This is a genomic window from Geminicoccus roseus DSM 18922 (assembly GCF_000427665.1).
Classification (GTDB): Bacteria; Pseudomonadota; Alphaproteobacteria; order Geminicoccales; family Geminicoccaceae; genus Geminicoccus; species Geminicoccus roseus.
Genome location: NZ_KE386572.1, coordinates 1574196 through 2032778 on the forward strand (window position 1 = coordinate 1574196; position 458583 = coordinate 2032778).

A 458583-nucleotide genomic window follows, 5' to 3' on the forward strand; every position below is an offset into this window, starting at 1 on the left:
CGCCGGCTTGAGCACGGCGTGTTCACCAGCACGCAGGAGTTGGAGGAGGCCATCCGAGCCTACATCGCTGCCAACAACGCCGATCCCAAACCATTCGTCTGGACCAAGAGCGCGGATACCATTCTCGCCAGCATCGCTCGCTTCTGCCAACGGACCTCTAACTCACACCACTAGGCCAGGACCGGGCAAAGGAGTCGTAACGAACGCCGTTGGCTGCGCAGGCACCGGCCGGTCCAGCGGCCTTGGCCGCCGCGACCAAGGTGCGGTGGTCCACAGGGTCCACAGGTCGTCAGGCCGGATCAGGCGAGCCCGACGCAGGCCGGGAACAGGCGAATAGCCGCAAGATACGCCGTCGGCTCGGCAGGCACCGGCCGGTCCGGCGGCCTTGGCCGCCGCGACCAAGGTGCGGTGGTCCACAGGTCGTCAGGCTGGATCAGGCGAGCCCGACCCAGGCCGGGAACAGGCGAATAGCCGCAAGATACGCCGTCGGCTCGGCAGGCACCGGCCGATCAGGCGGCCTTGGCCGCCGCGGTCAGGGCACGTTGGCGCAAAGGCGTCAGGTCGGACCAGTCGACCCCGGCCCAGGCCAGGGCCGGGTCGCGCAGCACCGCCAGGAATGCCTGGTGCTCGGCATGGTCGGGCGCCGCGATCAGGTGTTCGCGGAACGCCTGCGGGGTGAACGTTCCCCAGTTGCGGATCATGTGGAAATGGATGCCGTCGGCGCCGAGCGCGCGGGCCAGGTCGGCGGCCGCCGGCATTTCCCGGTAGTTCCGCGCCTGGACCACGAAGTCCAGCCGCCAGTCCTTCACCCCGCCCCGCCGCTTCAGGACCGCCATGAAGTCCAGGTTCTCGCGCAGCCGCTGCCAGTCGCCATGCTTGCGGATCACCGCATAGGTATCCGCCTCGGCCGCGTCGATCGATACCCACAAGGCCTCGACCCGCCCCTCCAGGTCCAGCTCCTGCCAGGCCCGCTCGTCGCACAGCAGGCCGTTGGTCTGCAGCTGCAGGCGCAGCCGCGGGTAGCGCGCCCGGTCCAGCCGCTTCAGGAGCCGGCGGAAATGTGCGCTGGCGAACGGATCGCCCGACCCGGTCGCCTTGACCAGCTTCGCGTCCTCCAGCAGCGGCAGCACCACCCGGTCGGCCACCGCGTCCAGCCGCTCGCGCTCCTCCTGGTCGGCCACGATCCGCTCCCGCCGGCAGGACGGGCAGGCCAGGTTGCAGGACCGGTCGTAGTTCAGGAGCACCCGCCTGGGGCCCGCCGCGACCTCGGTCCGCTCGTCCCGGATGATCCCGGCCAGCTCCGGGTCGGTAACCTCCTCGCGCCGGGGCAGCTTTTCGGCAGCGATGTGCGGGCAGTGCAGCCGCGAGCACCAGGTGAAGCTGCCGTCCAGCACCGAGCGGCGGATCGCCCTGGCCGCCTCCGAATTCCAGAACGCCGCCCCCTCGGCCCCGTCCGCCCTGCCGATCGGCACCGCCAGCCAGGACGGGCAGCAGGCATGGCCGCTCAGGTCCGGCCGCAGCTCCAGCTCGCGCCAGGGCTTGGCGCAGAACCGCCCGCGCGGATCAACCGGCCCCGGCCCCTCGCCGGCGGCTTCCCGCGCCTTCAGATAGACATCCTGCGCGGCCAGGTCGCGCTGCTCGCGCGCCAGCGCCGCCAGACCGTGCCGCATCGCCAGCTTGGCATCTCCCGCCGCCAGGGCGCGCCGCGCCAGGATCACCAGCAGCACCCGCGGCAGCGGCCTGCCCGGCACCGGATCCGCCGCCAGCCGCTCCAGCTCGGCCCATTCCGCCGGCCCGATCTCCAGCGCCAGCTCGTCCTCGACCGCGGCGACCTGCGCCTGCGGATCGGGAGGCAGCACGCCGCCGCCCGCCGGGGCCACGAACATCGCCTGGTCGATCGCGACGGTGCGCTTGCGCAGGCGGATCAGGAGGTCGCTCAGTTCCATGGGCTCCATCATGGCACGCGGCCGGTCCGCGCGGGAGGGGCCAGGCCGCCGCGACGGCCGGCCAACAGGCCGACGGGCCGCCCGCCCGATCCCGCCGCCCGCCCGATCCTTCGCCCCGGCTGGCCGGCCGGCCCAGCCTCGGGCGCGCCCGGCCCAAGGATCTGGCAGGACCGCCTGTCCGGCATCAGCCGCACCAGGCCAGCCCATGCTGCGCGTCCGCCGCCACCAGACCGGTTCCGGCTGCCGCCTGCCGGTCGGCACGGTCCGCTGTACAGCCGGTTTCCGCCTCGCCCGGGCCGGCGCACTGGGTGATCGAATCGATGGCCACGGCCGGCATCGGCTGGCCCAGCAGGAAGCCCTGCACCTCGTCGCAGCCGATCCCGCGCAGCAGGTCGAGCTGGTAGCGGTCCTCCACCCCCTCGGCGGTGGTCGCCATCCCCAGGCCCTGGCCCAGGGTGACCACCGCCCGCACGATCGCCAGCGCATCGGCGGACACCCCCAGCCGCGCCACGAACGAGCGGTCGATCTTGATGCGGTCGAACGGCAGGTTCTGCAGGCCGGCCAGCGAGCTGTAGCCGGTGCCGAAATCGTCCATCGCCAGCCGGACCCCCAGCTTCTTCAGCGCGGCGAGGGTGGTTTTGACCATGGCCAGGTCGTTGACCAGCAGGCTCTCGGTGACCTCCAGCTCCAGCCGGTCGGGCGCCACGCCGGAGCGGGTCAGCGCCCGCTCGACCGCCTCGACCAGATGGGGGCTGCGGAACTGGGCCGGCGACAGGTTGACCGCCAGCCCCAGGTCCGGCCAGCGCGCCACCTGGGCGCAGGCCTGCTCCAGGATCCATTCGCCCATCGGCACGATGATCCCGGTCTGCTCGGCCAGGTCGATGAAGTCGCCGGGCATGACCAGCCCGCGCTGCGGGTGGTGCCAGCGCAGCAGCGCCTCCACACCCACCAGCGCCTCGCCATCGGTGCGGTATTTCGGCTGGAAGTACAATTCGAACTCACCGGCCGCCAGGGCGCGGCGGAGATCCTGCTCGATCCCGTGGCGCCGCTGCAGCTCGACGTTCATCTCCGGCGCATAGAAGCGGTAGGCGCCGCGCCCCTCGTTCTTGGCGCGGTAGAGGGCCAGGTCGGCGCAGCGCATGGCATGCTCGGCGTTCTGGGCGTCGAGGGGCACGAACGCTACGCCCATGCTGGCGCCGACATGGGCGGTATGGCCTTCCAGGTCGAAGGGCACCGCCACCGCCGCCAGCACCCGCCGGCAGAATGCCTCGGCCTCGGCCAGGCCGCCGCAGTCCGGCAGCACGAACGCGAACTCGTCGCCGCCCAGCCGCGCCATGGTGTCGGCCTCGCGCATGATCTGGCGCAGCCGGCCGGTCACCTCGCGCAGCAGCGCGTCCCCGGCGGGATGGCCCAGCGTGTCGTTGACGTCCTTGAACCGGTCCAGGTCGAGATAGACCGTCGCGCTGGCGCGGCCGTCGCGCCTGGCCAGCGCCACCGCCTCCTCCAGCCGCTCGGTGAACCGGAGCCGGTTGGGCAGCCCGGTCAGCGGGTCGTGGAGCGACAGGAACTCGATCCGTGCGGCGGCCTCGACCTCCTGGGTGATGTCCGAGCCGGTGCCGCGATAGCCCAGGAACTCGCCCGTCGCACCGAACACCGGCTTGCCGCTCACCTTGAGGTGCCGGATGCGGCCGTCCGCCTCGTGCATGCGGTAGGAGAACTCCCGGAACGGCAGGCGCGCCGCGAGATCGGCCAGATGCCGGCGCCACTTGTCCGGATCGTCGTAGGGCTTGCCCAGCTCGGCCCGGGTTTTGCCCAGCATGCTCTCCGGGGCCTGGCTGCCGACATGGGCGATCCGCTTGGAGACATAGTTGAAGCGCAGCTGCGCATCGGTCTCCCAGAACCAGTCGGAAGCCACCTCGGCCAGGTCGCGGAACCGCTCCTCGCTGGCGGCCATCGCCCGGGTCGCCCGGCGCAGCGAGCGGCCGACCAGGGCCGCCAGCACCAGGAAGCCGCCGCCCAGGCCGAGCAGGGCCGGCATGGCGGTCCGAAGCAGCGCGCTGCCCGGGTGATCGGGCTGCCAGGCGAGATGGCCGAGCGTGGTGCCGTCGGCGGCGACCAGCGGCAGGGACACGTCGCTCCCCGAGCCGGTCTCCCGCTGGAAGCGGAGGTCGTGGAGCAGGTAGTTGCCGGCGATGGTCCGCACCGCCGCGTCGTCGACCAGGTCGACGAAGATCAGCACCGGCGCTGCGTCGAACGGCGTGCCGGTCTCCTCGGTCCACACCACCGCCGCCGCCGCCAGGGCCGGCCGGCCGGCGACCTCGACCAGGCCGGTCGCCGCCTGCGGCGCCTCTCCGGCCCGCGCCCGCTCGATCAGTCCCTGCAGGCCGTGCTGCAGCACGGCGAACGCGTCGAGCGCGCCAAGCGCGCCATGATCCAGCGTGTAGGTCGTCTGCCCGGCGGCATCGACCACGAACGCATACTCGTAGCCCAGGCTGTCCTGGATGCCCGGCCCGATATTGCCGGCGTCGAAGGCCCAGTCCAGGTCCACCACCGGATGCAGCCGCTGATGGGCCTCGGTCCAGATGGAATAGTCCAGCAGCACCCGGCCGAGCTGCTCCTGGCGGACGCGCAGCGCGGTCTCGCCCAGCTTCGCCGAGGCGGCGGCCGCGGCATCGTCCTGCTCGACCGTGCCGATCGCGATGATCGCGCCGAGTGCCACCGCCGCCAGGGCGGCCAGCAGGCCGAAGCCGGCCAGGACCCGCAGGCCGAGCGCGCCGGAGGAGTGGCCGGCCCAGGCGGAGGTACCGGGGACGCGGTCGGTCCATGACTTGGCGATCGTCATCACGGGTGTGGTCCGGGCTGCGGGCTTGGATCCCCCTTGTAGCGCAGCCGGATGAGTCAATCGTTAACGCCACCCGATCGATTTCCAGCGGGCCAGGCCGGCCAGCCAGGGGTTCAACAGCCCCCTTACCTCCGATTTTTGTTTCTGCCATAGACGCTGGACGCACCCGGCAGGGGGCCCATTAATAATACTAGTGCAGGCCCGGACAATGGTCCGGCCGCCGGATCAGGGAGAACCGAGGTGAGACGACGTGGCATCGTCGCGCTTTGCGCGGCCGCTCTGATGCTGACGGTCGGCGCCGGCATGGCGTCGGCCCAGGAAAAGAAGACCCTGGCGCTGATCACCAACGCCGCCGCCGACTTCTGGACCATCGCCCGGCGCGGCACCGAGAAGGCCCAGGAGGAGCTGCCGGACTACCAAGTCGAGTTCTACGTGGTCGCCGAATCGACCGCCGCCGAGCAGCGCCGGATCCTGGACGACCTGCTGACCAAGGGGGTGGCCGGCGTCTCGATCAGCTCGATCGACCCCGCCAACTCCACCGAGATCCTGAACAAGGTCGCCGACCAGGCGGTGCTGTTCACCACCGACAGCGACGCGCCGGAATCCGAGCGGCTCGCCTATATCGGCACCGACAACGAGCAGGCCGGCGAAGAGGCGGGCGAGCTGATCAAGAAGGCGCTTCCCGACGGCGGCCAGATCATGATGTTCGTCGGGACCATGGGGGCGGCCAACGCCCAGGAGCGCGTCCAGGGCATCAGGAACGTGCTGGACGGCTCCAACATCGAGATCATCGACATCCGCACCGACGAGGTCGACTTCGCCCGCGCCAAGCGCAACGTCGAGGACACCCTCACCCGGTATCCGGACGTCGACGGCCTGGTCGGGCTCTATTCCTACAACACCCCGCAGATTGTGGAAGCGGTCCGCGCCGCGGGCAAGACCGGCCAGGTCAAGGTCATCGGCTTCGACGAGGACCCGCTCACCCTGCGCGGCATCGCCGACGGCATCGTCGAGGCGACCGTGGTCCAGCAGCCCTACGAGTTCGGCTACCAGTCGATCAAGGGCCTGGCCAGGGTCATCGAGGGCGACCGGTCCTGGATCCCCGAGGACGGCCTGGTGATCGTGCCGACCAAGGTCATCGACAGCTCCAACGTCGAGCAGTTCCAGGCCGAGATGCGCGAACTCGTCGCCCAGTGACTTCCGGACGGGGGAGCGCCGCCTCCCCCGCCGGCCCCACGCGCCTTCCCGCCATGACCCCAGCCTCGATCGGACCGGCGATGTCCAAGCCCTTCCTGCAACTCCTGGACATCACCAAGACCTATCCGGGGGTCACCGCGCTTTCCAACGTCAGCCTGTCGGTGGCGCCCGGCGAGGTGGTCGGGCTGATCGGCGAGAACGGCGCCGGCAAGTCGACGCTGATGAAGATCCTGGGCGGCGTGGTCAGCCCCAGCCGCGGCCGGATCATGGTCGACGGCACCGAGCATGCCGCGCTCACCGTCAACGAATCGCTGAACGCCGGGATCGCCTTCGTCCACCAGGAACTCAACCTGTTCGAGAACCTGGACGTCGCCGCCAACATCTTCATCGGGCGCGAGCCCCTGTCCGGCGGCTTTCTGAAGCTGGTCGACAAGGACGAGACCCGCCGGCGGGTGGCGCCGCTGCTGGAGCGGCTGGACGTCGATTTCGCGCCGGATACCCCGGTGGCCGAGCTGTCGATTGCCGAGCGGCAGATGGTCGAGATCGCCAAGGCGCTCTCGCTCAACGCCCGGCTGATCATCATGGACGAGCCGACCTCCAGCCTGACCCTGTCGGAAACCGAGCGCCTGCTCTCGGTGATCGCCGAGCTCAAGGCCCAGGGCGTGGCGATCATCTATATCAGCCACCGGCTGAACGAGGTGAAGACCTGCGCCGACCGGGTGGTCTGCCTGCGCGACGGCCACCTGGTGGGCGAGCTGCCGGTGGACGAGATCGACCATCCGACCATGATCCGGCTGATGATCGGCCGCGACCTGAAGTCGGTCTATATCCCGCCGAAGAACGAGCCGGCCGAGGGTGGCCTGGTCCTGGACCGGATCCGCACCAGCGCCTTTCCCGACCATGCCACCTCGTTCACCCTGCGCCGCGGCGAGATCCTGGGCCTGGCGGGCCTGATCGGCTCCGGCCGCACCTCGCTCGCCCGCACCATCTTCGGCGTCGACCAGCCGGTCGGCGGCAGCATGACCCTGGACGGCCAGCCCCTGGTGGTGGCGAGCCCGCAGGACGCGATCGCCCGCGGCATCTACCTGGCGCCGGAGGACCGCAAGCGCTCCGGCCTGATCCTGGAATTCCCGATCCGCGAGAACATCTCGCTGGCCGACCTTTGGACCTACGCCCCGTCCTGGCTGGTCCGCCGCGGCCAGGAAAAGGAGATGGCCGACCAGCAGCGGGTCCGCCTCGGCATCAAGACGCCCTCGGTGGAGACCCCGGCCTTGTCGCTGTCCGGCGGCAACCAGCAGAAGGTGGTGCTCGCCAAGTGGCTGTCGATGCGGCCGCAGGTGATCATCTTCGACGAGCCGACCCGCGGCATCGACGTCGGCGCCAAGGCCGAGATCTACCAGCTGATGCGCGAGCTCGCCGAATCCGGCGTGGCGATCCTGATGATCTCCTCGGACATGGAGGAGGTGATCGGCGTGAGCGACCAGGTCGCCGTCATGCACGAGGGCGAGATCGCCGGCTTTCTCGGCCGCGACCAGCTTTCCGAACACGCTGTCCTAGAACTCGCCGTCGGCCATCGCCAGGCCGCCTGACCAGGAATCGACGATGCATAAGAAAGATCTGGGCCTCCTCGCCCTGGTCCTCGTGATCGGCGCCATCACCACGGCGCTGAACCCGGTGTTCCTTTCCCCGGTCAACCTGGTCAACATGGCCAACCTGATCGGCCTGTTCGGGATCTTCTCGATCGGCCAGGGCCTGGTCATCATCACCGGGGGCATCGAGCTCTCGGTGGGCTCGATGTTCGCCCTGATCGGGGTGATCTTCGTCGACCTGCTGGTCAATTACGAGCTGCCCTGGCCGATCGTGATCGTGGTCGCGGTGGGGCTCGGCCTGATCTTCGGCGCGGTGCACGCCTTCCTGGTCACCCGGCTGAACCTGCAGCCCTTCGTGGTCACCCTGTGCGGCCTGCTGATCTACCGGGGCATCGCGCGCTGGTACATGGCGGACGCCACCATCGGCTTCGGCTACGGCGACTTCGACACCCTGTTCTGGCTGGCGTCCGGCCGCTCGTTCGGCATCCCGCACACCTTCATCGCCTTCGTGATCGTGGCGATCGTGATGTACGTGGTGCTGCACAAGTCGGTCTATGGCCGCCACCTCCTGGCCGCCGGCAAGAACGAGGAAGCCGCCCGCTTCTCCGGCATCAACACCCGCATGGTGATCGCCAGCGCCTACATGATCAACGGCACGCTGGCCGGCCTGAGCGCCTTGTTCCTGGCCTTCTACACCAGCTCGGTCTCGCCCTCGGCGCACGGCACCTTCTACGAGCTGTACGCCATCGCCGCCGCGGTGCTGGGCGGCTGCTCGCTCCGGGGCGGCGAGGGCTCGATCATCGGCATCGTGCTGGGCACCATCCTTTTGCAGATCCTGCAGAACCTGGTGAACCTGCTGGGCATCCCGACCTCCCTGAACTTCGCGGTGATGGGGGCGGTGATCCTGGCGGGCGTGCTGGCCGACCAGGCGCTGACCCGCCGCCGGGCGATCAAGGTGGCGGAGCAGCAGCGGGCGAAAGTTGCCGCTGCCGCCTGAGGTCCCGGCGGGAAACCGCCGGCTTCCTCCGCGCCTGCCCAGACGCCCCATCGGCCATCGCGGCACTTGAGAGGACTTGAGCGGTTATCCCCGCTCCTGAACCGACATCCCCCAAAGGTGCAGCCATGGCCGATCCGGCGAGCTTCAGCGACCAGGCCCTCTCCGTCTTCGCCTTCGCCGTCTACCACCAGCTGGAAAGCGGCGAGCCGGTCTCGGCCGTGGCCAGGCGCGACCAGGCCGGCCACCAGGCCAGCCAGGAAGGCGTGGCCGAGCTGCAGGAGCGCGGCATGGCGACCGTCGAGGGCGATCGCATCCTGTTCACGCAAGCCGGCCAGGAGGTCGTCCAGCGCCTGGCCCAGGCCCTGCGCGCCGCCGCCTGACCGCCCGGCCAGTTCTTCAGGGACAGCCGGGCTCCCCCGCCCGCTGCCCCCACTGGGCGGTACTGCCCGCAAAGCGCAGGAACGCCAGGCTCAGCGCCTCCAGCCGCACCGGATCGCCGGCCAGCCGCTCCACCGCCAGCCAGCGCTGCCAGTCCGGCAGGATGCTCCACTTGGGCGCGCCTACCTGCGCCCAGGGCAGGCGGTAGTGCAGGGCGGGCCTGGGACCGATCTTCTCGAACGGCAGCCGCGCGCGCACCCGCGCCTTGTCCAGGTGCAGCAGCACCGGCAGGAGGTCCAGCGCCCGGTCCCGGGTCGGGTTGGCCTTCAGATAGTCGTCGGCGAACCCCGCCAGGTCCGGCCGGTAGTCGGGCGCCAGCACCCGGCGCACATAGCCTGCCGGATACTCCGCCGGCAGCAGCAGCCCCCGCCGCCAGCGCGCCGCCCGGAACGTTTCCCGCCGCAGCCACGGCTCCAGCAGCAGGAAAGCCCGCAGGTAGCCCAGCAGCGTGTCCACCTCCAGCGACGGCGGGTCGACGTTGAAATGCAGCCCGAGCGAGCCCAACCAGCTCGTCCCCCGCCCGCGCGCGCCTGCCGCCCGCAGCACCGCCACCGCCTGGTCGACCAGGCCCAGCCGCTCCGGCGGCAGCGGCGCCACCACCAGTTCCCGCGGCACCACCCGGCTCAGCGCCACCCCCAGCCACGCCGCGCTCCGCCGTCCCAGATGCACCGGCAACGACCGCCCATGCTTGCCGGGGTGCACGTAGCGGGTGTCCAGCTCCACGGTAAGATTGCCCAGGCTTGTGCCGCGGACCGCAAAGCTCTGCGGATCCTCCTCCACCACCGCCCCGCCGAGCGCACGGCAAAGCGCCTCTGCTGACGTACTCACGCCCACGCCCATGAACTCGATCTCGACACCGACTTGCCGGACCTGCCCGGCGTTGGCGGACCATGTCCGGGGCGGCTCGAACCGGTGGCCGGAGGGCTGGCGAGGGGATTCGGCGTCGTTCATGCAATCTATATGGGCAGCCTCGGCCGGCCGGCCATCGACGGCCCCGTCTCCTCCGCGGCACACGGGACCTCCGGCGGACACGTTGTGGTGATGGGCATGGTGACCCTGGCGGGGGAGCCAGCCGAGCAGGGGCTGCAGCTCGAGATCAGGCCCGACCGGTGCAGCCGGCGCCTTGTCGGATCTCGCCGCCTGCTTTCCGGAAACGCACCCTGAACTGGCCTGCCGAAGGATTGGTCATTCATCCGGTAATGCTGCGACAATGCTCCGGCAGCCTGCACGGAACCTTGGCGCAGATGGAGCGTCATCCAGGACCAGGCGCACCTGCAAAAGCAGGAGGGAGGCATCCATGTCGCGCGCGAAGCCGGAAGTGGATCGACGGGAAGCGTTGAGGCTCGCCATGGCGGGGCTCGGAGGCCTGGCGGCGGGAGTGCTGCCGGGGCTGGAAGCACAGGCCGCGATCACCGACCCGATCCCGGCGCGCGTCCAGAAGAGCAGCCTGCCGGCGCTGGAACTGGTCGACTTCAGCGCCCCGCCGCGCACCAGCGACAAGCGCCCCTTCGCGCTCTTGAACTTCCTCTACCATGCCGGAGACGGGACCAGGCGGCTGTTCGCCAACGACAGCCGCGGCAAGATCTGGCTGATCGACCGGAGCAGCGGCGCGGCACGGCTGTTCCTCGACCTGCGCCGGCTGCGGGGCAGCGCCTTCCTCTTCACCAGCAACCAGATGGGGCTGCGCAGCTTCGCCTTCCACCCGGACTTCGCCCGCGCCGGGCGGCCAGGCTACCGGAAGTTCTACACGATCAGCACGGAGACCGTCGCAAGCCGTCCCAGCGGCGTCCGCCTGTTCTCCGGGCCGTTCACGCCGCTGTTCCACGACGTGCTGGCGGAATGGAAGGTCTATGCCACCGACCGCTCGCGGGTCGATCCAGGCTACCGCCGCGAGATCCTGCGCATCGCCCAGAACAAGACGGACCACAACACCGACCAGATCATGTTCGACCCGAACGCCGTGCCGGGTACCAGCCAGTACGGCAAGTTGTTCATCGGCATCGGCGACGGCGGCAACAATCCCCAGTTCACCGATCCCCACTACCAGGCCCAGAACCGGGGGCGGGCGCTGGGCAAGGTCTTCTGCATCGACCCGCTCCGGCAGCCCGACGGCCGGGCGTACCGCGTGCCCGCCGACAACCCGTTCGTGGGCAAGAGCGGCTACCTTCCGGAGATCTGGGCGCTCGGGCTGCGCCATCCGCAGAACCTGAGCTTCGACCCGGGCGGCGCCGGCCGGTTGATCCTCACCGATATCGGCCAGGCGCATATCGAGGAGGTCAATCTCGGCATCAAGGGCGCCAACTATGGCTGGCCCCTGCGCGAGGGCACCTTCGACACCGACCGGCGGGACCCGACGCGCCTCTACCCGCTGCCGCGCGACGATGCGGGCAAGGGCTTCACCTATCCCGTCGCCCAGTACGATCACGACGAGGGGCGCGCCATCGCCGGCGGCTTCGTTTATCGCGGCCGCACCGTCCCGGCCCTGGCGGGCCAGTACCTGTTCGGCGACATCGTGAACGGCCGGGTTTTCCACGTCCCGGTCAGCGAGCTCCGCCCCGGCCGCCAGGCCACCATCCGCGAACTCTCCTTCAAGCAGGGCGGCAAGGCCGTCACGCTCAGGAGCCTGGTAAATGGCGTGAACGGCCGGGTCGACCTGCGCTTCGGCCAGGACGAGGATGGCGAGATCTATATCCTCACCAAGCAGGACGGCCGGATCCGCAAGCTGAGATGAAGGCTGGTCCGTCCCTGGAGCGGCCGCCGCGACAGGGTCAGCGTACCCGCGGCGCCACCCGCCTCAGTACACCCTCAACCACGCCGCCCCAGATGCACTGGCAAGGACCGCCCATGCTTGCGGGGGTGCACGTAGCGGGTGTCCAGCTACACTTTGAAATTGCTAAGGCGGGTGCTGCGGAGAAGGATCCTGCGTGGATCTTCTTTCACCATAGTCTTTGCTAAAATTACTGGTGCAACATCCGCGTTGATTTGCTAGTCACGGCACTTACGAACTCATTCGTCACATCGGTTCAACAAATTTTTAGTACTATAAAAAATGAATCATCGTTTCTTAGATTTTCCTAGGTATTTGAAGAAAAAGCTGAACTATCGATCGTAGTGGTTATATATGCATTATTATACTATGCTAATGTATTTTTACGTCAAATGATTTCTGTCTATACAAGTATCAAATCACCTATTCTGTGTATTGTATTGTGCACAATCAATAAAATATCGAAAGAAAAAAGAAGTGCATCTTCCTTTAAAAAAAGTTTTTAATCGTACGTTAGAATCATATTGTTAAATAGAAGCACGTTTTCTGGGTATTTTACATAAGAAGAGATCACTTTATTTGTACTGTATGCAACAATTCTATTAGAGAATATGCGATTGGAAAAATCCACTTATGCCGGATATGGCTGAGTCAGGATGGAATGATAAGAGGTGGAATTATGGTCATGATCTGATTATTCTGCAGCAGCTCATCCGTCGCTCATCCGTCGTTGGAGATGTTCATTGTACATTCTAACTGAAAAAGTGTTTATTGCTTGGGGGCAAAATATTGATTTAGCGTTAAAGTTGTCTGATTATTTGACAAAATTGAAAATTGACAATACAATTGGTGGCTATGCGGATGTCCGTGAGGAAGCGGATGATCACATCGGTAATCGAGTCATCAATCAAATGCGAAGATGTTCACGAGCAATAATTTTAGCTCAAGGAAAAAGAGGGCCGGATGGATCGATTACTTTTAGACCAAACCTTATGTTTGAATGGGGTTACCTACTAGCTCGGTTGCCCAAAGGTTCTATAATGATTGCTCTTATAGAGACACCTCGTGAAGCAGTAGCAAGTGACCTTCAAGGAATTTTTAGCCAGCTAGTTCCTAAGGAGCTCACAACTGTTCCTAAGAGAGCTCGCTGGATTGCTGATCGTTACTGCGAGGCTCGTCTACCAGATCGATTTCAACCATTTGACACGATCTACAGCTGGTCAAAGGTAAAGACTTTTTTGACAACCAGCTGACTTCTGAGTCGGCTCCGAATCCTCTATTATTTAAGGACTATTTGATATCTTCTTTTATATCGGCGGTATATTGTGATGAAATCAAGTTCATAGAGAAAATTATTGCAAAAGTCTCTGATATTGCAGAGAATGCTAAATCTCAGCATTTGATATTAGCCTCTGGTGTGCTTGAGTACACCAAATATACCAGCTCAACTAGCAAATATACAAAGAGCAAATTTAACGAGTTGAAGAGGCCTTTTTCGAATTGTTGCAACAGTAAGCATCCTTATGTTAGGGCTATAGCTCGCCATTACGTGGGAAGATGTTTAGTAAAGGAGGCTTATTTGCAACAAGACGAAAAAGTGCGCGTGAAGTTTTTAGAGTTTGCTTTAGGTCACTTTAAGATGGCGGAGAATGAATTCGAACTGTGTGAGATTGATGAGTCTTCTAAAATGATGTGGCTGGCATTTCTTCAAAGACATCTTGCGCGAACCTATCACGGTCTAAAGAATACAGACTTGGCCCTGGAGTACGCAGAAAAAGCATTGCGTAATCGGGAGGACTTAGTAGTAAGACTCCAAAATAGCTATGATAATGCAGCATTTGATGCGTTTGAAGCCGAGTATTACTTGTCCGTCATTGACTACGTTCTTATATCAAAGGATAGAACTTTTGCTCCATATGAAGAAATGCAAGGAATCCTACAAGGGCCTCAAGTAAAAACTAGTAAATGGTGGGCAAAAGTAGCAAGAGATTATAGGCTCACTGAAAATTCATTATCAGCTGATTGATAGCCAATTTGTTGTTTGATTATACGAATATATGGTGAGAGCAGTGCTCAATCGATGCAACTTATCGCTGGATAATCTTATGTTGACCGTTGGTCCTGTTCCATCGAAATAATTAACATATCTCCGTCAAGTCGAAGTATTCATTCCCCTCCATCACCTTGCCATTTGCGACCCAGGCAAGACACTGCGCCCTCGGCGCTGGCTTCCCGTCCATCCGCGGTGCGCCCGGTGAAGGTGCAGCGCGCCGCCAGCCACTCGCTCTGCTCCAAATGATGGTGCACTACCAGCCGGGTCTCCGCGAACAGGTGGCAGACCTGCTGGTGGAACGCCTGGTAGGCCTCGGGCCTGGCCAGCGGCTACGGGCTTGAGGCCATCCATGCGGATGTCGGACGCGCTCGGCCCGTGGATTGCTGTGGAGTTGCGCCCGGTCCATGCCCGCCGCGCCCGGCTCTTCGATCGGCACCGCACCGCGCCGCCTCGGCCCGCATCATCGCACTCCGTCATCAAGATGACCCCGGCCCCCTTTACACCTTGCCAATGCCCGCCCGGCATGCGCGTATGGACATCCTCGATCTGTTCAATCTTACTGGAACAAGACCACGTCTTGAGTAAGGTAGATAAAATGCAAATATTCGATCGATCTTCAAATGTTCTGTGTAAAGCAATTCCAATCGCGGTGCTTGGCGCGAGCCTGGGCGCTTCTCCAGCCGTGCTGGCCGACGAGGCGGAAGCCAGAAACCTGCTCAAGAACATGTCCGACTACATGGCCGAGCAGAAGATCTTCTCGTTCGACTATGATGCGAGCCTGGAAGTCGTCACCGACGACCACCAGAAGCTCATGCTGGCGAGCAGCGGGACGCTGAAACTCAGCCGGCCCGACAAGATCCGCCTGACGCGAACCGGCGGGTTCGCCAATGTCGAGATGGTGTTCGACGGCCAGACCATGACGCTGCTCGGCAAGGACGCCAACATCTACGCCCAGGCCGAGATGCCCGGCACCCTGGACCACGCGGTCGAGACGCTGCGGGTGGAGTACCACAAGCCGGTTCCCGGCGCCGACCTGCTCGCGGCGAACGTCTATGACGTGCTGATGGAGGGCGTGATCGACGTCAAGGACCTCGGCAGCGGCGTGATCGGGGGGATCGAGTGCGACCACCTGGCCTTCCGCACCGAGGAACTGGACTGGCAGATCTGGATCGCGCAGGGCGACCAGCCCCATCCGTGCCGCTACGTCATCACCAGCAAGAACGTCGACCAGGCTCCCCAGTACAGCGTGCAGATCCACGACTGGCAGACCGGCGACCAGGTGGCGGCGGATTTCGCCTTCGAGAACAGCACCGGCGCCAAGAAGATCGACCTGGAGGATCTGGGCGGCTCCGATGAACTGCCTGAGCACCTGGCCCCGGGAGACGCCCAGTGAACCTGTGGAGAAGCGTGAAGATCGCCATGATCGCCCTGGCGATCGGTTTGGTCGGGCCGGAAGCGATCACCTGGCTCACCGCCCCCGGCCCCCACGCCCTGGTCCAGACGGCCGAGGCGAGGGTCGGGCGACCGCTCACCCCCGTCAGCGTGGCAGGCGTGGCCAGGCGCTCGGTGCGGCGCTGCGCGGTCGGGGTGTATCGCTGCTAACAAAGCCGCGTGCGGCAGGGACAGGCCGGCCCGGGCCCATGGTCCGGGCGGGCCGGTCCGCCAGCGTCCGACTGCCTCAGCCGTTGCCCCCGACACCCTGCCCGTTCATGCAGCACTCCAGCGTATCCGCCGGCAGCTGCCCCAGCTGCGTGAACATCCCGATCAGGTCGAAGTAATTATACCCTTCCAGTACCTTGCCGTCCGCGATCCGGGCGAACACCGCCCCCTCGGCGCTGGCTTCCCGCCCGTCCGCGGTGCGCCCGACAAAGGTGCAGCGCGCCGCCAGCCACTCGCCCTGCTCCAGGTGGTTGTGCACCACCAGCCGGGTCTCAACGAACAGGTGGCAGACCTGCTGGTGGAACGCCTGGTAGGCGTCGGGACCCACCAGCGGCTGGGGGCCCAGGCCATGCATGCGGATGTCGGACGCGCTCAGCTCGTGGATCGCGATGGGGTCGCGCTCGGCCCATACCCGCCGCGCCCAGGTCTCCAGGGTGGACAACATGCCGTACCTCCTTGGGCCCGCGGCCAGCCCGGCCTGCGGACCGGGACAGCATAATCCAGAAACGTCGAGCCGGTGAGTCCGTCCGCGTCCACCGCTGCCCGGCAGCGGCCCAGGAGTTCCGGAAAACCCGAGCCTGACGGGTGCGCGGACTTGGTGTAGATTGCCGCCCGATAGCCCGGGAACCCCGATAGCCCGGGAACAAGGGAGGCTCCGATGGCGGTGACCACGGGCATGGTCGGCCAGGGGTTCTACAACCGGAACTCGGCCCCGCAGCATGCCGCGATCCGGCACGTGCTGCCCTGGCTGGAGCAGGCGCTGCAGGACCTGCCCCTGGGCGACGGGCCGGTAGCGGCGACGCTGGCCGATTTCGGCTGCTCGGAGGGGGCCAACTCGATCGCGGTGATGCGGCAGCTCCTGCCGGTCCTGCGCCAGCGCACCGACCGGCCGCTCGCCACCGTGCACAGCGACCTGCCGACCAACGATTTCGGCGAACTGTTCCGGGCGCTGCGCGGCGAGAACGGCCCGGTGCTGGGCGAGGATGTCTATTCCTGTGCGGTGGGCGGCTCGATGTACGACCGGCTCCTGCCGCCCGGCAGCCTCGGCCTCGCCACCACCTTCAACGCCATCGGCTATTTCGGCCGCCGCCCGCTGGAGCGGCTGGAAGACTATATCGTGCCGAACGGCCCGATGCCCGGGCGCACGGCCGCCAAGGTCACGCCGGCCGAGCATGCCGCCTGCGCCGGCCAGGCCGCCGCCGACCTGGAAGCCTACCTTCTCCGCCGCGCCGTCGAGCTGGTGCCGGGCGGGCTGGCGCTGGTCCAGGTGTTCGGGGTGGGGCCGATGGGGCGGACCTGCGACGGGATCTACGACGCCCTGGACGACAGCCTGCGCGAGCTGGTCGCCGCCGGGCGGATCGACCGGGACAACTATGCCCGCTTCTACCAGCCGGTCTATTTCCGCGACCTGGACGAGCTCACCGCGCCGGTGGCCGGGCCAAACGCCCCGCTGGCCCACCTGTTCGCCCTGGAGCGGGCCGAATGCTACGAGGTCCCGGTGCCGTTCGTGGAAGCCTGGCGGGCCGGCGGCGACACCGCCGGCTATGCGGCGGCCTGCACCGCCTTCTTCCGCGCCTTCACCGAGCCGGTGCTGCGCCTGGCCTTCGCCGCCGACCCCGACCCGGACGGGCTGGTCCAGGCGGCGTTCGCCGGGGCCGAGCGGCTGATCGCGGCCAAGCCCGAGACCTATCTGTTCCGCTATGTCAGCGTCGCCGCCCTGCTGCGCCGAAGGGGCGCGCGCCTGGACGACTGAGCCCTTTATCAGAACTCGAGCTTCGCGCCGACGCTCCACCCGGTGATCCCGTCGCCCACCAGCGCGGAGGCGCGCAGGCTGATCCCGTCGATGCCGTCCACCATCTGGTCGTCGACGATCTCGATGCCGCCGCCGAACTCGAAGAAATAGTCGAAGCCCAGCGAATCCGAGGCATTGCCCGGAAAGCTGGAATTCGCGACAAATCCGATCCAGCGCAGGTCGCGCCCGAACACCTGCCCGGGCAGCGGCCCGTTCAGTTCGCCCAGGGCGGTGAACACGCCGAACGTGCTGCTCGTCTTCAGCACGTCGTCGCTGGCCGCGAAGGTCTCGGCGAACAGCTGGTTGTAGCGCAGGTTGCCGGCAAAATGGACCCCGCCGCCGATCTCCCGCCGGTAGTTGGCTTGCAGCGCCGCCCCCGCCAGCGCCACGTTGCCGTGCAGGTTGAACAGGAAACCCTCGGTGGTCTCCTCCAGCAAGGCTGCGCCCGGTCCGGACATCTGGCTGTCCTGGCCGATATAGGAATAGCCGATCAGCCCGATCGGGCGGAGCGTGGCATGCGCCCCCAAGGGGAAGCTCACCCCGAGCCCCGCCACCGCCGAGACCGCGTCCAGGTCGCTGTCGACATCGGCCTCCAGCGGCGTGCCAAGCAGGAAGTCGTCGATCCCGTCATCGGCGTGCAGGTAGCCCAGGGTCAGCTCGGCATAGAGCGTCCGGCCGGCGGGAAGCAGGTCGGGAAAGTCGTGGCGGAGCGGCAGCACGAACTTGGTGACCTGCGTGTCCCGCCCGCCCTCCAGGCCGGCGTCGATCGTGAAGTTGGCGGCGCTCACGCCCGGCAGGGCCGCGAACCCGGTCAGCCCCTGGACCAGATCGCCGACATGCGCGTCGGCCACCGACTGCCGCAGGAAGCGGCGCAACTCGTCCACCGACTGCGCCGAGGCCGGCGACGCCGCGAGGGCCGCCAGCAGCACCAACAGGACGATCCGCACCCGGCTTCCCCTGAAGACAACCGGCGCAAAGGGTGCAGGCCCCGGCAGATCGGATCAAGCCGAAGCTGGCCATCCATGTTCATAGGATCAAAGGCCTAAAACTGCTACCGTGGACGTCACCCCGCCATCAGGCAAAGCGGCACCTGCACCACACCGCCCACGCCACGGATCTCGCCCATGCCGTTTCTTACCAAACGAACCCGAGGATCGCCCGGCGCCGCTCCGCAATCCTGCCCAACGATCTGCCATCTCCCCGGATTTGCACGAACGAACCCGAGCCATGTTTCCACCAAACGGACCCGAGCCCTCAGCCGCGCAGCCTCGAACCCACACATTTGCACAAACGAACCCGAGCCTGCGCTTTTCGCTGAACGAACCCGACCCTTCTTCCCGTCCAGCTCCAATGCCCAGGCCCGGCGGCCTGTCGCAGCGGCGCCGGCACCCGGCTTTTTGCACGAACGAACCCGAGCTTTGTTGCCGGAACATGAATTGCACGAACGAACCCGAGCCCGAGAACGATGTTGAAGAACAACATCTTCACAGCGAAAAACTTCCCCAGTCATCTACCCAGGGGTGGAACCTTGTGTCGCAGCGGCCGGTTGCTCCCGGCAGAGGCCGACCGGTCTCGCATCCAGGCAACAGGGAGGAACCTGAATGGCAATCGAGACCGGCCCCCGCGGCGAACGGATCAGGGCGATGGGACGCGAGGTCCTCACCACCCCGGTCAGCCGCGTCTCCTGGGGCGCGATCTTCGCCGGCGCAGTCTGTGCGCTGGCCCTGCAGGCCATGTTCACCCTGCTCACGCTCGGGCTGGGCCTGAGCCTGGTCGATGACGGCGATCCGTCCGGGGCCGGCTGGGGCAGCGGCCTGTTCTTCGCGCTCACCCTGATCATCAGCCTGTTCGCCGGCGGCTGGATCGCCGGGCGGCTGTCCGGCGTGCCGCGGATGCCCTCCGCCCTCCTGCATGGTGTAGTGGTGTGGGCGCTGGTGACGCTCGGTGCGGCCTGGCTCAGCGTGTCCACGACCGGTGCCGTGCTCAGCGGCGCCACCCGGGCGGTCTCCGCCGCCGGCAGCGCCGCCGGCACGGTGGTGGGCAGCACCGCGCAGGGCATCGGCGGCGCCGTCTCGGCGGTGGCGCCGGAGCTGGAGGATCTCCAGGCCAGGGACCTGCGGTCGATGGTGCCGGATGCGGTCGAGCAGGACGTCCGCCAGCTCGTGGGTGACCAGGACCTCACGCCGCAGCAGATCACCCAGGAAGTGCGCTCGATCACCAACGAGGTGATCGACGACGGCGAGCTGCGCTCGGCGCGGCGGATCATCGTCAATGCCGGTCGGCGCATGCTGCGCAACCCCGCCCAGGCCGACGAGATCTTCCAGCAGACGGTGGACCGGCTGACCCAGGAGGGCGGTCCGCTCGGCGAGCAGCAGTTCGACGAGCTGCAGGGCCAGCTCCAGCAGCGCTACGGCATCTCCGAGGAACGCTCCACCGAGGTCGTCCAGCGCTGGCGGGAAGAGTTCGTCCAGGCCCGTGACGCCGCGGTCGAGACCTATCGCGAGACCTACAACACGGTTGCCCAGGAGCTGACCGACGCCGCCGACGCCGCCACCGAGGCAGCGCAGCAGGCGGCCAGCGCCACCGCCACCGCCGCCTGGTGGTCCGCCTTCGGCGTGTTCCTGGCCCTGCTGGCCGCGGCGGCCGGCGCCGCCATGGGCCGCCCGGACCGGGAGACCACCGAGCGGATGGCCTGAGGCCGCCTCCCCTCAAGGCACCCACAAGGAAAGGGCCGTGCGCAAGCACGGCCCTTTCTTTTGCGGGAAAGCTGGGGAAAGCCGGCGTCAGCTGAAGCCGGTCACCACGTGCGGCACGTAGGGCGCCTCCAGCGCCGCCACCTCCTCGGCGTTCAGGCGCAGTTCCAGCGCCCGGGCCGCGTCGTCCAGATGGTGCGGCTTGGTGGCGCCCACGATCGGGGTGGTCATCGGCTTCTGCAGGACCCAGGCCAACGCCACCTGGGCGCGCGGCACCCCGCGCTTCTCGGCGATCGCCCCCACCGCCTCCACCACCTTGCGGTCGGCCTCCTCGGTGTTGGCGTAGAGCGTGCGGCCGAACTCGTCGGTCTCCACCCGCTTGGTCGTCTCGCCCCAGGGACGGGTCAGCCGGCCGCGCGCCAGCGGGCTCCACGGCATCAGCCCGATCCCTTCCGCGTGGCAGAGCGGCAGCATCTCGCGCTCCTCCTCGCGGTAGAGCAGGTTGAGATAGTTCTGCATGGTGACGAACCGGGTCCAGCCATGCTTCTCGGCGGTGTGCAGCATGGTGGCGAACTGCCAGGCATACATGGAGGACGCGCCGATATAGCGGGCCTTGCCGGCCTTCACCACGTCGTGCAGCGCCTCCAGCGTCTCCTCGATCGGGGTGTGCTTGTCGAAGCGGTGGATCTGGTAGAGGTCGACATGGTCGGTGCCCAGCCGCTTCAGGCTCTTGTCGATCTCCGCCATGATCGCCTTGCGCGACAGGCCGGCGCCGTTCGGCCCGGGATGCATCCGGTTGAACACCTTCGTCGCCAGCACGATCTCGTCGCGCCTGGCGAAGTCCTTGAGCGCCCGGCCGACGATCTCCTCGCTGGATCCGTCCGAATAGACATTGGCGGTGTCGAAGAAGTTGATGCCGAGGTCGAGGGCCTTCTTGATGAACGGCCGGCTCTCGTCCTCGGCCATCGACCAGGCATGGGTGCCCTTGGCCGGATCGCCGTAGCTCATGCAGCCCAGGCACAGGCGCGAGACGTCCAGGCCGGTGCGGCCGAGCTTCACGTATTGCATCGATCCTCAGTCCTTCATGAAGGCCGCGAACGCGCCCTTGTAGTCCTTGTGCCAGCGGGACAGCGCCGGCCGCTTCTCGATCAGGTCGCCCATGGCCCAGCGCATCCGCTTCTGGTCGGTCGCCCAGTCCGTCTCGTAGTCCTGGCAGAACAGGTAGAACTCGCCCTGGCCCATGCCGTCGACCAGCACGTCAACCACCTGCTCAGGCGTCCAGGCGCCGTCCGGCTTGGGCGTGTCCGGCGTGCGGTCGGGCCGGGTCATCCCGGTGAAAGTGAAGCCGGGGATCAGCAGATGCGCGGTGATCCGCTCGCCCGCCGCCCCGCGCAGCTCGTGGGCCAGCTGCTCGGTCAGCACCTTCACCGCGGCCTTGGAGACGTTGTAGGCGGCGTTGCCCGGCGGCGTGGTGATGCCCTGCTTGGAGCCGGTCACCACGACGGCGCCGGGCTGGCCGCCGGCCACCATGTCCGGCACGAAGGTCTGCAGCCCGTTGATCACCCCGAACAGGTTGACCCCCAGGAGCCGCTCCCACTGCGCCCGGTCCTGCCAGGTAGAGGCCGGCTTGCCGGTGGCGGCGTTGTTCATCAGCAGCGCCACCTGCCCGAACCGCTCCCTCACCGCCGCCTTCAGCCGCTCCACGTCCTCGATCCGCGCCACGTCGGTCCGCACCGCCAGCACGTCGGTCTCGCCGTGCCTAGCCAGCGCCACCACCTCGCGCCGCGCCGATTCCAGCAGGGCAGCGTCCTGGTCGGCCATCGCGACCTTCATGCCGAGCCGGGCGAACCGTTCCGCCGCCGCACGGCCGATGCCGTTGCCGGCGCCGGTGACCACCGCGACCTTGCCGGCCCCGAGCGCTGGATGGTTCATGTCGTTTCCTCCTCCGGCGCCGGCCAGTGCCGGGCAGCGCCGTCCGCCATAGCCCGATCGCCCGGCCATGGACAACCGCCAGCGGCTGAGCCGGGTTGCACCCGGCTCAGCCGGCCGGCAGCCAGATCTCCAGCGTGCCCGGCTGGGGCCGCGGCTCGAAATGGGTGAAATCGCTGGCGCCGCGCCGGGCAAGGCCGCTCATCCCCGGCAGCGCGCGGCTGCTCAGCTCCACCAGCGTCTGCGCCTCGCCCTGATTGCCGGCGAAGAAGTAGCGCACGCTCGGCTCGTCGATCGCGAACGGCACCTCGCGTACATCGGCGACGGTGAAGCCCTGCTGGCGCAGCAGCCGCGCCAGCCGCTCCGCCTCGTCCACGGCCTGGCCGCCGATCGCGCTGTAGTGGATGAACACCCGCGTGGGCCCGGGCAGCGGCCTCGGGCCGGCTGCGGGCGCCGGCGGCTCGGCCGGGCGGGCCAGGGCCGGCGGTGGCGCCGGCTGCGTGCGCAGGACCTGGGGCAGCCTGGTGAGTTCCGGCGGAGCGGGCGCCCGCAGCGGCTCGATCGCACGCGGCTGCGGCGGAACCGGCGGCGGCGCCGGCGGAGGCGGTGGCGCGGCCAGGGATGGCACCACCAGGGGCGGCGGCGGCAGCGGGTCCGCGTCGGCGACCGCGTCCAGCTTCGGGAGATCGTCCACCCATGCCGAAGGCGGCTCGGCCGGCGGCGCCTGCGGGAGCACAGGCTCGTCCCAGGAAGGCGCGGGCGCGGGCACAGGCGCAGGCCTGGGCGTCGCCATCCGCAGGTAGGGCTCGGTGCCGAGCCAGGCGGTCGCGACGATCAGCGCGATGCCCAGCGCCAGGCCTGCAAAGACGGTGAGCCAGACCCAGCGCTTGGGGACCACCAGCCGCCGCCGGGGCGGCGCATCGTCGTCCTCGTCGTCCTCCCGCTGGACCCTGCCGCTTGCCGCGCGGGCGGGCCCGGGCGCCGGCCCGGCAAGCGGCTTGCGCATCACCGGGATCACCCCGGCTGCTCCTTCCGGGCCGATCAGGGCCCGGGCCTCGCGGCGCGCCTCGCCGAAGATCCAGTCGTCGCTGCTCTCGCGGGCGGGATCGTAGCTGGGCTGATTGCGCGCGATCGCCAGCAGGACCGGGCGGCGCAGCCGGGCAGCCAGGGCCTCGTTGTCCAGCCAGTGCGCGAGCATCTCCTCGATCTTGCCGCCGTAGCGGTCGTCGAGCTCGGTGTAACTCGCCGGGATCGACTCGCGGTCGGTCGCATACCCTGCGGTCTGCATGCTGGTTCCTTCTGCTCCCGCGCCTCATACCAGTTGCGGAGCCGACTCGCCCCCCATCATATCACCTGGGTCCTGGTTCTCGTATGCGCCAGCCGTGCATCCGGATGCACGGCTGGCGCCGGGCATCAGCCCGCCAGGATGTCGCCCCGGGCAATGATGAAGGCGGCGGCCCCCTCGATGTCGGCGGCGATCGCCGCCCGGGCCGCCTCGCCGTCGCCACGGCGGATCGCCTCCAGCGCCTCGCCATGGCGGCGATAGGCCCCGCCGGCCGCCAGCCGGCCCGGATCGTCCCGGGTTTCCAGGTTGATGATCGGCCCGACCCGCAGCCAGAGCTGTTCCACGATCTCTACCAGCATCGGCATGGCGGAAGCACGATAGACCGCGAAGTGGAAGTTCATGTTCAGCTGGACCGCCCGGGCCAGATCCGGCCGCGCGGCTACACTCTCCTCGCGGAAGCCCGCCTCGCACACCGCGATGGCCTCGAGCTCGCCCGGCGAGCGGGCATGGGCCGCGCGGGCCGCGGCGAACCCCTCGATCTCGATCCGGATCTCGGTGATCTGGCGGAACTGGGCCACGGTGGTCAGCGGCACCCGGATCGCCCGACTGGGTGTCACCTCCAGGGCGTGGTCCGCCACCAGACGGCTCACCGCGCCGCGCACCGGCATGATCGAGACGCCGAGCGCGTCGGCGACCGAGCGAAGCGACAGCCGTTCTCCCGGCTTGAGCTGGCCGGACATCAGCAGTTCGCGCAGCCGCCGGTAGGCCCGGTCGCCGAGCGTGTCCCGGTCGACGGGCTGGATGGAGTGCATGACCGGCAGGCTCGCCACGTCGAAATCGCCCCGTGAACAGATCACCGGGGTGGACTACCGACACGAGGAAGGGGAGGCCTGCAAGGCCGAAGAAGCACGCCTGTGCCGCTTCCGCTCATGGACAAGCCGGATCGGCTGGGCTACCCGACCGTGATCACGGATCACGAAAAGCCGTGGATCAGGGTAGGTGATGCCGAAGATGTGGAATATCGTCGTCATGGATGCGCCGGGGCGCCCCGGCTCCGCTCCGGCCGCAACGAAGCGGCCGGCGGCGTCGCGACCCGCAGCCACCCGCCTGATCGTCCACGTGCAGCGCCACCCGTCCGCGGCAGGAGCCTGAACCATGGCAGCATCCCAGAAGGTCATCATCACCTGCGCGGTCACGGGGGCGATCCATACCCCGTCCATGTCGCCGCACCTGCCGGTCACCCCGGAGGAGATCGCGGATGCCGCGATCGGCGCCGCCGAGGCGGGTGCTGCGATCATCCACCTGCACGCCCGCGACCCCGAGACCGGGATGCCGGTGCAGACCCCGGAATCGTTCGGCCGCTTCCTGCCGGTGATCAAGCAGCGCTCGGACTGCGTGGTGAACCTCACCACCGGCGGCGGCATCGGCATGACCGTGGAGGAGCGCGCCCGCCCGACCGCGGTGTTCAAGCCGGAAGTCGCCTCGCTCAACATGGGCTCGATGAACTTCGCCACCTTCCCGATGCTGCAGCGCTTCAAGGAGTTCAAGCACGACTGGGAAAAGCCCTACATCGAGAAAACCAAGGACAACATCTTCAAGAACAGCTTCGCGGACATCGAGTACATCCTGAAGCTGTGCGCGGGCAACGACACCCGCTTCGAGTTCGAGTGCTACGACACCGCCCATCTCTATAATCTCGCCTACTTCCTGGAGCAGGGGCTGGTGAAGCCGCCTCTGTTCGTGCAGACCGTGTTCGGCATCCTGGGCGGGATCGGGACGCATCCCGAGGACGTGGCGCACATGAAGCGCACCGCCGACCGGCTGTTTGGTGACCAGTATCGCTGGTCGGTGCTGGGTGCCGGGCGTCACCAGATGCGGATCGCCGCCCAGGCGGCGTCGATGGGCGGCAACGTCCGGGTGGGCCTGGAGGACAGTCTGTGGGACGGGCCGGGCAAGCTGGCCGAGAGCAACGCCGCGCAGGTGCGACGCGCGCGCCAGATCCTCGAGGGATTGGGCATGCAGATCGCCACGCCGGCGGAAGCCCGCGAGATCCTGTCGCTGAAAGGCGGCGACCGGGTCGAGTTCTGAGCAAGAGGCGACGAGCTCCGGAAACAGGAGCCGCAACATGATCAGGGAGAAGGCAATGATCCACAAGATCACCAGGCGCAGCCTGGTCAAGGGTGGCACGATGCTGGCCGGTGCCGCGGCCGGCCTCGGCACCATCTACGGGCCATGGAAGCACAACCGCGCCTATGCCCAGGAAGGCAAGCCGATCAAGATCGGCCTGACCTGCGACGCCAGCGGCATGTATGGCGCGTCCGGCCGCTCCGAGCTGCGCGGCATCACCATGTGCATCGACGAGTTCAACGCCAATGGCGGCGTGCTCGGCCGCAAGATCGAGTGGATCACCGCCGACACCGAGACCAATCCCGCCACCGCCAGCCGGGTCGCCGAGCGCTTCATCAACCGCGAGGACTGCTCGATCCTGATCGGCGCCATCCATTCCGGCGTGGCCAACGCGATCACCCAGGTGGCCGAGAAGTACGGCACCATCTACCTGAACACCAACTCGTCCTCGCCCACCGAATCCGGCGAGAACTGCTCGCGAATCAAGTTCGTCTGGGACGGCAACGGCACCAACTTCACCATGTCGTCGGTGACGGCGGCGGTGGAGCGGGTCGGCAAGAAGTGGCTCCTGCTCACCAACGACTATGTCTGGGGGCATGAGACCTCGGATGCGACCCGCAAGCTGGTCGAGGCCGCCGGCGGCGAGATCATCGACGAGCTGCTGGTGCCGCAGAACACCCGCGACTTCACCTCCTACCTGCTCAAGATCCAGCAGCTCCAGCCGGAGGTGGTGGCGCCCGCGGTGGGCGGCGACGACGGCAAGATCCTGCGCGCGCAGGTGGCGGAGCTCGGCCTCGACCAGCAGGCAGCCTGGGTGCAGAGCCAGCAGGACTGGCCGGACGTCTGGGCGGCGCCGGAGAGCATCGTCGGCATTTTCGGCACCAACTGGTACCACAAGCTCAAGCTGCCGGGCGTCGACGACTTCGTGAAGCGCTGGCAGGCCCGCGCCGACGAGGGTGCGATCCCGGTGCCGGGCAACGTCGCCTATTGCGGCTACATGGGCATGCGGGAAACGCTGCGCGCAATCGAGCGGGCGGGCACCACCAACAACATCGCGATCATCAAGGAGCTGGAGCAGCTCAAGATTCCGGCGGTCGACCGGATGCAGGACTACGACGCCTGGATGAATCCGGACACCCATCACCTGCAGCAGACCATCTACCTGGCCCGCCGCAACCCGAACCCGGTGGACGACACCGACCTCTACGAGATCATCAGCGCGTCCAAGCCCGAGAACGTGATCGACCCGCAGGAGGGCCAGATGTGCAAGCTCGCCCCCTACGACCAGTTCCCGACCGTCGACGGCTGAGCAGACCGAGTGGTGAGGCCCCACGATAAGCAGGGCAGATGTTCACGCTGATACCCTTCCTGATCAACGGGCTGACCCTCGGGCTCCTGTTCGCGCTGATCGCCCTCGGCTTCATGCTGATCGTCGGCGTGATGGAGCAGATCAACCTGGCCCACGGCTCCCTGTTCGCCCTGGGCGCCTACGTGGCCTATGCCATGCTCGGCCCACCTCTCCCGTTCACGGGAGAGGTGGGTGCCTGGTGGGCGGCGCTGCCGCTCTGGCTGCGCTATGCCGTGGCCCTCATCATCGCCCCATGCATCGTCGGGCTGCTCGGCATCCTGATCGAGCAGGGGATGCGCCGGACCTACGGCAAGGATCCCCTGTTCGGCCTGCTGCTCACCTTTGGCGCCGCCCTGGTGATCGAAGACCTGATCCGGTCGATCTGGGGAACGCGCGACTATATCCTGCCGACCCCGGACGCGATCTCCGGCGGCTTCATCGCGCTGAACCTGATCTGGTCATCCTACCGCTTCTTCGCGGCGGCGGCCGCCGCGGTCTTCATCCTGCTGACCTGGCTCCTGATCGAGCGCACCCGCTTTGGCGCCGTCATCAAGGCCGGCGCGCACGACAGCGAGATGGTCCGGGCCTTGGGCTACGACCTCGCCAAGCTGCGCATCGCGGTGTTCGCGATCGGCACCATGCTGGCGGCTGCCGCCGGGATGATCATGGCGCCGATCTGGGGCATCCGCCCGCACATGGGGGTCGACGCGGTGATCCCGGCCTTCCTGATCATCGTGCTGGGCGGCGTCGGCTCGTTCTGGGGTGCGGTGATCGCCGGCCTGCTGGTCGGCATGGTGATCGGTCTCACCGCCGCCTACGCCTCGGAATGGTCACTTTTATCCATGTATATCCTGCTGATCGTGGTCGTGACCTTCCGGTCCCGCGGGCTGTTCGGCAAGAAGAGCATCCTGGAGGCCTGATTCCGATGCAGACTCCCGCCAATGCCGGACGCCTGATCACCCCCGCCATGGTCGGCGTGGGCCTCTTGCTGGTCACCGTGCCGTTCTGGATCACCTCGGCCGGGCTCTACCAGTATATCGGTGTGGAGATCCTGATCTGGGCGATCTACGCACTGGGCTTCAACCTCCTGCTGGGCACGGCCGGCCTGCCTTCCTTCGGCCACGGCGCCTTTTTCGGCATCGGCGCCTACGCCTTCGGGCTCACCCAGTTCCACGTGGCGGCGAACCTGTGGGTCTGCCTGCTGGGCGGCATCCTGGCGGCCAGCCTCGCCGGGGCGCTGGTGGCGGCGTTCGTGGCGCGCCGGCGCGGGATCTACTTTGCCTTTCTGACCATCGCGTTCGGCCAGGTGTTCTGGTTCATCGCCATGAAGGCGCGCGACCTGACCGGCGGCGAGGACGGCCTGCTGCCGATCGCACGGCTGCCGGTCGATCTGGGCTTCGTGTCCTTCGACCTTTCCGACAACGTGGCGCTCTACTTCTTCGTGCTGGTGCTGTTCCTGCTGACGGTGGTGGCGCTGTGGCGCCTGACCTATTCGCCGTTCGGCCGCATCCTTTCCGCCATCCGTCAGAGCGAACTGCGTGCCGCCCATCTCGGCTACCGGGTGGTGCTCTTCAAGATGCTGGCCTTCATTGTCTCGGCCGCCTTCGCCGGCCTTGCCGGCAGCCTGTTCGCCATGGCCCAGGGCGGCGCTTTCCCTGAGGTCATGGCGCTGCATTATTCCGGCTACATCGTGATGATGGTGCTGGTGGGCGGCGGGCTGGTCAGCTTCTGGGGGCCGGTGGTCGGCGTGGTCGTGTTCCTCCTGGCCCGCGACCTGCTGGGCGCCGTCACCCTGACCTGGATGCTCTGGTTCGGCCTCCTGTTCGTGGCGGTGATCCTGTTCAGGCCCGAGGGCATCGCCGGCGTCTTCCAGGACCTGCGTCGCCGTCTCACCCGCCGCGCCACGCCGCAGCCGGCCGTGCGGAGCACGCCATGACGGCGCTCGAGGCCCGCGCCGTCCATGTGCGCTTTGGCGACCGGGTCGTGCTGGAGGAGATGAACTTCACCGTGGCAGAGGGCGAGCTGCACGGCATCATGGGGCCGAACGGTGCCGGCAAGACCACCTTCTTCAACGTGCTGACCGGCAGGGTGCGGCCCAGCCGCGGCCAGGTCCTGGTCGGCGGCGAGGACGTCACCGGGCAGCCGCCGCACGCGATCGCCGCCCGTGGCGTCGCCCGGTCGTTCCAGATCATGACCCTGTTCGATGAATTCACCGCGCGCGAGAACGTGGCGATCGCCCGCCCGGAGTTCCGCGCGCTTGCCCTGCATGGCCACCGGGCCGCAATCGGCGATCCCGAATCCGATGCCGCCGCGCAGGCGGTGCTCGACGAGGTCGGCCTGGGACAGAAGGCGGACGTGATCGCCAAGGACCTCTCCTATGGCGAGCGGCGCGCCCTGGAGATCGCGGTGGCGCTGGCTCAGAAGCCCCGGGTCCTGTGCCTGGACGAACCGACCTCTGGCCTGGGTTCCGACGGCATCGCCAGGATCGCCGACCTGGTGCGCCGCCTGAAGGGCCGCTTGGCCATCGTCGCTATCGAGCACGACATGGAGTTCCTGTTCGGCCTGGCCGACCGGATCTCGGTGGTGCACTGGGGGCAGGTGATTGCCCATGGTCGGCCGGACGAACTGAAGAGCAATCCGTGGGTGCGTCGCTCCAACCTGGGACGTTTCGGATGATCCTGGACGTCGACGGCATTCATACCTTCTACGGCGAAACGCAGGTCCTGTTCGGCGTGTCGTTCGACGTGCGTCCGGGCGAGGTCGTGGCCCTTTTGGGCCCGAACGGTGCTGGCAAGACCACGACGCTGCGCTCGATCCTGGCCCTCACCCCGCCAGTCCAGGGCCGGATCGCGTTTGATGGCAGCGACGTGACCAGGCAGCCGACCCACCGGATCGCCCGCGCCGGGATCGGCTGGGTCCCGGACGACCGCCGGCTCTGCCCGACGCTGAGCGTCGCCAAGAACCTGCAGATCGCCGGCAAGCGCACCCGCTTCCGGTCCTGGAGCGTCAAGGACTGCTGCGGGATCTTCTCCGCGCTGGAGCACCTGATGCACCGCGATGCCGAGAACCTGTCCGGCGGCGAGATGCAGATGGTCGCGATTTCCCGAGCGCTGCTGGGATCGCCGGGTCTCGTCCTGTTCGACGAGCCGAGCCAGGGGCTGGCGCCCAAGATCGTCGAGGACGTGCTCGCCACCATCCGCCATCTCCGCGACGAGGGGGTCGCCTCGGTGGTGGTCGAACAGAACGCCGAGCTGGCGCTCTCGGTGGCCGACCGGGCGCTGGTCCTCGATCGCGGCCGGGTAGCCTGGAAGGGCGACGCCGAGGAACTGAAGCATGATCGGGCGCTGCGCCAGCGCCTGTTGGGAGCCTGAGCCTTGGCCGAGCCGATCCTGCGCCTGGACCAGGTGCGCAAGGTGTACCGCAAGGGCATGTTCGACCGCACCCCGACCTTCCAGCTCCAGGCCGACCTCGTGTTCGAGAACAGCGGCATCATCGGCGTGGTTGGTCCGAACGGCGCCGGCAAGACCACCCTGTTCGAGATGATCACCGGCTCGAACACGCCCAGTTCCGGCAAGGTGATGGTCGCCGGCGCCGACATCCACCGGGTCCGCTACGGCGAGCGCGACCGACTGGCGATCCACTACCACCAGTCCTACCAGGTCCGCTCGTTCCGCCGGGTCCTGCCGTCCTTCATGCTCGACCGCTCGCCGACGACGCATCCCATCCTCCACCTGTTCGACGAGCCGCAGTTCAACACCCAGGACGGCTATATCGGCTTCATGCTGGACTTCTTCCGCAAGCTCCGGGCGGACGGCAAGCTGGTATTCGTCTGCCTGCACCCCACGGCGCGCTATCATCTCGAGATCCTGAAGGAGATCGGCGAGAGCTTCCTGCTGGTCCATGGCGGCACGGCCGAACGCAAGGACAGCTTTGCCGGCCTCATCGATGACCAGCGGGTCCAGGCCTATCTGGGCCAGGAAATGGCGGGAGCCGCCCGGACCCTCTGAGCCAGGCCGGCAAGGCCTGGGGCGGCGGACGGCTCCGGTACGGCCGCACTTGTCCAGCCTCCTCCCGATCCCGGCACAGCAATACATCCTGAAGCCATACTCACGGACATCCGTCCGGGAGCGATTCTGCTTGGATAATCTCCTCCATGAGGGAAGAACATTTCCGGGCAACTCGAACTTGTGAAGAAGTCGATACTCCGAGATCCTCTGAACCCCAGATTTATTTAACAGACTGTCCAGGACAACCATACGATGAAAGAAGCGTTGCAGGTCCATCGACGTCGGCTTGCCGAGAACGGGATGCGCAGGGTTGAGGTCTGTGTGCGGGAGGCGGATGCGGAACTGATCCGCCGAATCGCCCGCTCGCTCGCGGCCGGCGACCGCTCCGCCCATCGACTGAGGGAGACGATCCAGTCGTCGGTGCCGCAGAAGACGAAGCTGACCTTCAAGGAGTGGCTCGCCACCCCTTCCGGGCCCGAGGAAAGCTGACCGGCCCGCAACCGCTCACTCGCTGAGGCTGTCGTCGCTCCGGATCTCCGTCCCGCCACGCCTTCACGCCCGCATCTTGAGATCTTCCTGCCGCCAGGACTGGTAGGATGGCGGCCGGCGGCCGAAGATGGCGATCTCGGACAACACGACTCGGGAGGGAGGCGGTCATGGAACTGGTGCGGGCAGGTACGCAGGAAAGCATGCCGGGGCGCAGCGAATACTTCACCGGCACGGTCTGGCTGGACCGGATCATCCAGGCGCCGGCGCCCGCCCGGGTGCGTGCCTTGCGGGTGAGCTTCATGCCGGGCGCCCGCACCGCATGGCACACCCACCCGCTGGGCCAGACCCTGCATGTCCTGACCGGGACCGGCCTCTTCCAGACCGAAGGTCAGCCGGGCGTGGTGATCCGGCCCGGCGACACGGTGTGGATCCCGCCCGGCGAGAAGCACTGGCACGGAGCCGGGCCGGCCACGACCGTGGTGCACCTGGCCATCCAGGAAGGCGGCGACGCCGGCGAGACCAACTGGATGGAGAAGGTCACCGACGAGGACTATGCCGCGGTGAGCGCGATCGCCTGACGCAGGGCCTCCAGCAGGCTCCGCTCGTCGGCAATGCCCTTGCCGGCCACGTCGAAGGCGGTTCCGTGGTCGACGGAGGTACGGATCACCGGCAGGCCGACCGTGATGTTCACGCCGGACTCGATGCCCATGACCTTGATCGGCGCGTGGCCCTGGTCGTGGTACATCGCGACGACCATGTCGAAATCCCCCCGCCCGGTCCGGAAGAACAGCGTGTCGGCCGGCAGCGGGCCCTCCACGTCCCAGCCCTTGGCCCGGCAGGCCGCGACGGCCGGAGCGATCTTGGTCTCCTCCTCGCCACGGCCGAACAGGCCGTTCTCGCCGGCATGGGGGTTGATGCCGCACACGCCGATCTTCTTGCGCGGGATGCCGGCCTTTTCCAGCACGGTATGGCCTCGGGCGATGGTCCGCTCCACCAGGCCGGGCTCGATCCGCTCGATCGCGTCGATCAGGCCGACATGGACGGTGACATGGATGACGCGCAGGCCGGGTGCCGTCAGCATCATCGACACCTCCTCGGTCCCGGTCAGGGCGGCGAGGAGTTCGGTATGGCCCGGATAGCGGTGCCCGCCGGCATGCAGCGCCTCCTTGTTGATGGGCGCCGTGCAGATGGCATCCACTGCACCTTCGACCGCCAGGCGGGTAGCGGTCTCAATGAAGCGGAACGAGCCTTCGCCCGCGATCGCCGAGACCTTGCCGAACGGCAGGTCGGCCGGGATGAGCTGCAGGTCGACGCAGTCGACGGTGCCATGGGCATAGGTGCCCTCGGCGACCTGGTCGGCCGTCAGGGCCCGGACCGACAGATCGCTGCCGACGATCCTGCCGGCGGTGCGCAGGCGGCCGGCATCGCCGATCACCACCGGCCGGCAGCGCTCGTAGACATCGGCATGGCCGAGGCTCTTCATGATGACTTCGGCGCCGATGCCGGCGGCATCGCCCATCGTGATTGCGATCACCGGACGGTTCATGAGCGTCATTCCATGTCGGAGGAGGAGGAAGGAAGCGGGAACGAGCCGGCCAGGTCCCGCAGCGCCTGGCGGCAGTTCAACAGGGTCCGCTCGTCGCCGAAGGCCCCTGCCTTGGTGACGACGCCGAACCGGTGAGGGGCAGGAGCAATACATAGGGGCACGCCCGGCTCCAGTTCGCGCTGGAGATGCAGGCCAGCGACGCCCATGGCGTTCAGCACGGCGCGCCCCGTCTCTCCGCCGGTGACCAGCAGGCCGCCAATCTGGGCGGCGACCGGTTCGGCCAGGGCGGCGAGCCCCAGACGCAGCGGGAGCGCGTGCGCTGGGTCGTCAGGAATATCGGCCGTCAGCGTGATCACCACGTCGCTGCCCCCCAGGAGCATGCGCTCCAGTTGGGCGGTACGTTCCATCACCGGACGCCCATCGGCTGAAGCCACCACTTCCGAGACAGCCAGGTCCAGCCGCATCATTCCCGGAGCCTGCGCCAGGACATCCGCCTGCCTTCGGGACACCGACGACATGCTGCCCACGACGAACAGAAGCGGCCCTGGCCGGACCGGCGGCCGGGGCATGGTGGCGTTGATCGGGCTGCGCGTCCCGGCCACATGGCTCACCAGCCCCGCCGATCCGGCCCAGATCGTCTCGCCGGCCATGGACGTCGCCGCAGCCGTGATCGCGGCCAGGTCCGCATCGGTCTCGGCATCGAAGACCAGGACGTCGACCGTGCCGCACAGTCGCGCCATCCGGTCCGGGAGGGTTGGTCCGCGGACCTGGGCGAGGTCGATCAGGGCTGCGGTCAGACCCGCGGCAGCCATCAGGTCGGGCAGGAAGACGCCGGCACCCCGGCGCTCGTGCCGCCAAACCTCCGTCTGCTCCAGCGGGATGCCGTGCAGGTAGGGGCGCCCCTCGACAATCGTCCGGCCGGTCGCGGGAAAAGCGGAGGCGAACACGGCGGTGACGGGTTGGCCGGTGGCGTCGCGCCGGCCGGCCAGCGCGGCAGCCAGTTCGCTACCGACATGCCCACGCAGGGTCGAATCGACCTTCTTGAAGAGCAGCGGGCTGGCAGCGAAGCGGTCGACCAGCTGCCTGATCCTGGCCCCAGCGGCCGTGGCGTCAAGGGACCGGGTGTCTGCGTCCACGGCGACGACATCGGCGTCGTCGGGCGGGGCCGACCCATCCATGACGACGAACACCGAGCGTCCCTGCCGGGCGCAGGCCGCCCCGCAGTCGGCGGCACCGGTGAGGTCGTCGGCAATGATCAGCATGGGCGCACTCACTTCGAGCTTCCTGCTGGGACAAGCGTCACCTGCACTCCCTGCCGCTCCAGGCCGGACCGGTCCTCCAGGGACAGGCCGTCGTCGCAGACGATCTCGTGGACCCAGCCGATCGGGCAGATCTCGCAGAAGGCGGAAATCGTGAACTTGCTGGAGTCCGCCAGGAGGACGACCCGCGAGGCTGCGGCGGCAAATCCTCGCTTGATGCTGGCGATGTCGAGCGACGTCTCGCTCAGCCGCAGTCCTGCCAGCCCGTGCGCGCCGAGCATCGCCACGTCGACCCGCAGGCCGTGGACAAGGTCCTGCGCCGCCGCGCCCATCAGCGTGTAGGAGCCCGCGCGGATCTGTCCGCCCGGCATCAGGAGCTGCACATCCGGCCTGGCATGCAGGGCCATGGCGATGCGCAGGTCGTTGGTGACCACCGTGAGCGGGAGATCGCGCTTTGCCAGGGCAAGGGCGGCTTCCAGCACGGTGGAACTGGAATCCAGGATCACGCTCTGGCCGTCCTCGATCAGGCTGGCGGCATGGCGGCCGATCGCGATCTTGGCGGCGCGGGCAGTCCCGTGGGTGACCGAAGCCGCAGGCTCGAAGGCGGTGCGTGACCCGGTGCGGAGCGAGGCGCCGCCATGGGAGCGTTCCAGCTGCCCCGCACGGGTCAGATAGTCGAGATCGCGTCTGGCGGTCGAAACCGAAATGCCGATCTCGTCGGCGACCTGCTGGATCGAAGCGGCACCGTCACGCTGAAGGATCTCCAGGACGCGGGCGCGCCGGGCTGCCGGTATCATCGGTGGTGAAGGCAGGCCGGAGCCTGATCTGGCAGCGCGCAAGTTGAACGTTCCTGACGCGTCCTGGAAGTTTCTGACGCGCGCCCGTTGTGGGCGTCATTGGCCGCACAGACAAGGGCCATCCCGTCAGTGGCTTTTGCTCGTTCCGGCGCGACCTCGGCCCGGACATGAACCGAGGCGACCAGATCGAGTCCGGCCGCATCGGTCAGGATATTCCCCGATCAGGTAGTACCGGCACAACCGCCCGGCATCGCCGACCAGACCGTCCGGATGGGGTGCCGACAGCCAGGGAAAGGGCAGGGCATGGCGGTCCCAGGGATGGTGGTGCGCGCCGACGATACGCAGGCGGCGCGACTCACCCGGTGAATACCTGCTCCGCCACCTTGTGCTCGGCGATGAAGTCCCAGTCGTAGCTGACGCCGAGGCCCGGACCGTCCGGCACGGGCACGCCGCCCTGCGCCGGCAGGTCGTCCTCGTCGTCCGAATAGCCGCAGGTATAGACCGGCGGCACCGCGTTCTTCATGCCCGGCCCCACCAGCGCCATCTCGTAGAAATGGGTGTTGCGCGTCGCCGCGATCACTGCGCGGTGCGCCGGCCCACAGGCATGAAACTGCAGGTCGAGGCCGAGGGCCTCGCTGACATGGACGAGCCGGATCGCGCCGGTGATGCCCAGATCGTACTCCGGATCGGCATGGATCATGTCGCCGCCGCCGGCCAGGATGAAGGCGGTCTTCAACTCGATGCCGCGCACATGCTCGCAGGTCAGGAGGGGGGTCTTGATCTTCTCGCGCAGGCGCTTGTGTCCCTCGGGGGAAATCCCCGAATCGCGATAGGGGTCCTCGAACCAGAAGAAGTCCGCCTCGTCACAGGCCCGGCCGACCTTCAGCGCGTCCATCCAGGTCCGCAGCTGGCAGGCCGGATCGAGCATCAGCGGGAAGCCGTCGCCGACCGCGGCCCGCACCGCATGGACAGTGCGGATCTCACGGGCGACATCGCCATTGTGCCAGCCATGGATCTTGAAGCCGGCAAAGCCCTTGGCCTTGCAGGCGGCGGCGTACTCGGCGAAGGCCTCCGGCGTGTCGAGGCCGCCCGGCTCCTCCTGGCCATGATAGGTGCTGGCATAGGTCGGCAGGTGGGTGCGCCACCCGCCCAGGAGGCGCGCGACCGAGAGGTTGCTGCGCTTGCCGGCCAGGTCCCAGAGCGCGATGTCGAGCGGGCCATGGCCCATATGGTCATAGGCGCGGACCTCGCGCTTCATGTCGTCCCAGATCTGCTCGCGCGTGTCCGGGTCGCGGCCGATCAGGTGCGGGGCCAGCATCGTGGCCTGGGCGAAGGAGGACGCGGTGCCGACCCAGTGGGTGACGTAGGCGCCTTCCGAACCATCGTCGCAGAACAGGCGTACCGCCCAGCGGATGGCCGGCATCTTGCCGCCCTTCAACGCAATCAGGTTGCCGACGCCGGCGGCGCCGTGCCGGGGCAGGCTCAGGCCGTCCACCTCGAAGCGAAAGGAGGTGAGTTCGACCCGGTTGATCTTCGCCATCTTGATTCCTCAGGCTGCCGGGACCGGCGCGTCGGCCCGGATCAGCTTCTCCTGTTTCAGTTCCGCCCACAGATCGGCCGGGATCGGACGGCGCATGTGCTCCATGTTCTGGGCGACATGTTCTGGTCTGAAGCCTCCCGGAATGACCGACGTCACGCACGGATGGCCCAGTGGAAACTGCAGCGCCACCGCTGGCAAGGGGACACCATGCCGTTCGCACACGTTCTGGATGCGGCGGACCTTGTCCATCACCTCCGGGGTCGCGTCGGCATAGTTGTACTTCGCTCCGGGTACCGGGCCGGTGGCGGTGATGCCGGACGAGAAGGCGCCGCCGACCACGATGCCGACCTCGCGGCGCTGGCAGTACGGGAATTCATGATCGAGGACGTCGTGCTCCATCAGGGAGTAGCGGAGCGCGCACAGGAAGAAGTCCATGTCGAACAGGTCCAGGAAGCGCGGCATGAACCCGAGCTCGTTGATGCCTGCCCCGATCGCCCTGATGATGCCGGCGCTGCGCAGTTCCTCCAGCGCCCGGAAACCGCCGGTCGAGAGCTGGGCCAGGAAGGCCGCGACCTTGGGTTCGGTGGCGTGGTGCCCGTAGTCCAGGTCATGGATGAGCAGGAGGTCGATGCGGTTCATGCCGAGGCGCTGCAGGCTGTCCTCGAAGGCGCGCATCACGCCATCATAGGAATAGTCGAACACGTGGTCGAAATGCAGGCCACCGCTCCAGAAGCCTGTGTCGAAGTTTTCCGGCCGGCGGGGCGCCTTGAGGATGCGGCCGATCTTGGTGGAGAGGATGAACTTGTCGCGCGGCTGCCGGTAGAGGAACCGGCCGAAACGATGCTCGGACTGGCCGCGCCCATACCAGGGGGCCGTGTCGAAATAGCGGATGCCCTGATCCCAGGCCGACTGCAGGGTGGCCTCGGCGTCGGCGTCGGTGACCTTGTTGAACAGGTCGCCCAGCCCGGCGCCGCCGAAGCCCATCTGGTTGAGCCGCACCCCCGACCTGCCCAGGGTTCGTGTCGCCAGCGGATCCATGTCTCCTCCCCTCGGCCGTCCGGTCCTTTGCCGTGCAGCCCCGATTCTGTTTTGTCCTGCCCCAGCCACCCGTGATGCCCAGCGAGGGGCGCGGTGCCGAAGAGTGTATGCACGAGATCGCTCCGGCCTCCATAGGGGCTGGTATCGCCGGCCGCCACCGCTGCGACCCTCGTTGGATGGTGGCCGCTTTCCTTGCGCGAGGTTCCGTCCGACCAGGGGGAACGGCGGCGTCCGCCTGCTGTTGGAAAGCTCGGTGCAACCGACAGGGAAGGCCCCGATCCATGGCCCAGGAAGATCACATCCGTGACGAGATCCGCAAGCAGTTGGAGCAGCATTTGGGGGATCAGGCGCCGCAGGTGCAGGTCGACGTGGTCGGCGACCAGGTGACGCTGGCCGGGACCGTCGTCAGCGCAAAGCTGCGCGCGCAGGCCGAGGCAGTCGCCATCGGCACCGAGGGCGTCGAATTCGTGGCGAACAATCTGCGGGTGGCCCAGGAGGGAACCACCGGCGCCACCGGCTGATCGCCCGCCGGCAGCTCTTTCCAGCCCACCATCCTGGCCGAAAGGCCTCGCACCTGGAAGACGATCGTGTCATCCCGGCCGCATGGCCTTTAAGCGTGCGGCGGGAGACGATCCAGGTATGTGGGCGAACGTTCGATCGCGGTGGAGACGATCGCGGCGAGTCCTGTTCTCTGCGCCGAAATGGCGGCAGCATTCGGTTTTCTGGGGCGGCGGCGCGATCATCGGGATCGTCGCGGTGGCCTTCGCCTATCTGGCCGATCTCGCCCTGGACATGCTCAAGGTCGTGACCGGCTGGTCGCCGTACGCGATGCTGCTGATCTCCCCGGCCGGATTTGTTCTGCTCGTCTATCTCACCGAACGCTTCTTCCAGGGCTCCCAGGGCAGCGGCATCCCACAGACGATCGCCGCCCGGCAGATCGTGGCTCCGGCCGGCAGGCGGGCGCTCCTTTCCCTGCGCCTGGCGGTGGGCAAGGTCGGCCTGACGGTTCTGGGGATCCTCGCCGGCGCCTCGGTCGGCCGGGAGGGTCCCACCGTTCAGGTCGGTGCGGCGATCATGCACGAGATGGGCCGCCTGGGCGGCCGTCGCTACGAAGGGCTGTTGCTGGCAGGCGGCGCAGCGGCGATCGCCGCGGCCTTCAATACGCCGGTCGCAGGGATCGTGTTCGCGATCGAGGAACTCAGCCGCTCGTTCGAGCAGCGCAACAGCTGGCTGGTCTTTTCCAGCGTGATCGTCGCGGGCTTGGTCTCGCTGGCGCTGGTCGGCAATTACACCTATTTCGGCCACTCCGATGCCGTACTGGCCGGCTGGGAGATGTGGGCAGTCGTGCCGATCTGCGGCCTGGCCGGTGGCCTGCTGGGTGGCATGTTCAGCCGGCTGGTGATCATGTTCGCGTTCGGAGATCGCCGACCGTTCCTGCGCGGCCTCCTGCGCCACAAGCTGGCGTTCGCCGCCATCTGCGGCCTGCTGGTGGCGGTGGTCGGGGTGCTCACCGGGGGCGCCACCTACGGGACCGGCTACGAGCAGGCGCGATCCCTGCTGGAAGGAGGGCAGTCTCCTGACCAGTGGTTTGGCATCGCCAAGCTCGCCACCACCCTGCTCTCGACCATCAGCGGCATTCCCGGCGGCATCTTCTCGCCGTCCCTGGCGGTGGGCGCCGGGCTTGGCCATCATGTCAGCTGGCTGTTTCCGGAAGTGCCGATGGGAGCGGTCATCCTTCTTGGGATGGCCGGCTACTTCACCGGCGTGGTGCAGGCCCCGATCACCGCGGTGGTGATCATCCTGGAAATGACCGCCAGCAACACCATGACCCTTCCGCTGATGGTCACCGTGCTGATCGCGCTTGCCGCCTCGAAACTGGTCTGCCCGCAGCCGATCTATCATGCGCTCGCCGGCCGCTATCTGAAGAACGTCGGCGAGGTACGGGAGCGCTGAAATCAAGTTTTCCGTCGCCAGCGGAAGTCGAGGCGACGGATGTCGTTCGATTCTCTTGCTGCGTGTACACGCCCGCTGCCGCAGTGACGCATGCTGATGGATTCTGATCTGTTCTTGCGTCATACTTCATAGGGTGACCTCTGGCCGATCCACTGGCGGAAAGTCGATCACCAGGCGTCCCAGGCCTTCAAGCGATCCTCGGTCTGATCTCGGCGTGCCTGCTTCCTGCGCCCTCCGACGCACGCGTCCTGGGCGAGTATGTTCCTTCCGCGCATGATCCGGCTGGGGATTGGGATGGGAGAGGCATCGCCTGACATCGGACCGGATGAGGTGGCCGTCCTCGCCAGGTTCGGCGTGCGCTTCGACCAGCGCGATGATTGTTTCGATCGCGCGACTCGCCTTCTGGCCTCGGCGCTGGATGTGCCCCATGCCGGGATCGGGATCCAGGGAACGGTCCATACCTGGACATTGTCGACTCATGGCCGGGAAGTGATGCTGCCCATCGAGCGCGGCCTCTCCTTCTGTTCCCGCGTCGTCGAGGCCGGAAAGCTGCTGATCATCGCCGATGCGCGCCAGGATCCCAGGCATGTGCGGCATCCTATCGTCACGCAGCCCGATTCCATGTTCTTCTATGCGGGCGTGCCGCTGGTCATGCCCGATGGCGAGATTGTCGGCGCGCTGGGCGTGCACGACCGGCGCAGGCGCCGCCTTTCCCTAAGACAGCGGGACATTCTGACCGACTGCGCGGCCTTCGTCGCCAGCGAGCTGCGGCTGCGCCAGGCGGTGCAGGAGCACGCCCGGGCCGAAGCGGCGGTCAAGGCCGAGCGCAGCCGGCTGTCCCGGGTTCTCGACAGCCTGCCCTTCGACTTCTGGCTGTGCGATGCACAGGGTCGCTACATCCTGCAGAACGCGTTCGGCCGGGCGATCTGGGGGGTGAACCTCGGGTCCACGCCGACGGAAACAGGAACAAGCCCGGAGATCACCGCGATCTGGGCCGAGACCAACCGGCGGGCCCTCGCCGGGGAGATGATGCGCGGCGAGTTCGCCTACCAGCTGGGAGATCGTCTCCTTCAGGTCGAAGAGATCCTGGCGCCGGTCCGGGATGAGCACGGCAATATCGACGGCCTGGTGGGCGTCAGCATCGACAACAGCGAACGCAAGGCAGCAGAGAAGGCCCGCCGGGAAAGCGAGGCGCGGCTGACCGCCGCCATCGAAAGCCTGCCCTTCGACTTCTGGATCAGCGACGCAGCCGGCGACTACGTCATGATCAACGCGACCACCCGGGCCCGCTGGGGCGATCTGGAAGGAACCAACGTCGCCACGGCCGATCTTCCCCCGGAGACCCGGGCGCGCTGGATCGACAACACCAGGCGGGTTCTTGGCGGAGAGCACCTTCGCCAGGAAGAGAGCTTCGGCACGGGCGACGAGGCACGGCATGTGGTCGCGATCATGGCTCCGGTCCAGGTCGAGGATCAGGTCATCGGGCTGGTCGGCGTCAACGTGGACATTACCGAGCGCAAGCTCGCCGAGCAGCGGCTGCACCACCTGGCGCACCACGACACCCTCACCGGCCTGCCCAACCGGCGTGCGCTGCAGGAGCGGCTGGCCCAGGCGGTCGAGCATGGGACGCGCCACGGCCAGGTGATGGCCCTCCTGCTCATGGACCTGGACGCCTTCAAGGACGTCAACGACACCCTGGGCCATGACGCCGGCGATGCGCTGCTGGTGGAAGTGGCGCGTCGCCTGCAGGTCGGCCGGCGCCGGTCGGACACGGTGGCGCGGCTGGGAGGCGACGAGTTCGCGCTGATCCTCGACACGGTGCGGCGACCCACCGATGCCGCCATCATCGCCTCCAGGATCCTGTCCGACCTCGCGGAGCCCTTCCACTTCGAAGGCCACGAGATCCAGCCTCGCGCCAGCATCGGCATCACCGTGTTTCCCGCCGACGCCGCCTCGGCCGGCAACCTCCTCAAGCATGCGGACATCGCGCTCTACCGGGCCAAGGAAGCTGGCCGGGGCCGCTGGCGGTTCTTCGACGACGAGATGCGGGTGCAGGTCGAGGCCAGGCGCAACCTGGAGCGGGAGCTCCGATTGGCCGTCGATCGCTCGGAACTGGCCTTGTTCTACCAGCCCATCGTCCGGCCCGGCGGCCGGACGTCCGTTTCGTTCGATTCGGTCGTCCGGTGGAAGCACCCCAGCCGCGGCCTGGTCGAACCCGACCTGTTCCTGCCGGTCGCGGAAGACATCGGCCTGATGAGCACCATCCGCTCCCGGAGCCTGAGCACCGTCCTGTACGACGCGCAGCGCTGGCTGGCTGCGGGCGTGGCGCTCGACCGGATCGCGGTGAGCTTCACCTCCGTCCCTGTTCATGGCGGAGAACTCTATCGCCTGGTCGACCGCGCCCTCACCGAAACTGGCGTTGCCCCATGTCACCTGGAGATCGGCATCGCCGAGCCGGTGCTGCGCGGCCGTCATGGCGCTACGGTTCTGGAATCCCTGCATGCCCTGCATGCCCGCGGGATCAGCCTGACGCTGGAGGATTTCGGCGCCGGCCACGCCTCGTTCCTGCACCTCAAGCGGCTGCCGATCGACCGGATCAAGATCGGGCGGACCCTGATCCAGACTGTTCTGAACGACCCGTGCGACGCCGCGATCGTTTGTGCCATCATCGATCTGGCTCATCGTCTGGGGGTGGAGACGGTGGCCGATGGGGTGGAACTGCCGGAGCAGGTGGCCTTCCTGATGCGGCACGGCTGCGATCATGTGCAGGGGCCCCTGCTGGGAGCGCCCATGCCGGCTGACGCCGCCATGATGCAGGCAGGCAGGCGGCCCTGGCTGCAGAAGCTGTGGCCGCTTGATGCGGCGCATTCCAGCTGAGACCAGGCGGCGCCGGCGGTCGTTCACCGAACTTTAACCATGTTGGATGCAGGATCGGTCGCGAAGGAGGCCCATCGCGACATGCTGATCCAGCCATTCCCTTTGTTCGCAGCCGGTCGGAGCCCGGAACCAGGCCGGGCTGCCGGGGGGGCTTTCCGGTTGCCCGATCATGGGGCACCGCTTCGGACGAGCCTGGCTTCCACCGCGGCCCTGGCGTCGCTGCCGACCCTGCTGGCGGTCCAGGAGATGCCGGTCGGGGCCGGCGATCCGCGTCGCCGGGCGATCCGGCGCGGCGAGGAGCTGCTGGAGGGGCTGGGCCGCCTGCAAGGCGCGACACTGTCGGGAGAGGACGATGCGCATTGCCTGGCAGAGCTGCGCGTCCTGATGGACGAGCAGGTGGAGCGGCCGGAGAATGTCGATCTGGCCGACATCCTGGCGGAGATCGAGGTTCGCGTGGCTGTGGAGATCGCCAAGCGCGAGGCGCCTGGATGAGGCCCGTCCGCTGAAGATCAGCCCGCTTCGGCATCCGGTCCGGCCGTCCCAGGAGGAGCAACCGGAATGACGTCGACCTCGACCTCGACGAGATGGGCACCCCCGCCGAAGATGATGCCGTTGATCGGGCTGACGTCGCCGAAGTCGCGGCCGAACGCCAAGGTGACATGTTCCACGTCGGGGATCAGGTCGTTGGTCGGGTCGAGATCGACCCAGCCATAGGGCGGCGCCCAGACCTGCACCCAGGCATGCGACGCGTCCGAGCCTACCAGCCGCTCCTTGCCTGGCGGCGCGTAGGTGCGCAGGTAGCCGCTGACATAGCGGGCGGGGATCCGGTGGCTGCGCAGGGCCGCCAGCATCAGGTGGGCGAAGTCCTGGCAGACTCCGCGGCGCAGCGCGAAACATTCCTCGACCGACGTCCCGACCGAGGTCGCCGACGGATCATAGGCGAATTGGGCATGAATCCGGTGGTTCAGGTCCAGGGCCGCCGCCAGGACCGGGCGATCGGGATCCAGCACCTCGCCAGCCCAGACATGCAGTTCGTCCGGACAGCGTATCGACGGTGAATCAAACAGGAACTGCCGTATGTCGAGGAGGTCGGCGGCTTCCGGCTGGCCCGAGGTGCTGCCGAGCCGGCCGATCCGCACGCTGCGCTCCGGGACGATCTTGCCGCGCGAGCGAAGCTCCACCCGGCTGTGCGCGGTGACCACGAAGGCGGCATGCTCCCGCTCCAGGGTCACGATGCTGGTCGTATTGCCGAAGAAATCCACGGCATCGCGGACCAGGGTCGGGACCGGGTCGATGGTCAGCCGGAACTGGTGAACCTCCTGCCGCTCGGTCACGCGCGGCGCGAGGTGAAGCAGGTGGTGCGCGATCGAGACCGGCTGCCCGTAGGCATAGCTGGTCCGATGGACGACCTCGAGGATCACGACACTTGGTTCCGGCTGCGGGCCGTCAGGGTCAGCACGTGCTCCGTATGGGCAAAATAGGTCCGGCCGATCAGGTCGGAGAGGTCCGGCAGGCTGTGCTCCAGGCTCTCCAGCAGGAGATCGAGCGCCGGCAGAGGCTCGTCGCCGGTGGCGAGCAGGGCGATCTCCGCGATCCGCACGTCGGTGGCCATCTTCAGCGCCAGCCTGCGGTCGGGACCCCGGTGCGCCGTCTCGTCGGCCTTGGGCAACCGCTCGACATGGGCGGCGACCCGTTCGAGCTGCCAGGCAATCGAGCGGGGATTGGTCTCGTCCAGGAGCAGCAGGTCCAGGACCGGCAGGAGGAGCGGCCGGGTCAAATAGCGCGACCGGTAGGTCATCGAGCTGTCGCCCAGCTCCAGGAGGAGTGGCAGGACGCCGGTGGTGCCGATGTCGTGGTTGCCCACCACCAGCCCGCGCAGGAGGTCCACCAGGTTGATGGCCCGCTCGATCCGCCGGCCCATCTCGATGAACCGCCAGGCATAGTTGCGCGTCATGTTCTCCGCTTCGGTACCCGCGAAGGCGGTGAGCTGGCGCAGCCCGACATCGAGCAGTTCGGTGGTCTGCCACTCGATCACCCGGCCGGGGCGGGTCCGCCAGGCCCGGTCCTGGTGCAGGGCCGACAGGAGCCGCCAGGCGTCATGGCTGATCTGGTCGCGCACCAGGGTCGCGGTGCGGTGCACTTCGGCCAGGGTCTCGCGCAGCCCGTGGCGGTGCCCGGGATCGAAGATCGAGGCCGCAAGCCCCGCATCCACCTGATCCTCGTCCATGACCGGCGAGGGGTGGAAGCGCGCGACGGCGCCGCGGTTCTCCAGGACCTTGAGGAGCCGGCCCAGGACCGCGGGGTCGCTGCCCGGCCGGGTGTCGTCGATCCGGCGCACCAGCACGGCGCGCAGGGACCGGATCAGGGATTCGGAGCGCTCCGCGTAGCGGCCGAGCCAGAACAGGTTGTCGGCGGTCCGGCTGAGCAGGTCGCGGCCGGTGCGGCGCAGATGGGTCGCGTTCAGGCTGGGCTGCAGGATGCTGCCCTGGGCCACGTCCGCCTTGTCGGTGAGCACCCAGAGATCGCCCGCGCCGAACCCGTTGGGGAGCCCCACCGTCTCGGAGCCGCCGGCAAAGCGCAGCAGCGCGCCCGGCAGCACCCGCCAGGTCCCGTCCGCGCCCAGGCTCGCATACACCCGCATCGCAAAATGGCGGGGCTGCAGGCGGGGCTGGCCCGGGTCGTCGCCGGCCAGCGCTTCGGCGAAGGCGGGAATGGTGGCGAGCGGGACCGGCGCCAGGGCCATGTAGCGGTGGCCATGCCGCTCCAGGCGCGTGCGCAGCTCGTCGAGCTGCCGGTCGCTGAGCTTGGCGGGATCGATGCTCGCCGCCGCATCGCCCGGGTCGTTGCGCGCAGTGGCGACCTCGACCCGCCACCGATCCGGCTCGGCGAACAGCCGGTCGCGCGCCGCCGGATCGCCCAGCCACATCGCCGGGGCGTCCTGGATCAGCAGGTCGGCCCCGGTCAGCCGGCGGGTCAGCTCGTTCATGAACGGCGCCAGGACCCTGTTCTGGACCAGCCCGCTGCCCAGCCGGTTGACGACCTGCACCCCGCCGCTGCGCACCGCCCGGACCAGGCCGGCGATGCCCAGGCCATGGGAGCCCGGCACTTCGAGCGGGTCGCAGGCGAAGCCGTCGATCTGGCGCAGGAGCAGGTCGACCCGCTGCAGCCCGTCCAGCGTCTTCAGGAACAGGCGCTCGTCGCGCACCGTCAGGTCCGCCGTCTGGGCCAGGGTGTAGCCGAGATAGCGAGCAAGATAGGCGTGGCCGAAATAGGCGGGATGATCCGGCTCGTGGGCGAGCATGACGATCCGGCCGTCCTCCTTGCCGGTCGCGGCCACCAGGTCGTCGCGCAGGTGCTGGAAGTATCCCACCAGGCGCTGGGTCTCGCAGCGTCTGAACAGGTCGGCGAAGCCGTGCGTCATGGCCACGCGGTTGGCCAACGCATAGCCCAGGCCCGATGGAGCCTCGGCCTGGTCGGCCAGGACGACCCAGCGCCCCGTCGCGTCGCGGGCGAGGTCCACCGCATAGCTGCTCAGGGGCGGCCCCGGCAGCTCCGGCCCTCCGGCCATGGCGTGGACGAAGCGCCCGCCGCCCAGGATCAGGTCGGGCGGAACATGGCCTTGCCGGATCAGGCCGCGTTCACCGTAGAGATCAGCCAGCACCTGCGACATCACCCCGGCGCGCTGGCAGACCGCCGCCTCGATGAAGCGCCACTCGCTCTCGGCCAGCAGCATCGGCAGGGTGTGCAGACGCCAGGCGAAGGCCCGGTCGTCGGGATCGGCATAGACGTTGAAGGCGGCGCCTTCGTCGCGGACCAGCTGGACGGCGCTCGCCCTGGAAGCCTCCCGTTCCTCGCTGTCCATCCCACCCATAATCCCGGCGAAGCGCTGCCAGGCGGGACGGACCTTCCCCTGCGGGTCCATGAACTCGTCGAACACGCCGGGCTTGGGCAGGTAGCACGCGAACAGGTCGTCGTGGCCCGAGGCCATGGCCGGCGGGGCCAGCCTGCCGGCGATCATCGGGCGGTCCCGCTGTTCTTCTGCCTGCACGGCGAAACCACCATTCCTTGCTTCGATCTGCGCCGGGCGCCGCCCGATCGGGGGGCAGCTGCCCGCTTCGTCATGAAGGATCGCGATCTGCACCCGGCCCGAGTGCCTTCTGCATGATCACCACGTCAAGCCAGCGATCGAACTTCCACCCCGACGCCTTCAGCACGCCGGCATGCTCGAAGCCTAAGGACGCATGAACCCCGATCGACCCGGCATTGGCCGAATCTCCGATCAGCGCCAGGGCCTGGCGGATTCCGGCCGCCTCGCAGCGGGTCAGCAGCTCCTGGAGCAGCGCACGGCCGAGGCCACGTCCATGCTGGTCCGGCGCCACATAGATCGAGGTTTCCGCCGCAAACCGGTAGGCCAGGCGCGGCCGGAACCAGTTGGCGTAGGCATAGCCCAGGATCCGGCCCTGCGCATCGACCGCGACCAGCCAGGGGAGCCCCCGGCCTACCACCTCGGCATGCCGACGGACGATCTCCGCCAGGTCCGGCGCGTCCAGCTCGAAGCTGCCGGTACCGGTGGCCACCCAATGGGCATAGATCGCCTGGCAGGCATCCAGGTCGGCGGAGGTGGCGTCGCTGATCGTGTACATCGTCGGTCTCAGAGGCGGCGCAGGTCGAGGGTCAGCGGGAACTCCGGATGGGGGCCCGGGACCTGCGGGGTGAAGCTGCCCTGGCTGTGACCGATCCGCTCGAACCGGGCAAGCCGGCGGGCCTCCGCTTCATAGGAATTGACCGGGAACGTCTCATAGTTGCGCCCGGCCGGGTGGGCGACGTGATAGGTGCAGCCGCCGAGCGAGCGGCCGGTCCACTGGTCGAACAGATCGAAGGTGAGGGGCGCGTGCACCCCGATCGTCGGATGCAGGCAGGCCGCCGGCTGCCATGCCCTGAAGCGCACGCCGGCCACCAGCTCCCCATGGGTGCCGGTGAAGGTCATGGGCAGGGCCATGCGATTGCAGGTCACCAGGTGCCGGCCAGGCGTCGCCCCCTGGATCATGACCTGCAGGCGTTCCAGCGAGCTGTCGACATAGCGCACCGTCCCGCCGATCGCCCCTTCCTCGCCCATGACGTGCCAGGGCTCCAGGGCCTGGCGCAGCTCGAACCGGACATCCTCGAACTGGGCGTCGCCGCAGGTCGGGAAGCGGAACTCCAGGTGGGGGGCGAACCACTCGTCCTTCAGGTCGAAGCCATGGGCGCGCAGATCGGCCAGGACGTGGGCGAAGTCCTTCTGCAGGAAAGCCGGCAGCATGAAGCGGTCATGCAGCGAGGTGCCCCAGCGCACCAGGCTGCCCTGCCAGGGCGTCTCCCAGAAGCGACAGATCAGGGCGCGCAGCAGGAGCTGCTGGGCAAGGCTCATGCGCGGATGGGGCGGCATCTCGAAGGCGCGGAACTCGACCAGGCCCAGCCGCCCGGTCGGCCCGTCCGGCGAGTAGAGCTTGTCGATGCAGATCTCGGCGCGGTGGGTGTTGCCGGAGACGTCGATCAGGAGGTTGCGGAAGATCCGGTCCACCAGCCAGGGCGGGATCTCGCCATGGCCCGGGCGCGGCACCTGGGCCAGCGCGATCTCCATCTCGTAGAGGCTGTCGTTGCGGGCCTCGTCGATCCGGGGCGCCTGGCTGGTCGGCCCGATGAACAGGCCGCTGAACAGGAACGACAGCGACGGGTGGTTCTGCCAGCAGCCGATCAGGCTGGCCAGCAGGTCCGGGCGGCGTAGGAACGGGCTGTCGGCCGGGGCAGCCCCGCCGACCACGATGTGGTTGCCGCCGCCGGTTCCGGTGTGGCGGCCGTCGATCATGAACTTGTCGGTGCCGAGCCGGCTCTGGCGCGCGTCCTCGTAGACACCCTCGGTGATCGCGACCGCTTCCTGCCAGGACGAGGCCGGATGGACGTTCACCTCGATCACGCCGGGGTCGGGCGTGACCTTGATCACGCCGATCCGCGGGTCATAGGCGGGCGTGTAGCCCTCCATGACGATCGGCTGGCCGAGTTCCTGCGCGGTGTGCTCCAGGGCAGCGACCAGCTCGACATACTCCACCGCCGAGGGGGTCGGCGGCATGAACACGTGCAGGGCGCCGTCGCGTGGCTCGATCGCGAGGGCGGTGCGGACCGGATGGCCGGGTGAAGGCCGTTCCTTCCGCTCCGGGGTCGGACGCCGCTGCAGGCGTTCTTGCATCCGTGCGTCGACGCTGGGCAAGGCGGCGTGGGCGGCGAACGGATCGGCCGGGATGTAGTAGGGGTAGTCGACGGCGGGGATCCAGGGCAGCGCCTGGAGCGGCAGGCGCAGGCCCAGCGGCGAATCGCCGGGGATCAGGAACATCTTGTCCCGCCGCAACGACCAGCGCTCGCTCTCCCAGCGCCCGAAATTGCGGCTGTTCCAGGGCTGCAGCGGCAGGACATAGCCGACCGGCGTGTTCAGGCCGCGATCGAACACCCGGGCGACCCTGGCCCGTTCCTCCGGATCAGCCAGCCGGTTGTTCTCGACTGAGACATTCTCCGGAAGCGACGCCTCCTTGAGAAGGTAGACGGCCGGATCCTCGTAGGCGGGAAGGACATAGTCGCTCTCCAGGCCCAGATGGTCGCACAGGCGGTGGATGAAGCGCTCCGCATCCTTTGCCCCGGCGGAACCACGGGTGCCGGCATCGGCGATCAGGTCTGGGTCGTGCCAGAGTTCCTCGCCGTCCTTGCGCCAGTAGAGGCCCAGGGCCCAGCGGGGCAGTTGCTCGCCGGGATACCACTTGCCCTGGCCGAAATGGAGCAGCCCGCCGGGGGCGAACCGGTCGCGCAGGCGGCGGATCAGGTTCTCCGCCAGGACCCGCTTGGTCGGGCCCACCGCGGCCGTGTTCCATTCCGCCGCCTCCATGTCGTCGATCGACACGAAGGTCGGCTCGCCGCCGGTGGTCAGGCGCACGTCGCCCGCGACGAGCCGGTCGTCGACCCGGCGGCCCTCGTCCAGGATCGCCTGCCACTGCTCGTCGCTGTAGGGCTTGGTGACGCGCGGCGTTTCGCGGATCCGGGTCACCTTCATCTCGAAGCCGAAATCGACCTCGGCCGGTTCCACCCCGCCGCTGATGGGCGCCGCGCTCTGCGGCTCGGCGGTGGCGGCCAGCGGGATGTGGCCCTCGCCCGTCAGCAGGCCCGAGGTCGGGTCGAGCCCGATCCAGCCTGCTCCCGGCACGAACACCTCGCACCAGGCATGCAGGTCGGTGAAGTCCACCTCCGTGCCGGAAGGGCCGTCGAGCGCCTTCACGTCGGGGGCAAGCTGGATCAGGTAGCCGGAGACGAACCGGGCGGCCAGGCCCAGATGGCGCATGATCTGGACCAGCAGCCAGGAGCTGTCGCGGCACGACCCGGTGCGGCGTTCGAGGGATTCCTCCGGGGTCTGGATGCCCGGCTCCAGGCGGATCACATAGCCGATCGCCTGCTGGAGGCGCCGGTTCAGGTCGACGATGAAGTTGATGGTGTTGGTCGTGTCCCGGGAAATGTCCGCCAGGAAGGCGGCGAGCAGCGGACCGGGCTGCTCGACCTCCAGATAGGGCAGAAGCTCCTTCTTCAGCTCCGGGACATAGGCAAAGGGCCAGTCCTGGGCACCGTCCTCGACGAAGAACTCGAACGGATTGAACACCGCCATTTCGGCGACGAGGTCGACCTCGACGATGAAATGATCGGTCTTGCGCGGGAATACGAACCGGGCCTGCCAGTTGCCGAACGGGTCCTGCTGCCAGTTGATGAAATGTTCCTTGGGCTGGACCTTCAGCGAGTAGCCCAGGATCCGCCCTCGGGTGTGAGGCGCCGGCCGGAGCCGGACGAGCTGCGGGCCGAGCTCGACCAGGCGGTCGTACCGATAGCTGGTGCGGTGGTGCAGGGCGACATGGATCGCCATGGCAGTGCCTCTTCCCAAGAACCCGAACTGCATCGGCAGCAAGCCGCGTGCCGCCCTAGCATGTCGATGACCGGGTAGCGCGGGAAGAGCAGGCTTGCGCAGAAGGCAGGCAGTTTGGGGCGGTTTTGCCGTGAAGATGCGCAGGCCGCGCCCTGAGGGTCATGTGCCGGTCTGTCATCATCGCCGGGTAAAGAGGCTCCACCTGGAACGATGCGAAGCGTTGAGGATTGAAGAACCAGTACGAGCGGCGCTTCCGCGAGGTCGGGGCCCCGGACCAAAAAGCGAGGCAGGCAGAGGCGGGACCGCGGTTTCCACCTGGCGTGTCCGTATTTTCCGGTGACCTGGGCGATCGTGGGGGAGTGACGTCGGCGGCTTCTTGCGAACAAGATCACGAACCACGCAGCACGTCGGGATAGAATCCGCCATGAGCATCATCTGGACCATCATCATCGGCTTCCTCGCGGGCGTCGTCGCCAAGTTCATCATGCCGGGGGACAACGAGCCGAGCGGCTTTATCCTCACCACCATCCTTGGCATCGTCGGCGCCTTCGTGGCGACCTTTCTCGGCCAGGCGATCGGCTGGTATAACGCCGGCGAGGGCGCCGGCTTCATCGGCGCCGTGGTCGGCGCGATCATCGTGCTGTTCGTCTACGGCATGATCGCCCGCAAGCGCGCCTGATGCCGGCACCGGGTGGTGGCCTCCCGGCTGCCACCCGGCGCGGCGCCCTGCTTGTTACACGACCATCTTCCCGCTCACGGCCCGGGGCTGCTGATCAGGCGAGGGTGGCGATTTCGGCGCTCACCAGGCTGGGCAAAGCTCGGCCGGAACCGTCTCTTCCGGGCCGGGCGGATGCTGAGGAGCTGGTTTCTTTTCTCACCGCAGGCGGTGGATGTCGTCCCCCTTGATCATCGCCTTGATCGGGCAGGATCCCTCGGCGCCGCGCCAGGCGAGGTAGGCTCCGGCGCCCAAGGCGATCAGGTTCAGGAGCGGGTTGGGGCGCGGCTTGGCCCCGGCGGCGGCCATGACCAGCCCGCCCAGGACATACATGCCCCTCTCGCTTGTGGACAGGTGACCGGCCGAGCCGGAGGAAAGCGACGTCGTGCTGTCGCGGCTGTAGCTGGGCGTGAACGTCATGGAGGCCTCCTTGGGCTGCTTCGGGAGCAACCGCAGATCGAAGCATGCGGTTCCTCGCTACCCTAATCCGGCCGCAACCGATCCGGCAGGCGCTTGAGCGGAAAGGCTGGCCCCGCGGTGGTTCTGTTTCTAGGGTCCCGGCGCAGTCAGGACGAAAGGCGACAGGTGATGATGCGGGCAGTGGTGTGCGAGACGCCGGGGGTGCTGCGGCTCGTGGAGAAGCCGGTGCCGACACCCGGCGAGGGCGAGGTTCTGGTACGGATCCGGCGCATGGGCGTATGCGGGACCGACCTGCACATCTTCGGCGGCAAGCATCCCTTCCTGGAATATCCCAGGATCATGGGCCACGAGCTGTCGGGTGAAATCGCGGCTGTCGGCGGCGGCACCTCGATCGCCGTGGGCACGCCTGTCTACATCATGCCCTACCTGACCTGCGGGACCTGCGTCGCCTGCCGCAAGGACAAGAGCAACTGCTGCACCTCGATGCAGGTCCTGGGCGTCCACTGCGATGGCGGGATGACCGACTACATCGTGCTGCCGGAGCGGGTGGTCTTTGCGGCCGACGGGATCCCGCTGGACCAGGCAGCACTGATCGAGTTCCTGGCGATCGGCGCGCATGCGGCTCGGCGCAGCGAGTTCTCCGGTGGTGAGCGTACCCTGGTGGTGGGGGCGGGGCCGATCGGCCTGGGCTGCGCGATCTTTGCCCGGGCGCGGGGCGCGGAGGTGACGCTGGTGGACGGGTGGGAGGACCGGCTTGCCTTCGCCGCCGATCAGCTCGGCTTCAGGGAAGCGGAGCGTGCGGGGCCGGACCTGGTCGAGCGGGCGCGCCGGCGGACCGACGGCGACCTGTACGACCGGGTGATCGACGCCACCGGCAATCCCAAGGCAATGGAGGGAAGCTTCGGCCTGGTGGCTCATGGCGGCTCTTTGATCTTTGCCGGAGTGGTGCGCACCGATCTGACCTTCTCCGACCCCGAGTTCCACAAGCGCGAGCTGACCCTCCATGCCAGCCGCAACGCGACCGGAACGGACTTTGCCGAAGTGCTAACCGCGATCCGCTCCGGAGCGGTGCAGGTCGAGAAGCTGATCACCCACCGGGCCCCGCTGGAGGAAGCGGTGGCACGGTTTGCAGAATGGACCACGCCCGAGGCGGGCGTAGTCAAGGCGATGATCGAGTTCGCGTGAGGGCGTGATGCATCCTGCTATCCTGCAGTTCGGCACCGGGCGGCTGCTCCAGGCCCATGTCGACCTGATGCTCGACGAGGCGCTGGCCGCCGGCAATGCCGCCGGGCCGGCGGTCGCGGTCACCACCAGTGGCACGCCCGAAGCGGCCAAGCGCGCCAAGGCCCTGGCCTATGGCGCGGGCTTCCCCGTCCATATCCGCGGCCTCGTCGACGGCGAGCCGGTCGACCGGCAGGTGCAGGTGACCAGCATCACCGAGGCGCTCGATGCGGTGACCCATTGGGAGGATGTCCGCGCCCGGGCGGTCGATCCGCACATCCGGGCCTGGATCAGCAACACGGCCGACCGCGGCTACGAGCTGCATCCGGAGGACGACGGGTCGACCCCGGTGCCGCGCTCGTTCCCGGGCAAGCTCGTGAAGCTCCTGCAGGCCCGCTTCGAGGAGGGCGGCCATCCCTTGTCGGTGTTCCCGCTCGAGCTGATCACCGACAACGGCAAGGTGCTGCGCAAGATCGTCACCGACCTGGCGACCGCCTGGGGCGCGTCGGGCGACTTCCTGGCCTGGCTGGAGCGGGACGTGATGTTCGCCGACAGTCTGGTCGACCGGATCGTCAGCGAGCCGATCGAGCCGGTCGGTGCGGTGGCGGAGCCCTATGCGCTCTGGGCCATCCGCGCGATGCCCGGCCTGTTCGTGCCGCTCGAGCACCCGGACGTGGTGGTGACCGACGACCTGGAGCGCTATGCGCGCCTGAAGCTGTTCATCCTGAACCTCGGCCACACCTGGCTCGCGGAGCGTTGGCTGAACGAGAAGCGCCCGTCGGAGGAGATCGTCCTGGAGGCGCTGCAGGACGTCGACATGGTCGCCAGCCTGGACCGGCTTTATGACGAGGAGGTCCTGCCGGTGTTCGTCGCCATGGGACTGGGACCGCAGGCGGAGGAGTATCGCCGGACGACCATGGGGCGGTTCGCCAATCCGTTCCTGCGCCACCGGCTGGCGGACATCGCCTCCAACCATGCCGCCAAGAAGGAACGCCGGTTCGGCGGACTGGTCGCCTTGTCCCGCGAATATCTGCCGGACCATCCGACCCCATTACTGGACGCTGCCATCGCAGCCGGCTGAGCCATCAGTCCCGTGGGCGGCATTCGGTGAGCACCCGGCCGAGCTCGACGAAGTCGCGCTTGCGCGGGGAGCTCCGCCGCCAGGCCAGGCCGACCGCCCGCGAGGGCTCGGGATCGGTGAAGCGGAGCAGCTCGATCCGGCCATCGGTCACCTCCGCCTTGGCCGCGATCTCCGGCAGGATGGTGATGCCGTAGCCATTGGCGACCATCTGGATGATGGTCGCCAGGCTCGAGGCGCCAAATCCCGCCAGGGGTCCCATGCGCATCGAGTTGCCGCAATAGGCCAGAGCCTGATCGCGCAGGCAGTGGCCTTCCTCCAGGAGCAGGAGCTTCTCGTCGGCCAGGGCGTTCGGATCTACCCGCCCGGTGGGGCTGTGGCCGGCGGTACCGCGGGCGATCAGGAACCGGTCGTCGAACAGCCGGATTGATTCCAGCTCGCGATCGGCAACCGGCAGCGCCAGGAGCAGCACGTCGAGGGTGCCGCGCTTCAGCTCGGTCAGGAGGATCTGGGTCTGCGTCTCCCGCAGCTGCAGCTCCAGCTCGGGATAGGATGCCTGGATGGCCGGCAGGGCCAGCGGCAGGAGGTAGGGCGCGATTGACGGGATCACGCCCAGGCGCAAGGCGCCGCTCAGCAGCTTGCGGCGGTGGCGGGCAAAGTCCTCCAGGTCGCGGACCTCGGCCAGGATGCGCCGGGCCCGCCGCACCACATCACGCCCAGTCTCGGTAAGCTCGACCCCGCCGCGCCGCCGCTCGACCAGCTGGGTGCCGAGCGCTGCTTCCATTTCCTGGATCTGCATCGACAAGGCAGGCTGGGTGACGTGGCAGGCGGCGGCCGCTTGGCCGTAGTGACGTGCCTCGGCAAGGGCGACGAGGTAGCGGAGCTGGCGAAGCGTGATCATCGGCGATCAGTTTATCTGATCGCGCGTCTAAGACAATACGATTGGAACTTATCGAAACAACAGGGGCAGAGTGGGCATCCAAGTTTCGTGCAGCAATGAGCGGGCGATGAGCGAGCCAACCACCCTAACCACCACGGCCGGCACCCCGGTGCCGGACAACCAGAATTCCCTCTCCGCCGGGCCGCGCGGGCCGCTGCTCCTCCAGGACTACCAGCTGATCGAAAAGCTGGCGCATCAGAACCGGGAGCGGATTCCCGAGCGGGTGGTGCATGCCAAGGGCAGCGCCGCCTACGGCACGCTGACGGTCACCCAGGACATCAGTCGCTACACCAAGGCGAAGTTCCTGAGCGAGATCGGCAAGGTGACCGAGGTCTTCCTGCGCTTTTCGACGGTGGCCGGCGAGCGCGGTGCTGCGGATGCCGAGCGGGACGTGCGAGGCTTCTCGCTCAAGGCCTATACCGAGGAGGGCAACTGGGACCTGGTGGGCAACAACACCCCGGTGTTCTTCGTGCGCGACCCGGTCAAGTTCCCCGATTTCATCCGTACCCAGAAGCGCCATCCCACCACCAATCTGCGCTCGACCACCGCGATGTGGGACTTCTGGTCGCTCTCCCCGGAGAGCCTGCATCAGGTGACCATCCTGTTCAGCGACCGGGGGCTGCCGCAGAACTACCGGCAGATGCACGGCTACGGCTCGCACACCTATGCCTTCATCAATGACGCCGGCGAGCGGCACTGGGTGAAGTTCCACTTCAAGTCGCTGCAGGGGGTTCATACCTGGACCAACCGCGAGGCCGAGCAGGTCGTCGCCAGGGATCGGGAGAGCGCCCAGCGCGACCTGTTCAACGCCATCGAGCGCGGCGACTTCCCCCGCTGGCGGTTCTGCGTGCAGATCATGTCGGAGGCCGAGGCCGAGCAAACGTCCTTCAACCCGTTCGACCTGACCAAGGTGTGGCCGCACGGCGAGTTCCCGCTGATCGAGGTCGGCATCCTCGAACTGAACCGGAACCCCCGGCACTACTTCGCGGAAGTCGAGCAATCCTCCTTCTCGCCGTCCAACATCGTTCCGGGCATCGGCTTCTCGCCGGACAGGATGCTGCAGGGTCGGATCTTCGCCTATGCGGACGCACATCGCTACCGGGTGGGCACCCATTACGAGTCCCTGCCGGTCAACCAGCCCCGCTGCCCCGTCCGCCACTACCATGCCGACGGACAGATGCTCTCCAGCATCCCCGAGCGGGGCGACGCCTATTACGAGCCCAACTCGTTTGGGGGCGCTAAAGAAGACGACCGATTCGGGGAACCCGCCCTGCCATTGGCCGGTTCGGCAGCCAGGTACGATCATCGGGTTGGCAACGACGACTTCTCGCAGCCCGGTACCTTGTTCCGGCTGATGTCCGACGAGCAGCGCGAGCGTCTCATGGACAACATCGCCGAAGCAATGGATGGCGTTCCGACGTCGATCGTGCGTCGGCAGGTGGCCCATTTCTACGCGGCCGATCCGGACTACGGGATCGGTGTCGCGACCCGGATGGGCCTTTCGGCGACGGATCTGCCCCTGGCATCCGCTGCCGAATAACCAGCTGGTCGTAGGTGGCATGTCCGCCTGCTTGGATGCCGCAAGCACGCCGGGCAAGTGGACAGGCCGCAGTTTTCCCTCCCTGATCGAACTGACGACGGGTCGCCCTCCACCCCCTCTTTGGCGACCCGTTTTTTTTCAGCAGCCGATGGATGGGAGGACTTTCAGCCGGGGCGGCCGGTCGCCGCGGCTTGGCCGATCGATCCCGCGGGTGGCGGCCCGAGCCGGTTGGCTTCAGCCTCGTCCGGCAGGCAGGCCCAGATCAGCAGGATGACCTGTCCCAGCAGCGACATCAGGCTCAACAGCAGCCACCAGCCCGTACGGCCGGTTGATCTTCCCGGAACCTGCTGCGCAGCGACGCCTTTCTTCCCTGAGCAGCCCGTGCCTCACCTGCCCGGAAAGGACCCGGTCCATGGACCTGATCCGAGGCTATCTCGTCGTTCTCCTTCTTCTCTTCCCCTCTTTCGCAGCCGGAGCCGCCGCGATGGATCCGATGGACTCCTATCAGTGGAAGAACCGTGTGCTGCTGATGTTCGCGTCGCCTGACGACCCGGAACTCACGAACCAGAGGGACACACTTTCGCGCCATGAGGCCGAACTGGCCGATCGTGACATGGTGGTGTTCGCGGTGGTGGGCGACGACCAGATCGTTCCGCTGTACGGCGATGCGCCGCCGGCAGCGCAGGCGGCAAGGCTCCGGGAACAGTTCGAGGTTTCTTCCGGGGATGGCTTCACCGCCCTCCTGGTGGGCAAGGACGGCGGCGTCAAATGGCGGAAGAACCGCCCGGCCATCCCCCAGGAGCTGTTCGGCCTGATCGACGCGATGCCAATGCGGCGCAACGAGCGCTGAAATCCGCTCAGGCGAGAGGACGGATGGCCAGCACCTCCAGCTCCTCGTCGCGGAACCGCGCGGTCTCGCCCTCGGCAAGGCCGATCAGGGCGCTGGCGAGCGGCGCTGTCCAGGCGATCCGGCCCTGCTCCGGGGCGCTCTCGTCCTCTCCCACCAGGCTCAAAGTCTGAAGACGGCCATCCGGCCAGCGCAACTCGACCTCGGTCCCGAACACGACCTGCTCCGGGCGGGCCAGCGGCTCGACGCGTTCCGCGCTGGCGAGGCGAGCCTTCCAGTAGCGCAGCTCGCGGGCGATCCGGGCGTGGGCGCTGCGGTCGTCAGACGGCGTTCCGGCCTCCTCGGCACGCCAGTGGGCCAGGGCAGCCTCGATCTGGCGATAGCCCTCCGGCGTGACCAGGTTACGGTTCGGGCTGATCGTCCGATCCGGCAGATCGTCGATCGCCGCGTCGCCGTCCGGCTCCTTCACGAACGCCCGGCTCATTTCTTGCGTGCTCCCTGCCCGTTGTCTCGAACGATCAAGGCTAGCGCGCCGGCCACCCCGCCGACAATCCGGCCGGTGACGCAGCTATGTTGCAGGAGGCACATTTCATGTTGTATTCACCACTGATCGTCTGAGGGGTCGATGTACGACGCAGCATTTCTCGATCGGCTGGAAGCTGGCCTGCGCGGTGCACTCCCGGCTTGGGGGATGGAGGCCGGTGTCTCGCTCCGCCTGCTCACGATCTCGGAGAATGCCACCTTCCTGGTCGAGGATCCGGTGCGCGGCCACCCGGTGATCTTCCGGGTGCATCGCCCGGCCTATCACGAGAAGGAAGAGATCATCTCGGAGCTGGCCTGGATCAGCGCCCTGATCGCCGACGGCACGGTGGCAACACCCCGGCCTCTCGCGACGGTCGGCGGCGATCTGCTCGGCTCCTTCGAGGATGGCGGCGACCTTCGCCATGTGGCGGCGTTCGAGTTTATGAGCGGAGCTGAGCCGGAGGCATCGAGTAGCTCGGTGCCCTGGTTCCACACCCTGGGAGCAGTCAGCGCGCAACTGCACGCCCATACCCGCGCCTGGGCCCGGCCCGGCACCTTTCGGCGCAAAACATGGGATTTCGACGCCATGCTGGGCCATCGCCCGCTATGGGGCGACTGGCGCGCAGGCCTGGGTCTGGACGGGCCGGGGCGACAGGTCCTGGAGCGGACCTCGGTCGAGCTCGAGCGTCGCCTGCGCGCCTACGGTCAGGCTCCAGACCGGTTCGGCCTGATCCATGCCGACCTGCGCCTTGCCAACCTGCTGGTCGACGGTGACCGGCTGGGGATCATCGACTTTGATGACTGCGGCTTCTCCTGGTTCATGTACGACTTTGCCGCCGCGGTCAGCTTCTTCGAGGATGACCCGGTCGTGCCGGACCTGCAGGAAGCCTGGCTTGAAGGCTATCGGAGCCAGGGCCAGGTCACCGCCGACGACCTGGCGATGATGCCGGTCTTCCTGATGCTGCGCCGGATGCTGCTCACGGCCTGGATCGCCTCCCACGCCGAGACCCCGACCGCCCAGGAGATGGGCGTTCCCTATACCGCCGGCACCGTCGTGCTGGCCGAGCGCTTCCTGGCCGAACAGGCCTGACCCGCATATCTGGGAGACATCTTGTGCCGGACGACCGCGCGATGCCGCAAAGCCAGCAGATCCTGGCGCTCAATGCCTTCGACGCCAGCCGTGCCGGCAGGTTGGACGACGCGACTGCGCGACTGGTGGAACGCCGACAGAAGACGTTCGGGCCGACCTCGGTGCTGTTCTACGAGGAGCCGATGCATGTCGTGTCAGCGAACGGCGTGTGGATGAACACGGCCGACGGGCAGCGCTACCTGGATGTCTACAACAACGTGCCCTCGGTCGGGCACTGCCATCCTCGCGTGGTCGAGGCGATCGCCAGGCAGGCCGGCCAGCTGAACACCCATACCCGCTATCTCTACGACATCATCCACACCTATGCCGAGCGGCTCCTGGAGACGTTCCCGGACGGGCTGGACAAGGTGACCTTCACCTGTACCGGCACGGAGAGCAACGACCTGGCGCTCCGGATCGCCACCGCGGCCACCGGCAGGCGCGGCTTCGTCGTCACCGACAATGCCTATCACGGCAACAGCTGGGCGGTGACCGATGTCTCGCCTTCCTCGATGCCGGGCAAGGCGCCGCCTCCGCATGTCCGGGTGATCCGGGCGCCGGATGTCTATCGCGCGCCCTCCGACGACCTGCCCGGCCGCTTCGCTGCGGACCTGCAGGAGGCGATCGACAGCCTGGAGGCGGACGGGATCGGCTTTGCCGCCTTCCTCGCCGACACGATCTTCTCCAGCGACGGGATCTATGCCGATCCCGCTCCCTTCCTGGGCCCGGCGGTTGCTGCCGCTCATGCCGCAGGCGGCCTGTTCATCGCCGACGAGGTCCAGCCAGGCTTTGGCCGGACCGGCGACGCCATGTGGGGCTTCATGCGCCATGGCGTGACGCCGGACATCGTCACCATGGGCAAGCCCATGGGCAACGGCTTCCCCATGGGCGGGGTGGTGTCGCGGGCGGATCTCCTGGAGGCGTTCACCAAGAGCGTCGGCTATTTCAACACGTTCGGCGGCAACCCCGTGGCCGCGGCCGCAGGCCTGGCGGTGCTGGACGTCATCGCCGACGAGGGATTGGTTGCGAATGCGGCCGAGGTCGGCACCCACCTGCGCGACCGGCTGCGCCACCTAGCCGGCAACGGCCACCCGGAGATCGGCGACGTGCGCGGGGCCGGGCTTTATGTGGGGGTCGACTTCGTGCGCGATCCGCTGACCAGGGAGCCGGCGCCGGAACTAGCGACGCGGGTGATCAATGGGTTGCACCGCAAGAACATCCTGATCGGCGCCGCGGGGCGGCACGGCAATGTGCTCAAGATCCGGCCACCCCTGGTCTTTTCCCGGCAGAACGCCGACCAGCTCGTCGACTGCCTGGGCGAGGTGCTGGAGGAGGGCTGACCCTCCTCCGCTTCAGCCCATCGCTTCGAGGGCGCCCAGCGATTCCGGCAGGACCTGGCCGCCATCCACCACGATGCTCTGGCCGGTGATGTAGGCTGCCTCCTCCGAGGCGAAGAACAGGGCGGCGTTGGCGATGTCGGCGACGCTGCCCAGCCGCTTCATCGGCACCGAGGCGGCCATGGTGGCCAGGTAGTCGTCGCCCAGCCCGTCCAGGCCTTCGGTCATGATGTTGCCCGGCATCACCGCATTCACCGTGATGTTCCACGGCGCCAGCTCGATCGCGGCCGTGCGCATGAAGCCGAGCTGGCCGGCCTTGCTGGCGCCGTAATGGGTCCAGCCCGGATAGCCGGTGATCGGCCCGGTGATCGACGAGGTCAGCACGATCCGTCCCTGGTTCTGGCGCTTCATCTGCGCGAGGCAGGCGCTGACCGACAGGAAGGTCCCCTTCAGGTTGACCCCGATCACCTCGTCGAAGTCGGCAGGGGTCATCTCGTCGAGCTTGGCTGCGGGAAAGATGCCGGCATTGGCGCACAGCACGTCGATGCTGCCATACCGGCCGACCGCCTCGGCGGCCATCGCCTCGCAACCGGCAGGGTCGGTCACGTCGGCTGCGAAGGCGGAGGCGTGCGGCCCAATCTCGCCGGCCACCTTCTCCGCGTCGCCCAGGTGCCGGGCGACCACCAGGACGTTCAGGCCTGCCTCGCCAAAGCGCAGGCAGAGCCCGCGGCCGATCCCCTTGCTGCCGCCCGTCACGATGGCGGTGCGCCCTGCCAATGATTTCAGCATCCCATCTTCCCCTTATGCCATGACATCGATCAGAGCGGCGATCCGATGCGGAGGGAAGAGGCTGAAGGTTTCCTCCCGTACCGCTCAGGTCTTCACCCAGGCCGCGTGCACGTTGCCGGTGGCCTTCAATTCCTGTGCCAGCCAGGGCAGCCCCACCTCGACGGCTGGGGGCAGGCTTTCCGGCGGGTTGATCACCAGGAGGCCGGACCCGGTCATGCCGCGACGCGCCTCGTCCGGCTCGACGCAGAACTCGATCCGGTACTGCCGGCCGATCTCGCTTTCCGCGAGCCCGCCCAGCATCCGGTCGGTGAACCGCCGGTCGATCACCGGGTACCAGAGCAGGTAGGTGCCGGTGCCCAGGCGCCGATAGGCCTTGATCAGGGTGTCCTGGACCTGGCCGTAGTCGGTCTTGATCTCATAGGAGGGATCGATCAGCACCAAAGCGTGCTTTTCCGGAGGCGGGAAGATCGCCGGCAGGCTGGCCAGCCCGTCCGCCTTGACCACCGCCACCCGCGGGTCGGTGCACAGGAGCGAGGAAAGGGCGGCGAAGTCGGTCGTGTGCAGCTCGAAGCAGACCATGCGGTCGCGGGCGCGCAGGAGCCGGTGCGAGATCTCCGGTGAGCCGGCATAGGCACGCGGCCCGTCGACATGGACCATCTCCAGCCAGTCGCGCAGAAGCGGCGGCGCCACGTCGATCCGCTGCAGGAGGGGCAGGATCCCGCTTCGCCACTCCGCCACCTTCTCCCCCATGTCGCTCTTCAGGTCGTAGAGGCCGGCGCCGGCATGGGTGTCGACCACCAGCAGCGGCCGCTCGTCGGCGGCGACGATCGCCTTGTGGATGAACTGCAGGGTGGCGTGCTTGAGGACGTCGGCGTGGTTGCCGGCGTGGAAGCCGTGGCGATAGCTGAGCATGACGAGTCACTGGATCCGATGGAAACGGGCTGGCCGGAAACCGCGAGCGGCGCCGATGCCGGACGGCGGGCTGCAGGGCATGGGCCGGCAGACCTGCTTGATAGCTCATTCGGCCAACCGGGTCAGTCCCTGCCAGTCTCGACCGGCATGAAGGACGTGAACTGGAACTGTCGGCCCTCCGCTTGTAGCCTCCACCGGGCAAAACAATGAACCAGCTCGCTCCGGAAGCTCATGGCCGACGACATCGACAATCTGGCGCGCCTGCGCACCGAGATCGACCGCATCGACGACACGGTGATCGACCTGCTCGTCGAGCGCATGGGCTATGTAGGGGCGATCGCGGCCGCCAAGGGGGTCGGCGATGGCCGGCTGGCGATCCGTCCCTCCCGCGAGGCGGCGATCCTGCGCCGCCTGGACGGCCGCGCCGACGGCAAGCTGCCGACCGATTCGGTGGTGCGGATCTGGCGCGAGATCATCAGCGCCGCGACCTCGAAGCAGACCCCTTACGCCGTGGCGGTCCAGGCACCGGAGGCCGAGCCGATCGCCATGGAACGGGCGCGCAGCCATTTCGGGATGACCACGCCCCTTGTCCGCACGGAGACCAGCGACCAGGCGCTCCAGCTGCTGCTCGCCGGCGAGGTCGCGGTGGCGGCGCTGGGGCTGTTCGATCCGGAGGACCGATGGTGGGCGAGGCTGCAGCCTGCGGAGCTGGAGGGACGCCAGGTGTTCGGCCGCGTGCCGTTCGTGGCCAAAGAGGGCATGGGCGAGGCTTGGCTGCTCGGCCCGGTGGCCCCGGAGCCGAGCGGCCAGGATCTCAGCCTGGTCCGGATCGGGACCGGGCCGGATTTCGCACCGGCGCGGCTGGTGGAGCAGCTGGCCAAGGCTGGCCTGCCGGTGCGGCATCTGGCGGTCGGCCCGGAAGGCGAGGGGGACGGCGTGGTCCATCTGGTCGAGGCGGACGGCTTTTTCGTGGCCAACGAGGACGAACTCGCCGAAGCCACCATCGTGCTTCGACACGAGCTGTTGCACTGCACGGTCCTGGGTGCCTATCCACAAGGCCTCGCCGCAGGAGCGGCCGGCTGACGCCGTTCGACGTTCGATCCGAAAGATGAGACGATCCATGATCCAGGGGCCGCGCCCACGGCCGGGCATTCTCGAGATCAAGCCCTATGTCGGCGGCAAGGCCGAGGTCGCCGGCGCCGCCAAGGCCGCCAAGCTCTCCGCCAACGAATCGCCGCTGGGCGCCAGCCCCCGGGCGAGCGCCGCCTATCGGCAGGTGGCCGACGAGCTGCATCGCTATCCGGAGGGCGGCTCCACCGAGCTGCGCCGGGCGATCGGGCGACGGATGAACGTCGACCCTGACCGGATCGTGGTCGGCGCCGGCTCGGACGAGCTGATCGCCCTGTTGATCCGGGCCTATGCCGGGCCGGGCGAGGAGGTCCTCTACAGCCGGCACGGCTTCCTGATGTACAAGCTCTCGGCGCTGTCCGCGGGCGCCGTCCCGGTCGAGGCCCCGGAGACGCAGCTGCGGGCCGACGTCGACCAGATCCTGGCCAAGGTCACCAGCCGCACCCGGATGGTGTTCCTGGCCAACCCCAACAACCCGACCGGCAGCTACCTGCCGGCCGAGGAGATCCTGCGCCTGCATCGCGGCCTGCCCCACGACGTCGTGCTCGTGATCGATTCCGCCTATGCCGAGTATGTGGGGGAGCCGGACTACGACAGCGGCCTCGCTCTGTCCTTGAGCGCCCCCAACGTCGTGATGACCCGTACGTTCAGCAAGATCCACGGCCTCGCGGCGCTGCGGGTCGGCTGGATGACCGCCTCGGCCGGGATCGTCGACGTGATCAACCGCATCCGAGGGCCGTTCAATGTCGGGGTTCCGGGCCAGGCCGCGGCGGTCGCCGCGATCGAGGACGTCGACCATCAGGCCGCCGCCAAGGCGCACAACGATCGCTGGCTGGGCTGGCTGGCGAAGGAACTCACCGGGATCGGCATCCAGGTCCATCCGAGCGTCGGCAACTTCCTGCTGATCGAGTTCCCCGACGTGCCCGGCCATGATGCCGCCGCCGCGGGCGAGTTCCTGGAGAAGAACGGCATCATTCCACGGGCGATGGCCTCCTACCAGCTGCCGCTCTGCCTGAGGGTCACGGTGGGCACCGAGGCGGAGAACCGCCGGATGGTCGAACTCCTGCAGGAGTTCATGGCCGGACAGCCCAAGCCATGAGCGGGGCGCGCTTCGAGCGGGTCGCGATGATCGGCATCGGCCTGATCAATGGCTCCCTGGCGCTGGCCATGCGCCAGGCGGGATTGGCCAGCGAGATCGTCGCCTGCGCCCGACGGCCGGAAACCCGGGCGCGCGCCCTGGAACTCGGCCTGTGCGATCGTGCGGTGGCCGATCCGGCCGAGGCGGTGGTCGGTGCCGACCTGGTGGTGCTGGGCACGCCGCCCGCAGCGCTGGGCGACGTCGCCCGGGCGATGGCGCCTGGGCTCGAGCCTGCCGCGATCGTCACCGATGTCGGCTCGATCAAGACCATGGTGGTGCGCGAGGTCACTGCCCATCTGCCCAACCCCGGCCGGTTCGTGGGCGGTCATCCGGTGGCCGGCACGGAGCATTCCGGACCCGACGCGGCGTTCGCCACCCTTTTCCAGAACCGCCGCTGCATCCTGACCCCGGTTGAGGACACTGATCCGGACGCGGTGGCGCGGCTCGTGGCGCTCTGGGAGGCGGTCGGCGCCACGGTCGACACGATGTCGCCGGATCATCACGACCGGGTCCTGGCGATCACCTCGCACCTGCCGCATCTGTGCGCCTACACGATCGTGGGCACCGTCGCGGACCTGGAGGAGCATCTGAAGTCGGAGGTGTTCAAATATGCCGCCGGCGGCTTCACCGACTTCACCCGGATCGCGGCCTCCGACCCGACCATGTGGCGCGATGTCTTCCTGAACAACAAGGAGGCCGTGCTGGAGATGATCGGCCGGTTCATGGAGGACCTGGTGGCGCTGCAGCGGGCGATCCGCTGGGAGCAGGGCGACATCCTGTTCGACCTGTTCAGCCGTACCCGGGAGATCCGGCGCAGCGTGATCCAGGCGGGCCAGGCCTACGAGCGTAAGCCGCAGCTTAAGGACGACTGAAGTTTCCCCAGATGGCGGACCCCGCGGCCGCTCGCTATATGGGGATGGTCGCGGATGAGGCTTTGCCCCTCCTCCTCCCCCCCCTGGACCCTCGGTGTACTGCCTGAAATGACTGACCCGGATCTCGTCTGGACCTTCGGCTACGGCTCGCTGATGTGGCGGCCGGGATTCGAGCCGGATGCCTTCGAGACGGCGAAGCTGACCGGTTTCCAGCGCCGCCTGTGCATCCGCTCCGAGCACTACCGCGGCACCGCGGAGCAGCCGGGCGTGGTCATGGGCTTGACCGAGGGCGGCGTCTGCATCGGGCGCGCGATCGGCTTCCGGGCCGAGCGTGCGCCGGAGATCATGGAGTATCTGGACGCCCGCGAGCTGCTCACCAACGTCTACGAGCGGCGCCTGGTACCCCTGGAACTGCTGGAGTCCCAGATCACCGTGCAGGCCTGGGCCTATGTCGCGCGACCGGACCACGAGCAGTATTGCGGCAGCGCCGACGAGGCGATGATCCTGGAAATGGTCCGGCATGGCTGCGGCAGCTCGGGGACCTGCCGGGAATACCTGGTGAACACGCTGGACCATCTGGTCGAGATGGGGATCGACGAGCCTCATCTGCGCGCGCTGGCAAGCCGCCTGGTGGCCGCGCAGGATGAGGTCAGCCAGGGCTGATCGGGATCTCGATCAGGTTGGGCAGGCCGGAGGCGATGCCGGCCCGGATCGCCTGGGCGATGTCCGCCGCCTTCTCCACCCGCCGTGCCGCCACCCCCATCGACGCCGCCAGCGCCAGGTAGTCGATCGCCGGGTTCTCGATCTCCATGGCGATGAATCGGTTGCGGCGCGCCGACAGATAGCCGGACTGCGACTTCATGAAGTTCTTCAGGACGTTGTACTCCCGGTTGTTCATCACGACGAACGTCACCGGCAGCTTCTCGTAGGCGGCGGTCCAGAGGGCCTGGGGGGAGTAGAGCGCTGCCCCGTCGCCGACCAGGGACACGACCGGCTCGCGGCCAAGGCCCAGGGAGAAGCCGACCGCGGCGGGCATGCCCCAGCCCAGGCAGCCGCCGCGCATGAACGAGTACTGCCGATAGGACGGGCTGTTCAGGAACTGGCGGAGATGGGTGGAGGTCGCGATCGCCTCGTCCACGATGGCGGTCTCGGGCCCGACGCCGCGGGCCACCTCGCGCGCCGCGACCATCGGGGTGATGCGCGGCTGGCCCCATTGCGCATCCGCGGCGGCCTCCAGGCGGCCACGCCGCTCGGTCATCGCCCGGGTCGCCTGCTCCAGCTGGGCGGCATAGGCGGGGGCCTTGGAACGCGCGGCCTCCCGCAGCAGCGGAAAGAGGGCCCGCAGCGACGACTTGATGTCGCCCACCACCGACAAGGGCGTGACATAGGTGCGGCCGAGGTCACGGACGTCGGCGGACATCTGGTAGACGCGGCAGGACGCGGGAACCGCCGGGCCTTCCGTGTAGAGGATGGTGATCAGCGACTTGCCGCCAAGCGCGAAGATGGCGTCGTAGCCGGCGAGCCTTGCCGCGATCTCGGTGGCCTTGGTGGGCATGTTGCCCGACCAGAGCGGATGGCTGGTCGGAAAGGGGATGTGCGACGGCCAGGAGGCGCCATAGACCGGCGCGCCCAGCATTTCCGCGAGTTCGACCAGTTCGGGCGCGGCATCGCTCGGATAGACTTCGTCGCCGGCGATGATCGCCAGCCGGCCGGGCGGGATCGCGGCCAGCTCCGCGGCCAGCCGGTCCAGGGATCCCGCGACGGCGCACCGGTCGATGGTCGAGGGCTCGGCGATGCCGACCGTGCTCATCTCCTCCATCACGTCCATGGGCAGGGACAGGAAGACGGGACCCATCGGCGCCGCGCTGGCATCGTGGAAGGCACGCCGCACCAGGACCGGCAGCTGGTCCGGATGGGTCACCTCCTGGGCCCACTTCACCGCAGGCGTGGCGATCCGCACCAGGTCGCCGAACAGGAGGGGATCGGTGAGGACATGGCGGGAATCCTGCTGGCCCGCCGTCACCACCAGCGGCGTCTGCATGACGCTGGAATTGAGAATGTTGCCCATGCCGTGGCCAAGGCCGCCGGCGGTATGCAGGTTGATGAAGCCCGGCCGGCGCGCCGCCTGGGCGTAGCCGTCGCCCATCGCGACCACGCTGGCCTCCTGCAGCCCCCAGATATAGCTGATGTCCGGCGTGTCGTTCAGCGCGTCCATCAGCGGCAGTTCGGTCGTGCCGGGGTTGCCGAAGATGTACTCGACGCCCTCGCTGCGCAGGACCTCCAGGAGGATCGCTGCTCCCCGCCTGGGTTTCGCCTGCTCGACCGAGGTGACCGGGGAGATCGGCATGGACAGGCTCCGTGGCGGGATGGCTCTTCGCACCGGTAGCAAGCCCTGCGCCCGGATCAAGCCGCCATGGGAAGTGCCACCGTCGCAGCCAAGCGCACGGTCAGCCGGCGCACGCAGGGATGCCGCGCCAGCCGCGCCTCCAGGGTGCCGAGGTCGGCGCCGGAAGCGGCTCCCAGCATCAGCCGCACCGAGCTCCCCTCGCCCTGCTCCTCGACCGTCATCCCCACGATGGCGAGCCCGAAGCGCTGCGCGTCGTTGAGCAGGCGGATCAGGCCGTCATACGGATCGGTGATCAGCGCCGATACCTCGACCTGGGTGCGGCTTGCCTGGGCGCTGTGCATGGGAACTCCCTTCTACCCGCCGGATCGCGATGCTTGGCCGGTGAAGGATGAATAGGCGCATCACAGCAGTGATGTTTCCCGAACTTCGGGCTATTTCTGCCTCCAGGCAGCATGAGATTCAGGACAATGAGCAGATCGCAGAAAAACAATCTGTCTGTTGGCAGTCTGCCGGTCCGCGGCGGCGCTGAACTCGATCTGATCGACCGGCGCATTCTGTCGGCGTTGCGCTCCGACGGGAGGCTGACGATGGCCGAACTGGGGGAGAAGGTGGGGCTGTCCGCATCGCCCTGCTGGACGCGGGTGAAGCGGCTGGAGGCAAGCGGGTTGATCAGCGGCTACGTGGCGCTGCTCGATCACGGAGCGCTCGGGCTGCCTGATACCGTGTTCGTGGAGATCACCTTGAACCGGCATGACGACTCGGCCCTGGAGACGTTCGGCGAGCATCTGGCGCGCATTCCCGAGGTCATCGAGGCGCATCTGGTAACCGGCGAATATGACTATCTGGTGAAGGTCGCGGTGGCGGGAACGCAGGATTACGAGCGGTTTCTGCGCGACCGGCTCTACCGGATCGAGGGCATCCGCCACACGCGGTCCACCTTCGCGCTGCGGGCGATGAAACGGTCGGTCTGCGTCGACCCGATGCAGATCGTCTGAATCGCGTCTTCGACACCCCAAACGGCGGAAGCGAACTCATGCGCTTCCGCCGGTCTTCGGTATTTCGGGCATCGGCGACGCCCGGGATTGCTGGTTCCAGTTGTCCAGATTGGATCGCTTTTACAGCCGATCCTCTAGTACGGCTGCGAAACAGCCGTTCAGTAGTTGACCTGCAATGTAGAAGTATTGGTCGATGAAGGGCGCCTCATCATCGACCTAGGAGCGACATTGACGCCATACGGCAGTGGTGGTCGCTCAATGATAACCCGGTGGAGTGATGTTATCCATGACCCCTCTTTTCCGGCCTCACCAGACGCGGTTGTTCGACACTTTCGATCAACTTGCTTTACGCATGGAGGGTGAAGCAAGTGGCCGGACAACTCTCGCGTGCTACTGATATTGAGATGGTGCCCTGGTCCGGTCAAGGCCTTGCCAAGTCTTTTTTCAGTGCGGCGTCCGCGACCGATTCGCCCTGCGCTTCCGTCACCAGTCGGGCGGTTGCGGCCTCGATCCGTTCCTCGAGAACGCGCATGAACTCAGCACGCGGCAGGCCCGTCGGAATCGGCTCCAGGAACTCAAGCACAATGGTGCCGGAATGCTTGGCAAAGGAGCGGCGTCCCCAGAACACACCGGAGTTCAGCGCCACCGGCACGCAGGGCCGATTGAGCTTCCGGTAGAGGGCCGCCACGCCCGGCTTGTAGTCTGGTGGCGCCCCCGGCGAGCGCCGGGTGCCTTCGGGGAAGATCATGACGTGCAGGCCGTCGGCCATGGCCCGCTCGGCGCCCTCTACCAGGGATTTGAGCGCCCTGGCGGCCGCCCCCCGGTCGATCCGGATGCAGCCGGACTTCATCAGGTAGCGGCCGAAGATCGGGATCCTGGTCAGCTCGTACTTCAGCCCGACCGAAAGGTCGTGGACAAAGGTGTGGAAGGTCAGGGTCTCCCACGCCGACTGGTGTTTCGCCGCAATGATGACGGGCTCGGCAGGTAGATGATGCCGGCCGCGGATCTCGTGGCGGATGCCGACGACCCAGCGGAGCAGGAACAGGATGCCGCGTTCCCAGCCCCGTGCGTAGGCGCGGGTGCCGGCTGAATCCAGGAACGGGCCCACCGGCAGGATCACCAGCAGGGCCAGGAGCGTCCAGGTCCAGATCAGGACGTTGAAGACGGCGGATCGGATCAGGGTCATGCGGACGGCAATGTGCGGGTGAACAACTGGCCAAGTTCCGGCTGTGGATCGTCGATGCCGGCCAGGCGCAGGGCATGCCAGGCCATGGCATGGTTGGATGAGGTGACGGGCTTGCCCAGCCTGCGCTCGATGTTGGCAGCGGCAGCCACCAGCCGGATTGAGGTGCAGGATACGAACACGGCGTCAACGTCGGCCTGGCTCCCGAGCTCCAGCACGGCCCGCTCGATCGAGGCTGGGGACATCCGGCCGACCTTGCCGTCGTCCTCCTCGTTGAACGAGCCGAACACAGGTACTTCCAGCCCCCGTTCCTCCAGGTAGCGGATGATTCCCAGGTTGACGTCCTCGCGGTAGGGCGTGAGCAGCGCGATCCGGCGGGCGTCCAGCGCCTGCAGGGCAATGCGGACCGCGGTGATGGGCGTGGTGGCGCGCGCCTCGGGCTTTTGCCGGTTCATCAGCGCCATCACGTGTTCCTCGCCCAGCACCATGGAGGCGGAGGTGCAGCCGAATGCCACCACGTCGAACCGGTGGCCCGGCAGGAGCAGGTCGGTGGTGGGGCCGATCAGGGGCTCCATGGCCCGCAGGCTTGCCGGCGTGATCTGGGGATCGACCGGGATCCTGGCATGGTAGAGGCCGACGCCGGCCAGGTCGCGGAAGATGCCGCGCCACTCGTACTCGATGGTCTGGTCGCAGCCCAGCACCACCAGGCCCAGCCGCGCGCGCGGCGCGATGCCGTCGTCGAGCGCGAACGGCAGATGGTTCAGGACGATCCGTTCGGCGCCTGGCGGCATGGGTGATCCTTACCCCACATAGAGCATGGTCGAAACGTCGTGCTCCGGCTTGCGGCCGGCGATCAGGTCGGCCGCGATCCGGCCGGACCCGCAGGCCCATGTCCAGCCCATGTGGCCGTGGCCCGCATTGACCCAGAGATTGTCGAACTTCGCCTTGCCGAAGATCGGCAGGGCCGAAGGTGTCATCGGGCGAAGCCCCGCCCAGTATTCCGGCTCCGCGTAGTCGCCGGCGTCCGGAAACAGCTCCTGGGCCGCCTTCAGCAGGCCGGTGAAGTCCGACGGCTTGTGCGACCAGTCGTAGCCGGCGAATTCCGCGATCGCGGTGAGGCGGACATGCTCGCCATAGTTGGCGAACGCGAACAGGTTGTGCTCGTCGACTCCGGAGAGGCGGGGCGGGTTGTTGCGGCCGGCGACCGGAATGGTGACCGAATAGCCCTTCACCGGGTAGATCGGCAGGTTGAGGCCGATCGTGCGGCCCATGGTGGCGGCATAGCATCCGAGCGCCAGCACATAGGCGTCGGCCTTCACCTCGCCCTGATCGGTGACGACCCTGGCGATCCGGCCGCCATCGGCCTCGATCCGGTCGATGGTCTCGTTCAGGCGGAACGCGACGCCGCGCTCGATCAGCCAGGTCGCGATGCTGCGGGTGAACATCCGGGCATCGCCGGACTCGTCGCCGGGCACGTAGAGCGCGCCGGCGAAGCGATCCTGGACCGGCAGGTAGACCTGGTCGATCTGCGCTGCCTGCAGGGGATCGAGCTTGCGGACCTCCACGCCCAGGCGCCGCATGATCTGGGCGTTCTGGTCGGCCTTCTCCAGCGCCGCCTCGGTGCGGTGCAGGTACATGGCGCCGCCGCTGGCCGCGCCATAGGCGACCCCGGTTTCCTCCACCACGCGGTGGAGCTGCTTCTGGCTGTAGAGGCAGAGCCCGACCTTGCGCGCAGTGTTGTAGTTGGCCCGCGCGGTCGTGCAGTTGCGCACGAAGCGCAGCGCCCACTTCCAGAAGTGCGGGTCCTTCTGCAGCTTGAAGCGCAGGGCGGTATCGTTGCGGCCGATCGAGCGGATCAGCGTTTTCAAGGCTGCCGGCGACGCCCAGGAAAAGGCGTGGCCGGGGGCGATCATGCCCGCGTTGCCGTACGAGGTTTCCGAGGCCGGCTGGCTGCGCCGGTCGATCACGATCGGCTCGTGACCATCCCGGAACAGTTCGTAGGCCGTCATCGTGCCGGCGAGCCCGGCACCGAGAACCGCGACGCGCATGATCGCCCCTTTCGGTGGCCTGACCTCAGTCGAGGGCGGCGGTGACCATGATCTCGACGGTGTAGTCCGGGGTCGCGAGCTTGCTCTCGACCGTGGCGCGCGCCGGCGCGCAGTCCGGGGCGACCCAGGCATCCCAGGCCGCGTTCATCTCGGCGAAGGTCGAGATGTCGGACAGCCAGATGTTGGTGGTGATCAGCTTGGTCTTGTCGGTGCCGGCCTCGGCGAGCAGGGCATCGATGCGGGACAGGATGTCCTTGGTCTGATCGGCGACCGGCTTGCCAGGAGCGCCGGCGGCGACCTGTCCGGCTAAGTAGACGACGTTGCCGTGGATGACGGCCTGGCTCATGCGCGGGCCGGGCTGGATGCGGCGGATCGTCATGCGATGTCTCCTGCTGACGTTGGCTTGTCGCGGCATACATGAGCAAGCGTGGGCAAGGAAGCTTCGCCCGCTCTGATGGAGAGCGCAGGATGCACCCGGAACGCTGGGTCCAGGTCCGGCCGGAAGGCCTTTATGTCGTGCCCGGGGACTTCTACGTCGACCCGGTCCGGCCGGTGCCGCGTGCGGTCGTCACCCACGGCCACAGCGACCATTGCCGTCCCGGCCACCAGGCGATGCTGGCGACCGAGCAGACCCTGACCATCGCCCGGGCCCGGCTGGGAGAGGGAGCGGCGCGGACCCAGCAGGCAGCCGCCTATGGCGAGACCATCCGGATCGGCGAGGTCGACCTTACCCTGCTGCCGGCCGGGCACGTGCTGGGCAGTGCCCAGGTGCTGATGGAGCACCAGGGCGGCCGGATCGTGGTATCCGGAGACTACAAGCGGCGCGGCGATCCAACCTGCCCGGACTTCGAGCCGGTCGTCTGCGACGTGTTCGTGACTGAGGCGACCTTCGCCCTGCCCGTGTTCCGTCACCCGCCGGTCGAGGGCGAGATCGCCCGGCTGCTGCACTCGGTCGAGCTTTTTCCCGATCGCTGCCACGTGGTCGGCGCCTATTCCCTGGGCAAGGCGCAGCGGCTGATCGCGGAGATCCGGAAGGGCGGCTGGGACCGCCCGGTCTATGTCCATGGCGCCCTTGCCGCCATGAACGAGGTCTATCGGGCCTATGGTGTCGACCTGGGCGACCTCCGCCCGGCCACCGCCGGCGTGAAGGGCGAGCCCCGCCGGGAACTGGAGGGAGCGATCGTGATCGCGCCCCCCTCGGCGATCGCCGACCGCTGGGCCCGCCGGCTGCCTGAGCCGGTGATCTGCCAGGCATCGGGATGGATGCGGGTCAAGCAGCGCGCCAAGCAGGGGGGCATCGAGCTTCCGCTGGTGATCTCCGACCACGCGGACTGGGACGAACTGTTGCAGACGCTGGACGATGTCGGCGCCCCGACCGTGTGGATCACCCACGGCCGCGAGGAGGCGCTGCAATACGCGGCGAAGCTGAAGGGCCATGAGGCGAAGGCGCTGCGGCTGGTCGGCTACGACGACGAGAATGCCTGACCGCCTACGCCATTCGTCCGGATCCCGCCGGATGCAGCCGGCCAAGGCTCGACCGGACCGGGTCGGCCATGGCAGGTTCCGCCCGCCATCGAAGGAGATGACATGCTCTCTTACGTCAATCTCGGCACCCACGACCTGGAGCGGGCCGGAAAATTCTATGACGCGGCCCTGGCTCCGCTTGGCTATGTCCGGCTGGCGACCGTGCCGCGCGAGATCGGCTACGGGCCCAAGGGGGGCCAGGCCCGGCTGTGGGTGCTGCTGCCGTTTGACGACCGTCCCGCCAGCTGGGGCAACGGCACGATGATCGGGCTGGTGGCCAAAGACGAGCAGAGCGTGCAAGCGGCCCACGCCGCCGCGCTGGCGAATGGAGGCCACGACGAAGGCGCTCCGGGCCCGCGGCCGCAATATGGCGCCGACTTCTACGGTGCGTACGTCCGTGATCCAGACGGAAACAAGCTAGCATTTGTCGTCAGAGATGAGGTGACACCTACACAGCTTTGATGCTTAATGCCGATCGATATGCGGATTGCATGCCCAGGCTTGTCACATCTTGGGCCGGACCGGGCATGGGAGACCAACCATGAACCAGCTGACGAGGGCAGTACGCTACGTCGCAGTCGGCAGCCTGCTCCTTCCTGGACTGGGCATGCTGTTCCTCTTGGCGCGCGCTGTCGCAGATCAGCTCGGCACCTTGCTCGGGATTCCCGCGGCGGCAGCGATCCTCATGCTGGCGCTGCTCTGCGCCGTGCTGGGGCTGACCAATGGCTGGATGTCCAGCCCGTCCCGCGATCAGGAGATCTGAACCCGCTCACGCTGGTCGGGGGCACGCCTCAGCCCTAGTTGTTCGTGGCCGGCACACGGGCTGGCGATGGACGCGTGACGGGTGCCGGCCTTGAAACTGTTCTCGGAACTCCTGGATCGCCTCCTCTACACGCCGGCGCGCCTCACCAAGATCGCGCTGATCGAGGACTATTTCCGGCAGGAGCCGGACCCCGATCGCGGGCTGGGCCTGGCTGCCCTGTCGGGCACGCTCAGCCTGGCCGCGGCCAAGCCGGCCCTGATCCGCAGCCTGATCGCCACCCGCGCCGATCCGGAACTGTTCCGCTGGTCCTATGATTTCGTTGGCGACCTGGCCGAGACGGTGGCGCTCATGTGGCCGGAGCGGCCGACCAACCGCGCCCTGCCATCATTGGCCGAAGTGGTCGCCACGCTCGACGACACGCCCAAGGCCGGCCTGGCGACCGAGGTCGCCGGTTGGCTGGATGCGCTGGACGCCACCGGCCGCTGGGCCCTGCTCAAGCTGATCACCGGCAGCCTGCGGGTCGGCGTGTCCGCCGGGATCACCAAGGCGGCGCTGGCCCGCTATGGCGCCGTCGATCCGGCCGATGTCGAGGAAGCATGGCATGCGACCACCCCCCCTTATGCCGAACTGTTCGCCTGGCTGGACGGCCGCGCCGCGCAGCCGCTGACGGCGGAGGCGCCGGTGTTCCGGCCGCTGATGCTGGCGCATCCGCTGCAGGCCGACGACTTGGCGAAGATCGCGCCCGAGGACTATCTTGCCGAGTGGAAATGGGACGGCATCCGCGTCCAGCTGGTCTCGGTGGGGCCGAACCTGCGCATCTACTCGCGCAGCGGCGACGACATCTCGGCCGCCTTTCCGGACCTGGCGGAACGGGTCGGCTTCCAGGGCGTGGTCGACGGGGAACTGCTGGTTGTTCGTGACGGCGAGGTCGCCCCGTTCAACGACCTGCAGCAGCGGCTGAATCGGAAGGCGGTGACCGCCGCCATGCTGCGCGACTACCCGGCCTTCGTGCGCCTGTACGACCTGCTGTTCGACGGCAGCGAGGATCTGCGCCGGCTTCCGCTCATCGAGCGGCGGGCCCGGCTGGAGGCCTTCGTCGCGCGGGAGCAACCCGCCGGGATGGACGTCTCGCCCCTGGTGCCGACCATGGATCTGGAAGAGCTCGACCGGCTGCGGCTGGCGGCGCGGCAGGGGGGAGCCGTTGAAGGGCTGATGCTCAAGCGCCGGGACAGCCCTTATGTTGCCGGCCGGCCCAAGGGCTTGTGGTGGAAGTGGAAGCGCGATGCCCATCTGGTCGACTGCGTGCTGATGTACGCGCAGCGCGGCCACGGCAAGCGCAGCTCGTTCTATTCCGACTACACGTTCGGAGCCTGGAAGGATGGGCCCGAAGGGGCGGAACTCGTCCCGGTCGGCAAGGCCTATGCGGGCTATACCGACGAGGAGCTGAAGCAGCTCGACAAGTGGATCCGCGACCATACCACCGAGCGGTTCGGCCCGGTGCGGGCGGTGAAGCCGGCCCTGGTGTTCGAGATCGCCTTCGACAGCATCCATCCTTCGACCCGGCACAAGTCCGGCGTGGCGATGCGTTTTCCCCGGATCTCACGGATTCGCTGGGACAAGCCGGCCGCCGAGGCGGACCGGCTGGAGACGTTGATCGCTCTGATGGAGTAATCAGCACTCCCTTCGACCTGAAAGCTTCCAGAAAATTCTTTCTCCGACCTGCATCGGAAATGGTGTGCCCAATGGTACATCTATAAGTGGGCTTGCGCAGGTGCAGCGTTCAGGGAGGAGAAAAAAGTATGATTACTTAGGCTGACCCGGAACAGCAAGACTGCATTCGTCGTCGTGATCTGGCCGGATGTCTTCCAGATGCTTTTGTTGCTCGCCCTCGGCGAAGCCGCGGATGTTGTCGGCCTGTCCAATAATTTTGTCTGGCAGGCCGAATATTAAGAAAACATTTTGTTTCATCACAGAATGATGATAAGAAATTGATTTATCTACCGACGGATGCCGTTTGAGAAACGAGCATGTCGCGTAGGTCGGAATTTGGGACGCCTGCCCTGTTTCCTGTCGTGAGCACAAAAGATCTTCAGACGTGCTTTGGTCTGCTGCTGGAGCATGCGCTGTCAGGCAGAATCCTTTCTAGGGATACATGCAATGACCAGATCTATACAGTCGGGATCGATGGATCGGACTTGGTGGAGTGCCGCCAGGATCGGCATGCTCGCCGCTGCGATGGTTGTCGGTGCCGCCACGTCCAGTGCCGCCACCGAGCTGAAAGGCACCTTCCGCGGCAATGCGTTCGGCACTGAAGCCAATGCCAAGGCCGGCGACGTCGCGGTGTCGCTTGGGCGCTCCGCCTATCTGCCCTGCGGCTGCAAGGGCACCGGCGGCAAGACCGTCACCAACCGGGTCGACAGCGTCCAGGCCCGCGACGTTGCCCGGGCCGACGTGCTGCTGAGCACGCTCCGCACCACCCGGGATGCGGCCAATGCCTTCGTCACCACCAGTTCCACCGTTTCCGGGGTCAATCTGTTCAGCGGCCTGATCACGGCGACAGCGATCAAGGCGGTCGCCAGCACCAGGGCGACCTCGACGTCGATGAGCAGCTCGATCGCCGGCTCGACCTTCACCAACCTGAAGGTCGCCGGCGTCAGCGTCAGCGCCGACGTGGCACCCAACAAGACGCTGGCCCTGCCCGGGATCGGCAAGGTCACCTTCAAGAAGACCGCCACCACCTCGACCTCGACCGTCAACCAGATCACCGTCGACATGCTGGTGATCGACGTCACCATGAACAACAGCTTCAAGCTGGCGATCGGGGCGCAGATCAAGATCGGCCATGCCTTCAGCGGTTACTGGCGGGCTCCTTCCAACGTCGAAGTGGGCGGCCAGGCCTGGGCTACCGAGTCGAACACCAAGGTCGGCAAGGATCTGGTCAACCGGATCGGCCGCGCTGCCTTCGTGAGCTTCAGCTGCGAGGGAACCAGCGGCAAGACGCGCACCAACAACGTGGCTGGCACCTCGATCGGCAAGATCCTGACCTATGGGTCCGGCTACACCACCGGCACCGGCGGCCCGAACGCCAGCGGCGCCACCGCCAAGACCACCGCGACCCTGGAAAGCGTCAAGCTGCTCAACGGCCTGATCACCGCCAGCATCGTCAAGGCGGTGGCCGAGGAAACCATGGTGAACGGCAAGCTGACCCGCTCGACCAAGGGCTCCGGCCTGATCGGCCTGAAGGTGATGGGGCTGAGCATCCCGGCCAACCTGCCGCCCAACACCAGGCTGGCGCTGCCCGGCATCGGCTACGTGATCGTCAACGAGCAGCTGTTCCCCACCGGCTCTCGCAGCCGGACCCAGGTGAACGGGCTGCACGTGGTCATCACCAGCGTCCCGCTCCTGGGAAGCCTCGGCCTGCCGGTCGGCAGCGAGATCATCGTCGCCCATGCGGATGCCTTCGTGCAGAAGTGATCCTCGTCCATCATGGGGCAGACATGGGGGCGGATCCGTCACGCGGGTCCGCCCCGATCATGTCCGGGCCGCGATGGCCGGAAGGTGCTGGGGAAGGGGAAGGGATGCGCGGCGGCTTTGGCGAGGATGATCGGGGGGCGCGGCCGGAGCGGATGGCGCTGGACCCGGAACGGCTGGAGCGCATCCTGGTCGCCGCAGCCGGCGAGGGGCGCTCGGTCACCTACCGGCAGGTGCTCGACATGTTCGGCCACCGGGTCGGCTCCGGCACGGTCGGCCATCTCTGCCGGGTGCTTGGAGTGGTCGACCGCGCCAGGGCAGCGCGCGGCCTGCCGGAACTGGCCTGCCTGGTGGTGCGCTCGACCGACGGCATGCCGGGGGCCGGCTATTTCGCGGCGGAGGATCCTGCGGGGGCCGAGGCCCGGGCGCTGCTGGTGACCCGGCGCCAGCAGGCGGCGTTCGCCTGGGCGGCCGGGCTCAGCCCTTCTTGCGCAGGACGATCACGAACACGTCCTGCTCGCGATCGCTCCGCTCCAGGAGATGGCCGCTGATCTCGACATACTCGTCGAAATCGGCCGGGGCAGCGGGGTCGGTCGCCAGCACGCAGACCGTGGCGCCCGGCTCCATGATCATCAGGGCCTGGCGGGTCTTCACCAGGGGCATCGGGCAGGCGAGGCCGCGGGCATCCACGAGGACGTCGTAGCGTTGTTCCGACAAGGACGAGTTCCTCCGTTGATGTCGGCGCTGGCAGGTAGCCCGGATCGTGCCGGTCCGGAAGCATCCGGGCCGCATCTGGCTGTCACGTATCTGCGTCGGGTTGGTCTTGGATTTTTCGCAAAAGGTTGTTGACGGTTTCACTGGTTGGTCCTAGAACCCGGCTCACGAAGCGCGGCGGGGTGCTGGGCGGCGGGGATGGCCTGCTGCCTGGTGGTTTAGCCGGGTTTTGGTGAAGATTTCGGCCTGGTCTGTTGGGATTGGGTGGCGGCCTGGAAGGGCTGCCCGATGGTCGTCTGGTTGAGGCTGGGCGGTGGTCGGCGGGTTGTTGTTTGACATCGTTGGTTGGTGGAGCGCTTTTTAGAAAAAGCGTTTTGGAGGGATGTGCGGGCGGCGTCCTCTGGTCTGGCTGACTTTGGTTGGCTGGCTGGGTGGGGATGATCGTCTGGTACATCTTGGTGTTCATTGGAAACTTCTTCGGAGGTTCTGATGGGTACCTTGCGTATGCCTAGATGGTCAGCGATCAAGCTGAGAGTTTGATCCTGGCTCAGAACGAACGCTGGCGGCGCGCCTAACACATGCAAGTCGGACGCACTCGCAAGAGTGAGTGGCGGACGGGTGAGTAACACGTGGGAACCTGCCCTGGGGTCTGGGATAGCTGCGGGAAACTGCAGGTAACACCGGATACGCACGGGAGTGGAAAGTTCACGCCCTGGGATGGGCCCGCGTCGGATTAGGTAGTTGGTGGGGTAACGGCCTACCAAGCCTGCGATCCGTAACCGGTCTGAGAGGATGATCGGTCACACTGGGACTGAGACACGGCCCAGACTCCTACGGGAGGCAGCAGTGGGGAATCTTGGACAATGGGGGCAACCCTGATCCAGCGACGCCGCGTGGGTGATGAAGGCCTTCGGGTCGTAAAGCCCTTTTGCCGGGGAAGATGATGACGGTACCCGGAGAAGAAGCACCGGCTAACTCTGTGCCAGCAGCCGCGGTAAGACAGAGGGTGCTAGCGTTGTTCGGAATTACTGGGCGTAAAGGGCGCGTAGGCGGCTCGTTTAGTCGGGTGTGAAATCCCGGGGCTCAACCCCGGAACTGCATTCGATACTGGCGGGCTTGAGACCGAGAGAGGTGGGTGGAATACCCAGTGTAGAGGTGAAATTCGTAGATATTGGGTGGAACACCGGTGGCGAAGGCGGCTCACTGGCTCGGATCTGACGCTGAGGCGCGAAAGCGTGGGGAGCAAACAGGATTAGATACCCTGGTAGTCCACGCCCTAAACGATGTGTGCTAGATGTCGGGGGACTTGTCTCTCGGTGTCGGAGTTAACGTTTTAAGCACACCGCCTGGGGAGTACGGCCGCAAGGTTAAAACTCAAAGGAATTGACGGGGGCCCGCACAAGCGGTGGAGCATGTGGTTTAATTCGACGCAACGCGCAGAACCTTACCAACTCTTGACATGGCCGTTAAAGCTGCTGAGAGGCAGTGTCCCGCAAGGGGGCGGTTACAGGTGCTGCATGGCTGTCGTCAGCTCGTGTCGTGAGATGTTGGGTTAAGTCCCGCAACGAGCGCAACCCTTGTCCGTAGTTGCCATCAGGTTGGGCTGGGCACTCTACGGGGACTGCCGGTGACAAGCCGGAGGAAGGTGGGGATGACGTCAAGTCCTCATGGCCCTTACGAGTTGGGCTACACACGTGCTACAATGGTGGTGACAGAGGGCAGCCAGGTCGCGAGGCCGAGCAAATCCCTAAAAGCCATCTCAGTTCGGATTGCACTCTGCAACTCGAGTGCATGAAGGTGGAATCGCTAGTAATCGCGGATCAGCACGCCGCGGTGAATACGTTCCCGGGCCTTGTACACACCGCCCGTCACACCATGGGAGTTGGTTCGACCTTAAGCCGGTGAGCTAACCTCGCAAGAGGGGGCAGCCGACCACGGTCGGGTCAGCGACTGGGGTGAAGTCGTAACAAGGTAGCCGTAGGGGAACCTGCGGCTGGATCACCTCCTTTCTGGACCCTCGATGTCGGGCATCTCACGGACTGCCCGGGGTCGCTGAGGTCGATACAGCCGGCGCAAGTCGGCAAAGCAAAGTCCCATGCGGAAGTTCGCTTCTGCGGGGCGCCGTCCGCACATCCCTCCAGATGAAGACAATCCTGAGTTCGGGCCCGTAGCTCAGTCGGTTAGAGCGCACCCCTGATAAGGGTGAGGTCGGCCGTTCGAATCGGCCCGGGCCCACCATTCCCCGCCAGGCGACTGGCGGTGGATGGACAGGATGTCTTCATGCGCGACGGATGAAGTGCTCCATGACCGGATCATGGCCCCTTGGGGCCTGGTCCTGATGGTCGTTCCCGGGCGTTGGCCCGGCGGACGTTCTGTTTATCATCGTATGGTGTTGTGTTTGATGACTGTGTGACCGCTCGGACGGTCGGTGCAGGTGGAATAGCCTGTTCCGGTGGTTCGAGTTTGGGACGCACGGGATGCTCAATCAAACTCCCGATCGCAAGCGATCGGGGGGTGTGGAAGAACTTGCCGGTCGTCTCTCACGACCGGTGGGGCTCTGCCGCAGCGAAGGGCACGTGATCTTGTCAGGCTCGAGGATCTGAAGCTGTTGGTTGGATCCGGTGCAAACCGGGCTCAAGCAGGCCGAAGGCCGATAGCCCAGCAAGAAGACAACACGGGTCGGTCGCTGTTGTGGGGTGGAGAAGAGGTAATCAAGGGCATCTGGTGGATGCCTTGGCGTCGAGAGGCGATGAAGGACGTGGCACGCTGCGATAAGTCTGGGGAAGGTGCGAGCAACCGTTGATCCCAGAATCTCCGAATGGGGAAACCCACCGCACGTGTGCGGTATCCGTCACTGAATCCATAGGTGGCGGAAGCGAACCCGGGGAACTGAAACATCTAAGTACCCGGAGGAAAGGACATCAACCGAGACTCCGTTAGTAGTGGCGAGCGAACGCGGATCAGGCCAGTGGCCTGTTGGAACGAACCGGAAGCGCATGGAATGGCGCGCCATAGCGGGTGACAGCCCCGTACGGGTAGAGCTTCCAACAGGTCCTCGAGTAGGGCGGGGCACGTGAAACCCTGTCCGAACATGGGGGGACCACCCTCCAAGCCTAAGTACTCCTCGACGACCGATAGTGAACCAGTACCGTGAGGGAAAGGTGAAAAGCACCCCGACAAGGGGGGTGAAACAGAACCTGAAACCGGATGCCTACAAGCAGTCGGAGCCTGACCATGTTCTTCGGGACATGGGGTGGGTGACGGCGTACCTTTTGTATAATGGGTCAGCGAGTTATCGTCGCCAGCAAGCTTAAGCCGATAGGCGAAGGCGCAGCGAAAGCGAGTCTGAACAGGGCGCTTTAGTTGGCGGCGGTAGACCCGAAACCGGGGTGATCTAGCCATGGGCAGGTTGAAGACAGGGTGACACCTGTTGGAGGACCGAACTCACGTCTGTTGAAAAAGACGGAGATGACCTGTGGTTAGGGGTGAAAGGCCAATCAAACCCGGAGATAGCTGGTTCTCCGCGAAAGCTATTGAGGTAGCGCGTCACGTGATTGCCTTCGGGGGTAGAGCACTGGATGGGCTAGGGGGGAGCAATCCTTACCAAACCTAACCAAACTCCGAATACCGAAGTGTCCAGCGTGGCAGACAGGCGGCGGGTGCTAAGGTCCGTCGCCAAGAGGGAAACAGCCCAGATCGCCGGCTAAGGTCCCCAAGTCGTGGCTAAGTGGAAAAGGATGTGGGAAGGCCACAACAACCAGGAGGTTGGCTTAGAAGCAGCCATCCTTTAAAGAAAGCGTAACAGCTCACTGGTCTAATAGCCGTCCTGCGCCGAAAATGTAACGGGGCTCAAGCCACGCACCGAAGCCGCGGGCTCGTACTTGTACGAGCGGTAGCGGAGCGTTCCCTAGGCCTGTGAAGGTCGATCGTGAGGTCGGCTGGAGGTATGGGAAGTGCGAATGCTGACATGAGTAGCGACAAGGAGTGTGAGAGACACTCCCGCCGAAAGTCCAAGGGTTCCTGCGCAAGGCTAATCCGCGCAGGGTGAGCCGGCCCCTAAGGCGAGGCCGAAAGGCGTAGTCGATGGGAACGGGGTGAACATTCCCCGGCCTGTGGGTAGTGACGGCGGCCGTAAGTTGTACCTCCTTAACGGATTGGAGGTGCCGCGAAGGACGTCCAGGAAACAGCTCCCACGTATAGACCGTACCCGAAACCGACACAGGTGGACTGGTTGAGCATACCGAGGCGTTTGAGAGAACGGTATCGAAGGAACTCGGCAAATTGCCCTCGTAACTTCGGGAGAAGAGGGCCCCGTTGGCAGGCAACTGTTGGCGGGGGGCACAAGCCAGGGGGTGGCGACTGTTTACTAAAAACACAGGGCTCTGCGAACTCGAAAGAGGACGTATAGGGTCTGACGCCTGCCCGGTGCCGGAAGGTTAAGAGGAGGGGTGAGAGCTCCGAATCGAAGCCCCGGTAAACGGCGGCCGTAACTATAACGGTCCTAAGGTAGCGAAATTCCTTGTCGGGTAAGTTCCGACCTGCACGAATGGCGTAACGACTTCCCCACTGTCTCCGATACCGGCTCAGCGAAATTGAATTCCCCGTGAAGATGCGGGGTACCCGCGGTCAGACGGAAAGACCCCGTGCACCTTTACTGCAGCTTTGCGCTGGCATTAGGCGAAACATGTGTAGGATAGGTGGGAGCCTTTGAAGTTCCGGCGCCAGCCGGGATGGAGGCGTCCTTGAAATACCACCCTTGGTTCGCTTGATGTCTAACCCAGGTCCGTGATCCGGATCGGGGACACCGCATGGTGGGCAGTTTGACTGGGGCGGTCGCCTCCCAAAGTGTAACGGAGGCGCGCGAAGGTAGGCTCAGGCTGGTCGGAAACCAGCCGTTGCGTGCAAGGGCACAAGCCTGCTTGACTGCGAGAGCGACGGCTCGAGCAGAGACGAAAGTCGGCCCTAGTGATCCGGTGGTCCCGCGTGGAAGGGCCATCGCTCAACGGATAAAAGGTACGCCGGGGATAACAGGCTAATCACTCCCAAGAGTCCCCATCGACGGAGTGGTTTGGCACCTCGATGTCGGCTCATCACATCCTGGGGCTGAAGCAGGTCCCAAGGGTTCGGCTGTTCGCCGATTAAAGTGGTACGTGAGCTGGGTTTAGAACGTCGTGAGACAGTTCGGTCCCTATCTGCCGTGGGTGTTGGAGACGTGAAAGGATCCGTCCTTAGTACGAGAGGACCGGGATGGACAGACCTCTGGTGGGCCGGTCGTGGCGCCAGCCGCGCAGCCGGGTAGCTAAGTCTGGACGGGATAACCGCTGAAAGCATCTAAGCGGGAAACCCACCTTGAAACAACGTCTCCCTATCAGGGCCGTGGCAGACCACCACGTCGATAGGTCGGAAGTGGAAGTGCAGCAATGCATGCAGCTTACCGATACTAATCGCCCGATCGGCCTCATCTCCCCCCACACCAGCGATCGACCCGTGCAAGACACCGGACGATCCAGCATCCCAAAACGTCCCAATCACACAGTCACCGTACTTGCCGCAAGAAAAGCTTCCCTGGCTCAAGTAGGCCGAACGGCCGATAGACAGGGAAGCCGGCGCGCCAACGGCGCGCCACCAGGCAAGATCGCGACGTCACGCCGACCCGGTGGTCACAGCGAGGGTGCCACACCCGATCCCATCCCGAACTCGGCCGTGAAACCCCTCAGCGCCCATGATACTGTGTCTTAAGGCACGGGAAAGTCGGTCGCCGCCGGGTCAGCGTGACGCCGCCAACAACACAACACCAGCGAGACTTCCCTCGACGCGGGGTGGAGCAGCCCGGTAGCTCGTCAGGCTCATAACCTGAAGGTCAGAGGTTCAAATCCTCTCCCCGCATCCAAATCCACAAACCACATATCACCAGCGCTGACAGATGCCCCCAGCCAGCACAGGCTCCGGGGGCCGCATTGCGTTGCACAGAAACCAACATCACGCTTGGAGCATTCTAGGTCTGCGCGAGTGCATGTTTGGCTGAAGGCTCGGTCGTCTGCGTGGAGGCGGCAGCGATGGCGGCACCTTTATCCCAGGATCTGCGTCGGCGACTGGTGCAGGCGGTGGCAGGTGGCAGTTCGGCTCGCCAGGCGGCGGCCCGCTTCGCGGTGAGCCCAACGGCGGTGCATCGGCTGATGCGGCGGGTGCGGGCGACCGGGAGCACCCAGCCGGCCAGGATCGGCGGCTACCGCAAGCCGTTGCTGGCCGGGCATGAGGACCTGCTGCGGGAACTGGTGGCCGGGCACAAGGGTATCACCCTGGCCCAGATCCAGGCCGAGTTGGTCCGCCGCGGCATCGAGGCGGGCTCCCTGACGACGATCTGGCCGACCCTGCACAGGCTCGGGCTGTGGCACCAAAACCGACGCTGAGGGCAGCGGAGCAGGATCGACCGGACGCGGCCAGGCGCCAGCGACGCTGGCGGATCTGGCAGCGCTATCTCGATCCGGGCACGTTCGTGTTCCTGGACGAGACCAGCGCTGCCACCAACATGGTCAGCCGCTATGGCTGGTGGCCGAAAGGCAGGCGCCTGATCGATGCCGCTCCACACGGTCTTTGGCACGCCACCACCTTCCTCGCCGGGCTGCGCGCCAGCGGCATCGTCCCTCCGCTCGTCCTGGACGGGCCAATGACCGGCAGGGCCTTCCATGCCTATGTCCAGCAGGTCCTGGTGCCAACGCTGTTCCCAGGAGACGGGGTGGTGCCTCCGCGTGCTCCTGCACGCGTCCCTTGCAGGGATCGGATGACGCGCCTGCTGGCGCTTCATGGACAATCTGGCCGCGCACAAGGTGGCAGGCATCCGAGAAGCGGTTGCCGCGGCAGGCGCCAGCCTCTTGCACCTGCCGCCCTACTCTTCCGATCTCAATCCGATCGAGCAGGCCTTCGCCAAGCTCAAGACGCTCCCGCGTCAGGCCGCCGCCCGAAGCCGTGATGCCCTCTGGAGCACCATCGGGCAGCTGCTCGACGCCTTCAGCCCAACCGAATGCGCCAACCACCTCAGGAATGCCGGCTATGCAGGTTACCAAAACTGAAATGCTCTAGCCTGGCGAACGACGCAACGTCTCCGGAAGCCACCCGCATGGCCTTGACCTTGCCATCGTTGGAAGCCCCACATGGTGAGCCGAGCCCATTGGTGAGGTGGACATTCCATGGCCTCAATCGTTGCATCGCCAACCTCAGCCGCCCGATCGGCAGAGACCCCCGCGGCGCCGGAGCATGTCCTGAGCCTCGGCATCGACGGGATGAACTGCGCGTCCTGCGTCGGGCGGGTCGAGAAGGTGCTCCGTGCTGTCCCGGGCGTCGACCGGGTTGCTGTCAATCTCGCTACCGAACGGGCCACGGTCGTCCATCGGGGGGAGGTCGAGCCGGCGGCGCTGGTCCAGGCAATCGATGACGCAGGCTATCGGGTCCGTGAGGCGACTACGGACCTCGTCCTTGAAGGCATGAACTGCGCGTCCTGCGTCGGGCGGGCTGAACGGGCGCTTCGCCGCGTCCCCGGGGTCATCGCCGCCGAGGTGAACCTCGCGACCGATCGTGCCCGGGTCCGCCATCTCGCCGGTGCCGCCGGTCCCGCCGAGCTCGCAGCGGCGGTGGCGGCCGCCGGCTATCGCGGCCGGCCCCTGACCGCAGCCGGTGGCACCGACCAGTCAGCCGAGCGACACGCCAAGGACGAAGAGTCGCTGCAGCGCTCGATGCTGGCAGCGATGCTGCTGACCCTCCCTGTCGTGATCCTGGAGATGGGCGCGCACCTCATCCCCGGCCTGGAGGCCTGGATCGAGCGCAGTCTCGGGCTTTCCACCAGCTGGTACATCCAGTTCGTCCTGACCACCCTGGTCCTGTTCGGGCCCGGCCTGCGCTTCTTCAAGAAAGGCATCCCTGCGCTATGGCGCGGGGCGCCGGACATGAACTCGCTGGTGGCGCTCGGCACCAGTGCCGCCTACGGCTATTCGGTGGTGGCGACCTTCGCGCCGGCCCTGCTGCCATCCGGCACCGGCCATGTCTACTACGAGGCGGCCGCGGTGATCGTGACCCTGATCCTGCTGGGCCGGCTTCTGGAGGCCCGCGCCAAGGGGCGCACCTCGGACGCCATCCGCCGCCTGCTGGGCCTTCAGGCCCGCACCGCCAGGGTCCGCCGGGACGGCGATCTGGTCGAGCTTCCGCTGGAGCAGGTCCGGGTGGACGACATCGTCCTGGTCCGCCCGGGCGAGAAGGTGCCGGTCGACGGCCAGGTGATCGAGGGTTCCTCCTATGTGGACGAATCGATGATCACCGGCGAGCCATTGCCGGTGCCGAAGGCGTCTGGCGCCGACGTGGTCGGCGGCACGATCAACAAGACCGGCAGCTTCTCCTTCCAAGCCACCAAGGTTGGTGCCGACACAGTGCTCGCCCAGATCGTCCGGATGGTCGAGCAGGCCCAGGGAGCCAAGCTCCCGATCCAGTCGCTGGTCGACCGCGTCACCATGTGGTTCGTGCCGGTGGTGATCGCGGCTGCCGCCGTCACCTGCCTGGCCTGGCTGCTGCTCGGTCCCGATCCAGCACTCACCCTGGCCCTGGTCAGCGCGGTCGCCGTGCTGATCATCGCCTGCCCCTGCGCCATGGGCCTGGCGACGCCCACCTCGATCATGGTCGGTACCGGGCGGGCCGCCGAGATTGGCGTCCTGTTCCGCCGGGGCGAGGCGCTGCAGGCGCTGCGGGGCGTCGACGTGGTGGCGCTGGACAAGACCGGCACCCTGACCAAGGGCCGCCCGGAGCTCACCGACCTCGTCACCAGCGACGGCCTGGTCGCCGACCAGGTCCTGGCCCTGGCCGCTTCGGTCGAGAGCCGCTCCGAGCATCCGGTGGCCGAGGCGATCGTGGCGGAGGCCAGGCGGCGCGGGCTGGCGCTGACGGAGCCCGAGGATTTCCAGGCCCTGCCGGGACTGGGCGTTGCCGCGCTGGTGGCGGGCCGGCGGGTCGAGATCGGCGCCGACCGCTACATGAAGAGCCTGGGCCTCGACGTGGCGGCGCTGCTGCCGCAGGCCAAGCGTCTGGCCGAGCTTGGCCGCAGCCCACTTTATGTTGCGATCGACCACCGGCTGGCCGCCGTGCTCGCGGTCGCCGACCCGATCAAGCCCACCACGCCTTCGGCCATCGCTGCCCTGCACCGGATGGGCCTCAAAGTCGCCATGGTCACCGGCGACAACCGGGGCACCGCCGAGGCCGTCGCCCGGCAGCTCGGGATCGACCAGGTGATCGCCGAGGTCCTGCCCGACGGCAAGCTGCGCGCCATCGCGGAACTGCGCCAGGGCGGCCGGACGGTCGCCTTTGTCGGCGACGGCATCAACGATGCCCCGGCCTTGGCAAAGGCCGATGTCGGCCTGGCGATCGGCACCGGCACCGACGTGGCGATCGAGAGCGCCGACGTGGTGCTGATGTCCGGAAACCTGCAGGGGGTGGTGAACGCCATCGCCCTGTCCAAGGCGACGATCCGCAACATCAAGCAGAACCTGTTCTGGGCGTTCGCCTATAACGTCGTGCTGATCCCGGTCGCGGCGGGCGTGCTCTACCCGCTGAACGGGACGCTCCTCTCGCCGGTGCTGGCGGCCGGCGCGATGGCGCTTTCCAGCGTGTTCGTCCTGGGCAACGCCTTGCGCCTGCGACATTTCCAGCCGCCGTCGGCCGCCGCCTGAAGCCAGCGGTCCCGGTGGGATGGGCGGACGGCGCGCGCCATGGAGAACGAGGAGCCAGACGGATGATGAATATCGGGGAAGCGGCCCGGGCGTCGGGCGTGTCCGCCAAGATGATCCGCTACTATGAAAGCACCGGTCTGATCGGAAAGGCGGCGCGTTCGGAAGCCGGCTACCGCCACTACGACGCGCGGGACGTCCACACACTGCGCTTCATTCGCCGCGCCCGAGACCTGGGCTTCACCGTGGAGCAGATCGGCGGGCTGCTGGCGCTCTGGCAGGATCAGGCGCGGGCGAGCGCCGACGTGAAGAAGTTGGCACAGGCCCATATCGCGGAGCTGCAGGCCAAGATCAACGAGTTGCAGGCGATGATGGCCGCACTCGCCACCCTGGCGTCCCAGTGCGACGGTGATGATCGCCCCGACTGTCCGATCCTGCGCGACCTCGCCAGGGAGGAGGCATCGGGCGACCGGCCGGTCCCGGACTTGGCGCAGCCGGCCCGATTCGGCCCGGCCGGTGTCCGAGCCATGCCTCACCGGTGAGCGGCAGCGGCCCAGCCAACCCTGACGGTGTCCCTTCGAGCAGCCAGCCCCCTCTCCAGAACCGGGTCAGCTGTGGCCGACCGGCTCGTCCGCCTCCTGCGCCATCTCCTCGGGGATCGGCTGCCGGGTGAAGCCCTTCATGCCGTGCGCCGTCTCCACCGCATCGCGCCGGAACTCGATCGGGCTCAGGACATAAGCGGTGAGAAGCTCGGCGACCGAGCGGAGCGCATGCATGTGGATGCGCTCGTAGCCATGCGACCCATCGACCCCGAAGGTCACCAGGGCGTTGCGCACGTCGTGGCCGGCAACGATCGCGGAGGCCGCGTCGGAGCGGTAGTAGCGGAACACGTCCTTCTGGTAGCGGATGTCCTCGTCCCGGCACAGGCGCACCAGAGACTGGGTCAGGTGGTAGTCGAACGGGCCGGTCTGGTCGGCCATCGCGATGGTGACGCCGAACTCGGACGAGTTCTGGCCAGGACCGGTCGTGCCATTGTCCACCGCCACGACGGCGGCGACGTCGGCGGTCAACGCGGAGGAGGCGCCCACGCCGACTTCCTCGGCGATGGTGAAGACGAAATGGACATCGACCGGCGGTCGCTGCGGCTGGGCGAGCAGCGCCTTGAGGGCCGCCAGCATCAGGGCCACACCGGCCTTGTCGTCGAGATGGCGGGAGACGATGTAGCCGTTCTTGACGAATTCCGGCTGGGGATCGATCGCGACGATGTCGCCGATTTCGACGCCCAGCTGGACCAGCTCGGTCCGGTTGCGGACCCCGGCGTCCAGGCGCAGTTCCACATGGGACCAGCCGACCGGCAGCGTGTCCACCTCCTCGTTGAAGATGTGGCCGGACGCCTTAAGGGGCAGGATCGTGCCGCGCAGGTAGCCGCCCTCGGTGAATACCGTCACCCGGGCCCCCTCGGCAAAGCGGGCCGACCAGGTGCCGATCGGCACCAGCTCCAGGCGACCGTTTTCCTTCAGCTGCTTCACCTGGGCCCCGAGCGTGTCGAGATGGGAAACGATCGCGCGGGCAGGGCGGCTCTCGCGGCCGTTCAGCACCGCCCGGACCGCCCCGCGGCGGGTCAGGGTCGGGGAGAGGCCGAGGCCCTCGAGCTCCGCGCAAAGCTCGCGCACGATCGTGTCGGTGAAGCCCGTCGGGCTTGGAATGTCGAGGAGCCGGGCCAGCTGCGCTGCCAGATACTCAGTGTCGATCGCCAGTCGCGGCATCTTGGCTCCGGTCAAAGAAAGTCGCCTGCCGGACGGAAGCAGGAACCGAGTTGGGGAAAAGCAGATCGATGAGCCGCTCCGCAGTCGGCTGCGGGTGGTGATTGGCGAGCCCGGGCCGCTCATTGGCTTCGATGAAGACGTAGTCCGGCTCGGTGGGCGAGCGCACCATGAAATCTATCCCGACCACCGGGATGTCGATCGCGCGCGCGGCGCGGATCGCGGCCTCCACCAGGCGCGGATGCACCAGGTCGGTGACGTCGTGGATGGTGCCGCCGGTGTGAAGATTGGCGGTGCGGCGCACCTGGATCTCGGTGCCCTCCGCCGGCACGTCCTCCAGCTGGTAGCCGGCCGCCTTGACGCAGCGCAGCGTCTCCTCGTCGAGCGGGATGGTGGCCTCGCCGCCCGTCGCGGCGGCGCGGCGGCGGCTCTGGGCACGGATGATGTCGCGCAGCGAGCTCCGCCCATCCGCCACCACCCGGGCCGGGCGGCGGACGGCGGCAGCCACCAGCCTGAAGCCGATGATCACCAGGCGGAGATCCTCGCCCTCGGCGCGCCGCTCGATCAGGACCCGGTCGCAGTGCCGGCGCGCCACCTCGATCGCCGCCTCGGTCGCCTCCAGGGTTTCCAGCCCGACCGCGATGCCGCGCCCCTGCTCGCCGCGGGCCGGCTTCACGACGACGCTGCCATGCATCGACAGGAAGTCCGAGATCTTCGCCCGGTCGCCTGCCTCGATCTGCTCGGGCACCGCCACCCCGGCCGCCTCCACGATCCGGCGGGTGACCGCCTTGTCGTCGCAGATGCTGACCGCGACGCCGGTGGTGAGCTCCGTCAGGCTTTCGCGGCAATGGATGGATCGTCCTCCCAGAGACAGCCGGAAGAAGCCGCCCTCCGCATCGGTGACGCTGACGTCGATGCCGCGGCGGCGGGCCTCGTCCACGATGATCCGCGCATAGGGGTTGAGGTCGGCTTCCAGGGAGGGGCCGGTGAACAGCCGCTCGTTGATCGGGTTCTTGCGCTTCATCGTGAAGAACGGGACCCGGACGAAGCCCAGCTTGTCGTAGAGCGCGATCGCCTGGTCGTTGTCGTGCAGGACGGTGAGGTCGGTAAAGGCGGCGCCGCGCTGCGCCAGATGCTCGACCGCGGCTCGAACCAGTCCCTCGCCGATGCCTGGCTGCGTGGCCTGCGGATCCACGGCGAGGCACCAGAACGAGGAGCCGCGCTCCGGATCGCCGAAAGCGGTCGCATGGTCGATCGCCATGACCGTGCCCAGGACCCGGCCGTTGAACTCGTCCTCCGCCACCAGCACGAAGATCCCGTCGGCCTCGTGCGGGCCCTCGAAGAAGTCCGGCCGGATCGGCACCATCTGCCGGGCGCCATAGATCCGGTTGACCTCGTCCACGTCCATCGGCGCCGCCAGCTTGCGGATCCGGAACCCGGCGGTCGGACGAAGGCCCGGCCGGTGGACCGTGAGGTCCAGCCGGTAGGTGTGGGAGGGATCCAGGAACATCTCGTGCGGTGCCAGCGCCAGCACGACATGCGGATCATTGACGTAGATGGCGACGTCGCGGCGCTCTGGCGCCTCCGCCCGCATCACCTCGGCCAGACGCTCGGGATGATCGAAGGTCTGGCCAAACAGCAGGCAGCCCCAGCCGCAATCGATCGACGCTTCCTTGGTCGCCGTGAGGTCGGTGTCCTTCATCGGTCGCTCAGATCCCGTGCTCTTGCAGCCAGAGTTCGAGGAGTCCCACCTGCCAGAGCTCCGAGCCGCGCAGGGGGGTGATCGCGGAACGGGGATCCGCATAGAGGCTGTCCAGATAGTCTTGGCGGAACAGGCCGCGCTCGCGGGCGGCCTGGCTGGACAGCGCATCGCGCACGAAGTCGAGGCGGGAGCCTTCCAGGTATTTCAGGCTCGGCACCGGGAAGTAGCCCTTCTCCCGGTCGATGACCCCATGCGGGATCACCTGGCGCGCCGCCTCCTTGAGCACGCCCTTGCCACCCTGGGCAAGCTTGTGCCGGGAGGGGATCCGCCCGGAAAGCTCCGCCAGGTGGTGGTCGAGGAACGGCACCCGTGCCTCCAGGCCGAACGCCATCGTCATGTTGTCGACCCGCTTGACCGGATCGTCGACCAGCATGACCGAGCTGTCGAGCCGCAGCGCCTTGTCCACCGGGTCGTCGGCTCCGGGCAGCGCGAAATGCGCGGCGACGAAGGCCCGCGCCTCGTCCGCCTCGATCTGCCAGTCCGGCGAGAGGTGGCGGCCCAGCCGGTCATGGTCGCGGTCGAAGAAGCGCTTGGCGTATTCGCCGACCGGGTCGTTGGAGCCGACCAGGGGCGGATACCAGTGGTAGCCGCCGAAGACCTCGTCGGCGCCCTGGCCGGACAGGACCACCTTCACCCGCTTGGAGACCTCGCGGGACAACAGGTAGAAGGCGACGTTGTCGTAGGAGACCATCGGCTCCGACATCGCCCGGATCGCCCCCGGCAGGTTCTCGATCATCTCCCGCTCGGGAATGAAGATCTGGTGGTGATGGGTGCCGTAATGCTGGGCGATCAGGTCGGAATAGCGGAACTCGTCACCCTTCTCGCCATTCGCCGCCTCGAAGCCGATCGAGAAGGTCTCCAGCTCCTTCTTGCCGCCTTCCGCCAGCAGGCCGACGATCAGGCTGGAATCCAGGCCGCCGGAGAGGAGGACGCCCACCGGCACGTCGGCGACCGTGCGGCGCTTCACGGCGCTGCGGAACTCCTCGAGCACCAGATCGCGCCATTCCTCCGCCGAACGGGTCTCGTCCGCCTCGGAGCGGTCGTAGCTCAGGCGCCAGTAGACCTCGTCCTTGCTCCTGCCGTCCGCCTCGATCACCCGCACCGTGGCGGGCGGCAGCTTCCGCACGCCCTTGAGGATCGTGTAGGGCGGCGGGACCACCGCGTGGAACGACATGTAGAACTGCAGGGCGACCCGGTCGATCGAGGTGTCGACCCGGCCGGTCGCCACCAGGGCCGGCAGCGAGGAGGCGAACATCAGCGCGCCGTCGGCCTCCGCCAGGTAGAGCGGCTTGATCCCGAACCGGTCGCGGGCCAGGACGAGCCGCCCGCTTTCCCGCTCCAGGATCGCGAAGGCGAACATGCCGTTGAAGCGTTGGACGCAGTCGGTGCCCCAGGCGTGGTAGGCCTTGAGGATCACCTCGGTGTCGGCGCCAGAGAAGAACTTGTAGCCCAGCCCCTCCAGTTCGCCGCGCAGCTCACGGTAATTGTAGATGCAGCCGTTGAAGGCGATGCTCAGCCCCAGGTCCGGGTCGGTCATCGGCTGCTCGCCGCGCGCCGACAGGTCGATGATGCTGAGCCGGCGATGGCCAAGGGTCACCCGGCCGCGGGCGAGGATTCCGCTGTCGTCCGGTCCGCGCGGGGCCAGCGCGGCCGTCATCGCCTCGGTAGCCGCTGTTCCGGCCGGACGACCATCGAACCGCGCCTCCCCGCAAAAACCGCACATGCTGAATCCTTTCGTTCCACCGTGGAGGATGGTGACTAAAGAGCCGAGACCCGCCTGCGCTCCCGAGCGGCAGCTCATGATCGTCGGGAACCGGCTCTCTCCGGGCCGCTGCCGCCTGCGCCACGACCGCACCCTAGCAGGAAAACGCGGTGGCGCGCGAACCAGGGAGTCGGCGTGGCGCAGCCCTTTGGGGCAGCCTGTCCTGCGGGGCCGGAGCTGGGGCCAGACAGGCTGTTTCCCGCGCAGCCGGGGTGGCGATTGCGCGCCGACCACCGATTTTCTGCCCGCCCGAACGTCTCGCGCCAAGACCTTTCCGCTTTGACCGACCGTCCTTGTCGATGCAACAAAGTCTCGCGTTGGGCGTTCAGCCTGGCAGGGAGGCTCGGGACGGCGTCGATGCGCAGGCCCGGTGGCCGCCCGTCCGGACCATCACCTCGTGAGAGGATGCAAGCTCATGACCCCACTTCGCTCCGCCCTCGCCGGCCTCGCGCTGGCTGCGGCTCTGGCCCTGCCGGGTGCGAAGCCTGCGGGCGCCCAGATACCGAACGAGGTGCTGGTCGTCGGTCAGATCGCCGAGCCGGCCTCGCTGGACCCGGCGGTGAGCACGGCCACCAACGACTTCCGCATCCTGATCAACCTCTACGAGGGGCTGGTCCGCTACAAGCCCGGCACCCTGGAGGTCGAGCCGGCGCTGGCCGAGAGCTGGACGATCTCCGAGGACGGCCTGACCTACGAGTTCAAGCTGCGCCAGGGCGTCACCTTCCACGACGGCACCCCGTTCGACGCCGAGGCGGTGAAGTTCAACTTCGAGCGGATGCTCGACGAGAACCATCCGGCAGCCGATACCGGTCCGTTCCCGCTGTCCTTCTTCTTCTCCGCGATCGACAAGGTCGAGGCGGTCGATCCGCAGACGGTGCGCATCACCCTGACCGAGCCGTTCGCGCCGTTCCTGTCCAACCTGGCCTACCCGACCGGGCTGATGGTCTCGCCTGAGGCGGTGACCGGGCAGGGCAAGGAGTTCGGCCGCAATCCCGTGGGTACCGGGCCGTTCCGCTTCGTGGAATGGCAGGGTAACCGGCAGGTGACGATCGAGCGGAACCCGGACTACTGGGGCGATCCGGCCAAGCTCGAAGCCGTGGTGTTCCGTCCGATCACCGACCCGAACACCCGTGCCGCCGAGATGCTGTCCGGCGGGATCGACGTCATGGTCGAGGTGCCGCCGGATGCGCTGACCCAGTTCCAGGGCGCCGACGAGTTTGAAGTCTACGAGCAGGCCGGCCCGCATCTGTGGTTCCTGATCCTGAACACCAGGGAAGGGCCGCTGGCCGACAAGCGGGTCCGCCAGGCGGTGAACTACGCGATCGACAAGCAGGCGATCGCCAACGACATCCTCCAGGGCACCGCGGAGCCGGCCAAGGGCCCGATCGCCCCGGCCTTCGAGTGGGCCTACGACGCCTCGATCGAGGGCTATCCGCATGATCCGGAGAAGGCCAGGGCGCTCCTGAAGGAAGCCGGCGCGGAAGGTGCTGAGCTCACCTTCTACGTGGCCGAGGGCGGGTCCGGCATGCTCGATCCCGTCGCCATGGGCACCGCCATCCAGGCGGACCTGGCGGAGGTCGGCCTGGAGGCGAAGATCGAGACCTACGAGTGGAACACCTACCTCGCCAACGTGAACCCCGGTCTGGAAGGCAAGGCCGACATGGCCGAGATGGCCTGGATGACCAACGACCCGGACACGCTGCCCTACCTGACCCTGCGCACCAAGGCGCAGCCGGCCAATGGCGGCTTCAACTCCGGCTATTACTCGAACCCGGACCTGGACAAGCTCCTGGAACAGGCGCGGCGCACCAGCGACCAGGCGGAGCGCGCCGACCTCTACAAGCAGGCGCAGCAGATCATCGTCGAGGATGCGCCCTGGGCGTTCGTGGCGCACTGGAAGCAGAACGCGGTCACCACGGCGGCCGTGCAGGGCTTCGAGCTGCAGCCGTCCTTCTTCCTGCTGCTCGACGACGTATCCAAGGAATAGGGCTCCACCGGCATGGGCCGCTATGTCCTCGGCCGGCTCCTGGCGCTGGTGCCGGTGCTGTTCGGGCTGAGCCTGATCGTCTTCCTGATCATGGCGCTGATCCCGGGCGACCCGGCGCTGGCGATCCTGGGATCCTACGCGACCCCGGAGAACGTCGCCCGGATCAACCGTGACCTGGGCCTCGACCGGAGCCTGCCGGTCCAGTACGTCACCTGGCTCGGCAACGTGCTGAGCGGCGACCTCGGCCGCTCCTACAGCCTGAACCGGCCGGTGCTGGACGAGGTGCTGGAGCGCTTCTCGGCGACTTTGATCCTGGCCGGCGCCGCCCTGGTGCTGGCCTCGATCCTGGGCCTGCTGGCTGGCATCGTCTCGGCGGTCCGCCAGTATGGCTGGGCCGACAAGCTGGTGACGCTGGTGGTTCTGATCGGCATCTCGATGCCGTCCTTCTGGCTGGGCCTGCTGCTGATCCTGCTGTTCGCGGTGCGCTGGCGGCTTTTGCCGGTGAGCGGGATGTACGCGATCTATGGCGGCGGCGACCTGCCCGACCTGCTCTGGCACCTGGTCCTGCCGGCGGTGACGCTGGCGATCGTGGCGGCCGGCGTGATCGCCCGCTTGACCCGCTCCGCCATGCTGGAGGTGCTGCGCCAGGACTTCGTGCGCACGGCACGCGCCAAGGGCCTGAGCGAGCGCCGGGTGGTATTCCGCCACGCGCTCAAGGCCGCCATGGTGTCGGTGGTCCCGGTGATCGGCATCCAGGCCGGGTTCGTCCTGGGCGGTGCGGTCTATATCGAGACCGTGTTCCAGTGGCCGGGCATTGGCCGGATGCTGGTCGACGCGATCGGCACCCGCGACGTGCTGCTGGTCCAGGGCGGCGTGCTGGTGGTGGCGGCGAGCTACGTGCTGTTCAACCTCCTGGCCGACGTGCTGCAGCGGCTGCTCGACCCCAGGATCGGCGCATGACCGGCTTCCTGGCCCTCCTCCGCCGCCTGTTCCGCAACCGTCTGGCGGCGGTCGGGGTGGTTCTGCTGGGGCTGATCCTCCTGGTGGTGCTGGCGGCCCCCATCCTGCCATTGGCCGATCCGGACGCGACCGAGCCCGCGCGCCGCCTGCTGCCGCCCTTCAGCGAGGGAGCCTGGCTCGGCACCGACGCGCTCGGCCGCGACATGCTCTCCCGCCTGGTCTGGGGGACCAGGCTCAGCCTCGCCATCGGCGTCTCCGCCTCGATCCTGGCGGCGGTGATCGGCTCCGGGATCGGCCTGGTCGCCGGGTTCCTCGGCGGCCGCGCCGACACCCTGCTCATGCGCGGCATCGACACGCTGATGGCGTTTCCCTACCTGCTCCTGGCGCTGGCCATCGTGGCCGTGCTGGGGCCGGGCCTGCTCAACGCCCTCTATGCCGTGGTGGTGGTCAACATCCCGTTCTTCGCCCGCAACGTGCGCGGCGTCACCGCCGGGCTCCGCCATCGCGAGTTCGTCGACGCGGCGCGCCTGTCCGGGATGGGCGGCACCCGGATCCTGCTGACCGAGGTGCTGCCCAACGTCATGCCGGTGATCGTGATCACCGTCTCGACCACGGTCGGCTGGATGATCCTGGAGACCGCCGGCCTGTCCTTCCTGGGCCTGGGCTCGCAGCCGCCCCAGGCCGACCTCGGCTCGATGCTGGGCGAGGGCCGCAAGGTGCTGATCAACGCGCCGCATGTCGCCGCGGTGCCGGGCCTGGTGGTGTTCCTGATCGTGATGAGCATGAACCTGATCGGCGACGGCCTGCGCGACGCGATCGACCCCCGCCTGAAGTCAGGCGTGCCGGGCCGCCCGAGCGCCGCGACCCGGGTCGAGCGGCCGGCCGCTGCCCCAGCGGCTTCCACCGGCCCCGACGCCGCCCTCGCCGTCACCGGCCTGTGCACCGCGTTCGAGACGCCGGCTGGCCTCGTGGACGCGGTGAAGGATGTCAGCCTCCAGGTGGCGCCCGGCGAATGCCTGGGCATCATCGGCGAATCCGGTTCCGGCAAGTCGGTGACGGCCCTTTCCATCGCCCGCCTGGTGGCCTCGCCGCCAGGCGTAATCCGCGCAGGTGCCATCCGTTTCGGTGGCGACGACCTACTGGCGATGCCGCCGGGCGCGCTGCAGCGGCTGCGGGGCGGCCGGATCGCCTATGTGTTCCAGGACCCGCTGACCACGCTCCATCCCCTGATGCGCATCGGCGACCAGGTCGTCGAGGCGATCCGCGCCCACCAGCCGGCTTCACGCGCCGAGGCCCGTCAGCGGACGCTCGACCTGTTCGCCGCGGTGAAGCTGCCCGATCCGGCCTCGATCGCCAGCGCCTACCCGCACGAGATTTCCGGCGGACAGCGCCAGCGCGTCTCGATCGCGATGGCCCTGGCCAACGACCCGGACCTGATCATCGCCGACGAGCCGACCACGGCCCTGGACGTCACCGTTCAGGCGGAGATCCTCGACCTGCTCGACGAGCTCCGCCGGCGCCGCCGGCTGGCCGTGGTCTTCATCAGCCATGATTTCGGGGTGATCGGCCGGATCTGCGAGCGGGTGGCAGTGATGTACCGGGGCGAGATCGTGGAGGAAGGCAGCGCCCGCGCGGTCCTGGCCGCGCCTGAGCATGCCTACACGAAGCGCCTGATCGCCGCCGTGCCGGTGCTCGGGCGGGCACGCGACATCCTTCATGCCCCGGCAGCGGCGGAGGCGGCGCCATGAGCCAGGATGCGGTGGAGATCCGCGACCTCGTGAAGACCTATGCGGGGCGCTCCTCCTGGTTCGGCCGGTCCCGCTCGGCGGTCCATGCCCTCAAGGGCGTCTCCCTCGGTGTGCCGGCCGGGCAGACGCTGGGCATCGTCGGCGAATCCGGCTGCGGCAAGACCACGCTCGCCCGCTGCCTGGTCGGGCTGGTCCAGCCGACCAGCGGAACGATCCGGATGGAGGGCCGCCCCGTCGCGGAGATCATGGCGGGCGGCCCGCGGGCGCTGGGGAGCACCGTGCAGTATGTCTTCCAGGACCCGATATCGTCCCTGAACCCGCGCAAGACGATCCGGCAGATCCTCTCGGTTCCGCTGCGGTTCCTGGTCGGTCTTGAGGCCCCTGCCCGGGAGCCGCGCCTTGTCGAACTGATGCGATCCGTCGACCTGGACCCGGCCTTCCTCGACCGCTATCCGCACGAGTTCTCCGGCGGCCAGGCGCAGCGGATCGGGATCGCCCGCGCCCTGGCGGCGGGCGCCAGGATCATCGTGCTCGACGAGCCGGTCTCCGCCCTCGACGTGTCGGTCCAGGCCCAGGTCCTGCGCCTCCTGGCCGACCTCAAGGCCCGGCATGGCCTGACCTACGTCTTCATCAGCCACGATCTGGCGGTGGTGGAAGCGATCGCCGACCGGGTCGCCGTCATGGCAGGGGGCGAGGTGGTCGAGGAAGGGGCTCCCGAACGGCTGTTCGCCGACCCGGAGCATCCCTATACCCGGCAACTGGTGGCGTCGGTCCCGACCCTGGCCCGGTGACCGGCGTCCCCTGAACCAGCAGGCGCCGGCTCAGTAGTCGTACTTCCACTGCACGCCGAACCCGGTCTGCGAGTCCTCGGTGACCTCGGTCTGCACCGTCACGTTCGGAACCACCTCCACCTCGACCGTGGCCTTGCCCGAACCCGGCGCCACGCCCCGCTCGACCTGGAGGAACACGTCGTCGGACAGGTACTTGCCGGCCTTGACCGTGGCGTCGTCGGCGCCGTCGCCGCCGAAATCCAGCGTGTCGATGCCGAGATTGCTGCGCACGGTGTCCAGCAGGCTGGCGCCACCGCCGCCGCGCAGTTCGTTCAGGGCCGCCGCGAGCTGCAGGCCCTGCACCGGGGTGATCTGCGAGACATCCCGGCCGAACAGGATCGCCGCCATGATCTCGTCCTGCGGCCGTGCCGGCTCGCTGGTGAGTTCCAGGTTGGGATCGGAGGCGCGGCCGGTGACCTTCATGATGCCGGTAAGTGAATCCGCCTCGAACGACGCCTCCAGGTCGATCTCCGGATCGGGCGGCACCGCGCCGTCCAGGGTCACCTTCCCGGTGGTGATGTCGAAGCGCCGATCCAGGAAGTTCAGGAAGCCGCGCTTCACCTCGATCTGGCCGACCACCACCGGCTTGCTGGCGGTCCCCTCGACCTGGATGCTTCCGCCCCATTCGGAATCCAGGCCGCGGCCGCGCACGAAGACCCGCTCCGGCATGTCGACCACGACGTCCAGGTCGACCTCGTACGGCACCGTCGGCCCGCTCCCGCCATTCGCCGCCGGGTCGCTGCCGTCGTCGACCTCGATGACCGGGATGCTGCCGCCGCCCCCGGAGCCGTTGCCGGCGATCGAGACTTCCGCCCGGTTGACCCGGAAGCGGCCCACCACGTCCGCCGCCCTGTTGTTGCCTCGGACCTCCAGGGTGCCGCCCAGCTCCACGAGCAGGTCGTCGCGGTAGAGCGGGCGGAAGTCCGTCATGGTCAGCGAGGTCTGGAACGGGATGCGCGGGCTGCCCAGGTCGATCTGGCCGGTGCCGTCGACCCGCCCGGAGCCCCCGTCGGTCGCGGTCAGCTGCGTGATCCGGATCCGCTGTCCCTCCGCCTGCAGGGTCAGGTTGAGGTTGCGCACCGACGCGCCGCTCGACGTGTCGGCGAACGCGACGTCGTTCAGCTTCAGGCTGCCGCTGGCCCGGGGCTGGGCGATCGTGCCGGTGAAGCGCAGGTCGCTGGTCAGCCTGCCATCGATCCGCTGCCCGTCCAGGGCGGCAAAGCGTGCCACCCGCGCCAGGTCCAGCGAGCCGTCCAGCCCGCCGTCGATCCGCCCGCTCTCGGGCAGGTCGAAGGCGAACGGCTGCAGCGCCAGCTGCAGCGGCGCGTCCACCGTCAGCCGGAGCGGATCGTCGCCCATGCCGCTGAGATCGAGGGTGCCGCTGACGCGCTCTCCGGTGGTCCTGGCGTTCAGGTCCAGGTCCAGGGGCGCACTGGCGGAGCCGGCGACACCCTGCACGCCCAGCCCGCGTCCGGCGGCGCTCAAGGTGATCTGCGGCGCCTTGGTCGTGCCGGCCAGGTCGATCTCGGCGTTCAGGGTACCCATCAGCTGCGGCGCGCCGAATCGTTCCAGCGAGCCCAGCTGCAGGTCGCTCAGGCGCAGCGACCCTTCGGCGCGGTTGCCCGCCAGGAGCGCGTCACCCGCCAGCCGCGCCTCGTCGTAGCGCAGGTCCAGCCCGGACAGCGCCGTCCTCTGCGGGCCGAGCTCGATCCTGGCGTTCTGCTGGAGCTCGAGGGGCCGGTCGGCCAGGCTGCCATCGAGCCTGGTCAGGTCCACGGTGATCGTCTCGCCGCTCCGGCGGATCGTGGTGGCTGCATCCAGCTGAAGCGGGAAGTACGCGTCGCCGCGGGTGGCAAGGGTGACCTTCAGCGCGTCGAGCGGGCCCTGGGCCTGCACGGTGGTGCGGGGAAGATTCACGTCCTGCCGGATGAGGTCCCGGGCAACCAGCCGGGCATCGATCGTCGGCTGGCCGAGCAGGTCGGAAAGGCTCGCCTGCAGGTCCATGCCGCTAAGCTCGATGATCCCGGGCACGGCGATCGAGCTGCCGTTCACCGTGGCGGTGGCCGACTGCCCGGACGAATCGTCCACCCGCAGGTCCAGCTTCACCTGGCCGCGCAGCGCCTGTCCGGTGAGGGGCTGCAATCCGGCCAGCTCCTGGACCCCGCCTGCCAGCCTGCCCGTCGCCGATGGCTTCGCGGTATCGGCGGTGAGTTCGCCATCCAGGCGCAGCCCGCCCGGCCCACGCAGCTGGATGCCGCTCAAGGCGACCAGGCTGTCTTCCTTGCGAAAGCCGGTTTCCAGGGTGAGCGGGGTCTGGTCGGCCATCACCGCCAGGGCCAGCGTTCCTTCGGGAGACGCGATCAGGTCGCGGGCGTTCACATCGGCGGTGACCCGGCCGAGCGGTCGACCGGCAGCCTCCACGTCCTGGCCGGCCAGGTGCAGCTCAGCGGTAGGCTGCGCCAGGTCACCCCCGATCCTGGCGTCGAGGGCCAGGCTGCCGGCGAGTTCGGTCGCGGCTGCGGCCGATGCCTTGGAAAGGTCGGGGACTTCGAGCCGCAGGTCCGCGCTCAAGGCCTGGTCGTCCAGGCCGAACGTCCCGCTGCCGGTCAGGTCGGCGGCTCCGGCCTGCAGCTTCAGGCTCTCCAGGCGAGCCGTGCGCCCGTCGCCCGTCTCGGCGGGGACCACCGCGGCATTGGTGTCCAGCGTCACCTCGTCGCCCACCAGATCGGCGAACTGGTCCGGAAGGCCGGACAGCCCGCCTGCGCGGAACGACAGGCTCGCCACCGGCTGCTCGATCGTGCCGTCGGCATCGACCTGCAGCCTCGCCTGCCCCTGCGGCTCTCCGCCGATCCAGCGCTGCAGGAACCCCAGGTCCTGGGCGTCGCCCTCAAGCTTGGCCTGGACCGCGCCGGTCTGCGGAATGAAGCTGCCGGCGCCGGTCACCTTCGCCGTGGCGGTCTGCACGAGCAGATCGGTCAGCTGAAGGGTACCGTCCGCCTGCCGGGCCGCCTGGGCCTCGATCGACGGCGCGGATCCGAGCAGCGCCTCCAGGTCCTCCGGCAAGCCGCCCAGATCGGCGACATCCAGCGACAGCGCTCCATTTGGAGCCTCCAGCGTCCCGTCCGCGCGCACCGTCAGGTCCACCCGGCCGGACAAGGGCATGCCGGCAAGCTCGGTCAGCGCGCCGAGATCGGCCATGGCGCCATCGATCTGCAGGCCGAGCGGGCCACCATCGAGATCGATCTCGCCCTGGCCATCCAGGGAAATCGCCCGGGTGCTCGCAGACAGGTTGCTCAAGGTGACGTGGCGGCCCCGCTCGACCACCGCATCAGCCTGGACGCGCACCTGGTCGCCCACCAGCGGTTCGAACTCCGGCGGAATGCCTTCGAGATCGCTCATGGTCAGCGTCAGGCCGCTGGTCGCATCGCCGGCGCCGGCTGCGGTCGACGCCAGCTTCAGGTCGAGGGCGGCCATGCCGCCCAGGCCGCGCCACGGCTCGGGCAGGAACGCCGCGAGCTTGGCCAGGGAGGGGACGTTGCCCTGAAGCGTCGCCTCGCCGGCAAGGCTGGCGGTATCCAGGTCGGCATGGCCGTTCAGGGTAGCGCCCAGGCCGGCGGCGTTGAGCGTCTCGATCAGGACATGGCCGTCCCGGTCGGCGGATCCGCTCGCGGCCAGGGTGATCTCGCTGTCCTCGGGCAGCGGCGCATCGGCCAGGTCCAGGCCGACGGCGCGGACCTCCAGCTGGAAGTCGCCACCTTCCAGCGGCTCGCCCAGGGCCGAATTGGCGGCCAGGTTCAGATCGGTGGTGAGCTCGGCCAGCTGCAGGCGATCCATCCCCAGCCGGTCGCCCTGCAGCTCCAGCTTCACCGCCGGGCGGTCATGCGTGCCGCTCAAGGCGATCGTGGCCTGCAGCGCCCCTTCCAGGGGCGTGGCGGCGAGCGTGGAAAGGGGCTCCAGGTCCGGGATGGCGGCGACGATCGAGCCTTCCAGCGCGCCCTGTTCGGCCGGAATGCGCAAGGAGCCGTCCAGCTTCGCCGCGGCCAGCACCGCTTCCAGGCGCTCCAGCGAGATTGAGCCGTCGGGGCCGATCGAGGCGGCCAGCGCCAGGGTCGGCTGTTTGCCCACCAGCGGCCCCACCCCGTCGGGGAGGACGCTCTCCGCGGGACGGACCCGGGCGTCGATCCCGATCGAGGCCTGCTCGGCAACGCCCAGGTGAAGATCGGCGTCGGCCGCGGCCACGTTGGCCAGGTCCAGCGCCAGCTTGCCCTGCCAGTCGTCGAGCGGCCCCTGGCCATGCAGGTCGAGCTTCAGGTCGCCCGCCTGGGGCAGGCCGGTGAGCTTGGCGATCAGGCCGCCGGTCTCGCTGCCGGAAAGGTCGACGTTCAGGCGCCGCGCCGCCAGGTCCACGACGCTGGCCAGCGTCAGGCTCAGATCGTTCTCGTCGATCCGCTGTAGGTCGAGCCTGGTGTCGAGGGTCGAGCCGTCGTCGGCCGCGGCGAGCGAGCCGTTGAGGGTGAGAACGGCGGCCTCGCCCAGGACCGGTTCGGCAAGCTCGATCCGGTCGACCTGCAGGCGATCGACCGACACGGCCGGGATCGAGTTCGGCAGGCTGGCCGGATCGGGCAGGGAGAATGGCTCGGGCGGCGGCTCAGGCGCGGTCGAGACCGGCGTGCGCAGGACCGCGACCCGGCCGGCGCCGACCTCGTCGACGTGGATGCGGCCGCCGAACAGCTGGGTCCAGGCGATCTGCAGGCGCAGGTCCTCGGCTTCGAGCCAGACGCCCTGCTTGTCCGCGACCGTCAGCTTCTCGATCCGCGGCGAGAACGGCAGCCCGCCGCTGAGCCCGGTGATCCGGACCTCGCTGTCGGTGCCGGCGGTCAGTTCCTGGACCTTGCCGGCCAGCCATGCCTGGACCGGACCGAGCTGCACTGCGCCCCACACGACGGCCAGAAGGACCAGCGGCACCGCCAGAACCACACCGATGATCGTCGCGCCGCGACGCAGCCACTTCAACAGACGCCCTCCTTCGGACAAACATTACCACATGGTAACACATCCTGCGTGTGCTACCAGTTATGGCGCTTTGGCGGGATGTCGAGGCGTTCCCGGAGGACGCCGACCCCAGGTTCTAGAAGGCCTGCCCGATGCTGACATAGATCTGGTAGGCGTCGTCGATGCCGCTGCGCGGATCGACCGGCACCGCGACGTCCAGCCGGACCGGCCCGATCGGCGTGTAGTAGCGGGCGCCAAGGCCGGTGCCGACCCGCAGGTCGCCGCCGGAGAACGGCACCGCGTCCTGGAAGGCCGAGCCCGCATCCACGAAGGCGACCAGGCCGATCGTCTCGGTCATCCGCCAGCGCAACTCGGTGTTGATCTCGACCAGGGAGAGGCCGCCGACCGGGTCATTGTTGGAATCGAGCGGGCTGGCCAGCTGGTAGCCGATGCCGCGCACCGAGCCGCCGCCGCCGGCATAGAAGCGCTCGTCCGGCGGCACGTCGTCCAGGTTGTCGGCGGTGATCGTGCCGACGGAACCGCGCAATGCCAGCACGAAGCTGCGGTCCTCGGTCAGCCGGAAATAGTGGCTGTAGGTGCCGCGCGCCTTTACGTACATGGCGCCGGAGCCAAGCGTATCGAAGTACGGTCCCGCGTTCAGGACCAGCCGGCCGCCGGAGGTCGGATCGAGCAGGTCGTCGGTGGTGTCCCAGTCCAGGCTCGCCGGAAACGACAGCAAACCATAGGTTTCCCGCTCTCCCGCCTGCTCGACATTGGACAGCCGGTAGCTGATGCCGAGGGTGCCGACGAGATTGTCGGCCAGTTGCCGCTCGATCGCGGCCCCGATCTGGAAGGAGTCGCTGGTATAGGCCTCGACGTCCTCGTGCTGCAGGGCCGAATCGATCAGCAGGCTCTGGTTGCGCGCCAGGAAGTCCGGCTTGCGGAACTGGCCGCCCAGCAGGTAGCGGTCGGCCGAGATCAGCCCGTTCACGGCGACGCGCTCGCCTGCGCCGAAGAAGTTGCGGTGCTCCCAGGAGGCAGAGACGCCGGGTCCCTCGTCGGTGCGGTAGCTGGCGCCGGCGGCGATTGACCGCGGCGGCCGCTGGGTGGCCTCGAAGGTCACCGGCAGGCGGCCGGTCGGGTCGAGTTGCTCAGGAGTCCGGATCCGGACAGTCGAGAAGAGCTGGGTGTCGATCAGCGACGTCCGGGATTCGGCCAGCAGCCTTGGATCGAAGCGCTCGCCTTCGTGCACCGCCAGCCGCGCGCGCAGGAAATTCTCGTCGATCCCTTCGATGCCGGTGAGCGTGATCTCGCCGAATTCCGCCAGCGGCCCCGGCTCGATGGACAAGGTAAGGTCGAGCGTCCCGGCCGCGCGGTCGATCTGCGCCTGCCGCTGGCCCGTCTTGGCGAAGGGATGTCCCTGCTCGCGAAGGATCCGGACCAGCCGCTGCTCCACGTCCAGGATCTGCTGGGCGTCGACGGGCTCTCCTTCCTTCAGCCCGAGATCGGCCAGCGAAGGGAGCTTCGTTGCGGCAGCGTCCTCACCGGTAGCATCGAGCCGGATCTGCCCGAGCCGGTAGCGCTGGCCAGGGTCGAGGGTGAAGATCAGAACGCGCGGGTCGGGCTCCTCCTCGGCCGTCTCGGGTCCCTCGCCGGTGGGGCCTGGCTCCGCCACGGGCACTCCGTTGGCGGAGGACGTCTCCGCCTCGGGCTCCGCCTCCTCCATCCGCCACCGGACCGTGCCGTCGTAATAGCCCAGCGACTGCATCGCCCGGGTCAGGTTGTCGACATCCTTCAGGGCCCGCTGGGTCAGGACCAGTTCGTCGGCCGGCGGGTCGTCCTCCCCGCGCTTGGCATCCGAGGCCCGCTCCAGCATCGGCGCCAGTTCGTCGCTGATCGGTCCCTCGAACTCCACCTCGTAGGGGATGCCCGGACCGGTCTCCAGCAGCGGCAGGTCATCCTCGCCCTCCTTGCTGCAGGCCGCGAGCAGGAAGACGACACCGGCCGCGGCCACGCGCGGCCAATGGCCCAGAACCCGAGGCGGCCGGCTCACGCGCTGCCCGCCGCCGCTTGGACCGCTTCGCTCGATGCAGGGGCCGCATTGCCGGAATCGCGGATGACGATCTGGCGGGCGGGGTAGGGGAAGGAAATCCCCAGCTCGGCGAAGCGCAGGCGCAGGCGGCGCTGGTACTCGCGCATGATTTCCCACTGGTCGCCCGGCCTCGTCTTGATCCGGGCCTTGATGATCACCGCACTGTCGGCCAGGCGGTCGACGCCGGCGATCTCCAGGGGCTGCACCATCTTCCGGTACCAGGGCCAAGTGAGGCGCATCGTGTCACCAACCTCCCGCATGATCTCCATCGCCTGGTCGACGTTGGTGTCGTAGTCGATCCCGATCTCGAACACCGCGAAGGAGAAGTCACGGGTGAGGTTAGTGACGACATCGATCGAGCCGTAGGGCACGGTGTGCACATCGCCATTATAACTGCGCAATGTCACCGTACGGATACTCAGGGCCTCCACCACGCCTGCCTTGCCACTCAGGTCGACGACATCCCCGACGCGGATCGTGTCGCCGAGCAGGATGAACGACCCGCCGATCACGTCCTGCACCAGCTTCTGCGAGCCGAAGCCGATCGCCAGGCCGATCACGCCGGCGCCGGCCAGCAGCGGGCCTGCATCCACGCCGATCTCCGATAGGACCAGCATCAGGACGATCAGAACGATGAGGGCCAGCAGAAGGTTCCGCACGATCTGCAGCAGGGTCCGGGTCCGGCCGCTGTAGCGCAGGTTGCCGGCCTCGTCCTTGGCCTCGACCGACCGGGTCAGCGCGGCGGTGATCAGCTTCCAGGCCACGGCCGCGGCGATCGCGATGATCACCAGCTTGGCGGCGGTCCGCAGGAACTCGTTGCCGCCACCGCTCACCAGCCAGGGAAACAGTCCCAGGCCCCAGGCTTCCGCCACCACCAGCAGGGCCACCAGCCGGATGGCCAGCGCCAGCCCGCCCCGGGCGGCCGGCCCGAGCTTCTCGATCCGGCCCGGCTCGCCCTCGGCCTTCTCGGCCTCGTCGACCGGATGGTCCGGCCCCTCCGGCGTCGCGGCGGCGGGTTCCACCTCCACCCGCATCAGGATGAGACGGGCGACGATGAAGGCCACGACCGTGACCAGGGTCCCGCGGGCCAGAAGCTGGAAGCCGCCCGGGATCGCCAGCGCCCACACCAAATAGAGCACCACGATCCAGGCGGTCGCGATGACGTGCCAGCCTGCCGCCAGTCGGCCGGGCGTGAGAAAGCGCACCAAGGTGCCGTTGCCGTTCTGGCCGAGCGCGCTGATCCCCCGGGCGATGGGGACGCGCCATTGCTGCACGGTCACGATCGCGAGCAGGGCGAGGATGGCGTAGACGGTGTGGGTGAGAAAGCTGTGCAGCGTCCAGGGCATCCCCAGGATGCGCGCGGTCTCCAGCAGGACGCCGCCCCAGATCGCCAGGAACGCCAGGATGCGCAGGCGGCGGAAGGCGCGCCAGGCGGTGTGGTCCTCGACCGGGAGCACCCGGAAGTTGGCGGTCCGCGGCGCGAACAGGAAGCGTGCGATCACCAGGACCAGCGCGTAGGCCAGCATCCCGAACGCCACGGTGCGCGCGATCTCCCGCACCACGGGATCGCCGGGGCTGAGGCCCAGGGCCAGCAGGACCATGAGGATGAAGACGAACTGGGGTATCGCTCCCAGGACCACGCGCAGGACGCGGCGGGTGAGGCCGTTGGTGGAGCGGTCGGGAACCCCGGTCAGATAGGTTCCGAAATAGCGGCGCACGGCCAGATGCGTGACCAGCATCGCCAGGAGGCCGGCCAGGAACACCATCCCCAGCCAGAACAGCTCGTCCGTCCAGGAACCCTGCCGCCAGCTCTTGCTGACCTGGATCTGCAGCCATTCCACCAGTGCCGGGACGTTGTCGAGGGAGCCGCCCACGTCCAGGAAGACCTCGCTGACCCGGGCCAGCCGGTCGTCCAGCGCGTCCAATCCCTGTTCGAGCGCGGTATCGGGAGCCGGCGCCTCCTGGCTGCGCTGGGCCACCAGGAGCGTGCGCAGCAGTTCGGTCATCTCCGCCCGCTTCGCCGGATCTTCCAGCACCGCGATCGCGTCCTCGATCGACTGGGCGTCGACCGGCTTGGCCGCATCGGCGGAATCGCCCGAGCCATCCAGCCCGGGCAGGGAAGGCGGTGCCTGAGCCATCGCGGCCGGGATGATGCCGGCCACCAGCAAGAACAAGGAGAGCGCCATCCAGGCGTGGCGCGCGCCCAGACGGTGGAATCGGTGGATCGTCGAGGAGCTCATGCCCCGATTTTGGTGCAGTACGTCGCCCGGGGCAACGCCAGGGCGCTTCCGGTCACGAGCCGCCGTCGGCGCCGGTCTGCAGGTACCAGCGCTGATCCTCCTCCAGGCCGAGCGCGCTGAGCATGCCGGTCCAGCAGGCCCCGGTATCGATGCCGATGCGGTGGCGGCGCTCCGTCGGGCGGTCCTCGACCGTGTGGCCATGCACCACGACCTTCGCCAGCTCGTTGTCGTGGCTGAGGAACGGCTCGCGCACCCAGAGCAGGTCCTCGACGCTCTGCTGGTCGAACGGCTTGCTCGGCATGATCCCGGCGTGGACCATGAAATAGTCGCCGATCGAGAACCCCAGCTCCAGGCCGCTCAGGAAGCGGCGGTGCTCGTGCGGGACGCGGCCGCGCATGGCGAGCTGGGCTTCCTTGAAACGGGCTTCCTCGCTTTTCGACGGGTCCATCCGGACCCCGTAGCTCAAGAGGGTGGCGTCGCCGCCATGCTTGTACCAGCTGGGCCCGTAGGCCGGATCCTCCAGGAACTCGCGCAACCACAGGTCGTGGTTTCCGAGCAGGTGGATCGCCTCGAACCCTTCGGGGGGACCGTCGATCAGATGCTGGATGACCTGCCGGCTCTCAGCGCCGCGGTCGACATAGTCGCCGAGATAGACGATCCAGGGCTGGCAGCTGTCGCCGCGGGCATGGTGGTCGGCGGCGATGATCCCCTCCAGCTTCCGGAGCAGGCCCAGGCGCCCATGGACATCGCCGATGGCGTAGATACGGATGCCGCGGGGCAGGCGCGGCGGCCTCCCGCCGACCGAGGGACCGACCGGCCCGGCTTCCTCGCGTTCACGGCTCTTGCGGAACAGCTTTCCCAGCAACGCCGTCTCACCTTGTAGAATTAATGCCGCGGGTCCGGCGGCAGCTTGTTGCCTGGCCACCACAACCGTCGTCCGGAGCATGCCGGAGCGCCCTGCTCCCGCTATAGACGGGGGTGGTGTCGGTTGTCAGCGCCGTCGTCCGATGTCTAAAGAACGTGCGATCGAGATGCACCGGCGGTTGTTCCCCGGACGCTTACTTCAATGCGCTTCCGGTTGATTCTTGCCGGAAGTGACCAAGGGTAGAGGATGGCCCCGATGCGCTGGACGTTGCTGACCACCACGGCCCTGGGTGCCCTTGTCGTGCTGTCGGGCATGGCGTCGGCCCAGGATACCGGTGCGATCGGGGAGGCCCAGCAGGCGCTGGACAACCGGGCCTACCAGATCGGCGGTCAGGAGGTCGATCCGAACGTGGCGGTGCAGGATCGCCCGCGGCCCGACTATGACCCTCTGGGCATCCGGCGTGGCTCCTTCTACTTCTTCCCGAGCATCGACGCCTCGGTCTCGTATGACAGCAACGTCAACGCGACCCAGAACAACGAGAAGGATGACATCATCTTCGGCCTGACCCCGAGGATCAACATGGTCACCGACTGGTCGCGCCACCGGCTCGAAGCTTCCGCCTATCTGAATGCGGCCAAGTATCTGGAACAGGACGAGAACGACTTCACGGATTACGGTCTGGATCTGGGTGGGCGTTACGACGTTTCCTCGGCCGGCGCGTTCCGCGGCGAGATCTCCTACGACCATCTGCACGAGGGCAAGGACGACAACGACCGGATCACGGTCGGTGAGGGCGACGTGGTCGAGTACGACCTGTACTCGGCGACCGGTGGCTACCAGCACCGCTTCAACCGGATCGCCCTGTCCGGCAACCTGGTCTATCGTCTGTACGACTGGGACTCGTTCAACATCGGCGGCGTGACGATCGACCAGGACTACCGCAACCGCCAGGAATACGGCGGCAACCTGCGCCTGACCTACGCCCTGTCGCCGCGGCTGGGCCTGTTCACCCAGGCCGACTACCTGTTCTACAACTACGACAACCCGAGCCCGGGCGGTAACGAGCAGGATTCCGAGAAGTACGGCCTGCGGGTCGGTACCAGCGTCGACTTCACCTCGATCCTGTTCGGCGAGGCCAGCATCGGCTACGTGAAGCAGGCCTACAAGAACGACGCCTTCGACGACGAGGACGGCGTCTCGGCCGATATCGGGCTGACCTGGAACGTGACAACGCTGTCGACGCTGCAGCTCGTCGGCTCCCGCGACTTCCTGCCTTCCAGCACCGGCGGCTCCTCGCGGCTCTCGACCGACATCGCGCTGATCGCTCACCATGAGTTGCTGCGCAACCTGATCCTGAACGGGACGATCGCCTACGAGAACGAGGACTACAAGCAGTCCCCGCTCGAGAAGGACATCTATCAGATCGGGTTCGGCGCGGATTACCTGATCACCCGCAATTTCGCCGCCGGCGCCGAGTATCTCTACAAGGACCAGGATTCGACCGCCCAGGGCGGCGACTACGACAAGCATGTCGTGATGCTGAGGCTGCGCGCGCAGATGTGACGCTGCCGGTGACGCAGGGATTTCCGAATCCTTGCCTAACCGGCATCTCGACCACAAGATGACCGCTGCCCGGGCCGCGCGCGCAGCCCGGCTGGCTGTCTGACCTCGCCTGAATCTGGGACGATCCGCAATGATGCGCTCGATGACCATGAAGCTGGCTCTGCTGGTTCTCTTGGCTCTCACCTCCATCGGCCTGTCCGCCTGTGCCGGCGGGACGTCGACACCCCCCGACGTGGTGGGTTCGGCTGACGCTCCGGAGGTCCTGCCCACCCAGGAATACCAGCTCGGCAGCGGCGACCGGCTGCGCATCATCGTGTTCCGTCATGAGGACCTGTCCGGCGAGTTCCAGCTCGACGGAACCGGCCGCTTCGCGATGCCCCTGGTCGGCACCATCGACGCCAACGGCCTGACCACCCGGGAGCTCGAGGAAGCGATCCAGAAGGCTTACGAGGACGGCCAGTACCTGATCTCCCCGCAGGTCAGCGTCGCCGTCACCAACTTCCGGCCGTTCTACATCACTGGTGAGGTCAATCGTCCGGGCTCCTACGAATATGTCGACGGCATGACCGTCGATCAGGCGATCTCGCTCGCCGGCGGCTTCGGCTACCGGGCGGCGAAGGACGAGATCATGATCAAGCGGGGCGGCTCCGGCGCCCAGAGCGTGATCGTGGGCGGCAACCAGCGCGTGTCGCCGGGCGATATCATCGAAGTCCCCGAGCGCTTCTTCTGACCAGATCCTGATGCCGGCGGCCCGCACCTCGAGGACGGGCCGTCCCTGGATGGGCCGCCGAATGACGTCGTTCACCACGTCGCTGGCGGCCTACCGGGACCGGCGAATCCTGTTCGTCCTGCTCCTGGGCTTCTCCAGCGGCCTGCCGCTCCTGCTGGTCCTGTCCACGCTCAGCGCCCGGCTGCGTGACGCGGGGGTAAGCACCGCGACGATCGGCCTGTTCGCCTATGTCCTCGCACCCTACACCTTCAAGTTCGCCTGGGCGCCCCTGGCCGACCGGCTGGTCGTGCCGGGCCTCACCCGGCTGCTTGGCCGCCGCCGCTCGTGGCTGCTGGTCACCCAGGCCGGGCTGATCGCGTCGATCGCCCTGCTCGCCCGCACCGATCCCGCCGACGACACGTGGGCTGTGGCGATGGCGGCGCTCGCGGTGGCGTTCTTCTCCGCCAGCCAGGACATCGTGATCGATGCCTGGCGGGTCGAGATCCTGCCCCAGGAGAAGCTGGGCGCCGGAGCGGCCGTGGTGGTGGTGGGCTACCGGCTCGGCATGTTCGCGGCAGGCGCCGGGGCCTTGTTCCTGGCCGACCGGGTCGGCTGGACCGGGGCCTACACCGTCATGGCGGCCCTGGTCATGGTGGGCGTGCTGGCGGCGCTGTTCGCGCCCGAGCCCGAGATCCCGCCGGAACCGGATGGGCCTGCGCACGGCTTCGCCAGCTGGATCGCGCGCGGCGTGGTGGCGCCCTTCCGCGACTTCTTCGTCCGGCGCGGCGTCGCGGTTGCCTGCGTGATCCTGGTGTTCATCTCGCTCTACAAGGCCTCGGACGTCATGCTGACGCTGATGGCCAACCCGTTCTATCTCGATATCGGCTTCACCAAGACCGAGATCGCCGAGGTATCCGGGACGTTCGGCCTGTTCGTCGGCCTGTTCGGCGGCGTGCTGGGCGGGGCGGCCGCCTACCGGCTGGGGCTTTTGCGCGCGCTGCTGGTGACCGGCTTCCTGCAGGGAGCGTCCAACCTCGCCTTCGCCTGGCTGGCGGTGACCGGCCCGGTCAAGTCGGCCTTCTACCTGGCGATCCTGGTCGAGAACCTGACCGGCGGGATGGGGACGGCGGTGTTCGTGGCCTACCTGTCCTCGCTCTGCACCACCCATTTCACCGCAACCCAATACGCGTTGCTGACCTCGTTCATGCAGCTGTTCGCCAAGTTCGTGATGGTGCCGTCCTCGGGCTTCATCGCCGAAGCGCTGGGCTGGCCGGGCTTCTTCGTGCTTTCCGCCCTGTTCGCCCTGCCCGGCCTGTTCCTGATCCTGTGGCTGCGCCGGCGGGTGGGGGTTGCCGACCGGCCGCCACCGGCGGCAGTCAGTTCCGGATGATCACGCGGCAGTCGCCGCCGTCCTGCTTCAGCCCGGCGCACAGTTCCTCCGCCTCGCCCCGCACCAGGAACGGACCGACCAGCAGCCGGTAGAAGCGGCCCTTGCCTTCGATGTCGACATAGGTGGTCGGCAGCCGGTCGACGCCGCCCAGGCGCTCGTGGCGCTGGCGCAGGTCGTTCCAGGCGGCATCCAGGTCGGCCTCGCTGCGCAGGGCCATGAGCTGCACCGCGAAGCTGCGCTCGCCGCCCGTGGCCGAGGGCTCGCCGGTGCGCTGCTGGATCGAGCCGGCGGGCCGCATCACCGGGACCGCTGCCGAGGCCGCCTTGGGCGTCGGTGGCGGCGCCACGGCGGTGGTGGCCGGGGTGTCGTCGGCCGTCGCGGCCGGGGAGGGCTGCGCCGGTGCCGTCCTGACGGCTGCCGGACGCGCCGGCGGCGCTGCGATGGCCGGTGCCGGGTCGGGCATCCCGCGCATCCGGACTTCCAGGTCCCGCATCTGCCGGGTGACCGGGTGGCGGTCGCCCAGCGCGCGCTCGGACACGAAGGCGGCCCGGGCGGCCAGGGCGCGCGCGATGTCCATGTTGCCGGCTGCGGCTTCCGCCAGGGCCAGGTTGTAGGCGGCCCGGGCTGTGTCCGGATGGTCGTTGCCGCGGGTGTTCTCCACCATCGCCAGGGCCTGGCGATGGGCGGACAGGGCGGCCTCCGGATCCCCCTTGGCCGCCAGGACCAGCCCCAGATTGTTCAGGGTCGCGGCAGCGGCCAGCGAATCAGGCTCGTCCTGCCCCTGGTCGATCGCGTAGGCACGTCGCAGCAGCTTCTCGGCTTCATCCAGGTCGCCCCTGCGACGAAGTGCTTCGGCAAGGTTGTTCAGGTCGAGCGCCAGCTCCGGCGACTGGTCGCCAAAGCGCTGCTCGGACAGCTCGGCGGCGCGGCGCAGCTTGGGTATGGCGGCATCCAGATCGCCCTTGCGGTACAGGTCCACGCCCTGCAGATAGGCATCGATCAGCGGATCGTCCGCGCCCCGAACGCTCGTCGACGTTGACAGGAACAGCACTGCCATCGTTACCAGGATCGACGTGGCGCTGGCGCAGGCCCGCCGAATGGTGTGTGCTTGCTGGTAATGCCGCACCAATGGAACCCCGCGCGGAAAACATGTCGACGGACGATCACTTGTGCCCTCAGTCAGCCTAGCCCGGATCGGCCGCGATATCAGCCTCGGTATCGTGACGCTGGTCCTGCTCCTGGCCGGTACGGCCGCAGCGCAGGAGCGATCGATCGAGACCTGCCGCACCGAGACCCGCAATCCCGAGCTCCGGATCGAGGCCTGCACGACCGCCCTGACTGAGCTGAAGCCGGATGCGCGGGCCACGAGGGCGGAGCTGTTGCGCTACCGGGCGCTCGCACGCCGGGCAAGTGGCGCCGTGGACGAGGCGCTGGTCGATCTGGACGAGGCGATCGAGCTGCAGCCGGACCATGCCGGCGGCTGGCTGATCCGGGCGGCGATCCGCCAGGACCTGGGCCGGATCGATGCGGCGCTGGAGGATGTCGAGCAGGCCCAGGCGCTCAGCCCGCGCTCGCCGCAGGTCTGGCGGCGCAAGGGCGTGCTGCTCGACAACAAGGGCGAGTTCGACCAGGCCTATGCGGCGCTGAACCGGGCCCTGGAGCTCGACCCCCGCTATGCCGAGGCGTTTTTCGACCGCGGCGACCTGCTCCGGCGGGAGGGCTATCTGGTCGAGGCCATCGAGGACCTGACCACCGCCGTGGAGCTGCAGCCGGGCATGGCGGCGGCCTGGAACGCCCGTGGCAGCACCTGGGCGACCCTGGACGACGACAAGCGCGCGCTCTCCGACTTCGACCGGGCGATCCAGCTGCGCCCCGAGTTCGCGGCGGCCTATGTCAACCGGGCGTCGATCCGCTGGCGGCTGGCCGATACCGACAACGCCCTGATCGACTACGGGCGGGCCATCGAGCTGGACCCCACCAACGTGGATGCCTGGCTCAACCGCGGCCGCGCCTTCGAGGCGTTGGGGCGGGTCGAGGAGGCCCGCCACGACATGGAGATGGCGACCGCGCTCGGCGCCAGGCGGCGCGCCGCCGAGCAGGACGCGGAGCGGGTCGGCAGCAGCGACGGCGGCCCCGCCCGGGAGGGCGCCTTCTACGTCACCAGCCGCGCGGTCAACTATCGCCTGGGGCCGAGCACCCGCGCCAACCGGCTGGGCAGCCTGGGCCGCGGCGAACGGGTTCAGGTGGTGGGGCAGCGCGAGAGCTGGCTGGAGATCGTCACCCCGGACGGCGGACGGGGCTTCGTCTGGCACGAGTTCCTGGATCTGGACGAGTGAACCGGCCCGTCCTCGATCCGGCGCTGCCGCGCCGGGCCCTGGTCACCGGCGCCGCGCGCCGGCTCGGCCGGGCGATGACGCTGGCCCTGGCCGAGGACGGCTTCGATCTCGCCCTGCACGTCCGCCGGACCGATGCGGACGCCACCCGTCTGGAACAGGAGATCCGGGCCCTGGGCCGTCAGGCGGTGCTTCTCGAGGCCGATCTGGGCAATCCCTCGGCCGCCGGAACGCTGGTCAATCGGGCAAGCGAGCGGCTGGGGCCGCTGGGCGTGCTGGTCAACAACGCGGCGACCTTCCCCGACGACCGCCTCTCGGACCTGCAGGCGGCGCAGGTCGAAGCGGTGCTGCGGGTCGATCTGGTGGCCCCCCTGATCCTGACCCAGGCCTTTGCCCGGCAGATGCCGGAGGATGCGCGGGGCATCGTCGTCAACATGCTCGACCAGCGCGTGCTCCGGCCCACCAGCCGTCGCCTGTCCTATACCCTGGCGAAGTCCGCGCTGTGGACCGCAACGCGGATGCTGGCCAGGGAGCTGGCGCCGCGCATCCGGGTCGCAGGGATCGGCCCCGGCATCGCGATCCGCGACCCCGACATGGACGAGGCCACCTTCGAGCGGCTCTCCGAGCGGGCGCCGCTGGGATGGACCGGGAACGCCGAGGAGATCGTGGCGGCCCTGCGCTACCTGATCGGGGCCGGCTCGGTGACCGGGCAGATGCTCGTGGTCGACGGCGGCATGCACCTGGCCTGAGTCTCGCCCCCGTGCCGGCGGAGAAACTGGGAGATCAGCCCGCCCGGCGGGTCGCCACCTGCAGCCAGGGCAGGCACAGATCGGTGGCCAGCGCGTAGCCCAGCCCGGTCTCGACCGCGGCGACGCCGATCCGGCGGGCCCGCTCCATCCGCTGCGCGTCGTCGGCTCCGGTCGCGACCGTGTGGATCCCCATGCGCCGGGCGAGCCCGGCCACGCCTTGGAACAAGGCAAGCCTCGCATCACCCCCGGCCGGGTCCAGCGCCTCGGCACAGAACCGGACGCTGGCCGGCTGCAGCATCGTGAACAGGCCGACCGCCATGGCGCCCGCGCCGAACTGGTCGGCCGCGATGGGAATGCCGGCCCGGGCAAACGCGGCGGCACCCTGTCCACCGGTGGCGGCGTCCTCGATCAGGACCTGCTCGTCGATCTCGACCTCCATTCGCTCGGGCGGGATCTCCTGCTGCCGAGCATCCCCGGCGATCCGCTCGGCCAGACCTGCCCAGGCCAGGCTGCGGCGTGACAGCATGGGGATCGAGATCCGGACCCGGTCGTAGCCGTGGCGGCGCCACTCGGTGAGCTTGGCCACCGCGCCCGCGAGCAGCCGCTCGGTGAGCTGGTCGACCAGGCCGGCTTCCTCCACCAGCGCGCGCATCGCCAAAAGGTCGAGGGTGCCGTTGCGCGGATGGCGCCAGACCGGACGCAGCCCCACCGTGACGCGGTTCGCGTCCAGGCCGACCTGGGGCCGCAGGACATAGGTGACGGCTCCGCTCGGAAATGCGGCCGCCAGTTCCTCCGCCTCCGGACAGGCCAGCGGCCGGCTCTCGTCGTGCCAGCAGCAGCCGCTGCCCTCGGCGCGCTTGGCGCGGTACATGGCGGCGTCGGCCAGGCGGATCAGCCGCGGCGCGTCCTCGGCATGGTCGGGAAAGATCGCGACGCCGATGCTCGCGGTCACGCGCGCCGGCTGTCCGTCCAGGTCGATCGGCGGCCGGATCGCCTCCAGGATCTTGCGCACCACCACGGCGGCGTCCTCCGGGCGGACGATGTTCGGCAGCAGCACGCCGAACTCGTCGCCGCCCAGCCGGGCGACGGTGTCGCTCTCGCGCACCCGCGAGCGGATCCGCTCGCCGATCCGCCGCAGGAGCTCGTCGCCGCCCGGATGGCCGAACCGGTCGTTGATCGACTTGAAGCCATTCAGGTCGATCTGCAGGAGCGCCAGCTTGCCGCCGCCGCGCCGGGCGAGGGTGAGGGCATGGTCGAGGCGGTCGCGGAACGACACGCGGTTCGCGAGGCCGGTGAGGTCGTCGCGCCGGGCGGCCTGGTGCAGGCGGCGGTCGCGGGCGTCGCGGGTCAGGGCGGTACGGATCGCCCGGTCCAGGGTCTGCGGGTCCAGGTCGGCCGCTTCCAGCACGTCGGCCGCGCCAAAGGCCACAGCCCTTTCTACGGCCTCGTCATCGACGCCATCCGCCGCCAGCAGCACGGGCGACGGGAAGGCGGCGGCGCGCAAAGCGGTGATGCTGGCCAGTCCCCGGCTCAGATCCGGATCGGTCGCGACCACGACCGCGTCGCAGGGCGTGGGATCGGCGCGGAAGTTGAGCGGGATCTCGGGCAGCCATTGCGACGCGTACCGGTTCGGGCCGGCCCGCTCCAGCAGGCTGCGCAGCGCTTCCACCGTGTCCGGATCGTCGCCCAGGAGCAGGATCCGCAGCGCTTCCTGCCGCTCGCTGCCCGGGCTGGCGGTGACCCGGGCCGCCAGGCCCGCCACGTTGGCGGCGCGAGCCGGGATCTTCGGACCGCGCCAAAGGCCCGGAACCTCGAAGAGCCCGGCTGGCGGCTTGTTGCGCGGACCGTTGTCCTGAACCATGCCGCATCCTGACACACGGAGATGGGGTGGGACTTCGGTAATGCAGCCAGGTGCACAGCACAAGTGTAAGTTGATTTAGGTTGTGTCGAAATAAACCTACAGAAGAAATAGTCGCGATCAGCGGATCGCCAGCTGCTCCGGGAAGCTCCGGGGAGCCGGATCGACCACCTGCAGCGTTCCCTGGTTCACTTCCAGCACCGCCAGGCCCCGCTCGCTGCCGCCGTCGGGGAGCAGGCGGAACACGCCTGCCCGGCCGAGGAAGCCCTGCCTCTCCTGGAACTGCTCGGGTCCCAGCGGTCCCAGCCGCGAAAGCCCGGCCACCATCGCGGTGGTGTCGTAGGCCAGCACCGCCAGCGGGCTGGGCGTCCGGCCGAACATGGCCTGGAACCGGCGCGTGAACTCCTCGGTACCTTCCGGCGAGGGGCCGGCGAGCCAGGCTTGCTGGAGCTGCGGGTCGACCATCGCCGCCGGATCATCGGCGAACCGCATCGTGCCCAGATGCTTGATCGCGCGCGGGTCGACGTCCTGGTAGGCCAGCAGCGAGGCGACCGCCCGCAGCCGCGCGCCGCCATCGGCAATCAGGATCGCCGAGGTGGGGGCGGACGGCACCTCGACGCGGGGTTGCTCGCCGGTGACACCCAGGCCCGTGGCGATGCGGCGCACTGCCTCGGTCGGGGTGCTCTCGGTGGGCGGGTAGGTGGCGACATCGACCAGCTGGACATTGCCGGTCGAAGCAACCGCCTGCTGGAAGGCCTGGATCGCCTTGCTGCCATAGGCGTCCGCCGGCGCCAGGGCCGACATCCGGGTGATGCCGTTCTGCGCGGCGAATCGGACCACCCGCTCGATCTGCTCCTCCGGCTCCAGGCCCAGAACCCAGACACCCGGCCGGGCGACGCTCGAATCGTTGGAAAGGGACAGGACGCCCACCCCGGCCTCGGTCGCGAGCGGGGCGATCGCCTCGGTGGAGCGGCCGAACAGCGGACCGATGATCACGTCGGCGCCGCTTGCGATGGCGGCGCGGGCGGCGACGGTGGCGCCCTCGGGCTCGCTGCCGGTATCGAACGGCAGGAGTTCCAGCTGGTTCTGGCCGGCGTCGAACAGCGCCATCTGGGCGGCGTCCATCAGGTCCTGGCCAACGGCCTCCGCCTGGCCGCTCATCGGCAGCAGCAGCGCGGCGGTGGGCGGCCCCACCGGCTCCGGCGGCGGCACCGGAGCCGCCGGAGCCGGTTCGGCAGGCCGCCAGGGAACCTGCCGTTGCGGCGCACAGGCCGCAACGAGCATGATGCCGGCCATCAGGATCGTGGTGGCAAGCGTGGTCGTCTTGGCTGGACGCATCCGACGATAACCTCGAGCACGGAAGGACAGGGCGAACGTGGCGGACGAACCGGAGGACGAGTTCGACGAGGGGGAAGCTAGCGGAAGCAGCGGCAATAGAGAACTCGCGCCCGGCCTCTATGTGGTCGCCACCCCGATCGGCAACCTGGGCGACACCACTGCCCGCGCCCGCGAGGTCCTGGCGGGGGTCGACCGGATCCTGTGCGAGGACGCGCGGGTGTCGCGGCGGCTGCTGGGCCATCTGGGCCTGAACCGGCCGATGCAGCCCTATCACGAGCACAATGCCGAGGCGCTCCGGCCGCGGATCCTGGCCAGGCTCGCCGAGGGCGCGCGGCTGGCGCTGATCTCCGACGCCGGCACGCCCCTGGTGTCCGACCCGGGCTTCAAGCTGGTGGGTGCCGCCATCGCCCAGGGCAGCAACGTCGTGCCCGTGCCGGGTGCCTCGGCGCTGCTGGCGGCCCTGGTGGTGGCGGGCCTGCCAACCGACCGCTTCTTCTTCCAGGGCTTCCTGCCGCCCCGCAGCGCCGCGCGCCGAGCGGTGCTTGCCGAGATCGCGCCGGTGCCGGGCACGCTGGTGATCTACGAGGCGCCGCACCGGGTGGCGGAGACGCTGGAGGATGCGGCCGAGGTGCTGGGCGGGCGCCAGGCCGCGGTTTGTCGCGAGCTGACCAAGCGGTTCGAGGAGACCGTGCGCGGCACGCTTCCGGAGCTCGCGCGCCATTATGCCGAGCAGGGCGCCCCGCGGGGCGAGATCGTGCTGGTGGTGGGGCCGCCGCCCACCGGACCGGTCGCCGTGGACGACGCCACCCTGGCGGCGGCCTTTGCCGAGGCGGCCGCGAGCATGGCGCCGCGCCAGGCCGCCCGTTTCGTGGCCGCCCGCTTCAACCTCGACGCCAACGAGGTCTACCGGCGGGTCGCCCGCCGCGACGGCGCTTGAGCGCCGACCGGACCGGCCGGCGGGCCGAGGCCTGGGCGGCCTGGTGGCTGCGGCTCCAGGGCTGGCGGATCCTGGAGCACCGCTTCCGCTGCCCGGTCGGCGAGATCGACCTGGTGGCGAAGCGGGGCCGGACGGTGGCCTTTGTCGAGGTGAAGGCAAGGCCGAACTCGGCCGCCGGCCTGGAGGCGCTGCAGCCCCGGCAGCAGCGCCGGCTGCGGCGCGCCGCCGAGTTCTGGCTGACCCGCCATCCGGCCGGCCCGGAGCAGACGCTGCGCTTCGACCTGATCGTGGTGCGGCCCTGGCGGCTGCCCCTGCACCTCGTCCATGTCCAGGCGGATCACTGACCGCCCAGCAGGCCCTCCAGCAGCTTGCCGGCATCCTTGGGGATCAGCCCCTCGCCGTCCTTGCCGCCGCCCAGCTTGTTGACCTGGTCGATGACCTTGTTGACGGTTTCCGGATCCTTCGCCAGCTCGCGCAGCGCCGCGTCCACGTCGATGCTGACGTTCGGTGAGGCGAACGGGCCGGAGATCAGCACCGGCACCATCGGCAGGTTGCCGAAGTCGCCGCCCTGCCCCTTGGACGCGGCCGGGATGAGCCGCATGGTCTCGATCCGCTGCTCGCCAAGGTTCAGCCGGCCGCTGCCGGTGACCTGGGCCACCGGCGTCTGCACCGAGATGTCGTCGGTGGTCGCGATGCCGTTGGCGATGTTGAAGCTGGCGCCGGCGCGCCCGATCTGGGTGCTGCCGCCCCGCAGGCCGCCCTGGGCGAGGGCAGCCGCGATCTCGACTGGATTGCCGGAAAGTTTCGACAGGTCGAAGCCCTGCAATGTGCCGTTCAGCAGCTTCACGTCGGCCTTGCCGTCCAGGCCGCCCAGGAGGCTGCCGACGGTGCGGCCGTCGCCGGTGACGTCCAGGTTCAGGGCCACCCGCCCGTCCAGCCGCTCCTCGTCCGCGAGGTCCTTCAGGAGCCGGGCCACCTGCAGCCCCGACCCGGACAGCTTGACCGCGAGCCTGGGCACACCGTCCGCGTCGGCCGCCGTGTTCGCGCGGCCGGTGATCTTGCCGCTGTAGGCCTGCATCTCCTGCAGGTCGAGCAGCACGTGGTTGGCCCCGGAGGTGGCGTGCAGCCGGGTTGGGCCGACCGTCACCTGCGGCGCCTGGATCCCCTTGGCGCTGACCGTCATGTCCAGGTCGACCGGCAGGGAGGTTGGCACGTTCAGGGGCATGTCCATCGGGATCGGCCCCGCCGGGCTGCTCTCCTGCGCCTGCGCCTGCGGCGCCGGGTCGGAGCCCGCCGCCGGCGCATCGGCGGGTGCTGCCGCCGGCTCGGGCGCGCTGTCGCCCGGCATCAGCTTCGCAAGCTCGATCACCCCGGTGGTCAGGGTGCCGCTGAGCTTCGGCCGCTCTCCGCTGCCGTCGAACCGGATATCGCCGCTTGCCTGGAGCAGGTCGCTGCCGATCTCGGCATCGCTGAAGCTGACGGTCTGGCCGTCGACGTCCAGCTTGCCCGACACGACCAGCTGCGTCGGCATGGGCGCCGCTGCCGGGACGTCCACCTCCAGCCAGTTCAGGGCCTTGCCCATGTCGGGCATCTCGACCCGTACCGTCCCCGAGGGGGTCGCGGACAGGATGCCTTCCATGCTGGCATTGATCGGCCCGGTTAGCTTGACGCTGCCGGGGCTGCTCATCTGCGCAATCAGGTCGCCGACCTTCTGCACCAAGAGGTCCAGTTCGACCGTCTCGCCCCGGACATCGGCGCTGCCGGTCAGCGAGCCCGGGCCCTGCAGGTCGTCCGCCTTCAGGTCGAGGTTGATGTTCTCGACCCGCTCGGTCATGCCGGACTGCGCGTTGGCGTAGTCGACCACACCGTCCACGACCCGCACCTCCCCCAGCGCCAGGTCGGGCAGGCCACCGAGGCCGCCGCCGGAGCCGCTCTCCTCCCCTTGGCCGGGCTGCTCCTCCCCCGGGGACATCTGCCAGTTGCCCTCGCCGTTCTCGTTGACCCGCAGGTTGGCCACCGGCGCGTCCACGACGAAGCGCTGCACCTCGATCGTCCCGCTCAGGAGTGGCAGCGCCGCGACCACGGCCTCCAGCCGTTCGACCTGCAGAAGGGGCGTTTCGTCCTCGCCGAACCGGATCCCCTCGGCGACCAGGCGTGGGGTCGGGATCAGCGACAGCGACACATCGCCTTCCACCGCGAACGGGCGGCCGGTCGCGTCGCGGACCACTTCGGAGACCTTCGCCACCAGCCAGTCTCGGGGCACCAGGAACGGCGCCAGGACCACGGCGACCAGCAGGAGCCCCACGACGCCCAGGACGATCAGGAGTATGCGCATCATCGCGATCCCTTGCTGCCGGCACCTGGCCAGACGCGTGCATGGCGGAGGAGCTTGACCGTGAGGGTCGGCAGCGCCAGCTCCCCGAATTCTTCAGGCGCGGCCCAGATACCGCCGGCGCCTGTCCCCCTCAACCTACCACGCAGAAGCCGTATCGACAGGTCCAGATGGGTGAAGAGGTGGCGGACTTCGCCGGGCAGGGCTTCCCAGTGGGCCTCGCCAGACGCCGCCCGGCGTATCTCCGCCTCGTCCGGAGGGGCCGGCTGCCAGGGGGTGGAAGGGATCTCCATCATGCCCGCCAGGATCCCGCTGTCCGGCCTGCGGCGGAACAGGATCGCCCCGTCGGACCGCTCCAGGACAAAGGCGACCGCGAAGCGGACCTCCCGTTCCTTCTTCACCGGCCGTCCCGGATAAAGCTCCGGCTGGCCCGACGCGAAGGCGGCGCAATGCTCCTGCCACGGGCAGAGCAGGCAGGAAGGGGCCCGCGGCGTGCAGACCAGGGCGCCAAGCTCCATTAGGGCCTGGGCCACGTCGTCCGGCCGTGCCGGATCGGCCAGCGTGTCGGCGGCAGCCTGCAGCTGGCGCGCCGCCCCGGCAGGCGGAAGCTCCAGCCCGATCAGGCGGCCCAGCACCCGTGCCACGTTCGCGTCGACCGGCACCACCGGCTGGCCGAATGCAATCGCGGCAACGGCCCGGGCGGTGTAGGGGCCAAGCCCCGGAAGCTGCAGCAGGGTCGTCAGGTCGGGCGGCACCGCGCCGCCATGCTCCGCGGTCAGCGCGTCGGCGCACGCCTTGAGCGCCCGGGCGCGCCGGTAATATCCCAGGCCCTGCCAGGCATGCAGCACCTCGTCCATGGACGCGGCCGCCAATGCCGGGGGAGTAGGGAAGCGGTCCAGGAAGGCGGAGAAGCGGCCCTTCACGGTGGCCACGGTCGTCTGCTGCAGCATGATCTCGCTGACCAGCACCGCCCAGGCATCCATCCGTGCGCCGGGCAGGGCCCGCCAGGGCAGCGTGCGTCGGGCCCGGTCGTACCAGGCCAGCAGGTCCGGCAGGGGTGCTACCGGCACCGATGATGCGTCCATGCGAATTTCGAGACCCAAGCAGCCCAACTCCTGCTTTTTCCTGTCGCATTCGCTGTGGCATGCTCCAACCCGTCGAGCCAGAGCGCTATGATGGCCACGGGGCATGGCGGCCATGCCCGGACCCCCCACCGACGGAGCTGACGTGCGGCTGCGCAAGAGCCATAGCCTGAGCGAGTATGTCGATGCGGTGATCGGGCCGGCAGCCCGCCGGCGCGGCCTGGCGGCGACGACCCTCATCGCGGACTGGCCGCTGGTCGTGGGCGAGCGGCTGGCCACGCGTTGCCAGCCGGTCCGGCTGACCTTTCCGCCCGGCCGGCAGAGCGGCGGCACGCTGGTGCTGCATGCGGCGGCGTCCGCAGCCCTCGACCTGCAGTTTTCCGAGCGGCAGGTAGTCGAGCGGGTGAATGGCCATTACGGCTTCGGCGCCGTGGCCCGCCTGCGGATCGTGCAGGCGCCGCCGATCAAGCCGGTCCAGCGCCGGCGCCAGGCGCCGCGCGCCGCTCCGAACCCCGAGCAACTCGGCCGGATTCAGGAAGGCACCAGGTCGGTCGCCGATCCGCAGCTGGCGGCGGCCCTGGTCCGGCTGGGATGCGCCGTCCTGGCCGAGCAGGGAGGCCGCCGTTGAGATTGTTCGCCCTGCCGCTCCTGCTGGCGGTCCTGGCGCTGTCCGCCTGCGCCGGCAACATCCCGGGCCTGTCCGGGATCACCGCTCCCTCCGTGGCGCCCGCCGACCTGGAGCACGCCCGCAGCCTCGCCGACAGCGGCGACCGCACGGCGGCCCTCGCGGCCTATGCCGAGCTTGCCGAGAGCGGCGACCCGGTGGTGCTCTACGAATATGCCCGCGTCATGGAGGATGGCCCGGACGCTACCCCGACCGACCGGGCGCGCGCCCTGGATCTCTACCGGCAGGCTTCCGAGGACGACCTGATCGACGCGCAGCTGCGGCTGGCCAACCTGCTCTACCTGGGCGAGGGCGGCGTGCCGCGCGACCTGGTGGAAGCCGCGAAATATTACGACCGCGCCCGCACTCTGATCGAGCCGCGCGCCGAGGCAGGCGACGCCCAGGCCCAGGAATGGATGGGCGACCTCTACCGCGAGGGCCGCGGCGTCGGCCAGAACGGCGACTATGCCGTCTACTGGTACACCCAGTCCGCCCAGGCGGGCCGGGTCAGCAGCTACGTGAAGCTCGCCCGGATGTTCGAGCGCGGCGAGGCCGGCGTGGACGTCAATGCCGAGCAGGCCCTGCGCTACTACGAGCTGGCCGGCCAGAACGACGACGCCCAGTCGCTGTTCACCATCGGCAAGCGCTATGCCGACGGCGACGGCGTGACCGTCGACAAGGCCCGGGCGGTGGAACTGTTCGAGCGTGCCGCCGACGCGGGCGACGTGCGCGCCTATGCCAGGCTGGGCGACCTCTATTCCGACACCTCCGCCTGGCCGACCGATCCGGCGCAGGCGGCGGTCTGGTACGAGCGCGCGGCGGGCGTCGGCGACGAGAAGGCGATGTACAAGCTGGCCGACCTCTACGACCGGGGCCGGCTCGGCCCGCGCGACCAGGTCGCCGCCTATCGCTGGTACCTCCTGGCGGCGCGCAACGGCCATCCCCGTGCGCCCGAGCGCCTGGACCGGCTGACCGCCGCCTTGAGCGATTCGCAGCGGGCGGAGGCGCGTGCGGCCGCCGATGCCTGGGCCATGCAGCGGGCGAGCCTCACGCCTGGAACGTGAACCGCTCGTCTTCCGCTCGCCTGCCGATTATGGAATAGACGGAGCGCGCGCAGCGCTTCCTGCCGCTCGATAGCCTGGAGATGTCATGACGGATCGTCGCACGCTGCTGCTCGCCGGTGTCGCCGCCTGCTGCCTGGTCGGCCTGCGTCCCGCCCAGGCGGAAACGGCGCCGGAATTCGTGATCGGCTCGCCGGACGCGCCGGTCACGATGGTCGAGTACGCTTCCCTGACCTGCCCGCACTGCGCGTCCTTCCACAACGAGACGCTGCCGAAGCTGAAAGAGAAGTACATCGACACCGGCAAGGTGAAGCTGATCTACCGCGACTTCCCGCTGGACGAGGCCGCGCTGACGGCTGCCATCCTGGCCCGCTGCGCCGGGCCGGAACGGGGACCGACCTTCCTGTCCGCCTTCTTCCAGAGCCAGGATCGCTGGGCGGTCGCCGAGGATCCCCAGGCGTCGCTGCGCCAGCTCGCCAAGGTCGGCGGGCTGAGCGACGAGCGGATCGATGCCTGCCTCGCCGACAAGGAACTCGGTGATTCGATCCTGCAGATGCGCCTGGACGCCGAGCAGGAACACTCGATCCAGTCCACCCCGAGCTTCCTGATCAACGGCAAGCTCTATGCCGGGAATGCGGGCATCGACGGGTTCACCGAGATCCTCGAGCCGCTGGTGAACTGAGCGGTTTCTCGGCGTTGCAGCTCACCCGGATCGTCATCCACGGTTTCAAGTCGTTCGCCGACAGGGTCGAACTGGCGCTGGAACCGGGGCTGACCGGCATTGTCGGCCCGAACGGGTGCGGCAAGTCGAACATCGTCGACGCGCTTCGCTGGGTGAGCGGCGAGGCCTCGGCGCGCGGCGTGCGCGGCGACGACATGGACGACGTGATCTTCGCCGGGACGGGCAGGCGGCCGGGCCGGGAGCTCGCCGATGTCATGGTGATGATCGAGGGCGATCTCTCCGACTATGCCCGCCACGCCACCGACGGCCGGGCGGAGGTCCGCCGCACCATCACCCGCGGGCATGGATCGACCTTCCGCATTGCCGGCCGCGAAGTGCGCGCCCGCGACGTGCAGCGCCTGTTCCAGGATGCCGGCGCCGGTGCCCGCGGCACGGCCATCGTGGCCCAGGGCCAGGTCCAGGCGGTCACCGAGGCCAAGCCCGAGGACCGCCGCCGCTTTCTGGAGGAGGCCGCCGGCGTCGGCGGCCTGCAGAGCCGCAAGCGCGAGGCCGAGAGCAAGCTCCTGCAGACCGAAGGCAACCTCGCGCGCATCGCCGATCTGATCGGCGCCCTGCAGGCGCGCATGGAGCAGCTGACCCGCCAGGCTGCCCAGGCCGAGCGCTACAAGAAGCTCGCCCATGAGCTGCGCGAGGCCGAGGCTGCCTTGGCCCTGGCCCGCCTCCTGGACGCCCGCTTCCGCCTGGAGCAGGCCGCCGCTGCCGCGCGCGCCGCCGACCAGGAGGCCGAGAAGGCGGAGATCGCCCACCAGTCCGACCTGCGCCGGCTGCAGGCCGCCGAGAACGCCGCGGAAACCGCCCGCGAGCATCTGGCCCGGCTGGTTCCCCGCCATGCCGCCCTGGCCGAGCGGGTAGCGGCAAGGCGGGCCGAGGCCGATCGGGCCCAGGCCGACGCCGCCGACCTCGCCAGCCGGCTCGAAGCCGCTATCCGCGAGCAGGCCGAGGCGGAGCAGCGTCTCGCGACGCTGGCGGCGGAACGCGAGCTGCTGGCGGCGGAAGCGGCCGACGCCCGGCAGGTCCAGGCCGAGCGCTCGGCCGCCCTGCCTGGCCTGGAGGAAGCGGCGCAGGCTGCTTTACACGAACGAACCCGAGCGGAGGCAGCGGCCCTGGCAGCCCGCGAACGCCGCTTCGAGGCCGAGGCGATCCTGGCCCGGGCGCGCGACCGCCATGAGGGTCTGGTGCAGGTCCGTGCCCGCGCCGAGGCTGCCCTGCAGGCGGCCCGGCAGCGTCTCGCTAGCCTCATCCCGCCCGAGCAGGATCCCCAGGCCGACGAGCTCCAGCGCCGGCAGGAGGCCCTGCGGACGGAGCTTGCCGCCGCCGAAGGAGCCCAGCCGGAAACCGCCGACCGCCTTGCCGCCGCAGAGTCGAAGCTCGCCCGGGTGCAGGCCGAGCGCGAGGCGCTGGGCCAGGCGCTGCCGGCCCTGGAGCGGCGCCGGGGCGAACTGCTGGAACAGCGCCAGCGCCTGGAGCGGCGGCTAGCGGCGCTGGCCGACCGGCGGACGGCGCTCGAGCGGCAGCGCCAGGACCATATCCGGGGCAGCCAGGCGATCGGCGACCGGCCGGAGGATGCCGCCGCCCGGGCGGGTGCCGCGCTCCTGCAGGCGCGCCGGCACCTGCAGGACAGCGAGCAGGCCTTGAGCGACGCGCGGACCGGCCTTTCGGAGGCGGAAACCGAGCGCACCGGCAAGCTTGCCGCCGCCTCGGCCGCCGCCAGCGGCCTCGCCCGCCTGGAACAGGAAGCCCGCGAGCTGGCCAAAGTCCTGCCGCCGGTCCGGGCCGACGAGGTGATCGCCGCGATCGCGGTCGCCGAGGACCTGGCCGCAGCGCTCGCGGCGGCCCTGGGCGAGGGGCTGACGGCGTCGCTGGACCCGCTTGCGCCCCGTCACTGGCTGGCCGGCGAAGCCCCGCCAGCGCCGGAAGCCGCGGAGCTGGCCCATCTGCCCAAGCTCGCCGAGCGCGTCCGGGTGCCGCCGGCCCTGGCCCGGGCAATGTCCCTGGTCTGGCTGGCCGAGCCCGCCGAGGCCGCCCGTCTCCAGCGCCACCTGCCCGGCGGCGGTGCCCTGGTCAGCCCCGACGGCGGCTTGTGGCGCTGGGACGGCTATGTCCGGCTGCCAGGCGCGCGGGACGCCGCAGCGCTGCTGCTCGCCCAGCGCGACCGGCTGGAGCGGCTGACGGTCCAGCTGGACGCCGACCGCCCGGCCGTGGCGGCCCTGGACGCCGAACGCCAGGCAGCCGACCAGGCCGTCGCCGCTGCCCGCACGCAGCTGGGCCAGCGCGAGCAGGCCATGCGGCAGGCACGCTCGGCCCTGGAGCAGGCCGAACGGGCCGCCGCCGCGGCACTGGCGGCCGACCAGGCCTGGCAGCGCCGGCGCGTGGAGCTGGACGAGGCTGCCGCCCGGATCGAGGCGCTGGCCGGGACGCTGCGCGACGATCAGGCGGAAGCCGATACAGAGCAGGCCGCGCTGGTCGATCCGGCCGCGACCGAGGCGGAGCTGCGCCAGGCCCGCGCTCGCCAGGCAGAACTCGCCGCCGCCCTCCAGCAGGCCCAGGCGGAGCGCTCAGGCGCACGCCAGGATGGCGAGCGGCTGGCCGCCACAATCGCCCGGCTGCGCAAGGATTTGGCCGGAACCGTGGATGCCGTCCGCGCGGCGGAGGTCGCCTTCCAGGAAGAGCGCACCCGGATCATCGCCGAGCGCGCCACCGTCGAGGCGGCCCAGGCCCGCCATGAGGCCGAGCTGGCGGATGCTCTCGCCGGCCTTGGCCCTTCGGCGGAGGAGTTCCAGGCCGCGACGACCACCCTGGCGGAACTGCGCACAAGCGCCCAGGCGGCCGAGAAGACGCTGAACCTGGCGCGCGAGCAGGCGGACCGGGCCGAGCGGGCCTTGGGTGATGCCGGCACCGAGCTTCGCCTGGTCCAGGAGCGCGCGGTCCATCGCGACGAGCGCCGCCAGCGCCTGGACGCCGAGGCCGAGCAGCTGGGCAGGGCGATCGCCTCCGCGTCCCGTGCAGCCTCCGAACTGGCAGGCCGCGCGGCTTCGGCCGAGGCGGAGGCGCGCCGGCTGGGTGGAGAAGCCGAGGCGCTGGTGGCGGCCCTGGCGGCGGAGGCGCAGGCGGTGGAAGGCGCACGCGCGGCCGCCGATGCAGCCGACTTTACCACCAGGGAGCGGCGCGATGCCCTGACAGCCTCGGAACGCAGTGAGCGCTCGGCTGCTCTGCGCGCTGCAGAGACCCGCACCGCCCGGCAGGCCGCGCATGCCGCCCTGGCCGCGCTCAAGGAGGAGTTGAGCGAGCGGTTCGCCGACCACCCGCTGCCTGAGCCCGATCCGGCCATCGCGACTGCCCCGGTTGCCGAGCTGGAGGAGCGCGCCCGCCGGCTGCGCTCCAGCCGCGACCGGCTGGGCGCCGTCAACCTGCTGGCCGCCGAGGAGGCGGTGGCAGCTCGCGAGGAGTTCGAGCGCCTGACCGGCGAGCGTGCCGAACTGGAGGAAGCCGCGGCCCGGCTGGTCAAGGCGGTGCGCTCCCTGGACGGCGAGGCGCGCCAGCGCCTGCTCGACCAGTTCGCCGTGGTCGAGCGCCATTTCGAGGACCTGTTCACCCGCCTGTTCAACGGTGGCAACGCGCGCCTGCGCCTGACCGACCCAAGCGATCCGCTGAAGGGCGGCCTGGAACTGGAGGCGAGCCCGCCCGGCAAGAAGCTGACCAGCCTGTCGCTGATGTCGGGCGGCGAGAAGGCGCTGACCGCGCTCTGCCTGATCTTCGCCTTCTTCCTGGCCCATCCCTCGCCGCTCTGCGTGCTGGACGAAGTCGATGCGCCGCTGGACGACGCCAATGTCGGTCGCTTGATCGATCTGGTGCAGGAGATCGCGTCGCGCACCGGCACCCGCTTCCTGGTGGTGACCCACCATCCGCTCACCATGGCGCGGATGGACCGGCTTTATGGCGTCACCATGGTCGAGCGCGGCGTCAGCCGGCTGGTCTCGGTGGAACTGGGGCGGGCGATCGAGATGCGGCGCACCGCCTGAATCGCACGCTGCCCGGAAGAATCAGCCGGGCGGCCACCTTGTCGCGATCACGGAAGCTTGACCTGCGTGTCGTCCTGGGTAGGTTGCCGCTCGCCTCGGGTCGGACCGAACGGGCGTTGTCCGTTCGCGTGTGCCCCTGTGGTATGGGATGGATGGCTGACGACGACCACGACCCTGCTTTCGCCGATCTGGAGCAGCGCATCCGCGCGGCAAAGGGTGAGCGTGGAGCTGTGGGCAAGGGCGACGGCGCCGACCAGGACCGTCCGAAGCTGAATTTCGGCACGGGGCTCACCGTCGGGGTCGAGCTCGTCGTCGGGGTCGTGGCAGGGGTGGGGCTCGGTCTGGCGCTGGACAGCTGGCTCGAGACGCGCCCGTTCCTGACCATTCTGTTGTTCTTGCTCGGCACCGCGGCCGGCATGCTCAACGCCTGGCGCCACCTGGTTCGGATCGGCATGGTCGATCCGCACGGCGGCAAAGGGGATGGGCAGGATCGCGGGCCGGACTAAAAACCGGACGAGGGCGATCCCGTGGCCGACCCGCTGCATCAATTTGCCATCACCCCGCTCGTTCCCATCAACGTGGCGGGACTGGACCTGTCGTTCACGCAGTCCTCCCTGTGGATGCTGATCAGCGTTGGCGCCGCCTACGGGCTGGTCATGCTCGGCACCCGCCATGCCGCCCTGATCCCGGGGCGCCTGCAATCGGTGGTCGAGCTCGCCTATGAATTCATCGCCGGGCTGATCAAGGACAATGCCGGTCGCGAGGGCATGCGGTTCTTCCCGGCGATCTTCACGCTCTTCATGTTCATCCTGTTCGGGAACATGCTGGGCCTGATCCCGACCGCCTTCACCTTCACCAGCCACATCATCGTGACCTTCGCCATGGCGATCACGGTGTTCGTGCTGATCACCGCGCTGGGCTTCGTCCTGCACGGCACCCATTTCGTGCACTTCTTCGTGCCGGCCGGGGCGCCCAAGGCAATGATCCCGTTGCTGGTGCCGATCGAGATCATTTCCTACTGCGTTCGCCCGATCAGCTTGTCCGTCCGTCTGTTCGTCAACATGATGGCCGGCCACATGATGCTGAAGGTGTTCGCCGGCTTCGTCACGGCGCTCGGCATCTTCGGGTTCGCGCCCCTGGCCGTGACCGTGGCCCTGGTTGGTTTCGAGGTCGTGGTGGCCTTCCTGCAGGCCTACATCTTCACGGTCCTCACCTGCATCTACCTGCACGACGCGATCCACATGCACTGATTGGGCTGAAGGTTCGCCAGGCCCCCATGTGGACGTGACGTGACGGTGGACAATGGCGCATGTCCGCGCCCTATTCCGGAGTGAACTTCATGGAACTCGACGCAGCAAAGATGATCGGTGCCGGCATCGCGACCTTCGCGCTGTTCGGTGTCGGCCTCGGCATCGGCAACATCTTCTCGACCCTGATCGCCACCGTCGGCCGCAATCCTTCGGTCCAGCAGCGGGTCTTCCCCTACGCGATCATCGGGTTCGCGCTCGTCGAGGCGGTGGCGCTGTTCGCCCTGCTGATCGCGTTCCTGATCCTGTTCACCTGATTTCCGAGAACGGGCGGCCGGGCGCGATCCCGGCCGCCCGATCTTCCTTGGATGTCTTCGGGAGAACGGGGCCGATGCAGCGTCTGTTGCGTACAACCATCATGAGCCTGCCGGCTCTGCTGCTGGCGGCCCCTGTGCTCGCCGCGGTGGAGGCCGTCGAGACGCACGAGAAGGCCGGGCTGCCGCAGCTCGACGCCACGACGTTCCCGGGCCAGATCTTCTGGCTCATCGTCAGCTTCCTGCTGCTGTTCTGGCTGTTCCGGACCAAGGCCCTGCCGCGTGTCGGCGAGGTCCTGGAATCGCGTCAGGACCGGATCGCCGCCGATCTCGACCGCGCCACCAAGCTCCGCGAGGAGGCCGAGGCTGCGCTGGTGCGCTACCAGCAGGTCGTCTCCGAGGCGCAGGGCAAGGCCAGAAGCCAGATCGCCGCGACCCGCGAGCGCCTGGTCGCCGAGAACAGCGCCCGTCAGGCCGAGCTCGACGCGACTCTGGCCAGCAAGGTCGCCGAGGCGGAGAAGCGGATCGAGGCGGCCCGCGAGTCGGCGCTGTCGGAACTGCATTCGGTCGCCGTCGAGGTCGCCCAGGCCGCCACGGCGCGCCTGATCGGCCGCGAGGTTCCGCGCGAGAAGGCGGAAGCCGCCCTTGCGGCGGTGGTGAAGGAGGCCGCGTGATGATCGAATATTTCTGGCTTCTGATCTCGATCATCATCCTGGCGCTGGTTCTCTGGAAGCCGGTCAAGGAGCAGCTCATCGGGGCGCTGGACAAGCGCGCCGACCAGATCCGCAAGGAGCTGGACGAGGCGCAGCGCCTGCGCGAGGAGGCCCAGAGCCTGCTCGCCAAGCACCAGCGCCAGTTGCATGACGGCGAGGGCCTTGCCGCCTCGATCCTGGAGCATGGTGCCGAGGAGAATGCTCGGGTCGAGAAGCAGCTCCGCGCCGACCTGGCCGCCTCCATTGAGCGGCGCACCCGTGCCGCCGAGGAGCGGATCGGCCAGGAGGAGGCCCGGGCGGTCGCCGAGATCCGCGGCAAGGCCGCCGACCTCGCGATCCGCACCACCCGCCGGCTGATCGCCGACCAGCTGGATCCCGCCAAGGAGCAGGATCTGATCGCCTCGGCCATCCAGGACGTGCGCCAGAAGCTGGCCTGAACAGGCCGGGTGTCCGCACCCGGTCCGGCAGCTTTCCTGTTTCGGGGCCCCGGGTCTTTCAAACCCGCGGGCCCCGTTCCATTTGTGATGCTCGACAGTTTCCTTGGGGGCAGGGCGAGCATGAGCGAACGAGGCTGGTATCCGCCGACGGCCGACGACATGGTCCGGCTGGGCCAGGAGATTCTCAGCGATCTGCCCGATCCGTTCCGGGGCCCTTTGAGCGATGTTCCGATCGTGGTGCAGGAACTCGCCGACGACGCCTTGATCCGCGAGATGGGGCTGGAGAACCCCTACGACCTGACCGGCCTCTATGCCGGCGTGCCCCTGGGCCTGCATGAATCGCGGGAGAGCGGAGCGCAGCCCGACATGATCTTCCTGTACCGGCAGGCGATCCTGGCCGAGTGGTGCGAGACCGACGTCGATTTCGCCGATCTGGTCCGCAACGTGCTCATCCACGAGATCGCCCACCATTTCGGCTGGAGCGACGAGGACATCGAGCGGGTCGAGTTCGGCTGATCCCGCCGCCAGGACCTCAGCCGCCGGCCGGGGCGTCCGGCAGGCGGTAGAAGATCTGGTCGCCGATCTGGACAGTGCGCACCAGCCGGTCGGTCCAGCCCGGATGGACCGAGGACAGGTGGAAGCTCACGGCACCGTCCGTCGGGTCCGTGAGCTGCTGGTTGAGCGCCTTGCGCGCGATCTCGGTGGCCTCGGCATACTGGGTCGGCTCCTCGACATCGTCCGGCTTGCCGTCGCACCACCAGGAGAACTGGCAGGCGCCGGTCTCCTGGCCCTGGGTGACGACGCCGCAGACCGTCTTGGGAAACTCCGGCGTGGCCAGCCGGTTCAGCACCACCGCCGCGACCGCCGTCATCTCCTTGCTGCTCTGCCCCTTGGCCTCCCAGTAGATCGTCCGGGCCAGGCAGGTCAGCGGGTCGTCCAGGGCCTTGTCGCCCTCCGGGTCGACCTGCTCCGCCTCGGTGGCGGTGATCCGCTCGGGCCCCGCGGCCGGCTCGGGCTCCGGCCGGTCCGCGATCTTCTCTTCCAGGGTTTCCGCCTTCACTTCCGCGACGGGCGTTTCCTGCGCCTGGGCAGCCGACAACAGAAAGCTGGACGCCAGCACTCCGGTGGTGAACGCGATGACGGTCCGCATTGGCGCGCTGATCCTCTTCTTCATGGGCTCGCATCGTTCAGGCCCACAGAACCGGTCAGGCCTGCTGCCGTTCCGGCTGCCCTCAGGCAGCCGGGGTGAGGATGCCCTGGAACCGGCCCAGGAACTGCTGGAGCCGGGGTGTCTCCGGGTTCTCGAACACCTCGCCGGGCGGCCCGGCCTGGGCCACCAGCCCGCCATCCATGAACACGACATGATCGGCGACCTGGCGTACGAACAGCATCTCGTGGCTGACCACCAGCATGGTCATCCCGCTCTTCGCCAGGTCCTGCATCACCGCCAGCACCTCGGCCACCAGTTCCGGGTCGAGGGCCGAGGTGACCTCGTCGAACAGCAGCAGGCGCGGCTCCATCGCCACCGCCCGGGCGATGGCGACCCGCTGCTGCTGGCCTCCGGAGAGCTGGTAGGGATAGTGCTCGCTGCGCTCGGCCAGCCCGACCCTGGCCAGCCAGTGCCGGGCGATCTCCTGGGCCTCGGCCTTCGGCTTGCCGCGCACCTTGGTCAGGCCCAGCATCACGTTCTGCTCGGCGGTCATGTGCGGGAACAGGTTGTAGCTCTGGAACACCATGCCGATCCGGGCGCGCTGCCCGGAGACCTTCGCCTCGCTCAGCCGCCGCCGCTTGCCGCCCTCGTCCCGGTAGCCGATCTGCTCGCCGTCCAAGAGGATCTCGCCGTGGTCGTACTCCTCCAGGAGGTTGATGCAGCGCAGGAAGGTGGTCTTGCCCGAGCCGGACGCGCCGATCAGCGCCACCACCTGTCCCTGCTGGACCTCCAGATCGATGCCCTTGAGGATCTGCAGGTCGCCGAAGCTCTTCTTCACGCCCGTTGCCCGCAGGAGCGGCGCCGAGTTGGTTGTCGCCATGGTGACCTCAGTAGCGGAGATGGGCGAAGCGGCGCTCGAGCATGGCGCCGAACTGCGAGATCGTGAAATTGATCAGCAGGTAGACCCCCGTGGCGAACAGGTAGAACTGCAGCACCATGTAGTTCCGGGCGATTGCCTGCTGGTTGGAGAGCAGGAACTCGACCACCCCGATGATCGACAAGAGGGTCGTGTTCTTCACGATCTCGGCGCAGGTATTCATCCAGGGCGGCAGCACCCGCCGGGTCGCCAGCGGGATGATCACGTAGGCCAGGGTCTGGTGAAACTGCAGGCCGATCGATTTCGCCGCCTCGGTCTGGCCGTGGGGGAGCGACTGGATGCCGCCGCGGATCGTCTCGGCGATATGCGCGGTGGAGAAGGCCCCAAGCGCGATCACCCCGGCCCAGAAGGGCGGCACGTTGATCTTGAACAGCGACAGCCCGTAATAGGCGAACAGGATCAGCACCAGGACCGGGATGCCGCGCAGCATGTCGACATAGAGCCGGATCAGCCAGCGCAGCGGCCGCCAGCCATAGGTCAGGGCGATCCCGAAGATCATGCCGAGCAGGGAGGCGATGATGATGGTGAGCACCGCCGAGGAGACGGTGATGCCGAAGCCGGAAAGCAGCGACCAGCGCGCCACCCAGACCTCGTAGAGAAAGGTTCCGCGTTCCATGTCCTGCTAACCTTCAGCGGATCGACGCGTAGCGCCGCTCGACGGCGCGCAGGGCCAGGGCGATGGCGTAGCAGGTGACGAGATAGAGGAGGCTGGCGGTCAGCCAGGATTCCATCACCCGGAACGTGTTGGCGTTCACCTGCCGCGCGGTGAAGGTCAGTTCCGGCACCGCGATCGCGGCGGCCAGCGAAGTGTCCTTGAACAGCGAGATCAGGTTGTTGCTGAGTGCCGGCAGGGTGATGCGGAACATCACCGGCAGGACCACCCAGCGCTGCCGCTGCCAGGGGCGCATCCCGATCGACTTGGCCGCCTCGACATACTGCTTGGGGATCGAGGAAAGGCCCGCCCGGAACACCTCCGCCATGTAGGCCCCGGCATAGAGCGACAGGGTCAGGATAAAGGATTCGACCTTGTCCAGGAAGCGGATGCCGAACTCCGGCAGCACGAAGTAGCACATGAAGACCAGCAGCAGCAGCGGCGTGTTGCGGATCACCTCGACATAGGCCCAGGACGACCATTGCAGCCATTTGCTGGTGGAAGTGCGCGCATAGGCCAGCAGGAGGCCGAGCACGCAGCCGATCAGCAGCGACAGGATCGCCATGCCCAGCCCGAGCAGCAGCGCGTTCAGGAAGGCGTCCCAGTTGCGCCAGATGACGGACCAGTTGAAATTGTAATTGATCATCCACAGGTCCCGCAGCCGGCCTGTCCAGGACCGGGCAAGCCCGGTCGGCGCCGGACCCGCCGGCAAGGCCTGCCGGCGGGTCCTTGTCGAGGAGACCCGATCAGGAGAATTCGGTCGGGAAGCCTACCTTGGGGGTTTCCAGGTCGATGCCGAACCACTTCTTGTAGGAAGCGGCGAACAGGTCGAAGTCGACCCCCAGCATCGCCTCGCGATAAACGGTGTTCACCCAGTTCAGCCAGGTCGGATCACCCTGCTTCACTGCGGAGGCATAGGAGTTGGGCATCCAGCCATAACCCGAATCCGCGAACCGACCCGGGTTTTGCGCCATCAGCCAACGTATCGCCGACTGGTCGGCGAGATAGGCGTCCACGCGGCCGGCATTGAGCGCCTGGAGGGTGGCGTCCGGGCTCTCGAACTGGTCGACCTTGGTTTCCGGCAGGGCCTTGTGCGCCCAGTCTTCGATGAAGACGTTCTGCATCGCGCCGACCGTGAGATCGCTGCCGGCTTCCTTGAGCTGGTCGAACGTCTGGTACTTGCCGTCGGCCATCAGCATCAGGCCGACGCCCTCGCGATAGTAGGGGACGGTGAAGGCGCATTGCTGCGCGCGGCCAGGCGTGATCGTCATCCACTGGCAGATCACGTCGACCTTGTCGGTGATCAGGCTCGGGATGCGCGCATCCGACCCCTGCAGGACAAACTCGACCTTTTCCGGATCGTCGAACAGGCCGCGGGCGAGCAGCCGGGCCATGTCGATGTCCATCCCGACCAGCGTGCCGGTCTCATCCTCGAAATGCCAGGGCGGATTGGTGCTGCCAGTGCCAACGATCAGGTAGCCGCGGTCCAGGACCGTCTGGAGGCGGCTGGGGCCCGCCTCCTGGGCAACGGCCTGCCTGGGCGCCAGCAGGCCGAGTCCGGCGCCGGCCACGCCGCCGATCGCGGTCGCCGCGGCCGACAGGCCGAGCACCCCGCGGCGGACCATGCTGCCTTCAATCGTGGGAATATTCTTGTCGGTCATCTGGCTTGCATCCCATCTTTTTTGACCCTGATCACCAAGGTCTATCGATCAGGACATGATGGAGCAAGAAGCGCACCAGATTGATCGAATCATGCTGCAGATGCGAAAGATCCCGGTTTGCCTCCGGCCCGGATCGCCTCGGCCAGCCTTCGTCCGGAGCCCGCCGCCATGGTCCAGCCGGTATGGCCGTGACCGGTATTGAGGTACAGGCCGGGCAGCGCGGTGGCGCCGATCGCCGGTCGGCCGTCGGGCTTGGCCGGCCGCAGGCCGGCCCAGGTGACGGTCCGCGGGCTCTGCGCCACCGCCTGGAAAGCGGGAAAGAGAACGCTGACCTTGTCGACCAGCGCCCGGATCCGGCCCGGATCCGGCGTCACGTCGTAGCCGGTGATCTCGGCGGTTCCGACCGCCCGGATCCGGTCGCCGACCGGCGTCAGCGCGTAGTGGCCGGCATCGTCCAGGATCGCGTTGCGGATCGCGCCCTCCCAGAGGTCGCGCGGCGCGGTCAGCGAGACGCCCTTGATCGGGTAGATCGGCAGCCGGAGCCCGAGGTCGCGCACCAGGAACGGGCTGAACGCGCCCAGCGCCACCACCACCGCGTCCGCCGGGATCCGCCCTTGGGAAGTGACCACGCCGGTCACCTTGCCGCCCGAGACCTCGATCCGCTCGACCGTGCGGCCAAAATGAAGCTGTGCGCCGTGCTCCGCACACCAGGCTGCCAGGCCTTGCGCGAATTTCGGGCAGTCACCGATCTCGTCCTGGGGGAAGTATAGGCCCCCGGCCAGCCTGTCCCGGGCATCGGCCAGGGCCGGCTCGCGCGCGACGCAGGCGGCGACGTCGAGCCGCTCGGTAACGAGGCCGTAGGGTGCCAGCGCCTCATGGGTGGCCGTGGCCGCGGCCAGGGACGCCGGATTGCCGAACGTCTTCATCACGCAGTCGCGGGCATGGTCGTAGCGGATGCCGGTCGCCTCGCGGATCTCCGCCATCGAGCGGGCGCTCAACAGGGCCAGTTCCAGGTTGGCGCGCGCATTGTCCCGGTGTCGGGTCTCGGCGCAGTTGCGCAGGAACTCCAGTCCCCAGCGCCACATCTGCGGCAGGGCGCCCAGGCGCAGCAGGAAGGGCGCATCGTCCTGCCCGATCCAGCGCAGCACCTGCAGCGGCACGCCCGGCGCCGACCATGGCTCCACGGAGCTGACATGGATGACGGCGCCGTTGCCCCAGCTGGTCTCGAGCCCGGCCGCCTCGCGGCGCTCGACCAGTTCGACCTGATGCCCGTCCCGCATCAGCCAGTAGGCCGAGGCGACGCCGACCACGCCACCCCCCAGCACGACGATGCGCATCACGAACTCCCGAGGATGAAGCGGAGATGGGACGGGTGGAAGCTGCCAGCGCTGCCGGTGGGCGGATCAGGGAACCACGACGCCGTCGCCGTCCGTGTCGGCCGCCTCGAAATCCTTGCGGGCGCTGGTCAGGAACTCGTCCAGGGTGATCTGGCCATCGCTGTCCGCGTCGACCTGGGGCGGCAGGGACAGGACCGTCGCCTCCTGCTGGTCGAGGGCGCCGTCGGCATTGTTGTCCGCATGGGCGAACGCGGCCCCCATCGCCACGCCGTGCTCGGCGGCATCGACCTGCCCGTTGCCGTCGATGTCCATCACCGCGAAGGTTTGCGGCGATACCTGCTGCGCGCCGGCCGGCAGCGCCATGACCGTGACCAGGGCGGCGATGGGGATGATCGCGAGGATCCGGTGGTGAAGCATGCTTGAGCCTCTCTGGCGCGCCGGCCGTCCGCCGGCTCGGCGCAGGATGACAGGGCGAAGGAGACGACATTCGCCGGATACATGGCCCGTTCCACGCTAGCCGCCCTGCCAGCACCTGACCAGCAATCGGATGGCCGCCCCGCTCCGAGGTTGCCGTAACAGTGGAGCGTCTTGACCGAGGTTCATCATCTATACGATGTAGCGTATCCAACCCGCCGCGGCGGCCTTGGGGAGATCGTCATGGATTTGTCGCGCAAGTGCTTTGCTGAATTCCTTGGGACGCTCTGGCTGGTTCTTGGAGGATGCGGGAGTGCGGTCCTGGCGGCGACCTATCCGGAACTCGGCATCGAGTTCCTGGGGGTCGCGTTGGCCTTCGGGCTGACCGTGCTGACGATGGCCTATGCCATCGGCCACATCTCCGGCTGTCATCTCAACCCGGCGGTCTCGGTAGGCCTGTGGCTGGGCGGACGCTTCGATGCCAGGGAACTGCTGCCCTACATCCTCGCCCAGGTGCTGGGCGGCCTGCTCGGCGCCCTGCTGATCTATCTGATTGCTTCCGGCAGACCGGATTTCGTCGCCGGCGGCTTTGCTGCCAATGGCTATGGCGAGCACTCGCCCGGCGGCTACTCGCTGTTCGCCTGCTTCATCGCCGAAGTGGTCATGACCTTCATGTTCCTGATCATCATTCTGGGCGGCACGGATCAGCGGGCGCCCAAGGGCTTCGCGCCGCTCGCCATCGGTCTTGGCCTGACCCTGATCCATCTGATCAGCATCCCAGTCACCAATACCTCGGTGAACCCCGCCCGCAGCCTGGCGGTGGTGCCCTTCGCGGAAGGTTGGGCGCTCGGCCAGCTCTGGCTGTTCTGGATTGCGCCGATCCTGGGCGCCGCTTTGGCCGGTCTGACCTACAAGGCCTTGGAGGGCAGCGCCGAGACCATCGGCATTGTCCAGCCGAAAACTTGATCCACAGGGGCGGCGGACAGTCCCGCCGCCCGCCTGCCCGCTTCGTCAGCGCAGGCCGATCCGCCCGATCCCGGGCAGCTTGATGGCCATGTCGAGCGGGTCCAGGCCGACCACCAGCCCCAGCAGGTTGACCTCGACCCCCTCGTCCAGGGCTACGGTCAGCCCGAGCAGGCCGAACAGCGACAGCTGCAGGCCGGTGCGGCTGGTGGCCAGGGCCACCGGGTAGAAGCTCGCCAGCCAGTCCTTGCCGACCGCCTCCGCCGGCATCTCGGTGGCGAGGGCCGGCACCTGGCGGATGATGTAGCTGACGAAGGTGTTGGAATTCGGCCCCGGCCAGATCACGTAGCGCTCGGGGTAGGGATAGCGCGCGATCGCCTGCTCGATCTGCGGAATGGCCTCCTCCGCCGCCTCGCCCGTGAACATCCGGACGATGCTGGGCGGGTTGCCGGCCCAGGGAGCATCGGGCGGCCGCATGTTCTGGCGCACCGCGCGCACGCCGCGCTGCACGCCCCAGCCGACCACCTCGTAGCGCTCGTAGCGCGCGGCCCCCTGCGGCTTCACCACCAGCCAGGTGTGCACGGCGAAGGTGCCCCGCCACCCCCAGGCGCGGGCCGCCAGGATCGCCACCACCGCCTCGTCGTGCGCGGCGGGCGAGGGAAGGATGTCGGTGGGCGCGTAGCTGGCGCTCCGCCAGTCGACGACCACTGGCCGTGCATAGTTCGCGACCAGGAGGGGGCCCACGAACAGCACCAGCACGAGGAACAGGATCTCCACTGCGCGTCGCATGTCTCACACCGGTGCCGGGATGATGAACATGGCGGGAGAGCGTCTGGAAATCCAGCCCGAACTGACGTGCCTGCGACGGACGGACGCCGCTGGTCGCGCGACAGGCGGACCGGTCAGATCATGCCCAGCGCGGCCTTGTAGAGGTCGAGCAACTCGTCCTGTTCCTGCCGGTCGTTCGGCCTCATCTTGCGCAGCGAGATCAGCTTGCGCAGGATTTTCACGTCAAAGCCTTCACCTTTGGCCTCATTGTAGACATCCTTGATCGTCTCCTGGAGTTCCTTTTTCTCTTCTTCCAGGCGTTCGATCTTGTCCACGAACAGGCTCAGCTGTTCAGCGGCGATCCCGGCGACGTCGGGCATCGGCGAGCATTCCTCTCATTGGGATCAGGGCCAGAACCGGCGGGTGCCGACTCACGAAAAAGGGGCCCGCATGGAGCCCCTTTTTCGAGCCTTGCCAGCCCGCGGACTGATTGTCCGTCGTGCGGCACCCCCTACCTACTCGGTCCACAGACCGTGGACGATCCACCAGGTGCAAGGCACTTCGCCGCACGGGTGAACCCCCAGTCTTGCGGTCCCGTGCATAGCGGGACGTCGCCAGGAAATGCAAGGGTCCAATGCGCCACGGGCATGGCCGGGCAGGCCGGTGCCCTTTCGCTCGCGCGTGGGCGGCGACGCCGTTATCCAGGCGAGGCCGTTCCAGGTTGGGAAAGGATGGGGATCGATGTTGAGGGCCGCCGTGATCGGTGCCGGACATTTCGGACGCTGGCATGTCCAGAAATGGGCCTCGATGCCAGGAGCGGAACTGGTGGCGGTGGTGGACCGCAACCCCGCTCATGACCGGGGCGAGGGCAGGTTCATGACCGAATGGCAGCCCTTGCTCGGCAAGATCGGCGCGGTGAGCATCGCCACGCCCACCGAATCTCATGCCGAGATCGCGGCGGCCTTCCTGGAAGCCGGCACCCATGTGTTCGTGGAGAAGCCGATCACCGGCGACGTCGCCTCCGCTGCCGCCCTGGTGGACCATGCCGAGCGGCTGGGCCGCATCCTCCAGGTGGGTCATGTCGAGCGGTTCAACCCGGCCTGGCTGGGTGGCCGGTCCGCGATTCGCACACCCCGTCGGATTTCAATGGTTCGCCAGGCCGCCTTCCAGCCGCGCTCCCTCGACGTGTCGGTGATCCTGGACCTGATGATCCACGACCTCGACCTGCTCCTCGACGTCGTGCGCAGCCCGCTCGACAGCCTGGAGGTGATCGGCCAGCCGGTGCTCTCCACCCGGCTCGACCGGGTCGACGCGCGGCTGCGGTTTGCCTGCGGCACCGTCGCCGATGTCGCCGCCAGCCGGGTGGCCCAGTCGACCGCCCGGCACGCGGTCTTCCTGGAGCCGGACGGCGGCGCGGTGGAGATCGACTTCCAGAACCGATCGGTCACGAAGGTCACCCCGGCGGAGGGGCGGATGGATGCGGCCATCCAGACCTTCGAGCCGGTCGACACGGTCCGGGCCGAGCTCGAGGCGTTCACCGCTGCGATCCGGGGCGAGCGGGATTGCGCGGTGCCAGGCCGCTCGGGCCTCGCCGCCCTGGAGCTCGCGCTCAGGATCGAGGCGGCGGCGCGGCCGCTGTCGGGCTAGCGCCGCAGGGCTGTCCCGGCCGCTCGCCCTCCAGCACGGCCAGCACGTCCTGGAACACGACCTCGCGCTGCAGGTCGCGCAGGAGCAGGTGCCAGCCGGCCGGGTAGCGGATCTCCCGGCAGGTGTCGGCCGGCATGCTCGCCACGAAGGCCTGCTGGATCTGCAGCACGATCACCTGGTCGTTCTCCCCGTTCAGCACGGTGACCGGCAGGCGCAGGCGAGGTCCCAGCCGGGCGGCCTCGTCCATCAGCGCGACGATTCCGGCCAGCGCATCGACCCGGGCGCCCGGCAGGTAGAGCGGGTCCTGCCCGAGCTCGATCAGCATCGGGATGTTGTCGGAAGCCAGGATGTCGAGGTTGCGCCCGGTCACGACCATGTCCGGGGCCACCATGGCGAGCGTCGCCAGGGCCGCCCGGTAGGTCGGGCCCATTGCGTCGCCGCCCCAGACTGCCGGCGCGCTCAGGATCAGGCCGGCCACGTCCAGATTGCCGGCGGCCCGGGCCGCCGCCACGACCGCCACCGCCGCCCCCATGCTCTCGCCCAGGATCCAGACCGGCCGGTCCGGGGCTCCGGCCTTGGCGACCCGCACCCGGTGGACCAGGTCGCGCACCAGCTGCTCGGTGCCCGGCCAATAGCCACGGTCGGTCCGCGCGCCATAACCGGCCTGGTCATAGGCGACCAGCCGGTAGTCCCGCTGGGCCAGCCAGCTCCCCAGGTCGTCGAACGCGGCCTTGCGGTCGTTGAAGCCATGCAGGGCGATCACCGTGCCGCGCGAAGGGCTGGCCGGCTGGTACACGATCTCCGGCAGCGGCCCGGTCACCGGTGCCGGCGGTGGCGCCATGCCGCTGCAGCCCGCCAGGAGCAGGATGCCGACCGCGAGTCCCAGGAGCTTCAGACCACCGGCACTCCCTTGAGCCCCGGGTCGGCATCGGCCGGCGGATCCACCGCCGGGGTCGACACGTGCCGGAACAGTTCGTCGATCCGGTGGCCGGTATCGCGGAAATGGCGCAGGGTCACGGCCCGGTTGCGCTTGCTCATCCGCTGGCCGGCCCGGTCGACGATCAGGTTGTGGTGGTAGTAGCGCGGCGTCTTCAGCCCCAGAACCGCCTGGAGCAGGCGGTGGATATGAGTGGCGTGGAACAGGTCCTCGCCGCGGGTCACCAGGGTGACCCCCTGCAGGGCATCGTCGATCGTCACCGCCAGGTGATAGCTGGTGCGCACGTCCTTGCGCCCGAGCACCACGTCGCCCAGCGACAGGGGATCGGCCTCGATCTCGCCGGCCCGGCAGTCGAACCAGGTGAGCGGCCCGGTTCGCTCCAGGCAGGCGGCGACGTTCAGACGCCAAGCGCAGGGCTCGCCCCGCTGGATCCTTGCGTGGCGCTCGTCGTCGGACAGGTCGCGGCACGTGCCGGGATAGATCGGCTCGCCCGAGGGCCCGTGGGGGGCCCGGCTGGCATCCTCGACCTCCGCCTTGACCTGCTTGCGCGTGCAGAAGCACGGGTAGACCAGCCCCTGCTCCACCAGCCACTCGATCGCCCGCTCGTAGACCGGCAGGTGCTCGGACTGCCGGCGCACCGGCCGCTCGAACTGCAGGCCCAGCCAGTTCAGGTCGTCGAAGATGGCGTCGGTGAATTCCGGGCGGCAGCGCCCGGCGTCGATGTCCTCGATCCGGACCAGGAACCTGCCGCCGCAGAACGCGGCCGCGTCGTGGGCGAACTGGGCGGAATAGGCATGGCCCAGATGGAGATAGCCGGTGGGCGAAGGCGCGAACCGGGTCACGCGGACCGGCTCGTCGTCGAACCGTTCGGGCAGTCTGTCCTGACCTGTGAGCGGCAAACTCCGGTCCCTTCCGTTCACAGCGCGTTGCACGCTGGACCCGCGGCCATCATGGTTGGTGAGAAAGACACGCCGCAAGTGCCGAGGAACATGACCGATCTGCCGAGTCTCATTCATGCACCACTGGCCGGTGGACCGCCCAAACATCTGGTGGTCCTGCTGCACGGCCTGGGCGCGGAAGGCGCCGACCTGATCGACCTGGCGCCCATCCTGGCTCTCTCCCTGCCGGATGCCCTGTTCGTGGCGCCGGACGCGCCGTCGCCCTGCGACATGGCTCCGTTCGGCCGGCAATGGTTCTCGCTGCAGTCGCGCGCGCCGGCGGACATGGCGGCCGCCATCTCGACCGCCGGCCCGGTCCTTCAGGCATTCCTGGCGGGGCTGCTGGAGCGCCACGGCCTGCCCACCAGCGCCATGGCGCTGGTGGGCTTCTCGCAAGGAGCCATGATGGCGCTGCATGCCGGGCTGCGCATGGACCCGCCGCCGGCCGCCCTGGTCGGCTTCTCCGGCAGGTTCGTCGAGGCGGCGGCGCCGGAATCGCCACCGTCCGGCCGGCCGCCGGTCCTGCTGGTCCATGGCGATGTTGACGACGTCGTCCCCTACGCGGAGATGGCCGCCGCCGAAGCGGCGCTTGCCCGGCGCTCGGTGCCGGTGGAATGGATCGCCCGCCCGGGCCTGGGCCACGCGATCGACCCGCCGGGGCTGGCCGCCGCCACGACCTTCCTCGTCCGCCACCTCACCCCCCGATCTCCCTGATCCGGCCGGCATTGGCGAGGATCGCATCGGCCAGGGCGCTGGTCGCGTGGTCCTGGTGGCCGGGGCCGACCACGACGAACTCGATGCGGCCGAGCGTCGGCAGGTGGCGGGATGCCTCGATCGGCGCCAGGCCCGGCGGGATCAGCCGCGCCGAATGAGGAGCCAGGCCCAGCCCGGCCATCGCCGCCGCCCGCAGGCCGCTCAGGCTGCCGCTGGTGCAGGCCACCCGCCATGGCCGGCCGGCCTTCTCCAGGGCCGCGATCGCCAGGGCGCGGGTGATGCTGGGCGGCGGGAACAGGACCAGGGGCAGGGGGGCCTTGGGGTCCGGGCGGATGCCGGGCCGGCCCATCCAGACCACCTCCTCTTCCCATGCCACCCGGCCGCGGACGTCGCCCTGCCGCCGCTTCACGAAGATCAGGTCGAGTTCGCCCGCATCGTATTTCTCGTAGAGCACCCCGCTCAGCCCCACGGTGAGTTCCAGGTCGACCGAGCTGTGCTGCTTGGCGAATTCCGCCAGCACGTCCGGCAGGGTGGACAGAGCGAAATCTTCCGAGGCGCCGAAGCGCAGATGCCCGCGCAGTTCCGAGCCGGCCAGGAACGCCTCGATCCGGGCGTTCGCGCGCAGGGCGTCGCGGGCCAGCGGCATGATGGCGTCGCCATAGGGGGTGAGCGCCACCGCATGGGTGTCGCGGGCGAACAGATGGCGCGCCAGGGCCTTCTCCAGCCGCGCCACGTGCTGGCTGACCGTGGACTGGCCGAGCCCCAGATGCAGCGCCGCCGCGGTGAAGCTCTTGCGCTCCGCCACCGCCACGAAGGTGCGAAGCAGCACCGGATCGAGCAGTTGCATCCACGTCCCTCGCCCCGTGCCCTGCGGCTGGTCATCACGATACTGGAATTCTGTTATCGATTCCATTCCATGTCCGGATGACCGATCCTCGAGCCGCCCCCCGAACGACAGAAAGCCCAGCCTCCGTGTCGATCCGTCCGTTCCTGTCCCGCATGGGGATCGATCCCTACCTGATCGCCCTGATCGCCACCGTGACGCTCGCCTCGCTGCTGCCCGTCCACGGGCTGGGTGCCGAAATCATGGACAAGGTCGTCTATGCGGCGGTGGCGCTCCTGTTCTTCCTCTACGGAGCCAAGCTGTCGCCCAAGGCGGTGGCCGCCGGGCTGCTGCACTGGCGGCTGCAGTCGCTCGTGTTCCTGAGCACCTTCGTCCTGTTCCCCCTGATCGGCATCGGGCTGACCCTCCTGCTGCAGGACGAGCTGCCGCAGGAACTGGTGGTCGGCCTGATGTTCCTGTGCGTGCTGCCCTCCACCGTGCAGTCGTCGATCGCCTTCACCTCGATCGCGCGCGGCAACGTGCCGGCCGCCCTGTGCAGCGCCTCGATCTCCAACCTGGTCGGGATGTTCCTGACCCCGGTGCTGGTCGGCCTGCTCCTGACCACGAGCGAGTTGAGCTTCAGCCTCGATTCGATCTGGAACATCGTGCTGCAGCTGTTCGTGCCGTTCCTGGCCGGGCAGGCGGCGCGCCCGCTGATCGGGCGCTGGCTGGAAAAGCGCAAGCCGGTGGTCTCGCTGGTCGACCGCGGCTCGATCCTGCTGGTGGTCTACGCCGCGTTCAGCGAGGGCATGGTGGCGGGGATCTGGTCGCAGCTCGAATGGGAGGATCTGGCGATCGTCATCGGCCTGGACGTGCTGATCCTGGGACTGGTGCTGGCGCTCACCACTTTCGTGAGCCGCCGCGGGGGCTTCTCCAAGGAGGACGAGATCGCGATCGTGTTCTGCGGATCCAAGAAGAGCCTGGCCGCCGGGATCCCGATGGCCAACATCCTGTTCCCCGCCGGCGTGATCGGCATGGTGGTCCTGCCGCTGATGCTGTTCCACCAGCTCCAGCTGTTCGCCTGCGCGACCCTGGCGCAACGCTACGCCCGGCGGACCGACGATCCCGCGCCGCGGCCGGCCGGCGAGACCAGCGCCGTCCCTTCCGCGCCGTGATCCCGCAGGGCAGCCCCTCGCTCAGACCCGCCTCGCTCAGACCCGGATGATCCCGTTGAGCAGGCGCAGGATCGGGTCGGTCAGCTTGCGGCCGGCATCGGTCACCGCCAGGCAGAAGCAGTCCTCGCCCCGCTCCGCCCAGGGGCGGTGGTCGATCGCGGCATCGGCGATCGCCATGTCGCCGCGCAGGTAGCGCCCGGTATTGTCGCTGTAGGCGCCGCGCACCACCACGGTCAGCTCCAGCCCTTCATGGGTATGCTTGGGCACCGGCCATCCGGCCTTGAGGCGGAAGAACCGCGTGTCGAAGCCGTCCATGTCGGTGAGCAACGGATACTCGCAGAGCGGTCCGCGCCAGGTCCAGGGCATGTCGTCCAGCGGGGCCGGCAGGTGCCGCGCCAGGACCGGCGGGATCCCGGATTCCAGGCCATGCATCGGGGGCGGCGGTGGCGGGGGCTCGTCCAGGCGGGCCAGCATCGCCTCCAGGCTGCCGGGCGCCAGCGGCTCGGGCTTCAGGTCCGCCAGGAACGCACCGCCGATCTCCTCGTAGCCGCGCACAATGCCGCGGGCCCGGGGGTTCAGGGCGGCATGGGTCGCCACCGCGAGCGCCATCGGCGCCGGCAGTTGCCCCGCAGCGTACCCCATCAGCAGTTCCTGGCGGACCTCGTCCATGTCCATAGTGGCTGCTACGATCCTAATCGTTCACGTCGATCATCATCGAGCGCATCTTTCCTAGAGCCAGCCGCAATCGTGACTTCACCGTGCCGAGCGGCAGGGCCATCTCGTCGGCGATCGTGCTGTGTGACTTTTCCTCGAAATAGAACACCTTCAGGAGCGCTGCCTGGTCCGGCGGCAGGGTCTGGACGGCCGCCATGATCTTGTCGCGCATCTCGTTCGCCATCACGACCTCCTCGCCCAGCGGCGCACCATCGGGCTCGCTCTCGATCAGATCGTCGGTCATCGTCTCGGTGCCGCGGTCGCGGCGGAGCGAATCGATCCGCTTGTTGCGGGCGATCGTGTAGATCCAGGTCGCTGGCGAAGCCAGGCGCCGGTCGTACTGCTCGGCGCGCCGCCAGACCGACAGCATCGCCTCCTGGCACAGGTCGTCGGCGGCAGGCTCCGTGGCGCCCAGGCGGCGGAGATAGGCTTTGATCCGGGGCGCGAAATGCTGGAACAGCGCCGCGAACGCCTGACGGTCCTTGCGCACAGCCACCCGCTCGATCAACTCGGCGAAGTCCGTCTCTGGCTGATCGCCCGGAGGCTGTGGCGCGGTTCCCATCCCGGCAATCTGCGTGGCGTCCCGCCTGCATTCAAGATGCTGCCGCCAAGACTGCGACAGCCGTGTGCGGCCGCCCACATCCGGACGGCCCGCAGGCGGTCAGCCGGTCTGGACCGCCTGTTTCCACTGCGCCTGATAGTCCTCGAGCCCGGGGATCCGGGCGGGTGCCACCGGGGTGAGCGCGATCGTCGGGGTCGGCCGCACCAGCCGCCAGTGCAGTTCCGCGGCTCCAAGGGCGGTGCTGTCGGGCTCGGACGAGCAGCTCAAGGGCTGCGGCGCCCGCAGGGCGGCCAGGATCGGCGCGTACTGGCGGTCCTTGGCGAGGCCGCCGGCCAGGATCAGCTGCGACTTGCTCTTGAGCAGGTCGAGAACGACGTCGGTACCGAGCGCCACGTACAGGGAGGCCAGCGCACGGGCCTCGTTGGCGTCGGCGAGCGGGGGACCCACCACCCGGCCCTTGCCGCCGGTGCCCGGGAAGGTGTCGCCGTTCATGTTGAAGGTCGGCAGGGCCATGGTGCCCCGGGCGATCAGCCGCGCGACCGTGGCCTCGTCCGGCTCCGCCCCGCCCGGCCCCATGAGCTGGGAAACCAGGTCGAACTCGCGGCCGGCCATGAACCGCGCGGTGGCGACCGGCTTGCCGGTGAAGTCGGTGTTGCTGACCATGTCGCGCGCCGGGTCGAGCTCGCCCAGCGGCAGGTCGGTGTCGAAGGTGATCAGCCAGGTGCCGGACGAGAGCAGGGTGAAGTGCTCCAGCCCCGCCATCCGGTAGCGGCCGTAGTCGGCGTTGCTGTCATGGATGCCGACCCGGACCGGCGTCCCGGTCGGGACGCCGGTAGCCTCGGCAATCTCCGGGCGGATCCTGCCCAGCACATCGCCGGCGCGCAGCCGCTTGGGAAACAGCCGGTCGAATCCAAACTTGCGGGCGACGCTCGACCACTCGCCGGTGGAGGTGGCGATCAGCTGGGTCTGGGCGCCGAGCGCGCACTGTTCCCAGGCAAGCTCGCCGGTGAGCCGGAACCCCCAGTACTGGCCGAGCGGCACCACCGTGGCGACCTTGGCAAACTGCTCGGGATGTTCCCGCCGGGCCCGCCAGAGCTGGCGCGCCAGCAGCATCCCGTTCGGCGCCACCGAGCAGAAGGTCTCGTTGAACGGCGGCGCCTCCCGGGCGTAGCTCTCGATCACGTCGGCCGAGTGCTCGTCCTCGTAGTCCATGATCGGGAAGGCCAGCTCGCCCTGCGCATCCAGCATCGCGCAGGTCGACCCGTAGGCGGTCGGCACGATCGCCACGACGTTGACCTGCCGGGCCAGGTCGCGAAGCGCCTCCATCAGCCAGGCCTCGGTCGCCTCGACGTCGGGATGCTGCCAGGGCGGTCCCGGCAGCGGCCGGTTCGGGGCGCGGCTCTGCCCCAGGATCGTTCCTTCGGTATCGATCGCGAGGAGCTTCATGTTGGTCTTGCCGACATCGAGCACCAGCACCGCGTCCCGCTGTCCTTCGCTCATCCCGACCTCCCTCGGATCCTGATCTGTTGACAGGTGCCCTGGCCGCAGCCCAGCCTCCGCCTCACTTGGGGGCAGGGGATTGGCAGGAACATGGCGAAGGTCAAGCATCGTAAGCTTCGGCAGGAAATCATCGACGCCTGCCTGCGCATGACCGAACTCGGGATCAACCAGGGCACCGCCGGCAACATCAGCGCCCGCATCGACGAAGGCATCATCATCACCCCGACCGGGATGCCCTACGAGGACCTGAAGCCTTCCGACCTGCCGGTGGTGTTTTGGGACGGCACCTACGAAGGCGAGCGGATGCCGTCCTCGGAGTGGCGCTTCCACTGGGACATCCAGCGCTCGCGCCGCGACATCGACGTGGTGGTGCACAACCATGCGATGCATTGCGTGGCGCTGGCCTGCATGAACGCCGACATCCCACCCTTCCACTACATGGTCACCATCGCCGGCGGCCACGACATCCGCTGCGCGAAATACGCGCGCTACGGCACCCAGGAACTGTCCGACAACGCCATCGAGGCGCTGAAGGACCGCTATGCCTGCCTGCTCGCCAACCACGGCATGATCGCGATCGGCGGGACCGTGAAGAAGACCCTGGGCCTCGCCCACGAGGTGGAGGTCATGGCGGCGCAGTACTGGCGCGTCCTGGCGGCTGGCAAGGCGAAGCTCCTGAACGCCGAGCAGATGGACGACGTGCTGGTCCGCATCCGCAACTACGGCAAGCAGCCCGAAGACATCCTGGACGGCACGCCGCCCGCCATGGAGCCGCCGCCCAGGCGGCGCTGAACCCCTGAAGCTGTTCGCCCGCATCTGCGCGATCTATGGCCGGCCGGGCGTGGCCGGGCACTGCCTGCGCCTGCAGGACGAGCACGGCTTCGACGTGAGCCTGGGCCTGGCGGCGCTGGTGGACGGCCAGGCCGGCCGGGCATGGTCGCCGCCCTTCCTGGCCGAGCTGCGTGCTACCGGATGGGACGAGCGCAGCGCCGTCACCAGCGCCCTGCGCCATGCCCGCCGCCTGGCCAAGCCCCTGGCCTCCGTCGACCCCGCCATGGCCGAGCTGCGCACCGCGATCCTGCGCCAGGAGCTTGAGGCGGAGCGGCTGGCGGTGGCGTGGCTGGAGGAGCGGCTGGGACCGCTGCCGGACCCGGACCGCACCGATCCGGTGACGGCTTCCGCCAACCTGCGGCTGGTGACAGGCCCGAACCCGCCACAACACCTTCTCGATCCGCTGCTCGGGTTCGACGACGGTTGACAGGTGGCTGTCCCTGACCCGATCGAAGAACTGATCGGGTGGCATCGACTGGACCCAGCGGATCGCATGGAACTGTACCTTCCGATCGCCGAGATGTCGGTGGACATGGTCGTCCTGCTGGGCCTGGGAGCCATCGTCGGATTCCTGTCCGGGATGTTCGGGGTGGGCGGCGGCTTCCTGATGACGCCGCTGCTGATCTTCATGGGGATCCCGCCGGCCGTCGCCGTGGGGACCCAGGCCCTGCAGATCCTGGCCTCCTCGTTCAGTTCCGTCCTCAACCACATCCAGCGCGGCTCGGTCGACCTGAAGATGGGCGCGGTGCTGGTGGGCGGGGGCATCCTGGGCTCCAGCCTCGGCATCGTGATCTTCCGGATCGTGCGCGACCTCGGCTATATCGACGTCACCATCGCGTTCTCCTACGTGATCCTGCTGGGCACGGTCGGCGCCACCATGCTCAACGAGAGCCTGCGCACCGTCCTGCAGACGATCCGGCCCCGTGGCTCCAGCCAGCCCAAGCGCAGCCAGCGCCACGGCTTCGCCCATCGCTGGCCGCTGAAGCTGCGCTTCCCCCGTTCGCGCCTCTACATCAGCGCGCTCCTGCCGGCGCTGATCGGGGGCGCGGTCGGCATCCTGACCGCGATCATGGGCGTGGGTGGCGGATTCGTGATGATCCCGGCCATGATCTACCTGATCAAGATGCCGGCATCGATCGTGGTCGGCACCTCCCTGTTCCAGATCACCTTCGTCGCGGCGCTGACCACCTTCCTGCAGGCCACCTTCAACCACACGGTCGACATCGTGCTGGGCCTCCTGCTGATCGTGGGCGGCGTCATCGGCGCCCAGATCGGCACCCGGGTCGCCCTGCAGCTGCGCGGCGAGTACATGCGCCTGGCCCTGGCGCTGCTGATCATCCTGGTCTGCCTGAAGCTGGTCTGGGACCTGATCTCGACCCCGACCTTCCCCTTTGAACTCGTGAACTGACCCAGGATCCGCCCCTTCGGGCACCGGGGCAGCCGGCCCGGGTTGTGCGGGAGGCGGGCGCGCGTGCCCGCCGCAGGGACGAGGTCGTCAGCATGGTCGAACGGCTCGCGGTTGTCTGGGAGAGGCTTCGCACCGATCTCTGGCCGATCCCCCTCGGCATGCTGCTCCTGACGCTCCTGCTCTACCTGGCGACGGCCAGGATCGATGCGATGATCCCCGACGAGGTGGCGCTGCGCCAATGGTGGCTGAACAGCGGCAGCGGCGACGACGCGCGCAACCTGCTCTCGACGCTGGTCACCGCCATCATCACCATGTCGAGCCTGGTCTTTTCGATCACCGTGGTGGCGCTGTCCGTGGCGGCAAGCCAGTTCGGCTCCCGCCTGATCCGCAGCTACATGACTGATCCCTGGACCAAGCTGGCGCTCGGTCTGTTCACCATGACGGTCATGTACTGCGTCCTGGCGTTGCGCGAGGTCGGCGCCGACATGGCGCCCGAGGACGTCCCGCATCTGGTCGTCACGCTGGGGCTAGTCATGGGGCTGGGCTGCGTGCTGGCGCTCCTGTTCTTTCTCCAGACCCTGGCCCGCTCGCTGATGGCCGGCGAGGTGATACGGCGGGTCGCCCGCGAGCTGGAGCAGGGCGTCGGGGAACTGCCGCCGCTGACGGAACCGTCTGCCCGGGTGCCGGCGGCAGGTATGCTGCCCGTGGATTTCGAGGCGCGTGCCGTTTCCCTCACGTCACAGGAACAGGGCTACATCCAGGCCATCCAGCACGAGCGCCTGGTCGATCTCGCGCGGGACCATGGCGTGCTGATCCGGCTGGCCGACCGCGCCGGAACCTTCGTGAGCAAGGGAGAGCGGCTGGCGGACGTTTGTCCGGCCGCGGCGGTGGGCCCGGGCTTCGCCCAGGCGCTTCAGGACGCCATTGTGATCGGCTCCAGGCGGACCGCGAACCAGGATCTGGCCTACTCCATCCGCCATCTGGTCGACATCGCGCTGCGCGCCCTTTCACCGGCCATGAACGATCAGAACACCGCCATCGTGGTGATCGACCACCTGCGCGGGGCCCTGGCCCATCTCCTGGCGCGGCAGCTGCCGTCCGGGCTTCATCGCGACGCGGCGGGCGACGTGCGGGTGGTCGGCCGGCAGGTCAGCCATGGCGAGATCTTCGCCGCGGCGTTCCACCAGATCCGGCACGCGGCGGCCGGCTATCCCGCGGTGATCATCGCGCTGCTGCACGCTCTCGGCCGCCTGGCGGAGCATGTCCGCCTGCCGGAGCAGGGCGAGGCCCTGCTGCACCACGCCCGGCTCGCCGCCGCGGCCGGGCTCCGCGGCCTGGAGGAGCCCAGCGACCGCGCCGACATCGAGGCAGCGTTCGCCGCCGCGGAGCGCCGGCTGCGGGAATGTTCCGCCCATCCGGTGGGGAGGGACCGTCTGGCCGGCTGGAGCGGCAGGCACCTCCAGACATCCGGCTTCGGCCCGGCCGCAACCGCGGCCGGCAGCGCAGATGCCTCTTCTTGAGTGGCCCGGCATTCGCTATGGCCGTTGCCTGCGACCGCAACCAGACGAGAAGCGCCGGTTGGTGCCGAGGGAGGCTGAATGCTCAAGGGAATCGATCCGCTCCTGAACGCGGACCTGCTCTACGCCCTGCGCGCCATGGGCCATGGCGACGACATCGTGATCGCCGATGCGCATTTCCCCTCGGAAACCATGGCGACGCGCCGGCTGATCCGCATGGATGCCGCCAACGGTCCGCGGGTGCTGGAAGCGATCCTCTCGGTGATGCCGCTGGACGACTTCGTCCCGGACCCGGCCCTGCGCATCGAGGTGGTGGGCGACGAGCAGTCGGTGCCGGAGGTGTGCGCCGAATATGCCAGGCAGGTCGACCGAGCGACCGCCGGGGCCGTCCAGCTCGGCCAGATCGAGCGCTTCGCCTTCTACGAGCGGTCGAAGAAGGCCTTTGCCGTGGTCGCGACCGGCGAAACCCGGCTCTATGGCTGCATCCTGCTCAAGAAGGGCGTGATCCGTCCGGACAGCTGAGGAGGAATAGCATGTTCTCGCGATGCCACTGGCTGAACGAGCCTGCCGACTGGCGGGTCGACGGCGACACGCTCCGGGTGGTGACCGGCCCGAAGACCGATTTCTGGCGCGAGACCTATTACGGCTTCACCCGCGACAGCGGCCATTTCTTCGGCGAGCGCGTGGAGGGCGACTTCACCGCGGAGATCCGGGTCCGGGCCCGCTACGAGACCCTGTACGATCAGGCCGGGCTGATGGTGCGGGTCGACGAGGCGAACTGGGTCAAGGCAGGGATCGAGCTGTCGGACGGCCATCCGCTGCTCAGCAGCGTGCTGACCGTCGGTCGGTCGGACTGGGCGACGGGTCGCTTTGCCGGCGATCCCGGCGACTTCCGGCTGCGGGCGACGGTGGAGAAGGGCGTTCTGCGCCTGCAGGTCTCGACCGATGGCCGGACCTGGCCGCTGCTGCGCCTGGCGCCCTTCCCGGTGGCCGGTTCCTGCAGCGTCGGCCCGATGTGCTGCACGCCGGAGCGGGCCGGCCTGGAGGTCGAGTTCTCCGACTTCTCGATCGGTCCCCCGAACGGCAAGGACCTGCACGACCTTTCCTGAAAACGTGTGCCGCCCACACCGATGCATGGCAGCCATCGCTGCTTGCTGCGCTGCGGCATGAGGGTGGAATCTGGACCCGTTTTGGTTTATAGGGCCGGCCACGACTACGCGAGCAACCTGCTCGCGCCCCCCTATCACGGCCGAGCACCAGCTTCATGGATCTGCGTAACATCGCGATCATCGCGCATGTCGACCACGGCAAGACCACGCTTGTCGACAAGCTTCTCCAGCAGTCCGGACTGTTCCGCGATAACCAGCAGGTCCAGGAACGGGCCATGGATTCCAACGACCTGGAGCGCGAGCGCGGGATCACGATCCTGGCCAAGTGCACCTCGGTTGCCTGGAAGGACGTCCGGATCAACATCGTCGACACGCCTGGCCACGCCGATTTCGGCGGCGAGGTCGAGCGCATCCTGGGCATGGTCGACGGCGTGGTCCTCCTGGTCGATGCGTCGGAAGGCCCGATGCCGCAGACCAAGTTCGTGCTGGGCAAGGCGCTGCGCCTCGGCCTGCGCCCGATCGTGGTGATCAACAAGGTCGACAAGCCCGACCAGCGCGCCCACGAGGTGCACGACGAGGTATTCGACCTGTTCGCGGCGCTGGACGCCACCAACGAGCAGCTGGACTTCCCGACCGTGTTCGCCTCGGCCAAGAACGGCTGGGCCGCCAACGACCCGGATGGCCCGCGCGAGAACCTGGCCCCGCTCTACGACCTGATCGTCTCGCATGTCCGCCCGCCGCAGGTGGACCTGGAGGCGCCGTTCTCGATGCTGGCCACCACGCTGGAGGTGAACCCCTATCTGGGCCGCCTGCTCACCGGCCGCATCACGTCCGGCCGCATCAAGCCGAACACCACGATCAAGGCGATGAGCCGCACCGGCGAACTGCTGGAGCAGGCCCGCGTCACCAAGATCCTGGCGTTCCGCGGCCTGGAGCGCACCCCGGTCGAGGAGGCCGAGGCGGGCGACATCATCGCGATCGCCGGCATCCAGAAGGCGACCGTGGCCGACACGCTGTGCGACCTGGCGGTTTCCGAGCCGATCCCGGCCCAGCCGATCGACCCGTCGACCATCGCGATGACCTTCTCGGTCAACGACAGCCCCTATGCCGGCCAGGAAGGCACCAAGGTCACCTCGCGGGTGATCCTGGACCGCCTCCGCCGCGAGGCCGAGGGCAACGTTGCGATCAAGGTCACCGAGAGCGCCGGCAAGGATGCCTACGAGGTGTCGGGCCGGGGCGAGCTGCAGCTGGCCGTGCTGATCGAGCAGATGCGCCGCGAAGGCTACGAGATGTCGATCAGCCGCCCGCGCGTGCTGATGCAGGTCGACGAGGAGACCGGCCAGAAGCTCGAGCCGATCGAAGAGGTCACCATCGACGTCGACGAGGAATATTCCGGCATCGTCGTCGAGAAGCTGACCCAGCGCCGTTCCGAGCTGAAGGACATGCGCCCGGCCGGAGCCGGCAAGCAGCGCATCGTGTTTCACAGCCCATCGCGCGCCCTGATCGGCTATCTCGGCGAGTTCCTGACCGACACCCGGGGCACCGGCGTGCTCAACCGGATCTTCTTCGCCTTCGAGCCCTACAAGGGCACGATTGCGCAGCGCCACACCGGCGTGCTGATCAGCAGCGAGCTGGGCGAGGCGGTCGCCTACGCGCTGAACTACATCTCCGAGCGCGGCCCGCTGTTCGTCAATCCCGGCGAGAAGCTCTATGCCGGGATGATCATCGGCGAGCACACCCGGGAAAACGATCTCGAGGTCAACCCGATCAAGACCAAGAAGCTCACCAACATCCGCGCCGCCGGCAAGGACGACGCGATCAACCTGACGCCGCCGATCCGGATGACCCTGGAAAAGGCGATCGCCTACATCGCCGATGACGAGCTGGTCGAGGTGACGCCCAAGGCGATCCGCCTGCGCAAGCGCTACCTGGACAGCAACGAGCGCAAGCGTATGTCCCGGCAGAGCGAAGCGGCCTGAGCCGTTTCGCGGCTTTAAGACGAGGAAGGCGGGAGCAATGCCGCCTTCCTCGCCCAGGCGATCGGAGCGTCGTTTCCTGCTGATCGCAGAACCCCTCCAGGCAGCGCGTCCACTCCGCTTGGCGGTTAAATCACGCAGCTCGATATCTTTACGCCGTCCGAAGCCCTATATGTCGGGTCACAGCTCGACCTGACAGGCAGCGTCATGGACCGCAAGCTTGCCGCCATCATCGCCGGGGACGTGGTCGGCTACAGCAGGCTGATGGCCGAGGACGAGGCGGCGACCCACAGCGAGGTACGCTCGGCCTTCCGCGAGATCGTCGAGCCGATCGTGGAACGGCACCGCGGCTGGACCTTCAAGCATACCGGCGACGGGTTCCTCACCGTCTTCGCCAGCGTGAATGCCGCGCTGGAGGCGGCGATCGAGATCCAGCAGGGCTTCGCCGCCAGCCGCCTCGACCTGCGCCTCGGCCTCAACCTGGGCGATGTCATCGAGGACGACGGCGACATCTTCGGCGACGGCGTGAACGTGGCGGCCCGGCTCCAGGCCATGGCCGAGCCAGGCAGCATCTATGCGAGCGCCGCCGTGATCCGTAGCGCGGACAAGGAGCATGCCGCGCAGTTCTGCCGGATCGGACACCGCCACGCCAAGAACCTGCCCCAGGCGATCGAGGTGTTCACGCTGCGCCCCGGCGATCCCGCCATGCGCCCGGCCGGCGTGGCGGTTGTCCATGGCGGCCGTCCCTGGCTGCACGCGCGCCCGACCTTGTATGCCAGCCTCTGCGCCGGCCTGGTCCTTACCGGCGTGATGGTCGGCGACAGCCGGCCCGGCCGCATCGCCGCAGGTGACCGGCAGCAGGCATCGTCGGAGCGCCTAGCCGCCGAAACCCGCCCGACCGTCGCGGTGCTGCCCTTCGACAATCTCAGCCCGGACGCCAGCCAGACCTATTTTGCCGACGGCCTGACCGAGGACGTGATCGCCAACCTGGCTCGGAACCGGGAATTGATGGTGATCGCGCGGAACTCGACCTTCGCCCTGGCCGACGAGCCTGCGGACATCCGCGAGGTCGGCGCGCGGCTGGGCGCCGAATACGTGGTGGAAGGCAGCGCCCGCCGTTCCGGCGACCAGCTGCGGGTGGTCGCGCAGCTGATCGATGCGGGGACCGGTATCCATCTCTGGTCCCACAGCTACGACCAGCGGATCGAGGACGTGTTCGCCGTCCAGGCCGACCTCACCGCGCGGATCGTTTCCTCGCTGGTCTCCTACGTCCGGCAGTCGGAAGCGGCGGCTGCGGTCAGCCGGCCTACCGAGAACCTGCGCGCCTATGACCTGGTGCTGCAGGCACGCGGGCGCCACAAGCACGGCCCGGCTGACCGGGCCGCCCTGCTGCAGGCGCGGGCGCTCTACGAGCGGGCCATCGGGCTGGATCCGGGCTATGCGGCCGCCCATGCCTATCTGGGCCTCACCTACATCGCCGAGTCGTTCGGACGTTCTGGCGCCGCCGCGATGGAGGGCCATGAACGAGGGCTGGCCCTGGCCCGGCAGGCGATCCGCCTGGAGCCCGACCTGCCCCTGGCCTACCAGGTCCTGAGCTTCGGCCTGGCCGGCAGCGGCGCCTATGCCGACAGCATGCGCGCGGCGCAGCGTGCGGTGGACCTGAACCCGAGTGATCCCGACAGCCTGATGGCGCTGGCCAAGGCGCAGCTCCGGTTCGGTGCCTATGCCGAAGCAGTCCTCAATGCCGAGCGGGCGCGCCGGCTTCACCCGATGGCGCCGGAATACTACGCTTACATCTATGGCCAGGCGCTCTATGCGGCCGATCGGGCTGGCGAGGCGGACGAGGTGCTGGCGGAGTGCCTGCTGCGTGCGCCGCGTAATGCCGACTGCCTGAAGATCCATGCCGCCGTGCTGGTGCGGATGAACCGCCTGGACGAGGCGCGGGCAGTCATGATGCAGCTGCTGGACAGCGAGCCCGGCTTCTCGCTGGCGGCTGAGGAGGAGGGGCGGCGCTTTGGCGATTCGCCGCTGATGCAGCGCTTCCTGGCCGATCTCGACCAGGCCGAGGCGCCTCCCTCCGCGGCGTGAGCGGCGCTGCTCCGCCCCGCCCTGAAGCGGATCTCCACCCTCCCACCGGAACAGGCAGCGAGGCTGCCCTGGTGCCGACCAGGCTCGACCGGACGAGCGGGCAGGCCTGGCTGATCCCCCAGCATCGGTCGCCGGTTGACACCGATCGCGCCTGCACCCAAAAGTCATCAGACGTCTGATGAGTTGAGGTGCTGAGCTTGCTTGCTGCCGACCTGCCTCCCCCTGCGGCCTCCACGGCGGTCCATCGCGCGCGCCAAGCGGTGGCAGCCTTGATCGGCGAAGGCGGTCTGCGGCCGGGCGGTCGTCTCCCCTCGGAAGCCGAACTCGGTCCCCGGCTCGGCGTCTCGCGGGCGACGCTGCGCGAGGCGATGAAGCTCCTGGAGCAGGACGGCCTGATCCAGACCCGCCACGGCAGCGGCCGCTACGTGACCGCCGCTGCCGCGCTCCGGGTCGAGCGGCCGATCACCACCTATGAAAGCATCAGCCAGATGCTGCGCCGGCAGGGCTGGGAGCCGCGCGTGGACTTGCTGGAGGTCGAGGTCGAGGCAGCCTCGGCGGAGGTCGCCCAGGCCCTGCAGCTTCCCTCCGAAGCCCCGGTCGTCCGGATCGAGCGCCTGTACCGGCACGACGACAAGCCGCTGGTGTTCTGCGTGGATCAGGTGCCGGCCGACCTGCTGCCCGGCCTGCCGGCGCCGGGCGACCTCGCCGCCTCACTCAACGACCTGCTGGAGCGCCATGGCTGCCGACCGCGCATGTCGACCGCGACGGTCTCGGCGACCGTGCTGCCCAAGGCCCTGGCGCAGCGCTACCGGCTGGCCGGGCTCGATCCCTGGCTGCTGGTCACCGAGACCTGCCTGGCCGACGACGGCCGCCCGGTCATGCACGCCCGCGACCATCACCGCGGCGACATCTTCTCCTTCAACTTCTCTCGCCGGTGAACGGCGAGGGCCATTTCTCCCGACGCTAATCGGAGTTCCAGGACGTGGAAGAACTCGCCACCTACGTGGCCAAGGCCAAGCAGTCGCTCTACTTCAGCGGTGCCGTGATCGAGCGCGATCTTAGCGGCTTCCTGAAGGACCATGGTGCCGCTGCGACGGCGATCGGCAAGGACCTCGCCGGCAAGATCGACGGCATCGCCCTGATCGGCAGCGGCGGCTCCTGGGCCACCCTGCAGACCGCGAAATACGCGCTCGACGGCGTCCTGGACATCCCGGTCGAGTGCTATTTCAGCTTCGACCTGCTCTGGCGCCAGCCCCGCCGGATCGGGCCGAACATGCTCTACGTGTTCGCCAGCTATTCCGGCGAGACCGACGACGTCGTCCGGGCGCTGCGCTTCGCCAAGTCCAAGGGTGCCCGCACGCTCGGGATCGTCGGCAAGGCCGGCAGCACGATCGACCGGGAATGCGACTTCTCGATCGTCTACGGCAACGGCGCGATCTTCGAGATCCCGGTGGCCGCCCTGGTCCTCCTGGCCCAGGGCCTGCAGCCCGGCTCGGTCGACGAGCTGGCCGCCGCCCTGCCGGCCGTCCCCACCGCGCTCGGCAAGGTGCTGGCGGGTGCCGACGCGCGCGCCGAGGCCGATGCCCGCCGCTTCCTGTCGGCCACCAGCATGATGGTGATGGGCGCGGGCCCGCACAGCCCGCTCGCCTACAAGGTGGCGCTGACCGTGGTGATGGAGAACATCCGCATCAACGGCACCTATTGCGACGCCGCCGAGTTCCGCCACGGTCCCGCGGAGGCGTTCGAGCGCCTCAAGCCCGACATGATGTTCTTCCTGGGCACCGACCAGTCGCGCGAGACCACCGAGATGGTGCTGGGCTTCTGCGAGAAGCAGGGTGCGCGCACCCTGGTCTACGATGCCCGGGACTATGGCGACGTCCATCCGCTGCTGGCGCCGCTGGTCACCAACAGCCTGACCCAGTACTTCACCGTCTACTCGGCGATCCTGCGCGGCATCACCGACCTCGACCCGCGCGTGTTCATGGGCCACGGCGTGCTCAACGCCGCCGGCGCCTCCTGGCCGTGAGCGGCCTCGCCCCGGGCGACGGCCAGGGCGGTCTGGTCGCCACCCTGGGCGACAACTGCATCGACCGGTTCGAGCCGCCGATGGACCACTCGCTGGTCGGCGGCAATGCGGTCAACGTGGCGGTCCAGCTGGCGAGGCTGGGCCGTCCGGCCGCCTATTTCGGCGCGGTGGGCGACGACGCGGCGGGCCGCCGCACGATCGCGGCTTTGGCAGGCCAAGGCGTGGCCACCGGCCACGTCCAGGTCCTGGACGCGCCCACTGCCTATACCGTCATCGAGGTGGATGCGCAGGGTGAGCGCCGCATCGGCTTCGAGGAGTTCGGCGCCTGTGCCCTCTACCGGCCAGGCGAGGCCGATCTCCTGGCTCTCTCCAAGGTCCGCCATGTCCATGTCGGCTGGCTTCCGGAGGCTAGGCACTGGGGCGAGCGGCTGGCCGCCATGGGCGTTTCGGTGTCGCAGGACCTGGCGGTCAACCGCAGCATCGGCCCGCTCGAGATAGCCTTCGATTCCGCCGGCGAGGACCGGGAGCGCGCCCGGCAACTGCTGGACGAGGCGCTGGCCGCCGGTGCCAGGCTCGCGGTGGTGACCATGGGGGCTATGGGTGCGATCGCCGGTGCCGGTCGCCGGATCTGGGCGGTCGAGGCCAGTCCGATCGACCCCGTCGACACCACCGGTGCGGGGGACAGCTTCATCGCGGGCTTCCTCCATGCGCGTCTTCAGGGCAAACCGGTGGAAGACAGCCTTGCCGCCGGGCGGGACGCAGCGGCCAGAACCTGCCTGCACCCCGGCGGCTTCCCGCAGCCGCTTGAAAGGCTCTGACCGCACCATGTTGATCGGAATCGAGGACGTCCGCGCCGCCGCCGCCACGCTGGACGGCAAGGTTCGCCGCACGCCGATGATGCGTGCCGACCAGTTCCTGAACCCGCCGGCCGATGCGTCGATGTGGCTGAAGCTGGAATGCCTGCAGGCCACCGGCTCCTTCAAGGCGCGCGGCGCCACCAACCGGCTGCTGCGGACCCCGCCCGAGAAGCTGAAGAACGGGATCGTTACCGCGTCCGGGGGCAATCACGGCCTGGCGGTGGCGCGGGCCGGCCATCTGGCGGGCGTGCGCACCACCGTGTTCCTCCCGGAGACCTCCTCCCCGGCCAAGCGCGCCAAGATCGCCGCCTGGGGCGCGGATGCCCGGGTGGTCGGGCCGCAATGGGACCAGTCCAATGTCGCGGCGCTGGCCTTCGCCGAGGAAACCGGCGGCACCTATTTCCATCCGTTCGGCGACAAGGACGTGGTCGCCGGCCAGGGCACCGTCGCCCTGGAGGTGCTGGAGGAGCATCCCGACACCAACGTGTTCCTGATCGCGATTGGCGGCGGCGGCCTGATCGCCGGCATGTCGACCGCGATCCGCGCGCTCAAGCCCGATGCCCGCATCATCGGCATCGAGCCCACCGGCTCGCCGACCCTGCATGCCAGCCTCGCCGCCGGCCATGTCGTGACCCTGCCGGCGGTCACCACCACCATCCCGACCATGGGTTGCGGCCGGACCATCGACCCGATCTACGAGATTGCCGCCCGCAACGTCGACGAGGTCGTCCTGCTGGAGGACGAGCAGATGGCGGAAGCGGCGAGGTGGCTCTGGTTCGAGTTTGGCCTGGCCGCCGATTGCAGCGGTGCCGCCGCCGCCGCGGCCCTGCGCACCGGCAAGGTCCAGGTGGACCGGGGCGACAAGGTCTGTGTCCTGGTCTGTGGCTCCGGCACCGACGGGATCGGCTGAGCCGGCTAGCCGGCGTCGCCCGCGCGGTCCTGCACCTGGAACAGCGGGACCGCGAGGGGAAATCCCTTGAGCTGGCTAGGGCCGAGCTCGATCCAGCCCCCGTGGTTCTGGCAGGCTTGCCGCACCTCGGCGGAGGCGACGATGGCTCCCGCCTCGGCGGCCCCGCAGATCCTGGCCGCCATCTGCACGGTGGTGCCGAACAGGTCGCGGCTGTCCTCGATCGGCTCCCCGGCGTGAAGGCCGATTCGCACCTGGATGGGCTGGGCGCTCGACCGGTTGAACGCGGCGAAGGAGCGCTGGATCTCGCAGGCGCAGGCGATTGCGGCATCGACCTCGAAGAACGAGGCCATGATGCCGTCGCCGGTATGCTTGACCTCGCGGCCCTGGTGGCGGCCGAGTGCCCGGCGCACCAGCGCGTCGTGCGCCCGCACGATCTCCACCGCGAACCGGTCGCCCAGCCGCGCGGTCATCTCGGTGGACCCGACGATGTCGGTGAACATCACCGTCCGGAAGGCCGGTTCCAGGTCGACCGGCTGGTCCGGCGCCGGCGGCGCCGGATCGGCGATCCGGCCGAGGAACGCTTCCACCGCGCTGAGCTCGACCTCGACCAGGACGTTCGGGATCCCGCCATGGGAGTCCTGGTGCACGCGCGTGACCGTTTCCCGGTCCGGGGCGTCGACCAAGCAGAACACCGTCCCCCGCGCCTCATCGAACCAGTAGGTCAGGAACTTGACGCCATAGCGGTCCTGGATCGCAATGTCCTGGCGATGCGCTTCCGCGGCGGCTTCCGCGGTGGTGCCGTTGAAGTCGTGGCGATCCATGAAGATGGGCATCGGCTCCGCCTCCTTCCGGGCCTGGATTCCCCTCCAGTCTAGCAGCATCGGAAGCGATGCGCGCAGATCCCCATCACACCCCGTCAGGAATCCTGGCTCAGCCCCACAGGGCCGGCGTGGCCGCCGCCATCACCCCGGGCTCGACCGCCATGCCAGGATGGCGGTCCTCGCGCAGCAGGAACGGCGCGTCCAGGTCGACCAGCATCGTCCCGGCGACCAGCAGGCTGGCCGGCGCCATCGCCAGCGAGGTGCCGAGCATGCAGCCGACCATCAGCTTCATCCCGCGCCGCTCCGCCTCGGCCCGCAGCGCCAGCGCCTCGGTCAGGCCGCCGGTCTTGTCGAGCTTGATGTTCACGCCGTCATAGAGGCCGGCCAGCCGTTCCACGTCCGCCCGGACATGGCAGGATTCGTCGGCGATCAGCGGCACCGCGCTTCGGAACCCGCGCAGCGCCTCGTCCCCGCCGGCCGGCAGCGGCTGCTCGATCGCGATCACCCCGAGATCGGCCAGCCTGGCGTGCACCTCCCCCAGCAGTTCCACCGGCCAGGCCTCGTTGGCGTCCACGATCATCCGCGCCCCCGGGACTGCGGCCGCGATCGCCGCTACCCGTTCGACCACGAGGTCCTGGTCGAGCTTGATCTTCAGCAAGCGGCCCGGCCCCAGCCGCCGCGCCGCTTGCGCCATCGCATCCGGGGCATCGATGCTCAGGGTGAGCGCGGTCTCGAACCGGTCCGGCACCTGCACCCCCGCCCGCCGGGCCGCCGGCACCCCGGAAAGCTTCGCCTCCAGGTCCCAGAGCGCGCAGTCCAGGGCGTTGCGGGCGGCACCGGGATGGAGCCGGTCCTGCAGCCGCGCCCGCCCGGCCCCGTCGGGCGTGAGCCCCTCCAGTTCCACGGCCGCCAGCTCGGCGGCCACGCTTTCCGGGGTCTCGCCGTAGCGGCTGTTCGGCCCGCACTCGCCGCGGCCGGTCCTTCCCTCGGCCGAGAGCGACGCCACCACCACCGAGGTGGCGGTCCGGCTGCTGCGTGAGATCCGGAACACGCCGGCAAGCTCGTGCCGCTCGATGACGACCTGCAGTTCCATCGCCGCTCAGCCCGGCAGGTTGTCGACGATCGCCGCCGTGCCGTGCACGACCGGATCGACACAAGGGAGCTGGAACTCCTGCTCCAGCTCCCGGCAAAGGCGGTCGGCCTCCGCCCGCGCCATGTGCTGGGTGTTGAGCGCGATGCCGATGAACCTGGCGTCGGGGTTGGTCAGCCGGGCGGCAGCGAGGTTCGCCTCCATGCAGCGGTCCAGCGGTGGGACGGGAAAGTCCGGCATGTGGCGCATGTGCGGCCGGGTCGGCTCGTGGCACATCACCAGCGCGTCCGCCGCCGCCCCGTGCAGGAGGCCCAGCGACACCCCGGCATAGGAGGGATGGAACAGCGAGCCCTGCCCTTCGACCACCCACCAGTGGCCCGGATCGCGGTCCGGGGTCAGCCACTCGACCGAGCCGGAGATGAAGTCCGACACCACCGCGTCGAGCGGCACCCCGCCGCCCGCGATCAGGATGCCGGTCTGCCCGGTGGCCGCGAAGGTCGCGTCGATGCCGCGCCGCTTCATCTCCGCCTCCAGCACCAGCGAGCTGTACATCTTGCCGATCGAGCAGTCGCTGCCGACCGTGAGCAGCCGGCGGCCGGTCCGCCGCTTGCCCTTGCCGATCGGGTAGGGGCCGCCGGCATGGCGCACGTCGTGCAGCGTGCGGCCGAGTTCCTCCGCGCGCCGGCGCACGATGTCGATGTCCGACAGCCGGGCGTGCAGCCCGTTGGCGACGTCCATGCCCAGTTCCAGCGCCTCCAGGATCGCCGGGATCCAGGCCTGGTCGATATAACCGCCATGATTGGCGATCCCGAGCACCAGGGTCTTGGCACCCCGCGCCGCCGCCTCCTTCAGGTCGAGGTCCGGCAGCCCGACCGAGAGCGTGCAGCCCGGCAGCCGGTGCTGGCCGACGCAGAGCTCCGGCCGGAAATAGGCGATCCCGCGCGCGGTCTTGGCGCTGATCGGGTCCTGCACGTCGCCGAGATAAAGGAGATAGGGGCTGGCCAGCATCGTCATGAAAGCAACCACGGGCTGAAGCGAAGGGTCCTGGCCAGGATAGGGCGGCCGGACGCGCGCGTCGCATATCAAGAACGACAAGGCCATGAGCCTGGGTTATGGCTTGGGGGCCACCGATCGAAGTCCGACCCGTTGCGCCTGCGTCACCTCGAGATCTTCAACACCGTCATGCTGACCGGCTCCGCCAGCGGCGCCGCTCGCCTCCTGCACGTCTCCCAGCCGGCCGTCACCAAGATGCTGGCCCAGGCCGAGGATCAGGCCGGCTTCCGCCTGTTCGAGCGCAGCGGCGGCCGGATCCTGCCCACCGCCGAGGCGCAGGCCCTGTTCGCGCTGACCCGCCGGGCGTTCTCGGCCATGGACGATGTCCGCCGGCTTGCCGCCAACCTGCGGGATGGCCAGGCCGGCCGCATCCGGATCGCGACCATCCCCGCCCTCAGCCTGGGGGTGCTGCCGCTGGCGGTGCAGCGCTTCCTGGCGGCCCATCCGGGGGTGGGCTGCGACGTCGCCACCCACCATACCCACGAGATCGTCCAGAACCTGCTGCACCACGAGCTGGATGTCGGTTTCGTGTTCAACGCGCCGCCGCACGAGGCGGTCCGCGCCGAGGCGATCGCCCAGGCCCGCATGGTGGTGGTCGCGCCCGGCGACCGGTCGCAGGACGGGCCCGTGGCGCTGCGGGATCTGGCGGGCGGGAAGTTCATCGGCCTGGACCAGGCCGACCCGCTCGGCGGCCTGCTGCACGGCGCCTGCCAGAAGGCCAGGGTCGAGCTGGACGTGGTGGTGCGGGTGCAGACCTACCATACCGCCCTGCAGATGGCCGGCGCCGGGGTCGGCCTGGCGGTGATCGACCCCTACACGGCGCAGGCCGCGCGCGGCGCCGTCGCCATCCGCGAGTTGGACCCGCCGCTGCCCTTCACCCTGCACGCGCTGACCGCCCGCTCCCGGCAGTCCAGCAACCTGGTCGACCGGTTCGTCGCGCATCTGAAGGCGGCCGAGCGCGAGATCGCGCGCCCCTGGCGCCAGCCCGGCTAGGCCGCCGGCGTCACAGCCAGCGCTTCAGCTTGAACAGGAGCCACGGCACGAAGGCCGAGGCCAGCATCAGCAGGAGCGCATAGGCATAGCCCCAGCGCCAGTGCAACTCCGGCATCAGGTCGAAGTTCATTCCGTAGATGCTGGCGATCACCACCGGCGGGGTCAGCACCATGCTCATGATCGACAGGATGTAGATCACCTTGTTCTGCTGGACGTCGATCAGGCCCACCGTCGCGTTGACCATGAAGTCCATGCTGTTGTTGAGGTCGTGGTCGTAGTCCGCGATCGCGCGCAGGTCGTCCTCGATGAGGTGGAACTGCGTGGTCGGCGGATGGTCCCGGCCATGGCTGCGCCGGAATGCCAGGAGCCGCTCCAGGCTGTGCAGGCACTCGCGCAGGCCGAAGCTGGTCATGTGGTGGATGCCGATCCGCTCTAGCACCTCCTGGAGCACGCGGATGCGCCGGGTGACGTTCGGCCCGCGGTGGCGGTCCGGGCCGCTCGTCCCGCGCCGGAAGATCGCGCGCTCGATCTTCTTCAGGTCGCTGCCGATGAACTCCAGCCGGTCGGCGATCCGGTCGACGATCACCTCCAGGAGGGCCGCCAGGATGCTGTCGGCATCGCTCAGCTTCCACTCCCGGTTGCCGGCGCGCTCGACGAACCGGTCGACCGCGTCCGGCTCGCCGTAGCGGACCGTGATCAGCCATTCACCGGTGCGCACGAAGATCACCGGCAGGGTCCGCAGCGGCTCCATCTCGCGCCCGTAGGCGACGATGGCGCTCATGTAGAGCGTGCCGTTGCGGGCGATCAGCCGGCTGGAGGTCTGGATTTCGCTGGCGTCCTCCCGCGAGGGCACGTTGACGCCGAGGAGGCGCTCAAGCTGCGCTTCCTCGGCCTGGGTCGGATCGATCACGTCGATCCAGGCCACCTCTCCGGGAAAACTCCCTGGCGTTGGGGCCGCCGCCCGGTGCAGGCTTCCGTCCGCGATCTGGAAGTAGCGTAGCACCCTGCACCTGCGCCCTGGCCCGGAGCGAGCCTAGCGCCCGCCGGACCTCCCGGCCACGGCGAACATGAGGCAACGGCTCCGGGCGCCGCCGGGCGTCAGATCGAGCCCGCTTCGACCATGTAGTTGTTGGCTGTGCACATCGCGGCATCGTCGGAGGCCAGGAACAGCACCATCCGCGCCAGGTAGACCGGCTCGATCGGGAAGGGCAGGCACTGCCGCTTCATGGTGTCCTCCAGGGCCTCCGGCGTCACCCACAGCTCCTTCTGCCGCTCGGTCATCACCCAGCCCGGCACCACCGTGTTGACCCGGATCCGGTGCGGGCCCAGGTCGCGGGCGAACGAGCGGGTCATGCCGTGCACCGCCGCCTTGGCAGAGGTGTAGACCGGCATGCCGCCACTCGCCTGCCACCAGGAGTTCGAGCCGAAATTGATGATCGAGCCTTTGTTGGCCTTGATCATGCCGGGCGCCACCGCCTGGATCGCGAACAGCATGTGGCGCAGGTTGGTGGCGATCCGCTCGTCGTAATATTCCGGCGTCACGTCCTGCCAGCCGTGCCGGTCGTCGCGCGCGGCGTTGTTCACCAGCACGGTGGCCGGCCCCAGCGCCGCCTCCAGCGCCGCGAAGGCCCGCTTCAGGTCGGGGATGTCGCGCAGGTCGCAGGCCTCGAAGCGGATGTCGGCGCCCTTGGCGGCCAGCTCGTCGACGACTGCCTGGCCACCCTTGGCGTCGATGTCGACGAAGCCGATCCGGGAGCCCTGCTCCGCGAAGGCCCGGACGATCTCCAGGCCGATGCCCGAGGCACCGCCCGTGATGAAGACGACAGCCTCTTTCAGGCTGGGATAATGGGCAAACGACATGGAAAAGCCTCCTGATCCGATGCGGGGCAACCTCTGACGGCCGGGGTCAGGCCGTCAATGCCGCGCGTGCGGCCTGATGGGCGGCGGGAGAGGGAGGCAATCCGCGCCGTACGGGAGGCGCAAAATCTAATAGAGCATGTTGTGCAACCTCCGCCGCGTCCGTCCGTTGAAGCGGCCGGTGGCGAGGCTCCACCCTTTTGGGGCCGGCGATGCCACGACCGGTGCGGTGAGAAACATTATGAAGCTCTTTGAGTGTCAGCATTGCGGGCAGATGCTCTACTTCGAGAACACGGCCTGCGTCCGCTGCGGGCACCGCCTTGGCTACCTTCCCGACCCCGCCATGCTGTCCGCCCTGGAGCCGGAGGGCGACCACTGGCGTGCGCTGGCGGCACCCGACCGGCCGATGAAGTTCTGCAGCAATGCCGAGCTCGACCTGTGCAACTGGATGCTGCCGGCCGACAGCCCGGACCAGTTCTGCAAGGCCTGTCGTCACAACCGCACCATCCCGGACCTGTCGGAGCCGCGGAACGTCGAACTGTGGCGCAAGATCGAGATCGCCAAGCACCGGCTCTTCTACACGCTGATCGCGCTGAAGCTGCCGCTGGACAACCAGGAGGACGATCCCGAGCACGGGCTGGCGTTCGACTTCCTGTCCGACCAGCCGGCCGGGCCGGCCCAGCCACGTCCGGCCCCGGTGCTGACCGGCCATGACCAGGGCCTGATCACCCTCAACATCGCCGAGGCGGACGACGCTCATCGCGAGCAGACCCGCAAGGAGATGGGCGAGCCCTACCGCACCCTGCTCGGCCATTTCCGCCATGAGGTCGGCCACCACTACTGGGATATCCTGGTGCTGGCGCGGCCCGACGTGCTGGAGAAGTGCCGCGCGATCTTCGGCGACGAGCGCGAGGACTACGGCGAGGCGCTCAAGCGCCACTACGACCACGGCGCGCCCCCCGACTGGCAGGAGAACTATGTCAGCGCCTACGCGACCACCCATCCGTGGGAAGATTTCGCCGAAACCTGGACCCATTACCTGCACATCGTCGACACGCTCGAAACGGCTTCCGCGTTCGGCCTGAAGGTCGATCCCAAGGTCGGCAACGACGACGATGACCTCAGCGCCGACATCGACAACCTGAAGGCGACCCGCGTCCGCCATGTCCAGGAATTGATCGACGCCTGGCTGCCATTGACCTTCGCCGTGAACAGCCTGAACCGGTCGATGGGGCAGCCGGACCTCTACCCGTTCGTGCTGTCGCCGGTGGTGATCGAGAAGCTGGGCTTCATCCACGACCTGGTGCACCGGAAGATCTGAGCGGGCGAGGGCGACCGGGGGTGATTGGCGCTTTCGCCCTTGGGCAGATGCGGTAGTCTGGATCGAGAAGCAGCGGGAGACGAACCGATGTCAGCAAGGGTCTGTCCGAAGGACCGGCGCTCCGTCCTGGGGTTGCTGGCTGCCGCCACCATCGCCCTGGCCAGCCTGCCGGCCCTCGCCCACCATGGCTGGTCCTGGGCCGAGAGCGAGCAGATGACCCTGGAAGGCACCATCCAGTCGATCTCCATGGCGCCGCCGCACCCGGTCCTGCAGGTGATGTCGAGCGACGGCGTCCTCTGGCAGGTCGACCTCGGCAACCCCCGCCAGACCGAGCGCTCCGGCTTCACCGGCGACACCGCCGCACCCGGCGACGCGATCACGGTGCTGGGCAACCGCTCCAGCGATCCGGACGACATGCACATGAAGGCCGTCCGCATCACCATCGACGGCCAGAACTACGACATGTACCCGGAGCGGATCCAGGGCAACTGAACCGGCTTTGTCCGCGACGTTGATCGAGTGGCTGGGTGCCTGGCCTGGAGCCGTGCTCCTCCAGAACTCGGGCACCTTCTATCTGTTCGTCAACGCTGCCCACATCCTCGGGATCGGCCTGATCCTGGGTGCCATCCTGCCGCTCGACCTCCGGCTGCTCGGCCTGTTCCGCTCCGCACCGCTCGCCGTGCTGGGCCCGTTCTTGTCCCGTGCCGCCGCCTTTGGCGTCGTGCTCGCGATCCTGACCGGGCTGTGGCTGTTCTCGGTTCGGCCGGCGCATTACCTGGGCAATGCCGCCTTCCTGTGGAAGCTCGGGCTGCTGGCGCTGGCGCTGGTCAACATCGGCCTCCAGCACGGCAACCGCCACTTCCGGACCGCCGGCACGGCCGGGTCGATCCACCCCAGCGTCCGGGTGCTGGCGTTCCTGTCGATGGCGCTCTGGCTTTCCGCCCTCGTGGCCGGCCGGTGGATCGGCTTCCTCTAGGCTCGCGTGCGCGCGACCGCCTGAAGCTGCGGCGCCTCCGCCCAGGGCGGGCCATCGGCCATGGCCGGTTCACGGCAGGACCGGATCGGGACCCAGGGCGGCGCTCAGCATGTCGATCACGGCGCGCACCGCCGGGGTCATCCCGCGCCTGGAGGCGAACACCAGGTGGCGCAGCCCCTCGCCGGCATGCCAGCCGTGCAGGATGCGGACCAGGCGGCCATCCGACACCGCCGGGGCGGCCACCTGCTCCGGCAGGCAGGCGACGCCCAGGCCCGCGATCGCCGCCTCGACCAGGATCACGAAGTCGGTGGTGGCCAGCCTCGGCTCCTGGACCACCGTGGCGCTGGCGCCATGGCGGTCCTGCAGGTGCCAGCTCGTCGGGCCGGGCTGCTCGGTATGGGCCAGCATCGGCAGGGCTGCCAGGTCCTCGGGCGTCGAGGGAGCGCCGTGGCGCGCGAGCAGGCCCGGGCTCGCGACCAGGATCGTCGCGTTCCGCCCCAGCATCTTCAGGATCAGGGACGCATCGGTATCCAGCCGGGTGCGCACCCGGATGGCGACGTCGACGCGGTCCTCGATCAGGTCGAGCGGCTGGCTGGAGAACAGGAACTGCAGGCGGACCTTGGGGTGGGCGGCCAAAAACGGCGGCACGGCCTCGGCCAGGGCCCGCACGAAGCCGGGCGGGCAGCCGATCCGCACGATCCCCTGGGGCTGCGCCTGGATCCGCGCCGCCGCCTCGTCGGCGGCCTCGGCCTCGGCCACCATCGCCCGGCAGTGCCGGTAGTAATGCTGCCCGGCCTCGGTGACGCTCACCTTGCGGGTCGAGCGCTCCAGAAGGCGCAGCCCCAGCCGCTCCTCCAGCCGCGCCACCCGCCGGCTGAGCTGCGACTTGGGCAGGGCGAGGGCGCGGGCCGCTGGGGAAAAGCCCCCGTGGCGGACCACGGCTGCGAAGCACGCCAGGTCGTTGAGGTCCTGCACCAGTCCCTCCATTGTTCCATCAGTGGAACAGTGTGGTCGACATTGTGGGACTAACCGGACGATCGTTCCACGCTTAACTCCGTAGGCAGACAACACGGCATCCGCCGCGCCCTTCGGAGACACGAAGCCATGAAGCTCCTGCACGTCGATTCCAGCATCCTCGGCGCCGCCTCGGTGAGCCGTACCCTGTCGGTAGGGATCGTCGAGAAGCTGGCCCGCACCATCCCGGGCCTGGAGATCACCTATCGCGATCTCGCCGCTGAGCCGGTGCCGCATCTGTCCGGCGCCTATCTGGCCGCGGGCAGCACGGCGCCCAGCGCGCACGAGCCGGCCCTGCAGCACGACCTTGCACTGAGCGAGGCGGTGCTGGAGGAGTTCCTGGCCGCGGACATCGTGGTCATCGGCGCGCCCATGTACAATTTCACCATCAGCACCCAGCTCAAGGCCTGGATCGACCGCCTGGCCGTCGCGGGGCGCACCTTCCGCTACACCGAGAACGGGCCCGAGGGCCTGGCCGGCGGCAAGCGGATCGTGGTCGCGTCCAGCCGGGGCGGCTTCTATGGCGCCGGCACCGCGCTGGCGGCGATCGACCATCAGGAGCCCTACCTGAAGACCATCTTCGGCTTCTTCGGCATCACCGACATCGAGTATGTCCGCGCTGAGGGCGTGGCCACGGGCGAGGCGCAGCGCACCAAGGCGCTGGACGACGCCCGCGAGGTGATCACCCTGTTGCAGGCGGCCTGACCGGCCCACGCCGGGACGGGTGCCCGCCGTTTTACACGAACGAACCCGAGAGCGGCCGCGAAGGGCATCCTCCCTCGCGGCCGCGCCGTTCAGGGCAGGTCGCCATCGATCCGCTCGCCGGTCGCCGCCAGCCAGCGCCGGCAGAAGACGTGCCATTCGGCTTCCTCCAGGCTGCCGAACACGCGCCCATCCTCGACCTCGACCGGGCCCGAGCGGTCGCCCGGCAGCCGGACGAGCACCCAGCCGCCGGCATCGCCCGACCTCATGACGGTCAGTGGCCGGCCGGCATCGGTGGCACGCAGGCTGTTCAGCACCCGCTGCAGCCCGGGGCTGTGCCGGCCCGTGGGAGCGCGCCGGAACTCCTCCACGAAGTCCCGGTCGCGCTCCGGGTCGATCCGGTAGGCCACCGCCTTCGGCTCAGGCGGCGGGCGCGGTCGCCACCAGCGCCGGGAGTTCGTCCAGGCGCTGGATCAACCGGTCGGCAAGCGCCCGGAACTCGGGCTTGCCGGCGATGTGGGGGTTGGCGGCAAAGCCGATCGTGCGCAGCCCGGCGGCTCTGGCGGCCATCAGCCCGGTGATGCTGTCCTCCACGGCAACGGCCCGTTCCGGCGACACGCCGAGCAGCATGCAGGCCCGCGCATAGGGATCGGGGGCGGGCTTGCCGTTGGCCACGTCGTCCAAAGTCACCGTTGCGGCCAGGTAGGGCAGGATGCCCAGCGTGGCCAGGTTCGCGGCGACCACGGCGGCGCCCGAGTTGGAGGCGCAGGCCTGCCTGATGCCGGCGGCATCCAGGGCCTGCACCACCGCCAGGGCATCCGGCATCGCGGCCAGGCTGCCCTGGTCGGCCAGATACTCGGCATCCAGGTCGGCCAGCCAGGCATCCCGGTCGACATGCGGTGGGAAGCGATGGGCCACCGCCTCCCACACATCATACTGGTGCACGCCGACGAACACGCCGGCGTCCAGGTCCGACAAGTCGACGCCGTGCCGCCGGCAGGTCGCGTAGAAGACCCGCTCGTGGAGCGGCTCGCTGTCGATCAGCGTGCCGTCCACGTCCCACACCACCGCCTCGGCGGCAAAACGCGCGTCTTCCATGATCAGCGCAGCGTGCCGACCTTGTCCATGAACCGGCGTACCCGTTCCTTGTCGACCGGGTTCCAGGTATTGCCGTCGACCTTGAAATGCGTGCCGATGATGCAGCCGTCGGCCAGCTTCATGGTCTGCTCGACATTGTCGATGCGCACGCCGGTATTGGCGAACACCGGCGTGTCCGGCAGCGCCTCGCGGACCTTGCGCAGCTCGGTCTGGTCGGCTTCCTGGCCGGTGATGGCGCCGGACACCAGGATCGCGTCGGCGAGCGAGGAGAACACGGCACTCTTGGCGCGCAGCTCGATCGGGCGCTTGTCGAGCGAATCGGCGAACTCGGCGTTGATGTTGAAGAACAGTTTCAGGTCCGGCCGTCCGAGATTGCGGCGCGCCAGGAAGGCGCTTTTGCAGTCCGGCTCCCAGATGCCCATGTCGGAAGCGTACACGCCGGTGAAGATCTCGCGCACGAAGGCAGCGCCGGTGGCGACCGCGATCTCGACGCTGGCGGTCGGATCCCACAGATAGTTGACCCCGAACGGCACCTTCAGCTCGGGCTTCACCGTCGAGATGATCGAGCTCATGGCCACGGCAGAGGCCAGCGGCGCCTTGAGCGAGTAGGGCCGGTCGTTCTCGTTGCCGAACATCACGGCATCCACGCCGCCTTCCTGCAGCGCGCGGATGTCGGCGAGGACGCCCTCGACCAGCTTGGCCATCCCGCCCTTCTCGTCATAGAGCGAGGTGCCCGGCAGCGCGCCGATATGCACCATGGCGATGACGAGCTTCTTCCGCTCCTGCAACAGATCGAACACGATCGCACAACCTTTCCAATAGCAACGCGCTGGGATGAGCCCTCAGCCGTCGACTTCCTGATCGCCCTCGGCGATGACGATCTTGACCCCGTGGCGCCGCAGCGGCTCCTCGATCTCCGGCGGCGGCATCCGGTCGGTGACCAGGGTGGAGATCGTCTCCAGGCCGGCCACCCGCGCGAAGCTGCGCCGGCCGAACTTGCTGCTGTCGCAGAGCACGATCACTTCCGTGGCCCGGCGGATGTAGCCGAGCGTCACCTGGACCTCTTCCACCGAGTAGTCGAACATGCCCTCGGGCGTGATCCCGGCCACGCCGACGAACGCCTTGTTCAGCCAGTGGTCGGCCAGCTGCCGCTGGGTGATGGCCCCGCACAGCGAGCCTTCCCGCGAGCGGAGATAGCCGCCCACCACATAGACGTCCGACATCACCGGGTGCCGGGTGAGGGCGGCCACTGCCTGCAAACTGTTGGTGACGATGCTGAGCCCGGTGCGCGAGCCGATCTCGGCCGCCAGATAGGCGACGGTCGAGCCGACATCGAGGCCGACCACGTCGCGCTCGCCGATCAGCGCCGCCGCGGCGCGCGCCACGGCCTGCTTGGCCTTGGCACGGACATTGCGGCGGGCGGCGAAGGAGGGCTCTGCCGGCGCCGCGGCCGGCCGGGCCAGGACCGCGCCACCATGGGAGCGCTCGATGGCCCCGCTTTGCTGCAAGGAATCCAGGTCGCGCCGGACGGTCATCTCCGAGATGCCGAACTCCTTGGCGATGTCGGATACCGAGATCTCGCCCCGCTCGGTGATCGCCGCATGCAGCGCGCGCCGACGGGCTGCCGCGATCACCGCGACGCCCCGCCGTCCTTCTCCCTCCGGGGTAAGCGGCGGCATGTTGGTGTTGGTCGAGCGTCCAGCCTCGCCGTCCATCCTGCCGCTCCTAGCTGTTCTGCCCGCCTGCGGGCACATCCTCGAATGATGTGCCGAGGATAGCGGCACGCTGATGCTTCCGCAACCAGACCGAACAGATACGAACATGGAGCGGTGTGAGCTGTGTTAGAAAGTGTTTGACCTGCTGTTTGATCTGAATAGCCTCGTCATCCGGGGGAGGCGCTTCGCGCATCGATCGGCAAGAGAGACGCGCGAAGCGCCAGCATCTCCGGCGAGGCCGGGACGGCATGGCCGGAGCAGGACGAGGAGAACCCGTTGACCGGCATCGGCGCCGACCTGGCAGGCAAGACCGCTCTGGTGACGGGGGGCGCCACCGGCATTGGCCTGGCGATCGCACAAACCCTCGCCAAGCAGGGCGTGCGGGTCGCCGTTGCCGATCTGAACCTCCCGGCCGCACAGGATGCCGTGAAGGCGCTGGGCGCCGGCCACCACGCCCTTGCCATGGATGTCCGCGAGCGCGTCAGCGTCGCCGAGGGCTTCGCAGCGGCGGTCCGCGACCTTGGCGAACTCGACTATCTGGTCGCGAACGCCGGCGTCTCCACGATGAACCGTGCGGTGGACCTCACCGACGACGAGTGGGACTTCAATTTCGACGTGAACGCCCGCGGGGTGTTCCTCACCAACCAGTATGCGGCCCGCTACTTCCTGGAGACCGGGCGCAAGGGGGTGATCTGCAACACCGCCTCCCTGGCGGCCAAGGTCGGGGCGCCCCTGCTCGCGCATTACTCCGCCAGCAAGTTCGCGGTGCTCGGCTGGACCCAGGCCCTGGCGCGCGAGCTGGCGCCGAACGGCATCCGGGTGAACTGCGTCTGCCCGGGCTTCGTGAAGACCGGGATGCAGGAGCGCGAGGTGGTCTGGGAGGCCGAACTGCGCGGCATGACGCCGGAGGCGGTGCTGGCCGAATATGTCGCGCTGACGCCGCTTGGCCGGCTGGAGACGCCCGAGGACGTTGCCGGCGTGGTGGCTTTTCTTTTGTCGGATGCCGCCCGGTTCATGACCGGGCAGGGGATCAACGTCACCGGAGGCGTCTATACGGGCTGAAGGGCCCGGGGGAAATTCGTCGGAGACGAAGTTTTCGTTCGTCAATCCATCCTTGAGGGGCGCACACCAGGCGGTGGTGTTCCGGTCAGGTAAATCGATTGCGAGCCTCAGTCCTGTCGATGAAGCGGAGGATACATGAAACGGCGTGAATTCGGACTGCTGGCGGGTGCCGCCAGCATGGCGTTGCTGAGTGGGACCTCGCGCGGCCTCGCCCAGGACATGGACCTGAAGCCGACCAGCGGCGAGACGGTCTTCATGCGCGGCTGGCAGTTCCGCACCGACGTGGTGCAGTCCAACGTTGAGCGCTACAACCAGGAACTTGGCGGCCACGTCGACTACGCCACAGTGACCGGCGACTATCCGGCGCTGATGGAGCAGAACCTGATGGCGAATGCCGAGCTCGACATGCTCTACGCCAATCCGTCGTCGGCTGCCCGCTACTTCGATGCCGGCTGGATTGTCCCCATGGACGAGCTGCCGAACTACGAGCAGATCAAGGCGGACATGCTGCCCAACCTGCTGGATGCCTGGAGCTACAAGGGCAAGCAACTCGGCCTGTCCTACTTCGCCAGCACCCGCGGCACGATCGTGGTCAACCTGAAGGCCTATGAAGAGGCCGGGATGAGCCCGGCCGACTATCCGAAGAACTGGGACGAGCTGTACGACCAGATCTACGCGCTGCAGGAGAAGGGCGTGGAGCGCCCGTTCCTGCCGCACTGGTTCAACGAGTGGTTCGGCATCTCCTGGGGCTTCGTGCTCGAGGTCATGAACCGTGGCGGCACGATCGCCGACCCGGAGACCCATGAGCCGACCATCACCACCGACGAGGATGGTCCGTATTACAAGACCCTGGCTGCGTGGAAAAAGCTCTGGAACTCCGGCATGGTTCCGGAGGAGGTCTTTACCTACAACGAAGCCGGCTACATCGATGCCTTCGCTTCGGGACGCTACATTTTCAGCCCGCAGCAGATCTACGACATTGCCACCTTCAACAGCCCGGAGCGCTCCCAGGTCGCGGGCCAGACCAGCCTGCTGCCCTTCGCCGGCCAGCCCTGGGGCATCATCGACTCCGGCATCTACTTGATGAGCAACCGCGAGCGCAGCGAGGCGCTCACCGAGGACGTCAAGAAGTTCACCTCCTGGTACGGCTACAAGGATCATACGGGCGACTTCTACGTCGCCAAGCGCTGGATGCAGGAGAACATGCTGTTCTCCGGCTACCGGTCGGTCATGGAATCGCCCGAGACCGAGGAGCGCATCAAAGCCGCGATCGCCCGTCCGGAGGACTACAAGGCCATCCTTGACGTCTACCAGAACACGCCGTTCCCGAAGGGCGTGTGGAGTGTGGTATGGTCTGAAGAGTTCAATCCTTGGCTCAAGGAGAATCTGGCGTCCTTCCTGCTCGACGACGGTGACATCGTCGAGATGCTGGAGGCCATGACGGCCAAGATCGAAGAACTCAACGACAAGTACGGTATCTGAGCCATGATGGCTGCGGGCAGCACTGGACAGCCGGTCGAAGCCGTCGCCGCTCCAAGAAAGATGCGGCGCGAGGTATCGGATACACGCTTCGCTCTCGTGATCGGGCTGCCCGTCTTCATCTTCCTGGTACTGGTGGTGGCGTATCCTCTGGGGTACGCCATCTACATGAGCCTCCACAAGATTGTGTTCTTTGGAGGTTATCGGGCGACCTTTGCCGGGATCGAGAACTTTGAGAAGGTTCTCTACGACAAGGGTTTCTGGAACTCGGCATGGATCACGGTCCGGTTCACGATCGAATCGGTGGTCCTCACCATGATCCTGGGCCTCCTGCTGGCGCTCTTGCTGAATCAGCGTTTCCCTGCAGCAGGCCTGATCCGGACGGTGATCTTCCTGCCGTGGTGCGTCTCGGCCTACGGCGCAGGCCTGATGTTCGCCCAGCTCGTCAAGGGCCAGACCGGCGTCTTCACCTCGCTCTCCTTCGCGCTCGGCTACGATTCGGCGGTGGACTTCATGACCCGGGCGACGGTGATCGAAGTTCTGGCCGTGGCCAACGCCTGGCTGATGGCGCCCCTGGTGGCGTTTTTCATCCTGGCCAACCTGAAGACGATCCCGAAGCGGCTCTACGACTTGGCGGCGATCGACCGGCTGACAAGCTTCGAGACCTTCCGCTACGTCACGCTGCCGCCGCTCCAGTTCAGCCTGTTCGTGTTCGCCTCGATCACGACCGTGCTGTCCATGAAGCTGTTCGACATGATCTTCGTGATGACCGGTGGGGGTCCCGGCACCGCCTCGGCGACGCTCACCTATCAGATCTACAAGCGCAGCTTCAAAGATCTGAACCTGGGCTACGGCGCCGCGATGTCGTTCTTCCTCCTGTTCCTGATCTTGGGCTCGACCTTCCTTCTCTTCCTGGTCTGGGGCCGCAGGGTGTCGCGCCAATGACAAAACGCTCGATCTTCCTGCCGCTGGCGATCCTGGTGGCGATCGTCTGGTCGCTGTTCCCGATCTACTGGTTCTGCCGGATGGCGTTCATGACGCCGGACCAGATCCGGCTGTTCCCGCAGCCGCTGGTGCCGGCCAGCTTCGAGCCGGGCGCCTTCTACAACATCTTTGGCTACGGCTATACCTACGCCGCCGGCTTCGAAACCCTCGCCTCGGGCCAGGCGAACCAGATCATCCGTGGCCTGATCAACAGCCTTTTGGTCAGCGTGATCGTTACCCTCATCACGCTCGTGATCGTGCTGCCGCTGGCTTATGTGTTCGCGCGCCTGGAGTTCCGCCACAAGAACAAGCTCCTGTTCGCGATTCTCCTGGCCGTGGCGCTGCCGCCGGTGTCCACGCTGATCCCGTTCTACGCGATGTATGTCCGGCTCGGCCTGTCCGGGACGCTTACCGGCCTGATCATCGTCACGCTCACGATCACCGTGCCGTTCGTGGCCTGGATGCTGATCGGCTACTTCCGCAACATGCCGCCGATCGAGCGGCTGGCCCGGATCGACGGCTACAGCCGGCTGGCCTGTTTCGTCACGCTGGTGATCCCGCTGGCCAAGAGCGGTGTGGCTGTCGCGGCGGTCATCTCGTTCCTGTTCGCCTGGAACGAGTACACCTATGCGTTGATGCTGGTGAACGGCACCTCCGCCAACACCCTGGCGACAGCGATCTCTGGCTTCCTGTTCCAGTATCCCGAGCCCGGCAACCTCGCGGCCTCGATCATCATCACGATCCTTCCGCCGGCGCTGTTCGCCTACTTCCTGCAGCGGCACGTGACCGAGATGAGCCTGGTCGACCCCGTACGGTGAAATGAAGAGACCCGATGGCCAAGATCGAACTTCAGCAGCTTCGCAAGACCTTCGGTGCCTTTGTCGCCGTCGAGTCGCTGGACCTCCGGATCATTGACGGCGAATTCCTCATCATGCTCGGCCCCTCGGGCTGCGGCAAGACGACCACGCTGAACATGATCGCCGGCCTGGAGAGCGCCTCCTCCGGCCGGATCCTGTTCGACGAGGTGGATGTCACTCCAATCCCGCCGCACGAGCGCAACATCGCCATGGTGTTCCAGTCCTCGCTGCTCTACCCGCACCTGACCGTGCGCAAGAACATCGAGACCAGCCTCCGGCACAGCAAGGTCAGCGACGCCGACCGGAAGCGCCGGATCGCCGAGGCGGCGAGGATGCTGGAGATCGAGCCGTTCATGGACAAGTTGCCCGGGCACCTGTCCGGCGGGCAGCGCCAGCGCGTCGCAACGGCCAAGGCGATCGTGCGCGAACCGTCCGTCTTCCTTCTGGACGAGCCGCTCTCGGCCCTCGATGCCGCCTTGCGGCTGGCGCTGCGTGCGGAACTGGTGAACCTGCAAAAGCGCCTGGGCACCACCACGGTGTTCGTGACCCACGATCAGGTCGAGGCCATGACCATGGGCGATCGGATTGCGGTGATGAACGGCGGCCGCCTGGAGCAGGTCGGCACGCCCGACGAGATCTACAACGCCCCGGCCAGCGTGTTCGTCGCGGGTTTCCTGGGATCGCCGCCGATGAACCTGATCGAGGGCGAGGTCAGCGGCGGGTTCTTCCGCCGGGGCCAGCTGGCGGTGCCAGTGACCGGCGTGTCCGGCAAGGTGACTTTGGGCGTTCGTCCCCAGGACGTCGCGGTCGTGGAACCGGGCACCCCATCCGCCATGCCGGTGACGGTCTACGCCGTCGAGCATCTAGGTCGCGAATCGGTGCTGATCGCCGATGACGAGCAGGGCGCCAAGATCCGCGCGCTGGTGGCACCCGGCTGGACCGCCCGGGTCGGCGAGCGGCTGAGCATCGTGCCGGATCCGGCCAGGTGCCTGCTGTTCGGCGCCGACGGAAAACGGACCCTTGATCCGGTTGCCCGGGCGGCCTGATCTTTCGCACGGATATGCATTCATGAACTACGATGTGATCGTCGTCGGCGCCGGCTCCGCCGGCGCTGTCCTGGCCGCCCGGTTGAGCGAGGACTCCGGCCGCAACGTGCTGCTCCTGGAGGCCGGCCTGGACTATCGCAGCGCCGACGCGCCGCCGGAGATGCAGAGCCCGAACCCGTTCAACCTGCTGCTGCCCGAGCGCTTCCAGAAGCAGTTCATGTACGCCGACCTGAAGTCGCGCCGCACCAAGAGGCAGGACCATCGCATCTACTGGCGCGGCAAGGGCATGGGCGGGTCGTCCAGCGTGAATGGCCAGATCGCCATCCGCGGCGTCCTGCACGCCTTCGACCGCTGGGCCGAAATGGGCTGCGAGGGCTGGTCGGCCGCCGGCGTGCTGCCCTACTTCAACCGCCTGGAGGACGATCCGGTCGCCGCCGAGCACCACGGCAAGGGAGGCCCGATCCCGATCCACCGGGCGCCCGTGGAAAGCTGGGGCAATGTCGACAGGGCACTGCGCGAGGCGGCGATGGCGCTGGGCCATCCCTGGCACGACGATTCCAACGCCCCGGATGCCGACGGCGTGTGCACCTATGCGATCAACAACCGGGGCGGGAAGCGCGTCTCGGTGAACGACGGCTACCTTGAGCCGGCGAGGGGCCGCGCGAACCTGACCATCCTGGGCGACGCCAACGTCGACAAGGTCCTGCTCGACGGCAAGCGGGCCACCGGCGTCAGCGCCATCGTCAGGGGCGAGCGGCAGGACTTCCACGCCCCGCTGGTGATCCTTTCGGCAGGCGCCATCCACTCGCCGCCGATCCTGCAGCGGTCGGGCATCGGCCCGGCCGGGCTCCTGAAGCGGCACGGCATCGACGTCGTGGCCGACCTGCCGGTCGGGCAGGGCTTCTTCGACCATCCCTATTGCCGGTTCGAGCTGAAGCTCAAACAGGAGTTCAAGGCGACCGATCCGGACGAGCGCCACACCAATTGCTGCGTGAAGATGAGCTCAGGGGTGCCCGGCGGGGTGCCGCAGGACATCTTGCTGATCGCGATGAACCATGGCGGCATCGGGGTGGAGAGCGACAGCGCCCAGTTCGGCGAGGCGATGCTCAACCTGATCCTGATGGAGGCCAAGAGCCGCGGCAGCGTCGAGCTGTCCTCCACCGATCCGTTCGCCCAGCCGATCGTCGAGGAGAACATGCTGGACGATCCGACCGATCTGGCCCGGATGCGCCTGGCCTACCGGCGTCTGGGCGAGATCGCGAAGCAGGAGGCGGTCCAGCGGATCAGCGAGAAAATCCTCCTGGCCGATACCGACCTGCCGCTGTCCTGGCTCGATGGCGCCAGCGACGACAAGGTCGATGATTTTCTCCTGGAGCATTCCTCCGACGCCCAGCACGGCACCGGCGGCTGCTGCATGGGGCCGGCCGACTATGACGACCGCAAGAGCGTGATCGACCCGCACTGCCGGGTGCGCGGCTTCACCGGCCTGCGGGTGGTCGATGCCTCGATCATGCCGCTGGACTGCCAGGCCAACACCAATCTCTCCACGATCATGATCGGCGAGAAGATGGCCGACGAACTGCGCCGGGCATGATCACCGACGACGACGTCATCGAGCTGCTTTCCGCCCTGGTCCGGATCCCCTCGGTCAACCCGGCCTTCCGCCAGGCCAACGATCCGGCGGAATGGTTCGGCGAGGCCGAGGTCGGCCACGAGGTCGCCCGGCGCCTGGAAGGCATGGGCCTCGTGCCGGAGCAGGACGAGGTCCTGCCCGGCCGCGCCAACGTGCTGGCGACGCTGAAAGGCAGGAACGCCAACGGCCGCCGGATCGTGTTCGAGTGCCACATGGACACCGTGCAGGTGTCGGGGATGAGCATCGAGCCGTTCACGCCGGTCGTGCGCGACGGCCGCCTCTATGGACGGGGGGCGGTGGACGACAAGGCCTGCATCACCATGATGCTGCTGGCGATGCGCGAGCTGGCGACAAACCCGCCCGAGATCGATGTCGAGTTCGTGGCCGCGGTCGACGAGGAGTTCCAGTTCACCGGGGTCCTCCACCACCTGCACCGCAAGGAAGGCCTGATCGGCGGGATCGCCGGGGAGCCGACCTCCCTGCAGGTCGTGACCGCCTGCAAGGGCTGCGTGCGCTGGACCATCGAGGTGCGCGGCAAGGCGGCGCACACCTCGCAGCCGCAGGAGGGCATCGACGCGATCACCATCGCCACCGACCTGCTGGCCCATCTGCGCCTGACCGTGGATCCGGAACTGCGCCTGCGCTCCCACGATCTGGTCGGCCAGCCGAGCCTGGTATGCACCATGATCGAAGGGGGGCAGGGGCCGAACACCGTGGCGGCCCGCTGCGTCATGACCTTCGACCGCCGCACCCTTCCGGGCGAGACCGGCGAGGATGCCTGGCGCGAGATCGACGCCGCGGTCCGCTCCTTTGCGGAGAACCTGCCGCAGGGTGCCGGGATCACCATGCACCCGCCCTTCATCGATTCCATCTCGATGGAGGTGGCGCCGAACGCCCTGATCGCCGAGGCCGCCCGCGCCGCCTGCCGCGCCCGCGGCCTGCCGGACGACCTCATCGGCGTTCCCTACGGCTCGGACGCCACCAAGCTCACCACGGCCGGTGTGCCCACCATCATCTTCGGCCCGGGCTCGATCGATCAGGCCCATACGGCCGACGAGTTCGTGCCGATCGCCGAGGTCACGACCGCTGCCCGGATGCTGGTCGACATTGCCCGCCACTTTGCCTGAAGTGATCCCATGAGCCTCGTGATCGGCCTCGACATCGGCACCACCTCGACGATCGGCATCCTGGTCGAGTTGCCGGAAACCATCGTGGCGGTGGTGAGCAGGCCCGTCACCTTCTCGGCGCGCCATCCCGGCTGGGCGGAGGAGAACCCGGAGGAATGGTGGGCGAATGCCTGCTCCATCCTGCGCGAGCTTGCCGGCCATGTCGCAGGCCGGGAAGCCGAGCTGAAGGGCATCTGCGTCACCGGCATGCTGCCGGCGGTGATCCTCCTGGACGAGGCCCGCAACGTCCTGCGCCCGGCCATCCAGCAGAGCGACGCACGCTGCAGCGCCGAGGTCGAGGAACTGGCGGCGGAGGTCGACCAGGACTGGTTCCTGAAGACCACCGGCAACGGCGTGAACCAGCAGATCGTCGCCACCAAGCTGCGCTGGATCGAGAAGCACGAGCCCGAAGTCTTCAGGCGCATTGCCACCGTGTTCGGCTCCTACGACTACATCAACTGGCGCCTGACCGGTAAGCGCGTCGCCGAGCACAACTGGGCACTCGAGGCCGGCTTCATCGACCTTGCCACCCATGCCATCGACGACCGGCTGGTGGCGCTGGCCCATGTCCCGCGCGGCGCGATCCCGGCCAAGTCGGTACCGCACGAGGTGCTGGGGACGATCCTGCCGGAGGTCGCGGCGGCGACCGGCCTGCCGCCCGGCCTGCCGGTGATGGGCGGTGCGGCCGACCATATGTGCTCGACCTTGGCGGCGGGCATCATCGCCCGCGGCGATGTCCTCCTGAAGTATGGCGGTTCCGCCGACATCATCATCGCGACCGACCTGCTCGTCCCGGATGCAAGGCTCTATACCGATTACCACCTGATCCCCGGCCTCTACGCGCCGAACGGCTGCATGGCATCGGGTGGATCCGGGTTGAACTGGCTGGCGACGGTGCTGGCCCATGAGCGGCTTGAGGGCGAAAGCGCCCATCAGGCGCTGGACCGGCTGGCGGAGGCGGTGCCGCCCGGCAGCGAGGGGCTGACCTGCCTTCCTTATTACCTGGGAGAGAAGACCCCCATCCACGACCCGCTGGCCCGGGGCACGCTGACCGGGTTGAGCCTGAACCACACGTCCGGCCATATCTGGCGCGCCACGCTGGAAGCCTTCGCCCTGGCGCAGCTCCACCATGTCGAGGTCCTGCGCGAGATCGGCCATGCGCCGCGCCGCTACTTCGCCTCGGACGGCGGCGCCAAGAGCCGGCTGTGGATGCAGATCCAGGCCGACATCCTCCAGGAACCGATCCGCCTGCTCGAGAACCACCACGGCTCCTGCGTCGGGGCAGCCTGGGTGGCCGCGGTCGGCACCGGTTGCGAGGTTGCCTGGGCCGATATCACCCGGCTTTGCCGGCACGGCCGCCTGATCGAGCCGAACCCGGCGCATGCCGACGTCTACCGTCGGGCCTATGCGGATTATCGCGCGCTCTACCCGGCCCTGCAGCCGTTCTTTCACCGGCCGGACGCTGCAGGCCAGGCATAAGCCCGTCGATCTGTCATTCGCGACACGTCAAGGAGCTGCACTTTCCGCATCCCGCCCGACGTCCGGAACCGCGCGCATGCTGGACGGTTTTCCGCACGAACCAATCATGACGATTGACGATTGTTGGAGAGCAAGATGTCGGGCGATGCCATGTCGATCAGTTCCAGGACGAAGTTCACGCGTTTCGCGATGGCGCTGGCTCTCTTGCTGAGCCTGGGCACGCTGTCGGCCTGCAACATGATCGAAGGCGCCGGCGAGGACCTTTCGCAGGGCGGCGACGCGATCGACGACGCAGCGGAGGACGCCCAGGACTGAGCCAGCTTGGCTCGGATCCGACGCTGATCCCCACGAAATGAGGGGCGGCTCCCAGAGAAGGAGCCGCCCCTTTTTCTGTCGAATGTCCACGATGGAACAAAAAGAACGGGCCGCCTGCCTGGGGGGGATGGCGGGCGGCCCGGAACTCGAGGGAGGGTTGAAACGTACCGGCATCACATCCGGTCGCGATCGAAACGTCTATACACCGCATGCGGTTCCCAGGACGAAAGCGAATAGTTGGCGGCAAAGCTGTTGCTCGGAACCCTGTCGCCGCCTCGCCTTTGGTGAAGCACGTGTGGCTCGGGCTTCGTGGAAGCTGTTCGACCAGAGGGCGCTCCGATGCTGTGCTGGACATTGTTGTTCTTCTTCTTTGCCCTGATCGCAGGCATCATCGGGTTCGCTGGTGTGGTTTCTGTGTCCGTGGGCATAGCGAAGATGCTGTTCTTCGTGTTTCTTCTGATGGTGGCAGCGACTTTCTGTGCCTACCTCGTCCGCGACTGACGGTGGCGGACGAGCACTGGCATATCAGTTGTGCGGTGCAGGAGGGGAACCTCCCGGAGCCTCAGCCGTTGAGTTGACGGCCTGTTACGCTTGCGGGCCGTCAGCGAGGGGCCGCCTTGAGTACACGCACCGTTTCCATCAAGATGGACACGCCGCAACCGAAGCGTTGTAGGCGTGAAACCCTCGCTGGTCACAATTCACCTGCGTGGCTGCTTTTTCCTGAGCAACTTGTGTCGAGAAGGGGCTGGGCCTTGTCGAGTTCGTCGAACCAGCGTCGCCCGGCGAGTAGCAAGACCTTCACGCCCCGCGGAGGCAAGCAGCGTTCGGCGACGGAGAGCGATTACGACCGCTGGCTCGATCGCCGGCTCCATCAGCTCTATGATCCGGTCCTGAACGAGAAGATTCCCGACGAGCTCGCCAGTCTCCTGTTGCAGTTCGATGAGAAGCCCCAGGGCGACGACGACCAGAACTGAGCGTGTCGTGGCTTGTCAGATTGCGCCTCGACGCGGCATCGAGGCGGGAGTTGTTCGGGGGAAGTTCAAATGGCGTCCATGGCGGCGGAGATCGCCCAGTCCCTGCCTTACCTGCGTCGGTACGCGCGTGCGATCACCGGCGACCAGCGGCGTGGCGATATTCAGGTCCAACGATGTCTCGAACGGCTGCTGACCGACCGCGGCAACAGTGGTGGGCTCCCCCTGCGCACGCTCCTGTTCCGGACGCTCACGCGGAGCTGGAACGACCAGCCGGAAGCGGAGGCCATGTTCGCGGCGCCGATTGCCAACGACGCCATCCTGGATCACCGGGTGCGTGAGATCGCGCCCGCACGCCGTCAGGCCCTGGTGCTCTCCGTCCTGGAAGGTTTCTCCACCGACGAGATCGGGCTGATCCTGGAAATCTCCCAGGCGGAAGCCGAGCAGCTCCTGGTCCTGGCGAAGAACGATCTGCGCGACCAGCGTCCGACCCGGATCATGATCATCGAGGACGAGCCGATCATCGCGCTCGACCTTGCGGGGATCTGCGAGCGCCACGGCCATCAGGTGGTCGGCTTTGCCGCCACGCGGGCCGAAGCGGTGGCCAAGGCTCGCGAGGAGAGGCCGGGGCTGATCCTGGCCGACATCCAGCTCGCCGACGACAGCTCCGGCATTGACGCAATCACCGACATCCTGGAGCACATGACGGTGCCGGTGATCTTCATCACTGCCTTTCCTCAGCGCCTCCTCACCGGTCAGCGCCCGGAACCGACCTTCCTGATCACCAAGCCATTCGACGCGGATACGCTGGCGGTGTCGATCTCCCAGGCGCTCGCGACCGCTGCGGCGTGACCACCCGGCCTGGTGCGCCATCCTCCCAATTGCTGGCCCGGTGGCTTCCGGCCCGGCTGCGTGGGTTGAAGGGACGGCTGGCCCTGATCGTGGCGCTCGTGCTGCTGGTGCCGACGGCCTTCGCCGTGGCGCAGGCGATGCGGGTGCTCAAGGAGGATGAGCAGCGGCAACGGGCCACGCTGGAGCGCACCCTGGCGCTGATCGGGGGGTACCACGATCAGGTGGCGCTGCAGGCGACCCGCCTCCTCCTCAGTCTCTCGGCGCGACCCGCCATCGTCGGTGCCGATCTGGACGCGTGCAACGAGGCGCTGAAAGTCGAAACCCAGCAGAACGCCTTGTTTCTGACCCTCAACCGTGCCGACCGAGACGGCAACGTGGTCTGCAGTTCCTGGCCGGATGCCCAGGGCATCTCCTACGCCGACCGTCGCTGGTTTCAGGAACTGGCCACGGGGACGGGTCGCATCACGTCCAGCGGCGTCCTGATCGGGCGGCACCCACTCACCGGTCCGACCCTCGTCGTGGGCGCTTCGGTTCTTGGCCCGGACGATCAGTTCCGCGGCACTCTCAGCGCCGGCCTCAGCCTGGAAGCGTTGATCGCCCTGCCGCGCTCGGTCCAGCTTCCCGCCGACGCGGTGGCGGCGGTGGTGGACCGCGACGGCGTGATCGCCACCAGCCGGGGGGATCTCGACCGGGTCGGCCTGGACGAGAAGACGGTCCGCCGGTTGCTGGAGCATCCGATGGTCCCGCAAGTCTGGGCGAGCAAGGCTGGGCGAGCCTGGCAGTTCCTCGCCCGTCCGAGCCACGTTCCCGGCATGCAGACGATGGTGGTCGCAGGCCTGCCGGTCGAACCCTGGGGCTGGCTGGATGCCCGGTTCCAGAGCGGTATCCTCCTGCCGACCTCGATCCTGTTCCTCTCGGTCTTCGTGGTGTGGGTGGCGACCGACATCCTGATCACCCGTCCCCTGCTCAAGCTGGCCAGGGCGGTCCGCCAGTGGCGCCGGGAGGGCGAGATGCCGCCTTTGATGCTGGAAGGTGCGCCCGAGGAACTGGGGGAACTGGCGCAGGCATTCGCCCGGGCCGCCAAGGAGATCCGCGAGCGCGACGAACTCCTGCAGGCCTCCCTCCAGGAGAAGGACCTCCTGCTCCGGGAGATCCACCACCGGGTCAAGAACAACCTGCAGATCGTCACCAGCCTCTTGAACCTGCGTGCCGGGTCCCTGCGCAACACCCAGGCGCAGCGGGCGATGCGCGAAGCGCAGCTCAGCATCAAGGCGCTGGCGCTCGTGCACCGCAAGCTCTACGAGCGGCCGGACCTGAAGCAGGTGTCGCTCGACGAGCTGCTGGAGGAACTCAGCTCGCTGGTCCATGACCTCTCCGCCGACCTGTCGCCCCGGGTGACCCTGACCCTGGCACTCGATCCCGTGGTGGTGGTCAGCGATCAGGCCACGCCGCTGGCCCTGTTCTGCACCGAGCTGCTGACCAACTCCGTCAAGCATGCCTTCCCCCGCGATCGGGAAGGCTGCATCGAGGTGCGGCTGGAGCGGATCGCCGACCACCAGGTCCGCCTCACCATCTCCGACGACGGCATCGGCACCCAGGCCAGCCGTGTCGGCCGCAACTCGGACGTAGCGGGCGGGATGGGGCTGAAGCTCGTGCAGATGTTCGCCCGCCAGATCGGCGGGGAGCTGGTCAGCGAGAGCGACGAGCGGGGAACGCGCACCTCGCTGGTGTTCACCCCCGCTACGGCGTAAGGTGACGCCTTCAACCGAATTCGAAAGTTTTGCGGGAACCGGAGACGTCTCCGGCCGTTGATCGCAGGACAGAGCATCATCCTGGTCGTGCTTCTCCATGGGGGCTGCCGGGGAACGTCGAACGAGGGAGCGAACGACTCATGTCAGTTTTCCGGCAGGATATCGTCGCGCTGTTGCCGCATCTGCGGGCATTCGCACGAAGCTTGACCTCCGGTAATAGTGCTCTCGCCGACGATCTGGTGCAGGATACAATGGTGAATGCGCTTCAGGCGCAGGCGCAGTTTCAGGAAGGCACCAACCTGAAGGCGTGGATGTTCACCATCCTGCGCAACCGCTTCCACAGCGTGATCAGCCGCAAGCACGTCACCTCCGAGGTCGAGCAGGACGAGACCATCGAGAATCACTGGTGGCAGCCCGCCTACCAGGAAAGCTCGATCGAGCTGGACGCCTTCCGCCGCGCCTTCCGCCATCTGAGCCCCACCCATCGTGAGGTGCTGGTGCTGGCGACGGTCCACGAGCTTCCCTACGAGAAGATCGCCGAGATCTGCGGCTGCGAGGTTGGCACCGTGAAGAGCCGTGTCGCCCGTGCCCGCGCCATCCTGAAGAAGATGGTGCTGGAGGGGGAGCTGCCGGTTGATGCCGCCAAGGTGCCGGTCCGGCGTGCGGCGCCGCGGGTGGACACCGAGGTGCCGAACGAGGCCCGCCGCCTGGCAGTCGCCCAGGCTGTCCACGACGACCTCGTCCGCCGCACGGGTCGGTCCTGGAACTGACGCTTCCCGTTTTGCGTGCTGCTTTTTCCAAGAGACGCCTTCGGGCGTCTCTTTGCGTTGGGATGGCCGCCATGGGCTGTGCAGGTGGAACGGTGATCGGTTCTGCAGGTTCTTCGGGCGGACCATTCGGGCTCGGGCTGGCTCGCCCCCGTCCCGCATCCGGCTGTTTCGGGGCTTTTGCGGAAAGCCGGTCCGCGGGCAGTGGCAGAGGGAGCGGGACGCGGATGTCGGCAGTTCGGGCCAGGGCGGCCTTCATGCCAGGAACCATCATCCCGGCCGGTCACGTCGGGCGGCCGACCACAGCCTGCGACGGGCCCGGCTTTTGCCCCGCGGTGGAGACGGTGCTTGCCTGAAGCCACGGTCCTGCTGCTCATCAATCCGAACAGCCGCCGCGGTGCCGCCTTCCGGGAGGAACTGTGCGAGGTGTTCGCCGCCGATGACGTGGCGGTGATCCTTCCCGAAGGGAACGGCAAGTCCGATCCCGCCGACCTGATCCGGGAATATGCCGGGCAGATCGATGCCGTGGTGGTAGGCGGCGGCGACGGATCGGTTCATGCCGCGCTGCCGGGTCTGCTCGACACAGGCCTGCCCCTGCTGGTGATCCCGCTCGGCACCGCCAATGATCTGGCCCGCGCCTTGGACCTGCCCGGCGATCCGCTCGAGGTCGCGGGGCTCGTGCGCACCGGCGCGCGGCGGCGGATTGATCTGGGACGGGCGAATGGCAAGCTGTTCGTCAACGTCGCCAACATGGGGCTGAGCGTCGAGGTGGCACGCTCTCTGAACGGCGATCTCAAGCGCCAGTTCGGCATCCTGGCATACCCGATCGCGGCTTGGCGGGCTCTGTCGCGCCTTCGCCCATTCCGCGCGGAGATCCGGCTCCCCGACGAGGTCCTGCGCGTGCGTTCCGTACAGCTCGCGGTAGGTGCCGGGCGCTTCTACGGTGGCGGCATGGTGATCCACGAGGACGCCCGGATCGACGATGGCCTGCTCTGGCTCTACAGCATCGCACCCCGCTCGCTCTGGCACCTGTTTCTCAACATGTTCGCCTGGCGGGCCGGCCGCCATCGCGCTGCCGAGCGCACCACCACGCGCTCGGCCAGCTGGTTCGAGGTGCATACCTCCCGGTCGCGCACGGTCACGGCCGATGGGGAAATCGTCACGCGCACCCCGGTGCGGTTCGAGGTGCTACCGGGCGCACTGGAGGTCCTTGTTCCTCCTGAAGTGGAACCGTCGCGTATATGAGATGTTAAGGACTGCGACTGGGGTACGTGCAACGGGATGCTGAGACGACCGTGCGTGCGGATTCCAGCACCACCGGTTTGACGCCCGAACGGAAGACGAGGAACGGCCATCATGCACCCCAAGCGTCGTGCCGCTTTAACCCTCATGCTCGCTCGCGATTCGCTGCTGTCCTGCCATCGGCTGGCTCGGCACATCGTGGAAGAGATCGACGGGGTCGGCGCCAAGCAGTGGGGGCAGGCCTATGCGCGGCGGATCGAGCTGTTCGAGAGCCTGATGCGCTGCCTGATCGACTATGGCGTACGTCCCACCGACCTGCAGAACAAGCTGAAGACGGTTCCCACCGAGGAGAAGGTGCCGGTCAATCTCGCTTCCGTGCTGGAAGCCGAGGGCAGGCTCGAGCGCCATCTGGGCTTCTCGCTGCGGGCGGGCATCGAGGATCCGGAACTGGCCCGTCTGCTGGCTCGGGCGTTCGAGGAGGTGCGGCATTTTCGCGCGGCGCTGGAGCTGGAGAGCGTGGCGGCTGCCCCGGCAGGCCGCGACTACGCGCCAGTCTCGGTCGACAAGTGCCCCGAGTTCGCCGGTGCCGTCCTGCACTGAGCAGGCACCTCGGGCCACCGGTCATCGAAGAATGTTGGAGGGGGCAGCCGCGAGGCTCTCCCTTTCTTGTCGTCCGACCTGCTCGTTTCCCGGTTGGCCCGTTCCTGGTGCCCCGACACGGATCCTCCTCTCGCCACGGGCTGCGCGCTTTGGGGCCACTTGTATCCCTGACCACCAGGCCCGTATGGGCCCGCCTCATCTCTCCTCCAGCACCGCTCAACCCGGCCGTCGATGGGTGGTAGCCTTCGGAACGAGCGGCGGATGATGCCTGTCCTAAAAGCCGCCGCTCCCCGGCCAGGACCTTCCTTCTTTGCGTCCGATGCAGCCCCACGCATGATGCGGCGGCCGGTTAGTCCTTGTCCGGTGCCCGTGTGGAAGGTGTGGCTCCCTGGGAACGGGCGGATGGCTTCTGTGTTGATTGGACAAGGCGAGGAGGAGTGGAGAATGTCGGACGATCGGGAAGCACGGATCCGGGAGCGGGCCTACCAGATCTGGATCGATCAGGACCGGCCGGAGGGCCGGGAGCACGAGCATTGGGCCGAGGCCGTCCGTCAGATCGATGCGGAGCAGCAGGCCAGCTACAACATGCTTCAGGTCGACGCGGCAGAGACCATCGGCAAGCCCAGGCAGGGCTCCGTGATCGAGGATCATCGCCCCTTGGAGGAGCCGGCCACCAAGACCGACGAGCTTCCCCCGGTTCATGCCGAGAAGGAGGAGGCCCATTCCGGGTCTGATATCTCCGGGCCGGGCAAGGCGTCGACCGGCGCAACCGGCAAGGCCAAGGCCAAGCCGAAGGCCAAGCGCGCCGATGAGGCGAAGAAGCCAGCGACACCCACCAAGACCGGCACGACCGCAGCACCCAAGGCGCGGAAGTCCAAGATGAAGTCGAGTTCGGTGGATACGCTCTGAGCCGGCAGTCCCTAGGATCGAGAGGAACTTGATGATGAGTGGCCAGGATAAGCGCCAGCCGCTTCCAGACGACAAGCAGGGCAAGGTCGACGAGGCGGATCTGGACGAGGCGCTCGACGAGACCTTTCCGGCCAGCGATCCGCCGTCGGTGACGCACGGGACCACCGGCATCCCGGAATCGGTGCAGAAGGAGCACGAGAAGGAAGAGCAGAAGCGCTGACGGGCGGCTGCTGGGATCGAGAGGATCGTCCTGGCGCGGCTGCCGCTGTCCGCAGCGGAAAAAATCCGGCCCTGGTGCTCCTCGCTCGCACATTCGGCTCCAGCCTGACGCCGCCGATCCTGCAGGATGGCGGCGTCATCGTTCTCTCAGCCCGGCTCAGATCCGGTCGAGCAGCCGGCGGATCCGGTGGAACGCCTCCTCCAGGCGGCTGGTCGACAGGGCGAAGCAGATCCGCAGGTGCTGCTCGTTGCCTTCCCCGAACGTGAAGCCGGGCGCGGTGCCGACCTTCTCCTCGCGCAGCAGCCGCCGGGCGAAGTCCAGGCCGCTGATCGGCAGATTGAGCTTCGGGAACAGGTAGAAGGCGCCCTCCGGGCTCAGAAGGTCGAGCTTGGGGTGGTTCCCCAGGATCTCCATCGCCAGCGCCCGGTTGCGGGCGCAGCGGGCCACGAACTCCTCGGCGAAGGCGTCGCCCTCCTCCAGCGCCGCCAGTCCGCCATACTGGACGAAGGCGGTGGCGCCGGTGTTGTTGACCTCGGAAAGCACGGTGATCGGCACGGCCAGCTGCTTGGGATGCACCATCCAGCCAAGCCGCCAGCCGGTCATCGCCCAGCCCTTCGACCAGCCGTTCAGCACGAACACCGGCTCCTCCGGCTCGGCCAGGGTGACGAAGGACGGGGCCGGGCTTTGGCCGACGAACACGTTGCGGTGGTAGACCTCGTCGGAAATGATCGCCAGGCCCCGCTCGCGGCAGAGCGCCAGCAGCGCCACCTGCTCCTCGCGCGACATCACCCAGCCGGTCGGGTTGGACGGCGTGTTGACGTAGACCGCCTTGGTCCTGGACGTGATGGCGCGCTTGACGTCGTCCAGGTCCAGCCACCAGCGCTCGGGCCCTTCCCGCAGCCGCACGTCGACGGTGCGGCCGCCCAGCACCTCCACCACGGTGCGGATGTTCGGCCAGTAGGGCGAGACCAGGATCACCTCGTCGTCCGGCTCGACCAGGCACTGGCAGGTGATCATCACCGTCAGCATGGTCGAGCCCGGTGCCGACACCCGGTCCGGGTCCAGCTCGATTCCGTACTGCTTCTGGTGATAGCGCAGCAGGCCCTCACGCACCGGCAGATGGCCGCGGGTCCAGTTGTAGAAGGTCTTGCCCTCGTCCAGCGCCCTCTTCGCCGCTTCGTTGACGAAGGGCGGCGAGGTCAGGTCGCTCTCGCCGAACCAGAGCGGAATGACCTCCGGATCGTCCAGGCCTTCATGGGCGATCTGCCCGATGCCGGACGGCTGGAGATCCAGGACGAACTGCCGGATCGGACCCATGCCAGGAATACCTCGATCGAACATTGTGTCGGTACGTTGCTCAGGCGAGCCGGGCTTCCAGCACGCGGCACCAGTGATGGTAGAGCATGAGATGGATCTGCTGGACCAGGGCCGTGTCGGTCGCAGGCACCGCGAACAGGTGGTCGACCCGGCCCTCCAGCGCCTCGCCGGCCTGGCCGGTCAGCGCCACCGTGGCCATGCCGCGCTCCCTCGCCGCCTGGAAGGCCGCCAGCACGTTGGGGGACCGGCCGGAGGTCGTGAAGCCCACCAGGACCCCTCCTTCGGCTCCGTGCGCCTGGACCTGCCGGGCAAAGACATCCTCGAAGCTGGCGTCGTTGCTCCAGGCGGTCAGGAACACCGGGTCCGCCGCCAGCGACATGACCCGGTAGGCCCGCCGGTCGCGCTTGAACCGGCCGACCAGCTCCCCGGAGAAATGCAGGCTGTCGGCGGCCGAGCCGCCATTGCCGCAGATCAGCATCGGCCGGTCGGCGGCAAGCGCCGCCACCATGGCGTCGACAGCCGCCGCCACCTGCTCCTCGCCGATCGCGGCCATCGCGTCCGCCAGGGTCCGCCTGCTCTGCTCGGCCCAGTCCTGCCAACCCATCTCGATCATCTTGCCCGAGGCTTCCTTCGCTGCCGCCATGCCGTGCTATACCGCCGGCCATGGTGAACGCAGAGACCAGGGCCGTCTACGCACGCGCCGTCGTTTCCGCCGCAAGGGCCCGCGATCCGCGCATCGAGGCGGCGTTTGCCGCCGTCCCGAGGGAGCGTTTCCTGGGGCCGCCGCCCTGGAAGATCGTGGGCAGCACGGGTGCCCTGGAGGACTGCGCCGATCCGGCGGCACTCTACCAGGATGTCCTCGTCGCGATCGATCCGGCCCGCGGCATCAACAACGGCGAGCCGCAGCTCTGGGCGTTCGTCTTCGACCGGCTCGAGATCCGCCCTGGGGACCGGGTCCTGCATATCGGGACCGGCACCGGCTACTACACCGCGATCCTCGCCGAACTGGTGGGGCCTACCGGATCGATCATCGGCCTGGAGGCGGAGCCGGACCTGGCGGAGCGTGCCCGGGCTGCCCTGGTTGACCGGCCGCAGGCTCAAGTTTTGGCCGCCGATCGGGTCGACCCGAGCGAACTGCCTTTCGACCGTATCGTGTTCAGCTGTGGCGTCACCCATTTGCCTCCTGCCTGGCTGGATGGCCAGGGGCCGGGGAGCCGGATCGCCGCGCCGTTCACCGGCGCGGACCATGCCGGCGTCTTCCTGCTGCTCGTCCGCGCTCCGGCCTGTTTCGAGGTCACCCCGCTGAGCGGGGTCGCCATCTTCCCGGCCACCGGGTTCCGCGATCCGCGCGAGGAGCGGCTGCTGGACGGGGTGCGCCGGGCCGATCCGGAAGCGCTGTGGAAGATCCGCAGCCTGCGTCCTGCGGCGGAAACCACGCCAGCGGAGCGTCTCTACGGTTTCCAGGGCCATGTCATGAGTGCCAAGTCGTCGGTTCGCTAAGAGATTCTTTACCAAGGCGGGGATAGCGTGCACCCAGAGGTGACCTTCTGCCCGCCACCAGCCGGATCTGCCTGACCCCGATGAGCCGCCCCGATCCTTTCGACCCCCATGACCCTGGCGATGCGCCGATGAGCCCGGACGGGATGGCCGGTGGCCCCGAGGCGCATCCCGCCGATACGCCGCAGACCCGCTCGCCCTCCTTCCGGCTGGCCTATCTCGATCCGGACTTCATGCTGCGCAAGGACCTGCGTCCGCTGCGCTTCCAGCTGGAGCTGCTGAAGCCGGACCTGATCCTGGAAGAGCACGGTATCGACGCCACCGTGGTGGTGTTCGGCAGCGCCCGGGTGCCCAACGAGGATGGCGCCGAGGCGGCGATGAAGGCCGCCGAGGCCGCCCATGCCGGCGACCCGGACAATCTGGAGCTGAAGCGGGCCCTGGCCATCTCCCGGCGTCTGGCCACCCATGCCCGCGGCTACGCGGCCGCCCGGCGGTTCGGCCAGCTCGCCGCGGAGTTCAGCGCCGCCCATCCCGGCCGCGAGCTCACCATCGTCACCGGCGGCGGTCCCGGCATCATGGAGGCCGCCAATCGCGGTGCCTACGAGGCGGGCGCCCAGACCGCCGGCCTCAACATCGTGCTGCCCCACGAGCAGGCGCCGAACCCCTACCTGACACCGGAACTGAGTTTCCAGTTCTACTACTTCGCCCTGCGCAAGATGCATTTCCTGATGCGGGCGCGGGCGCTGGTGGCTTTTCCTGGCGGCTTCGGCACGCTCGACGAATTGTTCGAGACCCTGTGCCTGATTCAGACGGGCAAGAGCCGCCGCATGCCGGTCCTGCTGTTCGACAGCGCGTTCTGGAGCAGGCTGATCAATTTCGAGATGCTGGTCGAGGAAGGGATGATCAGCCCGGAGGACGTGGACCTGTTCCAGTTCGTCGACGATCCCGACCAGGCATTCCAGATCGTCGCCGACTACCACCTGAACAACCCGATGAAGCGGGTTGGCCGCGGCAAGGTCTGAGCGGGCGTTCTTGGAGCAGGGCGGTCAGGAGGATGATCCTCCTGGACGTCCTGCCTGGACCGTCTATCATGACCTCATCGACGGTTCCCCGAAGAGGGGATGCAAGAGGGAACAGGGTGCGTGCCGGCTAGCCGGCATCAGTCCCTGGCTACCCCCGTAACTGTAAGCGGCGAATCGATCTCCACGCATGACCACTGGGCAACCGGGAAGGTCGGGGATCGGTGAGGACCCGCGAGCCAGGAGACCTGCCGTCGATCGTGCAACCACATGCGCCGGGCGGGGTGTCCCGGCGGGAGGTCCGACCGTGATCGACGACTGCGCTCCGGCGCCTGTTTCTCAACTCCGTATCCCGACGATCGTGAGGAAGTTCGGGCCGCCTTGCCGGCCCCGGCACGACTGAGCGTCGCGCCGGCCGCCCTCGGCCCTTCCCGCCATCTTCGCATCCCGATGAACCGCCTGCCGGCTGAAGCGAACGGCGGGTTCGTCGATGCGCGACCTCATCGTCTGGATCCTCTCATGGTGACCACCACAGTTCTCGGCCTGCCGCGAATCGGGCCGAAGCGCGAGCTGAAGTTCGCGCTGGAATCTCACTGGGCCGGCAGGCTCTCGGCCGCGGAACTCCTGGAGGAGGCCGCAGCGGTCCGTGCCGACCTGCGCGGCCGGACTGTCCGGGCCGGCCTCTCCCAGATCCCCGTGGGCGATTTTGCCCTCTACGACCATGTTCTCGACATGGCCCTGGTCCTGGATGCGGTCCCCGACCGCTTCACCGGCCTGCGGGACGATCGCCTGGCCCTGGCCTTCGCCATGGCCCGCGGCCGCCCCGACGGGCAAGGGGTGGCGGCCCTCGAGATGACCAAGTGGTTCGACACGAACTACCATTATCTCGTCCCGGAACTCCAGCCGGCCTCCCGCTTCGCCTATGTCTGGCGGAAGCATGTCGAGCTCTTCCAGGAGGCGATGGCACAGGGACACGACGCCCGGCCGGTGCTGCTCGGACCCTTGAGCTTCCTGGCGCTTTCCAAGCCGACCGATCCGGCCGCCACCACCTCGGCCCTGCTCGATCCGCTGCTGGAAGCCTATGCGGCGCTGCTCGCGGACCTGGCTTCGTCCGGCGTCCGTGAGGTGCAGCTTGACGAGCCGGTCCTGGTCCTGGACGCCGATGAGGGGACCGGTCCGGCCCTGACCCGGGCCTATGGGCGGCTGCGCGCCGCGGCTCCATCCCTGTCGCTCTGGCTGACCCCCTATTTCGGCGAGATTGCGCCCGACCTGCTCGACCGGGTCCTGGACCTGCCGGTCGATGTCCTCCACCTGGACCTGGTCCGGGGGCCCGATCAGCTGGAGCGCGTCCTGGCACGTCTGCCGGCCGATCTCGATCTGTCGCTGGGTCTGGTCGATGGTCGCAATATCTGGATCACCGATCTCGACCGGGCGGTCGCTGCCGCCGAGCGGGCCGCCGGGCAGATCGGCCCGGAGCGCCTGGCGATCGCCACGTCCTGCTCGCTGCTCCACGTGCCCTACGGGCTGGCGACGGAAACCGCACTCGACCCGGATGTGCGCTCGTGGCTGGCGTTCGGCGAGGAGAAGATGGCCGAGGTGGCCCTGATCGGCGCCGCGCTGGAGCAGGGCCAGTCAGCGGTGGCTGCCGAGCTGGCAGCGAACCGGGAAGCCCATCGCGCGCGGCTGGAATCGCCGCGTGTCCACGACCCGGCAATCCGGGCCAGGGCAAGGGCGATTACCCCGGAGATGACCCGGCGGGGCGCGCCCTATCCTGAGCGGCGGGTCCTGCATCAGGCGCGGTTCGACCTGCCGCCGATCCCCACCACCACCATCGGCTCGTTCCCGCAGACAAGGGAGGTCCGCCTGGCCCGGGCGGCGTTCCGCAACCGCACGATGGCGCCGTCGGCCTATCAGCGGTTCCTGCAGGCCGAGACCGAGAAGGCGATCCGCCGCCAGGAGGCGATCGGCCTGGATGTGCTGGTACATGGCGAGTTCGAGCGCAACGACATGGTGGAGTATTTCGGGGAACGCCTGTCAGGCTTCGCCTTCACTGCGGGAGGCTGGGTGCAGAGCTACGGCTCGCGCTGCGTCAAGCCACCGATCATCTATGGCGACGTCGCCCGGCCATCGCCGATGACGGTGGAGGCGGCGGCTTTCGCCCAGTCGCTGACCACGCGGCCGGTCAAGGGCATGCTGACCGGCCCGGTCACCATCCTGCAGTGGTCGTTCGTCCGGGATGACCAGGAGCGGCAGGAGACCTGCCGGCAGATCGCCCTGGCGATCCGGGACGAGGTGGCCGACCTGGAGAAGGCGCTGATCGGCATCATCCAGATCGACGAGCCTGCCCTGCGCGAGGGGCTGCCGCTCACCCGCGCCGCAAGGCCGTCCTATCTCGCCTGGGCGGTGGAGTGCTACCGGCTCGCCGCCTCTGGCGTGCGCGACGACACCCAGATTCACACCCACATGTGCTATGCGGAGTTCGACGACATCATCGATTCAATTGTCGCTCTCGACGCGGATGTGATCTCGATCGAGACCGCGCGCTCTGCGATGAAGCTCCTGGGTTCGTTCGTGGAAACCACCTATCCGAACGAGATCGGGCCAGGCATCTGGGACATTCACAGCCCGCGCGTGCCGGGCATCGCGGAAATGGAAGGCCTGCTTCTGCGTGCTGTCGAGCATATCCCTGCCGACCGTCTTTGGGCTAACCCGGATTGCGGGCTGAAGACGCGTGGCTGGGCGGAGACGGAAGAGTCGCTGGTTCATCTGGTTCAGGCAGCAAGGAACGTGCGGCGCCGGCTGGCGGCATGACGATCTCGCAGCCGGCGGCCTCAGGACGAACGGAACAGGAAGAAGCGATGTCGGAACTCGTTGCAGCGCCCCCGGTGGCGGAGACCTGGCTGACATCGCCTTGCGTCGGCATCTGCCAGATGGACCGCGCGACCGGGTGGTGCGGTGGCTGCGGCCGCAGCGAGAAGGAGCTGGCGGGGTGGCGCGACATGGCGGCCTTCGCCCAGCGCGCCGTCTGGATGGACCTGCCGCGCCGCAAGGCGATCCTGGGGCTGGGTTACCGGCTCCTGCCCTGGACAGGTCCCCTGCTGCTCGACCGGCTGGCGGAATGGTCGGCCGTGCCGGGCGCCGCCTGGCAGATCGGCGTGCAGGGCGCCATGGCCGAGTTCGCCGCCAACGACGACCAGGCGAGCGTCGCCATCCAGGAAGGTGGGCTGGTGCTCGGCACTGCCGGGGGACGCGCCGCGATCCGGCTGGCCACGGGCCTGCGTGCGTTTGAACTGGTTGGGGAGAAGGGCAGGGCGGTGCGCGTCGTGCTCGCCCTGCACCGGGCTCGCTTGCGGACACCCGCAGCGGCCGGCCTGACCTGTCTTGGCCTGGATGCCGAGGCTCTCCTGCCTGCGAACCGCAACAGCGCCCTGTTCGATCTGGGGCTCGACCGGCGTTCCCTGCAATTCTGCCTGCGGACCGACCAGCCGGCCCTGATCGACCTCCTGGATGCCCATCGAGGCGAGGACCCAATGCAGGTCCCGGCCTTGCGCGAGTTGCTGGTCCGGGGCGATGTCGAACGGGTCGCCATCTCGCCGCTCGGCCGGATCGAGGTCGAGGGGCCCGGGTTGCGGAACGCGCCGGGCGGCCCTCAGGCGCACCTGTCGGCCGATCTTCTGCGGACTGGCCGGGACCTGGAGCCCGGGCTGGAGATCCCGCCCGACTATGTCGCCTGCGCCCAGCTCGTGTCCGGGCATACGGAGGCGGAAGGGACTTGCCCCCTGTGAGCAGGTGCGGCTACGACCGGAACCGACAAACGTTATAATATAACAACATCGTGGCGTGTGCGACGAGAGACGAGCCGATGATCGACATCGAGGGGTTGACCTGCCGGGTGAAGGAACGGGCGCTGGTGGCCGATGTCACGCTCGGGGTGCGCGTCGGCGAGGTCGTTGGCCTGCTTGGTGAGAATGGCGCCGGCAAGTCGACCCTCCTCCACTGCATCGGCCGCCTGCGCAAGCCGTCGGAAGGCCAGGTCCGGCTGGACGGGGTCGATGTCTGGAAGCTGCCGGCGCGCACGGTGGCGCGCCGGGTCGCGGTCCTCCTCCAGGACCCCCCGCCCGTGGTGGACATGGCGGTCTCGGAGGTGGTGGCGCTGGGCCGGCTGCCGCATGCTGGCCTGTTCGGCGGGGTGAACGGCAGTGACCGGCTGGTGGTGGAGCGTGCCCTGGCATCGGTCGGAATCGAGGCGCTGGCGGAGGAGCCGATGGACCGCCTGTCCGGCGGCGAGCGGCAGCGGGTCATGCTGGCCCGGGTCCTGGCCCAGGAACCCGACCTCCTGCTTCTGGACGAGCCGACCAACCATCTGGACATCCGCTACCAGCTGGAGCTGCTGAGCCTGGTTCGCGCCCGCGGCTGTGCCGTGGTGGCGGCCCTGCACGACCTGAACCTCGCCTCCGCCTTCTGCGACCGTCTGGTGGTCATGCGGGGAGGGAGGGTGGTGGCCTCCGGGACGCCGGCCGACATTCTCACCCCGGAGCTGATCCGCCGCGCCTTCGAGGTCGCGGTGTCGATCGACCGCCATCCCTTCCACGACCGGCCGCGCGTGTCCTTCGACGCTGCCAGCCCCCTCCCAAGCCTGGATATGTCCGCATGAAGCACATTCTACCGGCAATCCTGGCACTGACGGCGATATCCGCCTCTCCGGCGGCCGCCTCCGGCTTCCCCGTGACGGTGGAAAGCTGCGGCCAGCCGCTGACCTTCGAGGCGGCGCCTCAGCGCGCGGTGGTGCACGACCAGAACATCGCCGAGATCATGTTCGCGCTCGACCTGCAGAAGCACATGGTCGGGCTTACCGGGATCACCGGCTGGTACAAGATGACCCCGGAGTTCAGCCAGGCGATGGGCGACATCCCGGAACTCGCTCCGAAATACCCGACCATGGAGAACCTGCTGGCGGTCGATCCCGACTTCTTCTTCGCCGGCTGGTACTACGGCATGAACCCCGGCGGCGAAGTCACGCCGGACACGCTGGGGGTCCGCGACGTTCCCGTCTACGTGCTGACCGAGAGCTGCATCCACGTGGACAAGGAACAGCCGGCGGCCAGCCTCGCCACGCTCTACACCGACGTGGAGAATATCGGCGCGATCTTCGGCAGGAAAGAAGATGCCGACCGCCTGGTGAAGGGCTGGAAGGAGCGGGTCGGCACGGTGGCCGAAGCCGTGGCCGACGCCCAGCCTGTCGAAGTGTTCCTCTATGATTCCGGCGAGGACAAGCCGTTCACCGCCGGCAGGTATGCCATGCCCACCGCCATCATCCAGGCTGCCGGCGGGCGCAACGTCATGGACGATGTCGAGACGAGTTGGGGCACCGTGTCCTGGGAAGCGGTGATCGAGCGCGATCCGGCCTTCATCGTGCTGGTCGACTATGATGCCGGCGGCTGGGAGAAGAGCTGGGCGTTCCTGGAGAGCCATCCGGCCACGGCCAACCTCACGGCGGTAAAGGAGAAGCGGTACCTTCCGCTGCGCTACGGCGAGATCACGCCCGGCCCCGCCAACATCGAGGCGATCGAGAAGCTGGCCCGGGCGCTCCACCCGGACGCCTTCGCCGAGTGAGGATCCGCCCGGTCCCGCTGGCCCTGCTGCTGGCAGGCGGAATCGTGGTCCTGGCGGTGGCGGGGGTCACGATCGGCTCCGCAAGCATCGACCCGCCTTTGGTCGGCCGGATCCTGCTGCACGCGCTGCTGCCGGAGCGGTTCCCGGCCGACTGGGCGCCGGGGCTGGAGCGGATCGTGGTCGACCTGCGCCTGCCGCGCGTGATGCTGGGCATCCTGACCGGAGCGGGGCTCGCCTGCGTCGGGGTGGTGCTGCAGGCGGTCACCCGCAACCCGCTGGCCGATCCCTATCTGTTCGGCGTCTCGGCCGGGGCGTCGGTGGGAGCGGTGATCGTGATCGTCCATCTGGGCGACCTTGCAGGGATGCTGACCCTGCCGATCGCCGCCTTCCTGGGCGCGATCCTTTCCCTGTTCCTGGTGATCTCGGTGGCGGCCGGCAGCGGCGGCTTTGGTCGGGACCGGCTGGTCCTTTCGGGAGTCGCCGTCTCGTTCGTCCTGATGGCCCTGACCAACTTCCTGATCTTCTCCGGCGACCAGCGCGCCGCCCATTCGGTCGTGTTCTGGACCATGGGCGGGCTCGGGCTGGCGCAGTGGTCGTTGTTGCCGCTGCCGCTGGTCGTGGTCATTCTCGGCCTCTGCATGGCGCAGCTTTCCGCCCGCCGCCTGGATGCGCTCAGCCTGGGCGATCAGGCGGCCGCCAGCCTGGGAATCGATGTCGCCCGGCTGCGGGTCGGGCTGTTCGCCTTGTGCGCGCTGCTGACCGGCACCCTGGTGGCGCTGGTCGGGTCGATCGGCTTTGTCGGCCTGATGATCCCCCACGCGGTCCGCGCGCTGGTCGGCGGCCGCCACGCGGTGGTCCTGCCGCTCGCGGCCCTGATGGGGGCGCTGCTGGTGACCGGGGTCGACATCCTGGCGCGCACGCTCCTGGCCCCGCAGGAACTGCCGATCGGCATCATCACCGGGGCGGTCGGCGGGTTGTTCTTCGTCTGGCTGATGCGGCTGCGCCGGATCTGAGGGCTCAATCGTGGGCGTGGCCGTGCAGCCGCGGCTCGGCGTCGATCGGAATGACCGACAGGTGTCCGCTATGCACGCCGCGCTCGTTCAGCACCGCACTGGCAAAGCCGCGCACGGCCTCGACCGGTCCGCGCAGCACCGCGATCTCCAGGCAGTTCTCGGCATCCAGGTGGATGTGCATCGTCGCCAGGCCCAAATCGTGATGATCATGCGAAGCGGCGGTCAGCCGCTTGGCGAGTTCGCGGGTATGGTGGTCGTAGACATAGCTCAGGGTCGCCACGCACTCGATCGCCGGCTGAGTCTGCAGCTTGGCATGCTCCAGGCCGATCTGGGCCAGGGCGCGCAGGGCCTCGGAGCGGTTATCGTAACCACGCGCCGCCATGAATGCCTGCAGTTCCGCCGCGAACTCGTCGGACATGCTGATGGTCGCGCGCTGCATGATCTCCCCCGCAGGACGTTCCGGACGTCCGGCCTCCCTGGTCGCTGTCGGCGAACCTGAGGCTGGGGCCCCTGGCGGGTCAAGCGCAGGACGCGGCGACCGAGGTTCGTCCCCGTCGGATTTATCCCGCAATGCGACAAAGCATCTGGACGTAGTTCTCGCCAGGGGCTAGATGCCATCTAGCAACCTTTGGTTGATGAGAGGCTTGAGCGATGCTCGTGTCCGTTCCAGCGCAGCCATGCCTGCGATGGACCCGTTTCTCTGTTCCGTTGCTGCTGCTGCTGCTGGCTGCCTGCGGCGGACCGCGGATGAGCCCGCTCGACGCCGATCCCTATGAGGGGGTCGCCGCCGTGTCCGCGACCGGCTCGATGCTGCAACTTCCAGTGGATTCAGCGCCGCTGCGGCTCGCCACCCGTCGGCATGTCGAGCGCGGGACCGTGATCGAGGAGGTGGTGCTCGTGAACGACACGACCATCCCGCGCGAGAACGTGATCGTCACCCGCACGCGCTGGCGCGGAATGGGCGCCTACCTGCCGGCCGAGCTGCCCAACCCGTTCCGGCAGGACATGATCGACCGGTATTTCGAGGAGCAGTTCCCGGGCGCGCCCCGGGATCAGGCCGCCAGGGAGCGCCGCAACGGACGCGGCACCCATCGCTACCTGCTGGCCGACATGGGCGATGCCGGAAGCTGCATCTATGCCTGGCAGTATTTCGATGCGCCGACCGAGACCCGCGGCGAGATTCACCGTTTCGCGGTCGACATGCGCTACTGCGTTCCTGAGAAGGACGCCGATCGCATGCTCGACCTGTTCGACCGGATGGCGATGACAGCGCCGCTCTGACCGCGCGCCACGAACAATCGATTTTCTGGAGGAAGCCCTCGGGTCGCCCGATCGACTGGCGCGCGAGGTGCATGATGGACAATGGCGGAGGGCCGTCGGCCGCTCCCGGCTTCGCGGTGGTCGACCGCCGTGCCGGCAGGGCGCCGCTTGCCTGGTTATGGCTGATGCCGTGGTTCCTGGGGATGGTTGTCCTGCTCTGGCTGGGAGCCCAGGATTACGGCGTGGCGAACCAGTTCGCGCTGGCGCTCGTGGTGCTGGCGGTCCTGGCGGCGCTTCGGATCACCGGGCTGGCGAAGCTGTGCCGGACCTTCTTCATCTTCGCCGCCGCGTTCCTGAGCTGGCGCTACCTGTCCTGGCGGGTGGCCGACACGCTGCCGGATCCCGGCACCCTCGCCTTCATCCCGGGGGTCCTGCTGTTCGCCGCCGAGATCTACGGCATCCTGATGCTGTTCCTGGGCGTGTTCGTGAACATCCGGCCGATCGACCGGGCGACGCCCCCGCTGCCGGCCGATCCGGAGCACCTGCCGCGCGTCGACGTATTCGTGCCCACCTACAACGAGGACGAGGCCCTGCTGGAGACGACGCTGATCGCGGCGTCCAGGATGCGCTATCCCAAGGAGAAGCTGAACGTCTGGCTCCTGGATGACGGCGGCACCGACCAGAAGCAGAACGACCAGGACCCGCGCCGCGCCCAGGCCGCCATCTCGCGCAACCGGTCCCTGCAGATGCTCTGCGCGCGCCTCGGCTGCCACTACCTGACCCGTTCCTTCAACGAGCACGCCAAGGCCGGCAACATCAACGCCGCCCTGGGGCGGACCGATGGCGAGCTGATCCTGATCCTGGACGCCGACCACGTGCCGACCGAGGACCTGCTCGAGCGGACCGTCGGCCATTTCGGCGAGGACCCGAAGCTGTTCATGGTCCAGAGCCCGCATTTCTTCATCAATCCCGACCCGCTCGAGCGCAATCTCGGCACCTTTTCCCGGATGCCCAGCGAGAACGAGATGTTCTACCAGGTCGGGCAGCGCGGCCTCGACAGCTGGAACGCCTCGTTCTTCTGCGGCTCGGCCGCCATCCTGCGCCGCACCCACCTGATCTCGATCGGCGGCATCCAGGGCACCTCGATCACCGAGGATGCCGAGACCGCCCTGGAACTGCACGCGCGCGGCCTGACCAGCCGCTATGTCGCCCGGCCGATGATCGCCGGCCTCTCGCCGGAGACCTTCTCCAGCTTCATCGGCCAGCGCTCGCGCTGGGCCCAGGGCATGATCCAGATCATGCTGCTGAAGAATCCGTTGTGGAAGCGCGGCCTGAGCTTGGCCCAGCGGCTGTCCTACCTGTCCAGCATGGTGTTCTGGCTGTTCCCGATAGCCCGGATGCTCTTCCTGATCACGCCGCTGGCCTACCTGTTCTTCGGCCTGCAGATCTATCGCGCGTCCTACCAGGAATTCGTCGCCTACGGCTTGGCTCATCTGGCCGCCAGCTTGATCCTCACCAACTTCCTGTTCGGCCATGTCCGCTGGCCGTTCATCTCCGAACTCTACGAGATCGCCCAGTCGCCCTTCCTGGTCCGGGCGATCGGCAGCGTGTTCCTGCGGCCCCGGGCGCCCACCTTCAAGGTCACCGCCAAGTCGGAGACGCTGGAGCGCAACTTCGTTTCCGAGCTGGCCCGCCCGCTCCTGCTGCTGCTGGGCCTGCTGTCGCTGGCGGCAATCGCCGGTCTCTGGCGCTGGCACGCCTTTCCGCTGGAGCGCGAGAACATCGCCATCGTGCTGGGCTGGAACCTGTTCAACCTCCTGTTCGTGCTGGGCGCCATCGGCGTCGTGCACGAGCACAAGCAGCGTCGCGGCATGCCGCGCGTGCCGCGCACCCACGAGGCCGAGGCGTCGCTCGGCGGCAACAGCACCCGGGTCCGGATCTCGGACCTCTCCATCGGCGGCGCCCAGCTCACCTTGAACCAGGACGCCGAGATCTATCGCGACCTGGCTCATGGCAATGGTGGCCTCATCGTCGAGCTTGCCGGCGGCACCCGGACGATCCCCTTCGAGATCCGCCATGCGGTGGTCGAGGACGACCTGCTGGTCCTGGGCGTGCGGTTCGACTGCCAGACCGAGGAACAGCGTGCCGATGTCGTGGCCCTGTGCTTCGGCTCCAGCGAGGCCTGGGTGGCCTTCCAGGCCGAGCGGCAGCAGCCGCGGACCGTCCTCGGGGGTTTCGCCCATTTCGCGCGGCTGTGCATCGTCAAGGGCACGCTCGGGATCCTGGCCGGCCTGCACCAGGACCGTCCCGCCCCGTCGCCGGCCGGCCATGCCGGAAGCCAGATCATCCTGCCCCAGGGAGCGCGCTCCGATGCCCCGGCACGCTGAACCGATCCTGTCCGGCCGCCATCGTGCCGCCGCGGCCGTGATGCTGCTCCTGGCCTCAGCTGGACCGGTGGCAGCGCAGGGGCTGGCTCCGGAGCACGTGACCCACATGCCGGTCGCCGCTCCGTCCGGCTCCGTCCTGCCGCTGCTGCCGGACGATCTGGAGCTGGCCGGCGGCGTCGACGAGGTGCTGGTGCCCTTCGACTTGCCTCCGGACCAACCATTCGACCGGGCGACGCTGGATCTTTCCTACAGCAATGCGCTGGCGGTGCTTCCCGACCGCTCCTCGCTCACCCTGTCCCTGAACGGCAGGGCGCTGGGCGACCTGCCGCTGGTGGGGGCGCAGGGCGTGGCCGCGGCGCAGATCGAGTTGCCAGCCGGCGCCTTCACGCCCGGTCGCAACGAGCTTCGCTTCCAGGCCCGCCAGTCCCACCGGCTGGCCTGTTCCCGCGAGCGGTTCGGGGAGCTTTGGACCAGGCTGAAAAGGGATGGGTCGACCCTCACCCTGCAGCGCTCCGCCATGCGCCGGCCGCTGGATCCGGGCCAGGTGCACGGCCTCCTGGCGGCCTCGACCTATGACGGTGAGCCCTTCACCATTGCCACGGGGCCGGACCTGGCCGGACCTCTGGGGGTCGAGCTGGGCAGCCGGGTCGCGCAGGCGGTGGCGCTGGTCCGTGGCGAGCGGCCTCTCCAGGTCGAGGCGATGCCGCTGGCAAAGCTGGACTGGCAGGACCTTGCCGGCCGCAACCTTGCCCTGATCGGCACGGTGGGCGAACTCGCCCATCTGGTAGGGGAGGAGGAGGCGGCGGCCTTGGCCGAGGGGCGGATGCTGGTCCGCCGGCTGCCCGGCGATCCTGATCACGTCGCGCTCCTCTTCGCCGGCGGCGATCCGGCGGCGGTGCGGCGCGCGGTGGAAGGCTTCGTCGCCACCGCCGCCCGCCCGATCGACCCGCCTCCGTTTCCCGAGATCCCGGGGGCTGCCGATCTCGAGCTGGCCGAGCTCGGATTCCGGACCCGGGAAATGCCGATCGGCACGACCCGGCCGGTCCTGATCCGCTTCCGCCTGCCGCCAACCTTCTACGCCTCCGACGGCCAGCACATGGACTTGGTCCTGAACTATGCCTACGCCGCCGGGCTGGCGGCCACCTCCGCCCTGGTGGTCCAGGTCAACGACATTCCCGCCAACATGATCCGGCTCGACCATATGGGCGGGAAGATCGTGGATGGCGCCCGGATCAACCTCAGCCTCGGCATGTTCCACCCCGGCCTCAACACGATCGCGATCCATCCGGTGCTGGACCCGGCCTCGCCGGCGGCCTGCGCCGGGAATGGACCGGCGCTGAGCCTGTTCGACGACAGCCGCGTCGCGATGCCGGCCTATGCCCGGCTGGCGCATGGCGGCCAGCTGCACGACCTGGTCGACGATGCGTTTCCCTACGGCCAGGAAGCCGCCGACGTGATGGTGTCCTCCCGCGATGCCGAGGCCATGGGAGCCGCCTGGACCCTGCTCGGCAAGCTGGCCCAGCGCCGGGGCGAGGTGCTGGACCAGCTCGGCTTCGTCCCGCCCGGCACCGTGTCCGACCGCCACCTGCTCGCGGTGGGGACGGTCGGCGAACTGCCGCCGTCGCTGACGGCGAAGCTGGATCTCGCCTGGACAGAGCCGGGTCCGACGAAGCCGAAGGCGGCACCAGCCCCGGTCGCCTCCGATCCGCGCGACCGGTGGAAGGACCGGGTGGAGGATGAGGGGACGCTGTGGCAGCGCGCTCTGCGGACGATGATCAGCGTCGCAGGTGCCGACCCCGCCGCGACCGTGCCCGAGCGGCCGCCGGTTGAGATGGCGCCTGGATCGGGCGGAACCGCACTGATCGAGATCGCCTCGCCCTGGGCCGCGCAGCGGGTGGCGACGGTGCTGGTCGCCGATCGCGCCGAGCATCTGGCGCCAGGGATTGCCCGCCTGATCGCCGAACCGCTTTGGAGCCGGCTCGGCGGTGATCGGGCGCGCTGGCGGGCAGAGGCCGACGACGTGGTGGGCGAACAGCGCAATCCGCCCTTCGCCCTGGCCAGCCCGGAGGCCGACCCGGACCAGTGGCGGCTGGCCGCGCTCACTTGGCTCGCCCAGAACCGCTGGACCTGGCTCGGCCTGATGCTCGGCACCCTCGTCCTGGCCAGCATGATGACGAGCCTCGCCCTTCGCCTGCGCCGTCACTGAGGGCGTGGCGGTGCCGGAGCGTCGCGCGGTGCTGCTGACGATGTCGGGCTTTCTGCCCGACATCGGGGGAAGGCTGCGCTCGCTTTCCCGCTGGGTGGGCGGAACGGCCAGCCCGCTGCCCGACGAGGAGTGGCGCGCCTGGTGCCGCCGCTTCCTCGATGGGGGCAGGGTGATCGATACCGGCAATGACGGGGTCAGCCACAGCGAGGGACAGGGCTATGGCCTGCTGCTGGCGGTGGCGGCCCAGGATCTGGCCCTGTTCGACGCCATGCTCGCCTGGACGGACGCGCATCTGCCGCTGCGCCCGGACGGGCTCCTCTCCTGGCGCTTTGATCCGGCCGCATCCGGCGATCCCGTGGCCGACCGCAACGCTGCGACCGATGGCGATCTGCTGATCGCCTGGGCGCTCCTGCGCGCTGGCGCCTTGTGGCAGCGGCCGGAACTGGTCGAGCGCGGCCTGGTCGCCGCCCGCTCGGTCCGGACCGCCTGCCTGGCCCGCCATGCCGGCATGCCGGTGATCCTGCCCGGGCCGGAGGGCTTCATCCGGCCGGATGGACCGGTCGTGAACCTGTCCTACTGGGTCTTCCCGGCCCTGCGCGCCCTGGCCGCGGCCGATCCTCATCCGGTCTGGAACGAGCTGGCGGCAAGTGGCCAGCGGCTCCTCGCCAGCCTGCGCTTTGGCGAGCGCCACCTGCCAGCAGACTGGGTGCTGCTCGCCGAGCCGCCCCGCCCGGCGCCCGGCTTCGCGCCGGTGTTCGGCTACAACGCGCTGCGCATCCCGCTCCACGTCGCCTGGAGTGAGGCGGATTCGCTGCAACTGGTGGCCCCGATCCTCTCGCTTTGGCGGCGCGCCGGTTCCACCCCGCCCTCGGCGGTGCCCCTCGACGCGTCGATGCCGCTGGAAGCCGGCAGCGCCACTGCAGGCATCCGCGCGATCATGGCCCTGCTCCGCTACCGCCAGGACGGCACCGCGCCTGCTTTCCCGTCGATCCGCAACGAACCCGACTACTACGCCGCGACCCTGGTGCTGCTGGCACGTCTGGCTTTCGACGAGGTCTCCCGCTCATGAAGTTTCGCACCGCCTCGCTGTTCCTGGCCCTGGCCGGCAGCCTCCCGCCGCTGGCCGTGGTGGCGCAGGAAACTGCCCTGCCGGCCCTGGACGCCACCGATCCCGCCATCACCATCCGCCTGCAGGGCGGCGCGCCGGCCGGCGAGAATGCTGTCGACGAGGCGTTGCTGCGCTACCTCGCCGGCCGCGGCGACCGCGATGCCGTCCAGGCCGAGATCGCCCGGCTCCAGGAGCTCCATCCGGGCTGGCAGGCGCCGACCGACCTGTTCGGCGGGCCTCCTGCGGTCGACGAGGGGCCGCTGTGGCAGCTCTACGAGGCGGGAGACTATGCCCGGGTGCGCGATCGCATCGGCTCGATCCGCCAGGACCGGCCGGACTGGACGCCCCCTGCGAACCTGCTGGAGCTGATCGAGGTCAACGAGGCGCGCAGCGGCAGCGAGGCGGCTGCCGCCAAGGGAGACTGGGCCGCGGTCGTCGCCCTGCTGCAGGACAGGCCCGCGGTCCTGTCCTGCGCCCATATCGACAATCTCTGGCGCCTGACGGAGGCGCAGGCGCGCAGCGGCGACACGGCGGAGGCGATGGCCGGCTATACCCGCATCGTCACGACCTGCCCGGACGGGGACCACCGCTTCGCCACGCTCCAGAAGGCCAAGCTGCTGGTCCCTCCGGCCGATCTGGAGCGGCTGGTGCTCCTGGAGAAGGCGCGGGCAGCAGGGCCGGAGCAGCTGGCGAGGCTGGAAGCGCTGACGACGAGGCCACCTGCCAGCTCGCCCGGCAAGGAAAACCGCTCGCAGGCCGGTACGCCGACCTGCGTGGCCGGCCCCGACATCGCCCGCATCTACCGCCCGGATTCGACCGTCGCCGACGCCCGCGCCGTGGCCGACCAGGTGATCCTGCGGCGGGACGGCGCCGCGGCCCGCAAGATCGGCTGGATCCTCCTGACCGCGGGCGACACCGAGGAGGCGCTGCCCTGGTTCCGGCGCGGGCAGGACTGGGCTCCGGGAGCCGAGTCCGCCAAGGGACTCGCCATGGCGCTGGCAGACCTCGTCCGGACCGAGGAACTCGACATGCTCGCCGCCGCCTATCCCGCGATCGCCGCCGAGGCGCGGAGCGCCGCAATCGCGCGCGCGGTGGAGCAGGGCGACCGGCCGGCCGTCCTGCGCCTCACCGAGCGGAGCAGCGGCCCGGCCGAGCTGCTGATGCGCAGCTGGACGCTCATGCAGATCGAGCGGCCCACCGAGGCGCAGCTCACCTTCACCCAGGTCATGGCCACGACGGACGCCATGCCGCTCCAGCGCGACGAGGCGGTCTACGGCCTGGTGCGCGCCCAGATCGCCCAGCATCTGTTCAAGGATGCCCTTCGCACCATGGAGCGCTATGGCCTGCCGCCGGAGCGGCTGGACGAGGTGCAGGCCGAACTGCTGGGCCAGGAGGCCCAGGTCGCGTTCCGGCAGGAGGACTACCGGCGCACGGTGGCGCTCCTGGAGAAGCGTCGCGACCATGCGCTGCCGGATCGCAACCTGGAGCTCCAGGAGGCCTGGGCGCGCTACCACATGGGCGAGGTCCAGACCGCCCGGAAGATGTTCGTCCGGCTGGATGGGATCGTCAGCACCAAGGAGAGCGAGGCCGGTCTGGACGCGGTCAGCCGCAGGCTCGGCCCGGGAAGCTGAGGTCAGGCCTGGCGCTCGCGCCCCGAGACCAGGAGCAGGCCCAGGATCAGCCCGCCGAACAGGATCGCCCGCCAGCCGGGCGAGGCGTTCACCACCGTGATCAGCGCGGTGATCGTCACCAGCAGGATCGAGCCGGCGATCGTGCCGAGATAGGTGCCGCGTCCGCCCAGGATCGAGGTGCCGCCCAGCACGACCGCCGCGATCGAGCCCAGCAGGTAGGGCTCGCCGATCCCGACATAGCCCTGCCGGTTCATTCCCAGCAGCAGGAGGCCGGCCAGGCCGGCACAGAATCCCGAGGCGGCGTGCACCGTCACCACCGCCGGTCCGGCACCCACCCCGGCCAGGCGCGCCGCCCGGTCGTTGGTGCCGAGCGCGTACAGCCAGGAGCCCAGCACGGTGCCGTGCAGCACCGCCAGGGTCGCGGCGGAGACCGCCAGCCAGGTGACGATGGTCATCGGCACGCCGAACAGGCTGCCGTTGCCGAGGAAGGTGACCGCCGGGTTGACCGTGCTGACGGCGCTGCCGCCGGCCACCAGGATCAGGGCGCCCTGCAGGATGGTGGCGGTCGCCAGCGTCAGGATGAGCGGATGGACGCGCAGGAGCACCACGCCGATCCCGTTCAGCCCGCCGATCGCGGTGGCGATCGCCAGCGTCATGGAGATCGCCAGGAGGCCGGTGGGATCGAAGCCGAAGGTGATCAGCGGCAGGATGATCGCCGAGAAGGTGATGATCGCCGCCACCGACAGGTCGATGCCGCCGCCGATCACGACCAGCGTCTGCCCGGCCGCCACGATCCCGGTGATCGAGGCCAGTTCCAGCAGGTAACGCAGATGGCCGATCCGGGCGAAGCCTGGCTTCAAAAGGCCGGCCGCCACCCACAACGCGACGACCACCAGCCAGCCGAGCGTCACCCGATGGCGGAGAAGGCTGGTCATGCCGCACGCTCCCGCAGCCGCTTGATGCCCATCGCCGCCACGATGATCAGCCCCTGCATCACGTATTGCGCCACCGGCGGCAAGCCTAGGAAGAACATCACGTTGACCAGCACGGCCAGGAGCAGGCTGCCGGCCACCGCGCCGCGAAGCGTGCCCTGGCCGCCCAGGAAGCCGACCCCGCCCAGAACCGCGGCGGTGATCGACTGCAGGGTGAGCGGCGTGCCGATCAGCGGGTCGCCGGCCCCGGTCTGCGCCGCGACATAGACCCCGGCGAATGCGGCGAGGCCGCCGGAGATCGCATAGGCGGCGATCCGCGCCGCCACGATGTTCACGCCGGAGCGGAACGCCCCGGTCGGGTTGTCGCCCGACGCATCGATGGCCAGGCCAAGCGGCGTCGCCCGCAGCACCCGCCAGGCGATCAGCAGGACGATCAGGATCAGGAGGGCGGTCGGGTGGACGCCGACCAGGCCCTCGGACAGCCAGTCCGGCATCGAGCCGCCCGGCCGCGCCATCACGAGCAGGGCGGCGCCGCCGATCAGGAAGGAGGAGGACAGCGTGACGATGATCGCCGGCAGGCCGAACAGCGCCACGATCGTGCCGACCAGCCCGCCGGCCACCACCCCGATCGCCACCGTGGCTGTGATCCCCAGCCCGGCGCCGAGGACGCTCCCGCCCACCAGCGTCGCCGCCAGCACGGTGCCGAGGCTGACCATGGCGCCGACCGCGAGGTCGATGCCGCCCATCAGCATCACCAGGGTCTGGGCGATCGCCACCAGCGCCACCGGGAACCAGTTCTGGGTGAAGCGCGCGATCCCGGCCCAGCTGAGCAGGCCCGGGTAGAGGTAGGCATACAGGGCAAGCAGGGCCAGAAGCAGGGCGAACAACCCCATCTGGCCGCGGTTGCGCCGCCAGATCAGCCGTGCATGCAGGACCGCGCCCGAAGGAACCTTCGTCACGCCGCCACCTGCTCGTCCACGCCTAGGGATGCCGCCACGATCGCCTCCTCGGTCGCCTGCCCGTGCGGCAGGTCGGCAGCGACCCTGCCGTCCCGGAACACCAGGACCCGGTCGCACAGATGCACCAGTTCCAGCGCATCGGAACTGAGCAGGATCACCGCCACCCCGTCCGCCGCCATCGCCTTCAGGCGCAGGTAGATCTCGCGCTTGGTGTCGACGTCGACGCCGCGGGTCGGGTCGTTCAGGAACAGCACGGCCGGCGAGAGCGGCAGCCAGCGGGCCAGGGCGATCTTCTGCTGGTTGCCGCCCGAGAGCAGCTGCACCGCCCGCTCCGGCCCGCCGCCGCGCACCGTCAGGTTCTCCATCAGCTCGCGCGCGATCCTGGCCTCCAGCTCGAACCGCCGCCAGCCGCGCCGGGCGAACCGGCGCAGGCCCGGCAGGGTCAGGTTGAAGCCGATCGAGAGCGGCAGCAGCACCGCCTCGCGCTTGCGGTCGGCCGGGACATAGGCGAGCCCCCGGTCGATGGCGTCCGAGGGGCTGCGGGTCAGCCGGTCGGCGCCGCCTGTCTGGAAGCGGTCGGCCTCGGCATCCAGGGCGCCATAGAGGGCCAGCAGCAGTTCCTCCTGCCCCTGGCCCAGGAGGCCGCCGATCCCCAGCACCTCGCCCTTGCGCACGGTGAGGTCGACGCCGTGCACCGACGGAGCCGACAGCTTCCTCACCTCCAGCGCCGGCTGGCCGGTCGCGGTGGAGGCGAACGGCGGGAACAGGTCGCCCGGCTCCCTGCCTACCATCAGCCGCACCAGGGCCTGCGGCTCCACCCCGGCCAGACTCTGGTCGGCGGTGCGGCTGCCGTCCTTCAGGACGGTCACCCAGTCGCACAGATGCATGACCTCGTTCATGCGGTGCGAGATGTAGACCAGGGCGGTGCCCTCGCGCCTGAGCGAGTCCAGGACCGCGAACAGCGCCCTGACCTCGTGCATGGTGAGCGACGAGGTCGGTTCGTCCAGGATCAGGACGCGCGGCCGGCGGTAGAGCGCCTTGGCGATCTCGACCAGCTGCCGCTTGCCCAGCGGCAGTTCCTCGACCGGCTGGTCCAGCGCCACGTCCAGGCCCAGCCGGTCCAAAACGGCGGCGACCTCCCGGGCCAGCCTGCCATAGTCGATCAGGCCCAGCCGCGTGGTCGGCACCGCCCCCAGCGCCACGTTCTCCACCACGGAGAGATGGGACGCCAGGCTCAGTTCCTGCTGCACCACCGCCACGCCATACTGGCGCGCCTGGGCAGGGGTGAGCCGGGCGTGCTCGCGCCCGTCCACCCGGATCGAGCCGCCGTCCGGCACCAGGACGCCGGAGAGCAGGTTGACCAGCGTGCTCTTGCCGGCACCGTTCTCGCCCAGGAGCGCGTGGACCCGGCCCGGCACGATGTCGATCGAGACATCGTCCAGGACCGGGTTGCCGAAGAAGCGCTTGGTCAGGCCGCGGGCCGCGAGGACCGGGCCGCTCACTGGATCCCGAGCAGCTTGTCGAACATCGCGATGTCGTAGGGGGAGTAGATGTACCCGTCCGCCGGGAAGTCTCCAGCGCGGGCCAGGTACTCGTCGATGTTGCTGTTGTCGATGATCGGCAGCGGCACCTCGACGTAAGCCGGGATGTCCTTGCCGTTCAGCGCCTGGACCGCGGCATAGGCGCCGAGCCCGCCCAGCCAGTTCGGCTGCATGGTCGCCCAGGCGGTCAGGTCCTTTTCCTTCCACAGCTCCAGGAACTGCCGGTAGTTCTCGCCGGTCATCGGCGGCAGCTCGCGGCCCTGGCGGTCCATGGCCAGGATCGCGCCGGCCGACAGCGCCCCGCCCAGCGAGATGATCCCGTCGATCTCGGGATACTGGAACAGCAGGCTGGTCATCGCCTCCTGGGCTGGGGCCGAGTTGTAGGCGGTGTTGGTTTCGGTCAGCACTTCCAGCCCGGGATTGGCCTCCAGCACCGGGTCGACGCCAGCGCGGCGGTCCTCGCTCACCGAGATGCCGGCCGGGCCGTTCATGATGATGACCTTGCCCTCGCCGCCCAGCTGGTCGGCGATGAACTGGGCCGCCTCGGTGCCCCATTTCTGGCTGTCGGTGTTGATCTTCACCGTCAGCTGGTCGGTGTCGACCAGGCTGTCGACGTTGGCGACCGCGATGCCCTTCTCGCAGGCCTGCTCGATCACCCGGTTCAGCGCGGTCGAGGAGCCGGCGATGATCACGATCGCATCGACGTCGGCGTCGATCATCGACTGGATCTGGGTGATCTGGTTGTTGGCGTTGCCCTCGGCGTCGGTGACCACGAGCTTGTCGACCAGCCCCTGCTCCTTGAGCTGGTCCACGATGTCGGTGATCGTCCCCTCGGTCTGCTTCATCCAGGTGGGCACGGAGTAGATGTTCGCCCAGCCGACGGTGAACGGCGCCTGGCGATCGCCCGTGATGCATTTGGCGGCGGCCTCGGCCGTGCCGGGCGCCGCCAGCTGCGTGCCGGCCATCAAGGCCGCGGCCGCCAATCCGAACATGGTTCTACGCATCACCCACTCCCTCCTCGATGAAATCATTGTTCTAGAGGTCGATACGGTAGTCCCTCGCAGCGTTGGCGAAGAACATGGCCCGTCGTTCGTCCTCGTTGAATGCTTCGAAAATCCGGTCGAACGAGCCGAACACCTCGTCCCAGGTCGCATGCAGCGCCGCCACCGGGAAGTCGCTGCCGACCATGCAGCGGTCCGGGCCGAAGGCATCGACGCAGGCCACGGTGACCTCGCGCAGGCTGGCGAGCGTCCAGTCATGGTCGTAGGCGACCAGGTCGGACAGCTTGATGCGCATGTTGGGCTGTTGGGCCAGCAGCCTCAGCCCGTCCCGCCAGCGCGCCATGCTGTCCGCGTCCCGGTCCACCGGGCTGCCGACATGGTTGAGGATGATGGTGGTGCCGGGATGGTCGGCGGCGAGCTTGGCCGCATCCGCCATCTGCGAAGGGAAGATCATCAGGTCGAACGACAGGCCGAACTTGCCGAGCAGCTTGAAGCCCTCGAGCCACTGCCGGTCCTGCATCCAGTCCGGCCGGGCGACGAAACGCTTGTTCGGGTCCTGGTGCCAGGAAAGGATGTAGCGCACGCCCCGCACCCGCGGGAACCGGCACTGCGCCTCCAGCACCGCCTCGACCCGCGGATCCTCCAGGGGGGCTCGCACCACCAGCGCGCTGGGCAGGCCCTCCCGCGCCGCCAGTTCCTCCAGCCAGGAGGTCTCGCCGACCGGGTCGTCCGCCTCCCAGCCGGCCTCGACATGCACCGTGCCGACCAGGTTCCAGTTCTTCGCGTCCGCCCGGATCTCGTCCGGCAGATAGTTGCGGTAGAGCGGCGTCGGGTCCCCGAACACCATCTCCCGGCCTGGCTGGGGGACGATCCAGGGATGCTTGAGCATCGCCACGTCCCAGAAGTGGTGATGGGCGTCGATCAGGGGGCCGGTATAGCTCATGCCGCCAGCCCCAGGTCCTGGGCATAGGCGAACAGGGCAGGGGTGCCGCCGGTATGGACGAACACGATGTCCTGGTCCTTGCCGAAGCGGCCCTTGCGGACATGGTCGACGAGGCCGGCAAACGCCTTGCCGCTGTAGACCGGGTCCAGGATCACCCCTTCGGTGCGCGCCAGCAGCTTGACCGCCTCCCGGCACGCATCGCTCACCACGCCGTAGCGCTCGCCGATGTACTCGTCGTGGCTCTCGAAATCGCCGACCGACAGCCGCGTCTCCATGCCGACGATCGCGGCGGAACGGTTCGCGATCCGCGCGATGTCGGTCGCCCGGTCCTCTTCCCACTTGATCGGCGCGATGTTCACGACCCGGGTGCCCCGGCCCAGCGTCTTGAACACCAGTGCGATCCCGGCCGGCGTCATGTTGGCGCCGGCGATGAACAATGCTGCGGGGTCGATCCCCTGCCGCTCGAACTGCCCGTGCATCTCCAGGCCGGCATCCACATAGCCGACCGCCCCCAGCGCCAGGTTCTCCAGGTCCATCGGCGCCACCAGATAGGGCTTCCTGCCCTGTGCCCGCAGTTCCTCGGCCTTCCGGTCCAGGTAGGGCTGCAGGAGCTCCACGCTCGGCAGGTCGACCACGGTCACCTTGGCGCCCAGCAGCTGGAACAGCAGGAAATTGCCCTGCAGCACCGGCCCCTTCTCGCCGTGCAGGACCACCAGGTGGATGTCCAAGCCCAGCTTGGCCGCCGCGGCGCTCATCTGCCGGCACCAGTTGGACTGGGTGTAGGCGCCGGCCACGATCGTGTCGCAGCCCTTCTTGAGCATGTCGGCCAGGACGTATTCGAGCTGCCGGGTCTTGTTGCCACCGAACGCCAGCCCGGTGGCGTCGTCGCGCTTCAGCCAGATCTTCGGCCCGCCCAGCGCCTCCGACAGGCGCGGGCAGAACTCGAGCGGCGTGGGCAGGTGGGCCAGGGAGAGGCGCGGCAGGGCGTCCAGCTTTGTCCGCAGCGCGTCAGGGGACATCGTCGTCATCAGGCAGCCATCGGGCGGGTGGTCTTGGAAAGCTCGCGGAAATGGTCGCGGATATGCTCGGCAGCACGGATCGCCAGTGCTGTCACGGTCGGCGTCGGGTTGACCACCCCGCCGGTGGTGAACACCGAGCCGTCGATAATGAACAAATTGGGCACGTCCCAGCACTGCTGGTGCTTGTTCACCACCGACATCTCCGGCGAGGTCCCCATCCGCGCCGTGCCCAGGAGGTGCCAGGCGGGGGTACGATAGATGCCGCGCTCGTCCATGTAGTCCTGGAGCTTGTACTCGAACGCTCCGGTGGCCTTGGCGATGTCGACCAGCCGGTCGGACATGAACTTCATCATCTTCATGTCGTTCTCGCCCGGCCGGTAGTGCAGTTCCGCCACCGGCAGGCCGTCCGCGTCACGATGCGTCGCCGACAGGGTCACCCGGTTGTCCGGGTTGGGCAGGTCGTCGCCGATCCCGAAGATCCCGAAGCCGCGCCCGAAATGGCGCTCGAACCACTGGTGGTGGCCCTTGCCCCAGGGCGCCCTGGCCTGGGACATGTGCCCGTTGGCCTGCTCGCCGGCGCCGCCGGTGGTCACGCAGTTGAAGTTGAAGCCGTTGACGAAGCCGCGGCTGGTGTCGGTTTCGGCGAACTCGCGCGAGATCAGCGCCGCGACATAGCCGGTATGGGAGGCCAACGGTTCGTCGACCCACATCTCGCAGCCGACCAGCGTGTGGTGCAGGAGGTTGCGCCCGACCTGGTCGGAGCTGTTCGCCAGGTTGTCGGAGGCCAGCAGCAGGCGCGGCGTGCCGACCCCGTTGGCCGCCAGCACCACCACGTCGGCGGTCACCCGGTGCTGCCGCCCGGTGGTGCGGTCCAGGTAGATCGCGCCCGTGGCGCGGCCGGAACGGTCCTTCTCGATGCGCAGCACCCGCGCATAGGTGCGCAGCTCGGTGCCCGCCTCCAGCGCCTTCGGCCAGACCGACAGCGAGAACTTGCTCATCGAGCCGCGCGGGCAGCCCGTGCAGATCCCGCAGCCGTTGCAGGCCGGCCGGCCATCATAGTCCGAGGAAATCACCCCCGACGGCACCGGCCACCAGTGCCAGCCGAGCTTGTCGAACGCGTCTGCCATCCGCCGCGCCGGGGCGCCCATGGGCAGCGGCCCGGTGGGGTAGTGCGGGTGGGCCGGCATGGCCGGGTCGCCTTCCAATCCGCTCACCCCGATCAGCGCATCGGCCTTTTCGTAATAGGGCGCGACGTCCTCGTAGGTGATCGGCCAGTCCGGCTGCTGGCCATGCTCGACGCCCTTGCGGAAGTCGGAGGGCCGGTAGCGCGGCCAGAGCGCGCCATAGACATTGGTCGAGCCGCCCACGCCGTTCCACATCAGGACCTGGGAGCTGTCGCTCTCCACCGGGAAGTCGTCGGCATTGTTCCGCACGTTGACGTCGGCATTCCACCGGGTCCGCCGCTGCCATTGCCAGTCCGGCTTGGTGTGCGGGTGCTCGCGTGGCTCGACCCAGCCGCCCTGTTCCAGGCAGATCACCTTCAGCCCGGCCTCGGCCAGCACCAGCGAGGCCAGCGAGCCGGTGGCGCCGGAGCCGATGATCAGGACGTCGGCATGATCGTCACGCGCGGCCATGGCGCTCTCCCAGATGATCGAGGCCGGAGATGTCGACCGGTTTCACCTGGTCGGTCGGAATGTAGTGGCCCCGGTTGTGCCTCGGCCGGTCGCGCTCCCGGTCGAACGGCTCCAGCCGGTAGCCTTCCAGGATCGGCACGGGGTCATAGGGCTGCCCCAGCGCCCGGATCTGCGGGATCACCGACGGGCTCTCATAGTAGGCGAGGTAGGTGGCGGTGCGGAGCAGGGTGAACAGCCTGGGCTGCCCGGTTTCCAGCCGCGCCACCACCGTCACCCGGTCGTCCTCGCTCAAGGGACCGAGCGGTCCACCGCAGGAGGCCAGCGCCGCCTCGAGGTCCAGCAGCGCCCGGTCACCCCGTTCCTCCAGCAGGCGCATCCCCAGGATCCCATGGACGCCGGCCAGCGACCCGGATGGCCAGTCGCCTTCGCCTGGGATCAGCACGTCGACCAGATCGCGCAGCATGGTCGAAAGCCGTACCGCCTCGCTCACGCAAGCTTCTCCCTTCACAGGCGTCGCTCCGACGCCGGATCGAACAGGTGGACGCGCGCCGCCTGGGCGCCGAACCGGATCGGCTGGCCCACCCCTGGCGCCTCGTCCGGCTCGCACAGGCCCTTGACCGCCTGGCCCCCGATCTCCACGTCCACGTAGGAGACCGGCCCGATCGGCTCGACCAGGAACACCTCGCCCTCCAGGCTGAGGTCGCGCTCGGCATTGGCCATCAGGTCGGTCGGCCGGATTCCCAGGATCGCGCTGCGCTTCGCGCCGATCCCGGCGAGGCTGGAGGCGTCGACCACGCTGGAGGGCAGGGTCAGCACGATGCCGCCGACCCGGCAGCGGATCGCCCCTTCCTCCAGGCCGATCTCGACCTCGAAGAAGTTCATCGCCGGGCTGCCGATGAAGCTCGCCACGAACAGGTTGGCCGGCTGCCGGTACACCTCCATGGGCGGCCCGATCTGCTGGAGCTTGCCGGCCCGCATCACCGCGATCCGGTCGGAAAGCACCATCGCCTCCTCCTGGTCGTGGGTGACGAACACCGCGGTGGTGCCGAGCTCGCGCTGCAGCCGCTTGATCTCGGTCCGGGTCTGCACCCGCAGGGACGCGTCCAGGTTGGAGAGCGGCTCGTCCATCAGCAGCACGGCGGGGTTGCGCACCACCGCGCGCCCAACCGCGACGCGCTGGCGCTGCCCGCCGGAGAGCTGCACCGGCTTGCGGTCCATGAGCTGGCCCAGGTCCAGCATGTCGGCGGCAGCATCGATCTGCTTGGCGATGGTGGCCTCGTCCAGCTTCTGCTGGCGCAGGCCGAACGCGATGTTGTCGCGCACGCTCATGTGCGGGTAGAGCGCGTAGTCCTGGAACACCATGGCGATGTTGCGCTCGTGCGGCTCGCGCTCGGTGACGTCGGTCCCGTCGAAAAGGATCGAGCCGGCGGTGGGCTTCTCCAGCCCGGCGATGCAGCCGAGCGCCGTGCTCTTGCCGCAGCCCGAGGGTCCCAGCAGCGTCAGGAACTCGCCGTCCGGCAGGGTGATGTCGAGCGCGTCCACCGCCGAAACGGCGCCGAACTGCTTGGTCAGACGGTCGAGGGTGACGCTGGCCACGAGTTTCCCTTCAGTCAGCCTTTGAGCGAGCCGGACAGCATCCCGCTGACCAGCCAGCGCTGGAACAGGAGCGCGATGACCACCGGCGGCAGCACCGCCAGCACCGAGGCCGCGAACATGGGCCCGTAGTCGAAGAAGCGGAGCTGGACCAGGAAGCCGGAGATGATCACCGGGATGGTCTGCGAGTTGGGCGTGCCGGTCAGGATCAGGGCGAAGATGAACTCGTTCCAGCTCACCAGGAAGCAGAAGATCCCGGCCGCCACCAGCCCCGGCAGCGATACCGGCAGCACGATCTTCCAGACCGCCTTCAGCCTGGAGCAGCCGTCCACGAGGGCGGCCTTCTCCAGGTTGGGCGGCAACCCGTCGAAATAGCCCTTCATCATCCAGGTCGAGAGCGGGAGGATCAGCGAGCAGTAGGCGATCACCAGCCCGGTGCGGGTGTCGAGCAGGCCCAGCGTGTTGAACACCAGGAAGAACGGCAGGATCAGGGCAAGCGACGGGGTCATCCGGGTCAGCATCAGCGCCCAGAGCGTGCCGCTCATCACCCGGTCGCGCCCGGACCGGGCATAGGCATAGCCGGCGAGCCCGCCCAGGATCAGGTTGACCACCGTCACCGCGGCCGCGACCACCATGCTGTTGAAGATGCTGTAGGGCACCCGCGACGCCTGAACGCTGGACTGGGCGCCCGCCACCGTCTCCGGGAACAGGACGAACCGGTAGTTCTCGAAGGTGAGGGGGCCCGGGACCACCGTGGGCGGCGTGCGCACCAGGTCGACCGAGGCCTGCAGGCTCATGATCACCAGCCAGCAGAACGGCAGGAACGACCACAGGAAGATCAGCACGACCGCAATCCACAGCCCGATCCTGCCGAGCGCGCGCCGGGTCGCCGGCGAGAGGCTGGACGTCCGCGTGACCGCCGGCAGCCTGGCCAGCCGCGCCCGGCTGCGCCGCATCCCGCCCAGCACGGTCTGGCGCAGGTTGGACGGGTCGACCGGCTCCAGGGCGGTGCCGCCGGCCAGGGCCTTGGCGCCGGCCGCGGCCGGGAAGAACAGCTTGAGGTAGAGCCAGGCCAGCACCAGGCACAGGATGGTCAGGACGTAGAGGATCGCAGCACCCTCGCCCATACGCATGAACTGGAAGGCATAGGCGTAGCCCATCCAGGAGAACACGGTGGTGGCGCTGCCGGGGCCGCCCTTGGTCATGGTCCAGAACAGGTCGAAGGCCATGATCGAGTTGATCGTGGTCAGGATCATGATCAGCAGCAGCATCGGCCGAAGCCATGGCACGGTGATCTTGAAGAACCGGGTGGCTGGTCCCGCCCCGTCGATCCGGGCCGCCCGGTGCAGGTTGTCCGGCATCGACTGAAGCCCGGCCAGGATCAGCAGCGCGGTGAGCGGCGCCTGGTTCCAGACATGGACCAGCGCCACCAGGGCGAAGGCGCGGGTGCCGTCGCCCAGGAACGGGATCGCCTTGTCGATCAGGCCCAGATCGGTGAGCAGCCCGTTGAGCGCCCCATACGAGCCGTCGAAGATCCAGCCCCAGAGCACGCCCACGGTCACCGGCGCCATCGCCCAGGGGATCAGCACGATGGAGCGCATCAGGCCGCGGCCGGGAAAGCGCGCGTTCAGCACCAGCGCCATGCCCATGCCCAGCGCCAGCCCCGCCGCCACCGTGACGGCGGCGAACGCGGCGGTGCGGCCCATGGCGGCGAGGAAATCGGCCTGCGGGATGATCGAGGTGTAGTTGCCCAGACCCACGAAGATCCACTGGCGGGTCAGCATGTTGATGCGGTGCAGGCTGAGCGCCAGCGAGTAGATCAGCGGCAGGCCGATCACCAGGAACACGACGAGCAGCGTCGGAAAGCTCAGGAGGAAGGGCAGCCAGTCCCGGCGGATCACCCGCCGGGGCGCTGGCTCGAGCGAAGAAGCGGCCAGGCCGCCTGCCGTCGTGCTCGCCATGATCCGGTCAGTCCGGATACATCTGCTTCACTTCGACGACCTTGGCCTGGAGCCGGTCGATCAGCTCGTCCATCTCGGTCTGGCCGCGGATATAGTCCTGGACCTCGCCCATCATGTACCAGTCCCATTCCGGGAACCAGGTCGACTTGGCGACGTCGCGGGTGGTGGCGCTCTCCAGCTGCTGGGTCGAGACGTCCAGGTCCTTCCACTTGGAGAAGGATTCGACCACCTCCGGGTCCTCCATGACCTCCTTGTGCGGGGTGCTCAGGCCGAACTCCAGCGCCCAGCGCTTGGCGACGTAGTAGTTGCCGTCCTTGGCCTTGCCGCCGAAGAACTGCATCAGGTCCCAGACCCGCTGCTCGTCGATCGGGTTGGCCGACATCTGGTAGGCGGCGGTCCAGATGAAGGTCGAGCGGGTCTTGCCCGGCATGAGCGCGTTGCGGCAGGCCCCGGCGATCTGCGAGGTCTCCGGCGTGTTGAACACCTTCTGGTCGTATTCGTGCACGACCATGTAGGTATGCGCGCCGGTGGCGAAGTTCGGCACCGATTCGCCCAGATGGGTGAACACGTCCTGCGGGATCATCTGCTCTTCGTAGAGCGTGCGGTGCAGCTGCAGGATGTCCTTGAACGGCTGATCGAACACCGGCTCGAAGTTCTCGTCGAAGACCTTGGCACCCTCCGAGTACCACATCGAGAACAGTTCCCAGGAGATCGACGCCCACTGGCGGCCCCAGGCGGAGATGTACGGGTACTCGGCGATCTTGTCGGTCTTGAGCTTGCGGCACTGGTCGAGGAATTCCTCCCAGCTCGCCGGCGGCTCGATCTTGGCCGCGTCCAGGTGCTTCTCGTTGCACACAAAGCTGTTGAAGCCCGTGTAGTACGGCAGCCCGCCCAGTTCCCCGTTCGGCAGGGACAGGTTGTGGACGTTGATGTCGTACATCTTGCTCTTGATCTCGTCGACCCCGGGCAGGCCGTCGAGCGTGCGGGTCCAGCCGGCCTTGTTCCAGCGCAGCAGCCGGTCCTCTTCGGAATACATCATGTCGATGTGCTGGCCGCCGATCAGCTTGGTCTCGGCGACCGCATGGTATTCGCCCGGGACGAGCTCGTAGTTCACGTTCTCGTCGTAGAGCTTTTTGAAGATCTCGACGTTCTCGGCGACGATCTGCGGATTGTACTGCCAGCCGATGAACTGCAGCGGCTCGGCGGGGGCCGCCTGCGCCCGCCCGATCAGGCCGGGCAGCGCCATGCCGGCCGCCGCGGCCAGGCCGCCTTTCAGGATCGCGCGCCGCCGCGCCAGGAAGGACTGGAGTTCCGAACCACGGAAAAGATCGCTGCCCATCGGGCTCATCCCCCTCGGATGGTGGTTCCCCGGTTCCCCCGGTGCCGGACGGCAAGGTTCCTCGGGCGCAAACGCACAGGTTGCCCGATGGAAGGGCCTTCTCTTGGGCGTTTTCCTGGGCTCTTTCGTATCGTAAACATTCTTGAGTGACTTTGGGAACCGTGAAAATGGACCGTTTCAGGCTGGCTGGAAACGGTTTCATGGCGGAGGTTTGACTTTGCTGGATCTTGTCCTGAAAGGCGGCCGCGTCCTCGACCCGGGCCGCGGCGTCGATCTCTCCGCCGATGTCGGCTTTCGCGACGGCAAGGTGGCGGCCGTGGAGCCGTCGATCCCAAAAGACGCGGCGCGCGAGGTGGTCGACGCCGCCGGCCTGGTCGTGACGCCCGGGCTGATCGACCTGCACACCCATGTCTACTGGGGCGGCACCTCGCTGGGCGTCGACGCCGACGCCATCGCGCTGCGCGGCGGCATCACCACCTTCGTGGATGCCGGCAGTGCGGGGGCCGGCAACTTCCACGGTTTCCGGCGCCACGTCATCGAGCGATCGAACAGCCGGATCCTCTGCTACCTGAACATCTCGTTCGCCGGCATCTACGGCTTCTCGAAGAACGTGATGGTCGGCGAGTGCAGCGACATCCGCCTGTGCGACGCCCGCGAGGCGGTCGCCTGCGGCAAGGAGCATGCCGACCTGATCGTGGGCATGAAGGTGCGGATCGGCCGGCTGGCCGGCGGCACCAGTGGGGTCGCCCCCCTCGACATCGCGCTGGAAGCCGCCGACCGGTTGCAGCTTCCCTGCATGACCCATCTGGACTATCCGCCACCCGGCCGGTTCGAGGTGATCCCGCGCCTGCGCCCGGGGGACGTGCTGACCCATTGCTACAAGCCCTTCCCCAACGACATCCGCCAGGGCGACGGCCATGTCCGCGCCGACATCAAGGCGGCGCGGGCGCGCGGCGTGGTGTTCGACATCGGCCACGGCATGGGCGCGCTCGACTACGAGGTGGCGCGCGCCATGATCGCCGAGGGCTTCCTGCCCGACACGATCTCCTCGGACGTGCACACGCTTTGCGTGGACGGCCCGGCCTTCGACCTCCTGCGCACCCTCTCCAAGTTCCTGTGCCTGGGCATGACCCTGGAGCAGGTGGTGACCGCCGCCACCAGCGCGCCGGCTGCCGCCATCGGCCGGCCGGAACTGGGCTCGCTGGCGGTGGGTGCTATCGGTGACGCGACCGTGCTGCAGGAGCGGGCCGGCAGCTTCGACTATGTCGATTCCCTGGGCCGCACGATGACGGGCGACCGGCGCCTGTTCTGCCGCGGCCTGGTGCGCAGCGGGATCTGGACCGCGAACGAGGAGCAGGATCTTGGTTGAGCTTGGACAGGCCGTGGACACCCCGGCCCTGGTGATCGAGAAGCGCGCCTTCGAGGCGAACCTGCGGACCATGGCGTCCGTGGCCCGGGCGCACGGCATGAAGCTGCGCCCGCACGCCAAGAGCCACAAGTCGGTCACCATCGCCCGGGCGCAGATCGAGGCGGGTGCCATCGGCCAGTGCTGCGCCAAGCTCGGCGAGGTCGAGGTGATGGCCAAGGCCGGCATCCGCGGCCTGCTGCTGACCTCGCCCTTGCGCGGGCCGGAGAAGATCCGCCGCCTGCTCGACGTGCTGGCGATCGCCCCGGACACCATGATCGTGGTCGAGGATGTTCAGGCGGTGGCCGAGCTAGCCGCCGCCGGGGCGACGCTGGATCTGCTGATCGACGTCGACGTCGGCACCCACCGCACCGGCCTGACCTCCCCGGAGGCGGCCCTGGAGGTCGCCCGCGCCATCGCCGCCGCTCCCGGCCTGACCCTCAAGGGCGTCCAGGGCTATGCCGGCCATGTCCAGGCGATCCCCGGCTATGCCGAGCGGCGCGCCCGCTCTCACGAGGCGCTGGCGATCCTGGGCCGGGTGCGCGACGCGCTGGAGGCCGACGGCCATCCCTGCGAGATCGTCACCGGGGCCGGCACCGGCACCCATGACTTCGATCACGAGACCGGCGTGCTCAACGAACTGCAGGTGGGCTCCTACCTGTTCTCCGACGCCATCTACGACAAGGTGGCGATGCCGGACGGCAGCAACCGCTGGCAGAACTCCCTGTTCGTCCTGACCCGGGTGGTCAGCGCTCAGCATCCGGGCGTTGCCACCACCGATGCCGGCATCAAGAGCTTCGCCATGGACGGTCCGGCCCCGGTGATCCGCAAGGGCGCGCCGGAAGGCTCGACCTACGCGATCTTCGGCGACGAGTTCGGCAAGGTGATCCTGCCCGACCCGCAGGGGCGGCTGGAGCCGGGCACGCTGGTCGCCTGCATCGTCCCCCACTGCGATCCGAACGTGAACCTGTTCGACCGCTACCACGTGATGGACAACGGCCGGCTGGTCGACGTCTGGCCGATCGAGGCGCGCGGCAAGGTCGCCTGACAGCAGGGGAGGCCGCGCCATGTCCACCCGCAAGGCCCGCCTCGGCAACGCGCTGCGCGCCATCCGCCGCCGGCTCGACCTGAGCCTGACCGAGGTCGCCGCCCGTACCGGGGTGGCGATCTCGACCCTGTCCAAGGTCGAGAACAACCAGCTCTCGCTCACCTACGACAAGCTCGTCCAGCTGAGCGAGGGGCTGGAGGTGGACATCAGCGTCTTCTTCGAGCCCGAGCCCGCCACCACCGCCGACCGCCTGCAGCCGGCCGTCACCGCGCGCCGCAGCATCACCCGCAAGGCCGACGGCCTCCTGGTGCAGACCCCCAACTACGACTACCGCTATGTCTGCACCGACCTGACCCACAAGGCGATGGTGCCGATCCTGATCACCATCCACGCCCGCTCGCTGGTCGAGTTCCCGCTGCTCAGCCGCCATGCCGGCGAGGAATTCCTCTACGTCCTGCGCGGCCACGTCCTGGTCCACACCGAGTACTACGAGCCGGCCGAGCTGGCCCCGGGCGAATCCATGTACCTGGACAGCACCATGGGCCACGCCTTCCTCTCCGCCCCCGGCCCCAAGGACGCCCAGATCCTGAACGTCTGCCACAGCCCGAATGCGGGGCATTTCCGCAGCCTGCTGGACCTGGCGCGGGCGCAGGAGGCGAGGTCGGGCGAGGATCCCGCTGCCTAGGCGCCGACAAGGCCTGGCGGAGAGTGGAGGGCACGGCTTCTCGCCGGGGTGAAGGCCTGGTCGGATTGATGTTTTTCGCGGCATCCCGCAACCGCCCGGGTCGGTCCGTGTTTCCCTGGCTGCTGCCATGCTGCGGGAAACGTCATGCGCCGCCAGGATGCCGCGATCGCCTGCTCCGTCGCCTCCCGCCTGCATCTGGCGGCATGGGTGCTGTTCGTGCTGGTCTGTTTTGCTCTGGCGCCGTTCTCCCGCGCCTTGGCCGCCGCGACGGACGACGCCCGCCGCCTCCAGTGGGACCTGATCTGGACCGGCCACTACGAGGCGTCCGTGGACGGGGAGGTCGGCCCCGCGACCCGCCGCGCGATCCGGTCCTACCAGCTGGTGAGCGGGATGCTGCCGACGGGCGCGCTGGACGACGCGCAACGCCAGCGGCTCGCCGAGGAAGCCGCCGCGGTCGAGGCGCAACTCGGCTGGACCATCTACCGCAACCCCGCCGCAGGCTATCGGATCGGCTATCCCGCCAACCTGCTGCCGCGCGCCCGGGCCCTCGACGCGACCAGTCAGGAATTCTACCGCGACGACCTTTCCGCCAACCTGATCACCATGGTGACGGGCCCCGACAGCGCAGCATCGTTCCGCGCGTCCTATGCCGAGGTGGCGGACGATCCGAGCCATGTCACCGTCTACCAGCGGTTCGAGCCGAACTGGTTCGTGGTGAGCTTCCTGATCGGGGAGAGCGGCTATTACGTCATGTCGCGGCAGAAGCCTGGCGCCACGGTGAGCTATGTTCTGCGCTGGCCGAAGGCCGAGGACCGGTCGTTCCGACCCGTGGCGACCGCGATCGCCAACTCGTTCACCGTTCCGGAGGACGTGGTCAGGCGCTGAGCCACTTCCTTGTTCAGCCCGGCAGATGCGGGCATTTCCTCAGCTCCGCCCCGTTCTCCTTCGCGAACGCAAGATACTCCTTCCACCAGTCGGCGTTCTTGTCGAACACCGCCCGGCCGTTGGTCTCGCCCAGCGTCCCCCAGATCACCACGCCGTCGGCGCCCAGCTTCTTCAGCGTATCCAGCTGGTAGCGGAAGAAGCCGGGATGCAGGAACGTGCTGGCGTAGTCCGGCACGTTGATCTTGTTGTGGAACTGCATCCAGATGAACGGATAGACCGGCTTGTTCCATTGCTGGGCCACCTTCAGCGACTGCTGGGCCATGCTGGTCCAGCTCTGCACGGTGAGCTGGCGGCGCTGCGCGGCGGTGGTGCCCATGTCGTCGTACCAGAACACGTAATAGGGCGGGAACAGGGCGTCGGAGGCGAGGGCCAGGCGGCTGATCTGCCGGTTCACCGGGGCCGCCAGGCTGGGAGCCTGGATGAACTCGCCGTACATCGGGTCGCCCGGGTTGCCGAAATAGTCGGTCTGGTAGCTGAAGAAGTCCTTGAGCGGCGCCTCGCCATAGACGCCGAACTTCGCCTGGTCGCCCAGCCGGCTCTTCAGGTAGGCGATCAGGTCCAGGTGGCTGTCGATCTTGGCCGCCACGGTGCCCTGCGGGTCGGTCCGCTTGATGGTCCACGGCCCCTCGATGTTGAGGATGCCGATGTCGCCCCCGGCATCGGCCAGCGCCTGTCTGATGATCGGCAGCCGCTGATCGACATAGGCCCGGTCGATCCGGTCCAGCACCTTGCCGCCCTTGAAGAAATAGCCGGGCGTCAGCAGGGGCAGCCGGGTCAGGCCGCAGCGGTCCAGGCCTTCCGGCTGGTTGGCGAAGGTGAAGCTGTAATAGAGCCGGAACGGCTTCTTCGGCGCCTGGCTGGCGAGCGGCGGCGGCACGTTGACCAGGGCGAAGCTGCGCAGCCGGAGCTGGCCCGGCGCGGCCGGGTCGAACACGCCGGGCGCGGTCTCCGGTGCTGCCTGCACCGGCCCGGAGGCGAGCGCCACGGCCAGGCCCGCAGCCAGCACGAGCCATGCGGCGATCCGTTTCAAGCGATGTTCTCCGCAAGGACCTGGGTGGGACCGCGACAGCCATACCGGCATCGACGCCCCGAAGGGAACGGCGGAAGGTCGCAGCCGGCCGGGCGTCCCTCCCTCCTGCCGGCCCACCTTGACCAACCTCCCCCGCATCGTCAGATCACCCTCATGTCTGCCGCCGACACCCTGCCGTCACCGCCCGCTCCGCAGCCGCCTCCCGCCCAGGACGCCGAAGCCGCGCCCCTGAAGGGTGCCGAGCTGATCCGTCACCACGTCGCCCGCCTGCCGAACGGGCCGGGCGTGTACCGGATGCTCGACGAGAAAGGGGCCGCCCTCTACGTCGGCAAGGCCAAGAGCCTGAAGAAGCGGGTGGTCGCCTACACGCGGCCGGAGCAGTGCAGCGCCCGCATCCGCCGGATGATCGTGCTCACCCGGGCGATGGAGTTCGTCACCACCAACACCGAGGTGGAGGCGCTGCTGCTCGAAGCCAACATGATCAAGCAGCTCCGCCCGCACTTCAACATCCTGCTGCGCGACGACAAGTCGTTCCCGTTCATCGCCATCGACGGCCGCCAGGACTTCCCGCAGATCCGCAAGCATCGCGGCGCTCGGGCCAAGGGCGTCGACTATTTCGGGCCGTTCGCTTCCTCGGGCGCGGTGGACCAGACGCTCAAGGCGGTGCGCCGCGCCTTTCCCCTGCGCTCCTGCAAGGACAGCATCTTCGCCAACCGCTCGCGGCCCTGCCTGGAGTACCAGATCAAGCGCTGCAGCGCGCCCTGCGTCGGCCGGATCTCCGGCGAGGAGTACAAGGACCTGGTCTCGGAGGTGAAGCTGTTCCTGGCCGGCCGCTCGCGGGAGGTGCAGGACCGGCTGCAGGCCGAGATGATGAAGGCCGCCGACGAGATGTCGTTCGAGCGCGCCGCCGCGATCCGCGACCGGATCAAGGCCCTGGCGCATGTCACCGCGCACCAGGGCATCAACACCGACGCGGTCGACGATGCCGACGTGGTGGCTCTCTCGGTCGAGGGTGGTGCTGCCTGCGTGCAGGTGTTCTTCTACCGGGGCGGGCGCAACAACGGCAACCGGCCCTACTACCCGGCCCACACCAAGGAGGTCGAGCCGGTCGAGATCCTGGAATCCTTCCTGGCGCAGTTCTACGCCGACCGGGTCGCCCCGCCGCTGGTCCTGCTCTCCGAGGACGTGCCCAGCCGCGATCTCCTGGTCGAGGCGCTGAGCTTCCACGCCAGCCGCAAGGTAGAGATCGCGGTGCCCAAGCGCGGCGACAAGCTGAAGCTGGTCGAGCTGGCGCAGACCAACGCCAAGCAGGCGCTCGCCCGCCGTCTGGCCGAGGAGGGCGCCCAGTCCCGCCTGCTGGAGGCGCTGGGCAACCTGATCGGCACCGACGAGCCGCCCCGCCATGTCGAGATCTACGACAACAGCCACATCCAGGGGACCGACGCGGTGGGCGTGTGCGTGCGCGCCACCGCCCAGGGCTTCGACAAGTCCGGCTACCGCACCTTCACGATCAAGGACCCGCAGACCGGGCCCGGCGACGACTTCGCGATGATGCGGGAAGTGTTCGGCCGCCGCTTCGCCCGGCTGCTCAAGGAGGACCCGGACCGCAGCTCCGGCCTTTGGCCGGACGTGGTGATGATCGACGGCGGCGTCGGCCAGCTGAATGCCGCCCGCGCGATCCTGGACGAGCAGGGCATCGAGGGGCAGTGTCTGGTGGCGGTCTCCAAGGGGCCCGATCGCGACGCCGGGCGGGAGAAGCTCCATCTGGAGGACCGCGACGTCCCGATCGCACTGGAGCAGCGCGACCCCTTGCTCTATTTCATTCAGCGGCTCAGGGATGAGGCCCACCGGTTCGCGATCACCACCCATCGCGGCCGGCGCGGCAAGCGGACCGAGCGGTCGACGCTGGACGCGGTGCCGGGGATCGGCCCGCGCCGCAAGAAGGCGTTGCTGGCCCGGTTCGGGTCGGCGCGCGGCGTAGCGGAGGCGGGCATCGTGGACCTGGAGCGGGTGGACGGTGTCAGCGCCGCGATGGCGCGGACCATCTACGATCACTTCCGCGGCGGCTGAAGGAGCCCGTCCCGTTGCTGATGACCCTCCCCAACATCCTGACCCTGTTCCGGATCGCGCTGATCCCGGTGGTCATGGCGATGTTCTATGTCGAGGGCAATTGGGCGCGCTGGATCGCCTGCTCGATCTTCCTGCTCGCCGCCACCACCGACCTGCTGGACGGCTGGATCGCCCGCAACTGGCGGCTGCAGTCCGCGTTCGGCCGCTGGCTGGACCCGGTCGCCGACAAGCTGCTGGTCGGCGCCACCGTGGTGATGCTGGTGGGCTTCCATCGCGCGCCCCTGATCCCGGCCGTGGTGATCCTGCTGCGCGAGATCGCGGTCTCCGGCCTGCGCGAGTACATGGCGGAAGTGCGGGTCGGCATGCCGGTGACGCCGCTGGCCAAGTGGAAGACCACGGTCCAGATGATCGCGATCGTGTTCCTGATCCTGGGCCCGGCCGGGCCGGCCGTGCTGCCTTCGGAGATGATCGGCTTCTGGGGGCTGTGGCTTGCCGCCGGGCTGACCCTGCTGACCGGCTGGGACTATCTGAACGCCGGCCTGCGCCACATGGCCGCCGACCAGGCCCCGCCGCCGCCCCCGCATTCCTCGACGCCGGTCGGAGCCCGCCAGCCGTGAAGATCCTCTATTTTGCCTGGCTCCGCCAGCGCACCGGCACCTCCACGGAGACGATCGACCTGCCGCCGGGCGTGACCAACGTCACCGAGCTGCTCGCCCATCTGGGGGAGCGCCATCCCTCCTTCGCCGAGGCGATCTCGGCCAGGGGCGTCGTCCGCTGCGCGGTCAACCAGCGCCATGTCGACCGCGACCATCCGGTGACCGCCGCGGACGAGGTCGCCTTCTTCCCGCCGGTGACGGGAGGCTGAGCCCATGGCGGTGCGGGTCCAGGCAGAGCCCTTCGACCTGGGGGCCGAGATCGCGGAGCTCACCCGGGGCCGCACCGAGATCGGCGGGGTAGCCACCTTCACCGGCCTGGTCCGCGAGTTCGCCGGCGGCCGCCGCCTGACCTCCATGACCCTGGAGCATTATCCGGGCATGACCGAGCGCGAGCTGGAGCGGGTCGAGGCGGAAGCCCTGGACCGCTGGCCCCTGGACGCCAGCCTGATCGTGCACCGCTACGGCAAGATGCTGCCGGGCGAGCCGATCGTGCTGGTCGCCACGGCCTCGGCGCACCGCCAGGCGGCCCTGGAATCCTGCGCCTTCCTGATCGACTGGCTGAAGACCCGCGCGACCTTCTGGAAGTTCGAGGAAGGCGAGGACGGCGGCCTCTGGGTCGAGGCCAAGGAAGCCGACGACGAAGCGGCCAGGAAATGGCACCTGGCAACGGGCGGCATCCTGGTCTGAGGAAAGCGCCGGCCTGTCTTCAGCCATCCAGCAGGCGCGTCTCCTGTTCCGGGGCGTCGCCCATGTCCACCGGCTGGAACGCCGTCTGGTCGGGGGCGCCGTCCGCGTGCAGCCAGACCGGCTTCCGGCCCGGATCGGCGGGAACCGCCAGGAGGCTGGACGAGACCGTGCCGTAGCCATCCGGCCGCCGGATGCACAGGCCCTCTGACGGGTCGCGCCCGCTAGGCGCCGGCGTCGCCAGGAGCAGCTGCCAGCCGGACCAGTCGCCCTTGGCAGGATCGGGCAGGTCGGCGGCAAACGGCTGGCTGAAGCGGGCGACCCGGGGCGAGGCGGGATCGTTCAGTTCGCTCGATTCGATCATCGACACCCCTTCCGGGACCGGCAGCACCCGGATCGGCTGGTCGCCGGCATGGCGGATCCAGAAGGCCTCCTTGGTGTCCGCCACGATCATGTTGAACGGCCGGAACGCCTCGCCGTTCAGCGCCGCCAGGGCCTGGGCGCCGCTGCGCGCATCCAGGTGGTTGCACCCGTCCAGCACCAGTTCACCCCGGCTGCGCTTGCCCGGCATCGGCCCGAGCGTGCCCTTGCGGTTCAGGATCGCGGCGACCACCCCGGTATCCGCCATGGACAGCCAGCTTCCGCCGGCCAGCCTGTCCAGCCCGCCCACGATCTCCGGCTGGTCTGGCCAGTGCCGGCCGGGCGGCGCGGACGGACGGCCGCTCATCTCGTCGCGGTTGGCGGCGATCAGCAAAGGCCAGGCATGGCCGGGGCGGCGGCAGATGACGAGGGTACACAAGCGGGGGGAACCTCCACGAATAGTCGCCGGCTCCAGGCGCGGTTCAACTGGCACCAGACCCTGCGACTTCCTATATCTGGTATCGTGGAACGACGAAGCCAGCGGGGCTCCAGATGACGATTTTCGATGATCGGGAACGCAGCGAGGAAGCTCGGTTCCGCCACGACCAGGAGATCTACTTCCGGATCCGCAATCGCCGGAACAAGCTGCTCGGGCTCAAGATCGCCAACGACTATCTGGGGCTGCGCGGTGACGAGGCGATGGCCTATGCCAAGGATGTGGTGATGGTCGATTTCGAGCGGCCGGGCGACGAGGACGTGGCTGCCAAGATCCGGGCGGACGTGAGCGCAGCGGGCAAGTCGATCTCCGACCATCTGATCGAGAAGTTCACCCAGCAATGCGAGGCGGAAGCCCGGACCTCGGTGCAGTCGGAATGACCAGCGCCACGCCCGAGGGGGACCGGCGCCACCCACCGGCCAACGCCCCCATCGGGCGACCTGCCGAGCCGCAGCCCGCAGGGGCGCCCAAGGCGCCGCAGGGCTCGGCGCAGCCGGAAGGCGAGCAGGGCGGCCCGAAGGGGCCGGAGCCGACCCGGTTTGGCGACTGGGAAAAGGCTGGCCGCTGCTTCGATTTCTGAGCGGCGTCGCCTCGTCCAATTTCTTGTGCAGCACGGTTGCGCGCATCAGGTACGATTATCGCGCGCAGCTGTGTTTTCGTGTATCGGCCCGGACACGACGGGCATCGGCAGGTGAGGGACGGCCAGAGACCGATCTCACCGGTTAGGAGTTGCATCCATGGCGGAAGCTTCGGTTCAGCGCCGCGAGGGCGGCGACCGGCAGCGTGCGTTGGACGCGGCGCTCAGCCAGATCGAGCGCGCGTTCGGCAAGGGTTCGGTGATGCGCCTGGGCCAGTCCCAGGCCGGCGCCGACATCGAGACCATTTCCACGGGCTCGCTGGGGCTCGACATCGCGCTCGGCATCGGCGGCCTGCCGCGCGGCCGCGTGATCGAGATCTACGGCCCTGAGGCCTCGGGCAAGACCACCATCTGCCTGCATGTGATCGCCGAGGCGCAGAAGGTCGGCGGCACTTGTGCGTTCGTCGACGCCGAGCACGCGCTCGACCCGAACTACGCCAAGAAGCTCGGCGTCAACATCGACGACCTCCTGATCTCGCAGCCGGACACCGGCGAGCAGGCGCTGGAGATCACCGACACGCTGGTGCGCTCCGGCGCCGTCGACGTGGTGGTGGTCGATTCGGTGGCGGCGCTGGTGCCCAAGGCCGAGCTGGAAGGCGAGATGGGCGACCAGATGCCCGGCCTGCAGGCCCGGCTGATGAGCCAGGCCCTGCGCAAGCTCACCTCCAGCATCAGCCGCTCGCGCTGCATGGTGATGTTCACCAACCAGATCCGCAGCAAGATCGGCGTGATGTTCGGCAGCCCGGAGACCACCAGCGGCGGCAACGCGCTCAAGTTCTACGCCAGCGTGCGCCTGGACGTGCGCCGGATCGGCCAGATCAAGGACAAGGACGAGGTCGTCGGCAACCAGACCCGGGTCAAGGTGGTCAAGAACAAGGTCGCCCCGCCGTTCAAGGTGGTCGAGTTCGACGTCATGTACGGCCAGGGCGTGTCCAAGACCGGCGAACTGATCGACCTCGGCATCCGTGCCGGCGTGGTCGAGAAGTCCGGCTCCTGGTTCTCCTACAAGGACACCCGGATCGGCCAGGGCCGCGAGAACGCCAAGAGCTACATGGCGCAGAACCCCGAGGTTGCGGCGGAACTGGAGGGCATCATCCGCCAGAGCGCCGGCATCGCGGGTGCCGATGCGTTGCTTGACGAAGACCGTACCATCGAGGACTGACCCCAAAAGTCGCCTCTTCGACCTTAAGCTCTTGCCCGGACGACCCATGGCCAGCGTCAACGAGATCCGCACCAAGTTCCTGGACTATTTCGGCAGGCACGATCACCAGATCGTCGCGTCGGGTCCGCTCGTTCCGCACAACGACCCGACCTTGCTGTTCACCAATGCTGGCATGGTGCAGTTCAAGAACCTCTTCACCGGGCTGGAGCAGAGCAGCTACCAGCGTGCGACCACGGCGCAGAAATGTGTCCGTGCGGGCGGGAAGCACAACGACCTGGACAATGTCGGCTATACCGCCCGGCACCACACTTTCTTCGAGATGCTCGGCAATTTCTCCTTCGGCGACTACTTCAAGGAACGTGCCATCGAGCTGGCATGGAACCTGATCACCCGCGAATACGGGCTGCCCAAGGACAAGCTGACCGCCACCGTCTATGCCGAGGACGACGAGGCGTTCGGCCTGTGGAAGAAGATCGCGGGACTTCCGGAGAGCCGGATCATCCGGATCCCGACCTCCGACAATTTCTGGGCGATGGGCGATACCGGCCCGTGCGGCCCCTGCTCGGAGATCTTCTACGACCATGGCGACAAGGTGCCGGGCGGCCCGCCGGGCTCGCCGGACGCCGATGGCGACCGGTTCATCGAGATCTGGAACCTCGTGTTCATGCAGTTCGAGCAGGTCGACAAGGAGACCCGCCTGAACCTGCCCCGGCCCTCGATCGACACCGGCATGGGCCTGGAGCGCCTGGCCGCGGTCCTGCAGGGCAAGCACGACAATTTCGAGATCGACCTGTTCGCCAAGATCATCGCGAAGAGCGAGGAACTGACCGGCACGCCCGCGGAAGGCGCTCATCGCCCCTCGCACAAGGTGATCGCCGACCACCTGCGCGCCTCCGCCTTCCTGATCGCCGACGGCGTGATGCCCTCCAACGAGGGCCGCGGCTACGTGCTGCGCCGGATCATGCGCCGCGGCATGCGCCACGCCCAGCTGCTGGGCGCTCGCGAGCCGCTCCTGTTCCGCATGGTGCCGACCCTGGTCGAGGAGATGGGCAAGGCCTATCCGGAGCTGGTCCGCGCCGAGCCGATGGTCACCGAGGTCCTCAAGCTGGAGGAAAGCAATTTCCGGCGGACCCTGGAGCGCGGCCTGCGCCTGCTCGACGAGGAGGTCATCTCCCTGCCGCAGGGCCAGCCGCTCTCCGGCGAGGTGGCCTTCAAGCTCTATGATACCTACGGCTTCCCGCTCGACCTGACCCAGGACGCCCTGCGCGCCCAGGGGCGCAGCGTCGACCTGCCGGGCTTCGATGCCGCCATGGAGCGCCAGCGCGCCGAGGCCCGCAAGCACTGGAAGGGCTCCGGCTCCTCCGCCGTCTCGCCGGTCTGGTTCGAGCTGCGCGAGAAGACCGGCGCCACCGAGTTCCTGGGCTACGAGACGCCGGTCGCCGAGGGCAAGGTCCTGGGCCTCGTGGTGGGCGACGCCATGGTCGACGAGGCCGGCGCCGGCGCCGAAATCTACCTCGTCGCCAACCAGACCCCGTTCTACGGCGAATCCGGTGGCCAGATCGGCGACACCGGCACGATCACCGCCGGCAGCGCCACGGTCGCGGTCACCGATACCCAGAAATTCCTGGGCGACCTGTTCGTCCATGTAGGCAAGGTCGAGCGCGGCACGATCAGGGTCGGCGACGACGTGAAGCTCCAGATCGACGCGGAGCGCCGGGCCCGGATCCGTCGCGCCCATTCGGCGACCCACCTGATGCACAAGGCGCTGCAGCGCCATCTGGGGCCGCACGTCGCCCAGAAGGGCTCCAAGGTCGAGCCGGACCGGCTGCGCTTCGACTTCAGCCACCCCAAGCCGGTCTCCAAGGAGGAGATCGCCGCCGTCGAGCGCGAGGTGAACCATTACCTGCGCCAGAACGCGCCGACCTCGATCCGCATCATGGCCAAGGACGATGCGATCGAGACCGGGGCGATGGCCCTGTTCGGCGAGAAGTACGGCGACGAGGTCCGGGTCGTCTCGATGGGCACGGCCGAAGACGGCAAGACCTACTCGGTCGAGCTGTGCGGTGGCACCCATGTGGCCCGTACCGGCGACGTCGCCCTGTTCAAGCTGCTCTCCGAAGGGGCGGTCGCGTCCGGCGTGCGCCGGATCGAGGCGGTGACCGGCGAGGCCGCGCTGCGCCATGTCGAGGAAGAGGAAGCCGTCCTGAACCGGGCCGCCGCCACCCTGAAGGTGCCGGCCAGCGAGTTGCCGGCCCGGATCGAGGCGCTGGTCGAGGATCGCCGCAAGCTGGAGCGCGAGCTGGCCGACCTCCGCCGCAAGATGGCGACCGGCGGTACTGCCGCGGAGAGCGCGGTCCGGCAGGTCAACGGCATCTCGTTCGCCGCGCGCGAGCTGGAAGGCGTGCCCGCCAAGGAGCTGCGTGGCACTGCCGACGAGCTGAAGAAGCAGATGGGCACCGGGGTCGTCACCCTGGTCTCGGTCAGCGACGGCAAGGCCTCGGTGGTGGTGAGCGTGACCGAGGACCTCGCCGATCGGCTGGATTCGGTGGCGCTGGTCCGCAAGGCGGTCGAGGCCCTGGGCGGCCAGGGCGGCGGTGGCCGCCGCGACTTCGCGCAGGGCGGCGGTCCGGACGGCTCGCAGGCGGCTGCCGCGATCGCCGCGGTGGAGACCGCCCTGGCCGGCTGACCACAGGGCTCTTGTCACGATCCGCCCATGGAAAGGCGCTAGCTGCCTGGCAGCGCCTTCCTGGAGCCGGATCCCGTGCCCGCCGCCACGCTGTTTCCCGAGATCGAGCCATTCGCCCATGGCCTGCTGGACGTGGGCGGCGGCCATCGCGTGTACTGGGAAGCCTGCGGCAACCCGGAAGGGCGGCCGGCGCTGGTGCTGCATGGGGGCCCCGGCTCCGGCTGCAGCCCAAGCGCCCGGCGCTACTTCGATCCCGCCCGCTACCGGGTGATCCTGCTCGACCAGCGGGGCTGCGGCCGCAGCCTGCCCCATGCCGCGGACCCTGCGACCGATCTTGCCGCCAACACCACCTGGCATCTGGTGGATGACCTCGAGCGCCTGCGCCGGCACCTGGAGATCGGGCGCTGGCTGCTGTTCGGCACCTCCTGGGGCTCGACCCTGGCGCTGGCCTATGCCGAGCGCCACCCAGGCCAGGTCGCAGCGCTGGTGCTGGCCGGCGTCACCACCACCCGGCGCAGCGAGATCGACTGGCTGTACCGTGGGCTCGCCCCGCTCTTCCCCGAGCAATGGGCGCGCTTCCGGGCGGGTGTTCCGGCCCCCGGGCGCGATGGCGATCTGGTGGCGGCCTACTGGCGCCTCCTGCAGGACCCCGATCCTGCGGTCCGCGCCAGGGCCGCCGAGAACTGGCATGCATGGGAGGCCGCGCCCTTGTCGGTCCGTCCGGATGCCCGATACCCGGCGCGCTGGCTGGACCCGGCCTACCGCATGGCGCGCGCCCGCATCATCACCCACTACTTCCATCACGGCGCCTGGTTCGAAGAGGGCGGCCTCCTGCGCGAGGCGCACCGCCTGGCCGGGATCCCGGGCGTGCTGGTGCAGGGGCGCCTCGACCTGGAAGCGCCGCTCACCACTGCCTGGGAGCTGGCCCAGGCCTGGCCGGGCAGCGAACTCGTCGTGGTGCCGGACGCTGGCCATTCCCCCGCCGAGCCCGGCATGGCGGGAGCCATCCTTGCCGCCACCGCCCGTTTCGCCGACCGAGCCTTCTGATCGCGCGATGCGACTTTCCTGAAAGCCGCGGCCATGCGATGCTCGATGGCTTGTGCCTGCCGGGCCCTGCCTTGGGTGCTTTGGCGCAGTCCCCGGGTTCCTTTTTCCCGAACGAACCCGAGAAATGACGAAACGAACCCGAGGAGTGAGCCAAAATCAATGAGTTGGCTTTTTTCGACAGTTCGGATCAGCTGCGGGCGATCGACTCCCTGAGTTCGTCCGCCGTCGCCGGCCGCCGCCCCAGGGCCTGGAACGCCGCTGCGGCCGCCCGGATCTGCGCCGCGTTGTCGGAAGCCGGGCTGCCGTCCGCCGCCAGCCGGTTGTTCTCGAAGCCGATCCGGACATGGCCGCCCAGCAACGCCGCGGTCGCCGCGCAGTCGCGTTCCTGCGCCCCGAACGCGCACATCATCCAGTGCCAGGCCGGATCGCCTGCCTGGAGGAACGGCAGCAGGTCCAGGGGCTCGGAGCGCTGGCCCGGGCTGTAGCGCCCGAGCACGTAGAGCACGGACGGCCGCTCCACCGGCACCACCCCACGCGCCACCAAGTCCCGGAACCGCGCCACGTCGGTGGCGTCGTAGAGGATGTGCTGCAGCCAGATCCCCTCCTGCCGGCACCAGCCATAGAACTCAGCCGCCTGCTTCTCGCTGGCCGCATCCGGGGCCAGCTCGCGCAGCGCCACCGACGCCGCCTCCGGCCGGACCGCCCGGACCAGGGCCATCTGCGCGTCGGGCTGGTAGAGCCCCACCGCCTCGGTCGTCACCTGGATCACGAGGCGCTGCCCGACCGCCGCCCGCACCGCCGCCATGCCTTCCCGGACCAGGTCCGGGTCGAGCGAGTGCCGGTCCTGGGCGTCGCGGGCGTGCAGATGGATCATGCACGCCCCTGCCTCCAGGCAGGCGCTGGCGGTGCTGGCCAGCTCCGCCGGCGTGATCGGTAGGGCCGGATGGTCCGCCTTGGTGAGCCGCGCTCCGTTCGGCGCCACCGCGATCGCCACCGGTGCCCGCATCGTCATCGTTCCGTCCTCCGTCGCGCGTGCAGCAGCGCCACCAGGGTCGCATCCCGCAGCGCTTCCAGTTCCTCGATCGACCGTCCGGCCGCCTCGGCCTCCACCCCGGCGACCAGGTCGGCCTTCAGCTTGTCGGTCAGGGACGGCCGGCCCAGATCCTGCCAGCGCCGCTCCTGGCTCGGGCCCAGATGGTCCAGATAGTGGCGGATCCCGCCCTTGCCGCCGCCTAAGTGGTAGGTGAGGTGGGCGCCCATGGTCGCCCAGCGAAGGCCAGGCCCGTCCCGCAGGGCCGCATCGATCTCCGCGACCGACGCCACCCCCTGCTCCACCAGATGCACCGCCTCCTGGTAGAGGGCCGAGGACAGCCGGTTGGCGATGTGCCCGCGCATCTCCTTTTTCAGCCGCACCGGCCGCATCCCGAGCCCCGCATAGAAGGCTTCGGCCCGGTCCAGCACCGCCGGATCGCTGCCGAACAGCTCGACCAGCGGGACCAGATGCGGCGGATTGAAGGGATGCGCGACGATCACCCGCTCCGGGTCCCTGCATGTCCCGGTCAGCTCGCTCCACAGCAGGGACGAGGTGCTGCTGGCGATGATCGCTCCTGCCGGCGTCGCCTCGTCCAGCCGCCGCAGCAGGTCGGCCTTGAACGCCTGCTTTTCCGGCGCGTTCTCCTGGACGAAGTCGGCACTGGCCACCGCCTTTTCAGGGGAAGCCGCCAGGCAGAGCCGGCCATGTCCTGTCCTGCCGAGTTCCCTCAGGCTGGCAAGGCTGGGCGCGAGCGCCGCTTCCAGTGTCGCGAGATCGTCCACGGCCGGGTCGTGGACGGTCACGTCGCTGCCGTTGGCCAGGAACAGGGCGGTCCAGCCGACGCCGACCGTGCCGAAGCCGATCACCGCCACCTGTCGGATGGAAGACTGCGCCACCTCTGTCTCTCTCCCGGATCTGTCGCCGGGGACAAGTGACCCGCGCTGCCGCCCATGGTCCAGCCCCAAAACGGAAAAGGGGCGGGGTCCGCTTCGCGCGGACACCGCCCCTTCCATCCGAGCGTCGGTGGCTGGAGGACCTACTCCGCCGGCACCTCGGCCGCCGTTACCGGTGGCGCCGCCCGCTTGCGGCTGAAGGTCTTGCGCACCGCCACGAAGAACAGCGGCACGAACAGGATCCCCAGGAAGGTGGCGGCGATCACGCCACCCAGCACGCCGATGCCGATCGCGTTCTGTCCACCGGAGCCCGCCCCGGTCGAGATCGCCAGCGGCGTCACGCCCAGGCCAAACGCCAGCGAGGTCATGATGATCGGCCGCAGCCGCAGCCGCGCCGCCTCCAGGGTCGCCTCCATCAGGCCCTTGCCCGCCTCGTTCAGGTCCTTGGCGAACTCGACGATCAGGATCGCGTTCTTCGCGGCCAGGCCGATCGTGGTGAGCAGGCCCACCTGGAAGAACACGTCGTTGGACAGCCCCGTCGACAACGCCGCCGCCAGGGCGCCGAGCACGCCGAGAGGTACCACCAGCATCACCGAGAACGGGATCGACCAGCTCTCGTAAAGGGCTGCCAGGCACAGGAACACGACCATGATCGAGATGGCGTAGAGCATCGGCGCCTGGGCGCCGGCTGCCCGTTCCTGATCGGAGATGCCGGTCCACTCGTAGCCGAAGCCCGGCGGGAGCTGCGCCATGATCTCCTCGACCGCGTCCATGGCGGCGCCCGAGCTCAGGCCGGGAGCAGGCTGCCCCAGGATCTCCACCGAGGGCAGGCCATTGTAGCGCTCCAGCCTGGGCGAGCCGTAGGTCCACCCTGCCGTGGCGAAGGCCGAGAACGGCACCATCTCGCCCTTGGCGTTGCGGACGTACCACTGGTTCAGGTCCTCAGGGACCATCCGGTAGGGCGCATCCGCCTGGACATAGACCTTCTTGATCCGGCCGCGGTCCAGGAAGTCGTTGACATAGGTCCCGCCCCAGGCGGCCGAGAGCGCGTCGTTCACGTCCTCGATCGACAGGCTGAGCGCGCCCACCTTGTGGTGGTCGATCTCCACCCGGTACTCCGGCTGGTCCTGCATGCCGTTCGGACGCACCCCGACCAGGGCCGGGTTCTGCGCGGCCATGCCCAGGAACTGGTCCCGCGCTGCCATCAGGGCGTCATGACCCAGCCCCGCCCGGTCCTGCAGCTGCACGTCGAAGCCGGTGGCGTTGCCCAGTTCCAGGACGGCCGGCGGCGCGAACGCGAACACCATGGCGTCGCGGATCTGCGAGAACGCGCCCATCGCCCGGCCGGCGATGGCGGCCACGTTCTGCGCCGGGTCCTGGCGCTCGTCCCAGTCCTTCAGCAGCACGAAGCCGATGCCGGCGTTCTGGCCGGAGCCGGCGAAGCTGAAGCCCGCCACGGTGAAGATCGAAGCGACCGAATCGGCCTCGTTCTCGAGGAAGTGGCGCTCGACCGTCTTCAGCACCTCCAGCGTGCGCTCCTGGGTGGCGCCCACCGGAAGCTGAGCCTGGACGAACATGATGCCCTGGTCCTCGTCGGGGAGGAATGCCGTGGGCAGGCGCACGAACATGTAGCCGACGCCGGCGGCCAGGATCAGGTAGACGATCAGGAAGCGTCCCGCCCGCCGCGCCATGTAGCCGACCAGGCCGACATAGCCGTTGGTGGTCTTGCCGAAGCCACGGTTGAACCAGGCGAACGGGCCACGCCTGGGGGGTGCCGAGGGCTTGAGCAGGGTTGCGCACAGGGCCGGTGTGAGGATCAGCGCGGTCAGCACCGAGAGCGCCATCGCCGAGACGATGGTGATCGAGAACTGGCGGTAGATGACGCCGGTCGACCCGCCGAAGAACGCCATCGGGACGAACACCGCCGAGAGCACCAGGCCGATGCCGATCAGGGCGCCGGTGATCTGGTCCATCGACTTGCGGGTCGCTTCCTTGGCCGGAAGCTTCTCGTCGTGCATTACCCGCTCGACGTTCTCCACCACCACAATGGCGTCGTCGACCAGCAGGCCGATCGCCAGCACCATGGCGAACATGGTGAGCACGTTGATCGAGAAGCCCGCGAACTCGAGGATCGCGAAGGTGCCCAGCAGCACCACCGGCACCGCGATCGTGGGGATCAGCGTCGCACGGAAGTTCTGCAGGAACAGGTACATCACGAGGAAGACCAGGACGACCGCCTCGATCAGCGTGTGCACCACGCTCTCGATCGACACCTTCACGAACGGCGTGGTGTCGTAGGGGATGATCACCTCCATCCCCTCCGGGATGAAGGCCTTGAGCGCCTCCATCTCGGCCCGGACCGCTTCGGCGGTGGCCAGCGCGTTGGCGCCAGACGCCAGCTGGATCGCCAGGCCGGTTGACGGACGACCGTTATAGTTGGCCGTGGTGGTGTAGGATTCGGCGCCGATCTCGACGTCCGCGACATCGCCTAGCCGGATCGACGAGCCGTCTTCGGCGGTGCGCAGGAAGATCTGCCGGAACTCCTCGGGCGTCTGCAGCAGGGACTGGGCGGTGATGGTCGCGTTGAGCTGCTGGCCCTCGGTGGCAGGCAGGCCACCCAGCTGGCCAGCGGCGACCTGGGCATTCTGGGCGCGGATCGCCGCGACGACATCCGCCGGGGTCAGGCCGAAATTCACCAGCTCGCGCGGGTCCAGCCAGACGCGCAGCGCATACTGCGCGCCGAACAGCTGCACCTCGCCCACACCTTCCACCCGGGAGATCGGGTCCTGGATGTTGGAGGCCATGTAGTCGGCGAGGTCGGTCTGGTTGAAGCCGGAGCCTTCGGCGGCGACCAGCCCCACCACCATCAGGAAGCTGCTGGAGGCCTTCGCCACCTGGACGCCCTGACGCTGCACCTCCTCCGGCAGGAGCGGGGTTGCCAGCGACAGCTTGTTCTGAACCTGGACCTGCGCGATGTCCGGGTCGGTGCCCGGCTCGAAGGTCAGGGTGATCTCGACCTGGCCGGACGAACTGCTGTTCGCCGACATGTAGCGCAGGCCGTCGATGCCCTTCATGCGCTGTTCGATCACCTGCGTGACCGAGTCCTCGACCACCTTGGCCGAGGCGCCCGGATAGTTCGCGGTGATGGACACCGACGGGGGAGCGATCGTGGGATACTGGGCGACCGGCAGCGTCCAGATGGCGAGCGCGCCCGCCATCATCACCACGATGGCGAGCACCCAGGCGAAGATCGGCCGGTCGATGAAGAAACGGGCCACGCGACTATCTCCGGATCGGCGCGCTGGCGGCCGAGGCGTCCGCCACCGACTTCGGCTCGGCGTCGATCACCTGGACCACGGCGCCGGGCCGCACCTTCTGGACGCCTTCCACGATCACCCGCTCCCCTGCGCGGACGCCGTCGGAGACCAGCCACTGGTCGCCCACGGTGCGGTCGGTGGTCAAGATCCGCTGCTCCACCGTGTTGTCGGGCAGGACCACCAGGGTGGTGGCACGGCCCTTGGGGTCGCGGCTCACCGCGCGCTGGGGAACCAGGATGCCCTGGGGATCCACGCCGGCCTTGATCTCGGCGCGCACGAACATGCCCGGCAGCAGGATGGCATCCGGGTTGGGGAACAGGGCGCGCAGCGTGACCGCCCCGGTGCTCTCGCTCACCTGGACATCGGCGAACTCCAGCTTGCCGGGATGCGCATAGGTGGTGCCATCCTCCAGGGTCAGCTCCACCTCGGCGCTGTCCGGGTCGATCCGCTCGTAGCGGCCATCGGCCACGGCCCGGCGAAGTTCCAGGAGCTCCGCGCTGGACTGGGTCACGTCGACATAGATCGGATCGAGCTGGTGGATGGTGGTGAGCGTCTCCGGCTGGTTCGCGGTGACCAGGGCGCCGGCAGTGAATGCCGAGCTGCCGATGCGGCCGCTGATCGGCGCAGTAACGGTCGTGTAGTCGAGATTGATCTTGGCCGAGGCCAGGGCCGCCTTGCGCGCCTGGATGGCGGCATTCGCCTCGCCGAGCGCCGCCACAGCGTCGTCATAGGAAGCGCGGCTGACGGCGTTGGTCCGCACCAGCTCCTCGTTGCGGTTGGCACGATTGCTCGCGGAGACCTGGGCGGCTTCCGCCTGGGCAAGCTCGGCCTTGGCGGTCTCGTAGGCCGCCTGATAGACGGCGGGATCGATCTGGTAGAGCGGATCACCCTTCTGGACGTCGGCTCCTTCGCGGAACAGCCGCTCCTGGAGGATGCCGTTCACCTGGGGACGCACCTCGGCGATCTGGTAGGGAGAAGCCCGGCCAGGCAGCGTGGTGGCGATCTCGACCGGCTGCGGTTCCAGCGTCACCACGGCGACCTCGGCGGGAGGCGGCGCCTGTTGTGCCTGCCCTCCATCGCTGCCGCTCTCCTCGGCGCATCCAGCTACGAACAGAGCGCCGGCCAGCATGAGGCTGGTCGAAATCCGACCAGAAACGTTTCGCATACGCGCAATCTCCGGGGAAACCGACCTCAGTCGCCGCCCCGAAGCCCTCGCATCGGTCGCCGGCCGGCTTGTCCGTCGCTTGTTTAGAATGAGCGTTCATTCTATGAATGGTGCGAGGCAGCGTCAAGCTGCTGCAACGCGGTACGAGAGGGCCGGTACCGAGGATGAAAGAAGATGGGAATCGCTGAGCGGGCGTGCCTGGAGCAGACGCGGAACGAATCGCGCCGCCAGCAGGTCCTGGCCGGGGCCACCGCATGTTTCTGCCGACACGGCTTTCACAGCGCGAGCATGGCGGAGATCGCCAAGACGGCCGGCATGAGCGTCGGGCACATCTACCATTATTTCGAGAACAAGGAGGCGATCATCGTCGCCATCGTCGAGGGCAACCAGGCGGAGGTGCTCGCGGTGATGGACCGGATCGAGGACAGCCCGGGGCCCTTGGCGCAGGCGCTGGTCGATACGGTGTCCACCGGTGTCGACGACTGCATGAACCTCACGAAGACCGCGCTGATGCTGGAAGTGCTGGCCGAGGCGGCGCGCAATCCGAAGGTCGCGGCGGTTGTCCAGGCATCCGACGCCGTGCTGCGGGCCAGGATGCGCGAGATGCTGTGCAAGGCGGCGGGGCCGGACCAGGATCCGGCCGACCCGCGCCTGGACGAGCGGGTCGAGACCCTGTTCACCCTGTTCCAGGGCATCTCCGTGCGGGCCATCCGCCATTCATCCCTGGATCGGGATCAGACGGTCCGGATGATGCAGGCTGCCATCCGCTGGATCCTGCAGAACTGAGCCCCGTTCAGGAGGCTCCTGTCATGAACCGCCGGAAGATCCGGGCGGGCAGGCCGCCGCCGGTTTCGCCCGGCATCGGGGTATGATCGTCATTGCCGGCCCAGACCGCGGTGATCACCCCGTCGTCGTTGCCCCCCACGAACCAGGCGTCGCGGAACCCTGAGCTGGTGCCGGTCTTGCCGAAGCCGCCCGGAAACAGGGCTGCCTTGCCGGTGCCGTCGCGCATGGCGTCGTTCAGCATGTCTCGCATCGTCCGGGCGGTTTCGACGGACAGGGCGCGCACCGCCGCCGGCCGGCTGGGCTCGCGACGGGTGCCGGTGTCGTCGGCGATCGCCTTGATCCAGACGGGCGTGCGGACCACCCCGTCGCCGGAAAGGGCAGCGTAAGCGGCGGCGAGCTCCTCCATGCGAAGTTCCGCACTGCCGAGCATCAGCGACGGGACTGCCGGCAGGTCGGAGGCGATGCCCAGTCGCCGTCCCGTCCCGATGACGGCCGGCAGGCCGACTTCCAGGCCCAGCCGGACTGCAGCGGTGTTGATCGACAGGGCCAGGGCCTGCCGCAGCGTGACCTCCGCTGCAGGCGGCTCGACGATGTTGCGTGGTCGCCACCCGTCGACGAGCGGCGCCGTGGTGGAGATCGTCTCGTCCGGGCGGTGCCCCCGCTCGATCGCGGCAGCGAACAGGATCGGCTTGAATGCCGAGCCTGGCTGCCGGCGCGCATCGGCGATCCGGTCGAGGCTGCCGAGCGTTCCCGGCACGGAGGCCGCCGCGAGTACCTCCCCGTCCGCGGAGATGGCGAGCAGGGCGGCAGCGGAGGCGCGGCGAGGCTCCTTCGCCAGTTCCTCGGCCAGCACCGCCCGGGCCCGTTGCCCCAGTTCGGCATCCAGCGTGGTCGCCACCGCCAGCGCCGAGCCGGGCACCAGCCGTCGTGATCGTTCCACCAGGGTCCGCAGTGCCGGATCGACATAATAGGCGGCCAGGATGCGGGGCGGCGACGCCAGGGCGGCATCTGCGGTTGGCTGATCGATGCTGCCGGTGGCCACCATCGCCCGCAGCACCACCGCCATCCGCTCCCGCGCCGCATCGGGATGGCGCCCTGGGTCGAGTCGCGAGGGCGCGCGCACCAGCCCGGCCAGCAGGGCCGACTGCGCCACGTCGAGCGAGCGGGCCTCCACCCCGAAATGCTTGCGCGCGGCGGCCCGGACCCCGGTGACGCCGCCACCGAGGTAGACCCGGTCGAGATAGGCCGCCAGGATCTCCTGCTTCTCCAAGGTTGCGTCCAGCCAGAGGGCCAGCGTCGCCTCGCGCAGCTTGCGCACGAAGCTCCGTTCCGGGGTCAGGAACACGAGCTTGGCAAGTTGCTGGGTGATCGTGCTGCCGCCCTCGGCGATGCGGCCGGCGCTGATGTTGCGCACGAACGCCCGGGCGAGCCCGAGCGGATCGATGCCTGCGTGGCTGAAGAAGCGGCGGTCCTCGATCGCCACGATCGCATCGAGCATGTGCGGCGAGACGTCCTGCAGGGCGAGCGGACGAGACCAGCCGTCACCCAGGGTGGTGAGCGCTACGCCGCGGCGGTCAAGCAGCGTGACCGCGGCTGGCCGCTCCGCATGGGTTGCCTCCCGGGCGAGGCGGGCTGCGTCCAGGACCAGGACGAGAACTGTGAGCGCGACCGCCGTCAGAGTGATCCCCACAAAGGAACGCCAGCGAGGCTTCCGGCGTGGCGGCGGGACAGGCGCCGGGGGACGGCGGGTGCGGACTGGTCTGGCCGGAGTCGCTGGCTGGGTCGCTTTCGCCCGGCCACGTGCCGCAGGCGGCCGCACCGGCTCCCGGCGGCTCATCGGTGCGGGGGATCCTGGCGCGCCAGTTTCAAGGTCACGTGACGAAGATCGATCAGCACCTTGCCGCGATGCTCGAAATTCACGGTGGCGCGGTGCCCGATCACGCTCTGGACGACGCCCAGGCCCCAGTCCGGCTCCATGGGATGGCGGACCAGGGCGCCGGGGACGATGGACAGGTCCATGCAGATACTCTTCGAAATCGGCGGTGGAACGCGCGGAGCTTCAGGTTTCGTTAACCGGCGGCCGGCATGATGCGTTTCCAGGCAGAAGACAACCGGTGGATGGAGAGGGTCATGGGATTCCCCAGGGGCCGATGGTGGCGATCATATGAGCAGTTCTGCCCATCTGTCGCGGTTGCGCCGAAGGGAGTCTGGCCGGAGCGGGTGCCACCTGGACAACCGGCAGCCATGCTTGAGCCGTCCGACATCCTCGGCGAGTTCCTGGACGGCTTCGATGCTAGGGTCTTCGTCCTCGACTGCCACCGGCCGAGAGGCAGTGCCAGATTGGTAGGCGCGCCGGCGCCGGCCTAAGCCGGCTGCGGCATCGCAGGGCTTTCACGCTTGGAAGACAGCCGCTCCAGGTACAGCCAGACCACCGGGGTGATGTACAGGGTCACCAGCTGCGAGACCGCCAGGCCGCCGACCACCGCCACGCCCAGCGGCTGGCGCAGTTCGGCACCGGCGCCCAGGCCCAGGGCGATTGGCAGGGCACCGAAGATCGCGGCGAAGGTCGTCATCATGATCGGCCGGAACCGGCGCAGGCAGGCCGTGCGTACCGCCACCTCGGGCAGTGCACCGGCCCGGCGCTCCTCCAGCGCCACGTCCACGATCATGATCGCGTTCTTCTTCACGATGCCGATCAGCATGACGATGCCGATGACCGCGATCACCGAGAGGTCCATGTCCAGCCAGTTGAGCGCCCAGAGCGCCCCGATCCCGGCGGATGGAAGACCGGCCAGGATCGTGATCGGGTGGACGAAGCTCTCATAGAGGATGCCCAGCACGATGTAGATCGTCAGGACGGCAGCCAGCAGCAGGATCGGCTGGTTGGCGAGCCCGTCCTGGAAGGCCTGGGCGGTGCCGGAAAATCCGGCGGAGATCGAACTGGTGGCCCCGCTGGCGGCGGACGCCTCCTCGATCGCCGTGACCGCGTCGCTCAGCGCGAAGCCCGGCGCTAGGTTGAAGGAGATGGTCGCAGCAGGTTGCTGGGACTGTCTATTGACGGTGAGGGGGCCGGCCTCGCGGGTTACCCGGGTCACCGCCGATAGGGGCACGCTGGTGCCGTCGGTCGACTTGACGAAGACCCGGCCCAGGATCGACGGATCGTCCTGCTGCTTGCGTCCCGATTCCAGGATGATCGCGTAGTCGTCGGTGTTGTTGTAGATCGTGCCGATCTGCCGGGTGCCGAACGCGTCGTAGAGGGCGGAGCGGATCTGGTCGGAGCGCACGCCGATCGCCGCGGCGCGATCCTCGTCCACGCGGATCCGCAATTCCGGATTGGTGACCTCCAGGTCGGTCGAGACGTCCTGGATCTGCGGCAGCCCGGACAGGCTGGCGACCAGGGTGGGGACGGCCTCGATAAGCACCGGCAAGGTGGCCGCCTGCAGCGTGTACTGGTACTGGCTGTTGGACCGCCGGCCACCGATGTTGATGTTCTGCACCGGCTGGAAGAACACTTTCATGCCCGGTACCTGGCTGGCTTCACGGCGCAGCCGCGCCACGACCTCGTCGATCGGTTCGTCGCGCCCCTCTGCCTTGCTTTTCAGGGCCACGAACATCCGCCCCGAATTCAGCTGGTCGCCCCCGACCCTGGAGTTGAAGTAGGCGACCGCCGGATCGGCCTGCACGATTGCCGCCACCCTTCTCTGCTGGTCCACCATGGCATCGAACCCGATGTCCGGCCGGGCCTCGGTGGTGACGGAAAGGAAGCCGGTGTCCTCGGTCGGGAAGAAGCCCTTGGGAGCGACGACGTAGAGATGGAGGGCGTAGGCCAGGGTCCCGAACGTCGCCAGAAGGGTGAGGAAGCGGTGGCGCAGCACCACGTCCAGGCTGATCCGGTACAAGGTGGCCATGCCACCCACCAGGAACTCGGCCGCGCGGGCGACGATGTTGGCGCGGCCGGGCGGGACGGCCTGTGGCTTGAGGAAGCGGGAGCACAGCATCGGGATCAGCGTCAGCGACACGAAGCCCGAGATGAGGATGGCCACCGAGATGGTCACCGCGAACTCGCGGAACACCCGGCCGACCACCCCGCCCATGAACAGGACCGGGATGAACACCGCCACCAGCGACAGGGTCATCGAGACGATGGTGAAGCCGATCTCGGCGGATCCCTTGAGTGCCGCCTGAAAGACGCCCATGCCCTCCTCGACATGGCGGACGATGTTCTCCAGCACCACGATCGCGTCGTCGACCACGAAGCCCACGCACAAGGTCAGGGCCAGCAGCGTCATGTTGTTGATCGAGTAGCCCAGGAGCGCCATCACGCCGAACGTGCCGATCACCGAGACGGGGAGGCTCAGCGCCGGGATGATGGTGGCGCGCGGGTCCTTCAGGAACACGAAGATCACCGCGACCACCAGCGCGGCCGCGATTAGCAGGTGGCTGGTGACGTCGCTCACCGCCTCGCGGATCGACACCGAGCGGTCATTGGTGATCTGGATGGAGATCGAGGGCGGGATCTGCGATTCCAGGGCGGGGATCACCTCGCGGATCCGGTCGACCACGGCCACGGTGTTGGCGTCCGGCTGGCGCTGGATCGCCAGGACGATCGAGCGCTCGTCGTTGAACCAGCCTGCGCCCTGCTCGTTCTCCACCCCGTCGCGCAGGGTGGCGATCTGGTCCAGGCGCACCGGCTGGCCGTTGCGCCAGGCGACCACCAGCGGCCGGTACTCGACGGCGTTGGCCGGCGGGTCCTGCGGATCGATGGTGAGGGTGCGGGTCGATCCGGCAAGGGTGCCGACCGGTGTGGTGGAAGCGGCGGATTCAATGGCGCTACGCACATCGCTGGTGGTCAGCCCGCGAGCCGCGGCCTGGACCGGATCGACCTCGACCCGGACCGCGAACTTCTGCCCGCCCCAGATCAGCACCTGGGCGACGCCCTCGACCTGGGAGAGCTGGTTGGCCAGCAGGCTCTCCGCGTAGTCATTGACCTTCGACAGCGGCAGGGTCGACGAGGAGAGTGCCAAAAACAGGATCGGCTGGTCGGCCGGATTGACCTTCCGGAAGGATGGCGGACTGGTCATCTCGTCGGGCAGCCGGCGCTGCGCCGTCGAGAGCGCGGACTGCACGTCCAGAGCTGCGCCGTCGATGTCGCGGTCCAAGGTGAACTGGATCGTGATCGACGTGTTGCCCTGGGTCGACTGCGAGGTCATCGTGTCGATGCCGGCAATCGTCGCGAACTGGCGCTCCAGGGGCGCTGCAACTGAGGATGCCATGGTCTCTGGGCTGGCGCCCGGAAGGCTGGCACTCACCTGGATGGTCGGGAAGTCCACACGCGGCAAAGCGGCCGAAGGCAGAATGCGCCACCCGGCAATGCCCCCCAAGATGATTGCCAGGGTGACCAGGGTCGCCATGACGGGGCGATGAATGCACAGCTCGGCGAGCTTCATCGCCTTGCCTCCAGCCCTTGAGCACTTTCGGCGATGTGGACCAGCGTGCCGTCGACCAGGCGGATCTGGCCTTCGGTGACGACCGTGGTTCCGGCCGGTGGTCCGTCCACCAGCACCGTGACGTCGTCAACGGTCCGGCCGACCTGCACCGGAACGACGCGCGCCTTCTGGTTCTGGTCCACGATGAACAGGAACGAGCCGGTCTGGCTGATCTGGACGGCGTCGCTCGGCACCACCAGCGCTCCTTTCTCCTCCCGCAGGACCAGCCTCGCGTCCAGCACGGTACCCGGCCAGAGACGCTGGTCGTGATTGTCGAGCCGGGCGCGTACCGTCACCAGGCCGGTTCCGCGTTCCACCGCGTTCTCCACCATGACGACTGGTCCTGAACGGGTCTCCGTGCTGCCGGGCAACGGCACCTCGATCTGTGCCGTGCCGGCCTGCAGGGCTTCGGAGAGATCGCCCAGCTGGTTCTGCGGCACTCCCAGAGCCACATAGATGGGATCGACCTGGTTGAGCGTCGCGATGGTGCCGGCCGAATCGGAGCCGCGCACGATGGTGCCCGGGCTGACCTGCACGCGCCCGATCCGGCCGTCGAACGGTGCGCTGATCCGGTGGTAGGACAGTTCGAGCTGCAGGCTGCGCAATTGGGCCTCGCTGGCGGCCACGCCGGCGGTCAGCGCTTCCACCTCGGTCCGAGCATCGTCCAGGGACTGCTTGGCCGTGGCGCCACGCTTGGCGAGATCCGTGGCGCGGTCGAACACGAGGCGGGCGTTGGCAAGCTGCGCCCGATCGCGGCGGATGTTGGCTTCCTGCTGGTCGATCTGGGCCTGGATCGGCTCCTGATCGAGCTCGACCAGCACGTCGCCGGCCTTCACCATCGCCCCGTCATCGACCAGGACCCGCTCGACCACCCCATCCACGCGGGCACGAATCGCCACGGACTCGACGGCCTCGATGGTGCCGACCGAGCGGAATTCGACGGGGACATCCCGGATGGAGACCTGCGCCACCCGAACCGGTACCGCCGCCTTGCGCTCCGAGGAGAGGGGAGCGGAACCCGCACCTGCCTCGCCCCGGATCGTCTCGACAGCCGCCTGTGCCCAGGCCGGTGCCCCATCAAGCCAGGCGGGCCGGTCAGCATAGCGCAGCCAGGCAATCAAGCCGATCACCAGGGCGAGGCACAGCAGGAGCCATCTTGCCCTGCGGTGCGGCCGCACGGGCGGCTCTCCGCCCCCAAGGGAAGCTCCGGCATCCTGGCGGTCGCGCGAGGCTTCAGGCATGGGCTGGGATCATCCGTGGCAGCTCGTCGGCAGGGCTGGGCTTAGCTTGCCTGCTACCAATCTAGGCCGAGCAAGGAGCCGGTACAGTCCGTTTCAGGTAACATATTGTATATCCCTCGATGCGGGACGTGCGGCAACTTTTGCGCGAAACGACGAACGCCGGAGCAGCCTGTCGGCTGCTCCGGCGTTAGCGTCGCGAGCGGACGGTTCGGCTACTTGGCCGGCTGCACCGCCGGTGCCTCGGCCGGCTCGGCCGCGGGGGGCAGGTGCGCTGGCTTCCAGCCGGCCTTCTCCCGCAGATACTGGAAGACGACGTAGAGCATCGGGATCAGGAGGATGCCGATGGTCGATGCCGCCAGCATCCCCCAGAAGACCGGGGCGCCGACGGCAATGCGGCTGGCGGAGCCGGGGCCGGTCGCGGTGACCAGCGGCACGAGGCCCAGGATGAAGGCGAAGCTGGTCATCATGACCGGCCGGAACCGGAGCTTGGCGCCTTCGATGGCGCTTTCTCTCAGGCCCATGCCCTTGCCGCGCATCTCCAGGCTGAACTCGTTGATCAGGATCGCGTTCTTTGCAGCCAGGCCGATCAGCACGACCAGGCCGATCTGGGCATAGACGTCGAACGCCAGCCCCCAGATGTAGAGGCCGAAGATGGCGCCCATGATCCCGACCGACACCGAAAGGAGCACCGGGATCGGGATGTTCCAGCTCTCGTAGAGGGCTACAAGGAACAGGTAGGCGAAGATGATCGCCATCGCGAGCACGATGGTCGTCTTGCCGGCCGCCTCGATTTCCTGAAGGGCGGTGCCGGTCCACTCATATCCATAGCCTTGCGGCAGATCGGCGCCGACTCGCTCCATGGCCGCGATCGCGTCGCCGGAGCTGAAGCCGTCAGCTGGATTGCCATTGAGCGTCACGCTGCGATAGCCGTTGTACCGACTGATCGCCGACGGACCGAGTTCCAGGCGGACCGAGGCAATCGACTGCATCGGCACCATCTCGCCCTGGTCGTTGCGCACGCTGATCCTGAAGATGTCGTCGACCCGGCTGCGATAATCAGCCTCGGCCTGGATCTGGACCTGCCAGGTCCGGCCGAAAACGTTGAAATCGTTGACGTAGTAACCGCCGAGGGTGGCCTGCAACGTGCTGAACACGTCGGAGATCTGCACGCCCAGCGTCTGGGCCTTATCCCTGTCCAGGTCGAGATAGATCTGCGGCGTGTCGGCGTTGAACGAAGTGAATACTCCGGAAAGTTCCGGCTGCTGGTTGGCGGAGACGATCGCGGAACGCACCACCTGGGCCAACTCGGTCATGGATCCGCCCTGGAGGTCCTGAAGCTGGAACTCGAAGCCCCCGGTGGATCCCAGGCCCATGATCGGCGGCACGTTCAGCGGGACGATCTGCGCTTCGGGGATGGCGGCGAGTTCCGGTCGGAGCGCAGCCAATACCGCAAACACGCTCTCGGATTCATCCGTGCGTTCCTCAAACGACTTCATGGTGCCGATCATGAAGGCGTTGTTGGACTTGGCGAGAGCATTGAGAAAGTCGTAGCCCACGATGGACGTGACCGCTTCGACCCCCGGCTTCTCGCGGACAAGGCCCTCGACCTGCTGGACCACCTGGTTCGTGCGCTCTACCGAGGCGCCCTCGGGAAGGGCCAGGAGCACGAAGAAGGCACCCTGGTCCTCCGCCGGCAGGAAGCCCTTCGGGGTAGCACCAAAGCCCCCCCAGATGGCGGCGAAGATGACGCCCAGCCCGACCACGGAGAACGCGGCAAGACGGACCAGGCGGGCCACCACGCTGCCGTAGGCGTCCCGGACCTTGTCGATGCCCTTCTGGCACCAGGCGATCGGCCCCCGCTGCGGTGGACGATGTCCCTGCTTGAGCAGGATGGCGCACAATGCCGGAGAGAGCGTCAGGGCATTCACCGCCGAGATCAGCATCGAGACCGACACTGCGACAGCGAACTGGCGGTACAACTCGCCCACCAGCCCCGGGATGAAGCCGGTGGGAACGAACACCGAGAGCAGCACCAAGGTGATGCCGATCACCGGAGCGGTGATCTCGCCCATCGCCTTGCGCGTGGCGTCCGCCACGCTCAGATGCGGCTCCTCATGCATCACGCGCTCGACGTTCTCCACCACCACGATCGCGTCGTCGACCACGATGCCGATCGCCAGCACGAGCGCCAGGAGCGACACGGTATTGGCCGAGTATCCGATCGCGAGAAGGATCGCGAAGGTGCCGACCAGGGCCACGGGAACCGCGATGATCGGGATCAGCGTGGTGCGCCAGTTGCCCAGGAAGAAGAACACCACGAGCGCCACCAGCACGAACGCCTCCAGGAGCGTCTTCACGACGTCCTCGATGGAAGCCTTCACGAACAGGGTGGTATCGTAGTCGACCGAGTAGGACATCCCCTGCGGGAACCGCACGGAGAGCTGATCCAGCGTTTCCCGGATGGCCTCGCCGGTCGCGACCGCGTTGCCACCGGGGGACTGGTAGACCGCGATCGAGGCGGCGGGCTGGCCCTGGTAGGTCGAGAACCGGTCCGCAGACTTCGCGCCCATCTCGACCCGTGCCACGTCGCTGACCCGGACGATCGAGCCGTCCGGGTTCGTGCGCAGGATCAGGTTCTCGAACTGCTCCACCGTGGTGAGGCGGCCGAGCGTGGTGATGTTGATCTGGAACTGCTGGTCGGCCGCCATGGGCTGGGCGCCGATCCGGCCGACGGCGGCCTGGATGTTCTGGGCCGAGATCGAGTTTGCGACGTCGGTCGGCGTCATGTCGTAATTGGCGAGCCGCTGCGGATCGAGCCAGATCCGCATGGCGTAGTCGAGCGGCCCGAACAGGACGGCGTCGCCCACGCCCTCGACGCGCTTGATCGCGTCCAGGACGTTGATGGTCACGTAATTGGACAGGTACAGCGCGTCGTACTGTCCGTCCGGCGAGGAAAAGTTGACCACCTGCAGGAGGGCCGTCGACTTCTTCTTGATGCTGAGGCCGGTCCGCGTGACCTCCTGGGGGAGTTGCGACGTTGCAAGATTGGCCCGGTTCTGGACGTTGACGGTGTTGATGTCCGGATCAGTACCGAGCGCGAAGGTGACGTTGAGCGTGTAGCTGCCGTCAGCGCCGGAGGTCGACTTCATGTAGAGCATGTTGTCGACACCGGTGACCTGCTGCTCGATGGGCTGGGCAACGGTCTGCTCGACGACATCGGCGGATGCACCTGGATAGGTCGCCGTGACGGAGACCATCGGTGGCACGATGTCGGGGAACTGGGCTCGGGGGATGGCGAAGATCGAGATGGCGCCGGCCAGCGTGATCACGATCGACACGACCAGGGCCAGCCTGGGCCGCGAGATGAAGACGTCCGAGATCATCGTCGGCTGCTCCGGCTCAGGACTTGGCTTGGGCTTGGGTCGAAGCCGGGGTCGGCGTGACCTTCTGGCCTGGCCGGACCTTTTGGAGGCCGTCGACGATCACCCGGTCACCCTCATCCAGGCCGCTGGTGATCGATATCTGCGTGCCGGCCGCCTCGCCCAGGACCACGCGGCGGACCTCCACCGTGTCGTCCTGCTTCAATGCCAGCACGTAAGGGCCCTGCTGATCCACCAGCAAGGCGCTCTGCGACACCACGAGGGCCTCCTTCGGCGTGCCTGATTCGACCGTCACCTTGGCGATCTGGCCGTCCACCAGGAAGTGCTCCGGATTGGGAAACTCCGCCCGAACCGTGACGGTGTCCGTGCCCTGATCGGCGGTCACCCCGACGAAGTCGATCTTGCCCTGGTGTTGATACTTGGTGCCATCGGCAAGCGTGAGGTGGACGATCGCCTTCGAGGCATCGATGTCTTGTTGGGCCATCGCCTTGCGGATCTGCAGGAGCTGGCGCGTGGAGACCGGGAAGGTGGCGTACATGGGGTCGACCGAGACGATGCTGGCGAGAACCCCGCTCTGCGGCGTGATCAGAGCACCCGGATCAACCGCCGAACGGCTGATCCGCCCGGCGATCGGGGCGGTGATCGTCGTATACTGCAGGTTCAGGTTGGCTTGAGCGAGGGCCGCCTGGGCCTGAAGCACCGCACCTTCGGCATCGCCCTTCTTCGCCGTAGCCTCATCCAGACGTGCCTGGGCGGCGGATTGGCTCTTCACCAGGGTCGTCTGGCGGCTCACCTCGATATCGGCCAGCTTTGCTGCAGCCTGCGCACGCTGCAGGCTGCCCTTCGCGGATTCGACCTCGGCTTCGTAAGTGTCCTTCTCGATCTCGAAAAGGACGTCGCCGACCTTGACCTCGCTGCCTTCCTCAAAGGCTCGCTTCTCCAGGTACCCCTCGATCCGCGGGACAATTTCGACGCTGTCGGTCGTCTCGATCCGGCCGGTGAAGCTCTGGCTGCTGGTGATCGGTGCCTTGCTGACTGATGCCACCACCACACCCGGTGGCGGAGCGGGAGTCGACGCGGAACCGGAGGCTTTCTGCTCCTCCTCGCCACATGCGGCAAGAAGAAGGGCTCCGGCCAGAATGGCACCTCGCCAGTGCCGCCGCTGCGCTCGTTGCATGCTTATCCCCAATCACCGCACCGCCAACACGGAGGTAGCATGTGCAATAGAACAGTGTCGACCTGCTGGGATGTGTCGGCAGTACAGCCGTCGCCCGAGCCGCGGGCGCTCAGAACCGGATAATCGGAAGTTCCTAATAGTTTGAGTCACCCCCTCACGACTCCGTCACGGCGCTGTGAAGACGCTTGTCATGTCGTGGCAGCCGGAAGCTTCGTCGAACCCTACAAAAGACAAATTTGCACCTAGAGATCCCGTGGATATAAGACAATCATATGTTCCACTATTCCTTAGAAATCTAAAAATGATTCAAGGCAAGATCCTGCTTTACCGGAAGTAAAAACAAAATATTAAATGATTAATGATAGTTAATGTACTTTCCGTTTTGGTGAATCATCGATCTAGAACAATAATCTATTGCATTCATTGTCCATGAAGATTATATTTGGTGTGTAAGGGCAGTAATACCGAGCAATAATAACAGTTGCTGTCACCCAAAGAGGCAAGTGATCTTATATTTTAGTGTTCCGGGCGGGTGGTTCGCTGTATTGTTGCTTGAAAGAACTTTTTCCATGTATTCTTAATGAATTGCATGGAGTTCAGCTGAAAGAATGTGCCGGCATCACACGATGTCTATACATCAAGATGGTCGCGCGCAGATCGAGTTCGGCTTGGTCGGAACAAAAAGATCCAGACGTCTGCCCAACTCAATTAATCTGTACGTTCAGGGTAACCTGACGCAGATAGGATCAATATGGATCTTTTTGATGGCTGAATGTGGTGCTGGTTGTGATTGCTGGTAATGGAGCTAGGGAGAGAGAGATGTCGGGTAAGCTTTTGCTGGGCTTGGCAGTGTCCGCTGCCATTGGGTTGGGTGTCTCTGCCATGCCCGCTCAGGCGGACAATGGACCCAACTATCATCCGCCAAAGCATTATAAGCCCTATTACAAGGTGACCAAGGGCTGGCTGGACAAGCGGTACTGCCAGGCGGTTGTCGAGAATGCAGTAAAGCAGAAAGTTGTCGGCGCCGCACATCTCAAAGTCATCACCAAAGACTATTATGATAAGCACGACGAATCTGACAAAAATAAATATCACGATTACAAGCATAAATACCCAAAGAAGGAAAAGGTGACGATAATCTGCAGGTTCGCCCCGTATCGTCCGATCCTTGTTGGCTATGTCAAGGATAGCGTGGAATTCCCCTGCTACCAAAAAAACATCGTCAAGGGATATCCTAATTATACTGAAGATAGTTTTGCCGAGATCGATACCAAGAAGGTCAAATACAAGGGTCGGTATTACAACTTCATCAAGAAGGTTCTCCTGAAGTGCACCTTCGAAAAGCCGTACGAGCCGCGGCACAACTACCCGAGGAAGGATAAGGATTGATCCTCCAAACTTAGGTCCTTTGCCGAATTAACCATCATGCCTGCCGTGGCTGGCCGCCGCGGCAGGTATGTTCGTTTGTGGTGGCCGCTTCCAAGATCATAAAGGCTGAGGTGGTGGCCTTGCGGGCCTCGGTCCGAGAGAGGCTGGCGGCTCGAACTCTCCCTCGCTTGCCTTCCATCATTCGCTGCCGCTGGTATCCTCCCGCCTGGCGGGCTACGGTCTCGTTGCAACGGACCGGACCTGAGAGCAATGGAACCAACGATCTTCGGCTATATCCGGCGTCACAGCTGGAAAGAGCAGTTGATCGTCCTCGCCCTGACGCTGGCGTCGTTCCCTTTCCTGTACTGGTCGCTCGATCTTCCTAAAACAATCGTCAATGACGCCTTGGGGCGAGCCGACGAAGCTCATGACTTCTATGGCATTCACCTGGACAAGTTCGATTATCTTTTTGCGCTTTGCGGGCTCTTTCTTGTCCTTGTGCTGATCAACGGCATTTTTAAGTACATTATCAACGTCTATGCTGGCTTGGTTGCAGAGCGGATGCTGCGCCGGCTCCGTTACGACCTTTACTCGCAGATCCTGCGCTTTCCCCTTTCGCATATGAAGCGGGTCAGCACGGGCGAGATCGTGCAGATGATCAATGCCGAGACCGAGGCGCTCGGCGGCTATATCGGCACGGCCCTGCAGATCCCCGCCTACCAGGGCGGGACCCTGCTGGTGATCCTGACCTTCATCTTCATCCAGGATCCGGTGCTGGGCTTGGCAGCCGTCGCGCTCTACCCGATCCAGGCCTATTTCATCCCAAAACTGCAGCGCCGGGTGAATCTGCTCGGCAAGGAGCGGATCCGCCAGGTGCGGCGGCTGGCTGACCGGATCGCGGAGACGGTTGGCGGGGTGCGCGACCTGCGCGCCAATGATGCCACCCAATATGAGCGGGCGCGGATGAGCAAGGAGCTCAGCGTCGTCTACTACATCCGGTATCGGATATATATTCTCAAATTCATGATCAAGTTCATTAACAATTTCTTCGCGCAGATCGCGCCGTTCTTCTTCTTTTCCATAGGCGGCTACCTTGTCTTGACAGGGAACATCTCGCTTGGCGCAATCGTGGCTGTCCTTTCTGCCCATAAAGACCTCTCAAGTCCTTGGCGGGAACTCCTGGATTATTATCAGCTCATGCAGGATGTCCGGATCAAGTATGATCAGGTCGTTTCGCAGTTCCAGCCGCGTGGCCAGATCGACGAGCGCCGGCAACTCGACGAGCCTTCCGGTGACCTGAAGTTCGAGGGCGAGATCGAGGCGCGGGGACTGGTGGTGCGTGACGACGAGGGCGATGCTCTCCTGGACAACATCACCCTCCGGCTTCCGCTCCCTTCGACCGTGGCGGTCCTGGGGCCGGGTGGCGGCGGACGAGAAGAGCTGACCATGACGTTGGCCGGCCTGATCCCGCCCGACAGCGGCCGCGTGACGGTAGGCGGCCAGGATCTGGCGCCGTTGCCGGATTCGGTGATCGGCCGCAGGATCGCGTTCGTCGGCTTCCCACCCTTCATCGGGTCGGACACGATCGAGGACAACCTGCTGATGGGTCTGCGCCATCGGCCGGTCCGCCCGTACCAGCCGCCACCGGAAGAGGAAAAGCGTCACAAGCGCGAGCTGATGGACACCGCGCGTGCCGGCAACAGCCCCTTCGAGTTCCAGGCTGACTGGATCGACTGGGCCGCCGCGGGTGTCACCGAGGAGAAGGAGCAGCTTCCGGCCCTGGTACGCATCCTCAAGGTCGTGCAACTCGACGCCGACGTCTACGGCCTAGGCCTGCGGGGCACGATCCGCCACGATCGCTTCGGCGACCTGCGCGACAAGCTCCTGGACGTCCGCATGGAGATGCGCAAGCGGCTGGAGGGCGACGAGTCGCTGGATCGCCTGGTCGAGCGGTTCGATCCCGACCGCTATAACAGCAACGCGACGCTCGCCGAGAACCTGCTGTTCGGTGCACCGCGCGATGATCAGTTCCAGATCGACCGGCTGGCCGAGCACAGTTATGTCCGCAAGGTCCTCGATCAGGTCGGGATCGCCGAGGAGCTGCGGCGGGTCGGTCTGGCGCTCGCCCGCACCATGGTCGAACTGTTCGCCGACCTGCCGCCGGATCACGAGTTCTATCAGCAGTTCAGTTTCATCCGTGCTGACGACCTGCCGGACTACCAGACTCTGGTCGCCCGGGCGGACCCGAACGAGTTGGACCGGCTGGACGAGTCAGATCGCCAGCGCCTGCTGGCACTGCCATTCAAGCTGATCAACACCCGCCACCGGCTCGGCCTGATCACGAAGGAGCTGGAGGACAAGCTGGTGGAGGCCCGCAAGGTCTTCCGGCAGAACCTCCCCGCTGATCTTGCCGCAAGTGTCGCCTTCTTCGAGCCCGATGCCTACAACGACGCGGCCTCGGTCCAGGACAACGTGCTTTTCGGCAAGATCGCCTACGGCGCAGCCCAGGCACCGGTCCGGATCGCCGCCCTGATCCGCCAGCTGCTCGAGGAAGCCGGTCTGCGCGAGCGGATCATCGAGGTCGGCCTGTCCTTCCCGTGCGGACCTGGTGGGGGGCGCCTGAGCCTGGCGCAGCGCCAGAAGCTGGCGCTTGCCCGGGCGCTCCTGCGTCGCCCCGAGGTGCTGATTCTGCACGAGGCTGCGACCGCGATCGACGCCTCGGAGCAGAACGAGTTCGTCAGGGGCATCCTGGAAGCAATGTCCGGCCGGACCGTGATATGGTCGCTGGCGCGGGCGGATCTCGTCGGCCTGTTCGAGCAGACGATCATGCTGGACAAGGGCAAGGTGATCGACGCCGCCAAGCAGACGCAGGATGCCCAGCCGCAGGAGGCCGAGGCATGAGCATGGTTGCCGGCAAGAGGAGGATGCGTTGAGCCTGCAAGACGACGTGGACGTGCTGCGCGCGATTCCGCTGTTCGGCAAGATCGAGCCGGCAAAGCTCAAGCTCCTGGCCTTCACCAGCGAGCACCTGGAATTCGAGAAGGGCGAGACCCTTTTCAAGCAGGGGGATCCTGGGGACGCCGCGTACATCATCCTGGACGGCACCGCTGACATCCTGGTCGACACGCCGCGTGGGCCGGTCGCGGTGGCCCACCTGGTGCGCAATGACGTGGTCGGCGAGATCGCGATCCTCTGCGATGTGCCACGCACGGCGACCGTCGTCGCCGGCAGCAGGCTGGCCACCCTGCGGGTCGGCAAGGATGCGTTCTTCAACCTGGTCACCCAGTTCCCGCAGGTGGGAGTCGGGATCATGTCGGAACTGGCGCATCGCCTGCACCAGACCACGGTCAACCTGACCGAGGCGTCCACCAAGCTTCGCCAACTCGAACAGGAGGGGGGGCACGCTTGAGCGTTCCTTCCACCATGCTCTGGCCGCTGCGGCGCAGCGCTGCGCTGGACTGGTTCGTCCGCTTCAACCACGAGGAGCCTTTCCTCGACGATCTGTTTGCCCGGCTTTGCGAGAAGCTGGTCGACGATGGCCTGCCGGTGACACGGGCGACGCTGCATGCCCGGGGCCTGCACCCCCAGTTCATCGGAGCGGCGATGATCTGGCGCAATGACAGCCGGCCGGTCCAGATGCGGATGATCACAAGGGCCGACGTCGAGAGCGCCCAGTTCCAGAACAGCCCGATCAAGGCCCTATACGAGGGCGCCGACGGCGTGCGCCAGCGCCTCGACCTGCCGACGACCGGGCCGGAATACGGGATTTATGGGGATCTGCGCGCGGCCGGGTTCACCGACTATGTCGCTCGGCCCTTGGTCGCCAGCGATGCGCGGCGCCATACCGTGACCTTCGCGACCAACCGTGCCGGCGGATTTTCCACCGAGGACCTGTTCACCCTGGACGACCTGCTGCCGTTGCTGTCCATGGCGGCGGAAGCGCGCATCGGCCGGCGGATCACCAAGACCATTCTGGAAACCTATGTGGGCAAGGAGGCCGGGCTGCAGATCCTGGCCGGCAACATCCGCCGTGGCGCGCACGAGGTGATCGATGCCGCCGTCTGGATCGCGGATCTCGCCCATTTTTCCGAACTGGCCGATCATGCACCGAGGGACGAGGTGCTGGGAGTCCTCGACACCTTCTTCGATGCGATGGGCAAGCCGATCCAGAGCCATGGCGGCGAGATCCTGAAATTCATGGGTGACGCGGTGATGTGCGTCTTCCGGCTCGACCGGCCGGAGGCGGGCAAGCGGGCCTTGATGGCAGCCAGAGAGGCTTATCGCGCCATGGAAGCCATCAACCAGGAGCGACGCGCCAACGGCTCGGAACCGCTGGGCTATGGCCTGGGGCTGCATCTGGGCGAGGTCATTTTCGGCAATATCGGCACCGAGAGCCGTCTGGACTTCACCGTGATCGGGCCGGCCGTGAACGAGGCGGCGCGCCTGGAGCGGCTGTCGCGCACGCTCGGCCGCCATGTGGTGATCTCCGATGCGTTCGCCGCCCATGTCGGGCGCCAGGAACTGATCCCGCTCGGTCAGCACCAGCTGCGCGGCCGTGACATACCGATCGAACTTTTCGGGCTGCCCGAGGAAGAAGGGAATCCGTGGTCCTACGTCGTCTGATTCGCGGGCTGGGCTATGACCTGGTCAAGCGTGGCAAGACCCGCGATGTCCACGATCAACTGGTCGGCGCCATGCACATGAACGCGATCGATGCGGTCCTGGACGTGGGCGCCAACGAGGGGCAGTACGGCCGACGCCTGCGCCGGCATGGCTGGTACGGCCCGATCGTCAGCTTCGAGCCCCAGACGGACGTCCATGCCCGATTGATGGAGGTGGCGGGCCGCGACCGGGACTGGATCGTGGCGCCTCCCATGGCGCTGGGTGCCGAGGATGGGGTCGCGGTCCTGGAATGCTCCGCGGAAAGCGACATGAGCTCGCTCCTGCCGCAGAACCCGACGCTGCAGAAGATCTCCCCCAGTTCGGCGGTGACCGCCAGCGTCGAGGTGCCCCTGCACAGGCTGGACGGGCTGCCGCAGCTCTGCAGCGAGCGATTTTCCAGGATGCTGCTCAAGGTCGACGTTCAGGGCAGCGAGATGGATGTCCTGGAAGGTGCCGCCGGAATTCTTGACCGGATCGTCGGGATCCAACTGGAGACTGCGCTCGTACCGCTCTATGTGGGAGAGCAAGGCTTCCGCACCGTCCTGGATCGTCTTGACGATCTGGGCTTTGACTTGCACCTGCTGATCCCGGGCTATTACGAGCGCAAGCTTGGCCGTCAACTTCAGGTCGACGTGGTGGCGTTCCGGGATGGCAGGGCGACCTGATCTCTGGCCAGCAAGATAGGGATCATTTCGCCCCGTTGCAGTAGGATCGGCCACGGGCCCACCAGGCGCAAGCCGACCAACCGGATGAGTAGCATTGTCGACATTCAGCGTTCCGCCGATCCATCCCAAGGGTTGGCCCTTCGTAGCCGGCTTCTTCGTCATTGCGGTGATGCTCGGCTTTGTCTGGGGACCCCTGTTCTGGATCGGCCTGATCCTGACCCTGTGGTGCGCCTATTTCTTCCGTGATCCGGCACGGACGACGCCCGTCGATCCATGGCTGGTTACCAGCCCGGCGGACGGGCTGGTTGTCCAGGTCGGCATGCGCAAGCCGCCGCCGGAACTGGGCGTGGACCTGGAGCCACGCTGCTGCATCGGCATCTTCATGAATGTGTTCGACGTCCATGTGAACCGCACGCCGGTGGCCGGCACGATCACCCGACGTCTCTATCATGCAGGCAAATTCCTCAACGCCAGCCTCGACAAGGCGTCGGACGAGAACGAACGGATGTCCTGGGCGGTGCGTCCGCACGGCTATGCCGAGGAAGTCTTCCTGGTGCAGATCGCCGGGCTGGTGGCGCGGCGCATCGTGCCGTTCGTGGGAGTGGGCTCCAGCGTCGAGGCCGGCGAACGGGTCGGCCTGATCCGATTCGGTAGCCGCTGCGACATCTACCTGCCGCCCGGCCTGATCCCCAGGGTGCTGGTCGGGCAGCGCTGCATCGCCGGTGAGACGGTCCTGGCCGATGGCGCCGCGACGTACCCAGCCCGGAGCGGAAGGGTCAGCTGATGTTCAAGAGTCGCCGGATCCGCCGGGTCCGTAAGCCCCTGGGTGCGCGGCCGTTCTACGTCTTCGTGCCGAACCTGATCACGATCCTGTCCTTGTGCGCGGGTTTCACTGCCATCCGGTACGCGGCCGACCAGCGCTGGGAGTTGGCGGTCACGCTGATCGCGGCGGCGGTGGTGCTGGATGGACTGGACGGCCGCGCCGCACGGATGCTGAACGTGACGTCCAAGCTTGGCGCGGAGCTGGATAGCCTGGCCGACTCGCTGAGCTTCGGCATCGCTCCGGCGATGATCCTCTACTGGTGGTCCCTCCATGCCGTGCAGGGCCTCGGCCTGGCCATCGCGCTGTTGCTGGCGGTGTGCTGCGCATTGCGGCTGGCCCGTTTCAACACCCAGCTCGACGAACCGGAGCGCCCCCGCTGGACGATGTTCTTCTTCCAGGGCATCCCGGCTCCGGGCGGGGCGGTGATCGCGCTGACCCCGATCATGGTGAGCTTCGTGGTGGACAGCACCGTCTTCCGCCACTGGTCGGTGGTGGCCGTGGTTACCGTGTTCACTGCGCTGATGATGGTCAGCCGGGTGCCGACCTTCTCCATCAAGAAGTTCCGGATCGAGCCCGGCTGGCAGTTGCCTGCCCTGGTGGCCGGTGCCTTCGTAGCGGCCCTGTTCTTCGCGATGCCCTGGGCAACGATTGCGGGAGCCTGCGCCATCTATGTGCTCACGATCCCGTTCAGTATCGCCGCCGCGCGCAGGTTCCAGCGGCGTGATGGGCACGCAGTGCCGGCCCCTGAGGCGGCTGCGACCGATCAGGACGGCCAGATCGTGGACATGCCGCGGCGCAACCCGCACCCCTAGGTGTTTTGCGGACGGAGCGTTCGGGGACGCGACGCAGGCTTGCGCGTCGTGTGCTTCATAGTCACCTTCCAGGGCCAAGAGGGCGTATTCCTCAGGCGGGAGAAGGTGTCATGGCGTATCGCACGATCCTGGTCGGTCTGGACGAGTCGGACGGGATGAGCAGCCGTGCTGCCTTCGCATTGGCGCTGGCCGAGCGGCTGGATGCGAAGCTCGTCGGCATCCTGGTCAATCCGGTGCCCTTCCTGCCGACCGCCATGGGCGAGGGCGCTGCCTATGCAGGGCCGGAGATCATGCAGGCCCAGGAGGAGGCCAACGCCGCACGCAGCAAGCGCCTGGAAGCAACGTTCCGGCAGGTGACCGCTTCGGCACAGGTCGACTGCCAGTTCGTGACCGACGAGGGCGCGCCGGGTGAAGTGGTCGCTCGCTATGCGCGGGTCGCCGACCTGACGATCGTCGGCCAGAGCCACGGGCAGGGGCTGGGGGCGATCACCATGGAGCATGCCGAGGAGATCGTGGTCGGCGCCGGCGGGCCGGTCCTGGTGCTGCCCCACGCGCGTCCGGTGAGCCAGGACTTCGGCCGGAACTGGCTGGTCGCCTGGGATGGCGGCAAGGAAGCGGCACGGGCGCTGGCCTTTGCGCTGCCGTTCCTGCGGGCTGCGGAGCGGGTCGTGGTGGTGGCCGCCGGCGAGGAATACCACGCCTCGGCCGAGGCCGCTGTCGCGCGCCTGGCGGCGCATGGGGTGAAGGCCGAGCTGGAAAATCTCAGCGAGCCCGAGGGCTTGATCGGCGAGCTCTTGCTGACGATCGCGAGCACCAAGCAGGCCACCGCCATGGTGATGGGGGCTTACGGGCACTCCCGCTTCCGCGAGCTTGTGATGGGCGGCGCCACCATCACGATCGTCCGGGATGCACCTATCCCGGTTCTGTTCAGCGCCTGAATGCCGGGCCGGTGACGAAGCCAAGGGCGAGCAGGGTCAGCAGGATCGACCAGACAGCGGTAGCTTGAGCCAGCGATATCGCGCCGGGGATCAGCCAAGCCGGTCGGTCGCAGGACGGTCCGGCTGTCTGAAGCATGGCGCGGAGCTGGTCGACGTCGCCGGCAGTGCCCGCGCCGGAGCAGGCCGCCGAAAGCTGGAACCAGCCGAACTCGACCCCGACATGATAAAGGGTCAGCCCCGTCAGCCCCACCAGGATCCCCAGGCAGACGATCAGCCCGATCCGGCCATAGTCGAACAGGAAGCCCGCAAGGCCGCACAGGAACAGGGCCATGAAGGCATAGCGCTCCTGCAGGCACAGCGCACACGGATGCATGCCCAGCCCGAACTGCAGAGCGTAGGCAAATCCCAGACTCCACGCCGCCAGCAGCGCCAGCCATAGGCAGGCAGTGCGGGCGCGGTGCAGGCGCGGCTTGGTGGCGGGGCTGCCCTGACGTTCCATGGTGCCGAACATCCGTCCTTCCAGCAAAATCGAGGCACACATAGGTGGCTGCGCCTGTCGGGACCACCCACGAAGACGTGTACGGGACCAGCAGCGTGCATGGCAGCCTGTGTAGTACCTAGATCCAGCGCAGCGCCAGGAAGCCCAGCACGATCATGGCCGCAAAGGCTGACGTCACGAGCGTCAGCCGGCGCTCGATGAACTCGCGAATGGGCGAGCCGAAGCGGCGCAGCAGCGCCGCCAGCAGGAAGAATCGGGCTCCGCGGGTCACCACAGACGCGGCCAGGAACACGATCAGGGAGAAATGCGCGGCGCCCGACGCGATGGTCACCAGCTTGTAGGGGATAGGGGTCAGGCCCTTGATCAGAATGATCCACAAGCCCCATTCCTGATAGGAGGCCTGGAAGGCCTGGGCCTTGTCCTGCAGCCCGTAGAAGTCGAAGACGAGATTACCCAGGGTCTCGTACAGGAAGTAGCCGATCGCATAGCCGAACAGGCCACCAACTACGCTGGCGATCGTGGCGATCGTAGCGATGCGCCAGGCACGGTCCGGATTCGCCAGGACCATCGGTACGATCATCACATCCGGTGGGATCGGGAAGAACGAACTTTCCGCGAAGCTCACCGCTGCCAGCGCCCGCTCGGCCCCCGGCTTGGTGGCTTCGCGCATCAGTCGATCATACGTCCGCCGCAGCAAGGCGTCCTCCACGCAAGGTCCTGCGGACAGGCTCTACAGGCAAGAAGCGACGCCGGCTATGCGGCCGGCTGATCCGCCGGCAGGTGTGGATCCTTTTGATCGGGTTCGTCCGGGTCGTTGAGTACGAGCACGCGGTGGAACAGCTGCCCGATGAACGCCTCCAGCGTTCCCACCACCGAGTAGAAGCTCGGCACGAACACCAGCGAGAGCAGGGTGGACACGATCAGGCCGCCGATCACGCCGATCGCCATGGGCGCGCGGAACTCGCCGCCGTCGCCGACGCCATAGGCGCTGGGCAGCATGCCGGCGACCATGGCGATCGTGGTCATCACGATCGGCCGGGCGCGCTTTCGGCCAGCCTCGATGATCGCCTGGTTCTTGGGCGTGCCACGCGCCTGCTCCTCGACCGCGAAATCGACCAGCATGATCGCGTTCTTGGTCACGATGCCCATCAGCATCAGGATGCCGATCACCACCGGCATGCTGATCGCATTCCCGGTGACAACGAGGGCAAAGATCACGCCGCCGATTGAGAGCGGCAGCGAGAGCAGGATGGTGATCGGGTGGAAGATGCTGCCGAACAGCAGGATCAGCACGCCCAGCATCATCAGCAGGCCCGCTCCCATTGCCGCAGCGAAGCCGCCGAACACCTCGCCCATGATCTCGGCATCGCCGGTCGCCTGCTGGCGGACGCCCGGCGGCAGGTCCTTGAGGTAGGGCAGGGAGGCGACCAGTTCGGTTGCCTCGCCCAAAGGCATGCCGCGCGCCAGATCGGCCCCGACCACGACCCGCCGCTCCCGGTCGTAGCGGTCGATGGAGGAGGGACCCTGCCCAGGCAGCACGTCGGCCACGGCAAGCAGCGGCACCGGCACGCCGGCGCTGCCGGTGACCGTGGTGATCTGCAGGAGTTCCAGGTCGGTTCGCGCGGCCGTCTCCAGCTGGACGCGGATCGGGACCTGCCGGTCGCCGGCGTCCAGCTTGGCCATGTTCGCCTCGGTGTCACCGATCGTGGCGACGCGGACCGCTTCGGCGATCGCATCGGTGGAGACGCCGAAGCGGGCGGCCTCGTCCAGGCGCGGCACCACCCTGATTTCCGGACGCTCCACGCCGGCATTCGCAGCCACGTTGGTGAAGCCCGGCACCCGGCGCATCGCGGCTTCGAGACCCCCCACGCCCTGGCGCAGGGCCGCCGGGTCGTCGCTCAGCACGCTGATCGACAGCTGCCGGTCGCCGCGCTCGTTGACGTACCAAGCGCGCAAATCCGGCAGGTCGGCCAGACGCCGGCCAATCTCCAGTTCGATGTCTTTCTGGCTGCGCTCGCGCTCCCCCTTCGGGGTCAGCTGCACGAACATTGCTGCCTTGCGGATCTCCAGCGTGCCGGTTGGCGAGGAGCCGCCGATGACCAGGACCTGGCGCACCTCGGGGATCTGCTGGACGGTCTGGACCGCCAAGTCGGTGGCCGCGCGGGTCCGCTCCAGGGTCGAGCCGGGAGGAAGCTCCAGGGCGACCACGGTGCGGCCGCTGTCTTCATCCGGGATGAAGCCGGTCGGAAGGAGGCCGGTGCTCCAGATCGACAAGGCAAACAGGCCGATCCCCGCCAGCATCGTCAGCCAGCGGTGCCGCACGGTTGCGCCGAGCAGGGCGGTGTAGGCACGCATGACCCGCCCGTCCTTCGGCTCGGCATGGCCGTGGCCCTTCATGAAGTAGGCCGCCAGCATCGGCGTGATCAGGCGGGCGACCAGCAGCGAGAACAACACCGCGACGGCGACGGTCAGGCCGAACTGCTTGAAGTACTGCCCGGCAATGCCGCCCATGAAGCTCACCGGCGCAAAGACGGCGACGATGGTAAAGGTGATCGCGATCACCGCCAGGCCGATCTCGTCGGCGGCCTCCATGGCAGCGCGATAGGGCGCCTTGCCCATCTTGATGTGGCGGACGATGTTCTCGATCTCGACGATCGCATCATCGACCAGGATGCCCGTGACCAGGGTGATCGCCAGCAGCGACACCAGGTTGAGCGAGAACCCCATGAGCTCCATGGCGAAGAAGGTCGGGATCACCGACAGCGGCAGGGTGATCGCCGCGATCAAGGTGGCCCGCCAGTCGCGCAGGAACACGAACACCACGATTACAGCCAGGATCGCGCCCTCGATGAGGGTGGACATGGCGCTCTCGTAGTTGCCGATCGTGTAGCGGACCGAATCGTCGATCAGTTCGTAGCTGACCCGCGGATCCTGGGCCTCCAGTTCCACCAGCGCCGCCTGCACCCGGTTGCGCACGTCCAGTTCCGAGGCGCCCTTGGCGCGATACACCGAAAGCGCGACCACCGGCGTGTCCCCGTTGAGCCGGGCGAAGCTGCGGGGTTCCTCATAACTGTCCGTGATGGTGCCGAGTTCGTCGAGACGTGCGGTCCGATCGCCCGGCAGGGCGATGCTGCTGGCGGCGAGTTCGGCAATCGAGCGGGCCTGGGCGAGGGTCCGGATCGACTGCTCCTGTCCCGCCACCTCAGCCCGGCCGCCGCCCATGTCGACCGCAGTAGCCTTCAGCTGCCGGTTCACGTCGGCCGGGGTGATCCCCAGCGCATTCAAGCGGTCCGGGTCCAGCGCCACCACGAACTGCCGCTCGACACCACCCAGCCGCTCGATCTTGCCGACACCGGGCAGGCCCTGGAGCACCTTGCGGGTCGTATCGTCCGCGTACCAGGAAAGCTGCTCCAGCGTCATCGTCGGTGCCGACGCGGCATAGGTCAGGATCGACTGGCCCTCGACGTCGATCCGCTGGGTGATCGGTTCGTCGATGCCACGCGGCAGGTCCTGGCGGATCTTGGCGACGGCGTCCTTGGTGTCGTTCAGTGCCCGGTCGGTGTCGACCTCCAGCCGGAACTCGATCGCCGTGACCGAGCTGCCGTCGGTGATGGTCGAGACGACATGCTTGACCCCGGTCAGATTGGCGACGGCGTCCTCGACGCGCTTGGTGACCTGCGATTCCAGCTCGGATGGAGAGGCACCCGACTGGGTGACGGTCACGGCGATCACCGGCACGTCGATGTTGGGAAAGCGGGTGATCGACAGGTTCTGGAACGTGTAGATGCCCAGCAGGGTCAGGACCGTGAACAGCACCAGGGCCGGCATCGGCTTGCGGATCGACCAGGCGGAGACGTTCAGGCGCATAGGGGAAAGGCTTTCGCTCAGCTCTTGACGCTGACTTCAGTGCCACCGGCCAGCGGCACCGTCGGATCCTCGACTTCGACTGGCCGCACCTTGTCGCCATCGCGCAGGAACGTACCGGAGACCGCCACAATCTTCTCTCCAGCCTCCAGGCCGCTCTCGATCAGGGCTGCCTCGTTGGTGCGCAGTCCCAGCGTGACGATCCGGGTCTCGACCTGACCGTCCTGCACGACCTGCACCTCCTGATGGCGGGGAGCGAACTGAACCGCGCTGATGGGCACCACCACACCCTCTTCACGCGCGATCTCGATGCGGCCTCGGGCAAACGTGCCGAGGGTCAGGCCCTCGGAGCTTTCCAGGCTGATCTTGACCTTGCCGAGCCGGGTCTGGGGGTCGATCTGCGGGGTGATCAGCCGGATCTCGCCCGGGATCGCATGGTCGCGTCCGGTGGGGGTGATGTTGACGGGCTGGCCCGGCTCCAGCGTCGCCAGCATCGTCTCGGCCACCTGGGCCTGCAGTTCGATCTCGTTGTCCTTGATGATCCGGAACAAGGGCTCGCCGTTCATCGCTGCCAGCGCGCCAAGGCGGGCCCGCCGTTCGCTGATGCGTCCGGCCGCCGGCGCCCTGATCTCGGTCATCCCGATCTGGACCATGATCTCGGTGCGCTTGGCCCGCGCCTCCGCCACCTGAGCCTCCGCCAGCCGGACGCTCTGCTGGGCTGTGGCGACCCGTGCCCGCGCCGAGCTTGCTGCGGCCTCGCGTTCATCCAGGATCGCCTCGGAAGTATTGCCCCTCCGGGCGAGCGCCTGAGCCCGCTCGAAATCCGCTTGAGCCTGGGCCGCCGCCGCAGCAGCCTCGTCGACCTGACTCTGCGCCACTGCAACGCTTACCTCGGCACGGGCCAGCATGGCGTCGATGGATGCGAGCTGGGCATCCCAGAGGTCACGCGACAGGCGGACCAGGACCTGGCCCTTCGCCACGCGATCGCCTTCCTCCACGAGGAGTTCGACGATGCGTGAGCCGTCGATCTCCGGGCCTACCAGCACCTCGTCACGTGCGGCCAGAGTCCCAGTCACCACGATCTGCGCCACCAGCTCGCGCTCGGCTGCCGTCACGACCGTCACCGTGGGCGCCACAACCCCAGCTGCAGGCTCGGGCGCTTCCGCGGCGGCGGCGCTGCCCCAGGCAACGAGCACCGCTGTCAGGACAGTTCGAGCGAGAGTGGCTGGTGAGCGTGTCACGCGATCTGCTCCACTTCGGTGATGGTCCTGCCCGGGTTCAGGTGACCGGCCAAGCCGGAAGCGAGGACGCCCAGAAGGCTGGCCATGGCGCGTTCGCAGTCGAAGGTCGGGTCGAGCGCCCGACTCTTGAAGATCCCGTCGCTCATCAGCATCAGGACGTCGACCACCGCATCGATGTCGACGTCGGGGGCGACCCTGCCCTGGTCCCGCAGGGTCTCGCACAGGAACATGAGGTTCTGGCGCACCTCGCGCTCGATGCCGATGCACAGCGCCCGGATTACCGGGTCGCGAGCGCTTTCCGCCCAGATCTGCAGCGTCAGCATCGACTTGGTGCGCGGCTCGTCAACGAAGTAGCGACGGCCCACCGCCGTCATGGCCGTCAGCACGTCGCTCGACCGAGCGGCCATGGAGAACGCCGCGGCGAGCTCGGTCCGGTCCGCCTCGATCATCCCTGCGATCAGGGCTTCCTTGCTGGGAAAGTACAGATAGAGCTTGCCGGGACTCACCCCCGCCTCCTTGCAGATGGCTTGCATGGAGGTGCGGTGGAACCCGTCACGTGTGAAGCAGCGGCAGGCGGCGCTGAGGATATGGGCGCGCCGCTCGCCCTGCTGGTCGTCAGTCAGGCGAGGCATGCGACAGGTTATATCGAACGAACGTTCGTTTTTCAAGCCGTGGCGGGATTGACCAGTCGATCGCTTCCTGCCGGTCCGCCGGCTGCGGCGCGCCCGAGGCGCTGGAAGCTGTGGAAGGAACGGCGGATCAGCACCGGGTCCAGGTCCTGGCCGATGAACACCAGCCGTGTCCCCACCTGCCCGTCCGGCCATGCCGGAAGATGGCTTGGCGGATAGACGACGTGCTGGACGCCCTGAAGGACCACCGGAGAGGGGTGGTCCGTGGTGTGGACGAGGCCTTTCACGCGCAGGATGCGGTCGCCGTGACGATGCAGCAGGAGGCTCAGCCACACGCCGAAGGCAGCCCACTCGATCGGCTCGTCCTGGGCCAGGACAAAGCTGCCGATCTGGCCGTGGCGAGGCCCGGCAGGGACATGGGCAAGCCACCGCCGAACTTCGCGTTCATCGGCCGGCGCGTCCAGGAAGGCTGCGGCATCGGGTAGTTCGCCGGCCACGGCCCGGGCGATCGGAGCCGCAGGATTGATCTCGCGAAGCACGCCCTCAAGCGCTGACAGTTCCGTCGCCTCGGCAAGATCCGCCTTGGTCACGACCAGCCGGTCTGCGATCGCCGCCTGCCGCCGGCTCTCATCGTGGCGCGCCAGGGTCGCCCGTCCGGCGACAGCGTCGACCGTGGCGATCACGCGGCCGATCCGGAAATGCCAGCGCAGCATCGGATCGACCCCCACGATCGCGACGATCGGCGTCGGGTCGGCAAGGCCGGTTGTCTCGATCACCACCCGGCGGAAAGGTGGAACCTGCCCCCGCTCGCGTTTGGCCCAGAGTTCCCGCAGCGCGGTCGCCAAGTCATCCCGGATCGTGCAGCAGATGCAGCCGGATGAGAGCAGCAGCGTGTCCGGATCGACCGCTTCCACCAGAAGGTGATCGAGCCCGACCATGCCGAACTCGTTGATGAGAACGGCGGCGTCGGCAAAGGCCGGGCTGGCCAGCAGGCGTGCGAGCAGGGTGGTCTTGCCGCTGCCGAGAAACCCGGTCAGCAGGTCGACCGGGATCTTGTCGCCCCTGCCGCTCAAGCGATGCCGTCCAGGCGGTCGAGGAAAGCCGGGTCGAGCGGGTCGACCGGCCCCATCACCCGATCGACCCGGTGCCAGAGATCGGCCAGGGTATCGGCAAGCTCGACCCGGCCGGTGGCGGTTGTCAGTTGCATCTTGGCGCCCTGCCAGTCGGCAACCCGTGCGCGCCGGGGCGAAAGGACGGCCGAGGCCAGGGCGGCGCGCCGCTCCCGCGCCTGGCGGAAGGTGGCACCGCCCCCGACCGCCCGGTGATCGCTCCAGTGCTCGACGGCGAGCACCCCGCACAGGCCGCACATGGTTCAGATGCCCGCGGCCGGATCGCCCGCAGGGGTCTCGTGCCGGGGATGGCGGCGGGCGAAATCGTCGGCGATCGTCTCGAACGTCGTCCAGCGCACGCCGGGATGCTTGGAGATGTGCTGGAAGATCCGTTCCAGCATCAGCAGGACCTGCGGCTTGCCGGACACGTCCGGGTGGATGGTGATGGTGAACGCGGCATAGTCCATCTCGCGATAGACCCAGTCGAACTGATCCCGCCAGATCTCTTCGAGATGGCGCGGATTGACGAAGCCGTGGCTGTTCGGAGACGCCTTGATGAACATCATCGGCGGCAGGTCGTCGAGATACCAGGAAGCAGGTATCTCGATCAGGTCGGTGGTCCGCCCGCGCTGGAGCGGCTTCATCCAGGTCTCGGGCTTCTGCGAGTAGTCGATCTTGGTCCAGCTGTCGCCGACCCGGGCATAGTAGGGGGTAAAGTCGTCGTGCATCAGGCTGTGGTCGTACTTGATGCCCTTGCTCAGCAGCAACTCATTCGTCTTCGGCCCGAACTCCCACCACGGCGCCACATAGCCGACCGGCTTTCTCCCTGCGACCTTCTCGATCACTTCGATGCACTTGTCGAAAACCTCCTCTTCCTGGGCGGGTGTCAGGGCGATCGGATTTTCGTGACTGTAGCCATGCATGCCGATCTCGTGGCCGGCGCGGGCTACGGCTTCGATCTGGCTTGGGAAGGTTTCGATGGAATGGCCGGGCACGAACCACGTGGTGTCGATGCCAAAGCGCCTGAACAACTCGAGCAGGCGCGGCACGCCTACCTCGCCGCTGAACATGCCCCGGCTGATGTCGCAGGGGCTGTCCTCGCCGCCATAGGAGCCGAGCCAGCCGGCGACGGCATCCACATCCACGCCGAACGCGCAGAAAATTTCCTTGGCCATGACGGAACTCTCCCTCCACCAGCGCGCCGGACGTGCCTGGGCCGCGCTCACCTGCGGTCAGACTCATGCATCTGGGTCCAGCCCGCCGGAAAAGCGAGCGTCCGCGGGATCTGAACGGGCGACGGAGGCTCAGGCGGGCGATTGCGGGGACGACCTGGCGCGCTCCGACTGCACATGGGCGCGCAGTACCTTCAACATCCGCGTCTGGTAGCCGGGTCCGCCGGACTTGAACCATTCCAGCACATCGACATCGACGCGCAGTGAGATCGCCTGCTTTGGGATCTGTCTTCTTTCAGCTGGGGGCTTCTTCTTGTCCATTTAGGTTACGCCACACGACGATCGCGATATGGTGCTGTACATACAGGGCCTGTGATTCTTGTTTTGAAGTCAAGAACCGAGCGTCTGACAAAGCCAGTCCGAATGCAATATCGCTTTCACATATCCGTAAGCGAGATTTCCGCGCCGGACGCGATCCAATGTGATGGGTGGATGATGGCCGGTCCTGAGGCAGCGCGGGCCGCACCTATGCAATGATCGTGCTGGTGACGCAAAAGGCCGCCCGAGACATGCACGGGCGGCCTCCCTTTCATGACTGCATCAAACCCGGCCGCAGATCAGTTCTGCGCTGCCTCGAAGATGTCGTGGGTCCAGGCGCCGGTCGGCTCCTTGCTGATGACCGGATCTGAGCCGCCGGAGAGCAGCACCTTGACGGTCCGCTCATAGTCCGCCGGATCGAGATAACCGATTCCCTTTTCACCGCCCGAGCCGATCAGCTTGGCAATCTCGCGGACCATCCGCTGCTGGTGCGCCTCGGTCTGCGCGCCGGTGGCATCGTTCTCCAGCACGATCTCGGCCGCCTCGTCCGGGTTCGCCGCAGCATATTCCCAACCCTTGATCGACGCCTTGACGAACCGCGCGAGCTTGTCCGCCATCTCGGGGTCGGCGAGGTTCTCCTCGGTCGTGTACAGCCCGTCCTCAAGGGTCGCGACTCCCTGGTCCTCGTACTTGAAGACCGTCAGGTCCTCCTCCTTGATCCCGGCGTCGAGCACCTGACCGTACTCGTTGTAGGTCATGGTGGAGATGCAGTCGGCCTGTCGCTGCAGGAGCGGATCCACGTTGAAGCCCTGCTTCAGCACGGTGACGCCGTCCGGGCCACCCTCTGTCGGGATGCCGAGCGTGGCCATCCACGAGAGGAAGGGATACTCGTTGCCGTAGAACCAGACGCCCAGCGTCCGGCCGGGAAAGTCCGTCTTCGGGTCGACGATCCCGCTGTCCTTGCGGCAGGTCAGCATCATGCCGGACTTCTCGAACACCTGGGCGATGTTGACGAGCGGTACCCCCTTCTCCCGGGATGCCAGCGCTGCCGGCATCCACTCGACGATCACGTCGGCCCCGCCACCGGCGATGACCTGGGGAGGGGCGATGTCGGGCCCGCCCGGCTTGATCTCCACGTCGAGGTCCACCTCTTCGTAGAAGCCCTTGTCCTTGGCGACGTAGTATCCGGCGAACTGTCCCTGGGTGACCCATTTGAGCTGCAGGGTGAGTTGGTCGGCGGCCTCGGCTGCCGATGCCGCGGTGAGGCCGGTGACGGCCACCAATGCCAGTGCCAGATTCCTCATCAGCAAACCTTTCCCCACCTCGGCCGGTTCATCTGCGCCCGGGCCGTTTGCGCTCAACGCTGGCGACGATAGGAGGGATGCCAGAAGGTGACCATCCGCTCGATGGCTGCCAGCAGAGCATAGCTTAGCGAGCCCGCCAGGGCTGCTACCGCAATGGTTGCCCAGACCAGGTCCAGGTTCATGCGCCCGACTTCCGTGGAAATACGAAAGCCCATCCCGACGATCGGCGTGCCGAAGAACTCCGCGACCAATGCTCCGATCAGCGCCAGGGTCGCGTTGATCTTGAGGCCATTGAAAATGAACGGCATGGCCGCAGGCAGGCGCAGCGCCAGCAGGGTCTGCCAGTAGCTGGCTGCATAGGAATGCATCAGGTCCCGTTCGATGGCGCTGGTCTGGGTCAGGCCGGCGGTGGTGTTCACCAGCATCGGAAAGAAGGTCATGATCACCACGACCGCGGCCTTCGACTGCCAGTCGAACCCGAACCACATCACCATGATGGGGGCCACCCCGATGATCGGCAGTGCCGAGACCAGGTTGCCGATCGGAAGGAGGCCGCGCTGCAGGAACGGCGAACGGTCGATCAGCAGCGCCACAAGGAAGCCGGAGCCGCAGCCCATCACCCAGCCTGGTATGACTGCCCTGACGAAGGTCTGCACGAAGTCCGCGCGCAGCATGTCGAGGGAAGCCACGAACACGCTACCGATCGCCGAGGGCGCCGGGAGGAGCACCCTTGGCACCTGGAAGCCGATGACGGCCACTTCCCACAGGAACAGCAGCCAGGCGCCAAACATGATGGGCACCAGCCTCGACCATCCCGATATCGAGGCCAGTCGGTCCATCGCGAACCACGCGACCACCAGCAGCACGCAGATCACGAGCCAAAACGGCGCCCCGACAGGACCGGTGTGGACCTGGCCCAGCGCCCACCAGCAGCCGGCCAGCAGCAGCGCCGTGAGCAGGAGCCCGATGCCCAGCCGTCCGCTCATGGCTTGGTTCCCATTGCCCGCAGCGTGATCCGCTCCATCCAGGCGATCGCTGCGATCAGCAGGCCCGCCATCACCGAGCCCATGACGAGGGCTGCCCAGATCTGCACGGTCTGGCCATAATAGGAGCCGCTGAGCAGTCGGGCGCCAATGCCCGCCTGGGCTCCGGTCGGCATCTCGCCGACGATGGCGCCGACCAGGCTGATCGCGATCGCCACCTTCAGCGAAGCGAACAGGAAAGGCACGGAGGCTGGCCAGCGCAGCTTCCACAAGACCTGGCTCGGCCGGGCGCTCCAGGTATGCATCAGTTCCAGCGAAAGGACATCCGGGGAGCGCAGGCCCTTCACCATGCCGATCGTAACCGGAAAGAAGCACAGATACATCGAGATCAGCGCCTTGGGCACGAGGCCGGTAAGGCCAATCGAACCCAGCACCACCACGACCATCGGGGCGATTGCCAGGATCGGGATGGTCTGGCTGGCGATCACCCAGGGCATCAGCGAGGTGTCGAGCGTGCGCACGTGAACGATCCCGACCGCCAGGAGGATGCCCAGCAGGGTCCCGAGCACAAAGCCCAGCAGGGTTGCGGAAAGCGTGATCCAGGCATGATAAACCAGGGACCGTTTCGAGGTGGCCGCCGTCTGGAGCACCGTCTTGTTCAGCTCGGCCAGCACCTGGTGCGGGGCCGGCAGGACCGGGCGGTCCATGGCCCAGCTATCTTCGACCAGCTGCGTCCAGGTCCAAGGCTCGTCGCCATAACGGTCGACGACCTGCGGCGCATTGAGCCAGACCGCTCCCGCATACCAGATGGCCAGGATCGCAAGCGTCACCACCAGCACGGGAAGGGTGCGTCCGGTCCGGAGCCAGTTCGCCCCATGGGGGGCGCCAATGGCGGCAGCGGCCATGATATGAAGATCTCCCTCGATACGCAGGCGCAGGCCTTTGGCAGTGCCTGGCGCTTCTTGCGATCCCAAAGGGTAATAAACAGGGACGCCCACTGACAAGGACGCCGCTTCGGCTGCTGGTCGGGCCACCGCGTGACCGTTGATCACGCTTGCGCGCAAGGGCCTGGACGTCCAACAGCGTCCGGGCGATCACAGCGGCGCCATTTCGGAGTTGCCGGTAGGATGGGACGATGGAGCAGGCGGTTCGCCTCGATCAGCTGACACGACATTTCGGCCGCTTCACGGCGGTGGACCGCATCAGTTTCGGCGTCCGGCGCGGCGAAGTGGTCGGGTTCCTTGGGCCGAACGGTGCGGGGAAGTCGACCACGATGCGGATGCTGGCCGGTTTCCTGACGCCGTCCTCCGGCCATGCCTTGATCATGGGAGAGGATGTCGAGGCAAGGCCGATCGAGGCGCGTCGGGCGCTGGGTTATTTGCCGGAGGGTGCCCCACTCTACGGCGACATGACCCCTCTTGCCCTGTTCGAGTTCGTGGCAGCAATGCGCGGCATCACCGGACGCCTGCGCCGCCATGCCATCGCCACGGTCATCGACCGCACCGACCTCTCCGAGGTTGCCTACAAGCCGATCGAGACTCTTTCCAAGGGCTTCAAGCGGCGGGTCGGTCTCGCTGCCGCCATCCTGCACGACCCGCCGGTCCTGATCCTGGACGAGCCGACCGATGGCCTGGATCCCAACCAGAAGCACGAGGTGCGGGGCCTGATCGCCGCCATGGCTCCGGAGAAGGCCATCATCGTCTCCACCCACATCCTGGAGGAGGTGAGTGCCGTCTGCACCCGTGCCATCGTCATCGCCCGCGGCAGGGTCGTGGCGGATGCCACGCCCATGCAGCTCCAGGCCTACTCGGAATGGCACGACGCAGTGGCGCTGCGCCTGCTCCCCGAGCAGGTCGACGCGGCCGTGGCGGCCCTGGACGACCTGCCCGCCATCTACGAGATCCGCCGGATGAACCATGCCGCCGACGGTCACGACCTCCTGGTGGTGCCGGTCCAGGGAGAACGGATCGCTTCGGTGGTCGCCGACCGGCTGGTCGAGGCGGGTATCGAGATCCAGGACTTCCGCATCGAGACCGGACGGCTGGACGACGTGTTCCGCAAGCTCACGACCATGCAGCCCACGCACTGACGGAGCTCTTTCAGCGATGCGCCTACGTCAGACCGCGACCGTGTTCGCTCGCGAACTCGCGAGCTACTTCACGACTCCGGTGGCCTATGTCCTGATCATCATCTTCCTGGCCGCGACCAGCGCCTTCACCTTCTATGTTGGCGGGTTCTTCCAGCGGGGCCAGGCCGACCTCTCGTCCTTCTTCCTGTTCCATCCCTGGCTCTATTTGTTCCTGGTGCCGGCGGTGGCGATGCGGCTCTGGTCGGAGGAGCGTCGCTCAGGGACCATCGAACTGCTCAGCACCCTGCCGGTCGGCAGCTTTCCGCTCGTCCTGGGCAAGTTCCTGGCGGCCTGGGTGTTCTGCGGCATCGCCCTCCTCCTGACCTTCCCGATCTGGATCACCGTCAACTGGCTCGGCGATCCGGACAACGGGGTGATCGTCATGGGCTACCTGGGCAGCTGGCTGGTCGCCGGCTGCTTTCTTTCGCTCGGCTCATGCATGTCGGCGGTGAGCAAGAACCAGGTGGTGGCGTTCGTGCTCGGTGCCGCCTTGTGCTTCCTGTTCCTGATGAGCGGCGTGGAGATGGTGCTGGCGGCATTTCGGGCCTGGGCGCCGGACTTCCTGGTCGACCTGGTCGCGTCCTTCAGCCTGATCACCCACTTCATGGCGCTGAGCAAAGGCTCGCTGCCACTCACCAGCGCCGTGTTCCTGCTCACCCTGATCGGCACCGCGCTGTTCGTGAACAAACTCCTGGTCGATCTCAAGAAGGCGGGCTGACATCATGCATCTCGACCGCCGCACGCTGTCCATCCTGGGCATCCCCCTGGCCCTGATCGCGTTCCTCGCCTTCAACGTGTTCTCCGGCATCGCCTTGCGCGGCCCGAAGCTCGATCTCACCGAGAACCGGCAGTTCACCCTGTCGGACGGCACCCGCGCCATGCTGGAGGAGATCCAGGAGCCGGTGCGCTTGCGCTTCTATGTCTCTTCGCTCCTGCGCGAGACCAACCCGTTCTTGTGGACCTATGCGCAGCAGGCGCGTGACACGCTGCAGTCGTTTGCGGAGGCAGCGGGCGGCAAGATCGAACTCCAGGTCATCGACCCGCAGCCATTCTCCCAGGAGGAGGACCGGGCTGTCGGCTTTGGACTGCAGCCGATCCCGGGCCCGGAGCAGACCACGGCCTTCCTGGGCGTCGCCGGCTCCAACACTACCGACGACACCGACGTCATCGCGATGCTGAGCCCGGACCGGGAGCGGTTCCTCGAGTATGACCTGACCCGGCTGGTCTACAACCTCTCCCGGCCGGACAAGCCGGTGCTCGGCATCATCACCGGTCTGCCGCTGGAAGGCAGCATGCAGAACGGCCAGCTGCCCTGGCAGATCCTCACCCAGCTCCGCCAGTTCTACGACGTGCGGATGCTGACCGGGGAGGAATACGTCATCGACCCGGCGATCCAGGTGCTGATGCTGGTGCAGCCGGACGACCTGCCCGAGCAGAACCTCTACGCCATCGACCAGTTCGTGATGCGCGGCGGCCGGGTCCTGGCCTTTGTCGACCCCTATTCGGAAGCGGCCCAGGCTGCCGTCCAGGTCGCGGGCGATTTTGCCGCCCAGGTCGATGGCCTGCTGGCGGCCTGGGGCGTGGAACTAGTGCCCGACCAGATCGCCGCCGACCCCGATGCGGCCCGGCAGGTCTCGATCCCTCAGGAAGGCGGACGCCAGCAGGTGCTGCCCTATCTGCCCTGGCTGTCGCTCAGCCAGCAGAACGTCACCGGCGACGATCCGGCGGTCGCCAACCTGGACGTCATCAACATGATGACGCCGGGCGTGCTGCGCCCGCTCGACGGTGCGTCCACCAGCTTCGAGCCGCTGGTGCAGACCGGCCCCGAGGCGGGCCTGCTCGAAGCGGGCCCGATCCGCGCCTATCCGGATCCGATCGAGGTGCTGCGCAGTTTCCAGCCGGGCAATGAACCCCTGACTCTCGTGGCTAGGGTGACGGGCCCCACCGAGAGCGCCTACCCGGCGGCACCCGCCAGCGACGATCCGGCGGCGCCCGACCCGGCGGCACATCTGACCGAAACGAAGCAGCCGGTGAACATCGTGCTGGTCGCCGATTCCGATCTCCTGGAGGATCAATCCTGGCTGGCGCAGTCACCGGGCATGGGTCAGGCCGGTCTGACGCCGGTCGCCTCCAATGCCGACCTTGTCCTGAACCTCCTGGACACGCTGGCCGGCTCCGAAGTGCTTCTGTCCTTGCGCGGGCGCGACATCACCCTGCGTCCCTTCACCCGGATCGACGAACTGCAGCGCGATGCCGAGGCGATCTACCGGGTGAAGGAGGACGAGCTGACCGCCAACCTGGAAGAGGTGCAGGCCAAGCTCCAGGATCTTGGCGGTCTGGGGCAGGACCAGGACGGCCTGGTGCTTTCGGAGGCGCAGCGGATCGAGGTGCAGGGCTTCCGGGCACGCATGCTGGAACTGCGCGCTGAACTACGCGCCGTGCAGCTGGCCCTGCGCCAGGAGATCGAGCGCCTGGAGGATCGCCTTACCTTGATCAACATCCTGGCCGTGCCGCTCGCGGTGGCGCTGGTCGCGATCCTGGTGGCGCTGGTCCGGCGCAGCCGGACGCGCAAGCACTTCAGACCGGCCAGCGGCTGAGGAGGCCAGAGCATGCAGCCCCGCAATTTCCTGATGTTGGCCGGCATTGCCGGCGTTTCGGTGATCCTGGCCACGGCGGCCCTGGTGATGCAGGACCGGCCGCTGGTTTCCACCAGCCTGGACCAGCCGCTGGCTCCGACCCTGGCTCCCCGGATCAACGACGTGGTGCGGATTGATGTCAGCGGTCCGGACGGTGCCGCGAGCCTGGAGCGGAAGGAGGATGCAGGGTGGGTCGTGGCGCAGAAGAACGGCTTTGCTGCCGATGAACAGGCGATCGTCGGCCTCCTGCGCAAGCTCGGCACCCTGCGGATCGTCGAGGCGAAGACCGCCTTGCCCGAAAGGCTGCCGAGGCTGGAACTGGGCGATCCGGCCGCTCCCGACAGCCGGTCCCGGCGGATCCTGCTCCAGGACGCGGCGGGCGAGGTCGTTGCCGACCTGGTGGTCGGCAAGCGTGCGTTCGGCGTGTTCGGGCCCGGCCGGACCGGCACCTATGTGCGTCTGGCCGACGACAACCAAGCCTGGCTCACCGATGCCGAGATCACCCTGCCCACCTCGGCGGCGGAATGGATCTCCAGCGAAGTGATCGACATCGCGCCTGAGCGGGTAAAGCTCGTGTCGCTGGAGCCGCAGGACGGGGTGCTGGTCACCACCAGCCGGGCAGGGCCCGAGGCGACCCAGTTCGATCTGGCAGGGGTTCCGGCCAAGGAGGCGGCGGATCAGGCCAAGCTGGAGGAACTTTCGCAGGTCCTCTCACAACTCACCCTTCTCGACGTTCGTCCCGCCCAGGAGGTGGCGTTTCCCGACGTGCCGGAACGGGTGCGGGTGGAAACCTTCGATGGGCTGACGGTGGTGCTGACCTGGATCAGCCTGCCCGATGCGAGCTGGCTGCGGGTCGGATCGGTCACCGCCGACAGCACGGCGTCCGCGGAGGTGAAGGAGGAAGCGGCGCGCCTTGCCGCTCGGACCGATGGCTGGGTGTTCCATGTTGGCGGCTACGTCACCGAGCAGCTTGGCCAGACACTCGACGACCTTCTGGTGAAGCCGGAAGAGAGCTGAGGCGAGATCGGCAGGATCCAGCCCCTGCCGGATCCTGCCGCGGTAGAAACAACCATGCGAGCGCCGCCCATTGCGGCTCGCCCTTGCTCCTGATGCTGGTGGTCAGGCCGCCACCGTGCTGTCCACCTCGGGCGGCAGGTCGTCGTGGAAATGGCGGCCTGCTGTCGTCGCCGCAATCGCGCCCTTGCGGATCACGAAGTCGCCGAAACGCTCGCCATCGCTCCGCTCGGCTGCATAGGCCCGCAGCAGCGGCGAGAGTTCGGCGATGATCCGGTCGTGCTGGACGTCGCGCCGGTAGAGCTTGTTCAGCCGGGTGCCATCGAAGGCGCCGCCCAGGTACAGGTTGTAGGTGCCGGGGCCGCGGCCGACCAGGCCGATCTCGGCAAGGTAGGGGCGCGCGCAGCCGTTCGGGCAGCCGGTCATCCGGATGGTGATCGAATCCTGTTCGAGGCCAGCTTCGCGCACTGTCTCGTCCAGCGCAGTCACCAGGTCCGGCAGGTAGCGCTCCGCCTCGGCCAGCGACAGGCCGCATGTCGGCAGCGCCACGCAGGCCATGGCCGAGCGGCGCAGCGCCGTTTCCTGGCCGACCAGGCCGTACTCGGTCAGCATCTGCTCGATCAGCAGCCGCTTTTCCGGCGCGATCTTGGCGATGACTAGGTTCTGGTTCGCGGTGAGCCGGAACTCGCCGTCATGAACCTTGGCGATTTCGCGCAGCGCGGTGAGCAGCTTCTTCTCGTCGGTGTCCTTGATCCGGCCGTTCTCGACGAACAGGGTGAAGTGCCATGAGCCGGCATGGTCCTGCACCCAGCCATAGCGGTCGCCGTTGTCGTCGAACTTGAACGGCTTGGGGGCGCCCAGCTTGAAGCCGCAGCGCTTCTCGACCTCGGCGCGGAACGTGTCCAGCCCGTGCCGCTCGATCGTGTATTTCAGCCGGGCGTTCTTGCGGTCCGAACGGTTGCCCCAGTCGCGCTGCACCGTCACCACGTGCTCGGCCACGGTCAGTGCCTGCTCGGTGGTGCAGAAGCCCATGACGTCGGCGGTACGCGGGAAGGTGGCGGTCTCGCCGTGGGTCATGCCCATGCCGCCGCCGACCGTGACGTTCCAGCCGGTGATCCTGCCCTTCTTGTCCAGGATGGCGATGAAGCCCAGGTCCTGGGCGAAGATGTCCACGTCGTTGTCCGGCGGGACCGCCACCACCGCCTTGAACTTTCGCGGCAGGTAGGTCTTGCCGTAGATCGGCTCCTCCTCTGCCTCGCCGCCGGCGACCTTCTCGCCGTCCAGCCAGATCTCGTGCCAGGCGCGGGTCCTGGGCAGCAGGTGCTCGCTGATCTGCCGGGCGAGCTCGTAGGCTTCCTCGTGCGTCCTGGAGACATGCGGATTGGAGCTGGCCAGGACGTTGCGATTGACATCCCCGCAGGCCGCGATCGTGTCCACCAGCGCGTTGTTCAGCGCCTGCATGGTGCGCTTGAGGTTGGTCTTGATGACCCCGTGGAACTGGAAGGTCTGCCGTGTGGTCAGCCGCAGCGAGTGGTTGGCGTAGGTAGTCGCGATCTCGTCCATCGCCAGCCACTGTGCCGGCGTGCACACCCCCGCCGGCAGCCGGACGCGGATCATGAAGCTGTAGGCCGGCTCCAGGAACTTCTTGCGCCGCTCCGGGCGCAGGTCGCGGTCGTCCTGCTGGTAGAAGCCGTGGAACTTGGTGAGCTGGGTGTCGTCCTCGGGCAGCTGGCCTGTAATGTTGTCGGTCAGCCCCTCCGCGATCGTCCCGCGCAGGCCCCGGCTCTTTTCCTTGATGGTCTCGTTCTTCGAGAGCGTGCTCATGGATCGGCTTCTTCTAGTAGACGTCGCGCTGGATGCGGCCGGACTTGGTGGCGTCGAGCAGCCAGGCCTTGGCCTTGTCGTCGGACAGGCCGCCTTCCTCGATCGCGATGCGGTTCAGGGTCTGGTCGACGTCCTTCGCCATCTGGTTGGCGTCGCCGCACACGTAGAAATGGGCGCCGTCCTGCAGCCAGGCCCACAGGTCCTTGCGCTGCTGCCACATGCGGTCCTGGACGTAGATCTTCTCCGGCTGGTCGCGCGAGAAGGCCAGGTCGATGCGGTTGAGCACGCCGTCCTCCTTCATGCCCTGCAGCTCGGTCTGGTAGTAGAAGTCGTGGGTGAAGTTGCGTTCGCCGAAGAACAGCCAGTTCTCGCCGGGCGCCCCGGTCTCGGCGCGGTGCTGCAGGAAGGCGCGGAACGGCGCCACCCCGGTGCCGGGGCCGATCATGATCACCCTGGCCGACGGGTCGGCCGGCAGCCGGAAATGCCGGTTGGGCTTCAGGAACACCCCGACCTTCTGGTTTTTGCCGATCCGGTCGGCCAAGAAGGTCGAGGCGACGCCGGCGCGCTGGTAGCCATGGCTCTGCCAGCGGACCACCGACACCAGCAGGTGCGCCGCTTCCGGATGCGCCGACGGGGCGCTGGCGATGGAATAGGAGCGGGCGGGCAAGGGCCGCAGCAGCTTGAGCAGCTCTTCCTTGCCGATGGGGGCGCCAAAGGTCTCGAACAGGTCGATCAGCTGCCGGTCGACCACGAAGCCGCGCCAGCCGTCGCCCTGCAGCATCTCGGCGAGCTGGGCGTGGGGGTGCAGCCGGTTCCAGGCTTCGAGCGTGGTCCTGGACAGCGTGGTCACGTCCTTGCCGCGCACGATTTCGCGCGCCAGCGCCTCGTCGCCACCCAGGCCCAGCCGCTCCAGGATCCGCTCGACCAGGGCAGGGTCGTTCTCCGGCACCACCGCGAGGCTGTCGCCGGGCTCGTAGGTGATCGCCGAGTCGGTCAGGTCCAGCTCGACATGGATTGTCTCGCGCGAGGAGCGCGACGAGGTGATCGTGACCCGCTCGGCGAGCGGGGCGAAGAACGGGTGCCTGGCGCTCCATTCCTGCTCGTCGGAGCGGGCGAAGCGATCCAGATGGATGATCTCGGCGCTCGGCTCGTCGACCTGGGTAGGGGTGAATGTCTTGATCACCTCGGCCGACCAGGAAGCGGCCGGGCCTTCGAAGTCCACGTCGCAGTCCGCCCGGTCCAGCACCCGGACCGCACCCAGCTCGGCCAGCCGCTCGTCCAGCCTGCGCCCGAACGCGCAGAACTCGGTATAGGCGGTGTCGCCCAGGGCCAGCACGGCGAAGCGGGTCTTTTCCAGCCTCGGCGCTCCCTCGGCGAAGAACGCCTCGGCGAACGGCACGGCACGCGCCGGCGGATCGCCCTCGCCCCAGGTCGACGCGATCACGACAAGGTTCTCGACGTCAGCCAGCGCCGCCGGCTCGATCTCGCCCATGTCGAGGATCTTGGGTGCGAAGCCCTGCTTGGCGGACGTCTTCGCGAACTTCTGGGCGAATGCCTCCGTGTTGCCGCCTTCGGTAGCATAGAGGATCGTCAGCGGAACCTTGCGCTTGGTTCCGGCAGCGGGGACCCCCTGTGCTGCAGCGGGTGCAGTGCCGGTCGCCGCGGCATAACCGGCCAGGAAGCCAGCAAGCCAGGTACGCTGTTCCGGGCTGCTCTCGGCAAGTCCGGCGTTAAGCGCCTGGATCGCCGTGTCGGAGAACGGTGCCGTCGAGGGCAGGAGCGGCAGGGCGCGGGACGGGCTGGCCATGGTCCGGATCTCAGTGCGCGGGGTTGGCGAGGAGCGGCGCGGGTTCGCCATGATGGGAATGTTGAGAGCGATCGATGGGCTCGAGCCAGCCCTTGTGGTCGATCACGGCATCGGTGAGCGTGGCCAGTTCCTCCAGGCGGCGGGGCCTTCGGCGCCAGGCGGCCCGCTTGCGCGCGATGGTCTCCAGCCGTGCCGCCCATTCGTCGGTGAGCTGTCGCTCCAGCCAGCTGCGCAGCCGCATCGCCAGGCCGGGGCTCTTGCCACCGGTGGAAATCGCCACCAGCAGATCGCCACGGCGGACCAAAGCAGGGGTGTGAAAGTCGCAGTAGGGCATGTGGTCCTCGATGTTGACCAGCAGGCCGACGGCACGGGCGTCCCGGGCGATCGGCTCGGCAATCGTCGGATCCAGTCCGGTAATCCAGATGATCCGGAACTGCGCTAGTTCCTCCGCCTCCGGCATCCGGGCGATCTGAACAACGCCCTCCAAGCCGGGGTCCTCGGCGAACACGGTGAGATGCGCGGCACCACCCTGGCGCAGCCAGTCGATGCGACGCCGCATGCTTTCACCTGCCCCTATCAAGGCGATCGGGACGAGACGGGGGTCAATGGCGATCGGAATCATGGCGGGGCCTTGGGACGAACGACCGGACCGTGGAATACGGATTCGTCTCCGTAAAATCGAGAATATTATCATTCTACATGGTGTAAGGAATTCTATAATACATAAATTTTGATGTTTATTGCCGTTGTTCCTGCGTGCCGCTATCGTTGGACGGCCAAGCAAGAAGCGTCACCGACGGGAGGCAGGAGACATGGCAGGGGAATTGCTGCTCGCTATCGACCAGGGCACCACCTCGACCCGAGCCATCCTGTTCGACCGCTTTGGCCGGGCTACTGCCAGCGCGCAGCGGGAGCTCACCCAGCACTTCCCGTTCGACGGCCGGGTCGAGCACGACGCCACGGAGATCTGGCAGGACACGCTCGATGTGTGCCGCGAGGTGCTGGCCAAGGCCAACAGCCGACCGATCGTGGCGATCGGCATCACCAACCAACGTGAGACCACCGTACTGTGGGAGCGCGCCACCGGGCGGCCGATCTACCGTGCCATCGTCTGGCAGGACCGCCGGACCGCCCAGATCTGCCGCGAGCTGGAAGCCGAGGGGCTGGGGGAACTCGTCCGCGAGCGCACGGGGCTCGTGATCGACTCCTATTTTTCAGGGACCAAGCTTGCCTGGCTGCTCGAGCATGTACCGGGCGCCAGGGGGATGGCCGAGCGGGGGGAACTCGCCTTCGGGACGGTCGACAGCTGGCTGCTCTGGAACCTGACCGACGGCAGGGTCCATGCCACCGATGCGACCAACGCCGCCCGGACCATGCTGTTCGACATCCGGCACCAGCGATGGGACGATGACCTGCTGCAGCGCCTAGGCATTCCGCGGGCATTGCTGCCGGAGGTGCGGGACAGCGCCGGGGATTTCGGCGAGACGAGCCCCGCCATGTTCGGCCAAGCCATTCCGATCCGCGGCATCGCCGGCGACCAGCATGCCGCCACCTTCGGCCAGGCCTGCTTCGAGCCCGGCATGATGAAGAGCACCTACGGCACCGGCTGCTTCGCCGTGCTCAACACCGGCAAGGAGATGGTGGCCTCGCGCAACCGGATGCTGACCACGCTGTGCTGGCGCCTGAACGGAGAGGTGACCTACGCCTTGGAGGGCGCGATTTTCGTGGCCGGCGCTGCCATCCAATGGGTGCGCGACGGACTGGGCGTCATCAAGAGCGCGGCAGAGACCGATGCCATGGCGCGCTCTCTGGACAATAATGCCGGAGTCTACCTGGTCCCGGCTTTCACCGGCCTTGGCGCTCCCTATTGGGATCCCGACGCCAGGGGCGCCATCTTCGGCCTGACCCGGGACACCAGCCACCGCCACATCGTCCGCGCCAGCCTGGAAGCCGTTGGCTACCAGACCGCCGACCTCCTGGCCGCGATGAAGGATGATGTCGAGGCCAGCGGCGGTGCCGGTCTGCCGGCTTCGGTGCGGGTCGATGGCGGGATGGTCGCCAACGACTGGGTCTGCCAGTGGCTGGCGGACATCTGTGCCATCCCGGTCGAGCGTCCCGAAGTGATCGAGACCACCGCCTTGGGCGCAGCCTATCTGGCTGGCCTGGGCATCGGGCTCTACGGTGACCTGGAGGAAATCGGCCGATCCTGGAGCCGAGAACAACAGTTCTCGCCGTCCATGGCGACGAGCGAAAGAACTAGGCTCGTCGCGGGCTGGAGAGATGCGGTCAGCCGGGTCCGCAGCAACAGGAATTGAAAGCTAAGGGTGAAGGCGTGCCGTGGAGTGCCAACATCCAGCAACTTGGCCTCAGTTTCTCTGCTGGTCCGGCTTCACTTCGTGCACGTGCACGTCGTGGCCGGCATGCTTGGTCAGCAGCGCCACCGCAGCCTGCTCCTTCGCGGCGTCGGGCGTGCGCACCCACAAGAGGACCCGGCCCTTCTGCAACTGTTCGTCCAGATGCTCGGCATAACGGGCATCCATCAGCCCGGCCAGCGTGGTGCTGAGCAGCGTTCCCCCCGCGACGGCACCCACGACCAGCGCGGCTAGGGGCCCCGTGGTCGCCACCACCACGCCGGCGCCCAGAAGGATCGGCATGACCGAGTAGGCATTCACCAAGGTGCGCTCGTGCGCGGCAAGGTCGGAGGCAGGGATCACCTGCTCGCGCGGTGCAGAAGGGTCGTCCTCGGCCTGCTCGACTTCCGCATAGCTGTGCCCAAGCTTCTCCTGGATGGCTTCTTCGCCCGCCAGAATGCTCAGATCCTCTTCCGCGAAGCCGCTTTCCCGCAGTTCGGCGACCGCCGCTTCCAGCGATACCGCGTCGTCGAATACCGCCACTGCCTCGCGCATCGATTCGTGCTCCAACTTGAACCTGCCGGCGCCCTGGGGCGAGCGCCGCTTTCGCGCTCATCTATAGCAGGCCTGGGTCCAGGCTAGTGCCCTTTGATCCTGAACCATCCCGGCCGCACAGGTCCGCCGGATTGACGAGGACCAACAGTCTTCATACTGTCTGATGGCATGACAGGTGCCAGACGGCCATCCCGCCTCGGGGTCGGGCAGCTACAACAGAGCACCGTCCAGAATCAGGGAAGGTCGAACGTCATGAAACTGGCGCGTCGTGAGTTTACCATTGGCAGCCTGCTGGCGGCCGGCACTGCCGGCCTGCCGATCATGGTCAAGGCCCAGGAAGGCAAGACCGTGGCCCTCCTGTTCGACAGCCTGGTCTCTCCCTTCTGGGTGTCTGGCCTGGAGATCATGAAGGAGAAGGGCAAGGCCAACGGATGGGAGCTGCTGGAGAACATCTCGAACTTCGACGACAACAAGCAGTTCGAGCAGGTCAAGGCGATGATCGCCCGTAAGGTGGACGGGATCCTGATCATCCAGACCGACAGCAAGGCGGTGATTCCTGCGATCCGGGCGGCCAACGAAGCCAACATCCCGATGGTCCACTTCAACCGCCCGCCGGCCGAATCCGATGCCTACTCGGTGGCGATCCAGGCCGACAACCGCCAGATCACCCGCGACACCGTGCAGTTCATGGTGGACGAGGCCAAGCGCAAGGGCGGCCAGTACAAGGCCTGCATCCTGATCGGCGATCTTGGCGACGTGAACGCCATCCAGCGTCGCGACGGCTTCTTCGACATCGTCGACCAGCACCAGGACATGATCGAGGTGGTGGCGCGCGTCGCCACCGAATGGAACGCCGACAAGGCCTTCGCCGGGCTGATGAACGCGCTCCAGGCCAACCCGGACATCAACTTCCTGTTCACCTCGTCGGACTTCATGCACCCGCAGATCCAGCAGGTGCTTGAGACCTTCGACATGTGGAAGAAGCGCGACGAGGAAGGCCATGTCATCTTCGGCGGATTCGATGGCGACGACGGGGCCTACCAGCGCATCCTGGACGGTTACCTGGACGCCTGCGGTGTGCAGAACCTGTTCCTGGAGGTCGACATGGCGTTCCAGGCCTTCAAGGACATGTGGGCCGGCCAGAAGCCCGAGAAGCTCCTGCTCGACCCGGGCTTCGTGATCACCCAGGACAACATGGAGCAGGTCCGCGACGAGATGTGGGGCTACATCGTCTGGGAGAAGAACGGCGGCAAGCCCTCTTCCGGCTGACCTTCATCGTCTCCATGGCGGACGGGCGGCGGCTGCCGCTCGTCCTTTGCTTTCCATTTTCTCTGGACCCGTGTGACCCTTCGGAGCCTGCATGACCCCGGCGCAGACGACGACGCTTGACCGCCCAGCACCGGCAGCCGGTTTGCCGCTTTGGCGTCGCTTGCTGCTGTCCGAGTATCTCGTGCTGCTCCTGACGGTCACCTATGTGCTTGGCATGGCCATCGCCGTGCCGGAAATCCTGGCGCCTGAAACCTGGCGCGATGTCCTGGCCGGAATGATCCCGCTCCTGATCGTCGCCGTGGGCCAGATGTTCGTGCTGGTGGTGGCCGGTATCGACTTGTCCGCCACGTCGGTGCTCGCCTTCTCGAGCGTGCTGGGCGCGGCCGTGATCACCATGGATGGCGGGCCGCTGGTCGGTGCACCGGTCTTCGTGGTGGTGACGCTGGGCATTCTCGCGTTCGCCGGGGTGGGCGGTGCGGTCGGCGCCTTCAACGGCCTGTGCACCACCCGTTTCAACATGCCCCCCTTCATCGTGACCCTCACCACGATGATGTTCTTTTCAGGGGCCGCCATCTGGGTGACCACCCTGCTCACCGACGATGGCAGCTCGATCGGCTCCTTGCCGCGCGCCTTCGTGTTCCTGGGACAGGGGCGGCTGTTCGAGTTGCCGTTCTCGCTGCTGATCGCGATCCTCGTCTGCGTCATCGCGCATGTCGCCCTCAGCCACTCCTTGTTCGGGCGCTGGCTGTTCGCGATCGGCATCAACCCGCATGCCGCCCTCGTCTCGGGCGTGCCGGTGCGCAAGGCAATGTTCTGGGCCTACGTGATCTCCGGCGTCTGCGCCGGCCTGGCGGCGGTCGTCTACACCGCGCGATTGGAGACCGGCACGCCGGTGCTGGGCCAGCGCATCCTTCTGGATGTGGTCGGTGCTGCCGTGATCGGCGGCGTTTCCCTGTTCGGCGGCAAGGCAAAGGTTCTTTGGGTGGTGTTCGGCGCTCTGTTCCTGACCACGGTGGACAAGGGCCTGCAGCTCCTGGGCCTGTCGCTGGCCGGCGTGTTCGCGATCAAGGGCGGGGTGATCCTACTCGCCGCCATCGTCGATGCGCAGCGCCAGCGTCTGCGGGGGCGCAGCTGATGTTCCAGAAGCAGGCTGCCGCCCCGGTCCAGGCGGCGCTCCTTTCCATTGATGGCCTGTGCAAGAGCTTCTTTGGCGTTCAGGTCCTGCACGACGTGAGCTTCGAGCTTGGCCGTGGACGCGTGCTCGGCCTGATCGGCGAGAACGGGTCGGGCAAGTCCACCACGATGAACATCCTGGGCGGCATCCATCAGCCGGACCGGGGCAGGATGACCATTGACGGGCAGCCCTATCGCCCCAAGGGCCCACGGGACGCCGAGGCCGCCGGCATCGCGTTCATCCACCAGGAACTGAACCTCTTCAAGAACCTGACGATCGAGGAGAACCTGTTCATCAACGGGTTCCCGAAGCTGATCCCGGGCCTGCCCTTCATCGACCGGCGCAAGATCCGCGCCCGCGCAAGGGAACTGCTGGAGGCGATCGACCTGGACCTGGATCCAGCTCGTCCGGTCAGCCGGCTGTCGCAGGGCGAGCGCCAGCTGGTCGAGATCGCAAAGGCCTTGGGCTCCGACGCCCGGATCGTGATCTTCGACGAACCGACGACCTCGCTCACCGCACGCGAGACCGAGCGGCTGTTCGCGCAGATCCAGCGCCTGAAGGCCAAGGGCATCTCGGTCATCTATATCAGCCACATCCTGTCGGACGTGATGCGGCTGACCGACGACATCGTGGTGCTGCGCGACGGCCAGATGGTCGCCCGCGCCCAGACCCGCCAGATGAGCGTCGACAAGCTGATCACCGCCATGGTCGGCCGCACCATCGACCAGATCTACCCACCGAGGGACACCCGGCCGGAAGAGGGGCAGCCGGTACTGGAAGTGGAGAAACTGACCCAGCCGGGAATGATCAGGGACGTCAGCTTCAAGGTCCGTCGTGGGGAGGTGCTCGGCATCTCCGGCCTGATGGGCTCCGGCCGCTCCGAGATGGCCCGCATCCTGTTCGGCCTGGACCCCTATGCCTCCGGCCGGATCGTCATTGACGGCCAGCCCCTGGAGCGGCCGACTCCGGAAGCGGCCATGGCCCGCGGCATCGCCTTCCTGACCGAGGATCGCCGCGCCGAAGGGCTGATGATGGACGGTGCCATTGCCGACAACATCGCCCTGCCTTCCCTGCCGAACTTCAGCGGCGGCTTCGGGCGTCTCATCCAGCGCACCCGCCTGGGCGATGCCGTGGAGCGGACCGGGCGCGACGTGCAGGTCAACGCCAAGGACTTCGTCCAGACCCTGGTCAAGAACCTGTCGGGGGGCAATCAGCAGAAGGTCGTGATCGGCAAGTGGCTGCTGCGCAGCCCGCGCCTGTTCATCCTGGACGAGCCGACCCGCGGCATCGATGTCGGCGCCAAGTACGAGGTCTACAAGATCATCAACCGGCTCGCGGCGGAGGGGACCGGCGTGCTGGTGATCAGCTCGGAGATCGAGGAACTGATCGGCATGTGCGACCGGATCCTGGTGATGAGCCATGGCGAAATCCGCGGCAGCTTCGAGCGCGCCCAGTTCAACCGCGAAAAGATCATGCGCAGCGCCATGTGGGACGGTCTGAAGAGGAAGGCCAAATGAGCGCCGTCGACAGCCGCCGCCTCCGCCTGCTCCTTCTGCAGAATGCGCCGCTGATCCTGTTCCTGGTGCTGGTGGCGGTGTTCGGCTCGATGTCCGACCGCTTCCTCAGCCCGACCAACTTCATGAACATCGTCACCCAGGCCGCCCATATCGCGATCATCGCGATCGGGATGACCTTCGTGCTGCTCGTGGCGGGCATCGACCTGTCGGTCGGGGCCAACATGTATGCGAGCTGCATCGTGGTGGCCCTCTACATGAAGGGCTGGAACCCGGTCTTCGGCTTCACGGTCGCGGCCGTGCTGGGGCTGGCGTTCGGCGCGGTCAACGCTTTCGTCATCACCCGTTTGCGGGTTCCAGCCTTCATCGCCACCCTGGCGACCTTGTTCGTCGGCCGCGCCATCGGGCTCTATCTGTCCGGCGTGAAGATGATCCCGTTCGGCAAGGAGATCCTGCTGCTCGGCCGCACCACCTGGCTGGGCCTGCCGGTACCGATCTGGATCTTCCTGGTGGTGTTCCTGGTCGCCCTGGTGACGCTGAGACTGACCACGTTCGGGCGGCAGGTCTATGCCGTCGGCGCCGATCCGGAGGCGGCCGGGAAAGCCGGGATCGACGTGCGGAAGATCCTGTTCGCGGTCTACTGCATCGCTGGAGCGTGCGCCGCGATCGGTGGCCTGGTCTCCGCCAGCCAGGTCGCGGCCGCATCATCTACCTTCGGGTTCCAGAAGGAATTCCCCGTCATCGCCGCAGCCGTGCTGGGGGGCACGTCGCTGTTCGGCGGGCGTGGCGGGGTGATCGGGACTGTCTTCGGCGCGATCCTGATCCAGACCGTGGAGAACGGTTTGGTGATGATCAACGCCGATCCCTATGTCTACCCGCTCGTGGTGAGCGCCATCATCTTCCTGGCGGTGCTGGTCGACAGCCTGCGCACGGACATGCTGGAGCGCCTGGAGCGGCGCAAGATCAGGGTCGAGGCAGCCTGAGGGATGCCGCGCCCTGTCGGGGGGCATGGCGCGGCTTATCCACCGGGGCAACTCTACGTCTTATCTGGACGAGCGCGAGGCAGGCTGCTGGGATAGCCGCCTGTCTTGCGAGGCAGTTTGTCCTGGATGGCTTGGAAGTCATTTCCTGTACCGAGCGCGTTGGCTCGCTGGACGATGTAGATTATAGCTTGAATGGCTGCAGCCGTTCCGCTGATCCATCTCCAGATAGCTTTGGTTTGTCGAACTTGCGATGATGGAAGGTGGTGCCATCGCGTCCCGTTGGCGTCTGGCGGTCGCAGCCATATCAGGGAGGAAAACATGCTCAGATCATGGCGGCGGACGCTCACCGTCTGCGCGGCGGCCTGGATGGCGCTTGGGGGTGATCCCGCCCACGCCGACAACCAGACGCCGACCACCTCACCGATCACGGTCGGCAGCAAGGATCTGCCGTTCGACATCGAATTGAAGCGCATCGACACCGATGGAAGGCTGCCCACTCTGCAGGGGTCGTTCGTCGGCACCTATGCCAGCATGTGGGTCCTGATCGGCGGCCGCACGAGTGGCCTGCACGACTTCACCGACGACCCGCTCAAGAACTTCCCGCCCCGCGCGCAGAGCCGGCGGATCTGGGTGGTCGACACCAACACCTGGAAGACCTGGTCGCGCTCGCTTTACAACTCAGGCCTGGGCCTGGACCAGCATGATCATCTGGCATCGTTCGCCGGCCACTCGATCCAGCGCGGGAAGACCCTCTACCTGATCGGCGGCTACGGCTATTCGCGCAAGCGCAAGCAGTTCGAAACCTTCCCGACGATGACCGCGATGGAACTGCCGGCAATCATTCGCTGGGTGCAGTCGCCCTCCACATCGCCGAAGCTGCCGCAACTCCTCCGCCATCTGCAGGACGAGACGCTGCGCGTCACCGGCGGCCAGATGACGTTCCTCCGCAACCGCGCGATCCTGGCGTTCGGCCACGACTTCGCCGGCGGCTATGGCGATCCGAGCGCCGTGCAGACCTATACCGGCCAGGTGCGCAGCTTCGACATTGTGGACGACGGCCGCCGCCTGGCGATCGCCAACGTCACCAAGGTGCCGCAGACGCCCGACTACACCAACTTCCGCCGGCGCGACTATTCGCTCGGGGCGTTCATGGAGGGCGGGCAGGAGAAGGCCGTCGCGTTCGCCGGCGTGTTCACTGAAACCGACGGCGCCTTCACCGTCCCAGTCGAGATCGATGCCAGCGGGGTGCCCTCGCAGGCAGACCCGGCTGCCAAGGATACCTTCAAGCAGGGCATGAACATTTACGACACGGCCCGGCTGGGCATCTACGACACGGCGACCAAGGCGACCCACAACGTGCTCTTCGGCGGGATCTCCTACGAGACCTACGATGAAGCTACGGGCAAGTTCGTGGCTGACACGAACTTCCCGTTCACCAACCAGGTGACCAACGTCGTGCGGGACCGTCACGGCGACTACCGTCAGTATCTGTTGCCGACGACCTTCCCCACCGTCTCGGGGCCTGATGTCGACAGCTATCTGTTCGGTGCCGAGGCGAAGGTCTTCCTGAAGCCGGGGCTGCCGACCAAGGGCAGCGAGCTGGTCGACCTGCAGGCGGTGCGAAAGATGCCGGGAAAGGCGAATGTGGTCGGCTGGATCTATGGCGGGATCGCCGCCACCCAGCCGAACTTCGGGCCAAGCACCGCATCGAACGAATTGTTCGAAATCGTGCTCGAGGAGAAGTAGGAGGGCCGCCGGATCCGGTCCGGTAGGCTCGCCTGCATGTCGCTCCCAGATCAGGGGGGCGGCATGCAGGGGAGGAGGTGTCGCACGTCCCTCTCCATCCTCCGGGAGGATCATTCTCCTGCCGGCAGCCCGTACCAAGAAGGTCAGTCGGGTCTGCAGAGCCTGGAGGCGCTCCCGCCGCGACTGGGATGGCAGCCAGGCTGCCTGCCAATCGAGCCGGAGCAGGAAGCGCAGGCTGGATCGTCTGTCCGCCTCGATCTTTTTGGACCGTAAACGACATCGCGGTCGTGCAGCAATTGCCTCAATTGTTGTTGCCGCGGAAGCTTCCGTTCATATTGTTGCCATTGCCGCTGCTATTGTTGTTGTTGCCATTGCCGCTGCTATTGTTGTTGTTGCCATTGTTGTTGCCAACATTGTTATTGCCGTTGTTGTTTCCTCTGTTGTTATTTCCGTTCATATTGCCTATATTGTTGTTTCCATTGCCGGAGCCGGCGTTCTTGTTGCCATTCCCGAACCCGTTATTGTTTTTTCCGTTGTTGTAGCCGTGGTTGCGCCTGTCATATCGCTGATGCGGCTTGCCGAAGCCATACTTCTCCCGCAGGTCCTTGAGCGTCGGCCGATGGGCCGACAGGTGATCGCGGTAAGGCATATGCTGGCCATAGGAGCGATACGTCTGGACCGTGTCGTGCCGGGAAGACCCGGCTTCCACGACGCTTCCGGCCGTCATCATCGCGCAGGCCGCAGCGGCGACCATCATGATTCTCACGAGCCCGATCCTCCAACAGATCAGAGAGAACGACACTCCCCGCAGCTCGCGCCACGGGGAGTGCCGTCGTCAGCTACTCACGACAAGAGGCTGAAGATCAACGGTTGTCGTTACCGTTGAAGTTGCCGTTGTTGCTGCCGTAGTTGCGGTTGCCGTTGTCGTTGCCGTTGTCGTTGCTACGGCTGTACCACTTGCCGTTTCCGTTGCCGTTCACGTTGCCGTTGCTGTTGCCGTAGTTGTAGTTGCCGTTGCCGCTACCGTTGTAGCTGCCATAGTTGTAGTTGCCGTTCTCGTTGCCGTTATAGCTGCCGTAGTTGTTGTTGCCGTTGTAGTTGCCATTGCCGTTGCCGACATTGCCATTGCCATTGCCGTTGCCATTGCCGCTACCGCCGGCCAGCGCCGTGGCGGACAGCAGACCGAGAACCGCGGCCGAGCACAGAATCGTCTTCACGAGCTTCATAAATAATACTCCCTTATGCCGCCGACGCCGTTGGTCAGTTTAATTCTGGGGCGCCGAAGGTGATACTCGTATAACATGCAAACTTAAGGGGCTTCTACAAATAATTGCATCAGAATGCACTTTTTTTTATTCAAAAAAAAACTATAAGAATATTTATTCTCAGCTACAAAAATAGCTGAGTCATAGAAATATACATCTTGTTCGGATGTTACTACCGCATCATGGCGGCAGGATGTTCCTGTATGGCCCCGAAGCGTATCCCATCGAGTGTCCATATCCTGTTTTGGGAGGACGAAACATCGATGACATGTTCCGATCCCGTGGATGCGTCAGGTGCTGAGAGCTCTGATCACGTTCAACATGATGCTGATCTGTTATCTTTGAATATTCAGAGGTAGCAATCAGTGACAATTATATACATACTCGTAAAATACCAAATTCAAATTGTGTCTATTTGGAAAATAAAAGCAAATCTTTATGAATTAAACTCTAGTGTATTCAGAATAACTGGATTCTTCTGGAAACAAACATTAATAAAAGGACTAGCAATGGAAGCTGTTTTGATTATAGGCAGGATAGTAGTTAATCGCTTCGTGGGCAAGTGTTCATGTCGTGTATTAAGGGGTGCGTGCGGTGCTGCACGATGGCTGGCAGGAGCATGCCTCGGGCAGAACGAAAATCTGTTCGCGCGGCTGCGTCACCCGCCCAGGTTGCATGGAGGGATGGAAGCGAGCGGCTGGCCTTCAACGACCGCCACTTGGATGAACTGCGGGTTCAGGTGGGCGAAGCCCGGCCCTGCGGCGGAGCCCTTGTCTTCAGCCCCTCAGGCGTATGTTCTGTGGATCGAATGGCGCTTCCGCCGTGACGACAGCCGGATGCGCTTCTCCTACGATCTCGACCGACAGTCGGGTCCCCGCCAGGGCATGGCTGTTCTCTACATAGGCCAGCGCGATCGATTGCCGGATGCGATGCCCGTAACCTGCTGAGCCGACCAGGCCCACCGGCCGCTCGCCGTCGAGGACCCGTGCCACCGGGATGGCATCGACCCTGTCCCCATCCAGAAGCAGCGTCACCAGGCTCTGCCCGTACCCAGCCCGCCTGCGCATCAGGAGTCCTTCCCGCCCGATGAAGTCCGGCTTGGAGAGATCGACGAAGCGCTCCAAGCCCGCCTCATACGGGGTGTACTCCGTGACCAGATCGGTTCCCCAGGAGCGATAGGCTTTCTCCAGCCTCATACTCTCCAGCGCATAGATGCCAAAGTGCCGGAGGTCGAGACCGTGCCCCGCCGCGACCAGATGGCCATGGACCTCCCGGACATGCTCCATCGGCACGTGCAACTCGTAACCGAGTTCACCCGCGTAGGAGATACGCATCGCCCAGGCTCTTGCCGAACCGATAGTGACCGGCCGGCAGGCCATCCAGGGGAATGCCGCCTGATCGAGCGGCGCATCCGTCAACGGTGCCAGGATCTCCCGGGCCCGCGGCCCGGTCAGAAGCAGCGTGTCCAGCCGTGCAGTGAGATCCGTGATCGTGACGTCGTGCCCTTCCCGGTGCCAGGCCAGGGTGTCGAAATCGTGGTGCTGCGCCGAGGAGGCCGAGCACAGATAGAAGCGGTCCTCGTCCAGGCAGGCGACCGTGAATTCCGACCGGATACCTCCGGCAGGGGTGAGCGCATAGCCCAGGCTGACCCGCCCAGGCCGCGGCAGCCGAGAGCATAGCACCCGATCCAGCAGGGCAGACGCGCCTGGCCCGCTCACTTCGAACTTGCTGAAGCCCGGCAGGTCGAGCAGGCCTGCCGCCTCATGCACGGCCTGCACTTCGGCGGCCACGAACTCATGCCAGCCTGGCCGGCGGAAGGACGGCCTCTTAGCTTCGGCCGGCCCAAAGAAGGTCGGGCGCTCCCAGCCGCCGCGCACGCCGAACTGGGCTCCTTCGGCCTTGAGCAGGTCGTACAGGGGCGAGGTCTTCATCGGCCGGTGGGCCGGCCATTCCTGCACCGGAAACCCGATCGCGTACTCGTGCTGATAGAGTTCCAGGGCCTTTGCGACGGTATAGGATCTGGTTGCGAACCCGGTGAACCGCCGGGTGTCCAGGTTGAGGACGTCCCAGCCTGGCTCGCCCTGCGTGATCCACTCCGCGAGGATCCGACCTGCCCCACCACCCTGGCAGATGCCGAAGCTGAAGGCCGCGCAGTTCCAGAAGTTGGCCAGCCCGTGCACGGGGCCCAGGAGCGGCAGCCCGTCCGGGGTATAGGGAATCGGGCCGTTCACCACGCGCCGCACACCCACCGACCCCAGGATCGGCACACGCGCGCAAGCCAGCTCGATGTACGGTTCCAGCCTTTCCAGGTCGTCGTTCCAGAGCTGGTTGGCGAAGTCGGCCGGCAGTCCGTCCAGCCACGCCGCCCGGGCGTTCTCCTTCTCATAGGGGCCGAGAAGAAGTCCGTTGCGTTCCTGCCGAAGGTAGTAGCTGTCGTCCGGGTCGCGCAGCAGAGGCAGCAGACCAGATCGGGCCGCAAGCTCCGGGATCTCCTCGGTGACGAGATACTGGTGTTCCAAGGTCACGATCGGCAGATCCAGGCCGACCATGGCTCCGACTTCGCCCGCCCGATACCCGGCGGCATTCACCACATGCTCCGCCAGCACCTCGCCCTGGGGCGTCTCCAGGCGCCACATCCCGCCCGGTGTTCGGCTGATGGCGGTGACGGGGCAGCCGCGCCGGATCTCAGCACCGCCAGCCCGTGCCTCCTTGGCCAGGGCCTGGGTCACCATGGAGGGATCGATGTCGCCGTCCAGCGGATCGAGCAGCGCCCCTTCAAGCCCGTGCAGTTCCAGGAACGGGTGGATCGCTTTGGCTTCCGAAGGGGAAAGGACGCGGAAGTCCAGCCCCTGGGCCCTGGCCATGCCGGCGACATGCCGGAACTCGTCGAGCCTGTCCCTGGACTGCGCCAGCCGGAGAGAGCCGGTTACGTGGTAGGTGACGGCATGTTCGGGGTCGGCTGCAAGGCGGCGATAGAGTTCCAGGCTGTAGGCCTGCATGCGCATCACCGACCAGGATCCGGAGAAGGTCGGCGTGTTGCCGGCGGCATGCCAGGTGGAACCCGAGGTGAGCTCGGCTTTCTCCAACAGGAGAAGATCCTTCCAGCCGGCCTCCACCAGGTGCCAGAGCGTGCTGACTCCAGCAATCCCGCCGCCGATCACCACCACCCTTGCCTGTGTGCGCATGACCCTCTCCCGGCTGCTCCAGGCATCCATGGCGCGATTGGGGCAGCTGGGCCATCCTCGAAACGTCATTTCCTGGCGAACGCAGGGGAGAGGGCTGATGAAGCAATTTGATTGCAGGCCGGTCTTGATGGCGGGGGCCATTTCGGCCCTGCTTGGAGGCTGTGCGCCAGCCTATGTCGATAGCCGGGAAGCGCTGGCTCCGGCAGCGTCGAGTGGATCTGCGCCCCTCGCTGGACCGTCCGAACCGGACGGTGTGATCCCGTCCACCGCCAAGCCGCAGGATGTGGTGACGCCGTCGCCAGTGCCGGACCCGGGAGCAAATCTCGAGCCGGATACCAATCCGCCACTCCCACCACCCACGGAGCGTGTTCCCCCGACACCTCCCCTCTGGCCGTCGCCGCCTCCGAACTACAATGCCCAGCGCCCCGATGCTGCGCCGCTGGGCATCCCCAACCGGCCCCCGGCAAGCTGGCGCTACTGACGTCGTCCTGGGCTGCCCGATCAGTTGGCGAAGGCGGCCACGATCACCGGGACGGTGCCGATCACGGTGACGAATACCAGTAGCCCTCCCACTTCCAGCGCCCGACCAAGAAGGTCGGCGCTCAGGGGAGCCCGGTCCTTCCAGCGTGCGATCCGGTGGAACAGTGGCCGAGCAGGCCAACCTGGAACGGTCGCGATCATCCAAAGTCTCCTGGCTCTTCATGGCTCAGCGCCTGATGTAGGCATGTTCACGTAACGTTCCAGGATCATCAAGCACGAAATGAGAACATCGGCGGATTTTTCGGACGATGTGCCGAAAGCTCCTTCCTGCCTACTTGCCCCCTTCACGCCCTCGTGCGACCGCAGGGTCCTGCGATTTCACATGAACGGCCCGATCCATGCGTGCCCTGCTGGCAGTCATTCTGCTGTTCCTGACCCTGTTCCCGGCGGTTGCCCAGGAGGCGACACCTGCCGCTCCCTCGGCGGGCAAGATCAAGGAACTCTCGGCTCTGCTGGCTGATCCTGGGGTGCAGACCTGGTTGCAGGAATCGGCAGCGGCTGCGGCGACGTCTTCGCAATCTCCAGGACCCGGAAGCGCCGGCGCAGAGTCGGGCGCCCTGTCCGCCGTGTTCCTCGGATTGCAGGCGCATCTGCACGGCTTGGCTGCGGCAATGCCGCATCTGCCGGCCGAGTTCGCCCAGGCACGGCAGCGGCTGATCGTCGACGTGGCTGGAGTAGGGCTGCTTGGCACGCTGCTCTTGATCGCCGGCTTCGTCGCTCTCGGGCTTGGAACAGAATGGATCTTCTGGCGATCGACCAAGGGAGTCCGCCAGAAGATCGCGGCAGCACCGGTCGATTCGGTGGGGAATCGCCTCAAGATCATGGCGTTCCGTTTCCTGTTCGGGCTCTGCTGGATTGCCGCTTTTGCCATAGGGAGCCTTGGCGCGTGCCTGCTGTTCCCCTGGCCGCCCTTCCTGCGCACCTTGCTGCTGGGCGTCCTCACGGTGACGGTGGCGGCCCGTTTTGCCCTCGTGCTCGCCCGCTTCCTGCTATCTCCAGGCAACGAGCGGCTCCGCATCGTCCCGACCACGACCGAGGCGGCCTGGTACTGGACCTATCGCCTGACCGTCTTTGCCGGATACGCCGTGTTCGCGTGGGTCGCGCTCGACCTGATGTCGATGCTCGGTTTCGCTGGCTCCTCCCTCCGCCTCATCGGCTATCCGTTCGGCCTGGTGGCGCTGCTCATCCTGGCGGAGGCGATCTGGAACCAACCCGCAAGGGTTCCTGAGGGGACCCCGCCCTCGGTGGGGCACCGGATCGCCCTCATCGTCTATCTGACGATCGCCTGGCTGGTTGGTCGCGTCCTGGGCCTGCAGCCGATCTACAGCATCATGCTGGTGGCACTGCTCCTCCCGCTTGCGATCCGGATCAGCCACCGGGCCGTCCTGCACCTGCTCCGCCCGCTCGACCAGACGAAGGACAGCGAGTTGCCGGGGGAAGAGGCCGAAGCCGCCCCTCCCGTCGAGCCCTCCGAATTTCCCTCGACTTGGACGGTGGTGGTCGAACGCGGCCTGCGCCTGGTCTTCTTCGCGATCGGCGCGGCGTTCATCATTCAGAGCCTCGGCTTCGACGTGAACATGATGACGGCGAGTGACGACCTGCTGGCGCGTATGCTGCGCAGCATCGTCCGGGCCATCGCAATCCTGCTGGCTGCCGACCTGATCTGGCAGCTCGCCAAGGTCGCGATCGACAGGCAGCTGCGTGAAGCTGCCCGTGAAGGGGAGGCGGATCCGGCGGAGATCATCCGGCGACGTCAGCGGATCCGGACGCTCCTGCCGATCATCCGCAACATCCTGTTCATCGTCCTGGCCACGATGGCAATCCTGATGGCCCTGTCGACGCTGGGCATCGAGGTCGGCCCGCTCATCGCCGGAGCCGGGGTGGTGGGCGTGGCGATCGGTTTTGGCGCGCAGACCCTGGTCAAGGACGTGATCAGCGGGATGTTCTACCTCCTCGACGATGCCTTCCGCATCGGCGAGTACATCGTGAGCGGCAGCTACAAGGGCACGGTCGAGAGCTTCTCGCTGCGCTCGGTCAAGCTGCGCCATCATCGCGGCCCGCTCTACACGGTTCCCTTCGGTGAATTGGGCGCGATCCAGAACATGAGCCGGGACTGGGTGATCGACAAGCTGGCGATCAACGTCACCTACGACACCGATCTCGACAAGGCGAAGAAGATCATCAAGCAGATCGGCAAGGACCTGCTGGCCGATCCGGAACTGGGCCCTGGCTTCATCGAGCCGCTCAAGATGCAGGGCGTCGACAGCTTCGGCGATTTTGCGATGCAGATCCGCCTGAAGATGATGACCTATCCAGGCAAACAGTTCCCGATCCGCCGGCGCGCCTATGCGATGATCCGGCGCGCCTTCGCCGAGAACGGGATCGAGATCGCGGTGCCGACGGTGCGCGTGGCCGGCGGCGAGCAGAACGATGCAAGCGACGTGGTGGCGGCCAAGGCCGCCACCGATGCGCTGGCGGCCAAGGCCGTCAACGCCTGAAGCAGAGCAGGCGGGGCCGGTGGTCCCGCCCGCTTCTCACCATTCGACGTCGAAGCCGCCGCCGTCGTCGACCTGCGGCACCTCTTCCTCGTAGCCGGCATCCTCGTAGCCGCCGGCATCGTCCGCGGCGGGATCCTCGGCGGGCGCCGCCTCGGCGGCGCTCGGCGCGAACATCGACATCATCATGTTGCCGAGCAGCATGCCGCCGGCGACGCCCATGGCGGTCTGCATCGCACCAGCAAGGAACCCGCCGCCTTGGCCGCCCTGGAACATGCCCGGACGATAGCCCGGCGCATGGACTGGCGCCGGCGGCGGCATCACGTTGCGGCCGCCGCCGCCGAACAGATTGCTGAGGAAGCCGCCGCCACCGCCTCCAGCCGCCGCAGGCTGCTGGTTCTGCAGCTTCCACTCCAGCTCGCGGATCTTGTTCTGGCTCTCGGCCTGCGCGTGCTCGAGGAAGAAAGCCATCTGGGTGATGTAGTATTTCGTCTGCGGATCGCGCTGCATCAGCTGATCGATTTGGCGCTCGGCCTCGGGATCACGTGGAGCGTCCAGCTTCTTCATCCGTTCGAAGAAGTCCGCGATTGCCTTTTGGTCTTCGGCTGTCATGTCTGCCTCCTGGTCACCGGGCACGACGAATGGCCGGCAGGTCCGAGGGGACCTCCGGGGACACCAACGTCGCAGCTACGAGAACTCCGGACTTCATCGGCACCAACCCCGACATCGATGCCGGCCGTGGCTGGCCGACAGGGAAATCGGGGGTCCGACATCACGGAGCACGATCTGCGCTCCGCCAGAGGGGCCCGGACCCCGCTCATGCCCTTGAGATGGGCCCGCGAGCACCATGTTCAAGCGGCCGCCAACGCTGCGGGCGCATGATTAGTCCCATGAAGCCGAAGCGGCGTTCTGCAAGGCGATGAGCCGGCTTCGCTTGCCGATGATGGGCTGCTCTAGGGCGGTGGCCGAAATGGTGCCTCACCGGGGAAGACCTCACCATCTTCCATCTCCTGGATGCATCTGCGCCGGATCGAGTCGGATCGGAAGCATGACCCTGATCGCCGAATCGACCTCCGGAGGAATGTGGGTGGGATAGTGCTTGGACAGGATCCGCCGGAGCTTGGTGCCGGCGCGCGCGACGCTGTCGGTCGAGCCCTGCTCTTTCCATTCCTTGGGGGACGTGCGGTCGCTGACCGTTGGGTAAAGATACTCCGTCTGCATCAGGTCCAGGGTCTGCTGGTGGCCGAGATAGTGGCCCGGGCCTTCCAGGCAGACTTCTCGCATGGCCTCCAGGGACAGGGTCGCCTCGGTGATCTCGATGCCCTTGATGGTGCGCAGGATTGATCCCAGCATGTCGTCGTCGATGACGTAGCTCTCGAGACAGGAGCCCAGGAGGGAGGCATGCATCCCGACCGACTCGTAGACCAGGTTGAGGCCTGCCTGCCCGGCCAGAACGTTGGTGTACGCCTTCTCGAAACCTGCCTGCGAATCGGGGATCTTGCTGTCGGTCATGCCGGCGGCGCTGCCTGTAGGCAGATCATAGAACCGCCCCATCTGGGCGCAGGCGGCGGTGAGCAGGGCCTGCTCGCCCGAACCTCCTGACATGGCGCCGGTGCGGAGGTCCGACACGAACGGCCATGGGCCGAACAGCGCCGGCGCACCCGGCTTGAGCGCGTTGACATAGACGAGGCCGGCCAGGCATTCGGCCACCGTCTGGACCAGGGCGCCGGCGAGTGCGGCGGGAGCCGTGGCGCCTGCCTGGCCGGCCGAGAGCAGCAGAACGGGCATGCCGGCATAGACCGCTGTTTCCAGCGCGCTACAGGCATCATCCGCGAACCGCATGGGTGGAACAACGAAGCAGCAGGACAGAGACACGAACGGCTGCGCGCGCCATGCTGCTTCCGAACCGGCGATGGCATGGAACATGGGCAGGGCCGCCTGCAGGTGCTCTCCCTTCACGAACGAGGTGCCGACATGCTTCGCGGTGCCTGCGAGGCAGGCATAGGCGGTGTTGATGTCCATTTCGAACGGATCAGGGATGTCCCGAGGGACCACCGAGCGCTGGTAGAAGTGGACATTGTCCAGCCGGTCCACGAGCCGGGCAATGTCGTAGAGATCGCAGAGAGTCGATTCGCGGTACTCGCCTGTCCTCGCGTCGATCATGTGGACGGCGGCGCCGGCAGTCCCGAAATGAACACGATGTGCCGAAGGATGCAGGTCATGGCGGCGGTCGCGCCCGAACAGGGTGAAGTTCCGCGCGGCGCTGGCAACGGTGTCTTCCACCAGGGCCCTTGGAAAGAAGATCCGTGCGTCACGGTACTCGGCACCGGCCGCAGTCAGGGCCGCGACCGTAGAGGCCGGCGGCTGCCCGAAGCCGATCGTGGCAAGTGCGGTCAGCGCCGCCTCGTGAACACGCAGGACGTCCCGCGGGTCGAGTGGCAGAAAGCGACCGCCCATGATGCCGGGTCGGACAACCCGCGCGTCCTCCGACACTTCCCGCGCCCGCAACTCACGCCTCGCCTCCCGTCCCCCGCGCCGTCTGCCGTCCTGCTCCAAGACCATAGCCATGTGCGCCGCCTCCAGCGGGAGAGCCGGAACGGATCTACCCATGACAAATCTAGAATCGGCCAGATCGTTGGCGCCCGTCTGGATTCGACATGTGACGATGGAAGTCCGTCATCGGAGTGGCCCACCAGGGGTAGCAAAGGGCAGTACCGAACGCGGCAGGCAGAATCTCACCATTCGGAGGGGGGAGTGTGCTTTTCCCGCCGCCATGGTGCGCAGAGGAGGGATTCCCGGGACTACTCGCGCAATGCGGGAGGCAGGGCTATCGGATCCACCTTTCGTTTTGCACTGAGAATTACTGGTAAATAGCTGGAAACGCAGCACCGTCGACAGCCCGCAATCCGCTTGCGGGAGGCTGAACTGCTCAGTATGGATGGCCTTCTCGCGTAGTCAGCGAGGTTCGATTTTGTCCTGCGCGATATCTGAGTGGTCTTCTCACGCATGAGGTGGCTGATTCAGGAGATCATGCAGTTTTGCCGGCCATTCTTGAACAATCGTTCATCCAACAGAGGTGGACACCGGGGGGTGGTAGCCTCAATTGAACGATCTCCGTTGCATCATCACGGACAGCACCACCTCGTCTAAGTAGGTCTGCTGTCCTTCCCGGGGGATCGCTGAAGCAATGGGTCGAAGCAGGATCATCCAGGTGGGGCTGAGCGTGCTCGCCATCCTGGTGCTGGCCTGGTGGATGGACTGGCGCGCTGTTGCGCGCGTGGTCGATCAAGCCTCGCCGGCTTTGATCGTGTTGTGCATCGTCCTGTACGCTGCGCAGCGCTTCCTCATGGCCGGCAAATGGCTTCTCCTGCTGCGCGTCCATGGCGTTCGGATGGGACTGTTGCCGGCGACGTGGCTCTACAGCGCTGCAACGCTGGCGGGATCCTTCCTGCCTTCCACGGTGGGCGGCGACGCGATGCGTGTCGGCTGGCTGTGGCGCAATGGCGTCGACGCCAACGACGCCACTGCTTCGGTGGTCGTCGAGCGGGTCGTCGGTGCGTTCGTCACCATGGCCGCCGCGATGGTCGGCATGTTCTGGCTCGGGCGGTTCGCCAGCTTCTCCGAAGAGATGCACGGCATGATTTTTGTGGCCGCGGCCGTGATGGTGCTGATCGGCGCGGGGCTGGCATGGTCGTGGGCGGGCCCGTCCAGGCTGCGGATCGCGCTCAGCGAGAACCACATGGTCGGCCGTATGGTCGCACGCTTCCGGACCGCCTGGCTCCGGCAGGGGCGGCGCCCGGACGTCGTGGCGGTCTTCGCCGCGCTGACCCTGTTCGAGAGCATCTATTCCCTGTTCATGGGCTGGCTCACCGCGCATGCCCTGGGGATCGACGTCGCATTCGTCGATCTTGCCGCAGCCTATGCGGTGGCGCTGGCGATCACCCGCCTGCCGCTGACGATCGATGGCATCGGCGTCTACGAGGGGATCATGGCTCTCCTGCTTGGCACGGTCGCGGGATTGCCTGCAGCTGAAAGCGTCGCCCTGATCCTGGTCGGCCGCGTGCTGTTCCTGCTGGTTCATGGCGCTGGTGCCCTCATGTTTGCGATCCACGAGGGCCCCCTCGTCTCTCATGTCCCCGCCCGGTCGTCCTCAGTGCAGGCCAACTAAGTCTCCCGGCCACCGGTACGTTCAGGGCATCAGCCTTCTCGTTCCGGCACGCCTTGCCTGGACCAGCGGCAAGCCTATATCGGTCCCATGTACATCCTAGAAACCATGCTGGTCGTCCTGGTCCTCGCCACCGTCGGGGTGCTGCTGCTCGGGCTGGTCAGTTTCTTCAGGGGCGGCGTGTTCAACGCCAAGTACTCCAACATACTGATGCGGTGGCGCGTCGGTCTGCAGTTCGCGGCCCTTGCGGTGCTGGCGATCCTCTTCCTCGCCTACAGCTGAGGCAGAGCCGATGGTGCATCTGACCCGGATCTACACGCGCGGCGGTGACCAGGGACGCACTTCCCTCGGGGACGGATCCCGAGTGGCCAAGCATGCGCTGAGGGTCGAGGCGTATGGCAACGTGGACGAGGTGAACGCCGCGATCGGGATGGCCCGCCTCCATGCGGAAGGAGCGCTCGACGACGCTCTGGCCCGGATCCAGAACGACCTGTTCGACCTCGGAGCGGATTTGTGCCGCCCGGAGGATGGCACCGACAGCCATCTGCGGATCGCAGAGCAGCAGGTCGAGCGGCTGGAGCAGGAGATCGACCGCATCAATGCCGATCTCGAACCGCTATCCTCCTTCGTGCTGCCGGGCGGTACGCCGGCTGCCGCCTGTCTGCATCTGGCCCGGACCATCGCACGACGGGCCGAGCGCAGCCTCGTCCAGTTGAGCGAGCAGGAAGCCGTCAATCCGGCAGCCCTGCGTTACCTCAACCGGCTCTCGGACCACCTCTTCGTTCTGTCGCGTTCAGCCAACGGTGGCGGGACAAAGGACGTGCTTTGGGTGCCGGGGGCCAACCGCTGAACACGTTCGGGCGTGACAACATCAGGCCAGGAGTGGTGTGATCCGCACGAACAGGCAGCGGCAGCCCTGATTGACAGGGTAAGGGGGGCGTCTTATCGCCCTTGTGCGTTGCAATACGAATCGGGTAGCCGACTGCGGGTGCGCTCGTTGAAGCCGCGTCGGACGGAACAGGTGGCGCGATGAAGGTCCTCGTACCCGTCAAGCGGGTGGTCGATTACAACGTCAAGATCAGGGTCAAGGCGGACAAGTCCGGCGTCGACGTTGCCAACGTCAAGATGTCGATGAACCCGTTCGACGAGATCGCGTGCGAGCAGGCGATCCGCCTGAAGGAAGCCGGCGTCGCCACGGAGATCGTGGCGGTATCGGCGGGCGAGCCTAAGGCCCAGGAGACCCTGCGGACCGCTCTTGCCATGGGGGCGGATCGTGCGGTGCTGATCGAAAGCGCCGACGAACTCCAGCCGCTCGCCGTCGCCAAGCTGCTGGCTGCCATCGTGAAGAAGGAGGAGCCCCAGCTTGTCCTGATGGGCAAGCAGGCGATCGACGACGACAGCAACCAGACAGGCCAGATGCTCGCCGCCCTGCTGGGCTGGCCGCAAGCGACCTTCGTCAGCAAGCTGACGGTCGAGGGCGGCGAGGCCGAGGCCGGGCGCGAGGTCGACGAGGGGTTGCAGACCATCGCGGTGCCTTTGCCGGCCGTGGTGACGGTCGACCTGCGGCTGAACGAGCCGCGCTATGCGTCGCTGCCCAACATCATGAAGGCCAAGAAGAAGCCGCTCGACACGCTCAAGCCGGCCGAGCTCGGGGTCGATATCGCTCCGCGCCTGCAGTACGTGCAGGTCGAGGAGCCCGCCGCGCGCAAGGCCGGCGTGAAGGTCACCTCGGTGCAGGAACTGGTGCAGAAGCTGAAGAGCGAAGGTGGAGTGCTGGCATGAGCGTCCTGGTTGTTGCCGAGCTCGATGCCGGCGGGGTCGCCAAGGCCTCCCTTTCCGCCATCACCGCAGCCAGCCAGCTGGGCGGCCCGGTCCATCTTCTACTCCTGGGCGCAGGCGTCGATGCGGGCGCAGCGTCGAAGGTAGCGGGCGTGGAGAAGGTGCTGGTGGGTGATGCTCCCCATCTGGCCCACCCATCGGCGGAGGACGCCGCCGCCATCCTGGTCGCCCTTGCGGCGGGCTACGACCATCTGGTCGCGGCTTCCACCAGCTTCGGCAAGAACGTGATGCCGCGCGTGGCGGCCCTGCTCGACATCGCCCAGGTGAGCGATGTGGTCGAAGTGCTCGGAGCCGACCGGTTCAAGCGCTACATCTATGCCGGCAACGCGCTTGCGACAGTCGTCAGCACCGACCCCAAGCGGGTTCTGACCATCCGTACCACCTCCTTCGCGCCCGCAGCCGCCGAGGGCGGTTCCGCCAGCGTCGAGACGATCGATCTTCCGCAAGCTTCGGGCCTGTCCAGCTTTGTCGGACAGGAAGTCAGCAAGAGCGAGCGGCCTGAGCTGACCTCGGCGCGGATCGTTGTGTCGGGTGGCCGTGGCATGGGTTCCGGCGAGAACTTCAAGCTCCTGGACGAGCTTGCGGACGCGCTCGGCGCCGCAGTGGGCGCCAGCCGTGCCGCGGTCGACGCCGGCTTTGTGCCGAACGACTACCAGGTCGGGCAGACCGGCAAGATCGTCGCTCCTGACCTCTATGTCGCGGTGGGGATCTCCGGCGCCATCCAGCATCTGGCCGGCATGAAGGACTCGAAGGTCATCGTCGCGATCAACAAGGATGAAGAGGCACCGATGTTCCAGGTCGCCGATTTCGGCCTGGTTGGCGACCTCTTCAAGATCATCCCTGAGCTCACCGAAGAAGTGAAACGAGCGAAATCGTCCTGACCCCAGCACGGTACCGGAGCCTCCAGCCGATGGCGCAGCCTGCACAGCATCCTCCGATCCCCGAAATCACCACGATCGGTGTGATCGGTGCCGGCCAGATGGGAAGCGGCATCGCCCAGGTTGGCTCCCTGGCCGGCTACCGGGTCAGGCTCGTGGACGTGAACCCGGAGCAACTTGCGACGGCGATGGGCAAGATCGCCGTGGGGCTGGACCGGCTGGTGAAGAAAGGCCAGCTCACCGACGCGGATAAGGACGTCGCGGTCGGCCGCATCTCGTCGCATGGCTCGGTTGCCGACCTGTCGGATTGCGAACTGGTGGTGGAGGCCGCCACCGAGAACGAGCAGATCAAGAAGGCGATCTTCAAGGAACTCCTGCCGCACCTGCGGGCGGATGCGATCATCGCGTCGAACACCAGCTCGATCTCGATCACCCGGCTGGCGGCCTCCACGGACCGGCCCGAGCGCTTCATCGGCATGCACTTCATGAACCCCGTGCCGGCCATGAAGCTGATCGAGGTGATCCGCGGGATCGCCACCGAGGAGGATACCTACCTCGCGATCCGCGCGGTCACCGAGAAGCTGGGCAAGGCGCCGGTGACCGCCGAGGATTTTCCGGCCTTCATCGTCAACCGCATCCTGCTGCCGATGATCAACGAGGCGGTCTATACGCTGTATGAAGGCGTCGGCAACGTCGACAGCATCGACACCGCGATGAAGCTCGGCGCCAATCACCCGATGGGCCCGCTGGAACTGGCGGACTTCATCGGCCTGGATACCTGCCTGGCGGTGATGCAGGTCCTCTACGAGGGCCTTGCGGACAGCAAGTACCGGCCGTGTCCGCTGCTGGTGAAGTATGTCGAGGCGGGCTGGCTCGGGCGCAAGGTGAAGCGGGGCTTCTACGACTACCGAGGCGAGCATCCCGTCCCAACCCGCTGATCGCGGACGCGGCCGTGCATGCATCCAGGATGTCGCCCCGGATGATTCCGGGGGATCGGCACCCCACATGACGAGGATAAGCCCGTGTCACGGGCGATGCTTCGGCGAGCGGAGCGGCCTTGGTGGAAGGGAACGCGAACTTGGGTACTAGATCATCGGGGCTGGTGGTCGTGCTCCTGGCGCTTGCTGGATGGTCCGGCTCGGCCGGGGCAGTCGATCTGGCATCGCATCGTGCTGCCTACCGCCTGAGCCTGGCCGAAGGCGGCCAGGGCACCGTCACCTCCGTGCGCGGCGGCCTCGTGATGGAGTGGAAGAAGTCCTGCGACGGATGGACCAGCAACCAGCGGCTGGCCTTCCAGGCGGGGCAGGCGGAAGGCCCGGACTTCTCCTATGACGTGCGGTTCTCGTCCTGGGAATCCACCCAGAACGACCAGCTGCGCTTCTCGGTACGCTCCTTCGACAACGGCAAGTTGTTCGAGGAATTCCGCGGCGAGGCTGTGCTGCCCGGTTCCGGCGACGGCGAGGCTCATTTCACCGTGCCCGAGGAACAGTCGGTTGCGCTTCCTGCCGGGACCCTGTTTCCCACCCGGCACATCAAGGCGCTGATTGCGGCTGCCGAGCGCGGCGAGAATTTTGTGTCGGTCCCGGTCTTCGATGGCAGCGGGCTGGACGCGCTCAGCAATGTCAGCGCGGTGATCGGCAAGCAATGGCCCCCGGGCCCCGATCACCCTGAAGCGTGGACCATGAATCTTGCCTATCACGACCTGACCGTCCGGTCCGAGGAGCCCGAGTTCGAGCTGAGCTTCAGGCTGCGAGCGGATGGCGTCACCGACGACATCACCCTCGACTATGGCCAGTTCGTCCTGCACGGCACGCTCGACCAGCTCGAGAAGCTGCCGGAGCCCAGCTGCGAGTAGGCAGCGGATTCGGCCCCTCAGCCGTCGGCGAGAGACCGTCCGAGCCAGGCGGCTCCGCGCACCCCGGAGCTGTCGCCGTGCACAGGCGGCAGCAGCCTGGTCCGGATGTCGTCGGAGAACGTGTAGCGGTGCCACCGCCTGGGCACATTGGCATAGATGCGGCTGGCATTGGACAGGCCGCCGGCGAGCACGATCACGTCGGGATCCAGAATGCTCATGATCGTGCCTAGCGCCCGCGCCAGCCGGTCCTCGTAGATGTTCATGCTGCGGTCGCAGGCATGGTCGCCCGTCTGCGCCTTCTCCACGATCTCAGGGGCGCTGAGATCGGCGCCGAAGCGCTGCCGGTGGTCCATCGCCAGGGCCGGCCCGGACAGCCAGGTCTCCACGCAGCCGAAACGGCCACAGTAGCAGGCGGGGCCGGGCAGCTCATCGGCTTGGGTCGCTGGCAGCGGGATATGGCCCCATTCCCCGCCGATCGCGTTCGGACCGGTCAGGAGTTGGCCGTTGACGACGATGCCGCCGCCAACGCCGGTGCCAAGGATCGCCGTAAAGACAACCGGCGCGCCCGCTCCAGCCCCGTCGGTTGCTTCGGAAAGAGCCAGGCAGTTCGCATCGTTGGCAAATGCGACCGGCCGCTTCATCCGGTCCATCAGGTCCTGGTCGAACCGCCGGCCGTTCAGCCAAGTGAGATTGGCGTTCTTGATTTGGCCGTTGCCTGGAGAGATCGCGCCGGGATGGCAGATACCGACCGAGCCGACGCTGCCAAGCTCCTCTTCCGCCTCGAGAACCAGGGCGACCATTCCGTCCAGCGTGGCCTCGTAGGAGCCACGCGGCGTCGGGCGCCTGCGGCGGAGAAGCTCCCGCCCGTCCGGGCCCAGGGCGATGATCTCCATCTTGGTGCCGCCCAGGTCGATGCCGAAGGAAATCGGTCTGGTCATGAAAGCATCCTCCTGAACTCGCCTCGATAGCCCGGATCAGCGGGGTGGTCACCTGCCATCGGGCTATCCTGTCCTCAGGAGGGCGCTGCTTCGAGTTCCTCGCGGATGGTGGGCCGGCTCTCGGAGGTCCTGCGGACCCGCGTGACCTTGGTGCGAACCGAAGGACAGGCCTGGGCGCAGCCGATGGCGAGCATGGCCGTATAGAACATGGCGATGGCCGGCATCTGGATGGAGAAGTCCACCAGCGCATGCAAGCCGACCAGCAGCGTCCCGCCCACGGCGGCCAAGGCAAACACCCGGTCTCGGCGGCGCCGGAACACGCCGCGCACGCAGACCCCGAACAGGATCGCTACCGCACCATAGAGAAGGAGGGTCGCCGGGACCCCGATCTCCAGCATGTGCTCGATATAGGTGTTGTGGGCGAGGTCGTAGATCAGGGTGAACCGCTCGTCGACGCTGGTCTGGAACACGGCCTGGAAGGAGCCCAGGCCGTGACCGAGCCAGGGCCGGTCGCCGATCAGCTCCATCGAGATGGTCCAGGCCGCGAGCCGCCCGGCCGCCGTAACATCGAACTGCATGTCGAGCTTCTCCAGCCGCGCCAGCACGCCTTCGCCGCTGGCCGCCACGATCCAGAGGCCCGCCACCGCCACGGCCAGCACGCTGACCGCGATGAAGCTCGCGCGAGGGCGCACCGCAGCGAGCACGATGATCAGCATCAGGGGCAGGGCCACCACGGCGCTCAGGAAGCCGCCGCGGGAATGGCTGAGGATCGAGGCCGTCGCCACGATGAAGAAGGCCATCAGCTTGAGCAGCAGCGCCGGGGTGATCGTCTGGAACATCTCGACGACCCGGGCGCGCAGGCTGGAGCCGGGACCGTTCTCGAAATCTTCGGCCAGCCGGGCGAGGATCAGGACCAGGCCAAGGTTGGCGAAGGTGGCCCAGGAGTTCCGGTTGACGAAGGTGGAGGTGACGTCGCCTTCATAGGCGACCGGTCCGAACCCGGCGACGGTCTCGAAGTCAAGGATCCAGGCGATCAGGCCGTAAAGCGCATAGGCCGTCACGATGACCATCATGGCGGTGTAGATCAGGTCGGCGAGCTTGCGGTCGGTGGCGGCGACCAGGACCGCCACGAACATGGCGGCATAGCCGCTGAAGCGGATCACCTGGTAGACGCCGGCATCGGGGTCGATCGAGATCGAGCCCACGCCTTCGCCATCCGGAGCATAGGTCCACCCGGGATGGGCGAAGGGAACGCCCATGTCCGGCACGACCTGGATGACCATCCACGCCACCACCGCCAGGACCAGCACGCCGGCGATGAGGACGGGTGCGGTGAATGGTCGCCTCTCCGGCAGGGAGGGCAGGAACATCGCCAGCGCGGCCGTCGCCGTGCACAGCACGGTGAAGGTCAGGGCGGCCATGGGGATGACGCTGCCCAGAGGCCAGGGGGCCGCCGCCAGCAGCAGGCAGAGCCAGACTGCAAGCGCAAGGCGCAGATGCCGCACAGACATGAAGGTCCTCGCCGATTTCTTGCTGGGCTCCGGTTTGGACCGTGAAAAGGGCTCAGGACAACAAAAAGAATGCGTCGCACCTGCGCGGTCAGCACCCTTGTTCGCAAGCGCAAAATCGGTAATATCCGGCGCAGAAAAATAGGGGGTACGACCCATGCGACGCTTGTTGCTATCGGTTAGCGCCGTTGCCGCCCTGGCAGCCGGCATCAGCTTTGGAAGCTCCGCCGCCCAGGCGGATGTGACGCCTTACTATACGACCTACACCGTGTTCGGTCAGCCGAAGCAGGTGACGGTCGTTCGTGAGACGCTGTTCGAGATCTACGGGTTCTGGCCCGCGGGCTTCGAGCCGATCGATGCCTCGACCAATCCTCGCCCGGTCAACCAGGAACTCGGTGTCCTTCCTTCGGGTTCGGGCATCGGCTTCGTTCGCCGCGCGACGCTGTACTGGAAGTTCAACAGTGACACCGGCTTCTACGAGCCGAAGGTCACGCTGACCATGTACGACTATGCGACGGTCGACTACCTGAACGATCCGGCCCGCAACCCGGCCGGCACCATCCCGGTCGGTCTGACCGGTCCGGGTGGCAATCCGTTCATCAACCCGATCACCAACCAGCCGATCGGAACGGTCAGCCCGGTCACCACGAGCTAATCGACCTCACGATCATTGGATCTTGATGATGCGCGCTCGACCCCGGGGACGAATCGTCACTTTGGGCGGGCGCGTATTCATTTGCGCCCTGTTCCTTGTTGCCCTGGCCTTTGCGGGCCGGGAGTTCGCCGCGACGATTGAGCGCGTCGGCGGGCCGGCCCCGCTCACGCTGCTGAGCGCCGGCGGAACGCTTACGCCGCAGGCATCGCGCCGTCTCGACGCGGTGTGCGAGGCGACCCTCGATATTTCGCGGACCGCGGACTCCCTGCGCTATTGCGGGCTTGCCGACCTGGTCGCGCGCCCGGGCGATACCGAGGCCGAGACATCCGACCGCTATGCCCGCGCTGCTACCTATCTGGAAGACTCCCTGAACCGCTCGCCGTTCAGCGGGATCACCTGGCTCTACCTGACTGCCGCCCATCTCGCCAAAGGCGATGCCGAGGCCGCGGCCGAGAGCTTCGATACCTCCTACGAGATAGCCCCCATCGCGGTGAGCATGCAGGGCATGCGCCTGGGCATCGGCCTGAACATGATCGAGTCGATGAAGCCGATCACGCTGATGAGCCTCGATTCCGAGATCATCATGATGGGCCGGCGCGACCCGCGCTATCTGCACTCCCTCGCCAAGTCGACCAACCAGCTGCGCTACGTGGCGTCCGCGCTGACGGCCGACCTGGAGATCTTCGCGCGCTTCATGCGCATCGTCCGTGAACCACCGCCTGGAATTCGTCGATGAGACTTGCCCTTGGCGCCCTTCTGCTCGCCCTGGCATCGCTCGGACCGGCCAAAGCCGCCCAGTACAGCACGATTGATGCGGCGGAGATCGAGCGCCTCCTGGGGGGCACCGAGCAGGAGAAGGCAGTCGCGACCTTCTATCTGGGCGGCGCGCTCGATGCCCTGTCGATGACCAACACGATGATGGCCGAGCAGGGCACGCCCCTGTACTGCCCGTCGGCGGAGGAGGATCTCCAGCCCGGCACGGTGGCGCCCAGGCTGCTCGAGCACATCGCCGAGCTTCGCCGCAAGCCACGGGCGCGCGATGCCCTGCAGCAGCTCACCACCAGCACCATCCTCCTGGTCCTGCTGACGATCGACTATCCATGCGAACTCGGCGACGGCGAGGGGCTGCTGCCCTCGCCGTGACCGATCGTCGTCAGCGCCCGGCGCGCAGGGCCGGGGTGTGAACCGGCGCGTCCCATAGCTCCGTCAGGCGCGCATCGAGAGCGGTGACCGTCACCGAGCAGCCTGCCATCTCCAGCGAGGTGGTGTAGTTGCCGACCAGCGAGCGGGCCACCTTCAGGCCGCGGTCGGCCAGGATCGCGCTCGCCTGCTCGAACATCAGGTAGAGCTCCATCAGCGGCGTGCCGCCAAAGCCGTTCACGTGCAGCAGCACCTCCTGGCCCTTGGCGGGGGCGAGGTCCTGCAGGATGGCGCCGGTCATCTGCTCCGCGATGGCGCGGGCGGGCGCCAGCTTCTCCCGGCGCCGCCCCGGCTCGCCATGGATGCCGACCCCCATCTCCATCTCGTCATGCTCGAGGGTGAAGGTCGGGGAGCCGGCGGCCGGGACCAGGCATGAGGTGAACGCCACGCCCATCGAGCGGGTGCGCGCGACCACGTCGTCGCCCAGCGCCTTCAGCGCCGACAAGTCCGCGCCGGCCTCGGCGGCGGCGCCGGTGATCTTCTCGACGATCATCGTGCCGGCCACGCCGCGCCGGCCGGTCGTGAAGCTGGAATCTTCCACTGCGACGTCGTCGACCACCAGTACGCTGGCGCTCTCGCCCTCGGCCATCTCGGCGGCCATCTCGAAGTTCATCACGTCGCCGGCATAGTTCTTCACGATCCACAGCGTGCCGGCCCCACCGCTGACGGCGGCGGCCGCGGCGATCATCTGGTCGGGCGTGGGCGAGGTGAAGACATGGCCGGGGCAGGCGGCGTCCAGCATGCCGTGGCCGACAAAGCCGGCATGGAGCGGCTCGTGGCCGGAGCCGCCGCCGGAGATCAGCGCGACCTTGCCCGGCCGGGTCGGCTCGCGGCGGCGGACGAACATCGGGTCCAGCGAGACCTCGACCAGGTCCGCATGGGCCCGGCCGAAGCCGGCCAGGCTTTCCACCAGGATGTTGTCGACGTCGTTGATGAACTTCTTCACGTGGTTCCTCCCTCGGATGGATCGAGCGGCTTCTCGGCGACCGTCCCGGCCTCCTTGTCGATCACCAGGCGGCCCCGGTGGAAGCCGGTCACGGACGGACGGTGGGCGATCGAGATGATCGAGGCGTGCGGCAGCCGCTCGATGACCGTGCGGTACATCCGCTCCTCGGTGGCAGGATCCAGCGCCGAGGTCGCCTCGTCCAGGAACAGCCAGTCGGGTGCGAGCAGGAGGGCGCGGGCGAAGGCCAGGCGCTGCTGCTCGCCGGGCGACAGGCTCATCGACCAGTTGGCCGATTCGTCCAGCCTGGTGGTCAGGTGCTCCAGCCGGCACAGGGTCAGCGCCTCGCGCAGGGCCTCGTCGTCGCCGAGCTCGGTGGTCCTGGGATAGAGCAGCGCCTCGCGCAGCGAGCCCACCGGCATGTAGGGCTTTTGCGGCACGAACAGGACCTCGGCCCCGCCGGGCGTGCGGATCTGCCCGCTGCCGAACGGCCAGAGTCCGGCCAGCACCCGGAACAGGGTGGTCTTGCCGCTGCCCGAGGGGCCCTGCAGGACCAGGCGGGAGCCCGGCGGGATGGTCAGGTCGACGCCGTGCAGCAAGGGTGCGCCATTGGGCAGGCGGACCTCGACCCCGTCGATCCGCAGATCCCTGCCGTCATGCGGCTGCACGACCAGCCCGCCATCCTTCTGCTGCGCACGCGCCTCCTCCATGGTCTCGCCAAAGCCGGTGAGCCGGTCGACCACCGCCTTCCAGTCGGCCAGGACGTCGAAATTGTCGACGAACCAGGACAGGCTGCCCTGGACCTGGGCGAAGGCGCCGGCGGTCTGGGTGAGCACGCCGAACGCGATCTCGCCGCTGAAGTAGCGCGGCGCCTGCATGACCAGCGGGAAGATGCTGGCGACCTGGGCGTAGAACACGGTCAGCCAGGTCAGGCGCTTGTACAGGGTCATGTACTGCCACCAGGTCTCGTAGATCCGCCCGAACGCCTCGCGCAGCTTGGAGCGCTCCTGCGGCTCGCCGCCATAAAGGGCGATGCTCTCGGCGTTCTCGCGGGTGCGGATCATCCGGTAGCGAAAGTCGGCGTTGTAGCGTTCCAGGGCGAAGTTGACCTGGACCAGCCTTCGGCCGACCAGATAGGTCAGGTAGGAGCCCAGGATGGCGTAGAGGATCGCCGTCCAGAACATGTAGGCGGGAACCTCGATGCCGCCCAGGACCGGCAGGGTGATCGAGCCGGACAGGTTCCACAGCACCACCGTGAAGGTGACCAGGGTCGCCACCTCGGAAATCAGGCCCAGCACGATCGACAGGGTGCGGCTGGTGAACGAGTTCACGTCCTGCTCGATGCGCTGTTCCGGATTGTCGGTGCCGGTATGGCTCAGCTCCATCCGGTAGTAGGTGCGGTCGCGCAGCCAGTCGCCGTAGTAGACGTCGGTGAGCCAGCGCCGCCAGCGGATGGTGAGGAACTGGGTGAGCCAGAGGCGGTACACCGCGATGACGATGTAGACGATCACCAGGCCGGTGAACGAGAAGAACAGGGATTCGAAGCTCTCGACCGACCAGAGCAGGTTCCAGAAGGTCGTCGCGTCCTTCTCCTGCATGGCGGTGAAGAAGTCGCGGTTCCAGGTGTTGAGGTTCTTGCTCATCCACACCAGGAAGAAGTTCATCGCGAGGATGACGCCGATCAGAGTCAGCGCCAGGCCACGTTCCTCGGACTTCAGGAAGTAGGGTTTCGCCAGCACCCATACCTTGCCGAGGAAGGACTTGGTCTCGGCGATCTTGTTGGTCAGGTCCTGGCCGCGGCCGGCCCGTTTGCGCTTGCGTTCGGCCGTGCCGATCAATGAAGGTCTCCGTCGTCCTGGCGTCGGCGCGGATCATAGGCAGTCGGGCGTTCCCGGAAAGCCACGCTCGCGCACGTCCGCGCGAGGTCGAGCCCCAGGCATGATCGGGACCCGCCCATGGTCGCTGCCAGTAACCCGACCCGCCGCGCTGGCGTCAAGCGGCGGGACCGGCCAGGCCTTCAGCCGCCGGCGGTGCGCTCCTTCGCCAGCTTCTGCCGATAGGCCTCGGCCTCCCAGCCCATCAGGGCCGCGACCTCCGCCTCGGGCAGGTAGACCATCTCGGCATCGGCCGGGAAGCGCTCCAGGACCAGGGCCAGGCACAGGGCCAGCTCGTCGCCGGCGGCACCCAGATCGGCCTTCACCAGGGCGCCGGCCTTCTCGACCAGGACCAGCTTGGCCGGCTCGTCCGCCGGGATCGCGGTGGTGCCGGCCGGGTAGGCGCCGATCCGGTCGGCCAGGAAGATCGCATGGTCCGGCCAGCCCACCCCGCCGGTGGCCAGCTTCATCCGGCGCGGGTCCAGGGCGACCTCGTGGGTCTTGGCATGGACCGGCAGGCGCCAGCCGGGCGAGGCGGACAGGATGCGCTGGAGGGCGACCTCGTCCGGGGTGCCGGACGCCGCCACCGGCAGGGAGATGCGGGCCTCCAGCTCGCGGTGCAGCTCCTCCAGCTCCTCGATGCTGTCCGCGCCGTAGACCACGCCATGGTTCTTCAGGACCAGGACGTCGGCCGGGCGCTCGGCCATGGCGGCGGCGACCGCCCGGGTCAGCGGCACGCCCGGCATCACGTAGGGGATCCAACGCCAGGCCAGCCCGTCCAGCCGGGCGGCGATCCGCGCCTCGCCGTCCTTGGCGGCGGCGAACGCGATGCCCGCCACCGAATGGGTGTGGCTGACGAACTTGTGCGGCAGGAGCGCGTGCAGGCTGGTCTCGATCGAGGGGCGCAACGTGCCTTCCAGCACCTCGGGCTTGGCCGGCTCGTCCTCGCCGGCCTCGATCCGGGCGCGCACGCCGGACAGGCGCAGCGGCACGAACACGTTCTCCGCCAGCGCGTCCTTCAGCTGCAGCCCGGACGCCTTTACCCAGAGCGTGTCGTCGACCTTCACCGAGGTGTTGCCGCCCGCTGCCTGGACCACGGCCGGATCGGCGCCGATCCTGGCCGAGAACGCGCGCAGTGCTTCCAGATCCGTGTTCACCCCGAGGCCTCCCTGGTTCCGGCCTGATGCCGGCCTCCTCCTTAGCGCGGGCACCGGCAGGACGCGAGATGTTCGATACAAATGTTCGGGATGCGATCAAACGATCCTGGTTCCGTCGCCCGCCCCGAGCAGGCATGGTCCGCCGCCGCCGCCGCCGCCGCCGCGCCGCAAAGGAAACCGCATGAGTGCCAGCACCCGGACCAGGACCGAACAGGTCGCCTCGCATCGGCTGGCGCCGATCACCCCGGACGAGATCACTCGTGCCGTGGCGGCGGTGCGGCAGAGCGGCCGGCTGGGGGAGCGCGGCTGGTTCGAGACGGTGACGCTGGCGGAGCCGGCCAAGCAGGACGACGGAACCGGCCGCCACGCCTTTGTCTGCGCGCACGACCCCGACCGGGGCATGACCATGCAGGGCCTGGTGGAGCTGGCGGGCGGCCGGCTCCTCCGTCTCGACGACCTGCCCGGGCGGCAGGCGCGGATCACCATGGACGAGTTCATCGAGGTGGGCGACTGGGTCCGCGACCACCCGCTGTTCCGGGCGGCGCTGGCCAGGCGCGGCATCGACGACCCGTCTCTGGTCCAGGTGGAGCCCTGGGCGGCCGGGCAGTTCGGGCACCAGGAGGAGCAGGGCCGGCGGCTGGCCTTCACCCATGCCTGGGCGCGCCTGCACGAGCAGGACAATGTCTATGGCCGCCCGGTCGCCGGGCTGCACCTGCTGGTGGACCTGGACCGGCGCGAGGTCCTGGCGGTCAAGGACCTGGACGACCCGCCGCCGCTGGGGCCGGAGCCGTCCAACTACCGGCCGGGCCAGGCGGGACCGATGCGCACCGACCTGAAGCCGCTCGACATCGTCCAGCCGGACGGGCCGTCCTTCACGGTCGAGGGCTACCATGTCCGCTGGGCGGACTGGTCGTTCCATGTCGGCTGGTCGCCGCGCGAGGGGCTGATCCTCTATGATCTCGCTTGGATGGACGGGCCGCGCAAGCGCCCGGTGATGTGGCGCGGTGCCGTGTCGGAAATGGTGGTGCCCTATGGCTCGCCGTCCGAGGGGGATTACCGGCGCAACGCCTTCGACGTTGGCGAGTACGGGATCGGCCAGCTGGCCGACAGCCTGAAGCTGGGCTGCGACTGCCTGGGGCAGATCCATTATTTCGACATGACCGTCCACGACCTGGCCGGCCGGCCGACCGTGATCGAGCAGGCGGTCTGCCTGCACGAGGAGGACGACGGCATCCTGTTCAAGCACACCGACCTGATCGGCGGGGTCGACGTGCGGCGCGGGCGACGGCTGGTGGTCTCGTTCCTGGTGACGGTCGGCAACTATGTCTACGGGGTCTACTGGTCCCTGAAGCTGGACGGCACCATCGCCTGCGAGGTGAAGGCCACCGGCATCGTGTTCACCAGCGGGATGCGCGGGCCGGGCGACCTCGCCTATGGCACCCAGGTGGCGCCGGGCGTGCAGGCCCATGTCCACCAGCATGTCTTCAACTTCCGCCTGGACATGGATGTCGACGGCAGCGCGAACCGGGTGCGGGAGCTGGACTTCGCCGCGGCGCCTCCCGGCCCGGACAACCCGTTCGGCAATGCCATCCTCCACGAGGGCCGGGTGTTCCGGCGCGAGGGCGAGGCGCGGGGGTGCATCGACCTGGCGAGGGCCAGGCGCTGGCGGGTGGAGAGCGCCCAGGCCAGCAACCGGTTCGGCCAGCCCACCGCCTACGAGCTGGTGCCGGGCGCCAACGCCCTGCCGTTCCTGACGGAGGACTCGCCGATCCGGCAGCGGGCGGGCTTCATGGATTCTCATGTCTGGGTCACCGCCTTCCAGCCGGACGAGCTGCACGCCGCCGGCTGGTACCCGAACCAGAACCCGGGGCCGGACGGGCTGCCGGTCTGGCAGGCGCAGGACCGCGACCTGGACGGGACCGACCTGGTGCTCTGGTACACCGCCAACCTGCACCACCTGCCCCGGCCGGAGGATTTCCCGATCCAGCCGGTGGTGCGGATCGGCTTCGAGCTGGTGCCGTTCGGCTTCTTCGACCGCAACCCGGCGCTGAACGTGCCGCCGGCCTCGGCGGGGACATGCTGCGGGCACGGCGCCGGCTGAGCGGAGCGGCTGCTCGGGTTCGTTCGTGCAAAAAACGTGGCGGCGGATGTCCTGGGTTCGTTTGGGCGGCGTGGGACGGCGGTTGCCCGGGTTCGTTTGTGCAAAACGTGGTGTCGGCGGACGTCTCGGGGCCGCTTGGACGGCTGGGGCGGCTCCCGCTCGGGTTCGTTCGTGCAAAACGTGATGTCGGCTGGCATCCCGGGTTCGTTTGGGACGGGCGGGACGACTGCCGCTCGGGTTCGTTCGTGCAGATCGCGGTGGCGGGCGTCCCGGGGTCGCTTGGGACGGGCGGGGCGGCGGCCGCTTGGGTTCGTTCGTGCAGAACGTGGTGTCGGCGGCGTCCTGGGTTCGTTGGGCCGGGCTGGGGCGGCTGCCGCTCGGGTTCGTTTGTGCAAAACGTAGTGTCGGCGGGCGTCCCGGGGTCGCTTGGGAAGGGCGGGAGGACCGCCGCTCGGGTTCGTTCGTGCAGAACGTGGTGTCGGGCGTCCCGGGCTCGTTGGGATGGGCTGGGGCGGCCGCCGCTCGGGTTCGTTTGGGCGAACCGTGGGGGCAGCCGCCTGGGAGTGGGCGGCCGGGAAGAGCAGGGGGTTCGGCGGGTATTTTCATCGAATGTCGGGAAGGCCGGTGGCTGGGCGGGACCGGGCAGCATAGCATGAAAGCCGCCGGCGCCGTCCCATCCAGAGCGGGCATCGTGCCGGAACGGTTGCAGGCAGGCGGGGAAGCCCGGCATCTAGACGCCGACGCCCATGCCAAGGTCGGTGGAACACAGCCATGAACGGTCGCATCCTCGGCATTGTCCTGCTCGCGGCTGTGCTCGCGGCATTTCGGGGGCCGGCCGGTCCCGCCCAGGCGGCCGAACCGGCCGGGATGATCGTCTACCAGACCGATTTCGGCACCGCCGACAGCGCGGTCGCGGAGATGAAGGGGGTCGCCAAGCAGGTCGACCGCGATCTCGAGCTGTTCGACAACACCCACGAGATCCCCGCCTTCGACATCTGGACCGCCGCGTTCCACCTGGCCCACCTGGTGCCCTATTGGCCGCCCGGCACCGTGTTCGTCTCGGTGGTCGACCCGGGCGTGGGCACCGAGCGCGGCGTGGTCGCGGCGGAGCTGGCCTCCGGGCATTTCTATGTGGGGCCGGACAACGGCACCCTGACCCTAGTGGCCGAGCAGATCGGCGTGGCCGCCCTGCGCAGCATCGACGCCGCCACCAACCGGCTGCCGGGCTCGGAGCGATCCAACACCTTCCACGGCCGGGACATCTTCTCCTACAACGCCGCCCGGCTGGCCTCGGGCCAGGTCGCGTTCGCGGATCTCGGGCCGCTCTTGGAGGGCGGGGTCGTGGAGATCCCCTACCAGCACGCCGAGCTGGCCGGGGACGAGCTGCGCGGCATCATCCCGATGCTCGACGTCAACTACGGCAATGTCTGGACCAATATCGGCAGCGCCCTGTTCGACCGGCTGGGGGTGGCCAAGGGAGACAACGTGCGGGTGCGGATCAGCAAGGACGGCACGCCGGTCCATGACGGCGTGGTTCCCTTCGTGGACACGTTCGGCGACGTGCCGAAGGGCCAGCCGCTGCTCTACCTGAACTCGGTGGACGAGATGGCGCTGGCGATCAACTACGGCAGCTTCGCGGAAACCCACGGCATCGGGTCCGGTCCGGACTGGACGATCACCCTGTCGCGCCCCTGAACGATTTCGCGTCGCCAAGGCGACGCATCCCGCAACGCACGCCCGCGCCGCCGGTTGTCAGGGTCCGCGCCGGTGCAGGCCAAGGTCATCCATGACGATCGAACAGATCCTTTCCTTTGCCGTCCTAGCCGGCATGATGCTGCTCTTCATCTGGGGGCGGATCCGCTACGACATGGTCGCGATCATCGCGCTGATCGTGGCGGTGGCGGTGGGCATCGTCCCCTATGAGGGGGCGTTCGCCGGGTTCAGCGACGAGATCGTCATCATCGTCGGCAGCGCCCTGGTGGTGAGCGCCGCGGTCGCCCGCACCGGGGTCATGGAACTGGTGCTGCAGCGCCTGTCGCCGCACGTGCGGGCAGTGCCGGCCCAGGTGGTGGTGCTGACCGGCACGGTGACGCTGCTGGCCGCCTTCGTGAAGAACATCGGCGCGCTGGCGATCATGATCCCGGTGGCGTTCCAGATGGCCAGGCGGTCCAACATCTCGCCCTCCTATTTCCTGATGCCGATGGCGTTCGGCTCGCTGCTGGGCGGGCTGATGACCCTGATCGGCACCTCGCCCAACATCATCGTGTCGCGGCTGCGCGAGGACATGACCGGGGTGCCGTTTAGGATGTTCGACTTCACCCCGGTGGGGCTGGGCCTGTCGGTGCTGGGGATCGCCTTCCTGGCGCTGGGCTACCGCCTGCTGCCGCCGCGCAAGGGTGCTGCCTCGATGAACGAGGCGCTGGACATCAAGGACTACATCACCGAGGCGCGGGTCCGCCCGGAATCCGAGGTGGTCGGCAAGAGCCTGGGCGATCTGAACAAGCACTGGGACCATGAGGTCAAGGTGACCGGGGTGGTGCGCCGGAACCACCAGCGCATGGCGCCCCTGCCCGACCTGGTGGTGGAGCATGGCGACATCATGCTCCTGCAGGGCGAGCCGGAGGCCCTGGAGCGGGCGGTCAAGCGCGCCGACCTGGAGCTGGAGGGCCACGGCACCATCGTCGAGAGCGACGATGCCGACGACGAGGTCGGCAGCATCGAGGCGATCATCGGGCCGCGCTCCTTCCTGGTCGGCCAGTCCGCCGGGCGGCTGGCCCTCTACGACAGCTACGAGGTCAACCTCCTGGCGGTCAGCCGCAGCGGCAAGCGGTTCACCGAGCGGCTGCGCGACATCATCCTGCAGACCGGCGACGTGCTGCTGCTCAAGGGCAACCTCAACCGGCTGCCCGACCGGCTGAAGGAGTTCGGCTGCCTGCCGCTGGCCAGGCGCGAGATCCGGCTGGGCAACGTGCGCAACGCCATCGTGCCGCTGGCGATCCTGGGCAGCGCCATGCTGCTGACCGCGCTGGGCCTGGTGCCGGTGGCGATCGCCTTCTTCGCCGCCGCCGGGTTCATGGTGCTGTCCGGCTCGCTGACCCTGCGGGAAGCCTACGATTCGGTGGAGTGGCCGATCCTGGTGATGCTGGGCGCGCTGATCCCGGTCAGCAGCGCCATCCACACCACCGGCGGCACCGAGCTGATCGCCGGCTGGCTGTCGATGGGGGCCAGCCTGCTGCCGGCCTATGGGGCGCTGGCGCTGATCATGATCGCGGCGATGGCGGTGACGCCGTTCCTGAACAACGCCGCGACCGTGCTGGTGATGGGCCCGATCGCCGCCAGCTTCGCCACCCAGCTGGGCCACACCCCCGACGCCTTCCTGATGGCGGTGGCGATAGGTGCCGGCTGCGACTTCCTCACGCCGATCGGCCACCAGTGCAACACGCTGGTGATGGGGCCGGGCGGCTACCGGTTCGGCGACTATGCCCGGCTGGGCGCACCGCTCTCGCTGCTGGTGGTGCTGGTGGGCGTGCCGCTGATCATCCTGGTCTGGGGGTTGTAGGCCTCAGCCGAGCACACTTCGTGCTGCACGTTTACGACGGAAATGAAGAAGTATCCTTTAAGGAAAACTATCCAAATTGTTAATAAAGTTCTTGCTCAAGCTGGCGAAATGCTCTATAGAATGTATGCGCAGCTATGCGTAAAATTTTTAGAATGGAGTGCCGAATGCAGCGTGGGCCTATTAAGCGAGTTGGGCAGACGCCTAAAAAAATCATCAAAGCGACTGCAATAAGAATTGCAATAAAAAAAATTCGTAGATAATAATAATTATCTCGATACTTATCATTTTAGTTTGGCTTCATCGGACTTGCCGTATGGCAAGTCCGTGCTGCCATATTCAAATGTCACGGCTCGTGGCGGGCTTAATCATCCTGTGTGCAGACGCATGCGCGGCATGAATACATGGTTCTTTGAGCAGTCTTGACTGCCAATCTTAAACACAAGCTTTGATTGGAGTTTTTGCCGCCAGCTTCGGCAAAAAGCGGTCCCAGCGGACCACCATGCGCTCGTGGCGGCCGCGGCCGATCGGGTCGATGCCGTCGTGCAGGACGACGGTCCAGCCGATCCGGCGGCCCTCGACCTTGTCGACCTCGAGGTCGACCGTGACCAGGAGGCCGGGCGGGGTGGCGGCGTCGTGGCTGGTCTCGACCAGGACGCCCAGCGAACCCTCGCCCTCCTCGAAGCAGGGCTTGAGGTGGTCCAGGCAGGCCCACTCGATCAGGCCCACCATGTAGCCGGTGGCGAACACGCCAGGCATCGCCTGCCAGTCCGGGCTTTCCGGGTAGAGATGCGGGACGGTCTTGTCGGCCGGGACGCGGTAGGTGAACCGGTGGCGGTCGCCGATCTTCAGCAGGGGCAGCAAGGCGGGCTCCTTTCAAGGCTGGACAGCCGAGCCTTGCCCAGGGCGGCCCGTGCTGGGAAGAACGAAGCTGGGCTGCCCATGACGGATCTGCTGGCCGAGGCGGCGATGTTGTGTCACGAAACCGTCACGGAAGGTGGCCAAGACCGCCCGGTCCAACAGGGGAGAACGAACGATGCTGGACAGGCTGAAGGACGTGGTCGCGCAAGGGGTTGCCGCCGTGGCGCTGCTGGCGCTGGCGAGCACCGGGGCGCAGGCGCTCGACCCGCGCTACAGCGACGCCGATGGCGACCTGGTCGCCGACACGCCGAGCGAGCCCGGCGAGCAGATCGATCCCGGCACGCTGATCTTCGCCTACACCCCGGTGGAGGACCCGGCGGTCTACGCCCAGGTCTGGCAGGGCTTCCTCGACCACATGTCGGAAGTCACCGGCAAGGACGTCCAGTTCTTCCCGGTCCAGTCCAATGCCGCCCAGATCGAGGCGATGCGCGCCGGCCGGCTGCATGTGGCGGGCTTCAACACCGGGTCGAACCCGCTGGCGGTCAATTGCGGCGGGTTCGTGCCGTTCGCGATGATGGCCTCCAACGACGGCGCCTACGGCTACGAGATGGAGATCATCACCTATCCGGATTCCGGGGTGGAGAAGGTCGAGGACATCAAGGGCAAGAAGATGGCCTTCACCTCGGAGACCTCCAACTCCGGCTTCAAGGCGCCCTCGGCGATCCTGAAGGACAAGTTCGGCCTGGAGAGCGGCACCGACTACGAGCCGGTGTTCTCGGGCAAGCACGACAACTCGATCCTGGGCGTGGCCAACAAGGACTATCCGGCAGCGGCGATCGCCAACTCGGTCAAGGAGCGCATGATCGCCCGCGACGTGATCTCCGAGGAGGACGTCAAGGTGATCTACACCTCCGACACCTTCCCCACCACCGGCTACGGGTATGTCTACAACCTGAAGCCGGAGCTGGCCGAGAAGATCAAGGAAGCCTTCTTCACATTCGACTGGAAGGACAGCGCGCTCCTGGAGGAGTTCTCCACCTCCGAGCCGCCGTCGGAGAAGTTCATCCCGATCACCTACCAGGAGAACTGGGCGGTGATCCGGGACATCGACCAGGCCATGGGCGTTTCCTACGCCTGCAACTGAGGCGGCCGATGCTGCGGATCGAACAGCTCGTCAAGAAGTACAAGACCGGCGACGCCGCCCTGCGCGGCGTCGACCTGACGGTCAACAAGGGCGAGGTGCTGGGGCTGATCGGCCCGTCGGGTGCGGGCAAGTCGACCCTGATCCGCTGCGTCAACCGGCTGGTGGAGCCGACCGGCGGGCGGATCTATCTCGGCGACGAGGAGATCACCGCCATGTCCGGCTCGGCGCTGCGCCGGACAAGGCGGCGGATCGGCATGATCTTCCAGGAGTACGCCCTGGTGGAGCGGCTGACCGTGATGGAGAACGTCCTGTCCGGCAGGCTTGGCTATGTCGGCTTCTGGGCGAGCTTCGCCCGGCGCTTCCCGCCGGCCGACGTGGAGCGGGCGTTCGCGACGCTGGACCGGGTCGGCCTGCTGGACCATGTCGACAAGCGCGCCGACGCGCTATCCGGCGGGCAGCGCCAGCGCGTCGGCATCGCCCGGGCGCTGGTGCAGAGCCCCGATCTCCTGCTGATCGACGAGCCCACCGCCAGCCTCGACCCCAAGACCTCGCGCCAGGTGATGCGCCTGTTGCTGGAGCTGTGCGCCGAGCGGGGGCTGGGAGCGATCGTCAACATCCACGACGTGGCGCTGGCGCAGATGTTCCTCCCCCGCATCGTGGGCCTTCGCGCCGGCGAGGTGGTTTATGACGGGCCGGCCGACGGGCTGACCCCGGAGGTGCTGACCACGATCTACGGCGAGGAGGACTGGTCGAAGACCGGGCCCAAGGAGGCGGAGGACGACGCGCACCCGCGCACGCCGATGCCGCATGCCGACGAGTTCGCGGCCGAGGCGCCATGAGTGCGGCTGCGACGCCCGCCTATCCCCGCACCTGGAAGCGGCCGCCCTTCTTCGCCAGCCGGGCGCTGAAATGGGCGCTGGTGGCGGGGGCGCTGGTCTACCTGGTCCTGGCGCTGGCCTCGGTCGAGGTGAACTGGGCGCGGCTGAGCGAGGGGGCGGGGCGGGCCGCCCGGCTGTTCTCGGGCTTCCTCACCCCCGATTTCGTTTCCCGCTGGGGCGACATCTGGCAGGGCCTGGTCGAGAGCCTGACCATGACGGTCACCTCCACCGTGGCCGGGATCCTGCTCTCGGTGCCGATCGCCCTTGGCGCCGCGCGCAACCTCGCACCCTGGTGGCTGTACGGGATCTGCCGGGGCATCATCGCGCTGGCCCGGGTGTTCCAGGAGATCATCGTCGCGATCTTCTTCGTGGCGATGGTGGGCTTCGGCCCGTTCGCGGGCTTCCTCACCCTGTCCTTCTCCACCATCGGCTTCCTGGCCAAGCTTTTGGCCGACGACATCGAGGAGGCCGATCCCGGCCAGGTCGAGGCGGTGCGCGCCACCGGGGCCGGCTGGTGGCAGACGGTCGACTACGCCATCGCCAGCCAGGTGATGCCGCGCCTGATCGGCCTGTCCGCCTACCGGTTCGACATCAATTTCCGCGAGTCGGCTGTCGTGGGCATCGTCGGGGCCGGCGGGATCGGGGCGACGCTGAACACGGCGCTGGACCGCTACGAGTTCGATTCGGCCGCCGCCATCCTGCTGATCATCATCGGCATCGTCATGGCCTGCGAGTACGGCTCCGGCCTGATCCGGCAGAGGATCCAGTAATGGCGGTGCTGACCGACGCCACGGGCGGCCGTTCCTGGCAGCTGCGCACCTCCCGCGAGCGGCTGGTGCGCTGGTTCGCCTGGCTGGCCCTGGTGGCGCTCACCGTGTTCTGCTGGCGGGTGATGACCGCCGGCACGATCTGGGCGTTCGTGACCGACGCGCCGACCCAGGCCGCCGACATTTTCGGCCGGATGGTGCCGCCGCGCTGGGACTACGCGAACCGGCTGTGGTGGCCGCTCTGGGACACCATCAACATCGCCACGCTCGGCACCATGATCGCCCTGGTGCTGGCGGTGCCGGTGGCGTTCCTGGCGGCGCGCAACACCACGCCCAGCACGGCCTTCGTCCGGCCGGTGGCGCTGTTCATCATCGTGGCGTCCCGCTCGATCAACGCGCTGATCTGGGGCCTCCTGCTGGTGGCGGTGCTGGGGCCGGGCGTGCTGGCCGGGATCATCGCCATCGCGCTGCGCTCGATCGGCTTCATCGGCAAGCTGCTCTACGAGGCGATCGAGGAGATCGACCAGCGCCAGGTCGAGGCGATCCGCGCCACCGGCGCCTCGGGCGCCCAGGTGATGGCCTGGGGCATCGTGCCGCAGATCCTGCCGGCGCTGGCGACGATCGCGGTGTTCCGCTGGGACATCAACATCCGCGAATCCACGGTGCTGGGCCTGGTGGGCGCCGGCGGGCTGGGCCTGGCGCTGGAGGCGTCCCTGAACACCTTGGCCTGGCCGCAGGTGAGCGTGATCCTGCTGATGATCCTGGCGACGGTGCTGCTCAGCGAGTGGGTCACCGCCAAGGTCCGCCGGGCGATCATCTGACCGGATCCATCGCCCGGAACCCGGCCGGGCGCTCCCCCGATCTGGACATCGCCCGGAACCTGCCCGGGCGATGGGCGCTTGCTCACGGGTGGCCCCGGCCGCCGCGCATCCGCGGGTGCGTGCGTTCCCGCCCCCCGTAGGAGACGACGAGCCTTGCCGGCCCATCGCCTTTGGCCCTGCGCCGCCCCGATCCTCGTTCTCCTGGCCCTGCTCCCGCCTGCGGCGCACGCCCAGGAGGAGGACGCCCCGCCCCCGCCGGCCGTGGTGGTCCAGACCGTCGAGGAGCGGCCGATTGCCTCCGAGCGGCGGTTCATCGGCCGGGTCGAGGCGATCCGCAGCGTGGACGTGCGCGCGCGGGTCCAGGGCTTCGTCGAGGAGGTGGAGTTCGAGGAGGGGGCGCTGGTCAGCGAGGGCGACCTGCTGTTCACCCTGGATGCGCGGCGCTTCCAGGCGGCGGTCCGCTCCGCCGAGGCCAGGCTCGCCGGCGAGCGGGCGGCGCTGAACGAGGCCAGCCAGGCCCTGCAGCGCCAGGAGCAGCTGGTCGACCGCGAGGTGGTCTCCGAGGCCGCCTACGATTCCGCCATCGCCACCCGCAACAACGCGCAGGCCCAGTTCAACATCGCCCTGGCCGAGCTGCAGGCGGCGCAGATCGACCTGGACGACGTGTCGGTGGTGGCGCCGATCGGCGGCCGGATCGGCCCGGCGCTGCTCCAGGAGGGGGCGGTGGTCGGCCCGCAGGGCCAGCCTTTGGCGCGGATCGTCCAGATCGACCCGATCCGGGTGGTGTTCTCCCTCACCGAGGGCGAGCTGGTCTCGCTGCGCCAGGGGGAGACCCGGGTGCCGGACGAGGTGGTGCTGGAGCTGGAGCTGCCGAACGGCAGCACCTATGGCGAGGCGGGCGAGGTCGACTTCATCGGCTCGGAGGTCGACCCGGACACCGGCACGGTGCCGGTCCGGGTGATGTTCCCCAATCCCGACGGGATCCTGCTGCCCGGGCAGTTCGTCGACCTGGTCGCCCGCGAGGCCGATCCGCCGGCCGTGCCGGTGGTGCCGGCCACGGCGGTGCTCCAGGACCGGCAGGGCCGCTACGTGTTCGTGCTGAACGGCGACGACACGGTGCGGCGGCAGGACGTCGCGGTGGGCCCGGCCATGGACGACGCCCTGGCGATCGAGCAGGGGCTGGAGCCCGGCAGCACGGTGGTGGTGCAGGGCGTGCAGCAGCTGGCCGACGGGCAGCGGGTGACGCCCAGCCGGCCGGGCGAGGAGCCGGCCGCGGGCGAGGGCGCCGGCCCATGATCTCCGAGCGCTTCATCCGCCGGCCGCGGCTGGCGGGCGTCCTGTCGATCGTGATCGCCCTGGCCGGCGGCATCGCGCTGCTGTTCCTGCCGATCGAGCAGTACCCGAACCTGTCGCCGCCCACGGTCAACGTGTCGGCCACCTATCCCGGCGCGGACGCGCAGGTGATCGCCGACACGGTGGGGGCGCCGATCGAGGAGGCGGTGAACGGGGTCGAGGACATGATCTACATGTCGTCGAACAGTTCCAACTCCGGCAGCTACTCCCTGTCCGTCACCTTCGAGGTGGGCACCGACCCGGACATCGCCCAGGTCAACGTCCAGAACCGCGTGCAGTTGGCGACCTCGCAGCTGCCGACGGCGGTGGCCGAGCAGGGGGTGACGGTGCGCTCCAGCTCGCCGGACTTCGTGCTGTCCCTGGCGTTCCGCTCGGAGAACGAGAGCCTCTCGCCGATCGTGGTCGGCAACCATGTCGCCAACCAGGTCGCCGACGCGCTCTCGCGGGTCGACGGGGTGGGCGAGGCCAACGCCATCGGCAACACCGACTATTCCATGCGGGTCTGGCTCGACACCCGCCGGATGATCGCGCTGGGCATCACCCCGGACGAGGTGGCGCAGGCGATCGAGCAGCAGAACATCCAGGCCTCGCTCGGCCAGGTCGGCGCCAGCCCGGCGCCGGACGGCCAGCAGGAAACGCTGACGCTCACCGCGGACGGCCGGCTGCAGGAGCCGGAGGCGTTCGGCGACATCATCGTGCGCAGCGGCGGCGAGGGGGCCACGGTGCGGCTGCGCGACCTCGGCCGGGTCGAGCTGGGCTCCCAGGACTACCAGAGCACCGCCTACTGGGGCGGCCAGGAGGCGTCCCTCCTGCAGATCCAGCAAGCACCCGGCGCCAACCAGCTCGCCACCGCCCAGAGCGTGCTGGACGAGCTGGACCGGCTGGAAGGGGACTTTCCCGAGGGCATGACCTATTCGGTGGTCTACGACGCCACCAGCTTCGTGCGCGCCGCGATCGAGGAGATCGTGATCACGCTGGGGCTCACCTTCCTGATCGTGATCTCGGTCACCTATGTGTTCCTGCAGGACTGGCGGGCGACGCTGATCCCGGCTTTGGCGGTGCCGGTCTCGCTGGTCGGCACGTTCGGGGTGCTGCTGGCGTTCGGCTTCACCATCAACATCATCACGCTGCTGGCGGTGCTGCTGGCGATCGGCCTGGTGGTCGACGACGCGATCCTGGTGGTGGAGAACGTCGCGCGGATCCTGGAGGAGGAGGAGGATGTCCGGCCGGCCGAGGCAGCGCGCCGGGCGATGGCGCAGGTGACCGGCCCGGTGATCGCGACCACGCTGGTGCTCCTGGCGGTGTTCATCCCGACCGCCTTCCTGCCGGGCCTGAACGGCCGGCTCTACAGCCAGTTCGCCATCACCATCTCCGCCGCGCTTGTGATCTCCTCCCTGGTGGCGCTGACCCTGAGCCCGGCTTTGGCCGCGGTGCTGCTGCGCCGGCCAGGCCAGCATCGCGGCCCGGTCGGCCGGCTGCTCGGCCGGTTCACCCACGGCCTGGACTGGACCCGCGACCGCTATGGCCAGGCGGTCGGCTGGCTGGTCGGCCATCGCTGGACCAGCGTGCTGGCGGTGGCCCTGGCCGGCGGCCTCGCCGCGTTCGTGTTCCTGCAGCTGCCCTCGACCCTGGTGCCGGACGAGGACCAGGGGGCCCTGCTCCTGGACGTGTCCCTGCCGGACGGCGCCTCGGTGCAGCGCACCCGCGAGGTGATGCTCCAGGTCGAGCAGGTGCTGGAGGACGAGCCGGCGGTGGAGGCGATGATCACCGCGGCCGGGTTCAGCCTGGTGCAGGGCGGGCGGCGCCCGGAGGCGGGCTTTGGCCTCGCCAGCCTGAAGCCCTGGGGCGAGCGCGAGGACGAGGCGCAGCAGCTTGGCGCCCTGATCCCGTCCTTGAGCGGCCAGTTCGCCCAGATCCCCGGCGCGCAGATCCAGGTGCTGCCGCCGCCGGCGATCCCGGGCGTCGGCTCGGTGGGCGGGCTGCAGCTGCAGCTCCAGGCCCAGCAGGGCCAGTCGCCCGGCGAACTCGCCGAGGTGGCCCGCTCGTTCGTCGGCCAGCTCAACCAGGACGAGGCGGTGGGGCGCGCCTTCACCACCTTTTCCACCGGGGTGCCGCAGATCCGCCTGGAGATCGACCGCGACCGCGCCGAGAGCTTCGGCGTGCCGGTGGCCAGCATCTTCCGGGCGGTCGGCTCGCAGTTCGGGCCGCGCTACGTCAACGACTTCAACCTGAACGACCAGGTCTACCAGGTGCAGATCCAGGCCGAGGCCGGCGACCGGGCGCTGCCCGAGGACGTGCTGGCGCTGCACGTGAAGAACCAGGCCGGCCAGATGGTGCCGCTGCGCGCCCTGGCCAGCGTCGAGCGGGAGCTCGGCCCCTATGCGCTGACGCGCTACAACCTGTTCACCACCGCCGAGATCAACGTCCAGCCGGCCGGCGGGGCCAGCACCGGGGCGGCGATCCAGGCGGTGCAGGGCGCGGTGGAGAGCCTGCCGGAAGGCTATGGCTACGAGTGGTCGGGGATCGCCTATCAGCAGCAGCAGAGTGCTGGGCAGACCCCCTACATCTTCGCCCTGGCGCTCCTGTTCGCCTTTCTGTTCCTCGTCGGCCAGTACGAGAGCTGGCTGCTGCCGCTGGCGATCGTCCTGTCCCTGGCGGTGGCGGCGCTGGGCGCCAGTGCTGCCCTGTTCCTGTTCGGGCTGCAGAACAGCATCTACGCCCAGGTGGGCTTCGTCCTGCTGATCGGCCTCGCCAGCAAGAACGCGATCCTGATCGTCGAGTTCGCCAAGCTGCAGCGCGAGAATGAGGGCAAGTCGATCGAGGAGGCGGCGCTGACCGGCGCCCGGCAGCGCTTCCGGGCGGTGCTGATGACGGCGCTCTCCTTCATCCTGGGCACCCTCCCGCTGGCCCTGGCCTCGGGTGCTGGCGCCGGTGCGCGGGCGGCGCTGGGCGTGACGGTGGTCGGCGGGATGCTGGCGGCCACCGCAATCGGCATCTTCTTCGTGCCGGGCCTCTATGCCGCCATGCAGCACCTGGCCGAATGGCGCTCCAGGGCCGATCGTGACAGCAAGGCCGGGCAGGCCGAGGCCGCCCGCGGCTGACGGGCGGCCCGAAAGCTTTGCGGGGAGGGAGCATTGACCATGTCATGGGAAGGCGGCTGCGTGTGCCGGGCGGTGCGCTACCGGCTGGAAACGCCGCCGATGTTCGTGAACTGCTGCCATTGCCGGGAATGCCAGCGCTCCACCGGCAGCGCCTTCGTGCTGAACGCGATGATCGAGACCGACCGGATCACGCTGCTGGGCGAGGCGCCGGTGCCGGTCCCGGTGCCGACCACCAGCGGGCGGCCGCACGACATCCATCGCTGCCCGCACTGCCAGACGGCGCTGTGGAGCGATTACGGGCGGCGTCCTGCGATCCGCTTCGTGCGGACCTCGACGCTGGACGACCCGGCGGCGTTCCCGCCGGGCGTCCATATCTTCACCTGCTCCAAGCTGCCCTGGGTCGACCTGTCCGGGCCGATCCCGGTGTTCGACGAATACCCGGACATCACGACGCTCTGGCCAGAAGAGAGCCTGGAGCGCCGCCGGGCGGCGCTGGGCTGAACGGGGTCAGCCGGCCGCCATCTCCAGCTCGCGCTGGCGGCCGAGCTGGGTCATCCACTCGGTGAACCTCGGCTGCACCCGGAGCTGGTGGGCGTAGTGGCGGGGCAGGGCGCCGACCAGGCGGCCCTGCCGGCCCAGCAGGTCGTCGGCGAACTGGACCATGCGCGAGTTCGGCCAGGCCTGGGCGCGGATCTCACGCAGGCGGGCGAACAAATGCTCCTCGTCCTCGTCCGGGCGGACCTGGGCCATCAGGGTCAGCATCGCCGCCGAGGAGCGCGACACCCCCATGTGGCAATGGACCAGGAGATGGCCCTCGGTGCGGCCGGTCCGGGATTCGGACATCTCCGCGCCGAAGCGCAGGATCGATTCCACATGCTCGCGCTGCGGGGCGATCTGGTTCGGCCGGGGCTCGATGATGTCGTGGAAGCGCAGCGTGGTCCGCTCGTGCGCGTCGTAGCGGTCGAACGCCGCCATCTCCGGGGCCTCGGGGTCGAGGATGGAGAGGACATGGGTGACCATGCGCTTGTCGTGCGACGGCAGCTCCTCAATGCCGCAGATCGTGAGCATCGAGATCGAGATCGATTCCATCGGGGTCGTCCGTTGCTCAGGTGATCGCAGTCTGCGTCTTGCCCTTCAGACCCAGGATCTGGCGCGCCTCGTCCGGCGTGGCAACCTCCAGGCCCAGCCCCTCGATGATCTGCCGCGCCCGGGTGACCTGCGACGCGTTGCTCTCGGCCAGCTTGCCGGGGCCGTCCCAGAGATTGTCCTCCAGGCCCACCCGGACATGGCCGCCCTGGGCGGCCGAGGTCGCCGCGATGTTCATCTGGTTGCGCCCGGCCCCCAGCACCGACCAGACATAGTCCTGGCCGAACAGGCGGTCGGCGGTGCGCTTCATGTGGGCGATGTCGTCCGGGTGGGTGCCGATCCCGCCCAGGATGCCGAACACGGTCTGGACGAACAAAGGCCCCTTCACCAGGCCGGAATCGCGGAAATGCGCCAGGTTGTAGAGATGCGCCGTGTCGTAGCACTCGAACTCGAACCGGGTGCCGGCGTCGCCCAGTTCCTCCAGGATGTAGGCGATGTCGGCATAGGTGTTGCGGAAGATCAGGCTGCGGCTGTTCTCCAGATGCTGCTGCTCCCATTCATGCGCGAACTTCTGGTAGCGCTTGAGCATCGGGAACAGGCCGAAATTCATCGAGCCCATGTTCAGGCTGGCGAGCTCCGGCTTGAAGGTGCGCGCCGGCACCACCCGCTCCTGCACGGTCATGTGCGGAGCACCACCGGTGGTGATGTTGATGATGGCGTCCGCTTCCGCATGGACCTTGGGCAGGAACTTGCCGAACGCCTCGGCCGACTGGTCGGGCCGGCCGGTCTCGGGGTTGCGGGCGTGCAGGTGGACGATGGCGGCACCGGCCTTGGACGCGGCGATCGCCTGGTCGGCGATGTCGTCCGGCGTCACCGGCAGGTGCGGCGACATGGACGGGGTGTGGATGGCGCCGGTCAGCGCGCAGGAGATGATGACCTTGCGGGTGGTGGCCATGGCCGTCAGTCTCCGATCTCTTTGGAGGAATTCTGCTTCTGGCGCAGCAGCGCCATCAGGCGCCGGTCGCGCCAGCGGGTGCGCTCGGCCAGCTTGTCCAGCGGCAGGCGGGCGCGGCGGTCGTCCAGCACTTTCTTCAGGACCTCGGGCGCTTCCCAGTCGACCCGGCGTTTTTGCGCCTCGTGCATATCGCGGTACATGTGCTGGAAGCGGGCGATGTAGTCGGCAATGCCGCCCGGCGCGTTCAGGTCGATGGTCTCGAACGGGCCCATGAACGACCAGCGCAGCGCCAGGCCGTGCTTGACCGCGGCGTCCACGTCCTCCGGGCCGGCGAAGCCGTCGGCGACCAGGCGGAAGCCTTCCTCCATAAGCGCGCCCTGCAGGCGGTTGACCACGAAGCCGTCGATCTCGCGGCCCATCACCACCGGCTTCTGGCCGATCGCGTTCATGACCTGTTCGGCGCGCTTCATGGTCTCCGGCGTGGTCCAGGGGGCCGGGACCAGCTCGACGCAAGGGATCAGGTGCGGCGGGTTCAGCGGGTGGGAGACCAGGCAGCGGCCGCCGCCGGCCAGGCCCTCGGTGAACAAAGACGGCACCATGGCCGAGGTGGAGCTGCCCAGGATGGTGGAGGGGGCCGCCAGCCGGTCGAGGTCCTTCCAGAGCTGGCGCTTGACGTCCAGCTTCTCAGGCGCGCTTTCCTGCATCCAGGCAGCGCCGTCCAGGGCGGCCGCCAGGTCGTCCGTGGTGGAGATCCGCGCCAGCACGGTGGCCGGGTCCTGGCCCAGCAGCAGGCCGGCCGCGTGCAGGTCGTCCGCGATGGTGCGGGCGAGATCCAGGCTCTTGGCGGCCGCCCCCTCGACCGGGTCCCACATCGCCACGTCCCAGCCGCCGCGGGCGAACGCCACCGCCCAACCCCGACCGACCAGCCCGCAGCCGACGATCGCTACCTTCTCGCCCATCACGTCCTCACAAGCTCTCGACATTGGCGCACACGCCGAGCGACTGCCCGGAAACGTTGCGGCCCAGGGATGAACAAAGGAACAGCACCATCCCGGCGACGTCGTCGCCGCTGACCATCCGGCGCAGCGAGGTGCGCTCCAGGTATTGCCGTTCCATCTCGGTGAAGGAGACGCCGGTTTCCTCGGCGCGGGCGCGGATCACCCCTTCCATGCGCGGGCCCTCGACGATGCCCGGCAGGATCGCGTTGACCCGGATCCCCGCCGGGCCCAGCTCCTTGGCCAGCGACTGGGTGAAGCCGATCACGCCCCATTTGGCCGCGGCGTAGGGGGTGCGGTAGGCATAGCCGAACCGGCCGGCGGCCGAGCTCATGTTGACGATGCAGCCGTCCAAGTTGCGCTTGAGCAGCGGCACCGCCTTGCGGGTGACCAGGAACATGGCGGTGATGTCGACGTCCAGGCAGCGCCGCCACTCGGCGGGCTCGATGGTCTCGATGGCGCCGGTGGGACCGGCGATCCCGGCATTGTTGACCAGCCCGTCCAGGCCGCCCAGCTGCGCCTGCACGTCCAAGAACAGCTGCTCGACCTGCTCGTCCACCGCCACGTCGCACAGGCTCACCGAGGCGTTGAGGTGCTCGTCGGCCAGGGCGGAAAGCGCCGCCTCGTCGACGTCGCAGACATGCACCCGGGCGCCGGCCTTGAGCAGCGCCAGGGTGATCGCCAGGCCGATCCCCGACGCACCGGCGGTGACCAGCACCCGGTAGCCGGCGGGCAGGCGCAGAGTTGGCTCGACCGTCACCCCATCCTCTCCAGTTCAGCCGTGCAGCGCCTTCAGGTCGGCGATGCCCCGGCTCATCGCCGCGCGCAGCACGGCGACGTCGACCCCGTAGCCCAGGCAGCGATAGCCGCGCTCGACCTGCGCCTTCATGAACGCCATGTCGACATCGGCGGAGGCGGCGGTCTTGCCGGTGTTCTTCGCCGCGTTCGCCAAGCCCTCGAACGCCCGGATCATCACCGGGTCGTCGAACCGCCCGGGCATCCCGAAATCGTCGGACATGTCGAAATGGCCCATCCAGCCGATGTCCATGCCGGGCGTGGCCAGGATCGCCTCGGCGTTCTCCAGGCCCTTCTTCGTCTCGATCAGGCCGATCAGGGCGACCCGATCGTTGGCGGCCTTCTGCGCCTCCACGGCGCCCACCGCGCGGTAGCCCTCCTGGGCGAAGCCGAACGCGCAGCCGCGCTTGCCCTCCGGGCGGTAGCGCGCCCATTCCACCAGCTCGCGCGCCTCCTCAGGCGTCTCCAGCATCGGCACCATGATCCCGTCGGCGCCGGCGTCGAGCAGGGTCGCGACATGGGCGTAGGTCTTGGCGGGCGGGCGCACCCAGACGGCGATGCCCAGGCCGCGCGCAAAGGCGACCTGCTGCTTGATCGTCTCGATGCCCACGCCGCTATGCTCGGTGTCGAGCAGCACGAACTCGCAGCCCGCCTGGCGCAGCAGGGCGGTCAGGCCCGGCGTGAAGAACTCGAACGCCATCGTGCCATAGGCCCGGCCGCCATCGTTCAGCCTGGCCCGAAGTGCGGTTGCCGCATCCATGCTTCTTCTCCCCGTTCTACCCGGCGCCGGCAACCTAGACGCGACCGCCCGCGCAAGCCAGGGGCGCGGACAACCGTTGCTGCCGGATCGTGCGGTTTCGTGCGGCAGGGTTCAGGGCGGGGGCGGGTCGTCCCGCAGGGTCCGGAACATCACCAGCGCGTCGACATAGCCTTCTGCGGGATGCAGGAAGGCCTTGGGCAGCCGGCCGACGATCCCGAACCCCAGCGACTGCCAGAGCCGGACGGCGCGCTCGTTGCTGCTCACCACGAAGTTGAACTGCATGGCGCGAAAGCCCTTCGCCAGGGCGTGCTCCAGCGAGTGCTGGTGCATCCGGCGCGCGACGCCCTTTCCGGCCGCTTCCGGCGCGGTCATGTAGCCGCAATTGCAGACATGGCGGCCGCCGCCCAGCTGGTTGGCGCGCAGGTAGTAGGTGCCCAGGATGACGCCGTCGGCCTCGGCGACGAAGCTGTCGCGGTCGGGGCCCAGCCAGTAGGCCAGGGCGTCCTCGCGGCTCATGTCGCGGTCGAGCGCATAGGTCTCGCCGGCGCGGATCACCGGGCCGATGATCGCCCAGATGGCGTCGGAATCGTCGGGGCGGGCGGGGCGGATCTGCATGGGGCGGCTGCTTAGTCCCGCGCAGGGCGCCGCGCAACCGCCACTGGCGGCCGTTCGCCCGAGCGGGGATGGGCCAGCCATTGCGCGAGCAGCACCAGGGCCACCCCGGCGGCGGCCGGCGCGGTCACCGGCTCGGCCAACGCCAGCCAGCCCACCAGCAGCGTGGTCGCCAGCTCCATGGTCCCGGCCAGGGAGGCGGCGCCGGCGCCGAGCATGGGGGCGGCCAGGGTGGTCATCACCTGCGGCAGCAGCGAGCACAGGCTCATCAGGCCGACCACCCCCACCCAGCCGATCGCGGCTGCCGGCACCAGGCCGGGCGTGCCCTGGCCCAGCAGCAGCGCCGGCACCAGCGCCAGCGCGGCGCCGGCGGCGGCCAGGCCGGCGCGCGCACCCACGGTGAGCGGTGTCAGCCAGCGGACCAGGCCGTGCAGCAGCAGCGCATAGGCAAAGGGTGCCGCCAGGCAGAGCAGGAGGGCGCCGAGCTGGCCAGGGGCAAGGCGGCCGGGTGCGAGGATCAGTGCGCAGGCCAGGAGCACGCAGCCGCAGGCGGCAGCGGCGCGCAGCCGGATCCGCTCGCCGAACAGCGCCCAGCCGAGCAGGAGCGTCATGGCCGGGTAGGTGAAGTAGACCAGGGCCGGCAGCGCCACCGGGAGCACCGCCAGGGCGCGGAAATAGGCGGCGACGCCCAGGCCCATCAGGGCGCCCAGGCCCAGGGCTGTCAGGGCCGCGCGGGGATGGCGGCGGCCGGCCAGGCAGAAGGGCAGCAGGACGATCGCCGGGCCGGCGAAGCGGTAGAGCGCCGCTGCGTCCGGGCCGATCCCGCCGGCATAGGCCAGGCGGGCGAACAGCGGGTTCAGGCCGAAGCCCACCGCCGCTGCCGCCATCAGCACCAGGCCGATCGTCGAGGAACGGATCGCCGCCACCCTGCCTCATCGCTGCGCCCAGCCCCACCGGGGCGGGCATGGGACCGGCCTCGAGGCGTAGCAAGCGCGCCTCTCCGCGAGAAGGGGCCGCCGGACAGCGGCGGGCTCACGAGCCGGCGCGGTGCCTGTGCAGGATGTCCAGCAGGGTCTGGCCGTCCAGCGCCGGCACGACCCGGCCCTTCGGCCGGAAGGTCGGGGTCGGGTCGGACAGGAGCATGGCGTCGAGCACCGCCTCCTCGGTGGCGTCCACCACCGCCTGGTAGACCGGGTCGAGCAGCGGGTCGGTCAGGCAGCGCAGCGACTGGACCGCCAAGGGCTGCGGCGGCGGCATCGGGGTGGGGCTGGCGGTGGACAGAGCCAGGAAGATGTCGCCCGAGGAGTTGCCGCCGAACGCCCCGGACCGGCCGATGCCCAGGCCCGCCCGGCGGGCGACCCGGTGGAGCTGGTGGGGCAGCAGCGGCGCGTCGGTGGCGATCACCACGATCACCGAGCCCTGTTCCCTGTCCTGCTCACCGGCCTGCCAGATGCGCGGCCCGCCCAGCAGGCGGCCGACCGGGACGCCGGCCAGCTGGAACTGGTCGAGCCGGCCATGGTTGGCCTGGACCAGCACGCCCAGCATGTAGGGGCCGCCGGCGATGTCCAGGACCCGCGAGGCCGAGCCGGTGCCGCCCTTCATCTCGTAGGCGATCATGCCGGTGCCGCCGCCGACCGAGCCCAGCGGAAACGGGCCGGCGACGGCGTTGTCCAGGGCGGCCCGGACATCGGCCTCGCCGACATGGCGGCCCATGATGTCGTTCAGAACGCCGTCATAGGTCTCGGCCACCACCGGCAGCAGCCAGAAATGCTCGGCCTGGACCTGGTCGGCGAAGCGGTCGGCCATCCAGCCGACCAAAGCATGGTGGGCGATGCCCACCGAGCCGGTGTTGGTGAGCAGGATCGGGCCCTGGCTCCAGCCGGCGTCCTGGATCCAGTGCGAGCCGGTCATCTCGCCGTTGCCGTTCAGGGTGGCGATGCCTGCCCACCAGGGGGTGAGCAGATGGTCGGCCGGGCGCGGCAGGATCGCGGTGACCCCGGTGCGCACGCCCCGCTCCGGGTCGACCAGGGTGGCGAGACCCACCGCCACCCCCGGCACGTCGGTGATCAGGCCGAGCGGCCCGGGCGTGCCGGCGAGCGGCAGGCCCAGGGCGCGGGCGCGTCGGGCTTCCGGCGCCTCGGGGTGGGTCGGGCTCAAGCTGGTTCCTTTCCGGTCGGGTCCCTGATCAGGCATTGCCGCACAGATGGACCCAGCCGGGCTCCAGCACGGCATGGCGGCCGTAGAGGCGGTTGCCGTAGAGCAGCGGCTCGCCCTCGCCGGCCACCGCCTCGGCCACCGCGCCGATGAAGATCGAATGGGTGCCGCCCTCGTGCGCCTCCAGGAGGGTGCAGGCGAAGCAGGCGGCCGCACCGACCAGGGCCGGGGCCGCCTGCGGCGCCTCGCGCCACTGGCCGGCCCGGAACTCGTAGGGGTTGCCGCGCAGCGGCTCGCCGGAGAAGGTGGCGGCGACCTCGACCTGGTCGGCCGCCAGCACGTTGACCGCGAACGTGCCGTTCGCCAGCAGGGCGCTGGCGGCCGGGCTGTCGCGGCGCACGCAGACCAGCAGCATGGGCGGGCTGGCCGAGACCATGGTCATGGCGCCCACCGTCACCCCGAACCGGCCGGCCTCGCCGTCGGTGGTCACCACCGACACGCTGGAGGCGACCCGGCGCATGGCGGTCTCGAACTGGTCGCGCAGGTCGCTCTCGGCGTCACCGTAGCGGTTCATCGCGGGATCCCGGGAGCGGGCGGATCGGTCTCGGTCATGGAGGCAATGCACCGGATCTGGCTGGACATGGGCAGGAAGGCGGCCGCGTTCGCGGTCGCGGGAGAGGGCGGCGACGAAGCGGCGCAGTCAGGATACTCGACCATTCGTTGACGATACGTGCATCCTCGGGCCTTTCAAGGCCGGTGCCGGCGGATCGGCAGGAACACGGGGAAGAGGTGGAAGCGATGGCGGTGGTTCAATATGCGCGCGGCGACAGCGACGAGCGTCCCTGGGGCCGCTGGGAGGTCCTGGACACCGGTTCGACCCATGCGGTCAAGCGCATCACGGTGAAGCCCGGCGCCAAATTGTCCCTGCAGCGCCACAAGCATCGCGCCGAGCACTGGGTGGTCGGCCAGGGCAAGGTCCGGGTCACCCGCGACGAGGACAGCCTTGTGCTGATCGCCGGCCAGGCGGTGTACCTGCCGCTGGGCTGCGTGCACCGGATGGAGAATGTCGGCGACGTCGACCTGGTGATCATCGAGGTCCAGATCGGCGAGAACCTGGACGAGAACGACATCGAGCGCCTGGAAGACGTGTACGGGCGGACCTGAGCAGGCCCGCCTGTTCCCGGCCCATCCGGGACAGGCGGCTCGCTTTCATGCAGTCGTTCCCCGGCGCAGGCTGCCGCCCGCGCAGCGGGAAACGCGCGGCACGGACGGGATTGTTTCCATCGCCTGCGTCCTGGGCCATGATGCCTGCCCTCCCGACGGAGGCACCGGGGATGACGCAGCCCGTCTATGTCGCCAACGATCCGGCTGCCTACGAGCAGCAGATGGGCCGGTGGAGCCGCCGGCTCGCCCCGCTCCTGATCAAGTTCGCCCGGATCGGAGAACCGGCCAGGGTTCTCGACCTTGGTTGCGGCACCGGCAGCCTGGCCTCTGCCCTGGCCGAAGCCGCGCCCGGGGCGATGGTCACCGGGGTCGACCTTTCCGAAGCCTACCTCGCCCATGCCCGGTCCCGCAGCGCGGATCCAAGGCTGCGCTTCGAGCAGGGCGACGCGACGGCGCTCACTTATCCGGACGGCTCGTTCGACGCGGTCCTGTCGCTGCTGGTCCTCAACTTCGTGCCGAAGGCGGAGCTCGCGGTGCGGGAGATGGCGCGGGTCGTCCGGCCGGGCGGCACGGTGGCGGCCGCGGTCTGGGACTTTCGCGGCGGCTTCACCTTCCTGCGCCTCCTGATGGACACCGCCGCCATCGTCGATCCCGACGGGGAGGCGTTCCGGGCCCGGCACTGCTCCTATCCGCTGACCGGCCCGGGCGAACTGGCAGCGGCCTGGCGGGCGGCGGGGCTGCGCGAGGTCGAGCAGGTCTCCCTGACCATCCGCACCGAGTTCGCCTCGTTCGCCGACTATTTCGAGCCCTGGCTGGCCGGCCAGGGCACGGTCGGCGCCTATGTCGCCAGCCGCACCGCGGAGCAGCGCGCCCGGCTCGCCCGGCACCTCGAGCTTGCCTATCGCGCCGGCGGCGAGGACGGCCCCCGCTCGTTCGCCGCCACCGCCTGGGCGGTGCGCGGCGTCCGGTAGAGGGGTAGCAAACTCAATTGAGCGAGAAATCTGCAAACGAGGTTCAGGCGGGCCAGCCGATCATAGTGGCTTGGCGACGCATGTGTGACTCGCCTAGTCAAGTCGCCGGTGAAGTCGACTTGGAGGAGATCGGGTATGTCCTGTGAAGAAGGCAGACTAGCCCTGATTGCCGGTTAAGCAGTCTGCCTGCGGTTCGGCTATGTGCTCCTGACATAAGCAACGTAATCTATCATTATTGCGATTAAAACCAAAAATGTAGAGATAATGATATCAAATGGCAGTGAGAGAGATGTGAGCGCAGTTGGAAGATCCGTGCTGTTTGGGAGGATAAGTCTGTTCATTTTGTGGAAAGCGATGAAGTTGCATTTTCGATGTATTGGAGGACCTAGGAATGGCAGGAGATCGAGGTGATGATCCGCGATAGACCACCCAGCTTGTTGGCGATCCCGGAATACAGACGCCTGCCCCCGATGCCAATTAGCGTAGGAATGGACGCGTTGCCTGAGCTTGTTCGGACCAGTCTCGGATCGTTAGGTGGCATTCAACCGGTTACGGGTGAGATGGTCGAGGCGGCGAAAGGCCTATTGTTCGACAAGCCATCGCAGGGTGAAATCGAGCTTTTTCGTAGGCGGGGCACGCAGTTTCAGCTTGTTTCTGTCGTAATGAATTTAGCTGCCTTCATTGACCAAAGTGGCGTTCCTCATGGCATCCCATACGCGCTTTCGCTGATACCGGCATCAAAGGGGGGTGCGGTTTCAACAACAGATATTGAGTGGGTGGCTCGTGTAGACGTCGACAAAATACGTCGTGAGACTGAACCTTGCTATGGGAGCTATGATCCGTTCTCCGGTGACTGGAGAATGTATGGACCCCTGCGAATAATAAGCACTGAATTCATGTCCGGATTTGTTGATGAACTCGGACTAGTGGTTGAGCAGTATTTGCTCGCGACGGAATATTCACCGGAAGATGTTTTATCGATACCAATGAATTTTGAAAATACTCGATGCGACGAAAAATACCAGCGACATCGGACGAAGTTGTTATTCAGGCCTTTCAACCAAGTGAAATCTAGGCGGATATGGGGCGCAGAATCCCCAATCGAGTTGTTTCTTTTTCAAGAGCTAATTCGTCGAAATTTTGTTCCAATGTTACAGATGATTATTTGTGATAATGGCTCGTTATATCCCTCCATGTATCATCTTTGGCGTGATGTCGAGTTTCGGTACGCTCCTGGGATAATCACAGACGCCGATTTGTATTTTCTCGACCAGCGGGTCGCAGTGTTTTGCGACTCGACGAAATATCATCGGACTCGGAAAGCTCAAGCCAAGGATCAAACAATTAGCAGTCGCCTTCAGGAAATCGGAGTGAAAGCAGTTCGTGTCCCAGGATCTCAAATTGTGAATGATTTATCCGCCGCTGCTGATATTGTCTGTAGAACGTTGGTGTGAGATGCTTGCCCGTTAAGGGGGGAGGCTCGTTCTAGAGTGGGTCTAATTGCCCGGCCAGCCGTCCTGCACGACCCGGGTCTTGGCCACGCCCATGGCGCGGGCCAGGGCCTTGAGGCGCTGGTCGACCACGTCGCCGAACGGCATGGAGCCGTCCTCGGGCAGGCCCAGGACCAGGCGGCCGCGGTCCTGGGCGACATAGGCGCGGTTGAGGATCGCGGCGACGGCGCCGGAAAGGCGGAAGCCGAGCGTGAGGGCGCGGCCCAGCCGCTCGGCCCAGGCGCGCTCGCGGGTGCCGAGCAGGGTCAGGAGCGGGGTGAGCTCCGGGTCCTCGGCGGTGCCGTCGTAGCGGGTGAACAGGGTGAAGGCCAATCGGGCGCGCTCGGCATGGTCCAGCGCCAGCAGCGGCATCTGGCTGAGCTCCAGGAGGATCATGCGCGGCCGGGCGTCGGGGTGGTCGCGCCAGGCGATGTCGGCCAGGTGGCAGGCGGCATGGCGCAGCCGGCGCTCGGCCGGGTCCTCGTGCTGGAACAGCCGGTCGGTCCAGCGGATCAGCGCCTGGCCCATCTCCGGGTCGCGGTTCCAGGTGCGGCCGATCTCCTCGGCCTCGACCAGCAGCGGGTCCCGGTCGATCTCCCGCTCGGGCAGGTGGCGGATCAGGCGGCCCTCGCGGACGCCGAACGCGGAGAACACCACCCGCCTGGGCCTGGCGGCGCGCACCACCCGGTCGAACAGGACCAGGGCCGAGGCGAAGGTGTCGGTGCGCCGCCTGGGCACCCCCGGCAGCTCGGCCAGGGCGGCCTGGTCGTAGCGGCCGAGCTGCTTGGCGAACGCCAGGGCCTCGGCGCGCGGCATCGCGAAGCCGTGCAGGACCCGCAGCGGCGCGTTCAGCATGGCCAGCCGCACCCGGGCGATCGCCCGCCAGCCGCCGCCCACGATGAACAGGTCCTGGCCGGCGGTCTCCTCCAGGAAGGCGGCGATGCCGTGCAGGGTGTTGTCGACATGGCGGCGAGCAGCGCCGACATCGCCGCCGAAGCGGTCGCCCAGGCGCAGCGTGCCGAGCGGCAGGCTGATGCTGGCGCCCGGCCGGCCCTGATCGAGCCTGGCGAACTCCAGGCTGCCGCCGCCGAGATCGCCGACCAGGCCGTGCGGGCGGTGGAAGCCGGCGCGCACGCCCAGGGCCGTGTAGCGGGCTTCCTCCTCGCCGGAGAGGATGGTGATCGGCACGCCGACCACCGCCTCGGCCCGCTGGATGAACTCCGCACCGTTGGAGGCCGAGCGCGACGCCTCGGTGGCGCAGACATCCAGGGTGCTGACGTTCATTGCCCGGGCCAGCTGGGCGAAGCGGGCGAGCGTGCGGATGGCGCTCTCGACGCCGATCTCGTTCAGCCGGCCGGTGCGCTCGATGCCCTTGCCGAGCGCGCACATCACCTTCTCGTTGAAGCGCACCAGCGGCGAGCGGGACACCCGGTCGTAGACCACCAGGCGGACCGAGTTGGAGCCGACATCGACCACGGCGACCGGCTGGGCTGCAGGTGAGCGCGGCGCCGGATCGACGTCCGGCGCCGCGTGCAGCAGGGGAGCGAAGGCGTTCATAGTTCGGTGCGGGCGATCGACACTCGGGTGGTGCCCTTCTTGCGCATGGCGCTGCCCCGGCCGGACAGGCTGGGGTTGGTCATGAAGTACTGGTGGGCGGAGAACGGCTCGCCCTCGGCCTGGATCCGCGTGTAGGTGCCGTCCGGCTCCAACAGCCAGCTGCCGGCGGTGTCCTTCAGGTTGGCGACCATCACCTGGGACATGATCTGCTGGTGCACGGTCTCGTTCTCGATCGGCACCAGGGTCTCGACCCGGCGGTCGAGGTTGCGGCCCATCCAGTCGGCCGAGCTGATGAACACCTTGGCCTGCTTGGACGGCAGGCCGTGGCCGTTGCCGAAGCAGACCACCCGGGCATGCTCCAAAAAGCGGCCGACCAGGCTCTTGACCCGGATGTTCTCGGACAGGCCCGGCACCCCTGGTCGCAGGCAGCAGATGCCGCGCACCACCAGGTCGATCTGCACCCCGGCCTTCGACGCGCGGTACAGGCCGGCGATGATGCCCTTGTCGACCACCGAGTTCATCTTCGCCCAGATCGCGGCCTTGCGGCCGGCCTTGGCATGGCCGATCTCGGCCTCGATGTTCTCCATCAGCTTGGTGCGCAGCGAGTGCGGCGCCACGCCGATCTTCTCCAGCCCGGTGGGCTCGACATAGCCGGTCATGAAATGGAAGGCGCGGGCGGCGTCGCGGCCCAGCGCCGGGTCGCAGGTGAAGAAGGAGAAGTCGGTGTAGATCTTGGCGGTGACCGGGTGATAGTTGCCGGTGCCGAAATGGACATAGGTGCTGAAGGCACCGCCTTCCCGGCGGACCACCATCGAGACCTTGGCGTGGACCTTCAGGTTGATGAAGCCGAACACCACCTGGACGCCGGCGCGCTCCAGGGTGCGGGCCAGGCGGATGTTGCGGTCCTCGTCGAACCGGGCCTTCAGCTCCACCAGCGCCGTCACCGACTTGCCGCTCTCGGCCGCCTCGATCAGCGCCTTGACGATCGGGCTGTCCTCGCTGGTGCGGTACAGGGTCTGCTTGATCGCGATCACGTTCGGGTCGAGGGCCGCCTGGGCCAGGAACTGCAGGACGACCTCGAAGCTCTCGTAGGGGTGGTGGACGATCAGGTCCTTGGCGCGGATCGCGGCAAAGCAGTCGCCGCCGAAGTCGCGGATCCGCTCGGGAAAGCGCGGGGTGTAGGGCGGGAACAGGAGGTCGTTGCGGCCGCAGCTCACGATCTGCTTGGCGGCGTCCAGGCCCAAAAGCCCGTCCAGCTCCAGGAGTTCCGAGGAGGAGACGTGCAGGTGGTCCAGCAGGAAGCGCTTGAGCTCGTCCGGCATGGAGGTGTCCATGGTCAGCCGGATCACCGAGCCGCGCCGCCGGCGCTTGAGCGCAGTCTCCCACTGGCGGACCAGGTCCTCCGCTTCCTCCTCCAGCTCGATGTCGCTGTCGCGGATCACCCGGAAATGGCCGAACGCCTGGACCTCGAAGCCTGGGAACAGCTTGTCGAAATAGCGGACCACCAGCTGTTCCAGCCGGACGAAGCGCTGGCCGCCGCCGGGCAGGCGCACGAACCGGTCCAGGTGGTTGGGCAGGACCAGCAGGCTGATCAGGTTCTCGCCGCGCCGCCGCGAGAGCTGCAGGACGATGCCCAGGCCCAGATTGGGCACGAACGGGAAGGGATGCGCCGGGTCGATGGCGATCGGGGTGAGCACGCTGGACAGTTCGGGGAACAGCCGCTCGGCGAACCAGGCGAGGTCGGCCTCGTTCAGCTCGTCGACGTCGCACACGGTGACCTGGACGTCGCGCAGCTTCTTGACCAGCTCGCTCCAGGCGCGCTGCTGGTCGACCATCAGGTCGGAGACGCGGGCGTGGATCGCCTCCAGCTGCTCCTCAGGCGTGCTGCCGTCGTCGGCCGGCGAGCGCACGCCCGCCGCCACCAGCCCCTTCAGGCCGGCGACGCGCACCATGTAGAACTCGTCGAGGTTGGACGCGGAAATCGAAAGGAAGCGCAGCCGTTCCAGGAGCGGGTGGTCCGGGTTCAGGGCCTCGGCCAGGACGCGCTCGTTGAACGCCAGCCACGACAGTTCCCGGTTGAACAGATCCTGGGGACCGACCCGGAAAGGACTGGCGTTCTCGTCGGTGGCCAAAGGCGGGATCTCGCTGGTGACCGCCGCTACATTCTCGTCCATACCGACATCTCCGGACAACGGGCTCTACCCGTGGCTAACCATGGTTGTTCCCGCCGAGCCTCGCTTCCACGCAAGTCGGCCTACACGCGGCCGTTCGGCTCGGCAAGGATGGGTCTTGATCGCCAATGGTGACGATACTGCTACTAAGGCACGCGAAATCCCGGTGGGACGAGGGGAATCTGCCCGACCACGAGCGCGGCTTGGCGCCCAGGGGCGAGCGGGCGGCGCCGCGGGTCGGCCATTGGGCCGCCATGAATGGCTGGCTGCCGGACCGGGTGCTGTGCTCCACCGCGGCCCGCACGGTGGCGACCGCCCGGCTGTTCCTGGCCGCGGCCGGGATCGACCCGCCGGTGGAACTGCGCAAGGAGATCTACGAGGCGCGGCCCTCTGTCCTGCTGGCGCTGATCCAGGCGCAGCCGGAGGGCGGGCGGCTCATGCTGGTCGGGCACAATCCGGGCTTCCATGAGCTGGCGCTGCAGCTGGCCGGCAAGGGCGCCGATCCCCGGCTGGACGAGAAGTTCCCGACCGGTGCCCTGGCCGCGATCGAGTTCGACGCGCCGAGCTTCGCCGAGGTCCGGCCGGGCGAGGGGCGGCTGGCCGCCTTCGCCTTGCCGCGCGAGCTGGAGTAGAGCCGGCCTCATCTGTCCTGGAAGCGGCTTTCTGCCGGTTACGGTCTCAGTCCGGAGCACTCCGTGATCCGGCGGGCAACGCCGGGGTTAACAGCAAGGGTTCATCGGATCGGCTCGACGATGCACTGCAAGTCGGCTTTGGCTGCCGGCAGAGCTCCGTTGGCACTGCCACTTCTTGAAGAAACAGCGCCAGTGGACCTGCACGACCAATCAGTCATCGGTGACTTCACCGCTCACGGAATCGATCTTTACCTTGTTTTCATTTCCATCTTTAGTGTTGTATTCAATTTCATAAGCACCGTCCTCGAACTCGATCTCTTCGATGAAGGCAAAGTCGTCGCGGTTCTCCACGCTGGGCAGGAGCTCTGAGAGTGCCTTCGAGCCCTGCGGGGGAGGATCGACGGCAAGAGCCGGAGCCGTGAGGCCCACAACTGCCACGGTTATCAAGAACATGCGCATTCTTGCCTCCTGATGGTCTCCTGCCGGGTTAATCCGTCTCGTCGTCGGTATTTCCGCCAGCGAGGAACGCCGGAGCGCGGGACCGTACAGGACGCGTTACTCCCGTCCGGACATTCTACCTGTCATGATATCCTGGTGGCAGTCGGCGAACGCGTCTCTGCTGCCCCACACTTTCCCCGGACGGCCTGTTTCGGGGCCGGAAGGGAACCTGTGGGCATTCGGTCATTATACCTTCGGTAACCAAGATCCCAAGGAGCAGCGTCATGGCTGGCGAGGCCGACAAGGTGAAGGGCGGGGCAAAGGAAGCCGCGGGCAAGGTGACCGGCAACGATCGCATGGAAGCCGAAGGCAAGACCGAAAAGGCCAAAGGCGAAGCGAAGAATGCCGCTCACGACGTCAAGCAGGGTGCGAAGGGCGCGGCCGACAGCCTGAAGAAGGACTAACCCGCAGGCATCATGGGGTGGCCGCAATGTCGGCCGCCCCAGTGCTTCCCTGCACCGTCGAGTAGCCGTTCAGGCTAGAAGGTGATCCGGACCGTGCCGCTGGCGAATTCCAGGAACTCGACGTCGGTCAGCGTGTCGGTGCCAAGCCCGCCGGTGGCGAGCTTGTCGGTGACCTGCCAAGTGTCGAAGCGGATCTCCTTCCACTCGTAGCGGCTAGCCGGGCCGTTATAGACGGCGGTGTCGTCGCCGGCCCCGCCCAGGATCCGGTCGTCGCCCCGGCCGCCCAGGAAGCGGTCGAGCCCGTCGCCGCCATCCAGGAGGTCGGCGCCGAAGCCGCCGGTCAGGATGTCGTCGCCGGCAAGGCCGCGCAGGGAATCGTCGCCAGTCCCGCCCACCAGCACGTCGTCGCCCACCCCGCCGTTCAGCACGTCGGCGCCGGAGCCGCCATCGATCAGGTCGTTGCCGGCCTGGCCCTCGATCAGGTCGTCGCCGATGCCGCCGACCAGCTGGCGGTCGTCGCCGGCGCCGCCCAGGATCGTGTCGTTCCCGGCCCCGCCGAACACGATGTCGATGCCGCCCCCGCCTTCCAGCCGGTCGTCGCCGTTGCCGCCGCGGACGATGTCGTCGCCGTCGCCGCCGGCGGCCGCGTCGATGCCGTCGCCGCCATCCAGCCTGTCGCCGCCAGGGCCGCCGGACAGGAAGTCGTTGCCGGCCCCGCCGACCAGCAGGTCGTCGCCGGCGCCGCCTTCCAGCTCGTCGTCGCCGTCCCGGCCGAACACGATGTCGTTGCCGCCGAGCGCGGAAAAGAAGTCGTTCTGGTCGGTGCGGGCGACCACGTCGGCGCCGGCCGTCCCGGTCTCGTCGGGACCGGGCTGGCGGATGAACGCGCCCTGCGCCTCGTTCCAGACCGCGAGGCCGCCATTGCCGAACTCCAGCCGCTCGATCTTCTGGTCGGCGGGAAAGAGCTGCTGGTCGAGCAGGACGGTGGAGCCGTCCGGGGCGGTGATCACCAGGTCGTTGGCGTCCCGGTCGGCGATCGCGAAGGCGAGCTCGCCGAAGCGCAGGCCGGAAAAGCGCAGGGCGTCGGTGCCGGCCAGGTCCTGCACCGTGTCGTCGCCGAACTTGCCGTCGAACACATAGACGTCGTTGCCGTTCAGGCCCTGCAGCAGGTCGTTGCCGCCGCCGCCGTTCAGGACGTCGTCGAAATCGCTGCCGAACAGGCTGTCGCGCTCGTCGGTGCCGGCGAACAGGAGCGGTGCGGTCAGGTCGATCGACTGGCCGTCGGCGAACTCGATCCGCTCGACCCGCACGCCCAGGTTGACGAAATGGTCGCGGACGGTGATGCGGTCGCCGACCGTGCCGTAATGGATCACCAGGTCGTCGGCCGTGGCGGAGCGCCGCTCGAACCGGACGGTGTCGATGCCGACCGACTGGTCGAACTGGATCCGGTCGTTGCCGGACGGGTCGCTGATCGTGTCGTTGCCGTCGGTCTGCTTGAACAGATAGACGTCGTTGCCCGCCCCGGCGTTAAGGACGTCGGTGCCGCGCCTTCCGTTGATCCGGTCGTCGAACTGGTCGGTGCCCAGCAGCTGGTCGTTGGCGTCGCCGCCGGTGAACGTCAGCGCCTGGGTGAGGTCGACGCTGCTGCCGTCGGCGAACACCACCTTCTCGATCTGGAAGGCCGGGTCGCGGTAGAAGCCGATGATCTGGATGAAGTCCTGGCTCTGCCCGTAGGAGATCGCCAGGTCGTTGGGGAAGGCGGCGCCGCGGATGAAATGCACCGTGTCCTTGTCGACGGTGGCGTCGAACCGGAGGGTGTCGCTGCCCTGGCTGTCCTGGATGGTGTCGCGGCCATCCAGCAGGCTGAAGAAATAGGTGTCGTTGCCGGCGCCGCCGAGCATGAAGTCGCTGCCGGATTCGCCGATCAGCTCGTCATCGTCGGCGGTGCCGCGCAGAGTGTCCCGGCCGGTGGTTCCTGTGATCCGCATGGCTATCTCCCAGCGATTTCCAATATTTTTGTTAGTTGAATCTAGCGGTTTTCATGATTTGAGCGTCATTGCCGAATAAATTCAGAAGATCACTTCGCAAGACATCGAAATAGTTACGAACGTACGGCAGTATCTCTATATTTGCCATACCCGATGCCATTTGTCGATCCACTTTCCGATTCGGCGGCGGTGGAAAGGCGACCAAGAAGTCCAGGCATGAAAAAGGGCCGCCCTTATGGACGGCCCGGATGGAACAGTCGCCCGGATCGGGCGCTGGCAGCGGTCGCTGCCGAACCGGGTGCGGCTCGGCAGGACCGGGAGAAAGGCCGCCTCAGAAGGAGAGGCGGATCGTCCCGTTGGCGAACTCCAGGAACTCGATGTTGGTCAGCGTGTCGGTGCCAAGCCCGCCGGTGCCGACCTTGTCGGTGATCTTCCAGGTGTCGAAGCTGGTCTCGGTCCAGCTGTAGCGGCTGGACGGGCCGTTATAGACGGCGGTGTCGTTGCCGGAGCCGCCCTGGATCGTGTCGTTGCCCTGGCCGCCAATGAAGCGGTCCTGGCCGAGCCCCCCGTCCAGGATGTCGGCGCCGAACCCGCCGGTCAGGATGTCGTTGCCGTCCAGGCCGCGGATATTGTCGTTGCCGGCACCGCCGACCAGGATGTCGTCGCCGGCCCCGCCGTTCAGCACGTCGGCGCCGGAGCCGCCATCGATCGAATCGTCGCCGCCATTGCCGTCGATGATGTCGTTGCCGATCCCGCCGATCAGCCGGCTGTCGTTGCCGTCGCCGCCCTGGATGGTGTCGTCGCCGGCCCCGCCATAAATGATGTCGTTGCCGCCTTCGCCGAACAGCTGGTCGCCGTCGTTGCCGCCGCGGACGATGTCGTCGCCGTCGCCGCCCTGGATGGCATCGACGCCGTTGCCGCCGTCCAGATTGTCCTTGCCGAGGCCGCCGCTCAGGAAGTCCGCGCCCGCCCCGCCGACGATGTAGTCGTCGCCGGCACCGCCATCGAGCTCGTCGTCGCCGTTCTTGCCGAAGATGACGTCGTTGCCGCCCAGGCCGATATAGTAGTCGTCCAGGTCGGTGCGCAGCGCCAGATCGGGGCCCTCGGTGCCGGTCTCTTCGGGGGTGGGTTGCCGGACGAAGGTCTGCTTGGCCTCGTCCCAGACGGCGCGGCTGGTACCGGCCTGGATCTCCTCGATCTTCTGCTCGCCGGGATAGAGCTGCTGGTCGAGGGTGACAGTGCGGCCGTCGAGCGTGGTGATGACGAGGTCGTTGGCGTCCCTGGAACTGATCGAGAAGGCCAATTCGCCGAACCGAAGATCGGTGAAGCGGAGCGCGTCGTTGCCTGCCTCGTCGACCACAAAATCGTCACCGAAATCTACGCCGAAGATGTAGGTGTCGTCGCCTCGCAGGCCATACAGCGTGTCGTTGCCGCCGCCTCCCTCCAGGGCATCCTCGAAGTTGCTTCCATAGATGCGCTCCCCTTCATTAGTTCCCTCGAACAGGAGAGGCGCGGTCAGGTCGATTGATTCACCATCGGCGAACTGGACTCGCTCGACGCGCGCTTCCAAATTAGAAAAATGATTAGAGATTGTGATTGAGTCTTGAACGTTTCCGTACCAAATAATCAAATCATCGCTACTATCTGAGGCGCGCGCAAGCCGCACTGTGTCGTTCTTAACTGATTCGTCAAAGACAATCTGGTCATTTCCGGATATTTCGGTGATTCTGTCTCTGCCGTCGGCGAGCTTGAAGCGGTATATGTCGTTGCCTTCCAGGCCGACCAGATCGTCATTACCAGTCGATCCGATTAGGACGTCATTTGCGCTGGTACCTTTTAGATCATTGTTGTCGGAATTTCCTGTGAAGGTCAGTTCTCCGGTCAAATCAACGAATGTACCATCTGCAAACTCGACCGTCTCAATCATGTATTCAGTATTTGAGTAAAAAAACGAAATATCTATGTATTCATCATTTTGACCATAATGTAAATAAAGCGAGTCTCCATAATAACTACGAGATATTCGGAATGTATCCGGATCTAATGACTGGTCAAATCTGATCGTGTCATTCCCCTGGATGTCATAAATTGTATCCCCTCCGCTGAGGGAGCCAAACAGATACAAATCATTGCCTTCGCGGCCATAGAGGCGATCGTTGCCGCCTTTTCCATTGAGAATGTCGTCGTCTGCCGTTCCATTCAGCTGCTCACTTAAGCCAGTACCTTCGACGAGCATTTATCTTCCCCCTTGCTTGCACCGGGATCTCATCATGCCGTGCAGGACGAGCGGAGGGCTCTCGGTTCCGGATGGACCGGAAGGGTAAATATTCTTAATTATCGATCAAAGCATTACAAATAAATGAACACGGCATCTTTACGAAACACGGAAAGGGGAAGTTGTCCAGACTGGCGACAGTCTGCCTTGCCGGATGTTTTTGTGGACAAGATGATGAAGAAGACCCGGGCGCAGGGGCGCGCCCGGGAGGGCTTGGTCCTGCCTGGCCGGTCAGGTGGCCGGGTTCTTCTTCAAGAGGTCGCGGATCTCGGTGAGCAGGGCGACGTCGGCCGGGACTTCGGGGGCCTTGGGGGCTTCCTCGACTTTGCGCTCGGTCATGCGCTTGAGGTTGTTCATCTGCTTGATCACGATGAACAGGGCGAAGGCCACGATCACGAACTTGATCACCGCGTTGATGAAGTTGCCATAGGCCATCACCGCGGCGCCGGCGTCGCGGGCCGCGGCGAGGCTGGGGTAGGACTGGTCCCAGTTGGTGAGCTGGATGTACTTGTCCGAGAAGTCGATGCCGCCCATCAGCACCCCGATCGGCGGCATCAGGATGTCGTCGACCAGCGAGGTCACGATCGTGGTGAACGCAGCACCGATGATGATGCCGACCGCCAGATCGACGACATTGCCCTTGAGCGCGAATTCCTTGAATTCCTGCAGCATCGACATCGGTGCGTCCCCCAGGATCTCGGCCGTGACGGCCTTGGACTTTCAGAGGCGCAGGATGATGATCGTGCCGGCCAGGGTCAACGCAGGCTGAAGGGTTCTACCTGCATTTTTCCGAAGAATTCCTCGCCCGGCTGCAGGACGCGGATGCCGGTGTCGCTGCGCTCCGGCATGTTCACCGCGTTGCCGGCATGGCTGATCGGCTCGACGCAGAAATAATCCTCGCCCGGCGGGATGTAGACGATCAGGTGGTTCAGCACCTCGTCGCCGGCGATGCGCACGCCGCGGCCCTCGTCCGGCCAGCGCACCGTGGCGGGGCCCTTCAGCCCGGCGAAGATATGGTCGAGCACCATGTCGTCGACCGGGCGTTCCTGGCGAAAATCCGCCCAGTCCGGCACCGGCACAAGCTCGGTCGAGATCTTCATCTGGTCGGTCAGCCAGACCGCGTCGACATCCGCCTGGATGGTCGTGCCGGGGCGGCGGTCGACATAGGGATGGTGGCCCAGGCCGAACGGCATCGCCCAGTTGCCGGTGTTGCGCACGCCGATCTCGGCGGTGAGCCGGCCGTCCTCCAGGACGAAGCGCTGCCAGGCCCGGTAGCGGAACACCGCCCAGCGATGCTCGTGGTGGAACACCAGCTCGGCCTGGTCCCCGGTCTGCCGGGCGACCGTCCAGGGCGCCATCCAGCCGTCGCCGTGGATGGCGTGCGGCTCCGGCGCGAAGTTGATCGGGAGATGGTAGTCGCGGCCCTCGAAGGAGAATCGGCCCTGGTTGACCCGTCCCGCGAACGGCACCAGCGGGAAGGACGCCTGCTGGACAGGATCACGCAGGTCGCCGGTGCCGGCGCGCAGCACGTCGAAGCCGTCGTCGCGCAGGCTGCGGATCGAGCCTCCGCCGGCCACGTCGACCACCAGTTCCAAGGCGCCCTGGCGCAAGGTGAGGAGAGGAGCTTCGATCATGGCCAGCCCTGCTGAGGAAGCAAAAACGCCGCCGGCATCCCGGCGGCGTTCTCGCGATACTACGATCGTGCCGTGAAATCGATCGGGCTGCTCACTGCGCGATGCAGCTGTCGATCGTCTCCGGCGTGCAGACGTCCAGGCCCGTGTAGGTCGGGTCCTTCGGCGGCTCGCCGCCCTCGGCCATCTGCAGGAGCGCGTTCATGGTCTCGTAGCCCATCTGGAACGGCCGCTGGCCGACCTGACCGGCGGAGAGCCCCTGGCGCATCAGGTCCATCTGCACCGGCAGGGTGTCGGCCACCACCAGGGCCAGGTCGCCGCTCTCGATGCGTGCTTTATGCTTCTCCGCGACGTTGGCGTAGGCCTTGGGGATGAACTGCGGGAAGCCGCCGGTCGGCGTGAACGCATCCAGGTCCGGATACTTCGCCAGGATGTCCTCCATCTGCTGGACCGCCTTGGGGAAGTCGTCGTCGGTGTAGAGCGGGCAGCCGTCCACCTCGGTCCAGCCGTTGGTGTCGTTCAGGCGCTCGCCGGGCGCGCTGTCGGACTTGGTGCCGGACAGGGTGTCGCGGATGCCCTGCATGCGCTCGTTGTGGTTGGCGGCGGCAGCACCGCCCGACTGGATGCAGATCGTCCCGCCGTCCGGCTTAATCTCCTGGACGATCTTCGCGATGTTGGTGCCGATGTCGTAGTTGTAGGTGCCGATATAGGCGGTGCGCAGCGCCAGGTCCTTCTCGAGCAGGTCGGAATCCCAGGTCAGCACGGGGATGCCGGCATCCTTGGCGGCCTGCAGGGTCCGGCCCATCGCCGCGGCGTTGGACGGCGACACCGCGATGCCGTCGACCTTGCGGGCGATCAGGTCGTTGACGACCTGGACCTGCTCCTCGCCGCCGCCATGCTCGCCCGGCCCGATATACATGCACTCGAACTTGCCGTTGCTCTCCGCCTCGGCCTTCTTGCAGCCGTCGCGGGCCTGGTCGAAGAACGGGTTGTTCATGTTCTTCGGCACCAGGGCGAACACGTAGGTATCCTCCTGGGCCTGCGCGCCGACGCTGGAGAACCCGGCCACCACGGCCGCGGCGATGCCTGCCAGTACGATCTTCTTCACGGTCTCGACCTCCCTTGATCAGGCTTGGTCCGGGGCCGCCGGCCCCGGCGCGGACCTGCCCCTCAGTCCGACTTCCTCCCGCGGATCCGCTCGAGCAGAACCGCCAGAACGATGAAGACACCCACGAAGGTGCCCTGCCAGTTGCTGTCCACGCCGGCCATCAGCAGCGCGTTGCGGATCACCTCGATCAGCGCCGCGCCCACGAACGCGCCATAGGCGCTGCCCTCGCCGCCCATCAGGTTGGCGCCGCCGATCACGGTCGACGCGATCACGCGCAACTCGTAGCCGGTGCCCAGCGCGTTGATGGCCGAGCCCTGCCAGCCCACGATCATCACCGAGGCGATCGCGGCGGTCAGGCCGGACACGATGTAGGCTTGCATCTTGATCCGGTCGACCGGAACGCCGGTCAGCCGCGCGGCGTTCTCGTTGCCGCCGATCGCGTAGAGATAGCGGCCCCAGGAACTGAGCGCGAACACGATCCCGAACACGATGGTCAGGAGGATCAGCATCCAGACCGGGTTGGCGATGCCGAGGATCTCGCCGCCGCCGATCCAGTAGAACTGCTCGGCATAGGGGCCGAACTCGTAGATCATCTTGTTCTCGGACAGGACCACCGCCAGCGAGCGGCCGATCGAGAGCATGCCGAGCGTCACCACGAAGGGCGGCAGGCGGACATAGGAGATCAGCGCGCCGTTGACGGCACCGATCGCCGCCCCGGTGGCGAGCCCGGCCACGATCGCCAGCAGCCAGTGCTGCTCGGCCTGCAGGATCAGCCCGCACACCACCCCGACCACGCCCATGATCGACCCTACCGACAGGTCGATCCCGCCGGTCAGGATCACCGCGGTCATGCCCAGCGCCATGATGCCGATGAAGGCGAAGTTGCGGGTGATGTTGAACAGGTTGTCCGCGGTCAGGAAGGTCGGCTCGATCCAGTTCATCACGAAGCAGATCACCACCAGCACGATGGTGACCCAGAAGGGCTGGCTGGCGACGATCTTCTGCAGGAGGGTGCGCTCGCGCAGGGCGGTCACCTCGTCGATCCGCGCGAAGTCCTGGGCGGCGACGGGCTGCTGGGTGCTGTCGGTCATAGTTGGCCTCGCCTCAGGCTACACGGATCGCGCCGGTGATGAGGCCGGTGACCTCCTCAGGCGAACTGTCGGCGATCTTCTTGTCGGCGACCTTGGTGCCGCGGCGCATCACGACCACGCGGGAGCACACGGTGAACACGTCGGGCATGCGGTGGCTGATCAGCACCACCGCCATGCCCTTGTCGCGCAGGCGCAGGATCAGATCGAGCACCTCCTTGACCTGGCGCACCGAGATCGCTGCGGTCGGCTCGTCCATCAGCACGACCTTGGCGTCCTTCAGCCGGGTCCGGGCGATCGCCACCGCCTGGCGCTGGCCGCCGGACATCTGCTTGACCAGGTCGCGCGGCCGGGTTTCCGACTTCAGCTCGTTGAAGATCTCGCCGGCGCGCTGGTACATGGTCGCGTAGTCGAGGAACTTGAACGGGCCGAACGATTTCTTCGGCTCGCGGCCGAGAAAGACGTTCTCGGCGGCGGTCATGTTGTTGCACAGCGCCAGGTCCTGGTAGACCACCTCGATGCCGCGGTCGCGGGCGTCCGCCGGCCGGTGGAAATGCTGGACCTTGCCCTCCAGCCGGATCTCGCCGGTGCTGGGCCGGAAGTTGCCGGCAATGCATTTGACCAGGGTCGACTTGCCGGCGCCGTTGTCGCCCATCAGGCCCACGACCTCGCCCGGGTCGAGGTTGAAGTCGACACCCCGAAGAGCTTCGATCGCCCCGAAATGCTTGCTGATGTCGCGCAGCTCAAGCAGCGCCATGCCGTCCTTGCCTCCCTGCGCGGCCCGGTCGGGCGGGCCGTTCTTACCACCAGACCATACACGGGGACCTTGGGTCGTAAAGTCAGATTAATCCGATCTGTTGCGCTGTTACGTTTCACCGGTCCCGGCGGTGGCCTGGGCGCGGGCGAACCGGCCGATCCGCGCCGCCGCCTGGATCAGCTGGCCCTCCGGCACGGTCAGGCTGACCCGGACATGGCCTGCCGCCGGGCCGCCGAACGCGTCGCCGGAAAGCACCGAGACGCCCTGCTCGGCCAGGAGCATGGCGGCGAACCGGTCGGCGGAAAGGCCGGTCGGGCGCACGTCGACCATGGCGAACATGCCGCCTGCCGGCCGGCGCACCACCAGTCCAGGCACGCCGTCCAGCGCGTCGCAGAACAGGTCGCGGCGGCGGCGATAGGCCTGCCGGTGCTCGTCGAGCTCGGGATGCTCCCCGGCCAGCGCCACGGCGGCGGCGTCCTGGACGAAGTCCGGCAGGCCGTAGAGCATCGCCAGCGCCAGGTCGTGGACCATCGCCACCACCCGCTTCGGCCCGGCCACCCAGCCGACCCGCCAGCCGGTCATCGCGTGCGACTTGGACAGGGAGCTGACCACCACCGCATGCTCCTCCATGCCGGGAATGCCGGCCGGGCTGACATGGCGGCCCTCGAACACCAGCTCGGCATAGACCTCGTCGGAAATCAGCCAGAGCCCGTGGCGCAGCGCCAGGTCGCACAAGCCCTCGATCTCGCCCCGCGTGAACACGGCGCCGGTCGGGTTGTTCGGGGTGTTGATCAGGATCGCCCGGGTGCGGGGCCCGATCGCGGCCTCGATCGCCGCCAGGTCCGGGCGGAAGCCGGTCTCCGCCAGCAGCGGCACGCCCACCATCACGGCTGCGGCCGCGGCGATGGTGGCGGGGTAGGTCACGTAGGAAGGGGCCGGCACCAGCACCTCGTCGCCCGGGTCGAGCAGGCACTGGCAGGCCGCAAACAGGGCGCATTGCGCGCCGGCCAGCACCACCACCTGGTCCAGCCCGATGCGGGCCCCGGTGGTGCGCTCGTGCGCGGCCACGATCGCCTTCCGCAGCGCCGGCTTGCCGGCCACGTCGGCGTAATGGGTGCGGCCGGCGTCCAGCGCGTCCTTGGCGGCCTGGCGGATCCGCACCGGCGTGTCGAAGTCCGGGTCGCCCACCGAGAGGATGATCACGTCCTCGCCGGCGCGGGCGCGGGCCACCGCGTCGTAATGGATCTGCCAGGCATCGGTGGCGGGGCCGCGCAGGCCGGCGGTCCAGTTGGCGAGTTTGGGTCCGTTCAAGCTGTACAACTCCCCTGGCGGCCTGGATGGCAGTGGGCGAGGATGCAGGCCCGCCCGGGCGGCCACAAGCGCCGCCGCACACCCGGACACCGGAGCCGCCATGACCACCGTCCGCCGCCTTGAATCCCGCGACCGCTCCGCCTGGGGCGAGCTGTTCGCCGGCTATTGCCGCTTTTACCGGGCAGACGTGCCGGGCGAGGTGCGTCAGGCGAGCTTCGAGCGGCTGTGCCAGAGCGACGAGCTCGTGGGGCTGGTGGCGGTGGACGGGGACGACCGGCCGGTCGGGCTGATCCACCTGGTGTTCCACCCCTCCACCTGGTCGAAGCGCGGCTACTGCTACATCGAGGATCTGTTCGTCGACCCGGCGGCCCGGGGCGGCGAGGTGGCGCGGGCGCTGTTCGCGCAAGCCTACGCGCTGGCTGACGAGCGCGGGGCGGACCGGGTGTACTGGCAGACGCAGGAATACAACGCGCCGGCCCGCTCGCTTTATGACACGGTCGGGCAGCGGACGTCGTTCATCGTGTATGCGCGGTGAGGGGGCTGGGGCGGTCGTTAGTTGGCGGCCAAGCTGGCCGATGACGCCATGCATTCGTCAAGGTCGCCATCTTCGGGCGGAGCGCGATGGTGAGCCATGGCCGCTGCCACAAACAGGATGACGAGCCGCCGCAGAGGCAACGGTGAGCGATCTCAAACTGCTTGATATCGAAAAGTGGGAGGCCGGCTAGATATCGTTTTTCGAGTTCTCGTGCGCGTCGATCGTGTTACGTCGACGGTTCGGGGAAGGGTATTCTAATTGATAACGGTAAAACTGCGCTGTCGCATTGCGATACTGTGCTCTTTCTCTAGTATCGCCTTTGTACTGACCTTGTAGGTTGTGTCTGCAATCTGACGATGGCGGCCTCTGGTCACCATCCAGCCGGTTTATGGACTTTCGAGCCATCAGGCAGGATGATTGGGTTCGGAAATTGGCAAGCACCAAGGTACGGGGCGATGTGGCGGGTGCTGTGAGCTAGTTGGGTCAAGGACGCAGCGGGCTTGGGAGAAGGAGTCAGGAGGATGATGGGCTTGCCGGCCTCTTGGGCGACGATGCGCATCGGTTCCGTGAGGTCTGTGTCGTTGGTGATGATGGCGGCGGCATCAAATTGGCCGGTAAAGGCATCGCGGACCAGATGAGCGCCGAGCGCAACGTCCGAGCCCTTTTCCTCGTTCTTCCAGACCTCAGCAAACTTCAGATTAACACGTGAGGAGGGCGTGTAAGCCGGTTGGAACTTGGGAGGGGTCGTAAGTTTGGCAATATGTGGATGAGCCAGAAATCGCCCATAATGAATGAAGATTTCAGGGACATTTTTTAGCGCTTTCAGGTAGGTTGCCTGTCTGCCGGGTGCTCCAGGATCAATGTTGGCTGACACGCGTGCTGTGTAGAGGTTAACGCGCGTTACCTGATGGTTCGCGGGCAACGACGCCCGCGCCAATTCTAATAGATTGAGCCATTTGTGGGCTGTGCCCCTTAGGGCGCGATAATACAGGTTAAAGCCGTCTATATAGACGATCGTCTTCATTCGTACCCCAGCCAAAATGCAAACGGCCGCCCGGCTTTCGCTGGGCGGCCGCTGAGCCCACGGCAAGCCGTGGGTGGGTCTGGTGCTAATATGGCTACGCACAGTGTGCGTGCAAGAGGAATTTTTTCTTAAAGATACCCTCAGGCTTGGTCGAACACCTCCTGAAGCGCCTTGGGATCTCGGCTAGACAAAAGCGCCAGCTGCAGCAGCACCCGGGCCTTGCCGGGTTTGAATTCTCGGGCGGCGATGAAGCCGCGGGCGTCGTCGTCGACCTCGCCGTTGCGGAGCACCGCGCCCTCGGGCAGGCGGGTGCTGCGGACCACGGCGACGCCTCGGGCGGCGGCTTCCTGCAGGGCGTCCAGGGCCGGGTCGGTCATGTTGCCGTTGCCGACCCCGGCGATCACCAGGCCGGCGGCGCCGGCCGCCAGCGCGGCGTCGATCAGCTCGCGGCCCATGCTGGCATGGGCGTAGAGGATGAAGACGAGGGGGAGGGCCTGGGCGTCGCCCAGGGGGAAACTGCCCTGGCCGGCGGCCAGCGGCGGCAGGGTGAAGCAGGGACGGCCGCCCTCGAACCGGCCGAGCGGGCCGCGCTCGGGCGAGCGGAACGCGTCGACCCGGCTGGCATGGAGCTTGTAGGCGTCGCGGGCGCCGTGGATCGTGTCGTTCAGGACCACCAGCACGCCGCGGCCGGAGGCGGCCGGATCAGCGGCCAGGGCCACGGCGTCGCGCAGGTTGGCGGGACCGTCGGCGCCAAGGGCGGTGGCCGGGCGCATCGAGCCCACGAACACCAGGGGCTTTGTCGTCCGCACCGTCAGGTGGGCGAACCAAGCGGTCTCCTCCATGGTGTCGGTGCCGTGGGTGACCACGATGCCGTCGACATCGTCGCTGGCCGCGAGCTGCTCCAGGCGGCGGGCCAGGGTCAGCCAGACCCGGTCGTTCATGTCCTGGCTGCCGATGTTGACCAGCTGCTCGGCACTCACGTGCGCGATCCCGGCCAGGTCCGGCACCGCGGCGAGCAGGGCGTCGACGGTGAAGGCGCCGGCGGCATAGCCGTGGCCGCCCGGGACCGCCTGGGCGCCGGCGATGGTGCCGCCGGTCGCCACCACATGGATGCGGGGCAAGGCGGGCGGGACGGGCGGAGCTGGATGCGGCGGCGGGGACGGCAAGGTGCTGGGGCCTCCTGGGGAGCCGGGCGGGACGCAGCGCGCCGGCCGAATGCGGAACGGGAAAAGCGGGGATCGGCCCCGCCCGTCGAGGGGAGCTTATCCAGCTTTCCGCGTCCGGCTGGAAGGGGGGCGCCGACCCCCCGTCACGGGCCGCAGGATTTTCATGTCACCACTGCGCGAGCCCGGTCGACGGGGCGGCAAAGCGTTGATAAGTCTCCCGCCACCGCATTTTATCGTATCTAATAAAGGGAGGAACAGATGAGGCTGGCTCAAGCGGCGACGACCGGGATCCTGACCTGCATGCTGGCGTTCTCGGGCGGCCAGGCGATGGCGTTCGACCAGGGCGACCTGATCGAGCCGATCGACAAGCCGCTGACCTTCGTGTTCGTGCCCAAGGTGGTCCATCCCTGGTACGACGTGGTCAAGGCCGGCGCCGACCAGGCGGTGGCCGAGTTGAAGCAGCAGGACATCGAGGTCGAGGTGATCTGGGATTCGCCGCCCCAGGCCGACGTCTCCGACCACAACCGCCGGATCGAGACCAATATCGGCCGCCATCCCGACGGCCTGGCGGTGTCCTGCCTCGACCCGGCCAGCAACGTGCAGCTGCTGAACGAGGCAATGGGGGTGGGCGTCAACCTCATCACCTTCGACACCTTCTGCGACGACGCGTTCGACTTCATCGGCCACAAGGGCGACTTCCAGGACGGCTACGACCTGGCCGAGTTCCTGGCCGAGCAGATCGGCAACGAGGGCAAGGTCGGGATCCTGTCCGGCAGCCTGACCGCCCGCAACCATGCCGAGCGGGTGCGCGGCTTCAAGGAGGCCATGGCCAACCATCCCGACATCGAGGTGGTGTTCGAGCAGCCGGACGAGGACAGCCTGGAGAAGGCGGTGGCGCTCACCGAGAACGCGCTGCAGGCGAACCCGGACCTTGACGGCATCTTCGGCGCCAACGCTTCCAACCCGATCGGCGCCGCCCGCGCCGTGGCCAATGCCGGCAAGTCCGGCGAGGTGGTCATTGTCGGCATGGACGACCTGCCCGAGACCCTGCAGTTCATCCAGGATGGCGTGATCGCCGGGGTGAAGGCGCAGCGGCAGTGGGAGATCGGCTACTGGGCGGTGAAGTACCTGGTCGCCAAGAACCAGAACCACACCGTGCCCCACGAGCATGCCACCGGATCGCAGATCCTGACCAAGGAACTGCTCGCCGAGTAACGGGGGCTTCTTCGATCCACGACGCGGGAAGGCGGCGGGAAGGGCCGCCTTCCCGCCCGGGCGACGGCAGGCATGAACCAGGCAATCTTCGAGGCGCGGAGCGTGTCGCGCCGCTTCGACGCGGTGGTGGCGCTCGACCAGGTCTCGATCGGCATCGCCGCGGGCGAGGTCCACGCCGTGATCGGCGAGAACGGCGCCGGCAAGAGCACGCTGATGAACATCTTCTGCGGCAAGCTGCAGCCGAGCGAGGGCGAGCTGTTCCTCGACGGCCGGCCGGTGCTGTTCCACACGCCGCTCGACGCGCAGCTGGCCGGGATCGCGATCGCGCCGCAGGAGATCAACCTGGTCCCGGCGCTGACCGTGGCAGAGAACATCCTGCTGGGCGCGCAGCGCACCGGGCGGCTCGGCACGATCGACTGGACGCGGACCCGCGCGGAGGCGGCGGCCTGCCTGGCCCAGCTCGACGAGACCATCGACCCCGGCCAGACCGTGGACCACCTGAGCAAGGCGCAGCAGCAGCTGGTCCAGATCGCCCGGGCGGTGGCGACCTCGGCCAGGATCCTGATCTTCGACGAGCCGACCGCCGCGCTGACCGACAAGGAGGCGCAGCGCCTGTTCCGCTTCATCCGCACCTTCCGGGCCAAGGGCGGGGCGATCTTCTACATCTCGCACCGGCTGGACGAGATCCTGGAGCTGTCGGACCGGATCTCGGTGCTGCGCGACGGCCGCTTCATCACCGAGTTGGAGCCTCGTCGGACCAGCAAGGACGAGATGGTGCAGCACATGGCCGGCCGGCCGGTGCAGATCGGCCATGGCGCCGGCCGGGAACTCGGCGACCGCGAGGTCGTGCTGGAAGTGCGCGGGCTGACCAGGCAGGGCGAGTTCCGCGACATCGGCTTCGACCTGCACCAGGGCGAGATCCTGGGGGTGGCCGGGCTGGTCGGCTCCGGGCGCACCGAGCTCGGCAAGTGCATCTTCGGCGTCACCCATGCCAGCGCCGGCAGCATCCGGCTGTTCGGCCAGCCGTTCCGGGCCGGCCATCCGGCCGACGCGATCGCCAAGGGCCTGGTCTACCTGCCCGAGGAGCGCAAGCAGGAGGGCATCTTCCCGCTGCTCAGCATCACCGAGAACATGGCGATGCCGGCGATGGACCGCTTCCGCCGCGTGCTCGGCCTGCGCTTCAACGAGATGGTGCAGGAGGTGGAAACCTATGTCCGCAACGTCGGCATCAAGATCGGCCGGCCCGAGGACGCCATCACCACGCTGAGCGGCGGCAACCAGCAGAAGGTGATCCTGGCCCGCTGGCTGATGAAGAACAGCCGGATCCTGATCCTGGACGAGCCCACCCGCGGGATCGACGTGAAGGCGAAATTCGAGATCCAGGCTTTCCTGCGCGACCTGTCGGGCAAGGGGCTGTCGATCCTCTACATCTCCTCGGAGCTGCAGGAGGTGCTGGACGTCGCCGACCGGATCCTGGTGATGCACGAGGGCCAGGCCAAGGGCATCGAGCCGGCGAGCGCGGCGACGCAGGAATCCCTGCTCGCCCTGGCGATGAGTTGAGGCAGGCGACATGAAGAACGAGATGACGAGGCCGCTGCCGGGACCGGAAGCGCGTCCGGGCTGGGTGCACCAGCTCAACCGCTTCCGCCGCTGGGAGGCCAGCGGCATCCTGGTGGCGCTGATCGTGCTGGTGGTGGTGCTCGGCCTGACCACGCCGAGCTTCCTGTCCCAGTACAACCTGAGCGTGGTCGCCCGGCAGGCGTCGTTCGTGGGCCTGGTGGCGCTCGGCCAGACCCTGGTCCTGCTGATGGGCGGGATCGACCTGTCGGTGGGCGCCGCCGCCGGCCTGTCGGCGATCGTGGGCGCGCTGCTGATGACGGCGCTGGGGGTGCATCCCTACCTGGCCCTGCCGATCACGCTGCTGTTCGGGATGTGCCTGGGCTTCATCAACGGGTTCTTCGTCGCCCGGCTGCGGCTGAACCCGTTCATCGTCACCCTCGCCTCCTGGGAGGTGTTCGCCGGGCTGACCCTGGTGATCACCAAGGGCGCGCCGATCCGGCCGCTGGACCCGGACTTCCGGGTGTTCGGCCAGGGCAGCATCCTGGGCGTGCCGGTGCCGGTGGTGATCTTCCTGGTGGCCGGCGCCATCCTCACCTACGTCCTGGCCAAGACCCGGTTCGGGCGCAACATCTACGCGGTCGGCGGCAACCGCGAGGCGGCGACCCTGGTCGGCATCCGGGTCTGGCGCGTGGAGTTCCTGGTGTTCGGGCTGGCCGGGATGTTCGCGGCGCTGGCCGGGATGCTCTATGCCAGCCGGATGGACGCCGGCCAGCCCTCGGTGGGCGAGGGCTGGCTGATGGGCGCCATCACCGCGGCGATCCTGGGCGGCACCAGCCTGCGCGGCGGGCAGGGCAGCATCGTCGGCACGATCCTGGGCGCGCTGCTGATGGCGGTGCTGGCCAACAGCATCGTGCTCCTGAACGTGTCCGGCTACTGGGAGCGGGTGATCGTGGGCCTGGTGGTCCTGATCGCGATCCTGGCCGACCTTCTGCGGCGGAGGTGAGAAGAGGGCCTCACCAGCAGGTGAAGCCGCCGTCGATGACCAAGTCCTGGCCGGTGCAGAAGGACGAGGCCCGGCTGGCCAGGAAGATCGCCGGCCCGGCCATCTCGTCGACGCTGGCCATCCGGCCCATCGGCGTCTCGGCCTCGAACACGGCGGTCTGGGTCGCCATCTCGGGCCGGGTGTTCATCGGCGTGGCGGTGTAGCCCGGGCTGATCGCGTTCACCCGGATGCCGCGGTCGCACCATTCCATCGCGAGGCTGCGGGTGAGGTGGATCACCCCGGCCTTGGAGGTGTTGTAGTGGATCTGCTGCAGGCCGCGGTTCACGATCGAGCCCGACATCGAGGCGATGTTCACGATCGAGCCGCGCCGGCGGGCCAGCATCCGCCGGGCCTCGGCCTGGCAGGACAGGAACACCCCGGTCAGGTTGATGTCGAGCATCCGCTGCCACTGGTCGAGCGGCATGTCCTCGGCCGGGAAGGCGTTGGCGATGCCGGCGGCGTTGACCGCGACGGTGAGCCCGCCCAGCTGGCGCTCGGCGGCGTCCACCGCCGCCTCGACCTCGGCGGCCTCCGTGACCGAGCCGCGCAGCACGACGGCGCGCCGCCCGGCCGCCTCGATCCGCGCCCGGGTGTCGTCCAGCCCGGCGCTGCCCGGCAGGTCGAAGCAGGCCACGTCGGCGCCGGCCTCGGCCAGGCCCACCGCGATCCGCTGGCCGATGCCGGAGCCGGCCCCGGTGACCAGGGCGATGTCGCCGTCCAGCCTGAATAGATCGATGCTCATCGGTTCCTCGTTCGGCTCGTCACGCGGTCGCCAGTTCCATGATCGAATGGCGGCTGGCCTGTCCCTGGCCCAGCATGCCCTGGGCGCGGCCGCGCGCCAGGACCATGACCCGGTGGGACAGGCCCAGGACCTCGTCCAGGTCGGAGCTCACCACCACCACCGCCATGCCGGCCCGGGCCAGCTCCACGATCACGTCGTAGATCATCGCCCGGGCGCCGACATCGATGCCGCGGGTCGGCTCGTCCAGGATGAAGACCTTGGGCGAGCGGGCCAGCCACTTGGCGATCACCACCTTCTGCTGGTTGCCGCCGGAGAGGTGCCGGGCGTCCTGGGCCGGGGCGCCCTTGACCCCCATGCGCGCGATCAGGTCCACGGCAAAGCGCCGGATCTTGCCCGGCAGCACCCAGCCGTCGGCGGCCACCAGGTCCAGGTTGCCGATCGCCATGTTCTCGGCGATCGAGCTTTCCAGGACCAAGCCCTGGCCCTTGCGGTCCTCGGGAACCAGCACGATGCCGGCATCGATCGCGTCGCGCGGGTTGCGGATGTTCAAAACGCGGCCTTCCAGCCGGATCGTCCCGGACTGCAGCGGGTCGGCCCCGGCGATCGCGCGGACCAGCTCGGTGCGGCCAGCGCCGACGATCCCGGCGATGCCGACGATCTCGCCGGCATGGACCTTGAAGCTGACATCCTCGAAGCTGCCGTCGGCGGAGGTCAGGTTCTCGACCTCCAGCGCCACCCGCTCCTGGGCGGGCCGGTGCTCGGGGAACATCCGGTCCACGCTGCGGCCGACCATGTTCTCGACCAGGGTCGGGACCGGGACCCGGGCGGTCGGGTGCTGGGCCACCAGCTGGCCATCGCGCAGCACCACGATCCGGTCGGCGATCTGGGCGATCTCGTCCAGGCGGTGGCTGATATAGATGAAGGAGACGCCGTCGGCCTTGAGCTTGCGGACCTGCTCGAACAGCCGCTCGGTCTCCTCGCCGCCCAGCGCCGCGGTCGGCTCGTCCAGGATCATCAGGCGCGAGTTCCAGGTCAGCGCCTTGGCGATCTCGACCTGCTGCTGCGCTGCCACCCGCAGCGTGCCGACCTTGCGGGTGGCCGGCACATGCAGGCCCAGCCGCTCGATCTGCTCCTGGGTGCGCCGGTTCATCTCGGCGCGGTCGATCCGGCCGTTGCGGGTCAGGAGATGGCCGACGAACACGTTCTCGGCGATGGAGAGCTGCGGCAGGAGCCGCATCTCCTGGTGGATCAGGCCGATCCCGGCATGCAGCGCGTCCTTGGGCTGGCCGGGCGCGTAGGGGCGCCCGTTCCAGGTCATCGTGCCGGTGCTGGGCGGGATGATCCCGGCGATGATCGAGGACAGGGTCGACTTGCCGGCCCCGTTCTCCCCCAGCACCGCGACGACCTCGCCTGGGCGCACCTCCAGGTCGACGTCCTGGAGGACGGTGATGCCGACAAACGATTTGCCGATCCCGCGCAGCACGAGGCCGTCGGTCCTGCCATCGCCGGTGGTCGTTGCGGCTGTCGTCATCACCGTTGCTCCGTCAGAAGGTCGTCGCGGCCCGGATCAGGCCCGGATCAGGCCCGGATCAGGGATGCTGCTCGATGAACGGACCCACGTTCTCCTGGGTGGTCAGGGTCGCCGGCTGCAGCTGCTCGGCCGGGGCCTCCTCGCCGTCGATCAGGGCCAGCGCCGTTTCCAGGGCCAGCCGGCCCATGGCCTGGGTGCGCTGGGTCATGGTGGCGTCGAGCGTGCCGTCCTGGACCGCCTTCAGGCCGGCGACGTCGCCGTCGAAGCCGACGATGAACACGTCATGGTCGAGATTGGCGACCTTGACCGCCTGGGCGGCGCCGAGCGCCAGGGCGTCGGCGCGACCGAAGATCACGTTCACGTCCGGATAGCGCTGCAGCATGTCCTGGGTGATGTTGAAGCCCTCGTCCTGGGCCCACATGGTGCTGGCCTGGCGGGCGACCTCCTCCACGCCGGGGCAGTTCTCGGCCAAGCCCTCCTTGAAGCCCTGGTCGCGGTCCAGCTCCGGGGTGGTGCCGGTCTGGCCCTGGATCACCAGGAGCTTGCCGGTGCCGCCGGTGAGCTCGCAGACATGCTTGGCGAGGTCCTTGGCGGCTTCCACGCTGTTGGTAGCGATAAAGGAATCGCCCGGCGCGTCGGCCGGGTTGCGGTCGACGGTCACCACCGGGACGCCGGCGGCCTTGGCGGCCTTGACCGGCACCGAGGCGGCGGTGGCGCCGGCCGGGATGTAGATCAGGGCCTGGACCTGGCGGGTCAGCAGATCCTGGATCTGGTTGACCTGGGCGGCGGCGTCGCCCTTGGCGTCGACGGTGATGATCTCGACGCCCATCTCCTGGCCGGCCGCCTCGACCGACTGCTTGATCTGGTTGAAGAAATCGGCCTGCAGGTTGGCGACGGCCAGGCCGACGACCTTCTGGTCCTGCGCGACGGCGGCGGTCATCGTGCCCATCAGCAGGGCCGCGGCGGCGAGGCAAGTACGTCGAAGCATGGGGATCCTCCCTAGATCCAAGACGGAAATGGCCCGGTTCGGCTTGGTTGAAGCCTGAAGCGACCGGGCTTGCCAACGCTTCAGGCTGTCACGATCGGCCCGACCGGGCCGGCGCGGGCGGTTCAGCCCTTGCGCCGGCCGAGCGTGTCCATGGTCACCGCGAGCGCGATGACGAGGCCGATGATGATCTGCTGGATAAAGGGTGAGACACCCAGAAGGTTCAGGCCGTTGCGCAGCACGCCGATGATCAGCACGCCGACCACGGTGCCGCCGATGCTGCCGACGCCGCCGGACAGGCTGGCCCCGCCGATCACGACCGCGGCGATGGTGTCCAGCTCGTAGCCCAGGCCGGCGCTCGGCTGCGACGAGTCGAGCCTGGCGGCCAAGGCAATCCCGGCGACCCCGGCCAGCGCCCCGGAGGCGATGTAGACGCCCAGCATGTAGCGGCGCACCGAGATGCCGGCCAGGCGAGCGACCTCCAGGCTGCCGCCGATCGCGTAGAGATTGCGGCCGCCCGGGCGGAAGCGGAGATAGATGCCGGCCAGGACCACCAGCACCAGGAACAGGGCCACGGTCGCCGACAGGAAGCCGAAATGGCGGATGATGGCGAGCGAGGTGAACCAGTCCGGGTAGCCGACGATCTGCTGGCCGTCGGTGAGCAGGCTGGCGGCACCGCGCGCCATCGACATCATGGTCAGCGTGGCGATGAAGGCCGGCAGCTTCGCCTCGGTCACCAGGAGGCCGGACACCAGGCCGCAGGCGGCGCCGGTCAGGATGCCCAGCAGGATGGACGGGACCATGGGGAGCCCGAACTCGTGGGACAGCCAGCCGGTCATCATGGTCGAGAGCGCCAGGACCGAGCCCACCGACAGGTCGATGCCGCCGATGATGATGACCGCGGTCATCCCGATCGCGAGGATGCCCAGGACCGTGACCTGGTCCAGGATGTTGAGGGCGTTGCGCACCGACAGGAAGTAGTCGGAGCCCAGCGAGAAGGCGATGCAGAGGGCGACCAGGCCGATCAGCGGGCCCTGGGCGCCGCTGGTGAGGCTGATCCGCGGCATCCTGATGCCGCCCGATGATTGCGAAACCCGCGCTTCCATCCCCGACCTACCCTGTTTTCTGTTGTTCAGGAACGATTGACGTCGATCCGGTTCAGTCCGGCGCGCGCAGGCGCGCCCTGGCTACCATGCGCCGCCAGTGGCGACGTTCCCCTTCGCGCTCGTTCCCATCCATGCGCGGCTCGAAGCGCTGGCGCTCGCGCGGCAGGGCCAGAAGCTCGGCCATGTTCCAGAACCCGGCTCCCAGGCCCGCCATGTGCGCGACGCCCAGGGCGGACAGCTCGGCCGTATTGGAGCGGAGCACCGGCCGGCCGGCCAGGTCCGCCTGGAGCTGCATCAGCACCGGGTTCCTGGTGGCGCCGCCGTCGGCGAACAGCTCGCCGACCCGGCCCACGCTCCGGTCGACCACGTCCAGCACGTCGGCGACCTGGTGCGGGATCGATTCCAGCGCCGCCCGGGCGATGTTGTCCCGGGAGGTGCCGAGGCCGAAGCCCGCCAGCAGCGCCACCGCTTTGTCGTCCCAGTAGGGCGCGCCCAGCCCGCCGAACGCCGGGACCAGCGCCACGCCGTCGCTCGTCGCCCCGGCGGCGAGGTCGGCCAGCTCCTGGGGCGAGACGCCCAGAAGCCCGGCCGCCCAGCGGATGGTGGCGCCGGTGGAGCGGATGTTGCCCTCGGCGGCGAAGGCCGGCCGGTCCAGCATCCAGCCGATGGTCAGGCAGACCCCTTCCGCCAGCGCGTCCGGGCGCTCGATCAGGCCCATGATCGAGGAGCCGGTCCCGTAGGTCGCCTTGACCTGGCCTGGCTCGAACGCGCCGTGGGCGAACAGGGCGCTGTGCGAATCGCCCATCACCGCCAGCACCGGCACGCCGTCGGGCAGCCCGGCCAGACCGCGTGCGGAGGGGAACGGCCCGTTGGAGGGCAGCACCTTCGGCAGCATCGCCGCCGGGATGCCGAACAGGTCGAGCAGCCAGTCGTCCCAGGCGACGTCGCGCACGTTCAGGAGCTGGGTGCGCGCGGCGTTGCCGGCCTCGATCACGTGCTCGCCGCCAAAGCGGCTGAGCAGCCAGCTGTCGACCGTGCCCAGGCAGAGCTCGCCGGCCTTTGCCCGCTGCTCCGCCCCTGGAACCTGGTCCAGCACCCAGCGCGCCTTGATCGCCGAGAACATCGGGTCGAGCGGCAGGCCGCTGCGCTCCAGCACCTGCCGGTCGATCTCGTCCGAGCGCAGGCCGGCGCACATGGCGGCGGTGCGCTGGTCCTGCCAGCCCAGCATCGGCGAGACCGGCTCCCCGCTCCGCCGGTCCCAGACCACCAGCGATTCGCGCTGGGTGCTGAAGCCGATCGCGGCGACCCTGGCGGGGTCCTGGCCGTCCAGGCAGTCCGCCACCGCGGCGGCGACGCTCTGCCAGATCTCGATCGGGTCCTGCTCGACCCAGCCCGGGTGCGGGTGGCGCTGGCCGACCTCGGCCGTGCCGCTCGCCACCACCCTGCCCTGGCGGTCGACCAGGAGGCACTTGGTGGAGCTGGTGCCCTGGTCGATCGCGAGGATGTGCGCGCCGGCCATGTCAGTGGCTCAGGATCTGGCGGGCCGCCTTGGCGAGCCCGGCCGCGTTCAGGCCGAAATGATCGAGCAGGAACGCGGTGTCGCCGGTCGGCGCGAAGCCGGTGACGCCCAGGATCCGCATGCGGACCGGATGGTGCTGGGCGGTGAACTCCGCCACCGCGGCGCCAAGGCCGCCCTCGACCACCGCTTCCTCGGCGGTGACGATGCCGCGGGTCTCCTGCGCCGCCTTGAGGACCATCGCCGTGTCGAGCGGCTTGATCGTGGACGCGTTCAGGACCCGGGCGTCGATGCCCTCGGCGGCGAGCTGGCCGGCCGCCTCCAGGGCGCGCGACACCATGGTGCCGGTCGCGATCAGCGTGACGTCGCGGCCCGGGCGCAGCTCGTAGATCCGGCCGGCCTCGAAGCTGGCGTCCTCCGGCGTCACCGCCGGCACGCCGAACCGGCCGATCCGCAGGAACACCGGCCCCTTGGCATGCAGCGCCCAGCGGATCGCGCCGCGGGTCTGCGCGGGGTCCGCGGGCACCATCACGGTCAGGTCGTTGATCGCCCGCATCCAGGCCAGATCCTCGATCGAATGATGGGTCGGGCCGAGCTCGCCATAGGCCATGCCCGGGCTCATGCCGCACAGGACGACATGGTAGCCGTTATAGGCGCAGTCCGCCTTGATCTGTTCCAGCGCCCGGCCGGTCAGGAAGGGCGAGGCGCAGCAGACGAACGGCACGAAGCCGCCATTGGCGAGGCCGGCGGCCACACCGACCATGTTCTGCTCGGCGATGCCGACATTGATCAGCCGGTCGGGGAACTCCTTCTGGAAGGCCCCCAGATTGCTGGACCCGACCGAATCGTTGGCCACGGCGACGATCCGCTGGTCCTGGCGGGCCAGGGCGATCAGTTCCTCGGCGAAGGCCTTGCGGCAGTCGAACATGCCTTCGGCGATCACGGGCGCGCTCATCGACCAACCTCCGCCAGGGCCTGCTGCAACTGGTCGGCCGAGGGCACCTTGTGGTGCCAGTCGACCAGATCCTGCATGAACGAGACGCCCTTGCCCTTGAAGGTGTGGGCGATCACGAAGCGCGGCCGCTCGCCCGGGGCCGGGCGCAGGACCTCGAGCAGGGCGGCATGGTCGTGGCCGTCGACCTCGTGGACGTCCCAGCCGAAGGCGCGCCACTTGTCGGCCAGCGGCTCCAGGCGGTTGGTCGCCTCGGTGCCCGCACCCTGCTGGAAGCGGTTGCGGTCGACGATGGCGGTCAGGCTGCCCAGGCCGCGATGGCCGGCGGCCATGGCGGCCTCCCAGTTGCTGCCTTCCTGCAGCTCGCCGTCGCCCAGCACCACGAAGGTCCGCCAGTCGCGCCCGGACAGCCGGGCGGCGATCGCGCAGCCGACCGCGATCGGCAGGCCGTGGCCGAGCGGGCCGGTATTGGCCTCGACGCCCGGCACCTTGCGGCGGTTGGGGTGGCCGTTGAGCACCGAGAGCGGCTTGCCGAAGGTGGGCAGCAGCTCGGGCTCGATGAAGCCGCGCAGCGCCAGGACGCTGTAGAGCGCCACGGCGCAATGGCCCTTGCTGAGGATGAAGCGGTCGCGGTCCGCCCAGTCGGGCCTGGCCGGGTCCAGCTTCAGCACGTCGAAGAACAGGGTGGTCAGGATGTCGGTGACGGAAAGATCGCCGCCGACATGGCCCATGCCGGCCTCGCCGATGGTGGTCAGCACGTTGAGGCGCACCTCGCGGGCGATCCCCGCCAGCAGGGCAGGGGCGTCCTCGCCGCTGGACCGGGCGATCTCCTGCGCACGGCCGGCCAGCTGCCTGATGGTTGCCGCAGCTTGTGTCACTGCCCTTGGCTCCCTTGCTTTGAATTTTTATTCAGTAAAGCATCTAAATTCAGGCTACGTACGGTGCTGCCATCCGTCAACAAAAAGATGCGGCTTATGCGTAAAGGCGGGATTGACACCCCGCCCGATCTGTCGCTGCGCAAGAGGTCTTGACGAGGAAGGGGCGGGCGCGAGAATGTTTATTCCAGAACGAATAGAATCAGTAGACGGCTGCGTGGCTGCCTCAGGAGGGCGGCGCCGCGGCCGGGCAGCGCCGGAAGGACAGGGACGCATGGAAGGGTGGGGCCGGTGAGCCGGCTGAACGAGTTGCGGCTGATGACCCGCGTCGCCCAGATGTACCATCTGGACGGGCTCAAGCAGGCCGACATCTCCACCGCGCTGCACATCTCCCAGGCGACCATCTCCCGCCTGCTGAAGCGGGCCGGCACCGAGGGGATCGTCAAGATCACCATCACCCCGCCGCGCGGCACCTTCCCCGACCTGGAGAACACGCTGCGCGCCCGCTACGGCCTGGCCGAGGTGATCGTCGCCGACTGCGCCGGGCCGCAGGAGGAATCGATCCTGAGCGCGATCGGCGACGCGGCCGCGCATTTCCTGGAAACCACCGTGGCCGATGGCGAAGTGATCGGGATCTCGTCCTGGAGCGCCTCACTGCTGCGGATGGTCGACAGCCTCCATCCGTTGAAGCGGACCAAGGCCAGCCAGGTCGTGCAGATGCTGGGCGGCATGGGCAACCCGGCGGTGCAGATCCACGCCACCCAGCTCTCCACCCGCCTGGCCCAGCTGACCAGCGCCCGGCCGAGGCTGCTGCCGGCGCCGGGCGTGGCCGGCACGGCCGCCGCCAAGCGGGCGCTTCTGGCCGATTCTTTTGTCCGCGAGACCGTCGGCGAGTTCCGGCACATCACGCTGGCGCTGGTCGGCATCGGCTCGATCGAGCCGTCGAAAATGCTCGCCAACAGCGGCAACGTGTTCACCGACGACGAGCTGCACGATCTGGCCCAGCGCGGCGCGGTCGGCGACATCTGCCTTCGATTCTACGGCCGCTACGGCGCCCCGGTCCGGGTTCCCCTGGACGAGCGGGTGATCGGCATCACCCTGGACGAGCTGCGCAACGTGCCGCGGGTCGTGGGAGTGGCGGGGGGCAGCCGCAAGCTGGCCGCGATCAAGGGCGCCCTTCTGGGCCGCTCCATCAACATCCTCATCACCGACCGGTTCACGGCGGAAGGACTGCTGGCCGAGGACGTCGTCCCGCAGACCGCTCCTGCCGCCTGACCGGCTCCAGCCAAGCCAGGGAGGACATTCCATGTCGCGTTTCGAAGGCAAGACCGTGGTCATCACCGGCGCCAGCCGCGGGATCGGCGCCGCCATCGCCCAGCGCTTCGCCAGGGAAGGGGCGGCCGTGCTGGCCTCCGCCAACGAGGCACAGGTCGAGAAGGTCGCCGAGGCGATCCGCGCCCAGGGCGGCAAGGCCGCGTCCTTTGTCGGCGACGTGACCGACAAGGCCTCGGTCGTCGCCCTCTATGACGAGGCGGAGAAGCAGTTCGGCCGGGTCGACATCTCGATCCAGAACGCCGGCGTCATCACCATCGCCCGGATCGAGGACATGACCGAATCCGAGTGGGACAAGATCATGGCGGTGAACACCAAGGGCGTGTTCCTGTGCTGCCAGGAGGCGATCGCCCGGATCCGCAAGCACGGCCAGGGGGGACGGCTGATCAACACCGCCTCCGGCCAGGCGCGCCAGGGCTTCGTCTTCACCCCCCACTATGCCGCCAGCAAGTTCGGCGTGGTCGGCATCACCCAGAGCCTCGCCAAGGAGGTCGCCAAGGAGGCGATCACCGTGAACGCCTTCTGCCCGGGCATCATCGAGACCGACATGTGGGCCTACAACGACCAGGCCTGGGGCAAGCTGCTGGGCGACTACCAGCCGGGCGAGCTGATGGCCGAGTGGGTCAAGAACATCCCGATGGCGCGCGCCGGCAAGGGCGAGGACGTGGCCGGCCTGGTAGCGTTCCTGGCCAGCGACGACGCCGCCTACATCACCGGCCAGACCATCAACGTCGATGGCGGCCTGATCATGTCCTGACCGGCCCGCTGCCGGGATGACGGGCGGTCAGGCCTGGCAGTCCTGTTTGCGCCGCCACGCGGCGTAGAGGTCCGGCTGGCCGCCGTCCTGCACCGGCACGTGACGCACCGGCATTGCCTGCTCGGCGAGCGGCCGGGCGAGGTCGGCGTAGAGGGCCGCGCTGGACAGGCCGAACGGCGCTCCGTCCTCGTTGGAAAAGGCGTAGGCGACCTCGCCGATCCCGGCCAGCCGCATGGCGGCCAGGCACATCGGGCAGGGATGGCCGCTGGCATAGACGGTGCAGCCCGCAAGGTTGGGCGAGCCGAGCTTCCGGCTGGCGGCGCGCAGCGCCAGGAGCTCGGCATGGGCGGTGGGGTCATGGGTGGCGACGGTCTCGTTGACCCCGGTGGCGACCACCTCGCCGGCCAGGACCACCACCGCGCCGAACGGCCGGCCGCCCTGCTCGACATTGGCCCGGGCCAGCTCGATCGCCTGGCAAAGGAAGCGCTGGGTCGCCGGCATGGTCGGATCCTTTCATGGCGCGGTCCCGGCCGCCCGTCAGTCCGGCGGATCGGCCGGCCCGGGCCTGGCGGCCTGCACCGCACGGTAGGTCTGCAGGTAGCCGCGCGCCACCGCCCGCATCGCCCGGCCGATCTCGGCATAGACCTCGTCGTCCAGGTTGGCGAACGAGACCCGGGCCGACCAGTCCGGGGCGTGGAAGCCGCCGCCGTTCAGCAGCACAATCCCGTGGCTCTCGGCCAGCTTGAACACGATGTCCAGCGGGTGGACGTTGTCCCGGACATAGGCGGCGACCTTCGGGCCGACATGCCGGGTCAGCCAGGCTTCCAGGTCGATCAGCCCGTAATAGGCGTCGTAGAACCGGTCGGGCTGCGGGTGGATGCCGAGCCCGCCCATCAGCGCCTGGAACCGGCGGTGCAGGAGGTCGATGCAGACCGCCTGGTAGGCGCGGCCGAGATCCATCAGCTCGGACAGGCCGAACAGCATCATCATCACCTGCTGCGGCCCGGACAGGCCGGCGGTGTGGTTCAGGGCCACGCCGCGGCTGTCGGCGACCAGCCGGTCGATGAAGCGCAGCGTCCCGGGATCGACCGCCAGGCTGGCGTAGCGGCGCTCGACCTCCAGGCGGACCGGCTCCGGCAGGGCCGCGATCCGCCGGTCGACCAGATGGTCCTGGTGCAGCGCCACCAGGCCCAGGCGCCAGCCGGTGCAGCCGAAATACTTGGAATAGGAGTACAGCCCGATCGTGTTGCCCGGCAGCTCGGCCAGCAGCGAGCGGAACTCCGGCACGAAGCTGCCATAGACGTCGTCGGTGATCACCAGCAGGTCCGGGCGCCGGGTCCGCACCAGCCGGACGATCTTCGCCATGGTCGGCGGATCGATCGCGACGCCGGTGGGATTGCCCGGGTTGACCAGCACGAACGCCTTGACCCTGGGGTCCAGGAGCTTGGCCAGCTCCGCGTCGCCGTACTGGAACCCGTCGGCCGCCGCTGCCTGGACCTCCACCGTCTCCAGCCCGGCATCCTCCAGGCGCGGCAGGTCCAGATAGGGGGTGAGGATCGGGGTGCCCAGCGCGACGCGGTCGCCCGGGAGCAGCAGCCGGTTGGTGCGCAGCGTCCGCAACAGATAGCAGATCCCCGCCGTGGCGCCCTCCACCGCGAACAGGTCGAGCCGGCCGGCCGGCCAGGCGCCGCCGCCAAGGGCGCAGCGCAGATAGTCCCGGGAGATCGCCTCGTTGTGGCGCAGGATGCGCGGCGGGATCGGGTAGTGGTCGCCGCAGGCGGCGTCGGCCAGCTCGTGGACGAACTCGTCCGGGTCGAACTGGAAGCGGTCGACGGCGAAATGGATCGCCTCCAGCAGGAAGCCGGCCGCCGGCTGCTCGGCCTGGCGCTCCAGCCAGTCCTCGATGCGGCGGGCGATGCCCTTGCGGGCCGGCAGGCCGCCCAGGCCCTCGGGCAGGTCGAGCACCCGGCGGCTCTCGCCGATGGCGAACTGGCCGAGCAGGAAGAAGGCCTCGCGCGGGGTGGTGGACAGCCAGTTGGGGTTGCCCCGGCCGGCGTTGAGGAAGGTCGAGGCGGCCTTGGCCGAGGTCCCGGCGGCCAGCCGGATCAGCTCGTCCTTGATCTCGAACAGGCTGAGCGCCTCGAAATCCCGCAGGCGTCCCGCATCCATGATCCGACTCCCCCCGAAGCAAGGGATGGTGACGTTCTTCCCCTGATCGGCCATGACCTCGGAGGACGATGCCGAGATGGCTTCCTGTTCACTTTGGGGTAGATGTCGGCACGATAGGCGATGACGCCGCCAGCGCAACGGCTTCGCCTCAAGGGCGCACGCCCTTGCCGAAATGCCGCTCGATCCGGGCCTGGAGCACCTCGAACACCGCCGAGAGCAGCCAGTAGATCAGCGCCGCGCTGATCAGCATCTCCATGTACTTGAACTCGCCCCGGCCATAGGTGCGGGCGAGGTACATCAGCTCCCAGACCCCCATCACCGAGACCAGCGAGCTGTCCTTGAGCATGGCGATGAACTGGTTGCCGGTGGGCGGGATCACCAGCCGCATGGCCTGGGGCAGGACCACCAGGCGCATCGACTGGCCGGATGTCAGGCCGAGCGACGCCGCCGCCTCGCGCTGGCCGCGGCCGACCGCCTCGATCCCGGCGCGGAAGATCTCGGCCATGTAGGCGCCGTAGCATAGCGACAGCGCGATCACCCCGGCCGGCACCGCTTCCAGCACCAGCCCGATCTGCGGCAGGCCCAGATAGATCAGCAGGACCTGGAGCAGGAGCGGCGTGCCGCGGAAGAAGCTGATGTAGAAGGTCGACAGGCCGAACGCCAGGCCGTTGCCGGACAGGCGGCCGAGCGCTGCCAGCAGCGCCAGCACGGTGGCGATCGCGATCGAGACCATGCAGATCGTGACCGTGAGCACGGCGCCCTGCATGAAGGCCTGGCCGACGCCGAAGCCCAGCAGGCCGGGGAGGCGGGCCAGGATGAACCCGTAATCCAGCCCGAAGCTCCAGAAGAACAGGCCGAACACCAGGAGCAGTTCGGTCCAGGCGACCAGGACCTGGAACTCGAACGGGATGCGGGCGATCAGCAGCGCGTTGGTCAACACCAGGGCGGTGACCAGGGCCGCGCCGACCAGCCGGGCCAGCAGCGGCGGCAGGCCGGCCAAGCCCGCCACCGACCAGGGGAAGGAGAAGGCGACCAGGAAGGCGACGCAGGCCAGAACCGCCAGCCTGGCGCCGCGCCGTGCGAGAAGGTCGGAGAGCACGTCCGGGTCAGCGGGTCAGGTCGACGCCGTAATACTGCTCGGAAAGCCCTGCGAGGGTGCCGTCGGCCTTCATCTCGTCGACGATCCGGGTGAGCTCCGCCGAGAATTCCGGATCGCCCTTCTCGATCGCCACCGCCAGCGGCTCCTTGAACAAGGGCTCGCCCACCAGCTTCAACGGATAGCCGCGCTCGATGGCGTCCAGGATGGTCGGCAGGGCGGTCAGCGCCGCGTCCAGCCGGACCCCGTCGCCCAGGCGCAGGTCGTCCAGGGCCAGAAGGTCGGTCTCGTAGGTACGGATCACCGCGTCCTCGATCACGTAGTCGAACGGCGGGGCGTCGGCGACGTCGATCACCAGGTCCTTCTTCAGGTAGTTCTCGTAGGTGGTCGCCTGGCCGACCCCGATCTGCTTGCCGCCGGCATCGGCCGGCTGGGCGATCGTTTCATTGTCGGCATGCACCACCAGGGAGGCCGGGGTGAAGTAGTAGACCGCGGGGAAGTCCAGAACTTCAGCGCGCTCCTTGGTGGGCGTCATGCTGCCGACCGACATGTCCCAGCGCCCCGCCCAGCGCCCGGCGGTCACCACATCCCAGCCGGGCGTGACGAAGGCGATCTCCACGCCCAGGCGCCTGGCGATCTCGCGGCCGACATCGATGTCGAAGCCGACGAACTCGTTGGTCATGGGGTCCAGCGAGGACTGCGGCGGGTATTCCGGATCGGTGCTCATGGTGAGCGTGCCGCTGGACTTGACCCGGTCCAGGACCTCCCCGGCCCGGGCGCTCGCGGCGGCCAGCACGGACAGGGCTAGGGCAACGGCGATCGTTCCGCAGCGCGGCATCGGCATCGGCATCTCGTTCATCCCGCTCGTTCCTCGACCGGGGCAGGATGAAGGCCACCCGGCGCGACGGCAAGCGTGGCGCCGATCCCGCCGCTTCTGTATGCGGAGGGAAAGACAGGGGGGAAGGAACGCGATGACTGTGCCGGGCTTCACCGGGATCTGGCCGATCCTCTACGCCTTCTTCGACCAGCGCGACCGGCTGGACCACCAGGCGGTGCTGCGCCAGGTCGAGGCCTGCGTCGCCGCGGGCGCCGACGGGATCGCGGCGCTGGGCTTGGCCACCGAGGTCGCCAAGCTCAGCGATGCCGAGCGGCGCACGCTGATGCGCTGGCTGGTCGACGGGGTGCGCGGCCGCCTGCCGGTGGCGATCACCGTGTTCGGCGAGAGCGAGGCCGAGCAGATCAACTTTGCCAGCGAGGCGGCCAGCCAGGGCGTGTCCTGGGTGATCCTGCAGCCGCCGCCGCGCCGGCCGCTGCCCGAGGACGAGCTGCTGGCCTTTTTCGGCAGGGTGATCGACGCCTGCCCGATCCCGGCGGCGATCCAGAACGCGCCGGACTATATCGGGGTCGGCCTGTCCGACGCCTCGATCCGCCGGCTGAAGGACGAGCACCCCAACTTCCTGCTGCTGAAGGGCGAGGGCTCGGCGGTCTCGATCCGCCGGACCATCGACGAGCTGAGGGGCGAGGTCTCGGTGTTCAACGGCAGGGGCGGGCTGGAGCTGTCGGACATCCTGCGCGCCGGCTGCGCCGGGATGATCCCGGCGCCGGAACTGGTGGACGTGCATGTCGCGATCTGGAAGGCGGCGCAGGCCGGCCGGTGGGAGGAGGCCGACCGGCTCTATGCGGACGTGCTGCCGCTGATCGTGTTCGTGATGCAGTCGATCCCGCACATGCTGACCTATGGCAAGCGCGCCGCTGCGAGGCGGCTGGGGCTGGGCGAGGTCCATGACCGGATGCCGGGCGACCTGCCGACCCCGTTCGGCCTTTCGGTGCTGGACCGGCTGGTCGCCGACCTGCCGCCGCTGCCCTGAGCCCGGACCGGGCGCTCCGGGGAGCCTATGCCCGGATCCCCGCTTTGGCGGCGCTCGACCCGGCGACGATCCGTGCGCGGCCGATGAACGGCCACACCAACGCGATGTTCGCCCTGGACACGCCGGTCGGCGGCTTCGCGCTGCGCCTGCCCAAGGGCGGGGCGGCCGCCGGGGTGGACCGTCGCCACGAGCGCCTGGCCCAGCGGGCGGCGGCGGCCGCAGGCGTGGGCCTGCCGGTGCTGTTCTTCGACGAAGAGGATGGCACCATGCTCACCCGGCAGGAGCCGGACCGCGTGGTGCGGGAGGTGGCGGAGATCGCCCGCGACCGGGCGGCGCTGGCGGCGCTGGGCCTGCTGCTGCGCCGCCTGCACGCGACGCCGGTCGAGTTCGCCTGGACATTCCGGGCGGCCGAGGTGGTGGCGGCGCATCTGGCCAGGATCGAGCCGCTGCCCCTGGGGGAGCCCCTGCAGGCCCTGGCCGGGCGGCTGGACGAAAGCGTCGAGCGCCGGGCGCCTTCCCATGACGACGTCCATGCCGCCAACATCCTGTGGCAGGACGGCCGGCCCCGGCTGATCGACTGGGAATATGCCGGGATGAACGACCCGGCCTTCGACCTGGCGACCGCCCGGATCGAGCTTGGGCTGGACGCGGACGGGCTGGAGGCGCTGCTGGACGGCTATGGCCGGGACGATCGCTTCTGGCGCGCCCGGGTCGAGGACCAGGCGACCCTGGCGCTGGGCATTGCCGGGGCATGGTATCTCGACCAGGGCAACCGGCTGGGCGATCCTGGCCTGGTCCGCCAGGGGTGGGCGCGGCTGGAGCGCTGCGCCGCCCGGCTCGGCTGACAGCCACCGGCCGGACGGAAACGCTGCCCATGGAGTTGATGCTCGCCGGACGGGTCGGCAGGTACCGGGAGGAGGCCCCGATCCCGGCGCTCCAGGCGCATTTTCGCTGCGCGTGGAGCCACGTCGCGCCGGCGGACCATGTTGGGCCGGTCGCGGTGGTGCCGGACGGCTGCGTCGACCTGCTCTGGCGCGAGAACAGCCTGCGGGTGGCCGGGCCGGACGTGACGGCGGCCCTGCCGGAGCTGCGGCCAGGCGCCACCATCCTGGGCCTGCGCTTCCAGCCGGGTGCTGCCCGTCGCTGGCTGGGCCTGCCGATGTCGGAGATCACCGGCCGCGAGGTCGAGCTCGAGGCGATCTGGGGGAAGAGGGCGCGGCGGCTGGCGCGGATGCTGGAGGACGCGCCGGAGCCCGGGTGCCGGGCCGGCCTGCTGCAGGCGGCGCTGGCGCAGCTCGCGGCCGGGATCGAACCGCCGGACGGCCTGGCGCGGGCGATCCTGCGGGCCACGGCGGAGCGGCTGGCAGGGGGGAGCGGGCCTGGCGACCGGCTGCATGACCGGCTCGGCCAGAGCGAGCGGACGCTGCGGCGGCGCAGCGGCGACCATTTCGGCTACGGCACCGCGACGCTTGCCCGCATCCTGCGCCTGCAGCGCTTCCTGGCGGCGGCCGGCCGCCCGGACCGGCCGGGGCTGGCGAGCCTGGCCGCCGAGACCGGCTATGCCGACCAGGCCCATCTCGCCCGGGAAGTCCGGGACCTTTGCGGGATGACGGCCAGCCGCCTCGCGGCCCAGCTCCACCGGCCGGCTGGCCGATCGGTTCAAGACCCGGCCCCGGCTCCGGGTGCATGATCGGCGCACCACCTGCCAGGGGAGACGCGTCATGGCCGCGCACGGCACCGACCGCCAGATCGACAACATCGAGTTCGCCGTGGCCGACATCGGCCGGTCCAAAGCCTTCTACGGCCAAGCGTTCGGCTGGAGCTTCACCGAGTACGGCCCGACCTATTGCGAGTTCACCGACGGGCGGATCACCGGCGGGCTGACCACCGAGGGGCAGGTCCGGCCAGGCGGGCCGCTGGTGATCCTTTATGCCGACGACCTGGCCGGCGCCCAGGCGCGGCTGGAGGAGCTGGGCGCGCGGATCGTCCGGCCGGTGTTCGCCTTTCCTGGCGGGCGCCGCTTTCACTTCCAGGATCCGGACGGCTACGAGCTGGCGGTCTGGTCGGCCGGCTGAGGGGCGGGCCAGGAGGGCAGGCTTGCCACCGCCGGCGGCCGTTCGCAGCGTGTCGCATGCAGGCAAGTCCCGCGGCTTGTCCACACCAGCATCGGCGTCCGCGAAACCCCATATGCTGTCCAGTCGGGATGCACCCGACCAGAAGGCACGGGGACAACCGTCGATGGCGGTAGCGTTTCGGGATCTCTTCGGACGGCGCGGCGCGGCTAAGCACCAGGACGTCGCGGCCAGGGTGACCGGCCTGGCGCAGGGCTGGTCGATCGAGATCACGCCGAAGCAGGCTGCCAAGCTCGAGCGGATCCCGCTGCCCAAGGGCACCCGGGTCAACATCGCCTACCTGCCCGACGAGGACGCTGCCCAGATTCTGCAGACCGCCGCCCGGCTGGTGTTCGAGGGCATGGTGCCGGTGCCGCACGTGCCGGCCCGCACCCTGGCCTCGGCCGAGGCGCTGGACGTCTACCTGCGCGGCCTCGCCGCCGTGGGGGTGCGCGAGGCGCTGGTGATCGGCGGCGGCGTCGCCAACCAGCAGGGGCCGTTTTCCAGCAGCATGGACGTGCTGGAGACCGGCCTGTTCCAGGAGCTGGGCTTTGCCCGGATCGCCGTGGCCGGCCATCCCGAGGGCAGCCCCGACATCGACGCGCACGGCCTGGCCGGCGCGCTGGCCGCCAAGAACGAGTGGGCGGCGCGCTCCGGGATGACCGTGGAGCTGATGACCCAGTTCTGCTTCGACGGGCGCCAGGTCCTGCTGTGGGAGCAGGCGATCCGCGACGCTGGCAACCGCCTGCCGATCCGGATCGGCCTGCCTGGTCCTGCCTCGATCAAGAGCCTGCTGCGCTATGCCCAGATGTGCGGCGTCGGCAACTCCCTGTCCTTCCTGAGCAAGCGCGCCGGCAACGTCCTGCAGCTGGTCACCGCCGCCGAGCCGGACGGGTTCGTGGTCGACCTGGCCAACGCGGTGGCGGGCGACCGGGACAACCTGATCGCCGGGCTGCACTTCTACCCGTTCGGCGGGTTCGACAAGACCGCCGCCTACGCGAAGGCGCTGGCCGAGGGCAGCTTCACCATGGAGAGCGACGGCGAAGGTTTTGCCGTCACCGCCTGAGCGGGATAGGGTCGGCCCTTTCCAAGCTCCGGGGCCGCATCATGTCCGACGACGCCTTCGACCGCTTCGAGCGGGATGTCCACGACCGGCTGGCGCCCAGCTACCGCGACCTGTTCGAGCCGGTCACGGCCCTGGCCGTCGAGGGGCTGCTGGACGCGGCGGGCGTGCGGCCGGGCGGCCGGCATGGCGACCTCGCCTGCGGCAGCGGCATCGTGGCCCTGGGCGCGCTGGAGCGAGGCGCTGAGGTCGAGGCGTTCGACCTGAGCCCGGGCATGCTGGCGATCCTGCACGGGCGGGCGCCGGAGATCCAGGTCGCCTCCGCCTCGGTCGAGCGGCTGCCGGTCGAGGACCGGCATTTCGACACGCTGACCATGAGCTTCGGCATCGGCCATCTCTCGGCGCCGGACGCCGCGATCGCCGAGGCCCGCCGTGTGCTCAAGCCAGGCGGGCGGATCGCCCTGTCCTGGTGGAGCGGCCCCGACGAGAACCGGGTGAACGGCCTGTTCGTCGACCTGATCGAGGAACTGGCGCTGACCGCGCCCCCGGACCTGCTGCCGCCAGGGCCCCCGATCTTCCGCTTCGCCGACCGCAAGGCGCTGGTGGGCCTGCTCGACGAAGCCGGGTTCGAGGACATCTGCCTGGAGAGCCTGGGCTTTCGCCACGTGGTGCCGGCGGCCGCCGACTGGTGGGACATCGGCCAGGGCGCGTTCGCCCGGGTCTCGGCGATCCTGGGGGCGCAGTCGGATGCCGCGCGGGAGCGGGTGCGGGCGCTGTTCCTGGAGCGGGCGGAGACCTACCGGACAGGCGACGGCATCTCGATCCCGATCAAGTTCCACCTGGTGAGCGGCAGCGTGTCGGAGGCGGACGAGGGGGCGGCTTGAACCTGCCCTGCCGTGTGTCTATCAGTTCGATAGCATCTCTCAGGAGGGCAGGATGGCGACGCTGATCGTCCGTCAGGTCGAGGAGAGCCTCGTCGAGGAACTGAAGGAGCGTGCGCGCAAGGCCGGGCGCTCGGCCGAGGCGGAACACCGGCTGATCCTGCGCGACGCCCTGGAGCGCAAGAAGCTGACCGGCGCGGATTTCGTGCGGGCGATCCGCCGGAACCGGCCGGAGATCAGCCAGGAAGAGGCGGAGGCGATCGGGCAAGGCAGCCGGCCGGCGCTGGACGGTACACAAGGGCTGGACGCCGAGGCCGTCGAAGCTCCGTGACCGGCTATCTGCTCGACACCAACGTGATCAGCGAACTGTTCAAGCCGGAGCCCGACCCATCCGTCCTGGCCTGGTTCGAGGCGGTGACCGGCGAGGACAAACTGCTGACGGCGTCGATCGTCGTCAGCGAACTTGCCTTCGGCATCGAGCGCCTGCCTCCCGGCAGGAAGCGCCGCGATCTTCAGGCCTGGTTCGACGACCTGCTGGAGACGACGCTGGCGGGCCGGGTCCTTCCGTTCGACCTGCCCGAGGCGCTGCAATACGGGCGCCTCGCTGCCCTGCTCCGGGACAAGCAGCCCCATGCCCTGCAGGTGCAGGACGTGCAGATCGCCGCGGTCGCGTGCCAGCGGGCGCTGACGGTGGCCACCCGCAATGCCCGGGACTTCGCCGGCCTGGGCGTGCCCCTGGTGAACCCCTGGGAGCACGTGCCGGGCAGCCGCCGGACCTGAAATGCGCCAGGGCCGCCTGGGCGGCCCTGGCGGGCAAACAAGCTCAGATCCCCAGCTTCTTCGCCACGATCTCGTTGACCACGCCCGGGTTGGCCTTGCCGCCGGTGGCCTTCATCACCTGGCCGGTGAACCAGCCGGCGACCTTGGGGTTCTTCTGGACGGTGGCGACCTGGCCCGGGTTGTCGGCGATCAGCTTGTCCACGATCGCCTCGATGGCGGTCGTGTCGGTGACCTGCTTCATGCCGCGCTCTTCCACGATCCGGTCCGGGGCCTGGCCGGTCTCGAACATGATCGCGAACACGTCCTTGGCCAGGCGCCCGGAAAGCGTGCCATCCTTGATCAGGGACAGGAGCTTGCCGAGGTTGGCCGCCGTGATCGGGCTCTCGGTGATCGCCTTGCCGGCCTTGTTGAGCTGGCCGAACAGCTCGGTGATGATCCAGTTGGCGGCCTGCTTGGGGTCGCCCAGCTTCGCCGCCTCCTCGTAATAGGCCGAGGTCTCGCGCTCGGCGACCAGCACGCCGGCGTCGTAGGACGAGAGCCCGTATTCCTCCATGAAGCGCTGGCGCTTCTCGTCGGGCAGTTCCGGCAGGCTCGCCCGGATCTCCTCGATGAAGCCGTCGGTGAGCTCCAGCGGCAGAAGGTCGGGGTCGGGGAAGTAGCGGTAGTCGTGCGCCTCTTCCTTGGAGCGCATCGAGCGGGTCTCGCCCTTCACCGAATCGAACAGGCGGGTCTCCTGGTCGATGCTGCCGCCGCTCTCCAGGATGTCGACCTGGCGGCGCGCCTCGTACTCGATGGCCCGCGCTACGAAGCGCATGGAGTTGACGTTCTTGATCTCGCAGCGCGTGCCGAACGGCTCGCCGGGCTTGCGCACCGAGACGTTGGCGTCGCAGCGAAGCGAGCCTTCCTCCATGTTGCCGTCGCACGTCCCCAGATAGCGCAGGATCGAGCGCAGCTTGCGCATGTAGAGGACGGCTTCCTCCGGGTCGCGGATGTCCGGCTCGCTGACGATCTCCATCAGCGCCACGCCGGAGCGGTTCAGGTCGATCAGGGTGGTGTCGTGGCCCTGGTCGTGGATCGACTTGCCGGCATCCTGCTCCAGATGGAGGCGGGTGATGCCGATCGGGCGCTGGGTGCCGTCCGGCATGTCCAGGATCAGCTCGCCCTTGCCCACGATCGGGTGCTGGTACTGGCTGATCTGGTAGCCCTGCGGCAGGTCCGGGTAGAAGTAGTTCTTCCGCTCGAACACCGAGACCTTGTTGATCTCGGCCTTCAACCCCAGGCCGGTGCGCACCGCCAGCTCGACGCAGCGGGCGTTCACCACCGGCAGCATGCCGGGCATCCCGGCATCCACCGGACTGACCTGGGTGTTGGGCTCGGCGCCGTATTCGGTGGCCGCTCCGCTGAACAGCTTGGCCTTGCTGGAGACCTGCGCGTGCACCTCGAGACCGACCACGATCTCCCAGGTGCCGGTGTTGCCTTCGATGGTCCAGCTCATGTCCGGGCCTCGATCCCGTAGGGTAGCGTCTTGAAATCGGCGGCCTCTTCCAGGGCGGCGCCGATCTGCAGCACGGTCGGCTCGTCCCAGGGCCTGCCCATGATCTGCAGGCCCAGCGGCAGCCCATCCGAAGACAGGCCGGCCGGCACGCTCATGCCGGGCAGGCCGGTCAGGTTGGCGGTCACCGTGAACACGTCGTTCAGGTACATGGCGACCGGGTCGTCGGACTCCTCGCCGATCCGGAACGCCGGGGTCGGCGTGGCCGGGGTCAGCACCGCGTCGACCTCCTCGAACACCTTGGTGAAGTCGTTCACCAGGATCCGGCGCAGCTTCTGCGCCTTGACGTAGTAGGCGTCGTAATAGCCGGCCGAGAGCACGTAGGTGCCGATCATGATCCGGCGCTTGACCTCGTCGCCGAAGCCCGCCGCGCGCGACTTCTCGTAGGTGTCGGCGAGGTTGCGGCCGTCCACGCGCAGCCCGTAGCGCATGCCGTCGTAGCGGGCGAGGTTGGACGAGGCTTCCGCCGGGGCGATGATGTAGTAGGTCGCCAGCGCGTACTTGCTGTGCGGCAGCGAGACCTCCTTCACTTCCGCACCCTGGGCGCGCAGCCAGTCGGCGCCCTGCTGCCAGAGCCGGTCGATCTCGGGGGAAAGGCCCTCGACCCGGTACTCCTTCGGGATGCCGATCCGCAGGCCCTTGAGCGACTTGCCGAGATTGGCCGCGAAGTCCGGCACGGCCATGTCGGCCGAGGTGCTGTCGTTCGGGTCGTGGCCGGCCATCGCCTGGAGCAGGATCGCGCAGTCCTCGGTGGTGCGGGCGAACGCGCCCGCCTGGTCCAGCGAGGAGGCATAGGCGATGATGCCGAAGCGCGAGCAGCGCCCATAGGTCGGCTTGATCCCGGTGATGCCGGTATAGGCGGCCGGCTGGCGGATCGAGCCGCCGGTGTCGGTGCCGGTCGCCGCCAGGCACATGCGCGCGGCCACCGCCGCGGCCGAGCCGCCGGAGCTGCCGCCCGGCACCAGCGGCTTGGCGTCGCCGGGCCTGGTCCAGGGATTTACCACCGGGCCGAACGCGCTGGACAGGTTGGACGAGCCCATGGCGAACTCGTCCAGGCTGGTCTTGCCCAGGCAGACGGCGCCCGCCTGCCAGAGCTTGCCGCTGACGGTGCTCTCATAGGGCGGCACGAAGTTGTTCAGGATGTTCGAGCCGGCCGTGGTGCGGATGCCCTTGGTGGCGAACAGGTCCTTCATCGCGATCGGGATGCCCTCCAGGGCGCCCGCCTCGCCCTTGGCCAGCTTCGCGTCGGAGGCTTTCGCCTGCTCGATCGCGTGCTCGGGCGTCTCGGTGATGAAGGCGTTCAGCGCCCGGTGGCACTCCATCTGCGCGATATGCGCTTCCGCCAGCTCGACCGCGCTGAACTCCCGGGCGGCCAGGCCCTTCCTGGCCCCAGCCACCGTCAGCCGGTGCAGATCCACGCTCATTCGACCACCTTCGGCACCACGAAATATCCGTCCTGGCTGGCCGGCGCATTGGCCAGCACGTCGTCGCGCCGGTTGCCGTCGGTGACGTCGTCCGCCCGCCAGTCCTGGGTGATCGGCATCACCGAGCGCAGCGGCTCGACCTCGTCCGTGTTTACCTCGCCCAGCTGCTCGACCCAGCCGAGAATGCCGGACAGCTCGGCTGCCAGATGCTCCTGCTTGTCCTCAGGAACCTCGAGGCGGGCCAGATGCGCGATCTTCGCCACCGTGGCCTTGTCGATCGCCATGGATCTCTGGTCTCCTGCGCGTGGGATGGGAAAACGGCCGACACGGCCGCAAAAGGCGCACGGAAGCTAGTGTCCACATCGATCTTCCGCAACCATGGCGACTTCAGGGCGGCCCTGCCCAAGCGCGGCGGCCTGCTGGCGCTGGACATCAGCAAGCGCGCGATCGGCCTGGCGGGCACCGATGCCGAGCGGCGGATGGTCACCCCGCTGTTCACCCATGTCCGCAAATCCTGGACCCACGACCGCGAGACCCTGGTGCAGCTCGCCCGCAAGCGGGTGCCGGCTGGGCTCGTGGTGGGCTGGCCGCTCGGCCTGGACGACAAGGAGGGCCAGGCCTGCGACCGCGTCCGCAACTTCCTGGACCTGCTGGTGCCGGTGCTGGGGCTGCCGGTGCTGCTGCAGGACGAGCGCTTCACCACCGGCGGGGTCGAGGCCGCGATCGACGCCGGCGAGCTGCCGCCGCCGGGCAGGGACGGCCGGATCGACCATCTGGCGGCGGCGCTGATCCTGGGGGAGGCGGTGCGGGCGCTTAGCAGCGGCGGCCCGGCCGGCCCGTAGCACCACGGATCTTGCGGGATGGCACCAAGCCCATAAGCTCGCGCCGAGCCGGAAACGACGTGCGGCCGAATGGGAGAAGATCCGGATGATGAGCCTGCCGTTCTTTGCGCAGGCGGCGGCGATCCTGTGCGCCTGGACCGGACACCGCGCCGCCGCGGTCGTGCTGCTGGTCCTCTCGCTGCTGGGGACGCTCCTGCTGTTCGCCCTGCACGCCACCGACCCGCTGGCACTGGCATGGTGAGGCTGCCGTCATGAGCCCATCCCTGGCACGCAGCCTGAATGCCCTGGGCCTCCTCGCGGTGGGCGCCGTGCTGCTGGTGGCGTTCGGCTTCCAGCTCGCCCTTGGCGAACTGCCCTGTCCGCTCTGCATCCTCCAGCGCAGCGCGTTCGCCGCGGTGCTGGCGGGCTTGGCCCTCAACCTGCGCTTCGGGCCGCGCCCGAGCCATTACGGGCTGGTGATCATCGCGGCGCTGGTCGGGGCCGCGATCTCCGCGCGGCAGGTGCTCCTGCACATCGTCCCGGGCACCGGCGCCTATGGCGACCCGATCCTGGGGCTGCATTTCTACACCTGGGCGCTGATCCTGTTCCTGGTGATCGTGCTGGGTGCTGCCATGATGCTGCTGTTCGACCGGCAGTTCGAGGAGCCGGACGACTTGGCGATGCTGCGCAACGGCGCTGCCGGCCTGGGCGCGTTGGGCGGGCTGGCCATCGCCCTGGCCCTGCTGATGGCGGCCGGCAATGGCGTGTCCACCGTGCTGGAATGCGCCGGCGGGCTCTGCCCCGACGACCCGCAGTCCTACATCCTGCTGGACGACCCCCTGCCGGTACCCGGAGCGGAGTGACCCGTCCCTGGCGCTCGCCGCGGCGGGGCAGGGGTTCTATCTCCCCTCTGGTGGGACGGAGGGCAACGACCAGACTGCCCCGTCCAGATGGGGAGAACGTCGATGCGATCAGACTTCAGCCTGGGCCGCCGCGACATGCTGGCGGCCGGTGCCGGCGTGGCGGCGGCCGGCGCGTTTGCCATGTCGGGTCCCGTAAGCACGGCCAGGGCCGCGACACCGATGCAGGACCTAGCCCGGCCGAGCTTCTACCGCTTCGATCTTGGCGGCTTCCGGGTCACCACCCTGCTGGATGGCTATGTCCAGGGCGATGGGCCGCACCCGATCTTCGGCCAGGACCAGCCGGCCGAGGCGGTGCACGAGCTGGCGCAGATGAACTTCCTGCCGCCGGAGAAGATGGAGAACAGCTTCACCCCGGTCCTGGTGAACACCGGCAGCGAGCTCGTGCTGTTCGACACCGGCAACGCCCCGGCAAGGCGCCCGAACGCGGGCAACCTGGTCGAGACCATGAAGGCTGCCGGCTACGAGCCCGGGCAGGTCAGCGTGGTGGTGATCACCCACATGCATGGCGATCATATCGGCGGGCTGATGACCGACGGCCAGCCGACCTTCCCCAATGCCCGCTACGTCACCGGCCAGGCCGAGTACGACTTCTGGGCGGCCGACGAGCGGCTGAGCGGCCCCACCGAGAATGGCGCCAAGCTGTTCCGCGCCAACATGATGCCGCTGGCGGACAAGACCAGCTTCCTGGCCGATGGCGGCGAGGCGGTGCCGGGGATCACGGCGGTCGCCGCGTTCGGCCACACGCCCGGGCACATGGCCTACCACCTGGAGAGCGACGGCCAGCGCCTGCTGCTCTGGGCCGACACCGCCAACCATTACGTGGTCTCGGTGCAGCGCCCGGAATGGCACGTGCAGTACGACATGGACAAGGAAGCCGCCGGCGAGACCCGCAAGCGGATCTTCGACATGGCCGCCGCCGACCGGATCCCGGTCACCGGCTACCACATGCCGTTCCCGGCGCTGGGCTTCATCGACCGCCATCCGGACCGCTATCTGTGGGTGCCGGTGAGCTACCAGCTCAACGTCTGAGCCGTGGCGGCCGGGAGGCGGGCCATGGCTCAGCCCGCCTCCCGGCCAGCCAGCCTGCGGCGCACGCCCCAGTCATGCAGGATGGCTTCCATGTCGCCGGCCACGAACGCGCGGGCGCTGTCCATGTCGTAGCCCTCGGCCAGCAGCGCGTCGTAGTCGGTCAAAACATGCCGGACATAGGCCACCATCAAGGCCAGGCGGCCTCCTCCGGAGCGGCCCTGCGCAGCCTCGGATTGTCCATCGCATCATCGACGATGCTGGCCGCCTCGTGGCGCGGGATCCCGGGCGCCAGCCGCTTCAGGGCGTCCTCAATGGCGGCGCGGCCGGCCATGGCGGAGCGGCCGCTCAGAGGTAGACTGCGGCGCGGCCCCGGCCGAAATCGTGCCCAGCGAGCATTGTCGTGATCGCCCGGGCGATCTTGCCGCCGCCCTGCACCGAGGGCTCGATCGGGTTGGCGAAGTCGGCCGCCTCGTCGCAGACCAGCCGCAGGTCGACCAGGGGCAGGCCGCGGCGGAAGGCCTGGCGGGTGATGGCGTCGTTGAGCACCGCGAGCGCCGTGACGGCGAGGGTGCGGCGCGGCTCGCGATAGGCGGTGTCGTAGATGGTGCAGACGGCAACCGGAAGGCCGAGCGCCTGCGCCTGGTCCAGCATCGCCCTGTAGGCCGCCTCGAAGTCCTGCCGCACCGCCGCCACCTGGAGCAGCGCGTCGCCGACCGATCCGGCCGCCTCCTCGAAGATCCCGGCATGGGCCAGCGCATCGTTGCCGCCGACGCTGATCACGAGGTGGCTGGCGCCGGCCGGCATGGCGCGCAGCTGCTGCGGCATGTCCTCCATCCGGCCGCCATCCCGGGCGGCCAGGCTGGCCTGCCATCCCCGCGGCAGGCGCTGGCGCAGCTGGGCCACGACGTCCGGCCCGCCCCCGACATAGGCGCCGTTGTCGAACACCGAATCGCCCAGAAGCACCACATGGTTCACCGGCGCATCCTCCGCAGCCGCGACGCCTCCAAGAAAGGTGGCGGCCGCGGCACCCGCCAGCAGGTCGCGGCGCGAAGCCTGGCCGTCCCGGCGCATGCCCATCCTCCCGATCCCGCGCTTCGTCCGCAACGCCCGGCGCGCGCCGGCGTTTCCGCGCGGCCTGCCCGGTCCGGACGGATTGGTCAGCCGCGTGGCCGGCGCAGGATGAGCACCGCCCAGCGGTCCAGCATCAGGCGCCGGCGGCCCTGCAGGCCGGCCCGGCGGAAGGCTCCTTCGACCCTGGGCACCTGCTCGTCGATCAGGCCGGACAGGATGGCGACCCCGCCAGGCGCCAGCGCCTTGGCCAGCTGCGGGGCCATCGCCACCAGCGGGTTGGCCAGGATGTTGGCGAAGATCAGGTCGTAGCCGCGCGGGTGGAACACGCCAGGCGTGGCGAAGCCGTCGCCGGCCAGGCAGCGCACCCGGTCGGCCACGCCGTTGTCCCGCACGTTCTCGGCGGCGACCTCGACCGCCACCGGGTCGACGTCCACCGCCAGGACCTGCGCGTCGGTGGCCTTGGCCGCGGCGATCGCCAGGATCCCGGAGCCGCAGCCCATGTCCAGGATGCGCCGCCAGGAGCGGCGCGGCAGGAGCTGGTCGAAGGCCAGGAGGCAGCCCTTGGTGGTGGCGTGCTCGCCCGAGCCGAACGCCAGGCCGGCCTCGATGGCGATGGCGATCCGGCCGGGCGGGACCTGGTCGGCATGGGCCTGGCCGTGCACGAAGAACCGGCCGGCATCCACCGGCGGGAACTCCCGGCGCATCGCCTCGGTCCAGTCCTCCTCGGTCACCTCCTCGATGGCGAGGTCGGGGATGGCGGGGACCAGGTCGCCGACCAGCTCCAGGAGCCGGGCACGCTGGGCCTTCAGCTCCGGCCGGTCGGCCTCCACGATCTCCATCCGCCAGCGCTCGACCGCAAAGCCGCCATCGCCCTCGTGCTCGAACATGCCGACCGACAGGCCCATCTCGTCCAGCCGCTCGAACACCGACTGCGCCAGACCGTCGTCGAGCACGAAGCTGGTGCGCCAGAGCGAGCCGGTGGTGGCGTGGAAGACGTCGCCGTCCTGGTCGTCCCTCACGACTTCTTCTCCAGGAAGCTGGCGATGACCTTCTTCACGCCCGCCTTGTCGAAGGCGATGGTCAGCTTGTCGCCCTCGATCGCCTGGACGGTGCCCGGGCCGAACTTGTCGTGGAACACGCGCTCGCCCATGCCGAACTGCACCGAGGGAGCCGGGCGCGGCCGGACCAGCTCGGCGCGGCCCTCGATCACCTTGCCGGCGCGCTCGAAGCCCGGGCCGCGCCCGCCCATCTTGCCGGTCGGGAACAGCGAGGCGACCCCGAAGGTGGGATCGACGTCCGGGCGGGCGGCGTTGCTGCGCAGCAGATGGTGGATGTGCTCCGGGGGCAGCTCCTCGACAAAGCGGGACGGCAGGGCAGCACCCCACTGGCCGAAGATCCGCCGGTTGGCGGCATAGCAGATCGTGCAGCGCTTCCTGGCCCGGGTGATCCCGACATAGGCCAGGCGCCGCTCCTCCTCGAGCGCCTTGGTGCCGCCCTCGTCCAGGGCCCGCTGGTTGGGGAACAGGCCTTCCTCCCAGCCGGTCAGGAACACATGGTCGTATTCCAGGCCCTTGGCGGCGTGCAGGGTCATCAGCGTGACCATGTCGCCGTCGCTGTCGGCGGCGTTGTCCATCACCAAGGAGACATGCTCCAAAAAGGCCGGCAGGCTCTCGAACTCCTCGATCGCCTTGACCAGCTCCTTCAGGTTCTCCAGGCGGCCCTGGGCTTCCGGCGAGCGGTCGGCCTGCCACATCCCGACATAGCCGGATTCGTCCAGGATCGCCTCGACCAGGTCGCGGGGCGCCTTGCGCGGCAGCTCGTCCCGCCAGCGGGCGAACGCGGCCAGGATGTCGGCCAGCTGCTTGCGGCCGCGGGTCGGCAGCTCGTCGGTACCGAGCAGCGCCTCGGCGGTGGCGACCACGCTTTTGTCGCTGGCGCGCGCGGCCTTGCGCAAAGCCTGCACGGTGGTCTCGCCGATGCCGCGCTTGGGCGTGTTGACGATCCGCTCGAACGCCAGGTCGTCGTCGGGCTGCACCACCACGCGCAGATAGGCGATGGCGTCGCGGATCTCGGCGCGCTCGTAGAAGCGCAGGCCGCCGATCACCCGGTAGGGCAGGCCCAGCTGGATGAAGCGTTCCTCGAACGCGCGGGTCTGGTGGCCGGCGCGGACCAGCACCGCGGCATCGGCCAGGTTCTTCTTCGCCCGCTGCAGCGCCTCCAGCTCGTCGCCGACGAACACCGCCTCCTCCTGCTCGTCCCAGAGCGAGGCGACCCGGACCTTCTCGCCCTCGACGTCCTCGGTCCACAGGGTCTTGTCGTGGCGGGCGCGGTTGCGGGCGATCAATCCTGCGGCCGCCCCCAGGATGTGCCCGGTCGAGCGGTAGTTGCGCTCCAGCCGGACCACGCCGGCGCCGGGGAAATCCTCCTCGAAGCGCAGGATGTTGCCGACCTCGGCACCCCGCCAGCTGTAGATCGACTGGTCGTCGTCGCCCACGCAGGTGATGTTGCGGTGCTCCTGAGCGAGCAGGCGCAGGAGCAGGTACTGGGCGACGTTGGTGTCCTGGTACTCGTCGACCAGGATGGCCCGGAAGCGCCGCTGGTACTGGGCCAGCACGTCCGGCGCCTTGCGGAACAGCTCCAGGCAGTGCAGCAGCAGGTCGCCGAAATCGCAGGCGTTCAGGGTGGCCAGGCGCTCCTGGTAGAGCGAGTAGATCCGCAGGGTCTTGCCGCCGGCAAAGTCGCCGACCTCGGCGGGCGGCACCTTGTCCGGGGTCCAGCCGCGGTCCTTCCAGCGCTGGACGATGCCCAGCACCGCTCGGGCCGGCCAGCGCTTGTCGTCGATCTCCAGCGCCTGGAGGACCTGCTTGAGCAGGCGGATCTGGTCGTCGGTGTCCAGGATGGTGAAGCTGGGCTTGAGGCCCACGATCTCGGCATGGCGGCGGAGCAGGCGGGTGCCCATGGCGTGGAAGGTGCCGAGCCACATGCCCTGCACGCTCTGGCCGATCAGCGCCTCCACCCGGTGGACCATCTCCCGGGCAGCCTTGTTGGTGAAGGTCACCGCCAGGATCTCGAACGGACGGACCCGGCCGGTCATCAGCAGGTGGGCCAGCCTGGTGGTCAGCACGCGGGTCTTGCCGGTGCCGGCCCCGGCCAGGATCAGCAGGGGGCCGTTCTCGGCGGTGACGGCGGCATGCTGCTCGGGATTGAGACCGGCCAGATAGGGGGCGGCCGACAGATCGGGCAGGTTGGCGGGTCGCGGGGCGAGCGACATGGGCAGGGATGATCCGACAGGCGTTGCGCGGCCGGGATAAGGGCCGATCGATTGGGGGAGATAGGCTGGCTGCCCCTGCCGGGGCAACCCCGACGGCTCGGATGCCGTGCCGGCGGCGGGCGTCGGACGACGGCAGGGGCCGGGCCAGGGGCCGCCGGACCGGGAGGCCCGGCGCCGGCGGGGCGGCCGCCATCCCGATTGGTTTCGGGCGACGGCCTGAAGCCAAGGAGCCGCTGGCGGCGATGAAACGGCAGCCAGGTCTCGTTTCGGGCGATGATGGGCGATTACTGCGGAGGCCTGCGGCCCGGTCAGTAGGTCGAGCGCAGCAGGAGGACCAGGAGCATGATGCTCAAGGAAAGAACAAACAAAATCAGGGTCAGCAGGATATCGAGGACATCCGCCCGCTGAATCTTGTTTCGTATATCGACAGGCGACATTTCCAACCCTCGAAAATACAAGTCCTCCGGTAGCCAATTCCTCTCCCGGTCGGCAAGCCGCAACCGAATGCCGCTGTGACAATCCGCACATAGATTTGTATATTCTACACCATGGATCGGCCCGCCCGCCTGTGCCACGGCCCCGGGCCGGCTGGGCAGGGCGGACCGGCCGGTCTATCCCGGGCGAACCGTCATCCCGCATGGAAATGGGCCCCCTGATGAGTTCCACCGACGCCGCCACGAGCCAGGACCGCACCCTGGCCGCCCGCCTGGACCAGGTCATCGACCGGGCGATCGCCGAGCGGCAGCTGGTCGGCGCGGTCGTGCTGGTCGCCCGCGAGGGGCGCCCCGTCTATGCCCGGGCCGCCGGGCAGGCCGACCGGGAGGCGGGCCGGGCCATGCAGGTCGACACCATCTTCCGGCTGGCCTCGATCACCAAGCCGATCGTCACCGCCGCCATCATGCGGCTGGTCGAGGACGGCCGGCTGGAGCTCGACCAGCCGGTCACCCGCTGGCTGCCGGCGTTCCGGCCGCGCCTGGCGGACGGCAGCACGCCGGAGATCACGCTTCGGCAGCTCCTGAGCCATTCGTCCGGCCTGGGCTACCGCTACAACGACCCGGAAGGCGGCCCCTACCACCGGGCGAACGTCTCCGACGGCCTGGACCAGCCGGGCCTGGGCCTGGACGAGAACCTGGACCGGCTGGCCGGCTGCCCGCTCTATTTCCCGCCGGGAACGTCCTGGCGCTATTCGCTCGGCATCGACGTGGCCGGCCGGGTGCTGGAGAAGGCGACCGGCCAGGACCTGAGGACGGCGGTGGCGGAGCTGGTGACCGGGCCGCTGGCGATGCGGGACACCGACTTTGCCGTCATCGACGAGAACCGGCTGGCCGGTCCTTATGCGGACGGTCCCGAGCAGCCGGTCCGGATGGTGGGCGAGACCTTGGTCCAGGGGCGCAGCGGCGTGATGCGCTTTGAGCCGGACCGTCATCGCGACCCCGGCTCGTTCCTGTCGGCCGGGGGCGGCATGATCGGCACTGCACCGGACTTCCTGCGCTTCCTGGAAACGATCCGGACCGGCGGGGCCCCGATCCTGGCGGCGGAGACCGTGCGGGCGATGATGGTCGACCAGGTCGGCAGCCAGGCGGAGACGCAGGGGCCGGGCTGGGGCTTCGGCCTGGGCTGGGCGGTCCTGTCCGACCCGGCGGTGGCGGCGACGCCGCAGGGCCCATCCACGATCCAGTGGGGCGGCGCCTATGGCCATAGCTGGTTCATCGATCCCACCCGGGCGGTCAGCGTGGTCGCCTTCAGCAACACCGCCGTGGCCGGGGTGAACGGCGCCTATCCCGAGGCGATCCGCGACGCCGTGTTCGGATGAGCCCCGGAGGCCTGGGAGGAAGGCTGTTTGCACCCGACAGCTTCCCGGCCAGGATGGGTGCGAGGGCTGCGGCTGGCAGGAGTGGGCGGATGCGACAGGGATGGTTCGGGCTGATGGCGGCCGGCCTGCTCGGCGGCTGCATGGCGGTGCCGGAGAAGCCTCAGATCAGCGGCACCGCCGGCTATCGCGAGCGGATCGCGCTGCCCGACGACGCGGTGCTGGACGTCGTGCTGGAGGATGTCAGCCGGGCGGATTCGGCCTCGGAGGTGCTGGGTGCGCAGGAGATCGACCGGGCCGGCCAGCCGCCGATCGCGTTCACCATCCCCTATGATCCCGCAAGGATCGATCCCGGCCACCGCTACGTGGTGCGCGGCACCATCTCCGTGCGGGGCGAGCCGCTGTTCGTCACCACCCAGGCCCATCCGGTGCTGACCCAGGGGGCGGGCGACCGGGTCGAGCTGGTGCTGGAGCGGACGAGAGGCGCCGCCGCTGCCGCCGCCGCCACCGGCGACAAGCCGCTGGCCCTGGCCGGGCCGGTCTGGCGGCTGGCCAGCCTGAACGGCCAGGCCGTCCCGTCCGGCGAGCACGTGCCGGAACTGCAGTTCAGCGCCGAGGACAACCGGGTCGCCGGCTCGGGCGGCTGCAACCGGATCGCCGGCAGCTACCGCACGCTCACCGACACCGCCCTGGACCTGTCGGGGATCATCGGCACCAAGATGGCCTGCCCGGACCGGGACGGCCCGTCCGAGGACGAATTCCTGGCGGCGCTGGGCCAGGTCCGCAGCTACGCGATCGAGGACGGCATGCTGCGGCTGACCGGCGACGGCGTGGCGCTGGCGTTCCGTCCCGGCAATCCCTGAGCCGCCGGGCGACGGCCGGCCGTGGTGCCAAGGGCTCAGGCCCGGGCGATCGCGTCCACGCCCGGCTGGCCGATCATCGCGTAGAAGTCGCGGCGCAGCTCGCGGTCAGTACGGAACGCGCCCAGCAGCCGGGAGGTCACCATCACCGCACCCGGCTTGTGCACGCCGCGGGTGGTCATGCAGTGGTGGGTCGCCTGGATCATCACCGCCACGCCGCGCGGCGCCAGGATCTCCTGGATCGCCTCGGCGATCTCGGCGGTCAGGCGTTCCTGCACCTGCAGGCGCTTGGCCAGACAGTCGACCAGCCGGGCGAGCCGGCCGATCCCGACCACCTTCTTGCCCGGCAGGTAGGCGACATGGGCCCGGCCGACGATCGGCGCCAGATGGTGCTCGCAATGGCTCTCGAAGCCGATGTCGCGCAGGAGCACGATCTCGTCGACCGTCTCGATCTCGTCGAACAGGTCGCCCAGGGCCTCGGCCGGGGTGGTGCGATAGCCGCTGGCATGTTCCAGCCAGGCCTCGACGACCCGCGCCGGCGTGCGGCGCAGCCCGTCGCGGGCAGGGTCCTCGCCGATCCAGCGCAGCAGCGTGTCGACCGCGCGCTCGGCTTCCTCGCGGTCGGGCCGGGTCATGCCGCCCGGGCGAGGAACTGGTTGATCGCCTCGGGCGGGGTCGACCAGGAGGTGACGAGACGGGTGCCGCCGTTCTCGTAGCCCGGGTAGAATAAAGCGTGCTCGGCCAGCTTCGCCTGCAGGGCGGGGGGGAGGACCGCGAAAACCAGGTTGGCTTCCACCGGGTAGAGCAGGCGGGCGCCCAGCCGGACCAGCCCCTCGGACAGCCGGGTCGCCATGGCGTTGGCATGGGCGGCGCGCTCCAGCCACTTGCCGCCCTCCAAGGCGCCGATCGCCTGGGCAGACAGATAGCGGCCCTTGCTCTGCACCTGGCCGCTGCGCTTGCGAAGATACGGGGCCGCGGCGCTGCGGGCCTGGCCGAACAGCAGGATCATCTCGGCAGCCATCCCGCCATTCTTGGTCATGCCCAGCACCATGGCGTCGACGCCGGCCTTCCAGGACAGCTCGGCCGGGCTGGCACCGGTGCGGGCCAGAGCGTTGCCGAAGCGGGCGCCGTCCAGCATCATCATCATGCCGTGGCGTTTGGCGACGGCGGCGAACGCTTTTGTTTCCTCGACCGACCAGACCAGGCCGCGCTCGCTGGCCTGGGCTGCCAGCAGCACCTTGGGCTGGGCCGAGTGCATCGAGCCGAAATGATAGCCCTCCAGCCCCTTGGCGACGTCGTCGGCGCTCATCCGGCCAAAGGGGTCGCCCACGGTGAGCCAGCTGGCGCCGCCGGTGAACATCAGGGGCGCGTTGCACTCGTCCTGCACCACATGGGCCAGGGGGTGGCAGACCACGGCGCCCCAGGCCGGGCAGAGGATCGAGAGCGCCAGGGCGTTGGCGCCGGTGCCGGTGATCGCCATCACCAGGTCGAAATCCTCGGTCTCGAACACGGCCGCCAGCTCGGACTTCAGGTGCCCGGTCCAGCGGTCGGCGCCGTAAGCGGTGTCGTGGCCCTCATTGGCGCGGGCCAGGGCCGCGAAGACTTCGGGAGCGACCGGGGCGGTGTTGTCGCTGCGCAGGTCCAGCACGTCGTTCATCCTACCAGAAGGGCGTCATCGTCGAGTTCGCCGCCCTGGCGGCGGCGGAACAGGGCCAGGAGGTCGGGGACATCCAGGCCGGCGCGGGCCTCGTCGGCCACGTCGAAGGCGACCTTGCCCTCGTGCAGCATCACGGTCCGGCTGCCATGGTCCAGGGCCTGGCGCATCGAGTGGGTCACCATCAGCGCGGTGAGCCTGTGACGTTCCACGATCTTTTGCGTGAGGTCCAGGACCAGTTCCGCGGTGCGCGGATCGAGCGCGGCGGTATGCTCGTCCAGGAGCAGGATCTTCATGGGCGCCAGGGCGGCCATCAGCAGGCTGACCGCCTGGCGCTGGCCGCCGGAAAGGAGGCCAACCGGATCGCCCAGCCGGTCCTCCAGGCCCAGGCCCAGCTCGGCCAGGGAGTCGCGGAACCGGCGGCGCCGCTCGCCGTCCAGGGCGGGCCTCAGGCCACGCACGCTCCCGCGCGCGATGCCGAGCGCCATGTTCTCCTCGATGGTCAGCCCCTCGCAGGTGCCGGCCTTGGGATCCTGGAACACCCGGGCCACCAGTTCCGCGCGCCGGTGCGCCGGCAGGCGGGTGACGTCCCGCCCGTCGATCACGATGCTGCCCGCGTCAGGGACCACGTCGCCGGCCAGCACGCCCAGCAGCGTGCTCTTGCCCGCCCCGTTGCTGCCGATCACCGTCACGAACCGGCCGGCCTCGATGCTGAGCGAGACGCCGCGCAGGGCGCGGGTCTCCAAGGGCGTGCCGGCGCTGAAGGTGAGCTCGATGTTTTCCAGCCGGATCATGGCCGCGCCCTCCGCCGGCGCGCCCGCAGCTTGGGCGCCAGCAGCGCGAAGCCGACCAGGAGGGCGGTGACCAGGTTCAGGTCGGAGGCCTCGATGCCCAGCACCTGCACGTCCAGCGCGAAGGCGATCACCAGGCGGTAGAGCAGCGAGCCCAGCACGCAGGCGACCAGCGCGCCAAGGATGCCCTTCAGGCGGAACAGGGTTTCGCCGACGATCACCGCGGCCAGGCCCACCACGATGGTGCCAAGGCCCATGGTGACGTCGGCGAAGCCGTTGGCCTGGGCGAACAGGGCGCCGGCCAGGGCGCAGATCGCGTTGGACAGCGCCATGCCGCCCAGCACCTGCCGGTCGGTGTCGATGCCTTGCGCGCGGGCCATGCGCGGATTGGCGCCGGACGCGCGCAGCGCCAGGCCCTGGTCGGAATGGAGGTAACGGGACAGAGCCAGGGTCACGACCACCAGCAGCGCCAATTCGACCAGGATGCGCGCCTGGTCGAAGGCCAGGAAGGACAGGCTCTCGAACGGGGTGAACAGGGTGGTCTGGCCGAGCAGCGCCACGTTGGGGCGGCCCATGATCCGGATGTTGATGCTGAACAGGGCGATCATCACCAGGATCGAGGCTAGCAGGTGCAGGATGCCGAAGCGCACCGCCAAGACCGCGGTGATCCAGCCGGCGAGCGCCCCCGCCAGCACCGCCATGACGGTCGCGGTGACAGGGTCCAAGCCGCCTACGATGGCCGCGGCGCAGACGCTGGCGCCCAAGGGAAACGAGCCGTCGACGGTCAGGTCCGGGAAGTTCAGGACGCGGAACGACAGGTACACCGCGAGCCCGACCAGCCCGTAGATCAGGCCGAGCTCGATGGCGCCGAGAAAGGAGAACAGCGACAAGGTGCGAACCTTCCGGGTCAGGCGCCCACGATCTTGGCGGCGCGGGCCAGGAGGTCGTCCGGGATGGTGACGCCGAAGGATTCGGCGGCGGCCGGGTTCAGCACCAGGTCGGTGCCGGTCGCCACCTCGATCGCGATGTCGCCAGGCTTCTCGCCCTTGAGGATCCGGCCGACGATCTGCGCGGTCTGCACGCCCACCTGGAAATAGTCGAAGCCGATCGAGCCGATGCAGCCGCGCGCCACGCTGTCGGTGTCGCCGGAGAACACCGGCACCTTGGCCTGCCTTGCCACCACGATCAGGCTCTCCAGGGCGGAGACCACGGTGTTGTCGGTCGGCACGTAGATCGCGTCGGCCTGTCCGGCCAGGGTGCGCGCCGCCGCGACCACGTCGGCGGACTTCGATGCGGTGGCCTCCACCACCTCGACGCCGCGGTCCCGGGCATAGTCCGTCATCAGGCGGACCAGCGTCACCGCGTTGGCCTCGCCCGGGTTGTAGGGGATCCCCAGGCGCTTCACCTCCGGGCTGATCGTCAGGATCAGGTTGAGGTGCTGGGCCAGCGGCGACAGGTCGGACAGGCCGGTGACGTTGCCGCCCGGATGGTTCAGGTCGTCGATCAGCCCGGCTTCCACCGGGGCGGTGACCGCGGTGAACACGATCGGGATGTCCTTGGTCGCCGAGGCCATCGCCTGGGCCGAGGGCGTGCTGATCGCGACGATCACGGCGGGATCCATGCCCACGAAGCTGCGTGCGATCTGGGCGGCGGTGGCCGGCTGCCCCTGGGCGCTCTGGTAGGTGGTCTCGACGGTCAGGCCCTGCTGCTTCAGCCCCTCGACGACGCCGTCACGGCAGGCGTCCAGGGCGGGATGCTCCACGATCGCGGTGATCGCGACCAGCGGCGCATCGGCCCGGGCCAGGGAGGGTGCCGCCGTGCCTACGAGCAGGAGGGCGGAGAAGCTGCGGCGATCAAGGCGCATCGGCGGACCATTCCGGCAAGGAATCCATGCGGTCCTTTATCTCCCGGCACCGAGGCGGGACAAGCTCCGGATCGCTGCGCTATGCTGGAGGCCGCCGAATGCGGAAGGGCGTCGCATGGCCGCCACCCTCTACGAGACCGACTACTATCTCTGGGCCCGCCAGCAGGCGGAGGCCCTGCGCCAGCTCGACCGGGAGCGCTGGAACGGTCCGCTCGATCTCAAGCAACTGGCCGAGGAGGTCGACGACTTGGCCAAGCGCGACCGCAACGCCTGCCGCAGCCAGGTGGTCCGGATCATCGAGCATCTCCTCAAGCTCGATCATGCGCCGGCGAGCCTTCCCCAGGCGGGATGGCGGCGATCGATCTTCGATGCGCGAGCGCAACTCGAGGCCGATCTCACGCCGAGCCTTCGGGCAGTCCTGGCCGAGGATCTTCCCGATCTTTACCTCCGGGGCCGCCGCGGGGCAGCCTTCTCGATGGAGGAGCATGGGGAGCAGGACGCCGCCGACGGCCTGCCGGCGGAGCCGCCCTACACGCTGGACGAGGTGCTCCGCGACGGGTTCTACGGCTTTGCGGAGGAGCGGCGGCGGGCCGGCTCCTGACCCGCTGCCTGGGCGCGCTGGGCGGTCAGGCGCCGTCGCGGGCGCGCAGGGCCTCGGCGCGGGCGGTGACCTGCTCGATCGTGGCGTAGCTGCCGGGGTTCACCAGGAGGTCGCGGGACAGTTCCAGGACGCGCTTCTCACAGGCGGCGCGGCGGTCCGGGTCCTCGATCCGCTCCAGGTCGGCATTGTGGGCCAGGCCCAGCGTGCGGCGGGTGAGCGAGGCGCCGGCAAAGCGCAGCGTGTCGTTCCACAGGCGCGCCATGTAGGCAGCCTGGGCCTGGCGCAGCGCCGGCGAGCCGTCGGGCAGCAGGTCGCTTGGATAGGCGTCGCCGGTGCGGTGCCCGTCCCAGAGCTCGACGAACTTGGTGGCGAAGCCATGCCAGACGCCCTGGATCGTCTCGATCACCCAGGCCCGGTAGCCGTCGCGCTCGCCCGGGCGGTTCTCATGGCCGTCATGGCAGAAATAGTTCAGCAGCAGGTTGCCGATCAGCTTGCCGACGTCGAAGCCGATCGGCCCGACAAAGGCGAACTCCGGGTCGATTACCCTGGTCTCGGCCCGGGTCACCATGATCGAGCCGGTATGCATGTCGCCGTGCAGCAGCGCCTCGGCACGTGACAGGAAGTCCTGCTTGAGCTGCGAGATCGCCAGCTTGAGCTGGTCGTCGTTCCGCCATGCCTCTGCCCAGCGGTCGAGCTGCGGGCTGGTCCAGCGGTTGAGGTCGTGGACCATGTAGGGATGGGTGAAGATCAGGTCCTCGGTGATCTTGCACAGGTCGGTGTTCGGGCAGAACTCGGCGATCATCGCCTTCTTTTTTGCCGCCGGCAGGGCCAGGTCGGAGGTGAAGTAGTGCGAGCGCGCCAGGTAGTCGGTGATCTGCGCCACGAAGTTGGGGTAGTCGACCGCCTCGGTCATGCCGCGCCGCATGATGATGTGCGGGGAGAGCAGCTCCATCACGATCAGGAACAGCTTCGGGTCGTAGTGCAGGATCTGCGGAACCAGGCCCTGGCAGTGCTCGGCCTGGATCACGCTGGCGCGGTACTCGAAGAAGGCGCGGTTCAGGTCGAGCGGCCAGCCCTCGCCGACCAGCCGGACATAGGGCAGGGCCTGCTTGACGCAGATCCCGCCGTCCGGGCCCTCGATGATGAAGACGAGGTTCAGGTTGCCGTCGCCGACCTCGCGGATCGTCCAGCCGGCGGAATCGCCGCCCAGCTGCCCGGCGACCTCGGGCACGCCGGCGAGCAGGTCGCGCAGCCCCGCCTCATCCATCACACGGTAGCCCTCGGGCGTCGGCAGCGGCATGGTTCCTCGCTCGTCCTGGCATGGCCTCTCTGGTCGAGGGGCTTTAGCGGCGTCGCCTCCGGCGGCGCAAGCGCCGCCGGTGCGCGTCAGGCGGCGAAGTCGCCGGGCGCAAGGCTGGCAACGCCCGCCAGGGTCAGCGTGCTGCCGGCAAAGAACTCGATCATGCTGGCATCGCCGGCATGAATGGCGAGCGCATCACGGCATTCGCCTTGCACGACGACCTTCACCGTGTCGACGAACCGGTCGGCACCATCCAGCCTCCCGTCCGCATTGCTGTCCAGCCGGGCGAAGTCGACGGCCGTGCGGAACATCGGCTCCTCCAGCGTGGCGTCGATCGTGAACGCCATCGCCAGGATCCGGTCGGAGCCGGGTGTGAAGTCGAGCACCAGATCGTCGTCCGGGTTGATGTACTCGGCGCCCACATGGTCGAGATACTGGCCAAAGATATGGCCGTTGAACACGATGGTGTCCTGACCGGAGCCCAGCCGGATCAGGTCGCTGCCGTCCCAGCCGGCCACCGTATCGTCGCCCGGGCCGGCATCGAGCACGTCGTCACCCTGCCAGCCCTCCAGCACGTCGTTGCCGCTCCCGCCGAACAGCCGGTCGCGGCCGTCCTGCCCGGTCACCAGATCATGGCCGTCGCCGCCCACGACGAGGTCGTTGCCTCGGCCGCCATGGAGGCGGTCGTTGCCGTCACCGCCGGCCAGGTCGTCGTTGCCGTTGGCGCCGAACAGCAGGTCGTGCCCGGCATTGTCGCGCAGCAGGTCGTCGCCATTGCCGGCGCGCAGCGTGTCGCTGCCATTGCCGCCAAAGAGCCGGTCATCACCATCCTGGCCCCAGAGCGTATCGTCGCCGGCCTCGCCATAGAGCGCATCGTTGCCGCCGCCGGCGGTGAGCACGTCCTTGCCGGCGCGCCCGAACAACGTGTCCTTGCCGGCCGTGCCAAGCAGCCGGTCGTCGCCTGCGGTCCCAATGAAGGTTGCCATCGGATCCTCCTGGATCTGGCGCGGATACATGAGGGTCAGCCGATGTCGAAGAACCCCAGGCGCTGTGGCTGCCGTACCGGAGGATGGCCTCGGCTACGACGCGGCAGGCCGCCAGCCGGCCCTCCGCCCCAGGCCTTGGCCGTCCATGCCTTTCGGCCGTTCCGGTTCATCGCCATTCCGGGATCGGGACATTCCTGCACGAAGGGAAGGACAGGACCGTCGTCACGGCAGCTGCCGATGCGATGGCCGGCAGAGCCATGCAGCCGTTGGGACAGTGCGATCGTTGGCTCGGGGGCCGACAAAAGTGACCATCGGCGCTCTCCGTCGGGGCCCTACGCGCAGAGCGGCCCAGGAGAGGCGTTCCGGATAAGCTGAAACAGCGCCATTTATTTGAAAATTTGGCAATGTTTACGTAACGCGATCGTCATCTGTGGCATTCGCGTGACATGGTTCCCCAGTGCTGGCTTCAGTGTTCCAGACGGTAGCCGCCAGCCTCGTCCATCAGCGGTGGCCTCGGGCATCGGCAGCGACATGCCCTGTCCAGTCCTGCTTCCGGCCGGCGTCCGCGGGCGCACACGATGGGGGAACCACAGGGCGGTGGCGGCAGTTCAGCCGCTATCCCATTTCGAACGGCCGGGCAGAACTAAAATCGAGGGGCGGTCGCCTGCCCTTGCCGACCACCCGGGCGCCGAGATCGCGGATCAAGACCAGCCAGGACAAGAAACCATGAGCGCCCTCGATCTGACGATCACCGTCCTCTACCTCCTGGCGATGCTCGGCTACGGCCAGCTCTGCTATGTTCAGGGCGTCATGGATCGCGATCAGGGCACGCGCGGGGGATCGGTGCAGCGGGCGCTGCGCTTCGGCCGCCGCTACCTGGAGGCATCGGCGGCGCCGGCGCGGGTGCGGAACTGATCAGCGCGCCAGGCGGTAGCCGCCGGCCTCGGTGACGATCAGCGAGACCTGGCCCGGGTTCGGCTCGACCTTCTGGCGGAGCCGGTAGATGTGGGTCTCCAGCGTGTGGGTGGTCACGCCGGTGTTGTAGCCCCAGACCTCGTCCAGCAGCACCTCGCGCGCCACCGGCCGGTCGCCGATGCGGTAAAGATACTTCAGGATCGCGGTCTCCTTCTCGGTGAGGTGGATCTTCTTGCTGCCGGCAGTCAGCATCTTGGCGGCCGGCTTGAAGGCATAGGGGCCGATCTGGAAGACGGCGTCGTCGGACAGCTCGTGCTGGCGCAGATGCGCACGGATCCGCGCCATCAGCACCCACATCCGGAACGGCTTGGTGACATAGTCGTTGGCGCCGCTCTCCAGCGCCAGCACCTCGTCCGCGTCGCCGTCGCGGCCGGTCAGCATGATCACCGGCGCCTTCACGCCGTTCTTGCGCAGGAGCTTGCACAGGTCGCGGCCGTCGGTGTCCGGCAGGCCGACATCCAGGATCACCAGGTCGAACTCGTTGGTCCTGGCCAGGGCCAGGGCCTCCTTGCCCGATCCGGCTTCCTGGACCCGGAACCCCTCGTGCATCGTGAGCTGTTCGGCCAGCTCCCGGCGCAGCGCGTTGTCGTCGTCGACGATGAGGATACGTTCGTTCTTCGCCATCGACGCATTATCCGCTGATCCAGTCCGACGCTCACGAAGGTAGGGGTGCCGGTCCCGAAGCTCAAGAGACGCGCATCCGGCGCCTGTACAAAGCCGGATCTGGGCAGGCTTTTGGCAGTTATCCCCGCCTGCCCGCAGCCGCGCCACAGGCCCGACCCGATCGGCGGCCGGCCGCCGCTTCTGCCTTCCACCACCATTCCCCGCTGACTAGACAGGCAGGCGATGCCGTCGCGCCCGGTTGCGCGGCGAGGTTTTTGCGGAATTGGCGGCGGGATGCGGGTCACGGTGGTGGGCATGGGGCATGTGGGGGCGGTGACCGCCGCCTGCCTCGCCCGTGACGGCCATCGGGTCACCTGCCTGGACGCCGACCCGGCCAGGCTCGACGCGGTCCGGCGAGGCCGCGCCCCGGTCGACGAGCCGGGGCTGAACGGGCTGTTCGCCGAAGGCGCCCGCAGCGGCGAATTGCGGGCCGCCGCCCATCTGGCCCCGGCCCTGGCCCAGGCCGATTTGGTGATCGTGGCGGTGGGCACGCCGGCCTTGCCCGACGGCAGCCCGGACCTGGGCCAGGTCGAGCGGGCGGGCCGCGCCATCGGCGAGAACCTGCCCTACCGCGCCGAGCTTCCGGTCGCGGTACTGCGCAGCACGGTGCCGCCCGGCACCACCGAGACCGTGTTCCGCCAGGCGATCCTGGCCGGATCGGGCGGGCGGCCGGTGCCGGTCGCCCACCTGCCCGAGTTCTTCCGCGAGGGGTCCGCGATCCTGGACTGGCGGGAGGGGCCGTTCGTGGTGATCGGCTGCGACGAGGAGGCGGCCGGCCTCAAGGTCGCCGAACTGTTCCAGCAGGCGGGGCCGGCGGTGCAGCGGACCGGCCTGCGCACCGCCGAGGCGCTGAAATATGCCTGCAACGCCTGGCACGCTACCAAGGTCGCCTTCGCCAACGAGATCGGCCGCTGGGCGGCGGCCTCGGGCGCGCAGCCGGGCGAGCTGGCTCGGCTGTTCCTGTCCGACCGCAAGCTCAATCTCGGCGCCGCCTACCTGCAGCCGGGCTTCGCCTATGGCGGGCCCTGCCTCGCCAAGGACCTGGCGGCGCTGACGGTCCATGCCCAGGGGCTGGGCCTGGACCTGCCGCTGCTTTCCCATACCCAGGCCGCCAACCGGGCGACCATGGAATGGTGGGCCCGGCAGGTCCGCCAGAGCGGCGCCCGCCAGGTGGCGATCCTGGGCCTGGCCCACCGCAGCGGCAGCCGCGACCTGCGCGCCAGCCCCTATCTGCAGCTTGCCCGGATCCTGGAGGGCGAGGGGATCGGCACCATGCTCTACGAGCCCGCCCTGCGCGAGCCGCCGCCTTTGGACGTGGCGATCACCGGCCGACTGGAGGACGCCCTGGACGGCGCCGACCTGATCCTGCGCTCGCGCGAGGAAATCGTCTCGGGCGACCTGATCCGCAAGATCGCGCCGAAGGTGCGGGTGCTGGACCTGTTCCGCATCGGCGAAAGCGTCCGGGACGAGCCGGCATGATCCTTCTCCTGCACTTCCTCCTGGTCGCCGCCGCGGTCCTGCTGGTGCCGCGCGACGCGGTCGCGGCGGTCGGCCACGAGATCCTGTTCGTACCGGCCATCATCGGGATCTGGCGCTATGGCTGGGGGCTGGTGCACCTGGTGCGCGGGGTGATCTGGCGCCGGCTGGTCTTTCCCGGGCTGCGGGCCCGGGCCGACGCCACGCTGGCTCGGCCCGAGGCCACCCGCGCCGAGCTGTTTCTGATCGTCACCAGCTTCCGGATCGAGGTCGACACCACGCTGGCCTGCTGGCGGTCGGTGATCGCCGAGGCCAAGGCCTGGAACGGGCCGGTGACGCTGGTCGCTTCGATCGTCGAGCGCGGCGACGAGAGCGCCATCCAGCGCCTGTTCGACCTGTCCGGGCTGCCGGACCGGGTCCGCCTGCTGGTGGTGCGGATCAGCGGCGAGGGCAAGCGGCGGGCGCTGGCGACGGCGCTGCGCGGCGTGTCGCGCCGGATGCCGTCCGGCAACGCGGTGGTTGCGGTGATGGATGGCGACACCGTGCTGCCGCCCGGCACGCTGGCGCGGACCGTGCCGTTCTTCGCCCTGGACCCGCGCCTGGGCGGGATCACCACCGACGAGATGCCGTTCACGGTGGGCGAGCGCTTCCCGTTCTCGCCCTGGTACCGGCTGCGCTTCGCCCGCCGGCACCAGACCATGAGCTCCCTGGCCCTGTCCGGGCGGGTGCTGGCGATGACCGGGCGGTTCTCCCTGTTCCCCGCCGAAATCGCCATCGACCCGGACTTCATCCAGGCGGTCGAGCATGACGGGTTCGACCACTGGCGGCTCGGCCGGATCGACTTCCTCACCGGCGAGGACAAGTCGACCTGGTTCCACCTGCTGAAGACCGGTCGGCGGATGCTCTATGTCCCGGACGTGCAGGTCGCCACCATCGAGCATCCGCCAAGGGGCGGGTTCCTGCGCGCCTCGCGCATCCTGGTGCTGCGCTGGTCCGGCAACATGCTGCGCTCCGGCCGCCGTGCGCTGGCGCTCGGCCCGGCCCGCACCGGCCCGTTCCTGTGGTGGACCCTGATCGACCAGCGGATCTCGATCTGGACGCCCCTGCTGGGCCCGATCGTGGCGATCGTGCTGGCGCTGACCCGCACTCCCTGGGCGCTGCTGTTCTACCTGATCTGGGTGCTGTTCACCCGGTCCTTGCAGACGCTGCTGCTGTTGACCGCCCGTAATCGGGTGGAAGGAACCTGGCCGCTCCTGCTCTGGTACGACCAGGTGGCGCTGGCGCTGGTCAAAGGACGGGCGCTGTTCCGGTTGGACAGGCAGCTTTGGACGCGCCAGAACATCGCCAGCCGCGGTATTGCTTCAGGATGGCGGGGCGCCCTGACCGAGGCCGGTGCGATTTACCTGCAGCTACTGGGCGTTCTGGCGCTGGTGGCCGTGGTCGTCTTCTGGACCGGGGCTCTCCCCTTTCCGCTCGAAGGGCGTTGAATGTCGAAACTGGGCACGAACGAACCGGTCGTCCACGAGGCGGAGATCCATCGCCAGCACGTTCGGCTGAAGGTGCCGATCCGGGCCGAGATCGGCGGCGCCTGGTTCCAGGTCGACGACTGGTCTCTGGGTGGCATCGGCATCGACGCCGAGCCGCCGCGCTTTCGCGAGGGGGAGGTCTTCCCGGTCACCCTGTCGATGCCGTTCGAGGATTTCGAGCTGATCCTCCGGCTGGAGGCCGAGATGGTCTATCGGCTGCAGGACCGCGCCCGGTTCGGCTGCCGGTTCACCGGGATGACCAAGGGCCAGATCAGCCTGTTCCGCCAGATGGTCGACCGCTACCTGACCGGCGAGATCGCCTCGCCGGGCGACGTGCTGGTGGCGCTGGGCCGGGAATCGTTCCAGCCGGCCCGTCCGGTTGCGGAGGAGCCGGGCGGAGGGCGGGCGCAAAGGGCCGCCGGCTGGCTGGCCGCTGGCCTGGCCGGGCTGGCGCTGGTCTCCCTGCTGGCCTGGGGCGCCTATGAGCGCTTCTACCGGATCAGCACGGTGGACGCCCGGATCGACGCCCCGGTCTACCGGGTGACCGCCCCTGTGGCCGGACGCCTGGAGCGGCTTCCGATCGGCGAGATCCTGGAGGTCGGCACCCCGATCGCCCGGGTGATCGGCGCTGCCGACCTGTCCGAGTACGACATCCTCTCGCCCTGCCTGTGCACGCTCGGCGAGTGGAAGGTGGCGGACGGCAGCGGGGTGGCGGCCGGCGCCACCGCGGTCCTGCTGATCTCGGCCGACCAGCCGCTGAAGGTCACCGCGATGCTGCCGATCGAGCAGGCGACCCAGCTCGCCGTGGGCACGCCGGTGCGCATCGACCTGCCGGGGGAGCCGGCCTCCCGCAGCGGCCAGATCGAGCGGATCGACCTGGCCCTGCCGCTGGACGAGATGGTCGGCGCCCGCAGCCCCCGTCCGGGCTCCCGCTTCGTTCCGGTCGTGGTGCGCCCGGACGAGCCGCTGGCCTTCGACCTGCTCGGCACCCCGGTAAGCGTCGAACTGCGCTGAGGCATCGCAGAAACGTCAGGCCGGAGCTTCGGGCGGGGCGAAGTCACGGATGTCGATGTCCGACTGGCGCACCCCGGTGACGCCGTAGACCTGCAGGACCGATGGCGCCTGCGCGAAGACCTGGTCGCCGCGTACCGACACCATGGCCGCACCCAGGTCGATGACCGTCGACCAGGCCTGACAGCCCTGCTCCGACAGGCGCTCGATCTCGACAAAGGCATCGGCGTCGTCGAGCAGGCCGTTGCCGTTGCTGTCCAGAACGCCGAAATCGAGCGAGGAGGGGAACGGTTCGTCGCTGTAGTGGCTGACGTCGATCTCGTCCTCGCCCCGGACGAAGTCGACGATCCGGTCGATGCCGCTGGGGCCGGGCGGGTTGCCGATCTGGTCGTGGAGCACGATCCAGAAGCGATCCGCGCCCGAGCCGCCGATCATGCGGTCGTCGCCGTCATAGCCATGCAGGCTGTCGTCGCCGGCACCGCCGCTCAGCAGGTCGTTGCCCCCGGCCCAGCCCTGCAGGCCGTCGTTGCCGTCGCCGCCAAAGAGCCGGTCGTCGCCTTTCCCGCCGAACAGGAGGTCGTTGCCCTCTTCGCCATAGGCGGTGTTGGCGGCGCCGTCCTGCTCGTCGCCAGGGTCCGTCGCCATGCCCAGGTAGATCTCGTCGTTTCCCGGCCCGCCCCAGATGCGGTCCGGACCGAGCCCGCCCAGGATCACGTCGTCGCCGGCATCGCCCCGGAGCCGGTCCGCCCCGGCCCCGCCGAGCAGTTCGTCCTGGCCGTCGCCGCCAGAAACGCGGTCGTTGCCGTCGCCGCCGGAGAGCCGGTCGTCGCCGGCCTCGCCGAAAAGGCGGTCCTGGCCCGCCCCGCCATAGGCCCGGTCGTTGCCGGACCCGCCATGGATCAGGTCGTCGCCGGCAACACCGTCGATCCAGTCGTTGCCGCTGCCGCCCCAAAGCTGATCATGGCCGGCGCCGCCATAGAGCCGGTCATTGCCCGCATCGCCCCGGATCCGGTCGTTGCCGGCCTCGCCATGCAGGCGGTCATGGCCTTGCCTGCCGGTGATGAGGTCGTTGCCGCCCCGTCCGTAGATGATGTCGGCGGCTGCCGTGCCGGTCAGGATGTCCGACCGGGCCGTGCCCATCATGGTCGCCATCTGCGTTGCTCCTGGCGGCGGCGCCGATGGGCTCCGCCGCCGTGGTCGAGCCAGTGTCAGGGGGTGCTGAAGAACAGGAAGTCGCTGCTCTGCAGGCCGGTGACGCCGAACACTTGCAGGGTCGCCGGCCCCCAGGGAAACGGATCGTCCGGCTGGATCGACTGGAGCATGGCCTCCAGGTCGATCACGGTGGAACTGGCGGTGACGCCCTGGTCGGTCAGGTCCTGGATGCGGACAAAGGCGTCGGCTGCGTCCAGCACGCCGTTGCCGCTGGTGTCGAGGTCGCCGAAGTCCAGGTCGTAGCGGTACTCGCTCTCGGTGCCGTGCTCGACCCAGATGTGATCTTCGCCCTTGGTGAAGTCGACGATCCGGTCGCTGCCCGGGCCGCCGACGATCGCCAGTTCCTCCCCGGCATTCCAGAACTGGTTCATGAACCGGTCCTGGCCCGCCCCTCCGATCAGCCGGTCGTTGCCGGTATAGCCGTTCAGCGAATCGTTGCCGGCACCGCCGTCCAGCAGATCCTGGCCGCCGACGCCGCCGCTCAGCGTGTCGTCGCCATCGCCGCCATGGATCCGGTCGTTGCCCCGGCCGCCCTGGATGAAGTCGTCGCCCGCGTCGCCGAACCCGGTGTTGCTGCTGGTGTCCTGGTCGTTCTGCGGGATCGGGGAACTGCCGAGGGTGATGAAATCGCGCCCGGCCCCGCCACGGACCACGTCGCTGCCAAGGCCGCTCGCGAGCGAGTCCATGCCATCGCCGCCCTCGATCCGGTCGGCGCCGGCGCGGCCCTCGATCCGGTCGTCCCCGGCACCGCCGAGCAACCGGTCGGCGCCGTCGGCGCCGAAGATCCGGTCATGGCCGGCGCCGCCATCGGCGAAGTTGGCGGCCCGGTCGCCATCAGGCTCCGGCTCGTCCAGGCCACCCAGCAGGCCGACCAGGAGACCATCGTCGCCGTCGCCGCCGAGCAGCGTGTCCTCGCCCAGCCGGCCGGTCAGGATGTCGTTGCCCTCGCCGCCGCGGACGATGTCGTCGCCCGAGCCGCCGGACAGGTAGTCGTTGCCGCCGCCGCCCAGGACGATGTCGTGGCCGTCCCCGCCATAGGCGCGGTCGTCGCCATCGCCTCCGTCGACCAGGTCGTTGCCAGCGCCGCCGTCCAGCCAGTCCCGGCCGATCCCGCCAAAGAGCAAGTCGTGGCCCGACCCGCCATGCAGGCGGTCGTTGCCGGTCTCCCCCCAGATCCGGTCGTTGCCTGCCTCGCCATGGAGGCGGTCGTTGCCCTGCCTGCCGAAAATCCGATCCGCGCCAGCACGGCCATAGATCGTGTCGGCACCGTTGGTGCCGATCAACGTCTCGGGCCGGGGCGTGCCGATGATGGTAGCCATCGACGTGCATCCTGCCGTTGATGTGAGGAGGCGTAACAAAATATTATTGCGCATAATTAATTTTTGGAGGCAAGTATCTTCATCTTGTGGCGGCGTGTCTCATCCTGCCCTGTGCAGGGACGCCACACCGATCCCCTCCTGTTCTCTCGCCGCCGCGCCCCCATCATCTGGGATCAGGCTATTGCGGCATCGGCAGCCCTAAGACCTATGCCCGGATGACCAAGATCCTGAAGCGGGGCCGGAAGATCGACCGGGCCAAGCTTTTGCGCGCGTTTGTCGAGCTGCAGTACAAGCGCAACCACATGGAGCTGGCGCGCGGCAAGTTCCGCGCCAAGGGCGACGTGATCCAGTCTTCCCGGCGCACATGGCGGACAAGGCCTGGCGGCTCGACCCGCTCGGCACCCCGGTGAGCGTGGAGCTGCGCTGATGAAGGCTTCGTGAAGGCTGGTTAGCCGAAGGAGGATATCCGCCGCAGGCTCGCGCCGCCATGCTATGCTTCCTCGGTGTTACCGGGGGACGAAGCATGGACGTCGCGGGAAGGCAAAGGGCGATCTGGTTCTATGCGGGTCTCGGCACCGTCACCGCGGCGACTTTGATGCTGCAGATCGTCGAGACCCGGATCATTTCGGTCCTCTCCTGGTATCATCTGGCTTTCTTCGTCATCAGCATCGCCATGTTCGGCCTGACGGTCGGGGCGGTCTACGTCTACTTGCGGCCGGACCGGTCCACGCCGGACCGGCTGTTCTTCCAGCTCACGGCCGCCACGCTCGCGTTCGCCGTGTCGACGGTGCTTGCCGGGATCGCCCAGCTCACCCTCGCGACCGGCGGCACCGCCTCGCTCACCGCCTTGTTCGCCTGGACGGAGTTCTCCATCTGCCTGGCGATCCCGTTCTTCTTCTCCGGCGTCGTCGTGAGCCTGGCGCTCACCCGCAGCCCCTACCCGATCGGCACGGTCTACGGCGTCGATCTGGTCGGCGCGGCGTTCGGCTGCATCGGCGTGTTGGCGCTGCTCAATGCCACCAGCGGCCCGGCCGCGCTTTTGTGGCTGGGCGCCCTTCTGGGGGTGGCTGCCTTCTGCTTCGCCCGGGCCGCCCCCGTCCCTGCCGCGGCCGGGCGCACGCTCGGAGCGGCCCTGTTCCGCTACCGGCTCCCCATCTGCGTCGCGCTGTTGGCGCTGGCGGCACTCAACGAGCTGACCCCCTACGGGGTCCGCATGATCGTCACCAAGAACCGGTTCGAGGCGACCCGCCTGCTCGACTACGACCAGTGGAACTCGTTCTCGCGGATCACCGTCACCCAGAGCGAGGCGAAGCCCGCCGGCCTGTGGGGGCGCTCGCCGCACACGCCCGACATGCAGGTCGACCAGCGCACGTTGACGATCGACGGTGCCGCCGGCACCAGCATGTACCGCTATGGCGACATCGAGGACCTGCCCTTCCTGCGCTACGACGTCACCAACATCGCCTACGCGATCCCGGGCCTGGAAACCGGCGCGGTGATCGGGGTGGGTGGCGGGCGCGACGTCATCTCCGCCAAGCTGTTGGGCCTCGACGAGGTGACCGGGGTCGAGATCAACCCGATCTTCGTCGACCTCCTGACCGACCGGTTCGCCGACTATTCGCCGCTGGCGCGCGAGCCCGGTGTCGAACTCGTCGTGGACGAGGCGCGCAGCTGGATGGCGCGCGCCGGCCGGTCCTTCGACATCATCCAGATGAGCCTGATCGACACCTGGGCCGCGACCGGCGCCGGCGCCTTCACCCTGTCCGAGAACGGCCTCTACACGACGGAGGCGTGGCGGATCTTCCTTGATCGGCTCCGGCACGACGGCGTGTTCACGGTGAGCCGCTGGTACGCGCCGGGCGACATCAACGAGACCGGCCGCATGGTCAGTTTGGCGGTGGCGACGCTGCTCTCGGCCGGGGCCGAGAACCCGCGCGACCACATCTTCCTGGCCTCGGCGAACCATGTCGCCACGATCGTCATGGCGCGCGCGCCGCTCACGGCCACGGCGCTCGGGGCATTGCGCGGGGCCACCGACCGGCTCGGCTTCAACATCCTCCTCGATCCCGACCGGCCGGGGGCGAGCGAGACCCTGGAGGCGATCGTCTCGGCCCGCACCCCTGCGGCGCTGGCGGCGGTCACCGGCGGCACGATGCTGGACCTGAGTCCGTCCACCGACAGCCGGCCGTTCTTCTTCAACCAGCTCCGCTTCAGCCGGCTGCTGGACTTCGACGTGTTCACCCAGTTCGACAACCCGGGCGTGTTCGGCGGCAACCTGACCGCCACGATCACGCTGGTGATGCTGGTGCTGATCTCGGTCGTGTTCGTGGTCCTGACGATCGTCGTCCCGCTGCGCCCGACGGTGCGCAGGGCCGGCTGGATGCTGGCGGCCGGCGGTACCGCCTACTTCGTGCTGATCGGCACCGGGTTCATGATGGCCGAGATAGCGCTCCTGCAGCGCATGGGCGTGTTTCTCGGCCATCCGGTCTATGCCTTGAGCGTGGTTCTGTTCAGCCTGATCCTTTCCACGGGCATCGGCAGCTTCGTCTCGGAGCGCCTGCTGCTCGACACGCGCCGCCGGCTGGTCCTGTGGGCGCTGGCCAGCGCCGCCTACCTGTTCTGCCTGCCGCTCTGGCTGCCGCCCGTCCTCCTGGCCCTGGAAAGCGCCGGGCTGCTCGTCCGCGCCGGCCTGTGCGTGCTGGTGCTGGCGCCGGCCGGCATCTTGATGGGCTTCGGCTTTCCTACCGGCATGCGGCTGGTCTCGGCGATCGACCCGCGGCCGACCCCCTGGTTCTGGGGCGTGAACGGCGCTGCCGGCGTGTTGGCCGCCGGCATCGCGGTGCTGCTCAGCATCGCGTTCGGGATCGACACGACGCTGCGGGTGGGCGCGCTCTGCTATCTGCTGCTGCTCCTGCCGGCCACCGCGCTCGCGGGACATGGCAGGGCGGTGGCAGGGCCGGCTCGCCCGTTGCAGGCCGCCACCGCGACGTGACGCAGCGGCGTTCGCCTCTTGTTCTCCTGGGCCACCGACCCCACCATGTCGCTGAACCGATTCGGCAACGGCGACGGGTGAAGCATGAACGTGACCGACGGCCTGGCCAGCCTTGACCTGCTCAAGGCGGTGGCGGAGAGCCCGGAGCTGATCCAGCGGCCCGAGGCGGGCCAGTCGCTCCGGCTGGCCTCGGACTACCAGCCGGCCGGCGACCAGCCGCAGGCGATCGCCGAGATCACGCAAGCGCTGTTGCGCGGCGAGCGCGACCAGGTGCTGCTGGGCGTCACCGGCTCGGGCAAGACGTTCACCATGGCGAACGTGATCAAGAACCTGCAGCGGCCGACCCTGATCCTGGCGCCCAACAAGATCCTGGCGGCGCAGCTCTACGGCGAGATGAAGAGCTTCTTCCCGGAGAACTCGGTCGAGTACTTCGTGTCGTACTACGACTACTACCAGCCGGAAGCCTACGTCGCCCGGACCGACACCTATATCGAGAAGACCTCGGCCATCAACGAGCAGATCGACCGGATGCGCCACTCGGCGACCCGGGCGCTGTTCGAGCGCGACGACGTGATCATCGTGGCCTCGGTGAGCTGCATCTACGGCATCGGCAGCCCGGAAACCTATGCCCGGATGACCATGACCCTGAAGCGGGGCCAGAAGGTCGACCGGGCCAAGCTGCTGCGCGCCTTCGTCGAGCTGCAGTACAAGCGCAACGACATGGAGCTGGCCCGCGGCAACTTCCGCGCCAAGGGCGACGTGATCGAGATCTTCCCGGCGCACATGGAGGACAAGGCCTGGCGCATTGATCTCTTCGGCGACACGGTCGATGCGCTGGTGGAGATCGACCCGCTCACCGGCAAGCGGCTGGAGAAGCTCGACCAGATCCGCCTCTACCCCAACAGCCACTACGTGACGCCCAAGCCGACCCTGCAGGCCGCGGTGGAGGGCATCAAGAAGGAGCTGGACGAGACGCTGGAGCACTACCGGTCCACCGGCAAGCTCCTGGAGGCCGAGCGGATCGAGCAGCGCACCACCGCCGACCTGGAGATGATCCTGACCACCGGGTCGTGCTCCGGGATCGAGAACTACTCGCGCTACCTCACCGGACGGGCGCCCGGCGAGCCGCCGCCGACCCTGTTCGAGTACCTGCCGGACAACGCCCTGCTGATCGTCGACGAGAGCCATGTCACGGTCCCGCAGGTGGGCGGGATGTACAAGGGCGACTTCGCCCGCAAGTCGATCCTGTCCGAGTTCGGCTTCCGCCTGCCGTCCTGCAAGGACAACCGCCCGCTCAAGTTCGAGGAGTGGGACGCGATGCGGCCGCAGACGATCTTCGTCTCCGCCACGCCCGGCGACTGGGAGCTGGCGCGCACCGGCGGCGTGTTCTCCGAGCAGGTGATCCGCCCGACCGGGCTGATCGACCCGGTGTGCGAGGTCCGCCCGGTGGAGAACCAGGTCGACGACCTGATGCACGAGATCCGCCTGGCCAAGGAGAAGGGCCTGCGCACCCTGGCCACCACGCTGACCAAGCGGATGGCCGAGGATTTGTCGGAGTACCTGCACGAGCAGGGCATCCTGGTCCGCTACATGCATTCCGACATCGACACGCTGGAGCGCATCGAGATCATCCGCGACCTGCGCCTGGGCAAGTTCGACGTGCTGGTCGGCATCAACCTTTTGCGCGAGGGCCTGGACATTCCCGAATGCGGGCTGGTCGCGATCCTGGATGCCGACAAGGAAGGCTACCTGCGCTCGGAGACCTCGCTGGTGCAGACGATCGGCCGGGCGGCGCGCAACGTGGACGGTAAGGTCGTGCTCTACGCCGACAAGCGCACCCGCTCGATCGAGGCGGCCCTGTCGGAAACCGAGCGGCGGCGCACCAAGCAGCTCGCCCACAACGAGGCGCACGGCATCACTCCGCAGACGATCAAGCGGCACATCGCCAACATCCTCCAGGACGTGGCGGAGCGCGACTATGTGACGGTCAACCTGGTGGAGGACCAGCCCACCATCCTGACCGGCATGGAGCTGCAGCGCCATATTGGCGAGCTGGAGAACAGGATGCGCAAGGCCGCGGGCAACCTGGAGTTCGAGGAGGCCGCCCGGCTGCGCGACGAGATCAAGCGGCTGGAGGACGGCGAGCTCGGCATGCCGACCCGGGCGGTGGCGCAGGCCAACGCCCATGCCTGGAAGCCCACCAGCAAGTCGCGGGCGGAGAAGGCGCGCGACGCCAAGGCCAGGGCGCGCGGCCGCAAGCGGCAGGGGGCGTGAGCGCCCGCTGCCTCGTCCAGCGCAGGATGGGGACCGGGCGGTCCGGCGCGACGCGGCACCTTGCGCCCGAAGAACCCTGGGCCCGGGCTCGGCGGCTGTCAGACTATCGCTGCAATAGCACGAGGCGTTGTCAGTAGATTTCCCGGATCCTTCGCAAGCTGGCTGGCCGCGATGCGGTCATCTTGATGGCAGGTTTCCTGCGGCGGCCGGCTATGGCGGTGCTTTCGGAAGATGCCGCTTCAAAATATACAATACTCGATAGGCCAGATTTCTAAATTTGCAATGATTAGACTGTTCTGGCCAGAATAATGCTCAGTTTGAAGGTCAGGTTACTTCCGTCGGCAAAGATCCTTGTGGCGGGTTCCTGAACTGACTAGAATCCAGTCGGGGCAATGTTCTTCTGCCCTGCTGGACCCGCGGTGACCCGGGTTCCCTGTCCACCGCCCGGCAGCGGCGGACCGATCGGCCGCGATGATCGGCTGCACGGGCGTGGGACAGGCATTTCGGTCATCGGCATGCTTGGCTGTGACGGAGATGGCCGTCGTGACGGAACGTGGTTGATGCGGGCAGTGCCGGGCGCCGCTGGCGCGGCACGGGCGCCGGCCTGCTGATCCTGCTCGCGCAGCCCTTGGGCGCAGAAGCCGTCGCCCAGGACCTCACGGTCCGCGTGCAAGACGGCCAGAGCCTGCGGGACATCGCCGAGGCGGAGCTGGGCGATCCCGACCTGTGGACGGAGATCCTGCGCGCCAACGGCCTCGCCTCGCCCGCGGAGGTGCGCCCGGGCATGGAACTGGCCATTCCGAAGGGTGAGATCGCGGCCGCCGACCGGGCTTTGGGCCGGGCGCTGGCCGCGATCCAGCAGGCCACCGAGCAGGGTGCCCGCCTGTTCGCACGCGCGCAGATCGAGCAGGGCATCGCCCGCTATGACGAGGGCGTCGCCCGGCGCAAGGCAGGGGAATGGGCTGGCGCCGCCGCGGCCGCGGACGAGGCGCGAGAGGCCGCCGCCCTGGCGCTGCAGCTCGCCGCCGCCAGCCGGGATGCCGCCGCCGAGGCGCGGCTGACCGACCGCGAGGGTTCCGTCGAGGGCCGCACCCCGCAGGAACTGGTGTGGTCGGATCGGGAGCGCGATGCGGTCCTGATCGAGGAGGAGAAGCTGCGGACCCTGTCGCGCTCCTCGGCCCAGATCACGTTCCGCGACGAGAGCAGGCTGCGCCTCAATGCGAACTCGCAGGCGGTGATCCGGCGGATGCGCACCGACCCGCTGAGCCGCAGCGAGGAAGCCAAGGTGAGCCTGGTGGAAGGCGATTTCTACGCCCTGCTCAGCGGCAAGACCGAGCGCAAGACGTTCGAGCTGGAGGTGCCGGAGGTCGAGACGCAGGTCGAATCGCGCAGCTTCTGGGTCCGCCACGACGGCAGCGGCTCCAAGTTCACCAACTACGACGACGGCGTCCTGCGGGTCGCCGCGCGCGGCGCCGAGGTCGCCCTGGGCCGCAACGAGGCAGCGCTGGTGCGCACCGGGCAGCAGCCCGGCGACAAGGTCGACATCCATGGCCCGCCGGTCCTGAGCGGGCCGCCGGACAATGGCGAGACGGTCACCGCCGCCGTGGAGCTGCGCTGGCAGCCGGTGGAGGAGGCGGTGGGCTATTGGCTGGAACTGGCCCTCGACCAGGCGTTCCAGCGGATGGAGCTCAGCCGCTGGGGACTCCGGGATACCGGTTTCGCCACGGACGAACTGGAGATCGGCACCTACTACTGGCGCATCGCCGCCCTGGACAAGTTCGGCCTGCCGGGGGAGCGCAGCCCGGTCTGGCGCTTCCATGTCCGCATCGACCAGACGCCGCCATTCCTGAGCATCGCGACGCCGCCGGAGGATGCGGTCGTCACGGGCTCCCCGGTCGCCGTGACGGGCCAGACGGAGCCCGGGGCGCTGCTGCGCCTCGACGGCCAGCCGGTGCCGGTCGACGATGAGGGCCGCTTTCGCGCCGATCTCCAGCCGGGACCCGCGGGCGAATTCCTGCTCGAGGCGACCGACCCGGCCGGCAACGTCACCCGCCGCCGCCGCGCCTACCGCCATGTGCCGGACGAGGCGGCGGTGCTGCGCTTCGACGAGGCCATTCCGCGCCAGGCGCCCAGGCACTTCGTCACCCGGCGCGACGTGATCTCGCTGTCGGGCACCACCCATGCCGGAGCCCGGCTCCTGGTGCAGACGGCCGGGCAGCCGCTGCGCGAGGCGGCCTATGCTGGCGAGGACGGACGCTTCACCCTGAACGTCCCCGCCATGGGCGGCACGACCGACTACACCATCGAGGTGGTGCAGCGCTCCGGGTCGCGCAGCCGCGAGAACTTCAGCGTCAGCGTCGACCGCGATCCGCCCGACCTCGGCCTCGACCTGCCGCCGCCAGCGATCACCTCGGTGGAATGGCTGCCCGTGCGCGGCCAGGCGACCGGCGCGGCCAGCCTCACCCTGAACGGCGACCCGGTGCGGCTGATCGGCGACCAGTTCGACCGGACGGCGACCCTCGTCGCCGGGCCGAACATGTTCAGGCTGGAGGCGGTGGATCGGGTCGGCAACGCCCGGGTGGAAAGCTTCGTGGTCCATCTCGACCAGCAGCCGCCGGAACTGATCGGCCACCGGGTGACGCCCGAGCAGGTGCAAGCGGGCGGCCCGGTCCGCGTGGAGGTCGAGGCCAGGGACGCCGCGGGCCTGCGGCAGGCCGCGCCGTTCAGGCTGCGGGTGGGCGGCACCGACTACGGGGACTTCCTCGAACTCAGCGGCGATGCCGGGCGCTATGGCGCCACCGTGCTGCTGCCGCCGGAGGCGGCCGGAGCGGTGAGCCTGCGGGAAGTGGAGATCGAGGACTACGCCGGCAACAAGGCGCGCTTCGCGTTCGGCCGCTAGGTCGTGGGGGGAAGGGACATGGGTCAGGGTGCCTGGCGGACGCGGATGCGGCCGGTCATGCTTGCTCCGCTGGTCATGGGCGGCTTCGCCAGCGCCCCGGCGGCAGCCGAGCCGCTCTCGGTGATCTACGGCCCGGCCGCCGCCACCGCGGAGGGCGACGACGACTATCGCGAAATCATCTATCTGAGCCTGCCCGACGACGTCGAGAATCGCCTCTATCTCCGGATCCACGACCCCGATACCGGCGGCGCCCACGATACGCGCTACGGTCGGGACTGGGACACCGACATCCGCTACGTGCTGTTCGGCGGCAAGGGTGCAGCCAGGCTCGATCCTGGTCCGTCGCCCGGGATGGAAGACGGCGCGCCCGGCTCGGACCGGTCCGAGGCCCGCGGCGAGGTGCTGGCCGAACTCACGATCGGCGCGGACGCCGCCACGGACGACGGGTGGCGGACGGTCGCGAGCTTCCTGCCTGCCGAGGGCGATCTTGTTGATGGACGCCGTGTGTTCCGGCTGGAAGCCTTCGGGCTCGGCGGCGATGACAGCAACGTGTTCATGGCGACGCTCAGCCTGCGCGACCGGCGTGACCTGGCGCCGGCGGGGCTCGAGGTGCTGGACCATGCGCCGACCGTGCGCGTGCCCGACCAGCGGCGCACGACCGAGCTCACCTTCGATGTTCCCCAAGGAACGGAACGTCTGATCGTCCGCAACTTCGACGCCGCCTCGGGCCGCGTGGCGTTCGCCAGCACCTACCGCACGCTTGAGCTCGCCGCCTCGGGCCAGGACGAGTGGCGCGAGAGCGTGGTCGAGTTGCTGCCGGACGAGCAGGGCGCGCCGGCGTCGCTGCTCCTGGCGGGTGGCCGCGAGATTCCGAACGACCTGACCGTGACCGTGGCGGACGAGGCCGGGCGGCCCCTGCCGCTGCGCCTGCCGGCCAGGGCAGCGCCGGCCAACCAGCGGCCGCTGCCGGTGGCCGACCACGTGCGTCTCGCCGACTGCCTCACGGTCGCGTTCGACGCCTCGCGGTCGCAGGACCCGGAGGGTGGCGAGCTTCGCTACGACTGGGCGTTCGGCGACGGCGCCACCGGCACCGGAGCCGCCGTCGTGCACCGCTACCCCGGCCCCGGCAGCTACCAGGGCACGCTGCGCGTGCGCGACCGCTCGACTCAGGTCGCCAGCGGCGCGGCTCTGCCGTTCGAGGTGGTGGTTAAGCGGCCGCCGAGCGCCGAGGCCGGCGCCGACCTGGTCGTGGCGCCCGGTGCGGTGGTGGAGTTTGACGGCGACGGGTCGCTGCCGGGCGATCGTCCGATCGCAAGCTATGAATGGGACTTCCAGGACGGCGGCCTGGGCGAGGGGCCGCGGCCGTCGCATGCGTTCGAGCAGCCAGGAACATATGTCGTGACGCTCACCGTCCGCGACGACCAGCCCGGCGCCTGCCACGTCTCCACCGACCAGGTCGTCGTCGCGGTGAACGCGCCGCCGGTCGCCGTGCCCGTACCGGAGCGCCGTGTTGCCGCGGGCGAGGCGGTCGCGTTCGACGGCAGCCGCAGCTACGATATCGACGGCGCAATCGCCGATTGGCGCTGGGACCTGGGCGACGGCACCACCGGCACCGGCCCGATGATCGAGCACGCCTACGCCCTGCCCGGGACCTACACCGTCGTCCTGACGGTGACGGACGAGGCGGGCCTCGCCAACAGCACCGCCAGGGCCACCACCCGGATCATCGTCAACGATCCGCCGGTCGCGGTGGCCGGCCAGAGCCGCAGCGCGGCCATCGGCGAACTGCTCGCGTTCGACGGCACCGGCTCCAGCGACCGCGATGGCAAGCTCGTCCGCTACCGCTGGGATTTCGGCAACGGGTCCACGGGTGCGGGAAGCAGGGTCTCCTACGCCTATGACCGGCCCGGCACCTACCAGGTGACGCTCACGGTCACCGACGATTCTGCCAGCGCCAGCAGCCAGGCCGCCAGCACGCTCACGGTCCGGGTCAACGCACCGCCGGTCGCGCTGGCCGGCGACGACCAGGTCGTCACCGCCAGCGAGGTGCGCTTCGACGGCAGCGGCTCGACCGATCCCGACGGCACGATCGTCCGCTACCTCTGGGAGTTCGGCGACGGCGCCACCGGGGAGGGCGCCACCCCCAGCCATGTCTACCGGGATTCCGGCACCTATCGGGTCCGCCTCACGGTCACCGACGATTCTGGGACCCTGCGCAGCAGCGCCTCGGACACGCTGCAGGTAGTGGTGAACCAGGCGCCGATTGCGGATGCGGGGCGGGACCAGCTCGGCGCGCCCGGCGAGGCGCTGACCTTCTCCGGTTCCGCCTCGCTCGATCCGGACGGCGACATCGCCGAGTACCGGTGGGACTTCAAGGATGGCGCCACCGCGTCGGGCGAGCGGGTGACGCATCGCTTCGAGCGGCCCGGCATCTACGACGTCCAGCTCACGGTGCATGACGACACCGGCCAGAATGCCGCCCTCGGCTTCGACAAGGCCAGGGTCGTGATCAATGCGCCCCCGATCGCCCGGGCTGGCCCCGACCTGCGCGCGGCACCGGGCGACGAGGTCGTGTTCGACGGAGGCGGCTCGTTCGACTCGGACGGACCGATCTCCAGCTATCGCTGGGAGTTCAGCGATGCTCAGGAGTCCGTGGAGCAGCGCGGCGTGACCAGGACCTACGCCGAGCCCGGGGTCTACGGCGCTCGGCTCGTGGTGGCCGACGGGAGCGGGGCGAGCAACGGGATCGCCCAGGACGAGCTCGTGATCCGGATCAACCACCAGCCGGTCGCCCATGCCGGCCACGACCAGTTCGCTTCCGAGCGGATCCTGCATTTCGACGCCTCGGCGTCCGCCGACGCGGATGGCGATCCCCTGGTCTATCGGTGGGACTTCGGCGACGGCTCCCCGCCCGCCGGCGGCGCCAGGGTCACCCATACCTATGCCGAGGGCGGCGCTTACCCAGTGCTGCTCACGGTCGACGACGGCACCGGGCTGCGCAACGCGACGGCGGTGGCCGCGGTGACCGTCACCATCGACCGCCCGCCGCTGGCCGATGCCGGCGGCAACCGCGATGCCTGCGCCGGCGACATCCTGGTCTTCGACGCCAGCCGGTCGCACGACCCCGAAGGCGGCGTGCTCCGCTACCACTGGGATTTCGGCGACGGCACGGAGGCCGCCGTCGTCAACCCGACCAAGACCTATCTGCGCGGCGCCGCCTATCCGGTGACGCTCATGGTGGAGGACGATTCCGGCTTTCCGGCGAACCGGCACGCCGACCGGGTGATGGTGCGGGTCAAGGAGTCCCCGATCGCCAACGCCGGTTCCGACCAGCTGGCCTGCGCCGGCACCGAGGTTGCGTTCGACGGGTCGGGGTCGCGGGATTCCGACGGCGTGGTCAACCGCTTCACCTGGGACTTCGGCGACGGCAGCATCGGCGGCGGCGAGCGGCCCGTGCACGTGTTCGCCAAGCCCGGCGACTATCGGGTGATGCTGACGATCGAAGGCGACGAGATCGGCCAGTGCGCGAACACCAACGCCGACGAGGCGAGGATCCGGGTGGTCGATGCGCCGGTCGCGCGGATCGCAGCACCGGACCGGGTCGCTGCCGGTGCCACGGTCCGCTTCGATGCCGCCGCCTCGACCACCGCGGCCGGCCGGATCGTCGGCTGGGAATGGGCGTTCGGCGATGGCGCCTCGGCGCAAGGGCCGACCGTCGAGCACCGGTTCGCCGAGCCCGGCAACTACATTACGAAGCTGACCCTTACGACCGAAGGCGGGGCCGAGGCCTGCAGCATCATCGAGGCCAGCCACCCCATCTTCGTCAACGCGGCGCCGTCCGCCGATGGCGGCCCTGACCGCATCGCCGCCGCCAACGAGGAGATCCTGTTCGACGCCGCCGGATCGCAGGACCCGGACGGCGGGATCGTCGCCTACCAATGGGATTTCGGCGACGGCGCCACCGCGAGCGGGATCAACGTGCGCCACAGCTTCCGGCACAGCGGGCGCCACGAGGTCACCCTGACCGTGGCCGACGGCATGGACCTGCCCAACAGCCAGGCGAGCGATAACGTCGAGGTCGTGGTCAACCAGGCGCCGGAGCCGGAGATCGCCGCGCCGAAGGCCGCCTGTCCGGGAGAGCGGCTCGCCTTTGGCGGCGGCGGCTCGGAAGATCCCGACGGGCAGATCGCCACCTTCGCCTGGAGCTTCGGCGACGGGGCCACGGCCGCCGGCGCCGATGCCACCCATGCCTACCTGGCGCCCGGCCTCTACGACGTGACCCTCATGGTCGACGATGGCAGCGACCTGAAGAACGCCCGCCGCCACGCGGTGCTGCCCTTGCGGGTCAATCGCCGGCCTGAGGCCGTGGCAGGCCCCGACCGGCTGGCCTGCCCCGAGGACGAGGTGGCCTTCGACGGCACCGGGTCGGTCGACTGGGACGGCCAGCTCCTTGGCTATCGCTGGGATTTCGGCGATGGCGCCACGGCCGAGGGCGCCCGGGCGACGCATCGCTATGCGGCACCGGGCCGCTACGAGGTCCGCCTGACGGTGACCGACGATTCGGCGTCCAGCTGCGCCACGGCGACCAGCATCGCCCAGGTCCGGGTCATCGCCACGCCCAGCGTCACCGTTGCCGGCGATACGCACGGGTTCGTGGGGGGAGCCCATGACGAACTCCTCCTGGACGCCTCCGCCTCAAGCCACCCCGACGGCGCGCCGCTGACGTTCCGCTGGGACCTGGGCGACGGCAGCGTGCAGGCCGGCGATCGGGTCCGGCACGCCTTCGCCGAGCCGGGCGTCTACCCGGTCCGGGTGGTTGCGAGCGACGGTTCCGGCCTCGCCTGCGGCCAGGCTGTCGGGCAGGTCGACGTCGATGTCCGGGCCAGGCCTTGAGGGAGCCGCAGCGATGACGATGCCGCGGCTGACCCTGCGCTGGAAGCTCCTGCTGTTCGCGATCGCCATCGCGGTGCTGCCGATCCTGGTGGCCGCGCAGACCATGATCCGGATCGGCGAGGACGAGCTGAAGAGTTCGGCCAACGAGCAGCTCCTGGGCGTGGCCACCGAACTCACCCGCGAGATCAACGACATGTTCGAGCGGAGCTGGCTCGGACCGCTGCTGCTGATCCGCAACGCGATCGACGACGAGCGGCTGGGCGTCGAGGAGAAGGTCGCGCTGCTCACCCTGGGCCTGTCCGCCATCGAGGACATCGCCGCGCTGCAGATCACGCTGGTGGGCGCCGACCTGCCCCTGCTCGTGACCAAGGACGACATCAGCGGGCGCCTGCAGGATGCCGGGCTGGAGCCGGTGGAGGTGCTGCGGGTGGCGCCGGCGAGGATCCAGGAAATCGCCCGCTCCCGCGACATCGCGGCGCCGGAGGTGGCCTTCATCCCCGAGATCGACGACTGGCTGGCGACGATCGTGCTGCCGCTGCGCGCGCCGCTGGCGGGCCAGGACGCAATCCTGTCCGCCAGGGTCGACCTGGGGCGGCTGGCTCAGATCATCGCGGGCAACCCGTTCGCCCGTACCGGCTCGATCACCGTGGTCGACGACCGCGGCCGGCAGGTCCTCGATCGCAGGCGTGCCGACCTCGCGCACCACGCGATCGTCGCGGAGGCACTGGAACTCCTGTCGTCGACGTCGCGGTCGCTGGGCGTCGAGCCCTACCAGCGGCCCAATGGCGAGGTCATGCTGGGGGCCTACGCCTTTCCCCGGCCGTTCCGCTGGGCGGTGCTGGTGGAGCGGCCGGAGAAGGACGCCTATCTGGCCGTGGCCAAGATGACCCGCAGCCTTCTCTGGTGGGGCATGGTCGGCTTCGCGGTCGCGGTGCTGGGGGCCGTGGTGTTGTCCATCGCGATCAGCCGGCCCATTCTCGAGATCGACCGGGTCGCCGTGGAGGTCGGGCGCGGCAACCTCGCGGTCCGCGTCGTGCGGGGCGTGCGGCTCAACGACGAGATCGGCGACCTGGCGCGGCGCATGAACGAGATGATCGTGGGCCTCGCCGAGCGGCTGAAGCTCGAGCGGTTCGTGTCCGGCGGGACCATGGCGGCGGTCCGGCTGTCCCAGAACGAGACGATGGAGCTGGGCGGCACCCGCCAGCGGGCGACCATGCTGTTCTGCGACATCCGCGGCTACACCAGCTTTGCCGAGCAGCACGAGCCGGCGATGGTGGTCGAGGTCCTGAACTTCTATTTCCAGCACCTGGCCGGGCTGGTCCGGCAGCACCAGGGCGACATCGACAAGTTCGTGGGCGACCAGATCCTGGCGGTGTTCACCGGCGACCGGGCCGAGCGCCGGGCGGTGGATTGCGGCCTGGCGATGCAGGCGAAGATGGCGGAGCTCGCCATCGACCGGCCGAACTGGAACCTCGCGGTCGGGGTCGGCATCAACAGCGGCGAGGTGATCATGGGCGCCATGGGCAGCAGCGAGCGGATGGACTACACCGTGCTGGGCGATGCCGTGAACGTCGCGGCCCGGCTCTGCGGCACCGCGGGACGGGGCCAGACCCTCATCAGCGTCGCGACCTATCAGGCCCTGGAGGACGTGGCCGACCTCGTGGTCACGCCGACCACCCTCCGGCTCAAGGGCAAGCGCAAGGCGGCCCTTGCCTACGACGTCCGCAAGCAGGTCCCGCCCGCGCCGCTGGCCGCGCGCATGGGCGCCGCCGTCACGCTCTGAGCCGGCCGGCGGCGGCTCCCTCCGATGCCGATGCGCGGCGCAGATGCCGAAGGCGCCGGATCGCCGGGTCCCGCGGCGCGGCCGGTCAGCGCCGTGCCCGGAAGAACTCGCGCAGAAGCTCGGCCGCCTCGGTTTCCCGCACGCCCGCCACGACCTCCGGACGATGGTGGCAGGTCGGCTGGTCGAAGATCCGCGGACCGTGCTCGACGCCGCCGCCCTTGGGGTCGGCCGCGCCGTAATGAACCCGGCGGATCCGGGCGAAGGCGATCGCCTGGGCGCACATGGGGCAGGGCTCCAGCGTCACCCAGAGATCATGGTCGACCAGGCGCGGCGTGCCGGCCATGGCGGCGGCCCGGCGCAGGACCACCAGCTCGGCATGGGCGGTGGGATCGTGCCATTCCTCCACCCGGTTGCCATCCGCGGCGACCACCCGCCCCTCGGGATCGGTGACCACCGCGCCCACCGGCACTTCCCCGCGCCGTGCGGCCGCCCTGGCCTGATCGAGCGCCAGCTCGATGGCTGTCCTCAAGGAGCATCCTCGAAGCGCACCGCGGTGTGGCGGGCCTCCGTCGGCACGTCGGCCAGGCGCTTCTCGAACCGGGCGGTGGCGCGCGCCTCCAGGATCTCCGGCTCGATCGCCACCACGTCGCTGGCGACCTCGACCCGCTCGCCGTCCAGGAGCGCCACCCGCAGGGCCGGCACCGTCTTGGCATAGTCGGTCGTGTTGACGACCTCGCCGGTCACCACCAGGATCCGCTGGCCGTCCTCGTTCACCTCGGACGAGGCGACGTCGCGGATTTCCAGCCCAGGATCGATCACCACCGAAAGGCCGGCCGCCCGATAGATCCCGGCGACCTGCGGCCAGGCGGTGGCGATGCGGTCCCTTGTCAGGACCAACCCGCCGATGACCGCAACCAGGACCAGCAGCACGATCCAGCCGAGCGAGGTGCTCTTGCTGCCGCGGCGCACCACGCCGGTGCCTTCGCCCATGCGGTTGCGCTCGGAGCCGTTGGACGGCGCCGGCGCCGGCGCGGGCTCGGCGGGCGGGAGTTCCGGCGCCTCCCGTTCCGGATCGACGAACCAGCGGTGCCGGCAGTTGGAGCATGCGACCATGCGGCCTTTGTCGCCGAGCGCACTGCTGGCGATGTTGTACTTGGCACCGCAGTTGGGGCAGGCGACGATCATGGCGCACGGCACGCGCTGGTGGCGACAGCATGCGCAGGCGCGCTCCCGCCGGATGGGACCGACCAGGTTCCGTTCATTGGCAGACCGACAGCAGGCCCGGGGTCAGAATTGAGCGACCAGCGCGAAATCATCGTCGAACTCTTCGGGGCCGCCATGAAATATGGCTCCGGTCCGGACGTTCTGCGCGACATCGACCTCACCCTGCAAGCGGGATCGTTCCACGTGCTGCTCGGCGCCGGGGCCGCGGGCAAGACCTCGATGCTGCGCATGATCGCCATGACCGCCGCCCCGAGCGCCGGCAGCATGACGGTTTTCGGCCAGGATCCGGCCACGCTCGACCATGCCGGCCGGGCCGCGCTGCGCCGCCGGATCGGCGTGATCTTCCAGGACCTGCGCCTGCTCGACCATCTGAGCGTGCGGGACAACATCGCCCTGCCGCTGCGGATCGCGGAGGCGCCGCCGGACGAGATCGAGCGCTCGGTCGACGAGCTGCTGGACTGGCTCCGGATCGGCGAGGCGAGCGACCGGCGACCGCCCGAGCTCTCCATGGCCGAGCGCCAGCTCACCGCGGTGGCGCGCGCCGTGATCGGCCGGCCGGCCCTGCTCCTGGCCGACGAGCCCACTGCCAGCCTCGACCCGGCCCGCACCGAGCAGGTCCTCCATCTGCTCCTGGAACTGCATCGCTCCGGCACCGCCGTCCTCCTCGCGACCCACGACCGCAACCTGCTGGGCGCCGATCCGATCCCGCATCTGGTGATCCATGACGGCCGGCTCTGGGAGCCCGACCCGGTGGTGCAGCTCATGGAAGGGGCCAGGGCATGAGCGGGATCCATGCGGCGATCCCCAGGGTCAGCGGCCGGGCGCGCCGGCTGCTCGCCCTGGCCTTCGGCCTCCTGGCGTTCCTCGCCACCCTCTGCCTGGCCCTGTCCGGGGCGGCGCACAGGCTGCTCAGCGACGCCCAGGCCCACAGCAGCGCGGTCGCGATCATCTCGCTGCCGGCACCGATGGAGGACGAGGAGGGGGCGGGCGACCTCGCCGGCATCATCGCGGTGCTGCGCGCCGACCCGCAGATCGAGCAGGTCGACCCGATCCCAGAGGCGGAGGTACGCGAGATCCTGGTCGGCGGCGACGATCCGGACATGCCCCTGCCGATCCTGATGGAGGCGCGCTTCGTCCGCGGGGTGGTGCCGGACTTCGAGCGGCTCCGCTTCCGGGTGCGGGCGGTGGCGGCCACGGCGGTGGTCGAGAATGCCGGCCGCATCGGCGCGCCGGCCGCCCCCGCCGCCGCGGAGTTCGTCCGCTGGACCGGGCTGCTTCTCGGGCTGGCGGTGCTGGCCCTGGCCGTGCCGCTCGCGGTGACGCTCACCGCCGGCCGGATCCGCCGCCACCGCGACATCATCGACCTGCTCCGCACCCTGGGGGCGAGCGACCGCTTCATCGCCCACGAGTTCCGCCCTCATCCGCTGAACCCCATCCTCGTCGGCGCCATGGCCGGCGCCGCTGTCGCCGTGGTCGCGATCCTGGCCGTCCTGATGGGCGGCGTCGCCGCCGCATGGACCGGCATCGACGGGCAGAGCTTCCCCGCCCTCGACCTGGTCCTCCTGGCCGGCGTCGCCCTCCTGGTGGTGGCGGCCCTGGCGGGAGGCGCCCGGCTGGCGGCGAGCCGGACGCTGCATCACCTGCACTGACCGCCCAGCCGGAAGCTGGAGGTCAGCCGCGGAAGTTGTTCTTCGCGGTGCGCAGTTCGGCGAACCGCTCGGCCGATCCGGCGAGCAGGAACGGATTGGTGCGCTTTTCCTCGCCGAGCGTGGTCGGCACGGTCGGCTGGCCGGCGGCGCGCATCTCTTCGATCTTCGCCAGGCGGGCCTTGATCTCGGCATTGTCGGGGAAAGCGTGGGCCGCGAACTTCGCGTTGCCCAGCGTGTATTCGTGGCCGGAATAGACCTTGGTGTCGTCGGGCAGGCCCGCCACCAGCTGCAGCGAGTTCCACAAGGTCTCGGGCTCGCCCTCGCCGACCCGGCCGCAGCCCATGGTGAACAGGACGTCGCCGCAGAACAGCAGCTTGGCCTCAGGCAGGTAGTAGCTGATATGGCCCTGGCAGTGGCCGGGGGTATCCAGCACCTCGACCGGCGTGCCCAGGAGCTGGAAGCGCTCGCCCGGCTCGACGGTGCGGGTCAGCTTGGGCAGGCGGTGGCAGTCCGCGCCGTGGCCGATCACCTCGACATGGGTCCCCATCGCCAGTTCCTCGACCCCGGCGACATGGTCGGCATGGTAGTGGGTGATCAGGATCGTGCCGACCTGCAGGCTCCGCTCCGCCAGGGTCTCCGCAATCGGCGCGGCGGCGCCCGGATCGACGATCACCACGGTGGAATTGCCCTCGCGGCGCAGCAGGAAGGCATAGTTGTCGTCGAGGATCGGCAGGAGCTCCACCACGATAGCTGCGTCGGCCACGGTCGCTTCTCCTTGTTCGGCACATGCCCACTTCAGCCGCGGGCGTCGCGACCGTATATGGTCCGGAAGGGCTGGTCGTGCCAGCCGCGAAGGCCGGAGATCTCAGACCCAAGGCCGGATGGGGCGATGACAAGCGATCTCGAGCAGTTCTACGCAAGCCGCCAGGGCCAGCTGGCGCGCCGCCTGATCGGGCTGCAGCTCCGGCAGCTCTGGCCCGAGGTGGCCGGCAAGACCGTCGCCGGGCTGGGCTTTGCCATGCCCTATCTGGACGTGTTCGCCGAGGAGGCCGCCACCACCGTGGCGCTGGTTCCCGCGGGCAGCATCGTGCAGCGCTGGCCCGAGGAGGGGCCGAACCGGCTGGCGATCTTCCAGGAGGACGAGATCCCCCTGGCCGACCAGAGCGTCAACCTGATGCTGCTGGTCCACGTGCTGGAGACCTGCCGCAGCCTGGACCGGCTGATGCGCGAGATCTGGCGGGTGCTGGCCGATGACGGAAGGATCGTGCTGATCGTCCCCAACCGCCACGGGGTGTGGTCCCTGTCCGACACCACGCCGTTCGGCCAGGGCTCGCCGTTCACCGCCGGGCAGGTGCAGCGCCTGCTGGCGCGCCACCTCCTGGTGCGCGGGGAGATCCGCCGGGCGATGTTCGTGCCGCCCTGGAACCTGAAGCTCCTGCAGCGGCTGGCGTTTCCGCTGGAGCGGGCCGGGCAGCGGCTCTGGCCGCAGTTCGCCGGGATCATCCTGGCCGAGGCCCAAAAGCAGCTCTACCTGGGGGCACCCGCCTTCCAGGTGGCCCGCCCGCGCCGGCGCCAGTACGTCGCCCTGCCGCAGGCGGCGGCGCGCACCGCCGAGCATGCCGCGGTGCGGATGCTGGCGCCGAACGACCGCCGCCCGCCGCGGCGCTAACCGGGTCGGCATCGGCGGTTCTTGCGCTGACGCCGCCGGGACCGGCCAGCCGGCGCCGGCAAGTCCTGGATGGCCTCGTGCCGGAGCGGGCATGTCGTTCGCCGGCGCCGAAGGGGGTAGCGTTTCATCCCGGTAGGTTTCCGGTTCGCGGGGCGTGGTAGTGGCGCCGGCATGGTCGTGCTATGAGACAAGGGTGATGACGTCGTTTTTCCGCTGCACCTCCGCTGGTCTTCGTGCCGAGGCCGTTTTGCCATGAGCAGGACTGCATGCCTTGCCGGAAGTTCTTTGGCCATCCTAGGCCTGGTCCTGGCCGGCGGCATGGCGCTGGCTGCGCCGCCCGACCCGATCCCGCAACTCGGGCCGCGGGAGGGCGTCCCGGCGTTTGTCGGGCAGCCGGCCTTGCCGCGCCCGGTCGCCGCGATGCCGGAGCCGGACGCCGCTGGAACCGGGCAGGAAGGGGCAGGGCCGGGCCCGGATCTTGCGGGCAGCGGCCTCTACCTGGCCGACGGCCCGCTGGGGGGAGCGCAGGAGGCCCGCTCGGCCTTCCTGCGCGCCGGTTGCGGGACGGTGAGCTTCGACCGGAGCGGGCGCGTGCTCGCCTCGTGCGGCACCGGCAAGGGCGCGATCCTGCACCTGCTCGACCCGCGCAGCCTGGCGACCCTCGCCAGCTACCAGCTGCCCGCCCGTCCTGACGCCCGCGGCGACCACTTCCAGGACGGGCAGGACCAGGTGGTGACCCTGGCCGGTCCCGGCCAGATCTGGACGCTGCGGCAGGTCCGGGTCGTGACGATCGGGGCGGAAAAGACCTCCGGCTCGATCCGGTTCGAGAAGACCGCCAGCTGCGACCTGACCTCCGCCCTTCCCGCGAATGCGTGGATCGTTTCCGCCCGGCCGGGTCCCGGCGGGACGATCTGGTTCGCGGCCAGCAGCGGCCTGGTCGGGACGGTGCGGCCGGAAGGCTGCGCCGTCCGCTCGGTGCAGCTGGCGACGCCGGACGGCCGGGCGGAGGCGGTCTCGGTGCCGCTCGCCACCGACCAACAGGATGGCGGCGCGTTCGTGGTCACCGACCATGCGCTCTACCGGCTGGACCTGCGCCCGGACGGCAGCCCGGCGATCAGCTGGCGGCAGGGCTATGATCGCGGCCGCCGCCACAAGCCGGGCAAGCCCGGGCAGGGCTCCGCCACCGCCCCGACCCTGATCGGCGCGGGGTTCGTCGCGATCACCGACAATGCCGATCCGGCCGAGAAGCTGCAGCTGTTCGAGCGGTCTCGGAACGGCGGCGGCGCCCTGATCTGCAGCACCGGCCTGTTCGAGGCGTTCCCGATGCGCGGCGCCGCCACCGCCCCCCTGGCGGCCTTCGCCTGGCGGGACGGGCAGCGCGCCACCGTGCTGGCCGCGAACGGCTATGGCCAGCAGGGCCGCCGCTCGGTGGAGCGCGGCCGCACCACCGTACCCGGCCTGGAGCGGGTCGACATCGACCTGGCGCATGGCCGGTGCCGCCAGGTCTGGTCCAACCGGCAGGTCTCCATCCCGGGCGGGCGGACGACGCTCTCGCTCGGCAGCGGGCTGGCCTATGCCTGGAGCAAGCCGCAGGGCCCGGGCCTGGCCGATCCCTGGTACTTCACCGCGATCGACCTGCAGAGCGGCCGGGCCGTGTACCGCCGGCTGGCCGGCACCGGGATCGGCTTCGGCGATGGCCGCGCCGGCATCGCGCTCGGTCCCGACGGCAGCGCCTATGTCGGGGTGGCCGGCGGGCTGGTGCGGATCCGGGACACGGGCGACCTGGCCGGGCAGGACTGACCGGCCGGGCCGGTCAGGTCCCGATCTGCTCCAGCTCGAACGGGGTGGTCTGGTACATCTCGTTGATCCAGTTGCCGAACAGCAGGTGGGCGTAGGCGCGCCAGCGGTTGACCGGCCGCTTCGACAGGTCGTCGTCCGGGTAGTAGCGCAGCGGCATCTCGATGGGCGCGCCGCGCTCCAGGTCGCGCCGGTACTCCCGGTCCAGCGTGAACGTGTCGTATTCCAGATGGTTGAACATGAAGAGGTGCCGGTTGACCGGGTCCTCGCACAGGCACAGGCCGGCGCGGGTCGAGCGGGCCAGCACGCGGATGCTGCCGTCGGTCGGCAGGTCCTCCTCGCGCACCTCGGTGTGGCGGCTGACCGGCACCCAGAACTCGTCGTCGAAGCCGCGCATCAGCGGCGAGCGGGCGGCGTCGCGCGGCTCGGTCACCTCGTGGCGGAAGATGCCGAACCGCTTCTGCGGCAGGGTGTGCTTGGGCACGTGGTGGAAGTGGTAGAGGGCGGCCTGGGCGCCCCAGCAGACGTTGAAGGTCGAATGCACGTGGGTGCGGGACCACTCGAAGATCTGGGCCAGCTCGTCCCAGTACTTCACCTGCTCGAACTCCAGGAGCTCGACCGGGGCGCCGGTGATCAGCAGGCCGTCGAACTTGCGGTCGGCGACCTGCTCCCAGCTGCGGTAGAAGCTCTGCAGGTGCGACTGCGAGACGTTGGAGGGCACGTAGCTGCCGGTGGAGATCAGGGTCAGCTCGACCTGCAGCGGGGTGGCGCCGAGCAGCCGGGCGAACTGGGTCTCGGTGGTGAGCTTGTCCGGCATCAGGTTGAGCAGGCCGACCTGCATCGGCCGGATGTCCTGCTGCAGCGCGTCCTCTTCGCCAATCAGGCGCACGCCCTCGTTCCGCAGCAGTTCGGCTGCCGGCAGATCGTTGGGTATCTTGATGGGCATCGATCGGTCCCTGGCTCACTTCTGGCCGCAAAGGCCGACCGATCAGGGACGGACACGGGACGGATCACGGCTGGAACGCCGGAATATCGTCCTGAGTCACGACCTTTTAGCGGTTTGTTTAACGTGGCCGCAAGCCGGTCGGCGCAAATCACCACGGAGACAACGGCAGGGAAGCTGGTCGTCCCGAGGGACGATGTCAAGATGATGCCGCCTTCCGGCCGGATCGGGCGGGGGTGTTTCCCCGCTGGCACGATGACCATCCGTTTATGCAAGCCAAGCCTGTGCGGACGCCCTAGCGCTTGCCAAGGCGGAGCAACCCGCCGGATTGTACGTCGGCGGCTTTGCCGATCCAAGACCGGGGACATCGGGCGCGAGCCGCCGCATGCCGATGCCCCTCCGCAAACAGCGCGCCCCCTGCTGGAACGACCGAGGCGACCAGGGCGCGCCGAAGGACCTGCGTCGTGATGGACATCGATACCCGTTCCCACCCCTCGTCGCCCGCCGGCAGGATCGAGCCCCGATATGCCGCCGCGAAACGCACGCCAACGGACCTGAAGGAAGCGATCGTGACGGCGCTTCGCTACAGCGTCGGCAAGAACCCGGAGTTCGCGCGGCTGCATGACTGGTACGCGGCCACCGCGCTGGCGCTGCGCGACCTGCTGGTCGACCAGTGGTTCCATTCCACCGACCAGACCTACCGGCAGCGCAAGAAGCGGGTCTACTACCTGTCGCTGGAGTTCCTGATCGGCCGGCTCCTCACCGACACCGCCAGCAATCTGGGCGTGCTCGACGAGGTGAAGGCGGCGCTGGCCGCGCACGGGATCGACTTCGAGGCGGTCAAGGCGCTGGAGCCGGACGCGGCGCTGGGCAATGGCGGCCTGGGCCGCCTGGCCGCCTGCTTCATGGAGAGCATGGCGACCGTGGGCGTGCCTGGCTACGGCTACGGTATCCGCTACGATTTCGGCCTGTTCCGCCAGGTGATCCGCGACGGCTGGCAGGTCGAACTGCCCGAGGACTGGCTGGCGTTCGGAAATCCCTGGGAGTTCGAGCGCCCGGAAGTCTCCTACGAGATCGGCTTTGGCGGCCATGTCGAGGTCGAGGACAATGCCGACGGCACGGTCTCCTACAGCTGGCAGCCGTCCGAGCGGGTGCTGGCCCAGGCCTATGATACCCCGGTGGTCGGCTGGCAGGGCAAGACCGTCAACACGCTGCGCCTGTGGGCGGCCCGGCCGATCACGCCGATCCGCCTGGACGCGTTCAACCGCGGCCAGCATGTCGACGCGTTCGCCGAGCAGGTCCGCGCCACCGCGATCTCCCGGGTGCTCTACCCCGACGATTCCACCCCAGAAGGCCATGAGCTGCGCCTGCGCCAGGAGTTCTTCTTCACCTCGGCCTCGCTGCAGGACCTGATCCGCCGGCACCTGACCCAGTACGACGACCTGACCTCGCTGCCCGAGGCGGCCTCGATCCAGCTGAACGACACCCACCCGGCCCTCTCGGTCCTGGAACTGGTGCGGATCCTGGTCGACCAGCACGGCATGGTGCTGGACGAGGCCTTCGAGATTACCCGGGGGACGCTCGGCTACACCAACCACACCCTGCTGCCCGAGGCGCTGGAGACCTGGCCGGTTCCGCTGTTCGAGCGGATGCTGCCCCGGCACATGCAGCTGGTGTTCGAGATCAACGCCCTCCACCTGGCGGCGGTGCGCAAGCGCCCGGATGCCGACGACGACCTGATCCGCTCGGTCTCCCTGATCGACGAGACCCATGGCCGGCGCGTGCGGATGGGCCATCTCGCCTTTATCGGCTCGAAGAAGGTCAACGGCGTGTCCGGCCTGCACGGCGAGCTGATGAAGGAGACCGTGTTCAAGGACCTGAACCGGATCTTCCCGGACCGGATCACCCACGTCACCAACGGCATCACGATGCGGCGCTGGATGGTGGAGTGCAATCCCGACCTGGCCCGGCTGATCACCGATTCGATCGGCCCGGCCTGGATCCAGGACGGCAGCCGGCTCAAGGAGCTGGAGAAGTTCACCGAGGACCAGCTGTTCCTGGAACGTTTTTCGAGGGTCAAGCAGGGAGCCAAGGACCGGCTCGCCACGTTTGTAGCTCAGCGGACCGGCATCCGGATCGATCCGGACGCGATGTTCGACATCCAGATCAAGCGGATCCACGAGTACAAGCGGCAGCTCCTGAACATCCTGGAAACCATCCACCTGTACGAGGCGATGCGCGCGGAACCCCAGCGAGACTGGACCCCCCGCGTGAAGATCTTCGCCGGCAAGTCGGCGGCGAGCTATCACCGGGCCAAGCTGATCATCAAGCTGATCAACGACGTCGCCCGCGTGATCAACCGCGACCCGAGCGTGCGCGACAAGCTCCGCGTGGTGTTCCTGCCGAACTACAACGTCACCCTGGCCGAGATGCTGGTGCCGGCCGCCGACCTGTCCGAGCAGATCTCCACCGCCGGGATGGAGGCGTCGGGCACCGGCAACATGAAGTTCCAGGCCAACGGCGCCGTCACCATCGGCACGCTGGACGGCGCCAATGTCGAGATCAGCCAGCATGTCGGCCGCGACAACATCCTGATCTTCGGCCTGACCGCCGACGAGGTCCGCGAGCGCTGGAGCAACGGCTATCATCCGCGCGCCGTGATCGAGGCGGATCCCAATCTCAGCCAGGTGCTGGAGGCGGTCCGCAGCGGCGTGTTCTCCCCCGACGACCCGGGGCGCTATGCGCCGATCGTCGATGATCTCTACAACCACGACTACTTCATGGTCGCTGCCGACTTCGCTGACTACGCGAAGACCCAGCAGGAGGCGGCGGCCCTCCATCGCAAGCAGGCGCACTGGCGGCGGATGTCGCTGCGCAACACCGCCAATGCCGGCTGGTTCTCCTCGGACCGTGCGATCCGCGAGTACGCGGAGAACATCTGGCATGCGCCCATGAACCCACAATGAGGTGACCGATCATGAAGCCCGCCCCCGACTTCCTGATCCTCCAGTCGGCCATGGACGCCGTGGTGGAGGCCCGTCACGGCGACCCGTTCGCCGTGCTGGGACCGCACGAAGTCGAGGGCGGGATCGTGATCCGCGCCTTTCTGCCCGGCGCGATGAGCGTCGAGGTGGTCGAGACCGCCACGGGCGAGGCGATCGGGGCGCTGGAGCGCCGCCATCCGGCCGGCTTCTTCGAGGGGGTCCTGGCGGACCGCCCGGCCTGGCTCGCCTACCGGCTGCGCGCCACCAGCTTCGAGGGGGTGGTGTGGGAGACCGAGGACCCCTACCGGTTCGGGCCGGTGCTGGGTCCGCTCGACGACTATCTGCTGGGCGAGGGCACCCATCGCCGCCTGTGGGAGAAGCTGGGCGCCCACCTGATCGAGCATGAAGGCGTCAGGGGCGTCCATTTCGCGGTCTGGGCGCCCAATGCCGACCGGATCGCCGTGGTCGGCGAGTTCAACGACTGGGACGGCCGCCGCCACCCGATGCGCCGCCGGCTGGGGGCGGGGGTGTTCGAGCTGTTCGTGCCGGGCGTGGGCGAAGGAGCCCTGTACAAGTACGAGATCCGCGGCCCCGACGGCAACCTGCTGCCGCTCAAGGCCGACCCAGTGGGATTCGGCGCGGAATACCGGCCGGGCACCGCCTCGCGGGTCAGCAAGGTCGACGCGTTCGCCTGGGCGGATGCGGACTGGATGACCCGGCGGGCGGCCCTGCACAACGTCCAGGCGCCGATCTCGGTCTACGAGGTGCACTTAGGATCCTGGGCGCGCGGCGAGGACAACCGCTTCCTGACCTACGAGGAACTAGGCGACCGGCTGATCCCCTACGCCATCGAGATGGGCTTCACCCATCTGGAGCTCCTGCCGATCACCGAGCACCCGTTCGACGGCTCCTGGGGCTACCAGCCGCTCGGCCTGTTCGCGCCGACCAGCCGGTTCGGCAGCCCGGCCGAGTTCGCCCGCTTCGTCGACCGCTGCCACCAGGCAGGCCTCGGGCTGATCCTGGACTGGGTGCCCGGTCACTTCCCGACCGACGCCCACGGCCTTGGCCGTTTCGACGGCACCGCCCTCTACGAGCATGCCGACCCGCGCCAGGGCTTCCACCAGGACTGGAACACCCTGATCTACAATTTCGGCCGGGCCGAGGTGATCAACTACCTGCACGCCAACGCCCTGTTCTGGCTGGACAACTACCACCTGGACGGGCTGCGCGTGGATGCGGTGGCCTCGATGCTGTACCTGGACTACTCGCGCAAGCATGACGAGTGGGTGCCCAACAAGTACGGCGGCAACGAGAACCTGGAAGCCGTCGACTTCATGCGCCGGATGAACGAGCTGGCCTATGGCGAGAACCCGGGCGTGATGACGGTGGCCGAGGAATCAACCTCCTGGCCCGGCGTGTCGAAGCCGACCTGGACGGGGGGGCTGGGCTTCGGGTTCAAGTGGAACATGGGGTGGATGAACGACACCCTGGATTACATCAGCAAGGACCCGGTCCATCGTCGCTGGCACCACCACCAGATGACGTTCGGCCTGCTCTACGCGTTTTCCGAGAACTTCATCCTGCCGATCAGCCATGACGAGGTGGTGCACGGCAAGGGCTCGCTGCTCACCCGGATGCCGGGCGACACGTGGCAGAAGTTCGCCAACCTGCGGGCCTATTTCGGCTTCATGTGGGGCCATCCCGGCAAGAAGCTGCTGTTCATGGGCCAGGAGTTCGCCCAGGGCGCCGAGTGGAGCGAGGCGCGCAGCCTGGACTGGCACCAGCTCGACATCGACTTGCACAAGGGCGTCCAGGACCTGGTGCGCGACCTGAACCATCTCTACCGGGAGACGCCGTCGCTCCATCGGCACGACTGCCATGGCGAGGGCTTCCAGTGGATCGACGCCAGCGATTCCGAGCATTCGGTCTACGCGTTCCTGCGCCTGGGCGACGCGGATCACCCGCCGGTCATGGTGGTCTGCAATTTCACCCCTAATCCGCACGTGAATTATCGGATCGGCCTGCCGCAACCGGGGCGCTGGAGGGAAGTTCTGAACACCGACGCCGCTTGCTACCGGGGAAGCGGGATGGGCAATGCCGGCGGGATCGACAGCGAGCCGACCTCCTGGCACGGCCGCCCCTGCTCGGCCCAGGTCACGCTGCCGCCGCTTTCCACCCTTTTCTTCGTGGCGGAGGGCGTGCAGGAGTCGTGAGCGATGCGGCTGGGCATATCGGGGAAGGGAACGGCGCATGGTCGAAGCAAAAACACCCACCACCGCACTGGCGCGCAATGCCATGGCCTATGTCCTGGCCGGCGGACGTGGCTCGCGACTTCATGAACTCACCGACCGGCGTGCCAAGCCCGCGGTGTTCTTCGGCGGCAAGACCCGGATCATCGACTTCGCGCTCAGCAACGCGCTCAATTCCGGGATCCGGCGGATCGCGGTGGCGACCCAGTACAAGGCGCACAGCCTGATCCGCCACCTCCAGCGCGGCTGGAACTTCCTGCGCCACGAGCGCAACGAGGGCTTCGACATCCTGCCCGCCAGCCAGCGGGTCTCGGAGACCCAGTGGTATGAGGGGACCGCCGATGCGGTCTTCCAGAACATCGACATCATCCAGGACTATGCCCCGGAGTACATGGTCATCCTGGCCGGCGACCATGTGTACAAGATGGATTACGGCCTGATGCTCCAGCAGCATGTGGATACCGGCGCCGACGTGACCGTCGGCTGCCTGGAGGTCCCGCGCATGGAGGCGACCGCGTTCGGGGTGATGCATGTCGACGAGGAATCCCGTATCGTCGACTTCCTGGAGAAGCCGGCCGATCCGCCCAGCATTCCAGGCAGCCCGGACGTGGCGCTGGCCAGCATGGGGATCTACGTCTTCAAGACCGACTTCCTGTTCGACCAGCTCCGCCGCGACGCGGAGACCCCCGGTTCCGCCCGGGACTTCGGCAAGGACCTGATCCCCTACATCGTCGAGCACGGCAAGGCGGTGGCGCACCGCTTCACCCAGTCCTGCGTCCGCTCCAAGGCGGAGAGCATGGCGTACTGGCGCGATGTCGGCACGATCGATGCCTACTGGGAAGCCAGCATCGACCTGACCGACATCGTCCCGGAGCTGGACCTGTTCGACCAGGACTGGCCGATCTGGACCTATTCCGAGCTCACCCCGCCGGCCAAGTTCGTCCACGACGTGGACGGGCGCCGGGGCGAGGCGGTCAGCTCGCTGGTCGCTGGCGGCTGCATCGTGTCCGGCTCGCGGATCCGGCGCTCGCTCCTGTCCACCGGCGTCCATGTCCACTCCTACGGCCTGCTCGACGGCGCGGTGGTGCTGCCGCGCGCCCAGATCGGCCGGGGCACCCGCCTGCGCAACGTGGTGGTCGACAGCAGCGTGGTGATCCCGGACGGGCTCGTGGTCGGCGAGGATCCGGAACTGGATGCCCAGCGCTTCCGCCGGACCAGCCGCGGCATCTGCCTGATCACCCAGCCCATGATCGACCGGCTGGCCGTCTGATGAGCCTGCAGGCCCTGTCGGTCGCCTCCGAATGCTTCCCCTTGATCAAGACGGGCGGCCTCGCCGACGTGGTGGGGGCGCTGCCGAATGCCCTGGCGCCGCACGGCGTCCGGGTCCGCACCCTGCTGCCGGCCTATCGGCAGGTGCTGGCCAGGGCCGGCCAGGTCGAGCCGGTCCTGCAGCTTCCGGACCTGTTCGGGGCCGACGGCCGGCTGCTGGCGGCGAAGAACGCCGACGGCGCCGACCTGCTCCTGGTCGACGCGCCGCATCTGTTCGACCGGCCGGGCGGGCCCTACCTGGACGCGGCCGGCCTGGACTGGCCGGACAACGCCCAGCGCTTCGCCGCCCTCTCGATCGTGGCGGCCAGGCTGGGCAGGGGGCTCCTGCCGGGCTTCCAGCCGGACATCGTGCATGCCCATGACTGGCAGGCCGGGCTGGTGCCCGCCTATCTGGCGCTGTTCGGCGGCCGCCGGCCGGCCACGGTGATGACCGTGCACAACCTGGCCTTCCAGGGCCAGTACCCGGCGCGCCTCCTGGACGACCTGCACCTGCCGGCCAGCGCGTTCGTGCCGGAGGGGGTCGAGTATTACGGGCAGATCGGCTTCCTCAAGGCCGGGCTGAACTATGCGGACCGGATCACCACCGTCAGCCCGAGCTATGCCCGGGAGATCCGGACCGCCGAGGGCGGCATGGGCCTGGACGGCCTGCTGAACGCGCGTGCCGCGCGGCTGAGCGGGATCGTCAACGGCATCGACATGGATGTTTGGAACCCGGCCACCGATCCGCTGCTGGCGAAGAACTACGCGGTCGGCAGCCTGGCCGACCGGGCCGAGAACAAGACCGCCCTGTGCAGCCGGCTCGGGCTGGACCAGGACGACTCGCCGCTGTTCTGCGTGATCACCCGGCTGACCTGGCAGAAGGGCGTCGACCTGATCCTGCAGGCCGCTCCCCATCTCCTGGAGGCCGGCGGCCAGCTTGCCGTGCTGGGGGCGGGCGATGTCCAGCTGGAAGGCAGCTATCAACGCCTGACCGAGCAGTATCCCGGCCGGGTCGCCTGCGTGTTCGGCTACAACGAGGAGTTCGCCCATCTCCTGGAGGCGGGCTCCGACGCGATCCTGGTTCCGTCCCGCTTCGAGCCGTGCGGCCTCACCCAGCTCTACGCCCTGCGCTACGGCTGCATCCCGGTGGTCAGCCGTGTCGGCGGTCTCGCCGACACGGTGATCGACGCCAACGACGCCGCCCAGGCCGCGGGCGTCGCCACCGGGGTGCAGTTCCACCCGGTCACCGCCGATGCCCTCAAGGATGCGATCTACCGGACCATCGCCCTCTACCGGCAGCCTGGCTTGTGGGCCAAGATGCAGCGCAACGGGATGACCAGCGATCTTGGTTGGGAGGTCAGGGCCGGAGCCTATGCCTCCCTGTTCCGGTCGCTGGCGCAGGAGAACGGAGTGGCGGCATGACGATAGCGACGATCCAGACCGAGCCATTCCAGGACCAGAAGCCCGGCACTTCCGGTCTGCGCAAGAAGACCCAGGTCTTCATGCAGGAGCGCTATGTCGAGAACTTCGTCCAGGCGATCTTCGACAGCCTGGACGACAAGCAGGGCAAGATGCTGGTCGTCGGCGGCGACGGCCGGTACTTCAACCGTGAGGCGATCCAGACCATCATCAAGATGGCTGCCGGCAACGGGTTCGGCACCGTGCTGGTCGGGCAGGGCGGGCTCCTGTCGACCCCGGCCGCCTCCTGCGTGATCCGCGCCCGCAAGGCCTATGGCGGGATCATCCTGTCGGCCTCGCACAACCCGGGCGGGCCGGACGGCGATTTCGGCATCAAGTACAACACCGACAATGGCGGCCCGGCGCCGGAGAAGATCACCGAGGCAATCTTCGCGAAGAGCACCACGATCACCGCGTACCGGATCTCGGACGCGCCGGACGTCGACCTGGACCAGATCGGCACGACCGACGTCGACGGCCTGACCGTCCACGTGATCGATCCGGCCGAGGATTATCTCGGCCTGATGGCCAACCTGTTCGACTTCGACAAGATCCGCGAGATGTTCCAGGCCGGCTTCCGCATGCGCTTCGACGCCATGCATGCGGTGACCGGCCCCTATGCCCACGCCATCCTGGAGGGTGCGCTGGGCGCTCCGGCGGGCACGGTGGTCAACGGCACGCCGTCCCCCGACTTCGGCGGGCACCATCCCGACCCGAACCTGGTGCACGCCAAGGAGCTGCACGACCTGATGATGGGGCCGGACGCCCCGGACTTCGGCGCCGCCTCGGATGGCGACGGCGACCGCAACCTGATCATCGGCAAGGGCATCTTCGTCACGCCTTCCGACAGCCTGGCGGCGCTTGCCGCCAACGCGCACCTGGCCAAGGGCTATGCCGGCGGGCTGAAGGGCATCGCCCGCTCGATGCCGACCAGCGGGGCCGCCGACCGGGTCGCCGAGGCGCTGGGGATCGGCCTGTACGAGACGCCCACCGGCTGGAAGTTCTTCGGCAACCTGCTGGATGCCGGGATGGCGACCATCTGCGGCGAGGAGAGTGCCGGCACCGGGTCCGACCATGTCCGCGAGAAGGACGGGCTGTGGGCCGTCCTGCTCTGGCTGAACATCCTGGCGGTGCGCCAGCAGCCGGTGAAGCAGATCATGGCCGAGCACTGGGCGACCTACGGGCGGAATTACTACTCCCGCCACGACTACGAGGAGGTCGACGCGGCCGCGGCCAACAGCCTGGTCGACGAGCTGCGCGGCCGCCTGTGCGAGCTTGCCGGGCGGATCATCAACGGCCGCGGCGTCGCCCGCGCCGACGACTTCGCCTACAAGGACCCGGTCGACGGCTCGACCAGCGCCAAGCAGGGGATCCGCATCCTGTTCGACGACGGCTCCCGCATCGTGCTGCGCCTGTCCGGCACCGGCACGGCCGGCGCCACCCTGCGCCTCTACCTGGAGCGGTTCGAGGCCGACCCCGCCCGCCTGGACCTGGACACCCAGGAGGTGCTGGCCGACCTGATCGAGACCGCCGAGCAGATCGCCGCCATCAAGGCGCGCACCGGTCGCGACGCTCCCACCGTGATCACCTGAGTGGACCTGCGGGTCCTCCCGGGGCGTCCCTATCCGCTGGGCGTCACCCTTGACGGGAATGGCGTGAACGTCGCGCTGCCGACGGTCGACGCGCAGAAGATCGAGTTCTGCATCTTCGACGGCAGGGGCGAGCGGGAGATCGCCCGCCTGGCCCTGCCGGAGCGGTCCAACGGCATCGTGTTCGGCCGGATCGAGGGCGTGGCGCCCGGCACCCGCTACGGCCTGCGCGTCCATGGGCCCTACGCGCCGAGGGCCGGCCACCGCTTCAACCCGAACAAGCTGCTGGTCGACCCGTTCGCCCGGATGCTGGACCGGCCGTTCCGCTTGGCGCGCTCCATGTTCGGTTACCAGCGCGGCCATCACGACGCCGACCTGTCCTTCGACGAGCAGGACAGCGCGCCGGACATGCCCAAGGCGATCGTGACCAAGCCGTCCCGGCCTTGCGCCGACAGCCGCCCGCGCACCGCCTGGACCCGGACCATCGTCTACGAGGCCCATGTGAAGGGCCTGACCAGGCTGCACCCGGCCCTGCCGGAACGGGTGCGCGGCAAGCTGACCGGCCTGGCCGAGCCGGCGATCCTGGACCACCTGACCAGGCTCGGCGTGACCGCGGTGGAGCTCCTGCCGATCCACGCCTTCCTGGACGAGCGCCATCTGGTGGAGAACGGCCTCGGCAACTACTGGGGCTACAACCCGGTGGCCTTCTCCGCTCCCGACCCGCGCTACCTGGTCGACGGCGGGGAGGACGAGCTGGCGGCCACCGTCGAGCGCCTGCACGGGGCCGGGCTCGAGGTGATCCTGGACGTGGTCTACAACCACAGCGCCGAGGGCGACGAGTTCGGCCCGACCGTTTCCCTGCGCGGCCTGGACAACGCCCTCTACTACCGCCTGGACCCGGCCGACCCCCGCTCCTACCTGAACGATTCGGGCTGCGGGAACACGCTGGCGGTCGAGCGGGCGCCGGTGCTGCGCCTGGTCATGGATTCGCTGCGCCACTGGGCGTCCCTGGGCGTGGACGGCTTCCGCTTCGACCTGGCCCCGACCGTGGCGCGGAATGCGGCCGGCTTCCAGGGCGACGGCGCCTTCCTGATGGCGCTGCGCCAGGACCCGGTCCTGGCCGACCTGAAGCTGATCGCCGAGCCCTGGGACATCGGGCCGGGCGGCTGGCAGACCGGCAACTTCCCGGACGGGTTCACCGAATGGAACGACCGCTACCGGGACGACCTGCGCCGGTTCTGGAAGGGCGAGCCGGAGATGATCGGCCCGCTGGCGACCCGGCTGGCCGGCTCGCAGGACCTGTTCGGCCGGAACGGCCGGGGGCCCTGGGCCAGCCTGAACTTCATCACCGCCCATGACGGCTTCACCCTGCGCGACCTGGTCTCCTACGAGCGCAAGCACAACCAGGCCAACCTGGAGGACAGTCGCGACGGGACCGACGACAACCATTCCTGGAACAACGGGGTCGAGGGACCGTCCAACGATCCGGCGGTGGTGGCCAGGCGCAAGGACGACATCCGCGCGCTGATGGCAGCCCTGATCCTCTCGCGCGGCACCCCGATGCTGACCATGGGCGACGAGTTCGCCCGCAGCCAGGGCGGCAACAACAACGCCTACTGTCAGGACGGGCCGCAGACCTGGCTGAACTGGACCGAGCTGCCGCCGGAGGGCGAGGGGCTGGTGGATCTGGTCGGCCAGCTCGTCCGCCTGCGCCAGGCGCATCCCGCCCTGCATCCCGAGCGCTTCCTGAACGGGCAGAGCGTGACTTGGCGGCGCGAGGACGGCCGCGCCTTCGACAATGGCGACTGGTACCGCCACGACCGCCGCTTTATCGGCATGGAGCTGCGCACCGAGCCGGACGCCCATGGTCTGGAAGACCCAGATCATGTCTATGTCGCGGTCAACGCCCACGACGCCCCGGTCCGCCTGACCCTGCCGCCCGCCGATCATCGCTGGCGGCTGGAACTATCGTCCGCGTCGGGCGCTTCACCGGTGCCGCATGGCATCCAACCCGAGCTGCAGGCCCGATCCGTGACCGTGCTGACCGACCGCGCCGCCCCCAGCGACGGCAACGACCCTGAGACCCTGAAGCGGCTGGCCGACCTCGCCGGCATCGACCTCGCCTGGTGGGACATCGCCGGCACCCGCCACGAGGTGGCGCCGGACAGCCTGAAGGCGCTGCTGCGCGCGATGCGGATCCCGGCCGACAGCCCGGGCGACATCGCCGATTCCTTCACCCGGCTGGATCAGGCGCCCTGGCAGGCGACCCTGCCGAAGCTCTCCAGCGGCCGCGCCGACCGGCCGATCGTGCTGGACGTCACCGTCTCGGACGCCGAGCGCGCTCTGGAACTCGACCTGGCGTCGGAGGACGGCCAGGAACGCCGGATCACCCTGCGCCCGGCCGACGGCCAGCAGGTCGGGCAGCGCCAGCTGGACGGAGCGACGCGCACCCGCTGGCGGGTCACCCTGCCGGAAGCCCTGCCGGCCGGCCGCTGGCAGGTCCGCGGCGAGCACGGCCCGGCCCACCTGATCGTCTCGCCCGGCCGCTGCTTCCTGCCGCCGGCGCTGCGCGACGGGGGGCGCCGGTTCGGGGTGACCACCCATCTCTATTCCCTGCGCCGCCAGGAGCACGATCCGGGCATCGGCGATTTCGGCACGCTCGCCTTGTTCGTCGACGCCTGCAAGAAGCTCGGCGCCGACGTGGTCGGGCTGAACCCGTTCCACGCCCTGTTTCTGAGCGATCCCGGCCGGGCCAGCCCGTACTACCCGTCCGACCGCCGCTTTTTGGACCAGCGCTATCTCGCCAGCGTGCTGGACCGGCAGTACCTGCCAGAGAGCGGCGGCCGGATCATCGACTATCCCAAGGTCGCGATGGGCAAGCTCGCCGCCGCCGAGCAGTCCTACGCCGCCTTGAGCGACCAGTCCGGCCTCGACCTGTTCATCGCCGAATTCGGCAGCCAGATCACGGCGTTCGCCACCTTCCAGGCGCTGGAGGAGCAGTTCGGCTCCAGCAACTGGCGCGCCTGGCCGGAATGGGCGCGCCGGCCGGAGACGGTGGGCGACCGGGTCGATCCGGCCCGGGTCCGCTTCTTCGCCTACCTGCAATGGATGCTCGACCAGCAGCTCGCCGCCGCGGCCGGCCAGGCCGAGGGCATGGCGGTGGGGCTCTACCGCGACCTTGCGGTGGGGGCTGCGCCGGAAGGGGCGGAGTTCTGGTCGCAGCAGGACCGGTTCGCCCAGAACGTCGCGGTCGGCTCGCCGCCCGACCCGTTCAGCCCGACCGGGCAGATCTGGGGCGTACCGCCGCTCGACCCGCAGGTGCTGATGGCCGAGGGCCTGGCCGGCTGGCGCGACCTGCTGCGCGCCAACATGCGCCATGCCGGCGCCTTGCGGATCGACCACGCCATGACCCTGCAGCGCCTGTTCTGGGTGCCCTCCGGCGCCTCGGCGCTGGACGGCGCCTATGTGCGCAACCCGGTCGACGCGATGTTCGCCGAGCTGGCGCTGTCCAGCCACGAATATTCCTGCATGGTGGTGGCCGAGGACCTGGGCACGGTGCCGGAAGGCTTCGGCGACCGCCTGGCCGATGCCGACATCCTGTCCACCAAGGTGATGTGGTTCGAGCGGGACGGCATGCGGTTCAAGCCGCCGGGCGAGTGGGCGGAGCGCGCCGCCGCCTGCATCTCCACCCACGACCTGGCGACGCTTGCCGGGTTCTGGAAGGCCGACGACATCGAGCTGCGCGCCCGGGTGCACGGCACCGCACCCTCCGATCAGGCCCTGGCCGAGCGTGCGGAGGAAAAGGCGGGCCTCGCGGCGCTGATGGGCATCGACCCGGCCGACGAGGCCGCGCTGGCGCCGGCTGCCCATGCCATGCTGGCGCGCACCCCCTGCTCCCTGGTGCTGGCCCAGGCCGAGGACCTGGTGGGCGAGGTCGAGCAGCTCAACCTGCCCGGCACCGACATGGAGCGGCCGAACTGGCGCCGCCGGCTGGAGGTTCCGGTGGAAGAACTTGCCGATCACCCCTTGGCCCAGCGCGTGGTCGCCTCCATGAAGGCGGAACGACCTTGAGGGGGCTAGATTGATGGCAGTCGAGAAAATTGCGCTGATCACCGGCGGCGGCAGCGGGGTGGGCCGTTCCACCGCGCTGGCGCTGGCGAAGGCCGGCTGGTCGGTGGTGGTGGCCGGCAGGCGGCAGGAGCAGCTGGACGGGGTTGTCCAGGAACTGGGTACCGACAAGGCGCTGGGCGTTGCCACCGATGTCAGCGACGACGCCTCGGTGCAGAACCTGTTCGCGAAGATCAAGGAGCGCTTCGGCCGCCTCGACCTCCTGTTCAACAATGCCGGCACGTTCGGCCGCAACGCGCTCCTGGAGGAGCTGACCTACGACGACTGGAAGGCAGTGGTCGACGCCAACCTGACCGGCTCGTTCCTGTGCACCCGGGAAGCCTTCAAGCTCATGAAGGACCAGGACCCGCAGGGTGGGCGGATCATCAACAACGGCTCGATCTCGGCGCACGTGCCGCGGCCGAACTCGATCGCCTACACCGCGACCAAGCACGCGGTCACCGGGCTCACCCGCTCCACCTCGCTGGACGGGCGCAAGTACAACATCGCCTGCGGCCAGATCGACATCGGCAACGCCGCCAGCGAGATGACCAAGAAGATGGATGGCGGCGTCCCCCAGGCGGACGGCTCGATCAAGCCGGAGCCCAAGATCGACGCGGCCCATGTCGCCGACACGATCGTGCACATGGCGAGCCTGCCGCTGGACGCGAACGTCCAGTTCGTCACGGTGATGGCCACCAAGATGCCGTTCATCGGCCGCGGCTGACCGTTCCGTCCTGCCCACCGGCGGCTCACCGCCCGTGGGCAGGACGCGATCAGGCTTCCGCCTCGATCAGCGCCCGCTCCAGGATCGACAGGCCTTCCTCGACCACCTCGTCGGGGGCGGTGAGCGGGACCAGCACCCGCAGCACGTTGCCGGCATAGCCGCTGGTCAGGATCACCAGGCCGTCGCGGCGCGCCAGGGTCGCGACCTTGCGGGCAAGCGCCGTGGCCGGCTCCCTGGTCGCCCGGTCGGCGACCAGCTCGATGGCCACCATCGCTCCGAGGCCGCGGACCTCGCCGATCGAGGTGACGTCGTTGCGCCGCGCGATCCCCTCTAGCCGTTCGGTCAGAAGGGCGCCCAGGTCCAGGCTGCGTTGCAGGAGGCCCTGCTCCTCGATCACCTCCAGCACCGCCAGCGCCGCCGCGCAGGCCAAAGGATTGCCGGAAAAGGTGCCGCCGAGCCCGCCCTGGCCGACCTTGTCCATGATTTTGGCCCGGCCGATCACCGCCGAGAGCGGCAGCCCGGCCGCCAGGCTCTTCGAGGTGACCACCAGGTCCGGCACCACGCCGGAATGCTCGATCGAGAAATACCTGCCGGTCCGGCCCATCCCGGCCTGCACCTCGTCCGAGATCAGCAGGATGCCGTGCCGGTCGCACAAGGCCCGCAACTCGCGCAGGAACCCGAACGGCGCCACGTGGAAGCCGCCTTCGCCCTGCACCGGCTCGATGATGATGGCGCCGACCCGGTCCGGGCCGATGTCGTAGCGGAACAGGTCCTCGATCCCGTCCAGCGACTGCCGCTCGCTCACCCCGTGATAGGGTGAGGGGAACGGGGCGTGGTAGACCTCGCCCGGCATCGGCCCGAATCCGGTCTTGTAGGGCGACACCTTGCCGGTCAGCGCCAGGGTCAGGAGGGTGCGGCCATGGAAGGCGCCGGAAAAGGCGATCACGCCCGGCCGGCCGGTGGCGGCGCGGGCGATCTTCACCGCGTTCTCGTTGGCCTCGGCCCCGGTGGTGAACAGGATGGTCTTCTTGCGGGCAGGCCCTGGAGCCAGCGCGTTCAGCTTCTCGGCCAGCTCCACGTAGAGCTCGTAGGGCAGGACCTGGAAGGCGGTGTGGGTGAAGCCGTCCAGCTGCCGGCGGACCGCCTCCAGCACCTTGGGGTGGCGGTGGCCGACATTCTGCACGCCGATCCCGCCGGCAAAATCGATGTAGCGCCTGCCTTCGACATCCCAGACGAAGGCGTTCTCCGCCTTTGCGGCATAGACGCCGGTGGGGTTGCTGACCCCGGGTGCCACGGCGGCGTCACGCCGGGCGCGGAGGTCCGCGTTGCTCGTCACGATCCAGTCACTCCGATCAGTCGGGAAGCGCCACCGGGGCCCGGTCCTGGAACAGATCGCCCGGACCAGGGTTGCCGGGGAGGCTCGATCCGCCGAGATGACGTACAACACCCCAGACCGCGTTCAAAGCCGTCGTGACCGCCCCTTCTGCCCATCCCGCTGTCCAGGACACGTCGTCGCCGGCCAGGAAGATGCCGCGCTGTCCGGGCGGCAGCCCGTCCTGCATGAAATGCGTGAACAGGCGGCGCTGGTAGCGGTAGTGGCCGGGCAGGTTGGCCTTGAACGCGCCCATGAAGTTCGGGTCGGCTTCCCAGGAGACGGTGATCGGGTGGCCGATGATGTGCCGGCGGATGTCCAGGCCAGGGTAGATCTGCGCCAGGCTGTGCAGCATCAGCCGCACCCGCTCGTCCACCGGCAGGGACAGCCATTTCAGGGCGTCGTCGTTCCAGGTGTAGGACAGGCAGATCACGCTTGGCCTGCCCTCGCCCTGGTCGAGCAGGTAGGTGCCGCGGGTCAGCCGGTCGGACAGGGTCATGCTCATCCGGTCGCGCCCGGTGGCGGGATCGACGTCCTTCCAGAACGGCCGGTCCACCAGCACGAAGGTCTTGGACGCCTGCATGTAGTGGGTGCGCTCCATCGCCATCCACATGGGATGGGGGAACAGCGCCTCGTCGCAGTCGATCCGCGCGGACAGCAGCCAGACCTGGCAGGTCGCCACGGCGGCCTCGAAGCACTGCCGGTTGCCCCAGCGGTCGGTGATCGCGATCCGGCCGTCGGCGTCCCGCCCGATCCTGGCCACCCCGGGCATCGGCATGCCGTTGTGCAGCGCCTTGAGCGAGGTGCCGTCCGGCCAGTGCACCAGTCCGTCCAGCTTCTGCTCCCACAGGCGCACCGGCAGTTGCTCGACCCCGCCCAGCACGGAGCGATGGTCCTCGTCGGCGTTGGTGTAGACGACCCGCAGGATCTCCAGCATCGAGTTGGGATAGTCGGTGTCCCAGCCGCCGGTGCCAAAGCCGACCTGGCCGAACACCTCGCGATGGCGGAACGAGCGCCGGGCAAACGCTTTCGAGCGGGCGATGAAGCCGTAGAAGCTCTGCTCGTCCAGGGCGGGGACCAGCTGGTTCCAGACCGCTTTCAGCGTAGGCACGTCGCGGGCGCGGATGGCGGCCTGCACCTCGGAGAACGATGCCTCCTGCTCCAGCATCTCCTTCCAGGCATCGGCCACCTCCTGGAACAATGGCGGCAGGTCCGCCAGCCGGCGGGCGTAGTGGGCCTGGCCGCCCAGCTCGATCACGGTGCTGCGGCAGGCGGGGGTGAGCGGGTTGGGGAAGGGCCGGGTGCGCAGCCCGACCTTGTCCATGTAGTGGAACAGCGTCGTGGAGGAGGGCGGGAAGCGCATGGCGCCCAGCTCGGCAATGGTGCCGTCGCCGCCCTTGAACGTCTCCGAGCGCAGCCGCCCGCCGATCCGGTCGGCCTCGTAGACCACCGGCTTGAGGCCCAGCTTCATCAGCTCATAAGCCGCGACGATGCCCGAGATCCCGGCGCCGATCACCGCCACCTCGGTGCCGTGCCGCGTCGCCGGCAGCCGGCCGAGCCCTGCCGGGTGGGCGACATGGTCGTCATAGGCGAACGGGAAGTCCGGCCCGAACATGGTGACCGGCCGGGTGTCTGCGCCGCGCGCCCGGACCCCCGGCATGGATGCGGACATCGGTCGGCCCCCTCAGCTCCGGTACTGGACCCCCGGCAGCACGCACAGCATCTCGAACAGGATGTTGGCCGCGACCAGCGCGGTGGTTCCGGCCTGGTCGTAGGGAGGCGACACCTCGACCAGGTCGCAGCCGACCAGGTTCAGGCCCCGGCAGCCGCGCACGATCTCCAGGGCCTGCCAGATGGTGAGCCCGCCCACCTCCAGCGTGCCGGTGCCAGGCGCGAAGGCAGGGTCCAGGCTGTCGATGTCGAAGCTCATGTAGACCGGGCCGTCGCCCATCATGGCGCGGACCTCGGCCATGAGCGGCACCAGCGACTTGTGCCAGCACTCCTCGGCCTGGACGACCCGGAAGCCCTGCTGGCGCGGCCAGTCGAAATCGTCGGCGGCATAGCCCGAGCCGCGCAGGCCGATCTGGATGGCCCGCTTCGTGTCGATGGCGCCGGCCTCGACCGCGCGGCGGAACGGGGTCCCGTGCGCGATCTTCTCGCCGAACATCTCGTCGTTGATGTCGGCATGGGCATCCACATGGATCAGCCCGACCGGCCCGTGCTTCTTCGCGACCGCGCGCAGGATCGGGTAGACCAGGGTGTGGTCGCCGCCGAGACCCAGCGGGATGCAGCCGGTCGCCAGGATCCGGTCGTAATGGTCCTCGATGATCTGGACCGACTTCTTCAGGTCGAACGTGTTGGTGGGGATGTCGCCGATGTCCGCCACCTGCAGGCTGTCGAAGGGGGCGGCCCGGGTCGCCATGTTGTAGGGCCGGATCATCGTCGATTCCTGGCGGATCTGGCGCGGCCCGAACCGGGTCCCGGCCCGGTGCGAGGCGCCGATGTCCATGGGGATCCCGACGAAGCAGGCATCCAGGCCTTCGGCGGATGCGGCGGCCGGCAGGCGCATCATCGTGCCCGGCCCGGCGAAGCGCGGCATCTCGTTGCCACCGAGCGGCTGGTTGAAGGTCATGCAGGGTCTCCGTGGGCCAGCGGCGCGTACAGCTCCGGCCGGCGGTCGGCGAGATAGGTGTAGAGCGGGCGCGAGCGGTCCAGTATGGCGAGGTCGATCTCGGCGCCGACCACCTCCTCGCCGCGGCCGGCACGGGCAAGGTCCTGGCCCTCGGGGCCGACCACGCAGCTCAGCCCGCAATAGTCGAGTTCGCCTTCCCGCCCGCAATGGTTGGCATAGGCGATGAAGACCTGGTTCTCGATGGCGCGGGCCGGGACGATGGTGCGCGCGATCACGTCGTAGGGCTGCATCAGCGCAGTCGGCACCGCCACCAGCTGCGCGCCCTCCAGGGCCAGCGCCCGAACCGCCTCCGGAAACTCGACGTCGTAGCAGATCAGGACGCCCACCCGGATCCCGTCCAGCTCGACCACCGGGGCATGCGCCGGACCCGGCTGGAACATCGCGCGATCCAGGTCGGTGAACAGGTGGCACTTGCGGTAGTTCAGCAGCGTCCGGCCGGTCCGGTCGATCAGGATCGCGGCGTTGTAGACCTGCCCGTCCTCTCCGCGCTCGGGGTAGCCGTACAGCAGGGCGGTGCCGGTGGCCCTGGCGATCATCGCTGCCCGTCGCGCCGACGGCCCATCGACCGGCTCGGCCAGCCGTGCCGCCGCTTCCCGGCCGATGTTGTAGCCGGACAGGAACATTTCCGGGCTGACCAGCAGCCCGCCTTCCTGGCGCGCCGCCACCTCGGCCATGTGCTCCAGGTTCTCCGCCGGCGTTCCTGCTTTCAGCGGTCCCTGGAACAGCCTCACCCGCATCGTCGTCATCCTTCAGCAGCCAGAAACGGCGCCGCCTCGTCGATCTCGATCAGCGTCGGGACGCTGCGCCCGACCGAAGCCTGCAGCAGCGCGTCCAGGTGATCGAGGCCGGTGGCCCGATCCGCCGCGCAGCCATAGGCCCGGGCGATCGCCACGAAGTCCGGCGTCACCAGTTCGACGCCGATCGGCGGCACCCCTGTCTCGTTCATATAGGTCTTGATCTCGCCATAGCCCCGGTTGTTCCAGAGCAGGATCACGATCGGCACCTGCGCTTCCACCGCGGAGGCCAGCTCGGGCAGGGTGAACTGGAAGCCGCCATCGCCGATCAGCGCCAGCACCGGGCGGTGCGGGACCGCCAGCTTCGCCCCGATCGCCGCCGGCAGCGCATAGCCGAGCGTGCCGTAGCCGGTGGAGGCGTTGAACCAGGAGCGCGGCCGGGCAGGGGCGTAGAACTGGTTGCCGCCATAGACCGGCTGGGTCTGGTCGCCGGCGATCACCGCCCCGGGCAGCGCCCGGTCGACCGCGTCCAGGACCCGCCGCTGGCCGGCAATGGCGGGCCACCACAGGGCCTGGACCTCCGTGCGGACCTTCATCGCCCGTTCCCGACCGTCCCCGGCCAGATTGGGCGCCCGGACCGCCTGCAGAAGCGCGTCCAGCGCCGTTCGGGCATCGCTCACGATCGGCACGTCGGCTGTCCGTATGCGCGCCAGCTGTCCTGGATCGATGTCGATCCGGATCAACCGGCCGTCGAACGCCAGTTCCTGCGGATCGGGATACATCTCGGTCTCGCCGAACTCGGTGCCCACCGCCAGCACCACGTCCGCCTCGCGCAGCGCCTGGCGCAGGGGCTGGAAGCCCAGATTCTCGCCCAGATGCAAAGGATGGCCCGGCGGCATCACGCCCTTGGCGTTGACCGTGTTGGTGAAGGTGGCGCCCAGCAGTTCGATCAGCGCCCGGGCCGGCTCGCCGGCCTCCACCGCACCGCCGCCCAGCACCACCAGCGGCCGCACGGCTTGGCGCAGCAGCTCGGCTGCCCGGGCGATGGCGGCC

399 protein-coding genes, 2 tRNA genes, 3 rRNA genes, 2 pseudogenes and 2 riboswitches (1 of these 408 cut by a window edge) are annotated in these 458583 nt (G+C 68.2%); of the genes and pseudogenes, 224 read left to right on the top strand and 182 right to left on the bottom strand.

Features of this window, described 5'->3' with window-relative positions:
• A pseudogene (locus GEMRO_RS35220) lies at positions 1-174 on the top strand (IS630 family transposase); the annotation flags it as partial.
• 335 nt (positions 175-509) lie between these two features.
• Here GEMRO_RS35220 and GEMRO_RS28510 read toward each other — a convergent pair.
• The gene (locus tag GEMRO_RS28510; RefSeq protein ID WP_051328858.1) at positions 510-1946 is read right to left on the bottom strand and encodes a radical SAM protein; all 1437 of its coding nucleotides are present in this window, start codon (positions 1944-1946) and stop codon (positions 510-512) included.
• 184 nt (positions 1947-2130) lie between these two features.
• Positions 2131-4788 carry a bifunctional diguanylate cyclase/phosphodiesterase gene (locus GEMRO_RS28515; RefSeq protein WP_051328859.1) on the bottom strand — a complete coding sequence of 886 codons (2658 nt, stop codon included), beginning with the start codon at positions 4786-4788 and terminating at the stop codon, positions 2131-2133.
• A gap of 282 nt (positions 4789-5070) precedes the next feature.
• Here GEMRO_RS28515 and GEMRO_RS0108585 point away from each other — a divergent pair, with 282 nt between their 5' ends.
• The 4 genes from GEMRO_RS0108585 to GEMRO_RS0108600 all read left to right on the top strand — a co-directional run bounded on the left by GEMRO_RS0108585 (position 5071) and on the right by GEMRO_RS0108600 (position 8951).
• Entirely contained in the window at positions 5071-5985 is a 915-nt protein-coding gene (locus GEMRO_RS0108585) for a sugar-binding protein (RefSeq protein WP_051328860.1), read from the top strand.
• Positions 5986-6065: 80 nt separating this feature from the next.
• The gene (locus tag GEMRO_RS0108590; protein ID WP_027133660.1) at positions 6066-7574 is read left to right on the top strand and encodes a sugar ABC transporter ATP-binding protein; all 1509 of its coding nucleotides are present in this window, start codon (positions 6066-6068) and stop codon (positions 7572-7574) included.
• 13 nt (positions 7575-7587) lie between these two features.
• Positions 7588-8571, top strand: a complete 984-nt coding sequence (locus tag GEMRO_RS28520; RefSeq protein WP_051328861.1) for an ABC transporter permease — start codon at positions 7588-7590, stop codon at positions 8569-8571.
• 125 nt (positions 8572-8696) lie between these two features.
• Positions 8697-8951, top strand: coding sequence for a hypothetical protein (locus tag GEMRO_RS0108600; RefSeq protein ID WP_027133661.1), 255 nt, complete (start codon positions 8697-8699; stop codon positions 8949-8951).
• A 16-nt stretch (positions 8952-8967) separates the two neighbouring features.
• On the opposite strand, the gene GEMRO_RS28525 is transcribed toward GEMRO_RS0108600, so the two are convergent.
• Positions 8968-9960, bottom strand: a complete 993-nt coding sequence (locus GEMRO_RS28525; protein WP_084506718.1) for an amidoligase family protein — start codon at positions 9958-9960, stop codon at positions 8968-8970.
• A 346-nt stretch (positions 9961-10306) separates the two neighbouring features.
• Between GEMRO_RS28525 and GEMRO_RS0108615 the strand changes: the two genes are divergently transcribed.
• From GEMRO_RS0108615 to GEMRO_RS0108625, 5 genes are all read left to right on the top strand, one after another.
• The gene (locus GEMRO_RS0108615) at positions 10307-11740 is read left to right on the top strand and encodes a PQQ-dependent sugar dehydrogenase (protein ID WP_027133663.1); all 1434 of its coding nucleotides are present in this window, start codon (positions 10307-10309) and stop codon (positions 11738-11740) included.
• 779 nt (positions 11741-12519) lie between these two features.
• A complete protein-coding gene (locus tag GEMRO_RS33380) occupies positions 12520-13029 on the top strand; it encodes a TIR domain-containing protein (protein WP_169728343.1) in 510 nt (169 codons plus the stop codon).
• A 41-nt stretch (positions 13030-13070) separates the two neighbouring features.
• On the top strand, positions 13071-13802 hold the full coding sequence (locus tag GEMRO_RS34155; protein WP_157505511.1) for a hypothetical protein: 732 nt from the start codon (positions 13071-13073) through the stop codon (positions 13800-13802).
• A 622-nt stretch (positions 13803-14424) separates the two neighbouring features.
• Positions 14425-15222, top strand: a complete 798-nt coding sequence (locus GEMRO_RS0108620; protein ID WP_035484969.1) for a DUF2092 domain-containing protein — start codon at positions 14425-14427, stop codon at positions 15220-15222.
• Positions 15219-15431, top strand: coding sequence for a hypothetical protein (locus GEMRO_RS0108625; RefSeq protein WP_027133665.1), 213 nt, complete (start codon positions 15219-15221; stop codon positions 15429-15431). Before GEMRO_RS0108620 ends, GEMRO_RS0108625 begins: the two co-directional genes overlap by 4 nt.
• A gap of 76 nt (positions 15432-15507) precedes the next feature.
• Here GEMRO_RS0108625 and GEMRO_RS34640 read toward each other — a convergent pair whose 3' ends face one another.
• Positions 15508-15933, bottom strand: coding sequence for an ester cyclase (locus GEMRO_RS34640; RefSeq protein WP_035484972.1), 426 nt, complete (start codon positions 15931-15933; stop codon positions 15508-15510).
• A 213-nt stretch (positions 15934-16146) separates the two neighbouring features.
• Here GEMRO_RS34640 and GEMRO_RS0108635 point away from each other — a divergent pair, with 213 nt between their 5' ends.
• Positions 16147-17241 carry a class I SAM-dependent methyltransferase gene (locus GEMRO_RS0108635; RefSeq protein WP_027133666.1) on the top strand — a complete coding sequence of 365 codons (1095 nt, stop codon included), beginning with the start codon at positions 16147-16149 and terminating at the stop codon, positions 17239-17241.
• A gap of 8 nt (positions 17242-17249) precedes the next feature.
• On the opposite strand, the gene GEMRO_RS0108640 is transcribed toward GEMRO_RS0108635, so the two are convergent.
• Positions 17250-18227 carry a hypothetical protein gene (locus tag GEMRO_RS0108640; protein WP_027133667.1) on the bottom strand — a complete coding sequence of 326 codons (978 nt, stop codon included), beginning with the start codon at positions 18225-18227 and terminating at the stop codon, positions 17250-17252.
• A 654-nt stretch (positions 18228-18881) separates the two neighbouring features.
• Here GEMRO_RS0108640 and GEMRO_RS0108645 point away from each other — a divergent pair.
• Positions 18882-19976, top strand: coding sequence for a hypothetical protein (locus tag GEMRO_RS0108645; RefSeq protein ID WP_027133668.1), 1095 nt, complete (start codon positions 18882-18884; stop codon positions 19974-19976).
• Positions 19977-20063: 87 nt separating this feature from the next.
• Here GEMRO_RS0108645 and GEMRO_RS0108650 read toward each other — a convergent pair whose 3' ends face one another.
• The 4 genes from GEMRO_RS0108650 to GEMRO_RS0108665 form a co-directional block, all read right to left on the bottom strand.
• Entirely contained in the window at positions 20064-21041 is a 978-nt protein-coding gene (locus tag GEMRO_RS0108650) for an aldo/keto reductase (RefSeq protein WP_027133669.1), read from the bottom strand.
• Between the two features lie 6 nt (positions 21042-21047).
• A complete protein-coding gene (locus GEMRO_RS0108655) occupies positions 21048-21905 on the bottom strand; it encodes an SDR family NAD(P)-dependent oxidoreductase (protein WP_027133670.1) in 858 nt (285 codons plus the stop codon).
• 106 nt (positions 21906-22011) lie between these two features.
• Complete coding sequence (locus GEMRO_RS32535; RefSeq protein ID WP_051328863.1) at positions 22012-23190, bottom strand: LytR C-terminal domain-containing protein; 1179 nt, start codon at positions 23188-23190, stop codon at positions 22012-22014.
• A gap of 125 nt (positions 23191-23315) precedes the next feature.
• Complete coding sequence (locus GEMRO_RS0108665; RefSeq protein WP_035486825.1) at positions 23316-23999, bottom strand: GntR family transcriptional regulator; 684 nt, start codon at positions 23997-23999, stop codon at positions 23316-23318.
• Here GEMRO_RS0108665 and GEMRO_RS34160 point away from each other — a divergent pair.
• The 10 genes from GEMRO_RS34160 to GEMRO_RS0108715 all read left to right on the top strand — a co-directional run bounded on the left by GEMRO_RS34160 (position 23998) and on the right by GEMRO_RS0108715 (position 31736).
• Positions 23998-24153: a hypothetical protein gene (locus tag GEMRO_RS34160; RefSeq protein WP_157505512.1), complete on the top strand. Its 156-nt coding sequence runs from the start codon at positions 23998-24000 to the stop codon at positions 24151-24153. The genes GEMRO_RS0108665 and GEMRO_RS34160 overlap by 2 nt on opposite strands.
• 189 nt (positions 24154-24342) lie before the next feature.
• Positions 24343-25275 carry a BKACE family enzyme gene (locus GEMRO_RS0108670; RefSeq protein ID WP_027133672.1) on the top strand — a complete coding sequence of 311 codons (933 nt, stop codon included), beginning with the start codon at positions 24343-24345 and terminating at the stop codon, positions 25273-25275.
• A 37-nt stretch (positions 25276-25312) separates the two neighbouring features.
• Complete coding sequence (locus tag GEMRO_RS0108675) at positions 25313-26623, top strand: ABC transporter substrate-binding protein (RefSeq protein WP_027133673.1); 1311 nt, start codon at positions 25313-25315, stop codon at positions 26621-26623.
• 38 nt (positions 26624-26661) lie between these two features.
• Positions 26662-27582: a branched-chain amino acid ABC transporter permease gene (locus GEMRO_RS0108680; RefSeq protein ID WP_027133674.1), complete on the top strand. Its 921-nt coding sequence runs from the start codon at positions 26662-26664 to the stop codon at positions 27580-27582.
• Positions 27583-27587: 5 nt separating this feature from the next.
• Positions 27588-28598, top strand: a complete 1011-nt coding sequence (locus GEMRO_RS28540) for a branched-chain amino acid ABC transporter permease (RefSeq protein WP_035484976.1) — start codon at positions 27588-27590, stop codon at positions 28596-28598.
• A complete protein-coding gene (locus GEMRO_RS0108690) occupies positions 28595-29338 on the top strand; it encodes an ABC transporter ATP-binding protein (protein ID WP_027133675.1) in 744 nt (247 codons plus the stop codon). The genes GEMRO_RS28540 and GEMRO_RS0108690 overlap by 4 nt, the downstream gene beginning before the upstream one ends.
• On the top strand, positions 29335-30033 hold the full coding sequence (locus GEMRO_RS0108695) for an ABC transporter ATP-binding protein (RefSeq protein ID WP_027133676.1): 699 nt from the start codon (positions 29335-29337) through the stop codon (positions 30031-30033). Before GEMRO_RS0108690 ends, GEMRO_RS0108695 begins: the two co-directional genes overlap by 4 nt.
• Before the next feature lie 3 nt (positions 30034-30036).
• Positions 30037-30669, top strand: a complete 633-nt coding sequence (locus GEMRO_RS0108700) for an ATP-binding cassette domain-containing protein (RefSeq protein WP_027133677.1) — start codon at positions 30037-30039, stop codon at positions 30667-30669.
• Between the two features lie 252 nt (positions 30670-30921).
• The gene (locus tag GEMRO_RS34165) at positions 30922-31158 is read left to right on the top strand and encodes a hypothetical protein (protein ID WP_157505513.1); all 237 of its coding nucleotides are present in this window, start codon (positions 30922-30924) and stop codon (positions 31156-31158) included.
• A 167-nt stretch (positions 31159-31325) separates the two neighbouring features.
• Positions 31326-31736, top strand: a complete 411-nt coding sequence (locus tag GEMRO_RS0108715; protein WP_027133678.1) for a (R)-mandelonitrile lyase — start codon at positions 31326-31328, stop codon at positions 31734-31736.
• Here GEMRO_RS0108715 and pdxA read toward each other — a convergent pair.
• The 5 genes from pdxA to GEMRO_RS0108740 form a co-directional block, all read right to left on the bottom strand.
• The gene (pdxA, locus tag GEMRO_RS0108720; protein ID WP_027133679.1) at positions 31709-32704 is read right to left on the bottom strand and encodes a 4-hydroxythreonine-4-phosphate dehydrogenase PdxA; all 996 of its coding nucleotides are present in this window, start codon (positions 32702-32704) and stop codon (positions 31709-31711) included. The two genes, GEMRO_RS0108715 and pdxA, sit on opposite strands and share 28 nt — an antisense overlap.
• A 5-nt stretch (positions 32705-32709) precedes the next feature.
• Positions 32710-33978, bottom strand: coding sequence for a four-carbon acid sugar kinase family protein (locus GEMRO_RS28545; RefSeq protein ID WP_157505514.1), 1269 nt, complete (start codon positions 33976-33978; stop codon positions 32710-32712).
• On the bottom strand, positions 33975-34802 hold the full coding sequence (locus GEMRO_RS0108730; protein ID WP_157505515.1) for a DeoR/GlpR family DNA-binding transcription regulator: 828 nt from the start codon (positions 34800-34802) through the stop codon (positions 33975-33977). Before GEMRO_RS0108730 ends, GEMRO_RS28545 begins: the two co-directional genes overlap by 4 nt.
• A 313-nt stretch (positions 34803-35115) precedes the next feature.
• Complete coding sequence (locus tag GEMRO_RS0108735; RefSeq protein WP_027133681.1) at positions 35116-36300, bottom strand: enolase C-terminal domain-like protein; 1185 nt, start codon at positions 36298-36300, stop codon at positions 35116-35118.
• A gap of 9 nt (positions 36301-36309) precedes the next feature.
• Positions 36310-37338, bottom strand: coding sequence for an aldo/keto reductase (locus tag GEMRO_RS0108740; protein WP_027133682.1), 1029 nt, complete (start codon positions 37336-37338; stop codon positions 36310-36312).
• 281 nt (positions 37339-37619) lie between these two features.
• Here GEMRO_RS0108740 and GEMRO_RS34645 point away from each other — a divergent pair, with 281 nt between their 5' ends.
• The 4 genes from GEMRO_RS34645 (at position 37620) to GEMRO_RS28560 (ending at position 42660) form a co-directional block, all read left to right on the top strand.
• On the top strand, positions 37620-37859 hold the full coding sequence (locus GEMRO_RS34645) for a BON domain-containing protein (protein ID WP_027133683.1): 240 nt from the start codon (positions 37620-37622) through the stop codon (positions 37857-37859).
• A 235-nt stretch (positions 37860-38094) separates the two neighbouring features.
• On the top strand, positions 38095-39291 hold the full coding sequence (locus GEMRO_RS28550) for a chloride channel protein (RefSeq protein ID WP_240476636.1): 1197 nt from the start codon (positions 38095-38097) through the stop codon (positions 39289-39291).
• Between the two features lie 330 nt (positions 39292-39621).
• On the top strand, positions 39622-42168 hold the full coding sequence (locus tag GEMRO_RS32540) for a sensor domain-containing phosphodiesterase (protein ID WP_169728344.1): 2547 nt from the start codon (positions 39622-39624) through the stop codon (positions 42166-42168).
• Positions 42169-42249: 81 nt separating this feature from the next.
• Entirely contained in the window at positions 42250-42660 is a 411-nt protein-coding gene (locus GEMRO_RS28560) for a flagellar assembly protein FliX (protein WP_169728345.1), read from the top strand.
• 17 nt (positions 42661-42677) lie between these two features.
• Here GEMRO_RS28560 and GEMRO_RS28565 read toward each other — a convergent pair whose 3' ends face one another.
• The 4 genes from GEMRO_RS28565 to GEMRO_RS0108780 form a co-directional block, all read right to left on the bottom strand.
• Complete coding sequence (locus tag GEMRO_RS28565; protein ID WP_051328868.1) at positions 42678-43589, bottom strand: transglutaminase family protein; 912 nt, start codon at positions 43587-43589, stop codon at positions 42678-42680.
• On the bottom strand, positions 43586-46186 hold the full coding sequence (locus tag GEMRO_RS0108770; RefSeq protein WP_157505517.1) for a circularly permuted type 2 ATP-grasp protein: 2601 nt from the start codon (positions 46184-46186) through the stop codon (positions 43586-43588). The genes GEMRO_RS28565 and GEMRO_RS0108770 overlap by 4 nt, the downstream gene beginning before the upstream one ends.
• Before the next feature lie 100 nt (positions 46187-46286).
• The gene (locus GEMRO_RS0108775) at positions 46287-46811 is read right to left on the bottom strand and encodes a GNAT family N-acetyltransferase (RefSeq protein ID WP_027133685.1); all 525 of its coding nucleotides are present in this window, start codon (positions 46809-46811) and stop codon (positions 46287-46289) included.
• Positions 46812-46819: 8 nt separating this feature from the next.
• Positions 46820-50098: a transglutaminase family protein gene (locus tag GEMRO_RS0108780; RefSeq protein WP_027133686.1), complete on the bottom strand. Its 3279-nt coding sequence runs from the start codon at positions 50096-50098 to the stop codon at positions 46820-46822.
• 424 nt (positions 50099-50522) lie between these two features.
• On the opposite strand from GEMRO_RS0108780, the gene GEMRO_RS0108785 reads away from it, so the two are divergent.
• Entirely contained in the window at positions 50523-50777 is a 255-nt protein-coding gene (locus GEMRO_RS0108785) for a GlsB/YeaQ/YmgE family stress response membrane protein (protein WP_027133687.1), read from the top strand.
• A gap of 195 nt (positions 50778-50972) precedes the next feature.
• Here the strand turns inward: GEMRO_RS0108785 and GEMRO_RS28570 are convergent, their stop codons facing one another.
• A complete protein-coding gene (locus GEMRO_RS28570; protein WP_035486842.1) occupies positions 50973-51233 on the bottom strand; it encodes a hypothetical protein in 261 nt (86 codons plus the stop codon).
• 168 nt (positions 51234-51401) lie between these two features.
• Here GEMRO_RS28570 and GEMRO_RS0108795 point away from each other — a divergent pair, with 168 nt between their 5' ends.
• Both GEMRO_RS0108795 and GEMRO_RS0108800 read left to right on the top strand, forming a co-directional pair.
• Positions 51402-52418, top strand: a complete 1017-nt coding sequence (locus tag GEMRO_RS0108795; protein ID WP_240476798.1) for a zinc-binding alcohol dehydrogenase family protein — start codon at positions 51402-51404, stop codon at positions 52416-52418.
• 7 nt (positions 52419-52425) lie between these two features.
• Positions 52426-53535 (top strand): mannitol dehydrogenase family protein, encoded by a 1110-nt coding sequence (locus tag GEMRO_RS0108800; RefSeq protein ID WP_027133689.1) that lies wholly within the window; start codon positions 52426-52428, stop codon positions 53533-53535.
• Between the two features lie 4 nt (positions 53536-53539).
• Here the strand turns inward: GEMRO_RS0108800 and GEMRO_RS0108805 are convergent, their stop codons facing one another.
• The gene (locus GEMRO_RS0108805) at positions 53540-54433 is read right to left on the bottom strand and encodes a LysR substrate-binding domain-containing protein (protein ID WP_027133690.1); all 894 of its coding nucleotides are present in this window, start codon (positions 54431-54433) and stop codon (positions 53540-53542) included.
• Between the two features lie 106 nt (positions 54434-54539).
• Here GEMRO_RS0108805 and GEMRO_RS0108810 point away from each other — a divergent pair, with 106 nt between their 5' ends.
• Positions 54540-56012 (top strand): catalase, encoded by a 1473-nt coding sequence (locus GEMRO_RS0108810; RefSeq protein ID WP_027133691.1) that lies wholly within the window; start codon positions 54540-54542, stop codon positions 56010-56012.
• Positions 56013-56176: 164 nt separating this feature from the next.
• Here GEMRO_RS0108810 and GEMRO_RS34170 read toward each other — a convergent pair whose 3' ends face one another.
• Positions 56177-56314, bottom strand: coding sequence for a DUF805 domain-containing protein (locus GEMRO_RS34170; protein ID WP_157505518.1), 138 nt, complete (start codon positions 56312-56314; stop codon positions 56177-56179).
• Positions 56315-56424: 110 nt separating this feature from the next.
• Here GEMRO_RS34170 and GEMRO_RS0108820 point away from each other — a divergent pair, with 110 nt between their 5' ends.
• Positions 56425-56862 (top strand): DUF4174 domain-containing protein, encoded by a 438-nt coding sequence (locus GEMRO_RS0108820; RefSeq protein WP_027133692.1) that lies wholly within the window; start codon positions 56425-56427, stop codon positions 56860-56862.
• Positions 56863-56869: 7 nt separating this feature from the next.
• Here the strand turns inward: GEMRO_RS0108820 and GEMRO_RS0108825 are convergent, their stop codons facing one another.
• The gene (locus GEMRO_RS0108825; RefSeq protein WP_027133693.1) at positions 56870-57343 is read right to left on the bottom strand and encodes a GreA/GreB family elongation factor; all 474 of its coding nucleotides are present in this window, start codon (positions 57341-57343) and stop codon (positions 56870-56872) included.
• A gap of 141 nt (positions 57344-57484) precedes the next feature.
• On the opposite strand from GEMRO_RS0108825, the gene GEMRO_RS0108830 reads away from it, so the two are divergent.
• Positions 57485-58471: a phosphotransferase enzyme family protein gene (locus GEMRO_RS0108830; RefSeq protein WP_027133694.1), complete on the top strand. Its 987-nt coding sequence runs from the start codon at positions 57485-57487 to the stop codon at positions 58469-58471.
• A gap of 41 nt (positions 58472-58512) precedes the next feature.
• On the top strand, positions 58513-59850 hold the full coding sequence (locus tag GEMRO_RS0108835) for an aspartate aminotransferase family protein (protein ID WP_027133695.1): 1338 nt from the start codon (positions 58513-58515) through the stop codon (positions 59848-59850).
• A gap of 12 nt (positions 59851-59862) precedes the next feature.
• Here GEMRO_RS0108835 and fabG read toward each other — a convergent pair whose 3' ends face one another.
• Both fabG and GEMRO_RS0108845 read right to left on the bottom strand, forming a co-directional pair.
• Entirely contained in the window at positions 59863-60636 is a 774-nt protein-coding gene (gene fabG / locus GEMRO_RS0108840; RefSeq protein WP_027133696.1) for a 3-oxoacyl-ACP reductase FabG, read from the bottom strand.
• An 84-nt stretch (positions 60637-60720) separates the two neighbouring features.
• Positions 60721-61548, bottom strand: a complete 828-nt coding sequence (locus GEMRO_RS0108845) for a 23S rRNA (adenine(2030)-N(6))-methyltransferase RlmJ (RefSeq protein ID WP_027133697.1) — start codon at positions 61546-61548, stop codon at positions 60721-60723.
• A 231-nt stretch (positions 61549-61779) separates the two neighbouring features.
• On the opposite strand from GEMRO_RS0108845, the gene GEMRO_RS32545 reads away from it, so the two are divergent.
• The 4 genes from GEMRO_RS32545 to GEMRO_RS0108870 all read left to right on the top strand — a co-directional run bounded on the left by GEMRO_RS32545 (position 61780) and on the right by GEMRO_RS0108870 (position 65349).
• Positions 61780-62631 (top strand): chorismate mutase, encoded by an 852-nt coding sequence (locus tag GEMRO_RS32545; protein WP_027133698.1) that lies wholly within the window; start codon positions 61780-61782, stop codon positions 62629-62631.
• A 25-nt stretch (positions 62632-62656) separates the two neighbouring features.
• Complete coding sequence (gene hisC, locus GEMRO_RS0108860; protein WP_035484983.1) at positions 62657-63775, top strand: histidinol-phosphate transaminase; 1119 nt, start codon at positions 62657-62659, stop codon at positions 63773-63775.
• Positions 63772-64686, top strand: a complete 915-nt coding sequence (locus GEMRO_RS28580; RefSeq protein WP_035484985.1) for a prephenate/arogenate dehydrogenase family protein — start codon at positions 63772-63774, stop codon at positions 64684-64686. Before hisC ends, GEMRO_RS28580 begins: the two co-directional genes overlap by 4 nt.
• A gap of 108 nt (positions 64687-64794) precedes the next feature.
• Positions 64795-65349, top strand: coding sequence for a gamma-glutamylcyclotransferase (locus GEMRO_RS0108870; RefSeq protein ID WP_027133700.1), 555 nt, complete (start codon positions 64795-64797; stop codon positions 65347-65349).
• On the opposite strand, the gene GEMRO_RS0108875 is transcribed toward GEMRO_RS0108870, so the two are convergent.
• Both GEMRO_RS0108875 and GEMRO_RS0108880 read right to left on the bottom strand, forming a co-directional pair.
• The gene (locus GEMRO_RS0108875; protein ID WP_027133701.1) at positions 65336-67033 is read right to left on the bottom strand and encodes a thiamine pyrophosphate-binding protein; all 1698 of its coding nucleotides are present in this window, start codon (positions 67031-67033) and stop codon (positions 65336-65338) included. The genes GEMRO_RS0108870 and GEMRO_RS0108875 overlap by 14 nt on opposite strands.
• 56 nt (positions 67034-67089) lie before the next feature.
• Positions 67090-67374, bottom strand: a complete 285-nt coding sequence (locus GEMRO_RS0108880; RefSeq protein WP_027133702.1) for a hypothetical protein — start codon at positions 67372-67374, stop codon at positions 67090-67092.
• Positions 67375-67500: 126 nt separating this feature from the next.
• On the opposite strand from GEMRO_RS0108880, the gene GEMRO_RS0108885 reads away from it, so the two are divergent.
• On the top strand, positions 67501-68028 hold the full coding sequence (locus tag GEMRO_RS0108885; RefSeq protein WP_084506730.1) for an Lrp/AsnC family transcriptional regulator: 528 nt from the start codon (positions 67501-67503) through the stop codon (positions 68026-68028).
• Positions 68029-68449: 421 nt separating this feature from the next.
• On the opposite strand, the gene GEMRO_RS0108890 is transcribed toward GEMRO_RS0108885, so the two are convergent.
• From GEMRO_RS0108890 to GEMRO_RS0108905, 4 genes are all read right to left on the bottom strand, one after another.
• Positions 68450-69148 (bottom strand): lysophospholipid acyltransferase family protein, encoded by a 699-nt coding sequence (locus GEMRO_RS0108890; protein WP_240476638.1) that lies wholly within the window; start codon positions 69146-69148, stop codon positions 68450-68452.
• 62 nt (positions 69149-69210) lie between these two features.
• The gene (locus GEMRO_RS0108895; protein WP_027133705.1) at positions 69211-70002 is read right to left on the bottom strand and encodes a maleate cis-trans isomerase family protein; all 792 of its coding nucleotides are present in this window, start codon (positions 70000-70002) and stop codon (positions 69211-69213) included.
• 9 nt (positions 70003-70011) lie between these two features.
• Entirely contained in the window at positions 70012-71259 is a 1248-nt protein-coding gene (locus GEMRO_RS0108900) for a D-amino acid dehydrogenase (protein WP_027133706.1), read from the bottom strand.
• 25 nt (positions 71260-71284) lie between these two features.
• Positions 71285-71638 (bottom strand): RidA family protein, encoded by a 354-nt coding sequence (locus GEMRO_RS0108905; protein ID WP_027133707.1) that lies wholly within the window; start codon positions 71636-71638, stop codon positions 71285-71287.
• Positions 71639-71727: 89 nt separating this feature from the next.
• On the opposite strand from GEMRO_RS0108905, the gene GEMRO_RS0108910 reads away from it, so the two are divergent.
• The 6 genes from GEMRO_RS0108910 to GEMRO_RS33395 all read left to right on the top strand — a co-directional run bounded on the left by GEMRO_RS0108910 (position 71728) and on the right by GEMRO_RS33395 (position 77568).
• Positions 71728-72744: a ligase-associated DNA damage response exonuclease gene (locus GEMRO_RS0108910; RefSeq protein ID WP_027133708.1), complete on the top strand. Its 1017-nt coding sequence runs from the start codon at positions 71728-71730 to the stop codon at positions 72742-72744.
• A 102-nt stretch (positions 72745-72846) separates the two neighbouring features.
• Positions 72847-73245, top strand: a complete 399-nt coding sequence (locus GEMRO_RS0108915; RefSeq protein ID WP_027133709.1) for a VOC family protein — start codon at positions 72847-72849, stop codon at positions 73243-73245.
• 79 nt (positions 73246-73324) lie between these two features.
• Complete coding sequence (locus GEMRO_RS0108920) at positions 73325-73546, top strand: hypothetical protein (RefSeq protein WP_027133710.1); 222 nt, start codon at positions 73325-73327, stop codon at positions 73544-73546.
• Positions 73547-73636: 90 nt separating this feature from the next.
• On the top strand, positions 73637-75217 hold the full coding sequence (locus GEMRO_RS0108925) for a cisplatin damage response ATP-dependent DNA ligase (RefSeq protein ID WP_027133711.1): 1581 nt from the start codon (positions 73637-73639) through the stop codon (positions 75215-75217).
• A gap of 549 nt (positions 75218-75766) precedes the next feature.
• Positions 75767-77020, top strand: a complete 1254-nt coding sequence (locus GEMRO_RS0108935; protein WP_027133712.1) for a choice-of-anchor P family protein — start codon at positions 75767-75769, stop codon at positions 77018-77020.
• Positions 77021-77124: 104 nt separating this feature from the next.
• Positions 77125-77568 carry a hypothetical protein gene (locus tag GEMRO_RS33395; protein ID WP_084506732.1) on the top strand — a complete coding sequence of 148 codons (444 nt, stop codon included), beginning with the start codon at positions 77125-77127 and terminating at the stop codon, positions 77566-77568.
• Here the strand turns inward: GEMRO_RS33395 and GEMRO_RS0108945 are convergent.
• A complete protein-coding gene (locus GEMRO_RS0108945) occupies positions 77495-77734 on the bottom strand; it encodes a sulfurtransferase TusA family protein (protein ID WP_027133714.1) in 240 nt (79 codons plus the stop codon). The genes GEMRO_RS33395 and GEMRO_RS0108945 overlap by 74 nt on opposite strands.
• 521 nt (positions 77735-78255) lie before the next feature.
• Between GEMRO_RS0108945 and GEMRO_RS0108950 the strand changes: the two genes are divergently transcribed.
• The 8 genes and pseudogenes from GEMRO_RS0108950 to cueR all read left to right on the top strand — a co-directional run bounded on the left by GEMRO_RS0108950 (position 78256) and on the right by cueR (position 87977).
• Positions 78256-79740: ribosomal RNA gene (locus GEMRO_RS0108950) — 16S ribosomal RNA — on the top strand.
• Between the two features lie 152 nt (positions 79741-79892).
• Positions 79893-79969 (top strand) — tRNA-Ile (locus tag GEMRO_RS0108955).
• 463 nt (positions 79970-80432) lie between these two features.
• Positions 80433-83196 (top strand): 23S ribosomal RNA (locus GEMRO_RS0108960).
• Between the two features lie 187 nt (positions 83197-83383).
• Positions 83384-83498: ribosomal RNA gene (gene rrf, locus GEMRO_RS0108965) — 5S ribosomal RNA — on the top strand.
• Together the 16S, 23S and 5S rRNA genes with 2 tRNA genes alongside form the textbook arrangement of a ribosomal RNA operon.
• 46 nt (positions 83499-83544) lie before the next feature.
• Positions 83545-83621 (top strand) — tRNA-Met (locus GEMRO_RS0108970).
• 166 nt (positions 83622-83787) lie between these two features.
• Positions 83788-84801 (top strand): annotated as a pseudogene (locus GEMRO_RS33400) (transposase).
• A 117-nt stretch (positions 84802-84918) separates the two neighbouring features.
• Positions 84919-87438 carry a heavy metal translocating P-type ATPase gene (locus GEMRO_RS0108985; protein WP_027133716.1) on the top strand — a complete coding sequence of 840 codons (2520 nt, stop codon included), beginning with the start codon at positions 84919-84921 and terminating at the stop codon, positions 87436-87438.
• Between the two features lie 65 nt (positions 87439-87503).
• Positions 87504-87977 carry a Cu(I)-responsive transcriptional regulator gene (cueR, locus tag GEMRO_RS28590; protein WP_035486847.1) on the top strand — a complete coding sequence of 158 codons (474 nt, stop codon included), beginning with the start codon at positions 87504-87506 and terminating at the stop codon, positions 87975-87977.
• 66 nt (positions 87978-88043) lie between these two features.
• On the opposite strand, the gene GEMRO_RS0108995 is transcribed toward cueR, so the two are convergent.
• The 3 genes from GEMRO_RS0108995 to GEMRO_RS0109005 are packed head-to-tail and all read right to left on the bottom strand — an operon-like array spanning position 88044 to position 92683.
• Positions 88044-89201 carry an osmoprotectant NAGGN system M42 family peptidase gene (locus GEMRO_RS0108995; RefSeq protein ID WP_027133717.1) on the bottom strand — a complete coding sequence of 386 codons (1158 nt, stop codon included), beginning with the start codon at positions 89199-89201 and terminating at the stop codon, positions 88044-88046.
• Entirely contained in the window at positions 89176-90900 is a 1725-nt protein-coding gene (gene ngg / locus GEMRO_RS28595) for an N-acetylglutaminylglutamine synthetase (RefSeq protein ID WP_051328870.1), read from the bottom strand. The genes GEMRO_RS0108995 and ngg overlap by 26 nt, the downstream gene beginning before the upstream one ends.
• A 7-nt stretch (positions 90901-90907) precedes the next feature.
• Positions 90908-92683 (bottom strand): N-acetylglutaminylglutamine amidotransferase, encoded by a 1776-nt coding sequence (locus tag GEMRO_RS0109005; RefSeq protein WP_027133718.1) that lies wholly within the window; start codon positions 92681-92683, stop codon positions 90908-90910.
• Positions 92684-93137: 454 nt separating this feature from the next.
• Between GEMRO_RS0109005 and GEMRO_RS0109010 the strand changes: the two genes are divergently transcribed.
• Genes GEMRO_RS0109010 through GEMRO_RS0109025 form a run of 4 tightly spaced genes read left to right on the top strand, consistent with a single transcriptional unit; the run spans position 93138 to position 98208 of the window.
• Positions 93138-94709: an ABC transporter substrate-binding protein gene (locus GEMRO_RS0109010; protein ID WP_027133719.1), complete on the top strand. Its 1572-nt coding sequence runs from the start codon at positions 93138-93140 to the stop codon at positions 94707-94709.
• A 12-nt stretch (positions 94710-94721) separates the two neighbouring features.
• Entirely contained in the window at positions 94722-95669 is a 948-nt protein-coding gene (locus GEMRO_RS0109015) for an ABC transporter permease (protein ID WP_027133720.1), read from the top strand.
• Positions 95666-97417: a dipeptide/oligopeptide/nickel ABC transporter permease/ATP-binding protein gene (locus GEMRO_RS28600; RefSeq protein ID WP_035484990.1), complete on the top strand. Its 1752-nt coding sequence runs from the start codon at positions 95666-95668 to the stop codon at positions 97415-97417. The genes GEMRO_RS0109015 and GEMRO_RS28600 overlap by 4 nt, the downstream gene beginning before the upstream one ends.
• Positions 97414-98208: an ATP-binding cassette domain-containing protein gene (locus GEMRO_RS0109025; protein ID WP_027133721.1), complete on the top strand. Its 795-nt coding sequence runs from the start codon at positions 97414-97416 to the stop codon at positions 98206-98208. The genes GEMRO_RS28600 and GEMRO_RS0109025 overlap by 4 nt, the downstream gene beginning before the upstream one ends.
• Before the next feature lie 30 nt (positions 98209-98238).
• Here the strand turns inward: GEMRO_RS0109025 and GEMRO_RS0109030 are convergent, their stop codons facing one another.
• From GEMRO_RS0109030 to GEMRO_RS28605, 4 genes are all read right to left on the bottom strand, one after another.
• Positions 98239-103260, bottom strand: coding sequence for a translocation/assembly module TamB domain-containing protein (locus GEMRO_RS0109030; RefSeq protein ID WP_027133722.1), 5022 nt, complete (start codon positions 103258-103260; stop codon positions 98239-98241).
• A 115-nt stretch (positions 103261-103375) separates the two neighbouring features.
• Positions 103376-105292, bottom strand: coding sequence for an autotransporter assembly complex protein TamA (locus GEMRO_RS0109035; protein WP_157505519.1), 1917 nt, complete (start codon positions 105290-105292; stop codon positions 103376-103378).
• On the bottom strand, positions 105289-107571 hold the full coding sequence (locus GEMRO_RS0109040; RefSeq protein WP_027133724.1) for a mechanosensitive ion channel domain-containing protein: 2283 nt from the start codon (positions 107569-107571) through the stop codon (positions 105289-105291). The genes GEMRO_RS0109035 and GEMRO_RS0109040 overlap by 4 nt, the downstream gene beginning before the upstream one ends.
• A 52-nt stretch (positions 107572-107623) precedes the next feature.
• Positions 107624-108436: a metallophosphoesterase gene (locus GEMRO_RS28605; protein ID WP_051328871.1), complete on the bottom strand. Its 813-nt coding sequence runs from the start codon at positions 108434-108436 to the stop codon at positions 107624-107626.
• A gap of 255 nt (positions 108437-108691) precedes the next feature.
• Here GEMRO_RS28605 and GEMRO_RS0109050 point away from each other — a divergent pair, with 255 nt between their 5' ends.
• The 3 genes from GEMRO_RS0109050 to GEMRO_RS0109060 all read left to right on the top strand — a co-directional run bounded on the left by GEMRO_RS0109050 (position 108692) and on the right by GEMRO_RS0109060 (position 112098).
• Positions 108692-109999 (top strand): outer membrane beta-barrel protein, encoded by a 1308-nt coding sequence (locus tag GEMRO_RS0109050; protein ID WP_027133725.1) that lies wholly within the window; start codon positions 108692-108694, stop codon positions 109997-109999.
• A gap of 142 nt (positions 110000-110141) precedes the next feature.
• A complete protein-coding gene (locus GEMRO_RS0109055) occupies positions 110142-110729 on the top strand; it encodes a polysaccharide biosynthesis/export family protein (RefSeq protein ID WP_027133726.1) in 588 nt (195 codons plus the stop codon).
• Between the two features lie 61 nt (positions 110730-110790).
• Complete coding sequence (locus GEMRO_RS0109060) at positions 110791-112098, top strand: AmpG family muropeptide MFS transporter (RefSeq protein ID WP_027133727.1); 1308 nt, start codon at positions 110791-110793, stop codon at positions 112096-112098.
• Here GEMRO_RS0109060 and GEMRO_RS0109065 read toward each other — a convergent pair.
• Positions 112085-113155 (bottom strand): SPOR domain-containing protein, encoded by a 1071-nt coding sequence (locus GEMRO_RS0109065; protein WP_027133728.1) that lies wholly within the window; start codon positions 113153-113155, stop codon positions 112085-112087. The two genes, GEMRO_RS0109060 and GEMRO_RS0109065, sit on opposite strands and share 14 nt — an antisense overlap.
• A 163-nt stretch (positions 113156-113318) precedes the next feature.
• On the opposite strand from GEMRO_RS0109065, the gene GEMRO_RS0109070 reads away from it, so the two are divergent.
• Both GEMRO_RS0109070 and GEMRO_RS0109075 read left to right on the top strand, forming a co-directional pair.
• Positions 113319-114434 (top strand): tetratricopeptide repeat protein, encoded by a 1116-nt coding sequence (locus tag GEMRO_RS0109070; protein WP_027133729.1) that lies wholly within the window; start codon positions 113319-113321, stop codon positions 114432-114434.
• Complete coding sequence (locus GEMRO_RS0109075; protein WP_035484997.1) at positions 114431-115180, top strand: SDR family oxidoreductase; 750 nt, start codon at positions 114431-114433, stop codon at positions 115178-115180. Before GEMRO_RS0109070 ends, GEMRO_RS0109075 begins: the two co-directional genes overlap by 4 nt.
• A gap of 34 nt (positions 115181-115214) precedes the next feature.
• On the opposite strand, the gene GEMRO_RS32550 is transcribed toward GEMRO_RS0109075, so the two are convergent.
• Both GEMRO_RS32550 and GEMRO_RS28615 read right to left on the bottom strand, forming a co-directional pair.
• Positions 115215-117041: a diguanylate cyclase domain-containing protein gene (locus GEMRO_RS32550; RefSeq protein WP_027133731.1), complete on the bottom strand. Its 1827-nt coding sequence runs from the start codon at positions 117039-117041 to the stop codon at positions 115215-115217.
• A 117-nt stretch (positions 117042-117158) separates the two neighbouring features.
• A complete protein-coding gene (locus GEMRO_RS28615; protein ID WP_051328872.1) occupies positions 117159-118376 on the bottom strand; it encodes a penicillin-binding protein activator in 1218 nt (405 codons plus the stop codon).
• A 37-nt stretch (positions 118377-118413) separates the two neighbouring features.
• Here GEMRO_RS28615 and rsmI point away from each other — a divergent pair, with 37 nt between their 5' ends.
• Positions 118414-119313, top strand: a complete 900-nt coding sequence (rsmI, locus tag GEMRO_RS28620) for a 16S rRNA (cytidine(1402)-2'-O)-methyltransferase (protein WP_051328873.1) — start codon at positions 118414-118416, stop codon at positions 119311-119313.
• Positions 119310-119657: a YraN family protein gene (locus GEMRO_RS0109095; RefSeq protein WP_027133732.1), complete on the top strand. Its 348-nt coding sequence runs from the start codon at positions 119310-119312 to the stop codon at positions 119655-119657. Before rsmI ends, GEMRO_RS0109095 begins: the two co-directional genes overlap by 4 nt.
• Here GEMRO_RS0109095 and GEMRO_RS0109100 read toward each other — a convergent pair.
• Both GEMRO_RS0109100 and GEMRO_RS0109105 read right to left on the bottom strand, forming a co-directional pair.
• Positions 119651-121651: an AsmA family protein gene (locus GEMRO_RS0109100; protein WP_084506743.1), complete on the bottom strand. Its 2001-nt coding sequence runs from the start codon at positions 121649-121651 to the stop codon at positions 119651-119653. The two genes, GEMRO_RS0109095 and GEMRO_RS0109100, sit on opposite strands and share 7 nt — an antisense overlap.
• Positions 121648-122730 (bottom strand): A/G-specific adenine glycosylase, encoded by a 1083-nt coding sequence (locus tag GEMRO_RS0109105; protein ID WP_027133734.1) that lies wholly within the window; start codon positions 122728-122730, stop codon positions 121648-121650. The genes GEMRO_RS0109100 and GEMRO_RS0109105 overlap by 4 nt, the downstream gene beginning before the upstream one ends.
• 142 nt (positions 122731-122872) lie before the next feature.
• Between GEMRO_RS0109105 and GEMRO_RS32555 the strand changes: the two genes are divergently transcribed.
• The 10 genes from GEMRO_RS32555 to GEMRO_RS0109155 all read left to right on the top strand — a co-directional run bounded on the left by GEMRO_RS32555 (position 122873) and on the right by GEMRO_RS0109155 (position 132440).
• Entirely contained in the window at positions 122873-123355 is a 483-nt protein-coding gene (locus GEMRO_RS32555; protein ID WP_205624937.1) for a DUF721 domain-containing protein, read from the top strand.
• Positions 123352-124455: a tetratricopeptide repeat protein gene (locus GEMRO_RS0109115; protein WP_169728348.1), complete on the top strand. Its 1104-nt coding sequence runs from the start codon at positions 123352-123354 to the stop codon at positions 124453-124455. Before GEMRO_RS32555 ends, GEMRO_RS0109115 begins: the two co-directional genes overlap by 4 nt.
• Positions 124456-124540: 85 nt before the next feature.
• Positions 124541-125134, top strand: a complete 594-nt coding sequence (locus tag GEMRO_RS0109120) for a DsbA family protein (RefSeq protein ID WP_035485000.1) — start codon at positions 124541-124543, stop codon at positions 125132-125134.
• Positions 125135-125148: 14 nt separating this feature from the next.
• Positions 125149-129213, top strand: a complete 4065-nt coding sequence (locus GEMRO_RS28630; RefSeq protein WP_035485003.1) for an AAA family ATPase — start codon at positions 125149-125151, stop codon at positions 129211-129213.
• A 152-nt stretch (positions 129214-129365) separates the two neighbouring features.
• Complete coding sequence (locus tag GEMRO_RS28635) at positions 129366-129719, top strand: AtpZ/AtpI family protein (RefSeq protein WP_169728349.1); 354 nt, start codon at positions 129366-129368, stop codon at positions 129717-129719.
• 21 nt (positions 129720-129740) lie between these two features.
• Positions 129741-130463 (top strand): F0F1 ATP synthase subunit A, encoded by a 723-nt coding sequence (locus GEMRO_RS0109135; RefSeq protein ID WP_027133737.1) that lies wholly within the window; start codon positions 129741-129743, stop codon positions 130461-130463.
• 89 nt (positions 130464-130552) lie between these two features.
• Positions 130553-130777: an ATP synthase subunit C family protein gene (locus tag GEMRO_RS0109140; RefSeq protein ID WP_027133738.1), complete on the top strand. Its 225-nt coding sequence runs from the start codon at positions 130553-130555 to the stop codon at positions 130775-130777.
• 74 nt (positions 130778-130851) lie between these two features.
• Positions 130852-131448 carry a F0F1 ATP synthase subunit B family protein gene (locus tag GEMRO_RS28640; protein WP_084506748.1) on the top strand — a complete coding sequence of 199 codons (597 nt, stop codon included), beginning with the start codon at positions 130852-130854 and terminating at the stop codon, positions 131446-131448.
• Positions 131448-131924, top strand: a complete 477-nt coding sequence (locus tag GEMRO_RS0109150) for a F0F1 ATP synthase subunit B family protein (protein WP_027133739.1) — start codon at positions 131448-131450, stop codon at positions 131922-131924. Before GEMRO_RS28640 ends, GEMRO_RS0109150 begins: the two co-directional genes overlap by 1 nt.
• Positions 131925-132044: 120 nt before the next feature.
• The gene (locus GEMRO_RS0109155; protein ID WP_027133740.1) at positions 132045-132440 is read left to right on the top strand and encodes a metallopeptidase family protein; all 396 of its coding nucleotides are present in this window, start codon (positions 132045-132047) and stop codon (positions 132438-132440) included.
• A gap of 16 nt (positions 132441-132456) precedes the next feature.
• Here GEMRO_RS0109155 and GEMRO_RS0109160 read toward each other — a convergent pair whose 3' ends face one another.
• The 7 genes from GEMRO_RS0109160 to GEMRO_RS28645 form a co-directional block, all read right to left on the bottom strand.
• Positions 132457-133098 carry a cell wall hydrolase gene (locus GEMRO_RS0109160; protein WP_205624938.1) on the bottom strand — a complete coding sequence of 214 codons (642 nt, stop codon included), beginning with the start codon at positions 133096-133098 and terminating at the stop codon, positions 132457-132459.
• A 58-nt stretch (positions 133099-133156) separates the two neighbouring features.
• Entirely contained in the window at positions 133157-133954 is a 798-nt protein-coding gene (locus GEMRO_RS0109165; protein WP_027133742.1) for an amino acid ABC transporter ATP-binding protein, read from the bottom strand.
• 7 nt (positions 133955-133961) lie between these two features.
• Complete coding sequence (locus GEMRO_RS0109170; RefSeq protein WP_027133743.1) at positions 133962-134627, bottom strand: amino acid ABC transporter permease; 666 nt, start codon at positions 134625-134627, stop codon at positions 133962-133964.
• Between the two features lie 13 nt (positions 134628-134640).
• Complete coding sequence (locus tag GEMRO_RS0109175) at positions 134641-135306, bottom strand: amino acid ABC transporter permease (RefSeq protein WP_027133744.1); 666 nt, start codon at positions 135304-135306, stop codon at positions 134641-134643.
• Between the two features lie 103 nt (positions 135307-135409).
• A complete protein-coding gene (locus tag GEMRO_RS0109180; RefSeq protein ID WP_027133745.1) occupies positions 135410-136324 on the bottom strand; it encodes a transporter substrate-binding domain-containing protein in 915 nt (304 codons plus the stop codon).
• An 89-nt stretch (positions 136325-136413) separates the two neighbouring features.
• Positions 136414-137661: a D-amino acid dehydrogenase gene (locus tag GEMRO_RS0109185; protein WP_027133746.1), complete on the bottom strand. Its 1248-nt coding sequence runs from the start codon at positions 137659-137661 to the stop codon at positions 136414-136416.
• 66 nt (positions 137662-137727) lie between these two features.
• On the bottom strand, positions 137728-138078 hold the full coding sequence (locus tag GEMRO_RS28645) for an EF-hand domain-containing protein (RefSeq protein WP_051328877.1): 351 nt from the start codon (positions 138076-138078) through the stop codon (positions 137728-137730).
• 240 nt (positions 138079-138318) lie between these two features.
• Between GEMRO_RS28645 and aqpZ the strand changes: the two genes are divergently transcribed.
• Positions 138319-139041, top strand: a complete 723-nt coding sequence (aqpZ, locus tag GEMRO_RS0109195) for an aquaporin Z (RefSeq protein ID WP_027133747.1) — start codon at positions 138319-138321, stop codon at positions 139039-139041.
• Positions 139042-139086: 45 nt separating this feature from the next.
• Here the strand turns inward: aqpZ and GEMRO_RS0109200 are convergent, their stop codons facing one another.
• Together GEMRO_RS0109200 and GEMRO_RS0109205 are read right to left on the bottom strand one after the other, a co-directional pair.
• Positions 139087-139827, bottom strand: a complete 741-nt coding sequence (locus GEMRO_RS0109200) for a DUF3750 domain-containing protein (protein ID WP_027133748.1) — start codon at positions 139825-139827, stop codon at positions 139087-139089.
• 113 nt (positions 139828-139940) lie between these two features.
• A complete protein-coding gene (locus GEMRO_RS0109205; RefSeq protein ID WP_027133749.1) occupies positions 139941-140186 on the bottom strand; it encodes a DUF2312 domain-containing protein in 246 nt (81 codons plus the stop codon).
• A gap of 361 nt (positions 140187-140547) precedes the next feature.
• Between GEMRO_RS0109205 and GEMRO_RS28650 the strand changes: the two genes are divergently transcribed.
• A complete protein-coding gene (locus GEMRO_RS28650; protein WP_035485007.1) occupies positions 140548-141453 on the top strand; it encodes a Gfo/Idh/MocA family protein in 906 nt (301 codons plus the stop codon).
• On the opposite strand, the gene GEMRO_RS28655 is transcribed toward GEMRO_RS28650, so the two are convergent.
• Both GEMRO_RS28655 and gluQRS read right to left on the bottom strand, forming a co-directional pair.
• Complete coding sequence (locus GEMRO_RS28655) at positions 141416-142294, bottom strand: alpha/beta fold hydrolase (protein WP_051328879.1); 879 nt, start codon at positions 142292-142294, stop codon at positions 141416-141418. The genes GEMRO_RS28650 and GEMRO_RS28655 overlap by 38 nt on opposite strands.
• Before the next feature lie 50 nt (positions 142295-142344).
• On the bottom strand, positions 142345-143289 hold the full coding sequence (gene gluQRS / locus GEMRO_RS28660; RefSeq protein ID WP_240476641.1) for a tRNA glutamyl-Q(34) synthetase GluQRS: 945 nt from the start codon (positions 143287-143289) through the stop codon (positions 142345-142347).
• 90 nt (positions 143290-143379) lie between these two features.
• On the opposite strand from gluQRS, the gene GEMRO_RS28665 reads away from it, so the two are divergent.
• A complete protein-coding gene (locus GEMRO_RS28665) occupies positions 143380-144042 on the top strand; it encodes an alpha/beta hydrolase (RefSeq protein WP_035485011.1) in 663 nt (220 codons plus the stop codon).
• Here the strand turns inward: GEMRO_RS28665 and GEMRO_RS0109230 are convergent.
• Positions 144023-144889 carry a LysR family transcriptional regulator gene (locus GEMRO_RS0109230; RefSeq protein ID WP_027133750.1) on the bottom strand — a complete coding sequence of 289 codons (867 nt, stop codon included), beginning with the start codon at positions 144887-144889 and terminating at the stop codon, positions 144023-144025. The two genes, GEMRO_RS28665 and GEMRO_RS0109230, sit on opposite strands and share 20 nt — an antisense overlap.
• Positions 144890-145041: 152 nt before the next feature.
• On the opposite strand from GEMRO_RS0109230, the gene GEMRO_RS28670 reads away from it, so the two are divergent.
• Complete coding sequence (locus GEMRO_RS28670; protein ID WP_051328880.1) at positions 145042-146040, top strand: bile acid:sodium symporter family protein; 999 nt, start codon at positions 145042-145044, stop codon at positions 146038-146040.
• 36 nt (positions 146041-146076) lie between these two features.
• Here GEMRO_RS28670 and GEMRO_RS0109240 read toward each other — a convergent pair whose 3' ends face one another.
• The 3 genes from GEMRO_RS0109240 to GEMRO_RS0109250 all read right to left on the bottom strand — a co-directional run bounded on the left by GEMRO_RS0109240 (position 146077) and on the right by GEMRO_RS0109250 (position 148816).
• Complete coding sequence (locus GEMRO_RS0109240) at positions 146077-146709, bottom strand: ChrR family anti-sigma-E factor (RefSeq protein WP_035486871.1); 633 nt, start codon at positions 146707-146709, stop codon at positions 146077-146079.
• 22 nt (positions 146710-146731) lie between these two features.
• A complete protein-coding gene (locus GEMRO_RS28675; protein WP_240476644.1) occupies positions 146732-147262 on the bottom strand; it encodes a sigma-70 family RNA polymerase sigma factor in 531 nt (176 codons plus the stop codon).
• Positions 147263-147415: 153 nt separating this feature from the next.
• Positions 147416-148816 carry an FGGY-family carbohydrate kinase gene (locus GEMRO_RS0109250; protein ID WP_027133752.1) on the bottom strand — a complete coding sequence of 467 codons (1401 nt, stop codon included), beginning with the start codon at positions 148814-148816 and terminating at the stop codon, positions 147416-147418.
• Between the two features lie 90 nt (positions 148817-148906).
• Between GEMRO_RS0109250 and GEMRO_RS0109255 the strand changes: the two genes are divergently transcribed.
• From GEMRO_RS0109255 to GEMRO_RS0109310, 12 genes are all read left to right on the top strand, one after another.
• Positions 148907-149608 (top strand): class II aldolase/adducin family protein, encoded by a 702-nt coding sequence (locus GEMRO_RS0109255; RefSeq protein WP_027133753.1) that lies wholly within the window; start codon positions 148907-148909, stop codon positions 149606-149608.
• A 31-nt stretch (positions 149609-149639) separates the two neighbouring features.
• The gene (locus GEMRO_RS0109260) at positions 149640-150074 is read left to right on the top strand and encodes a DUF2390 domain-containing protein (RefSeq protein ID WP_276202851.1); all 435 of its coding nucleotides are present in this window, start codon (positions 149640-149642) and stop codon (positions 150072-150074) included.
• Between the two features lie 66 nt (positions 150075-150140).
• Entirely contained in the window at positions 150141-151055 is a 915-nt protein-coding gene (locus GEMRO_RS0109265) for a sulfite exporter TauE/SafE family protein (RefSeq protein WP_027133755.1), read from the top strand.
• 92 nt (positions 151056-151147) lie between these two features.
• Positions 151148-152575 (top strand): DUF2254 domain-containing protein, encoded by a 1428-nt coding sequence (locus GEMRO_RS28680; protein WP_051328881.1) that lies wholly within the window; start codon positions 151148-151150, stop codon positions 152573-152575.
• Between the two features lie 78 nt (positions 152576-152653).
• Positions 152654-153094, top strand: coding sequence for an RbsD/FucU family protein (locus GEMRO_RS0109275; protein WP_027133756.1), 441 nt, complete (start codon positions 152654-152656; stop codon positions 153092-153094).
• Between the two features lie 11 nt (positions 153095-153105).
• Positions 153106-153681, top strand: coding sequence for a DUF1349 domain-containing protein (locus GEMRO_RS0109280; protein WP_027133757.1), 576 nt, complete (start codon positions 153106-153108; stop codon positions 153679-153681).
• 155 nt (positions 153682-153836) lie between these two features.
• Positions 153837-155660, top strand: coding sequence for a translational GTPase TypA (gene typA / locus GEMRO_RS0109285; protein ID WP_027133758.1), 1824 nt, complete (start codon positions 153837-153839; stop codon positions 155658-155660).
• A 204-nt stretch (positions 155661-155864) separates the two neighbouring features.
• Positions 155865-157745, top strand: a complete 1881-nt coding sequence (locus GEMRO_RS0109290; RefSeq protein ID WP_027133759.1) for an adenylate/guanylate cyclase domain-containing protein — start codon at positions 155865-155867, stop codon at positions 157743-157745.
• Between the two features lie 188 nt (positions 157746-157933).
• The gene (locus GEMRO_RS0109295; protein WP_084506758.1) at positions 157934-158683 is read left to right on the top strand and encodes a GntR family transcriptional regulator; all 750 of its coding nucleotides are present in this window, start codon (positions 157934-157936) and stop codon (positions 158681-158683) included.
• 44 nt (positions 158684-158727) lie between these two features.
• Entirely contained in the window at positions 158728-159771 is a 1044-nt protein-coding gene (locus GEMRO_RS0109300; protein WP_027133761.1) for an SIS domain-containing protein, read from the top strand.
• 80 nt (positions 159772-159851) lie between these two features.
• Entirely contained in the window at positions 159852-160589 is a 738-nt protein-coding gene (locus tag GEMRO_RS0109305) for a PfkB family carbohydrate kinase (protein ID WP_051329573.1), read from the top strand.
• 7 nt (positions 160590-160596) lie between these two features.
• On the top strand, positions 160597-161538 hold the full coding sequence (locus GEMRO_RS0109310; RefSeq protein WP_240476646.1) for a threonine ammonia-lyase: 942 nt from the start codon (positions 160597-160599) through the stop codon (positions 161536-161538).
• A 5-nt stretch (positions 161539-161543) separates the two neighbouring features.
• Here the strand turns inward: GEMRO_RS0109310 and GEMRO_RS0109315 are convergent, their stop codons facing one another.
• From GEMRO_RS0109315 to dgcN, 3 genes are all read right to left on the bottom strand, one after another.
• Positions 161544-162371, bottom strand: coding sequence for a nickel-binding protein (locus GEMRO_RS0109315; protein ID WP_027133764.1), 828 nt, complete (start codon positions 162369-162371; stop codon positions 161544-161546).
• A gap of 97 nt (positions 162372-162468) precedes the next feature.
• Entirely contained in the window at positions 162469-163452 is a 984-nt protein-coding gene (dgcA, locus tag GEMRO_RS0109320; RefSeq protein ID WP_027133765.1) for an N-acetyl-D-Glu racemase DgcA, read from the bottom strand.
• 6 nt (positions 163453-163458) lie between these two features.
• On the bottom strand, positions 163459-164457 hold the full coding sequence (gene dgcN, locus GEMRO_RS0109325; RefSeq protein ID WP_027133766.1) for an N-acetyltransferase DgcN: 999 nt from the start codon (positions 164455-164457) through the stop codon (positions 163459-163461).
• A 138-nt stretch (positions 164458-164595) separates the two neighbouring features.
• Between dgcN and GEMRO_RS28685 the strand changes: the two genes are divergently transcribed.
• The gene (locus GEMRO_RS28685; RefSeq protein WP_051328883.1) at positions 164596-165495 is read left to right on the top strand and encodes a LysR family transcriptional regulator; all 900 of its coding nucleotides are present in this window, start codon (positions 164596-164598) and stop codon (positions 165493-165495) included.
• Positions 165496-165505: 10 nt separating this feature from the next.
• On the opposite strand, the gene GEMRO_RS0109335 is transcribed toward GEMRO_RS28685, so the two are convergent.
• Positions 165506-166420, bottom strand: coding sequence for a CorA family divalent cation transporter (locus GEMRO_RS0109335; protein ID WP_027133767.1), 915 nt, complete (start codon positions 166418-166420; stop codon positions 165506-165508).
• A gap of 173 nt (positions 166421-166593) precedes the next feature.
• Positions 166594-167355, bottom strand: coding sequence for an SDR family NAD(P)-dependent oxidoreductase (locus tag GEMRO_RS0109340; RefSeq protein ID WP_027133768.1), 762 nt, complete (start codon positions 167353-167355; stop codon positions 166594-166596).
• 238 nt (positions 167356-167593) lie between these two features.
• Between GEMRO_RS0109340 and GEMRO_RS0109345 the strand changes: the two genes are divergently transcribed.
• From GEMRO_RS0109345 to GEMRO_RS0109355, 3 genes are all read left to right on the top strand, one after another.
• On the top strand, positions 167594-168673 hold the full coding sequence (locus GEMRO_RS0109345) for a zinc-binding metallopeptidase family protein (RefSeq protein ID WP_027133769.1): 1080 nt from the start codon (positions 167594-167596) through the stop codon (positions 168671-168673).
• Between the two features lie 87 nt (positions 168674-168760).
• Complete coding sequence (locus GEMRO_RS28690) at positions 168761-169165, top strand: DUF6152 family protein (protein WP_240476649.1); 405 nt, start codon at positions 168761-168763, stop codon at positions 169163-169165.
• Positions 169166-169172: 7 nt separating this feature from the next.
• Positions 169173-169649: a DUF6644 family protein gene (locus tag GEMRO_RS0109355; protein WP_157505521.1), complete on the top strand. Its 477-nt coding sequence runs from the start codon at positions 169173-169175 to the stop codon at positions 169647-169649.
• A 69-nt stretch (positions 169650-169718) separates the two neighbouring features.
• Here the strand turns inward: GEMRO_RS0109355 and GEMRO_RS0109360 are convergent, their stop codons facing one another.
• Positions 169719-170624 (bottom strand): LysR family transcriptional regulator, encoded by a 906-nt coding sequence (locus GEMRO_RS0109360; protein ID WP_205624940.1) that lies wholly within the window; start codon positions 170622-170624, stop codon positions 169719-169721.
• Positions 170625-170753: 129 nt separating this feature from the next.
• Here GEMRO_RS0109360 and GEMRO_RS0109365 point away from each other — a divergent pair, with 129 nt between their 5' ends.
• Positions 170754-171368, top strand: coding sequence for an FMN-dependent NADH-azoreductase (locus GEMRO_RS0109365; RefSeq protein WP_027133773.1), 615 nt, complete (start codon positions 170754-170756; stop codon positions 171366-171368).
• An 89-nt stretch (positions 171369-171457) separates the two neighbouring features.
• Here GEMRO_RS0109365 and GEMRO_RS0109370 read toward each other — a convergent pair whose 3' ends face one another.
• The 4 genes from GEMRO_RS0109370 to GEMRO_RS28695 are packed head-to-tail and all read right to left on the bottom strand — an operon-like array spanning position 171458 to position 174178.
• A complete protein-coding gene (locus GEMRO_RS0109370) occupies positions 171458-171775 on the bottom strand; it encodes a hypothetical protein (protein ID WP_027133774.1) in 318 nt (105 codons plus the stop codon).
• 10 nt (positions 171776-171785) lie between these two features.
• Positions 171786-172463 (bottom strand): HAD family hydrolase, encoded by a 678-nt coding sequence (locus tag GEMRO_RS0109375; protein ID WP_027133775.1) that lies wholly within the window; start codon positions 172461-172463, stop codon positions 171786-171788.
• A gap of 2 nt (positions 172464-172465) precedes the next feature.
• Positions 172466-173266 (bottom strand): BtpA/SgcQ family protein, encoded by an 801-nt coding sequence (locus GEMRO_RS0109380; RefSeq protein ID WP_027133776.1) that lies wholly within the window; start codon positions 173264-173266, stop codon positions 172466-172468.
• A gap of 39 nt (positions 173267-173305) precedes the next feature.
• Positions 173306-174178: a DeoR/GlpR family DNA-binding transcription regulator gene (locus GEMRO_RS28695; protein ID WP_051328884.1), complete on the bottom strand. Its 873-nt coding sequence runs from the start codon at positions 174176-174178 to the stop codon at positions 173306-173308.
• Positions 174179-174454: 276 nt separating this feature from the next.
• On the opposite strand from GEMRO_RS28695, the gene GEMRO_RS0109390 reads away from it, so the two are divergent.
• From GEMRO_RS0109390 to GEMRO_RS0109475, 18 genes are all read left to right on the top strand, one after another.
• Positions 174455-175240 (top strand): SDR family NAD(P)-dependent oxidoreductase, encoded by a 786-nt coding sequence (locus tag GEMRO_RS0109390; protein ID WP_027133777.1) that lies wholly within the window; start codon positions 174455-174457, stop codon positions 175238-175240.
• A gap of 135 nt (positions 175241-175375) precedes the next feature.
• Positions 175376-176722 (top strand): ABC transporter substrate-binding protein, encoded by a 1347-nt coding sequence (locus GEMRO_RS0109395; RefSeq protein ID WP_027133778.1) that lies wholly within the window; start codon positions 175376-175378, stop codon positions 176720-176722.
• Positions 176723-176818: 96 nt separating this feature from the next.
• Positions 176819-177664: a carbohydrate ABC transporter permease gene (locus tag GEMRO_RS34175; protein WP_027133779.1), complete on the top strand. Its 846-nt coding sequence runs from the start codon at positions 176819-176821 to the stop codon at positions 177662-177664.
• A complete protein-coding gene (locus GEMRO_RS34180; protein ID WP_051328885.1) occupies positions 177661-178521 on the top strand; it encodes a carbohydrate ABC transporter permease in 861 nt (286 codons plus the stop codon). The genes GEMRO_RS34175 and GEMRO_RS34180 overlap by 4 nt, the downstream gene beginning before the upstream one ends.
• Positions 178522-178535: 14 nt before the next feature.
• A complete protein-coding gene (locus GEMRO_RS0109410; protein WP_027133780.1) occupies positions 178536-179606 on the top strand; it encodes an ABC transporter ATP-binding protein in 1071 nt (356 codons plus the stop codon).
• A 22-nt stretch (positions 179607-179628) separates the two neighbouring features.
• Positions 179629-181200, top strand: a complete 1572-nt coding sequence (locus GEMRO_RS0109415; RefSeq protein WP_027133781.1) for a GMC family oxidoreductase — start codon at positions 179629-179631, stop codon at positions 181198-181200.
• The gene (locus GEMRO_RS0109420) at positions 181197-182366 is read left to right on the top strand and encodes a M20 family metallopeptidase (protein ID WP_027133782.1); all 1170 of its coding nucleotides are present in this window, start codon (positions 181197-181199) and stop codon (positions 182364-182366) included. Before GEMRO_RS0109415 ends, GEMRO_RS0109420 begins: the two co-directional genes overlap by 4 nt.
• 9 nt (positions 182367-182375) lie before the next feature.
• Positions 182376-183884, top strand: coding sequence for an FGGY-family carbohydrate kinase (locus GEMRO_RS0109425; protein WP_027133783.1), 1509 nt, complete (start codon positions 182376-182378; stop codon positions 183882-183884).
• Between the two features lie 135 nt (positions 183885-184019).
• A complete protein-coding gene (locus tag GEMRO_RS28705; RefSeq protein WP_322100038.1) occupies positions 184020-184199 on the top strand; it encodes an entericidin A/B family lipoprotein in 180 nt (59 codons plus the stop codon).
• Between the two features lie 309 nt (positions 184200-184508).
• Complete coding sequence (locus tag GEMRO_RS33410) at positions 184509-184700, top strand: DUF1328 domain-containing protein (protein WP_407645364.1); 192 nt, start codon at positions 184509-184511, stop codon at positions 184698-184700.
• 116 nt (positions 184701-184816) lie between these two features.
• Positions 184817-185173 carry a NepR family anti-sigma factor gene (locus GEMRO_RS28710; protein WP_240476652.1) on the top strand — a complete coding sequence of 119 codons (357 nt, stop codon included), beginning with the start codon at positions 184817-184819 and terminating at the stop codon, positions 185171-185173.
• A 69-nt stretch (positions 185174-185242) separates the two neighbouring features.
• Positions 185243-186022: a response regulator gene (locus tag GEMRO_RS0109445; RefSeq protein WP_027133785.1), complete on the top strand. Its 780-nt coding sequence runs from the start codon at positions 185243-185245 to the stop codon at positions 186020-186022.
• 65 nt (positions 186023-186087) lie between these two features.
• Complete coding sequence (locus tag GEMRO_RS0109450) at positions 186088-187773, top strand: sensor histidine kinase (RefSeq protein WP_157505523.1); 1686 nt, start codon at positions 186088-186090, stop codon at positions 187771-187773.
• A 140-nt stretch (positions 187774-187913) separates the two neighbouring features.
• Positions 187914-188543 carry a sigma-70 family RNA polymerase sigma factor gene (locus GEMRO_RS28715; protein WP_084506763.1) on the top strand — a complete coding sequence of 210 codons (630 nt, stop codon included), beginning with the start codon at positions 187914-187916 and terminating at the stop codon, positions 188541-188543.
• 345 nt (positions 188544-188888) lie between these two features.
• Entirely contained in the window at positions 188889-189785 is an 897-nt protein-coding gene (locus tag GEMRO_RS0109460; RefSeq protein WP_027133787.1) for a lipid kinase, read from the top strand.
• Positions 189786-189896: 111 nt separating this feature from the next.
• Positions 189897-190382, top strand: a complete 486-nt coding sequence (locus GEMRO_RS0109465; RefSeq protein ID WP_157505524.1) for a hypothetical protein — start codon at positions 189897-189899, stop codon at positions 190380-190382.
• Between the two features lie 444 nt (positions 190383-190826).
• On the top strand, positions 190827-191291 hold the full coding sequence (locus GEMRO_RS28720; RefSeq protein WP_035485027.1) for a DUF2934 domain-containing protein: 465 nt from the start codon (positions 190827-190829) through the stop codon (positions 191289-191291).
• A gap of 34 nt (positions 191292-191325) precedes the next feature.
• Complete coding sequence (locus GEMRO_RS0109475) at positions 191326-191511, top strand: hypothetical protein (RefSeq protein ID WP_027133789.1); 186 nt, start codon at positions 191326-191328, stop codon at positions 191509-191511.
• A 156-nt stretch (positions 191512-191667) separates the two neighbouring features.
• Here GEMRO_RS0109475 and GEMRO_RS0109480 read toward each other — a convergent pair whose 3' ends face one another.
• Together GEMRO_RS0109480 and GEMRO_RS0109485 are read right to left on the bottom strand one after the other, a co-directional pair.
• On the bottom strand, positions 191668-192828 hold the full coding sequence (locus GEMRO_RS0109480; RefSeq protein ID WP_169728350.1) for a pyridoxal phosphate-dependent aminotransferase: 1161 nt from the start codon (positions 192826-192828) through the stop codon (positions 191668-191670).
• Positions 192829-192868: 40 nt separating this feature from the next.
• Complete coding sequence (locus GEMRO_RS0109485) at positions 192869-193441, bottom strand: D-sedoheptulose-7-phosphate isomerase (RefSeq protein WP_205624941.1); 573 nt, start codon at positions 193439-193441, stop codon at positions 192869-192871.
• 50 nt (positions 193442-193491) lie between these two features.
• On the opposite strand from GEMRO_RS0109485, the gene GEMRO_RS32560 reads away from it, so the two are divergent.
• From GEMRO_RS32560 to GEMRO_RS0109525, 7 genes are all read left to right on the top strand, one after another.
• Entirely contained in the window at positions 193492-194328 is an 837-nt protein-coding gene (locus GEMRO_RS32560; protein ID WP_051328887.1) for a protein-L-isoaspartate O-methyltransferase family protein, read from the top strand.
• A 128-nt stretch (positions 194329-194456) separates the two neighbouring features.
• Positions 194457-195347 carry an LOG family protein gene (locus GEMRO_RS28730; RefSeq protein ID WP_084507757.1) on the top strand — a complete coding sequence of 297 codons (891 nt, stop codon included), beginning with the start codon at positions 194457-194459 and terminating at the stop codon, positions 195345-195347.
• 64 nt (positions 195348-195411) lie between these two features.
• Positions 195412-195614: riboswitch (cobalamin riboswitch) on the top strand.
• 249 nt (positions 195615-195863) lie between these two features.
• Positions 195864-198155: a 5-methyltetrahydropteroyltriglutamate--homocysteine S-methyltransferase gene (gene metE, locus GEMRO_RS0109505; RefSeq protein ID WP_027133792.1), complete on the top strand. Its 2292-nt coding sequence runs from the start codon at positions 195864-195866 to the stop codon at positions 198153-198155.
• Positions 198156-198202: 47 nt separating this feature from the next.
• The gene (locus GEMRO_RS0109510; RefSeq protein ID WP_027133793.1) at positions 198203-199129 is read left to right on the top strand and encodes a DUF1289 domain-containing protein; all 927 of its coding nucleotides are present in this window, start codon (positions 198203-198205) and stop codon (positions 199127-199129) included.
• 77 nt (positions 199130-199206) lie between these two features.
• The gene (locus tag GEMRO_RS0109515) at positions 199207-199998 is read left to right on the top strand and encodes an ABC transporter ATP-binding protein (protein WP_035485033.1); all 792 of its coding nucleotides are present in this window, start codon (positions 199207-199209) and stop codon (positions 199996-199998) included.
• Positions 199995-200957, top strand: coding sequence for an ABC transporter substrate-binding protein (locus tag GEMRO_RS0109520; protein WP_027133795.1), 963 nt, complete (start codon positions 199995-199997; stop codon positions 200955-200957). The genes GEMRO_RS0109515 and GEMRO_RS0109520 overlap by 4 nt, the downstream gene beginning before the upstream one ends.
• On the top strand, positions 200954-201970 hold the full coding sequence (locus GEMRO_RS0109525) for a FecCD family ABC transporter permease (protein WP_205624942.1): 1017 nt from the start codon (positions 200954-200956) through the stop codon (positions 201968-201970). Before GEMRO_RS0109520 ends, GEMRO_RS0109525 begins: the two co-directional genes overlap by 4 nt.
• A 4-nt stretch (positions 201971-201974) precedes the next feature.
• Here the strand turns inward: GEMRO_RS0109525 and nikR are convergent, their stop codons facing one another.
• A complete protein-coding gene (gene nikR / locus GEMRO_RS0109530; RefSeq protein ID WP_084506768.1) occupies positions 201975-202409 on the bottom strand; it encodes a nickel-responsive transcriptional regulator NikR in 435 nt (144 codons plus the stop codon).
• Positions 202410-202717: 308 nt separating this feature from the next.
• Here nikR and bcsN point away from each other — a divergent pair, with 308 nt between their 5' ends.
• The 5 genes from bcsN (at position 202718) to GEMRO_RS0109555 (ending at position 210562) form a co-directional block, all read left to right on the top strand.
• Positions 202718-203251: a cellulose biosynthesis protein BcsN gene (gene bcsN, locus GEMRO_RS0109535; protein ID WP_157505525.1), complete on the top strand. Its 534-nt coding sequence runs from the start codon at positions 202718-202720 to the stop codon at positions 203249-203251.
• A gap of 71 nt (positions 203252-203322) precedes the next feature.
• A complete protein-coding gene (bcsA, locus tag GEMRO_RS28735; protein ID WP_051328889.1) occupies positions 203323-205617 on the top strand; it encodes a UDP-forming cellulose synthase catalytic subunit in 2295 nt (764 codons plus the stop codon).
• Entirely contained in the window at positions 205601-207823 is a 2223-nt protein-coding gene (locus GEMRO_RS0109545) for a cellulose biosynthesis cyclic di-GMP-binding regulatory protein BcsB (protein WP_027133799.1), read from the top strand. The genes bcsA and GEMRO_RS0109545 overlap by 17 nt, the downstream gene beginning before the upstream one ends.
• A 10-nt stretch (positions 207824-207833) precedes the next feature.
• Positions 207834-208892, top strand: coding sequence for a glycosyl hydrolase family 8 (locus tag GEMRO_RS0109550; protein ID WP_169728351.1), 1059 nt, complete (start codon positions 207834-207836; stop codon positions 208890-208892).
• Entirely contained in the window at positions 208889-210562 is a 1674-nt protein-coding gene (locus GEMRO_RS0109555) for a hypothetical protein (RefSeq protein WP_027133801.1), read from the top strand. Before GEMRO_RS0109550 ends, GEMRO_RS0109555 begins: the two co-directional genes overlap by 4 nt.
• 2 nt (positions 210563-210564) lie before the next feature.
• On the opposite strand, the gene GEMRO_RS0109560 is transcribed toward GEMRO_RS0109555, so the two are convergent.
• The 11 genes from GEMRO_RS0109560 to GEMRO_RS0109610 form a co-directional block, all read right to left on the bottom strand.
• Entirely contained in the window at positions 210565-211497 is a 933-nt protein-coding gene (locus GEMRO_RS0109560; protein WP_027133802.1) for an ABC transporter permease, read from the bottom strand.
• A complete protein-coding gene (locus tag GEMRO_RS0109565; RefSeq protein WP_084507761.1) occupies positions 211494-212387 on the bottom strand; it encodes an ABC transporter permease in 894 nt (297 codons plus the stop codon). Before GEMRO_RS0109565 ends, GEMRO_RS0109560 begins: the two co-directional genes overlap by 4 nt.
• Positions 212388-212449: 62 nt before the next feature.
• On the bottom strand, positions 212450-213955 hold the full coding sequence (locus GEMRO_RS0109570; protein ID WP_027133804.1) for a sugar ABC transporter ATP-binding protein: 1506 nt from the start codon (positions 213953-213955) through the stop codon (positions 212450-212452).
• Positions 213952-214986, bottom strand: coding sequence for an ABC transporter substrate-binding protein (locus GEMRO_RS0109575; protein WP_407645424.1), 1035 nt, complete (start codon positions 214984-214986; stop codon positions 213952-213954). The genes GEMRO_RS0109570 and GEMRO_RS0109575 overlap by 4 nt, the downstream gene beginning before the upstream one ends.
• A gap of 43 nt (positions 214987-215029) precedes the next feature.
• Positions 215030-215938, bottom strand: a complete 909-nt coding sequence (locus tag GEMRO_RS0109580) for an amidohydrolase family protein (protein WP_027133806.1) — start codon at positions 215936-215938, stop codon at positions 215030-215032.
• Complete coding sequence (locus GEMRO_RS0109585) at positions 215935-216966, bottom strand: D-cysteine desulfhydrase family protein (RefSeq protein WP_051328891.1); 1032 nt, start codon at positions 216964-216966, stop codon at positions 215935-215937. Before GEMRO_RS0109585 ends, GEMRO_RS0109580 begins: the two co-directional genes overlap by 4 nt.
• Positions 216966-218591 carry a GMC family oxidoreductase gene (locus GEMRO_RS0109590; protein WP_027133808.1) on the bottom strand — a complete coding sequence of 542 codons (1626 nt, stop codon included), beginning with the start codon at positions 218589-218591 and terminating at the stop codon, positions 216966-216968. The genes GEMRO_RS0109585 and GEMRO_RS0109590 overlap by 1 nt, the downstream gene beginning before the upstream one ends.
• On the bottom strand, positions 218578-219081 hold the full coding sequence (locus GEMRO_RS0109595; protein WP_157505528.1) for a hypothetical protein: 504 nt from the start codon (positions 219079-219081) through the stop codon (positions 218578-218580). The genes GEMRO_RS0109590 and GEMRO_RS0109595 overlap by 14 nt, the downstream gene beginning before the upstream one ends.
• Positions 219082-219095: 14 nt before the next feature.
• Positions 219096-220187 (bottom strand): ABC transporter ATP-binding protein, encoded by a 1092-nt coding sequence (locus GEMRO_RS0109600; RefSeq protein ID WP_027133810.1) that lies wholly within the window; start codon positions 220185-220187, stop codon positions 219096-219098.
• A gap of 14 nt (positions 220188-220201) precedes the next feature.
• Positions 220202-222145: an ABC transporter permease gene (locus GEMRO_RS0109605; RefSeq protein ID WP_084506770.1), complete on the bottom strand. Its 1944-nt coding sequence runs from the start codon at positions 222143-222145 to the stop codon at positions 220202-220204.
• Between the two features lie 7 nt (positions 222146-222152).
• Entirely contained in the window at positions 222153-223484 is a 1332-nt protein-coding gene (locus GEMRO_RS0109610; RefSeq protein ID WP_035485040.1) for an ABC transporter substrate-binding protein, read from the bottom strand.
• A gap of 217 nt (positions 223485-223701) precedes the next feature.
• Here GEMRO_RS0109610 and GEMRO_RS0109615 point away from each other — a divergent pair, with 217 nt between their 5' ends.
• From GEMRO_RS0109615 to GEMRO_RS0109630, 4 genes are all read left to right on the top strand, one after another.
• A complete protein-coding gene (locus GEMRO_RS0109615) occupies positions 223702-224853 on the top strand; it encodes an amidohydrolase/deacetylase family metallohydrolase (protein ID WP_035485044.1) in 1152 nt (383 codons plus the stop codon).
• The gene (locus GEMRO_RS0109620; protein WP_205624944.1) at positions 224846-225937 is read left to right on the top strand and encodes a DSD1 family PLP-dependent enzyme; all 1092 of its coding nucleotides are present in this window, start codon (positions 224846-224848) and stop codon (positions 225935-225937) included. Before GEMRO_RS0109615 ends, GEMRO_RS0109620 begins: the two co-directional genes overlap by 8 nt.
• A 19-nt stretch (positions 225938-225956) precedes the next feature.
• Positions 225957-226622: a helix-turn-helix domain-containing protein gene (locus GEMRO_RS28740; protein ID WP_035485046.1), complete on the top strand. Its 666-nt coding sequence runs from the start codon at positions 225957-225959 to the stop codon at positions 226620-226622.
• Between the two features lie 144 nt (positions 226623-226766).
• Positions 226767-227507: a peptidoglycan-binding domain-containing protein gene (locus GEMRO_RS0109630; RefSeq protein ID WP_027133815.1), complete on the top strand. Its 741-nt coding sequence runs from the start codon at positions 226767-226769 to the stop codon at positions 227505-227507.
• Between the two features lie 13 nt (positions 227508-227520).
• Here GEMRO_RS0109630 and GEMRO_RS0109635 read toward each other — a convergent pair whose 3' ends face one another.
• Positions 227521-228597, bottom strand: coding sequence for a hypothetical protein (locus tag GEMRO_RS0109635; protein ID WP_027133816.1), 1077 nt, complete (start codon positions 228595-228597; stop codon positions 227521-227523).
• Between the two features lie 153 nt (positions 228598-228750).
• Between GEMRO_RS0109635 and uvrC the strand changes: the two genes are divergently transcribed.
• The 4 genes from uvrC to GEMRO_RS0109655 are packed head-to-tail and all read left to right on the top strand — an operon-like array spanning position 228751 to position 232010.
• Entirely contained in the window at positions 228751-230667 is a 1917-nt protein-coding gene (gene uvrC, locus GEMRO_RS0109640) for an excinuclease ABC subunit UvrC (protein WP_051328892.1), read from the top strand.
• Between the two features lie 14 nt (positions 230668-230681).
• Positions 230682-231284 (top strand): CDP-diacylglycerol--glycerol-3-phosphate 3-phosphatidyltransferase, encoded by a 603-nt coding sequence (gene pgsA, locus GEMRO_RS28745; RefSeq protein ID WP_051328893.1) that lies wholly within the window; start codon positions 230682-230684, stop codon positions 231282-231284.
• The gene (gene moaD, locus GEMRO_RS0109650) at positions 231281-231532 is read left to right on the top strand and encodes a molybdopterin converting factor subunit 1 (RefSeq protein WP_027133818.1); all 252 of its coding nucleotides are present in this window, start codon (positions 231281-231283) and stop codon (positions 231530-231532) included. Before pgsA ends, moaD begins: the two co-directional genes overlap by 4 nt.
• Before the next feature lie 4 nt (positions 231533-231536).
• Complete coding sequence (locus GEMRO_RS0109655; protein WP_027133819.1) at positions 231537-232010, top strand: molybdenum cofactor biosynthesis protein MoaE; 474 nt, start codon at positions 231537-231539, stop codon at positions 232008-232010.
• A gap of 19 nt (positions 232011-232029) precedes the next feature.
• Here GEMRO_RS0109655 and GEMRO_RS28750 read toward each other — a convergent pair whose 3' ends face one another.
• Positions 232030-232806: an NRDE family protein gene (locus GEMRO_RS28750; RefSeq protein WP_051328894.1), complete on the bottom strand. Its 777-nt coding sequence runs from the start codon at positions 232804-232806 to the stop codon at positions 232030-232032.
• 113 nt (positions 232807-232919) lie between these two features.
• Here GEMRO_RS28750 and GEMRO_RS0109665 point away from each other — a divergent pair, with 113 nt between their 5' ends.
• The 5 genes from GEMRO_RS0109665 (at position 232920) to pip (ending at position 238395) form a co-directional block, all read left to right on the top strand.
• On the top strand, positions 232920-233243 hold the full coding sequence (locus GEMRO_RS0109665; RefSeq protein ID WP_027133820.1) for a DUF1476 domain-containing protein: 324 nt from the start codon (positions 232920-232922) through the stop codon (positions 233241-233243).
• Entirely contained in the window at positions 233240-233443 is a 204-nt protein-coding gene (locus GEMRO_RS28755; protein WP_035485049.1) for a DUF1674 domain-containing protein, read from the top strand. The genes GEMRO_RS0109665 and GEMRO_RS28755 overlap by 4 nt, the downstream gene beginning before the upstream one ends.
• Positions 233444-233600: 157 nt before the next feature.
• Positions 233601-234662: a recombinase RecA gene (recA, locus tag GEMRO_RS0109675; RefSeq protein WP_051328895.1), complete on the top strand. Its 1062-nt coding sequence runs from the start codon at positions 233601-233603 to the stop codon at positions 234660-234662.
• 46 nt (positions 234663-234708) lie between these two features.
• Positions 234709-237348, top strand: coding sequence for an alanine--tRNA ligase (gene alaS, locus GEMRO_RS0109680; RefSeq protein WP_027133822.1), 2640 nt, complete (start codon positions 234709-234711; stop codon positions 237346-237348).
• Between the two features lie 75 nt (positions 237349-237423).
• Positions 237424-238395 (top strand): prolyl aminopeptidase, encoded by a 972-nt coding sequence (gene pip / locus GEMRO_RS0109685; RefSeq protein ID WP_027133823.1) that lies wholly within the window; start codon positions 237424-237426, stop codon positions 238393-238395.
• Between the two features lie 187 nt (positions 238396-238582).
• Here pip and GEMRO_RS0109690 read toward each other — a convergent pair whose 3' ends face one another.
• The 4 genes from GEMRO_RS0109690 to GEMRO_RS0109705 all read right to left on the bottom strand — a co-directional run bounded on the left by GEMRO_RS0109690 (position 238583) and on the right by GEMRO_RS0109705 (position 244767).
• A complete protein-coding gene (locus GEMRO_RS0109690) occupies positions 238583-239401 on the bottom strand; it encodes a BKACE family enzyme (protein WP_027133824.1) in 819 nt (272 codons plus the stop codon).
• Between the two features lie 2 nt (positions 239402-239403).
• Positions 239404-240324: a 3-hydroxyacyl-CoA dehydrogenase NAD-binding domain-containing protein gene (locus GEMRO_RS0109695; RefSeq protein WP_027133825.1), complete on the bottom strand. Its 921-nt coding sequence runs from the start codon at positions 240322-240324 to the stop codon at positions 239404-239406.
• Between the two features lie 140 nt (positions 240325-240464).
• Positions 240465-243599, bottom strand: a complete 3135-nt coding sequence (locus GEMRO_RS0109700) for an efflux RND transporter permease subunit (RefSeq protein ID WP_027133826.1) — start codon at positions 243597-243599, stop codon at positions 240465-240467.
• 4 nt (positions 243600-243603) lie between these two features.
• Positions 243604-244767 (bottom strand): efflux RND transporter periplasmic adaptor subunit, encoded by a 1164-nt coding sequence (locus tag GEMRO_RS0109705; protein ID WP_276202822.1) that lies wholly within the window; start codon positions 244765-244767, stop codon positions 243604-243606.
• A 210-nt stretch (positions 244768-244977) separates the two neighbouring features.
• Here GEMRO_RS0109705 and GEMRO_RS0109710 point away from each other — a divergent pair, with 210 nt between their 5' ends.
• Positions 244978-245589 carry a TetR/AcrR family transcriptional regulator gene (locus GEMRO_RS0109710; protein WP_027133828.1) on the top strand — a complete coding sequence of 204 codons (612 nt, stop codon included), beginning with the start codon at positions 244978-244980 and terminating at the stop codon, positions 245587-245589.
• A 7-nt stretch (positions 245590-245596) separates the two neighbouring features.
• Here GEMRO_RS0109710 and GEMRO_RS28760 read toward each other — a convergent pair whose 3' ends face one another.
• The 6 genes from GEMRO_RS28760 to GEMRO_RS28775 all read right to left on the bottom strand — a co-directional run bounded on the left by GEMRO_RS28760 (position 245597) and on the right by GEMRO_RS28775 (position 256873).
• Entirely contained in the window at positions 245597-247279 is a 1683-nt protein-coding gene (locus tag GEMRO_RS28760; RefSeq protein WP_051328896.1) for a transglycosylase domain-containing protein, read from the bottom strand.
• A gap of 143 nt (positions 247280-247422) precedes the next feature.
• Positions 247423-247608 carry a DUF3553 domain-containing protein gene (locus GEMRO_RS0109720; protein WP_027133829.1) on the bottom strand — a complete coding sequence of 62 codons (186 nt, stop codon included), beginning with the start codon at positions 247606-247608 and terminating at the stop codon, positions 247423-247425.
• Between the two features lie 344 nt (positions 247609-247952).
• Positions 247953-251036 carry an efflux RND transporter permease subunit gene (locus GEMRO_RS0109730; protein ID WP_027133830.1) on the bottom strand — a complete coding sequence of 1028 codons (3084 nt, stop codon included), beginning with the start codon at positions 251034-251036 and terminating at the stop codon, positions 247953-247955.
• Positions 251033-252253: an efflux RND transporter periplasmic adaptor subunit gene (locus GEMRO_RS28765; RefSeq protein WP_051328897.1), complete on the bottom strand. Its 1221-nt coding sequence runs from the start codon at positions 252251-252253 to the stop codon at positions 251033-251035. Before GEMRO_RS28765 ends, GEMRO_RS0109730 begins: the two co-directional genes overlap by 4 nt.
• A 275-nt stretch (positions 252254-252528) precedes the next feature.
• Entirely contained in the window at positions 252529-255699 is a 3171-nt protein-coding gene (locus GEMRO_RS28770) for an efflux RND transporter permease subunit (RefSeq protein ID WP_035485054.1), read from the bottom strand.
• 16 nt (positions 255700-255715) lie between these two features.
• Complete coding sequence (locus GEMRO_RS28775; RefSeq protein WP_035485056.1) at positions 255716-256873, bottom strand: efflux RND transporter periplasmic adaptor subunit; 1158 nt, start codon at positions 256871-256873, stop codon at positions 255716-255718.
• Between the two features lie 819 nt (positions 256874-257692).
• Here GEMRO_RS28775 and GEMRO_RS34185 point away from each other — a divergent pair.
• The 8 genes from GEMRO_RS34185 to GEMRO_RS0109785 all read left to right on the top strand — a co-directional run bounded on the left by GEMRO_RS34185 (position 257693) and on the right by GEMRO_RS0109785 (position 266141).
• Entirely contained in the window at positions 257693-258262 is a 570-nt protein-coding gene (locus GEMRO_RS34185; protein WP_157505530.1) for a hypothetical protein, read from the top strand.
• A 300-nt stretch (positions 258263-258562) separates the two neighbouring features.
• Positions 258563-261142: an ABC transporter ATP-binding protein gene (locus GEMRO_RS28780; protein WP_169728352.1), complete on the top strand. Its 2580-nt coding sequence runs from the start codon at positions 258563-258565 to the stop codon at positions 261140-261142.
• Positions 261143-261170: 28 nt separating this feature from the next.
• A complete protein-coding gene (locus GEMRO_RS0109760; protein ID WP_027133832.1) occupies positions 261171-261650 on the top strand; it encodes a cyclic nucleotide-binding domain-containing protein in 480 nt (159 codons plus the stop codon).
• Positions 261647-262864, top strand: coding sequence for an adenylate/guanylate cyclase domain-containing protein (locus GEMRO_RS28785; protein ID WP_157505531.1), 1218 nt, complete (start codon positions 261647-261649; stop codon positions 262862-262864). The genes GEMRO_RS0109760 and GEMRO_RS28785 overlap by 4 nt, the downstream gene beginning before the upstream one ends.
• Positions 262846-263568 carry an FkbM family methyltransferase gene (locus tag GEMRO_RS0109770; RefSeq protein WP_027133833.1) on the top strand — a complete coding sequence of 241 codons (723 nt, stop codon included), beginning with the start codon at positions 262846-262848 and terminating at the stop codon, positions 263566-263568. Before GEMRO_RS28785 ends, GEMRO_RS0109770 begins: the two co-directional genes overlap by 19 nt.
• A gap of 94 nt (positions 263569-263662) precedes the next feature.
• Complete coding sequence (locus tag GEMRO_RS28790) at positions 263663-264352, top strand: phosphatidylserine decarboxylase (RefSeq protein ID WP_035485060.1); 690 nt, start codon at positions 263663-263665, stop codon at positions 264350-264352.
• Positions 264352-265203, top strand: coding sequence for a CDP-diacylglycerol--serine O-phosphatidyltransferase (pssA, locus tag GEMRO_RS28795; protein ID WP_051328900.1), 852 nt, complete (start codon positions 264352-264354; stop codon positions 265201-265203). Before GEMRO_RS28790 ends, pssA begins: the two co-directional genes overlap by 1 nt.
• Positions 265204-265313: 110 nt before the next feature.
• Positions 265314-266141, top strand: coding sequence for a universal stress protein (locus GEMRO_RS0109785; protein WP_027133834.1), 828 nt, complete (start codon positions 265314-265316; stop codon positions 266139-266141).
• Here the strand turns inward: GEMRO_RS0109785 and GEMRO_RS32565 are convergent.
• From GEMRO_RS32565 to GEMRO_RS0109840, 12 genes are all read right to left on the bottom strand, one after another.
• The gene (locus GEMRO_RS32565) at positions 266131-266652 is read right to left on the bottom strand and encodes a disulfide bond formation protein B (RefSeq protein ID WP_051328901.1); all 522 of its coding nucleotides are present in this window, start codon (positions 266650-266652) and stop codon (positions 266131-266133) included. The two genes, GEMRO_RS0109785 and GEMRO_RS32565, sit on opposite strands and share 11 nt — an antisense overlap.
• A 106-nt stretch (positions 266653-266758) precedes the next feature.
• Positions 266759-267337, bottom strand: a complete 579-nt coding sequence (locus tag GEMRO_RS0109795) for a YqaA family protein (RefSeq protein ID WP_027133835.1) — start codon at positions 267335-267337, stop codon at positions 266759-266761.
• Between the two features lie 56 nt (positions 267338-267393).
• Positions 267394-270507, bottom strand: coding sequence for an efflux RND transporter permease subunit (locus GEMRO_RS0109800; RefSeq protein WP_035485063.1), 3114 nt, complete (start codon positions 270505-270507; stop codon positions 267394-267396).
• 17 nt (positions 270508-270524) lie between these two features.
• Positions 270525-271745 carry an efflux RND transporter periplasmic adaptor subunit gene (locus tag GEMRO_RS28805; RefSeq protein ID WP_322100039.1) on the bottom strand — a complete coding sequence of 407 codons (1221 nt, stop codon included), beginning with the start codon at positions 271743-271745 and terminating at the stop codon, positions 270525-270527.
• Positions 271742-272377: a TetR/AcrR family transcriptional regulator gene (locus tag GEMRO_RS0109810; RefSeq protein ID WP_027133837.1), complete on the bottom strand. Its 636-nt coding sequence runs from the start codon at positions 272375-272377 to the stop codon at positions 271742-271744. Before GEMRO_RS0109810 ends, GEMRO_RS28805 begins: the two co-directional genes overlap by 4 nt.
• Before the next feature lie 32 nt (positions 272378-272409).
• Positions 272410-273447 carry a CobW family GTP-binding protein gene (locus GEMRO_RS28810; protein WP_051328903.1) on the bottom strand — a complete coding sequence of 346 codons (1038 nt, stop codon included), beginning with the start codon at positions 273445-273447 and terminating at the stop codon, positions 272410-272412.
• A complete protein-coding gene (locus GEMRO_RS0109820) occupies positions 273444-273743 on the bottom strand; it encodes a hypothetical protein (RefSeq protein ID WP_027133838.1) in 300 nt (99 codons plus the stop codon). Before GEMRO_RS0109820 ends, GEMRO_RS28810 begins: the two co-directional genes overlap by 4 nt.
• A gap of 3 nt (positions 273744-273746) precedes the next feature.
• Complete coding sequence (locus GEMRO_RS0109825) at positions 273747-274658, bottom strand: polysaccharide deacetylase family protein (RefSeq protein ID WP_027133839.1); 912 nt, start codon at positions 274656-274658, stop codon at positions 273747-273749.
• Between the two features lie 129 nt (positions 274659-274787).
• Positions 274788-274976, bottom strand: coding sequence for a BrnA antitoxin family protein (locus tag GEMRO_RS33415; RefSeq protein WP_084506780.1), 189 nt, complete (start codon positions 274974-274976; stop codon positions 274788-274790).
• A gap of 296 nt (positions 274977-275272) precedes the next feature.
• Positions 275273-276280, bottom strand: a complete 1008-nt coding sequence (locus GEMRO_RS0109830) for an ABC transporter substrate-binding protein (protein ID WP_407645425.1) — start codon at positions 276278-276280, stop codon at positions 275273-275275.
• A gap of 50 nt (positions 276281-276330) precedes the next feature.
• Positions 276331-277263, bottom strand: a complete 933-nt coding sequence (locus GEMRO_RS28815; protein ID WP_035485065.1) for an ABC transporter permease — start codon at positions 277261-277263, stop codon at positions 276331-276333.
• A complete protein-coding gene (locus GEMRO_RS0109840; protein WP_027133841.1) occupies positions 277260-278165 on the bottom strand; it encodes an ABC transporter permease in 906 nt (301 codons plus the stop codon). The genes GEMRO_RS28815 and GEMRO_RS0109840 overlap by 4 nt, the downstream gene beginning before the upstream one ends.
• A gap of 230 nt (positions 278166-278395) precedes the next feature.
• Between GEMRO_RS0109840 and GEMRO_RS0109845 the strand changes: the two genes are divergently transcribed.
• The 4 genes from GEMRO_RS0109845 to GEMRO_RS32570 are packed head-to-tail and all read left to right on the top strand — an operon-like array spanning position 278396 to position 283041.
• Positions 278396-279349, top strand: a complete 954-nt coding sequence (locus GEMRO_RS0109845; protein WP_027133842.1) for an ABC transporter ATP-binding protein — start codon at positions 278396-278398, stop codon at positions 279347-279349.
• A 16-nt stretch (positions 279350-279365) separates the two neighbouring features.
• On the top strand, positions 279366-280106 hold the full coding sequence (locus GEMRO_RS0109850; protein ID WP_027133843.1) for an ABC transporter permease: 741 nt from the start codon (positions 279366-279368) through the stop codon (positions 280104-280106).
• Between the two features lie 4 nt (positions 280107-280110).
• Positions 280111-281985 (top strand): GldG family protein, encoded by a 1875-nt coding sequence (locus tag GEMRO_RS0109855; RefSeq protein WP_035485067.1) that lies wholly within the window; start codon positions 280111-280113, stop codon positions 281983-281985.
• Positions 281986-281997: 12 nt separating this feature from the next.
• Positions 281998-283041: a DUF4340 domain-containing protein gene (locus tag GEMRO_RS32570; RefSeq protein ID WP_027133845.1), complete on the top strand. Its 1044-nt coding sequence runs from the start codon at positions 281998-282000 to the stop codon at positions 283039-283041.
• A gap of 102 nt (positions 283042-283143) precedes the next feature.
• Here the strand turns inward: GEMRO_RS32570 and GEMRO_RS28825 are convergent, their stop codons facing one another.
• Genes GEMRO_RS28825 through GEMRO_RS28830 form a run of 3 tightly spaced genes read right to left on the bottom strand, consistent with a single transcriptional unit; the run spans position 283144 to position 287291 of the window.
• Positions 283144-284862, bottom strand: a complete 1719-nt coding sequence (locus GEMRO_RS28825) for an NADPH-dependent assimilatory sulfite reductase hemoprotein subunit (protein WP_051328904.1) — start codon at positions 284860-284862, stop codon at positions 283144-283146.
• A gap of 13 nt (positions 284863-284875) precedes the next feature.
• Entirely contained in the window at positions 284876-286669 is a 1794-nt protein-coding gene (locus GEMRO_RS0109870; protein ID WP_027133846.1) for a diflavin oxidoreductase, read from the bottom strand.
• 10 nt (positions 286670-286679) lie between these two features.
• Entirely contained in the window at positions 286680-287291 is a 612-nt protein-coding gene (locus GEMRO_RS28830; protein ID WP_169728354.1) for a precorrin-2 dehydrogenase/sirohydrochlorin ferrochelatase family protein, read from the bottom strand.
• 190 nt (positions 287292-287481) lie between these two features.
• On the opposite strand from GEMRO_RS28830, the gene glpK reads away from it, so the two are divergent.
• Complete coding sequence (gene glpK / locus GEMRO_RS0109880; protein ID WP_027133847.1) at positions 287482-288984, top strand: glycerol kinase GlpK; 1503 nt, start codon at positions 287482-287484, stop codon at positions 288982-288984.
• 51 nt (positions 288985-289035) lie between these two features.
• On the opposite strand, the gene GEMRO_RS0109885 is transcribed toward glpK, so the two are convergent.
• Positions 289036-289575: a hypothetical protein gene (locus GEMRO_RS0109885; protein ID WP_035485071.1), complete on the bottom strand. Its 540-nt coding sequence runs from the start codon at positions 289573-289575 to the stop codon at positions 289036-289038.
• Positions 289576-289827: 252 nt separating this feature from the next.
• Here GEMRO_RS0109885 and GEMRO_RS0109890 point away from each other — a divergent pair, with 252 nt between their 5' ends.
• The 5 genes from GEMRO_RS0109890 to GEMRO_RS0109910 all read left to right on the top strand — a co-directional run bounded on the left by GEMRO_RS0109890 (position 289828) and on the right by GEMRO_RS0109910 (position 296261).
• Positions 289828-290844: a sugar ABC transporter substrate-binding protein gene (locus GEMRO_RS0109890; RefSeq protein ID WP_027133849.1), complete on the top strand. Its 1017-nt coding sequence runs from the start codon at positions 289828-289830 to the stop codon at positions 290842-290844.
• A gap of 160 nt (positions 290845-291004) precedes the next feature.
• Positions 291005-291979, top strand: a complete 975-nt coding sequence (locus GEMRO_RS0109895; protein WP_027133850.1) for an ABC transporter permease — start codon at positions 291005-291007, stop codon at positions 291977-291979.
• A complete protein-coding gene (locus GEMRO_RS0109900) occupies positions 291979-293535 on the top strand; it encodes a sugar ABC transporter ATP-binding protein (RefSeq protein WP_035485074.1) in 1557 nt (518 codons plus the stop codon). The genes GEMRO_RS0109895 and GEMRO_RS0109900 overlap by 1 nt, the downstream gene beginning before the upstream one ends.
• A complete protein-coding gene (locus GEMRO_RS28835) occupies positions 293532-294515 on the top strand; it encodes an ABC transporter permease (RefSeq protein WP_051328906.1) in 984 nt (327 codons plus the stop codon). Before GEMRO_RS0109900 ends, GEMRO_RS28835 begins: the two co-directional genes overlap by 4 nt.
• 318 nt (positions 294516-294833) lie before the next feature.
• Positions 294834-296261 (top strand): hypothetical protein, encoded by a 1428-nt coding sequence (locus GEMRO_RS0109910; RefSeq protein WP_027133852.1) that lies wholly within the window; start codon positions 294834-294836, stop codon positions 296259-296261.
• Between the two features lie 301 nt (positions 296262-296562).
• Here the strand turns inward: GEMRO_RS0109910 and GEMRO_RS32575 are convergent, their stop codons facing one another.
• From GEMRO_RS32575 to GEMRO_RS0109930, 4 genes are all read right to left on the bottom strand, one after another.
• A complete protein-coding gene (locus tag GEMRO_RS32575; protein WP_157505532.1) occupies positions 296563-297027 on the bottom strand; it encodes a hypothetical protein in 465 nt (154 codons plus the stop codon).
• A gap of 97 nt (positions 297028-297124) precedes the next feature.
• The gene (locus tag GEMRO_RS28845; RefSeq protein WP_027133854.1) at positions 297125-297487 is read right to left on the bottom strand and encodes a hypothetical protein; all 363 of its coding nucleotides are present in this window, start codon (positions 297485-297487) and stop codon (positions 297125-297127) included.
• An 815-nt stretch (positions 297488-298302) separates the two neighbouring features.
• Positions 298303-300711: a GcvT family protein gene (locus tag GEMRO_RS0109925; protein ID WP_027133855.1), complete on the bottom strand. Its 2409-nt coding sequence runs from the start codon at positions 300709-300711 to the stop codon at positions 298303-298305.
• Positions 300712-301212: 501 nt separating this feature from the next.
• Positions 301213-301392 (bottom strand): hypothetical protein, encoded by a 180-nt coding sequence (locus tag GEMRO_RS0109930; protein WP_027133856.1) that lies wholly within the window; start codon positions 301390-301392, stop codon positions 301213-301215.
• 197 nt (positions 301393-301589) lie between these two features.
• On the opposite strand from GEMRO_RS0109930, the gene GEMRO_RS0109935 reads away from it, so the two are divergent.
• The gene (locus tag GEMRO_RS0109935; RefSeq protein ID WP_027133857.1) at positions 301590-303749 is read left to right on the top strand and encodes a mechanosensitive ion channel family protein; all 2160 of its coding nucleotides are present in this window, start codon (positions 301590-301592) and stop codon (positions 303747-303749) included.
• Between the two features lie 36 nt (positions 303750-303785).
• On the opposite strand, the gene GEMRO_RS28850 is transcribed toward GEMRO_RS0109935, so the two are convergent.
• Entirely contained in the window at positions 303786-304358 is a 573-nt protein-coding gene (locus tag GEMRO_RS28850; RefSeq protein WP_051328908.1) for a DUF2076 domain-containing protein, read from the bottom strand.
• A 381-nt stretch (positions 304359-304739) separates the two neighbouring features.
• Entirely contained in the window at positions 304740-306314 is a 1575-nt protein-coding gene (locus GEMRO_RS28855) for a trimethylamine methyltransferase family protein (RefSeq protein ID WP_051328909.1), read from the bottom strand.
• A 643-nt stretch (positions 306315-306957) separates the two neighbouring features.
• On the opposite strand from GEMRO_RS28855, the gene GEMRO_RS0109950 reads away from it, so the two are divergent.
• The 7 genes from GEMRO_RS0109950 to GEMRO_RS0109980 all read left to right on the top strand — a co-directional run bounded on the left by GEMRO_RS0109950 (position 306958) and on the right by GEMRO_RS0109980 (position 312483).
• Complete coding sequence (locus GEMRO_RS0109950; RefSeq protein WP_169728356.1) at positions 306958-307914, top strand: lysylphosphatidylglycerol synthase transmembrane domain-containing protein; 957 nt, start codon at positions 306958-306960, stop codon at positions 307912-307914.
• A gap of 87 nt (positions 307915-308001) precedes the next feature.
• Positions 308002-308193, top strand: coding sequence for a twin transmembrane helix small protein (locus GEMRO_RS0109955; RefSeq protein WP_027133859.1), 192 nt, complete (start codon positions 308002-308004; stop codon positions 308191-308193).
• 10 nt (positions 308194-308203) lie between these two features.
• Entirely contained in the window at positions 308204-308761 is a 558-nt protein-coding gene (locus GEMRO_RS0109960) for a cob(I)yrinic acid a,c-diamide adenosyltransferase (protein WP_027133860.1), read from the top strand.
• Positions 308762-308940: 179 nt separating this feature from the next.
• Positions 308941-309693 carry an electron transfer flavoprotein subunit beta/FixA family protein gene (locus tag GEMRO_RS0109965; RefSeq protein WP_027133861.1) on the top strand — a complete coding sequence of 251 codons (753 nt, stop codon included), beginning with the start codon at positions 308941-308943 and terminating at the stop codon, positions 309691-309693.
• Positions 309690-310631 carry an electron transfer flavoprotein subunit alpha/FixB family protein gene (locus GEMRO_RS0109970; RefSeq protein WP_027133862.1) on the top strand — a complete coding sequence of 314 codons (942 nt, stop codon included), beginning with the start codon at positions 309690-309692 and terminating at the stop codon, positions 310629-310631. The genes GEMRO_RS0109965 and GEMRO_RS0109970 overlap by 4 nt, the downstream gene beginning before the upstream one ends.
• Before the next feature lie 29 nt (positions 310632-310660).
• Positions 310661-311566: a 3-hydroxybutyryl-CoA dehydrogenase gene (locus tag GEMRO_RS0109975; protein WP_051328910.1), complete on the top strand. Its 906-nt coding sequence runs from the start codon at positions 310661-310663 to the stop codon at positions 311564-311566.
• A 122-nt stretch (positions 311567-311688) separates the two neighbouring features.
• Positions 311689-312483, top strand: a complete 795-nt coding sequence (locus GEMRO_RS0109980; protein ID WP_169728357.1) for a cell envelope integrity EipB family protein — start codon at positions 311689-311691, stop codon at positions 312481-312483.
• 17 nt (positions 312484-312500) lie between these two features.
• Here the strand turns inward: GEMRO_RS0109980 and GEMRO_RS0109985 are convergent, their stop codons facing one another.
• Together GEMRO_RS0109985 and GEMRO_RS0109990 are read right to left on the bottom strand one after the other, a co-directional pair.
• Entirely contained in the window at positions 312501-313421 is a 921-nt protein-coding gene (locus tag GEMRO_RS0109985) for an ROK family protein (RefSeq protein WP_027133865.1), read from the bottom strand.
• Positions 313422-313495: 74 nt separating this feature from the next.
• The gene (locus tag GEMRO_RS0109990) at positions 313496-314932 is read right to left on the bottom strand and encodes an O-antigen ligase family protein (protein WP_027133866.1); all 1437 of its coding nucleotides are present in this window, start codon (positions 314930-314932) and stop codon (positions 313496-313498) included.
• A 154-nt stretch (positions 314933-315086) separates the two neighbouring features.
• Here GEMRO_RS0109990 and GEMRO_RS0109995 point away from each other — a divergent pair, with 154 nt between their 5' ends.
• From GEMRO_RS0109995 to GEMRO_RS0110005, 3 genes are read left to right on the top strand one after another with little or no spacing between them, the layout of a single operon-like run.
• Positions 315087-315584, top strand: a complete 498-nt coding sequence (locus GEMRO_RS0109995) for a hypothetical protein (RefSeq protein ID WP_169728358.1) — start codon at positions 315087-315089, stop codon at positions 315582-315584.
• A 22-nt stretch (positions 315585-315606) separates the two neighbouring features.
• Positions 315607-316320, top strand: coding sequence for a hypothetical protein (locus tag GEMRO_RS0110000; protein WP_157505533.1), 714 nt, complete (start codon positions 315607-315609; stop codon positions 316318-316320).
• Complete coding sequence (locus GEMRO_RS0110005) at positions 316317-316727, top strand: hypothetical protein (protein WP_027133869.1); 411 nt, start codon at positions 316317-316319, stop codon at positions 316725-316727. The genes GEMRO_RS0110000 and GEMRO_RS0110005 overlap by 4 nt, the downstream gene beginning before the upstream one ends.
• Positions 316728-316737: 10 nt before the next feature.
• On the opposite strand, the gene dhaK is transcribed toward GEMRO_RS0110005, so the two are convergent.
• The 3 genes from dhaK to GEMRO_RS0110020 form a co-directional block, all read right to left on the bottom strand.
• On the bottom strand, positions 316738-317730 hold the full coding sequence (gene dhaK / locus GEMRO_RS0110010) for a dihydroxyacetone kinase subunit DhaK (RefSeq protein WP_027133870.1): 993 nt from the start codon (positions 317728-317730) through the stop codon (positions 316738-316740).
• The gene (locus GEMRO_RS0110015) at positions 317727-319565 is read right to left on the bottom strand and encodes an ABC transporter ATP-binding protein/permease (RefSeq protein WP_051328911.1); all 1839 of its coding nucleotides are present in this window, start codon (positions 319563-319565) and stop codon (positions 317727-317729) included. The genes dhaK and GEMRO_RS0110015 overlap by 4 nt, the downstream gene beginning before the upstream one ends.
• Positions 319566-319744: 179 nt before the next feature.
• Positions 319745-320758 carry a class II aldolase/adducin family protein gene (locus GEMRO_RS0110020; protein ID WP_027133872.1) on the bottom strand — a complete coding sequence of 338 codons (1014 nt, stop codon included), beginning with the start codon at positions 320756-320758 and terminating at the stop codon, positions 319745-319747.
• Between the two features lie 181 nt (positions 320759-320939).
• Between GEMRO_RS0110020 and GEMRO_RS0110025 the strand changes: the two genes are divergently transcribed.
• The 3 genes from GEMRO_RS0110025 to GEMRO_RS0110035 all read left to right on the top strand — a co-directional run bounded on the left by GEMRO_RS0110025 (position 320940) and on the right by GEMRO_RS0110035 (position 326418).
• Positions 320940-322859: a primary-amine oxidase gene (locus GEMRO_RS0110025; protein WP_027133873.1), complete on the top strand. Its 1920-nt coding sequence runs from the start codon at positions 320940-320942 to the stop codon at positions 322857-322859.
• A 771-nt stretch (positions 322860-323630) separates the two neighbouring features.
• The gene (locus tag GEMRO_RS0110030) at positions 323631-324554 is read left to right on the top strand and encodes an SAM hydrolase/SAM-dependent halogenase family protein (protein WP_027133874.1); all 924 of its coding nucleotides are present in this window, start codon (positions 323631-323633) and stop codon (positions 324552-324554) included.
• A gap of 91 nt (positions 324555-324645) precedes the next feature.
• Entirely contained in the window at positions 324646-326418 is a 1773-nt protein-coding gene (locus GEMRO_RS0110035; protein WP_027133875.1) for an SLC13 family permease, read from the top strand.
• A gap of 432 nt (positions 326419-326850) precedes the next feature.
• On the opposite strand, the gene GEMRO_RS0110040 is transcribed toward GEMRO_RS0110035, so the two are convergent.
• Entirely contained in the window at positions 326851-327279 is a 429-nt protein-coding gene (locus GEMRO_RS0110040) for a thioesterase family protein (protein ID WP_027133876.1), read from the bottom strand.
• Between the two features lie 172 nt (positions 327280-327451).
• Here GEMRO_RS0110040 and phnD point away from each other — a divergent pair, with 172 nt between their 5' ends.
• From phnD to GEMRO_RS0110075, 7 genes are all read left to right on the top strand, one after another.
• Positions 327452-328420, top strand: a complete 969-nt coding sequence (gene phnD / locus GEMRO_RS0110045; RefSeq protein WP_035485079.1) for a phosphate/phosphite/phosphonate ABC transporter substrate-binding protein — start codon at positions 327452-327454, stop codon at positions 328418-328420.
• Positions 328421-328428: 8 nt separating this feature from the next.
• Complete coding sequence (phnC, locus tag GEMRO_RS0110050) at positions 328429-329259, top strand: phosphonate ABC transporter ATP-binding protein (protein ID WP_027133878.1); 831 nt, start codon at positions 328429-328431, stop codon at positions 329257-329259.
• The gene (gene phnE / locus GEMRO_RS0110055) at positions 329256-330068 is read left to right on the top strand and encodes a phosphonate ABC transporter, permease protein PhnE (RefSeq protein WP_027133879.1); all 813 of its coding nucleotides are present in this window, start codon (positions 329256-329258) and stop codon (positions 330066-330068) included. Before phnC ends, phnE (GEMRO_RS0110055) begins: the two co-directional genes overlap by 4 nt.
• Positions 330068-330886: a phosphonate ABC transporter, permease protein PhnE gene (gene phnE / locus GEMRO_RS0110060; protein WP_027133880.1), complete on the top strand. Its 819-nt coding sequence runs from the start codon at positions 330068-330070 to the stop codon at positions 330884-330886. Before phnE (GEMRO_RS0110055) ends, phnE (GEMRO_RS0110060) begins: the two co-directional genes overlap by 1 nt.
• 153 nt (positions 330887-331039) lie before the next feature.
• Positions 331040-332182 carry an efflux RND transporter periplasmic adaptor subunit gene (locus GEMRO_RS28860; RefSeq protein ID WP_035485081.1) on the top strand — a complete coding sequence of 381 codons (1143 nt, stop codon included), beginning with the start codon at positions 331040-331042 and terminating at the stop codon, positions 332180-332182.
• A complete protein-coding gene (locus GEMRO_RS28865) occupies positions 332179-335340 on the top strand; it encodes an efflux RND transporter permease subunit (protein WP_035485083.1) in 3162 nt (1053 codons plus the stop codon). The genes GEMRO_RS28860 and GEMRO_RS28865 overlap by 4 nt, the downstream gene beginning before the upstream one ends.
• Positions 335341-335379: 39 nt before the next feature.
• Entirely contained in the window at positions 335380-335841 is a 462-nt protein-coding gene (locus GEMRO_RS0110075; protein ID WP_035485086.1) for a GFA family protein, read from the top strand.
• 6 nt (positions 335842-335847) lie between these two features.
• Here GEMRO_RS0110075 and GEMRO_RS0110080 read toward each other — a convergent pair whose 3' ends face one another.
• The 9 genes from GEMRO_RS0110080 to GEMRO_RS0110120 form a co-directional block, all read right to left on the bottom strand.
• Positions 335848-336429: a tyrosine phosphatase family protein gene (locus tag GEMRO_RS0110080; protein WP_027133882.1), complete on the bottom strand. Its 582-nt coding sequence runs from the start codon at positions 336427-336429 to the stop codon at positions 335848-335850.
• 16 nt (positions 336430-336445) lie between these two features.
• Complete coding sequence (locus GEMRO_RS0110085) at positions 336446-337381, bottom strand: BKACE family enzyme (RefSeq protein WP_027133883.1); 936 nt, start codon at positions 337379-337381, stop codon at positions 336446-336448.
• 5 nt (positions 337382-337386) lie between these two features.
• Complete coding sequence (locus GEMRO_RS0110090; protein WP_027133884.1) at positions 337387-338340, bottom strand: 3-hydroxyacyl-CoA dehydrogenase; 954 nt, start codon at positions 338338-338340, stop codon at positions 337387-337389.
• 7 nt (positions 338341-338347) lie between these two features.
• Positions 338348-339136, bottom strand: coding sequence for an SDR family oxidoreductase (locus tag GEMRO_RS0110095; protein WP_027133885.1), 789 nt, complete (start codon positions 339134-339136; stop codon positions 338348-338350).
• 15 nt (positions 339137-339151) lie between these two features.
• On the bottom strand, positions 339152-339931 hold the full coding sequence (locus GEMRO_RS0110100) for an HpcH/HpaI aldolase family protein (RefSeq protein ID WP_027133886.1): 780 nt from the start codon (positions 339929-339931) through the stop codon (positions 339152-339154).
• A gap of 111 nt (positions 339932-340042) precedes the next feature.
• Complete coding sequence (locus tag GEMRO_RS0110105; protein WP_027133887.1) at positions 340043-340546, bottom strand: GNAT family N-acetyltransferase; 504 nt, start codon at positions 340544-340546, stop codon at positions 340043-340045.
• Between the two features lie 11 nt (positions 340547-340557).
• Positions 340558-341469 (bottom strand): DMT family transporter, encoded by a 912-nt coding sequence (locus GEMRO_RS28870; RefSeq protein ID WP_051328913.1) that lies wholly within the window; start codon positions 341467-341469, stop codon positions 340558-340560.
• Positions 341470-341575: 106 nt separating this feature from the next.
• A complete protein-coding gene (locus tag GEMRO_RS28875) occupies positions 341576-342700 on the bottom strand; it encodes a DmpA family aminopeptidase (RefSeq protein ID WP_051328914.1) in 1125 nt (374 codons plus the stop codon).
• Positions 342701-342728: 28 nt separating this feature from the next.
• Complete coding sequence (locus GEMRO_RS0110120; protein WP_051328915.1) at positions 342729-343271, bottom strand: flavin reductase family protein; 543 nt, start codon at positions 343269-343271, stop codon at positions 342729-342731.
• Between the two features lie 224 nt (positions 343272-343495).
• On the opposite strand from GEMRO_RS0110120, the gene GEMRO_RS28880 reads away from it, so the two are divergent.
• From GEMRO_RS28880 to GEMRO_RS34190, 3 genes are all read left to right on the top strand, one after another.
• Positions 343496-343861, top strand: a complete 366-nt coding sequence (locus tag GEMRO_RS28880; RefSeq protein WP_051328916.1) for a phosphomannose isomerase type II C-terminal cupin domain — start codon at positions 343496-343498, stop codon at positions 343859-343861.
• Positions 343862-344031: 170 nt separating this feature from the next.
• Positions 344032-344832 carry a class I SAM-dependent methyltransferase gene (locus GEMRO_RS0110135; RefSeq protein WP_027133890.1) on the top strand — a complete coding sequence of 267 codons (801 nt, stop codon included), beginning with the start codon at positions 344032-344034 and terminating at the stop codon, positions 344830-344832.
• Between the two features lie 407 nt (positions 344833-345239).
• Positions 345240-346286 (top strand): hypothetical protein, encoded by a 1047-nt coding sequence (locus GEMRO_RS34190; protein ID WP_157505534.1) that lies wholly within the window; start codon positions 345240-345242, stop codon positions 346284-346286.
• 42 nt (positions 346287-346328) lie between these two features.
• Here GEMRO_RS34190 and GEMRO_RS28885 read toward each other — a convergent pair whose 3' ends face one another.
• Positions 346329-347879, bottom strand: coding sequence for a Ppx/GppA family phosphatase (locus GEMRO_RS28885; protein ID WP_035485090.1), 1551 nt, complete (start codon positions 347877-347879; stop codon positions 346329-346331).
• A complete protein-coding gene (locus tag GEMRO_RS28890; protein ID WP_035485093.1) occupies positions 347876-350053 on the bottom strand; it encodes an RNA degradosome polyphosphate kinase in 2178 nt (725 codons plus the stop codon). Before GEMRO_RS28890 ends, GEMRO_RS28885 begins: the two co-directional genes overlap by 4 nt.
• 125 nt (positions 350054-350178) lie before the next feature.
• On the opposite strand from GEMRO_RS28890, the gene GEMRO_RS0110150 reads away from it, so the two are divergent.
• Positions 350179-350682 carry a SixA phosphatase family protein gene (locus GEMRO_RS0110150; RefSeq protein WP_027133891.1) on the top strand — a complete coding sequence of 168 codons (504 nt, stop codon included), beginning with the start codon at positions 350179-350181 and terminating at the stop codon, positions 350680-350682.
• A 210-nt stretch (positions 350683-350892) separates the two neighbouring features.
• Here GEMRO_RS0110150 and GEMRO_RS0110155 read toward each other — a convergent pair whose 3' ends face one another.
• The gene (locus GEMRO_RS0110155; RefSeq protein ID WP_027133892.1) at positions 350893-351141 is read right to left on the bottom strand and encodes a PepSY domain-containing protein; all 249 of its coding nucleotides are present in this window, start codon (positions 351139-351141) and stop codon (positions 350893-350895) included.
• A 263-nt stretch (positions 351142-351404) separates the two neighbouring features.
• Between GEMRO_RS0110155 and GEMRO_RS0110160 the strand changes: the two genes are divergently transcribed.
• On the top strand, positions 351405-351584 hold the full coding sequence (locus tag GEMRO_RS0110160) for a CsbD family protein (protein WP_027133893.1): 180 nt from the start codon (positions 351405-351407) through the stop codon (positions 351582-351584).
• Between the two features lie 74 nt (positions 351585-351658).
• On the opposite strand, the gene GEMRO_RS0110165 is transcribed toward GEMRO_RS0110160, so the two are convergent.
• From GEMRO_RS0110165 to GEMRO_RS0110200, 8 genes are all read right to left on the bottom strand, one after another.
• Entirely contained in the window at positions 351659-353572 is a 1914-nt protein-coding gene (locus tag GEMRO_RS0110165; protein ID WP_027133894.1) for a calcium-binding protein, read from the bottom strand.
• A 331-nt stretch (positions 353573-353903) separates the two neighbouring features.
• Entirely contained in the window at positions 353904-355808 is a 1905-nt protein-coding gene (locus GEMRO_RS32580; RefSeq protein ID WP_084506792.1) for a calcium-binding protein, read from the bottom strand.
• Between the two features lie 270 nt (positions 355809-356078).
• Positions 356079-356519 carry a large conductance mechanosensitive channel protein MscL gene (gene mscL, locus GEMRO_RS0110175; RefSeq protein ID WP_027133895.1) on the bottom strand — a complete coding sequence of 147 codons (441 nt, stop codon included), beginning with the start codon at positions 356517-356519 and terminating at the stop codon, positions 356079-356081.
• An 83-nt stretch (positions 356520-356602) separates the two neighbouring features.
• Complete coding sequence (locus GEMRO_RS28900) at positions 356603-357481, bottom strand: aldose 1-epimerase (protein ID WP_084506793.1); 879 nt, start codon at positions 357479-357481, stop codon at positions 356603-356605.
• A 91-nt stretch (positions 357482-357572) separates the two neighbouring features.
• Positions 357573-358586: a sugar-binding protein gene (locus GEMRO_RS0110185; RefSeq protein ID WP_027133896.1), complete on the bottom strand. Its 1014-nt coding sequence runs from the start codon at positions 358584-358586 to the stop codon at positions 357573-357575.
• Between the two features lie 62 nt (positions 358587-358648).
• Positions 358649-359677 carry an ABC transporter permease gene (locus GEMRO_RS0110190; RefSeq protein ID WP_051328919.1) on the bottom strand — a complete coding sequence of 343 codons (1029 nt, stop codon included), beginning with the start codon at positions 359675-359677 and terminating at the stop codon, positions 358649-358651.
• Between the two features lie 13 nt (positions 359678-359690).
• A complete protein-coding gene (locus GEMRO_RS28905; RefSeq protein ID WP_035485096.1) occupies positions 359691-360431 on the bottom strand; it encodes an ATP-binding cassette domain-containing protein in 741 nt (246 codons plus the stop codon).
• A gap of 108 nt (positions 360432-360539) precedes the next feature.
• Complete coding sequence (locus GEMRO_RS0110200) at positions 360540-361742, bottom strand: pyridoxal phosphate-dependent aminotransferase (RefSeq protein WP_051329582.1); 1203 nt, start codon at positions 361740-361742, stop codon at positions 360540-360542.
• Between the two features lie 100 nt (positions 361743-361842).
• Between GEMRO_RS0110200 and GEMRO_RS0110205 the strand changes: the two genes are divergently transcribed.
• Complete coding sequence (locus tag GEMRO_RS0110205; protein ID WP_027133899.1) at positions 361843-362277, top strand: GNAT family N-acetyltransferase; 435 nt, start codon at positions 361843-361845, stop codon at positions 362275-362277.
• A 370-nt stretch (positions 362278-362647) separates the two neighbouring features.
• Here the strand turns inward: GEMRO_RS0110205 and GEMRO_RS33420 are convergent, their stop codons facing one another.
• Positions 362648-363301, bottom strand: a complete 654-nt coding sequence (locus tag GEMRO_RS33420; protein WP_084506795.1) for an NYN domain-containing protein — start codon at positions 363299-363301, stop codon at positions 362648-362650.
• Positions 363302-363441: 140 nt separating this feature from the next.
• Positions 363442-364422: a type II asparaginase gene (locus GEMRO_RS0110215; RefSeq protein ID WP_027133900.1), complete on the bottom strand. Its 981-nt coding sequence runs from the start codon at positions 364420-364422 to the stop codon at positions 363442-363444.
• A gap of 303 nt (positions 364423-364725) precedes the next feature.
• Here GEMRO_RS0110215 and GEMRO_RS0110220 point away from each other — a divergent pair, with 303 nt between their 5' ends.
• The 3 genes from GEMRO_RS0110220 (at position 364726) to GEMRO_RS0110230 (ending at position 368245) form a co-directional block, all read left to right on the top strand.
• Positions 364726-365682 (top strand): substrate-binding domain-containing protein, encoded by a 957-nt coding sequence (locus tag GEMRO_RS0110220; protein WP_027133901.1) that lies wholly within the window; start codon positions 364726-364728, stop codon positions 365680-365682.
• 72 nt (positions 365683-365754) lie between these two features.
• A complete protein-coding gene (locus GEMRO_RS0110225; protein WP_027133902.1) occupies positions 365755-367242 on the top strand; it encodes a sugar ABC transporter ATP-binding protein in 1488 nt (495 codons plus the stop codon).
• Positions 367243-367252: 10 nt separating this feature from the next.
• Positions 367253-368245 (top strand): ABC transporter permease, encoded by a 993-nt coding sequence (locus tag GEMRO_RS0110230; protein WP_084506796.1) that lies wholly within the window; start codon positions 367253-367255, stop codon positions 368243-368245.
• A gap of 10 nt (positions 368246-368255) precedes the next feature.
• Here GEMRO_RS0110230 and GEMRO_RS0110235 read toward each other — a convergent pair whose 3' ends face one another.
• The 7 genes from GEMRO_RS0110235 to GEMRO_RS0110265 form a co-directional block, all read right to left on the bottom strand.
• Positions 368256-369020 (bottom strand): SDR family oxidoreductase, encoded by a 765-nt coding sequence (locus GEMRO_RS0110235; protein ID WP_027133904.1) that lies wholly within the window; start codon positions 369018-369020, stop codon positions 368256-368258.
• A 25-nt stretch (positions 369021-369045) separates the two neighbouring features.
• Positions 369046-370557 carry a sugar ABC transporter ATP-binding protein gene (locus tag GEMRO_RS0110240; RefSeq protein ID WP_027133905.1) on the bottom strand — a complete coding sequence of 504 codons (1512 nt, stop codon included), beginning with the start codon at positions 370555-370557 and terminating at the stop codon, positions 369046-369048.
• Positions 370558-370615: 58 nt separating this feature from the next.
• A complete protein-coding gene (locus GEMRO_RS0110245; protein ID WP_027133906.1) occupies positions 370616-371545 on the bottom strand; it encodes a sugar ABC transporter substrate-binding protein in 930 nt (309 codons plus the stop codon).
• A gap of 122 nt (positions 371546-371667) precedes the next feature.
• Positions 371668-372609, bottom strand: a complete 942-nt coding sequence (locus GEMRO_RS0110250; protein ID WP_051328920.1) for an ABC transporter permease — start codon at positions 372607-372609, stop codon at positions 371668-371670.
• A 91-nt stretch (positions 372610-372700) separates the two neighbouring features.
• Positions 372701-374167 carry an FGGY-family carbohydrate kinase gene (locus GEMRO_RS0110255; RefSeq protein WP_027133908.1) on the bottom strand — a complete coding sequence of 489 codons (1467 nt, stop codon included), beginning with the start codon at positions 374165-374167 and terminating at the stop codon, positions 372701-372703.
• A gap of 1 nt (position 374168) precedes the next feature.
• Positions 374169-375119 (bottom strand): transketolase family protein, encoded by a 951-nt coding sequence (locus GEMRO_RS0110260; RefSeq protein WP_027133909.1) that lies wholly within the window; start codon positions 375117-375119, stop codon positions 374169-374171.
• Complete coding sequence (locus GEMRO_RS0110265; protein WP_027133910.1) at positions 375116-375994, bottom strand: transketolase; 879 nt, start codon at positions 375992-375994, stop codon at positions 375116-375118. Before GEMRO_RS0110265 ends, GEMRO_RS0110260 begins: the two co-directional genes overlap by 4 nt.
• Positions 375995-376282: 288 nt before the next feature.
• Here GEMRO_RS0110265 and GEMRO_RS0110270 point away from each other — a divergent pair, with 288 nt between their 5' ends.
• The gene (locus GEMRO_RS0110270; RefSeq protein ID WP_027133911.1) at positions 376283-377266 is read left to right on the top strand and encodes a sugar-binding transcriptional regulator; all 984 of its coding nucleotides are present in this window, start codon (positions 376283-376285) and stop codon (positions 377264-377266) included.
• A gap of 31 nt (positions 377267-377297) precedes the next feature.
• On the top strand, positions 377298-378080 hold the full coding sequence (locus GEMRO_RS0110275) for a glucose 1-dehydrogenase (RefSeq protein ID WP_027133912.1): 783 nt from the start codon (positions 377298-377300) through the stop codon (positions 378078-378080).
• 27 nt (positions 378081-378107) lie between these two features.
• Here the strand turns inward: GEMRO_RS0110275 and GEMRO_RS0110280 are convergent, their stop codons facing one another.
• From GEMRO_RS0110280 to GEMRO_RS0110295, 4 genes are all read right to left on the bottom strand, one after another.
• Positions 378108-378581, bottom strand: a complete 474-nt coding sequence (locus tag GEMRO_RS0110280; RefSeq protein ID WP_027133913.1) for a nucleoside deaminase — start codon at positions 378579-378581, stop codon at positions 378108-378110.
• 36 nt (positions 378582-378617) lie between these two features.
• Positions 378618-380249, bottom strand: coding sequence for a bifunctional aspartate transaminase/aspartate 4-decarboxylase (locus GEMRO_RS0110285; protein WP_027133914.1), 1632 nt, complete (start codon positions 380247-380249; stop codon positions 378618-378620).
• Positions 380250-380397: 148 nt separating this feature from the next.
• Positions 380398-381348: an amino acid ABC transporter permease gene (locus GEMRO_RS35230; protein WP_084506797.1), complete on the bottom strand. Its 951-nt coding sequence runs from the start codon at positions 381346-381348 to the stop codon at positions 380398-380400.
• A 7-nt stretch (positions 381349-381355) separates the two neighbouring features.
• Complete coding sequence (locus tag GEMRO_RS0110295) at positions 381356-382195, bottom strand: transporter substrate-binding domain-containing protein (protein WP_027133915.1); 840 nt, start codon at positions 382193-382195, stop codon at positions 381356-381358.
• Between the two features lie 121 nt (positions 382196-382316).
• Here GEMRO_RS0110295 and GEMRO_RS28915 point away from each other — a divergent pair, with 121 nt between their 5' ends.
• From GEMRO_RS28915 to GEMRO_RS0110335, 8 genes are all read left to right on the top strand, one after another.
• Entirely contained in the window at positions 382317-383213 is an 897-nt protein-coding gene (locus tag GEMRO_RS28915; RefSeq protein WP_051328921.1) for a dihydrodipicolinate synthase family protein, read from the top strand.
• A 44-nt stretch (positions 383214-383257) separates the two neighbouring features.
• Positions 383258-384058, top strand: coding sequence for a phosphotransferase (locus GEMRO_RS0110305; RefSeq protein WP_027133916.1), 801 nt, complete (start codon positions 383258-383260; stop codon positions 384056-384058).
• A gap of 29 nt (positions 384059-384087) precedes the next feature.
• Positions 384088-384903: a helix-turn-helix domain-containing protein gene (locus tag GEMRO_RS28920; protein ID WP_051329585.1), complete on the top strand. Its 816-nt coding sequence runs from the start codon at positions 384088-384090 to the stop codon at positions 384901-384903.
• 31 nt (positions 384904-384934) lie between these two features.
• Complete coding sequence (locus tag GEMRO_RS0110315) at positions 384935-385288, top strand: VOC family protein (RefSeq protein ID WP_027133917.1); 354 nt, start codon at positions 384935-384937, stop codon at positions 385286-385288.
• Positions 385289-385451: 163 nt separating this feature from the next.
• Positions 385452-386390, top strand: coding sequence for a methylenetetrahydrofolate reductase (locus GEMRO_RS28925; RefSeq protein WP_205624948.1), 939 nt, complete (start codon positions 385452-385454; stop codon positions 386388-386390).
• A 41-nt stretch (positions 386391-386431) separates the two neighbouring features.
• A complete protein-coding gene (locus GEMRO_RS0110325; protein ID WP_027133918.1) occupies positions 386432-387271 on the top strand; it encodes a class I SAM-dependent methyltransferase in 840 nt (279 codons plus the stop codon).
• 52 nt (positions 387272-387323) lie between these two features.
• The gene (locus tag GEMRO_RS32585) at positions 387324-387599 is read left to right on the top strand and encodes a FitA-like ribbon-helix-helix domain-containing protein (RefSeq protein ID WP_051328922.1); all 276 of its coding nucleotides are present in this window, start codon (positions 387324-387326) and stop codon (positions 387597-387599) included.
• On the top strand, positions 387596-388048 hold the full coding sequence (locus GEMRO_RS0110335; protein ID WP_027133919.1) for a type II toxin-antitoxin system VapC family toxin: 453 nt from the start codon (positions 387596-387598) through the stop codon (positions 388046-388048). The genes GEMRO_RS32585 and GEMRO_RS0110335 overlap by 4 nt, the downstream gene beginning before the upstream one ends.
• 43 nt (positions 388049-388091) lie before the next feature.
• Here GEMRO_RS0110335 and gatB read toward each other — a convergent pair whose 3' ends face one another.
• Genes gatB through gatC form a run of 3 tightly spaced genes read right to left on the bottom strand, consistent with a single transcriptional unit; the run spans position 388092 to position 391308 of the window.
• Complete coding sequence (gatB, locus tag GEMRO_RS0110340; RefSeq protein ID WP_027133920.1) at positions 388092-389543, bottom strand: Asp-tRNA(Asn)/Glu-tRNA(Gln) amidotransferase subunit GatB; 1452 nt, start codon at positions 389541-389543, stop codon at positions 388092-388094.
• A complete protein-coding gene (gene gatA / locus GEMRO_RS0110345) occupies positions 389540-391024 on the bottom strand; it encodes an Asp-tRNA(Asn)/Glu-tRNA(Gln) amidotransferase subunit GatA (RefSeq protein ID WP_205624949.1) in 1485 nt (494 codons plus the stop codon). Before gatA ends, gatB begins: the two co-directional genes overlap by 4 nt.
• Complete coding sequence (gatC, locus tag GEMRO_RS0110350; RefSeq protein ID WP_027133922.1) at positions 391021-391308, bottom strand: Asp-tRNA(Asn)/Glu-tRNA(Gln) amidotransferase subunit GatC; 288 nt, start codon at positions 391306-391308, stop codon at positions 391021-391023. Before gatC ends, gatA begins: the two co-directional genes overlap by 4 nt.
• 69 nt (positions 391309-391377) lie before the next feature.
• Between gatC and ruvX the strand changes: the two genes are divergently transcribed.
• The 4 genes from ruvX (at position 391378) to GEMRO_RS0110370 (ending at position 393797) form a co-directional block, all read left to right on the top strand.
• Positions 391378-391866, top strand: a complete 489-nt coding sequence (ruvX, locus tag GEMRO_RS0110355) for a Holliday junction resolvase RuvX (protein WP_027133923.1) — start codon at positions 391378-391380, stop codon at positions 391864-391866.
• Between the two features lie 85 nt (positions 391867-391951).
• Complete coding sequence (locus tag GEMRO_RS34650; protein ID WP_169728359.1) at positions 391952-392107, top strand: DUF5993 family protein; 156 nt, start codon at positions 391952-391954, stop codon at positions 392105-392107.
• A 10-nt stretch (positions 392108-392117) separates the two neighbouring features.
• Positions 392118-392708, top strand: a complete 591-nt coding sequence (locus GEMRO_RS0110365) for a disulfide bond formation protein B (protein WP_027133924.1) — start codon at positions 392118-392120, stop codon at positions 392706-392708.
• Between the two features lie 102 nt (positions 392709-392810).
• Positions 392811-393797, top strand: a complete 987-nt coding sequence (locus tag GEMRO_RS0110370; protein WP_027133925.1) for an MBL fold metallo-hydrolase — start codon at positions 392811-392813, stop codon at positions 393795-393797.
• Positions 393798-393826: 29 nt separating this feature from the next.
• On the opposite strand, the gene GEMRO_RS34895 is transcribed toward GEMRO_RS0110370, so the two are convergent.
• The 5 genes from GEMRO_RS34895 to GEMRO_RS0110390 all read right to left on the bottom strand — a co-directional run bounded on the left by GEMRO_RS34895 (position 393827) and on the right by GEMRO_RS0110390 (position 398139).
• Positions 393827-393985: a DUF2293 domain-containing protein gene (locus GEMRO_RS34895; protein ID WP_407645426.1), complete on the bottom strand. Its 159-nt coding sequence runs from the start codon at positions 393983-393985 to the stop codon at positions 393827-393829.
• A complete protein-coding gene (locus tag GEMRO_RS34900; RefSeq protein WP_205624951.1) occupies positions 393985-394128 on the bottom strand; it encodes a hypothetical protein in 144 nt (47 codons plus the stop codon). Before GEMRO_RS34900 ends, GEMRO_RS34895 begins: the two co-directional genes overlap by 1 nt.
• 14 nt (positions 394129-394142) lie before the next feature.
• A complete protein-coding gene (locus GEMRO_RS0110380) occupies positions 394143-394868 on the bottom strand; it encodes an SGNH/GDSL hydrolase family protein (RefSeq protein ID WP_084507772.1) in 726 nt (241 codons plus the stop codon).
• 86 nt (positions 394869-394954) lie between these two features.
• On the bottom strand, positions 394955-395887 hold the full coding sequence (locus GEMRO_RS28940) for a 50S ribosomal protein L11 methyltransferase (RefSeq protein WP_051328923.1): 933 nt from the start codon (positions 395885-395887) through the stop codon (positions 394955-394957).
• Positions 395884-398139, bottom strand: coding sequence for an ATP-dependent helicase (locus tag GEMRO_RS0110390; protein WP_035485104.1), 2256 nt, complete (start codon positions 398137-398139; stop codon positions 395884-395886). The genes GEMRO_RS28940 and GEMRO_RS0110390 overlap by 4 nt, the downstream gene beginning before the upstream one ends.
• 655 nt (positions 398140-398794) lie before the next feature.
• On the opposite strand from GEMRO_RS0110390, the gene GEMRO_RS0110400 reads away from it, so the two are divergent.
• Complete coding sequence (locus GEMRO_RS0110400) at positions 398795-399952, top strand: serine hydrolase domain-containing protein (protein ID WP_051329586.1); 1158 nt, start codon at positions 398795-398797, stop codon at positions 399950-399952.
• Between the two features lie 89 nt (positions 399953-400041).
• Positions 400042-400812, top strand: a complete 771-nt coding sequence (locus GEMRO_RS32590; RefSeq protein ID WP_051328924.1) for a YbaY family lipoprotein — start codon at positions 400042-400044, stop codon at positions 400810-400812.
• Between the two features lie 35 nt (positions 400813-400847).
• Here GEMRO_RS32590 and folE read toward each other — a convergent pair whose 3' ends face one another.
• Genes folE through GEMRO_RS0110430 form a run of 5 tightly spaced genes read right to left on the bottom strand, consistent with a single transcriptional unit; the run spans position 400848 to position 405118 of the window.
• The gene (folE, locus tag GEMRO_RS0110410) at positions 400848-401444 is read right to left on the bottom strand and encodes a GTP cyclohydrolase I FolE (protein WP_027133929.1); all 597 of its coding nucleotides are present in this window, start codon (positions 401442-401444) and stop codon (positions 400848-400850) included.
• Positions 401441-402457 (bottom strand): threonine aldolase family protein, encoded by a 1017-nt coding sequence (locus tag GEMRO_RS0110415; RefSeq protein ID WP_027133930.1) that lies wholly within the window; start codon positions 402455-402457, stop codon positions 401441-401443. The genes folE and GEMRO_RS0110415 overlap by 4 nt, the downstream gene beginning before the upstream one ends.
• Before the next feature lie 5 nt (positions 402458-402462).
• Complete coding sequence (locus GEMRO_RS0110420) at positions 402463-403257, bottom strand: ABC transporter ATP-binding protein (protein WP_027133931.1); 795 nt, start codon at positions 403255-403257, stop codon at positions 402463-402465.
• On the bottom strand, positions 403254-404144 hold the full coding sequence (locus GEMRO_RS0110425; RefSeq protein WP_027133932.1) for an ABC transporter permease: 891 nt from the start codon (positions 404142-404144) through the stop codon (positions 403254-403256). The genes GEMRO_RS0110420 and GEMRO_RS0110425 overlap by 4 nt, the downstream gene beginning before the upstream one ends.
• A gap of 17 nt (positions 404145-404161) precedes the next feature.
• A complete protein-coding gene (locus GEMRO_RS0110430) occupies positions 404162-405118 on the bottom strand; it encodes an ABC transporter substrate-binding protein (protein WP_027133933.1) in 957 nt (318 codons plus the stop codon).
• A 115-nt stretch (positions 405119-405233) separates the two neighbouring features.
• Here GEMRO_RS0110430 and GEMRO_RS28950 point away from each other — a divergent pair, with 115 nt between their 5' ends.
• A complete protein-coding gene (locus GEMRO_RS28950; RefSeq protein ID WP_051328925.1) occupies positions 405234-405719 on the top strand; it encodes a DUF29 domain-containing protein in 486 nt (161 codons plus the stop codon).
• A gap of 25 nt (positions 405720-405744) precedes the next feature.
• Here GEMRO_RS28950 and mtnK read toward each other — a convergent pair whose 3' ends face one another.
• Complete coding sequence (gene mtnK / locus GEMRO_RS0110440) at positions 405745-407019, bottom strand: S-methyl-5-thioribose kinase (RefSeq protein WP_027133934.1); 1275 nt, start codon at positions 407017-407019, stop codon at positions 405745-405747.
• An 86-nt stretch (positions 407020-407105) separates the two neighbouring features.
• Positions 407106-408005, bottom strand: a complete 900-nt coding sequence (locus tag GEMRO_RS32595; protein ID WP_169728360.1) for a calcium-binding protein — start codon at positions 408003-408005, stop codon at positions 407106-407108.
• 726 nt (positions 408006-408731) lie between these two features.
• On the opposite strand from GEMRO_RS32595, the gene GEMRO_RS0110450 reads away from it, so the two are divergent.
• Positions 408732-408920, top strand: a complete 189-nt coding sequence (locus GEMRO_RS0110450; protein ID WP_027133935.1) for a hypothetical protein — start codon at positions 408732-408734, stop codon at positions 408918-408920.
• Here the strand turns inward: GEMRO_RS0110450 and GEMRO_RS0110455 are convergent, their stop codons facing one another.
• A complete protein-coding gene (locus GEMRO_RS0110455; RefSeq protein WP_027133936.1) occupies positions 408921-409604 on the bottom strand; it encodes a response regulator transcription factor in 684 nt (227 codons plus the stop codon).
• 273 nt (positions 409605-409877) lie between these two features.
• Here GEMRO_RS0110455 and GEMRO_RS28960 point away from each other — a divergent pair, with 273 nt between their 5' ends.
• From GEMRO_RS28960 to GEMRO_RS0110470, 3 genes are read left to right on the top strand one after another with little or no spacing between them, the layout of a single operon-like run.
• Positions 409878-411122, top strand: a complete 1245-nt coding sequence (locus GEMRO_RS28960) for a nucleotide sugar dehydrogenase (RefSeq protein ID WP_051328927.1) — start codon at positions 409878-409880, stop codon at positions 411120-411122.
• Positions 411119-412606: a glycosyltransferase gene (locus tag GEMRO_RS28965; RefSeq protein WP_051328928.1), complete on the top strand. Its 1488-nt coding sequence runs from the start codon at positions 411119-411121 to the stop codon at positions 412604-412606. Before GEMRO_RS28960 ends, GEMRO_RS28965 begins: the two co-directional genes overlap by 4 nt.
• Complete coding sequence (locus tag GEMRO_RS0110470; RefSeq protein WP_027133937.1) at positions 412607-413659, top strand: PilZ domain-containing protein; 1053 nt, start codon at positions 412607-412609, stop codon at positions 413657-413659.
• Positions 413660-413674: 15 nt separating this feature from the next.
• On the opposite strand, the gene GEMRO_RS28970 is transcribed toward GEMRO_RS0110470, so the two are convergent.
• Positions 413675-414808, bottom strand: coding sequence for a calcium-binding protein (locus GEMRO_RS28970; RefSeq protein WP_051328929.1), 1134 nt, complete (start codon positions 414806-414808; stop codon positions 413675-413677).
• Between the two features lie 56 nt (positions 414809-414864).
• Complete coding sequence (locus GEMRO_RS28975) at positions 414865-416187, bottom strand: calcium-binding protein (protein ID WP_051328930.1); 1323 nt, start codon at positions 416185-416187, stop codon at positions 414865-414867.
• 215 nt (positions 416188-416402) lie between these two features.
• Here GEMRO_RS28975 and GEMRO_RS0110485 point away from each other — a divergent pair, with 215 nt between their 5' ends.
• From GEMRO_RS0110485 to GEMRO_RS28990, 6 genes are all read left to right on the top strand, one after another.
• Positions 416403-416597 carry a hypothetical protein gene (locus GEMRO_RS0110485; RefSeq protein ID WP_027133938.1) on the top strand — a complete coding sequence of 65 codons (195 nt, stop codon included), beginning with the start codon at positions 416403-416405 and terminating at the stop codon, positions 416595-416597.
• 113 nt (positions 416598-416710) lie between these two features.
• Positions 416711-419179, top strand: a complete 2469-nt coding sequence (locus tag GEMRO_RS0110490) for a spermidine synthase family protein (RefSeq protein ID WP_027133939.1) — start codon at positions 416711-416713, stop codon at positions 419177-419179.
• An 84-nt stretch (positions 419180-419263) separates the two neighbouring features.
• Positions 419264-421453 carry an excinuclease ABC subunit UvrB gene (gene uvrB, locus GEMRO_RS28980; RefSeq protein WP_084506806.1) on the top strand — a complete coding sequence of 730 codons (2190 nt, stop codon included), beginning with the start codon at positions 419264-419266 and terminating at the stop codon, positions 421451-421453.
• A 553-nt stretch (positions 421454-422006) separates the two neighbouring features.
• Positions 422007-424352 carry a FecR domain-containing protein gene (locus tag GEMRO_RS0110500; RefSeq protein ID WP_027133940.1) on the top strand — a complete coding sequence of 782 codons (2346 nt, stop codon included), beginning with the start codon at positions 422007-422009 and terminating at the stop codon, positions 424350-424352.
• Positions 424353-424409: 57 nt separating this feature from the next.
• Positions 424410-429245, top strand: coding sequence for a PKD domain-containing protein (locus tag GEMRO_RS32600; RefSeq protein ID WP_157505536.1), 4836 nt, complete (start codon positions 424410-424412; stop codon positions 429243-429245).
• A 13-nt stretch (positions 429246-429258) separates the two neighbouring features.
• Positions 429259-431028, top strand: a complete 1770-nt coding sequence (locus tag GEMRO_RS28990) for an adenylate/guanylate cyclase domain-containing protein (RefSeq protein WP_035485113.1) — start codon at positions 429259-429261, stop codon at positions 431026-431028.
• Between the two features lie 85 nt (positions 431029-431113).
• Here GEMRO_RS28990 and GEMRO_RS0110515 read toward each other — a convergent pair whose 3' ends face one another.
• A complete protein-coding gene (locus tag GEMRO_RS0110515) occupies positions 431114-431557 on the bottom strand; it encodes a nucleoside deaminase (protein WP_051328932.1) in 444 nt (147 codons plus the stop codon).
• Positions 431554-432213 (bottom strand): DUF3426 domain-containing protein, encoded by a 660-nt coding sequence (locus GEMRO_RS0110520; RefSeq protein ID WP_027133942.1) that lies wholly within the window; start codon positions 432211-432213, stop codon positions 431554-431556. The genes GEMRO_RS0110515 and GEMRO_RS0110520 overlap by 4 nt, the downstream gene beginning before the upstream one ends.
• A gap of 108 nt (positions 432214-432321) precedes the next feature.
• Between GEMRO_RS0110520 and GEMRO_RS28995 the strand changes: the two genes are divergently transcribed.
• Positions 432322-433035 (top strand): cell division ATP-binding protein FtsE, encoded by a 714-nt coding sequence (locus tag GEMRO_RS28995; protein WP_051328933.1) that lies wholly within the window; start codon positions 432322-432324, stop codon positions 433033-433035.
• Positions 433032-433901, top strand: coding sequence for a hypothetical protein (locus GEMRO_RS0110530; protein ID WP_027133943.1), 870 nt, complete (start codon positions 433032-433034; stop codon positions 433899-433901). The genes GEMRO_RS28995 and GEMRO_RS0110530 overlap by 4 nt, the downstream gene beginning before the upstream one ends.
• A gap of 22 nt (positions 433902-433923) precedes the next feature.
• Here the strand turns inward: GEMRO_RS0110530 and gloB are convergent, their stop codons facing one another.
• Positions 433924-434664 (bottom strand): hydroxyacylglutathione hydrolase, encoded by a 741-nt coding sequence (gloB, locus tag GEMRO_RS0110535; RefSeq protein WP_027133944.1) that lies wholly within the window; start codon positions 434662-434664, stop codon positions 433924-433926.
• Between the two features lie 126 nt (positions 434665-434790).
• On the opposite strand from gloB, the gene GEMRO_RS0110540 reads away from it, so the two are divergent.
• Positions 434791-435570, top strand: a complete 780-nt coding sequence (locus GEMRO_RS0110540) for a methyltransferase domain-containing protein (RefSeq protein WP_027133945.1) — start codon at positions 434791-434793, stop codon at positions 435568-435570.
• 285 nt (positions 435571-435855) lie between these two features.
• On the top strand, positions 435856-437370 hold the full coding sequence (locus GEMRO_RS0110545; protein ID WP_027133946.1) for a hypothetical protein: 1515 nt from the start codon (positions 435856-435858) through the stop codon (positions 437368-437370).
• 13 nt (positions 437371-437383) lie between these two features.
• Here the strand turns inward: GEMRO_RS0110545 and GEMRO_RS0110550 are convergent, their stop codons facing one another.
• Positions 437384-438313, bottom strand: a complete 930-nt coding sequence (locus tag GEMRO_RS0110550) for a homoserine O-succinyltransferase (RefSeq protein WP_027133947.1) — start codon at positions 438311-438313, stop codon at positions 437384-437386.
• An 86-nt stretch (positions 438314-438399) separates the two neighbouring features.
• Positions 438400-438478, bottom strand: a riboswitch (SAM riboswitch).
• Between the two features lie 299 nt (positions 438479-438777).
• Between GEMRO_RS0110550 and GEMRO_RS0110555 the strand changes: the two genes are divergently transcribed.
• From GEMRO_RS0110555 to GEMRO_RS0110585, 7 genes are read left to right on the top strand one after another with little or no spacing between them, the layout of a single operon-like run.
• Positions 438778-441276, top strand: coding sequence for a glycogen/starch/alpha-glucan phosphorylase (locus GEMRO_RS0110555; RefSeq protein WP_027133948.1), 2499 nt, complete (start codon positions 438778-438780; stop codon positions 441274-441276).
• A gap of 11 nt (positions 441277-441287) precedes the next feature.
• The gene (glgB, locus tag GEMRO_RS0110560) at positions 441288-443507 is read left to right on the top strand and encodes a 1,4-alpha-glucan branching protein GlgB (protein WP_027133949.1); all 2220 of its coding nucleotides are present in this window, start codon (positions 441288-441290) and stop codon (positions 443505-443507) included.
• Positions 443508-443544: 37 nt separating this feature from the next.
• Complete coding sequence (gene glgC / locus GEMRO_RS0110565) at positions 443545-444813, top strand: glucose-1-phosphate adenylyltransferase (protein WP_027133950.1); 1269 nt, start codon at positions 443545-443547, stop codon at positions 444811-444813.
• Positions 444813-446273, top strand: a complete 1461-nt coding sequence (gene glgA / locus GEMRO_RS0110570) for a glycogen synthase GlgA (RefSeq protein WP_322100040.1) — start codon at positions 444813-444815, stop codon at positions 446271-446273. The genes glgC and glgA overlap by 1 nt, the downstream gene beginning before the upstream one ends.
• The gene (locus GEMRO_RS0110575) at positions 446270-447901 is read left to right on the top strand and encodes an alpha-D-glucose phosphate-specific phosphoglucomutase (protein ID WP_027133952.1); all 1632 of its coding nucleotides are present in this window, start codon (positions 446270-446272) and stop codon (positions 447899-447901) included. The genes glgA and GEMRO_RS0110575 overlap by 4 nt, the downstream gene beginning before the upstream one ends.
• Complete coding sequence (glgX, locus tag GEMRO_RS33425) at positions 447902-451969, top strand: glycogen debranching protein GlgX (RefSeq protein WP_035485116.1); 4068 nt, start codon at positions 447902-447904, stop codon at positions 451967-451969.
• A gap of 13 nt (positions 451970-451982) precedes the next feature.
• A complete protein-coding gene (locus tag GEMRO_RS0110585) occupies positions 451983-452732 on the top strand; it encodes an SDR family oxidoreductase (protein ID WP_035485119.1) in 750 nt (249 codons plus the stop codon).
• Between the two features lie 49 nt (positions 452733-452781).
• On the opposite strand, the gene gabT is transcribed toward GEMRO_RS0110585, so the two are convergent.
• The 5 genes in view from gabT to GEMRO_RS0110610 are tightly spaced (at most 16 nt apart) and all read right to left on the bottom strand, a layout consistent with a single transcriptional unit that may run on beyond the window.
• Positions 452782-454068: a 4-aminobutyrate--2-oxoglutarate transaminase gene (gene gabT / locus GEMRO_RS0110590; RefSeq protein WP_027133955.1), complete on the bottom strand. Its 1287-nt coding sequence runs from the start codon at positions 454066-454068 to the stop codon at positions 452782-452784.
• A gap of 16 nt (positions 454069-454084) precedes the next feature.
• Entirely contained in the window at positions 454085-455776 is a 1692-nt protein-coding gene (locus GEMRO_RS0110595) for a flavin monoamine oxidase family protein (RefSeq protein ID WP_027133956.1), read from the bottom strand.
• Positions 455777-455788: 12 nt separating this feature from the next.
• Positions 455789-456736 (bottom strand): agmatinase, encoded by a 948-nt coding sequence (gene speB, locus GEMRO_RS0110600; RefSeq protein WP_027133957.1) that lies wholly within the window; start codon positions 456734-456736, stop codon positions 455789-455791.
• Positions 456733-457533: a carbon-nitrogen hydrolase family protein gene (locus GEMRO_RS0110605; RefSeq protein ID WP_027133958.1), complete on the bottom strand. Its 801-nt coding sequence runs from the start codon at positions 457531-457533 to the stop codon at positions 456733-456735. The genes speB and GEMRO_RS0110605 overlap by 4 nt, the downstream gene beginning before the upstream one ends.
• Before the next feature lie 5 nt (positions 457534-457538).
• Positions 457539-458583, bottom strand: the 3' portion of a protein-coding gene (locus GEMRO_RS0110610; protein ID WP_027133959.1) for a 5-guanidino-2-oxopentanoate decarboxylase. The gene runs 563 nt beyond the window's last position; only the last 1045 of its 1608 coding nucleotides appear in the window; its start codon lies beyond the right edge, outside the window; the stop codon is at positions 457539-457541.

Excerpts from the sequence above, each read along its gene's own strand:
- GEMRO_RS28510 (WP_051328858.1), bottom strand. The coding sequence starts at position 1,946 with ATGGAACTGAGCGACCTCCTGATCCGCCTGCGCAAGCGCACCGTCGCG.
- GEMRO_RS28515 (WP_051328859.1), bottom strand. The coding sequence starts at position 4,788 with ATGACGATCGCCAAGTCATGGACCGACCGCGTCCCCGGTACCTCCGCC.
- GEMRO_RS0108585 (WP_051328860.1), top strand. The coding sequence starts at position 5,071 with ATGCTGACGGTCGGCGCCGGCATGGCGTCGGCCCAGGAAAAGAAGACC.
- GEMRO_RS0108590 (WP_027133660.1), top strand. The coding sequence starts at position 6,066 with ATGTCCAAGCCCTTCCTGCAACTCCTGGACATCACCAAGACCTATCCG.
- GEMRO_RS28520 (WP_051328861.1), top strand. The coding sequence starts at position 7,588 with ATGCATAAGAAAGATCTGGGCCTCCTCGCCCTGGTCCTCGTGATCGGC.
- GEMRO_RS0108600 (WP_027133661.1), top strand. The coding sequence starts at position 8,697 with ATGGCCGATCCGGCGAGCTTCAGCGACCAGGCCCTCTCCGTCTTCGCC.
- GEMRO_RS28525 (WP_084506718.1), bottom strand. The coding sequence starts at position 9,960 with ATGAACGACGCCGAATCCCCTCGCCAGCCCTCCGGCCACCGGTTCGAG.
- GEMRO_RS0108615 (WP_027133663.1), top strand. The coding sequence starts at position 10,307 with ATGTCGCGCGCGAAGCCGGAAGTGGATCGACGGGAAGCGTTGAGGCTC.
- GEMRO_RS0108620 (WP_035484969.1), top strand. The coding sequence starts at position 14,425 with ATGCAAATATTCGATCGATCTTCAAATGTTCTGTGTAAAGCAATTCCA.
- GEMRO_RS34640 (WP_035484972.1), bottom strand. The coding sequence starts at position 15,933 with ATGTTGTCCACCCTGGAGACCTGGGCGCGGCGGGTATGGGCCGAGCGC.
- GEMRO_RS0108635 (WP_027133666.1), top strand. The coding sequence starts at position 16,147 with ATGGCGGTGACCACGGGCATGGTCGGCCAGGGGTTCTACAACCGGAAC.
- GEMRO_RS0108645 (WP_027133668.1), top strand. The coding sequence starts at position 18,882 with ATGGCAATCGAGACCGGCCCCCGCGGCGAACGGATCAGGGCGATGGGA.
- GEMRO_RS0108650 (WP_027133669.1), bottom strand. The coding sequence starts at position 21,041 with ATGCAATACGTGAAGCTCGGCCGCACCGGCCTGGACGTCTCGCGCCTG.
- GEMRO_RS0108655 (WP_027133670.1), bottom strand. The coding sequence starts at position 21,905 with ATGAACCATCCAGCGCTCGGGGCCGGCAAGGTCGCGGTGGTCACCGGC.
- GEMRO_RS32535 (WP_051328863.1), bottom strand. The coding sequence starts at position 23,190 with ATGCAGACCGCAGGGTATGCGACCGACCGCGAGTCGATCCCGGCGAGT.
- GEMRO_RS34160 (WP_157505512.1), top strand. The coding sequence starts at position 23,998 with ATGACCGGCAGGCTCGCCACGTCGAAATCGCCCCGTGAACAGATCACC.
- GEMRO_RS0108665 (WP_035486825.1), bottom strand. The coding sequence starts at position 23,999 with ATGCACTCCATCCAGCCCGTCGACCGGGACACGCTCGGCGACCGGGCC.
- GEMRO_RS0108670 (WP_027133672.1), top strand. The coding sequence starts at position 24,343 with ATGGCAGCATCCCAGAAGGTCATCATCACCTGCGCGGTCACGGGGGCG.
- GEMRO_RS0108675 (WP_027133673.1), top strand. The coding sequence starts at position 25,313 with ATGATCAGGGAGAAGGCAATGATCCACAAGATCACCAGGCGCAGCCTG.
- GEMRO_RS0108680 (WP_027133674.1), top strand. The coding sequence starts at position 26,662 with ATGTTCACGCTGATACCCTTCCTGATCAACGGGCTGACCCTCGGGCTC.
- GEMRO_RS28540 (WP_035484976.1), top strand. The coding sequence starts at position 27,588 with ATGCAGACTCCCGCCAATGCCGGACGCCTGATCACCCCCGCCATGGTC.
- GEMRO_RS0108690 (WP_027133675.1), top strand. The coding sequence starts at position 28,595 with ATGACGGCGCTCGAGGCCCGCGCCGTCCATGTGCGCTTTGGCGACCGG.
- GEMRO_RS0108695 (WP_027133676.1), top strand. The coding sequence starts at position 29,335 with ATGATCCTGGACGTCGACGGCATTCATACCTTCTACGGCGAAACGCAG.
- GEMRO_RS34165 (WP_157505513.1), top strand. The coding sequence starts at position 30,922 with ATGAAAGAAGCGTTGCAGGTCCATCGACGTCGGCTTGCCGAGAACGGG.
- GEMRO_RS0108715 (WP_027133678.1), top strand. The coding sequence starts at position 31,326 with ATGGAACTGGTGCGGGCAGGTACGCAGGAAAGCATGCCGGGGCGCAGC.
- pdxA (WP_027133679.1), bottom strand. The coding sequence starts at position 32,704 with ATGAACCGTCCGGTGATCGCAATCACGATGGGCGATGCCGCCGGCATC.
- GEMRO_RS0108735 (WP_027133681.1), bottom strand. The coding sequence starts at position 36,300 with ATGGCGAAGATCAACCGGGTCGAACTCACCTCCTTTCGCTTCGAGGTG.
- GEMRO_RS0108740 (WP_027133682.1), bottom strand. The coding sequence starts at position 37,338 with ATGGATCCGCTGGCGACACGAACCCTGGGCAGGTCGGGGGTGCGGCTC.
- GEMRO_RS34645 (WP_027133683.1), top strand. The coding sequence starts at position 37,620 with ATGGCCCAGGAAGATCACATCCGTGACGAGATCCGCAAGCAGTTGGAG.
- GEMRO_RS28560 (WP_169728345.1), top strand. The coding sequence starts at position 42,250 with ATGCTGATCCAGCCATTCCCTTTGTTCGCAGCCGGTCGGAGCCCGGAA.
- GEMRO_RS0108770 (WP_157505517.1), bottom strand. The coding sequence starts at position 46,186 with ATGATCGCCGGCAGGCTGGCCCCGCCGGCCATGGCCTCGGGCCACGAC.
- GEMRO_RS0108775 (WP_027133685.1), bottom strand. The coding sequence starts at position 46,811 with ATGTACACGATCAGCGACGCCACCTCCGCCGACCTGGATGCCTGCCAG.
- GEMRO_RS0108780 (WP_027133686.1), bottom strand. The coding sequence starts at position 50,098 with ATGGCGATCCATGTCGCCCTGCACCACCGCACCAGCTATCGGTACGAC.
- GEMRO_RS0108785 (WP_027133687.1), top strand. The coding sequence starts at position 50,523 with ATGAGCATCATCTGGACCATCATCATCGGCTTCCTCGCGGGCGTCGTC.
- GEMRO_RS28570 (WP_035486842.1), bottom strand. The coding sequence starts at position 51,233 with ATGACGTTCACGCCCAGCTACAGCCGCGACAGCACGACGTCGCTTTCC.
- GEMRO_RS0108795 (WP_240476798.1), top strand. The coding sequence starts at position 51,402 with ATGATGCGGGCAGTGGTGTGCGAGACGCCGGGGGTGCTGCGGCTCGTG.
- GEMRO_RS0108800 (WP_027133689.1), top strand. The coding sequence starts at position 52,426 with ATGCATCCTGCTATCCTGCAGTTCGGCACCGGGCGGCTGCTCCAGGCC.
- GEMRO_RS0108805 (WP_027133690.1), bottom strand. The coding sequence starts at position 54,433 with ATGATCACGCTTCGCCAGCTCCGCTACCTCGTCGCCCTTGCCGAGGCA.
- GEMRO_RS0108810 (WP_027133691.1), top strand. The coding sequence starts at position 54,540 with ATGAGCGAGCCAACCACCCTAACCACCACGGCCGGCACCCCGGTGCCG.
- GEMRO_RS0108820 (WP_027133692.1), top strand. The coding sequence starts at position 56,425 with ATGGACCTGATCCGAGGCTATCTCGTCGTTCTCCTTCTTCTCTTCCCC.
- GEMRO_RS0108825 (WP_027133693.1), bottom strand. The coding sequence starts at position 57,343 with ATGAGCCGGGCGTTCGTGAAGGAGCCGGACGGCGACGCGGCGATCGAC.
- GEMRO_RS0108830 (WP_027133694.1), top strand. The coding sequence starts at position 57,485 with ATGTACGACGCAGCATTTCTCGATCGGCTGGAAGCTGGCCTGCGCGGT.
- GEMRO_RS0108835 (WP_027133695.1), top strand. The coding sequence starts at position 58,513 with ATGCCGCAAAGCCAGCAGATCCTGGCGCTCAATGCCTTCGACGCCAGC.
- fabG (WP_027133696.1), bottom strand. The coding sequence starts at position 60,636 with ATGCTGAAATCATTGGCAGGGCGCACCGCCATCGTGACGGGCGGCAGC.
- GEMRO_RS0108845 (WP_027133697.1), bottom strand. The coding sequence starts at position 61,548 with ATGCTCAGCTATCGCCACGGCTTCCACGCCGGCAACCACGCCGACGTC.
- GEMRO_RS32545 (WP_027133698.1), top strand. The coding sequence starts at position 61,780 with ATGGCCGACGACATCGACAATCTGGCGCGCCTGCGCACCGAGATCGAC.
- hisC (WP_035484983.1), top strand. The coding sequence starts at position 62,657 with ATGAGACGATCCATGATCCAGGGGCCGCGCCCACGGCCGGGCATTCTC.
- GEMRO_RS28580 (WP_035484985.1), top strand. The coding sequence starts at position 63,772 with ATGAGCGGGGCGCGCTTCGAGCGGGTCGCGATGATCGGCATCGGCCTG.
- GEMRO_RS0108870 (WP_027133700.1), top strand. The coding sequence starts at position 64,795 with ATGACTGACCCGGATCTCGTCTGGACCTTCGGCTACGGCTCGCTGATG.
- GEMRO_RS0108875 (WP_027133701.1), bottom strand. The coding sequence starts at position 67,033 with ATGCCGATCTCCCCGGTCACCTCGGTCGAGCAGGCGAAACCCAGGCGG.
- GEMRO_RS0108880 (WP_027133702.1), bottom strand. The coding sequence starts at position 67,374 with ATGCACAGCGCCCAGGCAAGCCGCACCCAGGTCGAGGTATCGGCGCTG.
- GEMRO_RS0108885 (WP_084506730.1), top strand. The coding sequence starts at position 67,501 with ATGAGCAGATCGCAGAAAAACAATCTGTCTGTTGGCAGTCTGCCGGTC.
- GEMRO_RS0108895 (WP_027133705.1), bottom strand. The coding sequence starts at position 70,002 with ATGCCGCCAGGCGCCGAACGGATCGTCCTGAACCATCTGCCGTTCGCG.
- GEMRO_RS0108900 (WP_027133706.1), bottom strand. The coding sequence starts at position 71,259 with ATGCGCGTCGCGGTTCTCGGTGCCGGGCTCGCCGGCACGATGACGGCC.
- GEMRO_RS0108905 (WP_027133707.1), bottom strand. The coding sequence starts at position 71,638 with ATGACGATCCGCCGCATCCAGCCCGGCCCGCGCATGAGCCAGGCCGTC.
- GEMRO_RS0108910 (WP_027133708.1), top strand. The coding sequence starts at position 71,728 with ATGCACCCGGAACGCTGGGTCCAGGTCCGGCCGGAAGGCCTTTATGTC.
- GEMRO_RS0108915 (WP_027133709.1), top strand. The coding sequence starts at position 72,847 with ATGCTCTCTTACGTCAATCTCGGCACCCACGACCTGGAGCGGGCCGGA.
- GEMRO_RS0108920 (WP_027133710.1), top strand. The coding sequence starts at position 73,325 with ATGAACCAGCTGACGAGGGCAGTACGCTACGTCGCAGTCGGCAGCCTG.
- GEMRO_RS0108935 (WP_027133712.1), top strand. The coding sequence starts at position 75,767 with ATGCTCGCCGCTGCGATGGTTGTCGGTGCCGCCACGTCCAGTGCCGCC.
- GEMRO_RS33395 (WP_084506732.1), top strand. The coding sequence starts at position 77,125 with ATGCGCGGCGGCTTTGGCGAGGATGATCGGGGGGCGCGGCCGGAGCGG.
- GEMRO_RS0108985 (WP_027133716.1), top strand. The coding sequence starts at position 84,919 with ATGGCCTCAATCGTTGCATCGCCAACCTCAGCCGCCCGATCGGCAGAG.
- cueR (WP_035486847.1), top strand. The coding sequence starts at position 87,504 with ATGAATATCGGGGAAGCGGCCCGGGCGTCGGGCGTGTCCGCCAAGATG.
- GEMRO_RS0108995 (WP_027133717.1), bottom strand. The coding sequence starts at position 89,201 with ATGCCGCGACTGGCGATCGACACTGAGTATCTGGCAGCGCAGCTGGCC.
- ngg (WP_051328870.1), bottom strand. The coding sequence starts at position 90,900 with ATGAAGGACACCGACCTCACGGCGACCAAGGAAGCGTCGATCGATTGC.
- GEMRO_RS0109005 (WP_027133718.1), bottom strand. The coding sequence starts at position 92,683 with ATGTGCGGTTTTTGCGGGGAGGCGCGGTTCGATGGTCGTCCGGCCGGA.
- GEMRO_RS0109010 (WP_027133719.1), top strand. The coding sequence starts at position 93,138 with ATGACCCCACTTCGCTCCGCCCTCGCCGGCCTCGCGCTGGCTGCGGCT.
- GEMRO_RS0109015 (WP_027133720.1), top strand. The coding sequence starts at position 94,722 with ATGGGCCGCTATGTCCTCGGCCGGCTCCTGGCGCTGGTGCCGGTGCTG.
- GEMRO_RS28600 (WP_035484990.1), top strand. The coding sequence starts at position 95,666 with ATGACCGGCTTCCTGGCCCTCCTCCGCCGCCTGTTCCGCAACCGTCTG.
- GEMRO_RS0109025 (WP_027133721.1), top strand. The coding sequence starts at position 97,414 with ATGAGCCAGGATGCGGTGGAGATCCGCGACCTCGTGAAGACCTATGCG.
- GEMRO_RS0109040 (WP_027133724.1), bottom strand. The coding sequence starts at position 107,571 with ATGAGCTCCTCGACGATCCACCGATTCCACCGTCTGGGCGCGCGCCAC.
- GEMRO_RS0109050 (WP_027133725.1), top strand. The coding sequence starts at position 108,692 with ATGCGCTGGACGTTGCTGACCACCACGGCCCTGGGTGCCCTTGTCGTG.
- GEMRO_RS0109055 (WP_027133726.1), top strand. The coding sequence starts at position 110,142 with ATGACCATGAAGCTGGCTCTGCTGGTTCTCTTGGCTCTCACCTCCATC.
- GEMRO_RS0109060 (WP_027133727.1), top strand. The coding sequence starts at position 110,791 with ATGACGTCGTTCACCACGTCGCTGGCGGCCTACCGGGACCGGCGAATC.
- GEMRO_RS0109065 (WP_027133728.1), bottom strand. The coding sequence starts at position 113,155 with ATGGCAGTGCTGTTCCTGTCAACGTCGACGAGCGTTCGGGGCGCGGAC.
- GEMRO_RS32550 (WP_027133731.1), bottom strand. The coding sequence starts at position 117,041 with ATGGTTCAGGACAACGGTCCGCGCAACAAGCCGCCAGCCGGGCTCTTC.
- GEMRO_RS28615 (WP_051328872.1), bottom strand. The coding sequence starts at position 118,376 with ATGCGTCCAGCCAAGACGACCACGCTTGCCACCACGATCCTGATGGCC.
- GEMRO_RS0109100 (WP_084506743.1), bottom strand. The coding sequence starts at position 121,651 with ATGATGCGCATACTCCTGATCGTCCTGGGCGTCGTGGGGCTCCTGCTG.
- GEMRO_RS0109105 (WP_027133734.1), bottom strand. The coding sequence starts at position 122,730 with ATGGACGCATCATCGGTGCCGGTAGCACCCCTGCCGGACCTGCTGGCC.
- GEMRO_RS0109120 (WP_035485000.1), top strand. The coding sequence starts at position 124,541 with ATGACGGATCGTCGCACGCTGCTGCTCGCCGGTGTCGCCGCCTGCTGC.
- GEMRO_RS28635 (WP_169728349.1), top strand. The coding sequence starts at position 129,366 with ATGGCTGACGACGACCACGACCCTGCTTTCGCCGATCTGGAGCAGCGC.
- GEMRO_RS0109140 (WP_027133738.1), top strand. The coding sequence starts at position 130,553 with ATGGAACTCGACGCAGCAAAGATGATCGGTGCCGGCATCGCGACCTTC.
- GEMRO_RS28640 (WP_084506748.1), top strand. The coding sequence starts at position 130,852 with ATGCAGCGTCTGTTGCGTACAACCATCATGAGCCTGCCGGCTCTGCTG.
- GEMRO_RS0109150 (WP_027133739.1), top strand. The coding sequence starts at position 131,448 with ATGATCGAATATTTCTGGCTTCTGATCTCGATCATCATCCTGGCGCTG.
- GEMRO_RS0109155 (WP_027133740.1), top strand. The coding sequence starts at position 132,045 with ATGAGCGAACGAGGCTGGTATCCGCCGACGGCCGACGACATGGTCCGG.
- GEMRO_RS0109160 (WP_205624938.1), bottom strand. The coding sequence starts at position 133,098 with ATGAAGAAGAGGATCAGCGCGCCAATGCGGACCGTCATCGCGTTCACC.
- GEMRO_RS0109165 (WP_027133742.1), bottom strand. The coding sequence starts at position 133,954 with ATGGCGACAACCAACTCGGCGCCGCTCCTGCGGGCAACGGGCGTGAAG.
- GEMRO_RS0109170 (WP_027133743.1), bottom strand. The coding sequence starts at position 134,627 with ATGGAACGCGGAACCTTTCTCTACGAGGTCTGGGTGGCGCGCTGGTCG.
- GEMRO_RS0109180 (WP_027133745.1), bottom strand. The coding sequence starts at position 136,324 with ATGACCGACAAGAATATTCCCACGATTGAAGGCAGCATGGTCCGCCGC.
- GEMRO_RS0109185 (WP_027133746.1), bottom strand. The coding sequence starts at position 137,661 with ATGCGCATCGTCGTGCTGGGGGGTGGCGTGGTCGGCGTCGCCTCGGCC.
- GEMRO_RS28645 (WP_051328877.1), bottom strand. The coding sequence starts at position 138,078 with ATGCTTCACCACCGGATCCTCGCGATCATCCCCATCGCCGCCCTGGTC.
- aqpZ (WP_027133747.1), top strand. The coding sequence starts at position 138,319 with ATGGATTTGTCGCGCAAGTGCTTTGCTGAATTCCTTGGGACGCTCTGG.
- GEMRO_RS0109200 (WP_027133748.1), bottom strand. The coding sequence starts at position 139,827 with ATGCGACGCGCAGTGGAGATCCTGTTCCTCGTGCTGGTGCTGTTCGTG.
- GEMRO_RS0109205 (WP_027133749.1), bottom strand. The coding sequence starts at position 140,186 with ATGCCCGACGTCGCCGGGATCGCCGCTGAACAGCTGAGCCTGTTCGTG.
- GEMRO_RS28650 (WP_035485007.1), top strand. The coding sequence starts at position 140,548 with ATGTTGAGGGCCGCCGTGATCGGTGCCGGACATTTCGGACGCTGGCAT.
- GEMRO_RS28655 (WP_051328879.1), bottom strand. The coding sequence starts at position 142,294 with ATGGCGCCACCGCCGGCACCGGTGACCGGGCCGCTGCCGGAGATCGTG.
- GEMRO_RS28665 (WP_035485011.1), top strand. The coding sequence starts at position 143,380 with ATGACCGATCTGCCGAGTCTCATTCATGCACCACTGGCCGGTGGACCG.
- GEMRO_RS0109230 (WP_027133750.1), bottom strand. The coding sequence starts at position 144,889 with ATGCAACTGCTCGATCCGGTGCTGCTTCGCACCTTCGTGGCGGTGGCG.
- GEMRO_RS28670 (WP_051328880.1), top strand. The coding sequence starts at position 145,042 with ATGGGGATCGATCCCTACCTGATCGCCCTGATCGCCACCGTGACGCTC.
- GEMRO_RS0109240 (WP_035486871.1), bottom strand. The coding sequence starts at position 146,709 with ATGGACGAGGTCCGCCAGGAACTGCTGATGGGGTACGCTGCGGGGCAA.
- GEMRO_RS0109250 (WP_027133752.1), bottom strand. The coding sequence starts at position 148,816 with ATGAGCGAAGGACAGCGGGACGCGGTGCTGGTGCTCGATGTCGGCAAG.
- GEMRO_RS0109255 (WP_027133753.1), top strand. The coding sequence starts at position 148,907 with ATGGCGAAGGTCAAGCATCGTAAGCTTCGGCAGGAAATCATCGACGCC.
- GEMRO_RS0109265 (WP_027133755.1), top strand. The coding sequence starts at position 150,141 with ATGGAACTGTACCTTCCGATCGCCGAGATGTCGGTGGACATGGTCGTC.
- GEMRO_RS28680 (WP_051328881.1), top strand. The coding sequence starts at position 151,148 with ATGGTCGAACGGCTCGCGGTTGTCTGGGAGAGGCTTCGCACCGATCTC.
- GEMRO_RS0109275 (WP_027133756.1), top strand. The coding sequence starts at position 152,654 with ATGCTCAAGGGAATCGATCCGCTCCTGAACGCGGACCTGCTCTACGCC.
- GEMRO_RS0109280 (WP_027133757.1), top strand. The coding sequence starts at position 153,106 with ATGTTCTCGCGATGCCACTGGCTGAACGAGCCTGCCGACTGGCGGGTC.
- typA (WP_027133758.1), top strand. The coding sequence starts at position 153,837 with ATGGATCTGCGTAACATCGCGATCATCGCGCATGTCGACCACGGCAAG.
- GEMRO_RS0109290 (WP_027133759.1), top strand. The coding sequence starts at position 155,865 with ATGGACCGCAAGCTTGCCGCCATCATCGCCGGGGACGTGGTCGGCTAC.
- GEMRO_RS0109305 (WP_051329573.1), top strand. The coding sequence starts at position 159,852 with ATGGACCACTCGCTGGTCGGCGGCAATGCGGTCAACGTGGCGGTCCAG.
- GEMRO_RS0109310 (WP_240476646.1), top strand. The coding sequence starts at position 160,597 with ATGTTGATCGGAATCGAGGACGTCCGCGCCGCCGCCGCCACGCTGGAC.
- GEMRO_RS0109315 (WP_027133764.1), bottom strand. The coding sequence starts at position 162,371 with ATGCCCATCTTCATGGATCGCCACGACTTCAACGGCACCACCGCGGAA.
- dgcA (WP_027133765.1), bottom strand. The coding sequence starts at position 163,452 with ATGGAACTGCAGGTCGTCATCGAGCGGCACGAGCTTGCCGGCGTGTTC.
- dgcN (WP_027133766.1), bottom strand. The coding sequence starts at position 164,457 with ATGCTGGCCAGCCCCTATCTCCTTTATCTCGGCGACGTGCAGGACCCG.
- GEMRO_RS0109340 (WP_027133768.1), bottom strand. The coding sequence starts at position 167,355 with ATGTCGTTTGCCCATTATCCCAGCCTGAAAGAGGCTGTCGTCTTCATC.
- GEMRO_RS0109345 (WP_027133769.1), top strand. The coding sequence starts at position 167,594 with ATGAAGCTCTTTGAGTGTCAGCATTGCGGGCAGATGCTCTACTTCGAG.
- GEMRO_RS28690 (WP_240476649.1), top strand. The coding sequence starts at position 168,761 with ATGTCAGCAAGGGTCTGTCCGAAGGACCGGCGCTCCGTCCTGGGGTTG.
- GEMRO_RS0109365 (WP_027133773.1), top strand. The coding sequence starts at position 170,754 with ATGAAGCTCCTGCACGTCGATTCCAGCATCCTCGGCGCCGCCTCGGTG.
- GEMRO_RS0109375 (WP_027133775.1), bottom strand. The coding sequence starts at position 172,463 with ATGGAAGACGCGCGTTTTGCCGCCGAGGCGGTGGTGTGGGACGTGGAC.
- GEMRO_RS28695 (WP_051328884.1), bottom strand. The coding sequence starts at position 174,178 with ATGGACGGCGAGGCTGGACGCTCGACCAACACCAACATGCCGCCGCTT.
- GEMRO_RS0109395 (WP_027133778.1), top strand. The coding sequence starts at position 175,376 with ATGAAACGGCGTGAATTCGGACTGCTGGCGGGTGCCGCCAGCATGGCG.
- GEMRO_RS34180 (WP_051328885.1), top strand. The coding sequence starts at position 177,661 with ATGACAAAACGCTCGATCTTCCTGCCGCTGGCGATCCTGGTGGCGATC.
- GEMRO_RS0109410 (WP_027133780.1), top strand. The coding sequence starts at position 178,536 with ATGGCCAAGATCGAACTTCAGCAGCTTCGCAAGACCTTCGGTGCCTTT.
- GEMRO_RS0109415 (WP_027133781.1), top strand. The coding sequence starts at position 179,629 with ATGAACTACGATGTGATCGTCGTCGGCGCCGGCTCCGCCGGCGCTGTC.
- GEMRO_RS0109420 (WP_027133782.1), top strand. The coding sequence starts at position 181,197 with ATGATCACCGACGACGACGTCATCGAGCTGCTTTCCGCCCTGGTCCGG.
- GEMRO_RS0109425 (WP_027133783.1), top strand. The coding sequence starts at position 182,376 with ATGAGCCTCGTGATCGGCCTCGACATCGGCACCACCTCGACGATCGGC.
- GEMRO_RS28705 (WP_322100038.1), top strand. The coding sequence starts at position 184,020 with ATGTCGGGCGATGCCATGTCGATCAGTTCCAGGACGAAGTTCACGCGT.
- GEMRO_RS0109445 (WP_027133785.1), top strand. The coding sequence starts at position 185,243 with ATGGCGTCCATGGCGGCGGAGATCGCCCAGTCCCTGCCTTACCTGCGT.
- GEMRO_RS28715 (WP_084506763.1), top strand. The coding sequence starts at position 187,914 with ATGTCAGTTTTCCGGCAGGATATCGTCGCGCTGTTGCCGCATCTGCGG.
- GEMRO_RS0109465 (WP_157505524.1), top strand. The coding sequence starts at position 189,897 with ATGCACCCCAAGCGTCGTGCCGCTTTAACCCTCATGCTCGCTCGCGAT.
- GEMRO_RS28720 (WP_035485027.1), top strand. The coding sequence starts at position 190,827 with ATGTCGGACGATCGGGAAGCACGGATCCGGGAGCGGGCCTACCAGATC.
- GEMRO_RS0109475 (WP_027133789.1), top strand. The coding sequence starts at position 191,326 with ATGAGTGGCCAGGATAAGCGCCAGCCGCTTCCAGACGACAAGCAGGGC.
- GEMRO_RS0109480 (WP_169728350.1), bottom strand. The coding sequence starts at position 192,828 with ATGGGTCCGATCCGGCAGTTCGTCCTGGATCTCCAGCCGTCCGGCATC.
- GEMRO_RS0109485 (WP_205624941.1), bottom strand. The coding sequence starts at position 193,441 with ATGATCGAGATGGGTTGGCAGGACTGGGCCGAGCAGAGCAGGCGGACC.
- GEMRO_RS32560 (WP_051328887.1), top strand. The coding sequence starts at position 193,492 with ATGGTGAACGCAGAGACCAGGGCCGTCTACGCACGCGCCGTCGTTTCC.
- GEMRO_RS28730 (WP_084507757.1), top strand. The coding sequence starts at position 194,457 with ATGAGCCCGGACGGGATGGCCGGTGGCCCCGAGGCGCATCCCGCCGAT.
- metE (WP_027133792.1), top strand. The coding sequence starts at position 195,864 with ATGGTGACCACCACAGTTCTCGGCCTGCCGCGAATCGGGCCGAAGCGC.
- GEMRO_RS0109510 (WP_027133793.1), top strand. The coding sequence starts at position 198,203 with ATGTCGGAACTCGTTGCAGCGCCCCCGGTGGCGGAGACCTGGCTGACA.
- GEMRO_RS0109515 (WP_035485033.1), top strand. The coding sequence starts at position 199,207 with ATGATCGACATCGAGGGGTTGACCTGCCGGGTGAAGGAACGGGCGCTG.
- GEMRO_RS0109520 (WP_027133795.1), top strand. The coding sequence starts at position 199,995 with ATGAAGCACATTCTACCGGCAATCCTGGCACTGACGGCGATATCCGCC.
- nikR (WP_084506768.1), bottom strand. The coding sequence starts at position 202,409 with ATGCAGCGCGCGACCATCAGCATGTCCGACGAGTTCGCGGCGGAACTG.
- bcsN (WP_157505525.1), top strand. The coding sequence starts at position 202,718 with ATGAGCCCGCTCGACGCCGATCCCTATGAGGGGGTCGCCGCCGTGTCC.
- bcsA (WP_051328889.1), top strand. The coding sequence starts at position 203,323 with ATGATGGACAATGGCGGAGGGCCGTCGGCCGCTCCCGGCTTCGCGGTG.
- GEMRO_RS0109545 (WP_027133799.1), top strand. The coding sequence starts at position 205,601 with ATGCCCCGGCACGCTGAACCGATCCTGTCCGGCCGCCATCGTGCCGCC.
- GEMRO_RS0109555 (WP_027133801.1), top strand. The coding sequence starts at position 208,889 with ATGAAGTTTCGCACCGCCTCGCTGTTCCTGGCCCTGGCCGGCAGCCTC.
- GEMRO_RS0109560 (WP_027133802.1), bottom strand. The coding sequence starts at position 211,497 with ATGACCAGCCTTCTCCGCCATCGGGTGACGCTCGGCTGGCTGGTGGTC.
- GEMRO_RS0109565 (WP_084507761.1), bottom strand. The coding sequence starts at position 212,387 with ATGGGGTTGTTCGCCCTGCTTCTGGCCCTGCTTGCCCTGTATGCCTAC.
- GEMRO_RS0109575 (WP_407645424.1), bottom strand. The coding sequence starts at position 214,986 with ATGTTCGGATTGGCGGCCGCGGCCTTGATGGCCGGCACGCAGCTGGCG.
- GEMRO_RS0109580 (WP_027133806.1), bottom strand. The coding sequence starts at position 215,938 with ATGAGCTATACCGGCCCCCTGATCGACGCCCATCACCACTTCTGGGAC.
- GEMRO_RS0109585 (WP_051328891.1), bottom strand. The coding sequence starts at position 216,966 with ATGACGACGATGTCCCCTGACGCGCTGCGGACAAAGCTGGACGCCCTG.
- GEMRO_RS0109590 (WP_027133808.1), bottom strand. The coding sequence starts at position 218,591 with ATGGCCGCGCGTGACGATCATGCCGACGTCCTGATCATCGGCTCCGGC.
- GEMRO_RS0109605 (WP_084506770.1), bottom strand. The coding sequence starts at position 222,145 with ATGGCGAGCACGACGGCAGGCGGCCTGGCCGCTTCTTCGCTCGAGCCA.
- GEMRO_RS0109610 (WP_035485040.1), bottom strand. The coding sequence starts at position 223,484 with ATGGGCAGCGATCTTTTCCGTGGTTCGGAACTCCAGTCCTTCCTGGCG.
- GEMRO_RS28740 (WP_035485046.1), top strand. The coding sequence starts at position 225,957 with ATGTCCACCCGCAAGGCCCGCCTCGGCAACGCGCTGCGCGCCATCCGC.
- GEMRO_RS0109630 (WP_027133815.1), top strand. The coding sequence starts at position 226,767 with ATGCGCCGCCAGGATGCCGCGATCGCCTGCTCCGTCGCCTCCCGCCTG.
- uvrC (WP_051328892.1), top strand. The coding sequence starts at position 228,751 with ATGTCTGCCGCCGACACCCTGCCGTCACCGCCCGCTCCGCAGCCGCCT.
- GEMRO_RS0109655 (WP_027133819.1), top strand. The coding sequence starts at position 231,537 with ATGGCGGTGCGGGTCCAGGCAGAGCCCTTCGACCTGGGGGCCGAGATC.
- GEMRO_RS0109665 (WP_027133820.1), top strand. The coding sequence starts at position 232,920 with ATGACGATTTTCGATGATCGGGAACGCAGCGAGGAAGCTCGGTTCCGC.
- GEMRO_RS28755 (WP_035485049.1), top strand. The coding sequence starts at position 233,240 with ATGACCAGCGCCACGCCCGAGGGGGACCGGCGCCACCCACCGGCCAAC.
- recA (WP_051328895.1), top strand. The coding sequence starts at position 233,601 with ATGGCGGAAGCTTCGGTTCAGCGCCGCGAGGGCGGCGACCGGCAGCGT.
- alaS (WP_027133822.1), top strand. The coding sequence starts at position 234,709 with ATGGCCAGCGTCAACGAGATCCGCACCAAGTTCCTGGACTATTTCGGC.
- GEMRO_RS0109690 (WP_027133824.1), bottom strand. The coding sequence starts at position 239,401 with ATGCGGGCACCGGTGGCGATCGCGGTGGCGCCGAACGGAGCGCGGCTC.
- GEMRO_RS0109705 (WP_276202822.1), bottom strand. The coding sequence starts at position 244,767 with ATGCTGGCCGGCGCTCTGTTCGTAGCTGGATGCGCCGAGGAGAGCGGC.
- GEMRO_RS0109710 (WP_027133828.1), top strand. The coding sequence starts at position 244,978 with ATGGGAATCGCTGAGCGGGCGTGCCTGGAGCAGACGCGGAACGAATCG.
- GEMRO_RS0109720 (WP_027133829.1), bottom strand. The coding sequence starts at position 247,608 with ATGGACCTGTCCATCGTCCCCGGCGCCCTGGTCCGCCATCCCATGGAG.
- GEMRO_RS0109730 (WP_027133830.1), bottom strand. The coding sequence starts at position 251,036 with ATGAAGCTCGCCGAGCTGTGCATTCATCGCCCCGTCATGGCGACCCTG.
- GEMRO_RS28770 (WP_035485054.1), bottom strand. The coding sequence starts at position 255,699 with ATGATCTCGGACGTCTTCATCTCGCGGCCCAGGCTGGCCCTGGTCGTG.
- GEMRO_RS28775 (WP_035485056.1), bottom strand. The coding sequence starts at position 256,873 with ATGCAACGAGCGCAGCGGCGGCACTGGCGAGGTGCCATTCTGGCCGGA.
- GEMRO_RS34185 (WP_157505530.1), top strand. The coding sequence starts at position 257,693 with ATGTCGGGTAAGCTTTTGCTGGGCTTGGCAGTGTCCGCTGCCATTGGG.
- pssA (WP_051328900.1), top strand. The coding sequence starts at position 264,352 with ATGTTCAAGAGTCGCCGGATCCGCCGGGTCCGTAAGCCCCTGGGTGCG.
- GEMRO_RS0109785 (WP_027133834.1), top strand. The coding sequence starts at position 265,314 with ATGGCGTATCGCACGATCCTGGTCGGTCTGGACGAGTCGGACGGGATG.
- GEMRO_RS32565 (WP_051328901.1), bottom strand. The coding sequence starts at position 266,652 with ATGTTCGGCACCATGGAACGTCAGGGCAGCCCCGCCACCAAGCCGCGC.
- GEMRO_RS0109800 (WP_035485063.1), bottom strand. The coding sequence starts at position 270,507 with ATGCGCCTGAACGTCTCCGCCTGGTCGATCCGCAAGCCGATGCCGGCC.
- GEMRO_RS0109810 (WP_027133837.1), bottom strand. The coding sequence starts at position 272,377 with ATGCCTCGCCTGACTGACGACCAGCAGGGCGAGCGGCGCGCCCATATC.
- GEMRO_RS0109820 (WP_027133838.1), bottom strand. The coding sequence starts at position 273,743 with ATGTGCGGCCTGTGCGGGGTGCTCGCCGTCGAGCACTGGAGCGATCAC.
- GEMRO_RS0109825 (WP_027133839.1), bottom strand. The coding sequence starts at position 274,658 with ATGGCCAAGGAAATTTTCTGCGCGTTCGGCGTGGATGTGGATGCCGTC.
- GEMRO_RS33415 (WP_084506780.1), bottom strand. The coding sequence starts at position 274,976 with ATGGACAAGAAGAAGCCCCCAGCTGAAAGAAGACAGATCCCAAAGCAG.
- GEMRO_RS28815 (WP_035485065.1), bottom strand. The coding sequence starts at position 277,263 with ATGAGCGGACGGCTGGGCATCGGGCTCCTGCTCACGGCGCTGCTGCTG.
- GEMRO_RS0109840 (WP_027133841.1), bottom strand. The coding sequence starts at position 278,165 with ATGGCCGCTGCCGCCATTGGCGCCCCCCATGGGGCGAACTGGCTCCGG.
- GEMRO_RS0109845 (WP_027133842.1), top strand. The coding sequence starts at position 278,396 with ATGGAGCAGGCGGTTCGCCTCGATCAGCTGACACGACATTTCGGCCGC.
- GEMRO_RS0109850 (WP_027133843.1), top strand. The coding sequence starts at position 279,366 with ATGCGCCTACGTCAGACCGCGACCGTGTTCGCTCGCGAACTCGCGAGC.
- GEMRO_RS0109855 (WP_035485067.1), top strand. The coding sequence starts at position 280,111 with ATGCATCTCGACCGCCGCACGCTGTCCATCCTGGGCATCCCCCTGGCC.
- GEMRO_RS32570 (WP_027133845.1), top strand. The coding sequence starts at position 281,998 with ATGCAGCCCCGCAATTTCCTGATGTTGGCCGGCATTGCCGGCGTTTCG.
- GEMRO_RS28825 (WP_051328904.1), bottom strand. The coding sequence starts at position 284,862 with ATGAGCACGCTCTCGAAGAACGAGACCATCAAGGAAAAGAGCCGGGGC.
- GEMRO_RS0109870 (WP_027133846.1), bottom strand. The coding sequence starts at position 286,669 with ATGGCCAGCCCGTCCCGCGCCCTGCCGCTCCTGCCCTCGACGGCACCG.
- GEMRO_RS28830 (WP_169728354.1), bottom strand. The coding sequence starts at position 287,291 with ATGATTCCGATCGCCATTGACCCCCGTCTCGTCCCGATCGCCTTGATA.
- glpK (WP_027133847.1), top strand. The coding sequence starts at position 287,482 with ATGGCAGGGGAATTGCTGCTCGCTATCGACCAGGGCACCACCTCGACC.
- GEMRO_RS0109885 (WP_035485071.1), bottom strand. The coding sequence starts at position 289,575 with ATGCGCGAGGCAGTGGCGGTATTCGACGACGCGGTATCGCTGGAAGCG.
- GEMRO_RS0109890 (WP_027133849.1), top strand. The coding sequence starts at position 289,828 with ATGAAACTGGCGCGTCGTGAGTTTACCATTGGCAGCCTGCTGGCGGCC.
- GEMRO_RS0109900 (WP_035485074.1), top strand. The coding sequence starts at position 291,979 with ATGTTCCAGAAGCAGGCTGCCGCCCCGGTCCAGGCGGCGCTCCTTTCC.
- GEMRO_RS28835 (WP_051328906.1), top strand. The coding sequence starts at position 293,532 with ATGAGCGCCGTCGACAGCCGCCGCCTCCGCCTGCTCCTTCTGCAGAAT.
- GEMRO_RS0109910 (WP_027133852.1), top strand. The coding sequence starts at position 294,834 with ATGCTCAGATCATGGCGGCGGACGCTCACCGTCTGCGCGGCGGCCTGG.
- GEMRO_RS28845 (WP_027133854.1), bottom strand. The coding sequence starts at position 297,487 with ATGAAGCTCGTGAAGACGATTCTGTGCTCGGCCGCGGTTCTCGGTCTG.
- GEMRO_RS0109925 (WP_027133855.1), bottom strand. The coding sequence starts at position 300,711 with ATGCGCACACAGGCAAGGGTGGTGGTGATCGGCGGCGGGATTGCTGGA.
- GEMRO_RS0109930 (WP_027133856.1), bottom strand. The coding sequence starts at position 301,392 with ATGATCGCGACCGTTCCAGGTTGGCCTGCTCGGCCACTGTTCCACCGG.
- GEMRO_RS0109935 (WP_027133857.1), top strand. The coding sequence starts at position 301,590 with ATGCGTGCCCTGCTGGCAGTCATTCTGCTGTTCCTGACCCTGTTCCCG.
- GEMRO_RS28850 (WP_051328908.1), bottom strand. The coding sequence starts at position 304,358 with ATGACAGCCGAAGACCAAAAGGCAATCGCGGACTTCTTCGAACGGATG.
- GEMRO_RS28855 (WP_051328909.1), bottom strand. The coding sequence starts at position 306,314 with ATGGCTATGGTCTTGGAGCAGGACGGCAGACGGCGCGGGGGACGGGAG.
- GEMRO_RS0109955 (WP_027133859.1), top strand. The coding sequence starts at position 308,002 with ATGTACATCCTAGAAACCATGCTGGTCGTCCTGGTCCTCGCCACCGTC.
- GEMRO_RS0109960 (WP_027133860.1), top strand. The coding sequence starts at position 308,204 with ATGGTGCATCTGACCCGGATCTACACGCGCGGCGGTGACCAGGGACGC.
- GEMRO_RS0109965 (WP_027133861.1), top strand. The coding sequence starts at position 308,941 with ATGAAGGTCCTCGTACCCGTCAAGCGGGTGGTCGATTACAACGTCAAG.
- GEMRO_RS0109970 (WP_027133862.1), top strand. The coding sequence starts at position 309,690 with ATGAGCGTCCTGGTTGTTGCCGAGCTCGATGCCGGCGGGGTCGCCAAG.
- GEMRO_RS0109975 (WP_051328910.1), top strand. The coding sequence starts at position 310,661 with ATGGCGCAGCCTGCACAGCATCCTCCGATCCCCGAAATCACCACGATC.
- GEMRO_RS0109985 (WP_027133865.1), bottom strand. The coding sequence starts at position 313,421 with ATGACCAGACCGATTTCCTTCGGCATCGACCTGGGCGGCACCAAGATG.
- GEMRO_RS0109990 (WP_027133866.1), bottom strand. The coding sequence starts at position 314,932 with ATGTCTGTGCGGCATCTGCGCCTTGCGCTTGCAGTCTGGCTCTGCCTG.
- GEMRO_RS0109995 (WP_169728358.1), top strand. The coding sequence starts at position 315,087 with ATGCGACGCTTGTTGCTATCGGTTAGCGCCGTTGCCGCCCTGGCAGCC.
- GEMRO_RS0110005 (WP_027133869.1), top strand. The coding sequence starts at position 316,317 with ATGAGACTTGCCCTTGGCGCCCTTCTGCTCGCCCTGGCATCGCTCGGA.
- GEMRO_RS0110025 (WP_027133873.1), top strand. The coding sequence starts at position 320,940 with ATGAGTGCCAGCACCCGGACCAGGACCGAACAGGTCGCCTCGCATCGG.
- GEMRO_RS0110030 (WP_027133874.1), top strand. The coding sequence starts at position 323,631 with ATGAACGGTCGCATCCTCGGCATTGTCCTGCTCGCGGCTGTGCTCGCG.
- GEMRO_RS0110035 (WP_027133875.1), top strand. The coding sequence starts at position 324,646 with ATGACGATCGAACAGATCCTTTCCTTTGCCGTCCTAGCCGGCATGATG.
- phnD (WP_035485079.1), top strand. The coding sequence starts at position 327,452 with ATGCTGGACAGGCTGAAGGACGTGGTCGCGCAAGGGGTTGCCGCCGTG.
- phnC (WP_027133878.1), top strand. The coding sequence starts at position 328,429 with ATGCTGCGGATCGAACAGCTCGTCAAGAAGTACAAGACCGGCGACGCC.
- phnE (WP_027133879.1), top strand. The coding sequence starts at position 329,256 with ATGAGTGCGGCTGCGACGCCCGCCTATCCCCGCACCTGGAAGCGGCCG.
- phnE (WP_027133880.1), top strand. The coding sequence starts at position 330,068 with ATGGCGGTGCTGACCGACGCCACGGGCGGCCGTTCCTGGCAGCTGCGC.
- GEMRO_RS28865 (WP_035485083.1), top strand. The coding sequence starts at position 332,179 with ATGATCTCCGAGCGCTTCATCCGCCGGCCGCGGCTGGCGGGCGTCCTG.
- GEMRO_RS0110075 (WP_035485086.1), top strand. The coding sequence starts at position 335,380 with ATGTCATGGGAAGGCGGCTGCGTGTGCCGGGCGGTGCGCTACCGGCTG.
- GEMRO_RS0110080 (WP_027133882.1), bottom strand. The coding sequence starts at position 336,429 with ATGGAATCGATCTCGATCTCGATGCTCACGATCTGCGGCATTGAGGAG.
- GEMRO_RS0110085 (WP_027133883.1), bottom strand. The coding sequence starts at position 337,381 with ATGGCCACCACCCGCAAGGTCATCATCTCCTGCGCGCTGACCGGCGCC.
- GEMRO_RS0110090 (WP_027133884.1), bottom strand. The coding sequence starts at position 338,340 with ATGGGCGAGAAGGTAGCGATCGTCGGCTGCGGGCTGGTCGGTCGGGGT.
- GEMRO_RS0110100 (WP_027133886.1), bottom strand. The coding sequence starts at position 339,931 with ATGGATGCGGCAACCGCACTTCGGGCCAGGCTGAACGATGGCGGCCGG.
- GEMRO_RS0110105 (WP_027133887.1), bottom strand. The coding sequence starts at position 340,546 with ATGCAGATCCGCCCCGCCCGCCCCGACGATTCCGACGCCATCTGGGCG.
- GEMRO_RS0110120 (WP_051328915.1), bottom strand. The coding sequence starts at position 343,271 with ATGAACCGCTACGGTGACGCCGAGAGCGACCTGCGCGACCAGTTCGAG.
- GEMRO_RS28880 (WP_051328916.1), top strand. The coding sequence starts at position 343,496 with ATGGCGGTGGTTCAATATGCGCGCGGCGACAGCGACGAGCGTCCCTGG.
- GEMRO_RS0110135 (WP_027133890.1), top strand. The coding sequence starts at position 344,032 with ATGACGCAGCCCGTCTATGTCGCCAACGATCCGGCTGCCTACGAGCAG.
- GEMRO_RS28885 (WP_035485090.1), bottom strand. The coding sequence starts at position 347,879 with ATGAACGCCTTCGCTCCCCTGCTGCACGCGGCGCCGGACGTCGATCCG.
- GEMRO_RS28890 (WP_035485093.1), bottom strand. The coding sequence starts at position 350,053 with ATGGACGAGAATGTAGCGGCGGTCACCAGCGAGATCCCGCCTTTGGCC.
- GEMRO_RS0110150 (WP_027133891.1), top strand. The coding sequence starts at position 350,179 with ATGGTGACGATACTGCTACTAAGGCACGCGAAATCCCGGTGGGACGAG.
- GEMRO_RS0110155 (WP_027133892.1), bottom strand. The coding sequence starts at position 351,141 with ATGCGCATGTTCTTGATAACCGTGGCAGTTGTGGGCCTCACGGCTCCG.
- GEMRO_RS0110160 (WP_027133893.1), top strand. The coding sequence starts at position 351,405 with ATGGCTGGCGAGGCCGACAAGGTGAAGGGCGGGGCAAAGGAAGCCGCG.
- GEMRO_RS0110165 (WP_027133894.1), bottom strand. The coding sequence starts at position 353,572 with ATGCGGATCACAGGAACCACCGGCCGGGACACTCTGCGCGGCACCGCC.
- GEMRO_RS32580 (WP_084506792.1), bottom strand. The coding sequence starts at position 355,808 with ATGCTCGTCGAAGGTACTGGCTTAAGTGAGCAGCTGAATGGAACGGCA.
- mscL (WP_027133895.1), bottom strand. The coding sequence starts at position 356,519 with ATGCTGCAGGAATTCAAGGAATTCGCGCTCAAGGGCAATGTCGTCGAT.
- GEMRO_RS28900 (WP_084506793.1), bottom strand. The coding sequence starts at position 357,481 with ATGATCGAAGCTCCTCTCCTCACCTTGCGCCAGGGCGCCTTGGAACTG.
- GEMRO_RS0110190 (WP_051328919.1), bottom strand. The coding sequence starts at position 359,677 with ATGACCGACAGCACCCAGCAGCCCGTCGCCGCCCAGGACTTCGCGCGG.
- GEMRO_RS28905 (WP_035485096.1), bottom strand. The coding sequence starts at position 360,431 with ATGGCGCTGCTTGAGCTGCGCGACATCAGCAAGCATTTCGGGGCGATC.
- GEMRO_RS0110205 (WP_027133899.1), top strand. The coding sequence starts at position 361,843 with ATGACCACCGTCCGCCGCCTTGAATCCCGCGACCGCTCCGCCTGGGGC.
- GEMRO_RS33420 (WP_084506795.1), bottom strand. The coding sequence starts at position 363,301 with ATGAAGACGATCGTCTATATAGACGGCTTTAACCTGTATTATCGCGCC.
- GEMRO_RS0110220 (WP_027133901.1), top strand. The coding sequence starts at position 364,726 with ATGAGGCTGGCTCAAGCGGCGACGACCGGGATCCTGACCTGCATGCTG.
- GEMRO_RS0110225 (WP_027133902.1), top strand. The coding sequence starts at position 365,755 with ATGAACCAGGCAATCTTCGAGGCGCGGAGCGTGTCGCGCCGCTTCGAC.
- GEMRO_RS0110230 (WP_084506796.1), top strand. The coding sequence starts at position 367,253 with ATGAAGAACGAGATGACGAGGCCGCTGCCGGGACCGGAAGCGCGTCCG.
- GEMRO_RS0110240 (WP_027133905.1), bottom strand. The coding sequence starts at position 370,557 with ATGACGACAGCCGCAACGACCACCGGCGATGGCAGGACCGACGGCCTC.
- GEMRO_RS0110245 (WP_027133906.1), bottom strand. The coding sequence starts at position 371,545 with ATGCTTCGACGTACTTGCCTCGCCGCCGCGGCCCTGCTGATGGGCACG.
- GEMRO_RS0110250 (WP_051328920.1), bottom strand. The coding sequence starts at position 372,609 with ATGCCGCGGATCAGCCTCACCAGCGGCGCCCAGGGCCCGCTGATCGGC.
- GEMRO_RS0110255 (WP_027133908.1), bottom strand. The coding sequence starts at position 374,167 with ATGGCCGGCGCGCACATCCTCGCGATCGACCAGGGCACCAGCTCCACC.
- GEMRO_RS0110260 (WP_027133909.1), bottom strand. The coding sequence starts at position 375,119 with ATGAGCGCGCCCGTGATCGCCGAAGGCATGTTCGACTGCCGCAAGGCC.
- GEMRO_RS0110275 (WP_027133912.1), top strand. The coding sequence starts at position 377,298 with ATGTCGCGTTTCGAAGGCAAGACCGTGGTCATCACCGGCGCCAGCCGC.
- GEMRO_RS0110280 (WP_027133913.1), bottom strand. The coding sequence starts at position 378,581 with ATGCCGGCGACCCAGCGCTTCCTTTGCCAGGCGATCGAGCTGGCCCGG.
- GEMRO_RS0110285 (WP_027133914.1), bottom strand. The coding sequence starts at position 380,249 with ATGGATGCGGGACGCCTGCGGGATTTCGAGGCGCTCAGCCTGTTCGAG.
- GEMRO_RS0110295 (WP_027133915.1), bottom strand. The coding sequence starts at position 382,195 with ATGCCGATGCCGATGCCGCGCTGCGGAACGATCGCCGTTGCCCTAGCC.
- GEMRO_RS28915 (WP_051328921.1), top strand. The coding sequence starts at position 382,317 with ATGACTGTGCCGGGCTTCACCGGGATCTGGCCGATCCTCTACGCCTTC.
- GEMRO_RS28920 (WP_051329585.1), top strand. The coding sequence starts at position 384,088 with ATGGAGTTGATGCTCGCCGGACGGGTCGGCAGGTACCGGGAGGAGGCC.
- GEMRO_RS0110315 (WP_027133917.1), top strand. The coding sequence starts at position 384,935 with ATGGCCGCGCACGGCACCGACCGCCAGATCGACAACATCGAGTTCGCC.
- GEMRO_RS28925 (WP_205624948.1), top strand. The coding sequence starts at position 385,452 with ATGGCGGTAGCGTTTCGGGATCTCTTCGGACGGCGCGGCGCGGCTAAG.
- GEMRO_RS0110325 (WP_027133918.1), top strand. The coding sequence starts at position 386,432 with ATGTCCGACGACGCCTTCGACCGCTTCGAGCGGGATGTCCACGACCGG.
- GEMRO_RS32585 (WP_051328922.1), top strand. The coding sequence starts at position 387,324 with ATGGCGACGCTGATCGTCCGTCAGGTCGAGGAGAGCCTCGTCGAGGAA.
- gatB (WP_027133920.1), bottom strand. The coding sequence starts at position 389,543 with ATGAGCTGGACCATCGAAGGCAACACCGGCACCTGGGAGATCGTGGTC.
- gatA (WP_205624949.1), bottom strand. The coding sequence starts at position 391,024 with ATGAGCGTGGATCTGCACCGGCTGACGGTGGCTGGGGCCAGGAAGGGC.
- gatC (WP_027133922.1), bottom strand. The coding sequence starts at position 391,308 with ATGGCGATCGACAAGGCCACGGTGGCGAAGATCGCGCATCTGGCCCGC.
- GEMRO_RS34650 (WP_169728359.1), top strand. The coding sequence starts at position 391,952 with ATGATGAGCCTGCCGTTCTTTGCGCAGGCGGCGGCGATCCTGTGCGCC.
- GEMRO_RS0110365 (WP_027133924.1), top strand. The coding sequence starts at position 392,118 with ATGAGCCCATCCCTGGCACGCAGCCTGAATGCCCTGGGCCTCCTCGCG.
- GEMRO_RS0110370 (WP_027133925.1), top strand. The coding sequence starts at position 392,811 with ATGCGATCAGACTTCAGCCTGGGCCGCCGCGACATGCTGGCGGCCGGT.
- GEMRO_RS34895 (WP_407645426.1), bottom strand. The coding sequence starts at position 393,985 with ATGGTGGCCTATGTCCGGCATGTTTTGACCGACTACGACGCGCTGCTG.
- GEMRO_RS34900 (WP_205624951.1), bottom strand. The coding sequence starts at position 394,128 with ATGGCCGGCCGCGCCGCCATTGAGGACGCCCTGAAGCGGCTGGCGCCC.
- GEMRO_RS0110380 (WP_084507772.1), bottom strand. The coding sequence starts at position 394,868 with ATGCGCCGGGACGGCCAGGCTTCGCGCCGCGACCTGCTGGCGGGTGCC.
- GEMRO_RS0110390 (WP_035485104.1), bottom strand. The coding sequence starts at position 398,139 with ATGTCGCTCGCCCCGCGACCCGCCAACCTGCCCGATCTGTCGGCCGCC.
- GEMRO_RS0110400 (WP_051329586.1), top strand. The coding sequence starts at position 398,795 with ATGAGTTCCACCGACGCCGCCACGAGCCAGGACCGCACCCTGGCCGCC.
- GEMRO_RS32590 (WP_051328924.1), top strand. The coding sequence starts at position 400,042 with ATGCGACAGGGATGGTTCGGGCTGATGGCGGCCGGCCTGCTCGGCGGC.
- folE (WP_027133929.1), bottom strand. The coding sequence starts at position 401,444 with ATGACCCGGCCCGACCGCGAGGAAGCCGAGCGCGCGGTCGACACGCTG.
- GEMRO_RS0110420 (WP_027133931.1), bottom strand. The coding sequence starts at position 403,257 with ATGATCCGGCTGGAAAACATCGAGCTCACCTTCAGCGCCGGCACGCCC.
- GEMRO_RS0110430 (WP_027133933.1), bottom strand. The coding sequence starts at position 405,118 with ATGCGCCTTGATCGCCGCAGCTTCTCCGCCCTCCTGCTCGTAGGCACG.
- GEMRO_RS28950 (WP_051328925.1), top strand. The coding sequence starts at position 405,234 with ATGGCCGCCACCCTCTACGAGACCGACTACTATCTCTGGGCCCGCCAG.
- mtnK (WP_027133934.1), bottom strand. The coding sequence starts at position 407,019 with ATGCCGCTGCCGACGCCCGAGGGCTACCGTGTGATGGATGAGGCGGGG.
- GEMRO_RS32595 (WP_169728360.1), bottom strand. The coding sequence starts at position 408,005 with ATGGCAACCTTCATTGGGACCGCAGGCGACGACCGGCTGCTTGGCACG.
- GEMRO_RS0110450 (WP_027133935.1), top strand. The coding sequence starts at position 408,732 with ATGAGCGCCCTCGATCTGACGATCACCGTCCTCTACCTCCTGGCGATG.
- GEMRO_RS0110455 (WP_027133936.1), bottom strand. The coding sequence starts at position 409,604 with ATGGCGAAGAACGAACGTATCCTCATCGTCGACGACGACAACGCGCTG.
- GEMRO_RS28960 (WP_051328927.1), top strand. The coding sequence starts at position 409,878 with ATGCGGGTCACGGTGGTGGGCATGGGGCATGTGGGGGCGGTGACCGCC.
- GEMRO_RS28965 (WP_051328928.1), top strand. The coding sequence starts at position 411,119 with ATGATCCTTCTCCTGCACTTCCTCCTGGTCGCCGCCGCGGTCCTGCTG.
- GEMRO_RS0110470 (WP_027133937.1), top strand. The coding sequence starts at position 412,607 with ATGTCGAAACTGGGCACGAACGAACCGGTCGTCCACGAGGCGGAGATC.
- GEMRO_RS28970 (WP_051328929.1), bottom strand. The coding sequence starts at position 414,808 with ATGGCGACCATGATGGGCACGGCCCGGTCGGACATCCTGACCGGCACG.
- GEMRO_RS28975 (WP_051328930.1), bottom strand. The coding sequence starts at position 416,187 with ATGGCTACCATCATCGGCACGCCCCGGCCCGAGACGTTGATCGGCACC.
- GEMRO_RS0110485 (WP_027133938.1), top strand. The coding sequence starts at position 416,403 with ATGACCAAGATCCTGAAGCGGGGCCGGAAGATCGACCGGGCCAAGCTT.
- GEMRO_RS0110490 (WP_027133939.1), top strand. The coding sequence starts at position 416,711 with ATGGACGTCGCGGGAAGGCAAAGGGCGATCTGGTTCTATGCGGGTCTC.
- uvrB (WP_084506806.1), top strand. The coding sequence starts at position 419,264 with ATGAACGTGACCGACGGCCTGGCCAGCCTTGACCTGCTCAAGGCGGTG.
- GEMRO_RS32600 (WP_157505536.1), top strand. The coding sequence starts at position 424,410 with ATGCTTGCTCCGCTGGTCATGGGCGGCTTCGCCAGCGCCCCGGCGGCA.
- GEMRO_RS28990 (WP_035485113.1), top strand. The coding sequence starts at position 429,259 with ATGACGATGCCGCGGCTGACCCTGCGCTGGAAGCTCCTGCTGTTCGCG.
- GEMRO_RS0110520 (WP_027133942.1), bottom strand. The coding sequence starts at position 432,213 with ATGATCGTCGCCTGCCCCAACTGCGGTGCCAAGTACAACATCGCCAGC.
- GEMRO_RS0110530 (WP_027133943.1), top strand. The coding sequence starts at position 433,032 with ATGAGCGGGATCCATGCGGCGATCCCCAGGGTCAGCGGCCGGGCGCGC.
- GEMRO_RS0110540 (WP_027133945.1), top strand. The coding sequence starts at position 434,791 with ATGACAAGCGATCTCGAGCAGTTCTACGCAAGCCGCCAGGGCCAGCTG.
- GEMRO_RS0110550 (WP_027133947.1), bottom strand. The coding sequence starts at position 438,313 with ATGCCCATCAAGATACCCAACGATCTGCCGGCAGCCGAACTGCTGCGG.
- GEMRO_RS0110555 (WP_027133948.1), top strand. The coding sequence starts at position 438,778 with ATGGACATCGATACCCGTTCCCACCCCTCGTCGCCCGCCGGCAGGATC.
- glgB (WP_027133949.1), top strand. The coding sequence starts at position 441,288 with ATGAAGCCCGCCCCCGACTTCCTGATCCTCCAGTCGGCCATGGACGCC.
- glgC (WP_027133950.1), top strand. The coding sequence starts at position 443,545 with ATGGTCGAAGCAAAAACACCCACCACCGCACTGGCGCGCAATGCCATG.
- glgA (WP_322100040.1), top strand. The coding sequence starts at position 444,813 with ATGAGCCTGCAGGCCCTGTCGGTCGCCTCCGAATGCTTCCCCTTGATC.
- GEMRO_RS0110575 (WP_027133952.1), top strand. The coding sequence starts at position 446,270 with ATGACGATAGCGACGATCCAGACCGAGCCATTCCAGGACCAGAAGCCC.
- GEMRO_RS0110585 (WP_035485119.1), top strand. The coding sequence starts at position 451,983 with ATGGCAGTCGAGAAAATTGCGCTGATCACCGGCGGCGGCAGCGGGGTG.
- GEMRO_RS0110595 (WP_027133956.1), bottom strand. The coding sequence starts at position 455,776 with ATGTCCGCATCCATGCCGGGGGTCCGGGCGCGCGGCGCAGACACCCGG.
- speB (WP_027133957.1), bottom strand. The coding sequence starts at position 456,736 with ATGACCTTCAACCAGCCGCTCGGTGGCAACGAGATGCCGCGCTTCGCC.
- GEMRO_RS0110605 (WP_027133958.1), bottom strand. The coding sequence starts at position 457,533 with ATGCGGGTGAGGCTGTTCCAGGGACCGCTGAAAGCAGGAACGCCGGCG.